Source organism: Cellulophaga sp. HaHaR_3_176, assembly GCF_019021925.1.
In the GTDB taxonomy this organism is placed as follows: domain Bacteria; phylum Bacteroidota; class Bacteroidia; order Flavobacteriales; family Flavobacteriaceae; genus Cellulophaga.
On sequence record NZ_CP058990.1, the window covers coordinates 3,336,447 to 3,797,819 of the forward strand.

Genomic DNA, 461,373 nt, shown 5'->3' on the forward strand with positions numbered 1-461,373 from the left:
TCACGTCCTGGAGGTCTTCTTAATAAAAGAGAAATTTCTCTATAAGCAACCGCTTGTTTAGATAAATCATCATAGATGATTAAAGCTGGTCTACCTGTATCTCTAAAGTACTCACCAATTGCAGCACCTGCAAATGGAGCATATACTTGCATAGAAGCAGGGTCAGATGCATTAGCTGCAACGATAGTTGTATATGCTAAAGCTCCGTTATCTTCTAGTGTTTGTGCAATGTTTGCTACTGTAGATGCTTTTTGACCTATAGCAACATATATACAATATACTGGCTTGCCAGCATCGTAAAATTCTTTTTGATTTAAGATAGCATCGATACAAACTGTAGTTTTACCAGTTTGACGGTCACCAATAACTAACTCACGTTGTCCTCTACCAACTGGGATCATAGCATCAATTGCTTTAATACCTGTTTGTAAAGGTTCAGTAACTGGCTGACGATAAATTACACCTGGAGCTTTACGCTCTAAAGGTAATTCATAAAGTTCACCAGAAATTGGGCCTTTACCATCAATAGGTTTACCTAATGTGTTTACAATACGACCAACAATACCTTCACCAACTTTAATAGAAGCAATTGTTTGTGTACGTTTTACTACAGTACCTTCTTTAATATCTCTAGAAGGACTTAATAGTACAACACCAACGTTGTCTTCTTCTAAGTTTAGAACGATACCTTGCAATCCACCTTCGAATTCAACTAACTCACCGTATTGTGCATTAGATAATCCGTAAACTCTTGCGATACCATCACCGATTTGTAAAACCGTACCTACTTCGTCTAAAGAGGCTGTAGCTTCAAATCCTGATAATTGTTGTTTTAATATTGCTGATACCTCAGCGGCTTTTACTCCTGCCATGTTATTAAAGATATAAGTTGTAGTACAAATTTATACTTTGTAACCACGTTATTATAATTATAAACTGTTTGTAAACTCTCTTTTTAAATTACTTAATTTACTTGCGATGCTAGCATCGTATTGTAAATCTCCTACTCTAAGTACAAAACCACCAAGAATTTTTTCATCGATAGTACTTTCAATAACGACTTTTTTCCCTGTTAATTCTACTACTTTTTCTAATATCTTCTTTTCTAAATCAGAAGTTAAAGGAACTGCAGTGGTTACAAAAGCAACACCTTGTCCTTTTAAATCTTCATTTAAGATGATGTATTTTTGAGCAACTTCATTTAATAGACCAATTCTTTTATTGTCTACTAAAACTCCAATTAAGCTTTTTGTAACTGCATTTGCATCTTTAAAAATTTCTAATAAGATATTTTTCTTATCTAAACTTTTAACTACAGGGCTACTTAATGTGTCAGCAAGCTCTTTACTTTCATTAATTGTTTGTGCAATAGAACGCATATCGTTTTCTAAAGCCTCCAAAGCCTTATTTTCAACGGCTTGGTCTAATGTTGCTTTTGCGTATCGTACCGCAGCTCTAGATTCGCTCATGCTCCTAGTTTAATTTTATGTCACCCAACATGTCTTCAACCAATTTTAATTGCTTGTCTCCGTTAGATAATTGTTCTTTTATAACTTTTTCTGCTATTTCAATTGATAAAGAAGCTACCTGATTTTTAATATCAGCAACAGCAGCTTTCTTTTCACCTTCAATAGCTTCTTGAGCTTGCTTAAGCATTTTATCACCTTCAGTTTTAGCCTGATCTTTAGCATCAGCTAACATCTTATCTTTAATGTCACGTGCTTCTTTAATCATGCTTTCTCTTTCTGTACGAGCTTCTTGTAATAAACGCTCACTATCAGCAGTAATATTTTGCATTTCTTTTTTAGCTTTTTCAGCAGCAGCTAATGCATCTGCTATACCCGTTTCTCTTTCGTTTAAAGAATTCAAAATTGGTTTCCAAGCAAATTTAACCATTAATGCAATTAAGATTAATAGTATGAAAGCTTGCATGAAAAATAAGCCTATCGGAAAATCGTTAAAAATATCCATACGATGTTATTCTGTATTATTTGTTAGTTTACTTTTTAAAGCACAGTAGTAACCAACCGTTAATACTGTGCTTCAATTTGCTTTGATCGGAAATTAGTTTTTACCTAAAAGTAAAGCACCGAATGCTAAACCTTCTAATAATGCTCCGATAATGATCATCGCAGTTTGGATTTTACCAGCTGCTTCAGGTTGACGAGCAATACCTTCCATTGCTTTACCACCAATCATACCTAAACCGATACCACCACCGATTACGATTAATCCTGCTCCAATTAAATTGTACATACTAAATTGATTTATATTAAATTAAAAAATAAACTCTTGTTAAATAAAATCTGCTCTTACATCTTCTACATCACTTACTTCATGGCCATGATCATCATGTTCGTGATCATGATCGTGTTCCGCTACAGCCATACCAATAAATAATGACGATAACATAGTAAAAATGTAGGCCTGTAAAAAGGCAACTAATAATTCTATTACGGTTAAAAATAATGTTAAAAATACAGATATACCTGTTGCGCCTACTGTACCGAATTGTGCTTTCAATAAAATCATTAAAGCTGCAATACCCATAACTACTGAGTGACCTGCTGTAATGTTTGCAAATAAACGTACAAATAATGAAAATGGTTTAGTTAATATTCCTAATAATTCAACAGGAATAAGTGCTATTTTCATAAGTACAGGTACTCCAGGCATCCAAAAAATATGTTTCCAATATTCTTTATTACCACTAAATTGAACAATTAAAAAAGTGAATAAGGCTAAACATACAGTAACAGCTATTTGTCCCGTAACATTAAAACCTATTGGCGTTAAACCTAATAAGTTTAGCACCCATATAAAGAAAAATACGGTTAATAAAAAGCCCATGAATTTACGGTAGTGCTTTTCGCCAATGTTAGGTCTTGCAATTTCGTCACGTACATATAAAACCAGAGGTTCTAATACACGAGCAAAACCAGTAGGTATCGCATTCTTTTTATATCCACTAGCTAAAGACCTGAAACCGAATAACATTAATAAACCTGCTAATAACATTCCGAACACACTTTTTGTAATCGAAAAATCTAAAGGTTTATGTGCATTTGTTGGGTGATGCTCTTCATCAAAGTTGATGTTAGTTGTGTTAGCATCTAATTCATAAATTACACTGTGTAATTTTGCAAATTTAGAACCGTTACGTTCTACAATAACTTGTCCATTATCATCATGGTGAAATTCTGATGACATAAAAGTTGTTAATCCATTACTTGACCACAAGATTACAGGTAGAGGAAAACCGATATGTTTAGTCTCTTCTGCATCATTTGTATAGGAGAAAAGGTGAAAATCGTGAGAATCCTTAAGGTGATGCTTGATATAATCGTCAATATCCCCTTTAGTATTTATTTTACCACTTACAGCCTCAGCATGATCTTCTTTTTCAGGATCTGACATAGAAAACCCTTGAAATGAGGATATAAGGATAATTAATAAAGCTACTCTACTAATGTATTTTGATGCTATATTCATTATAAACGATTCGAAAAATTACTCCCTTAAAATTTTGCGCAAAGGTAGTTATTAAAAATATAAATCAAATATTTTTTTTTGTTATTCTTGATGAACTACAATCGTTTTAAAATTTTGGAAATAAAAAGAACCTCTACGGTTAAGAATAAAGCAAGTGGAACTAGCATATAAAAGCGCTCTATACGAGGTAATGGAGTTGCGCCAAAGACTAATTCTTCAAAAATAATTACAAAGAAAATTATTTTTAAAAAAAGTGTTCCTAGGTATACAAATCCTAGTTGTTGTTTTAAAATTTCAGCAGATGCTAAGTATGCAAATAAAATGCAGATACCTAAAGAGAATAAATAATGGTATAAATAGACCTTACCCAGCGGAAAAGAGATCTCATCTTCAACTAAATATAAATGAGTATATTTTGAAAAAATGAATAGTATTGAAAAAACTACAATGTAGTTAATGATAGATTTTAACAAAGTAATTATGTGTTAAGTTTATTCGCTTGGCGAATTAAAGAATATATAGATATAAAAATAGCCACAAGTGTAACTGAAATTTCTAAGTAAGTGGTAGCGAATTTTTCATCTAACCAAGTACCTAATAGGTTGCCCAAATAAATAGTTAAACCCATTTGAATACCAATTCCAGATAGTTTTGCAGCAGTTTGTAACCCTTTGTTTACTTTTTTAAGAGGCTTTTGCGGTTCCATTTGATGTGTTGCCTGTTTTGTTTAAGCTACCACCTTTAGCATTGCCCATAGTACAAGATGCATTAAAAGTAGCGCCAGGTTCAACAGCTAGTTTAGAAACAGATACAGTACCTTCAATAACAGCAGTCGATTTTAAAGTAAGTAATTCAGAAACCAAAAGTTCTCCGTTAAAATTACCTTCTATATCAGCATTAACACATTCTACCTTACCGTGTATATAACCATCTTTACCAATAACAACCTTACCAGATGTCTTTACATTACCATCTAGCTTACCATCTATTCTGAAATCTGCTTCAGAAATGATATCTCCTTTTATTTTTGTGTTTTTTTCAATTCTATTTGGTTGTCCTCCTAATTCTGTCATTCCTTTAGGTTTTTTATTATCTGAAAACATGTGCTACGGTTTTGGGGTTATAATGTGTTTTTTGTACGCTGTTAGATTCTTATGAACCTGTACAACTTTATAGTTCGAAGATAAAATTACAAAATTATCATACGGTACGAGGTAATCTTTGTTGTTTTTTAATAATTCTGCATATCCTAAAGCAAATTCTTGACTTCTAAAGCCATGTGCTATTACAAATTGATTCTCTAAATCATAGACATCAATAGAAATTTTATTTCTGTACTTCAAGTCTACAATTGATTTTTCTAAGAGTTCTTTTAAATCTTGTGCTTTTTGACTATCGATCATTTTAAATGAGAAAACAAGTTTCCAGTTTTCTGCTTTCTTAGCAGAATTAGGTGTCAAAAAATCCTTATTGGCTAACTTAGGTAGTTGATCTGCTATAATTTCTTTTGCTTTTTTACCTTCCGGATTGTTAGGATAGTTAAGAGCTACGTAGTTTAATGCTTCTTCAAAAGCATCATACCCTTGTATGCGACCTATAGCATTTGCTTTTAATAACTCAAACTTAGGAGCAATTGGGTCACCAGTAAATTTATTTATGTTTTCTTCTGAATTTGTGATTACAGCTAAATATTCTTGATTTAAAAATTGTTTATATAAAGCAGAATATTTGGCATCTGGACTCTCTGCATCACCCTGTAAGACGGCTTGTGGGTTTAAAAGTATTTCTGAATACCTAGAGTTTGGGTGATTTGTAATTATGTTTTGCTTCATCTGGGCCACTAGAGGGCTGTTAGATTCTTCGTATATTTTATATAAATTATATTTTGATGGTAATATTAAACGCTCTTCTGGATCTGATTTTAATACGGTTTCTAATTTACCAGCTGCTAAAAAATTCTCTTTAAACTTTTCTTTATAAATTAAACCTAATTGATAGTTTGCAAGGTTTCTTTCAGTCTTTAAGCTGTCAATTACAGTAACTTCAGTCGGAATTTGATTTATATAATAATCAACCGAATATTTTTGATCTTCATTAATTTCTTTTGTCGTGTTTTTATTATCATTCGCAACAAAATCTTGATCAGATAAAATGGTTGAGCCTTTATCAGCCCATCTCCAGTTATCTTCTAGGGTTCTATCACCCCAACGCGATCTAAAATCTGTTTTACCATAACCTAAGCTTGTAATATTATAAAAGTAAAACTTCCCTTTGTTTTGTTTTCCTCCTTTAGTTTCGGCAAAAGCAGCAACACCCTTCGTTTGACGTTCTTCTTCTTTTTTAGCAGCTGCAGTCTCTTTTTCTTTCAAGTCGGCTATGTAATCACCAAAATATGCAAATTGCTTATCTTTTGGCATATTGTATAATGTAATTACGCTATCCGTATATTGAACAATTTCTTCATATGCAATTACATCTTCTAAGTTGTCAAACTTCTTTTTTATTAAACGATATTTTTTAATGTTTTCAGGTAGGTTGGTGAGTGTACTATCATAATAAGCACCTGCAATTTTATACTCATTTTTATCAAAGTTGTATTCTCCTAAGTTTTCATAATTAAGCGCATTTAATTGTGGCTTATTTAGTGTTGCTCTTAGCGATTTGTTGAAGTATGAAATAGCTAAACTATCAGATTGGTTTGTTAAATGATATTCAGCAATTTGTCGATATATTTTATCAAGAAAAGGTCTGTTTTCTCTATTTTCCTCTAAGTCTGTTAAATACTCTAGTAATTCTAACTTATTTTCAGGAGTGATATCTGTATTTTGAATTTTTTGCAAGTGAGCATTAATCATATACTCACGTGGGGATTTTCTGTTAAGATCAATAATTTTATTGAACGCGTAGTTGGCACTGTCTTTATAGCCGAGTTGGTTATATAATTGACCAATTATATAATAATAACGTCCTTTTTCAGGATTTTTTTTGGTATAAGCAGACGCTATTTTTAAATTTTGAACGGCAGTATCAATTTTGCTAAGGTTAATATAGGCTTGTGCCATCATAGCTCTAGCATCTGCATATTCTTGATCTTTTAGCACCTCAAATTTAAAAAGTCTTTTAAAATTTCTTAAAGCTAATTCATCATTCTCTAAGCGTATGTTTACTTTTTCACGCCAAATAGCAGCTTCATTAAGTTTATCGCTTTGAGGGTATTTTCTTAAAATGTAATTAAAAGCTTCTAAGGCAGGTAAAAAACGCTGCTCAAAGTATCTTGTTTTTCCTAGAAGAAGAAAAGCTTCGTCCGTTTGTGGGTTGCGCTCTTCGTCTTTAATATCCATACTGTGCTTTTGTATGGCCTTAGCAGCTTTTTCTTCTGCAATTTCAAATTTTGGATTTTTATTTTCTGAATCTAAAATGATTTCTTCGCGAATCGTAAGTCGTTCAACAGGTAAAACCTCCCAATAATTATCTTGGTAAGATAGGTTGAGCTCTTCACGGGCTTCTTCAAAAGCAATGTTACCATTATACAGTACATTATATTTTGTGTTTAGCGCGTGCCAATTGCGATTTACGAATGCATCTTTTTTGGTAGAACACGCATTAAAGAGCATGCAACCAATTAGTGCTGATAGAATAAGTTTAAACCGAAGTTTCAATTTTACGTATTTATGTACTTACATTAACTTAAAAAAAGGTTGATTATTATGTAGTTTATCGATAAATAGTGCATTTATTTTGGCTAGACACTTAAAAAGACTTTTTGCAGCGTTACTTTTTACAAACCAAGTAGTTTGTTGAATCGCACTCGAAGTTTTAATTTTTACACATTTATGTAGTTAAACTGATTTTTAACACTCAAAACCTAAGGTCGTTTAACTTGAAGTGGCTTTATAAGATTTACAAAAAAGACTATACAGTCTGTTTTGTCTAAATCGAGTTATTTTATTTTACCCAGCAAAAAAGACCTCTAATTCCTTTAAAGTTTCTGTAGATGTCTTAATATCTTTTACAATTTCACCTTTGTTTAAGACAACAATTCGTTCACAAACTTCTGTAACATGTATTAAATCATGACTAGAAACTAAAACAGTCACATTTTTATTTGCAGCTAAATCTTTAATAATTTCCTTTAAACGTATTTGTGTAGTTGGGTCTAAATTAGCAAAAGGCTCATCTAAAATAACAACATCAGGGTTGCCAATAAATGAGGCAACAATTCCTGCTTTTTTTTGATTTCCTTTTGATAAATCTCGTAAATATTTTTTCTGCCCTAAAATTTCACCATGAAAAAAATCTTTAAAATCATTTAATAGAGCATTAATATCTGCCTTGTTTTGGTTTCTTAACTCGCCTATGAAATAGAAATATTCTTCAGCGGTTAAATAACCAATTAAAAAAGTTTCATCTATAAAAGCTGAAGTAAACGGTTTCCAATCTTCGCTAATGTTAACCTGTACATTGTTATTAAAAATATGACCAGTACTTGGCTGTATTAAATCAAGCAAAAGACTGAAAAAAGTTGTTTTTCCAGCACCATTATTACCAACTAAGCCAAAACTTTGACCTTTAGGTATTTCTAAGCTTTCAATATTTAATACTGTATTTGTATTATATGTTTTTGATAGGTTTTGAACTGATATCATATAACGATTTTTTTATAAAATCTAAAAATTAATAATTAATGACTTCTTAATTGGTTTGTTTGTAAGCTAAAAGGGTTTTGTACTTTTCTTTTTTATAAATCTCTTCAATTTTTTTAAAAACAAAACTTTTAAAAACAAAGCCAATAACACCTGATGCCGCAACGAAAGTATAACCCGCAGTTGGGTTAATCAAATAATAACCAAGTGCATAAATTATAAGCGGTAATATTAATTTTGGCATCGTAAGCATAATTGTTTTTAAGTTGAAAGATTGCTTATCACCAAATGCTTTTTTAGCAGAAGTCAAATCAATAGGTGTTCTAGTGTAAGCACCACCTAATAATACTAGATACGAGTTTACACCAATATTATAAACGGCACCAACCAGCACAGCTAAATAAGCATCTACTCCGATTAGTAAATAAAAAGAAGCTAAAATTGTGCTTATTATTGTTGCAATTACTATTAGATACCATTTAGAATTAAGGTATTCTTTGTATTTGATATTTTGGCTCATCATTAATGGGTAGTAAGAGCTGTCCCAACTTGGAACAAATTGACCGAAATTAAATAAGAAACCACCAGAAATAAATATGCCCGCAAAAATACTCCATACAGGGCCATCGTATGCCTTAATAGTGTTCGTGAAAAATAATAATCCGTAAAATAAGAATACAAAACTTGTTATTACAGCCATTTTTGACCGCTTGTTTCGTCTGATTAATTTTATATCATTTTTTAAAAATATTCCTAAGTTACCAAAACGATTTAACCAAGTATAATCTTCTGTTTTTACAACAGTATGTTTTGTTGCTAAACCAGCATCTAGGTATAAATTCTTTTTAAAATGCCTAAAAGCAACATAGTATAAACCTATTGCAATCGCCCAGAGTACAATTGAAAACCAAGGTGTACTACTAAACATATTAAAAAAAGGAGCGGTATATGTGGTAATGTCAAAAACTTCAAAATATTGACAACCAGCTAAAATAGCTATTACTGCAATAATTGGATAAAAAACGCTATCCTTATTATTGATTATAATATTTATAAAATTATTAGAATAAATTATAGCAATAATTGAAATGTGCCAAGTGATTACACTTAATAGCTCATAATCTTTTACTAATAAAACAATGGAAAAAGGAATAAAAAAAAATGCATGAGACCAATTAAAATAAGATACTATAGTTTTTCCTATTGAAAAATTAACGATTTGGCTTTTGTTGAAAGGAAGATAGAGTAGTGGCTTTATATTTGTTACAGGCATTTTTTGTAACATATATCTAAACACAAGGTCTACAACTATATAGTAAATTATGTATTTATTTACAATGGTAAAAGGGTCTCCAATTTTTTGATCTTCTATAAAAAAATAAACACCAACACCCAAGCCTATAAAAACTACAGTCATATAAATAGCAGCAAATGCCATTAATATTTTAATTGCAAGATTACTTTTTAAGGAAGCTGCTCTAAAAAAAGATTTCCATTGAAGATTGATAAAATGCTTTAGCATGGTTGTTTTTTAGATTATTACTGCGCGTATTTTTGTGCTATTTGCGCAACTTTCGCACCCCAAGATTGACCAATCATCATGGCTTTTTGCGAAATTAAATTTTGTTTAACACTCAATTTTTTACCTAAATCAGTTTCATAAAATTTTAAAAGTTCATCAATTTCATTTTCTGTAAACTCTTCAGCATATAAAACACCGAGTTGTAGGTATATATCATTTAAAGTACCGTTTGCTTCAGCTTTATAAGCTTCTTTATTGTCAGCACCGACACCAGCACCAATCTGTGCAATAGCATCTTCAAAGGCACTAGCCCCACCTGATACTTTAATTAATTCAATTCCTTTTGCTTGAATTGCAGAATTTTCTTGAGCTTGAATACTTAATGTTGCAAGCAAAATAATAGCAAAAAATAACTTTTTCATGGTACGTGATTTATGTAATGTAATTAATAAGTATTAAAAGTAAAAGAATTGTTACAGTTAGAATAATTGTTTTTGTTATCATTTCAGTTTTAAATCGTTTAACCTTTGCTTAATTTTGTATAAAATATTTTTTATGAGCGATTTTCATTCTTTAAAAGTTTCCAATATACAGCCATTAACTTCTAGTTCAGTAGCCATTACTTTTGCTGTTCCTGATGATTTAAAAGATGCATTTACATTTAGTGCAGGTCAATATATCACAATCAGTAAAGAAATAAGTGGTGTTGAAGTAAGAAGAGCTTATTCTATTTCATCTGTACCAGCTTCAGGTAAAATTACTGTTGGAGTTAAAAAAATTACTGATGGTACCTTTTCTGTATATGCAAATGATAAAATAAAAGTTGGTGATGTTCTTGAGGTAATGCCACCTGAAGGGCGTTTTGTTTTTCAACCAAGTAATTCTGCAAAACATGTTGCTGGTTTTGTAGCAGGTAGTGGTATTACACCTATTATGAGTATTGCTGAAACAGTTTTAAAAAGTCATTTAAATAGTACTTTCGTTTTAGTTTATGGAAACCAAAATACTGATGAAGTGATGTTTTCTAAAGAAATTAAAGATCTTCAAAAAAAGTATAGTGATAGATTTACGGTACAGCATGTATTTAGTAGGGTTAAAGAAGAAGGAGCACTTTTTGGTAGAGTAGAAACTTCTACAGTAAATTATATTGTTAAGAATAAATTTAAAGACACTGCTTTTGACGGCTTTTATTTATGTGGGCCAGAAGAAATGATTGATGTAGTTTCTGATACATTACAAGAATCAGGAGTAGCGAAAGATAAAATACACTTCGAGCTATTTACATCATCAGAAACTGTAGATACAATGGCTGAAAATTTAGATGGTAAAACTAAAATTGAAGTTGTTGTAGATGATGAAACTTTTTCATTTTCAATGGACAAAAAAATGCTGGTTTTAGATGCAATTCTAAAAGAAAATATTGATGCTCCATATTCTTGTCAGGGTGGTGTATGTAGTAGTTGTATTGCTCGCGTTACAGAAGGAAAAGCAGAAATGGTTAAAAATCAGATTTTAACTGACGGAGAAATAGAAGAAGGTTTGATACTAACTTGCCAAGCACACCCATTAACACCATCATTAAAAGTAGATTTTGATGATGTTTAATTGTTAAGCAATTTTTCAAATTCTTTACAAGCGTAATCATATCCGATAGTGAAGGCATTTTCTATGCCTTTTCTATCTAATACTCGAATGTGCTCTAAATCGGGAGACTCTAATAAAAGATCACATGATCTTATTTTCTTTTTAGCAGAAGCATATATCATTAAATTCGTTACTCTTCCTGTTAGTTGAAAAGAGTTTTTTAAATCTTTCGGTTGTAGTTTACTTACTATTGAAACATTACTACCTATAATGTAATCACACTTATTTTCAAGAGGTTCTAACGGAAAATTATTCATGATGCCACCATCGGCATATAGTTGGCCATTTAATTCGATAGGGCTAAATACTGGTGGCAACGCTGCTGATGCTAAAAGAGGTCTAATTAGCTCGCCAGTTGAAAAGAAAACTTCATCTCCATCTTGAATATTTGTTGCAACAATATGAAGTTCTCTTTTTAAAGACTCAAAAGAATTTTGAGGAAAATATTTTTCGAAAATATTTATATATCTATCTGTATCAATAAACCCAGCTTTTGTAATCGTTAAAAAATGATAATTAAAAAGAGGTGTTTCTTTAAAAAAAAGAAGCATATTTTCGGCAGAAATATCATTGGCGTATAAAGCACCTACTAAAGCACCAACACTACTTCCTGTAACCATCTTGGCATCTACTCCAAATTCTTTCATAGCTTTAATCAAACCTACGTGAGCCATGCCACGAACTCCACCACCTGATAATACTAATCCGATTGATTTACTATTAGATAATTCTTTGGTCATAAATAGCCATTTTTAAAGCAGTTGTTTCAAATTTACTATAAAAATCATGGTATTTACATTCAATTTTTCAGACCAGCCAGTTTGTTAATTTTTTATTATTGTATTTTTTATATTAGATTATGTATTTCATCGGTTAAATTTTATTTCTTGTTGAGGTTTAATAGGGTACTCTTATTTTTATAAATGACAAAAACCAACTGCTAGGTTGGTTTTTGTTTTAATTGATAAATTCTGTTATACTTATTTTATAAGCACATGTTGTGCTTCTTTTAATAACATAATTCGCTTTTGTAAACCTATCTGTAAAGGCAATTGTGCTAATCCAATAATCCTCCTAATGATTTCTATAGCTACAAATTTTTCACATAAACGATCATCTAATGAGCAAGATTTTTTATAGTGATTTAATGCTTTTTCAATTAATTTTTCTGGCTGATCGGCCATTTTTAAATGTGCAATTGTAACTCCTATTTCAAATTCAGCAAAACCAAAAAAACAAAATTCAGGGTCTATAATTTTTATACCTGATGTTGTTTTTAACCAACTACCAGGAAAGTAATCGCCGTGCAATAATATATTACCATCTTCTAGATATAGTTTACCTAATTTTAGTACTTCTTCTTTTAATTTTTCATCTTGTTTTAATAGGTTTGCTTGTGCTTGTAAACCTGGCAGAATATCATTTAAGTTAATTCCGTTTTCTTTTAAATACGGATACTTGAAAATATGCTCATGATTAAGCTCGCGCATTTTCTGATTTACAATTTTCTTAGTAGTAGTATCCGTTGTTATACTATTGTGTAAATTGGCGATAAAATCGATAACAGTAAATAAAGCTTCTTCTGAAATAAATTCTCCTTTTTTGTAGAGGAATGAATAGTCAGACCCAGGACCTAAATCATCCATAAGCATTACACTATTTTCTTGATCTAAACCAATAAGTTTAGGCATCATTTGTTTTAAATTAGATACATTTTCAATCAATGCGTAAAACTCAGCTTCACGCAAAACACGTTCAGTTGGCGCTGCTACTTGAGGGTATTTTTCGACATAATCACGACTTTGCTTTATAATAAAAGATCTTTTATCAGTACGTATACGAAGTGTGAAATTCATATTACCCTCACCTGGTTTTTCTACAGAAAGAATAGTTTCTCCACTGTTAAGCCAATTTTTAGCTTGAAGATATGAGTTTAATTCTTTTATATTACTGTTTAATTTTATCACTCTATTTATTTTTATAACTGTCAATTAATTTTTGATGATAATCGGGTGCCACATCAAAGCAATATTTTACTGGTGTTCCTTTGGTGTCATCACAAAGTAGGTATTGTTTAAATACTTGCTTTTCATTTTCTTTTATAGTGTCATCAGGATGCAGTTCTAAACGCGCTAATAAAGGCTCGGAAATTATATCTTCAGGTGAAATGATATAATGACTAGCTAAAGCATCAAAAGGATTGAAACCTGTTGCGCCTTGTGTTTGCCATTGCTCTAACCAAGGTTGTGATGCTGTTGCCAACCAATTCATTGGTATATTGAAAGCTTTAAGCGTATCTAAATCTTGTTGTTCAATCCAAACTTTACTAGAAACTTCAAAAGGACATAGCACTAAAGGAACTTCATAATCTAAAAGAACTTGGAATGCAGCATTGTCTAAATCAAAATTTAAATCTTTTGCTTTGACACCTTTCGTACCAATATTAAAAATATCATTTGGTGTTCTACGACCCGCAACTAAAACCACTTCTTTAATTTGTGACTTCAGCTCAGGATATTTTAATATTAATATTCCAATGTTTGTTGCAGGGCCTATGGCTAATATGGTCATAGGTTCTTTTTTGAGAGCGCTTGCCAAAGCTTCTACAGCATCATTTGTCTTTACGTTGTTTATGTCAATAGGCTCTCCTGAACCTTTAAAAACGGAGATTTTATGATCGATAAACTCTTTGTTAATATAATTACCAATAGCAAAAGCATTTTCAATACTATTATTACCATAAACAGTACTCATCCCTTTTATTTCTACATTTTCAGCATTTAATAATTGCAATACAGCATAGCCATCATCAACATCAGAATATCCAGGTCTATTGATATTTTTCTTGCCAACGGCTAAATCAGCATCAATCCATACCATTTTTTTACTTTCAACCTTTTCTTCAATTACAGTCTCTGTTTTTATTTTTTCAGTTTCTGCAATATCTTTTTTCTTTTCAGAGTTACATGCGCTAAACACTGTTATTCCTAATAAAATACCGATTAGATTAATTTTTTGTCTCATAAATTTATTCTTTTTCCCACCATCCTTTACTATTAATATTATCTCCGCCAATCCTTTCAGATGCTTCTTGGTAATTTGCATTGTTTGAAGCTTGTTCTGATTCTGGATATAAATACCGAACGGGATATTTTCCTTCATTAAAATTATCAGGTCCTGCTTTTAAATTAGGAATACCTGTTCTACGGACATTAAACCAAGCTTCGTGCCCTACAGAAATTAGGCTAAACCATTTTTGAACTAGTATCTTAGTAAGATCATTTTCACTTCCGTCTAAAGCTATTTCAGGTCTTGTAAAATAATCTGCAGGTAAAACGGTTTTGTAATAATCAAAACTAGCTGTAATTGCATTTTCGTAATACGTATTTGCATCTCCAGAGATATAGCCTTTAATAACAGCTTCTGCTAATGCAAATTGTGTTTCTGAATATTGCATGTATTGTGCATCTACACCATCTGGAGCATCGCGGAAAATACTTCCGAATAAAGAAATGTTATTTAAATCGACTCCACTACTTGCAATAGTGTTTGTAGATTGCCCATTTCCTAAACCATTATATTCTGGTGTTGTATTGTTGCTAGTAGCAGGAGTGGGGCTATAAAGTACTATCATACGTGGATCATTCCATGACTTTAAGATAGAATCTGCAGTAGCAGTCATACGGTGTTCATTATAGGTACCTGAAGGAGCGTTGAATAAAGGAAACTGATTTGGTGCAGAACTCAAATAAGGTACCACGGCATTATCTGCATTTGATTGCATTAGGTTACCAGAATCTGCCAAGGTTTGTAGTGTACTAAAATCAGTACTTCTTTTACTAATACGCATTAGATAGCGTACTTGTAAGGAGTTAGCAAATTTCACCCACTTGCTTAAATCACCATTGAATAAAACATCCCCTTCAATAGTGGCGTTGCTATTTTCTAAGGTAGCAACCGATTTTTGTAACACGGCAATAATCCCAGTTTGTGGGTCAGTATAAATGCTTTCTTGCGTATCATATTTTGGTAAAAACTCACCATCTAAAGCGCCTAAAGCTTCTGTATAGGGCACATCATTCCATAAATCTGTAAGTTGTGAGAATAAATAACTCTGCATAATATCGCCCACAGCATTGTAAGCTTCATTAGAGGTTGTTGATGCTTTTATAGATTGAATGTCTGAAAGTAATCCGAAAATTGAATTCCAGTATTCACTATTAGAACCCATTTCATAACGATCTATACGTTCAAATTCTATACTAGCTGAGAATTGGGCTAAATAATTAGACTGTCTAAACCCTTGTTCGTAGGCATTTAAATCTGATGAAACAGATAGTACGTTCGTCAATAAAAATTGTGGACTTACCGTTTCTGGATTATTATTGTTTTCGTTAATTTCATTAAAATCGTCAGTACACGCCGTAAAAACGGTACCAAAAATAAGTAGTGCTAAAAGTAGCTTTATATAATTTTTCATTTTTCTTAAAATTCAGTTTTTAGACTAATACCAAAGCTTCTCGTAGACGGATATGAAAAATCTTCTACTCCGTAAGTAATACTTTGTTCTTGTAACGCATTTAATTCAGGATCAAAATGAGGGTTTTCAGTAAATAACAATAAATTGCTTCCTACTAACCCTAGTTTTATTTTATTAAAACCAATAGCACTTACCAATTGATCAGGGAAATTGTAATAGATGCTTACCTGTCTTAATTTTACATAAGAGGCATCATACAAAGCACTGGCTTCATTACCGCGATCAAAAAAAGTGTTGTTGTAATCTTGAGCAGAAACTACAGTAGTATTCGCTACGTACTGTGGCGTATCTGTAGTACCTACATTAACTACACCAGCACCAATAATACCAGTTTCTCTGCCTTCAAGCGTTTCTTTTAAAACTCCAGAAGTGCTACCTAAAGCTTTTGTTCTAGAAACAATGGTGCCGCCTTGTCTCCAATCAAATAAGAAGGTGAAATCTAAATTTTTGAAAGAGAATTTATTGTTGAATCCAATTTGAAAATCTGCATTGTAATTTCCTAACAAGCGTAGGTTAGGATCTTGAATAGGGAATCCGTTTGAATCGTGAACCACTTGGCCGTCAACCTCTATAAAGCCTGTTCCGTACATATCACCAACACGACCATTTTCACGAGCAATGTAAAATACCGTGTTAGAACCACCACCACCAGAAAAGATGTTTGCAGTGCCAGTCACAAATTGGTCTACGCCCTCAGGAAGTTCTGTGACAATACTCTTAGAGGTAGAAAAATTAGCAGAACTCTGCCATTGAAAATCAGCATTCTTTATAATAGTTCCGCTTACTAAGGCTTCAAAGCCTCTAGTGCGAACTTTACCACCATTCACGTTAAAGTTTGCAAACCCACTAGCTTGTGATATGGGTCTAGATATAATTTGATCTACACTGGTATTCTGGTATCCCGCAAGATCTATTTGTAACCTTCCATCTAAAAACCAGGCTTCTAAACCTGTTTCAAAAGCATTTAATCGCTCAGGTTTTAGGTTGGCATTTTTTAGAACATTTTCATTGGTTACCCTAAAATCTGCACCATAATTTTGATTCAATAGAAAGTTCTGATTGTTTTGATACGGATCTGTGTCATTACCAACACTAGCAGCACTAAACCTTAAGTTTAAGAAAGTGATTGCCTCTGGCATGGTAAACATATTACTTACCACATAACTGAACCCTGCAGAATAATACCCAAAAGAGTTGCTGTTTTCTGGTAATGTGCTACTCCAATCATTACGGTAGGTAAAATCAAAATATAAGGAGTTTTTATAGGATAGATTTCCTGTTCCATAGATACTATTTATCCTTTTGGTAAATAAATTGCTCTCTGCAACTAAAGCAGATTTAGAATTTGCTAAGGTATAAATGTCTGGAATGGCTAATTGTGACGCTTCAGTGAAACTGTATTTAATGTCTTGATCAAAACGGTTAGCACCAGCAGCAACAGTATATTTCCAATCCTCATTGATGATATCTTTATACGAGAGTAAAATATCTGTATTCAATTCTCGAAAATATACATTGTCTTCTCTAAATGAACCTTCAGGATTTGCATTGGTACTTACAGCACGCCTAAATTCTCTTTTATCATTATAGGTGTCAATACCTGCACGAACTGTTACATCAAACTTATCAGTAATATTATAAATAGCAGAAGCATTTCCTAAAAACCTATTTTTATTAAAGCTATTAGTGTTTTCAAAAACAGTTAAATACGGATTTGTCAACCAATTGTAATTAATATCGAAATGTTGAACATTGGTTTGGCCAGCTTGCCAGTAGTCTTTCAATGACTCAACGTTTGCCTGTCTGCCTGTCCAATTAAAACCATATAGTGGGTTTTCATATCCATACCCTAAATTAGGGCGATTACCACTTCGGGTGTTTATATAGTTTACAAAAGCGTTTACATTAAGTTTATCACTTAAAATCTGATTTACACTTAAAGATATACCATCTCTATCTAAATCTGTATTAGGTACAATACCTTCATTTCTTAAACTACTATAAGATAAACGACTACTTCCGTTTTCACCTGAAGAATTTATAGCAATATTATTTTGCTTTGTAATTCCTGTTTCAAAAAAGTTACGGACGTTATCAGGGTTAGATACCCAAGGTGTTGCTGTAATAGGTGAGTAGGTGCCATCTGCAAAAGTTCTTGCAAGTACATCACCAGCACGTACGGTATTACCGTTAATATCTGTAGAGGGACTATCAAATTGATTGATTAAAAGTCCTTCGTTTAATCTTGGACCATAACTACTTAAACCACCATCGTTAACTCCAGCTCCAGCGCCATTCTGAAAAGAATATGCACCATTGGAACCACCACCATATACGTTTTGGTAATCAGGTTGTGTTAATAATGTTTCAACAGTTAAAGAGCTACTAGTTGTAACACCAAAACCTTTTTTATTCTTTCCTCTTTTAGTGGTAATAACCACTACTCCGTTAGCGGCCCTAGCCCCATACAATGCTGCAGAACCAGCACCTTTTAGTATAGAAATAGAAGCAATATCATCAGGACTAATTTCAGATCCACCATTACCAAAATCTACTTCTTGTAATGCACCATTATTTACAAGATTACTTGTAATTTGTTCATTGCTAATAGGTACTCCATCTACAACAAATAAGGGTTGATTGCTACCGCCTAACGAATTTTCGCCACGGATAACAATTCGTGAAGAAGAACCAACACCTGATGAGCCATTCGTAATTTGTACCCCAGCTACTTGACCAGCAAGACTGTTTACAACATTGGTTAATGTAACTTCAGTAAGTTTTTCAGAAGCAACAGTGGTTACCGCTGAAACTAAAGATTGCTTTTCCCTTTCAATACCTAAAGCAGTCACCACTATTTCATTCAATTGTTCAGTGTCTGTTTCTAATATAATTTGTTGAGGAAAATTGCCATTGGTTATTGTGATATTTTGACTTTTGTAACCAATTGATGTAATATTAATTATAAAATTATTGGCACTTGTTTCAAAATTAAAACTACCGTCGTCAGAACTAACAGAGTAGTTATTTGTTGTTGTCTCGTTTATTGTTGCATAGGGTATTGGCTGTTTATCAGTGTCTACCACAATTCCTTTATATGTATTTGTTTGAGCAAATACAGTAATTGCAAATAACTGGAGTACAGTTATAAGTGCTATTTTCATAATAATGTTTTATAGGTTGGATAAAATAATTGCATAAAAAAGGAGTCTAGTATGATACTAGATTTATTTTATGCTGATTTTGATTTTGTAATACCTATAAAGTAGGAGGGCCTCTTAAAAAGAAATTATGAAGTGGTATAGTAAAAGAAAAACCGCAAGTGCTAGTTTCGAATTTCTTTTTTTCTGACGTGTAATTAAATAAAATATAAGAGCTTACTTTAGATTTAGGATTGCTATATGCAAATTCTAAAGCATTGTTTTTCGAATCAATGTCAATCAAAGTTTCTAAAACAGAAAAAGAAAGTTCTTTTTCTATAGCAAAACGTTCTATTTCATCAGAAAGTTTACTCGTAAGCCAAGAGAAGTTTTTAAAAGCCTGTTCATTGAAAGCATTTTTGGTATACCCTAAAAGGTATATACCACCATCTTTAGATGGACCAAAAACCATTTGTTGATGCGAAAGTGATTTTATCGCTTGGCTAATATGGTTAGCGTTAAGGTTAGGTGTGTCGTTACCAATAGAGATAACTTTTTCGTAACCCTCATTAAATAATGACTTGTATGCATTAAAGTAACGTTCAGCGAAAGTAGATCCTTTTTGCTGAGTTTCGTCAACCCAAACAACATCAACACCACTATCTTTTGCAAGATTAAGTGTATTTTGATTAAGGAGCTTAAAAAATTGTTTTGATATATTTTTTTTGCTGACCCCAAATAATGGTTTCCTTTCCGCTTCGATTGTAGCAGAAAGTGAAAAAACAAATAAAACTGTTTTATTATTATTTGGTATCATTAATCGGGTTGGTCGATGAAATAGTTATAACCTTAATTTATTTAGTAAAAATGTTTAAAGTAAAGATACTTAACTTTTAAAGTATCTGTCAGTGTAATTACGAAAAACCTTACTAAAGGGTTTGCTTAAATTCAAAAATAATTTCAGTTGTGCTCTACTTTTTTTAAAACAGAATTTTAAAAAGAGTAACTCTATTATCAAGAGCATAATTATTTAAACATAAAATTTCTCCCAAATGTAATTTTTAAAAGCTTGTGGAGCCCAAGATATATAATAATAAACGAATAAATAGATCTTTTAAACCGACTAGGCAGTTTAAAAGGGTTTCGGTGAATGGTATTTTATTGCATGTATTTTACATTTCACCGAAATATTTTAGGTTTTCACCTTTATTGTAATCTATTTCTTATATGAGATTATATTTTTGTAAAAGACTTTGCGGTCTGTTTGTTAATTTCCTAAAACCCCAAATCATGGAAAAAAATTTAAAGAGTATGGCTACTGTTCAGCGAATGCAAGTAGCAGGATTAGAGTTATTTTATAAGAATGGATTTTATAATACTAGTGTAGATGATATTTTAAAAGAGTTGTCTTTATCTAAAGGTGCTTTTTATTATCACTTTAAATCTAAAGAAGATTTTTTCATATCAATTTTACAAAACCTAGTAGTACGTAAAGTGTATAGCATGCTAATTGAACCTATTGAAGGACATGATAATCCATTAGACTTAATTACTAATTGTATTGAAGATGCTTTACAAACAGCAGAGCATAATGAGAATGATTATGGTTTTGTTTTAAGTAATTTTATAAGTGAATTTAATGGTAAAAACCCTGAAATTATGAAGTACCTGAATGATACTTTAAAAATATGGGAGGTTAATTTAGTTTCATCTTTGCAAAAAGGAAAATTTAATGGCTATGTAGACCGTCATATTGACTGTGAGGGTGTAGCATCATACATTATGTCTTCTTATATCGGAATAAGGTCTTTAATGGTAGAAGGTACAGCATCTGCTTTAAGATACCGTTATATGCAACAGTTAAAATTCTACTTTAAAGCAATGGCATCAAAGCAAACAGCTTAATTCGTTAATTCGGTTATTTTTTCAACAACAGAGTCAATTGAAATAGTTTTCATAGCATTTTCATATCCTTCGGGGAATTTGTTGCCATATACAGAAGTCGGTATTAAAGGGTATTTTTCCCTATCTGCTGTAAGCGCATTTTCTTCTTTTTGAACAAAAGGGTAAAAACCAGCATAAGGGTGAGTTACGCCCCAAAGCGTTATAGTAGGTATTGCAAACATTGCGGCTAAGTGAGCGTTTCCACTATCCATGGCTATCATTACATCTAATTTAGAAATAACAGCTAATTCTTCTTTAAAAGATACTTTTCCAGCTAAACTAGTTGCGTTTTCATAGGTAGTTGCCCATTTGTTTAATTGCTCTGTTTCTGATGGTCCTCCACCAAATAGCAGTATTTTATACGTATTGGTAACATTTAAAATAGAAATAACTTTTTCCATCATATTCAACGGGTACATTTTTCCAGAAAAAGCTGCATATGGAGCTATACCAATCCATTTTTTAGTATCCTTTCCAATAAGATCTTGAGTTGTATCTGATACGTTTTCTTTAGATAGAAGGTTTGCGTTGTTTAATTTAATATTAAAACCCAATTCTTTAAAAACATCAGCATAGCGTTGATGTGTTGTTTTTAAAGGGGCAAATAGTTTATTTTTTTCAGCAGTTAATTTTTTCTTTTCACTTCTGCCTTTCTTAATTTGAATAAATGGAATTCTTGTACTTTTAAAAAACATTTTGAGAATGTTGCTACGAAGCACATTGTGTAAATCGGCAACAGCATCAATTTTTAGAGCTTTTAATTCTTTGTAAAGCTTTAAAAGTCCTAAAACACCTTTGTGTTTTCCTTTTATATCTGCCTCGAATACTGTAACATTTGGTAGTTGTGAAAACATGGGTTTGAAAAAACCTCTAGTCAATAAAGTAATTTTTATTTCAGGGTGCTGTTGTGTTAATGCAAGAAGTACAGGAACAGTCATGGCAACATCACCCATTGCAGATAACCTGATAACCAATAGGTGCTTGTGTTGTAACATGTTTTTAAATTAGGGCTTATTTTTTACCTCTAAGAACAGGGTTTAACTCATCATCATTATACATTTTCATCTGTTTGTAGACTTTCATGTATTTGTTTCCCTTTTCAATATCTTCAAGCAATTGATCTATTGCAGTTGATAAATCCTTTTTTTGTTCTAAAAGAATTGCTAGTTTATCTTGACATTTTTTTAGATGATCTTGTGAAGCGCCCGTTCTGTTTGCTTCTTCTTTCATGTGATAAACTTTAAGCGAAAGAATTGATAATCTATCTATTGCCCAGGCCGGACTTTCTGTATTTATAGTAGCACCTTCTTTTAATTGTACTGACTGATATTTATTTAAAAAATAACTGTCAATATACTCAACTAAATCTGTCCTGTCTTGATTGCTAGCGTCAATTTTTCGTTTTAAAACTAAAGCGTCTGTTGGGTTTATGTTCGGATCCCGAATAATATCTTCATAATGCCATTGAACTGTGTCAATCCAATTTTTTCGGTATAATAAATGAGCAACTTCATCTTTAGGGTAAGGGTTTTCAAAAGATTGGTATACATCATCTTTGATATGATATTTATCTATACTTTCTTCGAAAATGGAAAATGCAAAATCACTAAACATATATACTAAGTTTTGTACAAAGATATTTTATTTGTTTTAAATAAATCGACCCAATAAGGCAAGGAATGGAATTAGAACAAGCGCAATTAGTAAAATCTCTTTAATATTAGGCTTTTTAATAGTTTCAATATAGTTAGATAAGAATACTGAGGTAGGGAAAAAGGTTAATAATATTGGTGTTATTGCGTTTGACGATTTAAGTAGTGTTATTACCAAACCTAAAACGAAATACACGGTAATTAAGCGCATGGTATTAATTCTACCTTGACCTGAGTTTGATAGTTTAATGAATGTGAGAACAATCAATGTTAACGTTGCAATAGCGTATAATAATAGCTTGATACTATTTTGCCAAACATAAATAAAATCTAATGTAATATTTATAGAAAAAGTATAATGTTTAATTAAAAAATCGTTTTGATTTAAAAGTGTAGAAACACCTAAGCTAATTATTAAAACAGTTAATAAACCGATTATAGGAACAAACCAGTTTCTAATATTTTTAGGTTCGTATAAATAAATAGTAACAAAGATTAAAAATATGAATAGTAGTGCCCAATCATAAAATAGACTAGATATTACAACCCACAATGTAGCATCAAAGAGTTTTAGCTTTATATTTTTTAAAGATTTTATACTAACCAGGCGCCTGATTGCTAAAAGCATGAAAAATGTGCAAAAAACGGAGTTATGGTCTATTAAAACCTCAGGAAATAGTACTATTAATAACGTAAAAAATAAAATTGTAAAAGAGTGTGGCTCTGTAATTTTATTACGTTTAATGATAAAATTTATGATAAAAACACTAAATATTAAAGTAGCTAAAGTTATAACTTCTTCTATTAAATTTTCGTGTTCATAGAGCTTCGAGAATAGAGAAAATACGGCAACAAAATAGAATACAAACAGGAAAGTAAGTACAATTATATAATTAATTGGTTTTGTTTTGCCAAAAATGCTTGAAATCATCTACGGTTTTTATATTTTTGCTTTGTAAATATAATTAAGATGGAATCATTATTTAAAGCGATTGAAGATTTATTTGTAAACGTACTTTTTGCACCGTTAGATGCATTACGATTTATGGAGAGCTGGTGGGCATCAAACACACTAAATTGGATATTTATGATTATTGGTAGTATTGCCTTTGTTTATTGGATGCTACAGTTGAAAAAATATAACGATAGTGGAGAAGAAAGAAAAGATGTAACTGGACACTCTTACTTATAAAACATTTTAAAAAAGCCCTTTTCTTAAGAAAAGGGCTTTTTTATGTTTAAAGATCAAATCCTAAATCTTTTCGATAGTACATTTTATCGAATTGTATTTTTTCCATGTTTTCATAAGACTTTTTTAAAGCCTCTTTAAAATCGACTCCAAAAGCAGTAACTGCTAAAACTCTACCACCTGCAGTAACAACAGCATTGTTTTTCAATGTAGTTCCTGCATGAAAAACAGTAGCATCATCAATTTTATCAAAACCAGTTATTTCAATTCCCTTTTCATAAGCTTCAGGGTAGCCACCAGAAACAGCCATTACGGTTGTTGCAGTGCGTTCATCTAACTGTAAATCTATTTGATCTAAAGTTTGGTTAGCAACAGCTTCAAAAACCTCTAGTAAATCATTTTTAATTCTTGGAATAACAACTTCTGTTTCAGGATCACCCAAACGAACATTGTATTCTATTACTTTAGGACTATTATTAACTTTAATTAAACCAATAAAAATAAATCCTTTATATGGTAAATTATCCTTTTTAAGACCTTCTACGGTGGGTAAGATTACATTGTCATGTATCTTGTCCATAAACTCCTTATTAGCGAAAGGAACAGGAGAAATAGCACCCATACCACCAGTATTCAAACCAGTATCACCTTCACCAATACGTTTGTAGTCTTTTGCCGTTGGTAATACTTTATAATTTTTACCATCAGTTAAAACAAAGACACTTAATTCTATTCCGTCTAAAAATTCTTCAATAACAACGGTAGTACTTGCTGATCCGAATTTGGCGCCAACAAGCATTTCTTTCAACTCGTCTTTAGCTTCTTGTAAATCTTTTAAAATAAGAACACCTTTTCCGGCTGCTAGACCATCTGCCTTTAAAACGTAAGGTGGTTTTAGCGTTTCTAAGAATTGATATCCTTTTTCAAGAGTTTCAGAAGTAAAGCTCTGGTAAGCTGCGGTTGGAATGTTATGACGCATCATAAATTCTTTTGCAAAATCTTTACTACCTTCAAGAGTGGCAGCAGCCTTTTGTGGGCCAATTACCGGAATAATTTTTAATATTTCATCATTCAAGAAAAAATCATGAACACCATTTACTAAAGGATCTTCAGGACCAACAATGACCATATTTATTTTTTCTGAAACTACAGCGTTTTTAATAGCTTCAAAATCGTTTACACCAATAGCTAAGTTTGTGGCAATGGCAGCAGTACCTGCATTACCTGGGGCAACAAATAGTTTAGAAAGTTTCGGACTTTGTTTTAATTTCCATGCAAGTGTGTGTTCTCTACCACCTGCACCAAGAATAAGAATGTTCATAAGAGAAGATTTTGGCAAAAATACCTATTGAAGTTGAATCAATAGGTATTAATGGTCGGAATATTATAATATAATTGGTTAAGATTGTTTAGAAAAATCACGGTGTTCTTTTTTCTGTAACTCTTCAGAAGATAATGATTTAAAATAATCATAAACGATTTTTAAACCTTCAGCACGCTGGACTTTTGGCTCCCATCCTAAAATTTCTTTAGCTCTAGTGATATCTGGTTCACGTTGCAATGGGTCGTCTTGTGGTAAAGGCTTAAAGATTATTTTTTGATCTGTGCCAGTCAGTTTAATAATTTCTTGCGCGAACTCAAGAATAGTAGTTTCATGTGGGTTACCAATATTTATCGGGTCAGTATAATCACTCATTAATAATCGATAAATACCTTCTACTTGATCATCAACATAGCAGAAAGAACGTGTTTGAGATCCGTCACCAAAAACTGTTAAATCTTCACCTCTTAGAGCTTGCCCCATAAAAGCAGGAACAACACGACCATCATTCAAACGCATACGAGAGCCGTATGTGTTAAAAATACGAACGATACGAGTATCTACACCATGGTAACGGTGGTAGGCCATTGTAAGCGACTCCATAAAGCGTTTTGCCTCATCATAAACACCTCTTGGACCTATAGAACTTACGTTCCCATAGTAATCTTCAGTCTGCGGGTGTACTAATGGATCGCCATAAATTTCAGAAGTAGATGCAACTAAAATTCGTGATTTTTTTTGTTTTGCTAAGCCTAATAAGTTTAATGTACCTAACGAACTTACTTTAAGTGTTTGAATAGGTATTTTTAAATAATCGATAGGGCTAGCTGGCGATGCAAAGTGTAATATATAATCTAAATGTCCACTAACATGTACAAAGTTTGAAATATCATGATGATGAAATTCAAAATTTTCTAAAGGGAAAAGGTGCTCTATGTTTTTTAAATCTCCTGTAATTAGGTTATCCATAGCAACTACAGAATACCCTTCTTTTATAAATCGATCACATAAATGTGAACCTAAAAACCCTGCGGCACCTGTTATAAGTATTCTTTTCATTTATATTGCTTTTTCATCACCGACAATTGCTTTTAGAACTGTTTGGACTATAATTTTAAAATCTAATATTAGAGACCAATTTTCAACATAAAAAATATCAAATTTCACTCTATTTATAATATCTGAATCTGTTTCAATTTCACCTCGACACCCTTTTACTTGAGCTAAACCTGTAATGCCTGGTTTAACTAATTGTCTAAGCATGTATTTATCTACTATGGTATCATATTCTAGAGATAGCTTTAACATATGCGGTCTCGGACCAACGACAGACATGTTACCAAAAAAAACATTATAAAATTGTGGCAATTCATCCATGCTGGTTCTTCTTATAAATTTTCCAACTCTGGTAACACGCATGTCATTTTTTACCGTTTGAAACTTATCACCACCATTATCTAGGCCCATAGATCTAAATTTATAGCAATAAAATTCTTTGTTATCTATTCCGTTTCGGAGTTGTCTGAAAAATATTGGTCCTTTTGATTCAAGTCTTATAACAAGAGCGATTATAGGTGTTAACCAAGATAAAATACCTAAAATAACTACAATAGAAAATATAATATCAAAAGCTCTTTTTAATGCAGCATTAAAAGGATTATGTAATGAAATATCTCTAAGAGAAAGCACAGGGATATAATCGTAGTATTCGAATTTTAATTTTTTTGAAAAAATATTCTTGTTATCGGGAATGAATTTGAGTAACTTAAGGTTGTTATCGGCAAAGCTGATAATTGAGCTAATTTGTTGGTTCTTTAATTCAGATACTGAGCAATAAATTTCGCTTACATTATTATAGGTAATGAATTCAAAAATTTTATTTAAATCGAATTGAGGATCTTTTACGTCAAATTGGTTTAAAAAATGATATCCATAATCTGTTCTTTCTTTAAATACAGATATTAATTGATCAGTTTTTTTATTTTTTCCTATAACGATAACATTCCTAAGGTTTCCTTTGACAACTTGTCTGAATTTTTTTATTAAGGCATAGTTGATGAATTTTGAGCAGAAAATAATTAAAGTAACAATTAAAAAATACTTTAATAAAAGAATTCTACTTATATCAAATTGCTTAAAAAAACCTACAAAAGAGAATAGAATTAAAAAAAATAATGAGAATTGAGTCATTAATAATTTTAAAATATAGGTAACTCTAGTATGTCGATATATTGTATAAAATTTACTTATAATTGATATTGTAACCCATGCTAATGAAATAACACAATGGAATAACAAAGGATTCTGAAAACTTGTAAGAATGTATGAACCAAACAAATTTATTATTGCTAAATCTATTATGTAAGAAATAGGGTTTAATAAATTAGAAAATCGATGTTTTTTAAAAATCATACTACAAATTAAGTTTTTCTTTTTGAGTCAAATCAAGTTTTTCTAAAATTAATATTTAGTAGGTATTAATTTTTTGAATCCAAATTAGTAAACTGAGATAATATTTTTTTATTTATTAATTTTCTTTCCTTATCAAATATCCATCCCCATTTATTAAAATACTTAATCATAGACGTAACGTGGTAGTAAAGTAATTTACTGCTTTCATAAGAACCTTTACCATGTTTATGCTTTATGGAAACTAAAGGAAAATAGATGGTTTTATATTTGTTATAAATTCTTCTAGTTAAATCAATATCCTCTGGATACATAAAGAATCTTTCGTCGAATCCATCAATAGTCTTAAAAACGTTTGTGTTTATGAACATAAAGCAGCCCATTACATATGGTACTTGAATTATTTTGTCAAAATTAAAAAATTTTAACTCATAGTGATAGTCAAATTTGTTCTGAATATAATTAATAGGTAAAAACCTTCTAACAATTAAATTTAATGGTGTTGGTAATAATTTTGCAGAATATTGGATAGAACCATCAAAGTTAAGAATTTTAGGCGCTAGAAGTCCGACATCTTGATTTTCATCCATATATTTTATAATAATGGGTATTATAGAAAATTCAAAATCAACATCTGCATTTAATACCAAGTGGTATTTTGATATTTCTTTTGCTTTATTAATGCCAATATTATGACCCGAGCCAAATCCTACATTTTTCCCCGTATATATATATTCAACATTATTTGAGTTATCAATTTTATGTTTTAAGGTGTCTTTAGGTGAGTTGTCAATTAGAAATATTCTGTATTCAAGTTTTACGTTTTTAAATTTTTTAATAATATTTATAATTTCATCATAATCTGTATTATAAAGAACAATAGATATTGTTAAATCGTAAATTTTCATTGGTTTATTTTTTAGTTGATAAAATTTGCTTTAAAAAAAGTGCATTAAATAAGCCATAAAAAACAGCGCCATGCATTCTTGAAAGTACATTTTCGAATAAGAAAAATGGTATTATTAGTATAATGAACGATAAGTAAACATAGTTTTCAAATTTGAGAGCTAACTTCAGTTGCAAAAATAATGAACTCAAAAATAGTAATAGAGCAAATACACCTCCAGAAAGTAATAAATTTAAATACGTACTATGTGAGTTGTAATTCCCTTCTTCATATACTCTTGTGTGAAATTGCAAATAACAATTATTTAATTTTGCTTGAACGTCTCCGACACCAATACCCATAATTGGATTTTCTTTAAATATTTCTAATGCACATTGGTAGATACCAACTCTAATATTTGAAGATGTATGTGCGATACCAACAGGGGGTCTTAATTTTTGAGCGTTAATTTCATCTAAAAACCTAACCCTCAAAAATGATATTTGTGTTACTGAAATTACAATAATTAAAATAACGGATGCAGTAGCAACAAGCCTTTTAATTTTTGATTTAATGGCTAAGAAAACAAGAATAGATACAGCAATAAAGAAGCCTATTAAAGTTGCTCTTGATGCAAATAAAATTGATGTGAACAGGAAAAAAACAACTTGTAGTATTATTAATATATTTCCTAATCTAGATTGTACGCCTTTTAAAAGTTTATCTATTAAGAAAATTGAACAAAATAGCAACCATATTGAAAAATATGATGGATGCACATTTAAATTTTTTAGAACAATCCTAAATGGATTATTCCAAAAAGTTACTTCCTCTTGAAATATGAAATTATAAGCTCCAGATCTATAGATGTCAAAGAAAACATACACCGTAAATAATAGGCATGCTGTGTTAAATACCGCAATCAATTTATTCAATTGATTAACTGTGATTTTTTTTATAAAAAAAAGGATAAAAAAAGATAAAATTAAAACACTTGAACTTTGTTGAACTCTAGTTAAACCTTCTTTTAAGTTATCGGTATATAATAGACTGACCATCATTAACAGGACAAATGATGCACTTGATAAAAAATATAATATATTTTTCTTTTCAAACTTTTCTTTAAAATATATAAAAGACGATAAGCTAACTATCCCAAACAATCCAATAGATATAGATATTATATTATATTTATAGAAAGGAAAGCATAAAACTAAAGCAAGAAAATAGAAACGGACGTCTATTTTTTTATTAAAAAGTTTAATCATTTATTAAATTATTAAAAAGATCTTTCCATCCAACAAAAAAAGGTGGTTTGATTTTTATTTGCTGTGTAGGGTTAGGTTCCAACTTCTGATCAACAAGAAGCTTCATAAGGTTCATTAATTCAGATGAATTTTTTGGATTGAAAAAATAACCTTTTTCATAACTGCCTAATGTTTCTTTTGCATAAGGTAAATTAGATAAAAAAATCGGTTTCTTAAATTTTTTAAACTCAGTTATAGGTAAACCCCAACTTTCAAGCTTTGAAGGAAAGACTAGAGCATCTACCTGTTCGTAGTATTCAAAAACTTTCTTTCTATCTATAAGACCTATAAAACAGAGTCCTTCTTGATCTTTATATTTTTCATGAATGTATTTAGCATATGAATTCAAACTTTCATCTAAAGTTAGATATATTTTAAGACGGTTTTTGTAATTCTCAGGTAGTTTTTTATATGCATCACAAATCACTTCAAAATTTTTGAAAGATCTTGGAAAACTGGGAAAGAACATCTCCTTAACAGTGGTGTCTACTTTTTTATTTGAGTAGTTTGGTTTGATATCTGTTAAATCAATATCAGGATATGCTACAATGACATTTTTAAGATTAAATCTTTGTTCAAATTCTTTCCTTAGCCAATCTTGTTGTACAATAACACCTTTGTTTTTCTTTATGTTAATTGCGTATAAATAAATGTAAAACAAACTAAATAAAGAAGCTCTTCCTCCATAAATCCAATCTTTCCAAGTGGGTTTATAATATGGGGTAGCATTATGGCAGTAAACATAAAGGTTTTCACAACTAACATTTGGAGTCATATCATGCATTGAAATCCAAACTGATGGATTTATTTTTAATGATAATTTTTTAAAATAATAATATTCATAATATATTCTATAGAACCAATTTTTTTTAGAGTTTGGAAATTCTATATATTTTATATTAGGAAAGTTGAATAAGTCTTTTGAATTTACTAGTGCTATTATTTCTAAAGAATCATTATTTATTTTGGATAACTGATTTAGAAAATCCTTCATAACAGAAAGAGGCCCAGCTTCAATTATATTAACTCCAGATATTACTATTACTTGTTTTTTCTGCATATGCCTAGATTAAATTTGAGCTATTCTGTTTGCTTGCTTGGCTAGATAAATAATAGATTAAAATCATTAAAATAAAACCTAACATCGTATAATGACCTTGCCTTAGAAAGCGTAATATTAAGAGTATTAAAACACCATTATTTATCGCCCACAAATTTTGTGTTATTACGTTGTCTTTAATATTATACTTTATTCTATTTTTAAAAATAGAAAACAATAATAGAAAGGTACCTATAAAACCAATTTCTACCAACATTCTAAATAATAGGCTATTTGCATCCTGTCTATTAATTTTGAAATTATTTCTCCAATTACTAGTGGGGATTACATTATTTAAATGTTTATCATAATTTAATTCATACGTTCCAATTCCGGTTCCTAAAAGAGGAGCCTCTTTAAGAGAGGCTTCAGTAATTTTAAAATTACTATAGAGAGCATATGTGCTCAAGTTTGTTTTTGCAACTTCTTTTGAAGTTACTTTTTTAGCTGTAAAAAGAGTATATGTTTCATCAACTCGAAATTTAACTGCTGGTATTTTATAAATTAAAAAAGAACTAACAAATAACCCAATTATTAGGCAAGCAAGAAAGATAGGTTTTTTATAAATCGGATATTTTGATAAGATTAAAACTAACATACTTAACAGAAGACCAAGTAGGCCTAATGTCGACTTTGCCATAAAAAGAATTACGATTAGAAAAATTGACCTTCGTAAAGAAAGTAAGTTTCCAATTCCGAATAGCCTAGCTACAGCTATGAAGATTACTGGCATAAATGCATAAGCCATAAATGAAGGTTCGTAAAACCAAGAGTGAAAACGTCCTCTAGGAGCATTTAACCTAATTCCTCCAGTGTCTAAGCCTAAATAAGAGTAATCTACTAAAAAAGTAAGGTTAGTTTTAGTCCCAATAAATTGTATAACTACTATTATACCAGCTAATGTTATAAGTAGTATATAGTCTTTAAAAATTTTTATGTAGTCAAATTTATATGAATTTAATAATAGGTATGAAAAAGTGAGTGTTATGGATATTAGAACTAATTGTTTAATTACTAAAAGATATGATTCAGCAGTTAATATCGTAATTATCAAAAATAAAATAAGACCAGTAATAAATAATAAGGTTTTTTTTTTATTTAAATTAACTGATTTATGCGTACAGGCATAATAAATTATATAAATAATCATCACAAGATAATTCAGTCTAAAATCAACACCAATGTCTATTGGTAAAAAAATATTATCCAATAGCACAAAGAATAATACAATTTTATTAATAATTGATTTCATACTTATATAACCTTGATTGGTTTATTTATTATGCTAATGCATCTAATAAGAATTTTTTGGAATCTGCGACTAACTCTTTTCTTTTTTTCTCTATTTTATTGTAATCAATTTCTTTTAGGTGAAGATCTTTATTAAAGTCATTTACGGAGTGAATGAATCTTTCTTCAATTCCTAAATTTGACATTAAAGTCAATTGTCTTCTATTTAAATCCTTCATAGTTTCTCTACCTAATACAGTGAAGTTCCTTTTAAAAATAATAGAAAAGGCTGTCCCATGAAATGAATTTGTACAAACATATGTTGCTTTAGAAAATAAACCTAACCATTTAGACGGGTGAATATTAGTGTAATTCTCAGCTTCTTTGCCTGCGTCATAATGACCTAAGTTAATTACTTTTATTTTCAAAATATCTGAAAGTATCTGAATATATTTCCTAAAGTCATTACTATCTTCTGTTGTGTAAACAACAAGGTAATCTTCTTTAGGTACTAACTCAAGATCTAAAACAGCAGAGTAGTCATCTAAAATCAGTGTTGGATCTAAAACTAGTGTTGGATTAACAAGGTTATTAGATATTTCTGACACTTCTTGTTTTGCAAAATCCTCTCTAACCGAAATTGAACTAAAAGATTGTAGTTTGTTCGAAATATCATTTTTATGCTCTCTATTAAACTTAGTATGTCCTATGCTTGCAGCGTAAGCAATTTTTCTAGCGGTTTTAGGAACGAAATCTAAAAAATAACCTGGATCTATTCTGCCATTTGTTATTTTGGCATTCCAAACTTGATCACTTCCGCATATAAACGCGTCTTCAGAGTTTTCGAAAAACTTTACTAAGTCTTTTTGAGAGTATAATATTTTTTCAGTCAGCTTAAAGTGGTTTTTTCTGAATTTATAAAAATTTAAATTCATACCTACTTTTTTTGCAGTTTTCATCAAACCTTTAGCAGGTCTATATGTTCTTGATAAAAAGTAAGAAGGTCTGTAGTCTATAATTTTAGCATCATAACCATTCTCTATTAAAAACTGACACAAAGCATACCCTTGAAATACAGCTCCGTAATTTAAAACATGGTGGAAATTTATAATATATACTTTCATATTTTTTATATTAAAACGACTTCTTTTTCTATGATGACGTCAAATGTCAATAAAACAGATTCTTCTATTTTTGCTGCTAAGGTAATAATATCTTCGCTGGTTGCATTACCATAATTTACAATAGTAAGTGGTAGGTGCTTTAAGGTACCTGCTCCTCCAATTCTTTTTCCACTCCATCCACATTTGTCTATTAACCATGCTGCAGAAACTTTCATTTTATCTTCTAAGTATGGGAACAATATGACATCGGGGTAAGCCTCCTTTAATTGGTTAGCTTTATCAATTGAAATTATTGGATTTTTGAAAAAACTCCCAACGTTACCTAATTCATTTATGTCGGGAAGTTTAGAAGTTCTGGTTTTTATAACTATTCTCCTTTTTATCGATAGAGGTAATAGCCCAGAGTCTTCTAATAAATTTTTAAGAAATCGATAATCAAGTAGTTTTTTGTCGCGTACGGACTTTAAGTTTACACTTTTTCTTAAGTGCGTAAAAAATTCTTTCCAGTACTTAAAACGTTTTGAAATATAATTACCAGAATAAGAATTCATTTTTAAATCATATTTTGATTTTTTTGATAGTTTATAAACTATCGATGTAATAAGAATTCTATTTTTATAATTCTCAGTTTTAAAAATAGAATTTCTATACTCAAAATTACATTCTTCGTTAGAGAGAGTTACTTCTTTTTTTTCGTGTAAATCATAAGCCTTGACGGTTATAATTAAATCTTTAGCTTCAGTACCATACGCTCCAGCATTTTGAACAGCTGTAGCTCCAACATTGCCAGGTATAAGTGACATGTTTTCTGCTCCATAATACTTCTTTTTAACACAGAAAGTTACAAAGTAGTCCCAATTTATTCCAGAGCCAACTTCGAGAAAAATGTCATCATTTGTTTCTTTAATGGTTTTTATAAAATCAATTTTAGGGTGTATTATAATCCCTTCATAATTTTTAGAGAATAGCATGTTACTTCCCCCTCCAAGAATTAAAATTTCTTTTAAGTCGCCTTCAAATTGTGTAATAAATTCTTTTAATTCTTCTAAATTAGAAAATGAAAAAAATCTATCAGTAATGACGTCTAAGCCAAAAGTATTTGATGTTTTTAATGAAATATTTTTTTCAATCATCATTTTTTCTGTTAATCGTTTTTAAGTCATTAAAGATATTTACCAATCCGTAAAACAAACTTTTTGTTTGTATAAAGAAAATATACTTATATCTTTTTATAAAAAAATGAGCAATATAAGATGAGGTTACATAAGCAACAAGGGAAGCCCAAACTGCTCCCATAATGCCATATTTTGGTATCCAAATAAAGTTTAAAACAATATTAAGAATACCAGCTGCAAGACTTTTTATATATGCTACTTGGTGTTTATTATCAATAATCATTATTTGAGCAGCTACCGCTCCCATAGCAATGAAAACGCTTTGCCAGGTAAATACTTTTAAAATTTCTATTGAATCAAGGTATTTGTCACCGTAAATCAAATTTACTATTATTGGAGAAAGAAATGTTATTAAAATGCATAGAATTATACTTCCCCATGTAATATAATCTGAAAATAATTGAAGTTTTTTTAAATAATCAGTTGACTTACTATTTATTTTACTTTTTATCAATGAAGGGCTAATTACATCAGTTAACACCATAGGAATAAAAACAATAAGGCTTATAATTGATACTGCTGCACTATATTGACCAACTGAATATTCGTTCAATAAATGTTTAATCATTATTTGATCAAATTGTTGAAATATTACAAGTGCTAAACTAGAAAGAACTAATGGAGATGAGTTAATGATTAGTTCTTTACTTATTTTTTTATCAAATTTCCATTGTTTAACTTTTTTAAAACCAATCTGATAAAACATTATTAATAATAATGAAACCATTAAGAGATCAAACATTCTTATCAATATATATAACAATATTGAGTTACTGTATAAGCTAACTATACCAGCTGTTAATAAAACTAGTAGGCCAACAATTATCTCTATTTTAAAAATAGTTTTGTTATGAAATTTCGCAATAAAGAATGCTCTTAAAAAGCGAAGTGTTTGAAAAAAGTATGTTAGCCCATATATTAAAATATAAAACCTCAATTCACTATCTTCTTCAATAAAATTTACTAAAATTAAAAGAGTTATATAACCAATTATTGAAAAAAAAAGACAAGTAATAAATGCTGAACCTAGAATTTTTTCAGTATTTATTTCATCTTTTGAAATTTCTCTAATTAAAATATTATGAAGTCTAAATTCTGCCAACACAGAAAGTAACATTACAAAACTAATCGTATAACTATATGCGCCAAATTCATCTGGCCCTAATTGTCTTGCGACAATTACACCAATAATAATTAACTTTAATCCAGATAAAAGCTTGGAAACTATAGCCCATAATGCATTAATTATTATCCCTTTTTTGATAGTTTTATAACCCATCTAATTCATAATTTTTTTGATAAATGCATTTTGTTGATATTTTTGAACAAAGCACTATTTTATTTAGTCACTAAATAAATTTACAATATCATCAGATAGGTCTAAACTTAATAAAAATGGATCGTAAGCTCCATTTAAAATATGACGATTAAAGCTATTGGAACTAGGGTTATATTGAATAAATTGATTGGTTCTAAAATTTTTTCCGATTTCTGAACCAGAAAAGGTTTTACTGTTTTTACCTGTGGATAATTTTATTTCTAAGATTTCTATAATTGTTTCGTTTCTATTTAATCCTATATCTATTCTAAATTTCATTGGATATGTTCTGTCAGGAAATTTAAAATGTATGTTTTGAAAATTTGCCCCCCCCTTTACATTAGCTCTTACTTTATTCTCCGGAAGATATAAGTCTTTAGGATCTTCAGAATAGTATATTTCAAAAATATCATCTTCTAGAACTTTTGCCTTAATATCAATAATTAAATAATCATTAATTTTTTCGCTTTCAGTTTGAGTTGTGTTTTTGCAAGTTGAAAAAGTTAAAAAAGCACAAAATAAAATCACTAATTTCATATCTATTATGATTTTGAAATTACTACATCTAAAATATTATTTTCCCAATTTGGTATTTCTATATCTAATACTTTTTTAATCTTAGATTTAGACATAACACTATATGCAGGTCTTTTTGCAGGGGTAGGATATTCATTTGTAGGGATGGGAGAAATTTTTATATCAATTTTATTTAACTCAAAAATCTTTTTAGCAAAATCGTACCAACTTATAGCTCCTTCATTACTATAATGGTAAATACCATAATCTTCTGTTTTTAAATCAATGATTTTTAAAATCAAAACAGCTAAATCTTTTGCATGTGTAGGTGAGCCAAATTGATCGTTTACAACACTAATCTCATCTCTTTCTTTACCTAAACGAAGCATTGTTTTTACAAAGTTATTTCCATACTCAGAATATACCCATGAAGTTCTGATTATAAAATGCTCTTTTAGTATTTCTAGAATGTATTGTTCCCCTTTTAATTTAGAAGAACCATAAACACTTATTGGTTTTGCACTATCTTTTTCTGTATATGGAGATGTTTTAAGGCCGTCAAAAACAAAATCTGTAGACACGTGAACAAGAGTAGATTTATTTGCTTTACAGGCCTCTGCTATGTGTTTTACTGCATCTGCATTTACTAAAAAAGCTTTTTCTTGATTTTGTTCGGCTTTATCAACTGCTGTGTATGCTGCACAATTAATGCAGTAATCATATTTTTCTTTGTTAAATAAATTTTCTACTTGCGAATTGTTCGTAATATCTAAATCTTTTGATGATTTAAAATGAAAAGTATGCTGAGGATAATTTTTAGCTACATCTTGTATGCATTTTCCTAATTGTCCATTTGCTCCAGTAACTAAAATTTTAAAATCACTAATCATTTAATTTTTTGCATTTTGTAAAGTTGGTAATTCTAGATCTTTGGTAGAAACATTTAAATCATCATGATTTACTTTCCAATCTATATTCAAACTTTTATCATTATAAATAATTCCACCTTCTGATTCTTTATTGTAAAAATTATCACACTTATAAAAAAACTCAGCAGTTTCACTTAAAACTGAAAACCCATGTCCAAATCCTCTAGGTATAAATAATTGTTTTTTATTATCTTCAGAAAGTTCAATTGAAAAATGTTTTCCAAAAGTTGGAGAATTCTTCCTTAAATCAACAGCTACGTCTAAAACAACTCCCTTTAAAACTCTAACTAATTTTGCTTGAGAATGATCTCCTATTTGGTAATGTATTGCTCTAACAACACCTTTAGACGAAAAAGATTGATTGTCCTGAACAAAGTGTACTTTTCCAATTAATTCTTCAAAAGTGTTTTCATTAAAACTTTCAAAAAAATAACCTCTATCATCTTCAAAAACTTTTGGTTCAATTACAAAACAACCCTTTAAGTAAGTTTCTTTAACAATCATTTATCTTTATTTAAAATACCTAATAAGTTTTTCCCGTATCCACTCTTCATTAGTGGTTCAGCTAGAGCAATTAGTTGGTCTTTATTGATGAAACCCATTTCATAGGCAGCACCTTCAATAGTGCCAATTTTTAATCCTTGCCTTTCTTCTATGACCTCAACAAATTGAGATGCTTGCATAAGTGATTGAAATGTGCCGGTGTCTAACCAGGCTGTACCTCTGTCAAGAATGCTTACGCTTAACTTATTCCTCTCTAAATATACTTTATTAATGTCTGTAATCTCAAGTTCACCTCTATGGCTAGGGGTAATGTTTTTTGCAATATTTACAACTTCATTGTCGTAAAAGTAAATTCCAGGAACAGCATAATTAGATTTCGGTTCTAAGGGTTTCTCTTCAATACTTATAGCTTTCCCTTCGTTATCAAATTCAACTACTCCATAACGCTCAGGATCATGTACCCTATATGCATATATAATACCACCGTCTGGGTCGTTATTTGATTGAAGTAAATTTGCTAATCCTGATCCATAAAAAATATTATCGCCAAGTATTAAAGCTACTTTGTCATTTCCGATAAACTCTTCACCAATAATAAATGCTTCTGCTAATCCGTTAGGTTCTTCTTGTACAGCATATTCAAATTTACAGCCATATTTTGTACCATCACCTAACAAGTCTTCAAATAAAGGAAGATCTTTAGGTGTTGAAATAATTAGTATTTCATTTATACCAGCATAAATTAAAGTTGATAAAGGGTAGTAAATCATTGGTTTATCATAAATAGGCATTAATTGCTTACTTACTGATAAGGTCAAGGGGTGTAGTCTAGTTCCAGAACCTCCTGCTAAAATTATTCCTTTCATATAATTTAGTTTATTGGTACATTTTAGAGTAATATTCTTTATAATCGCCAGAGGTAACATTATCTAACCAATCTTGATTTTGTAAAAACCAATCTATAGTTTTTTCCAAACCTTGTTCAAACGTTACTGAGGGTTCCCAGCCTAATTCTTTGTTTATTTTGGAAGCATCTATTGCATAACGTAAATCATGGCCAGGCCTATCTTTTACATAGGTAATAAGTTTTTCGCTTTCTCCTTCTTTTTGATTTAGTTTTACATCCATTAATTTGCACAGTAATTTTACTAAATCAATATTCTTCCATTCGTTAAAGCCTCCAATATTATACGTTTCGTGATTTTCTCCTTTATGGTAAGCAAGGTCTATTGCTGTTGCATGATCTTCAACAAATAACCAATCACGAGTATAATTACCATCACCATAAACAGGAAGTGACTTTTTATGAATAATATTATTTATAAATAATGGTATTAATTTTTCAGGAAAATGATTAGGACCATAGTTATTAGAACAATTAGTAATTATATAAGGTAAACCATATGTTTCTCCGTAAGCTCTTACAAAGTGATCTGAACTTGCTTTTGAAGCGGAGTAAGGTGAATTAGGGTCATATGAAGTGCTTTCTGTAAACAAGCCATTAGCACCCAACGAGCCGTAAACTTCGTCAGTACTAACATGGTAAAAACGTTTTCCTTTAAAATTATTTTTCCAAGATTCTTTTGCTGAATTTAATAAATTCATTGTTCCGATAACATTTGTTTTTACAAAAGCTAATGGATCAGTAATGGATCTATCAACATGAGATTCAGCTGCTAGGTGTATAACACTATCAAAATTATATTCTTTAAAAATAGAATCGATATACTTAGCGTCTGTAATATCTCCTTTTAGAAAAGTGTAATTTTCGGATTTTTGAATATCCTTAAGATTTTCTAAATTTCCTGCATAAGTTAACGCATCTAAATTAAAAATTTGATAAGCAGGGTATTTTGTTACAAACCTACGTACAACATGAGATCCGATAAAGCCAGCACCACCAGTAATTAGAATTTTCATAGATTATTCTTTTTTGTAATCTTTAAGGTATACGTTTAATAGAAGCAATATTAGAATAAACATCGTTATTATTACAAAGCTAAAAGGGATTAAAAATTTATAACTTTTCCAAATTCCTTTAAGTTGAACTCCTTTTCTCGGAAAAGCAGATATAACGTTTAAAATGCTAGATTTATTGGCTTTTTCTTCATTGAGTTCAACTAACTTTTCTTTAAGCTCTTCTGTTTTATTAATTAAAGAAAGTTCTTTGTTTTCATTTCTACCATTTTCGCCAAGGTTTATGTTTGTGCCTTGCATTGGCTTATCTGCCTCTTTAAGCATTACTTTTTTATATAGTAATTGTAGAGAGTCAATTTCAGAAATTTGTTTACTGTATACACTTTCCTGTAATTTTAAATTGTTATCAGAAGTCTCCTTTTGTAAATTAAAATAATCATTTCTAGAAATAGAATTTATTATTGAAGGTTGAATTTTTTTAGCAATACTATTATCAGTAGCAGTTACAGATATGGTGTGAAAACGAGCATCAAATGAATTGAAGTTTTTAAGGTAGGCTTCCATATCAATAGCCTTTTGTGTAGTAGTATCTAAACTACGAACAAACTTATCAAATAATAAAACTTTTTGATTTTCATCTGAATATGACTCAACATTAAATTTTTTGATAGAAAAAGCTTCTTTTACTGAAATATCTAAAGCCTCGGCTAGAGCAGTTGAGTCTTGTGCTTCAGCTAATTCATTGTAAAAATTAACATTGTTATATAGTTGTTGAACACTATTAAAGTTTGGCTCTACAACCATTGAAGAGATGTATTCAGGCTCTTTTTTGAAATCTAAAAATATACCTATAGCTAAACCAATTACACCTGCAATAACAAATTTTAAAAAATGTTTTTGAAGAAATAATAAGAATAAAATAACAATTCCAAATAGCGATTTAAATACTTTTCCGATCGTACTAAATACTTTTCGAAAAGCATTTCCTATTAAATGGAATAATTGACCTAAATCTATCTCATCAGAAGAGTTGTTTTGTTTTTGTGGCAGTTGGTCGCTCATTATGGTTTTAATTATTAAAAATTTGTTCTAATATCTTTTCAGTTATTAGGTATGTTGGTTTAACTCCTGTAGTCCCTAGTCCACCAGAAGCTAATGTGCTACCAGTTTCCAAAGGATTATCTGATGCGTAGTAGGCATAACGTACTTTAACATCTTCTCTAATACTTTTACGTATTTTAGATGCAGATTGTATTGCTTTTTGGTAATGAACACCTTCCATTTCTAAACCAATCACATTCCATGTAGAAGCATGGAAAAACTTAAGGATATCTTTGTTTTGTAATGATGTACCTAAAACAGTAACCATAGTACCTTCTAATACTTTTAAGCCTTTATCTTTAAAATCATCAGCACAAAGCTCATTTTTAAAAGGATAATTATCAGCAGTTCCTTCAAAGATATGAGCAGAAGGAATCATTAAATCTCCTTTTCCACCTTCTAAAATACCAGCTTTACCCATTATCGATATTGATTCAATATCTAAAAATACCTCTTGGTTTTTTTTGAATTTGTATGGTCTTAATAATTCATCTATTGTTTCATACGCTTGCTCACCAAATGCGTAATCCATTACAAATATAATAGGTTTTTTCTCACTAGGAATATCTTTAGAGAAACTATAGCAACAAACATCATCCGTGAACTTAGCAGTATCAAATATTTGTACATCTATATTAGTACCAGAAAGATCATCAATAGCAATCATGCCATTTTTTAGAGCAATATCTGTAATTTTTTTACGTAAAGCGGTGTTTTCAGATGAGCTAAGCTGCTCATATATTTCTAAAGATTCTTTATTTGGGAATTCTTTAGCTAGTGCTTTTTTAGCAAATAAAGAATTCATAACACTATGCATGTTGGCACTAATAATATGAATAGGTCTATCTATTAATCCTGCAGTTTTTAAAGTAGACTTAATTCCATCAGCCCATCTTTCTCCGTGTATATGGTGCCCTAATCGCTCTCTTAATAATGGTGTAAATGTTATAGCTCTTTTATCAGATGTAAGCTCTTCCTCTATAGCTAATTTACCCAACCAATATATTATTTTTAAAAATCTATCTGGATTTTTCTTAGTAGCAAATTTTTCATAAACCTCCATTATTTCTGCAAAAGACCTTCCTAAAATATTAGCGGTATGTATAATTGCAATTTCTCTCTCGGCTTGAGTTAGCTTCGTTTTATTAACGGCACTTTCTAATTTATCCCAATCTCTAATAGTTTTTTCTGTATCTCCGATTAAAACTCTTTTCGAAATTTTATAAGATTCGATGAATAAAAAAGTAAGATGTGTTAGAATATCATAAATATCAGATCTACCTCTTGTTATTTCAATATTCATTTGCTCATCATCAATTCTATAGCAATTTCTTCTACGCTTTGGTGGAACAATTGCTTGAAAATGAGATTTGCTATAGCCTTCATCAGACGTTAAATTTATGAATCGGCATTGCTCTATACCTTCTGGCAACCTTTCTAAAACATAGATTAAACCATTTAGTTCACTTTTTTCATCAGCAATAGTACCATAAATTTCAGGTCTTAATTGCAGAAGTGCGTTTCTCAAGGTTTCACCAGAAACACCCATTGGCTTATAAAAACCACGATTAAATAAATGACGCATGGTTATGTATAGGCGCTCAATAGCGTTTGTAGATTCTTGTGCTCGGGTTGTATTTTTTGTTGTGCTCATGTGTTAAAATTCTAGTAAAATTACGATTATAATTCCATTTTCAAGTTTTATGAAGTTATACTCGTAATTAAGATCATTTTTTAAATTTTATTAGCTTATCGACAACATTTCTATCATTAGATAAGCGTTGTACCTTGTTTTGGCCTCCTAATTTTCCAATTGACTTCATGTATTCTCGGAAGCCTTCTTTTCCAATCTCGGTTACTTTAAGTGTTTGAAGTATTTTGCCATCAATTAAATCAAAATAATAACTGTTTTGTTCTTGTAATGTTTTATCAAGTATTTTTATAAAGATATCCATATTTGATGGCTTTTTCTCAAACTCGATAAACCATTCATGATACGGTAATTCATTTTCTTCTGGGACTATTTGCGGTGCGACCGTAAATTCGTTAACTGTTGCATCTGTTTCTTCAATAGCTTTTTGCATTGCAGCTTCAACTTCTTTACCAATTACATGTTCACCAAATGCCGAAATAAAATGCTTTATTCTTCCAGAAACTATTATTTTAAAAGGGTTTAAAGAAATAAACTGAACGGTATCTCCAATGTTATATGACCATAAACCTGCATTTGTAGAAATTATTAAAACATAGTTAACGCCTATTTCAACATCTGCGATAGTTAGTCGTTTCGGGTTTTCTTCAAAAAATTCATCAGATTTTATAAACTCATAAAAAATACCAGAATTTAATAAGAGAAGCATTCCTTTTTCTGTTTGAGAATTTTGATATGCAAAAAAACCTTCACTAGCAGGAAAGAGCTCAATGCTATCAACTTTTCTGCCTATAAGGTTTTCAAATTTAGCTCTATAAGGTTCGTAATTTACCCCTCCGTAAATAAATAAATTAAAGTTTTTGAAAATTTCACCTACTTTTTTAGAGCTAGTAAAGCTTAGTTTTTCAAAATACATTTGTACCCAAGAAGGTATTCCAGCAATTACCGTCATGTCTTGGTCTATAGTTTCTTTTACTATTTCATTAACTTTAGTATCCCAATCTTCTATACAATTAGTTTCCCAGCTTGGTAACCTATTTTTTTGTAAATAGTTAGGTACATAATGTGCAGAAATACCAGATAGCCTACCTAGCTTTACTCCATTTTTTTCAGTTAATATAGGACTACCTTGCAAAAATATCATTTTGCCATTTACAAAGTCAGAATTGCCTGTTTCATCAATGTAATTCAATATTGCATTTCTCGATGCTTCAACTTGATGTTTGATAGAAACATCAGTAATCGGAATGTATTTAGCACCAGATGTGGTGCCTGACGTTTTCGCAAAATAAATAGGTTTGCCTGGCCATAAAATATCTGATTTACCTTCAACAGCCTTTTGAACGTACTTTTTTAGTTCTTCATAATCTCTAACAGGTACATTTTCAATAAAATCTTTGTGAGATTTTATTTGACTAAATTTATGATCAATACCAAACTCTGTATTTTTAGCTTTTTCGATTAAATTTTCAAAAACTTTTTGTTGAGTTTGAATAGGGTTATTTACCCATTTTTGGGTGCGTTTAGATATTCTTCTGGCAAATAATTTTGCAGCTAGCGATTTCAATGACATAATTTAAATTATTTAAAATCGATATAATTTCTTGGGTTCACGGGGCTTCCATTATTCCATAATTCAAAATGTAAATGAGGTCCTGTGGTTAGCTCTCCTGTATTACCTACAGAGGCAATAACTTCACCTGATTTTACGATGTCGCCCTGAGATTTTGTTAAAGAGCCGTTGTGTTTGTAAACTGATAATAAACCATCTTTATGTTCTATTAAAATAACATAACCAGTATCAGATGTCCATTCAGAAAAAATTACCGTACCATTAGCGACAGATTTTACAGGTGTTCCTTTTGCAGCAACAACATCAATAGCAAAATGCTTGGTGTCTAAATTATAATCTTGAGATATAGTGCCATTTATTGGTGGAAACAAAATCAAATTTACACTTTTAGTATTTTTTTCAAATAAATTATATTTATCTTCAAGTGCTACTTGAGCTCTTAATACAGAATCTTCTCTAATTGGCGTTAAATCTATTGTAGAGGGGTCTAATTTAAATTGCTCAAATAATGAATCTCTATTAATTTTATTGTTTGTAATGTCTCCATTCAAAACCTTTCTAATATTATCTAAATACTTATTGGTATAATTTAAAACATGAACTAATGAATCTGTTTTGTATGTAAGTTCTGTAGCTTGTCTTTTAAGCTTTGTAGATGAATAGCCTGGTATATATTCCCTTAAAGGAGTAAAGGCTACTAAAACAGTAGTTAAAGCTATTAAACATATAATAAAAAGAGATCCAGTGATAAAAACATTTAATCTACTGAGTTTGAAAGAAACTTTTTCTTCAAAAGTATTTTCATTCAAGATGACTAAACGATACTTATGCAGTAGCTTTCGTTTAATTTCCTTTCCCTTTTTTTTGCTTTTTTTAGCCATATAACACAAATATAAGCTTACAATTGTATTTCACTAAAATACTTACACAATTTTAAGTTATATGAAATTAATATATAGATGCTTAATTTAAGGCATATTTACAATAAAATTATGCTTATTTAAACATTAACAATTTGTTGTTATTCTTTTTTAGTAAATTTGTAGTTCTAAAATAAACAATTATGATTTTTTCAGATATAATGTTAGCAATACCCGGACCAGCTTCTATCGTTTTAATTGTAGTAGCTATTTTGTTACTTTTTGGAGGAAAAAAAATTCCAGAATTAATGCGTGGGCTAGGAAGTGGGATTAAAGAATTTAAAGATGCATCTAAGGAAGATGAAACTACAGATAAGATAGAAGAGAAAAAATAGTTTTTCTTTTTAAAACATAATTAAAAGCCCTTGATTTTTTCAAGGGCTTTTTTTGTTTTTATGTATTTGTATTTTATCGATAGTTACTTTAAAAATGTGGCTTTTTGACTGTTTTTATTTTCCTACATATTTAAAAATACAGTAGAATACATCATTTTTCTTATACTTCACAACAAATAATATTTACACTATAAGGTATAAACTAGTTTTGGAGTTGAAATTTATATTGCAACTAATTATAAATTTTAAAGCTTTTTTAAAATACCTGCCATGAAAAATTTAATAGCATCAATTTTCTTTTTTTCTTTTTTGAGCTTATCTGCTCAAGAAAATTTAGATATAAGTTCTTTACCTCAAACTCAAATTTCTAATATTGATTTTAGTGATAGTCTTCTGGAGTCTTCTACAGATAATAAATCTAAAGTCTCAAAAGAAAAGCCGAGCAATTCTAAATTGATACAAAAAGCAGATTCTTATTTTGATAAAATGTGGTACGCTGAAGCTGCTGAGTTATATGAGTTGGCTTTAAAAAAGAAAAAAAATTATTCATTTGAAGTTTTAAAAAAAATAGGTGATTCTTATTATTTTAATACGAATATGGAAAAAGCTTACGAGTGGTATGATGTTTTATATAATACCTATAAAGATGATATGACAGCTGAAAATTATTTCAAGTACTCTCATACTTTAAAAGGTACAGGTAAATATGGTAAAGCAAAACGTCTTATGCGTATTTATAATAAGATGGAAAAAAAGAATTCTGAAGATACATCAGCACAAGATCTTAAAAATGAAATTTTATTAGATAAGATAATTAATACGACAGACAAGTTTGATGTTAAAACTGTTGCTGTAAATACTGAATATTCAGACTTCTCTCCGATGTTTTATGGTGATGATCAAGTTGTTTATGCATCATCAAAAGATTCATCGGTATTTAAAACTAGAAAGTATAAGTGGAATGATCAACCTTTTTTAGATTTATATGTATCTAAAGTAAACGAAGAATCTTCAGATCTTAAAAATGCAGTTAAATTTTCAAAAAAAATAAACTCTAAATATCACGAAGCTTCAGTTACTTTTTCTCCAGATAATGAAACGATGTATTTTACGAGAAATAACTATAAGAAAAAATTGAGAAGAGATAAAGATGGAGTGAATCATTTAAAAATATATAAATCTGTAAAAGTTGATGGTGAATGGGAAGAAGCTGTTGAGCTTTCTTTCAACAGCGATGATTATTCTACAGGTCACCCTGCATTAAGTTCAGATGGTAAATTATTATACTTTGTTTCTGATATGCCAGGTAGTATAGGTATGTCTGATATTTTTGTAGTAGATGTGTTAGAAAATGGTACATATTCAGAACCGCGAAATTTAGGGCCTGGAATTAATACTGAAAAGAGAGAGATGTTTCCTTTTGTTACTGATAATAAATTGTATTTTTCTTCTGATGGGCATGTTGGTTTAGGTGGTTTAGATGTTTATGAGGCTGCTTATACTGAAGAAGGTTTTGAAGAGGTTGTTAATGTTGGTAAGCCTGTTAATAGTAATATGGATGATTTTTCATATATAATAAATGAGGATAACGACAAAGGATATTTTGCATCTAATAGATTAGGAGGTAAAGGAGATGACGATATTTATTCATTTAAAAAATTAGAAATTGAAGAAGTAAATAGCTCTGCTATTTCTGGGGTTGTTACAGAGTTAATTACAGGAGATTACATGCCAAAAGCTATGGTTATGTTATTAGATGAGAACAATATTAAATTAAAAGAAGTTGAGACTGCAGAAGATGGAAGTTTTGTATTCGAAGATTTAGAAGGGGATAAAAAATATGTGGTTAGAACGGATAAGCAAGGTTATTTTGTAGACTCACAAGATATTACTACCGTGGTTGATGAAACAGCAATGTTAGATGTTACTCTTAAAAAACTACAAGAGCTTATTGTTGTAGAAGATGGTATAAAGAAGCTTAAAACAGATATGATTTATTTCAATTTTGATAAATCATTCATTAGAGATGATGCAGCTAAAGAATTGGATAAATTAGTTGCTGTAATGACAGAATATCCAGAAATGGTTATTAAAATTGAATCTCATACAGATAGTAGAGGTTCTAAAGTATATAACAGATATTTATCAGATAAGCGTGCTAAATCATCTAGAGATTACATAATATCTAAGGGTATAGATGCTTCTAGAATTGAAAGTGCAATAGGGTATGGTGAAGATAAATTATTAAATGAGTGTGATGGTACGGTTAGGTGTACTAGAGAACAACATGAATATAACAGGCGTTCAGAGTTTATTATATTAAAAATGTAAAATAAACAAAACGAAATAGAGACATATAAAAAAACCCAAACGATATAAATAAGTTTGGGTTTTTTGTTTTTATATAAAATTAAGTATCTTATCTTTTAAGATTAGCGCTTAATAATTCTCTATTCATTCTTGCAATATTTTCTAAAGAAATTCCTTTAGGACATTCAACCTCACAGGCTCCCGTATTTGTACAGTTTCCAAAACCTTCTAAATCCATTTGAGCAACCATGTTTTTAACACGATCTACAGCCTCAACTTGGCCTTGTGGTAATAATGCATATTGAGATACTTTTGCGCCAACAAAAAGCATTGCTGAAGCATTTTTGCAACTTGCAACACAAGCACCACAACCAATACAAGTAGCAGCATCCATTGCCTCATCTGCAGCGTGCTTAGAGATAGGAAGTGAGTTTGCATCTTGTGTATTACCTGAAGTATTTACAGAAATATAACCACCAGCATGCTGTATACGGTCAAAAGAACTTCTGTCGACTATTAAATCTTTTAATACAGGAAAAGCTTTTGCTCTAAATGGCTCAATAGTAATTGTGTCACCATCCTTAAACATACGCATATGTAATTGGCAAGTAGTAACACCTCTATCTGGTCCGTGAGCTTCACCATTTATAAACATAGAACACATGCCGCAAATACCTTCACGACAATCATGATCAAAAGCAACGGGCTCTTCTCCTTTGTTTATTAACTGTTCATTTAAAACATCCATCATTTCTAAGAAAGACATATGTTCTGAGATTTCAGTCACTTTATAATCGACCATTTTACCTTTCGACTGAGCATCTTTTTGACGCCAAATTTTAAGTGTTAAATTCATAGTATCTTTATTATTTGTATGAACGTTGTTTTAATTCAATTTCGTTAAATTCTAACTCCTCTTTATGCAAAATAGCATCACTAGGTTCTCCTTTATATTCCCATGCAGAAACAAAAGCAAATTCAGTATCATTACGTTTAGCTTCTCCTTCTTGTTCTCCGTCTAACTCAACAGATTCTTCTCTAAAGTGACCACCACAAGATTCTTCTCTTGCAAGAGCATCTTTAGCGAAAAGTTCACCCAATTCTAAGAAATCGGCAACACGACCTGCTTTTTCAAGTTCACTGTTTAATTCATTTGCAGCACCAGGTACACTTACGTTTTTGTAGAAATCTTCACGTAAAGCTTTAATTTCAACCATAGCTTCTTTTAAACCTTCAGCGTTACGGGACATTCCACATTTATCCCACATGATTTTACCTAATTTTTTATGGTAATAATCAACAGAGTGAGACCCTTTGTTAGAAACAAAGAAGTTTAATTTATCGGTTACTTCTTTTTCAGCAGCATCAAATTCAGGAGAATCAGTTGGTATTTTTCCAGTTCTAATTTCGTGAGATAAATAATCACCGATTGTATAAGGTAAAACAAAATATCCATCAGCTAAACCTTGCATTAAAGCAGAGGCACCAAGTCTATTTGCTCCGTGATCAGAGAAATTTGCTTCACCAATACAGTAAAGACCTTCAACTGTAGTCATTAAGTTATAATCAACCCAAACACCACCCATTGTGTAATGTACAGCTGGGTAAATCATCATTGGTGTTTTGTATGGATCTTGATCTACAATCTTCTCATACATCTGAAAAAGGTTACCATACTTTGCTTTTACAATAGCAGCACCTAAATCATATATTTTGGCAGCTGAAGCATTTGTTATGTTATGAATTTTAGCCTGCTCAACTCCGTAACGTTGTATTGCAGAAGCAAAATCTAAATAAACAGCTTCACCAGTTGCATTAACACCATAACCAGCATCACAACGTTCTTTTGCAGCTCTCGATGCAACATCACGTGGTACTAAGTTACCAAATGCAGGGTATCTTCTTTCTAAGTAGTAATCTCTTTGATCTTCTGATAAATCGGTTGGCTTTTTCTTGCCTTCACGAATTGCCATTACATCTTCCATATTCTTAGGCACCCAAATACGACCATCGTTACGTAAAGATTCAGACATCAATGTTAATTTAGATTGATAATCCCCTGAACGTGGAATACACGTTGGGTGAATCTGAGTATAGCAAGGGTTGGCAAAAAATGCTCCTTTTTTGTGTATTTTCCAAGCTGCAGTAGCGTTAGATCCCATTGCATTTGTTGATAAGAAATAAACATTTCCGTAACCACCAGAAGCAATAACAACAGCATGTGCAGAGTGACGTTCTATTTTTCCAGAAACTAAATCACGAGCAATAATACCACGAGCTTTACCATCTACTTTTACTACATCTAACATTTCATGACGGTTGAACGGGGTAATTTTACCACGTGCAATTTGTCTATTCATTGCAGAATAAGCTCCTAACAATAATTGTTGTCCTGTTTGTCCTTTTGCGTAAAAGGTTCTAGATACTAATACACCACCAAAAGAACGGTTATCTAACAATCCACCATAATCACGAGCAAAAGGCACACCTTGTGCAACACATTGATCAATGATGTTTGCAGAAACCTCAGCTAAACGATAAACGTTTGCCTCTCTAGATCGGTAATCACCACCTTTTACAGTATCGTAAAATAAACGATATGTAGAATCACCATCACCTTGGTAATTTTTTGCTGCATTAATACCACCTTGTGCCGCAATAGAGTGAGCTCTACGTGGAGAATCTTGGTAGCAAAATGTTTTTACATTATAGCCTAATTCTGCTAATGTTGCAGCAGCAGAACCACCAGCTAAACCTGTTCCAACTACAATAACATCAATATTACGTTTGTTGGCAGGGTTTACTAAATCAATATGGTTCTTATAATCAGTCCACTTTGTTTTCAATGGACCTTTAGGTACTTTTGAGTCTAATACAGACATAAGTATATAGTATTAATGGTTAAAATGATGATAAAGAGCAATTATTATAAATCCTAAAGGGATAATAATAGCGTATGCTTTACCAAAAGTTTGTAACTTTTCTTTTCTCATTGAAGTAACACCTGCCGATTGAAAAGCAGAGCTAAAACCATGCATAAGGTGCAATGATAAAAACACAAAAGCAATTACATACGCAGCTACACGTAATGGGTTTGCAAATTTGTGCGTTAGTTCTTCATAATAACGAAATCCTTCGCCATCAGCTAATAATCCAGACATGTCGCCTTGAATATATTTTGTATCAATTTCTGGCAACCAAAAATCAATAAAATGAAGTACAAGAAATGCTAAAATAGCAAGTCCACTGTAAATCATATTTCTACTCATCCAGCTAGAGTTAGCTGCTCCATTGTTTTTAGCGTATTTTACTGCTCTAGCATTTCTGTTTTTAATTTCAAGAATAAAGCCCATAATGAAATGATACATTACTCCAAAAATTAAAACAGGCTGCAATACATATTGAACGGCCCAAAATGTACCCATAAAATGCGAAGTTTCATTAAACGCATCAGGACTGAAAACCGATAAAAGATTTATTGCAAAATGTTGAAGTAGAAAAAACATTAAAAAGAAAGCAGAAAGTGCCATGGCATACTTTCTACCAATTGAAGATTTAAAAAATCCGCTCATTAGTTGTTAGTTTTATTTACAAATTTACAGCACAAACAAGTTATTAACAAACTTTAGTAATAAATCCTATGCTTATTTAGAATCAAAATAAGTAATTGGTTAACCAATTAGTAAGTTTAAACTAAAAACTACTAAAACGTTTGAAATTTAAACCTCTCAGACCTTAAAATGAGAAATATGATTACTCAAAAAATCAAACCAGCTAGTTTGTTTCCTGCGATTTTCATTAAAAACCAGACTAAAAAGAGGGTTTCATCTAACTTTTTTTGATATTTATCAGATGTACTGCTTAAAGTTTTTAGTTTTTGAAATACCCAAACAAACTAAAGAGTTTGTTTGGGTATTTAGCTAATCTGTTGCAACTCCAAAGTAAATCCACTCTACATCTCCACTATAATTGTTATGTTGGCTATGTAATTCTCCTTGTTCTACAGTAATACAATCACCCGCAATTAGGATGTTGGTTTCTCCGTTTACTATAAAATCTATTTTTCCTTTTTGTATGTAAAAAACCTCATACATAGTGTCGTGTTTATGCTCTTCAACAAACTGTCCGGGTTTAAAAATAGCGCTACCAAACATCATTATATTTGGAACATCTCCTTTTTCTAAAAACACCTTTTTTTTAATTTCAGAATTATGTGAAACTCCTAATTCTGTTAATTTATTTGTATGTACTAGTTTCATTTCTATTCTATTTCAAAAGATATGGTTTCTTTAGTTTTATCACCCGTAATTTTTATAATGTATTTTCCGGCTGGTAAATATGTCTTTCCGTTTTTAGCCTCTAATAATTCTGTTTTTACTCTTTTTAAATAAGCTGATTTTCCAGATTTTGAAAATGCTAAATCATATGATAATATGTTAAAACCTTTTTCTGCATTTATAGTAGTTGCACTAACGGCTATTGTGTTTTCGGCATAAACAGTTGCCTCTAAAATTTCTGGATTGTTTGTGAAAAAAGTAATATCTAAACCTGGTGTTTGAGGTTCGCCCCAAGTGCTCCATGAGTTACCCCAATTTTTAGAATGTTTTATGTTTTTAGGAGAAAATGCATGAAAGTCTTTCGAGAGCATTTCAGGATTCATTTGCTGTATGGTGGCAATATCTGCCTTATAAATACTTCTGCCATGTGTACCTACTAGTAAATGCTTTTCTTTAGATTGAATTACTAAATCATGTACAGCAACATTCGGAATTCCGTTTTGAAAAACTTCCCATGTTTTTCCTTTATTGAAGGATATATATAAGCCGTTGTCTGTACCCACAAATAATAGGTTTTCATTAGTTGTGTCCTCTAGTATCACATTTACTGGCGAAGCAGGAATGTTAGCCCCTATGTTTGTCCATGTTTCACCATAATCATCACTTGCATAAACATAACTTGAAAAATCATCATTTCGATAGCCATTTAAAGTAGCGTAGACTCTTTCTTTTTTGTGTTTTGAAGCCGCAACTCTAGATACCCATAAGTGCTGAGGTAATTTAGAAGAAATTACAGACCAAGTTTCTCCTCCATTTTTTGAGACTTGTAGTAATCCATCATCACTTCCGGTATATAGTAAACCAAATTTTAATGGCGATTCAGATATTGTTGTTAGCGTTCCGTAAGCAACATTGCCTGCTTTACCACCATTAGTTAAATCTTCAGAAATAGTTTGCCAATCGTCTCCATTGTTAAGAGAGCGGTGTAATTTGTTTCCTCCTAAATATAAGATATCTTGATTGTGGGTTGATAATAAAATAGGTGTTTGCCAGTTAAAACGATATGGAGTTTCACCTAATTCATGCTTTGGTTGAATGTATGTTCGCTTATCGTTTTCTAAATTAATTCTATAATAATTGCCGAACTGATACCCTGTATAAACAATGTTAGCGTTTCGATTGTCAATTTCAACTTGCATACCATCGCCACCCATTATTGATTTCCAAGAGTACTCACCTGTTTGATGCCAACGAACACTTTCTTTTGTTGTATTCGGACCTTTCCAAACACCATTATCTTGTAAACCTCCATAAACATTATACGGGCTTTCGTTATCTACATTAATAGCGTAAAACTGACCAACAGGAGGAGCATTGCTTTTAATCCAATTTTTTCCATCATCATAAGAAATATTAATACCACCGTCATTACCATTTATTAAATGTCCAATCATTTTAGGGTTAATCCATAATGCATGATGATCCGCGTGTACGTTATCTCCATTAATAGAGGTATACGTTTTTCCAGCATCATCCGATTTTATAATAGGTACTCCACCTAAATATATTTTATTAACATCATTTGGGTCAACATTAATTTGAGCGAAATAATAGCCATAGCTATAAAAAAGGTCATCGATATAATCTTCATTTTGTTTACTCCATGTTTTCCCTCCATTATTAGTACGGTAAACTTCAGCTCCAATAACAGGAGTGTCAAATAACATTGAATTTGCGTCTTCTAAATACTTTGCTAAATCTTCTGGTTTAACAGATCCGCTTCGCACCAATTGTTTTACATTGTCGGCTCTATATTTTTCATGAAAACCATTTGTTTTTAAAAACTCATTTAATTTTTTGTCTTTTATCTTTAAAAGTTCATCAGAAGACATATTCTTAAAATTATCTTTTCTTAAGCCACCTTCTTTTTTATTAGAATCTGGTGTTTTTTCTCGCCTATACTGGTTGTCGTGAACAGCATAAACAGTGTTTTCATCAAAAACAGCTAAACCAATTCTACCAACGCCCTTACCTGTCGGGAAACCACTTTCAGCAGTAGAAACTTTCATCCAAGAGCTACCGCCATCAATACTTTTGTATATTCCAGAGCCATCACCATTGCCAATAAAATCCCATGCTTTTCTATCTTTTTCCCAAGCAGCAGCATACATAATTTTAAAATTATTAGGGGTATAAGCAACATCAATAATACCTACCGAATCATTTATATATAAAGTTTTATTCCACGTTTTTCCGCCATCTGTAGTTTTGTAAATCCCTCTATTTTCATTTGTAGAATATAAATGACCCGTAACTCCAACAATAACCTCGTTTGGGTTATTGGGGTTAATCACTATTCTTCCAATATGGTGAGAATCTGGTAAACCTACGTTTTTCCATGTTTTACCTTTGTCTGTAGATTTTAAAATACCAATTCCTGAATATGATGATCTTGATGCGTTATTTTCTCCTGTTCCTACCCAAATGGTTTCTGTTTTCCAATCAACAGCAATATCACCTACATTTTGTGTGTCAGAATTGTCTAGTAAAGGAGTAAAGGTGGTTCCGTTATTGTTAGTATACCACAAACCACCTGAAGCGTAGCCTACATAAAATTCTGTTGGGTTTTCTGGGTTTACATCTAAATCTACAACACGACCACTCATTACTGTTGGTCCGATATTCTCAAATGGGATGTTTTTTACGATAGATTTTTTTTGTAAATCACTCTTTTTTTGAAGTGAATTTATAATTATTTCTGGTTTTGTAGATGAAGTTTGTGAGAATGAAAACAGCGTACTTAAAATAAGTATTGTGGTAAAAATTTTGCTCATAATTGTAATCGTTGGAATTAGTCTTTGGAAAGTTACTAAATAAGAGTTTAAATTTCTGAAGACTTATAGTTTTCTTAAGATTTTGTGCATCAAGAAGAACATATATTATTCTTATTTTTGATGAAATAAAAAATTGAATATGAAGTACGATATTATAAGTAATAGCTTGTTTAAAAAAAACAGGAATAAATTTATGGAGAAAATGCTTCCAAAAAGTTTGGCAGTTTTTAATTCAAATGATGTTTATCCTATAGGTGCAGATAGTACTTTGCCTTTTGAGCAACACAGAGATATTTTTTACCTATCAGGGGCAGATCAAGAAGAAACTATATTGGTTTTGTTTCCAGATTCTTTAAATAAAAAATACAGAGAGGTTTTATTCGTTCGTGAAACAAACGAACATATTGCAGTTTGGGAAGGTGAAAAGTTGACTAAAGAAAAAGCTACTGAGGTTTCAGGTATTGAAACTATTTATTGGCTTTCTGACTTTGATAAAATTTTCTTTGATTTAATGACGGAAGCAAATACTGTTTATTTTAACACTAACGAGCATTACCGTCAGGCAGTTGAAACGGAAACTAGAGAAGATCGATTTATTCAGAAATGTAAATTGCAATTTCCAGCGCATCAATACGCAAAGAGTAACCCTATTTTACAAGAAATTAGAGGAGTAAAAGAGCCAGAGGAAATAGTATTAATGCAAACTGCATGTAATATTACTGAAAAAGGATTTAGACGACTTTTAGGTTTTGTAAAACCAGGTGTTTTTGAGTACGAGATAGAGGCAGAGCTTTTACATGAATTTATTAGAAATAGGTCTAAAGGTTTTGCGTACACACCAATAATAGCATCAGGTAATAATGCAAATGTTTTGCATTATCTTGAAAATAATAAAGAATGTAAAGCAGGTGATTTAATATTGATGGATGTTGCAGCAGAATATGCTAACTATTCTAGTGATTTATCGCGTACCATACCTGTAAGTGGGAAATTCACAACGAGACAAAAAGAAGTTTATAATGCAGTCTTACGTGTAAAAAATGAAGCAACGAAAATGCTGATTCCTGGCACAATTTGGGCAGAATACCATAACGAAGTTGGTAAAATTATGACATCTGAGCTTATAGGTCTTGGTTTATTAGATAAAGCTGATGTTGATAATGAAGACCCTAACTGGCCAGCATACAAAAAGTATTTTATGCATGGCACAAGTCATCATATTGGTTTAAATACACATGATTATGGTGCTTTAAAAACACCGATGAAGGCAAACATGGTTTTTACTGTTGAGCCGGGTATTTATATTCCAAATGAAAATATGGGTATTCGTTTAGAAGATGATGTTGTGATTCAAGAAAAAGGAGAACCTTTTAATTTGATGCAAAATATTCCGATAGAAGCAAATGAGATAGAAGATTTAATGAATAAGTAACAGATTTTGTAGATGATTATAGATGTTCATACTCATATAAATAATTACCACGAAGATCGTGTAGTTTCTCTTGAAGAATGTTTAGATAAACTAACGCAGACCATGATAGAGAATAATGTAGATTATTCATTGGTTTTAACGTCGTATAAAGTAAATGAGCACCGACCGAGCACAAAGCAAGTGGTTGAGGCTATTAAAGGTAGAGACAATCTAGGTGTGGTGGCTGGTATCAGTTATTTAAACTATAATCATCGCGATTTAAGAGAAATAGGTGATTATTTAGAGCAAGGTTTAATAAAGGCTTTAAAATTTTACCCAGGTTATGAACCTTTTTATCCAAATGATATTCGTTTGAAAGTGGTTTATGAAATGGCTTTAGAATACGATGTGCCTGTAATGTTTCATTCAGGAGACACCTATGCGCCTACTGGTAGAATTAAATATTCACATCCAATACATATCGATGATTTAGCAGTTGACTACCCTGATTTGAAAATTGTTATTTGCCATGTTGGTAACCCATGGATTAAAGACTGTATGGAGGTGGTTTATAAGAACAAGAATGTTTATGCTGATATTTCAGGACTAGTTTTGGGAGATTTTTCAACTAAGTTTGAGAAGTATATGAAAAAAGGTATTGAAGAGATGATTACCTATGCTGGTAACCCTAAATACTTATTATATGGTACTGATTGGCCAATTTCAAATATGAAATCTTATTTAAAGTTCATGAAGCATCTTAATATACCAGATGATAAAAAAGAACTCATACTTTGGGAAAACGCTGTTGACCTATATAAGATTGATATCTCAAAACTGAACAAATAAAAAACGACCCAAATTTGGGTCGTTTTTAGTTTTGGATGAATTTGTAATTACATTCTTGGTAATACAACAGTATCTACAACATGTATAACACCATTCGATTGGTTAACATCTGCAATTGTAACAGTAGAAACTGTGCCAGAAGCATCTTTTAATTTAACCATTTTACCGTCTAACATAGCCGTTATTTTAGCTCCATTTACGGTAGTAAATTCAGCCATACCTTTTCCTTTTTTAATAGCCCTTACAATATCTTTAGCACTAAACTTTCCAGAAAGAACATGGTAAGTAAGTACTGATTGTAATTTTTCTTTGTTTTCCATCATTAATAAGCTTTCTACAGTTCCTTTAGGAAGTTTGTCGAAAGCAGCATTTGTTGGTGCAAAAACAGTAAAGAGACCATCGCCTTGTAATGTTGCAACTAAATCGGCAGCTTTTACAGCAGCAACTAAAGTTGTGTGATCTTTTGAGTTAATGGCATTAGAAACAATATCTTTTGAAGGGAACATTTCAGCTCCACCCACCATTTTAGTGTCCATGTCCATTTTTTTATCTTTTTTAGAAGACATGTCCTGTGCAAAAGATGAAGTAGATATTATTAATACTACTGCTAAACTTATTGATTTTAAAATTTTACTAATTTTCATATTATTATTTTAATGATTACACAATTACTTACGAGCTTTAATCTCTAAGGGTTTCGTTTTATCTTTTTTAAAACATTTAATAATTTTAAGATTTTGAAAAACAGTAGTTTATAATCTTAATGTATTTTGCGCTTAATAGCTTTTTTGTTGCAGAAGTTGTTATCAAAAAGCTGTTTTTAATATGAAACTCTAATTTATATAACCAACAGTTATTAAGGTTATGTATACCTTTGTTTACTTATAAAAATATAATTATGCTTGGTTTAAAATTAGCAACAGACCCTCGCTGGGCCAATTTAGTAGAAAGTAATATTGAAGAAATATTAACAGACCATGCTTGGTGTGAGCAAAAAGCAGCCACAAATGCAATTACTATTATTTCTTTAAACTCTGAACATGAAGACTTAGTTACTGAATTGTTGGCGTTGGCTAAGGAAGAGTTAGAGCATTTTCAAATGGTTCATGAGATTATAAAACAACGTGGATATACGTTGGGTAGAGAGCGTAAAGATAGTTATGTGAATGAACTTTTTAAGGTGCAAATGAAGGGTGGGAGCAGGCAACAAGCTCTTGTAAATAGATTATTGTTTTCTGCAATGATAGAGGCTCGTAGTTGTGAGCGTTTTAAAGTGCTTTCAGAAAATATAAAAGATAAGGAGTTGTCTGACTTTTACAGAGAGTTGATGATCAGCGAAGCAGGCCATTACACTACATTTTTAAGTTTTGCCCGTAAATACGGTGAAGGCATCGATGTGGATAAACAATGGAAAGAACTTTTAGAAAAAGAAGGTGAAATTATTAAAAACTACGGGAAGTCAGAATCTATTCATGGTTAAACCTCTGTGTTAGATTTGTAGCTACAAATCCTATAAATGCAGGTAGTACCCAACCCATACTTTGTTTAGCAAAAGGAATGTAGTTTTTAAGTGTAGAAATATAGTTTCCTAAACCAACAGTATCTAAAAAGTCAGGAATACTAAAAAGCATTGTAATTACAATAACAACTCTAAAAACTTTAGCAGAGGCAAATTTATCAGGTGCCACGTTTAAAAGAATTAAAACAATTGTTATTGGGTATATAAACATAAGAGCTGGTAAAGCAATTGTTATAATATAGTTGACATCAAACTGTCCCATTACAACGCCTAAAACACAACCAGAAATTGCCGTGATTAGGTAGGCTTTGTTGGACTCTTTAAAAAGATGTTTCATAAAGTCTGCTGTACCCGCTACAATACCTACTGCTGTAGTAAAACAAGCCAAGCTAACTAGTATACTTAAAATTAGGTTAGCGTTGTTGCCAAGAGCTTTTGTGCTTACCCCATTCAATAAGGCTATTCTTGTTACATCAGGGCTAAACTCTTTATGCATAACGGCACCTGTAAGTATTAAGCCAGTGTATATTAATAATAAAGCAATACCTGCTAAAAAACCAGCTTTTCTAATTAGATCTTTTTTCTCTTCATAGCTAGCGCCTTTTTCACTTAAGTTTATAGAGACTATGATAACACCACCAACAACAACAGCACCAATAGCATCAAAAGTTTGATAGCCTTCTCTAATGCCATTTGAGAAAGGATTAGCGAATAGTGTTTCGCCAAAACTTAAATCGAAAGAGAAAAGAGTTATACTTATCACAATTAAAAGAATAAGAATGATTGCTGGGGTTAACAGTTTTCCTAAAATATTTAATATTTTAGATCTGTTGATTACGAAAATAAATACAAGAGAAAAGTAACATATACTTGTTATAATATAATCGAAATTGAAAAAAGGTTGTATTGCTATTTCGTGTGTTACAGAAGCTGTCCTTGGTGAGGGTAGGCTGATGGAAATTGCGTAAATTAATATGGAATAAACTAAACTAAACTTTGGAGATACTTTTTTTCCAAAATCAAATATAGTTCCCTGTAGTTTTGCATGAGCTAGTATTCCAAAAATAGGAATTAAAACTGCGGACAAACAGAATCCGATAGCAACTAACCACCACATCTCTCCAGATTGGTACCCTAATAATGGAGGGAATATTAAATTACCTGCCCCAAAGAATAGGGAGAATACGGCAAAAGTAGTGACTAGAATTTTTTTAGTTTGATGCATGTTTTATTAAAAAAATAAAGGAAAGATAGTAGAAATTATCACATTGATGAGGTGTTTTTCCTCCTTGAATTGTGCATTTTATCGAAAAAAGAGCTAAAAAGTGCTTTTTTTTGAAAAAAAACAAGGGAGTATTCAATAAAATAAGGCAATCTATCGTTCTAAAAATAAAGCATTTACATTTCTCTTAAAAGAGAAGATAATAAAATCACTTTACCAACAACCATATTGCAAATATAAGTCCCAAAACTTACATGCATGATCAAAAACTTATCATATGAAAAAAGTACTTTCTAACTGTGAATCAAAATTCCATTCTTTATGCTGTTCTATTTTTGGGCATCATTATTCAGTTTCGAAAAAAGTCACTTTACATATTAAAGAATATAAGTGTATTCATTGTGAAAGAGAAGTAACAACCGATGCTAATGGTAAGCTTTCGCAATTAACACCGGAGATGCAAGAAATTAATGCAGCCTTAGAAAAATTATATCAAAAGAAACATCCATCGCCACAACAAGTGGCATAATTATGCTTGGCAAATAAATTTCGGTCGTGGGTGGCCTAGAAATTTAAACATATTCCTAAAAGCTTTATTACATCTATCTTCATTATAACCGTATGCCCTACGGGTATAATATTATGGTGTGTATTGTTCTTTTGGGAATTTTTTTATTCCGCTTTAAAAGAATTCCACCCTTGAGCAGTTAATTCAATTTTTGAACCAGCTCTTGAAACTAAATTAGCTCCTTGGCTTTTATCTGTAATATGACCAATTACCGTCAAGTTTGGATTCCCTTTTATTTTGTCAAAATCTTTCTGATCAATAGTAAATAGTAGCTCATAGTCTTCGCCGCCACTTAATGCAACTACAGTACTATTTAATTGAAATTCTTCACAAGAAGAGATTACTGTAGGGTCCAAAGGAATTTTTTCTTCATACAAATCACAACCAACATCACTTTGTTTACAAATATGTAAAATTTCAGAAGATAGACCGTCACTTATATCAATCATCGAAGTAGGTTTTACTTCTAGTATTTTTAAAGTTTCGATAATGTCTTTACGAGCCTCAGGTTTCAATTGTCTTTCAACAATGTAAGAGTAAGGTTCTAAATCAGGCTGGCTGTTTGGGTTAACTTTAAAAACCGCTTTTTCGCGCTCTAAAACTTGAAGTCCCATGTATGCTCCACCTAAATCACCAGAAACTACTAATAAATCGTTTGGTTTTGCACCATTTCGGTAAGTTGTATCTTCTTCATTAATTTCACCTAAAGCAGTAATGCTTATAAGTAAACCGGTTTTAGATGAGGTGGTGTCTCCACCAATTAAATCAACGTTAAATTTTGCTGTAGCTAAACCAATACCTGCATACAGTTCTTCCAATGCCTCTAAAGGAAATCTGTTAGAAATAGCAACTGAAACAGTAACTTGTGTAGCAACGGCGTTCATTGCGTAAATATCAGATAGGTTTACCATTATAGCTTTATACCCTAAATGTTTTAAAGGCATGTAGCTTAGGTCGAAATGAACACCCTCAATCAATAAATCTGTAGAAACAACCACTTTTTTATTGTTAAAATCCAAGATAGCGGCATCATCGCCAATACCCTTAATTGTAGATTTTTGGGTAATAGGAAATCCTTCTGTCAAATGGTCAATTAATCCAAATTCACCTAATGATTCTATTGAAGTTCTTTTTTGTTCTTTATCTTCTATCATGCTGCAAAAATAAGAAGTATAACCGTAACTAATATTTTTTTGACACTGAAATGTTTAATTGTGGTAAAGCATTTGTGTTTTTAGATGAACAAAGATTTTTGTGGTACTATTTGTAGTTAAGATTTATGACTAATTAAAAACGTAGCGCGTTATTCTGACCTGATAATTCGGCATACTTTTCTAATACTTTTAAGCAGAGTAGATCTTCTTTTTTTTTGTCTTGAAACATTTTTACGTGAGTGTGAGCATTTTTTATAATTTGCTCAGCTTCAGTAGTATTATTTATATAGTACTTTATTTTTTCTTCAAGGTCAGCGCAATCGTTTTCAACTTCAACATAATGTACGCCAGCTTTAAGTGTGCCTTCCATAAACCAAGTTTCAAAATTAGGTTTTGGCATTATACATAATGAGTTTGATGACATTGCCCACTTTAAATTTGTAGCAACATCATTACCTTCTGGGCAAAAAATAAATTTGTAATTTAACTGCTCTTCGATAGTCAAAAAACCTTTTACCCATGGCTCATTGTTTTCAAGTTTATTTACTTGTCCGATATCGCATAGGGGGTGGTTCCAATATGTTTTTGCAAAGTCTGTTCGTAATTTATGCCACGCTTTTCCGCGCCATACCAATTGGTTTTTTTTATCAGAAAACTTATTCGAATCATTAACCCATTGAAAGTGTCGTCTTTTATTTAATTTAAATAATATTGAGTTGGCGTTTTCGCCAGCTATTGGTCTAGCTTTGAATAGTGTAGGGTATGAGTTAATGTGTGTTTCATCTCCAAAATGATATACAAATGAAACGTTAGGCTTAAAGTAATGGAGAAATTCTTTTAAGTCGAAAAAATAGGTGGTGCTCTTTGTTTTTTTAAAATTTTTGACAGCCACAGCCTCTTTTGGAAGGTTAAAACTTTGTGTTACTTTAAAATAGTAATTGAGTCTATTTTGTATTTCAGATGGATCACATTTAACTTCGTAGGCTTTTATTTTTTCAAAATAATTTTTGAAATAAAAACTCGGCATTGCGTTTCTTGTGAAATTTCTTAAATAATAAAAAAGCTTAATGTCATCTAGTTTCATATCAAACAAAAATATAAAGTAAGTGTTAATTCATATCTATTTTACTGAATATTTTAATGACTGATTTATAATAATAAAATCTTATGGTAGTATTTGTTATATTAATGTTAGGAAATATGGATAAAAGCGACATATACCTTATCTTTGTAAATCACTTAGATTAAATCTAATTAAGTATGATTCAAGTATCGGAAACGGCAAAAAAAAGAGTCGTCTCTCTAATGACAGAGGAGGGATTTGATTCGTCTAAAGATTATGTTCGTGTTGGTGTGAAAAGTGGTGGTTGCAGTGGGCTATCTTACGAGCTTAATTTTGATGATAAAATAGGGGAAACTGACAAAATTTTTGAAGATAATGATGTGAGAATTATTGTTGAGAAAAAGAGTTTTCTTTATTTGGTTGGGACAATTTTAGAATATTCAGGAGGTCTTAACGGTAAAGGGTTTGTTTTTAATAATCCTAACGCACAAAGAACGTGTGGTTGTGGTGAAAGTTTTTCACTATAGAAAAATGAAATAATTAATCAGTGGCAAGCAATTGTCTTTGATAAATTTAAAAATATTATGGCGTATACAGAAGAAGAGCTGAAAAAAGAATTAGAAACCAAAGAATATGAATATGGTTTTTATACTGATATAGAGTCAGATACATTCCCTATCGGATTAAATGAAGATATTGTTCGTGCTATTTCTAAAAAGAAAAACGAACCACAGTGGATGACTGATTGGCGTATTGAGGCTTACCGAGTTTGGGAAAAAATGGAAGAACCAGAATGGGCTAATGTTCATTATGAGAAACCAGACTTTCAAGCTATTTCATATTATTCTGCTCCTAAAAAAAATGATCCTAATAAATCGTTAGATGATGTAGATCCTGAGTTATTAGAGATGTACAAGAAATTAGGAATTTCTGTTGATGAACAAAAGAAATTACAAAATGTTGCGGTTGATATTGTAGTAGATTCAGTATCTGTTGCTACAACTTTTAAAAAGACGTTAGGTGAAAAAGGAATTATTTTTATGCCAATATCTGAAGCTATTCAAGAGCATCCAGAATTGGTTAAAAAATACATAGGTTCTATTGTACCAACTACTGATAATTTTTATGCAGCACTAAATTCAGCTGTTTTTACAGATGGTAGTTTTTGTTACATTCCAAAAGGTGTTCGTTGCCCAATGGAATTATCAACATATTTTAGAATTAACCAAGCAGGTACAGGTCAATTCGAAAGAACTTTAGTAATTGCGGATGAAGGTAGTTATGTAAGTTATCTAGAGGGTTGTACTGCACCATCGCGTGACGAGAATCAATTGCATGCTGCTGTTGTAGAGCTTATCGCTTTAGATGATGCTGAAATTAAATATTCTACCGTGCAAAACTGGTTCCCTGGAAATAAAGAGGGTAAAGGTGGAGTTTACAATTTTGTAACTAAAAGAGCTTTGTGTGAGAAAAATGCAAAAGTATCTTGGACACAAGTAGAAACTGGTTCGGCAGTAACTTGGAAGTATCCTTCTTGTATTTTAAAAGGAGATAACTCTATCGGAGAATTTTATTCTATCGCAGTTACTAACAACTACCAACAGGCAGATACAGGTACAAAAATGATTCATTTGGGTAAAAATACCCGAAGTACAATTATATCAAAAGGTATTTCAGCAGGTAAATCTCAAAATAGTTATAGAGGTTTAGTTCAAATAAATAGTAGAGCAGACAATGCGCGTAACTTCTCGCAATGTGATTCTCTTTTAATGGGTAATGAATGTGGCGCACATACTTTCCCGTACATTGAAGTAAAAAACAAAAGTGCTCAAATAGAGCACGAGGCTACAACCAGTAAAATTGGTGAAGATCAATTGTTCTATTGTAATCAAAGAGGGATACCTACAGAAAAAGCGATTGCATTAATTGTAAATGGCTTTAGTAAAGAGGTATTAAATAAACTACCAATGGAATTTGCAGTAGAGGCACAAAAACTTTTGGAAATTAGTTTAGAAGGTTCAGTAGGATAAAAAAATAATTAGAAAAGATATTAAATCACAATCAGGATGTTACAAATAAAAAATCTACATGCAAGTGTAGAAGGTAAAGAAATCTTAAGAGGAATTAACTTAGAAGTTAAAGCAGGTGAAGTACATGCTATAATGGGGCCTAACGGTTCTGGTAAGAGTACGTTATCTTCTGTTATTGCTGGTAAAGAAGAGTTTGAGGTTACCGAAGGTCAGGTTATTTTAGAAGGTGAAGATTTAGAAGATGTTTCTCCTGAAGAAAGAGCCCATAAAGGTATTTTCTTATCTTTTCAATATCCAGTTGAAATTCCAGGTGTTTCTGTAACAAATTTCATGAAAACCGCTATTAACGAAGGTCGTAAGGGCAGAGGTTTAGATGATATGCCAGCAAAAGATATGCTGAAATTGATTCGTGAAAAGTCTGAAATGTTAGAAATTGATCGTAAATTTTTATCTCGTTCGTTAAACGAAGGTTTTTCAGGTGGAGAGAAAAAACGTAACGAAATTTTTCAAATGGCTATGTTAGAACCAAAATTAGCAATCTTAGATGAAACTGATTCTGGTTTAGATATTGATGCTCTTCGTATCGTATCTAACGGTGTTAATAAACTTAGAAGTAAAGATAATGCTGTAATTGTAATTACCCATTACCAAAGGTTGTTAGAGTATATAGTGCCTGACTTTGTTCACGTTTTACATAATGGTAAAATAGTTAAATCTGGAGGAAAAGAATTGGCTCTAGAATTAGAAGAAAAAGGGTACGATTGGCTTAAAAACGAACCAGTACTTTAAACAAATAGTAAATTAGTTGAGGATTTTTAATTTTTGACTTCACAATATTTAGACACATGAGTTTAAAAGATAAATTAGTTTCTTCTTTTATGGCATTCGAGAACAATATAGATGTAGAGCATCCTGTTCATGAAGTGCGTTTAGAAGCTTTGAAAAATTTTGAAACTAAAGGGTTTCCTACAAAAAAGGACGAAGCTTGGAAGTATACATCATTAAATAGTATTCAGAAAATAGATTTCAGTATTTTTCCTAAAGAAGCTGCTACTATTGAATATAAAGACGTAAAAAAGTATTTTATTAATGAGATAGATACTTATAAAATCGTTTTTATTGATGGTATTTATAGTTCTTATCTTTCTGAAACTACACATGATGGTGTAGATATTTGTTTAATGAGCTCTGCATTGTCAAAGCCAATGTACAAGCAAATTATAGATGTGTATTTTAATAAAATAGCATCTAAAGACGATTCTTTAACGACGTTGAATACAGCATTCAGTAGAGAGGGCGCTTACATTTATATTCCGAAAAATAAAATGCCTAAAAAGCCAATTGAAATACTTCATTTTGCTACAGGTAACGAGGCTTCTATTATGTTGCAACCTCGTAATTTAATTGTTGTTGAAGAAAATGCTGAGGTTCAAATATTAGAGCGTCACCAGAGCTTAACTACAAATGAAGTGTTGACGAATTCGGTGACTGAAATTTTTGCAGCAAAAAGTGCAATTGTAGATTACTATAAAATTCAGAATGATGCAGAAAATGCTTCATTGATAGATAATACATACGTTAACCAAAAAGGTAAGAGTCTTGTTAAAGTACATACATTTAGCTTTGGAGGTAAAATGACACGTAACAACTTAAACTTTTATCAGAATGGAGAATATATAGACTCTACGATGAAAGGAGTTACTATTTTAGGAGATAAGCAGCATGTAGATCACCATACTTTAGTACACCACATTGAGCCAAACTGTGAAAGCCACCAAGATTATAAAGGTATTTACGGAGAGAATTCTACAGGTGTTTTTAATGGTAAAATTATAGTAGAAAAGTTAGCTCAGAAAACGAACGCTTTTCAAAAAAATAATAACATTTTAATTAGTGATAAAGCTACGATCAACTCAAAACCTCAATTAGAGATTTTTGCTGATGATGTAAAATGTTCTCATGGTTGTACTATTGGCCAGTTAGATGAAGATGCTCTGTTTTACCTACAATCTAGAGGTATTCCTAAAAAAGAAGCAAGAGCGCTATTAATGTATGCTTTTGCTAATAACGTTTTAGAGAGTGTGCGCATACCAGAATTAAAAGTTAGAATTAATAAATTGATTGCTAAAAAATTAGGTGTAAACCTTGGTTTTGATTTGTAATTAAATTTATTATCATATATAATCCCTTAAGGCAAATTGCTTTAAGGGATTTTTTTTTCTACGCTAGATTAATACTTTTGTTTATAGCAATAAGTATTAGAGTAATTTTTAATTAGAACCCTTATCGACTTATAAAGGTTCTAAATTTTATTAATATCTAAGGCATAGTCGGTATCTTTGTAATTAATACTTTTACTATGATAAACGTTACTAAAATCCGTGAAGATTTCCCTATTCTTAAAAGAGAAGTAAACGGAAAACCTTTGGTTTATTTTGATAATGCAGCAACATCACAAACGCCGCAACAGGTTATTGATGTTATTGTAGATTATTATAGCAATTACAATGCAAATATACACCGAGGTGTACATTCGCTTTCGCAAGAGGCAACGGATAAATATGAGCAAGCTAGAATAAAAATTCAGAAGCATTTTAATGCAGCTAAAGCCCATGAAATTATATTTACATCAGGTACAACACATAGTATTAACCTAGTTGCAAACGGCTTTACGACATTGTTAAAAAAAGGAGATGAAATTATAGTTTCTGCTTTAGAACATCATTCAAACATTGTGCCTTGGCAAATGCTTTGTGAGAGAACAGGTGCTGTTTTAAAAGTTATACCAATGAATTTAAATGGAGAACTTGTGATGAGTTCTTATCATGATTTATTGTCAGATAAAACGAAACTTGTTTTTTGTAATCATGTATCAAACGCTTTAGGTACAGTAAATCCTATAGAAGAAATTATAAATGCAGCACATAAAGTAGGTGCGGCTGTTTTAATAGACGGAGCTCAGGCAGCACCACATATAAAAGCAGATGTACAGGCTTTAAATGCTGATTTCTATACGGTTTCAGCTCATAAAATTTGCGGACCAACAGGTGAAGGTATTTTATATGGAAGAGAAGAGTGGTTGAATAAACTTCCTCCATATCAAGGTGGTGGTGAAATGATTGCAGAAGTTACTTTCGAGAAAACTACTTACGCTGATTTACCTCATAAATTTGAAGCAGGTACACCTAATATTTGTGGGGGTATTGCTATGGCTGCTGGTTTAGATTATATGAACGCAATAGGTTTTGATGAAATTGCAGCATATGAACATGAGCTTTTAAAATATGCAACTCAAAAACTTCTTGAAATTGAAGGATTGAAAATTTATGGTACATCTGAAAATAAAACGGCAGTTATTTCTTTTAATTTAAATGGAATACACCCTTATGATATAGGTTCAATTTTAGATAAATTAGGAGTTGCAGTTCGTACAGGTCACCATTGTGCACAACCAATTATGGATTTCTTTAAAATTCCGGGAACGGTAAGAGCTAGCTTTAGCTTTTATAATACTAAAGAAGAAATTGATGTGATGGTTGCAGCTGTTAAAAAAGCAAAATCTATGTTAGAATAGATTCCTTGTCAAGCAAACCTGTTATCATTTTCTTAATCAAATAAATCAAATCGATACTTATTGTATTTTTGCATCGAAGTATAATTTATTTCAGAAAAACAAACTATGACTATTAAAGAAATACAAGCAGAAATTGTAGACGAATTTTCAATGTTTGAAGATTGGATGCAACGTTACGAATATATGATAGAGCTAGGGAAGTCACTTCCTTTAATAGACGAGCAATATAAAACTGACGATAATATTATAAAAGGATGTCAAAGTAAAGTTTGGGTTCATGCAGATTTAAATAATAAAAAATTAGCCTTTACAGCAGATAGTGATGCTATTATTACGAAAGGAATTATTGCAATTTTAATACGTGCTTTTAGCGATCAAAAACCACAAGATATTATTGATGCAGATACCGAATTTATTGATGAAATTGGGTTAAAAGAACACTTGTCTCCTACAAGAGCAAATGGGCTGGTAAGTATGATTAAGCAAATAAAATTATACGCGATTGCATACCAAACCCAAATAGGATAGGTAAAACAAACTTTTTATATTAAAAGTTTAAATAAAATTAAAAATACTATGAGCGAAGAAACTTTTGTAGATACTCAAGAACTAGGAGAAAAAATTGTAAATGTTTTAAAAACTATTTACGATCCAGAAATACCTGTTGATATATATGAATTAGGCCTTATTTATGATGTTTTTGTAAATGAAGATAATGAAGTAAAAATATTAATGACCTTAACATCTCCTAATTGCCCAGTTGCAGAGTCTTTACCAGCAGAGGTAGAAGAAAAGGTAAAGTCTTTAAATGAAGTAAAAGATGCAGAGGTTGAAATTACTTTTGATCCACCTTGGACACAAGAATTAATGAGTGAAGAGGCTAAGTTAGAATTAGGGATGCTTTAATTAGGCAATACCCTTCTCATATCTAATTAATAAGAGATTTTTTTCTTTTATAAGGCGTTAAAACGATGGATGAAATAGTAAACAGAGTATCAGAAAGTAAGTTAATTACTTTTGATTTAGAAGATTATTACCCAAAAGGTAATCGTGTTGTTATTGATGTAAAAGATTGGCTTTATGAAGGCTTTATTCTTAGGGAGAAAGAATTTAGATCGACTCTTGAAAGTCATGACTGGCTACAGTATAAAGATGCTTATATAGCGCTTGGGTGTTCTAGTGATGCTATAATACCTGGTTGGGCGTATATGCTTATGACGACTAAATTGCAAACAGTAGCTAAAAAGGTTATTGTAGGCAGTTTAGAAGATTTAGAAACATCACTATATCAAACAATTATTGAAAATTTAGACGTTACTGATTTTAAAGATAAACCTGTGATTATAAAGGGATGTAGTAAAAAACCAGTCCCAGCAAACGCATATGTATTTGCAACTGCAAAAATACAGGTTGTCGCTAAAAGTATAATGTATGGAGAAGCATGTTCTTCTGTGCCATTATATAAAAGAAAATGATTTTTTGAAATGTTTTTTCAACAACAATTATTACTTTTGCGCTTCAAAATTTTTAAACACTAAACATTAAACATTATGAAAAAATTAGTATTCACATTAGTAGCTACTTTTGCAATTGCAACTAGTTACGCACAAACAGTTACTGCTGATGAACTTAAGGCAGAACAAGCGCCTAAAAAAGAATCTATAGCAGCATTACAAGCTGAAGTTGATGCTTTACAAGCGAGAATTGATGCGATTCCTTCTTATGGATGGAAAAAAGGTGCTTTTGGTACTATCGGTGGTAGTATTTCTGGTTTTAACAACTGGTATGCACAAGGAACTCCAAACAACAACTCAGGTAACATTGGTTTTACAGTAAACGGTTTTGCAAATCTTAATCAAGAAAAATTCTTCTGGAGAAACTCTACTAATATTAACCTTGCGTGGGTAAAATTAGACGATAAAGATGATGCTAACGATAGCGATGATTTTGAAGCAACTACGGATGTTTTTACAATAACATCTTTATACGGTCGTAAGATAAGTGAAAAGTTTGCTATATCTGGTTTAGCAGAATACAGAACTACGTTATTAAATAACTTCAATAATCCAGGATACCTAGACCTAGGTGTTGGTGCTACTTGGACTCCTATTCAAGATTTAATAGTAGTTATTCACCCATTAAACTACAACTTTGTATTTAGTGATAACGATTCTGTTTTCGAATCTTCTTTAGGTGCTAAAATTGTTGCAGATTATACAAGACAATTAGGAGCTGTAAACTTTAAGACAAACTTATCTATGTTTCAAAGTTACGAAAGTGGTGATTTATCTAACTTAACTTGGACAAACTCTTTCGGTTATACATTGTGGAAAGGTATTGGAGTTGGTTTTGACTTTGGTTTAAGAAGTAACAAACAAGAAGCTTTAAACTATTCTTTAGCTCAAACTCCTGCTACAGCAACTTCATTTGACGATGTAGATAATAAATTACAAACATATTACATGGTTGGTTTAAACTATTCTTTCTAAGAATAATAAACTACCACATTGTAGTAATAAAAAACGCCCTTCTGTAATAGAAGGGCGTTTTTTGCTTTAAAGTAGGAAGGACTCAATAAGATTTGAATACTGTATAATCATTGTTAATCTAGTGTTTCGATTTGGGAATCTATTCACTCGTTTTGTATTTTTCGAAACCTTACTTATATGGGGTATAGCAATGTTGCTTAAATACTTTGTAAAGGTAAAGCGACTAAATCTTTTTCACCCTTTTTTTGTTGTGAAGCATTTCTATTTTGTTGTGTGTCTTATGAACGGTAGTTTATTTCCGACAAATAGTAAATTCAGGTATGTATTAAACAAAAAAAACTCTTAAGGGTTGACTTAAGAGTTTTAATAGGGTATTGTATAACCCAAAGTATTTTAAAGCTTTTCGTAGGTCAAGCGCACAATTTGGGGAAATAACACGCTTTAGGTTAATTATAATGAAACTTGGGGTGAACACTATCTTAAACTTACATCAAAGATAATACGTTTGTTAGTGTTTACTAAATTGTTGTTGCCAAGTCAGTAGTTTTTGTTGTGAAAAAACTAACGGTACTTTTTAATCGATTAACTACTTAATATCGAAAATAGTGAGTAGGAAAAAGATGACTAGTATTCATCTAAATGTTCTGGATACAGAAAATTATTATACGGAAAACGAGTTACATGAATGTCTCTTACCTCATCATAAACTCTTTTTCTAAATTCATCTAAATTTTCATTATTCAAAGCAGATATAAATAAAGCTCTATCTCCAACTTTACGCATCCAAGTGTGTCTCCATTCATCTAGCGTAAAATGTTTCTCTGTACGCTCAGTAATTAAATCATCTTCTTCAATAGTTTCATGATTGTATTGATCAATCTTATTAAAAACCATAATTACCTTTTTATCTGCGCTATCTATTTCACCTAAAATTTTATTAACTGAAGCAATATGCTCTTCAAATTGTGGGTGAGATATATCAACAATATGTAAAAGTAAATCAGCTTCACGAACCTCGTCTAAGGTACTTTTAAAGCTTTCTACCAACTGTGTTGGTAGTTTTCTAATAAAACCAACGGTATCTGTAAGTAAAAACGGCAAATTACCCAATACAACTTTACGAACAGTAGTATCTAAAGTTGCGAAAAGTTTGTCTTCAGCAAAAACTTCACTTTTACTAACGACATTCATTAGGGTAGATTTCCCAACATTGGTGTACCCTACTAAGGCAACTCTAACTAAGGCTCCTCTATTGCCTCTTTGCGTTTCCATTTGCCTGTCAATCTTAGTCAACTTTTTCTTTAGCAAAGCAATTCGGTCACGTACAATACGTCTATCTGTTTCAATTTCAGTTTCACCAGGACCACGCATTCCAATACCACCTTTTTGGCGCTCTAAGTGAGTCCATAAACCTGTTAACCTAGGTAAAAAGTATTCATATTGAGCTAGTTCAACTTGTGTTCTAGCAGAGCTAGTTTGTGCTCTTTGAGAAAATATATCTAGTATTAAAGTTGTTCTATCTAAAATTTTACAGTTTAACTGTTTTTCAATATTTCGTTGCTGACCAGGCGATAACTCATCATCGAAAATGACACAACCAATGTTGTGCTCTTCAATGTACATTTCAACATCTTTCATTTTACCACTACCTATATATGTTTTAGGGTTGGGTACATCAATTTTTTGTATGAAACGCTTAAAAACCTCGCCTCCTGCTGTATAGGTTAAGAATTCTAATTCATCTAGATATTCTTTTACTTTTACTTCCGATTGATCTCTAGTGATAACACCAATAAGGACCGTACGTTCGTAATCTATTTTTTTCTGTTCTAACATATAACAAATTAAAGTGCAAATCTAAGGAATACTACTGTAGCTATTTTGTATTTTTGGTAGCCAAGTTATAAAATATGTTTTTTTCTTATTTCAAAAAAAAGTCTAATAACAGCCTTTTTACAATAGCCTTTTACAATTTAGAAAATCTTTTCGACACAATCGACCATCCTAAGAAGTTAGATGGTGATTTTACACCGAACGGAAAGTTAAACTGGACTCCACAGCGGTATAAATCAAAATTAAATAAACTTGGTTCTACCATTGCAAAGATAGGGTTTAAAAAAGCAGGTAAAACACCTGCAATAATAGGAGTTTGTGAAGTAGAAAATAAAACTGTAGTTAAAGATTTGATAGCGAATGAAGCGCTTAAGAAAGCTAAGTATTCTTTTGTTCATTATGATTCGCCTGATGAGCGAGGTATAGGAAACGCACTTATTTATGATGATCGTTATTTTAAAGTAATTTCTTCAGAACCAATTCCTCTTCTTGTTTATAATTTAGATGGTAATCAAGACATGACACGCGATATACTTTATGTACACGGAGAACTAAATGGAGAGAAAGTACATGTTTTTGTAAACCACTGGCCATCAAAGAGAGATGGTGGTGCAGAGACAGAATATAAAAGAATAAAAGCTTCTGAAACCATATTAAATTATATGTCTAGTATTGAAGAAAATCATGCGAGTCCTAATTACATTATTATGGGCGACTTTAATGATGGTCCAAAATCAAAAAGTATAAAAAAATTAGTCAAAAGTAAAGGACTCTATAACCCTATGGAGAAGTTACTAACTCCGAAAAGAGGCAGTGCTAATTATAAATTCAATTGGATGCTTTTTGATCAAATTATTATATCTCATAGTTTTTTAAATTACGAAAAGAAAACCCATAGTTATGATACTTCAAATATATTCGATGAGCATTTTCTAACAGAATTTAAAGGTAAATTTAAAGGAAGCCCTTTTAGAACATATGTAGGTCGTAGATATTTAGGTGGTTATAGTGATCATTTCCCTGTTTACCTTCAATTAAAATTGAATAAATAAAAAATCGAATAAATAGGTTGTATTTTTTTTATTGAATAGGCTCTTCATTAAAACGATGATGGTATTTGTGTATTTCGTCGAAATTAACATGTTTTTTGTCGATGAATATTTTTGATTTGTGTAAGTTTGTAGTCCAAAACTTACCTATCAAAACCTATTATGTTCTACTATACAACTTTAAAACAGTATGTTTTTTTATGTCTTACACTATTTTTAGTAGTAGGATGTGTTAGCGTATCTAACGCGCAATCGAAACAACAGGTTAAAAAAATTCAATCAAAATATAAAGTAAATAACCTTCTTAAGGTTAGAGAGAATTTAAATTTTGAATTTATCCAAAAAGAAAAAAGCTTAGTAAACTTTGCTAAAGCTAATGGCTTAAAACTATCTGAAACTCTAGAAAACGGAAATGAAATTGCTTTAGTTGATATTGGCGAAGATGGTACTCCTATATATTACAGCACATTTAGAAACAGCTCAAGTGAAGTATCTAGAGCAAATGCATTGTATGAAGGTGGGTTGTTAGATTTAGGTATTAGTGGCGAGGGTATGCAAGTTGGGCTTTGGGATTCAGGATCTGCTTTATTAACGCATCAAGAATTTAATAATAGAGCACAAAATACAGATAGTGCAGAAGAAATTAGCTCACATGCAACTATGGTTTTAGGAGCTATGATATCTTCAGGAATTAAACAAAAAGCTAGAGGTGTTGCTTATAGCGCCACGGCAATTAGTAGCGATTGGAGAGGTGATAAAGTTGAGGTAGCTAATGCAGCAGCAAACGGCTTACTTTTATCTAACCACTCTTACGGTATTAGACCTGATTTTATTCCAGATTGGTATTTTGGTGCATACTTAAAAGTATCTCAAGATTGGGATAAGATTATGTATAACGCTCCTTATTACTTGATGGTTACTGCAGCAGGAAATTCTCAAAAACAAAATTTTAATGCGGCTCCAATTTATGGGAAAAGTACTGATGGTTTTGATTTATTACTTGGTTTTTCTACCTCTAAAAACGGAATAAATGTTGCAGGTGTAGATACAAGTGTTGATGTTCAAGGAAATTTAAAAAATGCACAAGTAGCAGCCTATAGTAGTCATGGGCCGACTGATGATGGTAGAATCAAGCCTGATATTGCGGGTTGTGGTGCTAATATTTTTTCAACAGAAGCGGCAAACGATAAAAGTTACGATACATATACAGGAACATCAATGGCAGCGCCAGGTATTACAAGTGCAATGTTATTGCTACAAGAGTATTATAACCGTTTAAATTCTAATTTTATGAGAGCCGCTACTTTAAAAGGTTTGGTTTTACATACAGCTGATGATGTAAGTGCTCCAGGGCCAGATTATAAAATGGGTTGGGGTGTTATGAATGCTAAAAATGCAGCCGAACTTATTGTTGCAACGGAGTATTCATCATTAATAATAGAAGAAGAGTTAAAAGATAATGAAACATATACTATTACAGTAGATGCGAAAGAAGGAGAAGCTTTAATAGCTTCGATATCTTGGACAGACCCTGCGGGAAATTTTATTAATAAAGGTCTTTTAAATAATACAACGGCAGCGTTAGTAAACGATTTAGATATTGTAGTTACTAAAAATGATGAGGTGTACTTGCCTTGGAAATTAAACCCATCAAATGTAAATGCTGATGCCGTAAAAGGTGATAATAAAGTAGACCCGTTTGAAAAGGTTGAAGTTGAAAATGCTGCAGGAACATATACTATAACGGTAAAACATAAAGGTGCAATTACAAACAACATTCAAGATTTTTCTTTAATTGTTTCAGGTGCAGCCATATCAAATTGTAAAGTAGAAACTCCTAAAGATTTTAGTACTGTGTCTCCTGAAGAAGATGCAATACAATTGAATTGGAACATTGCAGATGATGCTTTTTTTGAAGTACAGTATAAAGTAGAAAACACGGATGAATGGTCAACAGTTTTTGTTGATGCTAATGAAATTAAACTACAACACTTAACTAATGGTAATAAGTATGTGGTAAGAGTTAGAACAAATTGTACAGAAAATATTTTTTCAGACTTTTCTGAAGAGTTAGTTTTTGAGTTTAAAGGAGAAGATACTTTAGCTGTTTTTGAAACTGAAAAAGAAGAGCTTTCTATTATAGATGAAAAGTTAAAATTTACTGTTCACCCAAACCCAACAACAGATCAAATTAATATTGATGGGCAGTTAAGTAAAGAGGCTTATTACAGTATTGTTTCAAGTACAGGTACAATGCTTAAAAAAGGAAGAGCAGATTATAAGGCTATTAATGTAGATGATTTGTCTACAGGGTTTTATTCACTTACTATTTTTGATGACGGTGAGCAGCAATCAATGAAGTTTATCAAAAACTAAAACAATTATTTAGATTCATTTTTTTTGATTGTTTTAATATTCTGTTTTTCTAATTCTGTCAACATGTTTTCTACAGATTTATATTGTGGTTTATACCATTTAGTTTTTGAAAAGTAAGTATCCATTTTTTCTCCTTTTGAGAAAACGTAACCATAACGCGCATAAATTTCATTACGCATAAGTTGTAATTCTGAAGATGTATATTTCTTTAAATCTTCTAATTTTAGTAATTGAGTTGATGCTTGAGTATAATTTCCAAGCTCGTAATGTATGTTTATAGGGTAGTTTACTGTACCTATTTCATAACCATTATAGCTAGGTTCATCCATCCATGGTTTATCAATCTTCAGACCTGATATAGGTTCTTTGCCGTTATCATAAACTACAAATTCGCCATTGTAACTATCAGAGAAAAATTTAGAACCCTCAATTCGAATATTTTGTAGGTTTATATGTTCTGGAATCCAACCTGTAGAATTTTCATTCCAATGTCCAGTTCTTATTTGTCCATAAACAGTGCTATCGACAACTATTAAAATAAAATCTGATTCCCCTTCCGATTCTCCAAAATGATAAACACTTTCGTAATCTTTTATATTTTCAACATTCCATGGCGACACCTTAGATTCGTCAATTTCAGACCAACCGATACGTTGTGAGTTTATTGTGTTACTTGATAGTATGCCAATTAAAATAGTAAATAAAACTTTAAGCTTCTGATTATACATTTTTAACCTCATCATCTTTTAATAAATCATCGTTCCTTAATCGTAAAAAAACTTGAGCAGTAGTTATAACATCTAGCTCACAATATTTTACTATTCTTTCAATATTATTATCGTTATAAAATACTTGCCTAACCATGCTGCCATCAATATCTCCTTTAGGTGATGGTATTCCAAGCACGTTTGCCATTAGTTTTAATGATGTAAAATGCTTGTAGTCTCCAAACTTCCATAATTCCATTGTGTCTATATGCGATATTTCCCATGGCTTCTTTCCAAATAAATTAAGTTTAGAAGGTAAGTCAATGCGGTTTATAAGCATTCTGCGAGCTATGTAAGGAAAATCAAACTCCTTAGCGTTGTGGCCACACAAAACATACTTAGGGTGGTTAAAATGACCGTCTAGTAAATTTTTAAACTCTTTTAATAATTTACTCTCTTCACCATGAAAAGTTGTAACTCTAAAACTGCGAGAATCTCCATTAATATTAAAATATCCAACAGAAATACAAACTATTTTACCAAACTCGGCCCAAATACCTGCACGTTCGTAAAACTCTTCTGAAGTAAATTCATCTTTTCTCTGATATTGCGATTTGTGGTCCCAAAGCTCTTTTTTATCATCACTTAAATTTTGATAATTTTCTTCTTCAGGTACGGTTTCAATATCTAAAAATAAAATATGCTCAAGGTTTGTTTTTTGTAACATGATTACTGTTTTTTTATGAAAAGAAAAGCTTGAATATGAGTCAATTCTATAATATTTACTTCAGTATTGAAACTCAAATTTGAAAATATCATTTTTGCAGATAATTCTTCAGAAGTCACTTCAATCGTTAAATCTTCTTTACTTGCCTCGTTTAAATTAGTACTAAACTTTGAGAGCTCTTTTAGCTTATCAAGCAAAGGAATTTCAATTTTCACAGTAGTATCGTTCTTTAAGCGAATTGAAATTTCTTTTTCAGTCATATTTAAATTAACAATAAGGTCATTACTTGTAATTTCTCTTTCAGAGTTAAAATACTCAAGGTAGATAAACTCATCGAAATTAGAAATATCTTCAACATGTTTTAAGTTACTAGAATTGTTTAGGTAGTAATATTTAGTGTTATTGTTAGATTTATTTATTGAGGTAGAGTCTAATTTAATGGCTAAAGTTTCCCAAATTTTATAATTATCTAAGCTCCCATGTTCTGATTTTTCATTTATAGGCTCTTCTCTATAATTTTCAAGAGTAAGGTTAGTTGTTTTATCTAAAATAGAAACTGATTTTTTTTTCTCTAAATATTTTAAAATAGATTTTAACCTATCTAACTCATCATAAGTAGCAGTATTATTATCTTCTTTAATTTTAAAAAATAGATTTTCAAATTGTCTTGCTTGGCTATTGTTTGATACTGAAAACGCGCCCCATAACCCAAAAGATGATAATATAGCAATGCAAAATAAAGATATTGGTATAACTTTTAAAGCCTTTGTTTTACTAAACAATATGTATAGTATAATTCCAATATTCCAAAATGCAAAAGCTAAAATAAAATAGCGATTTTCTGTAATACCATAATCATTAACTCTTCTGAAAATAGCTACAAATAATAATATATTTAAGGGGATTAACAATAAATAAAACCATGGTTGAAATTTGTTAATCGTCCATGATTTAATATTTTTTTGAAATGGATTTATCATAACCTGAATTACATAGCCTAAAATAGAAAGTGCAATTACTAAATATGAAACCCAACCTTTAGGAAGCTCCCACTGTATTAAAATTTTTAATGTGTATGCATACAAGATTATAATGTATAATAGTACTAACGGAATTAGTATATATTTCACCAAAACTTCAAGTGCTTTTTCAAACTCGATTTCTGTGTTTTTAAATATGTTTTTAGGAAAATCAGATAGGTATATCCAAGTATTAACAACCCCTAAACAAAACACAAATAATTGGCCATAACGTTTTCCTCTAATTGTTATTTCAAAAAGAGCATCTATCGCGACTAAAGCTAAACTCAACCCTAAATAAAGAATGAAGGAAAAAAACAAGCTTCTAATAATCGCAATTGCAGTAAGCCGTAAGTAATTCCAATAGGCATTTTTGTCCCATTTGGTAATGAATGGAGAGAAAAGAGTAAATAAATGCCCGCCAATTAAATAGAGGAAAAAACGAAATATGTATTCTATATTTTGATTGTAATTTTCAAAACTAGGAATGTATAAATAGAAAAGAAAGAGCAGACCTAACATAATCAATTTTAAAAATTGCCATTTTTTAGGGTTCTTAAATTGCTCTATAAAAAACTGTACTCCTATAAGCCAGCTAACACCAAGTAACAATGTTAATGAAAGATTATAATTAGAATCAAAAGGGTTGCTATTATTTTGTTCAAATTGATAAATGAAAAATAACGATCCGAAAACAGACCAAAGTATGGTTATAGGAAATCTTTTAAATGCATTTTGAGCCTTATCTGTTATATCAGAAAGTGATGGTAGTTTCATAGTTGAATTATAGCTAAATATAACTCAAATTTATAAATATTGTAGTGTCAAAACCACACTGTATTCCGTGAAATTGTGATTATAAGTAGTGTCTAGTCTAAAAATGCAGAACAAACTGGCTAGTTTGTTTTAAGTCTATTGTACAAGTATGGTTTTATAATATTTAACTTTTAGAGTCGAAAAAACATCGGTAAAATACTAAGAAATAGAATAATTATTAGTGATTAATATTTTTACAAACTAACTAGTTTGTGAAATTTAAAATAAGGAAGCTTGCTTGTATGGGCTTTCGTGCTCTAAAAGCCATTGTTTGCGATGCAAACCACCGGCATAACCTGTTAATGAACCGTCGCTGCCAATTACACGATGGCAAGGCACGATAATCCAAAGTGGATTTCTTCCGTTTGCAGATGCAACAGCTCGTATTGCTTTAACATCGCCTAAGTTTTTTGATAGCTGTAAATATGATGTGGTTTTCCCAAATGGAATGTCTGATAAAGCATTCCAAACCTTTTTCTGGAAATCAGTTCCTTCAGGGTTTAGCTCTAAATCAAACGTTTGTCTCGTTCCTTCAAAATATTCTCTAATCTGATATACAGCATCTTCTAAAACTTCAGGAATTACAGTCGTAATTTCTTCATTACTTTCTAAAACAGAAAATACTGAAAGACCATTTTCATCGCCTATAATTTTTGCGACACCTAAGGGTGTGTTTATGAAAACAGTTTCTTCCATTTTTACTTAGGCTTTTGTTCAATTACACCACTTTCTTTGGCTCTGTTTTCCCAGTTTTTACGAGCTAATACTTGTAAGTCAGCAATATTATCACTTTCGTCCATTATTTCAAGCCCTAATAGGGTTTCAATAACATCTTCCATAGTAACTAAACCGCTAACAGAACCATATTCATCAACAACTAAAGCAATTTGTTCTCTTTTTGAAATTAGGGTGTCAAAAAGTTGAGGTATTGGAGTATTTCTATTTGTGATTAAAAGTTCTCTTTTTATTTCAGATAGCGGAGTTTCGCCATTTTTATTTATAATCTCTTCAAGAATAATATCTTTAAGTACAAATCCAGTGATATTATCTACTTTATCACTATAAATTGGAATTCTCGAAAAATGTAGTTTAGGGTTTTCTTTAAAAAACTCTAAAATTGTTTTTTTATCAGAGGCTATTTTTACAACAGCTCTAGGCGTCATAATATCTTTAACCAATACCTGGTCAAACTTTAGTAAATTTTTAATGATAGTAGATTCTGATTTTTGAAAAACACCTTCTTCATGTGCAATATCAGTCATAGCAGTAAAATCTTCTCTACTTAAAACACTCCCATGGTGTCCTTTTCCTCCAACTAATTTTGTAAAAAGTTGTAAAATCCAAAGTAATCCGGTCCATTTTAAACCAAGAACCATAATTTTCAGTGTCTTAGCTGTAAAATTTGCCAATTGTCTCCAATACGTAGCACCAATAGTTTTAGGTATAATTTCAGAAGCAATCAAAATTAAAATTGTCATTACTGTAGATACTACACCCACCATTAAATCTTCAGAAAAACTAATGCCTAAAATTGTTTGTTGATTTGTACCATACATTTCAGCATAGGCTACTTTTGCCTGTACACCAACCAAAATAGCACCAACAGTATGCGCAACAGTATTAATAGTAAGTATGGCAATTAAAGGTTTGTCTACATCATTTTTTAACTCTTCGAGTGTTGCAGCGTATGTTTTTCCTTCTTTTTTCTTCACATTCACAAAAGTTGGAGAAATACTCAAAAGAACAGCTTCAAGAATGGAGCATAAAAAAGAGAAGAAGATTGATATAAGAGCGTAAAAAATAAGAAGACCCATAGATTGAATTTAAAAGACTAAGATACCAATAATTTGATGAGATTTTAATCTATTCGATTGGTTTAATGACTTTGTAAAAGATTTTTTGAATTTAATTTTACTTTAAAAAAGCAGCATTTTATAAATTATAGAAGTTATAATTTATAAAATGCTTTGATTTTTTTAGCCTAAAATTCGAACAACGTCTTTAGCAAAATAACTTGCAATAACACTTGCTCCAGCTCTTTTTATTGCTGTAAGTTGCTCCATAACTACGGCGTCATGGTCAACCCATCCTTTTTCAGCAGCTGCTTTAACCATAGCATATTCTCCACTTACTTGATATACTGCAACGGGTACATCTACTTCGTTTTTTATTTCGCGAACAATATCTAAATAGCATAAACCAGGTTTCACCATAACAATATCGGCGCCTTCATCAATATCCATATTAGTTTCTCTAATAGCTTCAAATCTATTAGAATAATCCATCTGATAAGTTTTCTTGTCTTTCGGTATATTATCCTGATCTACAGGAGCAGAGTCCAAAGCATCGCGAAAGGGACCATAAAAAGCACTAGCATATTTTGCACTGTAACTCATTATGCCAGTATCAATAAAACCTTCATCTTCTAATGCTTCTCTGATGGTCATAATACGGCCATCCATCATATCGCTTGGTGCAACAAAATCAGCGCCAGCTTCAGCATGAGAAACACTCATTTCAGCTAAAAGCTCAGTAGTTTCATCATTAAGTATTTGTCCGTTTTCAACAATACCATCATGGCCATAAATAGAATAAGGATCAAATGCTACATCTGTCATAACAACCATACCTGGGCAAGCATTCTTAACTGTCTTAATAGCGCGTTGCATTAAGCCTTTTGGGTTAACTACTTCTTTGCCTTTATTGTCTTTTAAGTTATCAGGTACCTTTACAAATAGCAAAACAGAGCGTAGCCCCATTTTCCAAAGCTCTTTAGCTTCTTTTTCTAAATTATCTAAACTCAGCCTGTAATAATTAGGCATAGAAGCTATTTCTTCTTTTATACCTTTTCCTTCTACAACAAAAAGAGGTACTAAAAAATCATTAGGAGAAATAATTGTTTCTCTAATTAAGCTACGAATAACTTCATTTTTACGGAGTCTTCTGTTTCTTATCAATGGGAACATATTAGTGGTGTTAATATTTATAACAAAGATATAGTATCAAAAATAAAAGGACGATTAGTTAGATTTAAAATAAGTTACTTAATATTGTAACAATAGTCAGAATAATACTACTCGTATAGGTATTAAATAACCACCATTAAAATAATTATTATGCTTTCCATTCAAAATTTAAATAAAACGTATCCAAATGGTACAAAGGCTTTAAATAATGTGAATCTAGAAATAGAAAAAGGCATGTTCGGTCTTCTTGGGCCTAATGGCGCTGGAAAATCAACACTAATGAGAACTATTTCAACGCTTCAGTTAGCAGACAGTGGCATTATTAATTTCGATGGAATAGATGTTTTTAATCAACCAGAAGAGTTAAGAAAAGTGTTAGGGTATTTACCACAAGATTTTGGTGTTTATCCAAAAGTTTCTGCAGAGATGATGTTAAATCATATCGCAAAAATTAAAGGTATTCTTAATGCTAATGACCGTAAGGCATATGTTGCTGATCTTTTAAATAAAGTAAACCTATATAAATTCAGAAAAAGAAATTTAGGTGATTATTCTGGCGGTATGCGTCAACGTTTTGGTATAGCCCAAGCCCTTATTGGTAACCCGAAATTAATTATTGTTGATGAGCCTACAGCTGGTTTAGATCCTTTAGAACGTAATAGATTTCATAATTTATTGAGCGAGTTAGGTGAGGAAGCGGTCGTGATTTTGTCAACTCATATTGTTGATGATGTCGTTAATTTATGTGCCAATATGGCTATTTTTAATCAAGGTTCTGTAAATATACAAGGCCACCCGTTAGAGTTAGCCAATTCACTTAATGACAAAGTATATCGTAAAAAAATTGATAAAAGCGAGGTAGAGCATTACCAGTCTGAATATATGGTTTTGTCTAGTTATTTAAGAAGCGGTAATATGAATGTTAATGTTTTCAGTGATTCACACCCAGGTGATGGTTTTGAAATTATAAATAATGATTTAGAAGATTTCTATTTCTATAGTATCAACCAATCTGAAACGTTGTAATTATGAAAGAAATATTCTTATTTGAACTAAAGTATAGGTTAAGAAGGCCTGTGACATACATTTACATTTTTGCAATGTTTATTATTCCATTGCTAATATCGCTTTTCATGACAGAGTCAGTAACAGCACAATTTGTTAACAGTCCAAACTCTATTAGAGGTGTTTTGGGTGGCCTGTCTACAATTTGCCTGTTTTTTTATGCGTCAATTATGGGTGTTGCAGTTTATAGAGATGAAGACCATAATACAGCACAAACATATTTTACATTTCCGATTACCGAAAAAGATTATATTATAGGACGTTTTTTTGGCAGTTTTACCATTTTAATTTTGATCAATATAGGTGCTGTACTAGGTACTATGGTAGGATTTGGAATTGGTGCAATTTGGAACAGACCTGAGTTTGGTACTTATACGGATTTTAATTTTTGGTCTTACTTTCTTCCGTTCTTATATTTTATGATGATAAACGCTTTTTTTATAGGTAGTTTATTTTTTAGTTTGATGACATTTTTCAAGAAAATGTCAATTTTGTATCTAGGCGGAATCGTTATTCTAATTCTTACAATTTTATCGGGTCAGCTTCTATCAAATTTAGATTATGATTGGTTAAGTATTTATGTTGATCCATTTGGAGAATTAACTAATGAATATTTAACAAAGTATTTTTCAATTGATGAGTTAAACACAAACCAACTTTCATTAACGGGTAAGTTTGCAATAAATAGGTTGCTATGGTTGGGTTTAGGAGTGCTAATTTTTTTAATTACACTTTTTAAATTTTCATATGATAGTTTTTTAAATACATCTAAACAGAAGAGTGTAAAAGAAGATAAAGGAAAATACATTCAATCAACAACAAGCTCTACAGTATCTCAAGTTTTTAATTCAAATTCACAATTAAAAAATCTTTTATCCTTAAGTAAAATAGAGTTTTTATCAATAGTTAAAGAAACTGTTTTTGTGGTTTTAATTATTATTGGTGTAATAGTAGCAAGTTTAATTACTTATTTTAATACGCAACTGCAGGGTACTCCTTCTTTACCTTTAACACGGTACATGGTTAGCAATATATCAGGTGGTTTATCTATATTATCGACTATTATTTTAATTATATATTCTGGCGAAGCAGTACATAGGACAAGAAAAAACAAAACATTCGAATTTTATGATGCATTACCTGTAAGCGATTTTACATTATATTTTTCTAAAATCATTTCTTTAGTTGGTGTTGCATTTGTTTTAACACTATTAAATATCTTGATCGGTATATTATATCAAACATTTAATGGCTATTTTAATTATGATTTAGGAATGTATGTGATTGGTAACTTTACAGTGGCTTTTCCGAGTTATATAATTGTACTACTTTTTTCATTTTTCATTCATGTTTTACTTAATAATAAATTTTTAGCTCACTTTGTTGTGGCTATCTTTTATTTGGGTTTACCGATATTATTAGGGTTAGCATTTAAAAGTTCAAATCCACTTTTAATTTTAGGCCGAACAGTTGATGGTTTTGTAAGTGATTTAAATGGTTTTGGTCATTATATAAAAGGCACATTTTGGATGAATCTCTATTGGATATTGTTTGCTTTAATATTTGCAGTAATTGGCAAGATTTTTTGGAACCGTGGTTTTCAGGCTTCAACTAAAGAACGTTTTGAATTAGCAAAAAAACGTTTTGTAGGAAAAACAATTGCATATACATTATTTTCAATTTTGGCATTTGCCTCTGTAGGAGCTTACAGTTATTATAATTTAAAAGTTTTAAACAAATTAGAAGATGGTGATTATAGTGAAAAACTTGCGGCAGATGCAGAAAAAAAATATGGAAAATATATTGATAAACCTCACATTCAAGTTTTAGATTTAAAAGCTTTCATTGATATTTTTCCAGAAGATAGAAGCGTAAATGCAAGAGGAGAATTTAAGGTTGCTAATAAGTTTGATGTGCCTTTAGATACGTTATTAATGGAAGTTAAATTTCCAATTTATGATACTAGAATTTCGAAAGTAGTTTATAACGGTATAGAGCTAAAGCCATTTTTGTCAGACGACGACTATCGAATGTATATATATAAATTACCTCATACATTACAACCTAAAGATACTGCAGACTTGGTAATAGAAACTGAAGTTAAAACCCATGGTTTTACGGTAGATAGAGAAACTCAAGTTTTAGATAATGGATCATTTTTTACAGATGCAATCTTTCCATCTTTTCATTACGAGCGAGCTTTAAGTGAAAACGGTGTCCGAAAAAAATATAATTTAGAAGAGTTGGATTTTTTAAATGCACCTCGAACAGATAGTTTGGCGCTTAAAAAGAATCTTTTTAATGAAGATGGAGACTATATAACTTTTGAAGCTACTGTAAGTACTAAAAAAGGACAAACGGCTTTAGCACCAGGTGTTTTACAAAAAAAATGGGAAGAAAATGGACGTGATTATTTTCATTATAAGTTAAAGGGAAAAAGTGATTATTTTTTCAGTTTTGTTTCTGCCGAATATGATATTGAAAGAGCTACTTGGATAGCTGAAAGTGGGAAGAAAGTTAATATTGAAATTTACCATTCTGCAAAGCATAAAAGAAACCTTGAACATTTTATAAAAGGAGTTAAAGTAGCATTAGATTATAATTCTAAAAATTATTTTGAATACCCTTATTCTGTAATTAGAGTTATTGAATTTCCTGCACATACAAATTTTGCACAATCTTTCGCTACTACAATTCCATATTCTGAAGATTTTGGTTTTGTTGCTGATTTTTCAAAGATTGAAAGTTATAATTATGCATTTAGGGTAACTTCTCATGAAGTTGCACATCAATGGTGGGGTCATATTGTAACACCAAGTAAAACAACGGGCGGAAATATTATATCTGAAACCTTAGCGGAATATGCATCTTTAATGACCATGAAACAGGAGTATGGTGAAAACGGGATTAAAGCATTCTTAAAAAACTCTTTGGATTCATATCTGAGAAGTAGACAGTATAGTTTTAAACCAGAACGCTCGTTAATGGATATAGAAACTGGTCGGTATATTTTGTATGAAAAAGGTTCAATGATTATGTATGACTTACAAGATGTAATTGGAGAAAGTATTGTTAATAATGGACTCCGAAATTTTTTAGAAGAATTTAAGTATAACGAAAAAGGTTACTATGCAACATCTGAAGATTTATATAAAGCAATATATGCAGTTACTCCAGACTCATTAAAATACAAAGTTAATGATGGTTTTAAAGAAATTGTACTTTACGAAAACAGAGTCTTAGATGCAAAAACCAAAAAGTTAGAGAATAATAAATGGGAAACAACATTTAAGCTAAACTCTAAAAAAATATATTACGATAATAAAGGCAAAGAGAAAAATGTAGATGAAGCAACTAATTTGGTTGATATTGGCTTATTTGGCGAAGACATCATTAATGACGATGGTATTGCTATCAAAAACCCTTTTTATTTTAAATTAAAGTGGCTTAAACCAGGTGATAATACATTTACTATTGTAACAGATGAAAAGCCTTTAAAAGCGGGAATAGATCCTTACAATAAGCTAATAGATCGTAACTCTGATGATAACTTAAAACCAGTTGAAGAATAAGATTATTTAAAATAAAAGAAAAAGCGATAAATGACATTATCGCTTTTTCTTTTAAGTTTTTTTTAAACTTAAAATTTATATAAAATACTTAAAGTATCTGAAATGCAGTATTTTGTGTGATATATTAAAAATTATATACCGATTGATATTTTATTTAAATTTATGTAATTGTAAATTAATTTTAATTAGCTAAACCAACATACATCCAATTACCATTATCTTTTTCAAATGCAGATTTTTCGTGTATTATTTCCACATTTCCATTTTCGAAATAATACGCATTAAAAGTTACAGTTCCTTCAGTATCACTTTTAAATCCTTTCGTTTTATTTAAAATTTCTAAACGAATCCAGTTTACGGATTTTGCCCAATTTTCAATACTATTTTTCTCTTTTATAGGGCGAGTTTTTTGGTGATGACTATTCATTAAATAATCACCATTTGCCATTGTAAATGCAGTATATCTAGAACGCATTAATTGCTCAGCAGTTTCAACTAATGTTATGTTATCGTGTGCTACTTTACAACAATCGGTATATTTTATATTCGATCCGCATGGGCAATTCATTGAGTTATAATTTTAAGGGTATTTAATTTTTTATATTTAACAGAAAAAAGCAGCTATCATATTATTGTTATTTAGTGAGTGATTCACCAAATAAGCGTTTAAATTTTTTGGGTAACTCAGCTTCTAATATTATTTTTTTTTGGGTAACTGGGTGTGTAAATTGTAATTTACTAGCATGAAGGTATAAGCCGTTTCCTTTAGCAATTAAGTCTTCAATCCCATAATCAATATCACCAAAAATTGGTGTTCCTATACTAGCTAAGTGTTTTCTTAATTGGTGTCTTCTTCCTGTCTTAGGGTTTAATTCTATTAAGTTTAAAAAATTATACCGATCAGATTTTAAGCTTATTAATAGCTTATATTCTGAGATGGATTCTTTATCATCAATTGGTGTGTTTATTATTCCTTCAGACATCATTTTACCTTGTGTAACAGCAATATATTTTTTTTGTATTTGTTTATACTCAAACATATGCTTTAATGCGATAACGCAACTAGCTGTTTTTCCTATAATTAATAAGCCCGTGGTGGGGTAATCTAATCTGTGAACTGGTAAAGGATTAAGTAAAGCATCAGGTTCTTCACTTTTCGATAAATTAAAAGGTAATGAATTTTCTAAAGTTTGAAACTTGTTACCACTAACCAACAATCCTGCAGGTTTGTATACTACTGCTAGATAATTATCCTCATAAACAATGTCAAGAGAAAGTTTAAAAACTGGCTTGGTGTCTATTAATCCAAATAATTCAATTTTTTCTCCTCCATTTAGTAAAGTCGCTGTTTGAGCTATATTACCATTTACTTTTACGTATTTTTTTTTAATGGCTTTTTTTATACCAGCACGGCTAGGTATGCTAACAAAAATTGTTCGCGCATAGTCAGATAACCTGATTGGTATATTTTGTATTGGAACAATATGTGTTTCTTTTAGTCTGATATAGTAGGTTTTAAACCCAGTCTTTAGGTGTCTCTAAGACTTTAATTAGTTTTTCTTCTTCACTACCTTCTTTTGGATGATGATCATATACCCATTGTACTTGCGGAGGAAGACTCATTAAAATACTTTCAATCCTTCCGTTAGTTTTTAGGCCAAATAAAGTTCCTTTATCATGTACTAAATTAAACTCAACATAACGACCACGACGAATTTCTTGCCATTTTTTTTGTTCAGTAGTAAACTCAATGACTTTTCGTTTTTCAACAATTGGCACATAGGCTTCTAAAAAGCTGTTTCCTACTTCTGTAACAAAATTGTACCAATCTTGCATTTTCATCTCGTTAGTGGCTTTGCAGTAGTCAAAAAAGAGTCCTCCTAAGCCACGAGCTTCATTACGGTGTGCATTCCAAAAATACGTGTCACATTTTTTCTTATATGTTTTATGAAATTCTGAACTATGTAAATCACACGCTTTTTTACATATTGAGTGAAAATGTATAGCATCATCATCAAATAAATAATAAGGAGTTAAATCTTGTCCTCCGCCAAACCATTGATCTACAATGTTTCCTTCTTTATCATACATTTCAAAATATCTCCAATTGGCATGAACTGTTGGTACCATTGGATTTTTAGGGTGTAGTACTAAGCTCAATCCACATGCAAAAAAATCAGCATCTTTTACGCCAAAGTAATTTTGCATACTTTCAGGTAGTGCTCCATGAACACCAGAGATATTTACGCCACCTTTTTCAAAAACAGCCCCGTTTTCTATAACACGAGTTCTTCCTCCACCACCTTCAGGTCGTTTCCAAATATCTTCTTTAAATTTAGCTTCACCATCAACTTCTTCTAATTTAGCTGTAATAGTGTCTTGTAATTTTTGAATGTATGCGTAAAATTTATCTTTCATGATATAATTCATAAAGCTCCATATCTAGAGGTTCTTCATTAGGTGGAGTATGTTCTTTTAATAATGTTTTTGACCATTTGTAGCCACAATTTTTAGCAACAACAACACTGCCTAAATTAGTTTTGTGAGCTATAATTTCTAACGTGTTAAGGTGCATTTCATTAAAAGCCCAATCAGAAATATACTGAACGGTTTTTGTTGTAATGCCTTTTCCTTCATATTGATAACCTATACAATACGCTAGTTCTCCAGTTTTTTTATTCCAATCTATTTTTTTTAAATATATAAGGCCAATTATAGATCTGTCTTCTTTTTCTTTTAAAGTAAATAGAAACTCAATTTTATTTTCATATTGCTTCACTTTTTGAGTGACAAAAATCTCTGAAAGTGCAGGTGTTAAGTTTGATTCAAGTGTTGTTGGAAAATAACGTTTTAATCGATCTGAATTTGACACTGCAAAATTGCAAATACGCCAGCCATCTTTTTTCGAAATGCCTTCAATTGTAAATGATTCGTTATCGAGCATTGTATTTAATGATTTTTAGTAAAGACTATAAATGTATGTTTGCTACGCTTCTATAGTTTTTTCTTCTAATTGCTTATTTTGTATTATACCAATTGTTTTAATTGATGCTGCTGTAACTGATAGCGGTAAAACTAAAATTATACCTATAAATGGTATGAATAAAAATAACATAAAAATTATTCCATTACCAATAGCGATGCCTTTATTTTTTCGAACAAACTCAATACTATCTTTAAAGTTAAAATGCCTTTCTAATGTATAATCCATACTACCAAACCCAGCATAATAAGCTTGTAAAAGAAATAAAACAATTGCTGAAAATATATTTATAACAGGTATTAACTTAAGTAATAGTAAAGGGACTGTGTATAAAAGTTCTTTACCTAAATTTCGAACATTTATCCGTATGCCTCGCCAGAGCTGATCTTTGAAGGATGTTTTTTTGTGCTCATGATTTTCTACCCCTGTTAAATGAGCTTCAATTTTTTCTGATACAGGACTCATAAATGGCGCTGATAACGCCATTACAATGTGTTTGTATAGAATAAAGCCAATAACAAGTATTATTAAGGCACTAAATAAAGTAGATATTGAGGCAAATGTTTCTTTGCCAAAATCCCAAGTCCATAATGTTGCTATAAAACTACCAAAACTACTAGATAATTTCCATGCTGTTATGCTTATTAGGGTGGCTGTTAGTAAACTAATAACCATCGGTATAAAAAAATATTTCCATAGTTTAAGCTCTTTCATTAGCTTAAAAGTGCCAGAATATGATTTTATACCTAATAGAATATTTTTAAACATGTGTTTACTTTTAAAGATATAATACTATTCTCTTTCAATTATTTAATTGAAAGAGAATGCTTATCCTTTATACTCCTTAACAGCGTCTATAAATGCTTTTGCGTTTTCAACAGGTATATTTGGTAGAATTCCATGACCTAAATTTACCACATATTTATCTTTGCCAAATTCGTTTATCATCTGCGTAACCATACGTTTAATGTCTGCTGGTGGAGATAATAAACGTGCAGGATCAAAATTACCTTGTAATGTAATGTTTCCACCTGTTAAATAGCGAGCATTACGAGCAGAGCATGTCCAATCAACACCTAAAGCTGATGCTCCTGATTTTGCCATGTCACCTAAAGCGAACCAGCATCCTTTACCAAAAACGATAACAGGAGTTTCATCTTTTAAAGCATCAATTATTTGTTGAATATATTTCCAAGAAAACTCAGCATAATCTGTTGGGGAAAGCATTCCTCCCCATGAATCAAAAACTTGAACAGCATTTACACCAGCTTTTACTTTAGCTTTTAAATATGCTATAGTTGTATCTGTAATTTTTTGAAGTAATTGATGCGCAGCCATGGGTTGTGTAAAACAAAATTCTTTTGCTTTGTCAAATGTTTTGCTTCCTTGCCCTTGTACACAATAGCAAAGTATAGTCCATGGAGAACCCGCAAAACCAATTAAAGGAACTTCATCATTCAATTTTTCCTTTGTTGCTTTTATGGCTTTCATTACATAATCTAATTCCACATTTACATCAGGAACTAGTACGTTATCTACATCTTTTTGAGTACGAATTGGATTTGGTAAATAAGGACCAAAATCGGGTTTCATTTGTACTTCAATATTCATTGCCTGAGGAATGACTAAAATATCAGAAAATAAAATAGCAGCATCCATACCATATCGACGAATAGGTTGAACCGTAATTTCAGAAGCTAACTCTGGAGTTTGGCATCTAGTAAAGAAATCATATTCTTTTTTGATTTCCATAAATTCAGGTAAATACCTGCCTGCTTGGCGCATCATCCATACTGGTGGACGCTCAACAGTTTCTCCTTTTAATGCTCTTAAGAATAAATCGTTCTTTAACATATGTAATATATATTAGCTATTATATTTTTCGTTTACCAATTTTATCACACTTTCTACAGTTGGCATTTTTGAAATGCGAACGTCTTTAAAGTGTTTTTTAGCTTCTTCAGCTGTTGTTTCTCCTATGCAATATGCGATAATCTCTTTTGTGTTTTTCTGTATAAAACTTTGCACATTTGATGGGCTATAAAAAAGAACTCCTTCTACTGTTGCTTCAACCTCTATAGGTGATTGCTTCGTAGCATATGCTTCAATTTCGTTTAATGTAATTTTATTCTCTGATAAAATATCTGGTAACTCATCTAATCTAATGTCGCTACAAAAATAAGTAGCTTCAGTACCTTCTATATGATCAATTAAGTATGTAGCAAGGTCTTTAGCGGTAGCAGCAAAATGTGTTACTTTTCCGATTCTTTTTTCTATTAATCGTTTTGTTTTTCGACCTACACAATAGATATTTTTGAATTGTAACTCATCAGGACTAATGCTTGCTAATATTGATTCAACAGCATTTTGACTTGTGATAATTACGTTTTCTATTTTAGATTTTAAAACTAATCTAGGAATACGGTTTAAGCTAACTTGAATAAAATCTTCAGATGAAACAGAAGCTTTGTCAACAAAAAGAGCGACCTGATCAGGAGTCAATTTTTTAGTTGAAAATAATGTGTTTTGTATTTCTGTTCCAGAAATTTCACTCATTAAAAGTTTACCACCTCGACTAAAAATACGTTCAGCACATGCTTCTGCAAGCTTCTCATGCGCACCTACTTTAGATGTGAATTCAACTTCAATTCTTTTTTTGCCGTTAATACTTAACAACACGCCTTTAAGGGTTACGTTGTTATCTTTAATGTAGGCTAAAGCCCCTATTGGAGCAGTGCAACCACCTTCAAGTAAGTTTAAAAATTTACGCTCTATAGTTGTGCAAATTTCTGTATCGGTGTGGTTTAGCTCGGCACAGGCTTTTCTTGAAAATTCGTCATCTTCTAAGGCAACGATCATAATTGCGCCTTGTGCAGGAGCTGGTACCATCCAAGCTAATCCAATTGTGTCTTCAAATTCTAAACCAACACGTTCTAAACCAGCGGCAGCGAAAATTGCACCATTCCAATCATTGTTTTCAAATTTTTCTGCACGTGTTTGTACATTACCTCTTAAATCTACAACAGTATGGGTAGGGTATCTATTTAACCATTGTGCTTTTCTACGAAGGCTGCCTGTTGCAATTGTTGCGTTTGGTTGTGATAAAAACTCTTCATTATCTTTAAATGCAAGAATATCCATATAGTTCCCACGCTTTAGAACTGAAGCTTGAACAATACCTTTTGGTAAAACAGTTGGCACATCTTTCATAGAATGTACAGCAATGTCAATTTCACCTTTAAGCATAGCAATATCAAGGGTTTTTGTAAAAACACCAGTAATACCAAGTTCATGTAAAGGTTTGTCTAAAACAAGATCTCCCATTGATTTGACAGGAACTAATACCGATTGGTATCCTTGCTCTGATAATTGTTTTTTTACGGTATTTGCTTGCCATAGCGCTAATTCGCTATCACGTGTTCCAATACGGATTACTTTACTCATTTAGTCTCTAATTCTAATTGAAACACTTTTTGAATTAATGCAAGACTGTTGTCTGCATCAGTGTCTTCGCCTTTCAAGTGATTTGCGAATTGTTTAGTTATTTTTTGAATAATTCGCTCAGTAACAATATCTGCTTGAGCTGAATTAAAATCGGTAAGTTTTTTACTTTGAAAGTCGAGTTCTTCGTCTTTCATAGTTTTTAATTTTTTCTTTAAAGCCTTTATAACAGGAGCGAATTTTCTAGTTTCCAACCACTGAATAAATTCATTTTTTATATGCTCGTTAATTGCTTCGGCTTCAGGGATAAATTGCTTTCTTTTTTCTAAAGTTTCATCTGTTATTTGCGATAACTGGTCTAAATGCACCACGGTTACATTTGGTAAATTTGCAACATCATCTGAAACATTTTTAGGAATAGATAAATCTAATATTAAAAGCGGCTTTTTTGTATAGATTAATTCTTTTGATATGGTTGGAGATTGCGCTCCAGTTGCAACAATAAGCACATCGGTATTGCGAATTTCTGCTTGTAAATCACCATAGTCTTTTACGACTAGGTTAAATTTTCCAGCAATTTTTTCAGCTTTATCCTTTGTTCTATTTATAAGTGTAATGTGTGAATTATTGGTGTGTTTAATTAAATTCTCACATGTGTTTCTTCCTATTTTTCCTGTTCCGAAAAGTAAAATGTTTTTATCTGAAATATCAGTAACATTTTTAAAAATATATTGAACAGAAGCAAAAGCTACAGATGTAGCACCAGAAGATATTTCAGTATCATTCTTAATTCTTTTACTCGCTTGAATTACAGAGTTGCAAAGTCTTTCTAAAAAAGGATTTGCAAGTTGGTGTTTTTTTGAACGCGTAAAGCTTTGACGTAATTGGCTAATAATTTCAAAATCACCCAATATTTGACTGTCTAAACCAGTTCCAACTCTAAACAAATGACTTATAGCATCATTGTTTTTGTATACATAAGCAACTTCTTGAAATTCTTCAACAGTACCAATAGTATTATCACATAAAAGTTTGATTAACTGAAAAGGGTGTTGAGCAAAACCGTGTAATTCAGTACGATTACAAGTAGAAGTAACTAGTAAGCCATCAAGGCCTTGATCCTTAGCTTGAATAAGCAAAGTTTCCATGGTCGCTTCTTCTAAGCTGAATTTTCCTCGAACTTCTGCATCTGCCTTTTTGTAATTAAGACCTATGGTATAAAACGAGTTGTGTTTCGAAATGTGGTAATCTTTCATCTAATTTGAACAATCGAGCACAAAAATAGAATCACTAAACCGATAAAAATAACGCTAGAGGAACAATAAGTAACGATTCAAGTTTTTTTCTCTTTATTTGATTACTAATATACTTAAATATCTTAATTTTGTAGGAATTGTAAGGCTTTCTAATTAATTTATTTAGAATGTTTCTAAATAAATTAATCGTTAAACTGTGAATTATGGAAGATAAAAGTACCGCTAAAGGTTCATTTGAAGAAGTTTTAATTGATGAAGGTTTTTTTGTTTTGAAAATTCAGAACGATGATGCTCATACTCAAAAAGTTAGCAGAGAAATAGATAGCTCTTTTATTCAATTTCATTTTTGTTTAAAAGGTAGTGCTAAGTTTATTTTTAATGATGGTAGGTATGCATTAGAAGTTTCAGAAGAAAATTCTCTTTTATTGTATAATACTCAAATAGATTTACCTTTAAATCTGGAGTTAAACCCTAACTCATGGTTAGTTTCAGTAGTAATGACGATCAGAAAATTTCATTCTCTATTTTCTAGAGAAGCTGATTACATTCCTTTTTTAAGTAAAGATAACAAGGATAAAAAATATTATAGCCAAGAAGGAGTTAGCCCTGCAATCGCTGTTATTTTAAGTCAGATGATGAATTATAACTTGCACCCATCAATTAAAGAGTTGTATATAAAGGGGAAAGTTTATGAGCTTATTTCTCTTTATTTTAATAAAAGTACAGATGCTGATATTGAACAATGTCCTTTTTTAGTTGATGAAGACAATGTGAGAAGAATTAGAAAGGCAAAAGAGATTATGATTTCGCGTATGGCTGAGCCTCCTACTTTAAATGAGCTATCTGATGAGATAGGCTTATCATTGAAAAAATTAAAAGAAGGCTTTAAGCAAATTTATGGAGACTCTGTTTTTAGTTTTTTATTTGATTATAAGATGGATTACGCCCGAAAAATGTTAGAAAGTGGGCAACATAATGTTAATGAGGTTGGTTTGAAAGTAGGGTATAGTACCGCAAGTCATTTTATAGCCGCTTTTAAGAAAAAGTACGGTACTACTCCTAAAAAATATTTAATGTCATTAGCAGGTTCTTAATTTTTTAAGATTATTTTAATGAATTAGAACATATTTGTTCTGCAGAATTGACGATATTTAGCATTTATTATATAATTTAAAAATTATGAAATTAGTTTATAAAGGCACATTTTTATTACTTTTTATTACTTTTTTGTCTTCATGTGCAGGCACTAAAGTAGATCAGCAAGTTGTTTTAAATCATCCTGAACCTTTGCGTATCTCCAAATCTAAATTAGAAGCTGTAAAGCCAAAAGTTTTAGTATTTTCAAAAACTGCTGGCTATAGACATGAGGCAATAGAAAAAGGAATATCAACAATCAGACAACTAGGAATTCAAGATAATTTTGAGGTTTCTCAGACAGAAGATTCTCTTCAATTTAATGCAGAAAATCTAAAAAAATACCAATTAGTTTTATTTTTAAGTACAACACAAGATGTATTAGGGCATGAACAGCAAGAAGCTTTCGAATCTTATATTCAGAATGGTGGGAGTTTCATGGGTGTACATGCTGCCACAGATACGGAATACGAATGGTCTTGGTATGGAGAATTAGTTGGAGCATATTTTTTAAACCATCCTGAGCAGCAAGATGCTAGAATTAATGTTTTAGATAATAATCATGAATCTACATCACATTTATCTGATACTTGGATGCATTATGATGAATGGTACAATTTCAAAAATATCAATCCAGATATTAATGTTGTATTAGAGTTAGATGAGTCTAGTTATATAGGTGGTAAAAATGGAGATAATCATCCAATAGCTTGGTACCATGAATTTGATGGTGGTAGATCTTTTTATACAGGATTAGGTCATACAAAAGAGTCTTATGATGACACTAATTTTAGAAAGCATTTATTGGGTGGAATCAATTGGTGTTTGAAGAGGTAGATTTTAAATTTTAAAAAAAGATAATTTCAAAAAGAGCAATATAGGTGTTAAAGTGGTCTTGCTACCATTATACCTGTATTGCTCTTTATTTTTTTTAAATAATCAACTAAAGGTACTTTAGAAAGTTTAACCTCACCTGTTGTTGAAGCGTGAAGCAAATGTATACGTCCATCTTTTTCTCTACTAGCAATACCAGTATGTGTTATGTCTAAGCCCTTTATAGATGTCGTTAGTGCTATAATGTCTCCTGATTGCATAAGTTGTTCATTTGCTGCAATCTGATCTTGTGGTAGTATGCAAATTTCTTTAGTGTTTAAATAGTTTTCAGACTCCTTTATCTTTTCGAAATTTGCATCGTTATCTTTTAAAAAAGGATATAAATCTCTATGCGTAGTCATGAAATTTATGGGTTTAGTGCTAATAGAACCTCCTATTTCTGAGGTAATATCAGTAACTAATTTTTTAGATTCATTATTTGCAATCCATTCAGAAAAGTAGTGTAATCGAGATGGGTAACCATTTAGGTTTCCATCTTTATACCGAATGGTTTTTAGAGTTTCTGTAAAAGTATCAAAATCAGTTTTTTCTTCTTTTAAAAGTAGTGTAAATGCCAAAACATTCTCTACAAAAGTAGTGCAATCTAACCCATGTAAGTTTATTACCAACGATTCTGTTTCACTTACTTCTAACGTTTGAGCAACATAAGGTGTGCCTAAAAATGTTTTGCCTACAGCAACCATGGTTTCGCCTAAATTAGTGGTTTGAATTTTGCTTAAAGAAGTGATTTTTTCATTAAATGCTTCTTTATCTTGAACAGAGCAAACTATGTTTTGCGAAAAACATGAAAATGCAATTAAACTTATAAGTGTGGTAAAAAATATCCTCATTGCTATTACTAAGGTTTTAGCATTACTGCTTTAATTTGTTTTACGATATCTAAATGGTCTAAGCCAAATTCTTTCCAAGCTAGCCCAATCTCTTTCATATCAAAATGTTTTATAATAGTACCGTAAGTCATTTTTTTACCATCAACTTCAGGGTATCCAATAACATAAATACTATCAGCAAGTTCTACAGCTAAGTCAATATCATGTGTAGAGTATATGATGGTATTAAACTCATGACTGTTTGTAATTAATTTAAATGCTTTTTTTACATCTTCAATATTACCAACATCTAAACCAGAAAAAGGTTCATCTAAAACCATGTAGTGACCTGAAGAAAAAATCTGCTCAATAATAGCAGTTCTTTGTCTTTGCCCTCCAGAAAGTTCACATGGGTATTGGTCTTTTGCGGCTTCTAAACCCCAATCTTTTAGGTATCGTATAATTTGTTTATGTTTAGCTTCTTTCGGTATTTCTTTTTTGCGAAGAGCAAAAAGTAGCGCCTCGTAAACTGTTTTGTTTCTGAATAGCGTGTATTTTTGATCTACAAACCCTATATCACCTTCATAAACTTCTTTAGCGTCATTTCTAGCATCAGTAGTACTAGTATTTGCAATCAACACTTTACCGGTTGTTGGTTTTACTAAACCAGTAAGCGCTCTAAAAAATGTAGATTTTCCTGTTCCTGAGCGTCCTACAACAGCTATAACTTGTCCTGTAGTTTCATTATCTCTAATAACATCTTTTTCTACAAGGTTAATATCTTTAATTATTGTTTTATCACCATAGGCAACGCTAAGGTTTTCAACATAGAGTAATGTATTTTCGCTAGTATAATTCATCTGCTATATTTTTGAGTATCTGAAAAAGCTTTTTCTTAGGTAGTCTAAGACAAAGTCAATAAAAAGGCCAACTAATAGAATTACAATTTGCAATGCAATTATTCTACCATGATTCATGAATTTATCAGAGTTTTTAATTAAAAACCCTAATCCACCAGCTGCTACTAAAATAGATTCAACCGTAACAAGCATCATCCAAACAATAGCTAAATTTTGGCGAATTACATCAATTACATAATCAATACGACCTTTGATTACTACTTCCCATAAAACTTCCCATCTATTACACCCAAGTGATCTAGCGTGGTCAAATTCTTCTTGAGATATTGAGTTTACCATACTTAAAAGAGATGTAGTTAGGTAGGTACTCATAAAAACTACTAAAACCCAAATTTGCATTGTTCTTGCATCACTAATTAAAATTGCTAAATAAAATGTAATACCTGTTAGTGGCAAATATCTTAATTTACTTAAAGCTCTGGCTACAGGGTTAATTAATGGTATTGTAGATAAATAGCTAAATGTTAAAGATATAATTATAGCAATAATAATTGCAGAAAAGCATAGCAATAAAGAGCTGCCTATGTGAACAACAAGGCCTTCGTTATAAAGTTCAATAAAACCTTGTAACACTTGCTGAGGAGAGGGAAAAAGGTGTGTTTCTCCCATGCTTGATACAAACCAAATTCCGAATACAGCAATAATCCATCCAAGCATTATTAATAGCTTGGTGTTTTTGCCAATATTTTCAAAAGGAGTAAATATGTTTTTCATATTAAGTAAGAGTTAATCTAAAAAAACAAAGCCGCACCAAAATGATATTTAAGATTGGAGCGGCTCAGTTTATTCTAAAATTGATTTTTTATTTTAAAAGCACAATAACTACTCTTCGGTTTTTGGCTCTACCGTTGTTGGTTGTATTGCTTGCAATAGGCTCATCTTCACCTTTTCCAATAACAGTTTGAAAACGAGATTGAGGAATTCCTTTACTTCTTAAGAAGTTAACTACAGCTTGAGCTCTTTTTTGAGACAAATCGTAATTAGTATTACTTGATCCAGTATCATCTGTATGCCCTTCTAAGCTTAACTTAGTATCTTCAGCCTGAATTAGTAGGTTGTATATAGATTCTAATGTGCTTTGTGAAGAACTTGAAATGTTTGCACTACCAGTATCAAAACTAATATTCCATTCTCCTGATGCCATTACCTCACTTGCTTCTTTACTATAATCAGCTTTGTAAGCTGTACCAGATTCAATATCATTAATGTTTTTTATAAAGTATAAGTTTACAGCTTCATCATAAGGCACTATACGCTTAACAAACTCGTTAAATCCGAAAGGGTTAAGTTCTTTAAGGTAGCTTGAAACTTGGTTGTAAACAGCTTTATATCTGTTGGTACCATCAGTAATACCGTAATACTGCATAACATCAGAATAATTGAAAACTCTTGAACCTCCCATGTTGTAGTCAATTCCGTTTTTGCTTCCTTTCTGACCTTTAAACATATCATACCAGTACTTAGCGCTTTCTAAGTCATAAGTTTCAGCTACTGCTTCTGAAGCTCTTATTTGCCACTCATCATACTGTTTCATTTGGTTTGAAGCAGTTAAAGCAGATTTAAGAATATTACTTACAATTTGTGGGTGTTGAACAGACCATTCTTTTACAGCAATTACAGTAGTTGCCATTTGGTTGTTAAATTCTTTTGTTGAAGCAACATCAGTGAAACCACTTAAAGCATCAAAAACCATTTTATCACCTGGAGTCCAAGTTGCACAACCGTCAATTTTTTTATTGATTGTTTTACCAGTTAATTTACCATTTTTAACTTCTTTTAAAGGAACTGTCCATCCCGATTTTTGAGACTTAATTAACTCTTCAGCAGATTTGATGTAATCATCATCTTGAGAAGGGTAGAAGTTCACTGCATCAGGATCGTATGTGTTAGAATCTGGATTTACTTTAAGTCCGTTTGCGAAAGCATAGTTAAGCGCAGTAACCCAATCTCCATCACCTAAAACAGTAGAAATTAAAGCACCTTTCATGCTCTTTGGATCAACTTTCCAGCTTGGTGGGCCAATTAATTTATCTTCACCATAACTAATACCTACAGCACCAACTACTTGTACGTGGTATTTGTCTTTACCAAACTTGTCGTCTAAAGCTTGTTGCATTGTACTAATGTAAAATGGAGCACCATCGCCCATCATTATAATAGCAAAAGCACTTTTGTCAGCATCTGGATATTCTTCACCACGGTCAAATTCTTCAACAAATTTCATTTGCATATTACGAAGCTCCGAAAGCCAATCTTGACGAATTATTTCAAGATTAACACCGTTTTGCTCCATTAAAGAGCCTTTAGTTGTTTTAGGGCCTCCATTTGCAACAATTATTCCTGATTGCGCATTCCAAGCATAAGCAGCAATACGAACTAGTGGTTTATTATTAACCTCATTCGATGTGCTAGTTGAAGGTAATGGTAACTTATCAGAAGTAATAACATTATTAACTTCGTTTTTATCAACATTTATACCATCTAGTACTTTTGCCTCACCAACTCTTAGGCCAGGTGCAAAGTAATAAACAGCAGTAAGTATAGCACTTAATAAGACGACTACAATTAACAACTCTGATAAGGTGGTCAGCTTTTTTGTTCGTAAAATTTTACCCATTTTTATTCTATTTATAGTTTATAATTAGTCAAACATTTTTCCAAATCCACCACTCTCTTGCTTATCTTCATTTGTAAGCTTGTAGTTAGGGTTGTTGTATTTTCCTGAATCAGGAATAAAATCTTTACCAGTTTTAATTTTATCAGCTAGCGTATCTAATTGAGAATATAACTCATCACTATCAACATCATATTTACTAGTTAACATATCTATATCAGATAAATTTTCTTGTGTTCTGGCAATGTCCATAGCAATAGTTTCGGTAATTACATCTAAAGCATATTCTAACTCCCAATCTTTTGTAAAATGCATAGCAGATTTAGCTCCTTCCGTTGCTTCTCTGGCAGATTTTGCAAAAGCATATTCTTTTTCTAGCATTTGTATGGTAACCTCAAAATCAGATATTTTAATATCGATAGCAGTACCTGCTAGAGTAAGTTTGCGATCTAATTTTCCCATAACATTAGCACGACTACCATATTTTTGAATAAAGCTTTTGCTTTGTTCTAATTGGTGCGTTACACGCTGAGATTCAGATAATTTCTTAGCTAATTTACTATGGTTCTCAACATACTCATCGGTATCTCTTCCTGCAGAGCCTTTCTCTGCGACGATGCGCTCCATTTCTGATTTAATTTTTTGTGCTTGCTTTTGTAGCATTAACACACGTTCTTGATATTCTCCAGCTTCTTTTTCAGCTTTATAAGATTCAGATTCCATGTTGCTTTTTAAAGCTTTGATTTTTGCTTTTGAGCCCTTAAAAACATTTCTGTTTTTAATCATTTTTTCTTTTTGCTCCTGTAACTCTCCAAAAGGATCATGTTTGATTAGAGATTTATGTAAACTTCTAGTCAATCTTCTTAATCCTTTAAATATAACCGGAAGCATCATAATTAAAAATATGATGAAAATGCCAACTCCTGCTAAAGCAATAACTTGCCCTAAGGCTGTAAAAAGTGGAGGTAAAATATAAACCCAAGCTCCATAACCTACAGCAGCAAAAAGGGCTAATTTTATCACTGTATTTAAACCTTTTTCACCATTTCTCCAGTTGTTTGGGTTTAAAGATATCTCACCCTTTTCGTCGTCAAAATGTTTTAAAATAGGTAAATCTAGTACATGACTTTTAGATTCTTCAATATTCATTTGGATGGTTGTTTATTATAGGTTTTGTTTAATACCGTCTACTACGACAGTAATGGTCTCAAGAATTTTATTTTTAGCGATGTTATTAGCAACTATTTTTTGTTCTATATCTGCTGTTTCAGATAATAGACCACTATCAATAGAGTTTAGCTGATTCTTCTTCTCACTAATTTTAGTCTGTAAAGTTAAAATTTGTTTTTCTAACTCAGATATTTCAGATGATAATATCTTTTTTTGACTTATTTGATTCGTCTGTATTTCTTCTCTTTTAGAGCTTCCTTTAGATTGGTACGACTCATGTACATTATTAATTTCTTTAATGTAAAATTCAGCACCATCTAAAAGTGATTTTTTCGAAACTTTAGAATCAACACTTTGAGCCATAGTTATGGCCATTTTATAAACACTAGCATCGTTTGAACCTACAGCTTTAATAGCTTTAAAGAATTCGTAAAAATCATATCCAGGTAAATTCAATGATTCAAAACCAGATTCATACATTTCTATAACATTGTTTAAAATGGAGTTATCTAAGCTAGAGGCTTCAACTTTAGTGTTTAGAGGTGGTGGAGTATCAGGAAATTTAGTGCTTGAACTTGTTACCTCTTTAGGGAAATCAGTTTTACTTGGGGCCGAAGTCTTTGTGTCTTCGGTTTGATTTACGTTATCATTTACAAATAGAGATTTCCAATTAAATTTTTCTTCTGCCATTTCAAGCTTTTTTTGATTTGTATCTTTTATTCAGAATAAAAGACTATAAATTTAGTTAATTTTAACGATTATATCCTGTATGTTTTCTTTTTATCGATATGTAACATACTTAATTATATGTATATAATATTCAGTATTTGTTACAATGACTGTTTTTTATTTTACAAATTTTGCCCATGCTACTCTAAGTATAACCAGAATTACACCAAAAACTAATAGTAATTGAGTAAAGCCTCCTAAGATTAATACACCAAAATGAGACCTTTGTAAAATAAATAGAATAAAAAAAGCAATGCTTATCATTACCATTAAGCTAGACAGTTTTGTAAAGCCGGGCAATCTAGACATTTTCACTTTTTTATTTAAAATGATTATTACAGAAACCATTGCTATTATTGGCAAAAAGTAAGTTACAAGACTTAACTCTAGTATGTTTTGTCTTAAAAAAAGTATGTTGTAAAGCAATAAAAAGAACGCTAATAAACCAGGTATACAAACCCCATATACTATAGCAGACATAATATATTTTATAGAATTTACATTTTTAGGTTTAAGTATTAAGTTGCAAATTACAGCTAAAATTAAAGCTATAGCAAAGTAATAGAGCACATAAGTGCGGTTTGTGTTAAACCAAAGTATTAAATCTTGGATACTCATAAATTTTTAATTTTCTTGGTCTTCAAAAACGCAAATTTCTTTTACTGTTTTTAATATTTCAGGAATATCTTCTTCGGTAATCGTAATTAAAATTTCTTCAGTAATGTTTGTAATAGAAACAACTCTATTGGCTTGTCTTTCAATTATTTTCTCAAAAAGGTTTCGCATTGTTCTTGCATTACCAAAACCTTTATGGCGTTTATCATAAACTCTAGTTATAATTTCAAAAAGCTTTTCTTGTGCATCATCTGTTAAGGTAAAATCTGATTTTTCAGAAATTAATTTAAAGATGTCTAATAAAGCTTCTGGTTTATAGTGATTGAAATTAAGATATCTATTAAACCTAGATTGTAAACCAGGGTTCGATTCTATAAAAATCTCCATCTCATCAGGATATCCCGCAACTACCACCACTAGCTTTTCTCTTAAATCTTCCATCCTTTTTAAGATGATTTCAATGGCTTCAGACCCAAAATCATTTAATCCGCCAGAAGAAAGCGAATATGCTTCATCAATAAATAAAACACCATCAGTAGCGGCAGTTATAATTTCGTCTGCCTTAATAGCTGTTTGGCCTACATAACCTGCAACCATACCAGATCTATCAGTTTCTACCAAATGTCCTCTTTTTAAATAGCCTAAGTGTTTAAATATTCGACCGAGCATTCGAGCAACTGTAGTTTTTCCTGTCCCCGGAGGACCCATGAAAACAAAATGAAGCGAGGTCTGGTTTGTTTTTAAACCTTTTTCTTCTCTTAATTTTTGAACCTTTAAAAAATTGATAAGATCGTTTACATTGCTTTTTATATCTTCTAAACCAATCAATTCGTTTAATTCCTGTAAAACTTTTTCTAGAGTATCATTTTGTGGAACTTCATTGTAAATGGAGTTCTCAATACTAATTTTAGGATTGTTTATTTTTTCTGAAATAGATTTAAGTGTTTCTTCTTCATTTAATGCAACAACGCCATCAGCTTGAGCCATTAAAAGAGCAATTCTATTTAAAAAAGATGCAATTGCCTCAAATTCATTACTATTTATTTTTGATAAGATTAATGTTGAAAGATATTCTGGTTTAAGCTCGTTTTTAGGTTGAAAAAAAGAAAGCTCTTGAATTAAGTCAACGTTTTTATCAAACTGATTTGATAAAGGTATTTTAGTTAGTTTTTCTATATCAAAAGTTTTAGAAAGGTCTTTGCCTTGCAATTTTTCATATAAATAGATAAGGATAAACTTTACCTTGGCTGGTATTCTTGATTTAGAATTGTGCAGTAAAGCAAAGGTGTTGTAAACCTTAACAAGGTCTTTCAGTAATAAATGTTCAAACTTATACCGTGTTGTTTTATATTCAGAATCGGTAATTGTTTTTATAGCAGACTTAAACTTGTCATCATTATTTAATGATAAACAAATGCTCAAAGCTTTGTTGCCCTCTTTTCTTAATAAGTCAATAAAGGCAGAGGTTATTTTTTGGTCGTTATGGTTGTTGTTTATACTCATGTATAATTTTCTGATGTGAGTTATAAATATAGTTTAATAGTCATAATAATTATAAAAATCGACTTGGTTTGGTCTGTAAATTTCAGCACGGGGTCTATCTTTTAAAATAAACTCTTCTATAACTAAATTTAAAGCTTCTTCATCTGTTTCAGTATCTTCTATTCTAATACCTGAATTTTGATATAAAGGTTTGTCTTTTAAACCACCTTCAGACAGGTAAACAGCAAGATACATTGAAAAATTTTTATCATAATCATCATTTTTCCTGTATTTGAAAGCATAAGCTGTATAGTCTTTGTTTTCAAATTTGATATTTCTTTCAGTTATAAAAAGAATAGAATCAATATTTTTTTTATAATTTTTATTGCTAAAAAGTTGTGCTTCGGCAAGTAATTTTTGCGTCTTATATTCAGGCGGAAAAAAATTGAGCTTATCTACTTTTTTAAGCTTTGTAAAAAGTAAATTTCTACTATTTATATTTTTTGCTAAACTCGTTATCTCTTTAGTTTTCGGTTTACTAGTGGTACCGGCTAGTAAAGCTATTTTTGTAGTTTGTAAATCTGCATTTTTTATTAAATCTAACCTGTCAAAAAATAATTGTACTTCTTTTTCTTTTATAAATGGGTGTAATAATTGAATGTAATCTTCTAATACAGATGTTTGTTTAAAGGGGATAAAGTCGTTATAATATGAGTTTTCTTCATAGTAATTAGTTGTTTTGCCAAGTTCTCTTTTTAATTGAATTTTGGCATCGTTCAACATCTGTTTTCTATATTTTTTATAAGTCTTAGCCTTAATGTAGTCTTTAGATTTGAGTTTGGCTAAAAGAGAGAATATGGGAGATTTATACTCTTCAATAGTACTAAAGTCTAATATTTCAGGATATAGTTTTTTTGCAAGAGGAAGACTGTCAACATAGGGTTTGAAAATTTTATAAATCTCATAATTGCTAGAAACCAAAGGCAAATCTTTAGACATAAGGTTTAGTAACTCGACAACAGACTCTTGAGTTTTTTTGTTAGAAACTGCTTGTAGAATTTTAGTTTGTGATGACGAGTTGTTATATGATTCTTGATAAAAATCAGAATAGAAATTAGTAGTTTTAGAATCATCAATCATTGCTAAACGTTGAATCAAGTATGATTGTATGTTTTTTTGATTCTCTTTAAACTGAAATTCAGAAACATAGAACTTTAAAGAATCAATGTCTTTTTTCTTAAAATTGATGAGTTGATATCCATTTAATATAATTGAATCATTATTTCGTAGTGCTTTAAAAAAAATTGAGGTCTTATCTTTTAATATGTTTTTCCCGATAATTGTATCAGTGGGTTTAAAATTATCAAAAAATTCAGAAACAAATTTACTTGGCTTTTTAATGGTATCTATAACAGCTTTAATTTCGTAAAGTAAACCGCCTTTCGATATATTTTTAATTAAAATTCCTCGTGTACTTGCTGTATCAGTTAGAGTTAGTACTAACTCATTATTTCCATCATTAGAAACTTGTTTTGTTTCATTGCTGATGATATATTTTTTATTTACATAAAGCATTTTTCTCAAGGTCCATACAGAGTCTATATCTGTGAACATTAAAAGATCATGCGATTTGTTTACTTGTACGGCAATAGCTTCATTATTTTTATTCTGATAGATAGTTTTTTTGCTAAAAGCATTATAATCTTTTATCTCCTTTTTATTATAGCCATTACTGTTTACAACAAATTTTGGAGGTTTAACAGGTGATACTGTAGTAAAAAACAAAGCGGTATCTTTTACCTTTTTAAACTCTTCGGTATAAATAGGTTTTTTTACTTTAAAAGAATCGAAATAACGTTTAGAATCTTCTGTGTTACTAGTCACTATTCCTAGTAAATAATAATTTTCGCCATCAATTTCAGTAAATAAATGTAATTTTTTATTAGTTAAACTATCTATTGTAGCTGAAGATGATAAGCTATTTGTTTTAAACGAATTATATTTTTCTTTAAGTTTTAAATCTTGATAAAATCTTTTTTGTATTTGCTTTAATTCGAATGTGTCTTTTTCTATAAAATCATAATCATGTAGAGTAATTTTCTTTAAAAACCGATAAGTATTATTTATAGAATCAAAGCCTTGGATTAATCTTGTTCCGTTCCTGTTTGTGTTTGTAAATGTGTAGTTTGAAGGCATTTCTACCGAAAAATCCTTGTAGACAGAAGAAACAATTTTAGGCTTATTTTCTAATTTTTTAAAACGTATACTATTAAAAACAGTATCAGAAAATTGTTTTACATATGTGCCATTACCACCCATTTTAAAAATTATAATTTCTAACGGAGTGATGAATATTTGATAACGTTGGGACTCACCATTTTTCAAAATATTCTTAATATCTAAACCCTTATATCCATTTCTTTCAATTTTATTTTTTTCTACTATTTTACCAGGTATGTTTTCAAATAACAAGTTGTCTATATCATCAATCGTATATGGCTGCCCTTTTCTTAAATATGAAAATGTAGGTATTCTATTAGCTGTAAAAAAGCTACCATTAGCCAAGTCTGGCGATATGTAAAATGTATTAGAAAACTCGGCAACTGGGTATAATTTATTTGGTAATAGTAGTGAAAAAGTATTATCATCTACGGATTGTATTTGATAGCTATTATCTTTAATTTTTTCTTCAAATTGTTCTTTAAGTTTAATCCCTTTTTTAGAGGCTTTAGACTGTAAAGCTTTAACGGTGTATCCTTTTTGTCTTAATAAAGATATTACACCTTTTTTGCCAGGCAAGTGTGCTGCTCCGATACCTGTAAAAACTTTAGATTTTTGAATTATAGAATCTAACATGGTAACCATGTTTTTGTTACGTACATATAGCATATTTTTTAAATAATGCTCTGTATACATACCTTGATCGATAGAATCTAACAGGTTTATATTTCGTTCTCTGTATGCGTCTTGTAAAAGTTGAAGAGCACCTTGTTGTTGCATTTTTTTCTGCAACCATTCAGCAGGCTTTTCTTTTGTGCTATTAAAACTAGCTCTACCTACAAGCGTTGTAGATTCTTCTAAGTCTTCTAAAGCAACTATGGGTTTTAGATATTTAGAACCCGCTTGATAAATAAACATATCTAAATAGGTGTCTTCTTCAAAATTTTGAGAATATTCATCTGTACGGTACAGAATATTATTAATCATCTGATCTTCTAAACCTAAATACGCTGCAATTTCCTCTTTTTTAGGGTTAGACATGGTAAAAGGCCGTGTGTAAAAGCCTGTTGTTATAAAGCTTTCGCCATAACCAAAACCCATATTATCTTCATTATCTAGCCATGTATTAGGATCTGATTCTAGTGCGACAACCTCGCTTTTGTTTAAAGCTTCATAAAAAACATCATCTAACCGAAAAGCTATTTTTTTACTAACATGCATTGTCCCGTATAAATACGAGGTTTTAGAAAGCCCATTGCCTGATATTTCCCAAAGCAAACTATTCTGTTCTTGAGCGTTTATTTGTCCAAAAAACAATAAAAAAATAAATGTGATTAATAATCGAATTGGCATATTTTGGTCAAATAGTATTTTTTATGCATAAATAACTAATAATACTAACGTTAGTTATTCTGTTGTATTTTTAAGGGCATCTAAATTTTTAATATTTACCCGTGTTCGAGCAATACTTTCAGGGTAATTTTCTTGTAAAAATGTAATTAATTTTTCTCTTACATGCACTCTTAAATCCCATGCAGTGGGCGAGTCTACGGCGCTAACTAAAGCTCTAATTTCAACACTATTTGGTTGAGAGTTTGTTACTTGTAAATTGTTAACTTCTCCATCCCATAAATCGCAATCTTCTAAAATTTTTGTTAGTTCTTTTCTTATTTCATCAAATGGAACATTGTAATCTGTGTATAAAAAAACAGTTCCTAATATATCAGAAGATGTTTTCGTCCAGTTCTGAAAAGGTTTTTCAATAAAATAAGTAGTAGGTAAAATTAGGCGTCTTTTATCCCAAATATTAACAACAACATACGTAAGTGTAATTTCTTCAATTTTTCCCCATTCACCTTCAACCACAACAACATCATCAATTTTTATTGGTTGTGATATGGCAATTTGTATTCCTGCGAGTATACTACCAATCATTTTTTGAGCAGATAGACCAAGAATTATACCTGCAACACCTGCGGATGCAAATATACTTACACCAATTTCACGGATGCTTTCAAAACTCATTAAGCTAATACCAGTAGCTAAAATAATAATGATGAAAATCACGATTCTTTCTAAAATATTAAATTGTGTGTAGACTTTACGAGCACGTAAGTTGTTGGCTGCTGTTACATCATAATTAGCGATAACTTTTCTTTTAATAATTTTTAAAATTGAAATTAAAAGCCATGTAATTGCAATTATAATAATGATTGTGCTTGTTTTTTTTAATGCATACGATAATTCATTAATACCTAAATTTGTATGTATCAATTTAACACGAGTCAAAATTCCAATAAGCAACAAAAAAACCGGCCTACTAACATCTTTAACGCCTTGTTTATCTATTATGTAATCAGATTTTTTTCCATATCTACGAAGAATCTGAACAGTAATAAATTGAAGTATTAATACAATTACAATTCCGACTGCTAAATACAGTAATGCGCTAGGGTTCATTGTTAAGTTTTTTAGCATTATTTCCGTTTTAATCTATTAATTATGCAACTTAATAAAAAGTGTTTATTCTACTGTTAATTGCTTGTGAAAATTGAATATAACTATAGTGTTATAAATAAACTAATTAATAGAATTAAGGTTTATAAATTGTCATGTATTATTTTTGCAGCAGATAAAGGAAATTCGATAAGCTATGAAAGGAGTTTTACTAGTTAATTTAGGGTCACCAGAAAGCCCTACAGCAAAAGACGTTAAGCCATATTTAGATGAGTTTTTAATGGATGAGCGTGTTATTGATGTAAATAAAGTTTTAAGAAACATTATTGTTCGAGGAATTATATTACAAACACGACCAAAAAAATCAGCAGAAGCGTATTCTAAAATTTGGTGGAAAGAAGGTTCTCCTTTAGTAGTTATCTCTGAAAGATTTACTGAAAAAGTCCGTAAACATACTAAAATGCCTGTGGCATTAGGTATGCGTTATGGTAAAATGACTATTAAAAATGCTTTGCAAGAATTAAAAGATAAAGGTGTTGATGAAGTTCTTTTAGTGCCTTTATACCCTCATTACGCAATGTCTTCTTTTGAAACTGTAGTTGTAAAAGCTATGGAAGTAAAAGATGAATTTTTTCCAAACATTAAAATAACCACACTACCTGCGTTTTATAAAAATCCAGCGTACGTAAAAGTTTTATCAGAGAGTATAGCAGATGGTTTAAAAGGTTTTGATTACGATCATATTCTTTTTTCTTATCACGGAATTCCTGAAAGACATATTAAAAAATCAGATCCAACAAAATTTCACTGTAAAATAGATGGTAGTTGTTGCAAAACAAACTCTGTTGCTCATAATACGTGTTACCGTCACCAATGTTATGATATGACTGAAAGTGTTAAAGCATATTTAAACTTGCCAGAAGATAAGGTAAGCATGTCATTCCAATCTAGATTACCAAACGACCCTTGGCTTAAGCCTTATACTGATTTTGAGTTTGAACGTTTTCCGAAAGAAGGAAAGAAAAAACTAGTCGTTATTACTCCTGCATTTGTTGCTGATTGTTTAGAAACTTTGGAAGAAATTGCAATGGAAGGTAAAGAGCAGTTTCAAGAAGCAGGAGGAGGAGATTATAAGCATATTCCTTGTTTAAACGATAGCGATGATTGGGTAGAAGTAATGTCAAAATGGGTTAATGATTGGGAAGAAAACGGTAAGCTTCCCGCATAATGCCGAGTGTATCTGCTAATCAATTAGGGTCAGAGTCAATAGGTAAATTACTTGTTAAACAAGCCGTACCAGCATCTATTGGTATTTTGGTGATGTCTCTTAATGTATTAGTAGATTCTATTTTTGTAGGTAATTGGATTGGTTCTATAGCGATAGCAGCAATTAATGTAGTGTTACCTGTTTCATTTTTTATTGCAGCGCTTGGTATGTCTGTGGGTATTGGTGGGGCTAGTATTATTTCTAGAGCTTTAGGAGGTAATAATAAAGAAAAGGCTTTAAAAACATTTGGGAATCAAATAGCATTAACACTTTTTATAACCATCGGTATGGTTATCTTAGGGTTAAGCTATGTTGATGCTATTATTCCAGCGTTTGGCGGTAAAGGCCGCATATTTGAGCCAGCAAAAATCTATTATACTATTGTTTTGTATGGAGTTCCTTTTTTGGCACTTTGTATGATGGGGAATACGGTTATTAGAGCAGAGGGAAAGCCTAAATTTGCTATGATTGCTATGATTATTCCATCTATAGGAAACTTAGTGATGGATTATGTTTTCATTTACATTTTTGATTGGGGAATGGCTGGTGCCGCTTGGGCTACAACTATTGGGTATCTACTCTGTTTTTCTTATGTTTTTTACTTCTTCGTTTCAAAAAATTCTGAACTTAAAATAGGGTGGCATCACTTAAAATTTGATTTTCCAGTTCTAAAAGAAATTAGTTCTTTAGGCTTTGTAACCTTGGCAAGGCAAGCTACAACAAGTGTTGTGTATTTATTAATGAATAATATACTGTTCGGTTTAGGAGGAGAAGCTATGGTGGCAGTTTACGCTATCATTGGTCGTATGTTAATGTTTGCACTCTTTCCTGTGTTTGGTGTTACACAAGGCTTTTTACCTATTGCGGGGTTCAATTATGGTGCAAAAAAATACCAAAGGGTACGAGAAAGTATTATTACAGCAATTAAATATGCCGCGATTATGGCAACCGTTGTCTTTATTGGTTTAATGTTGTTTCCAGGAGAAATTGCATCATTGTTTTTGAGTTCTAAAGAAGGTATTCCAGCAAGTGAATTAGCTGTTAATGCTTATGTTTTAAAGCACACACCAACGGCAATGCGTTTAGTTTTTGCAGCAACTCCTATAATTGCATTACAATTAATTGGCGCAGCATATTTTCAAGCTATAGGAAAAGCGGTTCCTGCTCTTTTATTAACATTAACAAGGCAAGGTTTCTTTTTTATACCGTTAATTATAATTCTACCTAAGTATTTTGGCGAATTAGGGGTTTGGTTGGCGTTTCCTATTGCAGATGTATTAGCTACAATTATAACAGGGTATTACCTTAGAAAAGAAATGAAACGAGAATTAAGCTAATACTTAGTGTATTGTAATTTGCTCATAAGATTTTCTAATAAGTTCTTCTCCGTAGTTGCGTTCTAATTTTCTAATAGCAAAATGAGCGTGAGCCATTCGCTGAAAATGATGAATGAATGCTAAGTTTATAGCACCACCACCTGCCGCACCTAGTATAGGAATGGCTTGTGCAACAAATTTTTCAGATACTTGTACACTAAACCGCGAGGCAATAGCTCCTAAAATTTGTAGAAACGGGTTAGAACTTCCTTTTAACATGCCGGCAGCTAATTTTCCAGCACCAGTTGTGGCTCCTTTAACGGTAGAATTTAGTGTGATTCTTGTAGCATAATAACCAGTTTCGAGGTTGTCATCATGTTTACTTTTTCCACCCAAGGCAAAAACTTGTAAACAGGCAAGTTGTGTGTCCAATGCAGTAAGGTCTTCGCCTTCGCTACGAGCAATATCCATAATAGAACGCATCATAAACTTTGTAGCTACAGCTAAATCAGCTGAGAAAGCAATGACACCAAAAGTACCTCCTAAAATTCCAGAGGAAGTAACCAATGCTTTGTATGTATTGTTTAAGGGAGTTGTAACTAGTTTATTGGTTTTCATTGATAGTAAATTGGTTTTTACTACTTTTTGCAATACATTATAACTCACTTCTTGTAGCCATTTTTGTTGCTTTTGTGGTAACAACTCTACTTTATTCTGAATAATATTTCCAACACTATTTAATCCCTTCATAGCCCAACCAATTTCTTCCATTTGCTGTTTAGCGTTGGTTAAAATCTTTAAATCACTTTCGGTTAATTTTGCAGTTGATATGAGTTTTGACATAAATTCAATAATTTGTTAATGTAGCATATAGGTAGTGAAAATTACACAATTGTTACATCTTTTAAGAGGTTTACTAGTTAAAAACGAATTGATTGCTGAAATAAAAACACAATTAAGTACTTTTGATATACTGATAAGGGGTAATTTAATCAGCTAAAACTTAATTATTTATTTGTAGAGGAATAATGACAGAATTATACGGTTATATAAAAGCATTGCATTTAATTTTTGTAATCACATGGTTTGCTGGACTTTTTTACGTTCCTAGGCTGTTTATTAACCAAATAGAGGCCTCATTAAGACCTTCTCCAGAAAAGGAAATCTTAACAAAAGAATTTAAGTTAATGACCAAAAGGTTGTGGTATATTATTACTTGGCCATCTGCAATTTTAGCAGTATTGTTTGCTGTTTGGTTACTGGTATTGTTTCCTAATTGGTTGCAACAATCTTGGATGCATGTAAAACTAGGGTTTGTGCTATTACTTATTTTTTATCATATTAAAAATCATCAAATCTTCAAACAATTGCAACGAGATGAAATTAAATACACCTCTAAATTTATGCGTATTTGGAATGAAGGCGCGACTATTATTTTGTTTGCAGTTGTGTTTTTGGTCGTTTTAAAAAGTGCTTTTAGTTGGGTTTACGGAGTAGTAGGTATAATACTACTTGGTATATTGTTAATGTTAGGTATTAAGCTTTATAAGAAAATAAGAGATAAAAACCCTGATGCTTAATAGTGCTTCTATTATTTTTAATGGGTCAAAAAATATTTTGGTTCAATTATTGTTATATTTAAAAATCAAATTATAATTATTGTTCAATAAAGTTTCTCTTAGGTCTCGAATATTTTTTGCTATGATTTTGCTGGTGCTGTTAGCGTCGGTATTAATAGCAGGAGTTACTATTTACCAATATGGAGAACAAGCGAAAGATTATCACGAAGATCGTTTAGAGCGTAAAGAGGAGCAAATAAAAGAAAATATTAGGTATACGTTACAAAGGACGACCTATGTTGCTACTACAGAAAATTTGCATCTAATTTTTAAAGATGAAATTTATCAAATAGCAGATGTGCTAAATGTAAATTTCAATATCTATAATTTAGAAGGAGGATTAATTAAAAGCTCTAGGCCAAAATTTGGCAACGATTCTATCTCAATGTGCTTAACTCCCATTGTTTTAAATAATTTAGAAAGGAGTGTAGACTCTAGATATTTAGAAGAAAAAGCAACTGCTGGTGATAAGTATCAAGCATCATATACCTATATTACAGATAATAGATTTAAACCAATTGGTATATTAAATTTACCTTATTTTGAAGATAACTCATTTAACAATAAAGAGTTGAAGGAGTTTTTACTTCGTTTAGGTGGTGTGTATATATTTATGTTGTTAATAGCTATTTGGTTGGCTTATTTTATATCAAAATACATAACAAGATCACTGCAAACAATTTCTGATAAAATGAATACTACATTTTTGACGAAACAAAATCAAAAAATCATTGTAGGTAACCCATCAGAAGAGATAGGGAAGCTTATAAATGCATATAACGCAATGATTGACGAGTTAGAGATAAGTGCTGTTAAATTAGCTAAAAGCGAACGAGAGCAGGCTTGGCGAGAAATGGCAAAGCAAGTGGCGCATGAAATTAAAAATCCGCTTACGCCAATGCGTTTAACCGTGCAGAGCTTTGAACGTAAATTTGATCCTGAAGATCCTGAGGTTAAAAATAAATTAAAAGAATATTCAAAAACATTAATCCAGCAAATAGATACCATGAGTAGTATTGCGGGTGCATTTTCTAATTTTGCCGAAATGCCTGCGCAGCAAAATGAAACTCTTAATGTGGTGAAAATTGTGAAGCTAGGCTTAGATATATTTAATGAAAATTATATTCATTTTATTGCCGATGAAGAAGAAATTATCGCAAAACTAGACCGTACACAATTAATTAGAGTGCTTACTAATTTGGTTAAAAATGCAATCCAAGCAGTGCCGGAAGTGGAATTTCCAAGAATATTGGTAACCGTATCTTCAGAAGGTAATTATGTAAAAATTGCGGTAGCAGATAATGGAATTGGAATTGAAGATGAGTTTAAGGAAAAAATATTTGAACCAAAATTTACGACTAAATCAAGCGGAATGGGTCTTGGTTTAGGGATGGTTAAAACAATTGTTGAAACCTATAATGGGTCTATTGATCTTACCTCGCAACCCGGCAAAGGAACCGTTTTTACAGTGAAGTTTCCTAGAGTGGTGTAATTTATACCTAAGTATATATGAAGCTGCTTAATTTTTCTATTCACTATAAAATATAAATTAATGAGCAGTTTTTGGAAAGCAGCACCCGAAGAAAAGGTCATCCGCCACAATATAGAGTATCATCAAGTAAAGGAAGAGCAAATTAAACCAGGAAAAAGATTAAATATACAAGAGGCAAATGACCTATTTTTTGTTAGGAATGTATCGGTAAGCTTAACCCATTTTTGGACATCTATACATATGGTGTTATTATTTTTAACTTTTTTTTTTTTTAACAAGCGAATATGTTGATTTTAAAGGATTCCTAATAATTTTACCTTTTGTAGTGGTTACATTAATTTTTCTAATGATTCATGTAATGGCACCAGTTAAGGAAATAGTGTTAGATCGTTTAAATGGTAAAATTACATACCCAAAAACGTTTATTGATAAAGAACATAGAACTATTGATTTTGATTCTTTACATGTATATAGAACCTTAACTACCTCTGGTGATTTTGCTATAACAGGTGAAAAAATATATATTAAAGACAGAAAATACAACTATACTTGGACTTTAGAAACTAATGAATGTTTAGAATACTGGAGTTTATATGTGTGGTATATGGAAAAAAACCGCCCTTTACCACCTGATACTGCTTTTGATGAATACCGCGAGAAAGATTTTGAAAGACGTAAAACAGAAGGTTTCCCTAAGCCTTTATATCCAAGCAATATACCTACACCTGAAGCTACAAAAGAACAACAAGCAGTACGCAGGAAAATTGGTGGGTGGTAGCTAAGCCAATCATGAGCAAGTCCTTATGTTTTAGGACAAGAATAGCTGTTAGTTGCCAATCATACTCTTTTAAGGTAGTTATAAACCCGATAGAGCAAGTAGCGGTGTCATCATTTTGTAATTTTAATATTCATAAATTAAAATAGGAACAGATGACTACAGATAATAAAAATGAATATAGGGATAAGGATTACGGTGGACTAGATAATACAGTGCAACAAAATCATGGTTTAGAGGAAGACGCTCAAAATACAGAATCAAGTAGGGAACCTGTTAATAACGGAGGTGTAGAGACATCAAACTTTGACTTAGAGTTAGAAGAGCAATGGTTAGCGGTACGTGATGAATACCTTGCACATTACCCTTATGTGTTAGACTCTGATACAAAATATGAAAAAGGAAGTTTTTATATTATAATTGAGAATTTAGCAAAAAGAACACAGCGTTCTCCTGAAGAAATTCACAATGAAATTTTGAATTGGAACTCCGATAAATAATAAAAGACTTCTAAAAAGAATAAGAGAAAGATTTTTTGGGTTCGAATAGAAGGTTTTGTTAAGAAAATCATTTTATCAATACCTATATTTGAACTCTATTATTTGTTTTCATGAGTCATTTTGAAGAAACATTAAAAAACCCTGTATGGTACTCGCTTAGCGAAACACATAAAAATTTTGTGGTAAACTATAATGGAGTTAAATTTTACGATCCGAAAGTTTGTCCTTTTGGAGCTTTTGTTGATGCCTTTACTACTGAAGAGGCTCTTGATGCTTACGCTATGGCATGTGATAGTTTTTTTTTAGTTTCCGAAACAGGTGTGCCCACTTTCAATAGTAATCGTGTTATTTTAGACCGTAAAATTGAAGGTTGCCAAATGGTGCTTAATTCGTTAATTGAAACTGTAATTTCAGAAACCATAGTACGGCTAACAACAGAGCATATTGATGATATTTATGATTTGGTATGGCTTGTAATGCCAGGCTATTATCGAAAAAGAACCTTTGAAATGGGTGAGTATTATGGAATATTTAAAGATGGAAAATTAGTTTCAGTTGCAGGGCAACGTATGCAAACTGATAATTTTATTGAAGTAAGTGCTGTAGTTACACACCCAGATTATATGCGAAAAGGATTAGCCAAACAATTGGTTTGCTACGTAACTCAGCAAATTTTAAAAAATAATAAGAAGCCCATTTTACACACTACAAAAGGAAATGCAGCAATACCAATGTATGAAAAACTTGGTTATAGTATAACCAGGGATATGAATTGGTGGTTTTTTCATAGAAAGTAAATTTTGACATATATAAATAAAAAGGAGTACATGTTTGTTATGAATATGCACTCCTCGTAATATATTTAAATTTAAAACCTACTACCGTCTGAAAATTTAATGAGTGTACCAAACATTCATACTCTCAAAATTATCACCGATTAGCGTATTTTTAAACAGGGTTCCTCCAAAAATAAAACCATGTTTACTAAATGTAATATTTAAGCCATATGAGGTGGCTCTAACGAAGGAGTATATGGTTTTAAAACCTCTTTTATTACTGTTTTGTTTGATTTCTTGAAGAATATAATACGACAAGTTTTGCCCTCTATAATTGGGGTGTGTAGCAAAATCTACTATTTCTATATTTGATTCGTTTTCATATATTTTTAAAATAGCAGAAACAATTAGTTTTCCTTCGTTAAAAAGGCCGTAGTATTCATGATTTTGTTCTGCTAATTCTAAAAGATATTTCTCGTCTTGTATAGGAAAAGAATATGTTTTAAATGATTTTTGATGCAACTCAGCAAGCATAGGTAAATCATTATTGCTTAACTTTCTTACACTAAAATTAGCAGGCAAATTCATATAGCCTTCTTCAGAAGAGCTTTTGGCTGCTTGAGCAATAGATTTTACTGTAGCAATAGTTTTTAATGCCTTTTCATCATTTTCTGAACGTTGCTTATTCAAGTATTCTGCTAAAAAATAACCAGATGTTTTGCCATTATATAAACCTGGTATTTTTGCCTCAACTTGGTAACCATTAGATTTAAATGTTTCTATAGCTTGTTCGGGAACTCTACTTAAAATTTTATCATATTTTTTATCATGAGCGATATGTTTCATTTTAGAAATAAGAGAATCCCAATTCGTTTCCTTCGACTCGGTCAAATAAATACGATTATGTGTTTCGCCATGGTGCAGAACGGCACCTTCTATTTTTTCTATGGTATCTAACATATTAATTTTATTTAGAATTTGAATTTATTCTCGAATTTGCCCATCACCAAAAACATAATATTTGTTGGTAACTAATTCATTTAAACCAAGCGGCCCTCTGTGGTGTAATTTATCTGTACTTATGGCTAATTCGGCACCAACACCCATTTGGCCACCATCAGTAAATCTAGTTGATGCATTCTGGTATACCGCAGCACAATCTACCTGTTCCATAAAAGTTTGTGCTTTCTCGTGGCTTTGAGTCATTATTGTTGCAGAATGACCTCCTGAGTTTTCGTTGATTTTAGCAATGGCATCATCAAGTGAGTTTACAGAGCCAATACAGCATTTCATGGCTAGAAATTCCTCTTTCCAAATAGAGTCATCACTGATTACAGGAGCATTTTTCAAAATATTTTTCACTTCAGAATCAACTAATATGGATACGCCGTTGTCCTTTAAGATAGCTTCTAAATCTTTCAATTTATCAGAATAATTATCAACCTCTGAGCTTATTAATATCTTATCAAGTGCGTTACATGCCGATATTTTATCAGTTTTAGCATTTAGGATTACTTTAATGCTTTTTTGCCAATCAGCATTTTTGTCAATAAATAAAAAATTATTTCCACGACCACTTACTAATACAGCACATTTTGCATGCTCTTTTACAAAAGCAATTAATTTATCACCACCTCTAGGTACAATTAAATCTAACTTTTGGGTAGGGTTTTTAAGAAACTCTTGCGTTTCTTGCCTGTTCATAGTTAGCAATTGAATATAGTCGGCTGATAAGTTGTGTTTTTCAAGAGCTCGGTGCCAAAATTGTACAAGCATTTTATTACTGTATAGGGCCTCTTTACCTCCTTTTAATAATATTTTATTATTGGCTTTAAAAGCAAGTACAGCAGCTTCAATTGTAACATCTGGTCGTGACTCATAAATAATCATTATTGTGCCAAAAGGAGCTGTTTTATTTATGATTTTCAATCCGTTTTGCAGCACTTCTTTCGAAATTTCTTTACTGACAGGGTCGTCTTGAGATTTTACTTTTGTTACGGCCAAAATCATCTCATCGATCTTTTTTTGATCAATAATAAGACGATCATACATCGCTTGGTCATTTTTATTAAATAGCTCTAAATCTTTTTTATTAGCTTCAAGTAATTGATCTCGATTCTCATCTAAAATTTGAATCATTGATGCTAATACATTGTTTTTTATATCTGTTGCTAATAACTTCATATTAATGTTTTATTTCTTCAAGGGCTACACGTGTCCCTACTTTTTTTCCTTCAATAATATCAATAATAGTGTGGTCTTTTTTTCCGTTGGCAATAAATGTCGGAATGTTTTTGGCTGCAGATTGTTGGGCATATTCTAATTTAGACCCCATTCCACCTCTTCCTTCAGCTTCTCCTTTTGCGTTATCTTGAATATATTTATTCAAGTTCTCATCAGGGTTTACATGATCAACAAGGTTACTGTTTTTAGCATCAGGATGTCCGTTGTAAAGGCCGTCAATGTCAGTTAGTATAATAAGTTTATCGGCATTTACTAATTCGGCAATAAGGCTGGCGAGTTCGTCATTATCAGAAAACATAGACATGGTTACAGATACGGCATCATCTTCATTTGCGATAGGAATTACACCTTCGGTAAGTAAACCTTCGTAACAATTTATCATGTTTTGACGGTGAACTCCAGGACTGAAATCTCTTTTAGTAGGGAGAACCTGGGCGCATTTCATACCATAATCACGAAAAATGTTATAATACAAACGCATCATTCTCGGTTGCCCAATCGCAGAATATACTTGTCTTTTTTGAGTTTTGTCTTTAATTTTAGATTTCCCTAAAACTTCCATCCCTGCAATTACAGAACCTGATGAGACTAGAATTGTAATAATACCTCTTTCATAAAGTTCAGCAATTTGTTTTACTAAATTTTTAAGAACAGGTCTAACAATCCTATTATCTTTGTTGGTCATTACGTTTGTACCGACCTTTATAACAATCTTTTGTTTATACATGTTGTTTTTCTTTACCAAGTTCAACGGCACGTTCAAAAGCAGCAAAAGCAGCTTCTTTTATTAATTCACCTACATTATTATCGTCCATCGAATTTAATGCGGCACGCGTGGTACCACCTTTACTCGCTACTTTTTCCATCCAAGAGTTTGGTGATAAAGTATTTTGATTAAAAAGTTCTATTGCTCCTGTAAACGTTTGAGCTACTAAAACTTTTGAAACATTTGCACTAAAACCCATTTGTAATGCAGCCTCCATCATACTTTGCATAAAGTAAAATACATAAGCCGGACCACTACCAGAGATACCTGTAGATGCATCAATGAAGTTTTCATCTTTCACCAAAATAGATTTACCAGTTGTATCTAATAAACTTTCAATGGTTAGTAATTCTATTCTTGAAACTTCAGGAGAAGCTACGTAAGATGTTAAGCCTTTACCAATTTGTGCTGGTAGATTAGGCATAGCACGTATAATTTTATCTAGGCCAGTTGTTTCTTTAATTGTACCGATTGTTACCCCAGCCATTATTGAAATCAATAATTGCCCTGGTTTTACCAAAGGATTTAATTTTTTAAATAAATCTTCTGCATGGTATGGTTTAACTGCGATAAATATAATATCAGCTTCAGGTACACAATCAACTAAGTTTCTGTAGGCATCAAAGTTTATCATTTGATTTACTTCCTCCATTTTTTCTTCAGAAGTATCAAGAACCATTATGTTCTCTTTTTTTAGAAGTTTTGATTTAGACATTCCTTTTGCGTAGGTAAGCCCCATATTTCCGGCTCCTATTACGAGTACTTTCATAATTTTTTTCTTAAGTAAAATATTTTAATGTTAAATAAAAAGCATACAATCTTCACAATCTTTAACCTCTCCATAATAAGTCTCTCTATATTTATGAAGTGTTTTAATTGGAAGACCTAAAAAGTATTGTTTTACATAGGTTACTTTAGTGTCAAGTCTCCCCATTTTTTGTGAATATCTTTGTTCTGTTTTTGTCTTTCTTTTGATGTATAATAACCTCATTTTTAATGTATTTTAATAGGGTAACATAAAAATTTATAACATTAAGACAAATTAGAGTTGTTAATGTTTTGTTATCGTAAGCTAAGGTGTTTTAGGGGTTGTTTGGTTGGCTTTATTTATATGTAGTGTTGGGGTTTATACTATTTTTAAGCTTGTAAGGACTTGTTAATAGGCTGCAGCGTGGATTAGAAAAATGTTTGGATAATTTTGTTGTTATACCACATAAAGATTTATAATTTTAAAAGAAATAAAAAAGAGTCTTATGAAATTTGAAACTATACTAGTAAAGCAGGTTGGTAATTTAGCAACCATAACAATAAATCGCCCAACTAAATTAAATGCTTTAAATAAAGCTACCATTAGTGAATTGCATGATGCTTTTAAGAATTTAAATAAAGATGAAACAGTAAAAGTTATTATTATTACGGGTAGTGGAGAAAAAGCATTTGTTGCAGGAGCTGATATTGCTGAGTTTTCTGATTTTTCAGAAAAAGAAGGAGGCAAGCTTGCTGCAAAAGGACAGAAAAAATTGTTTGATTATATCGAAAATTTATCGAAACCAGTAATTGCTGCAGTTAATGGTTTTGCACTGGGCGGTGGTTTAGAGCTAGCAATGGCATGCCATTTTAGAGTTGCCAGTGATAATGCGAAAATGGGTTTACCAGAAGTTTCATTAGGTGTTATACCTGGTTATGGAGGTACACAGCGTTTGCCACAGTTAATAGGTAAGGGTAGGGCAAATGAGATGATTATGACAGCGGGTATGATTGATGCTTCAAAAGCATTGTCTTACGGGTTGGTTAATTATTTGGTTCCGCAAGAAGAACTAATCCCTCTTTGTGAAAAATTAGCAGGTAAGATATCGAATAATTCATCAACAGCGATAAGTAATGCAATAAAAGCGGTAAATGCGGGTTTTAAAACTAATACAGATGGTTATAAAGAAGAAATTAAAGCCTTCGGTGATTGCTTTGGAACTCCACACTTTATTGAAGGATCAACAGCATTCTTAGAAAAAAGAAAGGCCGATTTTAAATAACTAGCTGTACGTAATAATAACCAAAAACCTACTTTACCATGCGCTACAGAAACATTTTACTTTTGTTTTTTTTCGCTTTCATTTCTTTTGTAAAAGCACAAGAAATACCTGTTTCTTATACTTTCGGCGAAAAATATAACGATAAGTATAAATATTCAAACCTACTAACGACCGCATCTGATGGCAATGGAGGCAGTATTTTAATACGGTCATATTTTACAGGCATCATTTTAAAACCAAGAGGGTATTATATAGAGCATTATAACTCTGATTTAGAATTGATTTCTGAATATAATTATAAACTAAGAGACTCAAATTATGTTGATGCTTTTGTTGTAAACGGAATTGTAAATCTGTTGTTTTTAGAATACAGTTACAGAACAAATTCATATGAATATGTTGTTCATAAGAGCCCTTTTGCTAATTTTAATTTTACAAAAGAAAAGATTTTATCAATAGAGTCAGATGCAGTAGAGCAACCATTAGATAGAAATTATTTCAATAGAAACTTTTCATCAGGATTTACAACAACAGTCCTTTTCAATAAAAAAAGAACGGCTTTTGCTATAAGCTCTCATCATAAAAAAAGAAGCGATAACAAGCATTTTATTTATGTTTTTAATACTTCTCTTGAAAAATTAATGGAGTTTGATTTTTCTAGTGAAATAGAAACAAAAAATTATGCTTTTGAAAACATGGAGACTTCTAATGATTTAAAAGAAGTGTATTTAACAGCAAAAGCATATTTTAAAAAGAAACGTTTTGCCGCAACAGAACGAAAATTTCAATATGAATTAGTACAGGTTACTAGTGATGGTGGTAAAGTGCAAGCTTTTAATGATCCGGGTAAGTTTCCTGAAGCTTTAAGCCCAATTGTAGTCGGTGATAAGTTAGTTTGTGTGGGTTTTTATGCAAATAGAAAAGATAATAGATATAATGGCATTGCTTACTTCGATGTAAATAAGAACACCATGGAAATAAATGATAAAAAGTATCATGCATTTTCAAACCAATTCATGCTAGATAAGTTTGGTAGAGATGAAAATAATGTAATAAAAAATTTAGTTTTTAAAGGTGTTGAGGTAACAAAAGACAAAAACATACTTTTTAATGCGGAAGAATATTTTGTAACATCTAGTATACAAAGAGACCCTACAGGTTCTAGTGTTAAAATAAGCAGGTATCATTATAATGATATTGTGAGTGTAAAATTGAATGCAGAAGGTGACATGGAATGGGCTCGAAACATTAATAAGTCAGAGGTTACTCAAGGAGACCCCGCATACACATCATACTGTTCATATACGAAAGGCTCTGATACTTTCTTTTTTATAAGTACGGCAAGTGAAAACCCTCAGCAATTGAGTGATGAGCGTATTATGTTTAAACAAGGTTTAGGTAGAAATAGAAATATTTTTGTTATAAAACTAGATGCTGAAGGCCGTATGAAATATGAAAAAGTAATAGATAATCAAGAAGCTAGACTACCACTTATGGTATCTATGCCTTTAATTGATACTGTTAATGATAAACTTGTTTTTTACGCAAAAAGAGGGGGTAAGAAGCAATTAGTAAAGGTGAAGTTTGATTAATTTCTTTATACGCATCTTTTAACATTAGTGAATAATTTAAATAGGATTTATTCCATATTTTTGGAATAAATCCAAAAATTGAATATAAACAAATTTATTAAAGGTAGAGGTGCTCAAGAAAATTTAACCAATAAATTTTCAGAGTTTAGGTATGAAACGCGAGATGATTTTTTAGAGTTTTGCCGTTTAGAAGGTGAAGATGCCGATAAAAATAAAACGCAATATCTACCCATTTTTCCTAAAACTATTATTAATAAGGTTGCCAGCCCTGATATCGGTATGGCATTTTCGATGAATCCTTATCAAGGTTGCGAACATGGTTGTATTTATTGTTATGCTCGCAATACTCACGAATTTTGGGGTTATAGTGCGGGGTTAGATTTTGAAAGAAAAATTCTGGTTAAAAAAGATGCTCCTAAACTTTTAGAAGAAAAACTTAAAAGTAAAAGGTGGCAAGCACAAACTATTGTGCTTTCAGGTAATACAGATTGTTACCAACCTGCTGAAAAAAAGTTTGAAATTACAAGAGCTTGTTTAAAACTTTTTTTAAAGTATAAACACCCAGTTGCAATTATTACTAAAAACAGCCTGATTTTACGTGATTTAGACATCTTATCTGAATTGGCGAAAGATAATTTAATAGGTGTAAATATATCTATAACATCTCTCTCTGAAGAAACTCGAAGAATTTTAGAACCTCGGACAGCTAGTATTAAAAAACGATTACAAACCATAAAAATACTTACAGAACATAATATTCCTGTAAATGCGATGCTGGCTCCAATCATACCAGGTATTAATAGTCATGAAATTATGAATTTAGCTAAGGCTGTGTCTGATAACGGAGCTCTATCTTTTGGTTTTACAGTAGTAAGGTTAAACGGCGCAATTGGACAAATATTTACGGATTGGATTAGAAAGTCTTTACCTGACAAGGCTGATAAGGTCTTACATCAAATTGAAGAGTGCCATAGCGGAAAGCTAAATGATAGTAGGTTTGGAACTAGAACCAGAGGGGATGGTAAAATAGCGACGCAAATTCATGATTTGGTTGCTTTAGCTAAAAGAATTCATTTTAAAAATAAAAGCTTTCCTAAATTAAATACAGGGTTACATGAGCAATTTAGAGATGGTCAGATAAAACTGTTTTGAATCTTAATAAAATTTAGTTTGTAAGGTTGTTTTGTTAATTACGTCTATATATACAGAAAACAAAATCGAAAATTATGCAAATAAGTATTTGGTCAGATATAAGATGCCCTTTTTGCTATATCGGAAAAAGGAAATTTGAGGCTGCTCTTGCAAAGTTTCCATATAAAGATGAAATCACGGTAGCGTGGAAAAGTTTCGAGTTAGACCCTAATATGCAAACTAGAACAGATATAAGTTCTATTGAGCAATTTATGGAATCGAAAGGTGTAGATCGTGATTCAGCAGAAGGAATGTTTGAGAACGTTACAACTATGGCAGCTGAAGTTGGATTAAAATTTCAAATAGATAAAATAGTTCCTGCGAATTCATTAAATGCACATCGCTTACTTCATTTTGCTAAAAAGCAAGGTGTAGTTGATACGTTTAAAGAAGCTTTATTACAAGCTCATTTAGAGCAAGGTAAAAATATAGATGACACTAATTTTTTAATTGAAATAGCAACAATTAATGGATTAGATGGTAACGCAGTAAAAGAAATGCTTGCATCTGATGATTATACATATGATGTTCGTCAAGATGAGATGGAGGCTAGAAATTTAGGTGTGAATGGAGTTCCATTTTTTGTGTTAGATAAAAAATATGGAATATCTGGAGCACAACCAGTAGAGGTGTTTTCAGAAGCTTTAGAAAAAGCTTGGGAAAAACATAATAAAGAAAAGTTAACCGTATTAAAAACTAGTAATGCAGGTGGATCATGTGACGTTAATGGTAATTGTGACTAATTATTTCTTAACTTGAATTAGAGAAAAAGGCTTGGTAATTTTACTAAGCCTTTTTTGTTTTTAAAACTATTTTAATTATAAAATTGATATTATTAAATATGTTTTAAGGGTTCCACTCTTTATAAAATTGCTCTAAATAAGCAATCATAAAATCATGTCTTTCTTGAGCCAACTTTTTTCCAGTAGTAGTATTCATCTTATCTTTTAAAAGCAATAATTTTTCATAAAAATGATTTATAGTTGGAGCCGAAGATTTTTTGTACTCTTCTTTATTCATCTTTAAATTAGGTGCAATATCAGGGTTGTATAATTCCCTATTTTTAAAACCACCGTAATTAAATGCACGTGCTATACCTATAGCACCAATAGCATCTAAACGATCAGCATCTTGTATTATTTGTAATTCTTTAGAATTGAATTTCTCTTCAGAAAGCTCTAGACTTTTATTAAAAGATATGTTTTCAATAATTTTAATTACATGTTTGATTATTGTAATGTCAATTTCTAATGATGATAGAAAATCAGACGCTACTTTCGGACCGATAGTTTCATCTCCATCATGAAATTTTGAATCAGCAATATCGTGTAATAAAGCGCCTAAGCTGACAACCAAAACATCAATATCTTTTTCATCTTTAGCTATAAAAAGCGAACTTTTAAAAACACGCTGAATATGAAACCAGTCGTGACCTCCTTCTGCTCCATGTAATGTTTCTTTTACAAATGCAATTGTTTCTTCTACAATAGTTGTGTTGGTCATTTAAATATATACTCCGTTGGTTATTACTTTTTCTATTTGAACGATTAGTTCATCAATATCACCTCTGTTTTCTATAGGTTGATGCACATCTAAGGTAATATGGCTCCCTAATCCATTAGGGAATTTCCCGTAGCGAAGGGTTTTCCAAGAATTATTAATGCTAATAGGAACGATTAATGCGGAAGGTGCATTTTTCATTAACAACTTTAATCCTGTAGTTTGAAAAGGCTTAGGTTGCCCTGTTCTACTTCTTGTCCCTTCAGGAAAAATTACAGCACTCCTTTGATGGGTTTCTATATACTTACCAAGTTTTATTATCTGGCTAAGTGCTTGCTTACTATCTTTACGATCTATTAAAACAGAACCTCCATGTACAAGGTTGTAAGAAACGCTAGGAATACCTTTTCCTAGTTCTATTTTACTAACAAATTTTGGATGATTTTTGCGCATCCACCAGATTATAGGCGGAATGTCTAACATACTCTGATGATTTGCTACAATTATCAAAGGACGATTTGTGGGCAACGTGTATGAATTATTAAAACTAAATCTAGTACCAATAATATGAGAGCATCTCATTAAAGTTAAGTTCAGGATACTCACTACTCTTTTTAGCGCAGGATAACCAAATAGGTTATTAGCGAGCCACTGTATAGGATGAAAAAATAAAAGTGTTAACCCAAAACAAATAAGGTAGAATGCACTTAAAGGATATGCTATTAATTTCTGCATTCTACAAAAGTAAAAAACCGCTCTTTTTAAAGGAGCGGTTTTATTAATTATTTTTTACTTCTATTTCTAGAAGCTGAAATGGTGAATTTTAATTAACAAAATTCATCATAAGCAGACATTAAATTTTCAGCAATAATTTCAGCTGGTCTACCTTCAATATGGTGTCTTTCAATCATATGAACTAACTCTCCGTTTTTAAACAAAGCCATACTTGGCGATGATGGAGGAAAAGGAACCATTAAACTTCTTGCTTTATCAACAGCTTCAAAATCAACGCCAGCAAAAACAGTAACAATATGATCTGGTTTTTTACTGTTTGTTAAGCTAAACTTAGCAGCAGGTCTTGCATTTGCGGCAGCACAGCCACAAACAGAGTTTACAACTACTAAAGTTGTTCCGTCGGCGCTTACTGCTTTTTCAACTGCTTCAGCTGTATGTAATTCTTCAAACCCAGCAGATGCTAGGTCTTCTCTCATCGGTTTTACTAATTCTGCAGGATACATAATTTTATTTTTTTAGATGTGTAATTTATTATAGTTTCTCAAAGGTAACCAATTTGTCGTAGTTCTTTTCTAACCCTTAACTTTTCATTAGAGTATTTTTTTGAATTTGATTATTATATCTTTGACAAAAATATTTTTTAAATGATTAAATGGGGTGCGGCTATATTGGGATTTTATCTTTTTCGTTTTCCTGGGGCGATTTTAGGATTTATAGTTGGTAGTTTTATTGATAACCTTAGTAGTAAATCTGGGGGTTTTAAATCTGCTTTTGATGATGCAAGAAGACAATCAGTTTCTCCTGCAGATTTTGAGCTAAATTTATTATCACTTTGCTCTTTAGTTATCAAAGCAGATGGTAAGGTAAGTCAAAGTGAAATGGACTATGTACAACGCTATTTTGTCGGTACATATGGTAAGGAAAAAGCAAATGCTATTTTTAGAACTTTTAATGAAGTTATAAAAAAACAAGAGGTGTCAGCTCAGCGTATTTGTGAATATATGAACCAGCGAACTAGACCAGAAGTTCGTTTACAGTTAATACATTTTTTATTCGGAATTGCTCAAGCAGATGGATCAGTAAGTGCTGCTGAAATTAATAAAATTGAAGAAATTGCTAGATATCTTAAAATAGGGCGTAGTGCATTTGAAAGTGTAAAAGCAATGTTTATTAAATCAGCAGATAACGCATATAAAATTCTAGAAATAGAAAAGTCTGTAAGTAATGATGAACTTAAAAAAGCGTACAGAACAATGGCTAAAAAATACCATCCAGATAGAGTAAATACAGAAAACGAAGCTATTAAAAAAGGGGCTGAAGAAAAGTTCAAAGAGGTGCAAATAGCTTACGAAACTATACAGAAAGAACGTGGTATAAACTAACATGAGACTTCTTTTTTGTAGTTTAGTTTAAACCAGCTTAATGTTCATGTTATAGATATGTTTCTGATGATTAAACAAGCTTATTAAGTTATGAAATAAATTATTTTAGATAGGCCTCCAAAAATTTCACCTACATGTATAGATATAATCGTTCTTCCAATTTTCATTAAGTATATTTTCAGATATATCATTACCAAAATATCAACAGCAACTTTAAAATAATTTGTGTTATCGTTTTTTAAAGGCTAAACAAGTGTTGTTTTGGCAGAATATTAGGTGTTAACGATGTAGGTTATATATAATATATAGACTGCTTTATAGCTATTAAATTTTAGATGAAAGCGATAAAAGTATGCTTTTTGTAATCTTTTTGTAATTGAATATTTATTGTAATTTTGTGATCTTTATAATTAACGGTATGTCAGATTTTTGGTTTTATGTTAAGCTTGGTCTAAATCATGTTTTAGATTTATCTGCTTATGATCATATTTTATTTTTAGCGGTATTAGCTATTCCTTTTACTTTTAAATCATGGAAAAAAATAGTTTTACTTGCAACTGTTTTTACCATCGCACATTGTACTTCTCTTGCCTTGTCTACTTATAATTTAATTGTTTTAAATGTTACGTATATCGAATTTTTAATTCCGGTTACAATATTAATTACAGCTATTTTTAACATTGTATACGCTCAGTCTAAAATTGAAGATAAAAGCTTGGTTGTGCATACCATTGCCACTGTGTTTTTTGGTTTGATACACGGTTTTGGTTTTTCAAACTATTTTAAAATGCTAATGTCTGAAGAGACAAATAAAATAGGCCCTTTATTTGGTTTTGCGACAGGTATAGAGTTATCTCAAGTAACTATTATTTTATTAGTGTTGTGCATTGCCTACATACTTCAGGCTATTTTAAAAGTTAAGCAAAAGCTATTTATAACAATTACATCAATTGTCGTGCTTTTAATTACAATACCTATACTTATTGATACTTTTCCATTTTAATTACAACTAAAAATTAACTGATTACGGTTGTTGGTCCATTTAAAAGCAGGTATCTTAGTGGCTTACTTTTTAAACCTCATAACTATCTGATAGTTAGGTTTAAGAAATTTAATGTATGAGAGATTTAAAACAAGAAAAATACGATAAGGCCTATTTAAGAATGGCTAGCGAATGGGGTAAGTTATCTTTTTGTGAAAGAAAGCAAGTCGGTGCAATTATTGTTAAAGATAGAATGATAATATCTGACGGATATAATGGTACACCTACTGGTTTTGAAAACCATTGCGAAGATGAAGATGGGTATACAAAATGGTATGTTTTACATGCTGAAGCTAATGCGATATCTAAAGTAGCATCTTCTACACAGTCTTGTAATGAAGCAACGTTATATATAACTTTATCACCATGTAAAGAGTGTAGCAAGTTAATACACCAGTCTGGGATAAAACGCGTTGTATATCAAAATGCATATAAAGATGACTCCGGGCTTAAATTTTTAGAAAAAGCTGGTGTGGAACTTATTCACCTTTCTAAAATCGAAGTCAATTCTTAATTGATATAAATCTAAATGAAGAAAAAACAACAGTATTTATGGCCAATCGTATTCGCTTTTGCAATGGCATTAGGTGTTTTTATTGGTGGTAAGCTTCATTTTAATGATACTCCAGAAAAACTTTTTTCTACAAATTCAAAGAAAGATAAACTTAATCGGTTGATTGATTATATCGATTATGAGTATGTAGATGATATAAATACAGATAGTATTGTTGATGTAGCGGTAAACAATATTTTAGATAAATTAGATCCTCATTCTGTTTATATTCCTAAAAAAGATATGGCAAAAGTCTCTGAAAGTATGAAGGGTGATTTTGTCGGTATAGGAATTAGTTTTTTTATGAAAAATGATACTATATCTGTTGTTAGAACAATAGAAGATGGCCCTAGTTTTAATAAAGGTATAAAGGGTGGTGATCGTATTTTAATGGCTGATAAGGATACGTTATTTGGTAAAAACATGCCAAATACGGTAATTATAGATAAACTTAAAGGTAAAAAGGGAACCCCTATAAAGCTTAAAGTGTATAGAAAACAAGATAGTACCTTTTTTTCTGTAACAATTAAAAGAGATAAAATACCATTAAAAAGCGTAGAAGCAGCATATATGTTGACAGCTGTAATGGGCTATATAAAAGTAAATAGATTTGCAGAGTCTACATTTGATGAGTTTAAAACGGCACTAACTACACTGCAAAAACAAGGAGCTAAAAAGTTAACATTAGATTTAAGAGATAACCCAGGTGGCTACCTAGGAATTGCTGAGAAAATGGCAGATGAATTTTTGCAAGATGGAAAATTAATATTATTTACAAAAAACAAAAAAGGCCAGATAGATAAAGCTTTTGCTACAAAAAAAGGGTCTTTTGAAGATAAACCTATTTATGTTTTAATTAATGAAAGGTCAGCATCTGCAAGTGAAATTATTGCAGGAGCTTTACAAGATAATGATATAGGAACTATTGTAGGTAGGCGATCTTTTGGTAAAGGCTTGGTGCAGAGAGAAATGGAATTGGGAGACGGTTCTGCTGTTCGTTTAACAATATCTCGATACTACACACCAACTGGGCGGTCTATTCAAAAAGATTATACGAAGGGAAATAAAGATTATTATCAAAAATATACTGATAGGTATGCTAGTGGGGAGTTGGTTTCTGTAGACAGTATTAAAGTGGCAGATTCTTTAAAGTTTACAACGCCTAAGGGTAAAGTGGTATATGGCGGTGGCGGTATAATACCAGATGTTTTTGTGCCTATTGGCGATTATGAAGAGGAGGCTATAAGCTCTTTAGAGAGTGGAGGTATAATGTCTAGATTTGCTTTTAACCACTTGGAAGAAGATAGAAATAGATATGTGGATTATATTGAAAAAGATTTCATCAATAATTTTAGAGTAGATGATGTTTTGTTTGAAAAATTCATCAACTATATGGAAGATTTTGAAAACCAGGGCTTAGCCAATCTTCGATATTATAAATATGAAGACAAGATAAAGATTTATATAAAAGCTTCAATAGCTGAACAATTGTTTAGTCCAAATATATATGCCCTTATAAAAGGTAAAGATGATGCTGTAATTTTAAAAGTTTTAGAATTAGACAACTTAACATCTGATAAAAAAGTACTAAAAGAAAACGTTGAAAACGATTAACTAGTTGTCTTTAATTTTTTGCTGAATTTTTTTAGAAAGCATAAATAAAACTAAAAGAACAATAGCACATAAAGATGCTACAATGCCTATTAAGGCAATAATACTATCACCTTCAAATAAATTATCAATATTTAAGTGGGTAGTGTTGTAAGCAATCAAAGCAACCGCAATCAATATTAATACACTTGTTATAACTTTATTCATATTTTGTATTTTTTTATATTAAAAAAGCTGATTAATGTTTGCTGCAAATAACTTAACAGCAATGGCTAATAAAATTACACCAAAAACTTTTCTAATTACATTAAGGCCACCTTGACCAAGTATTTTTTCTATTTGTTTTGATGATATTAGAACCACATAAACAAATATAATATTGATAATTATGGCTATTATTATGTTTTCTACTCTGTATTCTGCTCGTAAAGATAGTAAAGAAGTCATTGTTCCTGCGCCAGCAATTAAAGGAAAGGCAATTGGAACAACTGAAGCACTTTCAGGGGCATCGTCTTTATAAAGGGTAATGCCTAATATCATTTCTATAGCTAAGAAAAATATAATAAAAGCACCTGCTACTGCAAATGAATTAACATCAATACCAATTAAGTTAAGTATTTCATCACCAACAAACAAAAAAGCAACCATTATAACAGCAGCAACAATCGATGCTTTTTCTGATTGAATATGTCCTACTTTATTTCGTAAACCAATAATAATCGGGATACTTCCTAAAATATCTATTACAGCAAAAAGAACCATAGTTGCTGTGGCAATTTCCTTAAAATTAAATTGTAAATCCATATTGAAAAAAATTCAGTGCAAATTTACGTTTTAATTCAGTTTTGTGAAGTTTTAGTGAAAAATAAAATTTTGATTATCACTAGATAGGGTATCTTTGCGATAATTTTATAGTATATGTTTCAGATTGGAAAAACGCTTATCTCAGAAGAGATTATTGAAAATGATTTTGTTTGTAATTTAACTGCGTGTAAAGGTGCATGTTGCGTAGATGGCGATGCTGGAGCTCCGTTAGATGATAGAGAAACAGAAATTTTAGTAGATATTTATAATGATGTTAAGCCTTTTTTGCGAGCAGAAGGAATTAAAGTAATAGAAGAAGAAGGTGCATTTGTAAAAGGAGAAGATGGTGAGTGGGAAACTCCTTTGGTAAATGGTAGTGAATGTGCATATGTTACTTTTTCTGACAAAGGAATTACTAAATGTGGTTTAGAAGAAGCATATAATGCGGGAGCTACTAAATGGAAAAAACCAGTTTCATGCCATATGTATCCAGTGCGTATTAGAGAGTATTCTGAGTTTACTGCGGTTAACTATCATAAGTGGGAAATATGCGATGCAGCTTGTTCTTTAGGAGAAGAATTAAAAGTACCAGTTTATAAATTTGTAAAAGAAGCGCTGATCCGTAAATTCGGAGAAGAATGGTATGTAGAACTAGAAAAAGTGGCTGAAAATTTGCCTAAATAGTAGGTATCGTAATTAAAACCTTTGTTCCGATAGGTTTTTTTTCTGCATCAAATAAATCAATCATTTTAACTTCAAAAGTATTTTGATAGTCTTTAGAGAAGTTCTCTAATCGTTCTTTTGTAATATCTATTCCAATCGATTTTCTTTTTAAGACCTTATTTTTCTTTATAACTTCAGAAGCATCTCTCCCTATTCCATTATCGGTTATGCAAATGGTGTTGAAGTAATCATTCTTTTTTAAAATATCTATTTTTATACTTTTATTGTCTTTTTTAGATGATAAGCCATGCCAAATAGCATTTTCTAAAAAAGGTTGTAAAATTAGAGAAGGAATTTTGATGGCATGTATATCTAAACCTTCTTCAATATTTATTTCAAAATCTATTTCGTTTGAAAAACGTATGTTTTCAATATTCATATATAATTCAACCGTTTCTAATTCTTCGGCTAGCGATATTTCTTTTAATGAAGATGCTTCTAATATTTTGCGCACTAGTTTTGAGAATTTGTTGAGGTAGTAAACCGCATTCTTTTTTTCGTTATTTATAATGTATAATTTGATTGAGTTTAATGAGTTGAATAAAAAATGTGGATTCATTTGACTTCTAAGCATACTCTGCTCCAGAGTTAATAATTTTTTTTCACTCTTTAATTGAAACTGACGATACAAGATGTAAAGTATTAAAGCTAGTAATGATAATAATAATGCCCCAATAAGTATGGTGTTTTCATTTCTTTTAAGCTTTATTCTTACCAGTTCATTTTCTTTCGCAAGTATCGCTATCTGATTGTTTTTTTTCTCAGTGTCATATTTAAAAAGAATGTCATTAACATATCTAATATTTGTTTCGTTAGCTAAATTTTCTTCTATATTTTTCGATTCTTTAAAGTAAAATAATGATTTTTCGTACTCTTTTTTTTTGGAATATAATTCAGATAATAATTTATAACCTATAGCCTGGGTTCCTTGTAGTTTATGTTTAGACGCTAATTGAACTCCTTCAAATAAATTTGCTTCTGATTGTTCATATTGCTGTAAATCCATTAAAGTCCAGCCAGTATTTATGAGTACAATAGAGGTTAAATAGTTATCACCTAATTTTTTTGCCTTTTTTAATGTTGGTATAAGTATATTATAAGCTTGTGTATTTTTCTTTTGCTTTATGTATACTTGGGCTATACTGTTATGGCATATAATCCGCCCCATTTCATTATCCATCTCTTCATTAAGTGCTAATGATTTTCTATAATAATTTAGAGCTAGATCTAAATTGTTTAATTCTTCATAACATTCGCCAACATTTTGGTTGTTAATGGCTAGGCCAAGTCTGTTATGAAGATTGTTTTCTGAATTAAGTGATTTGTTGAATTTTTCAATTGCTAAATCATATTGTTTTAAACTTTGATATATATTTCCAATACCATTAAGAGAAATGTTTATACTTCTTTGTAATCCGATTGATGGGTTTTTTTCGGTTTCAGCTAGTTCTAATGCTTCTTGGGCGTAATCTAGTGCTGTTTTAATAGCATCCATCCTTCTGTAAACAACACTAAGCATGTTTAAGCTAAATACTTTTAGTTCTAGGTTGTTTGCTTCGTCAGCTTTTTCTAAAGCTAATTTATGGTATTTAATAGCTTTGTTGTATCGTGATATATTACGATATTTAGTACCTAATTGGTTTAGTGCATAGCATTGTCCTGAGAGGTATTTTTTGAGTGCAGCGACATCAGAAAAATACTTCATTAAAATAGTATCTGATTTTGAAGATCCCATCACAGAATTTATACCGATGTATGTTTCTGGTTTGTTATGTATTATGCTATCTACCTTTTTTTTGAAGCTATTAGAGATTTCTTGAGAGCTAATAAAATTAAAAGAAAATAAAAAAACCAATAAATATAATCGAAGTTGTATAATGTATCGTTTACTTGGTTGATGCATGTTTTTTGTTGTCTAGATTAGGTCTAAAAAGTCAGATTTCTTCTGTCGTGATACAGGAATTTTGTGGTTAGACTCTAAAATTACATAACCATCAGTTTTTAAAAATTCTTTTACCTTATTTAGGTTTATAATATAAGAGTTGTGAATTCTAAAAAAAGTTTTTGAGGGTAGCATTTCATTTACCTCTTTTAGTTTTTTAGTGAGTACTATTTTTTGATTGTCTATTAAAAATAGGGTACTATAATTTCCATCAGATTCTATGTATATGATTTCATTACTTTCTAAAAAGACTAACTTACCATCAGTATTTATTATTATTTTTTTTTGAACAGAATTGGAATGAAAATTAAGGAGTATTTTTTCTAATTTTTCGGCAGTATATGTTTTTGAATTGAATTTTCTAACTTTAATTAATGTATCCTCTAAATCATCTGAATCTATAGGTTTTAATAGATAGTCAATAGCTTCATTTTTTAAGGCCTTTATTGCGTATTGGTTATATGCTGTAGTTATAACTATTGGGAAATTTTTATTTTTTAATTTTTGAATAAATTGAAATCCATCCATAGTAGGCATTTCAATGTCTAGAAATAAACAATCAGGAGTATTTTTACTATCATCTAAATAAGCTAAAGCTTCTGAGGGGTTTGTGAAAGATGCGACTACTTTAATTTCATCGCTAAAATTTGTTAGTTCCCAAGTTAAACTTTGAAGAGCTTTTATTTCATCATCTACAATTACTGCTTCTAGCATAAAAATTTAAATATCTAATTAAAAATAATAGTTAATTTTTTCTATTAAATATCATTTGTATCAATGGTTCGTTTTTAAGTGCAATTGGACTTTTTTTAATCTTTTGCTCTTTTTTTTAATGAAAAACAACTCATTGTAAGTTATTAAAAAAAAATAATTTTTTTTCTTGTACCATTCACACAGTTTTTATCACCATTGATACAAATACAAAATGCAAGATGTTCTATTCTAGTAATTTAGTCATGCTAAATTTTTAATTCAATTAAAATATTGAATTTGTTGTGCTTCATTAAAGGTAACATTTGTGTTGTACAAAACTAACTTAGATTAAAAAAATGGGTCATGCAAAAATCAGTAGTCTTATTTTTTATTTTGATTATCGTAATAGCAATAGCAACATTAACGGAGGATAAAAGCGAATTGCAAAACACAGATTATTTAGTTTCAGTTTCTGAATTTAGAGACTAAATAAAGGAAGATTAATTTTATGCAAAAAAAGTATAACCGTCACGGAATTTATATAGGCTTTTATTGTGTTATAATACTTGTGTTATTAACATCATTTGCTCCTAATATATTTTTAGATGATACTGATGCTAATAAATATGTTTTTTACGTTTCAGGAAACATTACTGCTAAAATAAATGGGCAGATGTGTTTCGATACTAATATGGAAGTTGATAATCGTGGACAAAATAGGACGACTTTAGAGTTTACTTTGGCCGATACTAAAAAACACGTTTTTGTGCTTGAACTTATCGAATATGAAGAGGTAGAGCCTTTTGGAGAAAAAATATATATAATTAAAAATAATACTGAAAAACTAAATGAAGATGATGCTTTTGGATATTTAAATATGATCAATTCTGATGAATTGCCATATTATACAGAGCGTGGAGAAGTAAGAATTACAAGCTTTAATGCTTTAGAATGCAAAGGTCATTTAAATCTAGTTTTAAAAAATTTTAAAGGAAAACAAATACGGCTTTCAGGTGATTTTACTGCCGGTAGCTTAAGATGAAAACATTTACATATAAACTGTCAAATCAAAAAAACTTTTCTAACGCACGCTTAATTATAAGATTGTACTTCGTTAATTCATTAACAAGTTGATAATAACAATTTTTGAGCATTTGGATTTTTTCAAATGTTGAATGTGGTTTTTAGGTTTCGGGGGGAACTTCCTAAGCCAACAAGTTCTTAGATTAAAAATTCTAAACATTATCGGTTAGAAAAGTAAGGTTTGACAGTGTTGTAAATTTTAAATTTTTTTCAATTTCAGAATAGACCAAAGAGTATGTTTTTTATATACTTTTTGGTCTATTTTTTGTTACTGTTTTTTAACATATGTAATTCAAAAAGTTTTAATAAAGCTAATACCTATGCGAGGTCAATAAACATCACTTGTAAGGTTAGATTTCAACATTGTGTGTTAAAAACTTTGTGTCGAAAAACATAAAAAAGCCTTTATAAAACCGCGATTATTTCCAATCTTTGTTAACCCGTCTCACAAATATTTTATTTGTGAATGATTAATGAGGAAATACCCAAAAAATATGTCAGCAGTAGAGCCAATCCTAAAAGAAAATAAAGATAGATTCGTAATCTTTCCAATTCAACATAATGATTTGTGGGAATGGTACAAAAAACAAGAGGCTTGTATTTGGACTGCGGAAGAAATTGATTTAAGTGAAGATGCTAATGATTGGAATAACAAATTAAACGATGATGAGCGTTATTTTATAAAGCATATTTTAGCTTTTTTCGCTGCTTCTGATGGTATTGTTAATGAGAATTTGGCAGAAAATTTTGTTAATGAAGTTCAATATTCTGAAGCTAAATTTTTCTATGGTTTTCAGATAATGATGGAAAATATTCACTCTGAAACATATTCATTATTAATTGACACGTATGTAAAAGATGAAAAAGAAAAAACAATTCTTTTTCAAGCAATAGAAAACTTTCCTGCAATTAAGAAAAAAGCAGATTGGGCTTTAAAGTGGATAGACTCTCCGAGCTTTGCAGAGCGTTTAATTGCTTTTGCAGCTGTAGAAGGTATATTCTTTTCAGGGTCGTTCTGTTCAATTTTTTGGTTGAAGAAAAGAGGTTTAATGCCAGGTTTAACTTTCTCAAATGAATTAATTTCAAGAGATGAAGGTATGCATTGTGACTTTGCTGTTCACTTGCACCAAAATCATATCATAAATAAAGTAACGAAAGAACGTATCACAGAAATAATTGTAGATGCACTTAATATAGAAAGAGAGTTCATTACAGAATCATTGCCAGCTAGTCTTATTGGTATGAATTCTAAATTAATGACGGAATACTTAGAGTTTGTAACTGATAGATTATTAGTTGAGTTGGGTTGTGAAAAAGTATATAACTCATCAAACCCTTTCGATTTTATGGATATGATCGGAATGGAAGGAAAGACTAATTTCTTTGAAAAAAGAGTTTCTGAATACCAAAAAGCAGGTGTTTTAAATAACGATAAAGATGGAGATTCTGGGAAAATTAGTTTCGACGCAGATTTCTAAAACATCTTAAAAACCCTTTGATAATTAAGGGGTCATAAAACAATAATCAAACCAATTTGTTGTGTCTTTTAATAGACACGACCAGACCAACGTATCACTAATAATAAATGTAGCCCATGTTTGTACTAAAAAGAGACGGAAGAAAAGAACCAATAATGTTTGACAAAATTACGGCAAGAGTTCGTAAGCTTTGTTACGGACTTAACCCACTTGTTGACCCAATAAAGGTTTCAATGAGGGTTATTGAAGGTTTATATGATGGAGTAACAACTTCTGAATTAGATAATTTAGCTGCAGAAATTGCTGCTACAATGACTACTACACATCCGGATTTTGCGAAATTGGCTGCACGTATATCTGTTTCTAACCTGCATAAGAATACCAAAAAATCTTTTGCAGAAACAATGGGAGATTTATATGAGTATGTAAATCCTAGAAATTCAAAAAAATCACCTCTTATTTCTGACGAAGTAATGAAGGTAATTAATGATAATGCCGACTTTTTAGACTCTACAATTATTTATAACCGAGATTTTGGCTACGATTATTTTGGTTTTAAAACATTAGAACGTTCTTACTTATTAAAAATAAATGGTCAAATAGCTGAACGTCCACAGCATATGTTAATGCGTGTTGCTGTTGGTATTCACTTAAATGATTTAGAATCGGCTGTAGAAACGTATGAGTTAATGTCTAAAAAGTACTTTACACATGCAACTCCAACATTATTTAATGCAGGTACACCTAAGCCTCAAATGTCTTCTTGTTTTCTTTTAGCAATGAAAGACGATAGTATTGATGGTATTTATGACACGCTTAAACAAACGGCAAAAATATCTCAATCTGCTGGTGGTATAGGTCTTTCTATTCATAATGTAAGGGCAACAGGTTCATATATTGCAGGTACAAATGGAACATCAAATGGTATTGTGCCAATGCTACAAGTATTTAACGATACAGCTAGATACGTAGATCAAGGTGGAGGAAAACGTAAAGGTAGTTTTGCAATTTATGTAGAGCCATGGCATGCTGATATTTATGACTTTTTAGATCTTAAGAAAAACCATGGTAAAGAAGAAATGCGTGCTAGAGATTTATTCTATGCAATGTGGATTCCAGATTTATTCATGAGAAGAGTAGAGGCAAATGAGGAGTGGACTTTGATGTGCCCGAACGAATGCCCAGATTTATTTGATAATCATAGTGAAGTTTTTGAAGCTATGTATTTAAAATATGAGTCAGAAAATAAAGGAAGAAAAACAGTTAAGGCTAGAGAGTTGTGGGAGAAAATTCTAGAATCTCAAATCGAAACTGGTACACCTTACATGCTGTATAAAGATGCCGCAAACCGTAAGAGTAATCAGAAAAATTTAGGAACGATACGTTCGTCTAATTTATGTACTGAAATCATGGAGTATACTTCTCCTGATGAGGTTGCAGTATGTAACTTGGCATCAATAGCATTGCCTATGTTTGTTAAAAATGGCGCTTTTGATCATAAAGAGTTATTTAAAGTAACAAAACGTGTAACAAGAAATTTAAATACGGTAATTGATAGGAATTACTACCCAGTAAAAGAGGCTGAAAACTCAAATATGCGCCACAGGCCAATAGGTTTAGGTGTTCAAGGTTTAGCTGATGCATTTATTATGATGCGTTTACCTTTTACAAGTGATGAGGCAAAAGCACTTAATCAAGAAATTTTTGAAACATTATACTTTGCAGCAGTTACAGCTTCAATGGAAATGGCTAAAGAAGAAGGAGTATATTCTTCTTATGAAGGATCTCCAATGTCTGAAGGAGAGTTTCAGTTTAACCTTTGGGGTATAAAAGATGAAGAGCTATCTGGACGATGGGACTGGGGAAAACTTAGAAAAGACGTTAAGAAAAATGGTGTTCGTAACTCATTGTTAGTTGCTCCTATGCCAACGGCTTCTACATCGCAAATACTTGGTAATAACGAATGTTTTGAGCCTTATACATCTAACATTTATACTAGAAGAGTATTGTCTGGTGAGTTTATCGTTGTAAACAAACATTTATTAGAAGATTTAGTATCGCTAGGTCTTTGGAATGAGAACTTGAAGCAAGAATTAATGCGTGCTAATGGCTCTATCCAACATATTGATATTATTCCTCAAGATATTAAGGAATTGTATAAAACAGTTTGGGAATTAAGTATGAAAGACATTATAGACATGTCTAGACAAAGAGGGTACTTTATTGATCAAAGTCAATCTCTTAACTTATTTATGGAAGGTGCTAATTATTCTAAATTGACATCTATGCATTTTTACGCTTGGAAAAGTGGTTTAAAGACAGGAATGTATTATTTACGTACTAAGTCGGCGGTAGATGCTATTAAATTTACGTTAGACAACTCTCAAAAGCAAGCAGCGCCTGTAAGCGTGACTCCGGAAGTAGAAGTACTTGCGGCAGCTGCACCAATTGCTGTTAAAGCAGAAGCAGTTTCGGCGTCACAACAACAAGTTGACATACAGCCAATGACAGCGGAGGAGATGAAGGAAATGATAGCTAAAGCTAAAGAAGGTCAGGCAGATGATGATTGTTTGATGTGTGGCTCTTAATTAGCTGAGAAATTGTATAAATATAAAAAGCCCTGAAGAAATATTTCTTCAGGGCTTTTTTATGCTTTACATCTAAGATAAGAAGCAATGCTATTTTTTATAAAAGGGCTCAATAATATAGCGCCAAAATAATAATATAATTTTGCATGAGTACATTACTTTAACTGTTTTAGTATTTACGTAGATATATTTATGTTTAGATGTTAAATAAGAGTGTAATATAAAGTAAAAGCCGTTAAATCATTTTAATGATTTAACGGCTTAGGTATTAAGTTGAGAATTTACTATTTATACTTTATATAGACCAAGCTTTGCCTTTAGTTAACTCTTGTAAATCTCCACAGCCAACATATTCTCCAGGAATAGGTAAGTACGCCAATACATTTTCACCAACGTATTCAGATGATTTGTAACCCCATATAGTCATTCCTCTGAGGTTATTTGCAAAAGCAAATCTAGAAATAGCATCATCTAATTCAGCTGTTTCACCATTTTTAATAGCTTCATTATAAGTGTTAATTGATTTAAAGTTAGCTACTTCATCATCTTTACTTACTTTTAATGCTGCTGCCAATACTGGTTCTAAGTCTTCAGTAGTTAAATCTTCAGCTTTTTCTTTACCAGCATCCTTTAAAGCCTTGTTTATAAATTTACTCATAGACATTTTCAAGAAGTTTTGTTGCTCAACTTCCATAATTTCATTTGTAAACTTATCGATAAACACATGTACATTAACTTCAGAAGCTGAAGGGGTATCTGTTTTGGGTAAAATTATGTCTACTAATTTAAGAAGGACATTGCCTTCTCCTTTAGTTAAAAAATCAGGAGTCCAATCTACAACATTTGTGTCGTTACAACTTTGAACAATACTTAATAAGGTTGGAGTAGCTACTATGTAACCAAGTGATAAACCTATGTTTTTGAGTGCAATTCTTCTATCCATTATATATTTCCTTTTTTAAGTTCTTGAGCAGCATGATTAGCGGCTCTTGCTGTAAAAGCCATATAAGTTAATGATGGGTTAACGCAACTAGCAGAGGTCATAAAAGCACCATCAGTAACGTAAACATTAGGTACTGCATGTACTTGATTATTTCCGTTCAATACAGATGTTTTAGGGTCTCTACCCATACGAGCAGTTCCCATTTCGTGTATTCCTAAACCTAAAGCTCCAGGGTTGTCATAAGGCTTAACATCTCTAACACCTGCTTTTTCTAACATTTCAACAGCTTGCTGCTTCATGTCTTCTCTCATTTTCCACTCGTTTTCTTTAAACTCAGCATCAAATGTAACTGTTGGTAAGCCCCAAAAATCTAAATTATCATAATCAAGAGTCATTCTATTTTCTTCGTAAGGTAAAACCTCACCGAATCCCATTATACCCATAGACCAAGCACCTGGCTTAAGGATAGATTCTTTTAAATCTTTACCAAAAGAGGTTTCTGCGATACTTTCTTCCCAATTGCCTCTACTAGCACCACCTTGGTAACCATAACCACGAATGTAATTTTTCTGCTCTGTATCTCCACCAATATTTCTAAAACGAGGAATGTAAACTCCGTTAGGCTTACGACCTTTATAGTACTTATCATCAAAACCATCAAAAATACCATTAGCACCAACACCTAATTGGTGGTCCATGATGTTTCTTCCTAATTGGTCAGAATCATTACCTAATCCGTTCGGAAAACGATCAGATTTAGATTGCATTAATATTTGAGTAGAAGCCATAGAAGAAGCGCACAAGAATATAACTTTTGCTTTAAATTCTAAAACCTCTTTTGTTAATCTATCAATAACTTTAACACCAGTTGCTTTTTTAGTTTTAGGGTCGTAAATAACTTCAGAAACAATAGAGTCAGGTCTTAATGTTAAATTACCAGTTGCTTCTGCTGCAGGTAAAGTTGAGGAGTTACTACTGAAGTAGGCTCCAAAAGGACATCCTCTTATGCATCGGTTTCTAAATTGACATTTAGTTCTACCATTAAACTTTTTATCACCAGTAATATGGGCAACTCTACCTGCCGTAACAACTCTACCGTCAAAATTTTCAGAAACTTTTTCTCTGAAAGTTTGTTCAACACAATTTAAATCCATCATTGGCGTAAATTGCCCATCAGGTAATTGTTCAAGACCTAAGTTTTCACCACTAACACCTATGTATGATTCAACTTTATCGTACCAAGGTGCAATATCTTTATAGCGAACAGGCCAATCAACTGCGATACCATCTTTTTTATTTGCTTCAAAATCAATGTCACTCCATCTGTAGCTATGACGTCCCCACATAATAGATCTACCTCCTACGTGGTACCCACGAATCCAGTCAAATCTTTTTGTTTCATTATAAGGGTGTTCTAAATCATTAACAAACCAGAAATTTTGCGGAGCTTTAATAGTATATCCTGTTCTTGCTTGTTTAAGCTGTTTGTCGCGTTCTTCTTTTGGTAATTCACCATTGTTCGGAAAATCCCAATCATCTTTATTAGCGGTTGGGTAGTCTTTAATGTGTGTAACCATTTTTCCGCGTTCTAAAACTAACGTTTTAACACCGTTTTCACATAATTCCTTTGCAGCCCATCCACCACTTATTCCTGTCCCAACAACAATCGCGTCATAGGATTCTTGCTCATCATTATAAAAAAATTTGCTCATGCAGTAAAATTGTTTGTTTCGTAAATTTATTAAATATAAAATTAATTTTTTACATTTAAACGCTTAAAATATGATGATATGATACTATAACGTTGTAGTTGGTGCTTATTTAATAATTAAAGGTTGTGTAATTTATGAAAAAGATAGTTTTTATCAAAAAAGCCTTACTATTTGGCTTTATTATTTTGTTTTTAGGAAATATTTCTTGTAAGGATAAAGTAGCAAAAATAGAAGAAGAAAAGGTTGAGAAAATTGATGATTCTTCAAAAGAACCATTTTTTAAATTGTCTTTGGCGCAATGGTCCATGCATAAAATGATTTTAGAGAAAAATGAAGACCCTTATACTTTTGCAGAACATGCAAAAAAATGGGGTTTTACAGGTTTGGAATATGTTAGCGGGTTGTATAATAAAGAATTAGAGAAAGAAAATTTTTCTGAAGAAGCAATGGCGGCATTTGTAAAGAAGTGTAATGAAGAAAGTGAAAAACACGGAATGCAAAATGTTTTAATTATGATTGATGGCCAAGGAGATTTGGCTATATCAGATGCTGATGAACGTAAAAAAGCTGTAGAAAATCACTATAAATGGGTTGATGCAGCTTCGCAAATGGGGTGTAGTTCTATAAGAGTAAATTTATCAGGTAGTAATGATGAAAAGGAATGGCTTGAGAATTCGGTTGATGGTTTAACGCAATTAGCAACTTACGCAAAAAATAAAAATATTAATGTGATTGTTGAAAACCATGGTGGTTTTTCTTCTAATGGGAAAAAACTAGCAGAGGTAATGACAATTGTAAATATGGACAATTGTGGTACGTTACCTGATTTTGGAAATTTTTGTGTGATTAGAAAAGATGGCTCAATATATAATGGAGAATGTGCAGAGGAATATGATATGTATAAAGGTGTTGAAGAATTGATGCCTTCTGCTAAAGGAGTTAGTGCAAAATCATATAATTTTGATGAACATGGAAATGAAACAAAAATAGATTTTTATAAAATGCTTCAGATTGTTAAAAATGCTAATTATAGTGGTTTTATTGGGGTAGAATATGAAGGCGATGAGCTTGGTGAGGAAGAAGGAATTTTAAAAACTAAAGAGTTGTTGTTAAAGGCATCAAAGGATCTTAAGTAGTTCAAAGCAAGATTTATGGATACATTTTTCAATCCGTTATTCGATTATAACTTTTACTGTAATAAGAAGTTAATTGAGCAATTTGTAGATGCAGATATTCAGCTTACAGACAAGCATGTAGTTTGGTTTAGTCATATTTTAAATACGCATCATATTTGGAATGCTAGAATTTTAGGATTAAAGTCAAAATATGAGGTTTTTCAAAAACAGCAGAAAGAAGATTTTTTTGATATTCATTATGATAACCAAAGAAGCTCTTTTGAAATAATTACAAATACAAAAAATTTTGATACCGGTATATCGTATGAGAACTCTCAAGGCAAACATTTTGTGAATACAATTCATGATATTTTATTTCATATCATAAATCATTCAACATATCACCGAGGGCAAATAGCAACAGAATCAAGAGCAAATGGAATTGAACCATTACCTTTAGATTATATACAGTACAAAAGATAATTAAACAACCTAAAATAATAAATAGAAGTATGGAGCAAGTAAATAAGAGTAAGATTTTTTTGGCAGCTTGTATGGCGCTAATTGTAACTTCTATGACTTTTGCGATTAGAGCAGGAATCTTAACGCAATTAGGAGTAGATTTTGAGATTAGCAATAAAGAATTGGGTTGGATAAACAGTATGGCTTTTCTTGGTTTTCCTTTAGCAATGTTAGTGGGTGGCCTACTTTACAATGTTTTAGGAGCTAAAAAATTATTAACTATAGCATTTGTTTGCCACTTATTAGGGCTAGTTCTAACAATATATGCAGGTGGTTTTTGGACATTAATAATTTCTACTTTCTTTATTGGTTTTGCAAACGGTTCGGTTGAGGCAGCATGTAACCCGATGATTGCAGATATGTATACCAATAATAGAACGGCAATGCTAAATAAGTTTCATGTTTGGTTTCCTGGAGGTTTAGTTATTGGTGCCTTAGTATCAAAATTTATGACCGATGGGGGTATCGGTTGGCAGTTGCAAATTGCAACGATGTTAATACCAACATTAATTTATGGTTTTTTAGTGTTTACACAGAAATTTCCTGAAAATGAAAATATAGAATCTAACACATCTTCAAATATAAAAGCATTAGCAAATCCTTTATTTTTATTTATGATGGTTTGTATGACGCTAACAGCAACTTCTGAATTTATACCACAACAGTGGATAGAAACTATTTTAGGTAGTTCAGGAGCAAGTCCAATGTTGGTTTTGGCTTTAGTTACAGGTATAATGGCACTTGGTCGTTTTTTTGCAGGTCCAATTATCCATAAGTTAAACCCAGTTGGCGTTTTATTGATGTCATCAATTATTACAGCTTCTGCAATATACTTTATGAGTGTTGCAGATGGTTCAATGGTTTATGTGGCAGCAGCATTGTTTGCATTAGGGGTTTGTTACTTTTGGCCAACTATGATAGGTTTTATATCTGAATATGCATCAAAAACTGGAGCATTAGGTATGTCGCTTGTTGGTGGTGCGGGTATGTTTGCAACATCAATGTGGAACCCGATTATTGGATCTAGGTTAGATACAGAAAAAGCAAGTGCTTTAGCATCTGGTTTAGTAGGTGATGCTGCTGATATTGAGGCGGGTAGGTCTGTGTTGGGCTTTATGGTATATTTTCCTGTAACTTTAATAGTGCTATTCGGTATTTTATTTATCATGCGTAGCAAAATTGAAAAATACAGAATACATCAAGACTCTAGTGTAGAGAGTATTTAAAACAATAAGATTAAATTTTAAAAGATAAAATGGCAAAAAAAATTAGATTAGGAATTTTAGGAGGAGGAGGAGATTCTTTAATAGGAGTTTTACATAGGGTAGCATCACACATTAATGATAACTACCAAATTGTTGGAGCGGTATTTAATCCTAGAATTGAAGATAACATTGCATTTGCAAAAGAAATAGATATACCTACCAATAGAATTTACAAAGATTTTGATACCCTGGTAGATGAAGAAATGAAGTTGCCTGAAGACGAACGTATACAGGTTTGTTCTGTGTTGACACCTAATTTTCTTCATTTTCCGATGGCAAAAAAATTATTGGAAAACGGTTTTAGTGTTATTTGCGAAAAGCCAATGACGACAACTTATGACGAAGCCAAAATTTTACAAGAAACTCTTGAAAAAGCAGGTACTGTATTTGCTGTAACTCATACTTATACAGGATATCCAATGGTTCGCCAGATGCGTGAAATGATAAAAACAGGTGCTTTGGGTAAAATTCAAAAAGTAGATGTTCGTTATTATCAAGGTTGGATAAACCCAATTATTCATGATAAATCAAAAAGATCTTCTACTTGGAGGTTAGACCCTGAAAAAGCAGGCATTAGCTGTTGCGTTGGCGATATTGGTGTGCATGCTTTTAATATGGTAGAATTTACAACAGGCTTAAAAATAAAATCAATACTTGCAGATTTGAACTACTTGTATGATGATAATAAAATGGATATAGACGGTACCGTTTTAGTTCGTTTTGATGGTAATGCAAAAGGTGTAGTACGATCTAGCCAAATAGCTACAGGAGAAGAAAACGGATTGGCTATTGCTATTTACGGAGATAAAGGTGGTTTGCGTTGGGAACAAGAAAACCCAAATTATCTTTATGTAATGAGTGATGATAAGCCATTACAGGTTTACAAACCAGGGCATGCATATAATTCTGATTTGTCATTAGATGGTACAAAATTGCCTCCAGGGCACCCTGAAGGTATTTTTGATTCAATGGCCAATATTTACTTAGGAGTTTCTAAGGCAATTCGAGGAGAAAAATATAATGATGGAGAATTCCCAACTATGATGGACGGAGTTCGTGGAATGAATTTTATTGAAAGCTCAGTAGCATCACATAAAGCAGGTAATGTTTGGGTAGATTTGATTAATTAATATAGTTGCAACAAAATAAAAAAGCTGTCTTCTTTAGAAGACAGCTTTTTTTATGAATTTTAACCAAATACTTTTTCAAATTCTTGACAGACAACAATCATGCTTTCTTTTGGAGTACGGTTGATTTTGTTTAAATTCCTAGTGTAATAATCCCAGTGCTTTGTTTTCCAATAGCTGAGACTTTTATCGCCTTCTCCTTCTTTAATTGCATAATTAGCGTCAATGCTAAAATAAGGCTTTAGCTTAACAGCTGTAGTTTTTACAATACATTTTGCATCGCCATTCCAATCTGTAATTATATTAAAATCTCCTATTTTAGGGAGAGCTTCTTTTCGAGATTGTAAATCCAATAGCGCTAGTGTGTTGGCACTTTTAATTCCTTTTAAAACTAAATTAACACTCTCATTAGCTTCTTTTTCATTGTCGTAAAAATGAATGGTTTTAGGAGCATTAACAAAGGTATCTTCTAAATGCTTATCCAAATAATTACCCCACATGTTTCGGGCAGATGTATTATCCATATTTATATATTAACTAAGCAAATTTACCTAATTTAAATTGTTCTGCAGCATGGTTTGCAGCCCTTGCGGTAAAAGCCATGTATGTTAATGAAGGATTTACGCAACTTGATGATGACATGAAAGCACCATCGGTAACATACACATTAGGTACATTGTGTATTTGGTTGTGTTTGTTAACGATAGATGTTTTAGCACTATGCCCCATTCTTGCACCTCCCATTTCATGAATACCAAGACCAGGTCCTGTTTTTTTGTCATAAACATCAACATCTTTAAAACCAGCTTCTGTTAATATTTTTTCGATTTGTATTTTAATGTCTTCTCGCATGTTGTATTCGTTCTCTTTAAATTCAACATCAAAATCTAACTGAGGTAATCCCCATTTATCTTTTTCAGTTTTGCTTAAAATAACTCGATTGTCATCATAAGGTAAAAATTCACCAAAACCAGTACTTCCAATTTGCCACTCTCCTGGTTTTAAAATATTTTCTTTCAAATCAGCACCATAACCCATTTCTGCTACAGATGCTGTCCAGCTACCACGGCTTGCACCACCTTGGTAACCAAAGCCTCTTAAGTAGTTCTTTTTTTCAGAGTTTTCATCTAGGTTTACAAAACGCGGAATGTAGAAACCGTTAGGTCTTCTGCCTTTGTAATATTTATCTAAATAGCCCTCTACTTTTGCTCTTGCACCAAGTTGGTAGTGGTGATCCATAATACCTCTACCTAAAGCATCTGAATCATTACCTAGTCCGTTTGGAAAACGTTCAGATTTTGATTGCAATAAAATACCCACGGATGCCATTGATGATGCACATAAGAAAATTACCTTTGCATTAAAAGTTATTTTTTCATTTGTTTCTGCGTCTATAATTCTAACGCCAGTAGCTTTTTTAGTTGTATCATCATAAATAACTTCATGAACAATTGAGTTTGGCCTAAGTGTCATGTTTCCTGTTCGTTCTGCAGCAGGTAAAGTAGATGAGTTACTACTAAAATAACCTCCAAAAGGGCATCCTCTCCAACATCTATTTCTGTATTGACAAGGTTGTCTTCCTTCTTTTTTAGAATCTCTGTCTGTAATATGTGCAACACGGCCTATGGTTAAAAGGCGCCCATCATCAAATTTTTCAGACATTGATTTTTGAAGATCTAATTCTACGCAATTTAAATCCATTGGTGGTTGAAATTTGCCATCAGGCAATTGCTTTAAGCCTAGTTTCTGGCCACTTACACCAATATATTCCTCTACTTTATCATACCATGGTGCAATATCATTATAGCGTACAGGCCAATCAACACCATGACCATCTTTTTTATTTGCTTCAAAATCTAAATCACTCCAGCGGTAACTTTGTCTACCCCATGTTAATGATCTTCCTCCTACATGGTAACCTCTAATCCAATCAAAGCGTTTTGTCTCTACATATGGGTGTTCTAAATCATTAACAAAAAAATGTTTAGAATCTTCTTTCGGAGCCCAACCAATTCTATTTTGAACGTGATATTTTTTCTTATCTTCTTTTGAAAGCTTACCTTTTAAATCATAATCCCAATCATCATCATTCATGGTTTTATAATCTTTAATATGCTCTACCATTGGTCCGCGTTCTAAAACTAGAGTTTTTAAACCTTTTTCAGTTAATTCTTTTGCAGCCCAACCTCCTGTTATTCCCGTTCCTACAACGATTGCGTCATAATGCTCTTCCAGATTCATTTGTTTATTTTTAGTTTTATTCTATTCTTATTTGTTATATTTAACAACATATAAGAATTAAATATGTTTGTTTGTCTAGATATAAATATAGTATTATTATCTTAAAATTTTAAGAATCAATTAATTCAGATGGGTTCTAAATAAGAAATTAACAATAATAAATGAAAACAATTAAAGGTCCTGCGGTTTTTCTTGCTCAGTTTGTAGATAATAAAGCTCCATTTAATACACTTGATGGAATGTGTAAATGGGCTTCAGATTTAGGGTATAAAGGTATTCAAATACCGACATGGGAAAGTTTTTTAATAGATTTGGATAAAGCAGCCGAAAGTCAAACTTATTGTGATGATTTAAAAGGTAAAGTAAATTCTTACGGGTTAGAGATTACAGAATTATCTACGCATTTGCAGGGTCAATTGGTAGCTGTTAACCCGGCTTATGACTCTATGTTTGATGGTTTTGCACCTGATAAAGTAAAAGGTAATCCTAAAGCTCGTACAGAATGGGCTATTGACACGGTAAAGAAAGCTGGTACAGCTAGTAAGAGATTAGGCTTAAATACTCACGCTACTTTTTCTGGAGCTTTACTTTGGCACACAATGTACCCTTGGCCACAACGACCTAATGGCTTAGTGAAAATGGGTTTTGAAGAATTAGCAAAAAGATGGACGCCAATTCTTAATCATTTTGATGAACAAGGTGTAGATGTTTGTTATGAAATACACCCAGGAGAAGACTTACATGATGGTGTTTCTTTTGAGCGTTTTTTAGAGGCAACAAATAACCATAAACGAGTAAATATGCTCTATGATCCTAGTCATTATGTTTTACAACATTTAGATTATTTAACTTTCATAGATCATTATCATGAATTTATAAAAGCATTTCACGTAAAAGATGCTGAGTTTAATCCAACGGGTAAGCAAGGTGTTTATGGTGGTTATTCTGATTGGATTGATAGGGCAGGTAGATTTAGATCTTTAGGAGATGGACAAGTCGATTTTAGTGGTATATTTTCTAAACTAACACAATATGGCTGTGATGTCTGGGCAGTAATGGAGTGGGAGTGTTGTATGAAGAGCCCTGAACAAGGTGCTCGTGAAGGGGCACCATTTATTCAGAAACATATAATTGAAGCAACAGAAAAAACATTTGATGATTTTGCAGGTGGAGAAGTAGATAAAGAAGCTTTGAAGAAAATTTTAGGAATTTAAATTTTAGAAATGAAAAGAGTAGCTTCAATGATTGCTTTAATATGTATGTTAAGTAGTTGTAAAGAAAAAACTAACAATCATGTAGGTGTTAAATCTGAAACTAAAAAGGAAGAATTGCCTGATAAAGAAAATAATGAGTGGGAGGTGTTATTTAATGGTACTTCTTTCGATAATTTTCAAGAGTATTTAAAAGACAGTGTATCCGGTAATTGGAAAATTGAAGACAATGCAATGGTTTTTTATCCTCCTAAAAACAGAAAGGAAGGGACATCATATAACCTAGTAACTAAAAAAGAATATACAGATTTTGTATTGTCCTTAGATTGGAAAATTTCAGAAGGAGGTAATAGTGGTGTATTTTGGGGAGTTAAAGAAGATGAGAACTTACCAGAAGCTTACCAAACAGGACCTGAAATTCAAGTTTTAGACAATGATAAACATCCAGATGCTAAAGCAGGAACTACACACCAAGCAGGTTCTTTGTATGATATGATTCCCCCTTCAAAAGACGCTACTAAACCTGTTGGAGAGTGGAATACATGCATTCTAACTATAAACCATAAAACAAATGAGGGTATTGTTGTTTTAAATGACGAAAAAATAGTTGTTTTTTCAGTAAATAACCCAGAATGGAGTACTATGGTGTCTAATTCTAAATTTGCTGACTGGGCAGATTTTGGGAAATTTACAACAGGAAAAATAGGGTTGCAAGATCACGGAGATGTTGTTTCTTTCAGAAATATTAAAATAAAAGAATTATAAATTACCACCTTAAAAAAAATATTTAGAATGAAACAATTATACATGCTAGCCGTTTTAGCAGTTTTTTCTTGTAAAAACGAACCAAAAAAAGAAGTGGTCAGCGATAAAGTATCTGAAGTTGTAGTTTATGAAGAATATACAGGTGTTGAACCAACAAAGCCAGAAGAAACAGAGCTTTATAAACCTGTGCCATTAAAAGTTGAGTTTATAGGTGAAAACAAAATACCAAGCGATGCAACTATACTTTCTGATTTAGATGAATGGGAAAGTGTAATTGACCCTAGTAAACCTGCAGATTGGATAGTTAATGCAGATGGTAGTTTTACTGTGAAAAACAAAGCGGGAGATATAAGAACAAAAAAAGAATTTGGAAATGTTCAATTACATATAGAGTGGAAGTCTCCTGAAATAATACAAGGAGAAAATCAAAGTAGAGCTAATAGTGGTGTGTTTTTACAAAGCCGTTATGAAGTTCAAATTTTAGATAATAATGATAATGATACTTATGTAAATGGGCAGGTGGCTTCAATTTACAAACAACATGTTCCTTTAGTAAAAGCATCTGTACCAACAGGTGAATGGAATGTATATGATATTATTTATCATGCTCCAGAATTTAATAAAAGGGGTGAGAAAACAAAATCGGCAACGATGACTGTAATACATAATGATGTATTAGTGCAAGATAATGTTGAGATAAAAGGTACGACACCTTATATTGGTTGGCCTAAAAATGAAGCACACGGTAAAGCACCAATCACTCTTCAGGATCATGGAGATGACAGTAGAGTTAGTTTTAGAAATATTTGGGTTCGAGAATTGAATTAATATTTAAGGAGGCTTTTTTAAATAGATTTTTGATATTAAATATGAACTATTTAAGAAACTTGAATTTTATTACCTTTGCCGAAATTAAAATCTATTTATGATTCATTCGATGACGGGTTTTGGGAAACATGTTATTCAGCTCCCATCCAAAAAGATTACCATTGAAATTAAATCTCTTAACAGTAAAAGTTTAGATTTAAATGCACGAATGCCTTCTGCATATAAAGAAAAAGAATTACAGCTTAGAAAAACTATAGCAAATGCTTTGGTAAGAGGAAAAGTAGATTTTGGACTTTATATCGAAAATACAGGTGATGAAACATCTTCAGTAATTAATCAGATAGTTGTAAAGCAATATATGGAGCAATTGAAAGCACTTGCAGACGCAGATGCGACTCAGTTGTTAGAAATTGCAATGCGTATGCCTGATTCGATGAAAACTGAACGTGAAGATATAGATGAAGATGAATTTAAAGCAATAGAAGAAGCTTTAGAAGAGGCTCTTAAAGAAATAAATATTTTTAGATCTGAAGAAGGTCAAGTATTAGATGACGATTTTGTTTCTAGAACAAATACCATTAAAAATTTACTTTCAGACGTTGAAAAATTAGACGTTGATAGATTAGATACAATTAGAGAGCGTTTAGAAAAAGCTGTTTCTGATTTAAAAACAGATTTAGATAAAAATAGATTCGAACAAGAACTTATTTATTATTTAGAAAAATATGATATCACAGAAGAAAAAGTTCGCTTAAAAAATCACTTAGATTATTTTATTACAGCTTTAAAATCGGACGATTCAAACGGGAAAAAACTAGGCTTTATTTGTCAAGAAATAGGTCGTGAAATAAACACTATAGGTTCAAAAGCTAATTATGCACCTTTACAACAAGTAGTTGTACAAATGAAAGATGAATTAGAGAAGATTAAAGAACAAATGCTAAATGTTTTGTAATGAAAGGAGGAAAACTTATTATATTTTCAGCACCTTCAGGTAGTGGTAAAACAACTATTGTTCGTCATTTATTACAGCAAGAAGAATTAAACTTAGCATTTTCAATTTCGGCAACATCTAGACCAAGAAGAGGGAAAGAAAAAAACGGAGAGCATTACTATTTTATGTCTCTTTCTGAATTTAAAAAGCATATTAAAAATGATGACTTTTTAGAATGGGAAGAAGTTTATAGAGATAATTTTTACGGCACTCTTAAAACTGAAGTTGAGCGTTTGTGGGCTGAAGGCAAAAATGTAATATTTGACATTGATGTTGTTGGTGGACTTCGAATAAAAAAGAAATTTCCAAATGAAACTTTGGCAGTTTTTGTTAAACCACCTAGTGTTGATGAGCTTAAAATAAGACTTAAGAAAAGAAGTACTGAGAGCGAAGATAAAATAAACATGCGTATTGCAAAAGCTTCTGTAGAGCTTGCAACAGCTCCGCAATTTGATAAGATTATAAAAAATTATGATTTAGAAACGGCTCTTCAAGAATCTCATGAGTTGGTATCCGAATTTTTAAAATCATAATAAAAGGTGAAAAAAGTAGGTCTTTATTTTGGCACGTTTAATCCAATACATATAGGGCATTTAATCATAGCAAACCATATGGTTGAGTTTTCGGACCTAGATGAGGTTTGGTTTGTAATAACACCACAAAGTCCATTTAAGGCCAAGAAAACCCTCTTAGACAACAATCATAGGTATGATATGGTTTACGAAGCTGTTAAAGAGTACGATAAATTAAAAACATCTACAATAGAATTTGGCTTGCCTCAGCCTAATTATACTATAAATACATTAGTGCATTTAGAGGAGAAATATTCGTCTCAATATAATTTTTGTTTGATAATGGGAGAGGATAACCTAAAAGGATTCCATAAGTGGAAAAACTACGAGACTATTTTAGAAAATTATAATTTATATGTGTATCCAAGAGTTTCTGATGGTGTCATAGATCATCAGTTTGTTGGTAATCCTAAAATTAATAAAGTTGCTGCGCCCATAATGGAAATATCATCTACATTTATCAGAAAGCAGCATAAGGATGGCAAAAATATAAAACCATTACTTCCTGAAAACGTTTGGAAGTTTATTGATGAAATGAATTTTTACAGAAATTAATTCGTAATAATTATACTTTCAGCCCAAAGTATGGCGCTTTCCAAACTTTTAAAAGCTTCAACAGGTTTTTTTATAAATGACTTTTCAAGTTGAGCAATATCTTTATTTATATCGCTATATACTACCGCTGCAAACCCTTTTAGGTTTGGAAACTCTGGAATAGTTTTATAATGTGCAGTAGGGTTAAAAGAGTAGGAATTTTTTCTATTTGCTATATAAATAAATGGAGTCTCATTTCCATAATGTAGCTTAGTTAGCCTAACTATTTCTGTAGCATTTTTGAAAGAAAGGGCAACTCCTTCTTTAATTTCTGAAACGACGTAGTTTGGATAAAAGTTTAATTTACCTACTTCTAAAATGTAGTTTTTAATTAACGTACGGTCTATTCTTGTTTTCATTACAGAAATTTCAGCTCAAAATTAAGCATAACTATCTAATAACTAAAAAAATACAAGAATTAATTTATTTTACATTTATTTTTTTGATGTATTTGGTTGCTCAATTTTTGCTGGTTTTACAGAACTATCATGCTCATTATAATAAAGCTCTAATAAATTCATGGTAGCAATAAGTAAGTCTTTTGTTTCTTGTAGTAAAGAAAAATACAAAGTTGTATTTTTTGGACTAGATTCTTCAGTTCTAGTTCTCTCTACTTGTTTTTCTATTTTTTGAGAAACAAGCTCAAAAGCTTCGTGCTTATTTTTTAATATAGACCCAATCTGTTCAAAAGATCTAGATTCAAACGCTTTTTTAGTATCACTAAATACACTCTGAAGTTTGTAATCTATTTCTTTTAATTCTTTAATTTGATTGTACTTCAGTTTCTTGTGGTTGTTGTGTATGTGTTTATGGCTAACCTTACTAATGTATTCTAATGACTGAGCCATATCTTGTAAATAACCTAGAACACTAATGTAAAAGTTACTAGCACCTAAGCTTGTCTCGTCTAAGTTTTTAATAAAATAGAAAATGTTGTCTCTTAAGTCATCTATTTCTTTAGATAGTTTAACAACACCTTTTTTATTCTTTTTTAAATCTTCTAAATCATGTCTTGCTAAACCATCAATAGCTCCTGTGTAAATTTTATTACTTCTGTTTACAACATTCGATATATTGTTAGCACTTTCTTCAATAACACCTTGTATAGAGCTGCTTTCAGATTTTCTTAAACTATCCTCTGCTTTTATTTCTTTAGCTTTTTTACTTTGCTTAAAATAATTTCTTGATATAAGTAAAAATGCTAATATTAAAAGAATTACAATCGCTACAGTACCTCCGTAATGAATTAAAGCAGCAATTATAGAAGATGCTATAAAAGCTATTATAGCAGTAAAAAACCAACCGCCAATTACATTAAGCACTCCTGCTACTCTGTAAACAGCACTTTCAGCACCCCAAGCCTTGTCAGCTAAAGATGACCCCATAGCAACCATAAATGTTACATATGTAGTAGATAAAGGAAGCTTCATTGATGTTGCTAGCGATATAAGTATACTTGCAACCATTAAATTAACGGCAGCTCTAACCATGTCAAAAGCAGGTTTGTCTTGTACTTTAACTTTTAATACAGATGGAGAAGGTTTCTCAAACCTCTGATCAATTTTGACTTGTAAACTTTGTGGTATTAATGAAGATGTAGCCTCAGAAAGCTGCACTGATAACCTTACAATCTGACGTGATAAAAAGTTAGGTTGAAAACGTTCCTCTCCTTCATCTTGTCGTGCCAAATCAACACTAGTTTTAACTACATTTTTTGCTTTAGATGAAAACCAAATAGTTAGTACCATTATCACACCAGAAGCGAGAAGTAAGTATATTGGTGCCTGTACAGCATTTGTTAATCCAGACATGTTATATTCTGTAGCTGCTACTCCAGAAGCACTCCAATCTTGAAAAGATTGTAAAGCAGCAATAGGCACTCCAATAAAGTTAACCAAATCGTTACCCGCAAAAGCCATAGCTAATGCAAAGGTCCCTAATAGAATGATAAGTCTATAAATATTTAATTTAAAAACAGTTGAAGATATATAAGATAATAAAGTCCAAGTTATAAAATTGAATAAAATAAACAACTCTGTTTGAGTTGCTATAAATTCAGATATTGGTCCATTTAATATTGAGGCACTTTTTAACCCTTTTACAATAATAAAATATATTATACCAGTTATTGCAAAACCACCAAAAAGAGCACTAACCCATGTAGGTTTTTTTTCAAATTTAAAAGAAATTAAAAGCCTAGAGAAAAACTGGACAACAGCACCTACAGAAAATGCAATCACTACAGAAAGTAGTATGCCGATAATGATTTCTGTTGCTTTATCAGTATTTATATAAGACCCTAATGTTGATAGGCTGTCATCTAAGTTTAAAATTTTTATAACAGAAACAGCTACAGCAGCACCTAATAGCTCAAAAACGATTGAAACCGTAGTTGATGTTGGCATGCCTAGTGTGTTAAAGAAATCAAGAAGAAGTATGTCTGTTATCATCACAGCCATGAAAATAATCATGACTTCTGAAAAAACGAAGTTGTTGGGGTTAAAAATACCTGTTTTAGCAATGTCCATCATTCCACTAGAAGACACAGCTCCTAACGCGATACCGACACTGGCAACAATCATTATCGTTCTGAAAGATACAGCTTTAGATCCGATTGCGGAGTTCAAGAAATTGACTGCATCATTACTGACACCTACGATTAAATCTGTAATTGCTAAGATTGCTAAAGCAGCAATCATGAAAATATATATATTATCGCCCATTAATTCATCAAAATAAAAGCAAAAGTGATATTAATATTTGTTACTAAAGTTAATATAAGGTTATGATATCAAATATTAAATCCATCCATAAATATACAATGGATGATTACAAATATAGGTAAATAAGAGTTTTATAGAGTATAGATTTTTAGGTGAGTCGAAATAGTATTCTAATTTTAAAAAAATAAGAATTTTATTCTACTTTTTAATTTTTTCAGACATAACAATATCCGATTCAGAAATTGCAGTTAAGGATATTAACTTAGATTTTAAACCGATATTAATTTTCGAAACTTTTTCATGAGTAACTTGAACTGGAATTTGTACCGTTTCATATCCTAAAAAATTAACAACAACAATGTAATTACCAATTTCAAGGTTGGTGAATTCAAAATTACCATGAAAATTGGTTTGCGTGTTTTTATCAGTATTCTTCAATTGAACATCAGCAAATAAAACAGGTTCGTTACCTATTTCTAGGTCTACAACAGCACCTGTAATACTTCCTGTTTCTTGAGAAAATATATTACTTATTACAAATAGCAAACTAATTAAAAATATTTTTTTCATTGTATTGTTGATCAAATCTTTGCGTTGCAAATTAAAGGCGTCAATGTAAAATTAACGTTAGTTTGAAGTTAAAAACTTGTGATATTTTTTAGGCTATTTTAAAGGGAAATGAAAGGATTGAGAAATCGAAAAAATGTATCTTGCATCAAAATTTTACTATGGATTGGGAACAGCTACTTTCGTTAAAACGCCAAGGAGATCATCATAAAAGATTACGTAAAGAACAAGATGAAACTCGTTTAGGTTTTGAAGTAGATTATGATCGTATAATTTTCTCTTCTGCATTTAGAAGTCTTCAGGATAAAACACAAGTGATTCCGCTTTCTAAGACAGACTTTGTGCACACAAGACTAACCCATAGCTTAGAGGTTTCTGTAGTTGGTAGAAGTTTAGGAAGAATAGCAGGTAAAAGCTTATTAGAAAAACACCCGCACTTAAGAGAGGTTCATGGATACCAAATTAACGATTTTGGTGCTATAGTAGCAGCTGCCGCTTTATCACACGATATTGGTAACCCTCCATTTGGTCATAGTGGAGAAAAAGCTATTGGTGAATTTTTTATTACAGGAAAAGGAGCTATTTATAAAGAAAAACTTTCAGATAAAGAGTATCAAGATATAATTGATTTTGAAGGGAATGCAAATGGTTTTCGTTTGTTGGCTACTGATAGAGAGGGAGTTGAAGGAGGTTTAAGATTGAGTTACGGTACTTTAGGTGCTTTTATGAAATACCCAAAAGAATCATTGCCTAAAAAAGCAACAAACCATATTGCAGATAAAAAATTTGGCTTTTTTCAATCTGATAAAGATGCTTTTGTAGAAGTAGCAAAAGAGTTAGGCTTGGTACAAACTAGATCAGGAGAAGATATTAGTTTTTCTAGGCATCCATTAACTTTTTTAGTAGAAGCAGCTGATGATATATGTTACACCATAATTGATTTTGAAGATGGTATAAATTTAGGTTTAATACCAGAAGACTTTGCACTTGAATATTTAATTAAATTGGTGAAAGATAGCATTAATACTAAAAAGTATAATGCTATGGTGCATATGGAAGATAGGTTGAGTTATTTAAGAGCTTTGGCAATAAATACTTTGATTACTGATGCAATAAAGGTCTTTTTAGATAATGAAGAGGCAATCTTAAAAGGGGAATTTAATGTGTCATTATTAGATAAGAGTAAATATCAAGCTCAAATCGAAGATATTATAAAAATTAGTGTTGAGAAAATTTATCAATCTCAAGAGGTAATAGAAAAGGAGATTGCGGGCTATAAAATTATTTCTGACATTTTAGATGTTTACACGACAGCTTTAATTAATAAAAAAGAAAATAAAGCATCTAATTATGATAAGTTGATGATTAAAACATTGCCAACTTATTACAAAGAAACAGAAGCTTCTTTATATACAATTCTATTAAATACGTGTTGTTATGTTGCCAGTTTATCTGATAGTGCAGCAGTACATATTCATAATAAAATAATGGGTAAACAGTTGTAGTTAAACTTTAAAAATTATAGCTCACTCCAATTCCTAAAAATTGTCTGAACTGTACTTTAGGTACACCAGTACTAGTAATTTCACCACCATCATCGTCCTTTTCAACATCAAAAAGAATGTCGTCATCAAAAATAACTTGGGCTCCGATGGTGGTACTTATGTACTTGTTAACGACAAGTTTAAAATTTAGTTCCCAATCAACATCAATGTTGCCAAAGCTTGTTAAATAATCAGAATAAAGATTAATTCTGTGGTTTAGAAAAATGTTTTTCATTATTTCTTTTTCCCATGTATTCGTTATTAAAATACCAAATTCCATATAGGTAGTCTTACCTTCTTTTATAATATTGCCATCTTCATCTGTTACTGCTTTTTTAACACCAAATGCTCCTTTGTTTGCCAAATTTTGATCTAAAACAAAAGTTGCCTTTTGTGTAACAGGAGAAAGGTATAAGTTGAATTTTTTACCATCGGGAATGTAAGACGTTCCTGCTCCTAAAAATAGATAACCAGGTGACATGATTCTAGAAATTGGGGTATCTGTGTCTGGATATTGAAACCCGTCTGTAAATTGTGTGTTAAAATTTGTTTTAACCGAATAGTACCAGTTGGTAAGTGTATCTTTTCTGTAACCGAAAGTAGAACTAAACCTGATTGCATCTTCCGTTTTACGGAGCTCCCTTCCTTTTTGGGCGTTTAAGCCATATTGCATTTCTAAATCATTATTCCACTGAATATATCTGAATTTATAATTTCTAACGAATTTAGCTTTCGCGGCGCCAGATATAGAGTTGTCACCACCAGATTTCCAGTTTATAAAGGCAGCTTCATTAATGTTAAAATCAATTTTATTTTCAGTATCCCAGAATGATGGAATTCTAAAACGATTATATTTATTTTTAAGAGGGTTTGTTCTTTTAAAACTTACAACAGGGTTTGTTAAGTTTGCTCCTCTTGGGATATTTTTAATTCTATCTTGAAAAGATCTAATTACAATGGTATCTATTTTAATAGAGTCCACCTCTTGATTTGTAGGGATACTATCTTGTGCATTTATTTGAGAAAAACAAAAAAGCAAACTTAAAAAGATGTAAATATGTATACTATTTATGCGCATTGATAAATTCATTTAATTGCAATTTTAAGAATAAATGATCAATTTTTGAAAGTTTATATAGTTCTTGCGTTGTTCCATGTTCTATAAACTCATCATTTATACCTAAAACTGTAATAGTTTTATTTATTTCTTTGTTATTAGCAAATTCTACTATAGAACTCCCGAAACCTCCAATTTTACAACCATCTTCAATAGTTATAATGTGGCTATAGTTTTGTAATATGTTCAATAAGTTTAGTTCGTCTAAGGGTTTTATGAATTGCATATTGTAATGACCAACCTCTATTGGGTGGTTAAGTTCTTTTATAACATCAGCAACCATATTACCTATATGACCGATTGAAAGAACAACAATTTTCGTTCCAGTTTTTAATTCTTTAGAGGTTCCAATTTCAATTTTTTGAAAAGGTAAGTTCCATTTAGGTAAAACACCGCGTCCTCTAGGGTATCTAATTACAATAGGTTGATCAAGACCTAGTTGTGCTGTGTACATTATATTTCTCAATTCTAATTCATTCATCGGAGCGTAAATGATTAGGTTTGGAATACATCGTAAATAAGCAATATCATAAACACCATGGTGCGTAGCTCCATCTTGCCCAACTAAACCAGACCTGTCTAAGCAAAAAATAACAGGTAAGTTTTGAATAGCAACATCATGAATGACCTGATCATAGGCACGTTGTAGAAAAGTCGAGTATATAGTGCAGAAAGGGATAAGACCTTCAGTAGCCATTGCTGCAGCCATTGTAACAGCGTGTTGTTCGGCAATACCAACATCAAAAGCACGATCAGGTATTTGCTCCATCATATATTTTAAAGAGCTGCCCGTTGGCATTGCAGGTGTAATGCCAATTATTCGTTCGTTTTTTTTAGCAAGTTCAACTATGGTATGCCCAAAAACATCTTGGTATTTATCAGGTTGGTTTAATGTTGATTTAGGCAGTAGGTCACCTGTTTTTTTATCAAATTTACCAGGTGCATGATAAGTAACTTGATTTTCTTCAGCTTTTTTCAACCCTTTACCTTTCGTTGTAATAAGGTGTAATAGCTTCGGACCTTTTATAGCTTTTAATTCTTTAAGTGTTTTTATTACTTCATCAATATCATGCCCGTCTATTGGGCCTGCATAATGAAAATTTAAACATTCAAATATATTTTCATCTTTAGCGGTGCCTTTTTTAACATTAGTAAGGTATTTTTTTAAAGCACCTACACTAGGGTCAATACCGATCGCATTATCATTTAAAATTACAAGTAAATTTGCATCTGTTGCACCAGCATGATTAAGGCCTTCAAAGGCCATTCCGCTAGCAATTGAGGCATCTCCGATAACGGCGATATGTTGTTTGTTTGTGTCTCCTTTTAAACTAGATGCGATTGCCATTCCTAAAATAGCAGAAATAGAAGTGGAGCTATGCCCTGTTCCAAAGCTATCATAGTTACTTTCACTCCTTTTCGGAAAGCCACTTATACCATTTAATTGTCGGTTGGTATCAAAAATTTCTTTTCGTCCAGTTAATATTTTATGACCGTATGCTTGGTGGCCAACATCCCAAATTAAACGATCGTCAGGTGTGTTAAAAACATAATGTAAAGCAATTGTAATTTCTACCACACCTAAGCTGGCTCCTAAATGACCTTCTTTAGTGGCTACAATATCTATAATAAACTCTCTTAATTCTTTTGCAAGCCTGGGTAACTCTACCTGTTTTAAAAGGCGAAGATCTTTTGGAGAGTTAATTTGATCGAGTAAAGACATTAAATTACAATTAGGGTGTAAAATTACGGCTTTTTAAAAATGCATGAAGAAATAATTTAATTTGACTTTTTTTTATTTTCTATCAAAATCCTTATGAAAACCAATTATTTTTGAAAAATGATTGAGCCATTTGATGACACCTATTTTATGAAAAAAGCACTACAAGAAGCTGAATTTGCTTATGAAGCAGGTGAGGTGCCTGTGGGTGCTGTGATAGTAGTTCAAAATAGAATTATAGCAAGGGCACATAATTTAACCGAACGATTAAATGATGTAACAGCTCATGCTGAAATGCAAGCTATAACAGCTGCTGCTAATTTTTTAGGAGGAAAATATTTAAAAGATTGTACATTATATGTAACCTTAGAGCCTTGCCAAATGTGTGCCGGTGCTTTGTATTGGAGCCAAATATCTAGAGTTGTATATGGTGCTAAAGATGATGAACGTGGTTGTGCTGCTTTAGGAGTAAAAATGCACCCTAAAACAAAGATAGAAGGTGGTATTTTGGAAAAAGAAGCTTCAGAAATTTTAAAGCGCTTTTTTATTCAGAAACGTAATCTTAATTAAATAAAAAAGCAACCTTAAAGTTGTTTAGGGTTGCTTTCAGAGTTTTCGAAAAATAGATTAATTATCCTATTACTTGAACTTGGGCTGCGACAATACCTTTTTTGCCCTCTTCTTCTTCGTAATCTACCTTGTCACCTTCGTTTAGTTCAGCTCCATTTAATGATGTAGCGTGTACAAAAATGTCTTTTTCTGTTGAATCGTTAGTAATGAATCCGTAACCTTTAGATGCATTGTAAAATTTTACTGTTCCAGTCATTTGTATGAAAATTTAAAGTAATTATAATTACAAATGTATAATTTTCAATGAAATACGCCTAAAAAAATAATTTTATTTTACTGGTTATCAGTCTTTTCTAAATTTTTGCCTTGCATTTTTCTAATATTTTCTTCGGTAAGCATATAATCTTTTACTTTTTTACCCTTACTTTCTTTTAGTAAGAAAAGAGGCATACCTATTAGAAAAATACCTACAGTTCCTGACCCAATATACTTATGAGCAATCTCAAGTTGTTCTTCTTTTATATAAAACCCGTAACATATAGAAGCTATAGAAGCAATGATTATGATTGTGATGATATATTTTATTTTCATGACAAATTCATTTTATTTTGTAAAGTTAATTAACTTTCTTCTGTAGGCAGTTAGTAGTTTAGACTTAGAAATAAAACCAACATACTTACCTTTTTTAATTACAGGAAGATTCCAAGCGGCACTATCTTGAAACTTCTGCATTATATCAGTCATTTTATCCTTATCTAATTCTATAATATCTGGTGGTGTATGCATAATATCACTAACAAATACCTCATTATACAGTTTTTGATTAAACATTATCGACCTAATATCATCTAATAAAATAATACCTAATAATGTGTTTTTTTCAGGATCAATAACGGGAAAAATATTTCTATTCGACTTAATAACAGCTTGATGAACCATATCACCAAGTGTCATACTAGGGTTAACGATTGCGAAATTATCTTCAATTACCTTATCGATATCCATTAGTGTCAAAACTGCGTGATCTTTATCGTGGGTAATTAATTCTCCTCTTCTACCTAGCTCCATATTGTAAACAGAGTGTGGGTGAACGTATTTGGTTAAAGAATAAGAAATGGCAGAAGTAATCATTAACGGGATAAATAGCTCATAACCACCAGTAACTTCGGCAATTAAAAATATAGCAGTAAGTGGGGCGTGGAGAACACCAGCCATTAAGCCAGCCATACCAACTAATGTAAAATTACTTTCAGAAACTTTATATGAAAGAAAACTGATATTATTAATAATTTTAGCAACACAATTGCCTAAAATACTACCCATAAATAGTGTGGGTGCAAAAATACCACCAACACCACCAGCACCAAAGGTAAGTGCACTAGCAATAATTTTAAATAACACAAGCCCGATTAACAGTAAAATAACCATCCAGACGTTGGTTAAGTCAAGATCGAAAATATTATTTTGAAGTACTTTTTCAGGGTTTCCTTTTACTAAACTGTTTATAACATCAAAACCTTCACCGTAAAGTGGTGGTATTAAATAAACAAGTAAACCTATTCCAATACCTCCAACAAGTACTTTTTTTATGGGAGAATTAATTTTGTCAAATTGTTTTTGAATTCTCTCATAAACTTCAGTAAAGTATATTGATATTAAACCGGTAACTAAACCTAGAACTATAAAAAAAGGTGTATCTCCAATAACAAAGCTATCTTCTGTCTTAAATGGTAATAAAACATCGTCACCAAAGAAAAAATAAGAAGTTATAATGGCAGAAATAGAGGCTAGCAATAAAGGAAGCATTGAAGCAATAGTAAGGTCTAAACTAAACACTTCAATAGCAAAAATTATAGCTGCAATTGGAGCTTTAAATATGGATGAGAGAGCACCTGCAGCTGCACAACCAATCAATAAATTTCGATTGGTTTGATTCATGTGAAACATTCTCGAAATATTGGAACTTATTGCTGCGCCAGTTGCTACTGTTGGTCCTTCTAAACCTACAGAGCCTCCAAAACCAATAGTTAGTGGGGCCGTTAGTATAGAACCAAACATCTGATACTTTCGCATTACACCTTTATGTTTTGATATTGCAAAAAGGGTAGAAGGTATACCGTGGCTTACCTTATGTTGTATTACATACTTAATAACAAGATATACGAGTAATAAACCTATTATTGGGAATGCAAAATAGAATGCTTGATGGTAATATTTTACTAAATTACCTTCAAGTAAATGTTGAAAAAAGTGAGTTAAATTTTTTAAAATAACAGCACCTACCCCTGAAGTAAAGCCAACTAGGATACTTAAAAAGTATATAAATTGACGTTCAGAGATATTTTTGATTCGCCAAACCAAAAATTTTGCAAACCAAGTTTTTTTACGTGCAGCCATTGTATAAAGAATCCCGAAATAGTTCGGGATTATAAGTTACTTTTTTAAATCTAATTTCAGACTCAATTCTTTTAATTGATCATCATCAATAAAAGCAGGAGCATCAATCATTACATCTCTACCACTATTGTTTTTAGGAAAAGCTATAAAGTCTCTAATAGTCTCTTGCCCGCCTAAAATAGAAACCAATCTATCTAAGCCAAATGCTAAACCACCATGTGGTGGTGCACCATATTGAAAAGCATCCATTAAAAAGCCAAATTGAGCTTTAGCTTCTTCAGGTGTAAAGCCTAAATGCTTGAACATTGTAGCTTGCATATCTTTATTGTGAATACGAATAGATCCTCCACCTATTTCGTTACCATTCAATACTAAATCGTACGCATTTGCTTTTACAGCGCCTGGGTCAGAATCTAACAATTCTAATTGACCTGGTTTTGGAGATGTAAATGGGTGGTGCATTGCGTGGTAATGACCTGTTTCTTCATCTAATTCTAATAAAGGGAAATCAATAACCCATAATGGTGCAAATTCGTTAGGGTTTCTTAACTCTAAACGTTCTGCTAAATCCATACGTAAAGCACTCAATTGCGCTCTTGTTTTATTAGCATCACCAGATAATACACATATTAAATCTCCTGGTTTAGCACCTGTAGCTTTCGCCCAATTAGCTAAATCATCTTGATCATAGAATTTATCTACGGTAGATTTAAAAGTACCATCTTCATTATATTTTGCATAGACCATGCCTTTAGCGCCAACTTGAGGTCTTTTTACCCAGTTAACTAAAGCATCTAACTCTTTTCTTGTATAGCTTGCAGCACTTGGTACAGCAATACCAACTACTAACTCAGCATCATTGAAAACTCCAAATTCTTTGTGTTGAGCAACTTCATTCAATTCTCCAAACTCCATTCCAAAACGAATGTCTGGTTTGTCGTTACCATACTTACGCATAGCATCATCATAAGTCATTCTAGGGAAATTGTCAATAGTAACTCCTTTAATTTCCTTTAATAAGTGCTTTGTTAAATGTTCAAAAACATTTAATATATCTTCTTGGTCAACAAAAGCCATTTCACAATCTATTTGTGTAAACTCTGGCTGTCTATCAGCACGTAAATCTTCATCTCTAAAGCATTTTACTATCTGGAAATATTTATCCATACCACCAACCATAAGCAATTGCTTAAATGTTTGTGGTGATTGTGGTAGTGCATAAAACTGCCCTTCATTCATACGGCTAGGTACAACAAAATCTCTAGCTCCTTCAGGAGTAGATTTTATAAGGTATGGTGTTTCAACTTCAATAAAGCCTTCGTCAGAAAGAAATTTACGAACTTCCATAGCTACTTTATGCCTGAAAATAAGATTGTTTTTTACAGGATTTCTACGAATATCTAAATAACGATATTTCATTCTGATATCTTCACCACCATCTGTTTTATCTTCTATGGTAAAAGGTGGTACCATTGCATTATTCAGAATATTAAGCTCACTAACTAAAACCTCAATATCTCCAGTAGGAATTTTTGGATTTTTTGAAGAACGCTCTACTACAGTCCCTTTTACTTGAATAACAAATTCACGACCAAGTTTTTGAGCTTTTTCGATAATATCTTTAGGTGTACTTTCTTCATCAAAATATAATTGAGTAATACCATAACGATCTCTTAAATCGATATAGATCATAAACCCTTTATCCCTTACTCCTTGTACCCAACCTGATAATGTTACTTCTTGATTATTGTGAGCTACTCTTAAATCGCCACAAGTATGACTTCTGTACATGCTAAAATTTATTTGAGCACAAATTTAGTAAGTATCTTTAATTAAATGAGCTTTTATTAAAACAGTTTTTACAAAGAGATGTATTTTAATATTTCATTTTAAAAACTTAAGCACTTGTTTTTTAGTTGATTACGACTCCAATGTAAATTTAATGTTAATCAATTGTATTTTAAATGTAAAATATTTGTATATTTGTTAGACTAGGTACAAAAGTTTAATCCCAAAAATATAATATCATGAAAACTATAACATTTTTTTTAGCACTGTTTCTTACAGTTGCAATATCAGCTCAAGACAATAAACCAACTTTTTCTAAAGATGGTGAAAAGGTAATTGCTACATATTACCATGAAAATGGTGAAGTTGCTCAAACAGGTGAATTTTTAAAAGGAAAATTACATGGAGAGTGGAGCATGTTCAATAATACAGGTGAAAAAATAGCAAGCGGAGAATATCAAAAAGGAAAGAAAACTGGAAAATGGTTTTTCTGGAAAGGCGAAGAATTAAAAGAAGTTGATTTTGAGGATAGTAGAATCGTAAATGTCACGAATAAAGAATCTAAAAATGCTGTTGTTGTAAACAAATAACAAGTATTTATATTTAAAATAAAAGCCCCCGATGAGCAATCATCGGGGCTTTTTGTATATAAGATATTCAAGAAGCACTTAACTCTTTTATAAATTAACGTATTTATATGGGTGAGAGTTAAAGCCTATATTATAATAGCTATAATACGTGCCTAATTAGCTTAATGTAGTCGCTTGTTAAAATCATAAACTTTAAAGATGGCGTTGTTTTTTTGGTCTGAATAAACTCTTAAATAAAAAAAGCCCTTTAAGAAGAAATTCTTAAAGGGCTTAAATATTCTAAAAATAGTATTTAGTACTATGCGTTTTCTTCAACTACAGTTGTTTCTGTATCATTCGAAAACTTATCTCGTAACCACATTTTAAATTTCACAGATAAGAAAAATAATATAGGTACTACAATTAAGGTTAAGAATGTCGCAATTAATAAACCATAAATTACGGTCCATGCTAATGGTCCCCAAAAGACTACGTTATCTCCTCCCATATATATGTTTGGATCAAGCTCAGCAAACAATGTAAAGAAGTTAATATTTAATCCTATAGCTAACGGTATTAGACCAAAAATAGTCGTAATTGCTGTAAGTAATACAGGTCTTAAACGTGCTTTACCAGCTTTGACAATGCTTTCGAAAAGATCCTGATTAGTAAGATAATCTTCTTTTTCTAAATCTAATTCAGCTTTTTTTCTATCTATTAGAAGTTGGGCATAATCTAAAAGTACAACACCATTATTTACTACAATACCAGCTAAAGATATAATACCAACCATAGTCATCATAATAACAAAAGCACTACCAGAAATTACAATACCACCAAATACACCAATGAAACTAAGGAAAATAGCGATCATTATTATTGTTGGTTTTGAAACTGAGTTGAATTGGAATATTAAGATGAAAAAGATTAAACCTAAACCTGTAAAGAATGCGCCAACTAAAAATAGCATTTGCTTGTTTTGCTCTTCTATTTGACCAGTGTAATCAATTTTAATGTTTTTAGGTAAATCTTCATAACTTTTCATTTCGTTTTGAATTTGACTTACTATAGCTGCAGCATCTGTAAAACCTGGTGATAATGCAGAATACACAGTTACAACACGCTTAGTGTCTTTATGCTTAATTGCACTAAAACCTGAGTTGTTTTCGTATTTTGTAACAGCAGAAACAGGAATACTTTTTATTTGTCCAGTATTATCTCTAAACGTAATGTTTTGATTAAATAAAGCACTTTTATTATATCTGTTCTCTTCATTAAAACGTACGTAAATATCAAAATCGTCACCATCTTCTTTATAAATTCCAGCTTTAGAACCAAAAATTGAACTACGTAATTGTTGCCCAACTTGTGCAGCACTTACGCCTAATTCACCAGCTTTTTCTCTATCAATAGTAACACGCATTGTTGGCTTATCCTTATTAACGTCAATCTTAAGTTCGTCAATACCAGCAATGTTTTTTGTATTAATAAACTCACGCATGTTTTCGGCAGTCGCAATAAGCTCATTATAATCATCACCTTCAATTTCAATATTAATTGGTGATCCTGCAGGCGGTCCATTGGCATCTTTCTCAACAGAAATTAATACGCCAGGGTAAATACCAACCAATGCAGCTTGTACTTTTTGACGCAAAATTTCACTGTCTTCTCCGCGTCTAAACTTAAATTCACGCATCGATGCTGTTATTTTACCTTTATGAGGCATTTCTGCAGCAGACCCACCGTCAGTTTGAGGATTTCCAGCACCTTCACCAACTTGGGATACAGTACTTTCTACTAAAAAGTTTTTACCTTCGTATATGTACTGTTCTTGGTTAACAACCGTAAATACACGTTTTTCAATTTCTTTAGTAATAGCATTTGTTTTCTCAATAGCAGTTCCTTGTGGATACTCGATATAAACAATTATTTGATTTGGTTTGTTATCTGGGAAAAACTCAACTTTAGTTCTTTTGGCACTTAATGACATACCAAAAGCTATAAAAGAAGCAATTAATAGTAAAAATGTACCAATACTTAATATATAAGGTTTCCAACCAGAAAGTGCACCGCGTAGTTGGCGTTCGTACCAGTTTTCTAAGTTTACTAATGCTTTATTTTGGAAGCTATTTGCCCATTTACGGATAAAAAAACGGTATGCCCAAAGCATGATAGCTGTAAAAATCATTATAGTACCCAGGCCTTTATAAGTACCTCCAAATGAAAGTATAAGTACGCCAAAAACAGCAACTATTATTGTTGTTCTAATAATTTGCTTTAAAGGCATGTCTTTATCTTCAATAGTCATGAATTTTGACACCAATACCGAGTTGAAAAAGATGGCTACAAATAGTGAGGAACCTAGTACAACGGATAATGTTATTGGTAAAATTTTCATGAACTCACCCATTATTCCTGGCCAGAATGCTAATGGAGTAAAGGCTGCAACAGTTGTTGCTGTGGAAATGATAATAGGAAAAGCAATTTCTCCAATACCCTTTTTAGCAGCTTCAATTCTGCCCATACCTTCGTCTTCCATTAAACGGTACACGTTTTCTACAACCACAATACCGTTATCAACCAGCATACCTAGTCCCATAATAAGACCAAAAAGAACCATTGTATTTAAACTCTGTCCAAGTAATTCTAATATCATTAATGACATAAACATGGACATTGGAATAGCAAAACCAACAAATAATGCATTTTTAAATCCTAAAAAGAACATTAAAACAGTTACTACCAGTATAACACCAAAAATAATATTGTTTACTAAATCATCTACTTGACCAATAGTTTTTGAAGATTGATCGTTAGTGATTGTTACTTTTAAATCTGGAGGAAATACATTTGCAATTGCATCATCAACAATAACTTGAATTTGTTCAGCCGCAGCAACCATGTTTTTACCAGCACGTTTTTTAACATCTAGCATTACTACTGGCTTTCCGTATTCTCTTGCAAAAGTGGTATGGTCTTCTTCTTTAAAAGATACCGTTGCAATATCTTTTAAATAAATAGATTTTCCTTTTTCTGTTTTTACAACAAAATTTTCAAGTTCAGATGGCTTTTCAATTTCACCTAAAACTCTAATCGTACGTCGTTGACCACTAGCTTTTAAGTTACCAGCAGACATTGTTAAGTTACCATTATTTATAGCGCCAATAATATCATTAAAAGTTACTTGAGCTGCCATCATTTTGTAGATGTCTACAGCAACTTCAACTTCTTTTTCTTGTGCACCACGTATATCTGCTTTTTTAATTTCTTGTAAATCTTCTATGTCATCTTGCAGGTATTCCGCAAAATCTTTTAATTTTTGAATAGGATAATCACCTGAAATATTAATATTCAGAATTGGCATTTCTTCTGAAAGGCTTAATTCAAAAACATCAGGTTCTACTTTAGCACCATTAAAGGTTGGCCAATCTTCACCAGAAGTTTCAGTGTCTATTTCATCTTTAACTTTTTGTTTTGCTTGATCTACGGTAATACCTTCGTCAAACTCAACAATTAACATTGAATAATCTTCTTGCGATGTTGAGGTAATTTCGACAACATTACTTACTGTTTTTAGCTTATCTTCTAAAGGGTCAGTAATTAATTTTTCAATATCCTCAGCAGTGTTTCCTGGGTAAATAGAACTAACATAAATTTTAGTTTCATTTACTTCTGGAAAGTTTTCTCTTGGCATGCTAAAAAAGGCAGCAATACCTAGGTAAAAAATAACTGCAATTAGAACATACATTGTGGTTTTATTATTAATTGCCCACGATGATAAACCAAATTCGTTATCGACTTGTTTTTTCTTTTTAGTCATTTTATTTTCGGTTTAATAGTTTATAACCTTAACAGTTTGTCCGTCTTTAACACTACGCGCACCTTCTAAAATTAGTTCCGCTCCGCTTGGTATACCTTCTAAAACTTCGATAACATCTCCTTGTGTTTTTCCTGTTTTAATAATGACTTTGCTTACAACACCTTCATCATTATCATTTTTCTCTTTTACAACATAAACATATTGTTCACCTTCTGCATTTTCAGAAATAATACTCTGTGGTACTAGTATCGCTTTTTCATTAGTGTAATCGTTAATTTTAAGTCTTGCAGTTAAGTTAGGTTTAATGCTTTTATCTTTATTTGGCACATCAATTTCTACTTTAAAAGTTCTGTTTGCAGGGTTGATTACATCTCCTGCTTGGCGAATTTTTGTTTCTATAGTTTTGCCTAACACAGGAAATAGTACTTCTACATCTTTACCTTTAACTACATCTGACACATAGCTTTCTGGTACATCAGTTTCAATATACATCTTGTCTAAATTTACAATCTGCATTAATGGAGTTTGACCCGCAGCAACAACACTACCTTTTTCAGTAATAACATCATCAATAGTACCTGTAAAAGGAGCTCTAATAACAGTTTTACCAACTTGTTGTTGTAATTGTGCAACTGCCTGGTTTTGTGCTTCGTATGATGATTTAGCTTGTAAGTACTGAATTTCACTACCAATATTTTGATCCCATAAACGTTTTTGACGTTCAAAAGTAGTTTTTGCTAAATCGGATTGAATTTGTAATTGCGATAATTGTTGGCTTAAACCACCATCATCTATTTTTCCTAAAGTTTGCCCTTTACTTACTCTTTGTCCTTCTTTAACGTATACATCAGTTAATATTCCATTAAATTCAGGAGTAATTACTAGTAGGTTTTTTGTAGTAACGTTTCCTTGAATTTCAAGAACGTGGCTAAAAACCTCTTCTTTAGCTTTTAAAGTTGTTATTAATGGTACTTTTTGTTCTGTTTCTACTTCAGATAAAGCTTCGTCTAATTGCTTAATTTCTTCGTGTAAAACTTGTTGTTGAGCAACTAAATCTGTTCGTTTAGCTCTAATTTGCTCAGGGTTAGAAGAAGCAATTACTTCTTCTACAGTTTGTTTTTTTTCGCCTCCACAAGATATAAGAATCAAAGAGATGGTTACTAGTAAATATATTTGTTTCATTTTGAAAGTTTTAATAGTTGATGTTATTGGTGATTGTTGATTAATTTTATCTAAAACCATTATTAATTATTAAGTACTGTTTCCAATTCTGTTTTAGAATTAATAACGTTTACCATAGATTGTAAATAAGTGTTTTGTGCATCATATAATTGCATTTGCGCTTGTCTAAGCTCAAAACTAGAAGCAATACCTTCTTTATATTTAATTTGATTTTTTTTCTCAATACGTTCAGCTAAACCTAAATTTTCTTTATTAGTGTCATACTCTTCAATTGCAAGTATGTAATCGCTTTTAGCTTTTTGTAACTGTAATCTTATTTGCTGTTCTGCTTCTGTTAATTGTGTTTTTGCTTTATCTAAAGCAATTCTAGCTCGTTGCGTACTTGCACTTCTTTTTAACGAACTGAAAATTGGGATATTTAATTCTACACCTAAAATAGAAGAGTCAAACCATTGTGAATCACTACTAAAAAAATTAAACCTACTGTTGTAAGCCGAGCTACCGTAGTTTATAAAAGCATTTAATGTCGGTAATGCCATACTTTTTTGGAGTTTAAGCTCTAAACTTCTTTGTTCATTAAGGTTCAACGCCATTTTATAATCAACATTATTATTTAAATCAAATTCATAACCAACAATACTTAAATCTGTTTGTTTTTGAGCTAAAGCATCTAAGTTTTCAGATAATGTAGTTGGTGAGTCAAAAGGTAAACCCATTGTTAAGTTTAACATCTGTAATGTAATACCTTGTAAACGAATTGCATTTTTAAGTTGATTTTCAACAGATGAAAGTGTTATTTGTAATTGCTCAACACTTTCTTCATCACCTAATCCGTTTTCGAAAATCTTTCTAGTTTCAAACAAATTCTTATCAAGGGTAGCAATGTTTTTTCGTAAAATCTCAACACTTTCTTTTGCTAAAAGTACGTTGCCATATGCCTCTACAGTTGCTTTTTTAACTTCTAAAGCTGTTTTTTCTTGATTGTTAGCGCTATAGTTAATAAACGTTTTAGCAGCTTGTACTCCCACTATATATGAACCATCAAATATTTTTTGAGTTAGCGTAGCTGTTGCTGTCATCGATTGTGGTTCTGAAAAAACTACAGGAACAAAAGTACCAGCTTCTCCTCCAGGAATTAACTCTGCAGGAAGCAAAGTAATTGGCTGTTTTAGTTGATTCTGGTAACTTACAGAGCCATTAACTTGAGGTAATCCAGCAGCTATAGTTTCCCATTTTTGTTTTTGGGCATCTTTGATATCTCTTTCGGCATTTATTGCACTATAGTTATTTTCAAGAGCAAAAGTAATAGCTTCTTCTAAAGAGTAACTATTCGGAACCTCTTGAGCAAAACTTATGCTCATGTATATAAGAGAAAGGAAAGTTAAAAAAATTGTTTTCATCTATTCTTGATTTGAATTTATAAGTGTATTTAATATTTTTCTTCCATCAGGGGTGGTAATACCTCGTAAATGGTATTCTAAAAAATCATCTTGTAGTTGTTTAACAGGAAACAATTTTATAGGGAATAATTTATAGTCTTTAATGCTTGTAACACCCGAAAAATATATTCTAGAAATAAATTCGATATTTATATTTTCGCGGTAAATACCTATTTCAATACCTTTTTTAATGTTACTAACAACGCACTCTTGCATTACATCATATTGTTTACTCTTAATAGTTGCGTAAACTTTCGGGTAATATTTCTGCAATTGGTATTGTGGTGAAGATTGCTCATCATTTAAGTGTTTCATTACGAATTTTTTAATTTCGTACAACTCTTCAATCGGGTTTCTGTCTGTTTCAATAATACAATCAATACCATTTGATATATATTTTAATAAATACAAAGAGCTTTCTTCTACTAATTTAGTTTTATTCTCGAAATGAGTGTAAATCGTTTTTTTTGATATACCCAATTCGTTAGCCAAATCATCCATAGTTACACTCTTAAACCCTAGGTTTAAGAACATTTCAGATGCTTTTGTTAATATTTTCTCTTTCATAATCGAGTGCAAATGTAATAAGGAAACTTTAAAAACAAAAAAAGTTTCCTAAGTATTTGCGTTAAATTAATAGTAGCGTGTATTTCGCCGATAATAAACGGTGAAAATCATGTTTTACAATTTATTCCTTTGTTTAATGTATTTTTGAAAAAAAATGCCTGAATGCAATCTATTGGAGTTTACAGAAAAGAATTTATAGCCTATTTAGAAGATAAATCAAAAATTAAAGAGCCTATTAACCTTTATCAGCCAATTACCTATATATTGGGCTTAGGAGGAAAAAGATTAAGACCAGTTTTGACGTTAATGACAGCTGAAATTTTCGGAACAGATTATAAAAAAGCATTGGATGCAGCTTTAGCTGTTGAGGTTTTTCATAACTTTTCTTTAGTACATGACGATATTATGGATGATGCACCTTTAAGAAGGGGTAAAGCTACAGTTCATGAAAAATGGGATATAAACACAGGAATACTCTCTGGTGATGCAATGCTAATAAATGCATACCAGCTTTTTGAAAACTATGAAGGCGAAGTTTTTAGAAGTTTAGCAAAATTGTTTAGTAAAACAGCTATAGAGGTTTGCGAAGGGCAGCAATACGATGTAGATTTTGAAACTCGTGATGATGTTACTATACCTGAGTATTTGAAAATGATTGAATATAAAACAGCAGTTTTGGTAGGTGCGGCTATGAAAATGGGGGCAATAGTTGCTAATGTTTCTGAAGAAAGCCAAAATGATATTTATGAGTTTGGTAGAAATTTAGGTATTGCTTTTCAATTACAAGATGATTATTTAGATGCTTTTGGAGATCCAGAAACTTTTGGAAAACAAGTTGGAGGTGATATTATAGAGAATAAAAAAACTTTTTTATTCCTTAAATCATTACAATACGCAAATGAGAATGAGGTTAAAGAATTAGAGCATTTATTTTCTATTCAACCAGAAGATTTTACAGAAAAAATAAAAACAGCGAAAAGTATTTTTATTGAAAGTGGTGCTGCTCAAAGAACGAAAGAAGAAATTGAATTATATACCAATAAAGCTTTTGAAGTGCTAAAAAAGCTGCCAATCTCGGAAGAAAAGAAAATGTTACTTCAAAAATTTGGAGAAGGTTTAATGCAAAGAGAAGTTTAAAAAATTCTTTTAAATAAAGCTCTGATAAAGGGAAGAGGTGATAGGCTACTTATAAACTTAATATCTTCCCAAAGGTTTGTTTCTTCATCTAAAAATTTAAAAATTAATTGTGGTTTTCTGTTTTTGAATAAGGCCTCAAAAATAGATCGGCCTAATTCATTTTTTTCATATAATATGTCTAAAAGCAATAGATCATAAAACCAAAATTTATCTTTTTTGCTAAATGTATTTAATGGTTTATTTTGCTTTAAATGGCTAATAAGCTGGGCTACTTTAGTACTTGTTTTTTTAAAAGTATAACCGGTACTTGCTTTTGTCCATCCACCAGCAGTACCAATATATAACATATTGAGTGTATTCTTTTTTCCAAAATTATAACTTGTCATCGGAATACTACCTCGTTCGGTTTCTGTAATTTGATAGTCTTTAACGCCTAATTTTTCAGATAAGTAATTTTTTATAGCTTCTTCATATTCTTGTTGCTCCAACAATTTTTCTGAAAATAGAGTGTATTCAACTAAAGCCTCTGTTTTAGAAAATGGTAACATATACATAAATCTAGTATTCCCTTTTTGCGGAATAGAAAAATCCATAAAAGTAGCCCTTTGATCATCAAAAACAGGCTGTTCTATTTTTACAAACCACCCAATAAAATGTTGTTGTAAAACAGGATATCTTTTTTGTTGTAAAGGTTCTTTGTAATCATAAATGCTATTAAAAACATTGCCAGTTTTATAGCTGTTCTTAGTTGTATGTATTATAACTTCAGAAGTTGAATTATCTATTTTATCAACTTCATCATTAATAAAAGTAACATTAGGGTATGTTGCTATTTGTGCTAGGTAATGATTATAAAAATCAAGGCCTTTAATCATTTTATAAATATACGGAGCAATAGGGTAATCTTTCGAAATTTGTTTTCCAGAAAAATGTATTTGATTCCATTTTTTACTGACAACAGAATCGAAACTATTAATGTCTTTATCCCAAAAACACCAAGTACGATCATTATTTTGTTTTGTGTTTTTATCAAGCAATAAAATGGTTTTGTTTTTAAAAAACTCATCTTTACCTAAAGCATCTGCAAGCAATAAACCTGAAGCTCCTGCACCAACAATTATGTAGTCATAACTATTCATTATTCAATTAAATAAGGTGTTTTTTGACTTGTGATTATTGGTGTTCGAATAGATTTGGTGACTTTTTCTATTTTTTCGACTACGGCAATAATTTCTATAGCAATATGTATCCCATATAAATTATCAGGGTTGCGTATGCCTAAATAACTTTTAGTGTTATCAGCTACTTTTACAATACCTGATTTAAAGTTTTCGCGTGATCCATCTAAGCTAGATTTAAATTCTTCTTTTTCTTTAAAAAATTCTGCATTTTCAGTGTCATTTATTACATAAATATCGCAAATATTTGCTCCTGGTGGCGGACTTAAATTGCTTACTGCTCCTTGCATGTCTTCATCTTCTTTTATAAACTTAGTAAGTTGTGAAGCTAAGTTAAATGTAGATAGCGTATTATTTATGTCTTTTTCTTCTCTAGAGGCGCTAAATGCATAATACCATTCTTTAGTATTTGAGGGTAAATTTAAAGGAACAATAATTCTGTTTTTACCACCTTTTAATAAAGCATTTGAAGTGCTATTTAAATAATATTTTTCATTCTGAATAGTTTCTGTTTCTAAATATTTATGATCAACTAATTGTTCTTCTTCAGGTCCATATGTAGTATCATTTTTCACCTCGTAACCTATTTGCGGCTTCTTTTTTCTCGTAGAATTTACTACATATTTAATGGCATAGTCAAAGGGTTTAGAATTCTCATTTTTTAAAACTAATTTATAAACACCTTTATTGTTAATGGTAAATGAATGTTCGAAAGTTTTTACTTCCTCATTTTTAAGTAATAATTTACTTGGGTATTCGTAAAATAAAATGGTGTTTTTTTTTGCCTTTTTAGTTTTATATGGAGTAATTGTTAGTTGTATTGTGTCATTTTGAAAAGCAGGAATCAACACTTCTTTTTCTTCGTTGGGGGTAAGCGTTATTATTTCTGAATTTACGGTTTGGGCTTGTATTTTAAATACAACTAAAAAGATAAATAGGTAAATTGTAGGTTTCATTATCATCTATTTTTTTCAAATATACCAATTTATACTATCGGTAATAAATAATATGAAACCTACATGTTATTAGTCTATTCTATATCGCAAACCAGCGAAAGCTCTAATGCCTTGGTTAGGTGCGTAAATATACTCTGGGTCAAAAGTTAATCCATAAGGGTTATCAGGAGTAACAGCAGCATTACCATTTGCATCAAAAGTTACATTTTCATCAAAAGGGTCATCTGCACGAGCAATTAAAAAAGGATTTCCTTTATTAGGTGTCCAGTTTAAAAGGTTTTTTACACCACCATAAAATTCAAATTTTTCGAGTCCTTTATAAGTAAATTGTATGTTTTGAATACTCCAAGTTGGTGAATACTCACTCCTTGGATCTAAATCACTTAAAAGAGGTAATCGCATTGGGCCGTAAATATTTCCAGTATAATCTATGCTTAAGTCAATACTACTAATGTTATAAGAAATATTCCAAGTTGCAGAAAAGTTTTCGGTTAATATTTGAGTTTTTTTAATTCCCTCGTCGGTATTTGTAACATCTTGTAAAGTAGCACCTAATAACACTTTTAATCCATTATTAAAAACCACATCAATATTACTACTAATACCCTGCGAAATTGCACTACCATTTAAGTTATCATAAATAATTAAATTTGGATTTGTGTCATAGTCAGGAATTATTGCATTACTAAAGTTGGTGTAAAATGCTGAAAAATCTAAGTTCACATAAGTTCCGTTATCAGAATAGATCTTTTTAAGATAATTTAGGTTTACGTTAAATGACTGCTCTGGGTCAAGTTCTTCTTCAATAAAAACATCTCTAGCACCAGTTAGTGCGGCGTGTTCTTCTGTAAATAAATTTACAACTCTAAAACCAGTACCTGCATTTAACCTTAAAATATCATTGTCATTTATTTTCCAACGATATGCCATTCTTGGTGTATAAATTGAACCATGACGATTGTCGTAATCATAGCGCATCCCTAATAATAAAGAGTGTTTTTCTGAAAATGAAATTTCATCTTGAACAAAAAGACTAGGTATTATTACTTTATCAGGGTTGTTAGTACCATCATCTTCAGCTGTAGCGGTTGTGTTATCATCATAATAATTGTAACGTAATGCCGAGCCTATTAGAATATCATGATTGTTTTTAGTAAGATCCCAAGTTAATTGAGAGAAGCCAATACGTTGTTTCGCTAAATATTCAGTATCTCCGTAAACAGAATTTTGATCATGATCAGTATACGAAAATGAGAACATCATTTTTTCCTTTACTGGTAATTGATATTTACCCAATACCTCATACCTGGCAGTGTAAATACTTTCACCGTATATTTCATTTCCACCACGAAATTCAGGAGTCCATTGTAATTCTCCACCCCAACGATCTTCATAAAAAAAACGTCCAGCTAAAGATAATATTCTATTTTCATTACGTTGAAAATTCCATTTTTGAAAAACAGATATACGATTTTGTAAAGTTAAATCGGTAAAATTATCTCCATTATTATCAATTATATTATCAAAATTAAAGTAGTTCACGCCTAATAAAAGGTCTGTTTTTTTTCCAATATTTATTTTCCCCCCTGCATCAAGGTTATATTCACCCCAACTTGTAGCAAAACCATCAATAGAAAATTTTGGTGCCTGTAATGTGTTTTTAGTAATAATGTTAATTAAGCCACCAACAGCTTCGCTACCATATAAACTTGAAGCAGGACCTTTGATAATTTCAATTTGCTCAATTAATGAATTTGGTATTCCTGATAAACCATAAACAGTACTTAAACCACTAACAATTGGCATACCATCAATTAAAACCAAAGTGTAAGGGCCTTCAAGTCCGTTAATATGAATATCACCTGTATTACAAACACTACAATTTATTTGCGGGCGTACACCGTTTACATTTTGTAAAGCTTCAAAAATGTTTGAGGTTGGGTTTTGTTTTAAAAAAGTTGGACTATAAACTTCAACAGGAACAGGACTTTCTGATCTACTAACAGCCTTTAATGTACCTGTAACCACCATTTCCTCTAGCGATTCAGAGGTCTCGATTAAATTTATTTTAATAAAATTACCATTATCATTTGCTTTTTTTACAGTTACATATGCTGTTTTATACCCTATTGCAGATATTATTAATTTGTATGAGCCATCGACATTATTACTAAGTTCAAATTCTCCATTTTCATCACTTGAGGTGCCTATTGTAGTCCCTTCTATCACAATGTTAGCGAATGAAACGGGGATTTTGTTATTAGAAACAATTCCTCTTATAATATTGTTTTGTGCATTTAATATTCCAGTTGTGATTAGTAATAGACTGAATAATAGTGTTTTTGATTGTTTCATAAAATTATTTTAAATCAGGGTAAAATTATTTTTAGACAAAACTAAAAATTTGTTTTTACATATAAAAATGTATTTTTGTAAAAAATATTTTTTGATGACGCATTCTGAAGAAGATTATCTAAAAGCAATTTACCATTTAGGGGAGGGTAATAATGAAACCGTTTCTACAAATGCTATTGCTGAGCAGATGGATACGAAACCTTCGTCGGTGACTGATATGGTAAAAAAACTTTCAGAAAAAGGATTTGTAGCCTATAAAAAATACCAAGGGGTTAGCCTAACGGGTATTGGTATAGAAAAAGCGCTGTCTGTAGTTAGAAAGCATAGGCTTTGGGAAGTTTTTTTAGTAGATAAATTAGATTTTGCTTGGGATGAGGTTCATGAAATTGCAGAACAATTGGAACATATAAAAAGCGAAAAACTAATTGATAGTTTAGATAAGCATTTGGGTTTTCCGAAGTTTGATCCTCATGGAGATCCGATACCTTCAAAAGCAGGAGTTTTAACTTTAAGAACAAAACGTCTGTTAAATGAATTAGAACTTGATAAATCAGGTATTTGTGTAGGAGTAAAAGATTCATCTCGACTATTTTTGAAATTTTTAGACAAGCATGAAATCGCTTTGGGTGACACTATTACAGTAGTTGATAAGGAAGATTTTGATGGTTCATTACAAATCAAAATCAACGATAAAACAATTTTGATATCACACCAAATTGCTTCAAATTTATATGTTAAGTGTGAAAACTAATTAAGTAAAATTATGGAACAAATAGTATCTTATTTTGAATCAATCGACCCTGTATTGGCAGCATTTTATGCGACTGTTTTTACTTGGGCACTTACGGCTTTAGGGGCTGCATTAGTTTTTTTATTTAAAACAATGAATAGAGCTCTTTTAGATGGTATGCTTGGTTTTACAGGTGGAGTTATGGTTGCGGCAAGTTTTTGGAGCTTACTAGCACCTAGTATAGAAATGAGTTCAGGTGAAGGTTTTGAAAAAGTTGTGCCAGCTGCAGTAGGTTTTTTACTAGGTGCGCTTTTTTTATTTGGCTTAGATAAGGTTTTGCCACACTTGCATATTAATTTTAAAGAAAGTGAAAAAGAAGGAATTAAGACACCTTGGCATAAAACAACACTTTTAACCTTAGCAATTACACTTCATAACATTCCTGAAGGTCTAGCGGTAGGTGTTCTTTTTGGTGGCGTAGCAGCTGGTTTTGATGGTGCAACTATTGGTGGTGCTGTCGCATTAGCATTAGGGATAGGGCTTCAAAATTTTCCAGAGGGGTTTGCAGTAGCAATGCCTTTACGTAGACAGGGCTTAAGTAGAACAAAAAGTTTTATGTATGGGCAAGCATCTGCTCTGGTTGAACCTATAGCAGCAGTAATTGGTGCTTGGGCTGTAATATCTTTTCAACCTATTTTACCTTATGCATTATCTTTTGCAGCTGGTGCAATGATTTTTGTAGTTGTTGAAGAAGTGATTCCAGAAACACAACAGGATAACCATACGGATATCGCAGTAATGGGCTTTATTGGTGGTTTTATAATAATGATGTCTTTAGATGTTGGTTTAGGGTAGTATTATTTACAAGGTTTATATATAAACAGTTATATTTGATTGACTTTCAATTAAAACAATTAACATATGAGTATTTATAAGTCTTTACTTGCGTTTGCTTTAATTGTTTTGGCGGTTTGTACAAGCGGTTTTGTGTTAAATAAAACTGAAAACAATAGCGTTCAAGAATTGATAGATTATCGTGGCGAAATGCGAAGTCTAGTAATCAAAATTAGTAAATATGCTAAAAGGAAGAACTCTAGTTTTGTAGTAGTCCCTCAGAATGGAATTGAATTAGTGACCGAAAATGGTGAGGTAAATGGCCCACTAAGCCTAGATTATTTAAAAGCTATTGATGGCAATGGGCAAGAAGATTTATTTTTTGGCTATGATGGAGATAACAAGTCTACACCTCGGAGTATTAAAAGAAATATAGTCGATTTTTTAAAGGTTTCTCAAAACACAGGAAATACCATTTTAGTTACAGATTACTGTTCTTCACCTCAAAAAATAGAAGTATCTAAAAACATTAATAACAAGTCAGGTTTTGTGTCTTATGCAGCAATAAAAAGAGATTTAAATATTATCCCTTTTTCTAGTAGTCCAGTTCATAATCAAAACTCAAATTCAGTTAAAAAATTAAAAGAAGTTAAGAATTTTTTGTACTTAATTAATTTCGAAAAATACACCTCTAAAAAAGCATTGATTAATACTATAGCGAGTACTAATTATGATATGGTTTTAATTGATTTGTTTTTTAATGATAAGGAGCCTTTTACAAAACAAGAAATTAAATTATTGAAGACTAAAGCAAACGGAGGTAAACGATTGGTTGTGTGCTACATGTCAATTGGTGAGGCCGAAGATTATCGATTTTATTGGAATGAAAACTGGCTTAAGGAAAAACCAAGCTGGTTAGATAAAGAAAATAAAAAATGGAAGGGCAATTATAAAGTAAAATATTGGGATCAAGACTGGCAGAAAATTCTAATGGGTTCAAAAACTTCTTATTTAGATTTAATTATAGGAGCTGAGTTTGATGGGGTTTATTTAGATATTATTGATGGGTTTGAATATTTTGAAGACTTAAAATAAAATTTTATCCATAATATAAAAGTTTTACTAATAATTAAGTTGATTTAATATGTTGCGTAACTTTTTCTTTATTATTGTTTTATTGCCAATAACGCTATTTTCTCAGTATAAGATTACTGTTAAAGTTGAGAATATTAAAGAGGCTAAAGGTGATGTTTGTGTTGCTTTATATAACGATTCTAAAACATTTTTAAAATTAGAAAATGTTTATAAATCAGAAAAAACTAAAGCACTTTTAAAAGAGACAACTTTGTTTTTTGATAATATACCAGAAGGAGAATATGCTATTGCAATTTTTCATGATGAAAATAGTAATGAAGAGTTAGATACTAACTTTTTTGGCATACCTAAAGAAGATGTCGCTTTTTCATACGGAAAACTTAAAACCTTTGGCCCACCAAGTTATAAAGAGTGTGCTTTTAAAGTTAATGCAGATAAGGAAGTGTTAATCTCTATTAATTAGCAATCACTTTATTTTGTTACCTTTTTAAAAGATCATCATTTATCTATTTTTTTTAGTATTAGTGACTCCTTTCTAATAGTCAAGGTAAGGTGATATGTTATAATCTGTTAAAATTCAATAGATTATAAATAAATTAAAATTTCTATCGTTATAGTTGTATGAAAACATTTTTTGTAGACTGACCATCTGCTATGTTTTCTCCAGTCCAAGTCCTAATCTTAAAATGCATTTATGTGGAAAATATTTTTAGTTTACTTCGTAATATTTTCGATCTCCATTCTTTCTTTATCAGCTCAAAAAAGTGTAGATGTTGATGGTAGATTACAACCTTTATTAACCGATTTTTTTGCAAAATGTGATGCCTACGGAATACCATATAATGATAAACTTTTTAAGTTAAAAAAAATTGACATTGTAGATACTTTGCCTTTGAGTGAAAATGGATCAGTTTTAGGTAAAGTAGAACGTAATATTGATGGTGAAATTGAAAGTATCATAATTAATTGGGTCGTTTTATTAGATGAAGAAATTTTGAAAGTTGTTGCTTTTCATGAATTTGCCCATCATTTTTTAGAGTATAAACATACCTGTCAAGATTGTAATGAAATAATGGCAGTGCAAAATAAGAGCTATTTTGCTGTTGCTCGTGATTGGGATAATCAAGTTGAACATTTATTTACAACATCACCAGCTTACCTAGAAACAATTAAATCTTCAACTATAGTATCAATTGATTATATTAATTAAAACTCTACTTCGTTTATTTTAAAACTATAAGTACCTTTAAATTATAAAATATTAATTTATGATTCTTTTGACGCAAGTTATAGGGGCTCTCTATGCAATGTTAGCTGTAATTTTTGGAGCTTTTGGAGCGCATGCTTTAAAAAAGACTTTTACTGAAGACCAATTAAAAAGCTTTGAAACAGGAGTGAAATACCAAATGTATCATGCAATAATTTTAATTGTAGTTGGGTATAATTTTAGCTTCACTAAAACTATAGAGACTTACATTGTATATTGTTTTATAATCGGTATTTTTTTATTTTCATTTAGTATTTATGGCTTATGTATTAGTGCTTCAAAAAATAAAAAAATAAAATTACTAGGTCCTATAACTCCAATTGGCGGCCTTTTTTTAGTAATTGGCTGGGGCTTGTTACTGTATTCTTATATCCAGAATATTATATAAATTATTCGGTTTCTTTAGAGGTAAACTCACGTATGGCTGCATTTGGTTCTATAATAGTATATCCTTCCCAAAATTCAGGATTGTAATTAGGCATATACACAGGTGAAATTTTATTATTTTCATTGAAAGAGTCAAATTCAGCACTATTTGTATTTGTGGTGTTGAAAACCACAATTTCAAACTTATCAGTATTAGTTAAACCTAAGTCCATTTTAAGAGAAAGTTCATTTTGTTTATTCCTCCCTTTTACTACTTTGTTTTTTTCAATAATTTTTAAAGGTCTATTTACACCAACACTCGATCCTTCTTCTTTTTCAAGATATCTTAAATTGTAAGAGTTGTTTTCTCCTTTATAAAAAATAATTTTTCCTTTAGATAGGTATTGATTCATTGAGATACCCAATAAGTTAAAAGTCTTTATAGATTTTGTGTTTTCATAATCAGCTCTTACAACCGCAAAATCATCTGCATTTATATATAATTTACCTTGGTAATCAGCAGAGCCTTTAGAATTGAAATTTATAACATACACAGGTTCATAGTTTAAGTATGAGAACTCTTCTAATGTGTAATTATATTTACGAGCTTTTGTAATAAAATTTAAATCAGTTTTATTATTAAAAAATAAATTTTCTAAAGTCTTAGATACTTTATTTTTTATATGCTCAGCAAAGTATTTTTGTCGATTTTCTTTTCTCTTTTTTTCGTCTTCTATTTTTTTGTTTAAAGCAACAACATCTGTTGAATCTACAGATGTTCCAAAAATATCTTCAGTTTCAATTTTGCTCCCAAAAATTCCAGATTTAACTTTAAAATATGAAGTTGTTTTTACATTTTCTTTTATAATTTTATTGAATTTATCTTCTAATTTATTTAAATCCATATCACTGTTTTTGTCATATAGTTCAGAAGCTTTAATTAAATTAATCTTTTGACTTTTATCATTTTGGTTTTCATAAAAATCAAAAAGTGCTTCAGTATAATGCTCGTCCGATTTAGGAATAATTTTTATTACACTATCTAAAAATGTAGTATTAAAAGCTGTAATAGTAGATTCAAAATCTGAATACTTAGCTTTATTTAAATTTTGATAATTACGCTCTCTGTAAAACACTCTTTTTTTTGTAATATCAGTAGTGTAATTTTTTTCTAAATTTTCGTTAACCAAATCTATAATTTCGTCTGCTGTGTATTGTTTATTAGAAACAATTACGTTTGATAATGAAATTGCTTTGGGTGTCAAATAAATAATACTATCCTTAAATTCAATAAAAGTTTTCATTAAGGTTTCATAACCCATTGATGATATTGAAATGGAGTCTGTGGGTTTTATTGTATTATCTGAAGTAATTTTGAAATAGCCTTCTTCGTTTGTTATTAGGCCTTTATCTATGGACCATTGTATTGTGGTAAATGGAACTGGTTTTTGAGATATAGAATCTAAAATTGTACCACTTATTGCTTGTGCATTGCACGTTAAAAAAGCAAAATTTAAAAGAAAAAATAACGAGAAGGTAATTTTCTTAATCATACTATATTGGTTAGTTTACAACAAAAAAAGACATTGAATGTAAATTTCACATTGCTTTTTTGTTTTTGTTATGATCTATTTATCAATACTTTAACTATTACTAAGTTTTAAGTAAAGTTCTAGCTTTGATAGTTTTTTAATATAGACGTAAGAAAAAAAGAAAGGGTTGCCTTTGGAAGACAAAAAATAATTTTAATTAAAATTAATGACAGCCGCAATCGGTACTACCACATGCTTTTTGGTTTTGCTTTTTAATGGCAGAAAGTTTTTTTGGCAAAAAATATTTCTTCACAACATAGCCTATGGCTACTGCTAAAGTTAAATACATTAATATGTTTTGAATCATATCTTTTTTATTTTAATATTTGATATGCTATAAAAGAAACAATATAAGCAAATGCACTCATAAAAACTAACTGAGCCACAGGCCATTTCCAAGTATTTGTTTCTCTTTTAACAACAGCTAATGTACTAGCACATTGCATTGCAAACGCATAGAATAATAATAATGAAACACCAGATGCTAAATTAAATAGTGGCTTTTGAGTTTTAGGATTTATTTCAGCAGCCATTCTATTTGTTATAGTTTCTTCTTGATCATTTCCTACACTGTAAATAGTAGCAAGAGTACCGACAAAAACTTCACGAGCAGCAAACGATGTTAATACGGCAATACCAATTTTCCAGTCGTAACCTAATGGCTCTACAATAGGGGTTATAGCTTTACCAAGATAGCCCATGTATGAGTTTTCTAATTTAAAACTGGCAATTTCTTGACTTTTAGCATTTGAAAAAAGCTCTTTTTTTCTAAAATTTAAAGAGTCGTTTATTGCTAATTGATTTATAGTGTAAACCTTTTTAGAAACACTGTCATTTAAAGCTTTAGAATACGTAGCTATTTCACTTTTTATATTCGCTTTATTGTAATCAGATAACCCTTTTGATTCAATTCTGTTCTCGACAATAGTATCTGCATTCTTAAATTCTTCTGAAATTCCATTAGAGCCTAAAAACCATAAAATTATAGATATTGCTAAAATTATTTTACCAGCACCAAATACAAAACTTTTTGTTTTTTCAATTACAGTGTAAACTACATTTTTTAGTAATGGTAGTTTGTAATTTGGTAATTCAATAACAAAGAAAGATTTGTTTTTAATTTTTAAAATCTTATTCAATATCATCGCCGAGAAAATAGCTGTGAAAAAGCCAAGCAGATATAGTAACATTAATGTTAATGCTTGAAAGCTAAGACCATAAAAATTACCTTTAGGTATAACTAGGGTAATTATAATTAAATATACAGGTAGCCTGGCAGAACATGTTGTGAATGGTGTAACTAAAATAGTTATTAAGCGCTCTTTCCAGTTTTCGATAGTTCTTGTTGCCATAATAGCCGGTATAGCACATGCAGTACCCGAAATTAGAGGAACAACACTTTTACCACTCAAACCAAATGGGCGCATTATTCTATCCATTAGTACAACTACACGGCTCATATACCCTGTTTCTTCTAAAAGAGCTATAAATAGAAATAAGAAAGCAATTTGAGGTATGAAAATTACAATACCACCAATACCAGCCAATATACCTTCTGCTATTAAGTTTGTAAATACACCAGGGGGTAAGGTGTTTTTTACCCATTCCGCAGCAATAGCAAATGAGGTTTCAATAAAATCCATAGGGTAAGAGCTCCAAACATAAATAGCTTGAAAAATCGTTAATAGAATTAAAAAGAAAATTACATAGCCAAATACTTTGTGCATCAGTATTTTGTCTAGTGTAGCACGTAATCCTTTAGCGGCATTTAAATCAATTTTATGTCCTTGCTTTAAAATACCATTTATATACTGGTATCTTAAAATCGTTTCCTTTTGTTGTAACCTTTTTAATTCTGATTTTGATTTTGTGTCAAAAGATTTTGTCTTATTTAAAAGATTTTTTTCAATTGGCATAAAGTTTACATCTTGTGTAATAACTAGCCAGAGTTTGTATAAATCTTCTTTAGGAAAAGCTGTTTTTAAGCGGTCAAAATAATCGGGAGAAATAACCGTCGTATCAATATTTGCAGAAATAGATAAGCTTTTATAATCAGCAATTAATTCACGTAGTTTTTCTATTCCAATATTTTTTCGAGTACTAACTAATGCAATTTTAGTATCTAATTTTTCTTCAAGTAAGGGAATGTCTAGTGTAATACCTTTTCTCGACATTCTATCTGCCATATTAATGACTAGAATAGTAGGTATTTTAAGATCTTTTATTTGTGTGAATAATAAAAGATTTCGTTTTAAATTCTCTACATCAGTTACAACAACAGCAACATCAGGGTAATCTTTATCGTTTTTATTTAAGAGTAATTCTACAGCAACACTTTCGTCTAAAGATGTTGTATTTAAGCTATATGTACCTGGTAAATCTATGATGTGAGCCTTAACACCTCGTGGTAACTTGCAAACACCTTCTTTTTTCTCAACAGTTATACCAGGGTAATTACCTACCTTTTGATTTAATCCAGTAAGCCGATTAAAAACAGATGTTTTACCGGTATTAGGGTTTCCAATAAGTGCTACATTAATTTGCTTGCTCATAATACAGCTGAATCTTCAATTATTTCTAATTCTATCAATTTAGCCATTGAAAGACGAATTGCTATATGAGACCCATTTACATTAATATAAATTGGGTCTTTTAAAGGTGCTATTAAAACTAGCTCAATTTCATTACCAGGCAAGCAACCCAGCTCTAAAAGCTTTATAGGTAAAATATTATCAGCAAATTCTTTGATGATGCCTTTTTCTCCTCGTTTTAATTCTGCTACTGTTTTCGTCAATTTTTATTTAGATTGATTTTAATTAAGGGCAAAAATAAGGGAAATTAAAGAGAAAAAGAAATGCTTATTTGTTAATTTTAGCTAAGTATGTGTTGCTCCGAAAAAATAGATTTGCACAATATTTTTTCTCTTTACTTGTTAATTATAGTGTCTATTTACTATATACTACAAGGACTTGTTATATAGGAATGTTTAAATCTTTCATTTTCTTAATATCAATTCTTTATAAATACCAACCAAAAAACAGAAACTAATTAGCAAACTTACTTAAATACTATTTTTATGAAAAAACCTTTATTAGCCATATGTGTATTACTTGCTTATAATATTCATGCTCAATCCGTTAAAAGTACGCGTGTAGATATTACGGTACCAAGTTATGCTTTAATACCAGCACCTGAAGGGTATATTACCTATATGGGAGCTGTTGGAAATACAGAAGGCTCTGTCTTGCCATTTACAGAGGCGGAATTTCAAAATGCACTTAAATTGCAGAGCTTTACTTTGAGTGAAGGAGAAAATAGTAGTCCAGATTTATTTTTTGTTGTGAACGGAGTAGATGTAGGTGATTTAAATATTACATATAAACGAAGTAAAGCAAATGAAAGGTATGATATAGAAATTTTGCCTAAAGCTAGTACATCTATAAATGTATTGACTATGGCAAAAGGTGAGGCGACACATATTTCTCGATTAAGTGTATTGCCAAAATCTGATGGAAAAGGTGGTTTGGTTCCCGAAATTATTAGCTTTTCATTTGACGAGTCTGAAAAGTATTTAATTATTGAAGATGAGGACTCAGTAAAAGCTTCTCCTTATTTAGTAGAACAATATTTAAAACGAGTTTTAGGTGATAATTTTTTAAGAAAAGATTTAGTATCAAATATTTATAATAAGTATGATAATAGGGCAGATATAACAAGTGAAAAACTATATTATCTAAAAGATAAAAAAAACCCAGCTTTACAAGAGTCTACAGAAGGTAATCTTAAAGCTTTAGAAGAACTGTCAAAAGGGTTTACAACTATTGATAAATTAAGAAATGGAAAAGAAGAATTAAATTCTTTTTCTGATTTTTGGAAGACTCAGTTAGCCAACTATGATCTATCATCAAAAGATGGAGGTAAAATTGGATGGGGTATTTTAATGAACCTAGTTCAAGTTTCTATAATGCAAGAAGATTATGCTGCTGCTCAAGGTTTTATGAATCAAGCAATAGACTTAAAAGAAAAGAAATGGATTACCAATTCTGCTAAGTCGCAGTTGGATAAACTTTTTAAAAGCTACGAACTTAACTATGATGCAGCATCAGGAGATAAAATTTACGGACCAGAATTTGAAATAGATGGTATGTTAGCTTCTATTGCTAAAAAAAGCGAAGTAAAAGGTAATAATATCACTAAAGAGACCGGTTATATTTTAAAAGATGATGGTGAAAAAATTGAAGGTAAAATTTCTATGAGATTTTCTCCAGAAGAGAGTGACGGTGGTAATATTGCTGATTTAAGTGGTGATACAACGGCAAAAAGAGTTACTGTTTATTATGTAAATGAAAAAGGTAAAAATAAAAGTACGAGTCTAAAATGTAAAGAGGTGAGTGAGGTTTTTATAGGTGATAGAGTTTTTCAATCAGTTAACCCTAAAAAAAACTTTTTAGAACAAGAAGCTCTAAGCTTAGGAATGTTAAATAATACTATTTTTATGGAACGAGTTTATAGTTCTGATAAAATTAAATTATTTAAAGATTTAACTGCAGTATCTCAATATTACTTTGAAATTCCAGGTGTTAAAAAGGCAGAACGAGCAAGTGCTGAATTTTTTGCATCTTGTGATGTTCTAGCTAAAAGAATAGAGTCGGAAGAATTTACAGAAACAGAAGAAGATCAGATTAAAATAGCAAAAGCATATACTGACTCATGTAACTAAGTTTTAGAAAATATTTTTGAAAGCCTCCTTATATTAAATATAAAGGGGGCTTTATTTTTTATCAGATTCTTTTAAAATTTTTAAATCTGCTAAAAGTTTCTGAATTTCTTCAGGGTTAGTGCCATCGTACGTACCCCTTATTCTACGATTTTTATCAACAAGCATAAAGTTTTCAGTGTGTATCATATCAAAAGGCCCACCATCTCCATCAGTTTTTACAGCCATGTATGATTTTCTAGCAAGCTCATAAATTTGCTTTTTATCACCAGTAACTAAATTCCATTTAGCATCATTAACACCTTTTTCTAGAGCATACTTCTTTAATTGTGCTACGGAGTCTATTATAGGTGTAACAGAATGAGATAAAAGCATAACATCATCATCATTAAGTATTGCTTTTTGTATCGTAGCCATATTATCTGTCATAATAGGGCAAATAGTAGGGCATGTCGTAAAAAAGAAATCGGCTACATAAATTTTGTTTTCGTATGTCTTATTTGTTATCGTTTCTCCATTTTGGTTGGTTAATGAAAAATCGGCAATTGTGTGGTATTTTTTCACATGTTGTAAAGAGATATCGACCAACTCAGGGTTAAAATCTGCAGGTTGATAAATAGGTAGTAATTTCTGAGGCTGTAAAGCTTCATAAAAAAGATACATGATTACTGCTGAGATACCCAACATAACCAAGCCGAATAGCTTATATTTTGCAAAAAAAGAACGCATACTTTTTTTTACAAAGGTACTAATGCTCGTTAAACAAGTCAAAGATTTTAAACTGTTAGCTGCTAAATCTTTCTTAAAAAAAAAGCGTGGTAATTACTTTACTTTTTTTACATCTTGTAAAAGCTTACTTTTGGCGCTTTAAAAGTTAATAAAAGATACTAAATGGGCTTGTTTACGCAAATATTTACATTTATTTTAATTATATCAATACTGGTTATTTTGCACGAATTAGGGCATTTTATTCCAGCAAAATATTTTAAAACTAAAGTTGAAAAATTCTATTTATTTTTTGATGTTAAATTTTCACTTTTCAAGAAAAAAATAGGAGATACAGAATACGGAATAGGTTGGTTGCCTTTAGGTGGTTATGTGAAAATCGCTGGTATGATTGACGAAAGTATGGATACTGAGCAAATGAGCAAAGAGCCACAACCATGGGAGTTTAGATCTAAACCAGCATGGCAACGACTAATTATTATGCTTGGTGGTGTTACCGTTAACTTTTTTCTGGCATGGATTATTTATTCTACATTATTAGTAACCAAAGGCGATAGTTATATACCTGCAGATAGTTTAAAATATGGTATTCTAGTAGATTCAATCGGAGAGAAAATCGGATTAAAAACAGGAGATAAAATTTTAGCAATTGATGGTAAAAAATCTAAAAAATTTACTGATGCTTCATTAGATATTCTTTTAGGAGATGAAATTACGGTGGATAGAAATGGTGAGAAAATTACTTTTCCTGTACCTGATGAGGGTATTAAAAGTGTAATATCGTCAAAAGGAAAACGTTTTTTAGGATACCGTCAAAAATCTTTAATTGATAGTGTGTTACCTAATTCTGTAGCAAGTAAATCAGGTTTGCAATCTGGAGATTTAATTATTTCAGTTAATAACAAGTCTACAACATATTGGAACGAATTTGTTGAAGAAATACAATCATCAGTAAATGAGTCTTTAGCTATTTCTGTAAAAAGAAACGGTTCAATTCAAAACTTGAATTTAACGGTGCCTGAAGAAGGAGCTATTGGTGTTACGTTAAATAATGATGATTTGGTTGTTACAGATGAGTATAGTGTGTTAGCATCTATACCAGCTGGTTTTACAGAAACAATAAACGTTCTAACAAATCAGATTAAACAATTTAAAATTCTTTTTAAACCTAAAACAGAGGCTTATAAATCAGTTAAAGGCCCAATTGGTATTGTAAGTATGATGCCGACAACTTTTGATTGGGGTTTCTTTTGGAGTTTCACAGCAATGTTTTCAGTTTGGTTAGCATTTGTAAACCTTTTACCAATTCCTGCATTAGATGGTGGGCATGTGATGTTTTTACTTTATGAGATGATTTCTGGTAGAGCGCCAAGTGAAAAAGTATTGGAGCGCGGGCAAATCATTGGTTTTGTTATAGTTATGGGATTAATGGCCGTTGTTTTTGGGAATGATATTTGGAATATTATTAAACAATATTTATAATAAAACGACAGAATAAAAAAAAAGTGAAAATTTCCATTTTTTTTGTTTGTCTAGTTTGAAAAAACATTTATATTTGCAGCCGCTAACGCGATAAAGTACACTCCTCCTTAGCTCAGCTGGTTAGAGCATCTGACTGTTAATCAGAGGGTCCTTGGTTCGAGCCCAAGAGGGGGAGCAGAGCGACAAAAGCCTTTACAGAAATGTAGAGGCTTTTTTGTTTTTAATAAAATATATTGTAATAGGTATTGTTTTAATATTTAGTTCAGCCATACGTCTATAGCTTGTTAAACATCCATTTGGTGCAAGCCTCTGGCCAGTTTATATTGGTTTCATCTATTCCTAATCCGAAACCATGGCCTCCATTTTCATAAATGTGCATTTCTGCAGGTATCTTATTGTTTTTTAGAGACAAGTAATAGTTAATACTATTTTCAACAGGTACAACAGTATCATCTGTAGCATGAACTAAAAATGTAGGAGGCGTTTGGGTGTCAATTTGTTTTTCATTAGAATATTTTTCAATTAATGCTACTGAAGGTTTTTTACCTAATAAATTATTTTTTGATCCATTGTGTATTATTCCTTCATTCATAGAAATTACAGGGTAAATTAATATTGAAAAATCTGGTCTGGCAGTAGTTTTATCACTTGGTGTATATACTTTGTCATCATAATGAGTAGATAGTGTTGAGGCTAGGTGACCACCGGCAGAAAAACCTAAAACACCAATTTTATTTGGGTTAAGATTCCATTTTTTTGCATTTCTTCTAACTATTCTAATAGTTTCTTGAGCATCTTGCAATGGGCCAACAGTTTTATTTTTCATAGTTTTATCTGTTGGCATTCTATATTTTAAAACAAATGCCGAAATACCTACCGAATTTAGCCAATGAGCAACCTTATAACCCTCTTTGTTGATAGCAAGGTGTGAGTAGCCGCCACCAGGTAATATAATTACAGATGGCGCATTTAAGGAGGTCGAGTCAGCAAGAAATATGCTTATATCTGGGTTAGATACTTTACTTAAGCCTTTAAGTGTATCAAGTTCATCAAAAGTTGAGGTTTCAATGTATTCATTATTTAAAATAGCATCAGGTACTCCATTTGGCCAAACAGCTACTTTGGTATGTTGTGCAGTTAGTGTAAATGTTATAAAGCATAAAAAAAGGATACTAAAGTTAGCTTTTGAGTTCATGTTTTTGAATTTATATATAGAATTAGCAAGTTAATAAAATATGGTGCGTATAAAAGTATACAGAATTGAGTTCATGTTTAACACCTATTCTATGTGTTTTTTTAGTGATTTCAGATGATATGCTTTTATTAATACAAAAATGCATGATGGTGGGGTGGTAGTAGGTATTGGTGTCTCTAATCTTCCTGTTTTTAGGTTTTTTAAAAATACCAAGCTCAAGATGGATTACGATAGCAGTGTTATTTTGTTCGGAATATCGTAAAAGTCTTTGTAAAAGTGTAGGGACTTTTTTTGTTTTGAATATTTATTTTTATAAACAAACTTCTAATCAAACGTTATAGTAGATTTATTATGTGTTTATTCCTTTAATTACCTCATATTCTCTTTATAATAAATTACCTTAGTTTATCAACTTAACAATAAACTGAAAATTAAAATCATGAAAAAAACAGCAATCTATGCGGTTTTCTTATCATTAGCCGTGTTTTTTACATCGTGTAAAGAAGAGAAAAAAGCAGAAACAACCGTAAGCATTCCAGAAGTTGTTGAAGAAAGTAATTTTGGTGGGTTAGCATTATATACCGTTAGAGATGACATGGGGGTAGATGCTAAAGCGACCTTAGAGGCGGTTTCAGATGCAGGTTATAAAAATATTGAAGCAGCAGGGTATAGTGAAGGTAAATTTTACAACATGTCTCCAGTAGATTTTAAAACATTTGTAGATAGCTTAGAACTTGTTCCTATAAGTACTCACCATAGTGATGTAACATTAGAGAATGCAGATGCTATGATGGCTGATGTAAAAACAGCAGGTTTTGAATATTTTGTTGTGCCAATTCCTCCAATGGGTTTGTTTCATTATGATGACGCTACGAGTACTATGAGTATGACTGGTGGTGCAGAGAACTTAACAAAAATTGTAAATGCATTAGGTGAAAAAGCGCATGCTGCAGGTTTGAAGTTATTATATCATAACCACGATTTTGAATTTATGGAAGATAAAGATGGGATTGTGCCTATTGATTATCTATTAGAACATACAGATCCTAAATTTGTAAACTTTCAGATGGATCTTTTTTGGGTAACAAAAGCAGGAGCTGACCCGTTGGCTTATTTTAAAAAATACCCTGGGCGTTTTAAAATTTGGCATGTAAAAGATATGGATGAGCAAGGTAGGTTTGCACCTGTTGGCACAGGAACTATAGATTTTGCTAAAATATTAGCAAAAAAAGAACTTTCAGGCATGGAATATTACATGGTAGAGCAAGATGCTACTTATGATAGTATGAAGCCTTTAGAAGTTATTAAAACGAGTCATGAGGGTATTAAAAACTTCGGGTTTAATTAAGTAATAAAAATCATATATATATTAAAAGACGCTAATTAGTTTAAGCGTCTTTTTTGGTTTATAGATTTAGTATTTTTGTAGCATAAGGTATTATAAAATGCCTATCTCCATTTTTATACCTATCAATAAATAATTTAATTGCGAAATGAAGTTTTATTACGGCATTATTTTATTCCTTTTATCTTTTTCCAATTCAGTTTTTGGGCAGAAAGTACTACCTCCAATTTACAATTATAAAATTTTCGATTATAATGCGGCTAGTCAAAATTGGGATGTTGCGGTAGACGATTCAGGAGCTTTGTATGCTTCTAATAATAAAGGCTTATTATATTATAATGGGGAGGAATGGGTTTTAAATAAATTGCCAAATAAAACTATTATAAGGTCAGTAACTATTGTAGAAGATAAAATTTACACAGGTTCTTATGAGGAATTTGGCTATTGGCAGAAAAATGAATTTGGCCTTTTAGAATACACTTCTTTAACTCATTTAATTAAAAACTATACATTCACAAACGAAGAATTTTGGCAAATTATTTCTTTTAATGATGCTATCGTATTTCGTTCGTTCTCCTCAATTTACATTTATAAAAATAACGAAATTAAAGTAATTGATGCGGATGTTGTGGTAACTAACCTTGTAACTTATAAAGATGAGTTGTATGTTGGGACTAACGAATCTGGTATTTATAAGTTAAAAGAAGATGCGCTTGTTCAGCTACCTAATACTAATATATTTTTTGACAAAACAGTTATTGCAATGGCTGTGGTAGATAACGATTTATTAATTGGAACCAAGCTAAATGGTTGTTACCTTTTAAAAGATGGTGTATTAAAAGAATGGAATAACGAGGTTAACGAAGAATTAAAAAAGCACCAACTTAACGATATAGCACCTTATCCAGAAAATAAAATAGCATTTGGAACTATAAAAAAGGGAGTTTATTTACATGATTTGGATACTAATAAGTACGTAAACTTAGATAGAGAAACAGGTCTTCAAAATAATACAGTTCTATCTATTTTTCATTTTGACAATCAGTTGTGGTTAGGTTTGGATAATGGAATAGATCGTATTAAAACTAATGCTCCTATAACTTATTATACTGATTTTTCTGGTTTAGTAGGTACTCTTTATGATATTGCTTATTTAGATGATGTTATTTATTTAGGTAGTAATACTGGCATCTATTATTTTGATAATAATCAATTACAATTTGTTGAAAATTCTCAAGGGCACGTTTGGGATTTAACAGTTGTTGATGGAGAATTGTTTGCAGGGCACAATACAGGCACATATAAGATAGATAAAAATCAGCTTGATAAAATTTCGTCAGTATCAGGTGGCTATCAATTAATTAAAGTGCCAGAGCAAGAAAATATATATTATCAAGGTACTTATGTTGGTATTTCTAAATTTTTAAAAAATGAGGATAATATATGGAATGTTGTGCCTGTAAAGGGTATTCAATTTCCTGTAAAACAATTGTGTTTTGAGTCGGCAAATGTACTTTGGGTAGCACACCCTTATAAAGGTTTTTATAGGTTACACCTAAATAAAAATTTAGACGAAATTGTTGAAATTGAAGAATTTAATAACGATGCAATTTCGAGCAATTATAATGTAAAAGTGTACAATGTTAAAAATCAAATTGTTTTTTATGCAGATGGTATTTGGTATAAGTTTAATTCAATAGCCAATAAAATTGAAGTTTTTGAAGATTTTCAAAAGTTCAATAAAAACGAGCTTATTTATAATGATGAGGAGTTTTTCTGGTTTATTAATAATGACGAAAATAAAGAGATAACATACACTAATTTAAGGGATAAAAGCTTGGCTATAGCTGAAAATGTGCTTAAAAAAAGATTGGTGCCTGATGCTGAAAATGTCATAAAAGTTAATGATTCCATATACCTTTTAACACTTAACGATGGTTTTGCTAAAGTAAATTTAAATAAGCTGAATAACTATCTTGGGAAGTTTAAAATTCCAAAGCCTCAATTGAGTTATTTTAAAGATGAAAACAATCGATTTTCGTTAAAAGAAAAAACCTTCAAAATTAAGTATAAGAATTCTCAGAACATTAGTTTTCAAGTGTCTTCGCCTAATATAGCCAAACCACATTACTTTTATGAACTTAGTGGGGTTAAAGAGCAATCGATGTATGTAGATGAAGGTACTATTGATTTTCAGAATTTACCACATGGCAATTATAAAGTTCAAGTTTCTACAGTGAGTATTGATGGGGAAACATCTGAACCTATAAACTTTTCTTTTGAAATTTCTCCTCCATGGTATCTTTCAAGTATAAGTAAAGTAATATATGTTTTTGTACTTATTGGTATATTTTTTATAATTCGTTTTTACAACTTGCGAAAGCTCGCAAGAAAGCAAAAAAGCTTTGAAGAAAAAATGGATAGAAAACAAGAAGAGCATTTAGCGTTTCTAGAAAAAGAAAAGTTAGCAAAAGAAATTAAATCTAAACAGCAAGAGCTTACAAGTACAGCGCTAAACATCGCAAAGAAAAACGAAGTCATATTAGAACTTAAAAATATGATGGTAATGAATAAAGATAAATTTACAAGCTCAAGTCGTTATGGTTCATTTATAAAAAAGATAGATAAGTCAGTAAACGATACTGAAGATTGGAAAAAATTTGAAGTAAATTTCAAACAATTGCATGAAGATTTTTTCGAGAGACTTTTAAAAGAGTATCCTAAACTTACACCTAAAGATTTAAAATTGTGTGCGTATTTAAAAATGAATTTATCATCAAAAGAGATTGCGCCATTAATGGGTATTTCACTTCGTGGAGTAGAAATACATAGGTATCGATTAAGGAAAAAATTACAAATCGATACTTCAGAGTACCTTTCAAGCTTCTTAATTACCTTTTAATAGCAGCTCAACTGATTACAAACTATTGCAGTTGTAAAAATGATAATATTACAATTTTAGGCTGTATTTAATTAGTAATTACTATTCTAAAAGCCTTAAAATGATTTTTTTGTAATTACTTAAGTACATCATCACTACATCACAATGTTAAATTTTTAGTTTCATTTAACATTACAACTACAGCAATACACCCATAAATACTGGCTGTAAGTGATTTAAATTAGTTGATGTAGTTATTATGTATAAGGCCTTAGAATCTTTAACAATCCTTCTTTCTTAATTTAGCAGTATTCTAACTCAATTAATTATAAACTATGAAAATAAGCAATGCAATATTGGTAATTTCACTTTTGCTGTTTCAGTCATTTTTGTATAGTCAAAATACAAATGTTGTTTCAGGAACAGTAACAGATAGTGGTAATATACCTTTGCCTGGAGCATCGGTTGTTGTAAAAGGAACAACTACAGGTACGCAAACAGATTTTGATGGAAATTTCACTTTAGATAAAGTGCCATCTGATGGTATTTTAGTAATAAGTTTTATTGGGTACACATCTAAAGACTTCCCTGTAAATAACCAAACAACACTTACAATTTCGCTTGAAGAAGATTCACAAACATTAGATGAAGTTGTTGTTGTTGGGTACGGAACTCAAAAAAAATCAGATTTAACAGGGTCAATAACTACTGTTAATTCTGAAGATATAACAAGAACACCTTCTGGTGCGCCAATGCAATCATTACAAGGTAAGGTTGCTGGTTTGCAAGTGGTAAGTAGCGGAGCGCCTGGTAGCTCACCAACAATTAGAGTACGTGGTTTAGGATCTTATACTGGTGGTGGAGCATCAAACCCTTTATATGTTGTAGATGGTACTTTTTATGATGATATCGATTTTTTGAATAATGAAGATATCGAAACTATCTCGGTTCTTAAAGATGCATCAGCTTCTGCTATTTATGGTGTAAGAGCAGCAAATGGCGTTGTACTTATCGAAACAAAGTCAGGAAAGGTGAACCAAAAACCTCAAATAACATATAACGGTTATCAAGGTGTTCAAGTAGCGCAAAATTTAGTAAAACTCTCAAATTCTGAACAATTTTCAACACTGGCAAGGGAATCTGGTTCTGCCGCAGAAGCTAGTTTTATTGATAATGCGATCCAGCGTTATGGTCGTAGTCGAGTAAATCCAAACATTCCAGATGTAAATACCGATTGGTATGATTTAATTTTACGTCAGGCTTTAATTCAAAACCATAGTTTAGGTGTTACTGGTGGAACAGAAAGCGTTACCTATTCTTTAGGAATAAGTCAGTTTGAGCAAGAGGGAATTTTAAAAATGAAAAATGAGTATGAGCGTTTTAATATTCGTTCAAAGGTTAATGTAGATATAAGCGATCGTTTAAAATTAGGTGTTTCTACTATTTTTAGTAATTCTACAAGGTATAATGCAGAAAGTGGAGCCTTTAGCGCAGCATATTTTGCAGTGCCAACAATGCCAGTTTTAGATTTGTCAAAAACGGATGCATACCCTAAACCTTATGCAAATGCACAAGATTTAGGATATAGAGAGCCTCAAAACCCATTTCCTTTAATTGAAAATTCAGAATTCAGAGATAAAATTAGAAATAACTTGGTGAATTTCAATTTGGAGTATCAAGTAATTCCTGATAAATTGAATTTCAGAACAGCATATTCTCACAATTTTGAGGCCTTAGAAACTAGAGAAGTTAGACTTCCATATTTCTATGGTATTGGTAATGCTTTCAGAGAAAATGCAGAATTAATAAAAAGAAATGAAACTTTTTCTGAACAAACATGGGATAACACGTTAACGTATAATAACGATTTTGGAAAACATAATTTAACGGTATTAGCGGGTACTTCTTTCAGAAATAGATCTTTTGAGCAATTAGAGGTAAAGGGGTTAAACTTTCCGAACGGTTCGGGAATTGGAGAAGAGTCCTATTTTTTAGATTTGGCGAAGAGTATTGACTTAGATGGTGTTGGTGATGATGGAGTAAGTCAATATTTCTTCTCATATTTTAGTCGTGTAGCTTATAATTTTGATAATAAGTATCTTTTATATGGTACGTTCCGTGCCGATGGTACAAGTAAGTATCAAGAAAAATGGGGATACTTTCCAACTATCGGTGCAGGTTGGGTGATTTCAGAAGAGTCATTCATGGATAACAATAAAGTTTTCAATTTTTTAAAATTGAGAGCTAGTTGGGGAGAACTAGGAAATGCAAATGTTGACGCTAGTACAGGTGGTATTACATCTACAGAAGTTAATGGTGTTTTTGGAGATACTAGATACCCAGGTTTAGTAACTAGTAGCGATTTTGAAGCACTAAAATGGGAAGTAACTGCAGAAACTAATGTAGGTATTACATCAAGGTTATTTGATAATAATTTATCTGTTGAAGCTGATTATTTTACTAGAGAAACTAGAGATGCTGTTATTCCTGTTTCAAGACTTTTAGTGCCAGGTGAAACTCGACAAAATGTTGGAGTAATTAAAAACTCAGGTGTTGAGGTTGCTGTAAATTGGAGAAAACAAGTTTCAGAAGATTTTAGCTATTCTGTTGGAGGTAATTTTTCAACGTTGAAGAATGAAATATTAGATTTAGCAGGGCAAGATAACTTAACATCTGGTGGCGATACTGCACAACGATCAGTTGTTGGCGGTGCAATAAATTCATTTTACGGCTTAGAGGTTGCCGGAATATACCAAACTCCAGAAGAAATTGCAGCAGATCCTGCAGCACAAGCAGCAATAGCAAGTTCAGGTATTTCTGATTATATACAACCTGGAGATTTCAAATTTGTAGATCATAATGGTGATATGGTAATAGATGCAGAAGATAGAGTAGATATAGGCTCTTATTTGCCAACATATAATTTTGGTTTCAATTTAGGTCTTAACTACAAAACATGGGATTTTTCATTAAATGTTATAGGGCAAGGTGGTAATGTAATTGCAAACCAAAAACGTTTTTCTATCCGTCAAACATCTGATGTTAATATCGATAGTGACTTTGCTGTAAATCGCTGGCATGGCGAAAATACCTCAAATACATATCCATCTGCAAGAGGTATAAGAAATCCATGGAGTAATCAATTTTTAAATGACTTTTTTGTTGAAGATGGTGACTTTGTGAGATTACAAAATGTAACTGTAGGATATACATTACCAAGTTTAAAAGGCAAATTCAATCCTAATATTAGATTTTATATGACGGCAGAAAGACCATTAACTTTCTTTAAGTATAATGGTTTCACACCAGAAGTATCAGATGGTAGAGATACACAAACATATCCTATTCCAGGAGTATACACATTAGGAGTAAATATTAAAATTTAAAAAATCAGCTATGATACATATAAAAACAAACAAAATGCTTGGCTTTTTAGCCGTTTTAGCTATGGTAGTTTCAAGTTGTTCAGATGAATTAGATCAGCCAGAACTTAATAATAATTTTGCTGGTGGAACAGATTTTTCTAAGACAGACGATATGATATTTTCTCTTATCGGAGTTTATCAATCTGTTGGAGATAGAGGCTGGGAGCAACCATTAGTTGTTTCTACAAGAGGTGATGATGTTAACGCAGCAGGAGATCAGCAAGGTCTTAAAAATCAAGATCGTTACTTCTACGATAATTCATTTTTTGGATCTAGAACCTTATGGGAAACTTATTATGATGATATTATTGGTGCGCATACAGGTATGGAGCAAATTGCTAGATATCAAGAGCTGGCAGATGAAGATGGGGTAGCCTTAGCAAACCAATATATTGCTGAAGCTAAAGTATTACGAGCAATGTTACTTTTTCAATTATCACAAGTATACGGGGCGGTTTTTATTCCAGAATCTTCTAACTTAAATGATTTTGCTAATATTACATCAGTACCTACAAAAGATGAGGTTATGCAACATTTATCAGATCAGATGGATGAAGCTATTCCTTTTTTATTGAATGTAAGACCTAATGAAAGAACGGACTTGCCAGGAGGTGTAACTAAATACACGGCTTTACAAATTAAAGCATTGGCAAATCAAGAACTTAAAAATTATCAGGCAGTAGCAGATGCTACAGGAGAAATTATAAGCTCAGGTAAGTTCAACCTTATGGATGACTATTATGAGTTATTTAAAACACCAGGTAAATTAAGTAATGAAACTTTATATGAATTTCAATATTCAGATTTTAATACAGGTACAGGTGAAAGAGTAGGGCATCTTTATGCTCCTTATGGGCCAAACGGTTGGACACCTAGTGTAGCAGGGTCAAGTGCCGGTTGGGGCTTTTTCGAGCCTAGCATGAAATACGTAAAATTTATGTTAGACAGAGGAGAAACAAACCGTTTAGAAACTACTGTTCTTTTTACTCAAAAAGGTATTGATAGTATTATAGCAACATCTAGTTATACTGAAGCGACATTACCTTCATTTGTTTCATCAACAACAAGAGATGGTGATAATTTAACAGATAATGCAAGAGCCATTTTTGCTAGTGGTAAACATTACTTACCAACAAATCAATTAATAGCTGGTCGTACGGAGTATGGTAGTAATAAAAACTATATCGTTTATCGTTATGCCGAAACGTTATTAATGTATTCTGAAGCAATTAAACAAGGAGCAAGTCAAACCTCAATTACTGCCGATGCTGCTGTTAACTTGGTACGTGCTCGTGCTAATATGCCTGCTTTAACGGGTGTTACTCTTGATCAAATCGCAGACGAAAAATACGCAGAACTTGCTTTAGAGTGGGGAAAACGATTTTTTGATATGGTTAGGTTGGGTAAAAATGATGAATTAAGTTACGAAGGAAGAACTTTTACTCCAGATAAAACTTTTGTCACTTACCATCAAGACCAAGTAGATGAGTTTCCAATATTAGGCGAAGTATCAAACTAAAATAAGAAAGATGAAAAATCTAAAAAATATAGTATCGTGTTTGGTTGCAGTACTTTTTATGTATTCATGTGATCAAGGTATAGATGAAATTACACAGGTAGATCCTGGGGCAGATATAGCGGCCCCAACGGTAACCATAAATTACCCTAAAGAAGGAACAAAGATTAAAGTACTAGAATCATCAACAGAAATAACAATAGATTTTGAAGTTATAGATGATATCGAAATAAATGATATTAAAGTGCTTTTAGATGATGTTGAAATAGAGAGTTACAATACTTTTAAAGATTACCGTAAGGTGTTTATTGATAACTTGGTGTATAGTGGTTTAAATGATGGTTCTCATAACCTAACAATTATAGCGACAGATTTAGATGGTAAGAGTACTTCGGCTTCAGTAAATTTTGTCAAGGAGCCAGCTTATGTAAAACAATTTGATGGTGAAATTTTTTACATGCCTTTTGATGGAGATTATCTAGATTTATTAAGTCTACAAACAGCTTCAAAAATAGGTGCACCAACTTTTACAGAAAATAGTAAAGTTGGTACTAATGCCTATGCAGGAGCAACAGATTCTTATATAACAGTACCAACAACTGGCCTTACCGCTCCAGAGTTTAGTGCAGTAATGTGGTATAAAGTAAATGATGCTTCCGATAGGGCAGGTATTCTAACAGTAGGCCCTCCAAATACAGAAAATGCAGGTTATCCAGAGGTTCAAAACTTGCGTACAAGTGGGTTTAGGTTATTTAGAGAAAATGCTGATGGATTGCAAAGAATTAAACTTAACGTAGGAAACGGTATTGCTGATGTTTGGGTTGATGGTGCAGCAGCAGCAGATATTGACCCAGCATCAGGAGAGTGGGTTCATATAGCATTTACAATTTCAGAGACTATTGCTACCGTATATATAAACGGTGTATCTGTTGCTGATGCTGAAACAGGAATTAGTTGGGCAAATTGTGATTTGGTATCCATTGGTTCTGGTGCGCCACGATTTACAGAGTGGGGTCATGGTGCCGATTTAAGTTCTATCGATGAATTACGATTTTTTGATAAAGCATTGACACCAGAAGAAATAACAGCAGTTATGAATGTCGATTCCGAAGAATAGAATAAAAGAGTAAACAATATACATAGACAAATACCTATGAAGAATTTAGTTAAGTTAATTGCGAGTTTAGTTTTAGTGGTTATTGTATCTTTAGTTGAGGGATGCAATGACCGCAAACCTAAAAAAGTAGAGAATGTAGAAGAATCAGCAACTGAAAAAATAACTATTTCTGATACTGAATTATTAGATAAAGTTCAAAGGCAAACGTTCGATTATTTCTGGGAAGGAGCAGAGCCAACTTCGGGTTTAGCAAGAGAACGAATTCATTTAGATGGTATTTATCCATCTAATGATAAAGATGTAATTACAATAGGTGGTTCTGGGTTTGGTTTAATGGCAATTTTGGTAGGTGTCGAAAGAGGTTTTATTACAAGAGAACAAGCTGTTCAGCGCTATGATACAATTATTAATTTTTTAGAAAAAGCAGATCGCTTTCATGGTGCATGGCCGCATTGGCTGAAACCTTCGGGAAAAACAGCTCCTTTTAGCAAAAAAGATGATGGTGGAGATTTGGTTGAAACTGCATTTTTAATTCAAGGGTTACTAACGGCTAAAGAATACTTTAATAAGTCTAATGCTGAAGAATTAGCTATTAGAGATCGTATTCAAAAACTATGGGAAGGTGTAGAGTTTGATTGGTATACAAAAGGTGAAAATGTATTGTATTGGCACTGGTCTGAAAATTACGGTTGGGATATGAACTTTCCAGTTGGTGGTTATAACGAAGCTTTAATTATGTATGTTTTAGGTGCAGCTTCTCCAACACATCCTATTCAAAAAAAGGTATATGAAGAGGGTTGGGCAGGTAATGGCGCAATTAAAAAAGACACTACTTATTATGGTCTTAAAACAGTTGTAAATCATTATGAACATGATAAGGCTCCTGTAGGTCCACTGTTTTGGGCACATTACTCTTATTTAGGTTTAAACCCTAAAGGCCTTACAGATCAATATGCAGATTATTGGAAGTTGAATCAGAATCATGCTTTAATACATTATAAACATGCGGTTGCAAATCCAAATAATTTTAAAGGATATGGTGAAAAAGCATGGGGTTTTACATCAAGCTATTCTATTAAAGGTTACGATGGGCACCGACCAGATAATGATTTAGGAGTAATATCTCCAACGGCAGCATTATCATCAATGCCATACACGCCAAAAGAAAGTTTAACCTTTTTAAGATATATGTACACTGAACAAGATAGTTTAGTTGGTAAATATGGTCCTTATGATGCTTTTAGTTTAGAAGACGATTGGAGTCTGCCAAGGTATTTAGCTATCGATCAAGGTCCAATACCTGTTATGATTGAAAATTATAGAAGTGGCTTATTATGGAATAACTTTATGAAAAATGAAGATGTGAAAAAAGGGCTTAAAACATTAGGTTTTAAATACACTAAAGTGAAAGAATAATTAACGCATATATAACCCAAATCTGTTTTAAAATTTTAAGTTAATATTTCTATACAAATGAATAATTTTAAATTTTTCACACTGTTTTTTTTGTTTCTAGTATCTTGTTCTAAAGATGTTAGTCAAGGGCCAACTGGGGTTTCTGAATTGCCAGAGGTTAATCCAGAGCCAGAAGAGGCAGAAATAACAGACGAAGAATTATTAGACATAACACAGGCAGAAACATTTAAATATTTTTGGGATTTTGCTCATACAGCTTCTGGTGCAGCAAAGGAAAGATACCACCCTAATGACCCAAGTAATGATGAAAATACAGTAACTACAGGAGGAACGGGTTTTGGATTAATGGCTATTCTTGTAGGCGTTGAAAGAAATTATATTTCAAGAGAACAAGCTGTTGGCCGTTTGAATAAAATTATTACATTTTTAAATACAGCAGACCGTTTTCATGGTGCTTGGCCACATTGGATTGATGGAAATACAGGTAAAGTAAAACCATTTAGCCCACAAGATGATGGAGGAGATTTAGTAGAAACAGCTTTTGTAGTACAAGGCTTAATTTGTGTTAAAGAGTATTTTAAAAATGGGTCTGAAGCAGAGAAAGAGCTAGCCAATAAAGCAGATACTTTATGGAAAGATGTTGAATGGGATTGGTATACACAAGGTGAAAATTCACTTTTCTGGCACTGGAGTCCATCAAATAACTTTGCTATTAATTTAGAATTGAAAGGGTATAACGAAACCTTAATTACATATGTTCTTGCAGCTGCATCACCAAGCTATAGCATTTCAAAAGAAGTTTATAAAAATGGGTGGGCATCAAATGGTAGTATCAAATCAACAGCTACTGCGTATAATTACCCATTAATTGTAAAACATGCTGGTTCTGAAGAGTTAGGCGGACCTTTGTTTTTCTCTCATTATTCCTTCTTGGGGTTAAATCCAAACGGTTTAATAGATGAATTTGTGAATTATGGAGACGTAAGTGTCAATCATAGTAAAATTAACTATAATTATGCAGTTGCTAATCCAAATAATTTTAAAGATTATGGAGAAGATTGTTGGGGTTTAACGGCTAGTTATTCTAGAAATACCGATGGTAGTTTAGGGTATGCTGCACATGCTCCAAATAATGATATAGGCGTTGTTTCTCCTACTGCAGCAATCAGCTCAATAGTATATACTCCTGAAGAATCTTTACAAGCGTTGCATTATTTTTATACGAATAAAAGTAAATTATTAGGCTCTGCTGGGTTTTATGATGCTTTTAGTCCTCAAACTGATTTTTGGGTAGCAGAAGCTTATTTAGCAATCGATCAGGGACCACAAATTATAATGATAGAAAATTATAGGTCTGGTTTATTATGGAGTTTATTTATGCAAAATGAAGACGTTCAATCAGGATTAAATAAATTAGGATTTACATATGGAAGCTAGAAAAATAATTCAAATTCTTCTTTTACTAGGTTGTTTTCAACTTACAGCCCAATACAGCACTTTTGAAGAAAAAATGTTTATAAAAGAAGGTGATACGCTTTTGTACCGTATTCAATACCCGAATGATTTTGTAAACACAAATAAATATCCAGTATTATTCTTCTTACATGGAGCAGGTGAACGTGGTAATGATAATGAAAGTCAGCTTATGCACGGTAGTGGCTTATTTTCAAATGAAGAGATAAAGAGAGATTTTCCTGCTATTGTAATATTTCCACAGTGTCCTGAAAATGAATATTGGGCTAATGTAAAAGTCAATAGAAAAACACAACCAGTAGGTCTACGTTTTAAATATGGCAGAAAACCAACAAAGGCATTAGGCTTAGTTATGGATCTGGTAGATGAAACATTAGCAGAACCCTTTGCAAAAACAGATCAGGTTTATATTATGGGACTATCAATGGGCGGAATGGGAACTTACGAGTTGCTTTACCGTAGGCCAAACCTATTTGCAGCTGCAATAGCCATTTGCGGTGGCGGAAAGCCAAAATCAGCAAAAGAATATGCTGCAAAAGTACCATTGTGGGCGTTTCATGGCTCACAAGACAATGTTATAGACCCTATTTTATCTTTAGAGATGACCAAAGAAATATTAGAATATGGTGGATACCCAAAATTAACACTTTACGATTTTGCAAACCACAACAGTTGGGATTCTGCATTCGCAGAACCAGAATTATTACCATGGCTTTTTTCTAAAACAAAGCAAAAACTATAGTACTCACTTAGCATACACTATTAAAAAATAAAGAATGATATTAAAAAAATTCGCATATAAAATCAGTATAGCAGCAATAAGTCTGTTTGCAATTTCTACACAGGCACAAAATAAAATTCCGGAAGTAGAAACTCTTTTACAGAAAATGACGATTGAAGAAAAGATTGGACAACTAAACCTTGTGACTCCAGGTGGTGGTATTGCTACAGGTTCGGTAGTTAGTTCTAATGTAGAGGATAAAATTAAAGCGGGGCAAGTAGGTGGCTTATTTGGTATAGCAGGACCAGAGAAGATAAAAGCAGCACAAGATTTTGCAGTAAAAAAAACTCGGTTAGGAATTCCTTTAATATTTGGTTCAGATATTATTCATGGATATAAAACTACATTTCCAATTCCATTAGCGCTTTCTTCTACTTGGGATATGGAATTACTTAAAAAAACAGCTCAAATTGCGGCTTTAGAAGCAACAGCTGATGGTATAAACTGGAACTTTTCTCCAATGGTTGATATTGCACGTGACCCAAGATGGGGACGTATTGCAGAAGGCGCAGGTGAAGACCCTTACTTAGGATCAGAAATTGCAAAAGCTATGGTTGTTGGTTATCAAGGAGATGATTTAACTGATGCTGACACTATGCTAGCATGTGTAAAGCATTTTGCTCTTTATGGAGCTGTAGAAGGAGGTAGAGATTACAATTCTGTAGATATGAGCAGAATTAAAATGTATAACGAGTATTTTCCGCCCTATAAAGCAGCTATTGATGCGGGTGTGGGTAGTGTTATGAGTTCTTTTAACGATGTTGATGGTATTCCTGCTTCAGGTAACAAATGGTTGTTAACAGACTTGCTACGTAACCAATGGGGCTTTAATGGTTTTGTAGTGTCAGACTATACTTCTGTTAATGAAATGATAGCTCATGGCCTTGGAGATTTGCAAACAGTATCTGCATTATCTTTAAAAGCAGGTTTGGATATGGATATGGTTGGCGAAGGTTTTTTAACAACGCTAAAAAAATCATTAGAAGAAGGTAAAGTTTCCGAAGAAGAAATTACAATTGCTTGTCGCAGAATATTAGAAGCGAAATTTAAATTAGGTTTGTTTGATGACCCTTATAAATATATCAATAAAAAGAGACCAGCGAAGGATATTTTAAAGCAAGAGAATAGAATTGTGGCTAGAGATGTCGCTAAAAAATCTTTTGTTTTGCTTAAAAACCATAATTCAGTTTTGCCTTTACAAAAAAATGCAAAAATTGCTTTAATTGGCGATTTAGCAGATAGTAAAGAAAATATGTTAGGTACGTGGGCACCTACGGGAGATCCTAGCATATCTATTCCTATAATTGAAGGATTCAAAAACGTAGCGCCAAATGCAACTATAATGTATGCAAAAGGGGCAAATATTACAGATGATGAAGAGTTAGCTACAAATACAAATGTTTTTGGTACTCGAGTAGTTATCGATAAGAAATCGCCTGAAATACTGTTGTCTGAAGCTGTTGAGGTAGCTAAAAAATCAGACGTTGTTGTTGCTGTCGTTGGTGAGGCTACAGAAATGACAGGTGAATCATCAAGTAGAACGGATTTAAATATTTCAGCAAGTCAGAAAAAATTAATTAATGCTTTAGTTGAAACAGGGAAACCTGTAGTTTTAGTTTTAATGAGTGGTAGGCCATTAACAATTGAAGATGAGTTAGCTTTACCTGTTAGTATTTTACAAGTTTGGTTTCCTGGTATAGAAGCTGGTAATGCTATTGCAGATGTTGTTTTTGGAGCGTATAACCCATCAGGTAAATTAACAGCTACATGGCCACGTAATGTGGGTCAAATACCAATTTACCACAGTATTAAAACAACAGGTAGACCACAACCAACAGCAGAATTTGAAAAATTCAAATCTAATTATTTAGATGCTCCAAATACTCCATTATTACCTTTTGGGTACGGATTAAGTTATACTAATTTTGAGTATTCTGATTTAAAAGTTTTGAAAAGTGAAATTGCTTCAGATGAATCTATCTCAGTTAGTTTCTCAATTAAAAATACAGGAAACTTTGATGGAGAAGAAGTAGTGCAATTATACCTTAGAGATGTTGTTAGAAGCATTACCCAACCAATTAAGCAACTTAAAGGCTTTAAGAAGATAATGCTTAAGAAAGGCGAAAAAAAGCAAATAGAGCTTCTTTTATCACCTGACGATTTAAAATTTTATAATTCTAATTTAGAATTTGTATCTGAACCTGGTAAATTTGAGGTTTTTGTAGGAACTAATTCTGATGCAACCATGAAAACTACATTTACATTGAAGTAGATACATTCTTTTTTAAAAGTAGAGTATCAAACAACTTAACGTCCGAACATTATTTATAAATGTTCGGACGTTTTTTTGTGATACATAAATAAAACCACTTTTTTTTGTTAAAAAACAGTTGTAAAAGCTAACTGTTTGCTTATGCGTTCATTATACTTTTAAATGAGCACATTTATTATGGATGTCATTTGTAATTTTACGTAGGATATTGGTTACAATATCTTAGAAAAGATTAATGAAGAAAATATCAAACTATGAAATTAGAAAATAAAAAGGTAGCTATCTTAGCTACTGACGGATTTGAAAAATCAGAATTATTTGAACCTCTTGAAGCATTAAAAAAAGAAGGAGCTGAAGTAGATATAATTTCTATTAAAAAAGGAGACATTAAAAGTTGGGACCAAACAGATTGGGGAAAATCTATAGCTGTTAATTTTGATCTGAACGAAGTAAACGAATCAGACTACAGTAGTTTAGTTTTGCCAGGAGGAGTAATTAATCCCGATACGTTAAGAACAAATGAAGATGCGTTAGATTTTATAAGAGCATTTTTTAAAAGTGGAAAACCAGTAGCAGCTATTTGCCATGCTCCATGGTTATTAGTAAGTGCAGGTGTTATTGAAAATAGAGAAGTAACATCATACAAAAGTATTAAAGATGATATTTTAAATGCAGGCGGTACTTGGATGGATGAAGAGGTTGTTGTGGATAGCGGGTTAGTAACAAGTAGGAACCCTGGTGATTTGCCAGCTTTCATTGAAAAAATGATTGAAGAAATTAAGGAAGGCAAGCACAAGAAACAAGTGGCAAGTGCTTAATAAAAAATCTTAGATAAATAAGAATACTAAAATCGGTGTGGAGATACAAATCTAGCCGATTTTTATTTTATAAAAACATTAAATAATAACCATATGGCAGTTTTAGGGGCAATAATAAAAGGAGTTATAGAATTAAAAGATAAACTGACTCCAGAGTCTAATCCTATAGAGGAACAAGAAAATCTTTTAAAAAATATTTTAGAAAAAGCAAAAGACACTGCCTTTGGTCAATATTATAATTTTGATAAGTTAATTGATGCCCCTAATACATCAAAATTATTTTCTAGTTCAATTCCTTTTTTCGATTATAATAAAATAAATGACGAATGGTGGAGTAAACTGCATGAAGGAAAAGAAAATGTAACATGGCCAGGAACACCAGATTATTATGCGTTAAGTTCGGGTACTACAGGTAAAACTAGTAAAAGAATACCTGTTACTGATGCTATGATTTCAGCAATAAAAAGTACGGGTATAGATCAAGTATCTGCACTTAGTAATTTTGATTTGCCTGCGGATTTTTTTGAAAAAGGAATTCTGATGTTGGGGAGTTCTACCGATTTAACTGAAAAAAACGATCATTTAGAAGGTGAAATTAGTGGTATAAGTGCAAGTAATATTCCTTTCTGGTTTCGAGATTATTATAAACCAGGAGAAGAAATTGCACAAATTGAAGATTGGGACGAACGTGTTCAGAAAATATCAGACAATGCAAAAAATTGGGATATTGGTGCGCTAAGTGGTATACCTTCATGGATAGAATTAATGTTAGAGAAAGTTATTGCAGATCATAATTTAAATAATATACACGAAATTTGGCCTAACCTACAAGTTTATACTTCTGGAGGCGTTGCTTTTGCACCTTATAAAAAAAGCTTTAATGCTTTATTAGCACACCCAATTACAGTTATTGATACATATTTGGCATCAGAAGGTTTTGTAGCTTTTCAAGCAAGGCCAGAAACTGACGCTATGAAATTAGCAACGAATAGTGGTATCTATTTTGAATTTGTGCCTTTTAAGCCTGAATACATTAATCAAGATGGTTCTTTAACTGATGATGCACCTGCACTTACACTTTCAGAAGTAGAAAAAGATCAAGATTATGCTTTAGTAATTAGTACTGTATCTGGTGCGTGGCGTTATTTAATTGGAGATACTATTGAATTTACAGATTTAGAACGTGCTGAGATTAAAATTACTGGACGAACAAAATTCTTTTTAAATACCGTAGGGTCACAGTTGTCAGTAAATAAACTAGATGATGCCCTGAACCATATTGAAGAGGTTTTTAATGTTAAAATATCTGAGTATACACTTTGTGCAAAACGTTTTGATGAGGATTTTTACCATAGCTGGTATTTAGGAACAGAAGATGAGCTAGATACTAAAAAGGTGATTGCAGCTTTAGATGAGCATTTAAAAGAAGCTAACAAAAACTATAAAGTAGCAAGGTCAAAAGCATTAAAAGGAGTAAAGGTAACTATCGTTTCTCCAAATGTTTTTCACGAATGGAACGGTGCAAATAAAAAGAAAGGTGGACAGGTGAAAATGGAACGTGTAATGGGTGAAGAGAAATTTGAAGAATGGGAGAAATTTACCAATAATATTTAATTACTTTAAATTTAGAGCCTTATCTCGTTCTTCTACAATTGCCAAAATTTCATCAGGAGAAAGATAGTATTTTTTAATTCTAGCTTTGTAAACTTCCGATAAATTGGTGTTGTTTAAGATGAAATTTTTTGTTTCTAAAATATATTTATCCATGTTTTTTTCAACGGCATATGAGTCTGCTGCTCTTTCTGCTTCTCTAATCGATTTATCTAAAAGAATATATTTTATTCCGAACCAAATAAGATCAAAACTATTTCTGTTTCTATAGTCCATAACATGACCTAATTCATGTCCAAGCCAGCCAATCATTACATTTTCAGGAATGTTTTTGGTATCAAATTTTACACCTTCAATTTCAAAAGACTCACTTACAAATATATAATAACGCCTATTTTTTTTTGAATTTAATAAGCTCCAAAATGAAGGCTGCGCCTGCATTATAGATTTTTTAATATTCTTTTTAAATTTAATTTCAATTCTAGTGTTTTTCAACTCAGGATAATAAGAGAGGGCTGTTAAAGCTTCCTTTCTTATAGAATCGGGTACTATATGTTCTGATTTTTTATCTTTCATATTTGCAAATGCAACGGTTATTAAAATGCAAAAAGTGGCTAATAGCCACTTTTTTAATTTACTCTTCTTTTTCATGTAATTTTTAAAACTGGTATCTGATACCTAATGCAATATCTAAATCTAAATCGTCAGAATAGTTGTCGTTAAAACCTAATTCAGGACGCATATCTAGAGAAAGTATCAAAGGAAAATCAAAATTATATTCAATTCCAATATCACCTGCAATTACAGCAAAAACACCATCGTTTTCACCAGCATCAAATGATCCTAAACCACCACCAGCACCAACAAACCAATTAAAACCACCATCAATAGGCATAACCCATTGGTACAATCCAATTAATTTAAAAGCATCTACATTATTAGAGTCTCTCCATCCTAAATCAAATTCAAGTCTGTTATTTTCTTTCAAATAACGTTGGTAAGATACTTCTCCACCAAAACCATCATTATCACCTAATCTAAGACCTAATGCGTTTTTAGAAATTGACTGTGCTTGTGCAGCTACAGTTGTTAAAATAATTACGGCTAATACACCTAAAATTTTCTTCATCTTCTTTGTTTGTTTTATTACAGCAAATTTAACGATGGTATTGAGTTTCTATTGCTCTATTCGAATTTATAATTAACCTAAACCAATGGTTTTAAAGTAGTGGGCTAAAAAAATTAGCAAGGCCTTCTAAGAATTTTTGGGCTATCGGCCTATTCTTAAAAGTTTTATAATCTATTAGATTATTCTTATGGCATTGGGTGTCAAATTCCTCGCAAATAACTTTAGTGATTTTACTGTCATATATTAAAGCATTAGCTTCAAAATTGTGTTCAAAACTTCGGTAATCAAAATTGCCAGAGCCTACAGAAGCAAGTTCGCTATCAATTAATATAACCTTGCTGTGTGAAAAATCGTTTCTTAAAAATATTTTAACACCTATAGCAAGCAATTCTTCAAAGTTAGCATACATACTGTATTTAGCCATTATAGAATCTGATTTACTAGGTATTAGAAGACTGACCTCTATACCGCTTAATGCTGCTACTTTTATCGCTTGAATTACTGTAACACCTGGTATAAAATAAGGGTTGGCAATACAGATGCTTTCTTGAGCACTGTTAATCATAGCAACATATTGTTGCATAACGGCGGGTTGCTTAGAGTCTGGACCACTGGTAACAATTTGTATCGTACTATCACCTATTGGTTCATTATTTGGCAAATATTTTTCATTGATTAAAAGCTCTTCGTCACTAGCAAAATGATAATCTTTAATAAATACGCGATGCAAACTGTTTACAGCAGGGCCTTTAATCATTAAATGTAAATCTTTCCAAATACCTAATTCAGATATATTTTTTATGTATTTATCAGATACATTTACGCCGCCAATAAATCCTATTTTACCATCAATGACTGCAATTTTTCTATGGTTTCTATAATTTAGTGTAAATAGTAAACTTCCGAATCGCAATGGCATCATAGGAAAAGCTTTTACACCAATTTTTTTAAACCGTTTTATAATTTTCCCTCTAAAAGCAAAACTACCAACAGAGTCATATATAAGCCTTACCTCTACACCTTCATTTATTTTTTCTTTAAATACGTTGTAAAAACGTTCAGTTAGCTCCCCTTCTTCAAAAATATAATACTGTAAATGAATAAAGTTTTCAGCTTCTTGTATTGCTTTAAAAATAGAATCAAATGTTTGCTTTCCATCATTTAAGACGGATACATTATTACCTGAATACGGTAAAAAAAAGGTGTTGCTTTCAATTAGTTTAGAGAGTTTACCATATTTTAAAGAGTCTATCTGAGTTGTATTATTTGTACTTTCTAGCTCTTGATAAGTTTCGTTATAAAGTTTTCTTCTTTCTGTTTGGCGCAGTCTAAAAAATTTAAATTTTCTTCGGTTAACACCAAATAAATAATATAAGATAGGGCCTCCAAAGGGTATCGCAATTATAGCAAGTAACCAACTTAATGATTTTGTAGGCCTAGAACCATGCAAAACAATACTGCCGAAAGCCCACAGCGTGCATATACCGTACATTATATAAAAAAAGGTGTTCATGAGATTTTGTTGTGTTGCTTGAATTTTTGGGTTAAAGTACTAATAAATACCATGTCAATTTAAAAGCAATTGTAATGCAGTTAATTATAAGTTTGATAGGGGCTGGCTATGTTTCAGTAATAGCGGAATTTTATCGTGTATAACTAACCATACTTCACATTTTGAAAGATTATAGAAGACATAGGAGTAGATTTAAGAAACTTAATTTAGTGCTTTTGCCACTACTTACTTTAGGCGTTATAGGCTATTTTGTAGTTACAAATTATGTGGAAAATAAGATTGAAACAGTACTTAAAAGTGATTTAAAAGAATCGTTTGATATTAGTTATGAAGATATATATGTGAGTCTTTTTTTTAAAAGTATTCAGATTGATAAAATACGTATAAAGCCTACAGCATCTAAAAGCTTTACAACTATAAAAAAATTAGAAGTAATTGGGATTAGTTATTATGATCTCATTAAAAATGGAAATTTTATTATTGATGATGTTGTTTTTGATAAAATAAATGCAACACATTATCAAAAGAAAGACTCATCAAAACTTAAAAAAAGTAACACCAATTTTAAGCAAACAATTAAGATTGAAAATTTTAAAATAACCAATTCTAATATCGACCTTTATAAAGCTAATGATAGTTTAAATTTTACAATTAAAAATTTAGACTTTAATGTTTCTAATTGCCTGATAAACTCAAAAACATTAGCTTCTAAAATTCCTTTTAAGTTTAAAGATTTCAAATTTCAATCAAATGAAGTTTATTTCAGTTTAAACGAGTACGAGGCATTGCGTATGGCTAGCATATCGTCGGATGAAAAGTTGACTATTAAAAATTTTGAATTAAAATCTAAGTATTCAAAAGAAATTCTTCAACATAAAATAAAAAAAGAGCGTGACCATATAGATTTAGAAGTACCTATTATAGAGATAAGCGGCCTGAAATTAAATTTTAAACAAGATTCTTTAAATTTAGAAATTCAGTCAGGTTTGCTTGAAAGTTTGAGGCTGAATATGTATCGTAATAAACTTATATCAGATGATTTTACTGTAAAAAAAATGTTTGGCGAAAAAATACAAAACCTACCTTTTTCTTTAAATATAGAGGAGCTTTTTGTTAAAGATGGAGAAATCAGATATTCAGAACTAGTTACTTTAAAGGCTAAAGCAGGCGAAATATTCTTTACAGAATTGAATTCTAGAATTATAAACATAGCAAACACTAATAAAAAAGAAATTTTGTTTGATAATAAAGCTAAACTTATGGGTGTTGCTCCTATAAAAGTAAAGTGGTCGTTTTACCAGGTAAATGATAAAAACCTATTTAAGGCTTCTGGCAGCATACACAATTTTGAAACAGAAAATGTAAATGCTTTTTTAAAGCCAAACCTCAGAGCAGAAGCAGAGGGTTCAATTAACGAATTGTATTTTACAATAAGTGGTGATGATTATGCTTCAATAGGAGATATGAAAATGAATTATGAAGATTTTAAATTCGTTGTTCTAAAAAAAGATAGATTAGGCGTTAATAAAGTATTAACTTTAATAGGTAATGTATTTACTAACGATGGTTCTCATACTGATGATAAAGGATACAGATACGGGCAAATTGAAGTAGAAAGAAACTCCACTAAATCATTTTTTAATTATTTATGGCTCAACGTCAAAAGTGGTATTCTATCAACAATGACGGGTAATGGTAAAAAAGATGAGAAGTAATTGAATTAATAATAAATTGGAACACGCCAAGCGTTTCCGAGCCGTTAAGATACCTTTATTAAAAAAATAACAGATGGACGATATGGGAGTAATTTCAACAGATAATAAAAAAATTACGTTATACTATAACTCGGAAAATAGTATTGGTCAGCAGTGTTACGCTTACGTACAATCTTCAGATAAAAAAGTATTAGGTATAGATGTTTCTAAAACAAATGTTTCAGGAACACAATGGGCAGAATTAGCAGGTAATTTAAATATACCTGTTAAAGATCTTATTAATGTAGATCACGCAGATTTCGTAAAACAATACGGCGACAAAAAAATTGATTTAGAAGCGCACGATTGGATGAAAATTTTAGAAAAAAGCCCAAAATTAATTCAGTACCCTGTTTTAATAATTGGCGAAAATTACCACCAATTAAAAAGTGGATCTGATTTTAAAAAATTCTTAGATGGCGATAGCGCAGGGTTAAAAGAGGCATAATTATTTAAAACAGAGGCATGGACATTAAGGTAAAGCGAAGGATATATAAAAAGAAAAGATATATAGTGCCGATTATAATAATCGCATTATTAGTACTATCTAGAATTCTGCTGCCTTATATAGTAAAAACCTATGTAAATAAAGTATTAGCAGATATACCTGGGTATTATGGCCATGTTAATGATATTGATATTTCATTGATAAGAGGAGCATACGTTATCGATAATTTGTATTTAAATAAATTAGATGCCGGTACAGAGGTTCCGTTTTTGAATTTTGAAAAAACAGATATATCAATAGAGTGGAAATCAATTTTTAAAGGAAAAATTGTAAGTGAAATTATAATGACTCGTCCTGAAATTATTTATGTTTTTGAAGATCAGAAAGAAGAGCCAACAGATGCTGATTTTGATGATTGGACGAAAGCATTAACTGACTTGGTACCTATTGATATCAACAACCTTGAAATAATAAATGGAAAGGTTGCATTTGTTGAAGTTACTGCAGAGCCCACCATCGATTTACATATGGATAAATTGAATTTACAGGCAACAAACCTCCGTAATATTGTTCAAAATGAAAGAACATTACCGTCTGATTTGCATGCTACAGCAGTGTCAATTGGTAATGGTGAATTTAAAATGGAAGGTAAAATGAATTTAGTAAAGCAAATACCAGATATGGATGTATCATTTTCATTAGAAAATGCATCTGTAACGGCTTTAAATGATTTTACAAACCATTATGCAGGTATCGATTTTGCCGAAGGTAATTTTAACCTATTTAGCGAATTAGCCATTGCGGATGGTTATTTAAAAGGCTATATAAAACCCTTGCTAAAAGATTCGAAACTTATCAGTAAAGAACAAGATAAATTTTTTGATACCCTATGGGAGGGATTCGTAGGCTTCTTTAAATTTATATTGAAAAATAAAGGCAATAATACCTTGGCAACTAAAGTGCCTATTGAGGGTGATTTAACCAACGTAAACTCTAAAGTGTGGCCAACAGTTTGGAATGCTTTTAAAAACGGTTGGGTTAAAGCTTTTAAAAATGTAGTTGATGACGATATTACTTTTAAAGATGCCGAAGTTGAGGCAGATAAAAAAGAGGATAAGAAATAAAAAATAAAAACGGATAACTATTTTATCCGTTTTCTGTAAATCCTGGATAACAAGTCATTCCTCCATCAACAAAAAGAGTAGTGCCATTTACGTATTCTGATTCGTCAGATGCTAACCAACTAGCTACGCTGCCAATATCATCAGGGACTCCCATTCTGTCGTAAGGTATAAGTTTTAAAACTTTTTCAAGTCCCTCTTTATTATCCCATACATCTTTATTAATATCTGTTTTAATAGCTCCAGGCGCAATACTGTTACACCTAACTTTTTGTGGTGCATAGCCTTGGCAAATACTTTCCATTAACATTTTTAAACCACCTTTAGCAGCAGCATAATTTGCATGGCCAGCCCATGGTATAATTTCATGTACAGAGCTTATATGTATAAGCTTACCGATAGATTTTGATACCTCGGGTCTCATTCCTCTCCTTAAAAACTCATTAAGGGCTTCTTTTGCACACAAAAACTGCCCAGTTAAATTTACATCAATAACTTGTTGCCATGCACTTAAAGGCATTTCATGTAAAGGGTAATCTTTTTGTATGCCTGAATTTGGTATGCAAATATCAACAGTTCCAAATTTAGAAATTGTTTGTTTAAACAAGTCTTTAACCTCATCTTCTTTACTAACATCACATTTAATAATTAAAGTTTCAGGAGCATTTGATTGTTTTGATATTTCATGAGCAACCTCTTCTGCACCTTCTTTATCACTGTGGTAATTAATTACAACATTGGCGCCTTCTTTAGCTATAGACTTTGCTATTGAAGCTCCTAACCCTGAGCTTGAACCCGTAATAATACAGGTTTGATTTTCGAGTCTTTTATTTGGTTTTTGCATGATGTATAATTTTAAACTAAAATTAAAAAATTACAGAGTAATTATACTCAAAATTAGCGGTTCGAGTGCGTAATTTTAGCGATTGAGGTAATTGTAGTTCTTGTTTGCTGACAGGTTTTAATCGCGGCAATTTATAAATGGAATACAGCAAACGGTACGTGATTATATAGGTAATTTAGATGTAGATAATAATTAAAAACACATATATAATGAAAGCAGAAAAAGCAGAAATAGGAATTAAAGAAACAAACAGAAAAGCAGTATCTGAAATGTTACAACAGATTCTTGCTGATGAATTCGTTTTATATACAAAATATAGAAATGCACACTGGAACGTTGAAGGAAGTGACTTTCATACCAAGCATGTATTTTTTGAAGAAGAGTACGGTAAGCTAGAAATTATAGTTGATGAGGTAGCAGAACGCATTAGAATGTTAGGTGTATATGCGCCAGGTACATTAAGAGAGTTTATTGAGCTTTCTCAATTAGATGAGAAAAAACCAAAACAAAATGATAGTGTTAGCTATATGAAGCTATTGTTAGACGATCATCAGCAAATAATATCATATATTAGAAAGAGCATTAGTGAAAATGCCGAAGAACATAACGATGAAGGTACAGCCGATTTTATTACTGGTTTAATGCAACAGCACGAGCAAATGGCTTGGATGTTGAGAGCATCGGTGAAGACATTTAAATAGAAATTTTTACTCACATTTTAAAAAAGCGATAAGATTCAGTTCTTATCGCTTTTTTTATTTATTAGATGTTGATATGAGTTTTTTCTCAATTTAGAGTTGTGAGTTTTTGTTATATTTAGGTGTTATAGGTAATGTAAAACCAAGCGGGAATAAAATTTCACTCAGGTTTTGGTGAGGTTTTTACGGAAGAAATTCTGTGTTTAGATACTTACTCGTAAGGATTGGTGTAGCTAGCAATGATTATTGAATAATAGTATATGATAGGAGGAGCAAGTGGGCAAGGTATGATAACAAGCCTGAGGAATAATAGAAAACTCCTTAAATCAAAACGTTCATTTTTAAATCAAAAAAAAGAATTTTTAAAAGCAGCAGAAGGAAAGTTAGAGTTAAAAAAGGCTTCTAAAGAAGAACTTAAGCTACTTAGAGCGGAAATTTACAAAGAACGCAAAAGACAAGATAGAATAAATGTAACTGTTTGGTTGTCAATTGTATTTGCACTAGTGTTAGTAACATTTTTTTTCGCAAATATATTATCTAATCATACTTTTAAATTAGAGAAGGAGAACCTTAAAGTTAAAACGGACAATTATTTAAAATTGATTGAAGATGGCGACCAGTGGTTAAAAGCTAAAAATTGGAATAATGCTATTTTTCAATACAAAGAAGCATTGGAAATTTTTCCTAACGAATATGATATTAACTATAGGCTGACCTATGCATTGAGTTTAAAATGCGAAACAGATTTCATGAATTGCAAGGAGGCAAAAGATAATTTAGATAGATTACTTATAGCTTATCCTCAAAAAAGAGAGCTCTTTGAATTACAAAAAATTCTGGAGTATGAACAAGAATCTCAGAATTTTCAATGAAATTTTTCGTGATGTTTGGTATAATAGTGAATCATATGACCAAGCATTTAATAAAAGACTTATTGAAAAAGGAATGATTAAATTGAAACCTGTCTTTTATAAAGTAAACTAGAGTGGTAACTACAAATTTATATTCTAGGGTTAATAAAAACCAAAAAAGCCACTCAATTGAGTGGCTTTTTAGGTAATCAAATTACTTATATATATTATGCTGTTACAGCTAACGTATGTTGGTTGTCTTGGTAGTATTTTGGACTACAATCGTACTTTTCTTTAAATATTTTAGAAAAATAACTTCTACTAGTTAACCCAACTGAATATACAATCTCAGAGATGTTTAAATCTGTTGTTTTAATTAAGTTTTCAGCAGTCTCAACTCTTACGTTTCTAATGAAATCAGTAACAGTCCTATCATGCAATAATTTAAAACCTTCTTGTAGTTTAGAAGGAGATAAACCAGATTTTTTGCTTAAATATTTAAGGCTATATTGAATTTCAGGATAGTTTTTAATGAAATCAGAAATTTCTTTAACATCCTCCATCTCGTTTCTTGTTAAAGAACCCAAGTTGTTGTTTTCGTTTTTTAAATCTTCGTTATGCTGTTGTATTTCCATTGCAAGAATTACGTGTACAGTACCATTTATTAATAAATTACGTACAATACCTTTTTGTGTAATGGCATCTAATTGTTGTATTTTTTCAGCAATTTTTAAATTATATGAACCTACATAAGAAAAAGTTTCTTCTCCGTTTTTAGGCATAAATGTTTTAATCAATTGATTTTTTAATAAATCGATAGATTCATCATTTGCATCAACCATAGCATCTACTTTTACGTTAGAGAATTTTACTTGCTGATCTTTTCTGAAAAACAATACAGTATCTCTATTTGGATCACTTGAAAAAACACCTGTCTGAAATTGATTTAAAGATTTTTTAGAACCTTCTTCATTAAAACCAAATGCTAATTGCCCGCTAGAACAATACATGAAGTTTATAGGGTTTGTTTTAGAAGTGCTGCTTTTTAAAATAACATCTTCAGTAAAGCTAACATCATATTTCATGAAAGTAATATCATTATCAAACTCAATACCTGTAATAGAACCTGATACTAAATCGTTGTTTAAAACAAGGGTGTACTCTTGTTGTTTTTTATTCAACTTACCACCAAGTTTATTTTGTAATTCGTTAAAATTCTGAGAAATATTGTTTGTAGATATATATATAGTTTTCATAATAGCTGTTTTTAAAATTATCAATTATTTTTTTTAAGCACTGTTACTATTAATGCAGCTGTTGCTATAAGTAGTAACACATGTATTATTGGGCCGATATTGAAATAAAAAAAACCCAGAGCCCATAGTATTAATAAAAACACTGAAAGGGATTTTAATATGTTTAACATGTCAATAAATTGTCGCTAGATAGTTTTGTCATGTTTACTTCAATTTGATAAATTAATAAAGTTGTTTTCAATTGTTGTTGTTCTGTTCAAAGTCAGAAATTCTTTTTTCAAAATCGAGACATGAGAATCTAACGACCAAGTTTTACCAACTTTAGAATTTACTTGAGAATTTAGTTTGTTGTTGTTCATGTCAATTATTTTTGTGTTTGAATCAATGAATGTGATATATCATTTATTTTGTACATGACAAATTTCGGAAAAGTATACAGTGAACTTGTTACACAATTTTTAGGTTCTGTTACATAATTATAAGAAAAGCCCTAAAACAGAGCGTTTAGGGCTTTTTTATAAGTGTTTGGAGCTCTTTAATTAAAAAAATGATTAAAAAAGCTATTATGTAGTGCGTAATTTAGGCCGGTAAGTATACGTTAAAGGTAGTGCCTTTATTAGGGATGCTTTTTGCTGCAATATGACCTTTATGGTTTTGAACTATTTTTTTACAGATGGCTAAACCTATACCTGTACCTGAATATTCGTTTTTCTGATGAAGCCTTTGAAAGAGTTCGAATATTTTTTCAGAATGTTCTTGATCAAAGCCAATACCGTTATCTATTATAGATATGCGGTAATACGTTTTGTACTTTTTAACGAAGTTTTGTTTGATTTGATTTTTCTTAAGCTTTTTACATTCAATTATAATTTTAGGGTCTTCGGTATTGCCATATTTAATAGCATTAGAAATTATATTATTGAAAAGCTGCTCCATCTGAAATGGTATTGCTACAACATTAGGAAGATCATCAACTATAATTGAAACATTAGATTCTTTTATTCGAGCTTCTAAATCTTCTTGTACTTTATGTATGATGTCTCCTAAATTTAAATTGACAAAATCATTAGATGTTTTATTGATACGAGAGTACGATAGTAGATATTTAATAAGCATTCTCATGCGTTCTGATGAGGTAATTATTTTTTCGAAGTATGATTTACTTCTTTCGGATAATTGATCGAAGTCAGCATCTTCTATTCGCGAAATAAACATTTGAATTTTTCGAATAGGTTCTTGTAAATCATGACTAGCGACTCTATTAAAAGATTCTAGTTCTGCATTAGAACGTTTTAATTCTTCGTTTTTTTCTTTTAGCTTTTGTTCGTTTTTAATAATTGCAGTTACATCTTGTACAACACCCAATAATATATTATCTGTAATATGCCCTGAGGTTTGAAAATGTCTTACTTTCTTTTTAGAAGTAATTACTCGGTACAGAAAATTAAAATCTTTTTTTGTTCTTTCTGAAATTTCTAATTCAAATTCGTAGTTTTCAAGATCAACTGGGTGAATGAATTTTTTATAAGACTCGTGGGTGATATCAAGCGTATTTGTTTCGAGGCCTAGTAGATGATAAAAATTTTCTGAAATAGTAGATTTCTCTTTCGAGCTACCTAGCCTAAAACTCCCAATTTGAGCCATTTTTTCAGCATCTTTTAAAATAGAGTTCTGAATCTTTAAATTCTCATTTAAAGAAGTCATTTGCTTTTCTGCTTGTCTTTCTATTGTGTTTTCTCTAGAGGTTAAGGTAACACCATTATTTACTTTGGTGGCTGTACTTAAAAATACTTTTTGTACGCCCATTAAGTCGTAATCTCTTTCAATTTTAAGCGTTTTGCCCGTTGTTATGGTTTCTACCATAGTATCAAAAACGCCATTTTTCATTAAATAAGGATAAACTTCACTTACTTTTTTTCCTTTTATTTCATCAGGTATATCGCCTGTAGCATCTTTTATAACTTCATTAGTAAAAGCAATTGAAAAATCTATTATTGTTCCGTTTTTATCCTTAATAGGTAAGTAGTGCGCGATTACATTATTGGTAGAGGTGAAAATAGATTGCAAAAAGCTTTCAGTGTCTTGTAGCTCTTTAAACTGATCTTGTAGTTTTAAATTTAAATCATTTAACCTGGCAACCGACTCTTTTTCAAAAGTTGTGTTTTTTGCAACAACTAATATTCCGTTAGACAGAGGACGAACGATAGATTCTAGCCAGATTTTATTATCCTCTAAAGCTACTTGTCTGTTTAACTTAACAACCTTTTTTTCATTAAACGACTCAGCTAATTTATCGTATTCACCATTAAGTTTTGTAAATGGTAATACTTCGCTAATAAGTTTGCCCATTATTTTTTCTGGGTCTAAATTAAAGTCAATTCTATTACGCTCGTTAGCATACACTAATTTAAAATCTATAATCTCGTTGTTATCATTAAAAATAGGTTCGTAGTAATTTATAATATTTTCGGTATTTGCCATAACACTCGCTAAAAATGCTTCGGCTTTTGTTCTGTTTTCTCTTTCACTATTTATTTTTATAAAAGCTACTATAAAGATAAATAAAGCGAACACCCCCAATATTAAAATCATATAGGGAGTTAGCAATGCTTGAGATTGATAGTTGGCCCTTCTTTCTTTTAAGAGCATCTCTTCTTTTTCAATCATCAAATTTTTTCGTTCAGTAAGCTTGTCCATGATAGTTGCAACCTCATCGAGCTTATTTTTTTCTTTTAATGAGAATTTTAATCGTGTTTGTGGACTTTTAGATATTTTGTTTAAAGCATTAACTAAATCTACTTGTAGTTCAGTAATTCGCTTAATGTGTGTTTGTTGTACGGGGTTGTCATTAACGAGTAATTTTAAATTAATTAGCGAAGAATCGGCAGATTTAATAAACTTGTTAAATGTTGTAGAATATGAAAGGGTATCTTTTCTAAGCAAGTTTTTAAGCTCAGAAGACTCCATTCTTGAGTGTATAAAAAACAAGTTGTTTATTTCTTTTTCTACTTCTAAGGTATGGGCAATTGAATCGGCAGAATCTCTTAATTCTATAATTTGTCTGAAGCTGATACTACCTATAAACATTAATAGTGCAGCAGCTATAATTAACAAAATTACATAGAATTTAGTAGGTGTTGCTTTTCTTTTAAGGTTCATGTTTTAAATTCTTAATAAAAAATTATCTCTGTTAAGTGCAGATGTTTGGTATTGCCAGTTAAGCTGTAAAACCTTTTCGATAGCTTTTTTTAAAGCACCAAAATTGGTAGGTTTATTTATGTAAACGTTTGCACCATTTATAAACGTTTCTTCAATATCATTTTCAGAAGATGATGTAGAATATATGGCGACAGATAACCCATTTAATTTCGGGTTTTCTCTAATTTCTTTCAAACATTGCATTCCATTTTTAATGGGCATATTTAAATCTAGAAAAATTATTTCAGGAAGAATTACATTAGGTAATGTAAGATAATCCATCAATTCTTTACCATCATTAAAAAGCGAAAGTTTAGTTTTAATTTTGATCTCATCAATAGCATCTTTAAATAAAAATCTATCATCTTCATCATCGTCCGCAAGGGCAACGTTTAAAGTTTGTAAAGCCATATAATTAGTCTTGAGCAGTACTTCTTTCTTTTCTTTTTTTAATTATTTTTTGAAAAGTAGAAGGGGTTAAACCTGTTGTTTTTTTAAATTGACCCGATAAATGAGCAACGCTACTGTAGTTAAGTTTATACGCAATCTCAGTTAGCGTTAAATCATTTTCAATGATTAAACTTTTTGCAACATCTATTTTTTTTAAAATCACAAAATTTTCGATTGATGTATGTGTTATTTCAGAAAAAAGATTGGATAAGTAAGCGTATGAGTAATCTAATTTTTCAGCTAAATATGCTGATACATTATATTTTTGAGCTTCCTCATCACCATTAACTAAAAGCGTAATGGCATCTTTAATACGCTGTATTATTGCAGTCTGCTGATCGCTAATAATTTCCACACCATAATCTGCAAAACTATCTGCTATAATTTGCATTTGAACGCTACTAGGTGTCTGCTTTAATTCAATTTCGCTAACACCGTGTAAAACGTAGTCAACATCCATGCGTTCTAGCTGTTCACAAACAACTTTTTTGCAAATTGTATTAAAATCGAATTTGACATTAATTCTCATAAATAACTACAAGTGATAAAATGGGGTGAAATTTAAATTGAATATAAACTAATATTTTATGTTATTCACTTTCTTTATAATTTTCTTTAGGAATATATGCAAAAAACTCTGCGGTCTCTGTTTCACTAGAAGGGCTGTAATTAGCTAACACCGTTCCTTTGTTATTATCTTTTGACTCAATAATATATAAAATAGACATATCATCAGGGTTACTCATTCCTTCAAATCTATACTCTTTAATTATATAAATATCTTCAGGCTTATATTCTTTTTTAGTTTCTGTATCAACCAATTTACTGTCTTTAATTAAATAGTTTGATGTATATCCTAATTTTTGATACTTATCTATATACTCTTTTTCACTTTTTGCGTATTCCATAATTTTTTGATTTAAATTAAGAAACGGACAATTTCTCAATTAAGAAATTGTCCGTCAAATTGAAAGTTCTAAATTAATATTGACGGTTTTTATTCGTCAACAGCATCTTCGATTTCATCTCCTGCATCTTCTAAACCATCTTCAATATCGTCTCCCATATCTTCAACTGAATCTTCAACTTTTTCAGAAGTGGTTTGCTCTCTACAACTCGTAAAAGTTAAGGTAGATAAGCTAATGAATAATGCGAAAAATGTAAATATTAATGTCTTTTTCATCTTTTTTGTTTTTAGGGTTAATGTGTTATTTATATGTGTGTTACAATAATTTACATGCTGTAATTAACTATATTTTTTTTCTTCCTGTAATTAATGATATTACAAATAATATCAAAAAGATAAAAAATAAGATTTTTGCTATACTTGCTGCTCCAGCGGCTATACCACCAAAACCAAATACTGCTGCGATTATTGCTAATACTATAAAAGTGACTGTCCAACGTAACATAATGTTTGTGTTTTTAGGTTATTGAAATTTTAGCACCTTGCTAAATTTCTATACTCAAAGATCCACATATTATGCCGTTCCGATTAACTGAATCGGTAAATTTGTTGCCGCATAAAGAGTTGAAAATTATACATATAAAAAAGGGGAACACACATAATGTATTCCCCTCTTAAAATCAAATTAAATATAATTTTAACTTATATTTTCCATTACCTTTTCTTTAGATAAATCGAGTTCGATTTGATTCATCTGTTGTAAAAGAATAGTTTGAGTGCTACTCGGCAAATCTGTTTCCGTAAGTACATCTTTATATTCTTCTATTGATGCTTTTTCGCCTCTAATTGCTTCTTCTAACATAGATTGTTCGTCGTTAGTTGTGAAGAAAGATTTGAAATCCATCCAAGTCCTATGTGCTGCTCCAGCTGCGGTTCCGCCTTTTTCAATTGTTTGACCGAAACTTGATATTTCGTTTTTTAATTCATGACCGAAATCATAACGTTGCTTTGTTTTTCTTGTAAAAAAAGATTTTAAAACTGCATTGTCTATATTTTCTGCCGCTTTTTTATATCCTTGCTCAGCATCGTATGTTTTTTGTAATAAACTATTTAATTTATTTCCTACGTTTTCTGTATATGTACTCATCGTATATAATATTTAAATTATGGAAGTAAATTTTTAATGCCTACTTCCTTAGCATTGTTACTTCAAATTTAAGACTTCAATTATAGTTTAATTGATGCTATAAATTTCATTATTGACGTAAATAGTATTAGAGTGTTAAACCTTAGTTAAGGCTTTTCTGTTGCCGTTGGTACACTAAAGTTTTTTGGAAACTCGAGAGTTCTGATTGGGAACGGAATATTAATATCGTTTGCATCAAAAGCTTTTTTTATACCTATCATAGCTTCTGTTTTTGCTTTTGCAACTTCTAGGGCAGATGTTGAATCGATCCAAAATCTCGTTTCGAAATTTATTGAACTATCTCCAAATTCTCTATATAGAAATATAACGTCCTCTTTATTTTCAACAGGTTCAAATTTTTCAACAATTGTTTTTTGTACCAAGTCTCTCACAAATTCTAAATCAGATGAATAACCAACGCCACAATGTAATATGACTCTTGATTGAGATGTAGAAGAAAAGTTTTTTATAGGATTTTCTAAAACCAACTTATTAGGTAAGTATACTAAATTATTATCTGGTTGTCTTATCGTTACAGCTCTTAAGTCAATATCGACAACTTCACCTTCAAAATCATTGCTTTCTATCCAATCTCCAAATTTTATTTGCTTAATATAAGATAGAACGATACCAGAAAAAGTATTAGCTAATGCACCTTGTAATGCTAAACCAACAGCCAAACCAGCAACACCAGCACCAGCTAATATTGTTTGTAGAGTTTTGTTTAAATCTAGAATACCAAGTACCAAAAACAAACCTGCCAATATTATTAAGACAGATATTAACTTAGCAATCACATTTTTCATTGATTTTTGAAGATTACTTTTGCTAAGTAACTTTAATGTTAATCTGCTCAAATATTTTGATAATATAATTACAATAATAAAGACAACTACTGCGATTATTATATTCGGTAGGTTTATGATTAATTGATTTAACCAAGTTTCTAACCTGCTAGTCATTTTACCCCAAGCTCCTTTTACTTCAAAATCCATCAGTATTTTTTTATACGTTAATGTTGGTTTTAAATATCTATTTGTACAGGCGATGCTTTTTACAAAGAAGAATTGATATTTTTTAAAACAAAAAATGGCTTCAACTTTTTGTAGTATGTTGAAACCATTTTAAAAACAACCAACCAATATTTTATACTGTAAAATTAAAGATACTAAAGGTGTTTAGTGTGCTATTTTGAGTTTTTGCTTAACTGATTTGAACTAGCTTTAATACTTGAAAAAAAAGGCCAACTCATTTGAGTTAGCCTTTTTTATATTTATTTGAAAAGTTTTTTAAGTAGCATTACCGTACTTAATTTACGTGCTATTTTAAAACCAGACTGTAACCAATTCGCTGGTTGCAGATCTTCTTGTATTTGGTGTTTTATACCCTTTATTTCTTCAAGAGCTATTTTGCGTTCAAGGTTATATTGCATTAACTCTAGCTCTATTTCTTCGAATGATGTAAAGTTTGTATTTCTCATTAGTCAAAATATGTTTTTGAAAGCTTTTTAATAATATACTTATCTAAGTATTTTCTTAAAAGGAAAATAAGTACGATTGCTATAAATATTATAGAACCTACAATTAAATGACCTAAAGCTTTATTATCGTAATATTCGCCAAGCGCTATTGCTCCAGAAATTGCCATGAAAATTAAACCTAAGACAGAAAGGCTACCTAAAATTGCCGCTTTAACAATATATGAAGACATCAGAGTCAACATTTGAAAAGCTTTTAATTCAAAATACTTCTTTGTCGAATTCACATAATTTTCTCCTGACTGGGCAGCCTTAGTAGTTGACTCGTCTAAAGATTTAATTATACTCATATCAATTTATGATTTTTGTAATTTTTTATTTTTATTTTTCAAATCAGCAAGTTTTTTCTCTAATGTAGTTATTACATCTTCAGTTTTATGACTTACGTCTGATACGATATATTCTATTTGAGAATCTAATGTTTCTCTCTTATTAGCCACAGTATCAGCCGCTCTATCTCTTAGCTCATAAGCAGTTTCTTTTAAAGAATCTTTTGTTGCTAATGCTTGATCAGCAATTTTTTGTCTTGTATTAACTCCTCTATCAGGTGCAAATAAAATACCTAAAGTTGCTCCAATTGCTGTACCTGCTAATATTCCTAGTAATGTGTTGCTATTATTATCCATAGTGTTGTTTTTAAAAATTAATATCAATTGATTGTCAATTGCTTACTTCAAAATTAACAAGAATGTACTGTAGTAATTAACTTTAAAAAGTTTAAGATTGACTGTAAAGAATTTATAGGTAATGGATTAAAATTTTAATGAAATGAATTAATCAAGTCTTTTGATAATCAATAAATTGGAGCAAAATAAAAAATTATGGATAACAAGGATAACGACCCAAGAGTAAAGTTTATTAAAGAATCAGATGAGGATACAAAACACTACATTTTACAAAAAAATAAGAAGACAAAAATTGGAGCAACTATAATTATAGGAATGTTAATTGTAATAATCGGAGCGATTGTAATTTCAGGAATATTCTTATAGTATGTATTAAGTTACACGTATAAAAAAAGCCCTTAAAAGGGCTTTTTTTATACGTGTAACTTTTTTTATTCTAGAACTTCCATTCTCCTTTATAGGCAAAATCGGTTTGTCGTATACGTTTACGTTCATTTAACTCTTGCTTTTGTAGTTCTGTAGATAATTGATCTAACTCGCCACCATAGTAACCAACAGCAATCGCGCTGTTAATATGATATCCTTCAGGAATGTTGAACACGTCTTGAGCTTCTTCCCAATCAATACCGGCCATATGGTGTAGTGCTATACCCATATATTGAGCTTGCATGGTCATACCACCTATAGATAAACCTAAATCATGTGGTGCGTGAAAATTTTTATCACCATCTTCTGTTTCTTCTTTATAAGCAGTAAGCATTAATAAAGGAGCGTTAATTGCCCATTCTTTATTAAAATCACTTAAACAAGATAATATTTCGTTGTATGATTCTGTGTTTTTTTCGGCATATAAAAAACGCCAAGGTTGTATGTTGTTAGAACTAGCAGACCATCTAACGGCTTCAAAAAGCTGTTTTATGTGCTGTTCTTTTATTTTTTCTTTTTTAAATGTTCTTGGGCTATATCTTTGTTTTAAAAGCGCAAAGATCTCGTATTCGCCGTCTGCTATGTTCTCTAATTGAACTTGTTCTGGTGCTATCATAACTTTTTCTTTTTTTTAGCTTCTTTTATTACTCAACAATGTTACGATGATTTGATAAGTTTAATTGATGCTAATCAATTTTTGATTGCTCCTTTTAAAATCAGAAAATTTTATAATTCCTCTTTATGATGAACTTCTTGACCATATTCTTCTTTATAAATTCGTAGTACAATTAAAAATAAGCTAATTAAAAGGGGGCCAAAAATAAGTCCAATAAAGCCAAATAAAGGCACCCCTACAATTACCCCTAGTAATGTGATTAGTGGATGTACGCCATCTAATTTTTTTAAAATAAATAAGCGAAGTAAATTATCAGTTGATCCCACAACTACTAACCCATAAATTAAAATACCCCAGGCTTTAAAATCGTCTCCTGCAGCTAGTGTAAGTATAAATACAGGTAGTGTACCTATAAATGTTCCGATAAAAGGAATCATAGAACCTACAAATACAACTACAGCCCAGAAAAAGGGTTGTTCTATATTAAATATTAAAAACCCTATTAAAGCTACAACTCCTTGAGCCGCTGCAACTAGTGGAATGCCTAGTGCGTTTGATCGCACCATTGCCTGTACATCTTTTCCAATAATTTTTAAATTTGAATTTCCTATAGGTATATATTCATATAATGACTCTCTTAATTGCCTTCTGTTAGTAAGCATATAATAAAGCAAAAAATACATAAGGCCAATAGCAATAAAAATATTAAAAGTGCCACCGGCAAAATTCTGTAAGCTTTCGGAAAGCCAAGTAGAAACGCCTTCGGCATCAATTTGTGAAGTTAAATCGTAACCAATTTTATCTTCCCATGTTTGTAATTGATCTTTTCCTGCTTTTATTACTTTTTCAGAATGTTTTACTGTGTTTTCTACTTTATTAGCTAACATCATAACAATACCAGCAACGGGTATTACAATACCTATAACAGATCCAAAAAGTAAAAGACTAACAGCAACATCGGGGTTCCAGCCTCTTTTTACTAATTTACTCATAGGTTTACGTAACAAAACATATATGGTTATGGCTCCTAATACTCCTGATAAATAAGGAAGCATTTGTTTAAATATCATAGACCCCATTAGTAAAATAAGAAGTATGATAAATAATTGACGAATTATTTTAGGGTTTATAGTTTTCATTTTCAGTGGTTATTTATATTAATTTTAGTCGGTTCTTTTAGCTATTGATGTTGGTTCAATACCCATTCCGTACCTTTTTGCATATACATATGTAAATTGAGCTCCAAAAAACAGAATCAAGCAAGAGTAGGATACCCATAAAAGAATTAAAACAATAGTACCTGCAGCACCATAGGTTGAACCAGGATTAGCAGCTCCGAAATACAGACCTAATAATGATTTTCCGATAACAAAAAGAACTGCGGTAATTAAAGCGCCTTTCCAAACAGTTTTCCATTTAATTCGGGCATCGGGTAAATATCGAAACATAAGAGCAAAAAGTATGGTTATAATACCTACAGAAACGATAAAATCTAATAAATAGGCAATATATATTAAAACCTCAGGTAATACTTGTCTTATATATTCATTTAAAGCAGATACACCTGCAGTGATTATAAAGCTAACCAACAATAAAAAACCTATTACAAGTATAAAGGCAAAACTTCTGGCTCTATCAGTAATAACTTTCCAAAAATTAGCATTTGGGTCTGGCTTTATTTTCCAAATTTCGTTTAATGATATTTTTAGTTGATAAAAAACTCCAGTCGCACCAAACAGCAGTGTGCCTATACCGATAATTGTAGATATTAAATTGTCTTCTTTATTTTGAGTTTCAGATATTATTGTTTCGATAGATTCGGCGGCGTCTCTGCCCAAAGCCGATGAAATTTCATTTGTTAACTGTCCCTGTACAATATCAGGACCCCAAACAGAACCAATAATATTTATAATAATAATTAAAAGTGCGGGTAATGAGAGTATCGCGTAATAAGCGACAACCGCACTTAGCCTCCATGGGTTGGCTTCATCCCATGCCTTATAAGTTTCTTTTATAAGCGAAGGAAGATCTTTGTAATTAAATTTGGGTTTAGATGTATTCAAATCATTATGCTTTTAAATAATAATGATCGAAAGTACTTAGGTTGAATTACATATATTAACCCTATCAAATAAAATACTTCTTCTAAAAGTATTTATTTTTCATGAGATAAAATTAAGTAACTTACTGGTAATAAGATATGTGAGTCCAAAAAAAGCAATAGCGATAACTAAGCTTATTAAAAAATATTTAAACTTTTCCATAAAATTAAGTTTTTAGATATGTAAAACTTTTCGCTACGAAAGTATTTATTTCCTACAATATAATTTTCAAGTTTAGGTGAATGGCGGTATATAAAAGATAAACAGTAGGTAATGTATAGATGGTTTTAGAAACACTGTTATGAAATGCAATTTTCATCGATTAAATAACTACGAGCACTTCTTAATATTTAATATTTTAAAGCATTTTTTAATAGTAATATAAATTTAACGTTAGGGTGTTTGTTTTTTTATTAATTTTCAATTTCAAAAGTAGTGTTAAGTATCTGTAAATTAGATTTTTAATCTTATTTTTTTAATCTTATTTCATTAATTAGGTTTTATATCGTAAAAAAAAATAAAACACTTGTTTTTTCGTTTTTTTTGTTTTCATTTGCGCTCTCAAACCAGGATTAAAAAATAGGCTGGTATAAAAGCTTTTAGCTGAAAAAAATGAATAGTATTTTTATGTTTGGTCCATCGGATAATAAGAAGGGGTATCCGCTTGAAGTCTGTAAAAAAGGCAACCGAATTTTTTTTACATCTTCCTTAGAATCTTCAATCGTTTGTAGTCAGCACGATTATTATTTTGTACCTACAACGCAACGTCAAATCATTATCTAGTGATTGTTTTAAATTTTTAATTGAAAGCGATAAGCTTTTCTTACTTATTTAGTAGTTTTAACAAATAACAATCATTTTAATGAATACAAAATATATTGATTTAATAGATCAGACATACTATTTTCCACAGGAAGAATTTACTTTAGATGGAGAAAATCTTAATTTTCATGGCATACCTTTAAAGAAGTTAGTTGAAGATTACGGTACACCGTTGAAGTTCACATACCTACCAAAAATTTCTCAAAATATTAATAGAGCGAAGGTTTGGTTTAAAAATGCAATGGAAAAAAATGACTATAAAGGTAAATACCATTATTGTTATTGTACAAAAAGTTCGCATTTTCAGCCTGTACTAAACGAAGTTTTAAATAATGATGTGCATATTGAAACATCATCGGCTTACGATATAAATATTGTAGAAAAACTTAAACAAAAAGGAAAAATTAAAGATGATACATATGTAATATGTAATGGCTTTAAAAGAGATGCGTATATCGATAATATTGGTCGTTTAATAAACGAAGGACATCGTAACTGTATTCCTGTTATTGATAATTATGAAGAAATAGAATTATTATCAGACGTAATAAAAGATACTTTTAAAGTAGGTATCCGTATTGCTTCAGAAGAAGAACCTAAGTTTGAGTTTTATACCTCTAGATTAGGTATAGGCTATAAAAACATAGTTCCATTTTACGAAAACCAGATAAAAGATAATGATAAGGTAGAGTTGAAAATGCTTCACTTTTTTATCAATACAGGTATTAGAGATAACGCCTATTATTGGAACGAATTAGTAAAATGCTTAAAAGTGTATGTTAGGTTAAAGAAAATGTGCCCATCGTTAGACAGTTTAAATATTGGTGGTGGTTTTCCAATAAAAAATTCTTTGGCTTTTGAGTATGATTACCAATATATGATTGATGAAATCATCAACCAAATAAATATTACTTGTCAAGAAGCAGATGTACCTGTACCACATATTTTTACAGAATTTGGAAGTTTTACTGTAGGAGAGAGTGGTGGTGCTATTTATGAGATCTTATATCAAAAACAACAAAACGATAGAGAGAAGTGGAATATGATAGATTCTTCTTTTATTACAACATTGCCTGATACATGGGCAATTAATAAGCGTTTTGTAATGTTACCAATAAATAGGTGGGAAGATGAATATGAGAGAGTTTTATTGGGAGGTTTAACTTGTGATAGTGATGATTATTACAATAGTGAACAGAACATGAATGCTATTTATTTGCCCAAATATAGAAGAGATAAACCTTTATATATAGGTTTCTTTAATACAGGAGCATACCAAGAAACAATAGGTGGTTATGGAGGTTTACAGCACTGTTTAATTCCAGCACCAAAACATATCTTAATCGATAAGGATAAAGACGGAAATATATCAACTAAATTATTTAATGAACAACAAAAAGCAGAAGACCTGCTAAAAATTTTAGGCTATGACGACAACTAACAATTACGCGGGAATCCCAGATAAATTTGCGCAATTGGAAACGGCAAAGGTGGTATTAATACCTGTGCCTTACGATGGAACAAGTACATGGGGTAAGGGAGCTGACAAAGGACCAGATGCATTTTTAAATGCCTCTGAAAATATGGAGCTTTACGACATTGAAACTGGTACAGAAGTGTATGAGCAAGGTGTTTATCTTGCTGATGCTGTTACAGAAAATAGTTCTCCAGAAGCAATGGTGAATTCAGTCCATGCTGCTACAAAAGATTACATAAAACGTAATAAGTTTGTAACGCTTTTTGGTGGTGAGCACTCTATCTCTATTGGTTCAATCAGAGCATTTAATGAATGTTTCGATAATTTGACTGTTTTACATATTGATGCTCATGCTGATTTAAGAGAGTCTTATGATGGTACGAAATTCAACCATGCATGTGCGGTTCATGAGGCGAGCCAGACTACAAACCTAATTCAAGTAGGTATTCGTAGCATGGACGCAATTGAAAAAAGCTTTATGGATGAGGAAAAAACATTTTTCGCTCATGATATGGTTAATGATGAATACTGGATGGATAAGGTAGTAGATTTAATGACCGAAAATGTTTTTATAACATTAGATTTAGATGCATTTGACCCTAGTATTATGCCATCGACAGGTACACCTGAGCCAGGTGGGTTATTATGGTATGAAACATTAGATTTTTTAAAGCAAGTTTTTAAAGAGAAAAATGTTGTAGGCTTTGATATTGTTGAACTTTGCCCGAATAAAAATGATAAATCGTCAGATTTTCTTGCGGCAAAATTGTATTATAAAATGTTAAGCTATAAATTTATGGATGCAGCTGTTGAAGATTCGTACGATAACACATACGATGTAGATCAAATAGCAGGTGCCTCTAATAACTCAAAATTCGAAGATGACGAAGAATAAAGGAGCTATCTCCAATTTTATTGAAAAATATTATTTACACTTCAATGCAGCAGCTTTAGTAGATGCAGCAAAAGGGTACGAAGAACAATTGAATAATGGTGCTAAAATGTTAGTGTCATTAGCAGGTGCTATGAGTACTGCTGAACTAGGTAAAATTTTTGCTGAAGTTATCCGTCAAGATAAAGTTCAAATCATATCTTGTACAGGAGCAAACTTAGAAGAAGATATAATGAACTTAGTAGCTCACTCTCATTACAAGCGTGTGCCTAACTATCGTGATTTAACTCCGCAAGATGAGTGGGATTTATTGGAAAAAGGATTAAACCGTGTAACTGATACTTGTATCCCAGAAGAAGAAGCTTTTAGAAGATTACAAGAGCATATTTTTAAAATTTGGAAAGATGCAGAAGACGCTGGTGAGCGTTATTTACCGCATGAATATATGTATAAAATGTTGCTTTCTGGCGTTTTAGAAGAGCATTACGAAATTGATCTTAAAGATTCATGGATGTATGCAGCTGCAGAAAAAAACCTTCCTATTATCTGTCCAGGTTGGGAAGATAGTACAATGGGTAACATTTTTGCTTCTTATGTGTTAAAAGGCGAGTTAAAAGCTAGTACCATGAAATCTGGTATTGAATACATGACATTTTTAGCAGATTGGTACACTGATAATTCTGAAAACGGAATTGGTTTCTTCCAAATAGGTGGAGGTATAGCTGGTGATTTTCCTATCTGTGTAGTGCCTATGTTATATCAAGATATGGAAAGAACAGAAACTCCTTTTTGGAGCTATTTCTGTCAAATTAGTGATTCAACAACAAGTTATGGTTCTTATTCAGGTGCAGTGCCTAACGAGAAAATTACTTGGGGAAAACTTGATATTAATACCCCTAAATTTATAATTGAAAGCGATGCAACTATAGTTGCGCCATTAGTTTTTGCTTACTTATTAGATATGTAATTATGGATAATTTAAAAAGAGTTATTGTAGATTTTAAAAAGCTTACACCTGAAGTATTAAAACTTTTGGTAGATAAATATCCTGATGGTTATGACGATTTAAATGTAATATCATTTAAAAATGCTCAAGGCGAACGTATTGAGGCTGTTGAGGTTACTACGGAAGATACAAAGTATTTAGTGAAAATTAGTGCAAAGTTAGAAACAACTATGGCTAATTACGACGAGGATGATTATGAAGATTTTGATGATGATGATGCATCAGCTGTTGTAGATCCAGATATTCTTCCTGAAGATGAAGAAGATTTAGACGATTAAATATTTTAATAGAAACAAGTACGATTACAAAACATAATTAATTTAAAACAAAAATTTACATTGGAAGATTTGACAATTATTGGTAGTGAAGAGTGGTGTGTTTTTGATACTTTGGGTATTCCTGCAATTAAAGCAAGGGTAGATTCTGGTGCGAAAACATCATCTATACAAGCTGCAAATATTAAAACTTTTATTCGAGGAGCTCAAGAACTGGTTAGGTTCGAGGTAAATCCAATTCAAGATAATAGAAGTATTGTAATCGAATGTGAGGCAAAAATTGTAGATCGTAGAACAGTAAAAAGCTCTACAGGTATTTCAGAAGAACGTTTTGTAATTAAAACACCGTTGACTTTAGGCGAAAATACTTTTGATGTGGAGCTTACACTAGCAAATAGAGATACGATGGAATTTCGTATGCTTTTGGGAAGAGAAGCACTTAGCAATAGATATATTGTTAACCCTGCAGACAGTTTTAATCTTCAAGATTTTAATTCAGGTGAAATTTCACAAAAGTATTCTAACTATTTTAAAGAAAAAACAGGTCTTAAAATCGCGGTATTAGCAAGTAATCCTAATCTATATAGTAATAAGAGGCTAATGGAAGCTGGTGAAGCAAGAGGTCATGAAATGGTGTTTTTAAATGTAGAGCACTCATACATGAAATTAGATGCTAATTCTCCTGAAATTAGATACCGTGGTGGTAATATTTTAAACGAATTTGATGCGATTATTCCTCGTATCAAACCTGCAGTTACATTTTATGGTTGTGCTTTAATTCGTCAGTTTGATAATTTAGGTGTGTATTGTTTAAATTCAGCAGAAGCTATTACTCAATCTAGAGATAAACTGTTTGCTTCTCAACTGTTTTCTAAAAATGATATTCATATACCTATTACTGGTTTCGCTAAGTCTCCTATGGATACTAAAGATTTAATTAGAATGGTAAATGGTGCTCCGTTAATTATTAAATTATTAGAAAGCACGCAAGGTAAAGGTGTTGTTTTAGCAGAAACTAATAAAGCAGCAGAGAGTGTTATAAACGCTTTTAAGAGTGTGCAAGCAAACATACTAGTACAAGAATTTATCAAAGAAGCAAACGGGCAAGATATTCGTTGCTTTGTGGTAAATGGTAAAGTTATAGCATCAATGCAGCGCCAAGCAGAAAAAGGTGAGTTTAGAGCAAATATTCATCAAGGTGGTAAAGCTTCAATTGTAAAAATTACAGCTGAAGAGAAAAAACTAGCCATCAAAGCAGCTAAAGTTTTAAACTTAGCGGTAGCAGGTGTAGATATTATTCGCTCAAATAAAGGGCCTTTATTGTTAGAAGTAAATTCTTCGCCAGGTCTTGAAGGTATCGAAAATGCAACAGGAAAGGATATTGCTAATGGTATGATTATGGCAATTGAAAATAAATTGAAATTTGTACACTAAAAATAAAAAACCCTTTACAAAATTTGTAAAGGGTTTTTTTTATGCTTTAAGGTTTTCTAACATTGTTTTTGTAGTCTTCTCTAAATCAAATTCTGGTTTCCATCCCCAATCTTTTTGTGCTTCGGCATCATTAATACTTTTAGGCCAAGAATCAGCAATACTTTGTCTAGAATCTGGCTCGTAGCTTATTTCAAAATCAGAAATGTGATTTTTTATACTAATAGCTATTTCAGAAGGATCAAAGCTCATTGCAGATAAGTTGTATGATGATCTTATCTTAATATTTTCAGAATCATTTTCCATTATAGAAATTGTAGCTCTGATTGCATCATCCATAAACATCATAGGTAACGTTGTACCTTCTTCTAAAAAACAGGTGTATTTTTTGTTGTTTAAAGCTTCATGATAAATTTCTACAGCATAATCTGTAGTTCCACCACCTGGTTGTGTTTTCCAGCTTATTAAGCCAGGGTATCTAATACTTCTAACATCAACCCCATATTTATTAAAGTAATACTCACACCAACGCTCGCCCGATTGTTTACTGATACCATAAACGGTACTAGGCTCCATAATTGTGTTTTGTAATGTGTTTTCTTTTGGAGTGTTAGGACCAAATACAGCAATACTTGAAGGCCAAAATATTTTATTAATTTTTTTCTCTTTAGCTAAGTTAAGTACATTGAAAAGTGAATTCATATTCAAATTCCAAGCTCTCATCGGGAACTTTTCAGCGGTTGCGCTAAGCATAGCAGCCATTAAATACACTTCTTCAATTTCGTAGTGCATTACAACATCTTCAATAGCCTCGTAATTGGTAGCATCTAATAATTCAAATGGGCCAGAAGCCATCAAATCAGTATTACCTTCTCTAATATCACTAGCAATTACACTATCGGCACCATGTTTTTCGCGTAAAGCATATGTTAACTCTGTTCCTATTTGCCCACAAGCACCAATAATTAAAATAGATTTCTGCATTTTTGAACTCAAATTAGTTTCTTAAAAATAAGGAAAATTTTGGTTGACAAAATTCGTTAGAAATTTTTAAAATTAGCCTAATAATATTATTATATTTTTAATAAAATTACTTTTGTGTTAAGCTTTGTGTAAAATCAGGTCTTTTATAGGAGTTAATTTTGAGGTATTCTTATTTATTTAAATTTTTAATTTGTAGTTGAATATCCTGTTATTTTAAACTAACTTTTTAATAACATAAAAAAAATAGATTACTAAAATTTGTACTTTAGCTATATGAAAAAATTAATTGTTTTAGCTTTAATCTGCTTCGGCGCAATTTCGTGTGCTGAAAAAAAAGTTGAAGAAGAAAAAATAGATAAATCTAAAACCCTTGTGGCTTTAAAAAAATTACCTAAAAGCAATGAGCCTAATGAAAAAGCATCATTAATATTACATGATTGGACAGAGTATAATGCTTTTCATTCTGCTTTTAGAAGTATTTATAATGTTGATAATAGAGAAGATTTAACAATTGCGTTAGAAGGGTTAATTGAAAAACAAAAATTATTAGAAGCATCTACTTATCCAGAAGAATTTGATAGACCAGATATAAAAAGCAGACTAAGAACAGTTAGAACGTATGTTCTGAAGACAAAATTAGATATGGAGTTTGATATAAACCCTAGAGAGTCTGTTATACAAATGGTGACTGCTTATAATGCACTTAGTAATCAGTTTTCTATAGTTGTAAAGAGTACATTAGATCCTAAAGTTTTATTTGATGAATAAATTTATTTTAATAGCTGCTTTTACAATTTCAAGCTTGACTTATGCTCAAGATAACTCTGCGAAATTAAAAATTGATGAAATTATAAATGAGTGGCATAAAGCAGCTGCAAATGCAAATTTTGAGGCTTACTTTGGGTTAATGACAGCTGATGGTGTATTTATTGGTACTGATGCTACTGAGAATTGGCAAAACGAAGCTTTTAAAGCTTTTTCAAAACCATATTTTGATGCAGGTAAAGCTTGGAGTTTTACAGCAATACAACGTAATATTTATGTAGAAGATGAATTTGCCTGGTTTGATGAGTTGCTAGATACGCAAATGAAACTATGTAGAGGCTCAGGGGTTTTAAAAAAGATAGACGGTGAATGGAAAATTGCACATTATGTACTATCTATAGCAATACCTAACGAGAAGGTATCCGAGGTTACAGCCTTAAAAAAGAAAAAAGATAGCTTACTTACTCTAAAACTTAAAAGCATAGAATAAAAAAAGCGAGCATTTGCTCGCTTTTTTTTATTTTGTATTATTCCTGCTTCGAAGGTAGAGTAGGAGGGTTTTTTATGTTTTCTAAAGCTTGCTTACTTAAACTAGCTAAGTTAAAATTTGGATCAATTTGTATCGCTTCATTAAATAAAGCTAATGCAGCATCAATATTATTTTTATCAGTATTATAGATTACTAATCCCTTTAAATGCAAAAAAGCCGCTTTTAAAGAAACCTGATAAGGTTGTTGTCTTTCATAAAAAGCATGTTTCATATCTTCTTTTGAATTTGCAATACCATATTCAATATTTTCAGAAGCATCTTTTATATTACCAACTTGAATTTTTAAATCAGCAAGTTCATATGCTAAATAAGGGCTCGGAGTTCTTTTATATAAAACTTCAAATTGCTCAATAGCACGTTTTGGTTGGTTTAAAGCTTTTAAAGAAATCGCTTTTACCTGAACAGCTAAGTCGGAATCAGAATCATTTTTTTCGACACCAATAGTATTTAGTGCTTGCATGTGCTGATTGTTATCAGCATATAAGTAAGCTAAGGTATCTTTACGCTCTAATGAGGGTGATATTACATTTAAATGAGTAATTGCATTGATGATGCCATTTACATCGCCTTGTAAGCGCATTTGTTTGTAAAATGACTCGTAGTGCTTTTGTAAATCAGTTTTAGTCTGTGCAGTACCAATAAAGCTAATGCTTAAAAAAAGCACAAATAATTTTTTTTTCATTTTTAGTTCCCCTTAAAATTAGGCTCGCTAAACTATAAAAATTATTCGTAGTATCCTGTTAAGGAAATCGTTAAATACAGTAATGTATAGTGTAAGTGTAAAAAAGAGGCAAGATATATTAAGTGTCTTACCTCTTTTAGTTTATATAACAATAAAATTTTCTTTATAAGACTTTAAGAGACTTGCATAAAACCCTAAATTTTTACTGTCTTTATCAATAGATTCATTCAAAAAGTTTCGAAGATTACTGAATAATAAATTAGCATGTAATGTAGGCATGTACGAGTTTAGCTTTTTTGGATCATAAAAGCCATCATCTATAATGATATCCATTTCAACCCTATTTCTATGGTAGTCAATAGTTACACTAGATGCATTGTAGTATTTTTTTAAAATAATTATATGTAGGTTTTGAAATTTTCGGGGGATTTTTCGACTTGGACAACTTTTAGATATAAGAGTTTCAATTTCTTTAAAAACTCTTGTTTTTACAATAGAATTTTCCATGATAATCGATTTTTTTAGTATGATGCTAAATGTATACTATAAACTTTGATTTAGAAGAAACGAATTTGTGAAACAAGTGTTTTTTGTTGTGAAACAACTGATACTTGTTGTAGGTTAATTCCTGATGCTTGTAAGAAATTTGAATTTTTTATGATTTATTAAAAACTCAGATACAATAATTTTGCCTTTTTCAGAGCTATTTGGCTCATACTTAGGTGCTTTTAAGTTTCTTTTGATTGCTTCTTTTTTATAATAATCTTGTTTTTTCGGGTGGTAAGGGTAAACACCATTGATGATTGTGTCCCACCAACAGTTCTTTATTACAGATTTTATAATGAGAGTACAATCATTTCTATGTATTAGGTTTATTGGCATATTACCATTAGACAAATTATCTTTTTTCGATAGCATGGTTACAGGGTGTCTATCTTCACTTACTAAACCACCAAATCTTATAATAGAAACTTTTAAATCTGAGTCGTTTTTGAAAATGTTTTCTGAAACAATAAGTTGTTTCCCTGATTCGGTAGCGGGTTCAGGAATTGTTTTTTCAGTAACCTCGCCATCTATATCACCATAAACAGATGTACTGCTGATAAAAACAACATTTTTAATAGTAGTTCTTTTTATTTCGGAATGTAGCAAATGCATCTTTGATACATAATTTTCTTTGCTTACACCTCTTAATCTCGGTGGAACATTAATAATAATTGTATCTACATTTTTTAAAAATTCATGAATGCTTCCTTCTATCTCACCTTCATTAAGTTTTATCAAGTAAGGCTCAATGCCTTCTTTTTTTAAAAGATTGATTTTCTCTGGAGAAGTAGTAGATCCTTTTATTGTAAAATTTTCTTTTATAAATTCTTTAGCTAAAGGTAGTCCTAACCAGCCACACCCTATAATTGCGATTGTATTACTCAAATGATATTGTTTTTGTTACTAAGATAGCGTCATTTAAAACAAATGGCATCGGAATATTATTTTTTGGTCTTTTCGGAATCGTAAATAATTTGTTTGTAAGTAAATCATTAGAAGCTTCATAAAAGGTTAACTCTAGTTTCTCTGTTGCTTTTAGTACTAATTCTAATTCAGTATATGCATTGTCTGTTATATAGTGTGTGATTAACTTACCCTTTCTCCTATCTGATAAAAATTTATCAGATAAAGCAATTGTATTAACACGTGCTTTTTTAATTTGTACATCGTTGGTGAAAATCTCTAATCGATTTATATACCTTTCAGGAGTGATGCAAATTTGTAAATGCCTTTCAGTACCAATTATAGTGTCTTTCGTTTTTTTAATTGTAGAAAAATTAAGGTCTTTTAAAGGCGCTTCGCTTATATATGTAAAACCAGTACCATATTTACTGCTAATTATTTTCTGATTATGAGCAATTGCTTTCGTTTTATTATCATTTATAAATTGGGAAGTCCAATTAGAAACAACATTCTCATAGGTTGCCCATTTTGCGGTATTAGTGTCTTTGTCGTAAACATATAGTAAACTGGTCGGTTTTGCATTTTTTTCAGTGAAACCTGAATTAAAATGAGCTGATACCATACATCCTAAAAATAATAACAGGCAAACTAAAGCCAATTGTCCTTTGTGTTTATAAAAAGCAAAAATGGGTAAGAGTAATAAAAACAACAATGAACTTAGCATTGTTGATGCAACCATCATTTTTAAACCCAAACCAACAGGGAACATTTTTATAAAGGGTGTAAATATCCAAATGGCAGGCAATGCAAGAAAAACTAATAAAAAGCTATTAGGTTTTTGTTGATTAATTGTGATTAAAAACGAAGCAAGTACAGCAATAACTGGTATTGTGAAAAAGTTTGCTCCTGGTAAATACATGCTAAGTCCCCCACAAATTAATAACCAAATAGTTATAGGGCCTATTAAAAGGTTTGGTGTCGTTATTTTATTGAATCTATGGTATACATAAAAGCAAACACCAATTGAGCTTAAAGTAAATGCTGCAATATATGTATATCCGTTATATGTAAATCCATGTAAAATATCTTGATAAGCAGGGTAGAGCAATTTTAACAATGACCAACTAAAATAGCCAATAAGGGTGTTTATTAAAATAACAAGTAAAGCGGGTACAAAACTTTTTAATGCAGTAATTGGTGTGATAATCTTTTTGTTTAAGCCATAAATTAAAAAAATAATAAAGCCCAAAACAGCTATGCCAAAAATATACCACGCCCAACTAAAAGGATATGAGACTAGCTTGAAATACGGAACATTAAAATAGTTGTAATCACTATCGCTTTTTATTTTAGACAAATCGGCATTACTAAAATGTAATAATAAAGGCATTAAATAGCTGCCTTGGTGCGCTAATGTTTTTTTGTCTAATCTTTCGTATGTGTCTTTTTCAGTGTGATAGTCATAATGGTCATCAATAAAAGCAAAATTCATTCCATCAATATTCCCTTTTTCTCTAAAAACAGTTAAGTCAGTATCATTAGGCAACATTTTATAAATACTATATACTAATGAGTTTGCAACAGGAAAATCAGGATTTGCCTTTGTAAACTCTTTAATAATATTTCCATTTCCGGTATTGGTTTCGATAAGCATATAAGAAGGTCCTCCGCTACCACGGGCTTCAAAATTTAAAACCATACCTGCATTTCTAGCCCAAGGATGTTTATTTACAAATAGATCTGCGCCATTTAAACCTAGCTCTTCAGCATCAGAAATTAAAATTATAATATCATTTTTTGGTGTTTTATTTTTTGCCAAATATGCTCTTATGCCTTCTAAAATAGTTGCAACACCGCTGCCTGCATCACTAGCTCCTAATGATGAATGCGGGTTGCTGTCATAATGAGATAATAAAATTAGAGACTTGCCATTGCCAGAGCCTTTTATACGAGCTATGATATTCGTTGCTTGACTTAAATTAGCCCAATCGCCAGCAGTATATCCTTTTTGAGTACTCGTTTCCAAACCTATTTTCTCTAGTTGGTCTATAATATATGCTCTAACTTCAGCATGGGCTGGGAAGCCGACAGCATGTGGCTTTTCTCCAATTTTTTTTACATGAGCTAATGCTTTGTCTGTAGAAAATGAATACTCGGATAAATCTTTGTCAACTTTATAAATTGGCATCGATGATTTAAAACCCCAATATGTTGCTAATAAAAGAAGTAGTATGGTAATGATTGAGGTGGTTTTTTTCATGGCGTATGGCGAGTAACGTTGGTTTTAAGCTTGATCTGTTGTTTTAGGACGAATGTAAGTTTTATATAAAAATATAAAATTATAAGCGGAATCAGTTTTTACAATCAAAAGAATTGGTTTGATGAAATATTTTCGATTAAAATGTTAAAAATATAGGTATTTTGTAGATATTAAATTAATTTATTGCGTTATTTCAATTAATAATGATATATTTAAGATCAACCTAAAAATAAATATAAATGGGAATCAAAAGTTTTCAAGGAGCTCGAAAAGTTGTCAAAAAAGAATTTGATGCTCCTATTTTAGTAGAAAATTATATGACTAGAAAGCTAGTTACGTTTTTGCCAGATCAATCTATATTAGAAGTTATGGAGCTTTTTACAAAGCATAATATTTCTGGTGGACCTGTCTTAGATGGTAATGGTTTTTTGGTCGGCATTATTTCAGAAGCAGATTGTATGAAGACCATTTCTGAAAGTAGATATTTTAATCAACCAATACTTGATAAAAGGGTTGATAGTTACATGACAAAAAATGTAGAAACAATATCTAGTGACATTAGTATTTTTGACGCAGCTGGTATTTTTCATAAAAATAACAGACGTAGATTGCCTGTAATGAAAAACGATATTCTTGTTGGTCAAATAAGTAGAAAAGATGTAGTGATTGCGGCATTAAAATTAAGCGGGCAAAACTGGTAAAATAAAATATTTACTTTAGTATAGATGTGCTTTCTAAATATAATTTTTAGGAAGCTTTTTTTATTCTCTTTTGACAATCATATACAAATTGTTCTCAAGCGGTAAATACCCTAAATCGTAAACAAAATAGTATATAGTACCTTTTTTAGTCGTGTAAATGCTTGTGAATATATCAAAATCGAAACCTTTGTCTAAAAGTTTATTTCTGGTAGTTTTTGTTTTACCATCGTTTAGTGGAAAACTTTCTAAAATTCTGTGATTTTTTCTAAGTCGATTATTGATATTTCGAATTAGATTTTTACTGTCTTTATTTATTTTATTGTTGTAAGAATTTCTACAATAATCAGAACAGAATTTTTTGTCAATACGACCTATTATTTTCTCTCCACATTCGGGGCAATTTTTCTCCAAATTAATCTTTTTTAAATTTGAATGTCAATTCTTGTGTTGTTCCATTTTCTTTAATTCGAACATGAACAATAAGTTCTGAGTCATTTACTTTAGAGTAGGTTATACCGTTAAAATATAGTGTGTTAGATTCTTTTTTTACGAGTATATAGTCTTGAGTTTCATCTTTCTCTTCCCAGCCTTTTAAATCAGGTCCAAAGTGTTTCAACTGTAATTGAAGCGTGTTATCTTTTTCTATGATTTGACCTATTTCATAAAAATCAACCACTCCGTCAATTACTAATCTAAACGAAAACATCATTGAGTTCCCTAAACCAGATGTCCATATTTCTTCAGCAAGACCTCCAAAAGCTTCTCCTTTCCAATGTCCTTCAATAAATGCAGCATCTTGTATTGTTGCTTCAGGAGCAGCTTCATTTTCAGAAGAAGAAAGTATATTTTGAGCAGAACATAGTGTAGTGCATAATAAAAAAAACAGAATTGCTTTCATGGTTATAATTTTGTTATGCTCTAATATACAATTTATTACAGATAATTAATTAAGGTTTAGGCAAATTTAAAAATTGTAATATTTATTTTATTTCTATTTGATATTTACTTAGCAGACCTAATAAATTGTCTTTTGAAAACTTAGCTTTTTGAATTTTGTTTTTCTCAGGATCAAATGAAATGTTATAGGCAGTAGTAAAGTCGGCTTTCTCTAAATTAGTTGTTCCAAAAATAGAACCTTCTAAATCACATTCTTCAAAAATTGAAGCAGACATGTCTGCCTCTGTAAAATCTACTTGATGCATTTTACAGTGATTGAAAAGAGTGTTTTTTAATTTTAACTTATAGAAAGAAGATAAATCCAACATGCAATTTTCAAAAGAAAAGGAAAGTAAAAACGTGGTGCAATCATTAAAATTAACGCCTAATATTTTGCAATCTTTAAATTCAACTTCTTTAAAAGTAGTATGTTTTATATCAACATTACTTAAATCACAATCAGTGAATTCACATTCAGAAAAGGTGCAATTTGTTAAATCTGCTTTTGAGAAAATACAATTTTCAAAAATACAATTTTCGTAGTCTGCTTTTGGCAATCGGGTTTTACTGTAGTTTTGGCCTTGGTAGGTCTGGTCAAAAATTAGTATACTGTTCATAAATTTACTTTTTAAGGAGTAAGATTTCTTGGGGAATCTTAATTGTTTCTTGCAGCTTTAAATTCGCTGGTTGGGTACCATTTAGGAAAATAAGTTTCGTTAGAAAGTTGTAATCCAATTTCAAATAAAAGTTGAGCATCAAACTGAATACCACCTAAGGCTGTTACTCCAGCAATATATTCATCGGCAGGTTGATGATATTTGTTATTTGAATATTCCGTTTTCATTTTTTTTACAAACTCAATACCATGGTCAAAATCTTCATAACTGCCACTAGCATACAATGCAGGTATACCAATTTTGGCAAAGTTGAAATGATCTGATCTGAAAAAATATCCTTTTTCAGCATCGGGGTCAGGAATAATGTATCGACCTTGTTTTTCGGCAACTACTTTAGCATAATTATCCATTTCAGAGTGTCCGAAACCTGTAATGGTTAAATCTTTCATCGGGCCAGGGCTTTCAATCGCATCCATATTTATATTTGCAACCGTTTTTTTAGGGTTAAAAATTGGGTTTTCAGCATAGTATGCAGAACCTAAAAGGCCTTGTTCTTCTGCTGTAACAGCTATAAAAACAATAGATCTTTTTTGAGGTTTTCCTTTTTTGAAAGCTTCAGCGATTGCTAATAGGCAAGCTGTTCCTGAAGCATTGTCAACTGCTCCGTTGTAAATTGAATCATTATTTACCGGATGGCCAACGCCTAAATGATCCCAGTGAGCAGAGTAAATTATATATTCATCTTTTTGATCTGTGCCAGGCAATAAAGCAACGACATTTTTGGAAATATCTTTTTTAATGGTGTTTTTTATTTGCACAGATATTTTTAGGTTTAAAGGCGTTGCTTTAAAGTTTTTTTGTTTAGCAAGCTCATTGTAATTTTTAGTGTCGATACTAGATGTTTCAAATATTTTTTCAGCACTTTCTTTGCTAATCCAACCTTGTACATCTGTGGTAGGTAAATTACTTTCTAAATTCATGCGAGCACCACTCCAACTTGATTGTACTACATTCCAACCATAAGAAGCAGGTTCTGTTTCATGAATAATTAAAACTCCGGCAGCGCCCTGTCTTGCAGCTTCTTCAAACTTATAAGTCCATCTGCCATAGTATGTCATAGCGTTGCCTTTAAATAATGTAGAATCGTTGGATTTGAAACCGGGGTCATTTACTAAAACAACTGCAGTTTTTCCTTTCCAGTCAATACCTTCGTAATCGTTCCAGCCATATTCAGGAGCAACAATGCCATAGCCTGCAAATACAAGCTCAGATTCTTCTAAGTTTACTTCTGGTTTTATTTTTTGAGTAAGAGCTACAAAATCATCAAAATACTTTAAATCTATAGGAATTTTACTCCCTGTAATAGTCATTTTGTCAGATGGTGCCCCTGTAATTTCGACCATCGGAACATCTTGAAAAAAACGATCACCATTACCAGGTAAAAGACCAAGTTTTGAAAATTCTTCTTTTAAGTAATTTACAGTCTTAGTTTCTCCTTCCGTAAAGGGCATTCTGCCCAAAAAATCGTCAGAAGCTAATTTTTCAATATGTTTTCCAATAGTAGTTTCTTCTACATTTGGGATATCATTTTTTTCTTTAGTTTCTGTTTTACAACTAAATAGCAGTAGCGTAAAAGATAAAGTGAGTAAATGTATTTTCATTTTCGGTAAGTTATATTCTGTTTCCCGAGATTAAATATAAAAATTTCATGTTTAATAATGAAGTTATTACAAGCTTTTGTAAGAATGTGAGAAAAAAGAAAGTGCTAACTTGTTAAAGTTAGCACTTAAATAATGTAGTGAAAGTAAATAAAAGAAACTATTTATGAGTTCTCTTCATTTAACTCTTTCATTATTTCCGAAAACAGTTTATATGATTTGATGCGATCTTGTGCGTCATAAATATTTGTAACAGCAATTAATTCGTCAATTTTAGTTTTGTCAATAAATTCAGAAATTTGCTTTTTCACTGTTTCTTTACTTCCAATGAAAGAATATTTAAGCATTTGATGTACCGAAGGGTGCTTTACCATTTCTCTTAATTCGGGTGTCATTTCGGTAGGTTCTTGCATGTAATCTCTTTTGCCAGTAAGTAACCCAATAATTATTTTGTATAAAGAAGTTGAAATTTTTTCAGCCTCTTCATCAGTATCGGCTATAATTATATTTACACCAGCCATGGTATAGGGTTTTTGTAAATATTCAGAAGGTGTAAACTCTTCATGATATATTTTTAGAGCATCAAAAAGTTTTGCTGTAGCAAAATGACTAGCGAAAGCATAAGGAAGTCCCTTTTTGGAAGATAAATAAGCACTATCCGTACTAGATCCTAAAATATATAAAGGTACATCTACGCCTTCAGCAATTGTAGCTCGAACATTAGAACTCACATTGTTTAAAGAAAAATATTTTTGTATTTCTCCTACTTCTTCAGGAAAAGTAAAAGCAGCTTCTCTGTGGTCAGATCTTATAGCCTTTGCTGTTTCTTGATCAGTACCTGGCGCTCTACCTAAACCTAAATCAATTCTGTTTGGGTATAAACTGCCTAATGTTCCAAATTGCTCCGCAATAATAAGGGGTGAGTGGTTTGGTAACATAATACCACCAGAACCTACTCTAATAGTGCTCGTACCTTCTGCAACGTAGCCAATTAATACAGATGTTGCTGAGCTAGCTATGTAGTCAGAATTATGGTGCTCTGCTAACCAAAAACGAGTATAGCCAAACTCTTCTGCTTTTTGAGCTAATTTTAATGTGTTTTTAAATGTTTCGGTTAAAGAATTGCCTTTAGATACTATGGCAAGGTCTAAAACGGAGTATAGTATATTTTTTGAAGACATATGTTTTATGTTTTAATGTAAAGTTTATTTTAAAATAGATTTTCTAAGGTAATTTCTACATTTTTTTCGGTAAGTATTAGTCGTAAAGCTTCCGTAATTATTACAAATGATAAAACACATGTTTTTCTAATTAACGTATTTTCTAAAAAAGAAAAACTCTTATCTTTAAGCGTAATTAGAAAATATTTTAAAATTATGACAAAAGCGCTTTACGTTGCAGCTTTAGAATCTCATAGCGGAAAATCATTACTTGTATTAGGTTTGATGCAGCTCTTACTCGGTAAAATGGCAAAAGTAGGGTATTTTAGGCCTGTAATTGGAGATTTAAAAAAAGGAGAAGTTGATAATCATATTAATACAGTAATTTCTCATTTCGATTTAGATATAGCTGTTGAAGATGCCTACGCGCTTACTCAAAGTCAAGTCGTTGATATGTTCAACGATGGCAGAAAAGGTGATATTTTAGATAAAATTATATCTAAATACAAAAAGCTAGAAGAGCAGTTTGATTTTATTCTGGTTGAGGGTAGCGATTTCACGAGTGATGGTAGTGTTATAGAATTTGATTTAAATTTAGATATTGCAAAAAATTTAGGTATTCCTGTTATTTTAATTGATAATGCTAGAGGTAAAAGTTTAGAAGAATTTTTTGGTAATTTAGAATCTGCTGTTAATACTTATATCCAAAAAGGTATTGAACTTTTAGGGGTTGTAGCGAACAAGTTACGACCTGAAAACATGGATTTTGTCAATAAAAGACTTAAAAAAGAACTTAAAGATAAAACAGTAATTTTTACAGTACCTAGAGTTAAAAATCTTTCACACCCTACAATCAAAGAAATCGTAGAGCACCTTAATGGCGAAGTTCTTTTTGGTGGCGAAAGTTTAAATAACCAGACGGGGAGTTTTGGTGTAGGTGCAATGCAACTGCATAATTATTTAAAACATCTGCGTGATAATAGTTTGGTAATTACACCTGGTGATCGTTCTGATATTATTCTTGGTGCTTTACAAGCAAATTTATCTGATAATTACCCTACGATTTCGGGTATCGTATTAACAGGTGGCATTCTCCCAGAACCTTCTATTTTAAAATTGTTAGAAGGCTTTGAAACACATGTTCCAATAATATCTGTAAAACAAGGTACTTTTGATACTACCAATGCTGTTGGGAATATAAAATCTAAGATTTATGCAGAAAGCAAACAGAAAATAGCAACCTCAATAGCACTTTTTAATACCCATATAGATGGTGAATTGCTACTCGAGCGTTTAGAAACTTTTGAACCAAAGAGTACTACACCAAGAATGTTTCAATATAATTTAGTGCAACGTGCTAAAACAGTTAAAAAACATATTGTACTACCTGAAGGTGAAGATGCTCGGATTATTGAGGCAGCTAGTGAGTTAAGTGAGTTGGGTATTGTTGATATTACTCTTTTAGGTAATCAAGAACAAATAGAGAAGAAGGCTATGCAATTAGGTTTCGATATTTCTCATCTAAACATTCTAGACCCAGCTACTGCACCTAATTTTGAAAGATATGCTGCGACCTTTTGTGAACTAAGAAAACATAAGGGAGTTAATATGGATGTTGCCAGAGATACAATGCTTGACGTTTCCTATTTCGGAACCATGATGGTGTATAAAGGAGATGCAGACGGGATGGTTTCAGGAGCAGTACATACAACCCAGCATACTATACGCCCAGCATTACAATTTGTAAAAACCAAACCAGGTATTGGTGTTGTGTCTTCTGTATTTTTTATGTGTTTAGAAAATCGTGTTTCGGTTTTTGGAGACTGTGCTATTAACCCGAACCCTACAGCGGAACAATTAGCCGAAATTGCCATTTCATCTGCAGCTTCAGCAGAAGCTTTTGGTATAAAAGCTAAAATAGCGATGTTGTCATACTCTTCAGGTAGTTCAGGTAAGGGTGATGATGTTGATAAGGTTAGAAAAGCAACTGAAATTGTAAAAAACACACACCCTCATTTGCAAATAGAAGGTCCTATTCAGTATGATGCAGCAGTGGACCCGTTAGTTGGTAAAAGTAAACTGCCAGACTCAGAAGTTGCAGGTCAAGCATCTGTTTTGATTTTTCCAGATTTAAATACAGGCAATAATACTTATAAGGCGGTGCAAAGAGAAACTGGAGCATTAGCAATTGGTCCAATGTTGCAAGGTTTAAATAAGCCTGTGAATGATTTAAGTAGAGGTTGTACCGTTGAAGATGTTTTTAATACCGTAGTAGTAACAGCTATACAAGCACAAGAAAGTTAATAATTATGCAGATTTTGATTATCAATTCAGGGAGTTCTTCTATCAAATTTCAGGTGATTAAAATGCCTTCTGAAGAAATTATATGTAAAGGTTTGGTGGAACGAATAGGTCTTTTAGATGGTCTTTTACATTATGAAGCTAAGGGGCAGTCTCATAGTCAGGTAATGAATCTAAAAGATCATAATCAAGGTTTATTGGCCATTACTGATATGTTATTGCATGATGATTTAGGTGTTTTAAAACATGCAGATGACATTAATATCGTAGCTCATCGTGTAGTACATGGTGGAAGTAAGTTTGATCAACCAACTAAAATTAATGATTTCGTTTTAGCAGAAATTGAACGCTTATCATCATTAGCACCATTGCATAACCCTGCAAATGCAACAGGAATTAAAGTCGCAATTGAAATTTTTAAAAAAGCAGGTCAGGTTGCAATTTTTGATACTGCGTATCATCAAACAATTCCTGAAAAAGCATATCGTTATGCTATTCCTAAACAACTTTCAGATGAAAATAATATACGAGTATATGGTTTTCATGGTACGAGTCACAAATATGTATCTGAACAGGCTGCAAATTATGTAAACAAAACAGCGGATAAAATAATAAGTATTCATTTAGGTAACGGGTGTAGTATTACTGCAATAAAAGAGGGTAAGAGTATAGATCATTCTCTTGGTTTTAGCCCAACAAACGGACTTATTATGGGTACTCGAAGCGGAGATATTGATCATTCTATAGTCTTTTACTTAATGGATAGTTTAGGTATGTCATCTAGTGATGTAAATAAATTACTGCAAAAACAAAGTGGTCTTTTAGGACTTACAGGGTATTCGGATTTGCGAGAAATACAGAATGGAGCAAAAGAAGGAAATGAAGACTGTAAGTTGGCATTGGTTATGACAGCATATCGTATTAAAAAATTTATTGGTAGTTATATTGCTACACTTAATGGTGTAGATGTTATTTTATTTACGGGTGGTATTGGCGAAAATTCAAGTTTGTTAAGAGCTATGGTTTGTGAAAAGATGGAAGCCTTAGGTATTTATATTGATAGCAATAAAAATGCTAAAAGAAGTTCGGGTATTTTAGAAATTCAGAAAGATGCTGCTGCCGTTAAAATACTTGTTGTGCCAACTAATGAAGAGCTAGAAATAGCTAAGCAAACTTATGCTTTGTGAGCAATTACAAACGACTACAAACGTTTGTAAGCGAAAGTAACTATTTCCAAACCGAATATATTTTAGGTGTCGTTATAAGTTTGCAGTGTCGAAACAATAGTGTTCCGATAGTCTTAACTGTTTAAACTTTCCTGAATAACATCAGGATACTAAAATTAAAATTATGAACGCACTTAAAAATTCAGTACAGTTAATTGGTAACTTAGGTAATGACCCAGAAATTGTAAACTTAGAAAGCGGAATGAAACTCGCAAAATTCACAATCGCTACAAGTGATTCGTATAAAAATGCGAAAGGAGAAAAAGTAGAAGATACCCAGTGGCATAATATAGTAGCTTGGGGTAAAACGGCAGAAATTGTAGAAAACTATTTAACAAAAGGAAAGCAAGTGGCTGTAGAAGGGAAACTTACACATCGATCTTATGAAAATAAAGAAGGTGAGAAACGTTATATTACAGAAATAAAATGCAATGAAGTTCTTATGTTAGGAAAGTAGTTTTAAACGAAAGTTTTTAAAAATAAAAAAGGGTAGACATTTGTCTACCCTTTTTTATATATAATATAAGTTTCAATTACATTGCAGCGTCAATTGCATCTGTATAAACTTTCTTAGGAGAAACTCCTACTTGTCTACTTACAATTTCACCACCTTTAAATACCAATACAGTAGGTATGTTACGTACACCGTATTTAGCAGCAAATTCTTGATTTGCATCAACATCTACTTTACCAACTACTGCTTTACCATCGTATTCTGTACTTACTTCGTCAATGATTGGTCCAACCATTCTACATGGTCCACACCATGCTGCCCAAAAATCAACTACTACTGGTTTATCACTTTTTAAGACTACTTCGTCAAAAGTTGCGTCTGTTATCTCTAATGCCATATCGTTTTGTTTTAAAATAATTATACAAATTTAGTCAAATAATATACTTATTCCTTACTAACGTTTTATTCGTTTTGACTATTGCCCTATAAGTAAAATTTATTAATTGAGCTTGAAAAGAACATTTTGCTCTTCAAGTTGTTTTAAAAGTTCACTGCTTATTTGCACTTTTTGCTTTCGACTTACTAAATTTACTTTTATAGATTCTTCCATTTCATAAACTACAAAATTCAGCGTATGGTCTCCAATATAAGAGCCTAAAGTGCTTTTGAGAGATATGATGTTTTCTTCTTTTAAAGTGTCAATATTTAAATTAATGGTTAGTTTTTTAGCATAGGTTTCCATAACTTCTTGCAGAAGCATAAAGCTATTAAATTGCATTCTAGGATCTCCTTTTTTTCCTGTATCTCTATTTACCCAACCTTCTTTTACAAATATTTTAACATAGGCAAAGCTATTGATCATTAAAAAGTGGCGGAATTTTAAATATTCTTCACCAAAAATTCGAAATTCGAAAGAGTCAGTGTAATCTTCCATCGTAAACATAGCCCAGCCTTTTCCATTTTTAGAAATACGGTGCTGTACATCAGTTATTACGCCAGCAAAAGATAACTCTCTGTTTACAACACGTTCTAGATCATTTAAATCGGATAGGCTTGCGTTGCAAAATGATTTTATTTCTGCATTAAAATCATCTAATGGGTGACCAGAAATATAAATACCTACAACTTCTTTTTCACGACGTAGTTTTTCCATAGTTCCCCATTCTTCACAAGGAGGAACAACAGGTTCTGGTATTTGTACATCACTAGCATCACCAAATAAACTTACTTGGCTAGAGTTTTCGTTCTCTTGAAATTTAGATCCATATTTTACAGCTTTTTCTAAAAATGTAATACCATCTCCTTCGTCAACAAAATATTGTGCCCTGTGCGTATCTCCAAAAGAATCAAATCCGCCAGCAACAGCTAAGTTTTCAAACGCTTTTTTGTTGGCAGCTCTTAAATCAATTCGTTTTGATAAATCGAAAACAGATTTAAAAGGACCTTTCTCTTTTCTATTCTCAACAATAGTTTCTACAGCACCACGTCCAACACCTTTTACGGCTCCCATACCAAAACGTACAGCTCCTGCATCATTTACCGCAAATTTGTAGTACGATTCATTTACATCTGGCCCTAAAACATCTAACCCCATGCGTTTACATTCTTCCATAAAGAAGGTAACCTGCTTAATATCGTTCATATTATTCGATAATACAGCAGCCATGTATTCGGCAGGGTAGTGTGCCTTACAATAGGCAGTTTGGTATGCAATCCAGGCATAACAAGTAGAGTGAGATTTGTTGAAGGCATATGCTGCGAAAGCTTCCCAATCTTTCCAAATTTTTTCTAATTTATCAACAGCATGCCCTTTTGCAGAAGCTTGCTCAATAAATTTAGGCTTCATTTTATCAAGAACATATTTCTGTTTTTTACCCATTGCTTTACGTAAAACATCGGCTTCACCTTTGGTGAAATCTGCTAGTTTTTGTGATAGCAACATCACTTGCTCTTGGTATACTGTAATACCGTAGGTTTCTGCTAAGTATTCTTCATTAGCATCAAGGTCATAAATAATTTCTTCAGTACCGTGCTTACGAGCAATAAAACTTGGTATATATTCCATCGGGCCAGGTCGGTACAAGGCATTCATGGCAATTAAATCGGCGAAAACAGTAGGTTTTAAGGCTCTCATGTGTTTTTGCATTCCAGGAGATTCATATTGGAAAACCCCTATTGTTTCACCACGTTGGAAAAGCTCATATGTTTTTACATCGTCTAGCGGGAAGTTTTCTGGATCTAACTCGACACCATGTTTTGCTTTTACAATTTTTACGGTATCCTTAATTAGGGTTAATGTTTTTAACCCCAAGAAATCCATTTTTAGTAAGCCTGCATCTTCCACGACCGAGTTGTCAAACTGGGTGCAATACATTTCAGAATCTTTTGCTAATGCAACGGGTACGAATTTTGTAATATCATCAGGTGTAATAATTACCCCACAAGCGTGAATACCCGTATTACGAACTGAACCTTCTAGTATATAAGCCTGGTTTAAGGTTTCAGATTCGAGGTTATTGCCTTGAGAAATAGCAATAAGTTCGTTTATCTTAAGAAGCTCTTCGCTATTAAATTTACTTTTTAGCGTTTTTTCATCAATTCCGATTATTTTTTTTAATTTAGACATATTCGGAATCAACTTTGCCATTCTATCAGCATCACCTAATGGTAAGTCTAATGCACGAGCTGTATCTCTAATCGATGATTTTGCAGCCATGGTACCATAAGTGATAATTTGAGCCACTTGGTTGGAGCCATATTTATCAATTACATAATCCATTACGCGACCACGCCCTTCATCATCAAAATCAATATCAATATCGGGCATACTTACACGATCCGGATTTAGGAAACGCTCAAAAAGTAAATCGTACTTAATAGGGTCTAAATTGGTAATCCATAAACAATACGCAACAGCAGAACCTGCTGCTGATCCACGGCCAGGACCAACCGATACATCCATCTTTCGAGCGGCACGGATAAAATCTTCAACAATTAAGAAGTAACCAGGATACCCTGTTTTTTCAATTACTTGTAGCTCAAAATCTAATCGTTCATCAATTGAAGGAGTAATTTCTCCGTATCTTATTTTAGCGCCTTCGTATGTAATATGTCGTAAAAACTTATTCTCACCGCGTTTACCACCATCTAATTTGTCTTCAGCGAACTGAAATTCTTCGGGGATATCGAAGGCGGGTAATAATACATCACGCGCAAGTGTAAAGGTGTCTACTTTATCGACAACTTCTTGAATGTTAATAATGGCATCAGGAATATCTTTAAAAAGCTCCTTCATTTCATCTGAAGATTTAAAGTAATATTCTTGATTAGGTAAACCATATCGGTATCCGCGACCACGACCAATTGGTGTAGCTTGCTTTTCACCATCTTTTACACACAATAGAATGTCGTGTGCATGCGCATTTTCTTTTTCTGCGTAATATGTATTATTGGTAGCTACCAATTTTACATCATGTTTTTTTGCAAACTGAATTAAAACTTGATTTACACGGTCTTCATCTTCTTGACCATGACGCATAATTTCAATATACAAATCATCGCCAAAAGTTTCTTTCCACCACAACAATGCTTCTTCAGCTTGGTTTTCACCAACATTTAATACTTTACTAGGTACTTCACCATAAAGGTTACCTGTAAGTACAATAATATCTTCTTTATATTGCTCTACTACTTTTTTGTCAATACGTGGCACATAATACTTACCACTAACAAAAGCGATAGATGACATTTTCGCTAAATTTAAATACCCTTGCTTGTTTTTGGCAAGCATTACAATTTGGTATCCGTTATCTTTTTGAGATTTATTGGTATGGTCTTCACAAACTTGAAACTCACAACCAATAATAGGTGTAATTTCTATTTCAGGTTCGGGTAATTCGTCTAAAGCTTCTTCGCCTTCGGCTAAAGTTCCATTTTTCGTAGCTTCAAATCTTTTTAATTTTTCTTCATTTCTATCAACAACACCTTTGTTGTGATTTAGAACTCCATTTACGAAATGGAAAGCCCCCATCATATTTGCATGATCCGTCATTGCAACTGCTGGCATTTTAGCTTTTGCAGCTGCGGCAATTAAATTAGGAACACTAATGGTAGATTGTAGAATGGAAAACTGAGTATGGTTATGTAAGTGAGAAAAACTAGCGGTTTCTAAAGTTGCTAAATTTTCTTTTATTTCTTCTTTTGATATTGCACCTGTATCTTTTTTCCATAGTGCATCTGCAATTTTTTTAGATGCCTTTTTTAAGTTGATGTGCTTTAAACCGATTAGTTTAATTTCTTGAGGGTTAACCTCGGAGAAATTTTTAAAATAATCAGGTTGTACGTCTAACTTCTCAATAGTATATTGTTGCTTACGAATAAGCTCTAAAAAACAACGGGTAGTTGCTTCAACATCGGCAGTTGCGTTGTGTGCTTCACCAAAAGGCTCTCCGAATAAAAACTGATGTAACTCGGTAAGTGTAGGTAATTTAAATTTACCACCACGCCCACCAGGTATCTGGCAAAGTTGAGCAGTGTGTTCAGTACAGGTATCTAAAACCGGTAATTCTTGCAGTGGGTTTTTGACATTTTCTCTGTGATATTCTGCACCCATAATGTTGAGGTCAAAACCAACATTTTGCCCAACAATAAATTTTGTTTTAGACATAGCAATGTTAAATTTCTCTAACACCTCAGCTAAAGGAACACCTTGTTGTTCTGCTAATTCAGTTGATATGCCATGAATTTGTTCTGCATCATAAGGTATGTTAAAGCCTTCTGGTTTAACCAAATAATCTTGATGTTCTATAAGGTTTCCCATCTCGTCATGCAATTGCCAAGCAATCTGTATACAACGAGGCCAGTTGTCCGTATCTGTATGTGGGGCATTCCAGCGTTTAGGTAATCCAGTAGTTTCTGTATCGAAAATTAGGTACATAATGGGTGTTTTTCTATCAAAAAAAGTAGCTTATAAAAGTACAAAATTAGGGTGTTTTATTGGGTGTGATTTCTTAGTAGTTATTAACTTTAACTCTAATGCCTTAATTATCACATAAAATGTGTTGTATTTTTATTGAAAAGATATATATTTGCACCCGCTTATACGTAAGCAAATAAAAAGAATTAATAATCAAGGGTCGGGCACCCTACAAATTAATGTGATATGCCAGTAAAAATTAGATTACAAAGACACGGTAAAAAAGGAAAACCATTTTATTGGATAGTTGCAGCAGATGCAAGATCAAAAAGAGATGGTAAATTCTTAGAAAAATTAGGTATCTACAATCCTAATTCTAACCCTGCAATTATCGAATTAAAAATTGATAAAGCTGTTACATGGTTACAGAATGGTGCACAACCAACTGAAACTGCTAAGCGTATTTTATCATATAAAGGTGTTTTATTAAAGCATCACTTATTAGGTGGTCTTCGTAAAGGAGCTTTAACTGAAGAGCAAGTAGAAGAAAAATTCAATGCTTGGTTAGAAGAAAAAGGAAAAATTGTTGGTACTAAATTAGAAGGTTTAGACAAAGTTAAAGCAGAAGCTAAAGCTAAAGCTTTAGATGCTGAAAAAGCTGTAAACGAAAAACGTGCTGCTGAAGCTGCTGCTGCTGCATTACCTGAAGAGGTAGTTGCCGAAGCTGAAGCTACAACAGAAGAAGCTGCGCCTGCTGAAGAGGCTCCAGCTGCTGATGCTGAAACAAAAGAATAATTATATTTAAAACGATATGCTAAAGTCAGATTGTTTCTACTTAGGTAAAATCGTTTCAAAATATAGCTTTAAGGGTGAAGTGCTAATTAAATTAGACACGGATGAACCCGGAGAATACGAAAATTTGGAATCAGTATTTATTTCTTTAGGAAATAATCTGGTTCCATTTTTTATTAAAAAATCTCAACTTCATAAATCAACACTACTTCGTGTTCGTTTTGAAGAAATTGCAGATGAATCTGATGCCGATAGAGTTATGGGTTCAGAAATTTATTTGCCGTTAACAATGTTGCCTAAACTTTCAGGTGACAAGTTCTATTTTCACGAAATTATTGGGTTTACTCTTCTAGATAGTGTTCATGGTGATATTGGTGTTGTCGAAAGTGTAAACGATATGACTTCACAAGCGTTGTTTGAAGCTGTAAAGGATGATAAGCAGTTACTTATACCTATAAATGATGAAATCATTACAAAGGTAGATCGTGAAAACAAAACAATTCATGTAACTACACCAGTTGGTTTAGTTGACTTATATTTAGACTAATTTTTTTTTCTAAATAAAAACCACTCCTAAAAAGAAATGGTTCTGCAAACAATTTTACATACCATAAGTGAGTAACTTATGGCATATCTTTAAAATTTATTGATTCGTTTTCTAACATTTTATCTAGCCCTAATTGAAATATTGTTCCTTCTATAAGGTTTAATGTTCTCTCTAGTTCAGTATACGTCATAGCAAATGTTATTTGTCCGAAAGGAGTTTCTACCAAATGCATTTTTTGACAATGTTCATATGTATGGCAATCGTCGCAAACTGAAGGATTATCTAATGTTTTTTGTACATTATAAGAAAAGTGAATTAATTCCTTTTGTGTTACAAACAAGCCAGTATCTCTAAAAACTAACTGAATTCTTCTAAAATCTTTACCCGCCGATCTTTTCCATTGAAAAGCGATTCCGAAATCATTATAATATATTGTGTTTATATCATCCATGGAGTGTATTTTATTTATATCAATTCTAAATAACTAATTTATGTAGAATCATTCTAAATAAAAAATGAATTGCTAATTAATTTTAAAATAATAAAGATTAGTAACAATCTGATTTTATTAAGTGTCTATAAGACTCAAAATCAGCATTATTAGCTATGCAAATCTTTTTTAGTGCTTCTAAAGCTCCTTGGTACATTTTTAAAGATCCACAAATCATTACAATTCCATTTAAGGATAAGGTCTCAAATATAAAATCGGCATCACGCATTAAAAGATTTTGAACATATACCTTTCCTTGTTCTTGAGAGAGCGCCAAATGAAGTTTCGTTAAATGCCCATTAGATAAACTAGCATTCAATTCGCTCTCATACAAAGTAAAAGATTGCTGGTTGCGCAAGCCACAATACAAATACGTTGGAATATTATTTGTATTCTGATGCAACATCCCTAGAAAAGGGAGTATTCCCGTACCATTACCAATCAATACAACGTGATTAGAATTTTCAGGAAAATGAAAATTCTTATTTTCTATAATTCGAGCAGAAAAAATAGCATTAGTGTTTAAAGCATTTAAATAGCCAGAACCTAAACCTTGTTCATGAAGCTTTATGCTCAAATGAATATTTCCGTTGAGCTTTCCAATAGAATATAAACGCTCTTGGTAGTTATTTTTAGGGTAGATAGCTAATAAGTCTCCCGATGTAAATTGCAATCGCTTATTAGGTTTTAAAACAAGTTTGAAAGTATCATCAGGATTATTTTTTGCAGTTGTGGTAGAAATAACTTTAAATTCTTTTAACTGCTTTGGTTTATCATCTAAACTACTTAAAGGCATGATAATATTAAGGCCAACTTTTTTGGACCACAGACTTACCCATTGTTCAAAACTGCTGAAAGATTTATCATTTATGGTAAATACGGGTAGCGTCTGATTTTTTTCTTGTTGCCGTAGCCCTGCATCAATATCGAAAGCAAATTTGCAGAATTCTGTGTAAGCTAAAGACCCAAAACCAAGTACAGAAAAACTGTAGTTTTTTTCTTGTGGAATAGTGTTTAGTAGCTTTAAAAATTTATTAGCATTTACAGGAGCTTCTCCTTCTCCATAAGTGGAAGTCATGACGATAATGTGTTCCACATTTTTATATGTTGAATAATCATTAAGTTCTGCTAAAAAAACGCTATTTCCAGAAGCAATAATCTGTTCTTTTAATGCATTGGCAAAAACCAAGGTGCTTCCGTTTTCAGAACCTACAAGAATTACATATGTACTAGAATTTTTAGTGAATTTATTTTTAATCTTTGATTGCCTTCTTTTAAATGTCATGGCAAACCCTGAATAGATGAAAAACAAAATATTAATAGTCGCAATCGCTAAAATTAAAGACCAAACTATACTGCCTTTTCCGGTATGTAATTGAATGCTCAGGTTTGAAAATATAGTGGTTAGTGGGTTCTGAATCTCACTTAATACTTCTCCAGTAAACTGATTTATTAAAAGCTCTCTGTCTTTTAATTTTAATGTATAATAATCTTCTACATCGTCAGAAAAAGGAAATTCTACGGAACTAAGCTCAGAAAGCTTAATATCTTGGAATGCAGGAAAATTATTTACTGCTAAGATTGGTGTAGCGGCGATAGACTCATAGTCTACATCATGTGACGTTTTATCTTCTGGAAAAACATTAAATTTTTCTAAGGATAAATACACTCCTGTAATTGTAATGATGATAATAGGAATTAAAGACCATCTCCCTAGCACTACGTGCCAATATTGAGAAAAGTTTTCATTAACAATTTTAGCGAAGAATTTTTTAAACCCACGTTGTCTTTGTAATACTAGAATAGCTCCAGAAATAGAAATTAAAAATAAAAGAAAAGAACAAAAACCTACCAAAAAACGTCCTGTGCTTTTTAAAAAAAGGGAACGATGTAAATTGGTTACAAACTGAAAAAACTTTGAAGGTTCGGATTTTTCTCTTAGGAAAACCGCTGTTTTCGGATTAAAATACCCCGATAATGATTCGCCTTCCTCTGTAATAACGCTAGCTAATACAAACTCATTCGCATCTACTTCTAATTCTATAACTTCAGGGTATGTACCTTTAAATGCCGTAACGGTTTCGCAAAGAGAAACTTCATCAAGGTCTGCCATTTTATACGGCTGAGCTTGTTCCAAAATAGGTTCAAAAGCCAATATAATTCCGGTAACCGATGCTAATAAGATAAAAATAAAAGAAGATATAGCCAGGGTAAGGTGGCTATATCTCCAGATAGAAATTGTCATATACTCTATTTAATTAGGCAATAGACGTACGTAGCGTAAAAACCCCGTGCCTTCTACTTTACTCTTTACAGATGCGTTTGTAAGCTCAAACTGCACATCTTTTGTGTAATACTCTTGATCTTCTACGGCAGTTTCAAAACGGATGCTGTAACCACTATTTATTTTTGAATCATCAATTTCAATAACACTAATAATTCTTTCGCCACCCGCTATAGTTGCTCCTGTAATTCCATCTATGCCTGAGCGTTTTTTTCCGTAAAATTTCCACCATTCTGCTAAATCATGGTACCATTCACTATCATCTCCTTGCACATAAAGTGTTTTTTCGTAACCACCATTAGGGTTTATTAATGAGATGACGATATATGCGCCTTCTCCGGTGTAGTTTACCATCTGCATCATGCATTTATATTTTGAAGTAGCAGGTTGAGTATTAAAAGAATATATTGATAAGACAACAAGTAATATTAATACTGTTCCTATTATTTTAAATACGTTTTTCATATTACTTTAAAAATTCGATTGATATATTATTTTCTTTTAACAATTCATTCTCAGAAGCTAAATCATAAACAGACTCTTCAAAATCTGTTACAGCTTCTTTTTTTGCGCCTATAGATATTAAATATTTTAAGGCCTTATCATTTTTAGCTTTCATTGCTGCTATGTGAATAGGAGCGACACCTTCTTTGTTTTTAGTGTTTACATCTGCACCGAATTCATTTACTTGTTTTAATAAGGCAATGTCATTATACTCTAATGCTAAATGGAAAAGCGTATTGCCATTTTCTTGAGTTTTTGTGATATCAAAACCTTCTGCTTTTAATAATTCCAATTTGGCATTAAAATTTGGTTTTCTGTAAGATTTTAAAAGATAATAAGCTAAGTTGTTACCATCATTATCTATTGTTGCAATAGCCGCTTTGTTTTTAATAAAAAAAGAAATTATTTCAATTGAATTATTAGCAACAGCTAATGCTAAAGCTGATTCTCCTTTTTTATTTACAGAATTAATATCATTTATGTTAGGTAGTAGGTGGCTGAGAATCTCAGCTTTATTTCTACTTGCAGCATTTAAAAAGGCAGTATTTCCATCTTTATCTGCTAAGTTAACATCAACTCCTTTTTCAATAAAATAATCAATTATTTCTGTGTTCTTGGTATAGGAAGTTAAGTTGTGCAAAGGAGTTTTTCCTTCTGAATCAATAACATTAGGGTTTAAATTTAATGATTCTAAAAATTTATAAAAATCTAATTTTTTAGGTTTGACGTTGCGACCACCTTGAGTAGCAAAGATGAATGCATTATCGGTCCCTTTTATCCCTTTTTCATGTAGCTTTTTCAATTGCTCAATATTGCCAGTTTTAGCAACATAATTAAATACATCATTCCCATCACGATCTACACTGTTAATAGATAATCCTTTACTTGAAAAGTAATCCATTAGTTTAAAATCACGATCGTTTGGTGATGAGAGTAAAAGTGCATTTGCACCATTAGGTTTTAGATCTTTTTTTAAATCGGCACCATTGGCAAGGCAAATATCATAGACTTTAGTATTTTGTTGGCCTGATGCTGCTGCAAAATTTAAAATACTACTTCCTTTATCATCCGTGATATCTGTTTTAGCTCCTTTTGATATCAAGTATTTCATTATTTCATCATTCCCTTTATAAGCTGCCCAAAAAATATACGTTCTACCATCATGAGTTAACTTATTTGCCTCATTACCTTCTTTTGATTGAATATATTTTATAACAGAGTTATCACTCTCTTGTAAAATAGCATATACAACAGGGTCAAAATTACTTGAAGTTTTAGCTGATATGTTATTACCTTCTTTAATTTTTGAATCAATAACTTCGATGGTAGGTTTTGTATCCCAAAAATCACGAGTTAAAAAAACGTTTTCTTCTGCTTTTTCAGGTCCATGACCTTGAGCATTTATTTGAAAACCAGATATTAAAAAGACGAATACTATTATTATTTTTTTCATAATTTTATTTTATAAATGATTCTATTACTGAATTTATTTGCTCGCTTGTATTGTAGTTTTCTTCATCAAATAGATATTTATATAGTACTTTGTTATCGACTTTTTCTTCTAATATTAAATCTTTATTTCTTGCAAAAACTTCATCCCATTTTGCGCGAACTATTTTCCATTTACCTTCTTGTTTGTTCCAGTATTCTTGAGCAGCTTTACATTTACTATCGGCAACTTTAACATAAGCATTATGTCCTTTTTCTTGTGCTAATAAAATATCGTTTTTGCCATCTTCTCGGATAATTTTATTATTATCTTGATCATGTATCCATCCATTATTAACAACCTCTTGTCTATTTGTTCTAATAGTTACATTATAATCACTTCGTGTAGTGTATTCTCTTCTTGGTAAAGGAGCGTCAGTTGTATTCTCCCAATAACTTTTACCATCTATATGAATCCATGTTGCTGTTCCTTCGTAACGGGGGCTGTCATCTACTTGAAAAACTTTTTGAGACCATTGACCTTTTACTGTATTCTTTGGTAAGTTTACAAACTTCCATTTGTTATCATGATCAAATTCATACAAGTTTGTGTTTTGATACTCCCAATCTTGTCTCCAGTGCTTAACGATGTATGGTGTTTCTGGCGAACCAACTATTAATAAATGCTGTAACATTATTTTATCATCAGTATCTTCTACTAATTGAACCCACTCTAAACCTTTATCGTGTTTTGTTTTTGAAGGTATGTAGGTAGAGTCATTTGAATATTCAAAAGTCTCAGCAAAATTAAAAGCGACTTCATAGCAGCCACACATATTTTTAATAGCACTTTGATCTTGTTTTTTTTTGTTTTGAGCATTTGTAGTTATTGTAAATGCAAGACTTAATAATAGTGTAGTGATAAGTTGTTTCATTAATCAATATTTTTTTATTGGTTACTTTGAAAAACAGTAATCTTATTTAGACTCAATTAAAATAAGATTTTATATTTGCAGCAAATCTAATCAAGAATGAGTCTAAATAAAAATTATTACAACCTTTTTTTACCCTAGTTTTGACCGGATTTCTTTTTTCTCAAACTACAGCGAATGAAACCACGCAAACACAAACCTTAAACGAGGTTGTTATTACAGGTCAGTATAATCCCACGACGATAAATAAGTCTATCAATAATGTAATCGTTATTACTAAAACACAAATAGAAAATCAAGCAGCAAATAACCTTGCAGACGTTCTAAATTTTAACCTTACAATTTTACGCTGACAGACATAAATCCCGCTAATTTTTTAAATGACCAACGTGGTATAGGTAGCACCTGGAGAAATGGTGGCGGACCAAGCACATTACCTTCTTTAAAAGAAGATGTATTTTTTGTTCTTAGAGATACGGATGACAATTACTATAAAATAAAATTTTTAGCCCTAACCAATGAAGCGGGCGAAAGAGGTAATCCGGAATTTATTTATAGCCTACTTCAATAGTAGTCGAGATGCCATAAAATTATTGTAATTTAATTTTAGATCCCTTAGCGTAATTGTTAAGGGTTTTTTTATTCCAAATAAATAAGTGCTAATTTTGAATTTAAATAAAATATATGAAGCCTTTCAAATTCAAACAGTTTACAGTAAACCAAGATAAATGCGCTATGAAAATAGGCACCGATGGTGTGCTTTTAGGTGCTTGGGCTTCTATAACCAATATGGTATATTCCGTGTTAGATATTGGCACAGGAACAGGGGTAATAGCCTTAATGATAGCACAACGTAGTGATGCTGAAAATATAGAAGCTATTGAGTTGGATGGCGATGCTTTTGAGCAATCTGTTGATAATTTTCAGACTTCACCTTGGGCAGATCGTTTGTTTTGCTTTCATGCAGGTTTTGATGAGTTTGTTGATGAATATACAGAAGAGGAACCAGAGGAATCAGAGTTGTACGATTTAATAGTTTCTAATCCGCCATTTTATTCAGAAGAAGTGAGTAGTGGAGATGAAGCTAGAGATAATGCTAGGCAAAATACTTCTTTACCTTTTAAAGATCTTGTAAGTGGTGTTGCTAAATTACTTTCTCCGAATGGGGTTTTCTCTACAATTATACCCTTTAAGGAAGAAGTTGATTTTTTGAAATTAGCAGAAAATTCAAACTTATACCCTAATCGTATTACAAGAGTAAAAGGCAATAAAGAAGCTGAAACAAAAAGGAGTTTATTAGAATTCAGTTTTCATAAAAAAGAGGTAGAAATTAATGAATTGATCATTGAAACAGAGCGTAATAAGTATACGGATGAATATATGGCTCTTACGAAAGATTTTTATTTAAAAATGTAACATTATGTGATTGTAATGTTATAAATCTTTATATATCTTTGGTAAAAACAGATATATATGCGACCAGATTTATTTGAAGCTCCAGATTATTATAATATTGATGATCTTTTATCAGAAGAACATAAACTGGTACGCGATGCTGCCCGCCAATGGGTTAAGCGATCTGTTTCTCCTATTATAGAAGAGTACGCTCAAAAAGCAGAATTTCCTAAAGAAATTATTGGAGGCCTTGCAGAAGTAGGAGCTTTTGGTCCGTATATACCTCAAGAATATGGCGGAGCTGGTTTAGACCAAATTAGTTATGGTTTAATTATGCAAGAAATTGAACGTGGTGATAGCGGAGTTCGGTCTACAGCCTCTGTACAATCATCGTTAGTAATGTACCCTATTTACACGTATGGTAATGAGGAGCAGCGTAAAAAGTACTTGCCAAAACTAGCTTCTGGAGAATTTATGGGTTGCTTTGGTTTAACAGAACCTAACCATGGATCTAACCCAAGTGGTATGGAAACGAAATATAAAGATATGGGAGATCATTATTTATTAAATGGCGCTAAACTTTGGATTTCAAATTCCCCTTTTGCAGATATAGCTGTAGTTTGGGCAAAAAATGAAGAAGGTAGAATTCACGGATTAATTGTAGAGCGTGGTATGGAAGGTTTTACGACTCCAGAAACACATAATAAATGGTCGCTTAGAGCGTCGGCAACTGGTGAGCTTATTTTTGATAACGTAAAAGTACCTAAAGAGAATATACTACTAGGAAAAACAGGGCTTGGAGCACCGCTCGGGTGTTTAGATTCTGCTCGTTACGGTATTGCTTGGGGAGCAATTGGAGCAGCTATGGATTGTTATGATACTGCTCTGCGTTATGCTAAAGAACGTATTCAATTCGGAAAACCAATTGCAGCAACACAATTGCAACAAAAGAAATTAGCTGAAATGATTACTGAAATTACAAAAGCACAATTAATGGCTTTGCGTTTAGGTCAGCTTAAAAATGAAGGTAAAGCTACTACAGCTCAAATATCAATGGCAAAGCGTAATAATGTAGAAATGGCTATAAAAATTGCTCGTGAAGCTAGACAGGTTTTAGGTGGAATGGGAATTACAGGCGAGTATAGTATTATGCGACATATGATGAACTTAGAGAGTGTAATTACATATGAAGGCACGCATGATATTCATCTTTTAATTACAGGTGCTGATATTACAGGTTTCCCAGCTTTTCAATAATCGTTTTCACATTCAAAAGCTATTAAATAGTTTAACAAATTCTTAGTATATCTTAAAAGTCAAGCCGCTAATCATCGTCGTATATTAGATATACAAATTATAAAAAACGATATTATGAAGAGGATAAAATATGTAAGTACTTTACTTATACTGTTTTTTGCAGTTGCAATAAACGCGCAGACAAGTAAAGAAAAAAAGATAATTAACGATGCCGACAATGCTAAAGAAGTTTTAATAAAAGCTGATGAAGGATTGCAAGGCTTTTTTGATGATTCAGCAGGTTATGTGCTTTTTCCGAATGTAGGTAAAGGTGGTTTTATTATCGGTGCATCATCAGGTAACGGAGTTGTATACGAAAATGGAATTAAAGTTGGAATGGCTGATCTTAAAAAATTGAACATTGGTTTTCAGGCAGGAGGTCAAGCTATTATTGAGGTAATTTTCTTTGAAACTAAAGCCGATTTAAGAGATTTTAAAGAAGGTAATTTTTCTTTTGCAGCCGAAGCTTCGGCAGTTGCAGTAAAATCAGGTTTAGCATTCAACGCAAAATATAAAGATGGTGTTGCTGTTTTTGCTTTGCCAAAAGCAGGTTTAATGGCAGATGCATCAGTGGGTGGTCAAAAATTTGGCTACGATCCATTTTAGTTTAAAAACAGATAATATAAAAAAAGGGAAGCATATTTGCTTCCCTTTTTTTATACTAATTTTTCAATAGTTACTTTAATAGATTTACTGATTGGTGTTTTACTTTTATCAGCAAAGTGGTTGTAAGGTACTAATACATTTGTTTCAGGAAAATAAGCTGCTAAATCTCCTTTCGGAATAGCATATGGAATGACTTTAAAATTATAAGCAGTTCGTAAAGTATCGTCGTAAAGACTACTTAAGTTAACTACATCTAACTTTTTCAATCCTCTTTGTTTCATATCCTCTTCATTCATGAAAATAATTCGTCGTTCATTATAAACTCCTCTATACCTATCATCTAAGCCATAAATAGTTGTGTTAAATTGATCATGTGACCTTATGGTCATCAACATATATTCATTCTTTTTTAAAGCGTGTTGAGGTAGCTTATTTATAGAAAATTGAGCTTTGCCATTTGGTAGCATGCTAAAATCTAATTCACGTACATTGTTTGGCAAATAATACCCAACACCTATCGATTTTTCATTTGTTTTATCAAAACCCTTTGCTACTTGATCAATTTTTTCTCGGATAAGGTTGTAATCAGCACCTAAACCAAGCCAATCTACAGAGTGGTTCCCTTTAAAATAGGTATCGGCTAATTCTGCGATAATATCGGGCTCGCTCTTTATGTTTTCTGACGCAGGTTTTAATAAACCTTTTGATTGTCGTACGCGGCCCATACTATTTTCAACAGTAATAAATCTAAGTCTACCGTCTTTCATATCTTTTTCAGATCTGCCGTAAGTTGGTAGCAGTAGAGCTGTTTTTCCAGTGATTAAATGAGTTCTGTTTAGTTTGGTACTTATTTGTACTGTTAAATTACAATTCTGAAGCGCTTTAGCAGTGTATTCAGTGTCAGATGCAGCCATTAAAAAGTTTCCGCCTAAACACATAAATAGTTTAGCATCTCCATCGTGCATAGCTTTCATGGCACCAACAACATCTAAACCTTTTTTATTGGGTGCTGTAAAACCTAAATGCTCTTTTATTCTAGCATTTAAAGCATCATCTACAAAGTGCATTATACCAACGCTTCTATCGCCTTGAACATTACTATGCCCACGAACAGGGCACGTACCAGCGTTTGGTTTGCCAATGGCCCCCTTTAGTAATAATAAGTTTACATATTCCTTTATGTTTTCTACACCATTTTTATGTTGGGTTAAACCCATTGCCCAGCATACAACAATTTTGGTTTTTTTAGCAATAAGCTGTACCGTTTCATTTATTTTTTCTTCAGATACTCCAGTTTGTGTAATAAGTTCTTCAATATTATAATTTTGAATGTCAGCCATTAAATCATCATACCCGTCAGTGTATGTTTTGATAAAATCATGATCAAAAACAGAGTTATCTATTGTATCTAAATCAGCTAATTTTTTAAGAATAATTTTTACAAGCGGAATATCTTGATTGATTCTTACGGGTAAATGAATATCAGCGATGTCTACTGCTGGGCCAATCCAACCTTTTATATGTTGAGGGTTTTTAAAGTTTACTAATCCAGATTCTTCTAATGGATTTATACTAATGATCTTTCCACCGTTTGCTTTGCATTTTTCAAGTGCAGACAACATTCTAGGGTGGTTCGTCCCCGGATTTTGTCCAGCGATGATAACGACTTCTGACTCGTATAAATCTTCTAATTTAATTGATCCTTTTCCGATACCTAATGTTTCGCCTAAAGCAATACCACTAGATTCGTGGCACATATTAGAGCAATCAGGCATGTTGTTTGTGCCTAAAGCTCTAGCGAACATTCCGTATAAGAAAGCAGCTTCATTACTAGAACGGCCAGAGGTATAAAATATAGCCTCGTTTGCAGATGTTAAGCCACCTAATTCCTCTGAAATTATGTTATAAGCTTCTTTCCACGTTACAGGCTCATAATAAATACTATTTGGTTTAAGTACTAAAGGTTCTATAACTCTTCCAAATTTATTTAATTCATAGTCGGTTAATTGAGATAATTCTTCAATAGAGTTTTTTGAGAAAAAATCAGCTCCAATATGGCTTGTCGTAGCTTCATCAGCTAATGCTTTCGCGCCATTTTCGCAATATTCAGCAAATTTTGAAGATTTTTCAGGGTCTGGCCAAGCACAACTCGGACATTCAAACCCATCAACTTGATTCATTTGTAATAAAGCTTGCATAGACTTAATAACACCCATTTCTTTAAATGTATGCTTTAATGCTTCTTTTACACCGAGAGCACCAGCAGCAATAATTACAGGTTCTGTTATTTTTACATCTGTGAATTTTTGACTACCTCTAATAGAAACTTTACGTTGGAATCCTTCTTTCATCTTACATCTATTCTTATCACATAAAGTTAAAATATAAAGACTGTTTTTGTTCAAAAAACATAGCAAATATTGAAAATTCTATCATTTACAACATAAATCAAGAGCTACACATCAAAAGTTATATAAAAGCTTATCATATAAATATCTTTGAGATGAGTTAGTTAATTAGTTATAAATTTTTTTCATTTTCATATAGTGTTCTCGTAAAAGAGCCCAGTCTTAATTGATTTGGGCTCTTTTTTATTTGTAAAGCATTAATGCTTAATAATTATTTTACCAGCAGCAAAACCTTAAATATATAAGTCCTTAAAACAAATATTTAAGGTTACACCACAAGTTTTGCTAACTACACATCAAAAGTTATTTATAACCTTAGTGTCTTTATATATTTGAGAAGAATTAGTTAATTAGTCAAAATTTTTTTCATTTTCATATAGTGTTCTCGTAAAAGAGCCCAGTTTTTAAAAACTGGGCTCTTTTTAATTTAATATTATTTATTTTAAAATATACTAGGAAAATCTTCTGCTAATATTGGGCCGTAAGACTCCCACCAATAACCTGCCGTTACTCTACGCATAGCATATAGATTTTTACCATCGGTTCTAACATTTATCATTCCATTTAATTTTTTTTTAAACAGTCGAGCACCTTTTATATCTTCTTTGTTTAGTGAATGATTGGGAACAATTGTTTTTAAATCTACCTCACTAGCATCTGAAAAAGTACTAGCTATTTCGGTAGAAAATATTAGAGGTGATTTTGAACGAGAGGCTAAACCTACGGCTCCTATAAAATTAGCTCTCGGGTGCCCATGGTCAGGAGAGTCACCAGAAGATACTACTGATATTTGAGGGCGTATTGCTTCAAAAAACGAAGGATGAAATTCGTGACTACCATGGTGTGGTGTTTTTAATATGTGAGCTCTTAATTGATGTTGTGTGTTTGGGTGTTCGAGCAAATAGTCACTGCCTTCAATATTAATATCTCCAGAGAAAAGTGTTTTTACATTGTTATATGTAATACTAAAAACCACCGAATGTCCATTGATAGTATGAGAATGATTTTTAAGCCATTTGAATTGTTTTTCACCTAATATAGATTTCTCTACCACTGGAGCAATTATTTCCATTGTAATATCTGGGTCGCCAATTTCTATAATACCAGTTTTAGAACTAACAGCTTCATAAGGGATATTTAATTTTTCAACTAGTTTTATCCATTTAGAAAATATATTTCTAAGTTCCATAGTTCCTAAATCTAAAACGCTAGAGTGGTGGGTGATTAGGTATTTTCTATCAGCACTTAAATCCCCTGATTTTTGATCCATGTTTTTGAACATACCAATACCATTATGTATAATTTTTTTTATGACGATTCTATCGTGTTCAAGAATATCAATAAGTCCTTTTAAATGATCTTGATCTGCATGACTTAAGACTAATAAGTCAATTTCTAATTTAGGAGTTGTTAAATCCGCTAATTGATATTTCCATTGTAAAAAACCTTTAGCTTGTTTATTATAACCGCCATCAACTAGAATTTTCTTTCTATTAGGTGTAACTATTAAGGCAGCATCACCTTGCCCTACATCAATAAAGTAAAGCTCTAATGACGCCTTTTTGTCTATTTGTTTTGTTGCAACATACCCAATATATTTATTTCTATATGTTGCTTTAATTCGTCCATCTATTGTTTTGCCACTAGTATATAATTCTTCTCCATAAATTAATATTTGCTCATACGCGCTACCAGAAGAGTTTGTGTATAAGCGTGCTGTTTTACTGATAATATACCGTATTGCCATTTCAAAATTAATTTATAATTAAAGGTAGAGGTAGGGGAGTTACCTTAAAAGTAAGATTCTTTTAATGAAAAATTAAAGGCTACAAGAATTTTTTCAGGTATTTAATAACTAAACAAACAAGAAAGTGGAGTTACACAACGTAATTTATATAGTACACATCAATTCTTTTAAAAAGCTTAAATAAGCTATTACATTTACAATATAAATAAGAATAATAAATTTTTCATTTTCTCATATAGTGTTCTCGTAAAAGAGCTCGGTCTTGAATGACTCTGGGCTCTTTTTTACTTTAATAATGTATCAGTCTTTTTTTAAACTACTAGGTAAAAAGTTATAAACTTTTTTAAAAGCTACTGTAAAGTGTTGCGGATTCTTATATCCAATTTCATAGGCAGCTTCTGCTATAGTAAAACCTTCATTAACGATTAAACTTTTAGCTTTTTCCATTCGTAGATCTGTTACGTAGGAAAAGATTGGTTTTCCGAAAATTAATTTAAAATGCTTTTTTAATTTAAATTGATTTATTCCAGATACAATAGCAAGTTGAGCAATGGTAAACGGGTTTTTTATATGTTCTCTTAAGATTGTTTCGGCATGTATGATTTTCAGGTAGTCATCTTTACATATGCTTTCAGAATGTTGACTGTTTTTATTTTTTAATCGATTAAAAAAAATAGCAAGAATCTCTGTGATTTTAGATTCCAAATAGGCTTTTTTTAAACCGCCTGAAAAATCACACGTAATAACTTCATTAATGATACGATGAAGTTGTGGTGTAATTGGTTTACTGTTTTCCCACATTACAAATGGAAGGTTATGCTCTAAGGCGATACCAAATTCCGAACAATCTTTTTTAAACGAAGTGCCAAATACACGTTTTAAATATTCTTTTGTAAATAAAATTTCTAAAGTTTTTCTATTAGGTTTATCATAGCGTAATGTCCCGTTTACTTCTGGTAAGAAAAAAAAATTATAATGACCTCCTGGAATATTAACGACAACACTTTTATCATTTTTAGGAGTATAGATACTACTGCCTTCAATTTCAAAATGAATTTTTAAAAAAGGAAAATCATGCTCTACATCAATTGTAAGCGGTGGAGTAATTTTTCCGCTGCGCATATTTACTTTAATACCATCAAGTAATATTTCACGTGTTTTACCTTCTATGAATGGATTTTCTGAAACAAAAGTATTATCCTCAATCACCTTTTTTTTAAAACCATCAGTAAATATTTTCGTGGTCACTTTATGAGGGTGAATATGATTGCGATATACTGATTTCATAAAATACTTTTTACGGCTTTAATAATACTTTTCGCGTTACCCTATTAGTTAGACATTAGAATACTTTTGTTATTATTATTTAAACTAAATATAAATAACGAAAATACTAGATTATTATGAAAATATCAAAACTATTAGGAGCAATCGTCCTATTGTTTTTTGTTGCTACTTTAAATGCCCAAAACCAGACCGCCACTATATCAGGAAAAGTAATTACATCAGACAATGCTCCTGCTCCATATATCAATGTCATCATAAATGAGATTAACACAGGTACAATGACTGATGCGTCAGGTAATTACGAATTAAGAAATATAGCTTATGGTTCTTACACCATCGAATATTCTCTTATCGGTATGGAGAAAAAAGCAATTGCAATTAATGTAAATTCCCCAAAAATCACAGTACAAGATGTTCTGTTAAATGAAAGCAGTGAAAAGCTCAGTGAGGTTGTTGTAAGTGCACAAAGACTCAATCAGTTTGCGCATAAAGAATCTGAATATGTAGCACGTGTGCCTTTAAAAAATATTAATAACCCACAATCTTACTCTGTTGTAACCAATGCCCTATTAAAAGAGCAAATTACGACCGATTTACCTTCTGCATTTAAGAGTATTACAGGAGGAGGTTATGTAGAATCAAATGATGGAAATGTGAGTGTTTATTTAAGAGGGTTTAGGTCTGATGTTCATTTAAGAAATGGAGGAATTGCATGGATAAAAGCCCCTTTGGACCCGCAAAATATAGAACGTTTAGAAATTGTAAAAGGTCCAGGTTCCTTATTATATGGTACAAATGTAAATAATATTGCAAACTTTGGTGGTGTTGTAAATAAAGTTACTAAACAGGCTTACGATGGTAAAAAGCTAGATGTTGGATTTATTACTGGCCGTTGGGAACAAGAGCGAGCAACACTTGATTATAATACTGTTTTAAGTAAGGAGGATAAAGTGTATTTTAGATTAAATGCCGCTTATAATTCTGAAAACAGTTTTCAAGACCAAGGCATTATTAGAGAATTTATGATAGCTCCTTCTGTAACTGTCGAATTATCAGATAAATTAAGTGTAAAGGCTAATTTGGAATACAACAAGAGTAAACGTAACCTAAATTTTGCTAGAGGCTTAGCAGGAAGCCTTATTTCTGACGATGTTAATTCTTGGGACGATTTAGGTTGGGATTATGATACCAATTATGGTACTAATGAAATGGCTGGTTACTTTTCTACTTTAGCTACTCAAATTGCTATAGATTATACATTATCTGATACTTGGTCTTCACAAACAAAATTCACAAAAGCAACAACTTTTACTGATGCCAATTACCTTAGAGTTGTTATGTTAGATGAAACAACTGTTGGCAGATATTACCTTCAATTAGACCCTAGAGAAACGGGTAACACTCACGTACAGCAAGATTTTTTAAATGTATTTGAAGGTGATAAAATTGAGAATAAATTTGTTGCAGGAATAAGTTACTTACATAATTTTGATGATACACAGCGTACAGGTGTTTGGAATGCTATAGATGCTGTTGACACTACTAATCCAATAATTACAGGGCTAACAAATGAGCAATTTGAAGCTAATTTAGCTGATGAAACTAAAAATAAAACCATTACAAAGTTTCAAACCTTAGGTTTTTATGCTTTTGATGCCATCACGGTAAGCAAGCAATTAACCCTTACGGGTGGTTTACGTTTTGATCGTTTTATGGCAGATAATACTATTGAAAATGGTGTTGAAGGAACTAATGGGTATAATCAAAATAGCTTAAGTACAAAACTTGGCTTAGCGTACAATCCTTTTGACGATAAAGCATCTGTATTTGTAAATTATATGGATGGGTTGAGTAATAACGCTCCTTCTGATAATGGCAACGGAGAAATTATCACTTGGGATGCTGAAAGAGCAAAGCAATTTGAAGTTGGAACTAAACTTAACTTTTTTGATGGTAAGTTATTAAGTACTGTTAGTTACTATAACATTAACATTGATAACGATATTATTGTAGATGAAAACGGAATAAGTTCTCAAACGGGCGAAACCTTAAGCAAAGGTTTTGAAATAGATTTAATTGCAAATCCTGCTCCTGGTTTAAATATTGTTGCTGGATATACTAAGAACAATGCTACTTTTGAAAAAGTTGATTTTGGAAATGAAGCCATTTTAGGTAACAGCTTAACATACACTCCTGAAATCGTATGGAATTTTTGGATGAGCTACCAAGCATTAAAAGGTAAAGCGAAAGGCTTAGGTTTTGGTTTGGGAGCCAATCACATGAGTGAAATATATAATAGCACTGCAAACAATTTTGGCTCAGAAGCATATACTACAGTTGATGCTACTGTTTTTTACAAAAAAAATAAGTATAAAATCAGCCTAAAAGCAGATAACGTTTTTGACCAAGAATATTACAACGGCTACGGAATACCACAAAAACCTTTTAATTTTAGAGTAGGGTTGTTTTATAGCATATTCTAAAAAAATAAATTTAAGAAAAGAGGGTGTTAAAAAGTATCCTCTTTCTATTTCTTTAAATCATTATACTAATGAAAATATTATTTTACATCTTTTGTCTCTTTACTGTTTTTTCAAATGCTCAAAAAATAGAAATTGGAACTATTGAAAAAATACAATCTACAATTTTAAACGAAGAGAGAGAATATTGGGTGTCCTTACCCGAAAACTATACAAATGAAAAATATGAGACTCAGAAATACCCAGTAGTTTATTTGTTAGACGGAGAAAAATATTTTCATACGGTAACAGGCATGGTTAAAAATCTATCTAATGGGTACTATCCTCAAATTCCTGAATGCATTGTTATTGCCATTAAAAACACTAATAGATCTAGAGATTTAACCCCAACAACAGTTACAGATCTTTCTTATGCATCTGGAGGTGCCGATAAATTTGAAACTTTTATCACTGATGAGTTAATTCCCGAAGTAAATAAAAATTACAACACTTTAGATTATAAGATTTTAATAGGTCATTCTTTTGGAGGACTTTTTGCTTTTAACCTGGTACTAAAAACACCATCTCCCTTCAACTCTTATATCGTGATAGACCCTAGTTTGTGGTGGGATAACAATACCACCGTACAAAAATTAGAGCGCACTTTAAAAACCAAAAATTTTAGAGGAACCACATTGTTTTTTGCAAATGCTAATTCTATAGGGAATCAAAAAGAGCCTAGCACACAACATTATGAGCATTTTGAAGCTAAAAAAAATAGCTTAAAATTAGTAGAAGATAGTGTTTCTGAAAACTTAAATTTTTATAGTAAATATTATAAAGAAGAAGATCACGGTAGTGTAGTATTACCTTCTTTAATTGATGGTTTAAGAACCATTTTTAAAGGCTTTAGAATTAATGTAAAAGAACTGATTAAAAACCCATCTATATTAGAACGAGATTATCAACTATTATCAGATAAAATAGGATTTGATTTTAAACCACAAAGTGCTTACCTAGACAGGGTGGTAGATTTAGCTTCAAAACAAGGTAAAAAGGAAAACGCTGAAATTTTACATGATTTAAACAAAAAATTATATCCTGACAACGTGTATTTAAAACACAAATTTGAACTCTAAAATGAAGAGATACACCTTTAGAAAATTGATAAACGACATACACTTATGGCTAGGAATTATAAGTGGTATTGTCTTATTTATAGTTTGTCTAACTGGAACTATTTTAGCCTTTGAAACCGAGTTGATTTTACTTTTTGACAAGCAAGATTATTATTCTGAAAAAACAGGAGAACCACTTTCGTTTGAAGAAATTATATTAGCTCTTGAGGCAGATAATAATGTCGTTAAAGATTTTATTTATTTTAAAGATGAAAACCAAAACTTACAATTTACCCTGCTCACTAATGAAGAAGCAATTTCTGGTAAGCCAGCAAGAGGCAGATCTGTTCAAATAAACCCATTTACAGGAGAAGAGATTGAGTTAATAGGTAAAACAAAATCATTTATTCATACAGTTGAAGAGTTGCACCGTGTGTTACTTCTTGATCAAAAAATAGGGAGGCCGATTGTTGGCGTTTGCACCATTATTTTTATTATACTTTGCTTTTCTGGCTTACTACTTTGGATGCCCAAAAAAATAAAACAATTTATAAAGTGGAAGTTTTGGAAGCAAGGCTTTAGCTTAAAAATGAAAGCAAATTGGAAACGAGTAAATTATGACATTCATAATACTTTTGGGTTTTATGCACTGGTTCCCATGTTATTAATGGGGTTAACAGGTTTACTATGGTCTTTTCAATGGTATTACGATGGACTTGAAATTGTGTTGGGAGATAAACTTGGCAAATCTAGATTTGATGTAAGCCTACCATTAAAAACAGATCACGATAAAATTCCAACAATAAATTACACAGCACTGCTGTACAAAACAGATAGCATCTTACCTGGTGAAAATGTAGCTACTAGAGTAACACTACCCTTAAAGCCGAATGAAAGTGTTATGATTAGAAAAAAGAGGGATGGTTTTTTTACATATGATGCTGCAGATAAACTACAATTTGACCCGTATGCAAATGTTCTTATTTCAAAATCGCTTTTTAAAGATGAAAAGATTGGTGGAAAAATAGCCAGTCTTATCAGAGGTATTCATGTGGGGTCTTTTGCAGGTATATTTATTAAAATTATATATTTCTTAAGCTGCCTTATTGCAACATCATTACCAATAACAGGTACTATAATATGGTTTAATAAGATGAAAAAAAGTAATTAATAGCCTTATTTTTCTGTGATAATAAATTAGTGATTTTTCAGAAGACTTACCTCTCTAAGTATAAAAACCCTTGAATTTCAAAGTTGTCTTTCCCTGCTTTTATAAGATAGAAGTATACACCTTCAGGTAAGCCTTTATTTTTACGTATTGCAAATATATTCACGCCTGTTTTACCATCAAATTCATCAGAATAATTTTTTTGTTCAAAAACCTTAAGCCCATTTCTGTCAAAAATTAATAAATGGTTACCATCAAAATCATCCAATTCTGGTATAAAGAGAAAATCATTAATACCATCTCCATTAGGAGTTATAATATAATTATAGCCTCTACGGGAAACAAGATTATTAGTTTTTAAAACCCCGAATGTTAAAGCATCATAATGGTTAGGGATAAATTCATTTGAAGAAATAAATCCTTCTTCAAGATTTCCTGCACGATCAGCTGCTCCCAAATTCACCCATTTGCTTAATTCTTTGTTGAAACCTACTACCGTTAAATTATTTTGATCAGTAGCTATGTTTTCAAGATCACTTCGTTGATTCCATGCTATTGTAATCATTGTAGAGGTGTCACCTTCTAAAACCCAATATTCAGTTTTACTGATTGATGTTATTTCAGAGTTTTTTTCTAAAACATTTGAAAATGCTAAGTTGCTGTTTTCAAAAAAGTAAGCGCTTTTAAAAGATCCTGTAGTTTCTTCTGTATCGATACCCAAGGGTCTTAAATATGTTTCGTCACCAATAGGGAAAAGAAAATTTTGTACGCCAGAGATTGACATAAACCCATCAACTTTTGAAAAATCAGATTCTCCATTGTAAAATGAAGTGGAAATAAATTCGAAATAATTGGTATTGTTTGTTTTAGAGGTTATGATATCTCCAAATATAAAATTGGTATTATTTCTTACTTTTAAAGGAGTTTGAAGAAAAATGCCTTCATCATTATTAATTTCGATATTATAAAAATAAGGAGAAATAGACCCTGAAATAGAACTTAAATAATCTCCATAAAACCCTGCTAGTCCAGATTTATTATCGAATATACCATCATTTTCTAGCGAAGAATAGAATCCCATTTGACCATTGTCGTGAATTTCTAAATTGCCAAAATTTCGAAGAGTTTGTGCTTTAGCGAGCTGTAGCACAAGAATATTAAATCCGATAATGAGTATACATTTTCTCATACGATTAAAAATCTAATACCGTAAAGTAACACGTTCTATCTACAAAAATATCACTGCCTAGAATTCCTCCTCCTTGATGTACAATTGATATGCTAAATGTCGTTGTTGTTTGAGCAGTAACATAAATTTTTATATTATTAGTGGCAGTCTCTAAAACACTTAATTGAATAGGATAATTAGTTGTAGATCTAGCTGTTGCCATTGTGAAAATATATCGGCCTGTTCCTAATTTAGTAGCGTTAGTAAGTCCTCTTGAAAGAATGCTACTTGTTGCAGGTATAAGTGTTCCGTATGCTTTAATTGGGCTATTGTAGTATGCCCCGCCATCAGTGCCTGCTGAAATATTGTTGTCAGTATTTGCACTTATTAGATTTACAGATTGTGAAGTTCCATCTTCGCTATTGTGTGTTATTATACCTGAGGTGCTATTCTGTGAAATTGTTGTCTTTGTCTCAGTTATACTTCCTCCACTTTTATTTAAAGTAATTGTATTACCTGTTTTTGAGATGGTTTGTATCTCATTTAACGAGCTAGCATCGTCATCATTTACATTTAATGTTATTGAATTGCCTGCACTAATCGAAATATTGCCAGCACTACCTGTAGTTGATAAGGTTTGATTGTTTGTTGCAAAGGCTGATAAATCAATTTCAACGACATCACCGTCTGCTTCAACTGCTAATATATTTGTTGCAGTTCCTGTAATAGTACCAGCACCATAATCAGATAGTCGAACTGTACCACCTTCTATATCTAGCTTAGCATCTGGTGTATTAGTTCCTAAACCTAAGCGCGAATTGGTGGTGTCCCAAAATAAATTACTATTGTCTTGAGTAGGATAATTATCTGGTCCTGTATAAAAAATAGAACCAGGTATGCCTGTATAGCCAAGATTTACCCATGTTGTGCCGTTCCAAATTTTTGGTTTGGTGTTTTCATTATCTGAAGTGTCAAACCAAACATCATTTAATATAGGATCTGTCGGTGCTATAATAGCTGTAGTATTTATATTATTATTAACCGTAACAACACTCCCTTTTTTATTGATAGCCTCAAATTTTTGTGAAAAGATTTGAATGCTCATCATCATTGCGCAAAAAAAGATTAAGCTCTTAAAATTAAAAAGCATAATGGAGCGTTGTTTTTCGATTAAGAATAATATAGTTGTGTTAATTTTAAATTTCTAGTTTATTATTTAACATATTGTACTTCCACAATATCGCCTGCGTAAACAGAATAATCGTTTTCAACTAAAGTAACTGTCGAAGCTGTTACAGTATAATCAACATTAGCGATAAGTTTAGCTCCATTTCTATACACCCATACTTGACTAAATGAAGGTAAAACAGGTGTGCCTGTAAGTGCATATGCAGTTTGGTCAGCAATAGCTGTAAAAGCTTCTTGTCCACTTTGAATAAGTTCAGTTGCTAATAATTTTTTAGTAGCACCGGTTGCTTCATCTCTTACAAGTATAGTGTACCCAGTTCCTGTTCCTGCATCAGATTCAGTTGTAGCATCGGTAGAAGCTAATTCTGTAGCTGAGTCAATTAACTCTAGTCCATTAAGAGTAAATAAATTTCCATCAACATCAATATACGTATCATTAGTTAAAACACCACCTAACTGCCATGTTGTAGTAGTTACATTGTCGGTAGTATTTGATAACATAGTAATACCATTTTGAGTTTGAAGATACTTAATGGTTCCTTTGTTGTCAATAACACGTACTGCACCTGCGGTAGTTGTAGTTCCAGGATCGACATCAGTTTGTTTAGTGACATCACCAGTAGTTTGCTGTGCACTAGCAGCCAGACCTGTTAACATAAGAAGGCCAGAGGCGAAGATTTTCAAGTTTTTAAAAGGTTTTTTTGTTTGCATTTTATCAGAGTTTAAAGTGTTAAGTAATGTATTCATGATTATTTATTATAAAATTTGTACGATTCGTATTTTGTCATTCTGGTAGCATATGACTTCGCTTTCTAATTGAATAGTATTTTCATTTACGGTTGTAAAATCAATCCTTACTCCGTTTCTGTAAATTTCAATTTTTCTACTGTCTGCTATGGGTAGTGGTGTATTAAATTGTATTTGTCCATTACTCGCTACTATTACTATTTGTTCTTGTTCTATAGTAGCGTTATCACCTGCAGGGCCTTGTTCTCCTTGCGGCCCTGTTAAATCACCTGATGTAAATGAGGATCCATCTGGAGCATCAATGGTGAATGAACCATCTTCATTATCTGTAATAGAAATAGGGTTAGATATATTATCGCAAAGATTCATCCATTCATTCCCGTTAAATACATAAATACATTTCGAATCTGTGTTATAAACTAATGCTCCGTTTAGTGGTGAAATTTGTAGCATTTGAGAATTAGAAACTCTAGTTACAACGAGAACTTTAGAAGTGCTTTCCAATTCTAAAAGAGAGGAATTGTTAATTGTACTAACATCATCTCCTATCTTCACTTGCGCGTACGAACAAAAGGTGATAGATAAAATAAAAAAAATGAATAAATATGTTTTATTCGGTGCCATAGCCTTTCTTTGAATAAAGATCAAAGAAAATTAAATAGCTTCTCTAATTAAATAAAATGTTGTAAAATGTACGAAAAAGACTACGTATGGTGTAAATAATGATGTGGGGCTAATTATTCCATTCTATTATACGATTAGTAACCTTTACAAAAAGGTTACTAATCGTATAATAGAAGTCATTAATCTATGTTTTTTGCGTTTAGGTTGGAAAAAAATTGAATTAGAAATAAATTTTTTGGGCTAATCTAAAAGTATTAGCATGCGCCTCAATTATTGTTTTGATATCTGGTGAATAACCACCACCCATACTACATTGAACGGGTATTTTATGATCAAAACAGGTTTGGAGTACAAATTCATCACGATTTTTGCAGGCATCTAAACTTAAAGCCAAAGTACCTAACTTATCACTTTCTAAAACATCAACACCAGATAAGTAAAAAATAAAATCAGGTTGCACTTTTTTAATGAGCTCTGGTAAAGCTTTTTTTAAGGTTACTAAATATTCTTCACCCTTGGTACCTCTTTCGAATGCAATATCTAAATCGGATATTTCTTTTTTAAAAGGATAGTTACTCTTACCATGCATAGAAAAAGTAAAAACAGAAGTGTCATTTTTAAAAATTTCGGCTGTACCATTTCCTTGATGCACATCTAAGTCTATAATCAATATTTTAGCAGCTAATTTTTTTGCTTGTAAGTATCTTGCGCCAATGGCTTGATCGTTTAACATGCAAAAAGCCTCGCCATGATCAGAATATGCATGGTGCGTGCCACCCGCTAAATTCATAGCAATACCATTCTCTATTGCATATTCACATGCTTTCATGGTACCATCAGTAATAATTCGTTCTCGCTCAATTAAATCTTCAGAAAGAGGAAAACCTATTTTACGTGCTGCTTTAGGCTCTATTTTAATATTCAATAAATCATAATAATATTCTGCATCATGCACTGCTAAAATATATTTGTCATTCGGAATTTCTGGTTCAAAGAAATTCTCTTTAATGCATGTGCCTTCATATATCAATTGCTGCGGCAGCAAATCATATTTTGCCATGGGGAAGCGGTGTCCGTCTGGCAAGTGATGTTTGTATATAGGGTGGCAAGCAATTTTAAGCATTTTGTTTTATTTATGCAGGGCTAATTGAATTCGTTTTCTAGGTACATCAACATCTAAAACTTTTACAATTATTTGTTGTTGCAACGTAACATGTTCATTTACATCTTTTACAAAAGAGTCTGATAGGTTAGATACATGAATAAGCCCACTTTCTTTAATACCAATATCGACAAAACAACCAAAGTTGGTAATGTTATTTACGATACCAGGTAATAATTGCCCTTCGTGTAAATCTGAAATGGATTTTATATTTTGGTCAAAGGTGAAAACTTTAGCTTTTTCTCTAGTATCTAAACCTGGTTTTTCAAGTTCTTTTAAGATATCTTTTAGTGTTGGTAGCCCAATCTCATCTGTGCAATATTTATTTAAGTTGATACTTTGTAATTCTGTTTTATTACCAATTAATTCTGATATAGATGAACCTTTATCTTCAGCCATTTTTTTTATGAGCGAATAACGTTCAGGGTGAACGGCAGAATCATCTAAAGGGTTTTTAGCATCTTTAATTCTTAAAAATGCCGCACCTTGTTCAAAAGCTTTACCGCCTAAGCGTGGTACTTTTTTAATTTCGCTCCTGCTTGAAAAACTACCATTTTCATTACGGTAGCTTACAATGTTTTCAGCAAGTTTTGGACCAATACCAGATACATAACTTAATAATGGAACACTTGCCGTGTTGATATTTACACCAACAGAGTTTACGCAACTTTCAACAACAGTATCTAATGATGTTTTTAATTTAGATTGGTCCACATCATGCTGGTATTGACCAACACCGATAGATTTTGGATCTATTTTCACGAGTTCGGCTAACGGATCAGCTAACCTTCTTCCGATAGAAACAGAACCACGAACCGTAACATCGTAATTCGGAAACTCATCACGGGCAATTTTTGATGCGGAATAGATAGATGCTCCTGCTTCACTTACCACAAAAACTTCTATTGGGTTTTTAAAAAATATGCGTTTTACTAAATCTTCTGTTTCTCTTGAAGCAGTACCATTACCAATCGCAATTGCTTCTATTTTGTAAGCATCTATTAATGAGCTAATCTTTTTTATAGCGCCTGTGCTGTCGTTTTGTGGCGCGTGTGGGTAAATATTTTCATTATGCAGTAAGTCACCTTGTTCACTAAGGCAAACCACTTTACAGCCCGATTTAAAGCCAGGATCTATAGCGAGAATTCTTTTTTCACCTAAAGGTGCGCCTAATAGGAGTTGTTTTAGATTTTTTGAGAAAACTTGTATCGCATCTTCATCTGCTTTTTCTTTTGCAGCTTTTAAAGTTTCGTTAGATAGTGAGGGGAATAATAAGCGTTTAAAGGCATCTTGTATGGCAAGCTCAATATGTTTTGCACATGTATTTTTCGATTTTATAATTCGATCAGTAATTCTATCAATTGCTTTCTCATTATCAATTTCAACTTTAACACGAATGAATTTTTCATTTTCAGCACGTAAAATTGCTAAAAAGCGGTGAGAAGGACAGCGGCTTAATGATTCAGACCAATCGAAATAATCACGAAATTTTTGAGCCTTTTCATCGTTTTTCTTAGTTCCTATTACTTTTGTTGTGATTTGAGCGAAACGGTTTAGCTGGTTTCTAATTTGATTTCGAACATCGGTACGTTCATTTATCCACTCAGCAATTATATGTCGAGCACCTTCAAGGGCATCATCTTCATTAAGAATACTTTCGTTTAAATATTGAGAAGCGATATGGTCAATCTCTTCTGTGTTTTGTGACATTATTATTTTAGCTAAAGGCTCTAACCCATTTTTAATAGCCGTTTCAGCTTTGGTTTTACGCTTTTTCTTAAATGGCAAGTATAAATCCTCTAAAGCAATTAAATCTTCAGCCTGTTCAAACTTTTTTTGAAGCTCTGGAGTTAATGAACCCTGTTCATCAACAGATTTTATAATGGTTAGTTTTCTTTTTTCTAATACTTCAAATTGTTCTTTAAACTTTACAATATCGCCAATTTGAACCTCATCAAGGTTACCTGTTTTTTCTTTTCGGTAACGTGATATAAAGGGAATAGTACAATCTTCATTTAAGAGTTCAACCGTGTTTTGAATACTCTTTTCAGAAATTTGAGTGTATTTTATGATATAGGGGATAAGTTGCATAACTGCTATAAATTTTAAAACCTATGCAATATAAATACTGCATAGGTTTTAAAATCAATTTTATCGAAATAGTTAAGCAACTTTTTTCATCAAATCAAAACAAGGACATTTTTTACAACGCTTACTTTCTGATTTTTTGTATTTGCTACAGCATTTTGTTTTTACCTTATCACCTATTTTAATAGGTGTTTTAGATAGCTTTTTTAATGCTTTTTTCTCTTTCTTTTTTTGCTTTTTTTTGCCCAAAACAAATTATATAAAAATAATATGAAGCAAACATAGTTATTTTTACTTAATCTAAATAAGATTAATTGTTAAATTATTGAGCTGTATCTATTGAAGCTGAGGTAATTGTAAGTTGTTGTATGTCTCTATCAAATAAGTAAAGTCCACCTTTATCATCACCAATCAGGTTTATTTTGTCTAAAATTGTTCTAGCCATAGCTTCTTCTTCTATTTGTTCAGCCACGTACCACTGTAAAAAGTTGTGAGTAGCATAATCTTTCTCTTGAAGACTAATGTGTACTAATTCGTTAATACTACCAGAAACAAAAACTTCATGTTCAAATAATTTTTCAAACATTTCTTTAAAAGATGAAAAAGTAACATTAGGAGCTGATAATTCAGAAATTTGAGCGTGACCACCACGTTCATTTATGAATTTTACAAGCTTAAGCATATGATCACGCTCTTCTTGAGATTGATCGTACATGAAACCTGCAACACCTTCTAAACCTTTAACTTCAGCCCAGCATGCCATTGCCAAATAAATTTGAGAAGATTCTGCTTCTATTTTTATCTGATCGTTAAGTGCTTTTTCTATATTTTTTGATAACATAATTTTATTTTTAATTAAAGTTACGAATTAATTGATTGTCTCTCCATTATTAACGCCATCAGTATCTGGATTTACAAAAACTAATTTTCCATTGGCATCTTCAGTCATTAAAATCATACCTTCACTATCAACACCACGTAATGCTCTTGGTGCAAGGTTTACTAAAACAGTAACTTTTTTTCCAATAATTTCTTCTGGCTTAAAACTTTCTGCAATTCCAGAAACGATAGTTCTAACATCAATACCTGTATCTACTTTTAATACTAAAAGTTTTTTAGCTTTTGGCATTTTTTCAGCTTCGATAATGGTACCTACTCTAATATCTAATTTTGAAAAATCATCAAACGTTATTGTTTCTTTTTGTGCAGTCACTTCTTTATTTGCGTTTTCGTTAGCCTTTTTAGTAGCTTCAAGTTTATCTAATTGTGCTTGTATAGCTTCGTCTTCCACTTTAGAAAATAATAATTCAGCTGCACCAATTTGATGATTAGCAGCAATTAAAATTTCTTTTTCAGAAATATCAGACCAACTATTTAAGCCTTCAGTTTTTAAGATACCTTTTAATTTAGTAGCTGTAAAAGGTAAAAATGGTTCGCTTAAAACGGCTAAAGCAGAAGCAATTTGCAATGCGACAAACATGATGGTTTTTACTCTTTCTTCGTCTTGTTTTATAACCTTCCAAGGTTCTTCGTCTGCTAAGTATTTATTGCCTAAACGAGCTAAATTCATTAACTCTTGCCCAGCTTCTCTAAAACGGTAACGTTCTATAGAACTAGATATAATTTCAGGATATTTTTTAATTTCTGCTAATGTATCTTTATCTATATCTGAAAATTCAGCTGGAGCAGGAATAATACCATTATAGTATTTATTGCTTAATACAACTACACGGTTAATAAAGTTACCAAAAATAGCAACTAACTCATTATTATTTCTTGCTTGAAAATCTTTCCAAGTAAAATCATTATCCTTTGTCTCGGGAGCATTTGCCGTTAGTGTATAGCGTAAAACATCTTGCATGTTCGGAAAATCTTCTAAATATTCATGTAACCAAACAGCCCAGTTTTTAGAAGTAGACAATTTGTTGCCTTCTAAATTTAAAAATTCGTTGGCAGGCACGTTATCAGGTAGAATATAACCGCCATGAGCTTTTAAAATACTAGGGAAGATAATACAGTGAAAAACAATATTGTCTTTACCAATAAAATGAACCATTTTAGTGTTTTCATCTTTCCAATAAGGTTCCCAATCTTTTCCTTCGCGAGCAGCCCATTCTTTTGTAGATGAAATGTAACCAATAGGCGCATCAAACCAAACATATAATACTTTTCCTTCTCCGCCAGGTACTGGTACAGGTATACCCCAATCTAAATCACGAGTTACAGCACGTGGTTTTAAACCATCATCAATCCAAGATTTACATTGGCCGTATACGTTAGGTTTCCAATCGTTTTTATGTCCTTCTAAAATCCATTTTTTTAAAAACTCTTCATGTCTGTCTAAAGGTAAAAACCAATGTTTGGTTTCTTTTACTGTAGGTACAGCTCCTGAAATAGTAGATTTTGGATTTATTAAATCGGTAGCATTTAATGTAGAACCACAATTTTCACACTGGTCTCCATACGCTTCTTCATTGCCACATTTTGGGCATGTACCGACAACAAATCTATCTGCTAGAAATTGATTCGCTTCAGCGTCATATAATTGTTCTGTAGTTTCTTCAATAAAATCGCCATGCTCATACATTGTTTTAAAAAACTCAGATGCAGTTTCATGATGAATAGGAGCAGAAGTTCTTGAGTAATTATCAAATGTAATACCAAAATCTAGAAAAGATTGCTTGATAATTGCATGGTATTTATCAATTATCTCTTGTGGAGAAACACCTTCTTTTTTAGCTTTCATAGAAATAGCAACACCATGTTCATCGCTACCACAAACAAAAGCAACATCTTTACCTGTTAAACGTAAATATCTGCTATAAATATCTGCAGGAACATAAACACCTGCTAAATGACCTATATGTATAGGGCCATTGGTGTATGGTAAGGCAGCTGTAATAGTATATCTAGATGGGTTTTTGAGTTTCTCGGACATGGAAATAATTAAATTAAGCTGCAAAAATAAAGATTTTTAAGTGAGAGCTCTATTTTACTTTGAAAAACTAGCTTTATATCAACAATTATAAGATATTTCTTACGTTTTAATATTGTAAATAAATAAAATTATGAGTAATCAAAAACCAAACCCGAAAGAAAAATTAAATTTTAAGTTGCCAGAGACATCGAGTACTATAAAAAATACTGACGATGTAGCGCGTTTATATAAGGATAAAAATCATGAAGTTAAAAAGGCATTAGCTTTTAAAACTAATGCAGATAAAAGTAAATTAGCTTAAGGTATTCATACAAAAACCATTTCACTAAATAAATACAAGTGAAATGGTTTTAATGTCGTTAAATGAGAATTTTTAAGCTACCATAACAGATTTACTCATTTTTTTATCTTGTACACGTATTCTATAAATGTACTTACCTGCAGCTAAATGTTTAGACATGCGTTCTCTAATATTTATCTCTACAGCACCTTGTAACATCATTTCATTAAATACGGTACCTAAATTTTGTCCCATTATGTTGTATAATTGAATATCTACATGCGAAGTAAAAGGAAGCTCTAAATGAATCCAAGGGTTTTCTTTAGTAGGGTAATATGGTTTATGTACAACTTGGTTTAACAATTCTGGCGTAGGGTCAATAGCAACTGGCTCATCTACAGTAGGCGGAGTAGGTTCACCATCACTTAATTCTAAATCATCTAAAGTTTCACCACTACAATTAAAACCAAGGTTAATTGCTTTATATGGGTGGCCTAGTAAATGTTTTTCAACTAAACCTCTATCTACACAAAGCCATTCGGCTAAAACGGTACCATAAAGCTCTCTAAAATCTACAGTATATTCTAAGTTACCTCTTCCATCAGGATCATCTAATTTTGGATGTTCACCTACAAAGGCACTACCATTTAAGCCTGAACCAAAAAATAAGGTTGGTGCAGCTTTTCCGTGGTCGGTTCCATTAGATCCGTTTTCATAAATTCTTCTTCCAAATTCAGAAAAAGTCATACTTAAAACTTTATCGTCTTGTTGCGTAAAAGCAATATCTTCATAAAAGTTATTAATAGCAGCAGACAATTGTGTCATTAATCTTTCATGGGTTAGAGGTTGATTACCGTGTGTATCAAAACCGCCCATAGATATCATATATACTTTTGTACCTAAATTACCTTTTATCAATCTAGCAAGTAATGCCATTTGTTTAGCAAAACCATTATCTTGATACTCTACTTGGTTTTCACCACGCTCGTAAGCTTCATGTATTTTTCCTGAATATTCGTAAGTAGTATTAGCAACACCTCTTAAAAACTTTATTTGATCACCATACATGCAATCGTTGAAAAGAGTATCATCTAAACCAAAATTATCACCAGTTTCAGCAATTCTTTCTAATTGATCTATATTACTAGTTACAAAGGCATAATTAGTTTCTTCACCTTGAAAAACTAAGCTTCCGTATTGTCCAATTTGTATAGCAGCAGGTGCTTCAGGTGGATTCATTAAATAATCAGGATAAGACTCTTCAAAGTGTCTACCCATCCAACCTGTATTTTCTCCTGAAAAACCTGTGGTATTTAAAGGGTCAGTGTTTGCAAAAATATCTGATCCCGTAAAATGAGATAAACTTTGGTTTTTATACCCAACACCGTTAACCGCTTTAAACTGACCTTCACCCCAAAGAGGTTCTAATGATTTCATATAAGAAGGAATACCAAACTCATCGGTAAGCTTTAAAACTTTACTTTCTGGAATATAAATATTTGGTCGTGCATTAGCATAGGTATCATATTGTTCGATAGGTATTACGGTACTTAAACCATCATTACCACCTGCTAATCGTATTAATATTAAAATTTTGTCTGTTTCTGTATCTGCAATAGCACTAGAAAGTGGCGATGCAGATGACGCACTTACAATATTACTCCCTAGCATCATTGACCCAGAACCAACTATTCCCATAGCTTGTAAAAAAGATCGCCTATTCCATAGTTTATGCTCTAAATCGTGACCTTCATGGTCTTTTCCTTTATGGGGTGTGTTATGAGTATCGCACATAGTGGTAGGTTATTTTAATTGAAATTCTGGTTGTCTAATAATGTGTAGTAATAAAAAGTAGGTTTGTTGTCTTGACGATTCCGCATAGCTATAAAGATCCCAAGAGCCATCTCCGTCAGGTGATGCGTAATATTGTGTTAAACCATCATCTCTGAAAACATCTAGTGCATTTTGCAATTCATCATCTGCAATACCTTTTGGTAATAATTTATTTAAAATTGCAGTGGTTACAACATCCGGATTATTCTCTGTTGATGGATTAGGGGTAACAGAAACTGCGAAATCAAAAAATTGTTCAGGGCTGTTTGTGTAAAATAACTCTAAAAACATTTCAGCAGATAACCATCTGCCAATCATAAAGTTTGTATTTATCCAATATCGATCTCTATACCAACCTTCTACACCAGGCTGGTTAAAAATTTCTTGACCAAGTAATTCAGATGTATTTATAATATTAGCTATAATACTATCATCATAAGAAAAACCAGTTTCATTAATAAGGTTGAAATATAAATCAAACGGACTTTTTATAAGTACACCAATTGCTTCTTCATCAAAAAAATGTTGACTTTTAAAAAGTTGAGAAAGTACAGGTGCAATTTCAAAGTTTTCGGCTCTAAAAGTAGTAGCCATACCATTTATAATTTGTTCTGCATTTCCTGCCGCATCAGTTGAATCTGGGTGAACAAAAAATTCATATAACTTTTTGCAAATAAAGTAGCTTATCTCGTTTGGTCTTTCAGTAAACAGTATGTTTATAACATCATCATAACCCCAGTTTCCTGTTTGGTTAAAGATAGTTTTAGTAGTAGCGTCATGTTTAGTAACATCAAAAGTTACAGGAGACCATTGTATATCGCCTCTTTCGACATAACCAGTTAGTGCTCTGGCAGTTTCAATAATATCGTCTTCAGTGTAATTATTACCTTCACCTAAACAGAAGAGCTCGTAAATTTCACGAGCATAATTCTCATTTGGATTATTTCCGTTATTAAAAACCCCATCTAAATAATAAAGCATAGCATTTGTTAAGCCTATTTCGCTAGTAAAATCTTTAAAATTTCCAATTGAAAAGCGCTGTAAACAGTTTGTGTATTGATATAGGTAGGAAGGAGCTTCATAATTTCTAACTTCTGTAACAAAATGATTGCTCCAGAAAAAACTAAGACGATCTCTTAGGTTATTAGTAAGAACATCATTACTGTAAGCAAGAATCCAATTTTCTCTTTGAGCATTTAAAATTTCACGACTCAAATCTCCATCATCAGGGTAATTTGCTCTATTCCAATTAGCCCAAGCTGGTTCAGGAGTTAGTGGTTTACTTGAAGCTTCATTTATTAATTCGTCTATAACAACATTAACAGATCTTCCTATTGCTGAGTTTATAGTTTCTACAGATGCACTTAAACCTAACCTTCTATATAAATGCTCTGCTTTTTGTTTATCTAACGAGGCGGAAAGCGGAGCAAGTGGGGAAGTATTACAATTTATAAAATATTCCATAATATTTTAAGCGTTAAGTTTTTGGTTGTTGGGGAATATAATTTTATATATTTCTATAATTAAATGAGATATATTATATACTATAACTCATTTATTACAATAAAATTACGCAGGTATCAATTTTTCGGACGTTTAAGTACTAATATTTTCGACGAATTACATTACTTAAAATAGTAATATTTAAAATATATGGCTGATCATAACGAATTTGGAAAAATAGGAGAGCAATTAGCGGTTGATTTTTTAATTAAAAAAGGTTTCAAAATTAAACATAGAAACTATCGATATTTAAAAGCTGAAATTGATGTTATAGCGCAGGTTTCTAATCAGTTAGTTGTGGTAGAAGTAAAGGCTAGAGCCTCTGGTTTTATAGGTGATTTGAAAGATATGATACCAAAGAAGAAAAGAGATTTATTAGTGCTTGCTGCGAACAATTATGTAATTGAAAAAAATATAGATTTAGAAATTAGGTTTGATGTAATAACCATTGTTAAAGAAAATGGGACTTATACAATTGACCATATTGAAGATGCTTTTTATTTTTTTTAAGGATTTGTTTTATTTATAACAATTTGTTATATTTGCATCTCACAACAAGTACACATGAAAACAATATCTTCTGTAGTAGAGAACTACATTAAAAAGAAACCATTTTTGCAAAGTGCTCTTGCACAAGGAATTATTAATCTTACTTCTTTATCAAGAATTGTTAAACCAGAAATTGAATCAGAATTAGGTAAAGACATTCGTAATGGAGCAATAGTAATGGCTTTAAAAAGACTTTCTGATGATTTAGAGTTTAGAGCAACTCATAAAATTATAAAAGTTTTAAAAAACATTGGTGAAATCACAGTTCGTTCTTCATTAACTGATTTTACATTTTTATTATCAGATTCAATTCTAGAAAATCAACGTTTACTACTTAAAGAAGTAAATAAAGATAAAGATGTTTTTTACACATCTTCGAGAGGGGTTAACGAATTAAACATAGTAGTAAGTAACAGTCTTGATAAAACTGTTGAAGAATTGTTTGAATCAGAACGCTGTACTCAAAAAGCAGAAAACTTATCTTCTATTACAGTTAAATTACCTTCTGAAAACGTATCTGTACCAGGTATTTATTACTTTATATTTCAGCGTTTAGCTTGGGAGGGTATTGTGCTTTATGAAGTTATATCAACAACCAACGAGTTTACTATTTTAGTAGATGATGAACATGTTGATATTGCTTTTAAAACAATAAAAGATTTAAAAAGTTTATAATTAATATTTGATGCGGTTAGTAGATTTTTTCTAAAAATTCTACTACCGCTTTATCATCTTCTGGTTTTGCAATAATTCTTTTGTCTTTATCTAGAATATAATATGTTGGTGTTGAGTGAATATCATATAAATCAGCATATTCACTATCCCATTTTCCTAAAGAAATAGCATGTTCAAAACCTTCTAACTTTTTTGTTTCTAATTTCCAGTTTACAGTGTCATCTTCTAAACCAACAGCAATAATTTTTATAGCTGCATTATTTTTTAATTCTTTATGCAATGCAGGTAATTCTTTTAAGCAATGGCCGCATGTACTACTCCAAAAAATTAAAACATAGTTTGTAGCATCTTTTAAGGTGCTTAGTTTTTTTAAATCGCTACCATTCTTCCAAGTTAATTCAGGAGCTAAAACACCTAATCGAAGTCTGGCATAAGCTTCCATTTCTTTTTTAGCTTCCGTATTATTAGTTTCAGTAGCTAAATCTTTTAATGTGTTTTCAAAAATAAAGTCAGATACAGAATTATAATTATAAGCTACAGCGTAATCCCATAAATTTTTATAAACATCATATCTGAAATTTGCATCAGTCCCATTCAGATAATAAGCTATTTTTTTAGCGTTTTTAATAATTTCTTTTTGTGTGTTTTCTTTCGATAACGTTTCTAAAGGCAAAGCTGTAAATACATAGTTTGCAACTTTATCTCTCAAATAGCTTGAACTTATTAAAGTAGCATCTTTAAAATCTGTTGTATTAAAATAATTTTCTTTTTTGTGTAAAACGTATTCTTCAACAGACTCTACTTTATTCGGTATGTAAGGCTGGTTAGAGGTAATAAAACTATGAGCTAATAACCCTTCCGATTTTATTTCATATTCCTTTTGAAGATTTTTCATCTTCTCTGTTATTTTCAAAAAAGCAGACGAATTGCTACTTCCTTTTTGATAAAAGCCAATAATTTCTTTCTCTAATAAACTTAGTTTATAAAGGTGTTCGGTAAGTATTATGTTTTCTGTAGATGTTACAAAAGAAGCACCTTGATCAGAATTAAAGTTGAAAACAATATCTTCTTTTCCATTATACAACACATCAAAATTATATTCTTCTTGTGGTACAGCGTAAACTAGTCTATAAGATCCAGGTAGAGCATCGGCAGGTAAGTTTAAAGTGAATTTACCTTTGTCAATTTTTGTATCAGCTACATAAACTTGCGAACCAGGTTTTATTCTATAGGCAATTAACCAGGTATAATCTTCTGCAGGCGAAAATGTACCCGAAATAGTATGTTGTGCACTTAAATTTATAGTTAATAAGGTGATAAAAAGTAAAAGAATATGTTTCATGTTTTATGTTTTACAAAAATCACTCCAATAATTAATTTGAAGCTAATTTAGTTTCTTTTTCAAAAGGCTGCATTGCTAAATAGGCACTATCGGTAGATCTTATGTTTTCAAAAACCAATAATAATCTTAAGCCATTTCTGGTTTGTTTTTCTTTAATTTTACAAAGCTTTGGGTGCGATTGTACAAATTGTAAAACCTTCGTGAAATTAGTGCTTTGATAAAATTCAGACTGTTGATCAGATATAAAATACCCTATCATTTTGCCCTGCTTCATTACAATTTTTTCTAGTCCAATACTATTTGCAATCCATTTGATGCGAACAGAATTTAGCAAATCTTCTACTTCAATAGGTAATTCACCAAAACGATCGGTTAAATCAGCTTCAAATTTCTTTAAACCGTCTTCATCTTTAATTAGGTTAAGTTCTGTATATAAATTTAATCGCTCTGTAATATTGTTTACATAATCATCAGGAAAAAGTATTTCGAAGTCGGCATCTATTTGAGTTTCTTTTACAAAAACCTTCTCATGTTTATGGCCTTCTATTTCTTCATATAAATCTTTAAATTCATTTTCCTTAAGCTCATCAACAGCTTCAGCTAATATTTTTTGGTAAGCATCAAACCCAACATCATTAATAAAGCCGCTCTGTTCTCCCCCAAGGATATCACCCGCGCCACGTATTTCTAAATCTTTCATGGCAATATTGAAACCGCTACCTAACTCAGTAAATTGCTCTAAAGCTTCAATACGTTTTCTAGCATCAGATGTCATTACATCATGAGGCGGAGTAATAAAGTAACAGAAGGCTTTTTTGTTACTTCGACCAACTCTACCACGCATTTGGTGTAAATCACTCAAACCAAAGTTATTCGCATTATTTATAAAAATGGTATTTGCATTTGATACATCTAACCCACTTTCAATAATAGTTGTAGAGACAAGAACATCAAACTCTCCGTTAATAAAGGTAAGCATAAGAGTTTCTAATTTTTTACCTTCCATTTGGCCGTGACCAATGCCAATTTTAGCATCTGGTACTAATCGCTGAATTAAACCCGCTACTTCTTTAATATTTTCTACTCGGTTATGAATAAAAAATACTTGACCACCACGCTGTATTTCATAATTAACAGCATCTCTAATTGTTTCTTCTGAAAAGCGAATAACTTCACTTTGTATTGGGTATCGGTTTGGTGGTGCGGTGTTAATAACAGATAAATCACGAGCAGCCATCAAACTAAATTGTAGCGTTCTTGGTATAGGTGTAGCTGTTAATGTTAAAACATCTACATTTTCTTTAATAGATTTTAATTTGTCTTTTACTGCAACTCCGAATTTTTGTTCTTCATCTACAATTAATAAACCTAAGTCTTTAAATTTCACGTTTTTATTTACCAATTGGTGTGTGCCAATAATAATATCAACGTTGCCAGACTCTAAACGTTCTAAAGTATCTTTTTTCTCTTTAGCTGTTCTAAATCTGTTTAAATAATCAACATTTACAGGCATATCTTTTAAACGCTCTCTAAATGTTCTACTATGTTGAAAAGCAAGAATAGTTGTGGGTACTAAAACGGCTACTTGTTTTCCGTTAGCAACTGCTTTGAAGGCAGCTCTGATGGCAACTTCTGTTTTTCCGAAACCTACATCACCACAAATTAAACGATCCATGGGGCGTTCGCTCTCCATGTCACGCTTAATATCTTCAGTAGCTTTACTTTGATCGGGAGTATCTTCGTAAATAAAAGAAGCTTCAAGTTCATGCTGCATATATCCATCAGGCGCATATTGAAAACCTTTTTGAAGTCTCCTTTTTGCGTAAACCTGTATTAAATCGAAAGCAATTTTCTTAACTCTAGATTTTGCTTTGTCTTTTACTTTTTTCCAAGCACCAGAACCTAATTTGTATATTTTCGGTGGCGTACCATCTTTGCCATTGAATTTTGAAATTTTATGTAGTGAGTGTATGCTTACATATAGTATATCACGCTCACCGTATACCAATTTAATAGCTTCTTGTTTTTTACCTTCAACATCAATTTTTTGTAATCCTCCAAATTTTCCAACACCATGGTCCATATGGGTAACATAATCACCAACTTCTAAACGGTTAAGTTCTTTTAGCGTAATGGCTTGTTTTTTAGAATAACCATTCTTTAAATGAAACTTATGATAGCGTTCAAATATTTGATGATCTGTAAAACAGGTTAATTTTAAATCAACATCAATAAATCCTTGGTGTAAATTAAAAACAATGGTTTTGTAATGTACTTTTTCGCCAACCTCATCAAAAATGTCATGAAAACGTTGCGCTTGCTGTTCTGTAGAACAAAATATATAATTCGTAAAACCAGCTTTATGCTGCTCATTTAATGTTTCAATTAATAAGTCGAATTTTTTATTAAAGGAAGGTTGAGGTCTTGTATTGAAATCAAGCTTAACAAGATCATCTTTTGTTCCTGAATTGCCAGAATAAATTAAATTGAAATCGTTTAATTCTTTCTTAAATAATTCAGCATCTACAAATAACGCTTTAGGCTCAGCATGTTTAATTTCGCTAGATAGTTTTGAAAAAGCTTCTTTAGCTTTTTCAAAAAAGGAATCTAACCTGTCTAAGAGTAATTCTAAATCACTACTGTAAATTACGGTGTTAGATGCTATATATTTTAAAAAGCTTTCTCTAGATTCATCTAAAAATTTATTTTCAACATTAGGTATAATGGTGATTTTATTTATTTTATCGAGAGATAGTTGTGTTTCTACATCAAAAGTTCTAATACTTTCTACTTCATCACCAAAAAATTCTAAACGGTAAGGTTCGTCATTAGAAAAAGAGAATACATCTACGATACCACCACGAACAGAAAATTCTCCTGGCTCCGTGACAAAATCTACCCGTTTAAATTTATATTCGAATAGCACTTCGTTTAAAAAATCGAGAGATAAAGAATCTTCAATTTTTATTTTTAGAGTGTTTTTATCTAGTTCCTTTCGGGTAACTACTTTTTCGAAAAGAGCATCGGGGTAGGTTACTATTACTGCGGGCTTCTTACGTGAGTTAATTCTGTTTAAAACCTCAGCTCGTAATAATACGTTTGCATTATCAGTTTCTTCAATTTGATAAGGTCTACGGTAACTACCAGGGTAAAACAACACATCTTTTTCTCCAATCAATTGTTCTAAATCATTCAGGTGGTAAGCAGCATGTTCTTTATCATTAAAGATTAGTAGAAATGGCTTTTCTGAAGCTTTAAAAGCATCTGTTAAAACAAAGGAAAGTGATGAACCAATAAGGCCCTTTAATGCAACTTTGCCGTTATTTTTTTCAAAATTAGAAATAGAAGATTGCAGTTTCTGCGATTGCGGAGACTGTGAGAATAGTTGTTGAATAATGTTTTGGCTCAACTTTATAACTTTTCTGCAAATATAATCATACATCTTAAATGCATTGCGTTCATTTTTAATCAATATGAATCACTTTTTATCTCAAAAAGTGCAGAACTTGGTGGTTCTATAAAAATAAGAAGATGGCAAACAAGAAATTTGATGTATTTGTAATAGGAGGTGGTAGTGCAGGACAAGCTGTAGCAAAGTCATGTGCCGAAGCAGGAATGAGTGTGGCAATTACGGAACGTCGTGATTATGGAGGTACCTGTCCATTGCGCGGTTGTGATCCAAAAAAAGCGCTTTTAGCATCGACAGAAGTTTTAGAAATGGCTAATAATATGAAGGGTAATGGAATTTTAACAATTCCAAAGCTTTCATGGAAGGATATGCAGAAGTTTAAAAAGACATTTACAAAACCTATTCCTAAGGCTTCAAAAGATAGCTTAAAAGAGTTAGGGATTACTGTTTTTTCTGGTGCAGCTTCTTTTCTATCAGAAACAACAATCACTTTAGGCGATGAAATTATTGAAGCCGATAAATTTGTTATAGCTATAGGACTGAAGCCTATTGAATTACCTATTGAAGGCGCTGCCTTACTAAAGACCAGTGGGGACTTTCTTAATTTAAAAAAGCTTCCAGAGCATTTAGTATTTATTGGCGGAGGATATATAGGAATGGAATTTGCTCATATGGCGGCAAGGGCAGGAGCAAAGGTGACTGTTATTCATTCTCATGAAAGACCATTGCAAGGTTTTGATCCTGATTTAGTAGATACCTTAGTTACTTATTCTGAAAAAATAGGGATTAAATTTTTATTTAATGCGAAAGTTAATAAGTTGAAAAAAGGAAAAAATAAGTTTAAAGTGTATTATGAGCATGAGGATACAACCAAGCATATTAAGGCAAGTATTGTCTTTAATACCGCTGGGCGTGTACCTGCAATAGACCAACTTGATTTAGAGAAGGCAAAGGTTTCTTTTAGCGAAAAAGGAATTGAAGTAAATGAATACCTTCAAAATTCTAAAAATGATAATGTCTATGCCTGTGGTGATGTTACCGATTATGGGTTGCCGTTGACTTCTATGACGGGGCCAGAAGCAAATACTGTTTCGGCAAATATTATTAAGGGGAATAAGTCAAAAATAGATACGCCAGTAATTCCTTCTGTGGTATTTACTTTACCTAATCTAGCTAGTGTAGGTTTAAGTGAAGAAGAAGCTAAGAAAAGATATAAAAACGTACTCGTAAATCATGAGTCTGCCACAGATTGGTTTAATGCCAAACGTATCAATGCGCCCATATATGCTTATAAAGTTCTAATTAATGAGCGTACAAAAGCAATTGTAGGTGCCCATATTATAGGCCCGCATGCAGGTGAAACTATCAATCTATTTTCATTAGCCATCCGAAAAGAGATGACGGTTGATGATATGAAGGCTATAGTATTTACGTATCCTTCTTGGGGTTATGATGTGAATAGAATGTTATAAAGATTCTTTTAAACGTTCTTTTAATTTAATAGCAGGGCCAGTGGCCCTGTTTTTATATGCGTGGTAAAAAGTAGATGAGAATAGTATAACACTGGCCACTACCGCTGTATATGCGATTTCAGGATGGTTTTCAATTTGACGAACGTAGATAGCGATAAATGCCCAAACGGCCACAAGTGCAAATTCTCTCATGTTTCGTTTATAGGTCATCAAAAGATTTATCAATGTAGCAATACCTATCATAAGTATGGCCCAATTAGCTTCTGATAAAAACCCACCAGACCAGCCAAGTTTTGCTAGATAGGCAGTAACATTTGCAATGGTCGCTACCGTAATCCATCCGCTATATAAACAAATAGGCCACCATACAAAGGCAATAATTTCTATCGGAGCATCCCAACGTTCCATATTGGTATTTAGGATGATCTTTATTAAAGAAAACAAGATCCCAAACATAATTAAAACAGATAGCCCTGTATAATCATACACGAAGGCAAAGACCCATAACCCATTTAGAAAATTAGTGATAGCAAACCAATATCCCGTTTGTAAGATAAAATCGGTTTTCTTAACACTAAAAAAAGCTCTTCGCACTTGAAAAATAGCATATCCTATTAAAGACAAAAAAATTAGGCCCCAAATGGCAAATGCATAACCTGCTGGCGTAAACAAATTGTCGTATTGTTTACTTATTTCGCCTATAGTGGTATTGTTAAATTTTAATGCTTGTGATACATAGTTAACGATAATCACGAAGAGTACAGAGGCCGAGTTTACTAGTGCTAATTTCTTTTCCATAGGATAAAATTAAGTGCCTTGAAATTTAATTGTTAATGGTATCCAATTTAAAATGAACTTAGATAACGGAAGAAGCAATATCTATCTTAAATATTTCGTCTTTTGTGATAACAAATACCTCGTGTTCTTTAGTAGGTTGTAATGAAAATGTTCCTGTAAATTCGCCAAACGCAGGCAATATCATTTGGTAGTTTGATTTAAAAAAACAGGCTAATTTTAATATCTGTCTCCCACTACCTTTTAATTTTATAGCGGGGTGAATATGTCCTGCGAAATTAAATAATCCTTTGCGTTCTTCAGGGTGATGTGTAAATAGAAACCCTTGTGTTACAATTTCACTAATCACCTCAATACCTAAAACTTCATATTTTAATGGTGAAATAATATCGTGGTTCCCCGCAACTAGGTATAATTTGGCTGCTGTTTTCATTACCCAATCTTCAAACAAATTCCATTCTGTATTCATAGAGGAATGAAATAAATCACCCAAAAAACAAATACTTTTAGGGTTAAATTGAGCAACAATAGCCTCTAAAAGCATAAAGTTTTTCTGGATGGCCTTTTGCGGAACGGCAGCACCGTGTTTTCTAAAATGCGATATTTTTCCAAAATGAATGTCACTAACAACAAGTGTACTTTTTTCTTCCCAAAAAAGCGCACCAGAACAATGTAGGGTAAATGTCTGATTGTTTAAAACTATGGATTCTGTCATTCAATACAAAAATAAGAAAAAGCCAAGTAGTTTTACTTTTTAGTAAGAATCGCGGTCATGCGTTTGATACGATCTGCTAATTTTTCACTAGATAATTTTTCTCGTAATCTATCTGTAATTATAGGGAACGAAAATGGTGTTGGTTTCTGGCACGGTTTCCAAACAATCTCTTGTTGCACAATGCGTTCTAATGCCAGTCTTAAACGCCCCTCTTCCAATTGATGCTCAAAAGTTTCAGTAAAAGCCTGTTGAAAAAGTAAATTATCAGCCTCATAGTCTCTAAAAACATCAAAAAGTAATTGTGAGCTGCTTTGTAAATGCTTCATTTTTACACCCTTATTTGGATATCCTGTAAATACCATTCCACTGATTACGGCAATGTCACGAAATTTTCTACGCGCCATCTCTGTGGCATTTAAACTTTTCTGTAGGTCACTCAGCATAAAGTCTGTTGAAAATAAATCATTATCTAAAACCTGCTGTATGTCTATCTCTTGATCTGAGAGTAATTCAAATCCGTAATCATTAAAAGCCAGCGAAAAAGTTATCGGTGAAAGCAAACTTATGCGGTAGCCTAAAAGGCTTCCCATGGCTTCATGCACAAACCTACCTTCAAAGGGGTAAAAAATATGGTGGTAACCATCGCGAGTTTTAAAGGTCTCAATTAAGAATTCATTGGGTTTTGGAACAATACTTTCTTTACGTTGTTGGGTAAATACAGGCTCTAGTGCTATTAGCTCTTGGCCTATTTCTTTTTTGGTTAAATGGTTTGCCGATGCTTTGTATAGTTCTTCACGTAGTAATTCGGACATTTGAGCAGAAAAAGTGAGGCGCCCACCCATCCAACTTGGTATTTTGTTTGTTTTTTTAGTAGAATTGCGCACATGTACTTGCATGTCTTTTATCCGAATAAACTCTAGATTTCTTCCAGCAAATGTGAAAATATCTCCAGGAGATAATTTGGAAACGAAGAACTCTTCTATCGACCCGATAAAACCTCCTTTTTGATAGCGTACCGTTAAATTTGCATCGCTCACAATAGTTCCTATTTGAAAACGATGTCGCATAGCGATACCTTTATTGTTGACTTTAAATTTACCATCTTCTTCAAGGTCTACTTTTTTATATTCATCATAGGTCTGCAAGCTTTGGCTTCCTAAGACTAAAAAGTTGAGTAGCCATTGCCATTGCTCTTTTGAGAGTGCTTGGTAGCAAAAGGTTTTAATTACTTCTTGGTAAATTTCATCAGGATAAAAGCCATCAGAAATAGCGAGCGTGGTGAGGTATTGCAGTAGTACATCATAACTATTCAAATACGGAATCCGGTCTTCTACTACGGTATGTTTCACAGCTTCTTGTAAAGCAGAAGCTTCAATAAGTTCTATTGCGTGCGTAGGTAAAAAATAGATGACACTCTCTTTTCCTGGTCGGTGACCACTACGCCCAGCGCGTTGTAAAAAACGGGCTACGCCTTTAGGGCCTCCTATTTGTATCACCGTTTCTACAGGAGCAAAATCTACGCCTAAATCCAAACTAGAGGTACAGACTACGGCCTTTAAGTTTGCATTGCGGATGGCTTGTTCTACCCAAAGTCGAGTTTCTTTATTAATACTTCCATGATGCATGGCAATTTCGCCAGCAAATTCAGGATGTTTTTCTAAAATTTTTTGAAACCAGATTTCGCACTGACTCCTGGTATTGGTAAATAGTAAGGTGGTTTTACTATTGTTAATTATAGGGATAATATCTTCTAATAAATGCAAGCCTAAATGTCCGCGCCACGGAAAGGTCTCCATTTTTTTAGGGATGATGCTTTTTACCGTTATTTTCTTATTCAGTTTTGCTTTTATTAAAACTGAATTTTCAAGTGTCTTAGAATCGGTACCCAATAGCACTTCTCTTGCCTGGTCTAGATTGCCTATCGTTGCAGAGATTCCCCATATTCGAAGATCCTTGGAAACTGTTTTTAGGCGAGAAAGGGCCAATTCCATTTGCACTCCTCTTTTTGTCCCTAACAGTTCATGCCATTCATCTACCACGATGGCGGTACACCCTTTAAACAGTTTGTCGTAGCCTTTAGAAGCCAAGAGTAGCTGTAAGCTTTCGGGAGTCGTGATTAATAAGTCGGGCATTTGCTTTTTCTGAGCAGTCCGCTCTTTTGTGCTGGTGTCTCCAGTCCTAATCCCTACTGTCATCTGTGTACCTAAATCAGCAGCAACTCGTTCTGCAGATTGCCTAATCTCATCAGATAAAGCGCGTAGGGGAGTAATCCAAACAGCTTTTAAACCTTTTTTATGTTTGGTTTTATACGCCGGATTAGATTTTATGTAATTTAGAATTATAGGAAACCATAGGGCATAGGTTTTTCCGCTTCCTGTAGGAGCGTTTAACAATCCATTTTTACCCTGTAAGAAAGCCTTCCAAGTATCTTTTTGGAATTTAAATGGTTTCCAATTGTTTTCTTGAAACCAATTCTCTGCAATAGTATATAATTCGTCTCTATTCATAGTACGGTTAGGGTACTGCAATTATTCTATAGCAGCTTTACTTGTACTTGGGGATTAAGTTTTTTAAATCTTCAATAGTATTGGCATCTTCTATTTTTTTATCATGTCGCCAGCGTATAATCCTTGGAAAGCGAGTGGCAATGCCGCTTTTGTGTCTTTTTGATAAGGCGATTCCTTCAAAAGCAATTTCAAATACATGATGTGGGGTAACACTCCTTACGGGTCCAAAACGTTCAAGAGTATTCTTTTTGATCCAAGCATCTACTTTACGGAACTCAGCATCGGTAAGTCCCGAATACGCTTTTGCAAAAGTGACCAGTTCTTTTTCTCCCTCCTCATTGGTATTCCAGAGCGCAAAAGTATAATCGGTAAATAAATTACTTCTTCTTCCATGACCGCGCATGGCATATGTTAATACAGCATCAATTGTTAGTGGGTCTACTTTCCATTTCCACCAATCGCCCTTTTTCCTGCCTACTAAGTAGGGAGAATCTTTTCTTTTGAGCATTAAACCTTCGCTATGCATTTCGCGTGCCCGTTCTCTTTCTTGCGCAACCTCTTCCCAAGTGGAGCAATGTATTGTTTCTGAAATTTGAAAGGGTAGATCCTCTATAGTTGAAATAGTTTGATATAATTTTTCTAATAGCTCCCTTCGTTCTATAAAAGGAAGATGCCGAATATCATTCCCTTCCCATTCTAAAATATCATAGGCTTTGAGAATTACGGGCGTTTTTTTTAGCAATGCTTTAGAAACCGTTTTTCTTCCAATCCTAGTCTGTAAATCATTGAAAGTACCGATGATGTTATTCGCGTAGGGTAAAATTTCAGCATCAATGACGGTCCCGTTCGGAATTATACCTACCAATTTTTCTAGTTCAGGATACTTATCGGTTACTAATTCTTCTCCGCGACTCCATACAAATAATTCATCATTTCTAAATATGGTTTGTGAGCGTATACCGTCCCATTTATGTTCTGCAGACCATTCTTGAACATCACCTAGATCATGTACTTCATTCTCAATAGCGTAAGCTAAATAAAAAGGATATGGTTTTGATAGGTAGTCATTTTCATTTTCCTCTAATATCAGTTCTTGAAAAGTAATTGTTTTAGGGTCCCAATTCCCCATCAATTTATAGGCTAATATATCCTCATTTATTTCTGTAGCTTTAGATAAGGCCTTGGTCATTAATTTTTGACTTACACCAATTCGGAAACCTCCTGTAATTAATTTGGTAAATACAAAACGTTCATAATAATCTAATGCTTTCCAGTTGTTATAGAGGTATTCTTTTTTCTCTTCTTCGGGCTTCTTTTTTAAAAGAATCATTTCTTCTAAAAATTCCGTGAGCGATTTGTCAGTTTGCAAAGGATTAGATGGAATTACTAAGGCTATAGTTTCTGCTAAATCACCTACAATATGATAACTCTCTTCAAAAAGCCATAAAGGAATATTGGATAATTCTGAAGCCCATTGTCTTAACAAGGTCGTATTTACCGGTCTTGGAGGTCTTCTATGTGATAAGATAGCGATGGTCCACACCTTATCTGTATCACTCGCTTTTGCAAAATACTCGGCTAGAGCAGCAACCTTTGTATTTGTTTTGGTTGTGCTGTCTAAGGTTTTAATAAGTGATGCAAAATTCTTCATGCGGTAAAATTCAAGCTAAGTTGTTCTAAGCAATTATTTTTTCTTCTATTTCTGTGGTTTCTTCTTCTCCGTATTGTGTTTCTTCGGTTCTGGCATCATACCCTTGTTCTCGCAAGTATCTTGAAAAGATATCTGAATAGCCATGTGTACAAATTACCTTTTCGGCACCAGTAGCTTTAATACTTTCTAATAAACCTGTCCAATCACAATGATCACTGAGTACAAACCCTTTGTCTATTGCTCTTCTGCGTCTTGCCCCTCTAAAGGTCATCCAGCCACTGGCTGATCCTGTAACGTAAGGCACCATTTTTTTTATCCACGTACTGCCGTGTGCGCTGGGAGGAGCTAGTACCATGTTGCCCAGCAAATCTTGTTTTTTGGTTTCTTTAGTGATTAGTGTTGTTGTCGGGAAATCTACCAGTGGCCGTAATACTTCGGTCATGTTTTCTATGGCGCCGTGGGTGTATATTTTGCCTATATCGGGATTCAAATATTTTAATAGACGTTGCGCTTTACCTAGGCTATATCCAAAAAGTATCGATGTTTTTCCTTCCGCTTGGTTTTCAAGCCACCAATTGTTAATAGATTCCATCACTTCGTCTTGTGGTGTCCATTTAAAAGCGGGTAATCCAAAAGTGCATTCTGTAATGAACGAATCACATTTTACGACTTCATAGGGTGTAGAAATTCCGTCGTTTTCAGTTTTATAATCTCCAGTAAACACCCATACCTCTCCTTTATGTTCTACGCGTATTTGTGAAGAACCAATAATATGTCCTGCAGGGTGTAGGCTAAATTTCACATTATTTATAGTAAAGGTTTGTCCCCATTCTACTCCAGATACATTTATCTCTCCTAGTCTGTGGCTTATAATTGGTACATTTCTATGGTGTGTAATGTAGCTTTTATGTCCATAACGGCTATGATCTGCATGGCCATGTGTGATAATAGCTTTATCAACGGGTTTCCAAGGATCTAGATATACTTTGGCGACACTGCAATAAATACCCTTATCAGTAAATTGTAGTAATGGATTTTTCATAGCCTTGTGAAATTACAAAATTCAAAAACTCAATCAAACTTCTTGTGTTTATGATTGACATGAATCTCTTATAAATAATATTATAGTTTTTAAAACACTAAAATAATCTAGTCCAAGAGGAATTAAGAACTCGAAAAAAATTATATTTGCTCCTATTAAAATATAAAAATTATGTCTTTTGTAGATTTATATAGTAGTGGTGAACACCGTAGAAACTTGGCGCACTTTGCGTCAATTGCTTCTTTAGCCGCTATTGATGGTGAAGTTAACCTTAAAGAGAAAGCTTTATTAGATCGTTTTGCTAGAAAATTAGATATTACTGATACGGAATATAGTGAGGTAATAAAATCTGATAATAAATATCCAATTAATCCTCCTGCAACTTCAGAAGAGCGTTTGGAACGTTTATTTGATTTGTTCAGAATTATTTTTGCTGATCATGAAATTGATGAAGAAGAAATGATTTTAATTAGAAAATATGCAATCGGACTTGGATATTCGAGCGAAAGTGCAAAAAAGGTTATTGATCGATCTGTTGCTATTTTTAGTGGAAAAATAGATTTTGAAGATTACGTTTATTTAGTAAAGCATTAAAAGATTTGTAAAATAAAAAAGTGAAGCATTTAGCTTCACTTTTTTTTTATAATCTTATTTAGAAAAGTTTATTTCATAAACTCTTCTGCCTTTTTAACCATGTTTTTACTTCCGCAGAAAAAAGGTACACGTTGGTGTAACTCAGTAGGGTTGATTTCCATAATACGTCTTTTACCATCACTAGCTAAACCATTGGCTTGTTCGGCTATAAATGCCATTGGGTTGCATTCGTAAAGTAGCCTAAGTTTTCCTTCAGAAGCAACACTGCTTTTAGGATACATATAAATACCCCCTTTAATCATGTTTCTGTGAAAATCAGATACTAATGATCCAATATAACGAGATGTATAAGGTCTATCATCCTCTTCTTTCTGGCAATATTTAATATAATCTTTTACGCCTTGAGGGAAATGAACATAATTACCTTCGTTAACAGAATATATATTTCCGTTTTCTGGGAAACTCATATTAGGGTGCGATAGATAAAAGGTACCTAAAGCAGGGTTTAATGTAAAACCATTCACGCCATCACCAGTAGTATAAACTAACATAGTAGATGTACCGTAAATTATATAACCAGAAGCTATTTGGTTAACACCTGGTTGTAGAAAATCTTCAATAGTAACAGGTGTACCTACAGGAGTTACACGTCTGTAAATTGAAAAAATGGTACCTACGGAAACATTAACATCAATATTAGAAGACCCATCTAATGGATCAATTAAAACTACATATTTGTTTTGATGTTGATTATCAAAACTATTAATACTGATAAAATCATCTTCTTCTTCAGAAGCTATACCGCAAACAATTTCTCTTTTCTTTAGTGTTTGTATGAATTTTTCGTTTGCAAGAACATCTAATTTCTGTTGGTTTTCACCTTGAATGTTTTGATCTCCTGCTTCTCCTAAAATATCTACTAAACCAGCTTTATTAACTTCATGATTTACAACTTTAGCTGCTAATCTTAATCCATTTAATAGCCGAGATAACTCACCTGAAGAGTATTTGAAAGAATCCTGGTTTTCAATAATAAACTCTCCGAGAGTTTTGTATTGTTTGGTCATGTTAATTGTGTTTATTTAAGTACAAATATCGTCTTTTTTGTGAAACTATAACGTTTTCGTACATTTTAAGTTTTTAAAATTTATAACTTCATGTTATATTTGTAACAATAAAAATTGAGTTAGGTTTCATATTGTGAATACACAAATAATGCTAGCCAGTAATTATTAAAATCTAAAAAAAAGAGCAATGAAATTTTCAATACGAGAAGCGCAAAAAAAAGATATGAATCAAGTTTTATCATTAATTAATGAACTTGCTGTGTTTGAAAAAGAAGATAATGCTGTTGAAGTCACTTTAGAAGACCTAATTAGAGATGGTTTTGGTGCTAATGTGCTTTTTCATTGTTTTGTCGGTGAAGTAAATAATGAAATAAAAGGAATGGCTTTGGTGTATAATAGATACTCAACTTGGAAAGGTCCTATTATTCATTTAGAAGATTTAATAGTTACAGAAAGCATGAGAGGAACAGGTATGGGGACAGCTTTGTTAAATGAAGTTGTTAAGTACGGGCATGCATTAGGTGTTAAAAGAATAAACTGGGAAGTTATAGATTGGAACGAATCTGCAATTAATTTTTACGAAAGTAAAGGTGCAAATGTTATGCGTGATTGGGATGTAGTTCAGTTAGATGAAAATGGTATTAAAAATTATATTTCTAATATATGAGAATTTTTAAATTTGGAGGTGCATCTGTAAAAGATGCAGATGGGATAAAAAACGTTGTAAACGTATTAAACCAAGTTGGTTTTGACAATACCTTATTAGTTGTTTCAGCAATGGGTAAAACAACTAACGCGATGGAAACGGTTGTGAATAGTTACTTTGAAGATAAGTCAGAAGTAGCATCAGCAATACAAGATGTTTTAAAATACCATAACGATATTTTAATGGATTTGTTTGAAAATGATAAGCATGTAATTTTTAAACAAATAAAATCATTATTTGATGAGGTGCAAGGTTTTTTAGCATGGAACAAATCTCCGAAATATAGCTTTGTATATGATCAAGTTATTGGATATGGTGAGCTTGTCTCTACAACAATATTAAGTGCCTATTTAAATGAAATAGGCATAACAAATACTTGGTTAGATGTTCGTACGTTCATAAAAACAGATGATAATTACCGTGATGCCACTGTAGATTGGGAAAAAACACAAGCGAGTATTACAAAAGGTATTGATAAAACTAAATTAAATATCACACAAGGCTTTATTGGTAGTGATGATAACAATTTTACAACAACCCTTGGTCGTGAAGGTTCAGATTATTCTGCCGCAATTTTAGCATACTGCCTTAATGCAACAGCGGTAACTATTTGGAAAGATGTGCCTGGAGTGTTAAATGCAGACCCAAGATATTTTGAAAACACACAATTGTTAAATCAAATATCGTATAGAGAGGCTATTGAATTGGCCTTTTACGGCGCATCTGTAATACATCCAAAAACATTACAACCTTTACAGAGAAAAGAAATTCCATTACACGTAAAATCTTTTATCGAACCTAAAAATGCTGGTACTACTGTAGGTAAAGGAGCAAATATAGAACCTAAAGTACCTTGTTTTATCGTGAAGAAAAATCAAGTTTTAATGAAACTTTCATCACTTGACTTCTCTTTCATTGTAGAAGATAGTATTAGTGAGCTTTTTAAATTATTACATGATCATAAAATGAAAGTAGATCTGATTCAAAACTCAGCTATTAGTTTTTCGGTATGTGTAGATAATAAATTTGGAAGGTTAGAAGAGCTTTTAGATCATTTAAAGGGGAAATTTAAAGTTACACATTATGAGAATGTTGCGTTGTATACAATACGTCATTTTGATACCGAAGCGATAACAGGTTTGCAGAAAGGGAAAGAAATACTTTTAGAACAAAGAGGTAAAGAAACAGTTCAATTAGTAGTAAAATAAAAAATTGTTAAGTAATAAATAACTTGTTCAATCAAATACTAAAATATCGGTACTTGATTGAACAAGTTTGTTTTTTATCACTTTTTAATCGCTTATTCTTATCTTAGCAGATAGTAAAATTGATAAGGTCATATGGGTTTAGTAACCGCGAAAGAAGTAGCGAAAGCAATTAATTTAGAGAAGTACGGTTTTATAGGTACTTTCATTGGTTGGGTGCTTTTAAAAGTAACCAGAATATCTAGTATAAATAAGTTTTACGATACAATTAAGCATCTTAATGGTCAAGAATATGCAGATGCGATTCTTTCTTATTATGAAATAAATTACGAAATACCAGAAGAAGATTTTAAAAGATTACCAAAAGATGGCGCATATGTAACGATATCAAATCATCCTTTAGGTGCGATTGACGGTATTATTTTATTAAAATTAATGGCCGCCCAGCGAGAAGATTTTAAAATGATGACCAATTTTTTACTTCAAAGAATGGTCCCTATTGCTCCTTATATAATTCCTGTAAATCCTTTTGAGGGCCATAAAAGTGCAAAAAGTAGTGTAGCAGGTTTTAAAGCGGCATTAGTGCATTTGAAAAATGGTCATCCACTAGGGATATTTCCTGCAGGTGAAGTTTCTACTCATAAAGATGAAAAATTAATAGTAGATAAGCCATGGGAAGAATCAGCTCTTAAATTGATAAGAAAAGCAGAAGTGCCTGTTATACCTATTTATTTTCATGCAAGAAATAGTAGATTCTTTTATCGATTAGCAAAAATCAGTGGTGTTTTTAGAACAGCAAAAATACCTTCAGAAGTTTATACTCAAAAAAATAGACCAATTAAAGTTCGAATAGGCCAGCCTATTAGTGTGAAAGCGCAGAAAGAGCAAGAAACGCTAGTAGATTTTACTATTCTTTTACGCAGAAAAACATATATGTTATCTAACGCGTATGAAAAAGAAAGATTAACAGAGCGTATTAGAGAACAAATACCTACATCTCTAAAAATTCCAAAAGCTCCGAGTGTAATTGCATCAGCAATTAGCCCGGAATTAATGGAAAAAGAAATAGTAGCACTTCGCGAAAAAGATTGTAGGCTTTTGCAAAGTAAAAACTACGAGGTTTTTTTAGGTGTTAAAAGTGACATGCCTTGCATTTTACAAGAAATAGGAAGGCAGCGCGAAGTAACATTTAGAGCAATAGGTGAGGGTACTAACAAGTCTATAGATTTAGATGAATTTGATAATTATTATCATCATCTTTTTCTGTGGGATGACAACGAAAAAGCTATTGTAGGTGCCTACCGTATGGGAATAGGGTCAGCTATTTACAAAAAATATGGTATTAACGGATTTTATTTACAAGATTTATTTAGGGTTGAACCTGAGTTATACCAAATGATGAGCGAATCTATTGATATGGGGCGCGCTTATATTACAAAAGAATACCAACAAAAGCCTATGCCATTATTTTTACTTTGGAAAGGTATTGTTCATACTACATTAAGGTTTCCAGAACATAAATATTTAATAGGTGGAGTTAGTATTAGTAATCAATTTTCTAACTTTTCAAAATCGTTAATGATTGAGTTTATGAAATCTCATTATTACGACCCTTATGTAGCTCAATATATACACCCTAAAAAAGAATTTAAGGTTAAGTTAAAAGATGCAGATAAAGAATTTGTTTTTGATGAAACTCAGGCAGATTTAAATAAATTTGATAGATTAATTGATGAGGTAGAGCCAGGTAACTTGCGTTTGCCTGTATTAATAAAAAAATATATTAAACAGAATGCAAAAGTGGTTGCATTTAATGTTGATCCTCTTTTTAATAATTCTGTTGATGGCCTAATGTATATTAAGATAGCAGATTTGCCAGAAAGCACAGTGAAGCCGGTTATGGAAGAGTTTCAGGCAGAGTTAGAGCGTAAATTGGCAAACGGTCAAGATCTTAATTTAAGTGATCCAGAAGATGATGAGTTGAGTTAAATTACGATAGAAATAAAAAAAGCCAAATCGTAAGATTTGGCTTTTTTTATAAGATGTACTTGTTTTAAAACCAAGGTTTTCTTCCTGCTTGGTATGTATTGTAAAATTCTTCGTCAGATTTAGTTAAATATATAATGCCTTCTATTAAGCCGATTAAAGCAATAATTGATGTAGGTATACCACAAAGAAACCAACCTAAAACGCCACATACGGCCATAATAATTCCTTCTTTTTGATACCCTAAGATAAACTTATGTACACCTAACCAGCCCAATACTATTGCTAAAATACCAGCTAATATCTTTTTATTCTCATCACCATTACCTAGGCTATTTAATCCTTGGTTAAATTCATTTGCGGTTTTTTTAGCACCATCTGCAAACTCGTTATGTTCTTGTTCTGTTTTGTTTTCTTCTGACATTGGTTGAATATTTGTTGTTTAAGGGCTAAATGTAATAATTATTTAATTATTAGTGAAATACAGAGCTGTAAGGCTTTTAATATTTAGTTTTAATAAGGTGAAAATCTTATTAAAACAATGAATTAGTTTGTGAAATTTTCTTTCACTTTATCAACAACAGTTTGTGCGAGTTTAATTTTACTTTCAACAGTCCACCCAGCAACATGCGGAGTTAAAAGAACGTTGTCAGCATCGATTAAATATTTGAAAGCATCTGGTAATTCATTATCAGTAAACATATTTTCGAAGGATGATTTTTCGTATTCTAAAACATCAAGTCCTGCACCAAGTATTTTCCCAGATTTTAATGCATTCACTAAATCTTGTGTAACAACACATTTGCCTCTTGCGGTATTTAATAACCAAAAATCATTTTTAAAACCTTCGATAAACTCAGTATTAATCATCTCTATTGTAGTTTCAGTTTGCGGAACGTGAAGACTTACAACTTCGCATCTTTGTTGAAACTCCATAATACCCACTTGCCTTGCATTTTCGTCACCAACACCACCTTTTATATCATAACAGATAACATCAACATCAAAACCTTTTAATTTTTTAGCAAAAGCTTTACCCATGTTGCCATATCCAATAATACCTACAGTTCTGCCGTCAAGTTCTATTCCTCTATTGCCTTCTCTATCCCATTTACCGCTACGAACTTCTTTATCGGCAGAGTTAAGTTTATTAAATAAAGTTAGTAGCATGCCTAAACTATGCTCTCCAACAGCATTTCTATTACCTTCTGGTGCAGCTGCCAAAAATATGTTTTTACTTTTTGCATGAGCAATGTCAATATTTTCTAAACCAGCGCCAAGTCTGCCGATAAATTTTAAATTAGTTGCCTTGTCTAAAAAACGACTATCAATTGAAAATCTGCTGCGTATAATAATACCATCGTATTCATGTATTTTAGCTTCAATTTCCTGTTTGGTAGAGGTGTAATCTTCATCGTTAAAATAGCCAAGTTCATTAAACTGCTCTATAATTAAAGGGTGATTAACATCTAAATGCAATACTCGCATATATTTAAATTTTTGGGTAGTTAGTTTGTGTTAGTTCGTGTTTTGTTTCTCCGGTGTGTGAGGTATTCAATTGCTCAAATAACATGACTTCTACAATTTCATTATTTTTAGTCATTGGACAATGTTCTACTCCTTTCGGAACTATAATGATTTCTCCTTCTTTTACAATCTCAGTTCTGTCTCTAAATTGCATGTATAGGGTACCTTTTAAAATTTGAAAAAGTTCATCTTCATTTTCATGTGCGTGCCATACAAATTCCCCTTGTAATTTAGCTAAAAGTACTTGCATATTATCTACAATACCAATCTGATGAGGATGCCATGTTTTTTCAAATTCGGCATGTTTGTTTTTCAGATTAACTGTTTTCATATATCAAAGGAGGTTTGATTTAAAATCAAGCTTAAATATAATAAAAAAAAGCACCAACCGGATTTAGAGTTGATGCTTTATAACGTGTAACTATAATATTGTTTACTTAATTACTTTTTTCGTAATTCAAATAAATCTTTTCTTCGGTCACGTAGGTTTTTAACACTACCAAATTGATTTAATTCACGTAGCAAATCAATATCAACATCAGCTATTAAAATCATCTCAGTATTAGGTGTAGCTTCTGCTTTTATTCCATTTGCAGGAAAAGAAAAATCGCATGGAGTAAATACCATTGATTGTGCATATTGAATATCCATATTAGCTACTTTTGGTAAGTTACCTACACTACCAGCTATAGCAACATAACATTCGTTTTCTATTGCTCTTGCTTGTGCACAATGTCTTACTCTTGAGTAGCCATTTTGAGTGTCTGTTAAAAAAGGTACGAATAGAATATCCATTCCATCGTCAGCTAAAAGTCTACTAAGTTCTGGAAATTCAGAATCGTAACAGATTAATATCCCTATTTTACCACAATCGGTATCATAACTTTTTAACTCTGTTCCGCCTTGCATACCCCAAACTCTTGCTTCGTCTGGTGTTACATGTAATTTTTCATAACGTTCAGTTGTACCATCTCGTCTGCATAAATAGCCAACATTATAAAGTAAATCATCTTTAAATTCAGGCATACTTCCTGAAATAATATTGATGTTATAAGATATGGCCAATTCAGAGAATTTTTTTACAATTGAAGCAGTGTGTTTTGCAAGCTCTCTAATAGCATCAGACTCTTTCATGTGGTTGTTTTCGGCCATTAATGGGGCGTTGAAAAACTCAGGGAAAAGAGCAAAATCTGATCGGTAACCAGAAACTGAATCTACAAAGAACTCTACTTGCTGCATTAAATCATCTAAATTCTTATATGGGCGCATTTGCCATTGAATAAGACCTAAGCGAATTATCTTTTTCTTAGTAACCGCTTTTGGTTTATTTTTTTCATAATAAATGTTATCCCATTCTAATAAAACGGCATATTCATTAGATGCAGAATCACCTTCAAGATAACCTTTCATTACTTTTGAAGGGTGAAAATCATTAGAAATTTGAAAGTTTAATACAGGGTCATGTATCTCTTTACGTTTTACTTTTTCTATATATTCTTTTGGAGAAATCTCATGAGAATATTTGTGGAAATTAGGGATTCTACCTCCAAAGATAATACCTCTTAAATTCTCTCTTTCACATAATTCTTTTCTGTAATCATAAAGTCTGCGACCTAATCGTAGACCTCTGTATTCTGATTTTATAAAAACCTCGATACCATATAAAACATCACCATCTTTTTTAAGGGTGCTAAAAGTAAAATCGCCAGTAACTTCACGATAAGTATGTGCTCTATCAAATTCAGAATAATCGACACGTAAAGCTAGTGCGCAGCCAGCCAAATTACCATTTACTTTAATGACAACTTGCCCTTGATGAAATTCATTAATTAATAGTTGTATTAAGCTCTCTTTCCAATAGGCATTTTCCATATTTGGATAAGTCTCAATCATAGCTGATTTTAACTCTTGATAATCATCAATAGTTAAAAATTCAAGTTCAATATTTTCAATATTCTCTATCATATCATTGTGCTAAAAACAGCGCAAAGATTACAACTTTTTTCAATAGAAAATACAATTGAATTAAATAAAATTAAAATTTCAATGATTTTTGTTTGAATGAATGATATTCAGGAGGTTAAGAGGCTTAAAAGCCAAGAATAATTTTTGCAATAGTGAAGTAAATTAAGATACCAATAACATCATTACTAGTGGTTATAAATGGACCTGTTGCAATAGCGGGATCAATACCTCTTTTGTTTAGGAAAATAGGAATAAAAGTACCAATTACTGCGGCATTTATTACAACAGTAACTAGTGCAATACCTACGGTTACAGAAAGTAAGTATGTGGTGTGAAATGCGAAATGACTTATAAAAAGAAAAACAATAGCTAAAGCAATACCGTTTACTAAACCTAATAATAACTCTTTACCTAATCGGCCCCAAATAGCACCTTTTATAGAATCATTTGCTAAGCCTTGAACAACAATTGCAGAAGATTGTACACCTACGTTACCAGCTGTAGCCTGCATTAATGGTATAAATGAAAGTAGTATGGGAAAGTTGATAAAAGCGCCTTGAAAGCTGTTTATAATGCTTGCAGCACCTACGCCACCCATCATACCAATTGTGAGCCAAGGTAAACGAGCACGTGTTAAATCCCAAATACTATCATCAGCCTCTACATCTTTAGAGATACCGGCAGCCATTTGGTAATCTTTTTCAGCCTCTTCTCTAATAACATCAACAATATCATCAATAGTAATACGACCAACTAAACGACCAATTTCATCAACAACAGGTATCGCTTCTAAATCATATTTAGACATTATTTTAGCAACCTCTTCTGGTTTTTCATTAACATTTACAGAATCAACCTTTGAAATATAAATGTCTTTAATAGGTGATTTTGTAGATGTTGTCAATAAATCTTTTAATGAAAGTCTTCCTTTCAATTTTTCTTCATCATCAATAACGTAAATAGAATGTACACGAGTTACATTTTCTGCTTGAGATCGCATTTCTTTAACGCAGGTAAGTACATTCCAGTTTTCATTAACCTTAACGAGTTCTTTTGCCATAAGACCACCGGCAGAATTCTCATCATAACGAAGAAGATCTACAATGTCTTTAGCATGCTCCTTATCTTCTATTTCTGAAATTACCTGATTGACAATATCTTTAGGTAATTCACCAATAATATCAGCAGCATCATCGGTATCTAATTCATCTAACTCTTCGGCAATTTCTTTAGCAGAAAGCTTGCTTAAAATTCTTTCTCGAACATCTTCATTTAGCTCGGTAAGTATGTCAGATGTTTTGTCGCTATCTAAAAGTTTTATTAAATAGGTTGCTTCATCTTCATTTAACTCATCGATAATTTCAGCGATATCAGCGTAGTGAATATCGTTTAGTATCGAAGATAATTCTCCATCGTTATTGTTAGCGATGTGTATTTCGATGCTTCCTATTAGCTCATCTGTGAGTTTAAATGGTATCATTCTCAATTTTATTAGTCAGCGCAATAAAGTCTGTTACTGATAATTGTTCAGGTCTTTTGTCAAAGATAGTATCTTCTTTTAGACTATCAGAAAGGTTGAATGTTTTTAAACTGTTACGAATTGTTTTTCTTCGTTGATTAAAAGCTGCTTTTACAACTTTATAAAGCGCTTTTTCATCGCAATCAATAGTGATGTTTTCTTTTCTTGTTAATCGCAACACTCCAGAATCTACTTTTGGTGGCGGATTGAAAACATGGGGGTCTACAGTAAATAAGTATTCAGCATCATAAAATGCTTGAACTAAAACAGAAAGAATACCATAAGTTTTACTGCCTTCTTTTTCGCAAATACGTTTTGCAACTTCTTTTTGAAACATGCCTGTAAATTCAGGCACCAATTCTTTTATTTCTAAAAGCTTAAAAACTATTTGTGTAGATATATTGTAAGGGAAATTACCTGTTATTGCAAACTGCTCATCACCAAATAATGTAGTGATATCGTATTTTAAAAAATCAGCTTCAAGTACATCAAATTTATTTTTTCGACCAATAAATTGTGGGTGTTCTAATAAAAAACTATCATTTAAATATATTATAGATTCAGAATCCAAATCCATAGCCACTAAATCTAATTTTTGTGTTAGTAAGTATTTAGTTAAAACACCTGTTCCTGGGCCAATTTCAATTGCATTTTTATACCCTTTTAAGGTTAGGGTTTCGGCAATTTGCCTTGCTATATCTTCATCTTTTAAAAAGTGTTGCCCTAAATATTTTTTAGCCTTTACAGGACTAGCCTCTTTAAAAGTCTTTTTAGACTTATTTTTATTATAGCTATTGAATTGTTTTTTGGCCATCACTTAATTTTATTTCTTTATCACATAGCATCAAGCTGTTATACTTGATTTTAAAAGCAATACCTCACAATAGTGAATTTCCTACTTTTATATAAATTTAGTTGAATCCTATTTAAGATAATCACAACTAAAAAGAGAATATTAATATTCGTTTACAACCTCTAATTCTGTTCTGAAGGCTAACATTTTATCAGCAAAAAGCTTTAACCCTTCTTGTCGTAATCGAGGAGCATCTTCTTTATAATATTGTTCTAAAATTTCTTTTGATGTTGTTGTGTATTGAACGGAATATGTTAATCCTCCCATTTCTTCTTCAACAAGTACTTTGCACATTTTAGCGGTGCTAAATTTGCCTGTTGCTAACATTTGAGGAATATGGTCTTCACGCATCCATTTTAGCCAATCTTCATGAATAGATTCGTCGATATTTGAAGTTACATTGTATATATACATTTGATAAAAGTGTATTAGGTTTAAGGTAATAGCTGCAAAGGTAGCCGTAAAAAAGGGGAAGTTCAAAATATCAACTTTAAAAGACCTATAATTAGGTTTATTAAAGAGGGTCGCCTCTTAAAAGTCTGAAATTTTTTCTAGCTTGAGGGTAATAGTAACTATCTTGATAGTTGTAAATTATTTTTTCGTAATTCTCTTTTGCTTTTTCAGGATCGTTTAGTTTATACTCGTATAGCTTTGCAATACCAAAGTAAGCATCATCAGCTAAAATACCATTAGCATAAAATTCGATTATTTTTTGATAGCTAAATTTAGCAGCTTCATAGTTTTTTTGTTTTTCAAATAGTTCGGCTTGTTTTAAAAGTGCTTCATCTTCTATTTTTTCTCCTTTATGGTCTTTTAAAATACTTTCTAAAGTTACAATAGCTTCTTTTGTTTTGTTTTGGTATGAAAGTAAGTCAGCTTTAGCATAAATTTTTAATGCAGTCTGTGTAGAGTCTTCTAAAGAATTATCGGATATTAATAAACTTAATTGCATAGCATCGTTTGCAATAAGTTGAGAGGTAGAGCTTCGTAAAACTTTTAACTGAGTTAAAGCCCAATCAAAATCGCCTTTATAAAAGCTGGTTTGTGCCACTTTAAAACGAGCATTTTGGCCTAAGACATCATTCTTTAAGTTTTCTTGAATTTGAGAAAAATAAATTAATGCTTGATTGAATTTTTGATCATAAACAAGTATTTCACCTAATGCCATTTTTACATAAGAACTGCTGTATTTATTTAATGGCAGTTCTAAACTCTTTTTTAAAATAGAAGTTGCCTTTTCGGCATCATCATTTCTAAAAGTTAAAAATTTAGCATAATCTATTTGTAATTGTAATGAATTGCTTTTGTAACCATATGTCTCTAATAATTCTTCGAATGAAGATTCTATTTCGGTTAATATAGTTTGGTCATCACTCAGCAATTGAATGTTTATAATTTGTAATTGAGCACTGAGTTTAAAAATACTATCAGAGCTGTTTTTTAAAATAAATTCAAAAATTTCTTTAGCAACTTCATAATCTTCATTTTCAAAAGCAACCTTACCTAAGTCTTCCATTCGACTTAAAGATGCTTCTTCTGATCTTTTATAAATTGCTTTTTCTTGAGTGAAAGCACTTTTGTATTGTTTTTGACGAACAAAAAGCCAGCTTAAAAGCTCATTCCAAGTTATGTCAGGGTCTTTCTGAACATTTTTTAAAAGTAATTTTTTTAGTTTGACATTGTTTTCTGCCTCACTATCAGTAGTAATAAAATCGTCTATTACCCTTAAAACATTAGATTTTGATGATTTTCCATTTCTAATTAAAGCTAAATAAGAACTATACATTTCTTCGATTTTTCCCTGTTCACCATATATTTTTGCTAACGGAAAATTGAAATCTAATTCGGGCTCTGCGGCCATGGTAGTTATGTATGCTTTTTCAGCATATTCTAGTAATGTGTATTTCTGAAATCGAGAAGCTACAGAATATGTAAAGTTTGAATTTTCTGATACGATTTTTATCGCTTCGTCATAATATTGATTAGCTTTCTCTGTATTTTTTTGTAAGGTGTAATTGTAACCTAAATCAACCAGTAAAATAGGGTGAGCTTTGTCGCTTTCTAATTTAGAAATCAATATTTTTTCGGCATCATTATAACGCTCTAATTGTTGGTAGCACGTTATTAGATCTTCAGCATAATCTATTCTAGAAGGATTTTTTTTAGCTAGCTTTTCAAGAAAAACAAGAGCTTTATCAAAATCACCCTCATTTAAATACTGCTTTGCCAAGTTATACTCTTGAGAAAGAGAAACCTGCATGCATAGAAAAATGAAAATAGATAGAAAAACTTTCAAAGTTGCTTTTTTATCAAATATACACAGAAAGTAGAAAATTGATGTTACTACTACGTATCTGCTTTTTATAAAAAATACAATTTAACTTATCTTATCAAACCCACAGTAAGGTATTAGCACTTCAGGTATGGTAATGCCATCTTCTGTTTGGTAATTTTCTAAAATACCAGCTAATACGCGAGGTAAAGCTAAAGCGCTACCGTTTAGAGTGTGTGCTAATTGGCTTTTTCCGTTTTCATCTTTATAGCGAAGTTTTAATCGGTTAGCTTGGTAGGTTTCGAAATTAGAAACTGAGCTTATTTCTAACCAACGGTCTTGAGCTGTAGAAAAAACTTCAAAATCAAACGTTAACGCAGATGTAAAACCTAAATCACCACCGCAAAGGCGTAAAATTCTATAAGGTAATTTTAATTCACGTAATATATTTTTCACATGCTCAACCATACCATCTAAAGCTTCGTATGATTTGTTTGGGTGTTCTACTCTAACAATTTCTACTTTATCAAATTGGTGTAGTCTATTTAAACCTCTAACATGTGCTCCGTAACTACCAGCTTCTCTTCTAAAACAAGGCGTATAAGCTGTTGCAGTTATAGGAAAATCTTTCTCGTTTACAATCACATCTCTATACATGTTTGTAACGGGTATTTCTGCTGTTGGTATCAAATATAAATCATCAATTGGCATATGGTACATTTGGCCTTCTTTGTCTGGTAACTGGCCAGTTCCATAACCAGAAGCTTCATTAACAACATGTGGTACCTGTGTTTCAGTATAGCCTGCTTCAGTATTTTTATCTAAAAAATAGTTGATTAGTGCGCGCTGTAAACGAGCTCCTTTACCTTTGTAAACAGGGAAACCAGCGCCCGCAATTTTCACCCCTAATTCAAAATCAATAATATCGTATTTTTTAGCTAATTCCCAATGTGGCAAAGCGCCATCAATAAGTGCAGGAATTTCTCCTTCTTTAAAAATCTCTTCATTATCTTCTTCTGATTTTCCAGCAGGAACAGAATCATGGGGTACATTAGGTATTTGGTATAGCAAGTTTTGAAGCTCGGTAGAAAAAGTACTCAAGTCTTCAGTAAGTTGTTTTGAGGCCTCTTTTAAATTGCCTGTCTCTTCTTTTAGAACATTGGCTTCTTGTGCTTTGCCTGTTTTGTAAAGAATGCCGATTTCTTTTGAAAGCTTGTTTGAGTCAGCTAAAGTCTCGTCTAGTTTAGTTTGCGTAGCTCTTCGTTTTTCATCAAGATTTAAGATGTTTTCTATAAGTGAAGAAGCATCTAAATTTCTTTTTTTCAGGGCTTCAATTATAGTCTCTTTATTTTCTCTAATAACGTTAAGCTGTAGCATTGGTTTAATTTTAAGGAAACAAATTTAAGGTAATTTTTAGTTTAAAAGTCTTGAATAGAGTAGATTCTTAAATAGGTGTTATTGTGAAATAATTGCAAGTGAAGTCTTCTTGTCTTTTTGCAATTGTAACTTCAACTCCTCAACGGAGTTAAATTTATGTTCATCACGAATACGGTCAATAATATCTATTTGAATTTTTTGATCATATAAATCTTGATTATAATCAAAAAAATGAACTTCAATACTTTTCTCAGTACCAGAAACAGTAGGGTTGAACCCTATATTCATCATTCCATAAACAACAGAATTTTGTAATGTACTTTTTACAGTATACACTCCATTTTTAGGTATGAGTTTGTATTCTTCTTCGATGAAAATATTCGCAGTAGGAAAACTTAATTGTCTGCCAAGTCCTTTTCCTTTTTTTACAACACCAGTAAGCATGTATTCATAGCCTAAATAAGAATTGGCTGTTTTTACATCTCCATCTTTTAAAGCCTTTCTAATTTTAGTAGAACTTACAGAAACATCATCAATTTCTTGAGCTGGAATCTCATCCACATGAAAATCAAAAGTTTTGCCGTAAGATATAAGATCTTTGATATCAGCATTTCTGTTTCTTCCAAAACGATGATCGTAGCCAATAATTACTTTTTTGCTATTCAGCCCTTTTACTAATATTTCTTCAACAAATTCAGTAGCAGATAGTCTAGAGAACTCTTTAGAAAAAGGATAAATCATTAAGTAATCTAATCCAATTTTTTTAAGAATAGCACATTTCTCATCTATTGTATTTAAGAGCTTTATATTCGCATCTTGTTGTAAAATCATTCTAGGATGAGGAAAAAAAGTAAGTACAGTAGCTTTTAGATTTAAAATTTTGGCATCATTTATGAGCCTGTCTAATAACTTTTTGTGACCTATGTGCACACCATCAAAAGTACCGATAGTTATAGCGGTAGCTTCTGAGTTGTCGAATTTGGATATATTTTGAATAGTTATCACAAAAATAAAATAATAAAAAGCCGTACTTTTATAGGCTTGATAAAAAAATTAATGATAACAAACTTACGTCTAGTTTTTGCAATTTCCATATTTTTTCTATCCTTTTATGGGTTTAGTCAAGATGTTTATTGGCAGAAAGCTAGTGTGCAAAGTTCTAAGACTTCTAAATCATTAAAGAAGTTGTCAATTAATAAAGCAAAAACATACACTTTAAAAGAAAATAACTTTAAAGAAAATCTTCAAAAAATAGCTAAAACAAATAATTCTTCTGTTGTTTATTTTCCAGATGAGTCGGGTGAAATTGTTGGTTTTGAGGTAAGTGAAGCTTCTGTTTTTTCTGATGAATTAGCTGCAAAATACCCGCAGATTAAATCTTATAAAGGGGTTGCTGTTACTGATAAAAATAAAACAATCCGTTTTAGTGTTTCTCCAGAAGGCATTCAAAGTATGCTAGTGGATAAGAAAAAGACTAATCCTGTTTTTATGCAGAAAACGGAAGATGGTGACTACGCTTTATATTCGAGAGGTATTGATGATGAAATAGATAAGAATTTTGTTTGTGAAACAAAAGAAACTGTTTTTAGCGGTAAAGCAGAGTCCACAGCAAAACTTGTTGAAGATCAGATTCAAAAAAAATATAGGATAGCTGTTGCTGCAACAGCTGAATATACTCAATATTTCGGAGGAACAAAGGCAGGTGCTTTAGCTGGTATAAATGCTACTATTACTAGAATAAATATGGTTTTTGAGGCTGATTTAGGTGTTACGCTTGAGTTAGTCGCTAATAATGATTTAGTTATTTATACAGATTCTGAAACAGACCCTTTTACAACTAATTTAAATGTACAAGCTCAGACAACATTTACTAATGTAATAGGTGCTGATAATTATGATATTGGTCACTTATTTCATAAAAATACTAATTCAGGCGATGCTGGTTTTGTTGGTTCTGTTTGTAAAGATGATGAAAAAGGTAGCGCCTTTTCTTCGGGGGTCGTGCCTGAAGGAGATATATATGATATAGATTTTGTTGCTCATGAAATAGGGCATCAATTAGGAGCAAATCATACTTGGTCTTTCGAATCTGAAGGAACTTTAGTGCAGGTTGAGCCTGGAAGTGGTTCAACAATAATGGGTTATGCTGGTATTTCGGGTTCTAATAATGTAGCTACAGCAGCACAAGATTACTTTCATTATTTTAGTATTAAGCAAATTAGTGAGTATTTAGAAACTACAGGTTGTGCTGTAGATATTCCAATATCAAATAGTCCACCTGTTGTATCTGAAACATCAAATTATGTTATTCCAAAAGGTACTGCTTTTGTCTTGAAAGGTGAGGCCACAGATATTGATGCTGCCGATGTGTTAACATATACTTGGGAGCAAATTGATGATGGCGTTGTTACGAATACCACATTTGGTCCTGATAACCCTAGCGGTGCTAATTTTAGATCTCAAGAACCAACAATAAACTCTGAGCGTTATTTTCCTCAATTGTCTAGAGTTATTCAGGGGAACTTGACGCAGACAAACCCGACTATAAATTCAGCTTGGGAAACGGTTTCTAATGTTGAAAGAGATTTGAATTTTGCACTAACCGTTAGAGATAATAGTAGTGAAGGAGGTCAGGTATCATCAGGTGTTGTAAGTTTAAATGTAAGTAATAGTGCAGGGCCTTTTCAAGTGTTGTCTCAAGATACAAGAGTAAGTTATGAAGCAGGCTCAGAGCAAGAAATAACTTGGGATGTTGCAAATACAAATGCTACTCCTGTAAATGCAGAAGAAGTTACGTTGTATTTGTCTGTTGATGGTGGGCTTACTTTTCCTTTTTTATTAGCAGAAAATATTCCAAATAATGGTTCTCATAAAGTTTTAATACCAGGTCAGTCAACTACACAGGCTAGAATTATGGTAAAAGCGAGTGATAATGTTTTTTTTGCAGTAAATAGTGCAAATTTTACAATTACACCTAGCGAGGTAGTTTTGAATTTTTCGAGTTTAGATTTTGAATTATGTCAACCAGATGATTTATTGGTGCCCTTTGTATATGAAACATATTTAGGATTCTCAGAACTTTCAACATTTAGTATTTCTGGGTTGCCTTCTGGTTTAACAGCTGATTTTTCAGTGCCTTCTGCTGATTCTGGTGATACGCCCGTGGTGATTACATTTTCTAACACAGGAGCTGTTCCTGTAGGTGATTACCCATTATTAGTAAGGGCAACGTCGGCAAGTATAAGTAAAGATGTTGAGATTAATGTGTCAATTTCAACAGCTAATTTTTCAGAAGTAGTAATGACTTCGCCTTTAAATAGTGAAGAAAATAAAACAATTTATCCTTTATTTGAATGGGAAGAGGAGATGGCAAGTTCATCATATGATATTGAAGTAGCTACAGATGTTGCTTTTACAACTATTATAGAAACTGCAAATGTGATTTTTAATTCATATAAATCAGTTGGTCTATTACCTGAAACTACTTATTACTGGCGCGTTAAGCCTAAAAACAACTGTGGAGAAGGTGTCTTTAATGCTCCTTTTAGTTTTACAACAACTCCAGTGGCTTGTACTTTAGAGTCCGCAAATAATTTGCCAAAAACAATATCGTCATCAGGTACATCTACGGTTAGTTCTGTATTATCAATAGCAGAAGATATCCCTGTTTCTGAAGTAAAAGTAAATTTAAATATTTCACACACATATCTTGCAGATTTAACGGTTTCACTTATTTCTCCTGAAGGAACAAGAGTTGTTTTGGTTTCAAATTCTTGTGGGGATACAAGAAATATTAGTGCAACTTTTGATGATGGAGCCGAGAGTTTTGTTTGTGGAAATAACCCAGCTATATCGGGTCTAGTAAAACCTTTGGGTTCTTTGTCAAGTTTTAATGGAGAATCATCTTTAGGAGATTGGACTTTGGAAGTAAAAGATAATGCAAGTGGTGATGGTGGGTCAATAACAAATTTCACTTTAGAATTATGTGTAGAAGGTGAGCTTAGGCCTGATGCAGATAACGATGGGGTTTTTGATGATGGAGATGATTTGTGTTTAGGAACACCTAGTGGTCAAGAAGTAGATGTAAATGGTTGTGGAATTTATCGTTTTGAGCCGTCCAATTTTTCAATAGCAATAGATAGTGAGTCATGCAGAATAAGTAATGATGGAGCCATTCGTGTAGTTGCAGCAACATCATTAAATTATACGGCCACAATTACAGGAAACGGAGTAGATGCAACGGGCAGTTTTACTAGTTTTTACGAAATAAACACTTTAGAGGCAGGTAATTATAATATTTGTATTACAGGTACAGATGGTGTAAATATGTATGAAGAATATTGTTTTGATGTTGTAGTAAAGCAGCCAGATGAATTTATCGTAGGTTCTAATTTAGTGTCAAATGGCAGAAGTGTAGCTCTTGATTTAGAGGGTTCAGAAAGTTACTCAATTACTTTAAACGGGGTGCTTAGTCAGGTAAATGATAATGAAGTTGTATTAGATCTTAAAAATGGGGTTAATACTTTAAAAGTAAATACAGATTTACCTTGTCAAGGTGTTTTTGAAAAAACAATAGTTGTTTCAGTTAAACCTATTCTATATCCTAATCCAGTAACTCAAAGCACGAAGATATTTACAGGTTTAGATAATGTAGATTGTACGGTTGATGTTTATAGTTTAAATGGTGTTTTTTATAAAAGAGTGAAGTATGTAAATGCATCTATATTAGAGTTAGATGTTAGTGAGTTGGCACCAGGTTTATATGTTGTTAAGTTGCATGGCGAAGGGTTGAGTGAAACTTTTAAAATGATTAAGGATTGAAAAATATAATTTATATAACTGTTTTTTGTTTGATTTTAGGTTGCTCAAAAGACGAGCCTAAGGTGCCTTCGAGTGCTACTTTGATTTTTCCTTTAGAGAATTCAGAATGTACAATTGGTCAAAATGTAAATCAAACAACAAGGATAGTTACTTTTGAATGGGAGGCTTCTAATAATACAGATAGTTATAAGCTAAACGTGAAAAATTTAGAAACGGATATTTCTCAAATTATAAGTACAAATGAAACTTTTGTTGATTTGCCAATTGAAAAAGGGACTCCATTTTCATGGAGTATAACATCTGAAAACAGTAGTGTGGAAGAAGTCGCAAATAGTCCTGTTTGGCAATTTTATAATGCAGGTTCACAAAGAACATATGCTCCTTTTCCTACCGAGATAATAGCGCCAAAATCAGGCGGTACTGTTTTTAAAGATGGTAATAATAACATTTTATTAGAATGGGCTGGTGCAGATGTTGATTCTGATATTGTAGAATATGAAATTTATTTATCTACAGAAAATCCACCTCAATCTTTGGTAACAACAACTCCTGAAAATATAGAGGAATACAGGGCAGGTGTAGCTTCAGGGGTTATTTATTATTGGAGCGTGGTAGCGTTAGATAATGAAGGTAATACGTCTAATTCTGGAGTTTATAGTTTTAAGGTGAATTAATTTAACTTCCGTTAAACTCATTCATGGCATTTGTGATGCCTGATAACACGAAACCAGTAATTAGCTCTGTAGACCTTTCTAAACGCTCTACTAGTGCTGTTTTTTCATCGTCATTCCATTTACCCAAAACATAATCTACTTGCTTGCCTTTTCCGAAATCGGCACCTACGCCAAATCTAAAACGGTTGTAAATTGATGAGTTTAATACATTTTGTATGTCCTTTAAACCATTGTGTCCACCATTGCTACCTTTTGTTTTTACACGTATAGTTCCAAAATCTAAATTAATATCGTCAGTGATTACTAAAATATTTTCAAGCGGAATATTTTCTTTTTCCATCCAATATTTAAGTGCTTTTCCACTCAAATTCATATATGTAGATGGTTTTAAAAGAAGAACACTTCTTCCTTTTATTTTGTAAGTAGCAACATCGCCAAGTTTTACGGTGTTAAAAGATAAATCTTCTTTCCGAGCAAGGGCGTCAAGTACTTTAAAACCAATATTATGACGTGTTTGTGCATATTCTGGTCCAATATTACCTAAGCCGATAATTAAATATTTTTTCATAGTATCTAATTCTTCTAAATGATTTTTTTGAAATCCGAAAATAGATTTTAAAATAGAAAGCATTTTTAGATTGCTTGTTTGTTAAAAATACAAAAGCACCCTGACAAAATTGACAGGATGCTCGTGTTGTTATTTTGAAAGAAATTATTCTGCTGCTTCTGCTGCAGGTGTTTCTCCTTCTTCTCCTTCTGCTTCTTCTTCATCCTCAGCAACTGTGTTACGAGAAGTTTTAACTTGAACAATAGTTGTGTTGTCAGGGTGTAAAATTGTAAAATCATTATTAATTAATGAACCTACAGCGATGTTAGCACCGATTTTTAAAGCTGAAATATCAACATCAAAGAAATCAGGCAAGTTAGCCGGTAAAGCTTTGATAGATAATTTTCTTTTTCTGAATAATAAACGACCACCGTTTTTTACTCCTGGAGAATTTCCTATTAAACGAACAGGAATATTCATTGTAACTTCTTTATCAGCAAATAACTGGTAAAAATCTATGTGTAAGATTTTATCAGTTACTGGGTGAAATTGGATGTCTTGTAATACAGCATCAAATTTTTCGCCACCTTCAATTTCAATCACAGTTGTGTGAGCGTTTGGGGTGTACACTAAGTTTTTGAATGCGATTTCATCCGCTGAAAAGTGTAATGGTTTTTCCCCTCCGTACAGTACGCAAGGAACCTTTCCAGCATTACGTAAGGCTTTTGTTGCTTTCTTGCCTACGCTTTCTCTTTGAGATCCTGAGATTGTAATTGACTTCATTATATATATTTAACTATTAATTATTCTATTTCTTTTAAACTTCGGTTATACCTCAGTCAATACTACATTAAAAACTTTGAACTGATAGATGTGTTTGTGTGTACTCTTTCCATTACATCAGCAAACAAATCAGCGCAACTCAACACTTTTACTTTATTACTATCTTTTCTAGATGGTATAGAGTCTGTAATAATTAACTCAGATAACTTTGAGTTTTCAATTTTAGTATATGCATCACCAGATAATAAACCGTGAGTTGTAATTGCTCTAACACTTAAAGCGCCACGTTCTATCATTAGGTCTGCTGCTTTCGCTAATGTGCCAGCGGTATCAACCATATCATCTACTAATACTACATTTTTACCTTTTACATCACCAATAAGTTCCATGTGTGATATTATATTCGCTTTAGCTCTCTGCTTGTAGCAAATAACGACATCACATTCTAATGCTTTTGAATAGGCATATGCTCTTTTAGAACCACCCATGTCAGGAGAAGCAATAGTAAGGTTGTCTAAATTTAATTTTTTTAGATATGGTAAAAATAAAGTGGAAGCAAATAAATGATCAACAGGCTTTTCGAAAAACCCTTGTATTTGATCAGCATGTAAATCCATAGTAATAATACGAGTAGCCCCAGCTTCTTCAAGCATTTTAGCAACTAATTTAGCTGCAATTGGCACTCTAGGTTTGTCTTTTCTATCTTGTCTCGCCCATCCAAAATATGGCATAACAGCTGTTATATGTCTGGCAGATGCACGTTTTGCAGCATCTAACATTAATAGCATTTCCATTAAATTTTCAGAACTTGGGTTTGTTGATCCTATGATAAAAACACGTAAACCTCTAACAGATTCTTCGAAAGAAGGTTGGAACTCTCCATCGCTATATCTTGAGAAAATAACTTTACCTAATTTGGTTCCATAAGACTTTGCAATCTTCTCAGCTAAAGCAGTACTTTGTGTGCAGGCGAAAATTTTTGGCTCAGGTAATTGATAAGGCATTGTTAATCTGTTGTTTATTAGTTTATTGGACACTTAATTTCTTAAGGAGTGCAAATTTAGAAATTTATTTGCCGAGATAAAGGATAAATCTTTAATTTTTTCTCTAAAAGAGAAATTATTTTTATAGTTTTGCGCTCCTTAAGAGCTCGAGTGGCGGAATTGGTAGACGCGCTGGATTCAAAATCCAGTTCCTCTGGAGTGCGGGTTCGATTCCCGCCTCGAGTACAACAAAACCCTGTAAACATATTGTTTGCAGGGTTTTTTCATTTTTTTTTGATAATGTAGAGCTCGATTTTAGGTTGCTTTTGTCTTTCTAGCCGTTTAAAACCAAATGAAAATCTAATATATTACGGAGATATTATGTTTAAATTTATGTTAGAAATTAGAAGTTTCTTGCATCAATTTTAAATTACTTTATCTTAGTAGTATGAATATACAGTCGGAATTAAACAAATCTTCTTTATTTCAAAATTTAGAATTACTTGCGAACCAAGTTGTCGAAGGTTTTATTAGTGGTATTCATAAAAGTCCTTTTCATGGCTTCTCAGCAGAATTTGCCGAGCATAAAATTTATAATAATGGAGAAAGTACAAAGCATATAGATTGGAAGTTGTTTGCTAAAACAGACAAATTATATACAAAGCGTTACGAAGAAGAAACAAACCTTCGGTGCCACATGATATTAGATTGTTCTACTTCGATGTATTACCCTGAAGTTAAGCAATTAGGAATTGATAACTTGAATAAGATTGGTTTTGGAACACTTGCAATTGCTGCGCTAATGAATATTTTAAAGCGGCAGAGAGATGCAGTTGGTTTAAGTATATATTCTGATCATTATAATTTTTACTCTTCAGAAAAAGGTAGCGAAAGGCATCATCAAATGTTGTTGAATACTCTAAATGGATTGAGCGAAAAACCGAGCGCAATAGCAAAAACGGAAACGTACACTTATTTACATTTAATTGCAGAGAAAATAAAGCGTAGAAGTTTAATTTTCTTATTTACTGATATGTTTCAGACGGAAACAGAAAATGATAAACTATTTGAAGCTTTACGTCATTTAAAATACAACAAACATGAAGTTGTACTATTTCATTTGCTAGATAAAGAAAGCGAGGTGGATTTTGATTTTGAAAATACCCCAAAGCGATTTATTGATGTAGAAACAGGAGAACATATTAATTTATATGCAGATACAATTAAAGAGGCCTATAAAGAGGGTGTAAGTGAATATAAAAAAGAATTGAAATTAAAATGTGCACAGTATAAAATTAAATATGTAGATATAGATGTTAAAGCCGATTTTTCTCGGATTTTAAATACATATATGACAGAAAGACAACGGTTTATTTAAATGAAGATGAGTAATTTTTATTTATCAGATAACCTTGCACACCTTCAGGTTTTAACATTGAAACAAAAAATAGAAAAACTATCAGAAAGAGGGTATGCTTTTGGTCATCAAGATTCTACTGCTTACGGAGTAGGATGGAGGTATGATAAGGAAAGCTATAGTAGCGATGTTTTTAAGGTGGCAGGGAAATTCCCTCTAGCTTATGGATTTGATATTGGTCAAATTGAACATAACAAAGATAAAAATTTAGACAATGTTCCGTTTGAGGATATGCGCGATTTAATAAAAAGAGCAAATAGCGATGGCGGATTTATTACAATAAGTTGGCATGCTGATAACCCGGTTAGTAATGGTGATAGCTGGGAAACTACAAATGCTGTAAAACACATTTTAAAAGGTGGAAGCCATTTTGAAGTTTATAAAAATTGGATAAAAAATGTAGCTAATTTTTTGTTGAGTTTAAAAGATGAAAAAGGAGCATTAATACCAATTGCATTTCGTCCATTTCATGAAATGAATGGTGATTGGTTTTGGTGGGGAAACCCGCATTGTAGTACTGAGGATTATAAAATGTTATGGTTGCAGACTTTAAATATGCTAACAGGCACTTTTGAAGTGCACAACCTGTTGTATGTGTATTCTCCTAACTTGGTTTTTACAGCTAAAGAATATCTTTTAAACTACCCTGGAGATAATTTGGTAGATATATTGGGTTTAGATTTATATCAACATGGTTCGGTTGTAGACTTTAAAAGTATATTAAAAACAAATGTTGATGTTTTGAAAGCAGTTGCTAAAGCTTCGAGTAAGCCCTACGCATTAACAGAGGTTGGTTTTGATAAAGTAGAAGACAAAAATTGGTGGAGTTCTGTTCTTGATGAAACGGTTGCAGGTAAAGGTTTGGCTTGGGTGCTATTATGGAGAAATGACTCTAAAAAGCATTTTTTTATACCTTATCTGGATCAATTAAGTGCCAGTGATTTTATAAGTTATAGCAAAAAAACACATGTTTTGTTTCTAGGTGATGTGGAAAATTAAAAAAATATATTTTGTAACTGACTGATAATTAAGTTCAATTAATAATTTTTTTATTTTTTTTAAAATAAAGTGAATTTTTTATTGAAAATAGTTTGTGAAATTAAATAAGCGGCGTATATTTGCAACCGCTAAAAGCAACGGTTCGGTAGTTCAGTTGGTTAGAATACCTGCCTGTCACGCAGGGGGTCGCGGGTTCGAGTCCCGTCCGGACCGCCAACAGCAAAAGCCTTCAACGAAAGTTGAAGGCTTTTTTATTTGTACTAGTTTATGTTATTTTTAGAATTAAGATTTTAGTTTTTTTACCGCAGCTTTTGGTACAGTAAAGTAAAAGCAAGTTCCTTTATCAGAAGAACTTTTTACATAAATTTCACCATTGTTTTTTTCAATCATCTCTTTACATAAAACAAGACCTAACCCGGTTCCTTTTTCATTGTTAGTACCATATGTTGTAAAGTTCTCCTCAGTGTTAAAAATTTTATCCAACGCACTATCTGAAATTCCAATGCCTGTATCTTTTACATATACTTCCCAATATTTACCTTTTTCATTAGCACCAAATGATATTGATCCATTTTCTGGTGTGAATTTCAGAGCATTACTGGTTAGGTTTCTAATAACAATGCTTATCTGGTTTTTGTCGCACCATGCTAAAACTTTTTCACTAATATTATTTTCAAGAGATATTGATTTTTTAGCAGCCATTTTAGAAAGTAGCGCATTGTTTTGATTTACCAGTGTTGTTATGCATGTGTTTTCTGGTTTGGTAACAATTCCGTTCATTTGTGTTTGCCCCCATGATAGTAAGTTGTTTAGTGTAAACGCTATGCTGTCAATACTTTCGCCCATTGTTGGTACAAAGCCTATAAATTCATTAGAGCTCATTTGTTTTGCAGAAAGCATATCAAACATAGATTTAAAAGAATTTATAGGCCCTTTTAAATCATGAGCAATTACAGAAAACAACTTAGTTTTTGTATTATTAGAGTTTAGTAAGTGTTTTTCTTTCTTTTGAAGCTGTTTGGTTTTTACAGTTAGTTTCCTGTATAAAATACTTTGTATTTTATTATTTCGCCTTAATATGTATATTATTATAGAGAAAGCTAAAATGATTAAAAGTGCACCATAAAAATATAACCTTTGTTTTGCAACTACTTTCTCGTTTTCGAGTATATACCGTTCTTTTTCTTGATCAAATTCAAGGTTAGATTTTAAAAACCTTAATTCTTTTTCATTATTTTTCTTATTTATAGTATCTGATATGGCCTTAAATTTTTCTAAGTAACCAAGTGCATCTATGGGGTTGTTAGTGGCTTTTTTTAACTCATAAAGAGTTTCTAAAATTTCATCACGTTGATCTAAAATATCTAATTTATCACCTATTTCTAATCCCTTTAAGGCATAATATTCAGTTTTTTCATATTCTTTTAAGTTAAAGTATGCTTTTGATATACCATTGAACATAGGTATTTTATACCTTTCTTGTTTTATACTTTCGTGTAGTTTTTCACTTTTTTTAAACCAATTCAAAGCTTCTTCAAATTTTTCTTGTTCTAAGTAAATAGTCGCTTTTAGTTCATATGCAAATGTTAGCCAATCTTGTAGTTGTAATTTCTCTAAAAGCACAATAGCTTCATCTACTTTTTTAGTTGCATTTTCAAAATCATCACTATCAATATAAGAAGATGCGAGATTAGTAAGGGTTATAGCAGTAAGCCTTTTATTATCTATTTTTTTATTAAGCTTCATGGCTTTAGTTAAAAAATAGATGCATTGCTCATAATCATTTTGCATGCTATATACAACTGTAATATTTACATACAGAATGGATAATGAATCTTCTAGATTGTTTTCTTTAGCTATTTCAATACCTGTTAAGTACTCTTTTAAAGCCTTAGCATAGTCACCTTTATTTGTGTAGGCGGTTGCTAGTGAGCTTTTGGACATGATTATTATTTGTACATCATTAATTTGTTCTGCGCTATTTAATGCTTTTTTAAAACTTTCTATTGCTTTGTTTGTATCGCCTGTATCAGAGTAATAATTACCTAAAATTATATGCCCTCGTGCAATACCTTTGGTGTAATCTATTCTTTTACTAAGATCAATAGTTTTTTCTGCTAAAATTAAAAGACTATCTAAATTCTGAAAACCATAAGATTTTCCATACGTATATAATAGATTTATATAAACCGTATCTTTTTGGTAATTAGTCTTTAATTTATAGTGTTGAATGTTAGTGTAGATACTATCTTTTTTAGACACTTGAGCTTTTAAGGAGCTTAAGTTCAACAACGAAAAACCCCAAAGGAAAATTGTTGGTATCACTATTCTTAAATGGCTTACTTTAAGCATACAAGTTTATTAGGCCTTAAAAAATTAAACTTAAGCAAAGTTAGTGTTGAGATTCGCACAAGCTAATATTTGTTGTTAGGAGATTATATTTGTAGGTTAAACCTTACTTTTTTGTAGATAAACTTATTATTAATAAACCTCTTTTATAATTTACAAATTTTTTAACCTATTTAAAATTAGAATAGTTGTTTATACTTATTTTGTCGTTTAAGACCACCTTTTTAGATGCTTTTACAACAAAAATTGCTCAGGTTGTTAAGTAAGCTTTTAGTTTTGTTTCATTAACTAATAGAATTTATCATGAAAAAAACACTCTTTATTGTATCGTTTTTATTGCTAGCATTATCTACAAATGCTCAAGAGGGCTTAAAATTAGGAATACAAGGAGGCTTACCTTTTGATGATTTTAATGATGTTACAGGGGTAGTTGTAGGAGCTGATTTAGGCTATATGGCAGCTCTAGGTGAAGTGGTGGATTTAGGCGTTATGGTTGGTTATATTTATGGTTTTCCTGAAAAATTTGGAACGGAAGATGCTTTTATTAATTTACCAAGTGTACAATTTATACCTGTTGCAATATCTGGTCGAGTTTGGACTTCAAATTCTTTTTCATTTGGAGTAGATGTAGGGCAAGCTTTTGGTATAAATGAAGGAAATAAAGGTGGTTTTTATTATAGACCCCAAATAGGTTTTTTAATGAGTGCTAGTACCGAACTTAATTTTTCTCATACATCAATTAGTTTAGACGATAATGCTTGGAAAACAGTAACAGTAGGTATTTTACATACTTTCGAATTTTAATTTCTTTATACACTAAGTTAATTTTTAGTTTGCTTTAAATTTTCAGTAAAGATTGTAGTTTATAAATTATAATAATGATGTTTTACTTGAAATGTGTATATTGTAGTATAAAACCTATAAAAATGGTGGTATTAGATTTCAATTATTTTATTCAGGGTAATTTTAATTCTTTAGGCTGAAGTTTTATAACCAATGCAAAAAAAATATTTAAATGAAAACTTCTGGGACTGATTTAGTTACTATGGGTTATGAGGAAGTATTTTCAGAAACACTTCGGAGAGAGTGTGAAAACTTTGCTTTAGTTGCAGCTACATTATGTAACTGCTCTAGCAGTACTATAACGATAGTAAAAGCAGGTGAAACAATTGAAGAAATTAGCTATGGTGTAGCAAACGTTAAAAAAATTACTCAAACCTCTTTGTTTAATAAAATTTTAGAGAATAACGAAGTTGTTATCATTCAAAACTTAAAAGAGAGAGCGTATAGTTCACAAAACTTAGAATTTAAATTTTATGCTGGCTATCCTCTTTTGTCTCCAGAAGGCGATTGTTTAGGAGTATTAAGTCTTTTTGATTTTGAATCAAAAGAATTAACTAGTGATCAAAAAAAATCACTTCAAATATTAGCAGATCAGATTGTAAATAGTATTGAGTCTAATACTTCAAAAAAAAATAAAGAAAACTTTTACGAACATATTGTAGATGACCTTAATATAGGTACTTGGTTTATTGATTTAGTAGATTCTAAATTTAATTTAGATAAAAGGGCCGCCAAAATATTTGGTTACGAAGAGGATTACTTTAAAGATTTTGATTTTAGAGAATATCCAAACATAATGTATGAGCATGATGTTTTAGAATCAAAGGATATTATAAATAATATTATAAATAAAAAACTTGTAAAATATCATCATAAAGTTAGATTAAAACATAAAAAGGGGTCTTGGGTATGGGTTTTTGTAAAAGGAGAGGTTACAAAGTGGGATGCCGATGGTAATCCTATTTTAATATCAGGAAGTTTTGTAAATATTAATAAACAGAAAATTAAAGAACTTCATTTAGATTCAGTTTTAAATAATGTTGATTGTTTGGCAATTCGACATAAACTAAACCTTGATGGCTCTCAAGAAGTTATCGATATCAGTAGAGGGGTACATAAATTATTAGGGTTAACCAAAGAAGATGTCTATAAAGATTTTAATACTATATTCAAATTAATACACGAAGATGATGCAGACTATGTGAAAAATAGTTTAGAAGAATCTGCAAGAACATTAAAAGAGTGGAATATACAATGGAGAATTTATCATGTAAACGGAACTTTAAAATGGCATAAAGGGCATGGAGTGCCTACAAAAAATAAAGATGGCAGTATCACTTGGGATACTGCAATTGTAAATATTACAGAGTCTAAACTTAAAAAATTAGAGCTTAAAAAATTAAACAAAGAACTTAGTAATGCTCAAAAAATTGCTAAGCTGGGGTATTGGTATTGGGATATGAAAGAGTTAAGTTTTACCTGCTCTGATGTAGTTTACGATATATATGGTTTAGATAAAAGCCGCGAAAAGCTTTTTGCAGATGATATTTTAGTTTTTTTTACAAAAGAAGACATAAAACAAAATATTAAGGATAGAGACATAGCTATTAAATTGAACCAAGAATTTAAAACTGAAAATAAAATTAAAACCCATAAAGGAGAAGTTAAATGGGTAAGACAAGTTGGTAATTTTAAGAAAGATATAAATGGGGAAGTTGATAGTTATGAAGGAACCATGCAGGATATTACAGAAAGTAAGCTAATAGAAATTGCTTTAGAGGACAGTATAAAAAGATATACTTATGTAACACAAGCTACTTCTGATGCTATTTGGGATTTAGATTTTGTAAATGGAAAAATTTTTTGGGGAGACAATTATCTTAAATTATTTGGACATTCATTTATTGATGATGCTAAAGCAGATTTTGAATATTGGGAGTCACAAATACACCCAGATGATCATAAAAGAGTAGTAGAAAGTTTTAAAGCATGTTTAGCTAATGGAGATCTAAAATGGAAATCTGAATATAGATTTAAAAACATTAACGGAAAATATTTTGATGTTGTAGATAGGGCATTTGTGGTTAGAGATGAAACTGGTAACCCTGTAAGAATGGTTGGCGCATTACAAGACGTTACTGATAAAGTTGCTGCATTTGAAGAGATAAGAAGATCTAACGAAAGATTTGAAAAAGTAGCAGACGCGACCAATGAAGCTATTTGGGATTGGGATTTGATTGATGATGTTCTATATCAAGGACCAGGTTATTTTAAATTATTTGGGAATATATTAAAAAAACCTTTTAGTGATTTCAAAAATTGGGCAAAATACGTTCACCCAGATGATATAGAAGATATTATAAATATTTGCGATAGAGTAATAAAAGATAAAAGTGTCTATTACTTTGCGAATGATTACCGATTTTTAAAGAGTAATGGGACATATGCTAATGTGGTTGATAGAGCTCGTATTATTAGAGATGATGATGGTAAAGCCATAAGAATGGTGGGGGCTATGCAAGATGTTACAAGTATTAAAGAATATGAAAACTCTTTAAAGAACATGAATTTAAACTTAGAAAATCAAGCGCTAGAACTCAAACGTTATAATGAAGAGTTAGAGCAGTTTGCTTACGTAGTTTCTCATGACCTTCAAGAGCCGTTAAGGATGATTTCTAGCTTTTTAATTCTGTTAGAAAAAAAGTACGACCCTATTATTGATGAAACAGGAAAAAAATATATACATTTTGCTGTAGATGGCGCTAAAAGAATGCGTCAGATAATATTAGACTTGTTAGATTTTTCAAGAGTAGGTAGGAGTGATGAAGAATTAGAAATAATTGATTTAAATGATATTATTAAAGACGTAGAAACTGTTTTTAAGCCTGAAATTGAGGCTAAAAATGCAGAAATTAATGTTAGTGATATGCCCAAAATTAATAATTATAAAACACCTTTAGATCAGTTGTTTCAAAATTTAATAGGGAATGCTCTAAAATATCAAAAACAAGGAGAAAAGCCAGTAATAAATATATTTTGTGAAGAGCAGGATATGCATTATAAATTTACAGTAGAAGATAACGGAATTGGAATTGATTCGGAGTATTTTGATAGGATTTTTGTAATTTTTCAAAGATTACATGGCAGAGATGAATTTAAAGGAACAGGAATAGGACTAGCTTTAGTGAAAAAAATAATAGATAATCTTCAAGGAAAAATATGGGTAGAGAGTAAAGTTGATTTAGGAACAAAATTTATTTTCACTATTAAAAAAAGATAAAAGAACTCTAAAACAATTTCTTATGAAAAGTATTAAAATTTTAATGGTAGAAGATAATGAGGGTGATGTACTTTTAACTACTGAGGCTTTAAGTGATTGTAAACTTATTAATGAAATTAAGGTAGTTAATGATGGGCATGAAGCAATTGAGTTTTTATTGCAAAACGGGAAATATAGTAAAGAACAACCACCTGATTTAATTTTATTGGATATTAATTTGCCTAAAAAAAATGGTCATGAAGTTTTAAATAAAATTAAAACAAGTGATAATTTAAAGCATATACCTGTAATTATGCTGACAACATCATCATCAGTAATTGATGTTAAAAAAGCATATTCTAATTACGTAAACTGTTACATTACAAAGCCAGTTTCTCCTGACGATTTTATTGATGCTGTTTCTCAAATAGAAAATTTTTGGATTAGTATTGTTCAATTACCATAAACATAATATGATAAAAGATAACAATAAATATAGCATACTTATAATAGAAGATAATCCAGGAGATTTAATGATTTTTGAGGAGTATTTGAAAGAGCATATTTTTGATCCTAAATTATTAAATGCATCAAATTATTCAGAGGCAGAAAGTATAATTACAACAAAAAGCTCAGATTTAGATATTGTTTTCTTAGACTTATCATTACCAGATAAAAAGGGTGAAGATTTAATAAATAATATAGTTAAACTGTGTCAAAACATACCAATTGTAGTTTTAACGGGGTATACTGATATTCATTTTAGTGTAAAATCTTTGCACTTAGGTATTTCTGATTATTTATTAAAAGATGAAATAGTATCTTTAACACTTTATAAAAGTTTAAGGTATAATATAGAACGTTTTAAATACATTGCACAGTTAGAAGAGTCTGAAAAGCGTTATATGGATTTGTTTCATTACAGTCCGCAACCAATGTGGATATATGATATAGAAACTTTAAAATTTTTAGAGGTTAATATATCTGCTTTAGATTTGTATGGCTATTCTTACGACGAATTTTTGAAAATGACACTTGAGAGTATAACACCCGAGAGCGAATTTGATACAATGTTAGAAACGGTTAATAATACTAAAGATGATGTAAGTCGTAAGTTTATTGGGGTTTTTAACCATAAAAAAAAGAATGGTGAAATTATTACAGTAGAAGCAAGAAGTAATCAAATTCATTATTCAGGTAAGAAAGTTCGCATCGTATTAGTAATAGATATTACCGAACAATTAAATTACGTAAAGGCAATAATAAACCAAAATAAAAGTTTAAAAGAAATAGCTTGGATACAATCACATGTAGTGAGAGCTCCATTAGCAAGAATGATGGGTCTTATAGATGTTATCAAATCAAATAAAGAAGAGTCTATAAATAATAAAGATTTTATAATAGATAAGTTATTAAGCTCAGCAGAAGAATTAGATGTTATAATAAAAGATATATCAAAAAAAGCATCTAACATTGAAGTAAATTAAAGATTAAGTATGAAATTGAAGATATTACTAGTTGATGACGACCCTGTAGTGCAATACCTACACAAAACAGTATTGTCTGGCTGTAATTACCCTGCACAAGAAATGTTTTCTAATGGCCGCTTGGCTCTAGATTATATTATTAAAGAAGATAGTGAAGACACCGTTTTTTTAGTGCTATTAGATATTAATATGCCTATAATGAATGGGTGGGAGTTTTTAGATGAATTGAGTAATACAACCATACAATCTAATGTAAAGGTAATAGTTGTTACATCTTCCATAGATCAATCAGATAAAGAAAAGGCAGGAGATTGTAAAAATGTTTTTGGCTTTTTAGAAAAACCTTTGCTTGAAAATGATGTGAATGATTTAAAATTTAAAGACGAAGAAATTTCGTTTTTTTTTAAATAATAACACTAAAACAAAACTATTTTTTATTAACTAAACCTTTAGTGAATTCATTTAAAGTTTGTACTTTTTCTTCAAAATCACCTTTTATAGTTTTTCTGAATTCATTTAAGTTTTTTACTAAATCATCAATATTTTCAGGAATTACGTCTTCAAAAAATTGACGCAATCTTTTTGCTGTCGTTGGCGACTTTCCATTAGTTGAAATAGCAACTTTTACATTACCCTTAGTGACAATACCTCCCATATAAAAATCGCAAAAAGGTGGGTTATCAGCTACATTAACCAATATGTTTTGAGCTCTACAATCATGGTAAACTTGCTCGTTAACAGGTACATTGTCGGTAGTAGCAACAACCATGTGTTTATTGGTTAAATACTCTTTGCTATATTTAGCAACATTCATTTTAATATTAAATTGATCAGCCAAAGCAATCGTTTCTTCTCTAAACATAGGCGAAACCATTTCTACATTAGCATCAGGACTTGATTTCAATAAAAAAGTAAGTTTTTCTAACGCAACATTTCCTCCACCAACTATAAGTATATTTAAATTAGATACTTTTAAAAACACTGGGTAAAGATTATTGCGTTCCATAATTTAATTGTTTTATTAAAAAGATATATGTTTTTCAAAGATACTACTTCGTGGTTATTTTAAATATTACTGATTCTATTTTTTATGTGACCAGTTTAAACTGATAATTGTCATATTTATTAAAGTTTATAGCTAGTACGTTTGTAAAAAACAATTGACAATGTGCAGCTTAGTTCAAAAATATAACATCCCTGGCCCTCGATACACAAGTTACCCAACAGTACCATTCTGGAATATTGAAACTTTTTCGGGTAAAAAATGGGAAGCCAGTTTAATTAAAAGCTTTAAAGAAAGTAATTCATCAGAAGGTATAAGTTTATATATTCATTTACCTTTTTGTGAAAGTATGTGTACTTTTTGTGGTTGCCATAAACGTATTACAAAACGACATGAAGTAGAGGAGCCTTATATAGAAACCGTACTTAAAGAGTGGAGCTTATATTGTAATTTATTACCCGAAAAACCTATAATTAAAGAATTGCATTTAGGCGGCGGGACACCTACTTTTTTTTCTGCAGAAAATTTAAAATATCTAATTAATGAGATCTTTAAAAAGGCAAACAAAGCAGATAAATATGAGTTTAGTTTTGAAGGGCACCCTAATAATACTTCAGAAGAGCATTTACAAACTTTGTTCGATTTAGGTTTTAGGCGAGTAAGTTTTGGCGTTCAAGATTATAATGAGAAAGTTCAAAAAGCAATACATAGAATACAATCTTTTGAAAATGTAAAAAAAGTTACAGAAGCTGCTCGTAGAATAGGATACACATCAATAGGGCACGATATAATTTTCGGATTACCACACCAAACAATTGATGATGTTGAAGCAACGATATTAAAGACAAAATCGTTAATGCCAGATCGTTTAGCATTTTATAGTTATGCTCATGTTCCTTGGATGCCTGGTAATGGTCAAAGGGGATATAAAGATGCTGATTTACCATCAGCAGAAGATAAAAGAAATCAATATGAGAAGGGTAAATTGTTACTCGCTGAGGTTGGGTATCATGAAACTGGAATGGATCATTTTGCCTTGAAAAATGATAGTCTTTTTAAAGCAATGGAAACAAAAACATTGCATCGAAATTTTATGGGCTATACAGCATCAAAAACTCAATTAATGATTGGTTTAGGCGCATCGAGTATAAGTGATAGTTGGTATGGGTTTGCTCAAAATGTAAAAAGTATTGAAGAATATCAGCATTTGGTAGAAAGTAACATAATTCCTATTTATAGAGGTCATATTTTAAGTGATGAAGATACTATTATTCGAAAGCATATTTTAAATTTAATGTGTCGTTTCTATACAATTTTAAGTAAAAATGACCTCACTTTTAATACGTCTGTAATTGTAGAGAAATTAAGAGAATTAGAGAGTGATGGTTTAGTAAATATTACTGAAGATAAAATTAAAATAACAGAAAAAGGTAAGCCTTTTGTTAGAAATGTAGCTATGGCTTTTGATATGTATTTACATAAAAAAGAACCAAATAAAAAATTGTTTTCAATGACAATATAGTTTTATTAATTTTTAAAAATTCTAAAAAATGAAAAATATAATTGTACCAGTAGATTTCTCAATACAATCAGAAAATGCTTTAAAAGTTGCAGCATCACTAGCTAGAAAACACAACTCTAAAATATTTGCACTGCACATGTTAGAGCTTAATCATGCATATATAACTTCTACTGAAGGTTTTCAGCCAGAACAGACTGTATTTTTTATGAAAATAGCAGAAAAACGATTTTTAGAATTTATAGATAAGCCGGTTTTTAAAGATGTTGTTATAAAACCCGTAGTAAAGCATTATAAAGTTTTTAGTGAAGTTAATGAAGTTGCAGAGGCTAATAATGCAGATATTATTGTTATGGGGTCGCATGGTACTGATGGTATCATGGAAATATTTGTGGGCTCTAATACAGAAAAGGTGGTTAGAAATTCAGACGTACCAGTTTTAGTAATAAAACATGAAATGAAAGATTTTGAACCTAAAACTATGGTTTTTGCTTGTGATCTTAAACCAGAAAATATACATGCATACCAACGTGCCAAATACATAGCAAATCAATTTTCATCGGAATTACATATTCTGTATGTAAATACTCCTGGGGATAATTTTTTAAGCACAGAAGACATTAATGTTAAAATAGCTGAATTTTCAACTGCTGTAGGTCCTGAGTTTTTAGATATTAAGATTTACAACGATTACACTGTAGAGTCTGGAGTACTGAATTATGCAGAATCAGAAAATATAGATGTAATAGGTATGCCAACACATGGTAGAAAAGGGTTGTCACATTTTTTTATGGGGAGCATAGGGGAAGATATTGCTAACCATTCCAAAATACCCGTAGTTACATTTAAAATTTAACGCACTTACTATATTTACAAAAAAAAGGAGTACTTCAATAAGTACTCCTTTTTTATTATGTAGATGTTGTTTTGTACTTTACTAAACCAACACATTATTTACCACTTTTGGTACTTGCAATTTTTCAATTTTAGAAGATATGTTATTTAATAATTTTTTAGCGGCTTCAAGCTCGCTTATAAAAGATGCTTTTTCGGTAAATAGATTTTGGTAATAAAATATGCCTTCTTTTAAATTGTTTTTAAAAGTAACAAGGTATTTAATGTCTTTTGTTGATGCTATTTTTTTAGTTTCTTCTACCTTTTCTTCTAAATAGGTTATGTAAATATTTAGTTCTTTAATAAACATATGCGGCCGATCGGTTCTTGTAATTACAGTCTTACGCCCATAAATATGATCTGTAATCTCTTCTAACTTCATTATTTTTGAAAAGTAGGCCATATTAGGGCCAGGACAAATTGAAACACCTGTGCCTTCTGTTTTTGTGTCTAAACCATATGCAAGTAAAGCCGATGTTCCTAACCCAACACAGGTACACGATTTTTCAACTATTTTTTCATATTTACTAGAGTACTCTTCTTTTGTAAGATTTTCTTTTTCTAATGCCTGAATTTTTAAATGTTGATATATTCTAGAAGCAGTACATAAGCCAGAATTTCTAAAATCTTTATTTAAAGAAACAAATTTTTTAGGGCAAGAGCTTCCAGGTCTATTTTTAGCGATATTTTTAGCTTTTTCTTCGTCTTTAGTATTTCCTTTTAAACTGTGAAAAGGAATCCCTAACGGAGAAATATTACTCAAGTAAAGGTCTTTTTCTTTAGCCGAAACTAATTTGTTTAGAGTAGATTTATCTACCGTTGTAGCCTCAGGTACTAATAAAAAAGGAGTTCCCCAACCTACAGAGTCTACCTGGTAATGGTTTAGTAAAAAATCATGTTCTTCTGAGGTGCCTACACCACCTTGTGCGGTTAATTTTATTGGTAAAATTTTTTCTGGTAATGGTTTCCCTTTCCTCTCTAATGCAGTTACTAGAATATCATAAATTGAAGTAGCTAAAGAATCTTTTTCGTTTTTAAATTGCTCTAAAATAGGCCCCATTAAATAACCATCAGTAGCAAAAGCATGGCCACCACAATTTAAACCAGACTCTATTCGGTATTCAGAAACCCAAAGCCCTTTTTTTGCTAAAAATTTACCTTGTATAAGTGCAGATCTATAATCACTTACCTTGAGAACAATTTTCTTTGTTATATACCCATTTTCATCTGGGAAAAAATCATCAAATTGCTCAATGTAACTATACAATCTAGGATTCATTCCTGCGGATAAAATAAGTGAAGAATTAAGGTTGCTATTTGCATAGCCTCTTAAGGCCGCATGTGCATCATTATACTCCGTAGGTAGTTGCTCTTTTTTAACATAATTATCCTTATCAACTTTAGTCATGATGTTTACATCAATACTGCCCATAGATAATTTACCTTTAAGCCAAACTTTAACTTCTTCAAAATTAAAATGCTCTTTAGTTACTTTATTGAACTCTTGTTTTAAAAGAGAAGAATCTGGTAGAATAGAAAAGTATTTTTTTATTTCACTACTTGAGTCTTGTGTAGCATTTTTTAAAGCATCAAATTTCTTCTGTGCTAAATCTTGTATAAGATTAAGATAAGAAGTGATGCGTTTGGCTCTAAAATCTTCAACTTTTTCGGTAATTTCTGAATACGGTATTTCAGAAATATCGCAATACATTTTTCGTAATTTTTCTAATAGAATGTCATCTACTAATGAAATAACAGAGTCTATTCCAAAATGTGAAACTTTTAAAGGAGAGTCAATAGTAAAGCCTATTCCCATTACAGGAATGTGAAATGAATGTGTCTTTGCCATGAATAATTATTTATAAATTTTACGGGCTAATTCTAAAAATTGCCAAGTTCAAAGTTTAAATAATTAAGACTTTTAAAATATGATATAAATCAGGCTATTAAAATTTTTAAAAAGATTTTTTTATTTTTTTCTATGCTCAAACATTTTCATGTAAAGCATCGTATTCATTTGTCGGGCTCTGTTTTTTGCTGTAAATGCAGTATCGCCAATAAAAAGGTCGTCAATAGTCTCGAACCAAAGATTTAGCCATAAGCCGAAATGTTCAGGTGTAACACCACCGTTCATTTTATCATCTACATCATTATGTGCTTCTATTGGGTTTCCGTGGTATTTTCTTTTTTTTAAAAAAAATTGTGTTTCCCAAAAATCAGTTAGTAGTTCCAAATGACTTTCCCAATCTGTTATAATACCATTAAAAATGGGTCCTAAAACAGCATCTTTTCTCACTTTAGCATAAAAGCTTCTAACTAGTAGGCTAACATCGTCTCTATTTTGTATTTCTTTTTTATTCATTAGCTAGTTTAAAAGTATGAAGGTAGTTAATTGTGGCATTCTATATCAGATGATACTATTTCAGTAACTGGTTTTGGCGATACATAAGGTATACCTAGACCCAAACCTCTTACTATAAAAAGAGCTCCGATTACAATTACAAACACAGGAATCAATTTTTGTATTTTTTGTTTAACTCCATTTTTTAAAATACTGCTAAAGTATATAGCAATAGTCATTAAAGGTATTGTTCCTGTTCCGAATAATATCATATATAACGATCCTTTAGAAGGCGACTCCATTGCAATTGCTCCAAAAAGTGCCATATAAACTAAGCCGCAAGGTAACAGGCCATTTAAAAACCCTATAGTTAAAAAAGTGTCAGGTGTTTTCTTCTGTAATTCTTTCCCTAAACTACTTTTTATTCTCCCTATTACTTTATAAATTGGTTTTGAAAAATTAAATTCATTGAACTTTTTATAAGGAATTAGCACAACTACAATCATTAAAATACCAATTGCAATAGATAATTTTTGTTGCATCCCGAATACAGATAATCCTTTGCCTAGAAAGCCAAATACTAGCCCTAGTATTCCATAAGCAAGTAGCCTGCCAAAATGGTAAATAAATATTTGAAAGAATTTTTTAGAGTTACTTGCTCTATCTACAGGAAGCATAAAGGCAATGGGGCCACACATGCCTACGCAGTGCAAACTACCCATGAAACCTAATATGATAGCAGATAATAGCATTTAATAAGTGATGTTTTTTTTAAATAAAAATTCCTCGTTTTTATATTCCCAAGCTACTTTAATGTCCCAACGACCATCTAACAAACGTTTGTCAGGTACGAGCAAATGTGAATTGGATAGACTTATAGGAAAGTCAAAATCCAAGTGTTTATTAGATGGTCTATACAGGGACACCGTTCCTTTTACCTTATTAAAATCTAAAGTTTCAGGAAATTTTAAAAGTAATCCTTCGGGTGTTTTTTCTGTGATAATATTTACATTGTGGTCGTTAGCATTGTTTTCAGCATCTATTTCTTTTTGATATCCTAGTTCTGCCTTATAATATTCTTCAGTAACCAAATCGTGATTTGCACTGTCGTCTAAATTCATTTTAACGACAAAGAATACAATAAAGCTTATAAAAGCAATAAATGCTAAAACGATTCCTGTTCCCCAATTTATTTTCATAATTGTATTTTTAAATTAAATAGATTGCTACTTGTAACTTCTCGGAGCTAAAAAAGCAGTTGTAGTAGTTTCAATGAGTTTTTCACCACTATATACAGCTATCTTAAGTCTGTCTTTATCGCCACTTAAAGCCGAATTATTTATTTCAATAAATAAAGTCCCTTCTGCGATTTGCTGTGCAGGAACTAAAAAATTCTCATTTCTTACAAGTTTAATTTCTCCTTTGTGCGATAGTAATACAAAATGAACATCATCAATATCTTTAGAGGTTTTATTAACTAACTTATACGTGTATACATTGCTAATAATATTATCAGCTTTATGTTCGTATAACTGACCGGGTAATCTTAGAATATTAGCTTCTAAATCGTTTCTTAAAAAAAGCATTCCTATAAGCATGCCTGTTAGTATTACAAGTATGGCTATGTAGCCTTTTAAACGAGGTGTAAGCTTAAATTTTTCTTTCTTTACAATTTCATCTTCACTTGCGTACCTAATTAAACCTTTAGGTAGGTTTACTTTTTCCATGATACTATCACACTCATCAATACAAGCAGTACAATTAACACATTCTAGTTGTGTACCGTTTCTAATATCAATACCGGTAGGGCATACGTTAACACATTGAAAACAATCAATACAGTCACCATTACCTAAAGCAGATCGATCTTCATTTTTACGGTATTTTTTTCTACCATTTTCACTTTCACCTCTTTTATGATCGTAAGCAACAACTATTGATTTGTTATCTAATAAAACACCTTGCATTCTACCATAAGGGCAGGCAATGATACAAACCTGCTCTCTAAACCATGCAAATACAAAATAAAATACTGCGGTAAATATTAGTAATGAAACTAACGTACTTAAATGATTAAATGGACCATCAATTACATATCTAACTAAACGATCGCTACCTATTAGATACGCTAAAAATACATTTGCAATTAAAAAAGATATAACAAAAAAGATAAACCATTTAAATACTCTTTTTCTAATTTTTTCAGCATTCCACTCTTGGCGATCTAATTTAATTTGAGCACCTCTATCTCCATCAATCCAATACTCAATTCTACGAAAAACCATTTCTAAGAATATAGTTTGGGGGCACATCCATCCGCAGAAAATACGACCAAAAGCAACGGTAAATAATGCAATAAAAACCACTCCAATAAGCATGGATATTACAAACAAATGAAAATCTTGAGGCCAAAAAGGGAAACCGAAAATATTAAAGCGTCGTTCAAGTACATTGAACATTAAAAATTGATTCCCATTTATTTTTATGAAAGGAGAAGCTAATAAAAAAATCAGTAAAACATAGCTTACATACTTACGATATTCGTACAGTTTACCACTAGGTTTTTTAGGGTATACCCAAGCCCTTTTACCTTCATCACTGATGGTGCCGATAGAATCTCTAAAATGTTCGCTGTCTTGAGCCATTATTTTTATTTTTTGTACTCTAATTCATTACCACACTAGTAGAGTCAACCACTTGTGCGGGTATTTCATTTGTAGGAGTATTTGGGTCAACCCATAAATCACCTTCTGCAGGTTTTGGGTTTGCAGGAGTTTTACCATTAAGAGTTGTTAATACATAGCTGGCAACTTGTGCAATTTCAAGAGGTTTTAAGGTTTGTTTCCAAGCAATCATACCTTTACCATCTCTACCACCTTCTGAAATGGTATGGAATACATTTTTGACACCTCCACCCAATATCCAATATTGATCGGTAAGATTGGGTCCAATACCACCACCACCATCTGCCATATGGCATGCTACACAGTTAGATTGAAATACTTTTTCGCCTGCTTTAATATCGGTAGCATCTGTTAATAATTCTACGGTGTTTTCATCAACAAGATCTTTTGCATTTTTCTTGTATTCTTCTATTTCTTTTTTAGCAATAGCAACTTCTTGTTCATATTCTAAAACTTGGTTATAATCATTAAATACATGAAAACGGATAAGGTAAATAATACCAAAAACAATACTAGCGTAGAACATATAAACCCACCAAGGCGGTAATTTGTTATCTAGCTCTCTAATGCCATCATAGTCGTGATCTAAAACAATTTCACTTTCTACCTCCATTGGTTTAGAGCCAAGCATTTTGTTATATGTTTTCTTAGCCCAAGTCCACTCTCTTTTTTTAGCTTTAGAGGCTAAATAACGCTCTTTAGCCTCTTCAGAAAGTGTTTGAAACATCACGTTCTCAATTGCACCTAAAATCAATTCAATTGCAATTGAAATTAATAGAACTAGCAATAAAAACAACAGACTTATTGGGTAAGCAATAATTGCAGGTTTATCGCCGGAATCTATTGCATATTCCATTAACCCGAAAGTGATAAAGAAAACGACTGGAATTCTTATCCACCAAAGCGATTTGTTTTTCATAATTCTAAGTTTTGTTGGTTTTCTTTTTCTATTGGAAGCTCACTAACTTCTTTTATGTAATCTTTAGATGCTGTAAATACCCACCAAAAAAGAACTACAAAAAACACAAAGAAGATGAGCAATGATATCATTGGGTAAGTGGCAACGCCATCTATAGTTTCCATATACCCTTTTACAAATTTGAACATGGTCTTGTTATTTATTTTCTGGGATTAATTCTCCTGTTTCTTTTATTTTAATATCTGTACCTAAGCGCTGCAAATAAGCAATCATTGCAACAATTTCGCGATCACGCATTTCAGTAAATTCTAAATTATTTTCTTTAGCATACTTTTTATCAGCTTCGTATGTTTTTGCAAAATCGGGATCAGCATATAAATTATTCTCAATTTTAGTACCTTGAGTATCCATATTTGCTTGCGCATTTTTAACATCATCAGAAGTATAAGGCACACCTAAAGTGATCATCGCTTCCATTTTACTCTCCGTATCAGATTTGTCAAGCTTATCACGAACAAGCCAAGAATAAGAAGGCATTATAGAGCCCGAAGAAGTACTCTGTGGATCGTACATGTGGTTTAAGTGCCAGTTGTCTGAGTACTTACCACCAACACGTAATAAATCGGGTCCAGTACGTTTACTTCCCCAAAGGAAAGGGTGATCGTATACAAATTCACCTGCTTTAGCATACTCGCCATAACGTTCTACTTCACTTCTAAAAGGACGAACCATTTGTGAGTGACAGCCAACACAACCTTCACGTATGTATAAATCTCTACCTTCTAACTCTAAAGGCGTGTATGGTTTTACGCTTGTAATTGTTGGTATGTTCGATTTTACTAAAATGGTTGGTATAATTTGAACAACACCACCTATTAAAATAGCTACAGTAGCTAGTATGGTTAATTGAACAGGTTTACGCTCTAACCAAGTGTGAAAAGTTTCTCCACTAATTCTTCTTTTTGATACACGTACTAGAGCAGGTGCTTCAGCTAATTCATCTTCAACATCACTACCAGCTCTTATAGTCAGTACAACATTGTAAATCATCACACAAGCACCAATAATATACATAGTACCACCAATAGCACGCATCCAGTACATAGGCATTATTTCGGTCACAGTTTCTAAAAAGTTACCATATACTAAAGTACCGTTAGGGTTAAATTCCTTCCACATTAATGCCTGTGTAAACCCAGCAACATACATTGGTAATGTGTAAAGTATAATCCCTAAGGTTCCAATCCAAAAGTGAAAATTTGCTAAACCAATGGATGCCAGTTTTGTTTTAAACATTTTAGGAACTAACCAGTAGATCATCCCGAATGTCAAAAAGCCATTCCAAGCTAACGCACCTACATGCACGTGAGCAATAATCCAATCACTAAAATGAGCAATTGCATTTACATTTTTAAGAGACAGTAATGGGCCTTCAAAAGTTGCCATACCGTAACCTGTAATAGCAACAACCATAAATTTAAGCGTAGGGTCTGTTCTAACTTTATCCCAGGCACCACGTAATGTAAGTAAACCATTGATCATGCCACCCCATGATGGAGCTAATAACATAATAGAAAAAGCAACGCCTAAATTTTGAGCCCAATCTGGCAAAGCAGAGTATAATAAGTGATGTGGACCTGCCCAGATGTATATAAATATTAATGACCAAAAGTGAACAATAGAAAGTTTATATGAATAAACAGGTCTGTTTGCTGCTTTAGGAATAAAGTAATACATTAAACCTAAAAAAGGCGTAGTCAAGAAAAATGCAACCGCATTATGTCCGTACCACCATTGTACCAAAGCATCTTGTACACCAGCGTAAACCGAATAACTTTTTAACCCGCTTACGGGTAGCTCTAAACTATTAAATATGTGAAGTACTGCAACTGTAACAAACGTAGCAAGGTAAAACCAAAGAGCAACATATAAATGACGTTGTCTTCTTTTAATCATTGTACCTATTAGGTTAACCCCGAAAGCAACCCAAACTACAGCGATAGCAATATCAATTGGCCATTCTAATTCAGCATACTCTTTAGAAGTTGTATACCCAAGTGGTAATGTAATTGCAGCAGCTACAATAATTAGTTGCCACCCCCAAAAATTAAAGCCACTTAAAAAGTCACTATACATACGTGCTTTAAGCAAACGTTGGGTAGAGTAATAAACACCTGCAAAAATAGCATTACCAATAAAGGCAAATATTACGGCATTGGTGTGTAGAGGTCTTAGTCTACCAAAACTTAACCACGAAATTCCGTCGGTTATATTTGGGAATAAAAACATGAAGGCAAGTAATAGACCTACCGACATACCAACAATGCCCCAAAACATAGTTGCGTAGAGGAACTTTTTAACGACTTTATTGTCGTAATAAAACTGCTGTACTTCCATAATTAATTATTTAAACTTTTTAAGTTGGATGGGTTTACTTTTTTTTGTTTCACTAGTTTTTTTAACTAGTTCATCTTCGAAAAGAATTCGAACAGATGGTGTGTAAGAATCATCGTATTGACCACTTTTTACTGAAATGATAAATGCAATAAAAAATAAAATTGCGACTGCAATACTTATCGTTAATAAAATATAAATGACACTCATACCTACCTGAATTCTTTTGTAAAACTACGGTGGTGATTTAGGGTATAAAATGACATTTATCAGGTTTTATAAATTATCTCAATTTTCTTCCTAAAATATTAGTAGCTATTGTCGTGAAAGCAACAATACTAATAGAACTCAAAGGCATTAATATTGCCGCGATAACAGGTTTTAATTGTCCTGTTGTAGCAAAATAAAGGCCAATAATATTATAGAGTAATGATAAAACAAAACTCCATTTTATAATTTTTATAGCTTTTTTTGATGCTAAAATATAAGTGTATAACTCTTGAAATTTAGTAGCATCTAAAATGGCATCACAGGCAGGAGAAAAAATAGTGACGTTTTCTGAAATAGCGATGCCAACGTTACTTTGTGCTAAAGCACCTGCATCATTCAAACCATCACCAACCATAACTACTTTTTTGCCTTGGTTTTGTAAAGACTTTATAAACTCTAATTTATCTGAGGGTTTTTGGTTAAAATATAATGGTGTTAGTTTAGGTAGTAGTTGTTCTAATTTATTTTTTTCACCCTCATTATCACCAGATAAAATAGCTAGTTGCAAACTTTCGGACATTGTTTTAAAAAGATCTGATATACCTTCTCTATATTCATTTTTAAATATAAATCGACCTTTGTAATTATTGTTGCTACTAATATATACGGCAGTATTTTTAATAGAATCTTCAGCGGTGTTACCTACAAAATTTGCAGATCCAATTTTTATATGGCGGTTATTAATGGCTCCTTCAATACCTAACCCTATATGTTCTTCATATTCATCAAGTGTTACAATGTCATTTGCCGAAAGTATGTTATATAAACTTCTGCTTAATGGGTGGTTTGATGCTCTTAATGTATTTTTTAAAAGTAATTCTTCTTCCTTTGTAAGTTCTAGACCCTCATAACTGGCTGTGCTTTTTTTAGCCGTGGTAATGGTGCCTGTTTTATCAAAAATTGCAGTGTCTATTTGTGCTAATTGCTCTATGGTTTGTGTGTCTTTCAAATAGAATTTTTTTCTACCAAAAATGCGTAGCATATTACCTAAGGTAAAAGGAGACGCTAATGCAATCGCACACGGGCAAGCAATGATTAAAACAGCGGTAAATACGTTTATGGCTTTACTAGCATCGTAGAATAACCAGAATAAAGTTGCTGCAAAAGCAATAGTTAATACAAAAATTGTAAAACGTTTACCAATACTATCTGTTAGGGTTTGAAATTTACTTGACTTATCTTCTTGAAAAACAGCATTACTCCATAGTTGGGTTAGGTAACTTTGAGAAACAGATTTTAATGCTTCCATTTCAATAGCGCCGTTTAATTGTTTCCCACCAGCAAAAATTTTGTTACCTGAGGTTTTATGAACAGGTTCTGATTCTCCTGAAACAAAGCTATAATCTATAGTGGCGTTTCCATTTATTAAAATTCCATCAACAGGTATCAATTCTTCATTTCTGATGAGTAATCGATCTCCTTTTTTTATATTATGTACCTGAATTGATTCCTCTTTTTTATCTGAAAGAATACGAGTTACAGCAATGGGGAAATAGGATTTGTAATCTCTTTCAAAAGAAAGAAATGAATATGTTTTTTGTTGAAAAAATTTACCTAAAAGAAGAAAAAATACAAGTCCTGTTAAGCTATCAAAAAAGCCAGACCCCCAATCAAAAGTAATTTCTAAAGTACTTCTAATAAAAAGCACTAAAATACCTAAAGCAATAGGGACATCTATATTTAATAGTTTAGAACGAAGCCCTTTATAGGCAGATATAAAATAATCGTTTCCGGCATAGAAAACTACTGGCAATGATAAAATGAACATCAGCCATCTAAAAACGTCTTGGTATTGGTTTAACCAAAATTCACCTCCAGTATTTTTACTTGTAGAAAGGTCAAAATACTCAGGGAATGATAAAAACATAACATTACCGAATGCAAAACCAGCAACACCTAATTTATAAATAAGAGTTCTATCGGCTCCTTTTTTTTTGTTATCAAAATCATCTAAAGATATGTAAGGTTCGTAGCCAATATGCGCTAATAAAAGTGCAACGGCTTTTAGCGAAGTTTTTTCTGTGTTATAAGATATTCTGATTGTTTTTTTAGGAAAATCAACCTGCGAATTACTAACAGCGGGGTTCAACTTATTTAAATTTTCTAAAATCCATATACATGAACTGCAATGAATATGTGGTATATATAAATTTACAATTTGCAGGTTATTATCATTAAACTCTGTAAGACGTTCAATTATAGATTCAGTTTCTAAAAAGTCATATTTACCTTCTGTTGCTTTGGGTGTGGCACCTGCAGCTGCTTGTATATCGTAGTAATAGGATAAATTGTTTGATGAAAAAATATCGTATACGGTTTTGCAACCGTTACAGCAGAAGTTCTTATCATCAAAATATATTGGCTTTGTTTCGCAATTATCACCGCAATGATAACATTTTTTAGTTTCCATAAACATTTGCTTTGTACCGAGTACAAAGTTGTGAATCAGCATTTTATTAAAACATGACATTTGTCATATTTAAGCTTTTTTATAACTTGTATCTTTGTAGTGTCAGGTAAATAAAAGGGTATGAGAGAAGGTAAAGAGTCTAGATGTGAACAATGTATAATTCGACAGTTCAATTCATTGCGTGCAATGAATAAAGAAGAGTTGAAAAAAATATCAGACACAAAGGTTACTCGATTGGTTAAAAAGGGAGAACCTATTTTTCAAGAAGGAGAAAAGTTGAATGGTGTTTTTTGTGTTAGAGAAGGTATTTCTAAGCTTTCTAAATTAAGCGCAAACGGAAAAGATCAAATAGTAAAACTGGCAACAAAAGGGCAGGTTTTAGGGCAACGATCTGTAATAGCTGAAGAAACTTCTAATCTGAGTGCTGTTGCTGTTAACGATATGGAGGTTTGCTTTATACCTAAAGATGGTATTATGACTACTTTAAATACAAATCCTAATTTTGCAGTAGAAGTACTGAGGCATATGGCTCACGATTTAAAAGAGGCAGATGATGTTATTGTAAACATGTCACAAAAAACGGTTAAGCAACGTGTAGCGGAAGCTTTTTTATACATGAAAAAAAATTATGGAGAAGATAAAGAAGGTTTTTTAGTATTGACATTGTCTAGAGAAGATATCGCAAATGTAGTTGGTACAGCAACAGAATCATGTATTAGAATTATATCTGAATTTAAAAAGAAAGGATACATTAAAGCCTCTGGTAAAAAAATAGCAATTACAGATGTGAAGGGGCTTACTGAACTTATGGAGAGCTAGTTATCGAAAAAGAATAGAACCTGATATTTGTCATAGTTTTTGTTTTTCATGTACTATACTTTTACATTAAGTTATAAAATGAAAGAGTGATGAAAAATGTTTTAATCCCTACAGACTTTTCTGAAAATGCCTGGAACGCAGTTAAATATGCAATTGAATTGTTTAAAGATGAACAATGTAATTTTTATTTGCTAAACACATTTACGCCGAATATAGCAGCAAGCAGATTCATGGCTTCTGTAATGCCTGAAGAAACATCCGATGGTGAAAATAGTTCTAGAAAAGGCTTGAGTGCTCTAATAAATAAGATACAAAACGAAAACCCTGATCCTGCTCATCTTCACAATTTTAAAGCAATTTCTTCTTTTAGTTTTTTAGTTGATGAGGTAAAGGAAGTTGTTGATACATATAATATCCACTTGGTTATTTTAGGCACAAAAGGAGCTTCAGGCCTTGCTGAGGTTTTTATGGGTAGTAATGCTGTTCGTATTATTAAAACGGTGAAAAATTGCCCCGTATTAGCGATACCTGCTAGTTTCGATTTTGAAAAGCCAAAAGAGATTGCATTCGCTACAGATTATAATAGATTTTATACTTTTTCAGAATTACAGCCACTAATAGAGTTGGCACAAACCTTTAATGCAGTAATTAGAGTGGTACATGTGCAGCCAAAAATTAAGGCATTAACAGAACTGCAAGAGTTTAATTTAAATATGCTGCGTAGATACCTAAGTGAAACAGAATATTTTATTCATACCATATCAGAAGTAAATTCGGTTTCTAAAACATTAGAAATTTTCACAAATGAGTTAGATGTTCATTTGTTAGCGATGCTAAACTACCAACATAGTTATATAGAACAAGTAACTAGAGAACCGATTGTGAAGAAAATAGCATTCCATACACAACTGCCGTTATTAGTGCTTCCTGAAATGGGAATAGGCATTACACAAAAAGCAAATATAGAAGGTGTTTTAAGCGCTAAAGTTTAAGAATAAAACATGTATTAAAATTATGTTATACGTTTTGTAATATCAAGAGTTTGATTTTTATATTCGTTATTTTTGATTAAAATATTAGGATATGAATCTTCCGAATACAAATCAGAAAAGAATCGTTATAATTGGTGGCGGATTTGCCGGAATTTCAGTAGCAAAAAAGTTAAAAAACTTAGATGCACAAATAGTAATGATTGATAGGCATAACTATCATACATTTCAGCCACTTTTATATCAAGTTTCTACGAGTGGTTTGGAGCCTGATTCTATTGCATATCCTATTCGAAAAGTTTTAAAAGAACTCGATAATTTTTTCTTTAGATTAGCGGAAGTCGAAAAGATAGATCCTAAAAAACAAGAAATAATTACAAGTATTGGAGCCTTATCATATGATTATTTGGTGATGGCAACAGGTACTAAAACTAATTATTTCAATAACGAAAATATTGCTGAGAATGCAATGCCTATGAAAACTGTTCCACAGGCATTAAATATCAGAAGTTTAATTCTCCAAAATTTCGAAAAAGCAGATGATACTAAAACGATAGAAGAAAGAGCAGCATTGTTGAATTTTTGTATTGTAGGTGCGGGCCCAACAGGGGTAGAGTTAGCAGGAGCTTTAGCGGAATTAAAACAAAATGTTTTTCCGAAAGATTATAAGCATTTGAATATAGCGGAAATGCAAATTCATTTATTTGAAGGAGGAACCCGAGTATTGCCTCCAATGAGTGAGAAAGCTTCTAAAAAAGCAACTGAATTTTTAGAAAAACTAGGGGTTAAAATTCACTTAAACACAATTGTTGAAGATTACGACGGTAAGGTTGTTAAAATAAAAGGCGGTGAAATTTTAAAGTCTAATAACTTTATATGGACAGCAGGAGTTACAGGCGCTGCCATTGATGGTTTTGAAGCTTCAAATTTAGTAGAAAGATTAAATAGATATAAAGTAAACTCTTTTAGTCAAGTAGAAGGGTATGCTAATATTTTTGCGATAGGTGATATTGCGTATATGGCAACAGAGAGCTTTCCAAAAGGACACCCGCAAGTAGCCCAGCCTGCAATTCAACAAGGAGAAAATTTAGCAAAAAACCTTAAAAATATTTTAGATAATAAAAAACTAATTCCTTTTAAATATAACGATAAAGGTACGATGGCTACCGTAGGGAGAAATAAGGCAGTTGTTGATTTAGAAAATTTAAAGTTCGGAGGTTTTCTAGCTTGGTTTATTTGGATGTTTGTACACCTGATGGCTTTAGTTGGTTTCAGAAATAAAGTAATTGTATTCTTTAACTGGGCGTATAATTATATTAATTACGATAAAGCAGCGAGACTAATAGTTAGGCCTTATACTACTAAGGAGTAAAACCTAAAAACTTTTCTGATATATAGAAAACCTTTCATATATTTGCAAAGTTGTGTTGTGCTTCGAAAGAAGTACAGTTGTGGTAACAACATTCTTATTAACTTTATCACTTAATAAAGAATGTAGAAACCGATGAAAGGCTTTCCTAATTTGGGAGGCTTTTTTTGTTTTATAATAATTTATTTTCCTGATTTATCTAAGTTAGCACGTTCAGGTTCTTCTAAATTATCTTTACTTTCCCCACCTTGCCCATACAAGCTATTTTCTTCATCTTTCAAACCTAAATTAGGCGTCAAGTTTACTTCGTGTCTTCCTGGAACATCTAAATCTTCGCCAGTAAAATCAATGTTGTCTTTTCTATCTTGTAGTAACGAATCATCTCCAGTATCCATGCTTAGCCCTTTTTTTCCTAAAGCTTGCAAATCATCTTCGGTTACATTCGAATTATATTTTTTTGTTTCAACAACGTTTTTATTTCTACTCTTTTCCATAGTTACTATTTTTAATAAATTATAAATGCAAGTTCTATAGTATTAGTAGGGTAGATTAACGCAGTTGCATTTTTTATTGCTTCGTTAGCTAAGTCGCCGATTGCCTGTTATGAAAAGCACTTGAAAAGCTGTTTTTTGTTTTAAAAAAGTCGTAAATTTATAGAGATTTAAATAAAGATATTCTAGGATGCCACTGTATCATAAGCAAGGAAAAATACCTCAAAAAAGACATACTATTTTTAAAAAATCAGATGGGACTTTACATTATGAGCAATTGTTTGGCACCATTGGTTTTGACGGAATGTCTTCTTTAATGTATCATTTACATAGACCTACTCAGATAAAAGAAGTAGGAGAGTCTATTGATATTTCTCCGAAAGCAGCAGTGGAGCACAATATTAAGTCACGCTTATTAAAAGGCTTTCAAGTGCAACCTACAGATGATTATTTAGACAGTAGAGTTACGGTGCTATTTAATAATGATGTGCATGTAGGTTTAGCAGCACCTAAAAAATCGATGACGACGTATTTTTATAAAAATACAGACGCAGATGAGTTACTGTTTATTCATAAAGGAACAGGTATACTAAAAACCATGCTCGGTGAAATTCCGTTTGAATATGGAGATTATTTAGTGATACCTCGTGGGATGATTTATCAAATACATTTTGATACCGAAGAGAATAGACTTTTGGTTACAGAAAGTTACCACCCTATTTATACGCCTAAAAGATACCGTAACTATTTCGGTCAGCATTTAGAACATTCTCCTTTTTGTGAGCGTGATTTTAAACTACCAGAAAATTTACAATCCTATGATGAGAAGGGTGAATTTTTAATGAAAGTGAAAAAGCAAGGTCAATTGCATCATTTAACCTATGCAACACATCCTTTTGATGTGGTAGGTTGGGATGGTTATAATTTTCCTTACGGATTTTCTATCCATAATTTTGAGCCTATAACAGGAAGAGTACATCAACCACCACCAGTACATCAAACGTTTGAAACTAGTGCTTTCGTGGTATGTTCTTTTGTGCCAAGATTGTATGATTACCATCCGCAATCAATACCAGCGCCGTATAATCATTCTAATATAGATTCTGATGAGGTACTCTATTATGTTGACGGTGATTTTATGAGTCGCAAAAGTATAGATCAGGGGTATATTTCATTGCATCCTGCGGGCATACCTCACGGTCCGCATCCAGGAACTTACGAAGCTAGCATCGGGAAATCTAAAACCGAAGAATTAGCGGTTATGATTGATACCTTTAAGCCTCTGAAATTAACACAAGCGGCTTTAGATATTGATGACGGTAAATATTACAAATCTTGGATGGAATAGGTTATTATTTGTGATGCATCACATAATGTACTAATGAAGCAGCTAATTTAGCAGTTTGACCGTCTATATCATAGGTGGGATTCATTTCTGCGATATCTAGACTTATTAGTTTTTTACTATCTATAATTACTTTTAGACTCTCTAAAACAATATTTGGTGCGAAGCCCATTGGAGAAGGCGCGCTTACTCCAGGAGCATAAGCAGATGAGAATCCATCTAAATCTATTGTGGTGTACACGTAATCTACATCTTCTATAAATTGCATTAAGATGAGTTGCACATGCTCTAAATAGTGCATGTTAAAGTGCGCGGTTTCTAAATACATTACATGCAAGTCAGATGCTATTTCAAAAAGTTTTTTATCATTTGCGTCTTTTCTGATGCCTAAGCATAAGTATTCAAAAGTAGCGTTCTCTTTATTATGGTCTTGTGCTATTTGGTAGAAAGGAGTTCCAGATGTGCTTTCGCTTGAAGTAGAACGTAAATCAAAATGTGCATCAAAATTTATAACACCTATTTTTTTATCACCTAGGTATTTTCTGATTCCTTTAAAATGACCGTAAGCGATATCATGACCGCCACCTAAAACTATCGGGAATGTTTTTTTAGCTAATAACAAACTTATGTTTTTAGCAAGTACTTCTTGTGTGGTTTCTAGATCTTCATTTAGGCAAACGATAGTTCCGCAATCAAGTAAAGTAGTTTCATCTGATAAATGATTTGGAAATTTAGCTAAGGATTGACGAATAGCGTCAGGACCATTTACGGCACCAATTCTACCATGATTTCTTTTTACACCTTCATCACACGCATAGCCTAATAAGGCAATTGTTTTTTGATTTTGTGCTATTTCAATTTCATCAATAATAACACAGTGTACTTTTTCGTGCAGGTAAAGTTTTTGTTCAGAGGATCTACCAGACCATAATTCGGGGGTTGTTTTTTTGTATGCCAGCATATTTATTAAAATAAATTCTTAAGTAGGTTGTCATCTACTAAGTTAGGCAAAGTGACTCTTAATTCAGGATTTTTATCCATTTCTCGTTGAATTGCAAACAAAGCTTCATTATTTCTTGACCAACCTCTTCTAGCAATTCCATTGGTAACATCATAAAAAAGCATGCTTTTTAAGCGTTTAGCAGCTTCCTTAGAACCATCTATAACCATTCCAAATCCTCCATTGATGACTTCGCCCCAACCAACACCACCGCCATTATGAATAGAAACCCAAGTAGCACCTCTGAAACTATCGCCAATAACATTTTGTATGGCCATATCTGCTGTGAATTTACTGCCGTCATAAATATTACTGGTTTCTCTAAAAGGAGAATCTGTACCACTCACATCATGATGGTCTCTTCCTAAAACAATAGGGGCAGAAATTTCACCAGTTGAAATAGCGGTATTAAAAGCATCCGCAATTTTTGATCTTCCCTCCGCATCTGCGTATAAAATTCTAGCTTGTGAACCCACCACAAGATTATTGCTGTTAGCCTCTTTGATCCAAGTAATATTGTCTTGTAATTGTTGTTGAATTTCTGTAGGAGCGGTGTTCTTTATATCTTCTAAAACGCGCTGAGCGATGGCATCTGTTTTTTGTAAATCTATAGGATTACCAGAAGTACATACCCATCTAAAAGGCCCAAAACCATAATCAAAACACATAGGGCCTAAAATATCTTGCACATAAGACGGATACCTAAAATCGATTCCGTTTTTGGCCATAACCGCGGCACCTGCTCTAGAAGCTTCCAGTAGAAAAGCATTACCGTAATCAAAAAAATAAGTTCCTTTTGCCGTATGTTTATTAATGGCATCAATTTGTCTTCGTAATGATTCTTGAACCTTTTCTTTAAAAAGCTTGGGATTAACGACCATTAGTTCATTAGCCTCTTCAAAAGAAATATCAACTGGATAATACCCACCTGCCCATGGATTATGTAATGAAGTTTGATCAGATCCTAGATGAATAAATATGTTCTCGTCATAAAATCGTTCCCAAGCGGTAACAATATTTCCTATAAATGCAATGGAAACCACTTCTTTTTCTTCTTGTGCTTTTTTAGTCCTGGCCACCAAATCATCTAAGTTGGTTACGAGAACATCTACCCAGCCTTGTTCATGTCTCTTTTTTGCTGCTGTAGCATTTACTTCTGCGCAGATGGTAATGCAACCAGCAATAGTTCCTGCTTTTGGTTGTGCGCCACTCATGCCGCCTAATCCTGCAGTTAAAAATATTTTCCCAGCCGGATTTTCATCAGTCTTCAGCACTTTTCTAAAAGCATTCATGACGGTAATGGTAGTGCCGTGAACAATACCTTGTGGTCCAATATACATATAAGAGCCTGCAGTCATTTGACCATATTGTGTAACGCCTAACGCGTTATATTTCTCCCAATCATCGGGTTTGGAATAATTAGGAATCATCATGCCATTGGTAGCTACAACTCTTGGTGCTTCTGTGGAAGAAGGGAAAAGCCCCATCGGGTGACCAGAATACATATGAAGAGTTTGTTCATTATTCATGGTAGCCAAATACTGCATGGTTAAAATGTATTGTGCCCAGTTTTGAAAAACAGCGCCATTTCCACCGTAGGTAATTAGTTCTTCAGGATGTTGCGCTACGGCAGGATCTAAATTGTTTTGAATCATTAACATGATTCCTGCAGCTTGTGTTGAGGTATAGGGATATTCATTAATGGGTCGAGCATACATGGTATATTCGGGTTTGAATCTATGCATGTAGATTCTTCCGTATGTAGACAATTCAAAGGCAAACTCTTGAGCTAATTCTCCATGCCAAGCTTTTGGAAAATAACGTAAAGCATTTTTTATAGCTAATTGCTTCTCTTCAGAAGAAAGAATATCTTTTCTTTTTGGAGCGTGACTAAGGGCCGAATTATATTCTTTTTTAGCAGGTAATTCATTCGGAAGGCCTTGAAGAATTTGTTCTTTGAATGTCATCTTAATGTGTTTTGTGTTTATCGAATATTAAGGCACCATTTTTAAAAACCATACACGGTTTAAAAGAACCTTGGTTGTATAAAATTTCATTGTAATCATTAGTATGAAACAATACAAAATCGGCCATAAGTCCTTCTTTTATTTGCCCTCGGTCTGTTAAGTTTAAGGCAGCTGCTGCACGATAAGTGATTCCTGCTAATACTTCGGCATTACTCAATTTTTCAAAAGTTTGAAGAATCGCAGCTTGGGTAAGCAAATCGCCCATAGGAGCAGAACCAGGATTGTGATCACTAGCAATGGCAACGGAACAACCTGCATCCAATAATTTTCGGGCAGGTGTAAAAGCACAGCCTAAACCTATAGAAGCTCCGGGCAGGGCAGTAGCAATAACATTGCTTTTTGAAAGTAGTTCTATCTCTTTATCGGTAGAGGCTTCTAAATGATCGGCACTAAGGGCTCCAAATTCTACCGCAACGGCACTACCATCTGTAGAGAATTGATCAGCGTGCACGGTAATGTCAAAACCCATCTCTTGAGCTTTTTTAAAGTAAGGCCTAATCTCTTCTTTAGAAAAAGCACTTTCTTCTATAAAAGCATCCATTCTATTGCTTAAATTTTCTTCTTTTAAAATGGGGAAAAGGGTGCTGCTTATTTCTTCTAAATATGCTGTATTTGTTCCCAAGAAATCTTTAGGTTTCATATGTGCCGCCAAGCAAGTAGGTATAAGATCTAGTGGAGTTTGTGCATTCGTAGTTTTAATAGCACGGAGCATTTTCAATTCTTCGGCAACAGACAGGCCATAGCCACTTTTTACTTCTAGCGTGGTAACCCCATTTTTTAAATGTTGTTTGCTTCTTTTAATGGTTTTTTTAATCAATTCTTCGGTTGAAGCCTTACGGGTGTGTGTTACAGTGTCCCATATGCCACCACCTGCTTTAGCAATTTCTAAATAGGTTTTACCTGCATTACGCATGGCATAATCTTTAGCTCTAGAACCACCAAAACAAATATGTGTGTGGGCATCTATAAAACCAGGTAGGCACACATGATCTCCTTGCAGAGTTGTAATCTCTGTTGTTTCATTATCTGCGTCTACTGCCATGTTTTTAAACAATCCTATGGTTTTTATTTTTCCGTCTTCTATCAGCATTCCTGCATCATCAATGATGGCAAGCTGCTCATCAGACAAAGCGCCTTTTAGTGGTAAGCCAGTCATGGTTACCAACTGCTTAAAGGGACCTATAAGTTTCAATTTTTTCATGAGTATCATTTTACTAAATTTCAGGGCAATAAAAAGCTATTTTAATATACTTCAAATTCATGGGTGAATTTTGTTTTCAAAGAGATTCCTTCTTTTTCGCTGATGTTATCAATAACGTGAATGATGGTTTGGTCTTTAATCATTTGAATTCCTTTTTCTATATCATCAGAAAAAACACGATCCTTATCTGCAAAAGCTACCTTTTTACGAATAGCCATGTGTATTGCCTCTAAAAAGACCCCTGATTTCATGGGTTTTCTAAATTCAAAAGCTTGTGCCGCAGTCAATAATTCTATCGCCAATATTTTCTCAACATTTTCAAGAACTTGCAATGCTTTTCTACCGCCAATAGACCCCATGCTTACATGGTCTTCTTGTCCTAATGATGTAGGAATGCTATCTGCACTAGAAGGGAAACATAAACCTTTATTCTCACTGGCTAAAGCTGCAGTGGTATACTGTAAAATCATATAACCAGAATTGATGCCGGTTTCTTTCATTAACAGTTTAGGCACACCAGGACTATTACCTTCTAAGGCTAAATAAATTCTTCGATCAGAAATATTCCCTAGTTCCGAAGCTGCTAAACATGCATAGTCTAAGGCCATTGCTAAAGGTTGGCCGTGAAAATTACCACCGCTAATGGTCAATTCTTCATCTATAATTATAGGGTTATCCGTCACAGAATTTAATTCAACTTCTACTAATTCTTTTAAATGCAACCAAGCATTTCTTGAAGCGCCATGTACCTGAGGCATACAACGTAAAGAATAAGGATCTTGAACCCGATCACAATCAATATGATCTTCCATAATCTCAGAGCCTTTTAATAATCGTTTAATACGTTTTGCTACGTGAATGTTTCCTTTATAGGGGCGTAAGACATGTAATTCATTAAAAAATGGTTTCACAGAACCTTGCAAACCTTCAATCATCATAGCACCAATAATATCGGCTTGAGAAAGACAACTGTGTAACTTCTCAACCACCTTAACCGCATGTGCAGCAATAAACTGTGTTCCATTAATAAGTGCTAAACCTTCTTTAGGTCCTAATGTTACGGAAGACAGACCCGTTTGCTTAAAAAGAACAGAAGTCTCCATAACCTTACCCTTATAGTTTACTTTCCCTAAACCAATCAAAGGTAAAAATAAATGAGATAAAGGTGCTAAATCTCCTGAGGCTCCAACAGAACCTTGTGATGGCACAATAGGAATGGCATCATGGTCTATATGCCAAAGGATTCGGTCTAAAGTAGTTTCTGAAATACCTGAATACCCTTTGGCTAAAGACTGTGCTTTTAAAATTAACATCAACTTTGCAATTTCAGTAGCAATAGGCTCACCAACACCTACACTATGACTTTTAAGAATATTGGATTGTAATATTTTCGTTTCTTCTTTAGAGATTTTGGTGGTACAAAGAGGCCCAAATCCTGTATTTATGCCATATACTGCTTTGCCCTTTACTACAATATTGGCTACGATTTGAGCACTTGCATTTATTTTTTCTCTTGTATTTGTAGAGAGTTCAATAGGGGTTTCTCCTTTTGCAATAGAAAGTGTAATGCTTGCAGTAAGCCAGTCTTCGCCAAGTTTAAAAATCTCTTTTGGTGTCATAGTTTTAAATCAGAATTTCATTCTTATAAAACTATTGATTAAGTTTGATAATTACAAATATCATATATATCACTATTCAATAACTATGGGTTATCAACTAGAGTTGCGTCATTTTCACTATTTTTTGGCAGTAGCCGATGAATTACATTATAGAAAAGCTGCAGAAAAACTGTGTATTTCTCAACCTGGATTAAGCAGGCAAATTAAACAGATGGAAGAAATTTTAGCAACTCCCTTGTTTGTTCGGAATAAGAAAAAAGTAACGCTGACTCCAGCCGGGGAATACCTTAAAGCAGAAGTAGAGTTTATTGTAAACCATCTAGAAGTTACTAAAAAGCAATTAAAATTGATATCGGATGGCGATTTTGGAGAGATTCGGATTGGATTTCTAGGGTCGGCCATGCAGACCGTAGTTCCTGATTTGTTGATTAAGTTACGCGACAGTTTCCCGCAGATAAAGACCACGCTAGAAGAACTTTCAAATACGGCTCAAGTAAATGCCATTTTAAAGGATACTTTAGATATTGGTTTTGTAAGACTGGCAAGAGTGCCAGATGGTTTAGGTATTAAAACAGTGATGCAAGACACTTTTTCTCTCGTGCTTCCCAAAGAGCATCCTATTAATTCGGATAATTTTAAAAAGATGAATCAGTTTGCTGATGAAGAGTTTATACTGTTTTCACAGGATTATAGTGCCTTGTATTTTGATACCGTCATGAGTATTTGTGAAGACGCAGGATTTACGCCACGCGTTTCTCACAAATCGGTACATGCACAAACCATTTTTAAATTGGTGGAGAATAAGTTGGGTATTGCTATTGTACCTACATCACTGCAATATGGTTTTGATATGGGGGTGAAATTTATCGAATTAAAAAAAATAAAGCAACGTGCTGAGCTGTCTGTTATTTGGAAAAAAGACAACCGAAACCCTACCCTTAAACATTGTTTAAATGTAGTGTTACATAAAAAATCTTGAATGTAAAATTTCCATAATGGTATAACAATTTAGAAAAACGGAAACATCATATTCATCAATCTTATAGAATTTTGCACTCTTAACGATACATAAATGAATAAGATTAATAATTTTGGAATTGCAGTGATCCTTTTCACGAGTACACTTACCATTATGGTAGGTACTGCCATTGCTCCATCATTAACGGAAATTGCTAAAAATTTAAATTTTTCATATAGCCCTGGATGGTTAATTACATTGCCTTCCCTTGGAGTGGTCGTTTTTGCATCTTCAGTAGGTAAATTAATAGACAGGATAGGCACCTTCAAATTACTGTGTTTGGGCTTAATTCCCTATGCTATTTTCGGTTTTTTAGGCGGGTTTATTACCAATACTTACTTGTTAATTTTAGATCGATTTTTATTAGGTCCTGCAGCGGTTGCAATACAAGTTGCTTTAATTACATACATCGCAGATTATTTTAAAGGTAAAGAGCGAATGAAATTAATTGCATGGCAAGGAATGTCTATAGAATTAGGTGGTGTTGTTTTCTTATCTCTTGGAGGTGTTTTAGGGGATTGGAATTGGCGTTATCCTTTTGCTATTTATTTGGTAGCTTTTGTATGCTTGGTCTTCGTGTTTCTATTTTTACCGAAGGATGATAAAAGTAAAATAGATGATAATCAGAAGGCAGATTTAAATATAGCCGAAACACCTAAACAGAAGAAAGAAGTACAACTAATTGTTTGGGGATCGTTGTTAGCTATGGCATTATTCTTTGTTAGTTTTGTTCGTTTGCCTCAGTATTTACCCACAGTGTTTGATTTTTCTGATAGTCAAGTGGGGTATTTTATGGCCTCAATTTCTTTAGTAGCGGTCTTGTCTGCAAGCCAAATGCCAAGAGTTACCGATAAACTAAATTCATACAATACCGTTATCAGTGGATTTGCATTTTTTGTTTTAGGTTATGTGTGTTTTGCTTTGGCGTCTTCAATGTTTCTTTTAATTGCAGGTATTTTGTGTATAGGAGTTGGTTTTGGTTTTACCATCCCTTTGCTTAATCACATGATTGTAGAAGCAAGTACAATTAAAACACAAGGAAAGAATTTAGGACTTTCCTCTATGGGTATTTTTGCTGGCCAGTTTTTGTCTACGTTTATCGAATTTGTTTCTGATGATACCCGACTTATATTTGGAGTAGCCTCTGGTTTAGCTTTGGTAATAGCACTAATTTTCTTTTTCGCTTTTAAAAAAGTACGACTCATGTGATGTTTTGTAAATTGTTTTATATCTTTTCAACGATGAAAAATTGGAAAGATAAAATCCATCTTGATACTACCTTTAAAAGTAAACCCCTCTTTGTTTCTGATAATGCCTTTGGTCTTTTTTTTGAAATGGATAAAGATAGGTGTGTCTATTTTAAACCATTAAATGAATCTTTTTCATCTTCACTACGCGAAAATAGTAAGGGTACTTTACTATATTTTGAGAGGGAATTTATTGAAGAGGATGACGAAGAATATGCTTTAGATATTTTAAGTTTATTTAAACGCTCCCCAGAAGGTGTTTTCCAGATTGCCACAAAAGAACTTCCGGGAATCGTAGTGGTATTAGAATTGATAGAGGAAGAATATAATACACAGGAGAATGCGTATCTAATTCTTAAATCATTATTGAAAGTTTTGCTGTTAAAGTTAATCAGGCAACTACATAATGGCTATTTAAAGCAAGATGTGCATCAAAAACGGGTACTTCTTTTTTTACAGTTGATGGAACGTCATTATCTGCAAGAAACGTCAGGGGGTTATTATGCGCAGCAAATGGGAATTAGTGAGAAAAGGCTGAATCAAATATTGAAAGATAAATTAGAATTGACCGCGAAACAAGTAATTCAACAACGTCAAGTAACAGAAATAAAAAGGATGATAAAGCAAAATGCTATCACCTTAAAAGAAATGGCATTTTATTTCGGATTTGAATCTTTAAGTAGTTTTTCACGCTTCTTTAAACGTCATACCTTAAAAAGTCCCTCCCAATTTAAAGCAGAATTTGAGCCTTAGCAGAGGGGTTTATTTTAAAATTCTGTTAAGCAAAGCAACAATATATCCCTTTAGGGCTAACTTTGATAAAGAAAAAAACAACTATGATATTTGATGTGATACGAAAGAGAAGATCGGTTTTTCCTGCTCAATATAATGATACACCTGTTGCTAAGGAAGATATTTTAAAAGTATTAGAAGCTGCTAATTGGGCACCTAGCCACCGAAAAACAGAACCATGGCGTTTTAAAGTGATGCAAGGGGATACGCTAGAAAAATTAGGGCTGTTCCTTTCTTTGAAATATTTAGAGACAGATCCGAGTCCGAAAGAATTTAAAGCTAAGAAAATTATAGAAAACCCTAAAAAAGCTTCTGCTATAATAGCCATTTGTATGCAACGCGACCCTGTGAAAAGTGTTCCAGAATGGGAAGAGGTAGCTGCAGTAGCTATGGCGGTACAAAACATGTGGTTGGCGTGTACGGAATTAGGCATTGGAGCCTATTGGAGTTCTCCAGCTTTAGTAAAGCATATGGGAGATTTCTTTGAAATGAACCATGAAGAAGCATGTTTAGGCTTTTTCTATATGGGAAATTATGATCAAGAAATACCAGATTCTGCAAGAGGCCCTATTGAAGATAAAACTGTTTGGTTGTAGTACTATTTAAAGTAAGGAAAAAGTGCTTCTTTGTATTCCCAAGCCTTAGCGATAAAGAGTCCTAAAAATACAATAGACACCATAAATTTTAAAAAGGTTCCTGTAATAAATCCTAAAAAAGATCCGAAAGCCGCTTTAAGAGCGGTTTTTTTGTCGGCTTTATTTAATAGCTCTCCTATAAAAGCACCCACAAAAGGCCAAATTATAATCCCGAATACACCCAATACAGGAAATAGTAATGCGACAAGAAGTCCTAAAGTGGTACCGATCATCCCTGCTTTACTACCGCCAAATTTCTTTGTTCCCATGGCAGGAATAATATAATCTAAAGCAAAAACAAATAGTGCAATAGCCAGAGTGATACCTAAAAACCACCAGTCTTGCGGAATAACGCTTGTTAAAAATAGGAGTAGAAGCCCTAACCAACTTATAGGTGGGCCAGGGAGCACAGGTAAAAAGCTTCCGATGATACCTGCAAGCATAAAAATGAAACCAAAGAGTAGTAACGTAATATCCATTTAAGGGTGTTTGTTTAGTGAGACGAAAATTACGATGCTTTGTTACATCGACATCATTTTTTTTTAAGTTTTTCAACTAATTTATTAGTTTGAACTAATTATTTAGTTATATTTGAACTAACAAGTTAGTTGAAAGCTATTTTTAGTTTGATAGTAGGGTACTAATTTAAGTGTTTAACCAGTGTTAATAAATACTGAAACAAGTTTAAGATACATGAAACAATTGACAAAGGCAGAAGAAGAGGTAATGCAGGTATTGTGGCAATTAGAAAAGTGCAATGTTGCGGCTATTATTGAAGAGTTGCCAGAACCAAAACCAGCTTACAATACAGTATCTACTATTGTACGGATCTTAGAGAGTAAAGGTTTTGTAAATCATGAACAAGAGGGGAAAGGCTATTTATATTTTCCATTATTGAAGAAAGCAGACTACAGCAATCAATCTATCAACAAGCTAGTAGATGGTTATTTTCAAGGATCTTTTAAAAGTATGGTGTCATTTTTCATGAAAAAGAATGATATGAATTTATCCGAACTAGAATCGATATTAAAAGAAATTAAAAAGGAGGAAAAATGATACAGTATATTTTAGAAAGCATCGCTTTTCAGCTTTTGTTTTTAATCGTTTATGATCTTTTTCTAAAAAAAGAAACCTTTTTTCAATGGAACAGAGTGTACCTTATTGGCACATATGTTTTGTCACTAGTTTTGCCTTGGATAAAAATTGAAGCTTTAAAGACAAAAGTATCAGAAACTACTTTTAGCTATCCAGAGTTTTTATGGAATAGAAATGATCTTGAAGTCTCTGGGGTTTCAGGAACTAATGATTTAGTAAGTTGGTTTACAATTGTATTAATAGCGGGGATGGTCATCGCAGCATTCATCTTTGTATTTAAATTATATCAGATAAAACAATTAAAGGATAAGGGCACCATTCAATATTTGAATGATTTTACACAAATCGTCATCAGAAACAGTGAAATTGCATTTTCTTTCTTTAAATCTGTTTTTCTAGGAGATAAAGTATTGGATAAGGATTATGAGAGCATTGTAGCGCATGAGCTGGTTCATATTCGTCAAGGGCATTCGTATGACTTGGTCTTTTTTGAACTGCTTCGCATTATCAATTGGTTTAACCCTTTAGTGTATGTATACCAAAATAGAATATCAGAATTACATGAGTTTATAGCGGATGCTCAGGTCTCTAAAACCAACAAAAAAGAACAATACCAACTGTTATTGTCTCAAGTTTTTCAAACAGAGAATATTTCATTTATCAATCCATTTTTTAAATCATCATTAATCAAAAAACGAATCGTTATGTTACAAAAATCAAAATCAAAGCGTGTATTTCAGTTAAAGTATTTAGTATTAGTACCATTAGTTATTGGAATGCTTTTTTATACCTCCTGCGAAAGTGAGGTAAAGACAGATGAGGTAGAAAGCTCCTCTTTAAAGATGTCTTCTGTTGATGAGTTTCTCTTGGAAGTAGGGGACTTGGATAATTTATCTGAAGAGGAGAAAAAGGAACAAACTAATTTCTTTAATGAAGTTGACGCTTATAAAAAAGTCGGACTTTTTACAATAAAAGATACAAAAGGTAAAGAAATCCAAATCAAAACAAATGCTGAAGGTATTGAGTCTGTAAATGTGATCAAGGGAGGTAATACCCTTTCAAAGGAAGAAATAGATTATGATAATGCTGCAGATGTGCCATTTATGGTTGTAGATGAAACTCCGGTTTTTCCAGGTTGTGAAGATGCTGAAGATCAAAGAGCTTGTTTTAAAGAAAAAATGTTTCAACATATAAATAAGAATTTTAGATACCCAGAAGAAGCTCAAGAACAAGATATTCAAGGTAAAGTAAATATTTTATTTACAATTGATGAAACTGGAACTATAGCGGGTTTAAAAATGCGTGGTCCAGATAAGTTATTAGAAGCAGAGGCTGAACGTATCATTTCTTTATTACCGAAAATGACACCTGGTAAGCAAGATGGGAAAATAGTTCGTGTGCCATTTTCTATTCCTATTACTTTTAAGTTGCAGTAAAATTAGAAGACAACATCAAGGCCAAAGTAATTTCTTTGGCTTTTTTGTTGCTTAAAAATAAATAATGATTAGTACTAAAAAAGGAAATTCACTTTACAACCAATTAAATACCTTAAAAAGTTGTAATTTTCGGCAAAGATTTTGGCGCACATGCGTATAGTAATAGTTTTTCTTAGTTTTTTCCTACTTATATCCTGTGATTTGTTTACTTCAAAAGAGGAGAAAACACAGCGATTGATAGAATCTGAGATTCAGAGTATTGATTTTAATGATTTAGATCAATTTCCACTTTTTGAAAATTGTAGTGAGGCTAATTCTAAAGAAAATAATAAAGCATGTTTTCAAGAAACCTTATTAAATCACTTTTCAGCTTCACTAGAAGGTTTTGAGTTTATTCTTAAAAAAGAAATTTTAGATACGCTGTATGTCGATTTTTTAATGGATAAAAAAGGAGAGATATCAGTTTTAGATATTGAAAATAATGCTATTGTAAGCGAACAAATACCAGAATTTGATGCTATAATAACAAACTGTCTATTAACATTACCTCAAGCATCTCCGGCATTAAAAAGAGGAATACCTGTTAAGGCTAAATTTAGAGTTCCGATAGTACTCAATACCAAATAATAATACACTTGGCAAACGAAAAAATAATTTTAGGAATAGATCCAGGTACTACTATTATGGGTTTTGGACTTATAAAAGTGGTGAATAAAAAGATGGAATTTATGCAAATGAACGAACTTCTTTTGCAAAAGTATAATGACCCTTATGTAAAACTAAAATTGATTTTTGAGCGCACCATTGAACTTATAGATACTTATCACCCAGATGAAATTGCTATTGAAGCGCCATTTTTTGGAAAAAATGTACAGTCAATGTTAAAATTGGGTCGTGCCCAAGGTGTGGCTATGGCGGCAGGTTTATCAAGAGAAATACCTATAACAGAATATCTTCCTAAAAAAATTAAAATGGCAGTTACAGGCAACGGTAATGCAAGTAAAGAGCAGGTAGCTAAAATGTTACAAAGTATGCTCGGGCTAAAAACATTACCTAAAAACTTAGATAGTACCGACGGTTTAGCAGCTGCAGTTTGTCATTTTTATAATGAAGGAAGAATAGAAGTGGGTAAAAGCTATACGGGTTGGGATGCTTTTGTAAAACAGAATGAAAAGAGAGTAAAAAAGTAATTTTTTAATCAAACTAAATTGGTCAATTCTGTATTGATCACTGAATATTTATAAATGTCAGGAATTTACATTCACATTCCCTTTTGCAAGCAAGCTTGCCATTATTGCGATTTTCATTTTTCGACCAGTATGGGAAAGAAAGATGCAATGATTACGGCGATACAAAAAGAATTAAAACTTCGAAAAAATGAATGTAAAAACGAAATTGTAGAAACCATTTATTTTGGAGGCGGAACACCTTCTGTGCTTTCATTGGCTGAAATAAATTCAATCATTGAAGCCGTTTATGTAAATTATTCAGTTGTTGATAGTCCAGAAATTACATTAGAAGCTAACCCTGATGACTTGTCTGAAGCAAAAATAATAGAGTTGTCAGAGAGTAGTGTAAACAGATTAAGTATCGGTATTCAATCTTTTTATGAAGAAGATTTGAAATTGATGAATCGAGCACATAATGCTGAAGAAGCTCAAAACTCATTAACACTTGCAACGCGTTATTTTGATAATATTTCTATTGATTTGATTTACGGAATGCCTGATATGACAAGTGAGCGTTGGACGAAAAACATAGATAAGGCACTGTCTTTTAATATTCCACATATTTCGAGTTATGCACTTACGGTAGAACCAAAAACAGCATTAGATTCTTTTATTAAAAAAGGTTTAATAAAGCCTGTAGATGATGAGGTTGCTCAACAACATTTCAATATTCTTCTTCAAAAAATGGAAGAAAATGGATTTGAAAATTATGAGATATCTAATTTTGGTAAGCCAGGTCATTTTTCTAAAAATAATACGGCATATTGGTTAGGAAAAAAATATATAGGTATAGGCCCCTCTGCACATTCTTTCGACGGAATTCGAAGAGGCTGGAATATCAATAATAATATGAAATATATAAAAGCAATTGAAAATAACGACCTTCCGATGGAAGAAGAGGTATTATCAAAAACCGATAGATATAACGAATATATTATGACAGGTTTGCGTACTGTTTGGGGGGTTTCTTTAGAAAGAATCGCTTTGGAGTTTGGTGAAAACTACCATAAATACTTGTTAAAACAAGCTGACAAATATATTCAAGAAGAACTTTTAATGCTAAAAAATGATACTCTTTTAACTACAAAAAAAGGAAAATTTCTAGCAGATGGGATTGCAGCAAATCTTTTTATGATTAACTTGTCGTAGTTAACACTACCAATTTGAAAGCAAGTATAAAACACAAAAAAAAACTTTACAATGTAGATTTTTCTAAGCCTTTAGATATTTCTATTCCGATAACTGGAGCTACTACAAATGTAAATGCATGGTACATTAAAAATCCAGAAATTACTCCGCATACAGAAGATAAATTTGTTGGAAAAGTATCAGAAGGAGCATCTACTAATTTTAATGATGTTTGGTTTAATCCACATGCACATGGTACGCATACAGAGTGTGTTGGGCATATTACAGAAGAATTTCATTCTGTAAATCAAAATTTGAAACAATTTTTCTTTTTAGCAGAAGTAATAACGATAGCCCCTGAAAGAAATAATGGTGATTTCGTGATTTCTAAAAAACAATTACAATATGCTTTAAAAGATTGTAAATGTGAGGCGGTTGTTATTAGAACATTGCCAAACATAATTGATAAACTACAAAAGCAATACTCAAATACAAACCCGCCTTACTTATTGGAAGAGGCCGCATTATATTTGGTAGAATTAGGAGTAGAACACCTGCTTGTAGATTTACCTTCGGTAGATAAAGAGAAAGATGGTGGTGCTTTAGTATCGCATAATGCTTTTTGGAATACAGCAGGTAAAATTCGTTTTAACGCCACAATTACAGAGTTTGTTTATGTTAATAATGCGATTAAAGATGGGGGTTACATATTAAATATTCAAGTTGCAGCTTTCGAGAATGATGCTAGTCCAAGTAGGCCTGTTTTATATAAAATAGAAGCATAATGAAAGCTATATTGAAATTAGAAGAGTTAGTACAGTTTTTATTAGGGATATATTTATTTGGCTTGCTTGATTACCCGTGGTGGTCGTTTTTGATATTAATCCTTATGCCAGATATCGGAATGGTAGGTTACTTATTCAATACTAAAATAGGCGCAATACTCTATAATGTTTTTCATCATAAAGGATTAGCGTTAATTATATATATAATAGGTTGTTATCTTTCAATACCTTTGTGTCAATTAATAGGTGTAATTTTATTTAGCCATGCAGCATTGGATCGTATTTTTGGTTATGGTTTAAAATTCAATAAAGGATTTAAATTTACACATTTAGGAGAAATAGGGAAATAAGAATGGATAATATATTTGATACTTTTCTAGGCTTAATATTAGGTGCAATTGCAACGTATTGGGCATATTCTTTTTTTAGAAAAAAGAAAAGCAAAGAACTGACAGTAGTACAGTCACACGTTTTATTAGAGAAAATTAAAAGCGTTTGTAAACTTATCTCTGTTGAAGGTGATTTTGCCGAAATATATAGATATGAAAATACAAAAGAGCGTTTTTTAAGTTTAGTTTCTAGCAAAAAAAAGGCTTTAATTGTCATAAATGCTAAAGCTCAAATAGGATACGATTTAAAAAAAGTAGGATTGAAAGCAGATAATGAGTCGAAGAAAATAATACTTACAGATTTTCCGCAACCCGAAATATTATCTATAGAGCCAGAGTTAGATTTTTACGATATAAAAAACGGTATGTTTAATTCTTTTACGCCAGATGATTTAACGGTATTAAATCAAGAAGCAAAACAACATATAAGAGATAAAATTCCTGAGAGTGGTTTAATGGAAACAGCCCGTAGTGAAGCTATAGAAGCTATTTTGCTAATAGAGTCAATCGTTGAAACCATAGGTTGGAAATTAGATTATACAGCTTTGAAAATAGAAGCAAAAGAGCAATTAAGCGAAAGAAAAACCAAACTGAATAGATTTTTAGAAAGATGAAGATAAAGAGCATAGTAACAGTTGTAATTATATTATTATTCTCCGTGCTTAGTAGCTACGGGCAAACAAAAACTACCATGAAAGACTTTGATTCTAACTACGCGCATACCGTTTATTTTTGGTTAAATAACCCTGATAGTAAAGAAGGTTGTAAAGCTTTTGAAGTTTCTCTTCGAAAGTTTTTAGACAATTCAGCATATGCAAAAACTAAATTTATAGGTGTGCCACCAAGGGCAAGTAGAGAAGTTGTTGATGGGTCATTTACATATTCTTTAATTGTAACTTTTGAATCGGCAGATGCACAGCAAGAATATCAAAAAGAAGCGCCACATTTATTATTTATAGAAGAATCAAGTAAGCTTTGGAATAAAGTAATTGTATACGATTCTAAAGCTATTATAGAATAATAGAAATGAACATAGAGGAATTTAGAGCTTACTGCATTGCTAAAAAAGGAATTACAGAAGAGTTTCCTTTTGATGAAAACACTTTAGTGTTTAAAGTAATGGGTAAAATGTTTGCTTTAACTTCTTTAGAAAAACTACCCTCTCAAGTAAATTTAAAGTGCAACCCTGAAAAGGCTATTGAATTACGAGAAACTTATGATGGTGCAGTGTTGCCAGGCTACCATATGAGTAAAGTACATTGGAATACATTATTATTAGAAAATTTACCTTCAAAACTTATTTTAGAACTTGTTGATCATTCTTATGATCTTGTGGTTTCTAAATTAACAAAAAAACTTCAGGAGCAATTAGCAGAGTTGAAAGAATAGGCTTGTATAACCTTATTTTTTGTTTATCTATACTAATCTGCTATTTAACTATAGTTCTGAGGTCGCTCGGCTAAAACTTTCATAAAAAAAGTATTGCTAATGTACCTTTACAGAAGAAATGATGATTATATCAATTCAACGAAATTAATAAGATGCCTTTTTCCCCTAAATCTTATTCATTGTAGGTTCCCCCCGAACCTTAATATGGCAAGAGATCAGCGAGAGCTGATCTTTTTGTTTTTAACATATTCAATCATAACTATTAGCATTAGTTTCTAGAGTAAGAAACTATATCTTTACATTTCATTTCACAGATTTTTATTAATGGAAGATTTACATTCATTTTACTCCAGTAAAGTAGCGACTTATAAAGAGCAATTATCAAAAATAAAAGGGCAGTTGTTTGCTTCCAGCATGATACGTTTAGTTGTCTTTTTAGCTGCAGGTGTGGCTATTTTTTTTGTTAGAGACTCTGCTAATATGATTCTAAGTGTTATCGGTGCTGCAATTGTTCTATTCTTATTTTTGGTTTCTAGGCATTCTAATTTACAGTACAAAAGAGATAAGCTACTCGCGCAAATAAAAATTAATGAAACAGAAATTAAAGTTTTAAAAAGAGATTTTCATGACTTGTCAGATGGTGAAGAACATAAAAAGCCTATTCATTATTTTAGTCAAGATATAGATTTGTTTGGTAAAGGGTCTTTTTATCAATATGCTAACAGAACAGTTTTACCGCAAGGGAGCGAGAATTTAGCACATCTTTTTACAGAAAATACAATTCATGATATAGCAGAAAAGCAAGAAGCAATAAATGAATTAGCAGCATTAGTAGATTGGAGGCAAGAGTTTTCTGCAATAGGGTCTTTAGTGCAAACAGAAACAGCATATACAGCCATTTTAAAATGGTTACAAAACTATAAAAGGTTTTTGTCTAAACCTTTAAAAATAGTGCCGATAGTATTTACCAGTATTTCCATTTTAGCATTTATTGGTTTTTTTATAATTCCGCTTTCTTTTTTTGTGATACTACTTGTATTTATTGCAGGTTTGGCTATTACCGGAATTTATGTTAAAAAAATAAATCAATTATCATTCGATACTGGAAAAATACAAACGACATTTCAGCAATATCAAAAGTTAATTTTAGAAATTGAAAATATTGAATTTAAGTCTGATTTGCTTAAACAAAAAAGAGAAGCAATTTTAAATACAAATGAAAAAACTTCTGAAGTTTTACATGAATTCTCAAGAATTTTAGGTGCTTTAGATCAGCGTAATAATATGATTTTTGGCTTAATAGGTAATGGTTTTTTTCTTTGGGATATTTACCAATCGTACAAAATTGAAGATTGGATTTCAAAACACAGTACTAAGGTTGAAGGTTGGTTTTCAACTATTGCCTTTTTTGATGCTTATAATAGTTTAGCTAATTTTAAATACAATCATCCTAGTTATGTTTTTCCAAAAATAACAGAAAACATGAGTGTTCTAAAATCTATAGGAGCTGGCCATCCGTTATTAAACCCAGAAAAGAGTGTTCTAAATGATATAGATATAGATAGTGAAGAGTTTTTCATTATTACGGGAGCGAACATGGCAGGTAAAAGTACGTTTTTAAGAACAGTCTCTTTACAAATTGTAATGGCAAATATGGGTTTACCTGTTTGTGCAAAAAATGTAGAATATAACCCTATAAAATTAATAACGAGTATGCGAACTACAGATTCTTTAACGGATGATGAGTCGTACTTCTTTTCAGAATTAAAGCGCTTGCGTTTTATTGTTGATGAAATAAAAACAGATCGATATTTTATTGTCTTAGATGAAATTTTAAAAGGAACAAATAGTACTGATAAGGCTATAGGTTCTAGAAAATTTGTAGAAAAATTGATAGGGTCAAAAGCAACAGGTATTATAGCAACACATGATTTAAGTTTGTGTGAAGCAGCAAATGATTTGCCGCAGGTGAAAAATCATTATTTTGATGCAGAAATTATTGATGATGAGCTGCATTTTGATTACAAGTTTAAAGATGGTATTTGTCAAAATATGAATGCTTCTTTTTTATTGAAAAAAATGCAAATAGTAGATTAATACGTATTAAAAATAAAAAATGGATTCACTTACGCAAATTGTACTTGGAGCAGCAGTAGGTGAAGCTGTATTGGGTAAAAAAGTTGGTAATAAAGCGATGCTTTTTGGAGCTATAGCAGGCACAATACCTGACTTAGATGTTTTTACACGTTTTTTAACTAATGATCCAATTACAGCAATTGAGTGGCATAGAGGTTTTAGTCATTCTATACTATTCTCTATTATTTTTGCACCAATATTTGGATGGTTAACGTATAAACTTCTACCTAAAAAAGAAGCTACATGGAAAGGCTGGTCATGGTTAATGTTTTGGGGGCTCTTTACACATCCTATATTAGATTCTTTTACTACTTGGGGCACGCAACTTTTTTGGCCATTTGAAATGCGTTTAGCTTTTCAAAATATTTTTGTAATAGATCCTCTTTATACACTTCCTTTTTTGTTTTTTCTTATTCTGGCAATGTTTCAGAAAAGATCATCTGTAAAAAGAAGGAAATACAATACTTGGGGTTTAGTTATAAGTATAACGTATATGGCTATAACCTTGGTTTTGAAAGGTGTTGCTTATCAGAAATTCACGACAGCACTGGCAAACCAACAAATACCTTACGTAGATATTGATACACGCCCAAGCCCCTTTAATACCATTTTATGGACTGCAAATATTGAAACAGAAGATGCATATTTAATTGCTAATTACTCTTTTTTCGATTCTAAACCAATTGCTTTTGAAAGCTATCCTAAAAATTATCAGGCATTAGGCACTTTAGCTGAAAATGATAAAGTAAAACGCCTGATTGCTATTTGTGAAGGATGGTATATTATTTCAGAAAATGAAGGAGAACTTTATTTTAATGATCTTCGATTTGGCCTTATAAGTATGGATCCTAAAGAAAAGCAATTTGCATTTAGCTATCAGTTAAAAGAAGCCAATGGTACGTTAGAAGTTTTAGAAAACCAAAGATTAAGTGCAGATGCTAAAAAACTACTATCTGAACTTTGGAAACGTATTTGGGGCAATTAAAAAGTGTTATAAATTTTTAACTTGTAATTTATGAAAAGCATCTGCTTGCAACTTTAGTAATTCTTCAGCTTTTTGTTTTTTATAGGTATATATGGCTTCTTCTTCACTAATATCAGCATAAATTTTATTATTTAATGATTCATCTGTAGCCACAAGTAACTCGCGTTGTTTCACTTTTTGAGTCACCCAAGATTTAACAACACTTTCCTCTTCTTCCAATTTATAATCATAAGTACCTTTAGGCGATAGAAGTTTCGCAATGATAGGTGAAGTTTCTATTGCAAGAAAAAGTAAAAAAATAAAGAACGGTGGCAACCATGGTAGTTTGTTTAATGCGGTAATTCTGGCCATTAGTCCATCAAAACCGTCAATAATAGGCTGAGAATCTGTTACCGAAGTGGTATATTCTGTTTGGAGAGTGGTAATCTGAGATTCTATTCCAGTAATTTTAATAGCATTTATCTCCTTTAGTTCTCTGAGTTCTTTTAGCGCCGCATCATGCTTATCTCTTTTTTCTGCGTATACTGGGCCTTTTCCTAAAAGCTTTGTTCCTGCCGTCCCTTCTGCTTCAGAAATGTAAGTGTCATATAAGGCATTAGTTTCTGATTCTTGATTTGCAATTTCTGTTTTTAAGGCTTCAATGTCTTTATGCAAGGCATCAATACTAGGATAGTACTGTAGTGCAATTTGATCCTTATTAGCTAGTGTCAATTCGTTTTTTTGTTCTAAAAGGACTTGATTAATTTCCTTTTCAAAAATTTTCATTTCTAGCGGCTTAGAAATTACAATAGCTATAATGACGGCTAAAATAATACGTGGTGTTGCTTGTAAAAATTCACTTCCAAACGTATCTCTTTTTCGTATCGTAGAAACAATAAATCGGTCTAAGTTAAAAATTAACAAGCCCCAAACAAGGCCAAAGAAAATGGAAGTATACATGTTGTCAAAAACAGTGAATAAAGCATAGCTGCTAGCAATAAATGCCATTACGGCGGTGAAAAATACCGTAGCTCCTATTCCTGCATATTTATTGCGTTCTCCTTGAGAACATTCGGTCAGTATTTCAGAATCGGCTCCTGAGCACAGGATAAAAAAACGTTGTAACATAATTGATTTGATTTTTGATTGATGAGTAACTAATGTACAAATTCTATTTGAAAAATTATGTTAAACAATAGCAAGACTAATGTTAGTAGTCGTTTAGGTGAATCTGTTACATAAAAAAAGCCTTCAAATTTCTTGAAGGCTTTTTAAATAGTGGGATTTTTTATTTTTTTCAACTGAAGCAGTTAAAATTTTAGTTGAATTTTTTTCTGGTAATTAAATATTTGATAATTTATTTTTCTTCTTCAGAATCCTTTCCAAAGTAGGTAGTATATATTCCATAAAGGATAATAAGACCTAGTAGGCCTAGAATTATTTTTCCACCAATACGATCAAAAAATGAGGCAGAAGCTTCTTCAGAAATTTTAATATTAGCGGCTGCTGCAATTGTCTTTATTTCATCAGCTGATAATTCAACATAAGTTTCATCATCTACATAACCGGCATAAATTACTTCTGTATTATTATAAGGTAGCCAAACAATATGACTGATAGTATACATTTTACCTATATCAAAATATCTTCCATCTTCTATTTGATATTCTTCAGTATCTGGTAAGTCTGCAACTTTAACAATTCTTTGCTCGTCTCCATAAGGAATAGGAATTCTTGCTCTTGCAATTGCAGAATTTAATCCGAAAAACAAAAGCCCGACAGTAAGTAGTGTGCTTAATTTCATTGGTTTGTTATTTATATTTAGGTTTTAAATGTATAAAAAATAATCGCTAAAACTTATACTTTAATAAAAATTTAGTTGCGTTTTATCGAAAATATTCACACTTGAGAAGGTGAAATTAGCATTTGTGAGATAAGGTTGAGATAAAGTACCACTAGTATCATCAATTTTTTTAAGTTTGTAAGTATAAAATATTAAGAACAAAATGAGCATATTAGAAGAGTTAGTTGAAAGAAGTGGTAATAAGTGCGAACTATGTACTTCTACAGAAGATTTAAAAGTATATGAAGTTCCACCTGTTTCAATAAGCGGAATTGATAGTAGCCTTTTAGCATGCGGAGTTTGTGTAGATCAAATAGAAAATCCTGATAGTACAGATGCCAACCATTGGAGGTGTTTGAATGATAGTATGTGGAGCGAGTATGATACGGTTAAAGTTGTTGCTTGGAGAATGCTTTCTCGTTTAAAAAGTGAAGGTTGGCCTAAAGATTTGCTAGATATGATTTACTTAGAAGATGAAACTTTAAAGTTTGCAAAAGCTACTGGCGAGGGTTTAGCAGAAGCAGATAAAATTATTCATAGAGATGTAAATGGTGTCATTTTAGAAAACGGTGATAGTGTTGTTTTAATTAAGGATTTGAAAATAAAAGGATCAAGTCAAGTTGCTAAGCAAGGTACTGCAATTCGCAGAATTTCATTAGATCGTGAAAATGCAGAATTTATTGAGGGTAAAGTGGGGCCTACAATGACTGTAATCATAACAAAATACGTTAAGAAATTATAATTTATAGCGTTAGGGGTCGTAGTGAAAAGCCCGCAGCCGTTTTGCGGTGAGTACTTGTAACGTATAGTCCGACCTTTAGGTAACGCCATAAATAAAAGTCCGTTCTCTTAGGAAAACGGACTTTTATTTTTAGCTATTTTTTTTTAGGATTGTGCTTTTGTTTGATGCGAACAAAGATTAATTTATTTCTGCTTTTAGAATTTTCACGTTGCTCAAGCTCAAAAATATCGATTGATTTTATAAGCGGTGTGAGTTTCTCAAAGCCATAGTTTCTAGAATCGAAATTAGGTTGCTTTTTTTGCAAGAGACTCCCTACGTCACCAAGAAAAGCCCAGCCATCATCATCAGAAACATCAGCTATGGTGGTTTTTATAAGTTGAATATCTTTTCTGGTGATTTTATCAACAGTGTCTTTGTTTTCATCTTTTTCAGTATCATTTTCAAGACGTTCTGTTTTCGATTTTAAAATTTCGATATAAATAAATTTATCACAAGCTACTATAAATGGGTTTGGTGTTTTTTTCTCTCCAATACCTATAACCTTCATGCCAGCTTCTCTTAAACGAGTAGCTAAACGAGTAAAATCACTATCACTTGAGACTAAGCAAAAGCCATTTACTTTTTCAGAATACAGAATATCCATGGCATCAATAATCATAGCAGAATCAGTTGCATTTTTACCAGTTGTATAGCCGTATTGCTGAATAGGTGTTATCGCATTTTCAAGCAACAAATTTTTCCATTTTGTTAAATTGGGTTTCGTCCAATCTCCATATATTCTTTTAATCGTTGGATTACCGTATTTAGCAATCTCCTCCATCATTTCTTTTACTTGTGCAGAGGGTATATTATCGCCATCAATTAGTACTGCTAAATTTATATTTGAATCCATTTTGCGTTATTTTATATTAAAACAGTGTTGTGTTAAGTGATAAAATTCTAAAATTATATTTTATTATTTTCAGATAATTCAGTGAAATATTGATAAAAATAAGGGATGGTTTCAATTCCTTTTAGATAATTCCATACTCCGAAATGTTCGTTAGGGGAATGTATGGCATCGCTATTCAAACCAAAGCCCATTAATATGGTTTTACTTTCTAACTCTTTTTCGAAAAGCGCAACAATTGGGATGCTACCTCCACTACGTTGTGGAATTGGTTTTTTACCAAAAGTAGCTTCGTATGCTTTTGATGCAGCTTGGTAACCAATTGTATTTGTTGGAGTTACGTAGCCTTGTCCGCCATGGTGTGGCGTAACTTCAACTGTTACACCTTCAGGAGCGATACTTTCAAAATGAGTTTTAAATAATTCTGTAATCTCTTTCCAATCTTGATTAGGTACTAATCGCATTGATATTTTAGCGAAAGCTTCGCTGGCAATTACAGTTTTAGCACCTTCACCTATATAACCACCCCAAATACCGTTAACATCTAAAGTTGGACGGATTGCGTTGCGTTCATTAGTAGTGTATCCTTTTTCACCATATACAGCATTTATTTTTAATGCATCTTTATAGGCGTCAAGACTAAATGGTGCTTTTGCCATTTCAGAACGTTCTTCAGTTGATAAATTTTCAACCTTATCATAAAAGCCTGGTATGGTAATATAGTTATTGTCATCATGTAAACTAGCAATCATTTTGGCTAGTATATTAATAGGGTTTGCAACTGCGCCACCATATAAACCAGAATGTAAATCTCGATTAGGGCCAGTAACTTTTACCTCTACATAACTTAAACCACGTAAACCTGTAGTAATAGATGGTACATCATTGGCAATCATTCCTGTATCTGATATTAAAATAATATCATTAGCAAGTTTCTCTTTATTGTTTGCTACAAAAATGGCTAAGTTGTTACTGCCGACTTCTTCTTCGCCTTCAATCATGAATTTCACATTACATGGTAATTGGTTAGTTTTTACCATAAATTCTAATGCTTTTACATGCATGAACATTTGCCCTTTATCATCGCAAGCACCACGAGCAAAAATTGCACCTTCAGGGTGTAAATCTGTTTTTTTAATAACAGGTTCGAAAGGCGGAGAGGTCCATAAATTGATAGGATCTGCTGGCTGTACATCATAATGACCATAAACTAGTACTGTTGGAAGCTCTGGATTTATTATTTTTTCACCATATACTATCGGGTATCCATCGGTCTCACAAATTTCTACACTATCACAACCCGCAGCAGAAAGTGCGTTTTTTACGGCTTCTGCTGTATCTAAAACATCTTGTGTATATGCGGTGTCGGCGCTTACAGATGGTATTTTTAGTAGTTCTATTAACTCTTTTAAAAAACGTTCTTTGTGCTCAGAAATATAATTATCTATACTTTCCATTCTATAATTTTAGGATAATATAAAACTACAAAAAAGAAGTTTTTTCAACTAAGTATTTCTAAATTGATTTTTTAATTTATATTTGCACTCCTTTAGCGGAAGAAAATTTATTTTTTCAACTTAAAAAAGGGTGATTAATGCAGGCGTGGTGGAATTGGTAGACACGCTAGACTTAGGATCTAGTGCCTTGCGGTGTGAGAGTTCGAGTCTCTCCGCCTGTACGAACAAAAAGCCGAAGATGAAAATCTTCGGCTTTTTTGTTTTTAAAAGTATGTGGTTTTAAAAATTACTCACTCTAAGAGTAAGAGTATGTTTAGATACTTTTTTGTTGTCTAAAATAAAATCAATCTAATTTTCTTCATTTAAAACGCAATTTCATATAAAAATAACTTATAGCCTTTCAATTGTTACACTTTTAAAATAAGGGGGGTGTTTATGAGAAATTGCAAGATTTATAGTGGAAAAAATAAGTAGTTGACAATGTTTTTCTTTTTTATGAAAAAAATAACATATATTTGGTTTACTAAAGTGGTAAACCAATTTGGGTAACCAAAGAATAAAACTCAATATTAATTAATATAAACTTAAAAAAATGACAGTAAAGGAGAAAGAATAAAACTAAAAAAGAGGGAAAGTAACTACTCAATCCTTTTATTTTTAATCAATTCTATGAAAGATTAGAAGAAATTCGAACATTTTTAACGCTTTAAAATAATCTTATTTATTTGAAATAAGATTAAATACAACTAAAAAATAAGTTGTGGAAAAGTAAGGCGTAGTATAGGAAATTTTTATCCTACTTTATTAAGCTCAACGGAATTAACGTAACAAAATCACAAATGAAATTTAAAACTAAACTTTTATTAATAGCGATAGCACTGTTAAATATATCGCTTTATGCACAAGACAGTTACCAATTATCTGGTGTTGTTTCTGATGCAAATAATGTGCCTATTCCTGGTGCAAACGTTGTAATAGCTAACACTACAAAAGGTACAGCTACTGACTTTGATGGTAATTTTGAAATTACAGTAACTAAAGGAGATGTAATTAATTTTTCTTCTATTGGATACAGTAACAAATCAGTAACTATAACAGATCAAAAAACATTAAGCATTTCATTAAGTGAAGATGCAAGTCTTCTTGAAGAGGTTGTTGTTGTTGGTTATGGTAGTCAAAAAAAGAGTGATATTACAGGATCTGTTTCTTCAGTTAAATCAGAAGAGTTAAATGCATTTCCTGTATTAAATGCAGAACAAGCACTTCAAGGTCGTGCTGCTGGTGTTGTTGTACAATCAAACAACGGTGGTGAGCCAGGTGCTCCTATTAGTATTAAGATTAGAGGTAACACTTCAATTAATGCAAGTAGTTCGCCACTAATTGTTGTTGATGGGTTTGTTGGTGCTACAATGCCGCAAGCAAACGATATTCAATCTATGGAAGTATTGAAAGATGCTTCTGCAACTGCTATATATGGTTCTAGAGGATCAAATGGTGTTGTATTAGTTACAACTAAAAAAGGTAGAAGTGGTAAATTATCTGTAGAACTTAATACTACATACGCAGTTCAAAATACTTCAAATAAATTAGATTTATTGAATGCGAATGAATTTGCAAATTACCAAAACCAAATTAGAGCTAACAATGGTATTACAGCAGTTTATCCTCAGGGTACAGCTGATACAGATTGGCAAGATTTAATTTATAAAAGTGGTAGTACAGTAAATCATCAACTTTCTTTTTCAGGAGGTTCAGAGAAAATTAACTTTTATACTTCAGCTAACTACTTTAAGCAAGATGGTATTTTAGTTAATTCTGATTTTGAAAGACTTACTTTTTTATCTAATGTTGATGCTCAGTTAACTGATAAGTTAAAAATGGGTATGAATCTTTTCGGAAGTAGAGGTACTAAAAATGGTGCAGCTACTCAGTCAAATGGTTCTGTTTCTGCAGGTGGAGATGATGTTATTACATTAGCTCTTAGATATGCGCCAGACCAAGCTGTTTATAATGAAGATGGGACTTATACTTTTGGTAACACTGTAGGAGATCCTGTTGATAACCCATTTGCAGTTGCAACAGAAAGAGTAGATGAAACTAAAACAGATATTTTTAGAGCAAATTTTTATGCTAACTATGATATCATTGAAAACCTTTCTTTTAAAACAACATTTGGTTTTAGTACAGAAAATAACACTAGAGGTATTTATCAGCCATCAGTTTTACAACAAACTGCAGGTGGTGAAAGCGGAAGAGCTTCAGTTGAGCAAAACAAAAAAACAAATGTTTTAAGCGAAAATTACTTAACATATAAAAAAGAAATAGGAAAAGGTAATTTAACGTTATTAGCTGGTTATTCTTACCAGAACACTGTTTCAGAGAATTTTTATTCAGAAGCAACAGGTTTTATTTCAGATGCTTTTTCTTACTATGGTTTAGGTTCTGCAACAAATATATTACAACCTGATTCTTCTATATCAGAGGTTGAGATCCAATCTCAATTTGGTAGAGTTAATTATGATTTTGATGATAGATATTTATTAACTGCTACAGTAAGAAGAGATGGTGCTTCTAATTTCGCAGCTAATGAAAAATATGCTATTTTTCCTTCAGCAGCTTTAGGTTGGAAAATTTCTAATGAAAACTTTTTAAAAGATAGTGAGACTATTTCTAACTTAAAATTAAGAGCAAGTTACGGTGTAACTGGTAACCCATCTATTGGTGCTTACGAGTCTTTAGCTAGGTTTGAAACTCTTTATGCTTCTAGTAATGGTGCAACTGTAAGTGCTATTACACCAGAACAAGCAGCTAATCCAAATTTGAAATGGGAATCTTCTTACCAACAAAACTTTGGTCTTGATTTAGGTTTGTTTAATAATATAGTTACTCTTTCTTTAGATTATTATGATATTGATACTAGAGATTTGATTTTAACTAACAATACTATTACTGAATATTTAGGATATACGGGTGATGATATTTTAGCGAACATTGGAGAGATAAACAATAAAGGTTTTGAACTTGCTTTAAATACTAGAAATATAACTAACGATAACTTTAGTTGGAGTACAGATTTCAATATAGCTTTTACTAAAAATGAAGTTGTAAGTTTAGCGAATGATGCTGATTTGTTTTTTGATGCTACGCCAAGTTACTTCAGTCATGATAGAAGTTATGTTTTAAGAGTAGGTGAAGAGGTTGGTCTTTTCTGGGGTTATGAGTATGCAGGAGTTTACCAAGGTGGTGATTTGCCAGCAGGTACATCAACATTAGCTGGTGGTGTAGCAGGTGATCCGTTATTTGCTGATAATGATGATAGTGGAGATATTACTGAAGCAGATAGAACAACAATCGGTAATCCTAATGCAGATTTTACATTTGGTTTCACAAACAACTTTAGCTACAAAAACTGGGATTTAAGTATCTTTTTTCAAGGTTCTCAAGGTGGTGATATTTTTAATTTGACTAATGTTCAATTAACAAATGGAGATGCTAATACTACTAAAGATAACTTTAATAGTGCTTGGACACCTACAAATACTGACACAAACACTCCTAGAGTTGGTAACAACAGTAGTAGAGAAATATCTTCTCGTTTTGTTGAAGACGGTAGTTATGTTAGATTAAAAAACATAGCAGTTGGTTATAACTTACCATTTGATGTTGTTGAAAAATTAGGAATGGATAATGTGAGATTCTCTTTAAGTGCACAAAACTTATTGACATTTACAAATTATTCTGGTTTAGATCCTGAAGTAAGCTTTTTTGGTTCTGGTGGAGATAATAATACATCAGCAAATACAGCTCAAGGTTTTGATTTTGGAAATTATCCAACTGTAAAATCTATCAACTTTAGCCTTAACCTTAAATTTTAATAAATAATTTAAAAAATAAAATAAATGAAAACATATAAATATTTATTCTTATTGATAGGGTTATCAATTGTAGGATGCTCAGATTTAGAAGAAGAACCTGTAGGGTTATTAGCTCCAGATGGTTTTTTTAAAACAACAAATGATATTCAAACAGCAGTTGATGGTGCACTTACGCATAGTATCAACGAGCAGTTTTGGGGAAGAAAACTTTCTATAGCATTAATGCTACGTTCAGACCTTGTAAGTCTTGCTTCTAACGAAACAAGAAGAGTAGAGCATAATGAGTTTACTACTTTAGCGAGTAATGGAATGATTAGCGAATTTTGGCCAAGAACTTACCAAGGTATCGCAGCAGCAAACCAAGCTATTGCAGGTGCTGAAGATGTAGAGGTTTCTGATGATATCAAAAACCCAGTAACTGCACAAGCTTATTTCGCAAGAGCATTTTACTATTTTCATTTGGTAAGATTATTTGGAGATGTTCCTTATATTGATGAGCCAATAACAGATGTAGATGCAGCAACTTCTATCTCTAGAACTCCAGCGGCAGAAGTATATGCAAACATTATTGAAGATTTAAAATTTGCTAAAGCTTGGTTACCTAATACAACAGCGTCAAGAGCAATACCTTCTAAGGGAGCAGCAAGTTCTTATTTATCTCTGGTTTATTTAACTATGGGAGATTGGGAAAATGCTTTTAACGAATCTGAAGAAGTTATTACAAATAGCGGAATTTACAATTTAGGTTTAGATCCTAATTTCCAAAATTTATTTAATGCAAATGAAATTGATGCATCTATAGAACCAATATTTTCTATTGATTACAATAATTTTGAGGCAGAAGATAATGCTTACGATCAAGTTGCTCCAATGACAGGTATTAGAGGAGATGACAGAAACTTAGGTGGTGGATGGTCAGTTGCGGTTCCAACTCTTGCTGTATATACAACATGGGATGCTGGTGATTACAGAAGAGCTGTTAGTATGGATGACGAAGCTTCAATTGGTGGTGTTATTGTTGATTTTACTCAATTTGACATAAGTGGACATGAATTTGCTAAAAATAATCCATATGTAGCAAAATATATGCGTTTCCCTGGTGCTTTTGCTCGTGCTAATGCTAGAGCAACAAGCCATAATTATTCTATGATTAGATATGCTGAAGTATTGTTAATAGCAGCAGAAGCTGCTGTAGAATTAGGAGATAACGCTTCTGCACTTAAATATGTAAATCAAGTAAGAGAAAGAGCAAGAATGGGTGGTTTAACACAGACTGGTGCTGGTGTTGAAGTAGAAGTTGCTCCTGGTGCTGTACCTGCGGATTTAACAGGAACGGTAACTGTTAATGATATTTTAGAAGAGCGTAAGTACGAGTTCGCTTTTGAAGGTATTAGATGGTATGATATTGCAAGAAGAAAAATTGGTGATCAAGTATTTAGTGCTTCAGGGTTAGAAGGTGCTAAACCATTCTTTAATGCAGATGATTATTTATTACCATTACCAGAAGATGAGTTGGAAAGAAACCCTAACTTAACTCAGAACCCTGGCTATTAAATATATTAATATAGTTTTGATTAACTATATAAAATTTTTTGAGTTAGTTTAAAAAATTCACTGGTCTTATTTAAGATCAGTGAATTTTTGTTTTTTATAAGCTTTTTTTTTAAACAAATATTAATTGATCTAAGCTTGATTTAATAACGATATTAAGGTTTTAGTGCACGAGTAGGTTTAACCCAAAGCACCTTTCGATAATTCGAAAGGTGCTTTGGGTTAAACCTATATATTTTTTTAGAATGTTTTATTCATATAACTAAAAGCGCTTCGTAAATATTTACGAAGCGCTTAAACTAACTAACTCAATTTTTATTTAAGGTATTATCTTACCATTTTTAGCTCTGTTTTATCGGGTTTAAACATATTTGATATTGTCATAAATACCATAGCTAAGATAGCTGCGCCACCTAAAAGCCAACCTATATAGGCATATGAACTATCAGATTTATTTGCATCTAATACCTTAAATTTATTGCCATCTGTGTAAAGATTTAATGTGTGTTCGTTATCGTTGTTTAGAACAAAACGGTCCTTACTAAAATCTTTTTTTAAAAGTATAAGTGCGCTTTGGTTTTTATTGATGTCTTTAAATGCTGCATTTTTTACTTGTATAGATTGTATGTTTGAGGGAATACCAAATACTTGAAAAACTACTTTTGTTTCATGACCTAGTTTTACGATACCAGAACCTAAAGTGATGTTATTTCCATTGATATTAATCGAAAAATTACTTTTAATGTGTTTCAATACCATTTCCTGAAATTCTTCAGGAGTTTTGTACGGTGTGTCAGTAAAATTGGTTTTTATTTCGTGTTGAAAAGCAGTCAAAGAAGAACTAATTTGTAATATCCAGACATTATCTTCTTTTTCGACTAACATTGTAGTAGATACATCTGCTTGATGTGCTTTAGTTATCATTGTAAAGAATAATAGGCCAATAAATAGAATTTTTTTATACATAAGTTTTTTTCTTAATTAACGTATGCGCCATTAATACAGTTGATAAAGCTATTACTACCTGCTGCTGCTACATGGTAATGATATCCTCTAATATCATCAGTATGTCCTCTACAATCATCTAAGTCTTTAGGTTCTTCTCCATCAGCATCTAATCGCGCATAAATGCCAAAACCATCCATAGCATAACCTATCATTGATGCGTGCTCATCTTCTTGTTCAAGTTGGGTAGATACACCTGTAGCTGCATGGTAATGATACCCGGCATTTAAATTAATATGCCCTCCTGCATCATCGAAAGGGGCTAGTGTGTAAGCACCTAAAATAGCGTCTGTTGGTGCTGGAGCATCAAAAACGATTCCATTAAACGCAATCCCTCTTTGTGATGGACCATTGCTACCTACTCCTGGAGGTCCGAAACCGCCAAATTCTGTAGAGGTAGATTGTTTAACAGGTGTGATTGGTATAAGGTAAGTCTGTGTAATATCATCTAAGTAAGAAGGTAGACACTCAACACAAAAATTTTCATATTCTTCTCCGACATTTGGGTCAGCAGCATTTGCGCAATCCTCTTGGGTATCTGTAGTATAAATATCTCCATTTGTATCATACATTTGCCATTTGGTGTCGTTATAAAATGCTGCCATGTTTTCAATAAAAGCTCCATCTACATCATATACTTCTCCGTTTTCTAACCAAATTCCGCCTTTATCAGCTCCATCAGAAATATTATCAGGACACCATGGTCCCATTTCATGATCTGCAGGTGTGCTAGTTGCTACAATTTGGTAACAATCAGTAGTAGTGCCGTCAGATAAAGTACAAGGTACTGTTGTTACAGTAACAGAACCATCACTTGTTAAAAATAAAGATTGATCAACATTTACGACTGTAGAATCATCTACTGTAATGATTTGGTCAGTTTCAGAACTATCATTACTACAACTGATACAGGACATTAACATAAATGAACTATTCAGGAAAAAAAGAGATATGTGTTTCATTTTTTTTTTTTTTTTTTAATTTAGGGGTGATTAATTTATTTACTTAAATAATTGGTTGCAGCTGTATTTCGTTGTGATACATGTGAATTTAATTCACTTATTGCAGCTTGAAAATCAGAACTATTGTTTAAAAAAGTATAACCAGGTAATTCGGTTGTAGCATAAGACTCTATTAAATTTGCGTAGTTACTGTAGGTTAATTGCATTGTATTTTCATTAAATGCATTATTTATAATATCATTTACATAGGAATCATATTTTGCTTTGTAAACCGAATCTTGATACAGGTAACCAATCAAAGGCCATTGTGCGTTATTTAAATCTGAAAAATCAAGAGCTAATGAACCATCCATGTTGCCTGTTTGTAGCGCTTCATTATTATCCCAAGGGATCCAATTTAATTTACCGCTATCGAGATTGTTGTACAAAAAGTAGTTGTGAGTCATTCTACCATAGGTATCCCAATTTTGTATTACTGTATTAACAGCCAAATAATTCAAAAAAACATCAGTATCAAAAACCGTTTCTAAATTTTCTCTCCAAGCTGCAGTATCAGTTGTTCTTGTTTCGTCGTGTAGTGCGGTAAATAAGTTCTGAATATCTGACCAATCAGCATCATCCTCATTTGTTTTCTTTACAAAAACATCTTTAGTAAAAGAGTTTTCAGCAAAAGTAGCTCCATCACCATCAGGCTTATATAGGTTTCCGTCATTATCAGAAAATTGAGTGTCAATTACGGTGTCATCAACTTCTTCAACAAGTGTGTAAAGTCCAAAATAAGTAGGTCCATCTCCATGGTCTACATAAACTGTATAAAAAGCAGTATGAGAACTAGCTAAGCCAGCTGTTCTGAAAATGTCTGCGGCAACCTTTTCGCGTAACATTGATTTATCATTGTAATTATTTTTTAAACTAAGTTTTTTAAATCCATAAAAACGTTGATTATCAATTTGCGGATATTCATCTTCAAATTCATCAAAATCTAACTTGAACGACAATTTTAAATTACCAGCTTGCCAAGTAGATTGTAAACTAGAATTTCCTTTAAATCTAACGCCAACTTTGTACCATTCTTTATCATTATAGAACACCTCAGCAGGAACAAAAATTGGATCTTCTTCTGGGAAAAAACTTACACCTCCAGGGCCACCTTGCCCTGGACCATTATTAGAACCTGAAGATCCAAATTCGCCATAAAGTTCTGTCATATCCGTCATCATACTCTCCCAACGATCTTCAGTAATTACGATATCTAATCGTTTTACTTCATTGTCTTCAAAAATTTCATCAAAATTTGGATCTGCACTTTTACTATGCGTTTCAGTTGTCCAATCTGTAGTTTCAAAATCAGAATCGTCAAAAGTTATAGTTTCAGTATCACTATCTATAATAGATTCTGCTTCTGTAATTTCATCATCGTTGCAAGCTATTAAAACGATTATTACTAGGTAAACAGAAATTTTTTTTATGATAGTAATTTTTTTTTTTGTCTTTAAGCTCCATTTTGAGATGATTTAATTAACGTTAATTATTTGTTGCTAGGTCTTTCTTTTCTAGTTGGTTTAGGAGCATTTTCTACTTCTTCTCTAGATAAAAAACCATCTTCATCAGTATCAATTTTTGTAAAATCATTTTTCAAAGGCCCTTTAACTTCTTTTTGAGAAAGCAAACCGTCTTCGTCTTTATCCATTTGTTTGAAAATTTCATCTACAGTAGGTGGTTCCTGTCCTTGTCGTCCGCCTCCTGAATTTTGAGCGTTCATATTATAAGAAGTAAATATGCTTATTACGGCAACTAACATGGCTACTTTTAATCCTTTATTCTTCATGATATTATGTTTTAAATATTATTAATGCCTCAAAAGTCGTAGAAAGTGTAATACAAAATAGCAGCAATCAGCGAATGGTGTTTTGTTTTAAGCGAATGCCGATAAATTTTCATTAAATCATTTGAAAGTAAAGAGTATTAGTAAAAAGATAGAGTAATTAAGGGATGTATTAGGAACTTTTTTTTTACACTATATAGTTAATGAAACCTTTTTTTTGTAGAAATGATAGATTTGTGTATTTATTCTTAATTATAAGAAAGAAAAAACTTATTTAATTTTTAAAGTATTTTTCTATTTAAAATACCGTTCATAGTATTTTATTAGCAGTTCATCTATACTGATTAGCTCTTTAAATGTAAAATAAATAATCAAACATATTATTTAAATACCTTTGTTTCAGGTAATTGATTTGATTAAATTATTTAATTCTAATTCTAGATTCATTGAGAATTATAATTTTTTTAAAGAATTGCTAATTTTTAATTATCATAAGTAAAAGTTTACACATTTAAATCTATTTTTCACAACAATTTATTCAAATAAAATATTAACAGTGAAATAATTTAATGAATAAAAAGTTTGATTAATAGAGAAAATTCTTACAAAAAATAATCCTTTTCTTTTTAACCTAAATTTTAAATTATGAAATCTATTAAATTTTTACCTATTTTCCTTTTTTGTGCAGCAACACAAGTTGGTTTATCTCAAGATAACAACGATACAAATATAGCTACGCACCCTTTTAATGTTTCTATACCAGAGGTTGCGCTTTTAGATGTACATGATGCAAATACAGGGTTAGAGGTTGCTGATATTACTTTTGATATGGCAACAGCAACAACTACAGGAACAAACTCAGAAGCAGGTTTGTACGATTTTGGAGCGTTAAATTATACTGATTTATGGATTAACTATACTAGTGTAACTGGTAGTGGTGGTTCTGGTTTTGATGTGACACGACAAATTGATGTTCAAATGGAGGCTGGTAGTACATTTCCTTTAGCTTTCGATTTAAGAATTACACCTGAAGCTCCAGTAGTCGTAGCTAATGGAGGTACGGTTGATTCTGCTGGTACGGTAACAGCAGGTGGTGTGGCATTAGGTGTTACAACAGCAATAGGTACTGATGCAACACTTGTAAATAGTATTGAGAGTGTTTATACAGGAGATGAGACACAAGGTGTGAGATTGACATATACATTAGAGCAAAATGGAAACTTTGCAGATTACCAAGCAGGTTTGTATCAAGCAGTATTAAGATATACTTTATCTGATCTTTAAGATAAGAATGGTTGAAGGTCTTAATTTTAATAGACCTTCAGCCTCTTTTTTTAACCTATATAACCACACCATATAACCACCTTTATTATGAAAACAGTATGCCTAATTATTTTCTCTCTTTTTTCAGTATACTTTTCATTGGCAAACGTTTCAGTAGTTAATGGTTTAACTCATGTTTATTCAGGAGCCTCAGGAGATCTTATTACAGGTGAGGTTATATTAATAAACTATTCTTCAGTAGAACAGCGTGTTAAATTTAAGATTGGTGAAGCGATTTATTCTTGTAATGAAAGTCGAATTTTTAGTTTTGATAAAACTCACGAGTATTCTTCATCAGCTTGGATTAATAGTAATGTTAACGAGCGAGTTTTGGCCCCTAAAGAACAATATGTATTAAAATTTACAATTCAAATTCCGAAAGACGAAGTTTTGAGAGGTTCATTTTGGTCAGTTCTTATGGTATCTGTAGATAACCCTATAAAAGAAGAAATGTTTAAGAATGAAATAGGGCTTAATACAAAAATTCAATATGCAGTTGGTTTAATTACAAATGTAAATACTGTTGATGATGTTAATATAGATTTTAATGAAGTTAAATCTAACAAGGCATTAAATGATAGTAAAGATCTGAAAATTTCAATGAAGAATAATGGCTTATTTTCAGAGGCTGTTACATTAACATTGGAAGTTTATAACCAACAAGGAACAAAAATTAAAGAATATAAATCAAGAAGACTTTTAGTTTTTCCAAGTCTTTGTAGAGATTATCAAATTAATATTTCCGATTTACCAAAAGGGGAATATGAGTGCGTTCTACTTGCAGATGCAAGAGAAAGCTTTATCGGTACAAACGTTAAGTTAAACATCGATTAAATATTATTGGTACAAGATAACCATCAAGCCAATTCAAATGTATAAAGGAATAATCCTATTTTTCATAATCTTTTTATCTAGCTTTTGCGTGTTAGCGCAGGTAGATATTCGCTTAAAAAGTAACGATGTTATTGCGAATATGACTCCTGAGTCTAAACATACAATAGTGTTTGAGGTACAAAACATGTCAGAAGACATGCAGTTTGTACGTACGATTTTAGATTTGGAAAACGATTGGGAAATTATTTCAGGTGGTTTTGTTGGTGATTTAAAGCCTTTAGAAAGAAAATTAGTATTTATAACAGTTTATGTTCCTGGTAAAACTAAACCAGGAGATAGGTTTGTTAAATTACATTTAATAACTTCTAAAAAAGCTATTTTGAAATCCTTACCTATAAAATTAACAGTACCTGATAATCATCAGATAATTGTAAATAAACTGTCATCACCCGAATTAGTAATAGCAGGAGAAACTATTGAGACTGTATTTGAAATAAGAAATAGAGGGAATGTGACAGAAAAACTAGAGTTAGTTTCTGAAAATGATATTGTTGGTGGTTCTATTAGAGAAATAAAGCCAGACTCAACATTAGTTATTACTTTAATTAAAGAAACAGATGATAGAAATGAAGTAATTAGATCTGAAAATATATTTTTAAATGTAATAAGAAAAGAGCCTTCAAAACAAGTTATAAGGGGGTATGCCGTAACTAAGGTTTACCCTACTAAAATGAAAAGGGAAGATGCTTATTTTAGATTGCCAGTAGAAGCTAGTTTTTATCTTAATAGCTTTAATTCACCTGATGTTAATTATTCTTCTTATTTATTAGAAGCTAAAGGAGAAGGTTTTTTAGATTTGAATAGCGAGCATTATTTTAATTTTTTAATTAGAACTCCAAATCAAAGAACGGTAAATAGGTTTGGTATGAATGACCAATACACAATGTCTTACCGTTTTAAAGAAGATTTTAATGTAATAATTGGAGATTATAGTTATAGGGCAAATAGATTAGGTTTTGTTAGTAGATACGGTTTTGGTTTTAAATACGATAGTAAAATTAAAAACTGGAATCTTATTGCATTTTACTCTAAACCAAGATTTGATAATCTGTATACAGAATCTATAGTAGGTGTAAAAGTTTTGAATAATATATCAGAATCTTTAAATGTAGGTATTTCGTTATCTCACTCTAAAGAAAATCAATTAGTACAAACGAATATAGGCAATGAGCTTATTAATCAAACAGGGCAAATAGCTGTTTTCGAAACTAATTATAAAACTAAAAATACAACTATTAATCATGAGTCTTCAGTAAGTTTTACGGGTTTAAATAATGATCAGGCACATGATTTAAGGGTAAATCAAAAAATTCAGAACTTTATTTACACAGGTAATGTAACAGTAGTTGGTAAAAACTACTTTGGGGGTCTTAGTAATAGTTTTAGGTACTCAAATAACATTCGTTATTTTCTGAAAAAATGGGGGGTAAGCGCTGGGCAAGCATTATCTAAAGTTAATGAAAGATACAATCCTCAATTTTCTTTGCCAGAACCTTATTATGAAAACTATTTTATTTCTGCAAATTATAGAATAAATCAAAAACATTATACGAATGTTAGGTTTAGCAATGTATTACGTGAAGATAAACAAGAAATAAAAAGTTATTTTTATAAAGAATATGGTTTAGATTATTCATACAGATATTTGTATCAGGGGCTTAGTTTAAGTTTTACAGGTCGAGTAGCTAAAACAAAAAACATGTTGAGTTTAGATAATACATATAGAAATACGTATGGTAATAATTTAAGTGCGTCTTACCAAGTGTCTCCATTTATTGGTTTTAGAGGTAATATAAATCAAAATTATACGAATAGATATGGTGTTGATGGTAATGCAACAAATTATTATAATTATGGACTTGGTTTTAATTTAAATCATAAAGGAAGGTTTCATTTATCAGTAACTTATAATAGTGGTTTTAGCCCAGAAGATGATTATCTGCAAAGAGATTTTATTAATTTAAATTTTGGAGCACAGATAGATAAATCTCATAAAATTTCGGCAAGACTTAATTATTACGAAAATCCTTTTTCAAGAAATAATAAAGAACTTTTTAGTTTTTTAAAATATACATATTCATTTGGTGCGCCAATAAAAAGAATTTACTGGCAAGGTTCAGTTAATGGGTCAGTTTTTACGAATGATGGAGAGGTTAATGTGAGTAAAATTAAAATAATAGCTTCTGGCAAAAATGTTTATTCTGATGATTTTGGAAATTTTGAATTAAAGAATTTATCTGAAGGTAAAAATTATGTAATGATAGATGACGCTACTCTGCCAATGGGTATAGTAACTGTTCAGAAAATGCCTTTAGAAGTTGATATAGTAAAAAATGAGCAAGCCTCGTTGAATATAGAGTTGGTAAGGTCTGGTACAATTAAAGGAGAATTGAAAATATTTAATTCAAATGATGAAGTTGATAATGTTGGTTTAGAAAGTCATTTAAAAATAGAAGGAAAAGATAATACGTATTATACAGAAAGTGATAGAAATGGACTTTTTACTCTTAAATCAATTGTGCCTGGAGATTATGTAATATCTGTAATGCGACTTAAAAAAGGTAGTGATCTGAAAACAGTAAATAAAATTCAGAACATTAAAGTAAACAAAGGTGAAGTGCATTCTGTTGAGGTTTTCTTGAAAAGAAAAGAAAGAACAATTAAGTTTAAATCTTCAAACTTTAACGTAAAGCTATAAACATGAAAAAAGTAATGTTCTTATTAGTTATAGTTTTTAGTTCAATGTATTCTTTTGGTCAAGAAACACTAGATGCTAGTGACCCGAATTCATTTATTTTTGGAGGGGATCAAGGTTTTCATTTTTTAACAATGAATTTGTTAGATATTAATTTGATTGATGTAGAACCAGAATTTAATAATGCGGTTTCATTTGCAATAGACCCTTCTACATTAGAGGCTGGTGAGCCTATTTTTTCTGGTGCAGGAGGCGCTATAAATGAAGATTTATGGCTTAATATAACGTCTAGAACAAACGGTGTGGCTACATATAATGCTTTCGTATCTTCAAATCAACCAGTGCCAGCTGGCTTTGAATTAAAAGTTGAAATTTTAAATGCTCAAAGTGTTGGAGGAACTGGAATTACAGGAAATGCAGTATTAGGCGAAATTATAATTTCAGATACGCCTGCTGTAATTATTACAGGTATAGAAAAAGGATATACTGATGATGGTGTTAATAAAGGCTTTCAGTTAAGGTATGTAATAAATAACTCAGGAGGAGGGAGTTTGCCTGTTGGGTTTGAGATTGTTTATGAATTAATAGTACAGAATTAAAAATATTTATAATGAAAAAGTATATCGCATATAGTATTCTTTTTTTTACAGCAAATATTTGCTTTGGTCAGTTGTTGCCAGGTACTTTATACGGTACGGCAGGGCCAACATATTCACAATCTCTTTCTGATGTAGTTAAAGAAGCAGGAGAAGATGATGGTAGTATAGCGTACGAAAATGGAGCAAGTGCTGTGCAAATAAGCTTTTATTTAGACCCAAGTAATTTACGAAGCTCTTCTCAAAATTGTGCTAATAATGTATATAAGTATAAAGTTTTCATGCATACTCAAAATGCACCAGAAGGTTTAGTTTTAGAGGCAAGAACATTTTCAAATGCAGGAAACAGGTTTCCGGCAAGTGCAAACTACGATCTTTTTCCAGCAAATGGTCCAAGAGATTTATATCCAGAAAACGGAGGTAGTTATATCGCTATTCCTAATGAGGATTCTGCAGCAATAAAAGTTTTTGAATTTACAGGCTGTAGAACTAATATTCCTATACAGTTTAGGGTTGCAGCAAGTGCTTTGAGTGATTCTGGTACTAGTAATACAGAAGTTTATTATACTGTTGTTGGAAGTTTAAATTAAAAAAAAAGCCCATTTTAAAGGGCTTTAGTCATTTACTAAAATAGTAAGTAGGTGTAACTTCATCATTTTATATGGCAGTCTCATATTCTTTTATTAAATTATTTTTAGGCCAAATAAAATAAGGCAAACAATAACAGCAATAAGAATAAGAATTAAAACGCCAACCATAAGAGTTAGGAATCCGTTTAGCACTTTAGTGCTAAGAGTTACATCTTCCATAAATGATTCATTTTACCTAAAGTTATAAATAAAAGGTATAACTGAATTAGAAAGGGTGTTAAACTCGTTAAAGCACTGATTTATCAGTGTGTTTGTATTGATTTTAATATTTTTTATTCAATTGAAATTCTGTAAAACCTTTTTTAAATATTCTAATATTATTTTTGTAGCACCTTTATTTTGAGCAATATATGTTGAATTTATGCTTTTAGTTTGGCTGTAATATGTAGCGTCAGTAATTAACTTATTTGTAACCGTTGTGAATTCAGAAAGGTTAGATATTGAAGTAATACCTTTTTTTGTAACTAAATCTTCTGCCTCTTTAAAACCTGAAAATTTAGGGCCAATTATAACTGGTATCGAATAAACTGCAGGTTCTAGTGTGTTATGAAGTCCTGTAGCGAAACCACCACCAACATATGCAATATCAGCATAATTATATATTTTAGTTAAAATTCCAATAGTGTCAATAATAAAAACATCATAGTTTTCTGAGTTTTTTATGGGTAGGTCGGAATATAAAATGGTCTTCTTTTTGATTGATGAAGCAAGTTTTGAAACAGCTTCTTTCTTAATTGTATGTGGGGCGAAAATAAATTTTATATTTTTTTCACTATTATTAATATAGTCAACTAAAATTTTTTCATCCTCAGGCCAAGTACTTCCTGCAACAATACAAAATTCATTTTGTTTGAACTGTTCTATAAAATCTAATGTATTGTCTTGTTCTAGTATTTTTAAAACCCTGTCAAATCTAGTATCTCCGCTAAGTGTTACATTGTTCAAGTTTAAGCTTTCTAATAGCTTTTTAGAGTTTTTGTCTTGCACAAAAAAGTGATTAAAGTTATGCAAGCTTTTTCTCATAAAACCTCCATAGTTTTTAAAGAAAATTTGTTTTTTGTTAAAGATTGCAGAAGCTAAAATAGTGTGGGTGTGATTACTTTTTAATGCAGATAAATAGTTCGGCCATATCTCATATTTAACAAAAATGGCTAGTTTAGGATTTGTTAACTGAACAAATTTTGTAGCATTGTTTATAGTGTCTAGAGGTAGGTAGGTAATAAGATCAGCAACTGCTGAGTTTTTTTTCACCTCATAACCAGATGGTGAAAAAAATGTGATAATAATTTTATGGGATGGGTAATTTTTTTTGAGCTCTTCTATAATAGGTAAGCCTTGTTCAAACTCGCCTAATGAAGCAGTGTGAACCCAAATTACATCGTGTTCATTTAATTTTGCTTCTTTTAAAGTTTTAAAAACATCTTTTCTGCCATTAACAAACAAGCCAATTTTAGCATTGAAAAAGGCAATGATGCTTAAAAAAAAACCAGCAATGTACACGAAACAATTATATATAAAACGCACTTGATTTTTGTTTGTTGCTAAAATACGTTTCTTTAAATAAATACATTGGGTGCTTAGTCTACTTTTTGTAATTTTACATCTCTAATTATACAAAATGCGAAAAATTCAAATGGTTGATCTAAAAGGTCAATACGAAGCCATTAAAGAACAAGTAAACTCTTCATTTGCTACTATTTTAGAAAATTCATCTTTTATAAATGGACCAGAAGTTCATGGTTTTCAAAAAGATTTAGAGAGTTATTTAGATGTAAAACATGTTATCCCTTGTGCTAATGGTACCGATGCATTGCAGATTGCAATGATGGGTTTAGGTTTAAAGCCAGGAGATGAGGTTATTACTGCTGATTTTACTTTTGCGGCAACTGTAGAGGTGATTGCTTTGTTGCAATTAACACCAGTTTTAGTAGATGTTTTACCTGATACGTTTAATATAGATCCAAAAGCAATTGAAAAAGCAATTACACCAAAAACAAAAGCAATTGTGCCTGTTCATTTATTCGGGCAGTGTGCAAATATGGATGCTATATTAGAAATAGCAGCGAAACATAACTTATTTGTAATTGAAGATAATGCACAAGCAATTGGAGCAAATTATAAAAATAATAAAGACGGAAAATTGAAAGCAGGTACCATAGGTCATGTAGCGGCTACATCATTTTTTCCTTCAAAAAATTTAGGAGCTTACGGAGATGGAGGTGCTATTTTTACTAATGATGATGAGCTTGCACACACATTAAGAGGTGTTGTTAATCACGGAATGTATGAGCGTTACCATCATGATGTTGTTGGTGTAAACTCTCGTTTAGATAGTTTGCAGGCAGCAGTGCTTAGGGCTAAATTGCCACTATTAGATACTTATAATAGTAAGCGAAGAGATGCTGCTCGTAAATACACAAAAGCTTTAAAGGGTATTGAGGGTGTTATTACGCCAGAAACAGTAAATGGCTGTGGTGAAATTTGCGATACTTGTGATTGCCATGTTTTTCATCAATACACATTAAAGATTACAAATGGAAAAAGAGATGCATTAGTAAAGCATTTAGCGGATAAAGAAATTCCATGTGGTGTTTATTATCCTATTCCTTTACATAAACAAAAGGCATATGTGGATGATCGATACAATGACAGCGATTTTCCTGTTACAAATCAATTAGTTCAGCAAGTTATTTCATTACCAATGCATACGGAATTAGATGATGAGCAGATTGCCTATATTACAGATGCTATTATCGGTTTTATTAAAAATTAGATTTTTAAAAATTTAGCTTTGGCATTACTACGCTATAACCATTAAAATAAGTGCATGAAAATATTAGTTACCGGAGGATTAGGCTTTATAGGGTCGCATACTGTTGTTGAGTTGCAAAACCAAGGTTTTGAAGTTCTTATAATTGATGATTTGTCTAATTCATCGGAAAAAGTTATTGATGGTATTGTTGCAATAACGGGTAAGAAGCCGTTATTTGAAAAAATTGACTTAAAAGAGAAGTCTAAAGTAGAAAATTTCTTTAAAAAGCATACAGATGTAAAGGGTGTTATACATTTCGCAGCATCTAAAGCTGTTGGAGAAAGTGTAGAGAAACCATTGTTGTACTACGAGAACAATATAGGTACATTGGTTTATCTTTTGAAAGAATTGGCGAAGAAAAATAAAGCTAGTTTTATTTTCAGCTCATCTTGTACTGTTTATGGGCAAGCTGATAAAATGCCAATTACAGAAGATGCGCCAGTGAAAACAGCGGAATCTCCATATGGGAATACAAAACAAATGGGAGAAGAAATTATTGCAGATACTTGTAAAGTAGTACCTGCATTAAATGCAATAGCATTGCGTTATTTTAATCCTATGGGTGCTCATCCTAGTGCAGAAATAGGCGAATTGCCAATTGGAGTGCCTCAAAATTTAGTTCCGTTTATTACGCAAACAGGAGTTGGTATGCGAGAACAGTTATCTGTTTTTGGAGATGATTACCCAACTATTGATGGTACTTGTGTAAGAGATTATATACATGTAGTAGATTTAGCCAAAGCACATGTTATAGCGTTAAAAAGGTTGTTAGAAGATAAAAATGATGCTAATTACGAAGTTTTTAATTTAGGTACAGGTAAGGGAAGTACTGTTTTAGAGGTGGTAAAAAGTTTTGAAAAAGTTTCAGGTAAAAAACTGAATTATAAAATTGTAGATAAAAGAGCAGGAGATATAATAGAGGCTTATGCTAATACCGAAAAAGCAAATAAAGTACTAGGTTGGAAAGCTGAATCTACCTTAGATGAAGCAATGAAATCTGCTTGGGACTGGGAGGTTAAAATACGTAGTTAAGTATTTTTTTAAATTATTAATTCATATAAAAAGAGCAAAAGTAGTTTCATCTACTTTTGCTCTTTTTTGTTAAATAATGTGAAAGGAGAACTAAATTAGTAGATGCTATCGTAATTACTATATGATGGTTAATTTTTTAGATACTAAAACATTATTAGATGCCTCTGTTGAAGAGAACTTATATGATAATTTAGTAGCACAACTTACTAAAGATTTTGGGTTGGCTAATATAGCTATAGATATACCTTTTAAAGTTTCTCCTAAAAACCTTAAAACAATACTCCATCAAAAAGTATATAGGTTAATGATGGAGCGTTTTTCTGAATATTTAAACTTGCTTTATATTATAGATGTTCCAGAAAAAAAGGTAAAAGAAATTAAAGTAGAAGATGTTGTTAAAATAGCAGATGAAGTATCTTTTCTAATATTAAAACGAGAATTCCAAAAAGTCTGGTTCAGAAATAAATATGCTATTTAAAAGTAAATTCTAACAAAAGGAATTAAAGCATCAGAATAAATACTTCTTTCATCATGGAGCACATTATATTTTAACCCAACTGTAAAATTCTTATTTACATACCCAGCTCCTAGGTATAATGCGGGGCTCCAGTAATTATCTTTAAAATTTGTTCCATTAAAAGCAAACGATCTATTTATTCGTAATTGCTCTAATTCTCCTGATAGTTGAATCGCAGGGATGATATTGTATAATGATATCAAACTCCCACCATAAGCAGTGAGTTTATTGTTGTCAAACTTTGCGTAACTAAAGTTTAATTGTACCCCAGCAGCAAATTGATCATTTACTTGATAAATAGCACTTGGAGAAATCGAACCATTAAAGTAGTTGTTGCCAAACCCTAGTCCAATTCCACCTCCATATCTAACATTTTTCCAGAATTCAGAGCTATTATTTGTGTTTTGAGACAAGCAAGGTTTGATTGCAAATATCAAAATCACAATAAAAAGCATTTTTTTCAAGCTTAAATCAACCATTTTATTCATTATTGTTATTTTTCTTTAATATTAGTATCTAATATATGACTAGAAATCTTAAAAGTTGTATTTTTGATTAAATTTTATTCACAGGGAAGAGAAAATTATTTATGGATAAATATTCCTTTTTAAACGCTGCACATACTTCATTTTTAGCAGAGTTATATGACAAGTATTTAGTTAGTCCGGATAGTGTTGAGCCAAGTTGGCGAGCATTTTTTCAAGGATTTGATTTTGGTCAAGAGAGTTTATTAGACGAATTAGACTTGCCTGCACAGGCAGCAACGTCAAATTCCTCAACTGTTTCTGAGATGCCTCAGTCACTTCAGAAAGAGTTTCAGGTAATTCGTTTAATAGATGGTTACAGATCTCGCGGACATTTGTTTACAAAAACAAATCCAGTTCGAGAGAGAAGAAAATATGAACCAACATTATCTATTGAAAACTTTGGACTAGCAACATCTGATTTGAAAACGGTTTTTACTGCAGGAGAAATTCTAGGTATAGGGCCAAGCTCATTAGAAGATATTATAAAGCATTTGACAAATATATATTGCGACGCAATTGGTGTTGAATATATGTATATCAGAAATCCAGAACGTATAGAGTGGATTCAAAACTGGTTGAATGTAAATGATAATCACCCTAATTATGGTGATGATAGAAAGAAAAATATTCTTCGAAAATTAAATCAAGCGGTATCGTTTGAAAGTTTTTTACATACAAAATATGTAGGTCAAAAACGTTTTTCATTAGAAGGTAATGAGTCGCTAATACCATCATTGGATGCTGTTGTTGAAAGAGCAGCTGAAATGGGTGTTGAGCAATTTGTTATGGGTATGGCTCATAGGGGTAGATTGAATGTGTTAACCAATATTTTTGGTAAAGCAGCAAAAGATATTTTTAGTGAGTTTGATGGTAAAGATTACGAACAAGTAATTTTTGACGGAGATGTTAAATATCATTTAGGTTGGACCTCTGATAGAATGTCTGATAATGGTAATAAAATAAAAATGAATATCGCTCCAAATCCTTCTCATTTAGAGACTGTAGGCGCTGTAGTTGAGGGTATTACAAGAGCAAAGCAAGATGCTCATTATAAAGATGATTTTTCTAAAGTACTACCAATAGTAGTACATGGTGATGCTGCAATAGCTGGTCAAGGCTTAGTATACGAAGTAATACAGATGGCTAGTTTGGATGGTTATAAAACCGGAGGAACCATACATATGGTTGTAAATAATCAAATTGGTTTTACAACAAATTATTTAGATGCAAGAAGTTCTACCTATTGTACTGATGTTGGTAAAGTTACTCTAAGTCCTGTTTTACATGTTAATGCTGATGATGTAGAGGCTGTAGTACATGCTTCTTTATTTGCGTTAGAATATAGAATGCGTTTTCAAAGAGATGTATTTATAGATTTACTTGGGTACCGTAAGTATGGGCATAACGAAGGTGATGAGCCTCGTTTTACGCAACCTAAGCTTTATAAAGCAATTGCTAAGCATGAAAATCCAAGAGATATTTATGCGGCTAAACTAATTGCAGAAGGTATAATTGATGAAAATTATATTGGCAAATTAGAGCAAGAATATAAAGATTCACTTGAAACAGAATTAGAAGACTCTCGTAAAGAAGATAAAACTGTAATCACGCCATTTATGGCTGATGAATGGAAAGGTTTTGTGAGAGTTCAAGAAGATGAAATGGCTAAGCCAATTGATACTTCTTATAATAAAAAAGGACTTGTTGAAATAGCAGAGTCATTAACCTCATTACCAAAAGACAAAAAGTTCTTAAGAAAGGTAGATAAGTTAGTTGCTGATCGTAAGAAAATGTTTTTTGAGTCTGATAAGTTAGACTGGGCAATGGGTGAGCTTTTGGCTTACGGGTCGTTGTTGCAAGAAGGTTATGGTGTAAGAATGTCTGGTCAAGATGTTGAACGTGGTACCTTCTCTCACCGTCATGCAGTGGTTAAGGTAGAAGATAGTGAGGAAGAAGTAATTCCTTTAAATCTTATAAAGAATAAAAAAGGAGATTTTCAAATTTATAACTCACATCTATCAGAGTATGGTGTTGTAGGTTTCGATTATGGATACTCTATGGCAAGCCCGAATACGCTTACAATTTGGGAAGCGCAATTTGGAGATTTTAGCAATGGTGCTCAAATCATGATTGATCAATATATTTCTGCTGCTGAGGACAAGTGGAAACTTCAAAATGGTTTGGTAATGTTGTTGCCGCATGGTTATGAGGGTCAAGGTGCTGAGCATTCTTCAGCCCGTATGGAGCGTTTCTTGCAATTATGTGCAAGTGATAATATGTTTATAGCAGATGTCACGACACCTGCGAATATGTTTCACTTGTTAAGAAGGCAAATGAAAGCTAATTATAGAAAACCTTTAGTTGTTTTTACTCCGAAAAGTTTATTGCGTCATCCAAAAGCAGTTTCTTCAATAGAAGAATTTGAAAAAGGAGGCTTCCAAGAAATTATTGATGATAAAACAGCAGTTGTTAAAAACATTAAAACGTTAGTTTTCTGTACAGGTAAATTTTATTATGATTTACTAGCGGCTCGAGAAGAAAATTCTAGAGAAGATGTGGCACTTGTTCGTGTAGAGCAATTATTCCCACTTCCTGCATCTAAGATGACAGAGTTGATTAAAAAGTATAATGCCGATGACATTGTTTGGGCTCAAGAAGAACCTAGAAACATGGGGGCTTGGAGTCATATAATGATGCATTATAGTGAGGCGAGTAAGCTTAGGGTGGCATCAAGAAGATTCTATGCTTCGCCCGCAGCAGGTAGTTCGGTTCGTTCGAAAAGACGTCATCAAGAGGTTATTGATTATGTTTTCGATAAGACTAAGGATAATATGATTCGTCCGACGAAATAAATAGAAGCAATCAAAAAATAATAAAAATACAGGTTACAAATTAAAATTATAAGATAATGATTTTAGAAATGAAAGTTCCTTCACCAGGGGAGTCTATAACAGAAGTAGAAATTGCAGCTTGGTTAGTTCAAGATGGTGATTATGTTGAAAAAGACCAAGCAATTGCTGAGGTTGATTCAGATAAGGCTACATTAGAATTACCTGCTGAAGAAAGTGGAATAATCACTTTAAAAGCAGAAGAAGGTGATGCTGTAGCAGTTGGTGAAGTAGTTTGTTTAATTGATACTAGTGCTGAAAAGCCTAGTGGTTCAGCTAAGCCAGCAACTGAAGAACCAAAAAAAGAAGCTAAGAAAGAGGAGAAAGCTCCTGAGCCTGTAAAAGTAAAAGAAACATATGCATCAGGAACAGCGTCTCCTGCAGCTAAAAAAATACTTGCCGAAAAAGGAATTGAAGCAGGAGCAGTAAATGGATCAGGAAAAGATGGTAGAATTACTAAAGAAGATGCAGTAAGTGCTGTTCCTTCTATGGGAACTCCTACCGGTGGTAATAGAGGAGAAAGTAGATCTAAATTGTCTATGTTGCGTAGAAAAGTAGCAGAGCGTTTGGTTTCAGTTAAAAATGAAACGGCTATGTTAACTACTTTTAACGAAGTAGATATGTCTCCTATATTCGAGCTTAGAAAGCAATATAAAGAAGATTTTAAAAGTAAGCACGGAGTTGGATTAGGCTTTATGTCATTCTTTACAAAAGCAGTAGTTAGGGCGTTAGAGCTTTATCCTTCTGTAAACTCTATGATAGATGGTAAGGAAATGATTTCTTACGATTTTTGCGATGTTAGTATTGCAGTATCAGGACCAAAAGGATTAATGGTTCCTGTTATTAGAAATGCTGAAAACTTAACTTTTAGAGGGGTAGAAGCAGAAGTTAAAAGGCTTGCAATTAGAGCTAGAGATGGAGGTATTACTGTTGATGAAATGACGGGTGGTACTTTTACAATTACTAACGGAGGTGTTTTTGGGTCAATGTTATCAACTCCAATCATAAACCCTCCACAAAGTGCAATTTTAGGAATGCACAATATTGTAGAGAGACCAATTGTTAGAGATGGCGAAATTGTAATTGCACCTATAATGTATGTGGCTTTATCTTATGATCATAGAATAATTGATGGTAAAGAGTCTGTAGGTTTCTTAGTAGCGGTTAAAGAAGCATTAGAAAATCCAGTAGAATTACTGATGAATAATAATGTAAATAAAGGTTTAGAATTGTAATTTTTACCTTTTAATAAATAAAAAAGCCTGAAGATAAAATCTTCAGGCTTTTTTATTTATACATAATCGAGTTGTTTAATTACAACCCATATCCTCTTTAGAAGTGGGGTCTGCATTAGGGAAACATAAACCTGTCGGTAATGATGCAGGATCATATCTTTTTAAGTCGTTGTCATGTAAACTCTTCTCTATAAATTCAGTAATTAAAGTGATTTCATTGTCATTAAGGCCTAAAGGGGAAAATTTATCAGATACCATCTCATTAGGTACTTCGTTATTTTGTTTAACACCATTATTTTTATATTCAATAACTTCTCTTACGCTTGTAAAGTTACCTCCGTGCCCTAAGAATTGTACATCTGCTAAATTGTAAAGTTGTGGTACTTTAAATTTGTAGTTGTCAGTAGGGTTGTTCGTAAAACCTCCTCGACCTTTTTTTGTAACCTCGTCAGTTATACCATGTACACCTGAGCCCGAAAGGTCATTCATGCCTAATGTATAAAAATTTTCAGAGTTAAGTGCAGGTCCAGAATGACATTCGTAACATCTGGCTTTCCCAAAAAATAATAAAGCACCTTTTTTTTCATTTTTATTCATTGCTCTAGTGTCACCTTTTAGCCAGTTCTGAAAATCTGTATTATTAGCAAGTAGCGTTCTTTCATAAGCAGCAATTGCTAGGCCAGCAGTTGTTATTGAGTATCTTTCAGATTTATCTACTTCTGGAAAAGCATTATCAAATAACTTAACATACTTGTTTTCATCACAAAAAGCTTTATCTATTCCCATTCTGTGAACAGATAGGCCTGCAATAGCCTGGGTTTCTACACCTTCAAAACCTAAAATATTTACAGCTTTTGGTGTTCCTTCAGTCCAATTTGCTTCTGTACCAATATTATCATCAGTAGCTCCAAATTGACCATTCCAAAGCATTAGTTTTTGGTAAGCAGAATTCAAGACTGTCGGAGATCGTATAGGTTGTATATCTATAAGGTCTTCTGTGTAATTTGGATCCATAACCCTAGCTTCTCCATGTAAACCAAAGCCCATTCCGCCATCTCCGATACCTTGTTTGATACCGCTTTGAAAGCCAGCACCACTATGGTGACAACTTGCGCAAGAGTAAGTGGCTTTGTTTGTTTCTTTTTTAGAGTTGATGCCAATACCTGTCTCGTAGAAAAGTAATTTCCCTAAAGCAACTTTACTTTCTGTTATAGGGTTTTTTGGATCTGATGGTATACTTTGATAATCTGTGCTTTGTGGTAAGATAAAAGTATCTAAGCTACCAGATAAGTTAATTAAAACCTCTTGTAATTGCTTGTCTTCTGTTTCTAGGTTGATTGCAGTGTAGTCAGAATCATCTGAACAGCTTGTTAAAACATAAAATGTAATTAAAAGTGCTAAGTGTTTAAATTTTAATTTGAATAACATTGTCTTAGTAAATCTGGGTTAGGTTATTTTTTAGACAAATTTAACATTATAGAAAGTAAGGTGGTATTAGATATCGGCGTAAAACTTAAAATTTCAGTTTAACAGCAAAATTATTTTAAAAATAAAAACCGTTTCTCGTAATCAATTATCGCTTTTCCTTTTTTTAAGATATCAGCTCCAATAATTCCATCTACAGGGGTGGAGTTGTGGGTGATTAGAGCTTCATTTACATGCCCTAAGTCAAATAAAACTATCTTTAATTTTTTAAAAGACCATGAGTCTATATTTATTTTGTTTTTGGTGGAAATCAATGTTTCCATATTAGTTGCTCCGGCTCCAGCAGCTTTTATTTTTGATTCTTTAGATTTGAGCTTAAAAGTTTCAATCTTATCAAGTCCTATGCAGGTGTTTGATGCTCCGGTGTCTACAATAAACCTCCCTGAAATACCATTTATTTTAGCTTCTATTTCAAAATGATTAGTTGAAGTTAAATTTAATTTAATTGGAGTGTATTTTTTTTCCTTTAAAATTTTTTTAAGACTCTTCACAACTTTTTTTGTTAAAGATAAACCTATTTTTACATCATGATACTAACAGATACACATACACACTTATACAGTGAAGCTTTTGATGAAGATAGAAATTTAGTTGTTGAGAATGCTATTAAGAATGGAGTAGAAAGATTTTTTATTCCAGCAATTGATTCTACATATACGCAGTCTATGTTAGAGTTAGAAAAGGCGTATCCTGAAAATATGTTTTTAATGTCGGGTTTGCATCCTACGCATGTAAAAGAAAATTATCAAGAAGAAATTTCTCATATAGAAGAAATGCTTTCAAAACATAAATATTACGCAATAGGAGAAATAGGGATAGATTTATATTGGGATAAAACTTTTTTAAAAGAGCAACAAGCAGCTTTTAGGGGGCAAATTAAAATTGCAAAAAAGAATAATTTACCTATAGTTATTCATTGTAGAGATGCTTTCGATGAAGTGTTTGAAATATTAGAACAGGAGAAAGGAGCTGATTTATATGGAATTTTTCATTGTTTTACAGGAACCTTTGAACAGGCAAAAAAAGCGATTTCATACAATATGAAATTAGGAATTGGAGGTGTAGTAACTTTTAAGAATGGAAAAATCGACACTTTTTTGAATGAAATCAGCCTGAGTAATATTGTTTTAGAAACTGATGCTCCATATCTGGCTCCAGTGCCTTATAGAGGTAAGCGAAATGAAAGTTTATATCTTCTTCAGATTTTAGAAAAACTAGAAATTGTATATGGTGTTAGTAAAAAGCGTATTGCAGAAATAACAACTCAGAATTCAAAAGATATTTTTGGTATATAATAAAGAGTAAAATAAACGATTATGAGCAATTCTAAAATTTTACTTATTTATACAGGCGGTACTATTGGTATGGTTAAAGATTACAAGTCTGGCGCATTAGTGGCTTTAAACTTTGATAAGTTGTTGCAAAATATACCAGAGTTAAATCAATTAGATTGTGATATTAATAGTTGTTCTTTTGATGAGCCTATCGATTCTTCAAACATGAATGTGTCTCATTGGGTTACAATCGCAACGTTAATTGAAGATAATTATCATGATTATGATGGTTTTGTAGTTCTGCATGGTAGTGATACAATGAGTTATTCCGCATCAGCATTAAGTTATATGTTAGAAAATTTGTCAAAGCCAGTGATTTTCACAGGTTCTCAGTTGCCAATTGGTGACTTGCGGACCGATGCCAAAGAAAATTTAATAACATCAATACAAATAGCTGCCTTAAAAAGCAAAGGGAAATCAGTAATTCAAGAGGTGGGTTTATATTTTGAATACAAACTATATAGAGGAAATAGAACAACTAAAATAAATGCAGAGCACTTTGAGGCATTTGAGTCTTTAAATTACCCTCCTCTTGCAGAATCTGGAGTTCACTTAAAAATCTATAAAGAGAACTTATTTAAGCCAAAAAGGCAGAAAAAGCTAATTGTTCATAAAAAATTAAATAATAATGTAGCGGTCATAAAGTTGTTTCCGGGCTTCAATGAAAATCTCTTGAAAACACTCTTTAATACCCCTGATTTGAAAGCTGTAATACTAGAAACGTATGGATCAGGAAACGCTCCAACCGAAGATTGGCTCTTTAAAAGCTTAGATATTGCAAATAAAAAAGGTATTCATGTAATTAACGTAACTCAATGTTCAGGTGGCGGTGTTATTATGGGTCATTATGAAACTAGCGAGCAAATGCGAAGAATGCAAGTTATTAGTGGTAAGGACATTACAACAGAGGCGGCAGTGACAAAGCTTATGTATTTATTAGGCGCACAAGTGTCATCTAAGTTGTTTAAAACAGTTTTCGAAACCTCTTTAAGGGGAGAAATGCTTTAAAATTAACGTGCTAAATTTCGCTTATTACTTTTTTTTTTGTTAATTCGACGCCTTGAAAAAATTGAAACAAAGAGAGGTGGCCGAGTGGTCGAAGGCGCACGCCTGGAAAGTGTGTATACCTCAAAAGGGTATCGAGGGTTCGAATCCCTTCCTCTCTGCATTTAATTTTTAATTTATTTTTTAATTGTAAAATTTTTTTATCTTTAACCCATTAACTAATTTAAATTAAGTTTGAAAGAAATGAAAAGACTATTCTCTATCCTAGCTGTAGCTGGGTTATTTGTTATGAACACAAATACTGTGAACGCTAATGTAACTGCAAACGCAATTACGTCTAACCTATCAGCAACTATTGCGACTACTGCAGCTATGATTCAAGATGCAGCAGCAACTGAAGCTGAGAGAGGTTTTGTACAAGTGTTGAAAGAAAAATTTATTGAAGGTGGAGCTGGCTTCATGGGTATCGTACTTTTATGTTTGATCCTAGGTTTAGCAGTTGCAATCGAAAGAATTATTTATTTAAACTTGGCAAGCACAAATACAACTAAATTAAAGCAAAAAGTAGAAGATGCTTTAGCTTCTGGTGGTATTGAGGCTGCTAAAGAGGTTTGTAGAAATACAAAAGGACCTGTTGCTTCTATTTTCTATCAAGGTTTAGATAGAGCTGGTGAGAGCATTGAGTCTGCGGAAAAAGCTGTTGTAGCTTACGGTGGAGTTCAAATGGGACAATTAGAAAAGAATGTTTCTTGGTTATCTTTATTTATCGCTATTGCTCCAATGCTTGGTTTCATGGGTACTGTAATCGGTATGATTCAAGCCTTCGAAAAAATTGCAGCTGTTGGTAACTTAAGTGCATCTCTTATTGCAGGTGATATTCAAGTAGCATTATTAACAACTGTATTCGGTCTTATTGTTGCTATTATTCTTCAAATTTTTTATAATTATATCATCGCTAAAATTGATAGCATTGTAAATGATATGGAGGATGCATCAATCTCTTTGATTGATATGTTGGTAGATCACAAAAAATAAGTCGGACTTAATACTTAAGTAAAATGCATAAAATAATAAAAATTATATTAATAGTTCTCAGTGTTGTGGGAACGGTACTTTGGGTGCAGTTACCTAGTATTGATGTTCCTGAAACGGAAGCAATCGGTAGTGGATCTATGAATTTTATGTTCATAATCACTTTTGTTTTACTTGCTATAGCAGTATTGGCAACTTTGTTTTTTGGACTTAAAAATGTTTTTTCATCACCAGATGGTTTGAAAAAAACATTAATAGGAGTAGGTGGTCTTGCTGTTGTAGGTATCCTTTCTTATGTTTTCGCTAGCGGAACGGATATTGATATCCCTGCGATGGAAGCTAAAACTGGAATATTAACAGATGAAGGTACAGTTAAAACAATTGGAACTTTCTTAAATATGTTTTTCATATTGACTATTATTGCTGTTGGTGCAATGATAATTCCAGGATTTAAAAAAATGTTTAACAAATAAAATAAGATATTATGTCTAGAAGAGGTGCACCACCTGAGGTAAATGCCGGTTCTATGGCTGACATAGCTTTCTTACTACTTATCTTTTTCTTAGTTACAACAACTATTGAAACAGATGCAGGTTTAGATCGTATGTTGCCTCCAATCGATAATACAGAGGTAATTCCTCCTGTGATTAAGGAGAAAAATATTTTTGCTGTAAACATTAACAGATCTGGGCAGTTACTTGTTGAAGAAGAGTTAACGAAAATTGAAGACCTAAAAGCTAAAGCTATTGCATTTTTAGATAATGGTGGGGCTTTAAAAGGAACTCCTGAATATTGTAATTTTTGCAAAGGGAAAAGAGATGAGAAATCATCAGATAATCCTGATAAAGCAATTATTTCATTGAAAAATGATAGAGAAACTCAATATGGTGTTTACATTACTGTTCAGAACGAAATAGTAGCTGCATACAACGATTTGCGTAACAGAGAGTCTCAGAGGCTTTATAAGCGTGACTTTACTGATATGGAAGCTGAATATCTGAATCCTGAAACATCAGATCAGGCAAAAGAGGTTTTAAAAGAAAGAGTTAGAAATATTCAAGGACTTTTTCCTCAAAAATTCTCAGAAGCTGAAACATCAAGTGGTAAATAATTTTAATAAATAAAAAGATATGTCAAAATTCAGTAAGAAAAAAGACGGGGATGTGCCTGCGGTTTCAACAGCATCACTTCCAGATATCGTTTTTATGCTACTTTTTTTCTTTATGACAGTAACTGTTATGAAAGATACATCTGTAAAAGTTGAGAATACTTTACCGATGGCGAGCGAAATTAAAAAGCTTGAAAAGAAAGATAGAGTTATAACTATATATGTTGGTAAGCCTACGCAAGAGTACCAAAAATTATATGGTTCTGAAGCTAAAATTCAATTGAATGATAAGTTTTCTAGTCCTTCAGAAGTTGGTCCTTATATTTTACAAGAAAGAGCTAAAAAATCTGAAGATTTACAAAACGTTTTAACTACATCTTTAAAAGTTGATAAAAATGCCAATATGGGTATTATATCTGATATTAAAGAAGAGTTACGTAAGGTAAATGCTTTGAAAATTAATTATACTACATACGAAGGTATCGCTTTTGATAACCTTAATAAGTAAAGTTATTTCTTTCAAAAATTAGTATAGCGCTTCAATTTATTTTGAAGCGCTTTTTTTATGCCCTACCTTTTATTAACTTTATTTCATGTTTAAAAAATTATTCATCATACTTCTCCTTTTTCCATTTTGGGTTTTATCTCAAAATGTTGATGATACTGTAGATCATAAATATTTAGAAGACCAGATTTATTTAGGAGTTAATTATAATTTTATGAATAATTTGCCAAACGATGCAGATCAGCGCAATTTTTCATATGGTCTTAATGCAGGTATAATAAAAGATATACCTTTAAACTATACTAGAAATTTAGGACTAGGTATAGGTTTGGGCTATGCTGTAAATTCTTATTATTCAAACTTAATTGCGACGGAAGGAGCTAATGGTATATCATACAATGTTGCAGAAAGTGATTTAGACTTTAATCGTAGTAAGTTTGAAATACATAGTGTAGAAGTTCCTTTTGAAATTAGGTGGCGAAACTCTAGTCCTACAGATTATAAGTTTTTGAGAGTCTATACGGGTATTAAATTTGCATATAATTTCAGTTCAAGATCTAAGCTTATAACTGATACAGAATCATCTGGTTTTTATAATTCTGATATTAAAAAATTTGAATACGGTTTAACACTTAATGCAGGGTATAATACTTTTAACTTGCATGTTTATTATTCATTAACAGATTTTTTTAATACAAAGAAAACTTTAACTACAGGGGAAGTATTAAATATAACTCCAATAAAAGTAGGTTTGGTTTTTTATATTTTATAACCAATAGCTTGCGGTCAATACTTGAGAAGTAATTCCAATAATAAAACCAGACAACACTTCTATTTTGGTATGAGCTTTAAAATAGAGCCTAGAAGATGCTATTAATCCACTTGCAAGTATAAAAAGACTGATAGATAAAGTTAAGTTTATTTCAAAATGAATGCTAAGGTTTATTACGTAAGTTAATAAGCAACCTATGCCAATCATATGCAAGCTTACTTTAAAATTTAATACCAATAATAGCAAGGAGCTAAGTAAGCCTATTATAAAGCTTATAAAGTAATAATATAACTCAGGAGTGTAATTATATGGTATTACTTTATAAACAACCATAAAGAGTAGCGCAAGGCTTATATAGGTGGGGTACTTACGTTCTTTAACTGTTGGCATCAATATAGAATTGACATAACCTATGTTTCTCAATATTAAAAAGCAAATAACGGGGATTACAACAGTTATTATAAAAATGGGAATTAAATTACCCATTTGCATATTTAATGAACTGTATTTTTTGGTAACTAAAAAATAAAATAAGCTACCTCCGATTGGTATAAAAATTGGATGAAATAAATATGCTATAATCTTTAAAAAGGATTTCATTAAATTTCTTTTCGCATTCTAGCAACAGGAATACTTAGTTGTTCTCTGTATTTAGCAACAGTTCTTCTTGCAATAGGATATCCTTTTTCTTTTAGTATTTCAGCTAATTTATCATCAGTTAATGGTTTTCTTTTTTCCTCTTCTTTGATAACGTTTTCTAGAATTTTCTTAATTTCCTTGGTAGAAACATCTTCTCCTTGATCGTTTTTCATTGATTCTGAAAAATATTCTTTGATTAATTTCGTGCCATAAGGTGTATCTGCATATTTGCTATTTGCAACTCTTGAAACCGTAGAAACATCCATACCTATAGTATCGGCAATATCTTTTAAAATCATTGGGCGTAAATTTCGCTCATCTCCTGTTAAAAAATATTTCTTTTGATACTCCATTATGGTGTTCATAGTAACGAAAAGAGTTTGCTGCCTTTGTCTAATAGCGTCTATAAACCACTTTGCAGCATCTAGTTTTTGCTTAATAAATTGAACAGTATCTTTTTGTGATTGCGTTTTTTCTTTAGAGTTTTTGTACCCTTCTAGCATATTGTTGTAATCACGCGATACATGTAGTTCAGGTGCATTTCTACCATTTAAAGAAAGCTCTAATTCGCCATCTACAATTTTTATAGAAAAATCAGGAACCACATGTTCAATCATTCTGGTATTTCCAGAGTAAGAACCACCAGGTTTCGGATTTAATTTTTCTATTTCTGAGATTGCAGTTTTAAGCTCATCTTCAGTTATGTTATATTTTTGAATAAGTTTCTTGTAGTGCTTTTTTGTAAACTGTTCAAAAGATTTTTCAAGTATAGTTATAGCAAGTTCAATACTCTCAGTAATTTCTTTTCTTTTTAATTGTATGATCAAACATTCTTCTAATGATGTGGCTCCTACACCAGGAGGATCGAGTTGCTGAACAATTCTTAAAATTTTTTCTATTGACTCCTGGTCTGTATAAATATTTTGGGTAAATGCTAAATCATCTAATATATCGGTAATTGGCCTTCTTATATAGCCACTCTCGTCAATACTACCAACGAGGAATTCAGCAATTGACCATTCATCATCAGTTAAAGTGACGGTATTTAATTGATTTATTAAAAATTGATTAAAAGAAGTACCTGCAGCATAAGGAACAGTTTTTTCTTCATCATCAGCACTATAGTTATTTGCTTGAGTTCTATATTCTGGAACTTCATCATCACTTAAATATTCGTCAATATTGATATCTTCAGTGGTAATGGTTTCATTATCATCTGACTCATCATTATAAGTATCTTCAAAATCATCATCAAAATCATCACTTTCTTCCTTCCCTGTTTCTAAGGCAGGATTTTCTTCCAATTCTTGCTTTAAACGTTGTTCAAAGGCTTGGGTAGGCAGTTGTATCAGTTTCATTAATTGAATCTGCTGCGGAGAAAGCTTTTGAGATAATTTAAATGATAAATGTTGTTTAAGCATGTAAAATGATAATCTTTCTTATAAAGTTAAACTTTTCAATATTAAAATTCAGCGTTTTGTGGTGTTCTTGGAAAAGGAATAACATCTCTAATGTTTCCCATGCCTGTTGCAAAAAGAACTAAACGTTCAAAACCTAAACCGAAACCACTATGTACTGCACTTCCAAATTTTCTTAAATCCAAATACCACCAAAGTTCTTTTTCGTCGATACCTAATTCTTTTATTTTTTCTAATAAAACATCTAAACGTTCTTCACGTTGCGAGCCTCCAACTATTTCCCCAATACCAGGAAAAAGAATATCCATAGCTCTTACTGTTTTACCATCATCATTTAAACGCATATAAAATGCTTTTATTTTTGCAGGGTAATCAAATAAAATTACTGGACATTTAAAATGCTTTTCTACTAAATAGCGTTCATGCTCACTTTGTAAATCAGCACCCCATTCATTTATGATGTAGTTAAATTTTTTCTTTTTATTAGGTGTACAATTTCTTAATATATCTATAGCTTCAGTATAAGAAACTCTTTTGAAGTTATTTTCGGCAACAAATTTTAATTTCTCAATTAAAGGCATGTCACTCCTTTCAGCTTGTGGTTTAGATTTTTCTTCATCGATCAAACGTTTTTCTAAAAACTCTAAATCGTCACTACAGTTTTCTAAGATATAATTTAAAACATCTTTAATGAAATCTTCAGCTAAATCCATATTTGCATCTAAATCATTAAAAGCAACTTCTGGCTCAATCATCCAAAATTCAGCTAAATGTCTAGATGTATTAGAGTTTTCTGCTCTAAAAGTAGGTCCGAAAGTATATACTTTACCTAGTGCCATTGCATAGGTTTCTGCTTCTAATTGTCCAGAAACAGTAAGGTTTGTTTCTTTTCCGAAAAAATCTTCTTTAAAATCAATTTCTCCATCTTCAGTTAAAGGTGGTTTTTTCTGATTTAATGTTGATACTCTGAACATTTCACCAGCACCTTCGGCATCTGACCCTGTAATTATTGGTGTATGTACATTGTAAAAACCGTTATTTTGAAAGTATCGGTGTATAGCAAAAGAAAGAACTGAACGAACTCTCATTACTGCAGCAAAAGTATTTGTTCTAACTCTTAAATGTGCTTTTTCTCTTAAAAATTCTAAAGAGTGTTTTTTGGGTTGTATAGGGTAGGTGTCGGGATCTGATGTACCTAAAACCACCAATTCTTTAACTTGAATTTCAACGCTTTGTCCTCTACCTTGACTTTCAACTAACGTTCCGCTAATTTTTAAAGCAGCTCCTGTTGATACTTTTTTTAATAGACTTTCATCGAAATTTTCAAAATCTACAACACATTGAATATTGTTAATTGTAGAGCCGTCATTCAGTGCAATAAAACGATTGCTTCTAAATGTTTTTACCCAACCATTAATGGTTACTTCTTGTAGTGATAGGTTTGAAGAAAGTAATTCTTTTATATTATGTGATTTCATTTGTAAAATTTCTATTTTATATAGCAAATATAGACTTTTTGAGAAAAAAGTTTTATTTGAGTTTAGTTTAATAAATATGTTTATTCTTCTCCTTTTGGTAGAATGTTTATTTGTGGTTTTTTCAATACTTCTTTGTTGGCAATATTACGTTCTAGTGAAAGTAATAATGATGGTAATAAAATTAAGTTAGAGAGCATTGCAAGTAATAATGTTGCAGATACTAACATACCTAAAGCTACTGTACCTCCAAAATTAGAAATGGCAAAAACAGAGAAGCCAAAGAAAAGTACGATAGATGTGTAAAACATACTAACGCCTGTCTCTCTTAAGGCGGCATATACAGATTTTTTAATTTTCCACTGGTTAGCAGTTAGTTCTTGCCTATATTTTGCGAGAAAATGTATTGTGTCATCGACTGAAATACCAAAAGCAATACTAAAAACTAATATTGTAGATGGCTTTATAGGTACGCCAACAAAGCCCATTAAACCCGCAGTAATAACTAGTGGTAATAAATTTGGGATTAATGAAATAATGATCATTTTAAAAGATCTAAATAAATAAGCCATAAACAATGCAATTAAACCTATTGCAAGGGCTAATGACATGATTAGGTTATTTACCAAGTACTTTGTTCCTTTTAAAAATATAAGGGCGCTACCAGTCATGTAAACATCAAAACGATCTTTAGGAAAAATTTTATCAATATTCTCTTGAAGTTTACCTTCAATATCTTCCATTCTAGTCGTTTTAACGTCTTTCATGTAAGTCGTTATTCTAGCAACTTGTCCTGTAGAATCAACAAAACTTTTAAGAAGATTACCGTTGTTAGATGATTTTCTAGCAACATCCATTATAAACGTATTTTCTTGAGTAGTAGGTAATTGATAGTATTTAGGAATTCCGTTATAGAAAGCTTGTTTAGAGTATTTTACAAGGTCAACTACAGAAACCGGTCTTGATAGTTCTGGAATTTCTAAAACAATTTCACTTAAATTATCAATCTTTTTTAAAGTAGATGGTTTTAAAACCCCTTTTTTTCTTTTGGTGTCAACTACAATTTCAACAGGCATAATACCATCAAACTCTTCTTCAAAAAAGCGAATATCCTTAAAAAATTCAGCCTTTTTAGGCATATCCTCAATGGGGCTACCGGAAATATCTATTTGATAAATACCTATAATACTTAAAACAAGAAGGGCAATAGATACAATGTAAACTGATATTCTTTTCTCTCTTACTATATTTTCCATCCAGTTTACAAAAGTGTCAACCCACCTTTTGTTTAGGTGTTTTAAGTGTTTTGTTTTAGGTAACGACATAAAACTGTATACTATAGGAATTATTAGCAGAGATAAAATAAATATTCCAACAATATTGATAGAGGCAACAATACCAAATTCTTTTAGTAACTGGCTATCTGTAATTATAAATGTAGCAAAACCTGATGCTGTGGTAATATTTGTCATTAAAGTTGCATTCCCTATTTTGGAAATTACTCTTTGTAATGATAGGGCTTGATTACCATGTTTTTTAACCTCTTGTTGGTATTTATTTATTAAAAATATACAGTTAGGAATACCAATTACTATTATTAAAGGAGGTATTAATGCTGTTAATACGGTGATTTCGTATTGAAGTAAACCTAAAATACCAAAGGACCACATTACGCCAATAATTACAACACACATTGATATTAATGTAGCTCTAAAACTCCTGAAAAAGAAAAAGAAGATAAGTGAGGTTACGCCTAATGCGGCAAGTATAAATTTTCCAATTTCATCTATAATACTCTGGGAGTTCATCGTTCTGATATAAGGCATTCCGGATATTCGAACATCTAAATCAGTTTCGTTTTCAAAAACTTTAACTAGCCTACTTAAGTCTTCAAGAATAAAATCTTTTCTGGCAGATGTATTTACAATGTCTTTATCTAAATAAACTATTGTTCTAATAGTTTTAGTTTCTTTATTGTAAATTAAGTCCTCATAAAAAGGCATGTTATTGAACAAATGAGAGGATAGAGAGTCTATTTCTGCTTTTGTTTCGGGTTTTTTTATGATGAAAGGCCGAAGTGTAAATTCTTGTTTGTCGTTATCTTTAACTAATTCTTGAAGATTATCTGTAGAAAGAACAAAATCTACTTCAGGAAACGCAGCAAGTTGTTTACTTAATTTGTTCCACCTATTAAATTTGTTCGGGGTAAATAAGGAACTGTCTTTAATAGCCAAAACCATTACATTACCTTCTTCTCCAAATGTTTTTAAAAACGATTGATACTTTAGGTTTACGGGGTGATGATCAGGTAATAAATTAGCTTGCGAACTTGAAAATCGCATTTTGCTCCACTGCATTGCCAAAAAAATAGTAGCAGCGGCGATAAGTAAAAGAATTACTATTCTATTCCTAAGGATGATATTCGCGGTTCTAGCCCAAAACCCTTTCGTTATTTTTGAAACCATGTTCTTTTTTACAGTTCTTGTAAAGGTAAAAAATCATTAGTTGTATTTAATTAAAATACAATACTTAATACCTCTTTTGTTTAATGTTTTCTAGTATAACAAAGAGCGGCAATTTTGCCGCTCTTTGTTATGTATTTCAGTTAAAAAATTAGACTTTCATTATTTCAGCTTCCTTAATAACTAAAACGTCCTCTATTTTTTTACTATACTTATTCGTTAATTCTTGCACGTCAGCTTCGGCATTTTTCTTTAAATCTTCTGATGCATCATCAAGACCTCTAATTTCTTTATTAGCTTCTTGTCTAGCATTTCTAACACCAACTTTGGCATCTTCCGATTCTGATTTAGCCTGTTTAGCTAAATCTCTTCTGCGTTCTTCAGTTAATGGTGGTACATTTATTATTATAAAATCACCATTATTCATTGGGTTGAAGCCTAGGTTAGCAATCATAATTGCTTTTTCGATTTCTTGAAGCATATTTTTTTCCCAAGGCTGAACTGTTATTGTTCTAGCATCAGGAATACTTACGTTAGCAACCTGACCAAGTGGGGTAGAAGCCCCATAATAGTTGACCATTACGCTCGAAAGCATTACAGGACTTGCTTTTCCTGCTCTAATTTTAGCGAAAGCTTTCAATAAATGGTCGATAGTACCATCCATACTTTCTTTAGTACTATCTAATATAAAAGTGATATCTTCATTCATCTTCTTATAATTTAAAAAGTGTGGTTTTACTTAAGTTTTAATTATCAACTACAGTACCAATATTTTCTCCAGAAACTAATTTTAGTAGATTTCCGATTTTATTCATATCGAAAACTACAATTGGTAATTCGTTTTCTTGACTTAAAGTAAAGGCTGTCGTATCCATTACTTTTAAACCTTTCTTTAAAACGTCTTCGAAAGTAATTGTTTCAAATTTAGTAGCGTCTTTGTTTTTTTCAGGATCAGAAGTATAAATTCCATCAACTCTAGTTCCTTTTAAAATTACATCAGCTTCAATTTCAATAGCTCTTAAAACAGCAGCAGAATCTGTAGTAAAGTACGGATTACCTGTTCCTCCTCCAAAAATAACAACTCTACCTTTTTCTAAATGGCGCATAGCTCTTCTGCGAATAAAAGGCTCAGCAACTTCATTAATTTTAATGGCAGACTGCAATCTTGTTTGTACACCATGTTCTTCCAATGCGCTTTGTAAAGCTAGTCCGTTTATAACAGTAGCAAGCATACCCATATGGTCACCTTGCACACGATCCATTCCATTACTAGCTCCAGAAACACCTCTAAAGATATTTCCTCCACCAATTACAATTGCAACTTGAATTCCTTTATCAACAACTTGTTTTACTTCTTCAGCGTATTCAGATAGTCTTTTTGGGTCTATCCCATATTGTCGATCACCCATTAAAGCTTCACCGCTTAATTTCAATAGAATTCTTTTGTATTGCATGGTTTGTTTTTAATTAAACTACAGCAAAAATAATCAATTTTTTTTATGAGAATAGTAGTTATAAATTTATTGTGCTTTTAAATCTTTCTAAAATGTTGTGAACTTCTTGTTTTAATTTTATAATCTTGTTCAAGTTTTTTAATAATTGAAGATTTTTAATATGAAGAAAGTAGGATTTTTAATAGCAATAATGCTGTTATTAAATAGTTGTGGTGCAACTAAAAATGTAATTAGTGCTGATAAAGCAATTGTAAAAGTAACTATTGACTTAGTAAATGTTATTGAAGATAAGGTTCTTGTAAGTGTAGATCCAGGTTCTTTTTCTGAAGATGAAGTTGTTTTTTATATACCTAAAACTGTCCCAGGTACTTATAGTAATAATGACTACGGTAAGTATATTGAAAGTTTTAAAGCTTTTGATTATAAAGGACAAAGTTTAGTTGTTACTAAAAAAGGTGATAATACTTGGGTTATTTCAAATGGAAAAAACCTTGATAAAATATCTTATTTAGTTAATGATACATATGATTCTGAAGATGAAATTGAAGAGAATTTAGTATTCTCTCCGGCAGGTACCAATATTAAAAAAGGGGACAATTTTATGTTGAATCTTCATGGCTTTGTTGGTTATTTTAAAAACTTAAAGGAAATAGGTTATGAGTTAGCAATCAGTCACCCTGCTAATTTGAAGCCAACAACATCGTTAAATGAATTAATTTCAGTGAATCCTAATGATGAGCTAAATACATTTGTTGCTAGTCGATATTTTGATGTTATTGACAATCCTATTTTATATGCTAAGTCTGATATTTCTTCTTTTGAGGTTAATGGTATTACAGTGAATTTAAGTGTATATTCTCCGAATTCTATTATCTCTTCAGCTTCTTTAAAAGATAAAATGCTTAAAATGATGACAGCTCAAAAATCTTTTTTAGGTGATGTAAATAGTACTAAAAAATATAATATATTGCTATACTTATCAAATGGCGAAGGCGATGCGGGTGGTTTTGGTGCTTTAGAACATCATACGTCAACAGTCGTAGTTTTGCCAGAACAAATGGATATGAAAAGGCTAGAACAGGCAATGGTAGATGTGGTTTCTCATGAGTTTTTTCATATAGTTACCCCATTAAGTGTTCATTCAGAAGAAATTCAATTTTTTGATTTTAATGCACCTAAAATGTCAAAACATTTGTGGATGTATGAGGGAACAACTGAATATTTTGCAAACCTTTTTCAAATACAACAAGGTTTAATTACTGAAGAGGAGTTTTATAAGCGTATTGTTGGGAAAATTAGTAATTCAAAAACTTATGATGACTCTATGTCTTTTACTGTCATGAGTCAGAATATTTTAGATGATCCTTACAAAGATAGTTATGCCAATGTATATGAGAAAGGCACATTAATCAATATGGCTCTTGATATTACTTTAAGAAAATTAAGTAATGGAGAAAAAAGTGTTCTTTGGTTGTTAAAGGAATTATCAAAAAAATATGGGGATTCTACACCTTTTAAAGATGATGTGTTATTTGATGAAATAGTTAAGATAACATACCCAGAGGTTAAAGATTTTTTTGATACACATGTAATAGGTACAACACCTATTGATTATAGTGTATATTTTGATAAAGTTGGTCTAATGTTGGGATCTAAGTCAAAACAAAGTGGTTATTTTTTAAATGATCAAATTCCTTTTATAGATGTTGACCCTTCAGATGAGGCTACTATTTTTATTAGGGAAGGTATTAATTTAAATAGTTTTTTATTGGGTATTGGAGTTCAAGGCGGTGATGTTATCAAAAGTATTGATGGTGTTAATATTACTTTATCTTCTATGAGATCTGTTATTGGTCAGAGTTTTGGTTGGTCAGCTGATAAAGAGATTGAAATGGTTGTAGTGCGTGATGGTAAAGAATTAGATTTAGCAGGTAGTGTAGGAGTGCCAACAGTAGAGGTAGAGATGTTGATATCTGTTGAGTCACCTTCTGAAGAACAATTAGCTTTGAGAGAGGCTTGGATGAAAAAATAAGATTTTTCAAGTTTATATTTAAAAAAAGGCAATTGTTAGAAACGATTGCCTTTTTTTATTGAAACTATTATATAATAGGTATAAAAAAACCGCCTTTTAGGCGGTTTTTAATACGTATAATATTCAAAGTGAGCTTATCCTAAAGCAACACGCTTAAAGCTAGTTACAGTTAAGTCACTACCTGCTGATTTTACATAACCAGCAACATTTATTTTTTCATCTTTAATGAAATTCTGGTCTAACAAACACTGCTCTTGATCTAAAGTAGTATTATCAGATATAAATCTTTCTAATTTACCAGGAAGAATTTTATCCCAGATTTTTTCTGGCTTACCTTCAGCTTTTAACTCAGCTTTAGCGTCTTCTTCAGCTTTAGCAATAACTTCGTCAGTTAATTGAGCCATAGAGATATATTGAGGAACATTTTTAAGTGTTTTACCTAAACGACCTAATTCAATATTATCTTTTTCAATAACAGCAATTCTAGCTTCTGTTTCTGAAGCAATGAAAGAAGCATCAAAATCTTTATAAGATAATGTAGTAGCTCCCATTGAAGCTATTTGCATAGCAACATCTTTAGCAACTTCTTCGTTTTTAGAAGATAAACCAACTAAAGCAGCAATTTTATTAATATGAACATAAGTTCCTACATAAGGTGCTTCAAGTTTTTCGAAAGCAGTTATTTCTAACTTTTCACCAATAACACCTGTTTGTTCAACTAATTTTTCAGTAATAGTCATGCCTTCAAAATCAGATGCTAAAAAATCTTCTTTGTTATCGAAGTTGATAGCTTTATCAGCAAGCTTATTAGCTAAGGCAAGAAAGTTTTCGTTTTTACCAACAAAATCAGTTTCACAACCTAAAACAATAGCAACACCTACAGTATTGTCGCCATTTATTTTAGAAACTGCAGCACCTTCAGAAGATTCTCTGTCTGCTCTTTTTGCAGCAACTTTTTGACCCTTCTTACGAAGAACATCAACAGCTTTGTCATAGTCTCCTTCAGCCTCTACTAAAGCTTTTTTGCAGTCCATCATTCCTGCTCCTGTAGCTTTTCTTAATTCGTTTACTTGTGCAGCGGTAATTTTTACCATTTTATATAAGGTTTTAAAACTATTCCACTAACTTAAAAGATAAAATTAGTGGAATAGTGTTAATTAAATATTTGATTTATTGTAACTAATCGTTAAATAGAGATTAAGCTTCGATGCCACCTTTGGTGTTATCTTGCCATACTTTTAACTCATCCCATTTTCCTTCAGCAGCCATTTTAGCTTGCTTTGGCCAAGAACCTGGGTTCTTAGAAGCAAATTTAGAGCCAGCTTCAATTAAAATAGCGCTTAATTCTTCAACAGATTTAGCAGCTAAGTCAGCAAAAGTATTAATACTAGCAGCTTGGAAAATTTCAGAAATTTTTGGTCCAATACCTTCAACTTTTGTTAAATCATCACCTTTAACTTCTTCTTTTTTCTCTTCAGTTGCTACTGGTTTAGCAGGAGCTTCAGCTTTTTTCACAGGAGCTTCAGTGCTGTTACCTTCTTTAGAAGATTGTTTTTCAGATTTACGTTCAGATAAACCTTCAGCAATAGCATCAGTAACATGAGTTAAAATAGCTTCAATAGATTTAGAAGCATCATCGTTAGATGGTATAATATAATCTAATAATCTTGGGTCAGAATTTGTATCTGCCATCGCGAAAATTGGAATTTTCAATTTGATAGCTTCTTTTACAGCAATATGTTCACGCATAGTATCTACGATGAATAATGCACCTGGTAAACGTGTCATTTCAGAAATAGAACCTAAGTTTTTTTCTAATTTTGCGCGTAAACGGTCAACCTGTAAACGTTCTTTTTTAGATAGTGTTAAGAAAGTACCATCTTTTTTCATTCTGTCAATAGAAGCCATTTTCTTAACAGCTTTACGGATAGTAACAAAGTTAGTTAACATTCCGCCAGGCCATCTTTCAGTGATGTAAGGCATGTTTACTTTTGATACTTTTTCAGAAACGATATCTTTTGCTTGTTTTTTTGTAGCTACGAAAAGAATTTTTCTACCTGATGCAGCAATTTTTTTAAGAGCTTCGTTAGCTTCTTCTAATTTTGCAGCAGTTTTGTAAAGGTTAATAACGTGAATACCGTTACGCTCCATGTAGATGTAAGGAGCCATGTTTGGGTTCCATTTTCTTGTAAGGTGTCCAAAGTGTACACCTGCTTCTAGTAAGTCTTTTACTTCAATTTTTTTTGCCATTTTTGGTACTTAGTTTACGTTCTGTTGAATTAGCAATATTAAAGTGGCACGAAAGTGGCCTTTAACATTTAGATGCTAAACTAGTTTCCAAAAGCTGTTAGCCTTTGGACAACAACAACTTGATTTTAAAATTTAACCCTGAAAAATATTTTCAGGGTTTTCAATGAACTTTATCCTGAAAATATTCAGGAATATTTTATATAGATACTGAAATAAATTCAGTAAAATATTAACGTTTAGAGAACTGGAATTTCTTACGAGCTTTCTTCTGACCGAATTTCTTACGTTCAACCATTCTTGGATCTCTAGTTAATAAACCTTCTGGCTTAAGAACTAATCTGTTTTCAGCATCAATTTCACATAAAGCTCTAGATAAAGCTAAACGAATTGCTTCTGCTTGACCTGTAATTCCACCTCCAAATACATTTACATTTACATCGTAAACATCTTCAGTGCTAGTTAAAGCGAAAGCTTGTTTAACTTTGTATTGTAAAGTAGCAGTAGGGAAATATACTTCTAAATCTTTTTTGTTAATAGTAATTTTACCATTACCATCTGAAAGATAAATACGTGCAACAGCAGTCTTTCTTCTTCCTATTTTGTGTATTACGTCCATTACCTAAGGTCGTTTAAATTAATTACAGTTGGTTTTTGTGCATCTTGATCATGCTCTGCGCCTGGATAAACTTTTAGATTTCTGTAGATAGCAGAACCTAATCTGTTTTTAGGAAGCATACCTTTAACAGAACGTTCAACGATACTAACTGGGTTCTTAGCTAATGCTTCGCTCGCAGTTTGAAATCTTTGACCACCTGGATAACCAGTGTGACGTACATAGGTTTTGCTTTCCCATTTATTACCAGACAAGTTTATTTTCCCTGCATTGATAACAACTACATTGTCTCCACAATCAACATGTGGTGTAAAGTTTGGCTTATATTTTCCTCTTAGTAATTTTGCAACTTTTGAAGCAAAACGACCTAATGTCTCTCCTTCAGCATCAACCAACACCCATTGCTTATCAACAGTTGCTTTGTTAGCGGAAATTGTCTTGTAACTTAATGTGTCCACAGTACTTTTTTATTTATTAAACACTTAAATCCCTATAAAGGGGGTGCAAATGTACAATTATTAACTTGAATTACAAATGGTTGTTTCTAAATATTTTGATTATTTTTTTATTCAATGTAATTCAGTATCAATTTTTTCTGATTTTTTGTTACTTTAAAAATGGATAAAATTCAATGAATCTAATGAGCTTCGAGCCAATTGTCACCAATTCCAACTTCAACATCTAGGGGTATTGCAATTTTGTATGCGTTTTCCATTTCAGCCTTAATTAATGACTTCATATCGTCTAATTCTGGTTTGTAAACATCAAAAACGAGTTCATCATGTACTTGCAAAAGCATTTTTGTCTTAAAATTGCCTTCTTTTAATTTTTTGTGAATATTGATCATTGCTATTTTGATAATATCAGCTGCGCTACCTTGTATGGGGGCATTTACAGCATTACGTTCTGCGGCACCTCTCACAATTGCGTTACTTCCGTTAATATCTTTTAAATAACGACGTCTTCCTAATACGGTTTGTACATAACCATTGTCACGAGCAAAATTTACTAATTCACTCATGTAATTACGTAATTTTGGGTATGTTTTATAATATGTATCAATTAATTCTTTCGCTTCAGCTCTTGTGAGATCTGTTTGGTTGCTTAAGCCAAATGCGGATACTCCATATATTATACCAAAATTTACTGTTTTTGCATTGCTACGTTGCTCTCTTGTGACTTCGTTAATTGCTACATTAAATACTTTTGAAGCAGTAGAAGCGTGAATATCTTCGCCGTTTTTAAAAGCTTCAATCATTGTCGTTTCGTCACTTAGGGCGGCAATAATTCTTAATTCTATTTGAGAATAATCGGCTGCTAATAGTGTGTAGTCGCTGTTTCTTGGTATGAAAGCTTTTCTTACTTGTCTTCCTCTTTCTGTTCTAATAGGTATATTTTGTAGGTTAGGGTTATTGCTGCTTAAACGACCTGTTGCGGCAACAGTCTGCATATAATCAGTATGAACCCTTTTAGTGACTTCTTCAACTTGATTTGGTAATGCGTCTATATAAGTGCTTTTTAGCTTAGAGAGACCTCTGTATTCCAATACATTTTGAATGATTTCGTGGTCTTTTGCTAAATATGAAAGTACATCTTCGGCGGTTGAATATTGACCTGTTTTGGTTTTTTTAGGTTTACCGACAAGTTTTAATTTGTCAAATAGTATGTCTCCTAATTGTTTAGGTGATGCAATATTAAATTCTTCATCAGCCTCTTTATATATTTTTGTTTCAAGATTTTTGATGTCATTATCCAGATCTGTAGATAGTGATTTTAGGAAATCTTCGTCAAGATTAATGCCTTCTAACTCCATATCGGCTAAAACATGCAGCAACGGAATTTCTATAGTATTAAAAAGGTCTTCTGTTTTTGCTTCTATTAATTCTGGTCTAAATTTTTGTGCTAATTGAAAGGTGATATCGGCATCTTCAACTGCATATTCTGTTTGTCTTTCTAAAGGAACATCGCGCATGCTTAATTGGTTTTTCCCTTTTTTTCCAATTAATTCAGTTATTGATACAGGAGTGTAATTTAGGTAGGTTTCTGCTAATACATCCATATTATGACGCATATCGGCATTTATAAGATAATGAGCTAACATGGTGTCAAAGCATTTTCCTTTTACTGAAATGTTATACTTATCAAGTACTTTGATGTCATATTTTAAATTTTGACCTATTTTCTCAATGGTATTATCTTCAAAGAAAGGACGTAATTGTTCAATTATAAGCTGTGCTTCATCTTTACTTTCAGGGAAAGGAATGTAGAATCCTTTGTGTGCTTCCCATGAAAAAGCAATTCCGACTAATTCAGCTATAAGTGGATTTAATCCTGTTGTTTCTGTATCAAAACAAACAGATGTTTGCTTCATAAGATTTTGCAAAAATAAATTCATAGCCATACCAGGGGTAATACTTTGGTAGGCATGAGAAATGTCTTTTATGGTTTTTCTGCTAGAATAATCTTGTACAGTTTCTGACGTGGTGTTTGGGTCGCCCCCAAAAAGAGAGAATTGACCTTCGCCAGCTCCAGTTGATTTTGATTGCTTTTTTGTGGTTGGCTCTTGTGTCGAATTTGTAGACTCTTCATCTTCTGTAGAGAAAAGTTTTAAAAATTGATCTTTTAGTCTTCTGAACTCTAATTCTTCAAATAGTACCTGAACTTTTTCAGCATCAGGCATAGTAAGCTCATAGTCTTTCGCATTAAAAGTAACATCGCAATCAATACAAATTGTAGCTAGTTTTTTTGAAAGTAACCCTAGTTCTGCATTTTGCTCTATTTTTTCTTTCATTTTTCCTTTCAGCTGACTTGTATTTGCTAAAAGATTTTCCATGGATCCAAACTGTTCAATGAATTTTTTTGCAGTTTTATCTCCAACGCCAGGTAGTCCTGGGATGTTGTCACTCGCATCACCCATCATCCCTAGGTAGTCAATAACTTGTTCTGGTCTTTCAACTCCAAAACGTTGCTGAATTTCAGGAATACCCCAAATTTCAATTCCGTTACCCATACGGGCTGGACGATACATAAATATATTTTCAGAAACCAATTGTCCGAAATCCTTATCGGGGGTAACCATATAAACCTTGTAATCTTCTTTCTCTGCTTGCTTTGCTAATGTTCCGATAATATCATCTGCTTCCCAGCCTTCTAAAACAACAACAGGAATATGCATTGCTTTTAAAATATTTTGAATATAAGGAATGGCAATTTTTATGGCATCAGGAGTTTCATCTCTATTAGCTTTGTATTCAGGGAATAGTTCAGTTCTCTCGGCACTCCCTCCTTTATCAAAACAAACAGCTAGGTAGTCTGGTTTTTCTCTTCTGATTACATCTAATAAAGAATTCATGAACCCCATAATTGCAGAGGTGTCCATGCCTTTAGAGTTTATTCTAGGATTTTTTATTAAGGCATAATATCCTCTAAATATTAATGCGAATGCATCTAAAAGGAAAAGTCTTTTTTTGTCTGCCATTTTTTGAATTGTATTGAAAATATCTAATTGAAGAACTCTTTAGTTTTTCTTGGTGAGTTCTTTTTATGTATTTTTTATTAATAATATAAGCTAGCTTTCAAAGCTACAAAGATTATCTAGGATAGTTGTAAAAATTTATTTTTTGAATTATGTTTTCTGTGCTTAACTTTAGTCAATAAATATAGTATTATGCAAATAGAGGTTTGTGCAAATTCATTAGAATCAGCTTTAAATGCTCAAAAAGCGGGAGCAGATAGAATTGAGTTGTGTGTTGAGTTGGGGGTTGGAGGTTTGACACCTTCTTTTGGCTTATTGAGAGCTGTGCGTGAAAAAATATCTATTCCTGTGCATGTTTTAATTCGCCCAAGAAGTGGGGATTTTACATATTCGAATTTTGAATTTGAAACAATATTAAATGATATTGAGCTTTGTGTAAATATGGGGTTTGATGGTATTGTGTGTGGAGTTTTAAATTCTGATTTTTCTATTGATATAGATAGGTGTCGAAAAATGATAGAGTTGTCAAAGTCGATAACTTTTACTTTTCATCGTGCATTTGATTGGGTTAAAGATCCTTTTGTGGGTCTCAAACAATTAGAAGATTTGGGAGTGAATTATATATTAACATCTGGCCAACAAAAGAAAGCTTTTGATGGTATTGAGTTGCTTGATGCTTTAAAGCTAAAAACATCAAAAATTATTATAATGCCAGGAAGTGGAATTAATTTAGATAACATTTCTCTTTTTAAAAAGAGGAAATTTCCAATAGTGCATTTGTCAGCGAGTGTCTTACGTGAAAATATAAATTTTTCACCTACTTTATCCATGACTTCATTATCGTATTTTCAAGAAGGGAAAGTACCTGTATCTGATTATGATATTATAAAAGGTATTGTAAATAAGGTTAAATAAAGTTTAAATGGGTTAAAACATCTATACATAACAAATATCTTTACGAAAAAAATATAAATGCTACGTTGGATTTTTTTTGTTATTCTTTATCTTATTTTGGGTTTTTATTCATTGCAAGCTGTTAAAACTGCTTCTAGGTATCCTTGGGTTTATTATACGTTTGTAGCGTTGTCATTATTAGTTTTAGGTAATTTTATTTATCAATTTACTTTTGGATCAGAGGAAGGGCGTGTACTTAGCATAGCTAAGAGTTATGCTTTTGGTTTTTTATTGACGATGCTGGCTTTCAAGTTAATGACGGTTATCTTTCTTTTTTCTGAAGATATATTTAGGTTTATTTCAGGAGCATACCAGAAACTATTTGGAATTGAAAAAAAATTCACTTTTCCGGAGCGCAGACGTTTTCTTAGTATGGTAGCTTTGGGTATTGCAGCATTGCCATTTGGGGCATTACTTTATGGTATGTATAAAGGGAAGTATAATTTTAAGGTTTTAAAGTATACTTTAGAGTTTGATGATTTGCCAAATTCTTTTGATGGGTATCAAATTACTCAAATTTCTGATATACATAGTGGTAGTTTTGATGATAAGTCGAAAATTGAATATGCAATTGACCTTGTTAATGAGCAAAAAAGTGATGTTTTGTTTTTTACAGGTGATATGGTTAATAATAAGGCAGAAGAAATGCATGACTGGAAAGATGTTTTTTCTAGGTTAGAGGCAAAGGATGGTAAATTTTCAGTTTTAGGCAATCATGATTATGGAGATTATGTAGATTGGAATTCAGCTGAAGAGAAAGAGGAGAATTTAAATGATTTGAAAAAGCTTCAAAAAGAAATTGGTTTTGATTTGATTTTAAATGATAGCAGGTACCTGACAAAGGGAGCTGACAGAATAGCTCTAGTAGGAGTGGAAAATTGGGGTAGAGGTGGTTTTAAAAAAGTAGGAGATTTAGGTCTGGCTTCCCAGAAAATTTCTGCAGATGATTTTAAAATTTTACTTAGCCATGATCCAAGTCATTGGGAAGATAAAGTAATTGATGATCCTTATCACTATCATTTGACACTTAGTGGTCACACTCATGGCATGCAGTTCGGGATAGAAATTCCAGGATGGATAAAGTGGAGCCCATCTAAATGGCGATATAAATATTGGGCTGGTGTTTATAAAGAGTTGGGTCAATATATAAATGTAAATAGAGGATTTGGGTATTTAGGGTATCCTGGTAGGGTTGGGATATGGCCTGAAATTACAGTAATAACACTAAAAAAGAAGCCTCTGGCTTAATATTAATATTAATAAACGTTACAAAATATGCTAAGAAATTAATGTTTTAACATTTTTTCTTACATTTGATTAACGAATCCAAACATTCTAGTATGTCTAAATTTGGTGAACTAATAGAATCTAATGATCCAGTATTACTGGATTTTTATGCAGAGTGGAACGATCAATCCACTGCAATGCACCCAGTGCTGCGAGATGTAGCTGCTGCCTTAGGTGATAAGGGTAAGGTTATAAAGATAGATGTGGATAAGAATAAGGAGCTCTCTCGGGCTTTAAGGGTGAAAGGGTTGCCTACATTGATGATTTATAAAAAAGGTGAAATGGTGTGGAGGCAAAGCGGTGAGCAAGATGCAAATACTTTAATAAGTATATTAAACGAATATTTATAAAATTTAAGATATAGATATAAAAAAACCGAGATGAGAATCTCGGTTTTTGTGTTAATCTATTTTTAGTTTGAAATAGTATCTAGCTCTTCTTCTGTAGCTGTATTATCTATTTGGTTAGAGTCAATCATATCAGGGTCCTCTATGGGTGTTGAGTCTTTTATTAAAGGATCTTCGCTTCCGTCTACAAACCGACTAAACTTATCAATATATTCATTGAAAATAAGAGTTTCTTTTTCAGCAAGCTCTCTATCTCCATTTCTAATAAGGATGTCTACGTTTCTATTGTAGGCTTCCATATCGTTGATAATTTCATTTAATTTTTCATACTGTTCGTCTAAAGGCATACTGGCATAGTATTCCAGTCTTTCCTGGTATTTTGTTTTAAGTTGATAAAACAAAGCTCTTGCTTTTTCTGTTTCACCAACTTTATAGTACCCGTCAACAAATGGTTCAACAAAAGTGTAATATTCAAAATAATCAACAGGCATATTTGTAACAGCTATGTCAATCATTTCTTTTGCTTTTTCTATTTTATCTTCATTCAGTAATTGCTCTACTAAGCGTGCAATATTGCCTCTGTATGATAGTCCTTGAATTCTAGTTTGGGTATCGTGGTAAATTTCAGAGCTGCCAGCGTTACCCCATTCCCATGTTTTTACAATGTTATACATTAAATCACTATCGATTCGGCCCATTTCATAAGGACTTTCGTTTGTTGTTTTAATAGGTACTAATTTGTAAACTAAACCATCTAGTTGCAGGTAGTCTTTCATCCAAAGGTATTCACCGTCATCAAAACTTCCTCCTGAAAAATAAATTGGTCTTTCCCAATCGTTATTAGCAAGTATGTCTAACATAAGAATCCTGTTTTTTGGCAATGCACTTTTTGGAAGCTCTATGTCAATATAGTCAAGAATTAAAGCAGAGTCTTTTTCTTTAACTAAACCACTTTTTAAAACATTCTCTTTGTTTACTGGAACCCTAATATGATTTGTTGGGTAAATAATTAGGTCTAAGGTGTTTTCTGGATAGTCGCTAGTGCTTTGCTCTTGAGAAGCTTCAATTACGCTTCTTAGTTTTGTTCTAGGTTCGTCACTGCTAATCCATTCCATGAAAGCTTTTATGTCCCACCTAGATTCAGAGATCCCTTTATTGTATAGATTATCTATATTTTGGTAGTAAATAGCATCTCTTGTGCCTAATCTGTATTGTTTGTGTGTTAGTTGAGATGGTATTGGAGGGCTTTTGTAAGCGCGTCTTTTCATTTGATCTATGTACCAATCTGTAGCAAATAAACTTGTGTTTATAATACGCACATCGGTTCTGTGCCCTTCAATTTCTTGCGCATACCATAAGGGGAAGGTGTCGTTATCTCCAATTGTAAATAAAATTGAACCTTCGTCTTCTTTTGTGGAGTCTAAATAAGCTTTTGCAGTTGTTTTTGCTGTAAATCTATTTGATCTATCGTGGTCGTCCCAATTTTGGTATGCCATTAGAAATGGTACTGCTAATAGACATAAAATAGTAACTACTGGTGATAGTATTTTTGGGGTTATCAATTTTTTTAAGGCATCAAATATTCCATATACACCTAAGCCTATCCAAATTGCAAAAATATAGAATGAGCCCACTAAGGAATAATCTCTTTCTCTAGGTTGAAAAATTGATGGGTTTGTGTAAAATTGAATAGCAAGACCTGTGAATATGAAAAATACAAAAAGCACCCAGAATTGTTTTGGGTTTTTTCCGATTTGAAAAAGGATACCTATTATGCCTAGTAAAAGGGGTAGAAAGAAATATACATTTCTACCTTTGTTATTTAAGATGTCGCTTGGTAAATTTTCTTGGCTACCTAATCTAAATGAGTCAATAGTGTTTATACCGCTTATCCAATTTCCATTATCATCATACCTTCCTTGTTTATCATTTTGTTTTCCAGTATAATTCCACATAAAATAACGCCAATACATATATCCGAATTGAAATTCAAACATATATTCAATATTTTGCCAAATTGTAGGAGGTAAAACTTCTATGTAATCTCCAAATCTATTTAAAAATTGAATGTATTGAGCTTCGCTTATTTCTCCTTTAGCGTAGCCTTCTCTAAGTTGTTTTACGGCGTCTTGTAATTCTTTGCTATTTGATTTTGTTTTAAAGCTTAAAGGCCCAAAATAGCGCATATAGTTTTCTGCATTTTGCTCGCTCCACATTCTGGGTAGAAGCCCTACGTGTTTTTTGTTTGGTCCTTGACTTGCATTTTTGTATTTGTTTACAATAATGTATTTTTCAGTTGCTTCATCTTGTTCGTACTTTGGTTTGTCATCTTTATCTTCACCTGCAGATGCAAAAGCATTAGAGTAATATCCTCCATAAATGGGGCTGTCAACGCCTGGGTATTGCTCTCTGTTGTAGTAGGCTAATAATGATCTTGCGTCAGATGGGTCGTTTTCGTTAATTACAACATTAGCATTAGCTCTAATAGGTAACATTATCCAAGATGAAAACCCTAGAAATAAAAACATTAAACATAGTACAATTGTATTAGCAGTTTTGAAATTGTTTTTTCTGGTATAACTTAATCCAAAGTAGAACGCAGCTATAAATAATAACCCCATTATTATCGATCCAGAATTGAAAGGAAGTCCAATTGTGTTAATGAAAAACACTTCACTCCATCCAAAAGCAACTAAAACATAAGTTAAAGAGAATTTGTAAACTAACATTAATATAGCTACAACTATAATATTAGCTAGTAGAAAGTTTTTAATAGTTGTTGTCTTGTATTTTTTAAAATAATAAAGTAATCCGATAGAAGGAATGGCTAAAAAGCCCATAAATTGAATTCCAAAAGTAAGCCCTACAACAAACGAGATTAAAACAATCCACTTATCTCCTCTGGTGCTTTCAATGTCATCAACCCATTTTAATCCTAGCCATAAAAGTAGAGCCATTATAAAACTAGCCATTGAATATACTTCTGTTTCTACAGCATTAAACCAAAAGCTATCAGAATATGTAAATGCTAAAGAGCCAACTAGTCCACTTCCTAAAATAGCGATAGCCTTACTATTGGTAATTGCTTCGTCTTTAGAAATTATCTTTCTTGTTAGGTTTGTTATCGTCCAAAACATAAAAAGAATAGTAAAAGCGCTCGATACACCTGAAACGTAATTTACCATTAAAGCTATTTGGTCAGCTTCTAAAGCGAACATAGAAAAGAATGCTCCTATGATTTGTAGAAGTGGTGCTCCTGGTGGGTGGCCAACTTGGAGTTTTGCGGATGTAGTAATATATTCACCTGCATCCCAGAAACTACCTGTAGGTTCTACTGTAATACCGTACGTTAATAAAGCAATAAAAAAAACAACCCATCCTAAGATGGAATCCCATTTCTTGAAATTCTTAGAAAACATCTATAATATAATTTACCAATTATGGCGAATTTACTAATTAAAATAGACATCGTATCTCTTTTTTTGTAAAGCTTTAACAAGTGTTATTTAATTTTTTTTAATATTTTTTTTTAAAAAATTTGTGGATGTGAAACTTTGTATTAAATTTGCACCTCTTTTAGAAGTATTGGTCCATGGTGTAATTGGTAACACTCCGGTTTTTGGTATCGTCATTCAAGGTTCGAGTCCTTGTGGACCAACACAATTCAAGTTAATCCCTGCTTTCTAAAAGAGCAGGGATTTTTTCTTTTTTAAAAGATTTTGTTTCGCTTATAAAATCTTGTGGTTTTAAAATGTATACCGTATATATAAAAGTTGTATATTTGCACCGCTGTAAGGATGAATAGTATATATGAGGGGACAATTTGTCCCCTCTTTTATTGCTTAATTTTATGTTTAAAGAAAAAGTATTAGAATTATTAGAAGCTGGTTTAAAGGAGAATGAATCTATTTTTTTGATAGATTTCACTTTAGGACCAGGTAATAAAATCAATATAACTCTAGATGGAGACAATGGGGTTACTTTGAAAGATTGCATGGTTATAAGTAGGGCTATTGATAGTAATTTAGATAGAGAGGAAGAGGATTTTTCTTTAGAGGTGGCTTCTTCGGGAGCAACATCTCCGCTAGTTATGCCGAGGCAGTATAAAAAGAATGTAGGAAGGGTTTTGGAAATCAAGACTATAGATGGTAAATTTGAAGGTAATTTAACTGATGTTAGTGATCAGGGGGTTACTTTAGAATGGAAAGCAAGGGAGCCTAAGCTGGTAGGTAAAGGTAAGGTTACAGTTCAAAAGAAACAGGAGTTTGTTTTTTCTGATATACAAGAAGCAAAAGTTATTATAAAATTTTAATTATAGTTCAACATGGAGAATATTGCGCTGATCGAATCTTTTTCGGAATTTAAAGACGATAAGTTCATTGACAGGGTGACGCTGATGGCGATTTTGGAAGATGTTTTTAGAAACGCACTAAAGAAAAAGTTCGGTTCTGATGATAACTTTGATATAATTATAAATCCTGATAAAGGGGATTTGGAAATATGGAGAAATCGTGTTGTTGTTGAAGATGGAGAGGTAGAAGAGCCTAATGAGGAAATATCATTAACTGAGGCACGTAAAATTGAGCCAGATTTTGAGGTTGGTGAAGATGTTTCTGAAGAGGTTAAGTTGATACAATTAGGTAGGAGAGCTATTTTGGCATTACGTCAAAACTTGATATCTAAAATTCATGAGCACGATAATACTACAATATATAAGCATTTTAAAGATCTTGAAGGAGAAATTTATACTGCTGAAGTTCATCATATAAGGCATAAGGTTGTTATTTTATTAGATGATGAAGGTAATGAGATTATTATGCCTAAAGAAAGACAGATTCCTTCTGACTTTTTTAGAAAAGGTGATAATGTTAGGGGGGTTATTGAAAGCGTAGAGCTTAAGGGTAATAAACCTGTAATTATAATGTCAAGAACAGCACCTGCTTTCTTAGAGCAATTATTTTTTCAAGAAATTCCAGAGGTTTTCGATGGTTTGATAACAATTAAAAAAGTTGTTAGAATTCCAGGTGAAAAAGCAAAAGTTGCAGTTGATTCTTATGATGATAGAATTGATCCGGTTGGAGCTTGTGTTGGGATGAAAGGTTCTCGTATACATGGTATCGTTAGAGAATTAGGGAATGAAAATATTGATGTAATTAATTGGACGAGTAATCCTCAATTGTTAGTTACAAGAGCATTAAGCCCTGCGCGTGTTTCGTCTGTTAAGTTAGATGAGGAGAAAATGACGGCTCAAGTTTACTTAAAACCTGAAGAGGTTTCTAAGGCAATTGGTAGAGGTGGTCATAATATTAGATTAGCTGGTCAATTGACAGGTTTTGAGATAGACGTTTTCCGTGAAGGAGTAGAGGAAGATGTTGAGTTAACCGAGTTTTCTGATGAAATCGATGCATGGATTATCGAAGAGTTTAAGAAAATTGGTATGGATACTGCTCGTAGTGTTTTAGAGCAGGATGTGAATGATTTAGTTAAGAGAACGGACCTGGAAGAGGAAACAATTTTAGAAGTTGTGCGTATCTTAAAAGAAGAATTAGCAGATTAAGCTATATATTAGCAAGAAATTTCAAGTATAGTAACAAGTATTTATGGCAGATAATGCAACAATAAGGCTTAATAAAGTCCTAAGGGAACTTAACATTTCACTCGACAGGGCGGTAGATTTTTTGGGTTCCAAAGGTCATGATGTGGACGCAAGGCCTACCACTAAAATTTCTAATGAGGTGTATCAAGTGCTTTTGGATGAATTCCAAACGGACATGAGCAAGAAGGTTGCATCTAAAGAAGTTGGTGAAGAGAAGAGAAAAGAAAAAGAAGCTATAAGACATCAGCTTGAGCAAGAGCAAGAAGATAGAAGAATAGAGCGTGAGAAAAAAGCTGCATCTGAGCAAGTTATCAGAGGTAAAGCTGAATTGTCGGGCCCTAAGACTGTTGGAAAAATAGACTTAAGCAATAAAAAGCCTGCTGAAGAGGAGAAAACTAAGGAGGTAGAAAAACCTGTTGAGAAAATTCCTGAGGTAAAAGAAGAGGTTAAACCTGTTGAGCCACAAGTGGTAAAAGCAGCTGCATCTGACAGACCTAAGTTTAAGGTTATCGATAAGATTGATCTTTCTGCTACTAAAGAGAAACCGAGGCCTAAGGCTAGGGAGGAAAGGAAAGAGAAAGAAAAAGAAAAACCGGCACCAGTTGTGAAGAAAGAGCCTGTAGCTGAAGTTAAGCCACCTGCTAAGGAAGAGGCTGTATCTAATACAGAGGAAAAACCAGCAGAATCGGAAACTTTAACTACTCAGTATAAGAAATTATCTGGGCCGAAAATTACTGGAGCTAAAATCGATTTATCTAAGTTCGAAAAGCCTAAGAAGAAAAAAGAGACTCCGAAAGCAGGAGATGCTGCTGATAAAAAGAAAAGAAGAAGAAGAATTGTTAGCAATAACAATACGGGAGGTTCTACTCCTGGAAATAACAACGGACCTCGTGGTAGCAATAGTAGACCAGGGGGGAATGTTGGAAATAGAAGAGGTCCTAATCCTAGATTTAATCAAGCGCCAAAAGTTGAGCCTACTGAAGAGGATGTTCAAAAGCAGGTGAGGGAAACTTTGGAGAAACTTCAAGGTAAATCTAAAAAAGGAAAAGGGGCTAAATACAGAAGAGATAAAAGAGATCAACACCGTCAGCAGACAGAGAAAGATCTTGAACAGCAGGAATTAGAAAGCAAAATTTTGAAAGTAACAGAATTTGTTACTGCAAATGAGGTTGCTACTATGATGAATGTTTCAACAACGCAGATTATTTCTGCTTGTATGTCTCTTGGTATCATGGTTACGATGAATCAGCGTTTAGATGCTGAAACATTGACTATTGTTGCTGAAGAATTTGGATATGAAGTGGAGTTTGTTTCTGCTGAAATTGAAGAAGCTATTGAAGAGCAGGTTGATGCAGTTGAGGATTTAAAAGAAAGAGCTCCTATTGTTACGGTAATGGGTCATGTGGATCACGGTAAAACTTCATTATTGGATTACATTAGAAAAGAAAATGTAATTGCAGGTGAAAGTGGTGGTATTACACAACATATTGGTGCATACGGAGTAACTTTAGATAACGGTCAAAAGATTGCATTTTTAGATACGCCAGGTCACGAAGCCTTTACGGCGATGCGTGCACGTGGTGCTCAGGTAACTGATATTGCTATTATTGTAATTGCGGCAGATGATGATATCATGCCTCAAACAAAAGAAGCAATTAGTCACGCACAAGCTGCTGGAGTTCCTATTATTTTTGCAATAAATAAAATTGATAGACCAACAGCAAACCCAGATAAGATTAAAGATGGTCTTTCTCAGATGAATTTATTGGTAGAAGACTGGGGTGGTAAAATACAATCTCATGATATATCTGCAAAAACAGGTTTGGGTGTTAAAGAATTACTTGAAAAAGTATTACTGGAAGCTGAATTATTAGAACTTAAGGCAAATCCAAATAAATTAGCAACAGGTACTGTTGTTGAAGCGTTCTTAGATAAGGGTCGTGGTTATGTGTCAACTGTTTTGGTGCAGGCTGGGTCTTTAAAAATTGGAGATTATGTATTAGCGGGGACTTGCAGTGGTAAGATTAAAGCAATGCATGATGAGAGGGGCAATAGTATTAAAGAAGCTGGTCCTTCTACACCGATATCAATACTTGGTTTAGATGGAGCTCCGCAGGCAGGTGATAAGTTTAATGTTCTTGAAGATGAGCGAGAGGCTAAGCAAATCGCTGCTAAAAGAGGTCAGTTGTTAAGGGAACAATCTGTTAGAACACAAAGACATATTACGCTTGATGAAATTGGTAGACGTATTGCGTTAGGAGACTTTAAAGAGTTGAATATAATTCTTAAAGGTGATGTTGATGGTTCTGTTGAGGCATTAACGGATTCTTTCCAGAAATTATCAACTGCTGAAATACAGGTTAATATTATACATAAAGCTGTAGGTCCAATTACTGAATCTGATGTGTTGTTAGCTTCTGCTTCTGATGCGATTATTATTGGATTTAATGTAAGGCCAATGGGTAATGCGAGAACGATAGCTGATAATGAAGAGATAGATATTAGAATGTACTCTATTATTTATGATGCTATTAATGATCTTAAAGATGCAATGGAAGGTATGCTTTCTCCTGTTATGAAGGAAGAGATTACTGGAACTGCTGAAATTCGTGAAACTTTCAAAATATCTAAAGTCGGTACTATTGCTGGTTGTATGGTTACGACTGGTAAAATATATAGAAATTCTAATATTAGATTGATTAGAGATGGTGTTGTTGTCTTCACAGGGGAATTAACTTCATTAAAACGATTTAAAGATGATGCTAAAGAAGTAGCTAAAGGATACGATTGTGGATTGCAGGTTAAGAATTATAATGATATTAGAGAACTTGATATTGTTGAAGCTTTCCAAGAAGTGGCTGTTAAGAAGAAATTGAAATAATTTCAAATATATAAAGCATAAAAAAAGACCTGAATTTCAGGTCTTTTTTTATGCTTTATATTTAATAAATTCTTTTTTAATTTGGAGTAATAATCATTGCTGCTGGATATTTTTTTCTAACCTCATTGTATTTTCTTTCGGCTTCTAGAGCTGTTTTTATTCCGTCAATTCTAACTCTATAATCTGTGTCTACGTGAACAATTTTTGTCTTCCATTTTGGAAAATCAGAGTCTAAATTAGATTTTTTATGATTCGCACCACTTAGTGAGCCGTTGTAAATTTGTATTTGATATACATCAGAGCTTTCGTCTATAGACTTGTATATCTCTAATAATTTTTCAATTTTACTGTCTTGGTTTATTTGAATGTTTCCTTCTTGTGCTACGCAGTTAAGAGTGAAAACTGTAAAAATCAAGCTGTTAATTATAATTTTCATATTGCTTATGTTTTTCTTTAAATTGTGTTTTGCAAAAGTAATTTTTTAATGAATAGAGAAAACAACATATTTTTTATTTAGAATAATTATAAATTAAGAATTATAAATACCTTAACATTTCTAAAATAAAGTCTATGTCGTATTTTTGCATGCGATTTCAAGGTGTAAATTAGCTATTGATATTTATAGTAATAATCATGCCGAGAATCTATAGAAATTATTTAAATATGAAAAAGGTTCCGTACCGCAATCAATTTTCTAAAGTTTTAGGTATCACTCTAGTGGTTTGTCTGTTTTTTTCAACCTCTATTTTTTCGCAAGACGAGAGTGCGTCTGCTGGTGATGCTGCTAAGGGTAAATCTCTATTCAATCAGAACTGTGCTGCTTGTCACTCATTGACAAAAAGAATGACAGGTCCTGCTCTTGCAAATGTGGAAGCACGTTTGAGTGAGGATGAGGGTTTGAGTAAAGAGTGGATTTATTCTTGGATTAAAAATAGTTCAGGAGTAATTGCTTCTGGAGATGCTTATGCTAATAAGTTGTATGCTGAATATAATAAGGCGGCAATGACAGCTTTTCCAACTTTGTCTAATGGGGATATTGATAATATTTTAGCTTATACATCGGCTCCTCCTCCTGCTGCTCCCGCTCCAGTTCCTGGTGCTACTGCGGTTGGTGTTCAAGATGGAAATAGTAATGGTTTTTCTAATGAAATTATATTAGGGGCTTTAGTTTTTGTTTTTGGTATGTTGGTGATCATGTTATTCATGGTTAATAAAACATTACGAAGAATAGCTGAGGCTAATGGTGTTGTTTTGGAGAAAGAATCTTCTGAAAAAAGAACTCCAATTTGGAAGGCTTTTGTTCAGAATCAATTTTTGGTTTTGGTATCTGTTATTTTCTTGCTTCTAGGTGGTGCTTATTTCGCTTATGGTTGGATGATGCAGGTTGGTGTTGATCAGGGGTATGCTCCGGTACAGCCAATACATTATTCTCATAAGATACATGCTGGTGATAATAAGATAGAGTGTAAGTATTGTCACTCTTCTGCAAGAGTTTCTAAAACATCAGGTATACCATCTTTGAATGTGTGTATGAATTGTCATAAATCAATTTCGGAATACACGGGTAATCCAGAGGGTCCTTCTCAGGAGGATTTAGAAAATGGGTATACCAATGAATTTTATACTGGAGAAATAAAAAAATTATATAAAGCAGTTGGTTGGGATGAGTCTACTCAAGGATATACTGGTGAGTCTAAGCCTGTAGAGTGGGTTAGGGTTCATAATCTTCCGGATTTTGCTTATTTTAATCACTCGCAACATGTTTCTGTTGCTGGTATTGAATGTCAAACTTGTCATGGTCCTGTAGAGGAGATGGAGATAATGGAGCAACATGCGCCATTAACTATGGGTTGGTGTATTAACTGTCACAGAGAAACGAATGTTAAGGTGGAGGGTAATGAGTATTACGAGAAAATTCACGCTGAGCTTTCTAAGAAATATGGTGTAGAGAATCTTACGGCTGCTCAAATGGGTGGTTTAGAATGTGGTAAGTGTCACTATTAATTGGTTTAATAAAGAGATAATTTCAGAGATATACGTATGGCATCAAACAAAAAATATTGGAAAAGCGAAGCGGAGTTAAATCCTAACGATTCCATTGTTGAGACGCTAAGACATAATGAGTTTGTTCAAGATATACCTGTTGATGATTTTTTAGGAGACAAAGAGAATTTGGCTTCTTCTTCAACAAATAGAAGGGACTTCTTAAAATATGTTGGTTTTAGTACCGCTGCTGCAACTATGGCAGCATGTGAAGGGCCTGTTACTAAGTCTATTCCTTATGTAGTGCAACCAGAAAGTATTATACCTGGTGTTGCTAATCATTATGCGACTACAATTGCAAATGGTTTTGATTTTGCAAGTGTGTTGGTGCGAACGAGAGAGGGTAGGCCAATTTCGATTCATAACAATGCCGATGCTAAGGTTGGTGGAAGTGCAAATGCAAGAGTTAATGCATCTGTTTTAAATTTATATGATAGTACTCGTTTGCAGGGGCCGGTTTCTGAAGGGGAGCCTGTTGCTTGGGGTGCTATTGATTCTGCTGTTAAGTCTAAATTGGGTTCTGGTAAAAAAGTTGTTTTGTTAACTCAAACTTATGCTAGTCCATCTACTTCAAGGCTGATCGATGAATTTAAAGGTGCTTATGCTAATGTTAGTCATGTAGTTTATGATGCTATTTCTGAGGAAGCTGCTTTAAATGCTTTTGAGTCGAAGTATGGTGAGCGAGCATTGGCTGATTATGATTTTTCTAAAGCTGAAGTTATAGTTTCTTTTGGTGCTGATTTCTTGGGAGATTGGCAGGGTGGTGGCTACGATAGTGGTTATTCTAAGGGTCGTGTTCCTCAAAAAGGAAAAATGTCTAAGCATATTCAGTTTGAGGCTAATATGTCTCTTTCTGGTGCTAATGCAGATAAGAGAATACCTTTGAAGCCTACTGATCAAAAAGTTGCTTTGGCGCATTTGTATGCTAAGTTAAATGGGGCTTCTGTTGGTGGTGATTTAAATGATGCTACTAGTAAAGCGTTAGATGTTGTGGTTTCTCAGATTCGCAAAGCTGGTTCTAGTGCTGTTGTTGTTACGGGTTTAGATGATGAAAATGCTCAAGCTGTTGTTTTGGCTATTAATGAAATGCTTAAGAGTTCGGCTTTTGATGTTAAATCACCTAAGTATGTTAGGCAGGGGAATGTTAAAGCTGTTAATGCTTTAATTGCTGATATGAAGGCGGGTAGAGTTGGGGCAATTATAATGGATGGTGTTAATCCAGTTTATTCTTTGCCAAACTCATCTGATTTCGTTGAAGGTCTTAAGAGTGTTGAACTTTCGGTTGGTTTTTCTTTAAATGAAAATGAAACTACAAGTTTAACTAAGTATGTTGCAGCTGCTTCTCATTATTTAGAATCGTGGGGTGATGTTCAAGTTAAAAAAGGGCATTATGGTTTAATGCAGCCAACTATTAAAGAATTATTTGATACGCGTCAATTACAATCTTCTATCTTAAAATGGATGGGTAGTGATAAAACGTATTATGATTATATAAAAGAAACTTGGGTTTCATCTGTATTAGGTGGTTCTGAGTGGAATCAAGCATTGCATGATGGTGTTTATTCGTTAGAAAGTGGCTCTTCTGTGTTAGATGCTGAAATTAATGCTATTGTTGCTGATGTTGTAGAAGGTGAGTCTATTGTGAATACAATTCCTTTGGCTTCTGCAATTCGTTCTTTATCTTCTGCATCAAGTGAGGGTATGGAGTTGTCATTATATTCTAAGACGGGAATGGGTGATGGTCAGATGGCAAGTAACCCTTGGTTACAAGAATTCCCAGATCCAATAACTCGTGTGTCTTGGGATAACTACGTTACTATTTCTAAGGCAGATGCTGATAGGTTGGGCTTCGTGAATGAAAACGTTGCAAATGGTGGTTTAGATGGTAGTTATGCTAAATTAACTGTTAATGGTGTTTCTGTAGATAAGGTTCCTGTGATTATTCAGCCAGGTCAGGCAGTTGGTTCTGTTGGTTTGTCTTTTGGTTATGGTAAAAAAATTGGCTTAAAAGAAGAAATGCAAACGGGTGTTAATGCATACCCTTTGTATCAAGAATTTTCAAATATTCAATCTGTTTCTGTTGAGAAGTCTGCTGGTAATCATGAGTTCGCTTGTGTTCAGTTGCATAAAACATTGATGGGTAGAGGTGATATCATTAAAGAAACTACTTTAGAGATATTCAATACAAAAGATGCAAAAGAATGGAATGTTCAGCCTGTTGTATCTTTAGATCATCAAGAAGTTTTAGCTACATCTGTTGATTTGTGGGATAGTTTTGATCGTTCAATTGGGCATCATTTTAATCTATCTATAGATTTAAATGCATGTACTGGTTGTGGTTCTTGTGTTATTGCATGTCATGCGGAAAATAACGTTCCTGTAGTTGGTAAAGAAGAAGTTAGAAAATCTAGAGATATGCATTGGTTGCGTATTGACAGATATTACTCTTCAGAAGATACTTTTGAAGGTGATAATACTAAGAAAAATGAGTTTGATGGTTTATCTGGTGACAAAGGTTCGTTAAGTGGTTTTGGTGAGTTAGAAGATCCTTCTGCTAATCCTCAAGTAGCTTTTCAACCTGTAATGTGTCAGCATTGTAATCATGCTCCTTGTGAGACTGTTTGCCCTGTTGCTGCTACTTCACATGGTCGTCAAGGTCAAAATCATATGGCTTATAATAGATGTGTTGGTACAAGATATTGTGCAAACAACTGTCCTTATAAAGTTCGTAGATTTAACTGGTTCTTATATAATAATAACGACGAGTTTGATTATCATATGAATAATGACTTAGGTAAGATGGTTATTAACCCTGATGTTACTGTTCGTTCTAGAGGTGTTATGGAGAAATGTTCTATGTGTATGCAAAAAACACAGAAAACTATCTTAGATGCCAAGAGAGATGGTAGGGTTATAAAAGATGGTGAGTTTCAAACAGCTTGTTCTGCAGCTTGTAGTAGTGGAGCAATGGTATTTGGAGATGTTAATGATAAGGAAAGTGAGATTGCTGAACTTAAGGAAAGCGATCGTATGTATCACTTATTAGAGCACGTAGGTACTAAGCCAAATGTATTCTATCATGTGAAAGTTAGAAACACGGAAGAAGTTTAAGGAGTATAATAAAAAGATCAACGTAACTATAATATAAAATATGGCGTCGCATTACGAAGCACCTATTAGAAAACCTTTAGTACTTGGGGATAAAAGCTATCACGATATTTCTGTTGATATTGCTCGTCCAGTTGAAGGTAAAGCCAATAAGCAATGGTGGATTGTTTTTTCAATCGCACTTGTAGCATTCCTTTGGGGTGTTGGTTGTATGACTTATACAATAACTACAGGTATTGGTACTTGGGGTTTAAATAAAACTGTAGGTTGGGCATGGGATATTACTAACTTCGTTTGGTGGGTTGGTATTGGTCATGCAGGAACCTTAATTTCGGCAGTATTATTGTTATTTCGTCAGAAATGGAGAATGGCAATTAACCGTTCTGCAGAGGCAATGACAATTTTCTCGGTTGTACAAGCTGGTTTATTTCCGGTAATACACATGGGTCGTCCTTGGTTAGCTTACTGGGTGCTTCCTATTCCAAATCAATTTGGTTCATTATGGGTTAATTTTAACTCGCCGCTTCTTTGGGATGTATTTGCAATTTCTACTTATTTATCTGTTTCATTAGTTTTCTGGTGGACTGGTTTATTACCTGATTTTGCAATGATTAGAGATAGAGCTGTTAGACCTTTTCAGAAGAAGATTTATAGTTTGATAAGTTTCGGTTGGTCAGGTAGAGCTAAAGATTGGCAACGTTTTGAAGAGGTGTCTCTTGTATTAGCTGGTTTAGCTACTCCATTAGTACTTTCTGTACATACTATTGTATCATTTGATTTTGCAACTTCTGTTATACCGGGTTGGCATACCACTATTTTCCCTCCTTACTTTGTGGCAGGTGCAATTTTCTCAGGTTTCGCAATGGTAAATACTTTACTTATTATAATGAGGAAAGTATGTAATATGGAAGATTATATTACATTACAACATATTGAATTAATGAACATCGTTATTATGTTAACAGGTTCGATAGTTGGTTGTGCGTATATTACAGAGTTATTTATGGCTTGGTATTCGGGTGTTGAATACGAGCAGTATGCATTCTTAAACAGAGCAACAGGGCCTTATGCTTGGGCATATTGGGCAATGATGACTTGTAATGTTTTTTCTCCGCAATTTATGTGGTCAAAAAAATTAAGAACAAGTATAATGTTCTCTTTCGGGATATCTATAGTTGTTAATATAGGAATGTGGTTTGAGCGTTTTGTAATTATTGTGACATCATTACACCGTGATTACTTACCATCTTCTTGGACAATGTTCTCTCCAACATTTGTTGATATCGGAATATTTGTCGGAACAATAGGTTTCTTCTTTGTATTATTCTTATTATATGCAAGAACTTTCCCTGTAATTGCACAGGCAGAAGTTAAGTCGATAATGAAGTCTTCAGGAGAGAAATATAAATTACTTCGTGACGCTGGAAAACCTTTATATGAAATAAAGCAAACAGTAGCTATTAAAGATGCTATCGTTGAAGAGAAATCTCTTCCTGTTGAAGCTGATAAAGAGCAAGTCTCGTCTTTATTAAATACTTTAGGGGTATTTGATGCGACGACAGAAACTCCAGATGATTTGAAGGAAGTAAAAGGAATTGGACCTCAGATGGAAAAAACTTTAAACCAAATAGGTATATTTAAGTTTTCTCAAGTAGGTAAAATGACAGAAAAAGAATACGACTTGTTAGATTCTATTACGGGCTCTTTCCCAGGAAGAGCACAACGTGATGATTGGGCGAGTCAAGCTAAGATTTTAAATAACAATAAATAGATATGGCATCTAAAGTTATACATGCGCTTTATACAGATGATGATGTTTTAATGCACGCTGTAAAGAAAGTAAAATTGGCTAAGCACCACATTGAAGAAATTTATTGTCCTTTTCCAGTTCACGGACTAGACAAAGCAATGGGATTAGCGCCGACTAGAATAGCGATTACTGCTTTTATATATGGTTGTATCGGTTTGTCTGTAGCAGTTACAATGATGAATTTTATAATGATTGAAGATTGGCCACAAGATATTGGTGGTAAACCAAGCTTTAGTTATTTAGAAAATTTACCAGCGTTCGTTCCTATTATGTTTGAACTTACAGTGTTTTTTGCGGCCCATTTAATGGTAATTACTTTTTATATGAGAAGTAAATTATGGCCTTTTAAGGAAGCTGAAAACCCAGACAAAAGAACGACTGATGATCATTTTTTAATGGAAATCGAAATTCATAATAATGAAGATGAATTGAGAAAATTATTATCAGAAACTGGAGCGGTTGAAATTAATATTTCAGAAAAGTAGCGAATAGAGATATGAAGAGTTTTATAAAAATAGTAGCAATCTTATTGGTTTTGGTATCCTTTAGTTCTTGTTTTAACAAGAATGATAGAAATTACCAATATATGCCGAACATGTACGAATCTATAGGTTACGAAACGTATCAGAAAGTTGATTTCTTACCTAGTGGTGTAGAGGCTAATTTACCTGTAGAAGGAACAATTTCAAGGGGACATATTCCTTATGAATTTGCGAATGGATTAGAAGGTAAAGAGTTAGCTAGATTACAAGCTAGTCCTTTAGATTCTGTTAGATCAATAGAAAATTTAGCCGTAGGTGCAGAATTATATACAATTTATTGTGCTGTATGTCATGGTAATAAAGGTGACGGTCAAGGTAACTTAGTAAAAAGAGAAAAAATTCTTGGTGTTCCTAATTACTCTGATGCAGGAAGAAATATTTCTATAGGAAGTACTTATCATACTATTTACTATGGTTTGAACTCTATGGGTTCTTACGCAAATCAGCTTAATCACGAAGAACGTTGGCAAGTTGCTGAGTACGTGATGAAATTAAAACAAGACTTAACAAAATAATACATAGATTTTAGATATGTACACTGTTTCAAATAGATTAAAAATTGCTTCGATAATTTTAATGGTCATAGGCGCTATTGGAATTGGTATTGGATTTGTTTCAATGCCAGGTTCAGTTCAAGAAGCTAAGGCAATGGTTGCTAGTCATGATGATGGGCACGGTGGTGGTCATCCAGAAGAAGCTGTTCACCCAGCTAAAGCTAGTGATTCACATCATGAAGCTTCAGAAGCACATGGCGAAGCTCATGATTCATCTCACGATGAACATTTGTTGCATCAATTACAAAATAGACCTTGGGCGGCATTATACGTTGCAGCTTTCTTTTTCTTTATGATAGCATTAGGTGTTTTAGCTTTTAATGCAATACAAAGAGCAGCACAAGCTGGTTGGTCTCCATTACTTTTCAGAGTAATGGAAGGTATCACGTCTTATTTAGTGCCTGGTGGAATAATAGTGTTTATAATATTAGCTTTATCTGTAGCACATATGAATCATTTATTCGTTTGGATGGATGCTGATGTTGTTGCACATGATGCTTTATTACAAGGTAAATCAGGATACTTAAACGGTCCTTTCTTTTTAATCAGAGCAGCAATCTTTCTAGGTGGTTGGATATTATATAGAGAATATAGTAGAAAGTTATCTTTAGCTCAAGATGAATCAGACGATGATACGAATTTTAAAAAGAATTTTAGAGCCTCAGCAGGTTTCTTAGTTTTCTATTTGGTTACAGAGTCAATGATGTCTTGGGATTGGATTATGAGTGTTGATCCACACTGGTTTAGTACTTTGTTTGGATGGTATATATTCGCAAGTATGTTTGTGTCAGGTATTACTGTAATTGCATTAATTACAATTTACCTAAAATCTAAAGGATTATTAGAAGATGTTAACGATAGCCATATTCATGATTTAGCTAAATTTATGTTCGGTATTAGTATTTTCTGGACGTACTTATGGTTTTCACAATTCATGCTAATATGGTATTCTAATATTCCAGAAGAAGTAACTTATTATATTACTAGAATAGCAGATTTTAAATTACCATTTTTTGGTATGATAGCAATGAACTTTTTGTTCCCTGTGCTGTTATTAATGAATAGTGATTATAAGAGGTTAAACTGGTTCGTTGTAATGGCAGGTGTAGTTATATTAGCTGGTCATTATTTAGATATTTTCAATGCAATTATGCCTTCTACAGTAGGAGATCAATGGTTCATTGGTATTCCTGAAATTGGATCAGTATTGTTTTTCGCAGGATTATTTATATTTTGGGTATTTAGAGCTTTATCAAAAGCGCCTTTACAGCCTAAGCGTAATCCATTTATTGAAGAGAGTAAGCATTTTCATTACTAGTATAAAAAATAACATTAAATCATACAATGACTGCATTTTTAATTATAGCTGTTTTAGTATTAGTGGCAATTGCAATTTGGCAAATGACCAATATTTTTGAATTGTCTCAGATAAAGACAGATAATTCTCAAGTTGCTAACGATAAGGACAATAAGTATAACGGATATTTATTATTCGCTTTTTTAATTTTCATTTACGGAATTACAATTTTTAGTTTCTGGAAATATTCTAAAGTTTTGTTACCTGAAGCTGCTTCAGAACATGGTGCAGAATATGATAGTTTAATGTTATGGTCTTTTGTGATCATTTTCATTGTACAAACTATTACACAGGCTTTATTGCATTACTTTGGTTTTAAATACAGAGGAGAAAAAGGTAAAAAAGCTTTATTCTTTGCTGATAATGATAAACTAGAATTTATTTGGACTATTATTCCAGTAATTGTTCTAGCAGGGTTAATTCTTTGGGGATTATATACTTGGACTAACATTATGGATGTCAACGATGAAGATGATCCTATAATTGTTGAATTATATGCACAACAATTTAATTGGACAGCTAGATATGCTGGAACTGATAATGTTTTAGGGGATGCTAACGTTAGAATGATAGATATTGACAGAGCTAATGTTTTAGGTTTAGATGAATCTGATCCAAACGCCTCTGATGATGTTATTGTAAAAGAATTACACTTGCCTGTAGGTAGAAAGGTGAATTTTAAAATGCGTTCTCAAGATGTATTACACTCTGCTTATATGCCTCACTTTAGAGCTCAGATGAATTGTGTACCAGGTATGATAACAGAGTTTTCATACACTCCAATTTATACAACGGAAGAGATGCGTCTTAATCCAGATGTAATTTCTAAAGTTAAGAGAACTAATAAAATTAGAGCAGAAAGAGCTGCTAATGGAGAAGATAATTCTGATCCATGGGAGTTTGATTATATTTTACTTTGTAATAAAATTTGTGGTAAATCTCACTACAACATGCAAATGAAAATTATTGTAGAAACTGAAGAAGAATTTAATAAGTGGTTAGCTGAACAACAAAATTTCGGTAAAACTATGTTAGCTTCATCAGGACAATAAATAAAAGTTAGAATAATACATTAATATAAAATATAGATTTCGGTTATGTCAGCAACAGCACATGCAAATATAGATGATCACGCACATGACGATCACGGACATCATCATCATAAAGAGACTTTTGTAACTAAATATATTTTTAGTCAAGATCATAAGATGATTGCAAAGCAGTATTTAATTACTGGTTTAATTATGGGTGCTATTGGTATTGCAATGTCTATTTTATTTAGAATGCAATTAGCTTGGCCTGGGGAATCTTCTCCTGTTTTTGATGCTTTACTTGGAAAATGGGCTCCTGATGGAGTAATGGATGCTGATATTTACTTGGCATTAGTTACAATTCATGGTACTATAATGGTTTTCTTTGTATTAACAGCGGGTTTGAGTGGTACATTTAGTAACCTTCTTATTCCTCTTCAGATTGGAGCAAGAGATATGGCATCAGGTTTCTTGAACATGGTATCATATTGGTTGTTCTTTTTGTCTGCAGTTATAATGATTAGCTCTTTATTTGTAGAGGCAGGACCTGCAGCAGCTGGCTGGACTGTTTATCCTCCTTTAAGTGCTTTGCCAATGGCACAATCAGGATCTGGTATGGGTATGACTTTATGGTTGGTATCTATGGCAATTTTTATTGCTTCATCATTATTAGGTTCTTTAAATTACGTTGTAACAGTTATTAACTTAAGAACTAAAGGTATGTCTATGACTAGATTGCCATTAACAATTTGGGCTTTCTTTGTTACAGCTGTTATTGGTATTATTTCGTTCCCGGTTTTGTTATCTGCAGCTCTTTTATTAATAATGGATAGAAGCTTTGGAACATCATTCTTCTTATCAGATATATTCATACAAGGTGAAGTTTTACATTATCAAGGTGGTTCTCCAGTTTTATACGAACACTTATTCTGGTTCTTAGGTCACCCTGAAGTTTATATTGTATTATTACCAGCACTAGGTATTACTTCTGAAGTAATGTCAACAAATGCTCGTAAACCAATTTTCGGTTATAGAGCAATGGTTGCTTCTATTATTGCAATCGCATTTTTATCTACAATTGTATGGGGTCACCATATGTTTATCTCAGGTATGAATCCTTTCTTAGGGTCTGTATTTACATTTACAACATTATTAATTGCAATACCATCAGCGGTAAAGTCATTTAATTATATAACAACACTTTGGAAAGGTAATCTCCAATTAAACCCAGGAATGCTATTCTCAATTGGTTTAGTTTCTACATTTATTAGTGGTGGTTTAACTGGTATTATTTTAGGAGATAGTACATTAGATATAAACGTACATGATACATATTTTGTGGTAGCCCACTTCCATTTAGTTATGGGTATATCTGCATTGTATGGTTTATTTGCAGGAGTCTATCACTGGTTCCCTAAAATGTTCTCTGGTAAAATGATGAATAAAAATTTAGGTTATGTTCATTTTTGGATAACAGCAGTTTGTGCTTATGGAGTATTTTTTCCAATGCACTTTGTTGGTATGGCGGGTGTACCTAGAAGATACTATCAAAATACTGCATTCCCAATGTTTGATGAATTAACTGATGTTCAAATATTGATAACAATGTTTGCTATTATTGCTGCTTTTGCTCAGTTGATATTTGTATACAATTTTATCAGTAGTATATTCTACGGTAAAAAAGGTTCTCAGAATCCTTGGAAGTCTAATACATTAGAGTGGACTACACCATTAGAGCATATACATGGTAACTGGCCAGGTGCTATTCCTGAAGTTCACCGTTGGGCTTATGATTACAGTAAAACAAATAAAGATGGTTCATATGTTATACCGGGTCAAGATTTTGTTCCGCAAACAGTTCCTCTTCAAGATGATGAAGAAGAAATGCATCATTAGAAAATAAATAAATATAAAAAAAGCCCTTTGAATTTTATTCAAAGGGCTTTTTTTATATACCCTGTTTTTACATATTTGTTTTTATATTATATTTTATACTATTATATAAATATCTTTGGTATAATACTTGACATTAATATAGCTATGAGATTAAGAGATGTTTTTTTAATTGTTTTTGTTTTAACTGTTAGTTTGGGTTACTCGCAACGTAAACCTAAAATACGTGGTAGTAAAGTTGTTATTAATGTTCGTCAAGATTTAGAGCCTTTTAATGCTATTGAATTGAATGATGATTTGGATATAACATTTAAAAAATCAACGGATTACGGTTATAGCCTTACTATCGATGATAATTTAGTTGATATATTAAAATTTAGAGTAGTTGATAATACATTATCTATAAGTACATTTTATAATGTTACATCTAAAAAGAAAATGGAAATCACCATTTATTATGATGTTTTAAATGCCTTGACAATGCATGAAGGTAAAATTGAAATGGAAGATGCTATTGTAACTAATTCCTTGTCTATTGATACTTATGGATCTTCTAAATTAAAATTAAATGCCAATGCTGGTATGGTAAATTTAATGATGTATGAAAACAGTTTTGCAGACCTTAATATTCAAAGTGATACATTAAACGTTTTATTAAAAGATAGAGTAGATGCAAAGATTTATGGATCTAGTAATGTGTCTACGGTTGAGCTTTTTAAAAATTCACAAGTTAAAATGGATGGTAGTGCAGATTTATTTAATGTTAATTTATATGAAAATGCAAATTTAAAAGCTGAAAAATTAGAGGCCTCAGTTATAAATCTTTTTTTAGAAAAATCAACAAGTGCTTATATAAATGCAAATAATAGGCTTAATTTAAATTCTAAAGATTCAGCCAAAACTTTTTTTTATGGTTCAGGCCGAATCAATATTATAGATTTTCTTGACACCTCACAACTAAATAAGAGATAACCTATTTCGTTATAGGTGCTGTTAAGATATGGTTTGGTATTCCAAAACCATCTACTAATACGCCTACATGTGGGCGTAGTTCTGTACATAAACGTTCAACTCTTTGTCGAATTGCTTTAGATTTAGTGCTTCCGATATATCCTTGTTCTAAATACCAAGTAGCATCTTGTCTAATTTCATGAAGTGCATACAAATTCCCAAGTTTTTTAAACAAGTCTTTGTTTTTTTTATCTTGAATATTTTCTGTAAAATCAATAAAAGTAGAATAAGCTAGTTCACAACTATATGCTTTTCCTAAAGCTAATAAGTGAGTTTGTACTTTTAAAAATGCTTGATAAGATGGTACACCTTTCTTTATATAATCCCTTATTCGCATAGCTAATGTATAAGTTAACCTTCTTGTACGATATTCAAAAGCATGTTTGTGAAATTTAGAGTTATATAAGTGTTCTGAATCGGTTTTATTTGAATAGATTGGATTTATGGTTGTTATCTTATCTGCGATTTGAGAACTTAATAATTTCAATACAGAAGTAAATCCTGCACTATTAAACTCAGCTTTAAAGTCTGATAGAACACCTTTGGCGCATAATTGAAGTAAAACGTTGTTATCTCCTTCAAATGTTGTAAAGATATCTACATCGCATTTTAAATCGGCAATTCTATTTTCAATTAAATACCCTTTACCACCACATGCTTCTCTGCATTCTTGTATTGTGTCATTAGCAAACCATGTAATTATAGATTTTAGGCCTGCAACTTGTGTTTCAACTTTACGCTTGTCTAATTTGCTATCATCACTATATACCTTCATAATATGTTGCAGCGTAATATCATAAACATACGATTTAGCGATGGCAGGTGTTAATCTTAATTGGTGGGTAGGGTAATCCATCAATAAATCTTCTTGAATTTTTAAATTATTATTAAATTGCCTTCTTTTTAATGCATGTTTAACAGCGATTGTTAAAGCCATTTTTGCACCACCTAAACCAGCTCTTGCAACACAAATTCGCCCACCAACTAGCGTGCCTAACATTGTAAAAAATCTTTTATTAGGGTTTTTTATTTCAGAAAAATAGGAGCCATCTTCTTTAATATTTCCGTATTTATTTAAAAGATTTTCTTTTGGAACATGTACTTGATTAAACCATATTTTTCCATTATCAACACCATTAAGACCAAGCTTATATCCATTATCTTCAATACGTACGCCTGGTAATAATTTATGATTTTCATCGCGCACCGGAACAAGAATGGCGTGTACGCCTTCATTTTTTCCATTAACAATTAGTTGTGCAAAAACGGATGCCATTTTAGAATCTAAAGCATTACCTATATATTCTTTATTGTCATTTTTGCCAGGGGTATGAATAACAATAGTATCTGTTTTACTATTATATGTAGCAGTTGTTTTTATGCCTCTAACATTAGATCCATGTCCTGTTTCTGTCATTGCAAAACAACCTAGTAAGTTTGTCTCTCCTGTTTTATTTAAATATTTATCATGATGAGGTTTTGTGCCAAGCTTTTGTATGCTCCCTCCAAAAAGCCCAAACTGAACACCGAATTTTATAGCAAGACTACCATCGACAAACATTATGTTTTCAAAAATAAAAGCATAGCCAGGCATATCGTTAGTGCCTCCATATGCTTCAGGGTAGGCCATTGCGCCATATTTTTTACTTGCAAGATGTTGTACTTGAGCTAAAACTCTGCTTCTGAAATCTTCTTTTTTTCTATGAATGTCCCAGTCAAATACGGGGTCTTTCAAAACGTCATGTAAATTAGATACTATTTCTGAAAATTCTCCTTTTACAATAGTATCAATTTCTTTAGCATTATAATAGTCTGAAGTAGTTTCTTGTTTAACTTCTACATCAAATAAATGCTTGTAGTGGTTAGGTTGTATCCCTAAATTTAGCTCAATATGTTCTAGACTTTTGTTGACTGGAGTTTCTGAAAAATAAAACGTAGTCATTCTTTGGCTCAAACCACTCAAAGGATAGTTTTCACTTTCTATTAACCTTACCTCAGAGTTAGAAACGGTATGTTGCCATGATTTTATCTCAGAATTAAGAGGAGGTTTATCTGTGTTTAGCCAACTATTTAGTAGTGTAATATCTTTTTTGTCTAAGCTTTCATCACGTTCAATAGCGGACTGAACTACATTTATTTCAGAAGCAGATAATAAATCATCAGACCAAATGACATAAAAGAATGGGATATATTGTAAAACGCCTAAAGTGTAATCATTATTTTTCATAGTATGAAAATACAATTTTCTATTCTTAATAAATAGAATTAGTTGCAGAAGAAGTATCTTTATTTTGCCCTATCTTTGTTACGTATGAATGAAAATTTAGATCCAACCGGCCAAAACTTCTCTTCAGAAGAAGTTGATATAGATAGAGCATTAAGGCCTATAAGTTTTGGTGATTTTGCAGGTCAAGATCAAATATTAGAGAATCTAAAAGTTTTTGTTGAAGCAGCAAATTTACGTGAAGAAGCTCTAGATCATACACTTTTTCATGGCCCTCCAGGTTTAGGAAAAACGACATTAGCTCATATTTTAGCAAATGAATTAGGCGTAGGTATAAAAATTACCTCAGGTCCAGTTTTGGATAAGCCAGGAGATTTGGCAGGACTTTTAACAAACCTGTCTGAACGCGATGTTTTGTTTATTGATGAAATTCATCGTTTAAGTCCGATTGTAGAAGAGTATTTGTATTCTGCAATGGAAGATTACAAAATAGATATTATGATTGAAACAGGGCCGAATGCACGCTCTGTTCAAATAAATTTAAATCCGTTTACTTTAATTGGTGCGACTACACGTTCAGGTTTACTAACATCTCCTATGCGTGCTCGTTTTGGAATTCAAAGTAGGCTGCAATACTACTCAACTGAACTATTGTCGACAATTGTAGAGCGTAGTTCGGAAATATTGAAAATGCCTATAACACAAGAGGCAGCTATTGAAATAGCAGGAAGAAGTAGAGGGACGCCTCGTATTTGTAATGCTCTATTACGTAGAGTTCGAGATTTTGCTCAGATAAAAGGTAATGGTAAAATCGATATTGAAATTGCTCGTTTTGCTTTAAAAGCTTTAAATGTAGATGCACATGGTTTAGATGAAATGGATAATAAAATACTAATCACTTTAATAGATAAATTTAAAGGAGGTCCAGTGGGTATTACTACTATTGCAACTGCAGTTTCTGAAAGTGCAGAGACAATTGAAGAAGTATACGAGCCTTTTTTAATACAACAAGGTTTTATTATGCGAACTCCACGTGGTCGAGAGGTAACAGATTTGGCATATAAACATTTAGGCAGAATAAAAGGGAACGTACAAGGAGGTT

General features: G+C 31.8%; 407 protein-coding genes and 6 tRNA genes (2 of these 413 running past the window's edge). 185 read left to right on the top strand and 228 right to left on the bottom strand.

The features are described from left to right. The 12 genes from atpA to H0I23_RS14705 all read right to left on the bottom strand — a co-directional run. Positions 1 to 872: the 5' portion of a F0F1 ATP synthase subunit alpha gene (gene atpA, locus H0I23_RS14650; protein WP_216784032.1), read on the bottom strand. Its footprint begins 709 nt before the window's first position; only the first 872 of its 1,581 coding nucleotides appear in the window; its start codon is at positions 870 to 872; its stop codon lies beyond the left edge, outside the window. A 57-nt stretch (positions 873 to 929) separates the two neighbouring features. Continuing rightward, complete coding sequence (gene atpH / locus H0I23_RS14655) at positions 930 to 1,469, bottom strand: ATP synthase F1 subunit delta (RefSeq protein ID WP_216784033.1); 540 nt, start codon at positions 1,467 to 1,469, stop codon at positions 930 to 932. Positions 1,470 to 1,473: 4 nt separating this feature from the next. Then, a complete protein-coding gene (locus H0I23_RS14660) occupies positions 1,474 to 1,971 on the bottom strand; it encodes a F0F1 ATP synthase subunit B (RefSeq protein ID WP_216784034.1) in 498 nt (165 codons plus the stop codon). Between the two features lie 93 nt (positions 1,972 to 2,064). Continuing rightward, the gene (gene atpE / locus H0I23_RS14665; protein ID WP_024482291.1) at positions 2,065 to 2,256 is read right to left on the bottom strand and encodes an ATP synthase F0 subunit C; all 192 of its coding nucleotides are present in this window, start codon (positions 2,254 to 2,256) and stop codon (positions 2,065 to 2,067) included. 39 nt (positions 2,257 to 2,295) lie between these two features. Beyond that, a complete protein-coding gene (gene atpB / locus H0I23_RS14670) occupies positions 2,296 to 3,492 on the bottom strand; it encodes a F0F1 ATP synthase subunit A (RefSeq protein ID WP_216784035.1) in 1,197 nt (398 codons plus the stop codon). Between the two features lie 95 nt (positions 3,493 to 3,587). Continuing rightward, complete coding sequence (locus H0I23_RS14675) at positions 3,588 to 3,965, bottom strand: DUF6168 family protein (protein ID WP_216784036.1); 378 nt, start codon at positions 3,963 to 3,965, stop codon at positions 3,588 to 3,590. A 5-nt stretch (positions 3,966 to 3,970) separates the two neighbouring features. Then, the gene (locus tag H0I23_RS14680; protein ID WP_216784037.1) at positions 3,971 to 4,198 is read right to left on the bottom strand and encodes an AtpZ/AtpI family protein; all 228 of its coding nucleotides are present in this window, start codon (positions 4,196 to 4,198) and stop codon (positions 3,971 to 3,973) included. Then, entirely contained in the window at positions 4,176 to 4,595 is a 420-nt protein-coding gene (locus H0I23_RS14685; protein ID WP_216784038.1) for a polymer-forming cytoskeletal protein, read from the bottom strand. Before H0I23_RS14685 ends, H0I23_RS14680 begins: the two co-directional genes overlap by 23 nt. Before the next feature lie 3 nt (positions 4,596 to 4,598). After that, the gene (locus H0I23_RS14690; RefSeq protein ID WP_216784039.1) at positions 4,599 to 7,151 is read right to left on the bottom strand and encodes a tetratricopeptide repeat protein; all 2,553 of its coding nucleotides are present in this window, start codon (positions 7,149 to 7,151) and stop codon (positions 4,599 to 4,601) included. Between the two features lie 291 nt (positions 7,152 to 7,442). Beyond that, complete coding sequence (locus tag H0I23_RS14695; protein ID WP_216784040.1) at positions 7,443 to 8,138, bottom strand: ABC transporter ATP-binding protein; 696 nt, start codon at positions 8,136 to 8,138, stop codon at positions 7,443 to 7,445. A gap of 46 nt (positions 8,139 to 8,184) precedes the next feature. Then, positions 8,185 to 9,657, bottom strand: coding sequence for a DUF5687 family protein (locus tag H0I23_RS14700; RefSeq protein WP_216784041.1), 1,473 nt, complete (start codon positions 9,655 to 9,657; stop codon positions 8,185 to 8,187). 17 nt (positions 9,658 to 9,674) lie between these two features. Next, complete coding sequence (locus H0I23_RS14705; RefSeq protein WP_216784042.1) at positions 9,675 to 10,079, bottom strand: DUF2059 domain-containing protein; 405 nt, start codon at positions 10,077 to 10,079, stop codon at positions 9,675 to 9,677. A 133-nt stretch (positions 10,080 to 10,212) separates the two neighbouring features. Here H0I23_RS14705 and H0I23_RS14710 point away from each other — a divergent pair, with 133 nt between their 5' ends. Then, positions 10,213 to 11,262 (top strand): ferredoxin--NADP reductase, encoded by a 1,050-nt coding sequence (locus tag H0I23_RS14710; protein WP_216784043.1) that lies wholly within the window; start codon positions 10,213 to 10,215, stop codon positions 11,260 to 11,262. On the opposite strand, the gene H0I23_RS14715 is transcribed toward H0I23_RS14710, so the two are convergent. From H0I23_RS14715 to H0I23_RS14740, 6 genes are all read right to left on the bottom strand, one after another. Beyond that, entirely contained in the window at positions 11,259 to 12,041 is a 783-nt protein-coding gene (locus tag H0I23_RS14715) for a patatin-like phospholipase family protein (RefSeq protein ID WP_216784044.1), read from the bottom strand. The genes H0I23_RS14710 and H0I23_RS14715 overlap by 4 nt on opposite strands. Positions 12,042 to 12,281: 240 nt before the next feature. Then, positions 12,282 to 13,268: a phosphotransferase gene (locus H0I23_RS14720; RefSeq protein WP_216784045.1), complete on the bottom strand. Its 987-nt coding sequence runs from the start codon at positions 13,266 to 13,268 to the stop codon at positions 12,282 to 12,284. A 1-nt stretch (position 13,269) separates the two neighbouring features. Next, on the bottom strand, positions 13,270 to 14,325 hold the full coding sequence (locus H0I23_RS14725; RefSeq protein WP_216784046.1) for a nucleoside hydrolase: 1,056 nt from the start codon (positions 14,323 to 14,325) through the stop codon (positions 13,270 to 13,272). A 4-nt stretch (positions 14,326 to 14,329) separates the two neighbouring features. Continuing rightward, positions 14,330 to 15,781 (bottom strand): SusD/RagB family nutrient-binding outer membrane lipoprotein, encoded by a 1,452-nt coding sequence (locus H0I23_RS14730; RefSeq protein ID WP_216784047.1) that lies wholly within the window; start codon positions 15,779 to 15,781, stop codon positions 14,330 to 14,332. Positions 15,782 to 15,786: 5 nt separating this feature from the next. After that, positions 15,787 to 19,005: a SusC/RagA family TonB-linked outer membrane protein gene (locus H0I23_RS14735; RefSeq protein WP_216784048.1), complete on the bottom strand. Its 3,219-nt coding sequence runs from the start codon at positions 19,003 to 19,005 to the stop codon at positions 15,787 to 15,789. A gap of 94 nt (positions 19,006 to 19,099) precedes the next feature. After that, a complete protein-coding gene (locus tag H0I23_RS14740) occupies positions 19,100 to 19,798 on the bottom strand; it encodes a DUF2064 domain-containing protein (RefSeq protein ID WP_216784049.1) in 699 nt (232 codons plus the stop codon). A 473-nt stretch (positions 19,799 to 20,271) separates the two neighbouring features. Between H0I23_RS14740 and H0I23_RS14745 the strand changes: the two genes are divergently transcribed. Continuing rightward, entirely contained in the window at positions 20,272 to 20,886 is a 615-nt protein-coding gene (locus tag H0I23_RS14745; RefSeq protein ID WP_216784050.1) for a TetR/AcrR family transcriptional regulator, read from the top strand. On the opposite strand, the gene H0I23_RS14750 is transcribed toward H0I23_RS14745, so the two are convergent. From H0I23_RS14750 to H0I23_RS14760, 3 genes are read right to left on the bottom strand one after another with little or no spacing between them, the layout of a single operon-like run. Next, positions 20,883 to 21,920 (bottom strand): glycosyltransferase family 9 protein, encoded by a 1,038-nt coding sequence (locus H0I23_RS14750; RefSeq protein ID WP_216784051.1) that lies wholly within the window; start codon positions 21,918 to 21,920, stop codon positions 20,883 to 20,885. The two genes, H0I23_RS14745 and H0I23_RS14750, sit on opposite strands and share 4 nt — an antisense overlap. A gap of 16 nt (positions 21,921 to 21,936) precedes the next feature. After that, positions 21,937 to 22,539, bottom strand: a complete 603-nt coding sequence (locus H0I23_RS14755) for a DUF4254 domain-containing protein (protein WP_216784052.1) — start codon at positions 22,537 to 22,539, stop codon at positions 21,937 to 21,939. Between the two features lie 36 nt (positions 22,540 to 22,575). Next, on the bottom strand, positions 22,576 to 23,508 hold the full coding sequence (locus tag H0I23_RS14760) for a DUF6427 family protein (RefSeq protein WP_216784053.1): 933 nt from the start codon (positions 23,506 to 23,508) through the stop codon (positions 22,576 to 22,578). Positions 23,509 to 23,547: 39 nt separating this feature from the next. Between H0I23_RS14760 and H0I23_RS14765 the strand changes: the two genes are divergently transcribed. Continuing rightward, positions 23,548 to 23,769 (top strand): uracil phosphoribosyltransferase, encoded by a 222-nt coding sequence (locus H0I23_RS14765; RefSeq protein WP_216784054.1) that lies wholly within the window; start codon positions 23,548 to 23,550, stop codon positions 23,767 to 23,769. A gap of 46 nt (positions 23,770 to 23,815) precedes the next feature. Here the strand turns inward: H0I23_RS14765 and purD are convergent, their stop codons facing one another. The 19 genes from purD to H0I23_RS14860 all read right to left on the bottom strand — a co-directional run bounded on the left by purD (position 23,816) and on the right by H0I23_RS14860 (position 44,707). Continuing rightward, positions 23,816 to 25,087, bottom strand: a complete 1,272-nt coding sequence (gene purD, locus H0I23_RS14770; protein WP_216784055.1) for a phosphoribosylamine--glycine ligase — start codon at positions 25,085 to 25,087, stop codon at positions 23,816 to 23,818. 78 nt (positions 25,088 to 25,165) lie between these two features. Next, positions 25,166 to 26,146, bottom strand: coding sequence for a UDP-glucuronic acid decarboxylase family protein (locus H0I23_RS14775; RefSeq protein ID WP_216784056.1), 981 nt, complete (start codon positions 26,144 to 26,146; stop codon positions 25,166 to 25,168). Continuing rightward, on the bottom strand, positions 26,147 to 27,499 hold the full coding sequence (locus tag H0I23_RS14780; RefSeq protein WP_216784057.1) for an exopolysaccharide biosynthesis polyprenyl glycosylphosphotransferase: 1,353 nt from the start codon (positions 27,497 to 27,499) through the stop codon (positions 26,147 to 26,149). It abuts the gene before it with no gap. A gap of 65 nt (positions 27,500 to 27,564) precedes the next feature. Then, entirely contained in the window at positions 27,565 to 28,404 is an 840-nt protein-coding gene (locus H0I23_RS14785; protein ID WP_216784058.1) for a glycosyltransferase, read from the bottom strand. Between the two features lie 4 nt (positions 28,405 to 28,408). After that, positions 28,409 to 29,317 (bottom strand): O-antigen ligase, encoded by a 909-nt coding sequence (locus H0I23_RS14790; RefSeq protein WP_216784059.1) that lies wholly within the window; start codon positions 29,315 to 29,317, stop codon positions 28,409 to 28,411. Between the two features lie 325 nt (positions 29,318 to 29,642). After that, on the bottom strand, positions 29,643 to 30,749 hold the full coding sequence (locus H0I23_RS14795; protein ID WP_216784060.1) for a glycosyltransferase: 1,107 nt from the start codon (positions 30,747 to 30,749) through the stop codon (positions 29,643 to 29,645). Between the two features lie 4 nt (positions 30,750 to 30,753). Continuing rightward, positions 30,754 to 32,040, bottom strand: a complete 1,287-nt coding sequence (locus tag H0I23_RS14800; protein ID WP_216784061.1) for an O-antigen ligase family protein — start codon at positions 32,038 to 32,040, stop codon at positions 30,754 to 30,756. 28 nt (positions 32,041 to 32,068) lie between these two features. Next, positions 32,069 to 33,142 carry a polysaccharide pyruvyl transferase family protein gene (locus H0I23_RS14805; protein ID WP_216784062.1) on the bottom strand — a complete coding sequence of 358 codons (1,074 nt, stop codon included), beginning with the start codon at positions 33,140 to 33,142 and terminating at the stop codon, positions 32,069 to 32,071. Positions 33,143 to 33,147: 5 nt separating this feature from the next. After that, the gene (murB, locus tag H0I23_RS14810) at positions 33,148 to 34,278 is read right to left on the bottom strand and encodes a UDP-N-acetylmuramate dehydrogenase (RefSeq protein ID WP_216784063.1); all 1,131 of its coding nucleotides are present in this window, start codon (positions 34,276 to 34,278) and stop codon (positions 33,148 to 33,150) included. Then, positions 34,268 to 35,596: a flippase gene (locus tag H0I23_RS14815; RefSeq protein WP_216784064.1), complete on the bottom strand. Its 1,329-nt coding sequence runs from the start codon at positions 35,594 to 35,596 to the stop codon at positions 34,268 to 34,270. Before H0I23_RS14815 ends, murB begins: the two co-directional genes overlap by 11 nt. A 63-nt stretch (positions 35,597 to 35,659) precedes the next feature. Further along, a complete protein-coding gene (locus H0I23_RS14820) occupies positions 35,660 to 36,172 on the bottom strand; it encodes a hypothetical protein (protein WP_216784065.1) in 513 nt (170 codons plus the stop codon). A gap of 5 nt (positions 36,173 to 36,177) precedes the next feature. Next, complete coding sequence (gene rfbD, locus H0I23_RS14825) at positions 36,178 to 37,041, bottom strand: dTDP-4-dehydrorhamnose reductase (protein ID WP_216784066.1); 864 nt, start codon at positions 37,039 to 37,041, stop codon at positions 36,178 to 36,180. Continuing rightward, positions 37,042 to 37,584, bottom strand: coding sequence for a dTDP-4-dehydrorhamnose 3,5-epimerase (gene rfbC, locus H0I23_RS14830; protein ID WP_216784067.1), 543 nt, complete (start codon positions 37,582 to 37,584; stop codon positions 37,042 to 37,044). It lies immediately after the preceding gene. Then, positions 37,581 to 38,450, bottom strand: coding sequence for a glucose-1-phosphate thymidylyltransferase RfbA (rfbA, locus tag H0I23_RS14835; protein WP_025616205.1), 870 nt, complete (start codon positions 38,448 to 38,450; stop codon positions 37,581 to 37,583). Before rfbA ends, rfbC begins: the two co-directional genes overlap by 4 nt. Positions 38,451 to 38,460: 10 nt before the next feature. Beyond that, positions 38,461 to 39,504: a dTDP-glucose 4,6-dehydratase gene (rfbB, locus tag H0I23_RS14840; RefSeq protein ID WP_216784068.1), complete on the bottom strand. Its 1,044-nt coding sequence runs from the start codon at positions 39,502 to 39,504 to the stop codon at positions 38,461 to 38,463. 3 nt (positions 39,505 to 39,507) lie between these two features. Then, a complete protein-coding gene (locus H0I23_RS14845; RefSeq protein WP_216784069.1) occupies positions 39,508 to 40,563 on the bottom strand; it encodes a hypothetical protein in 1,056 nt (351 codons plus the stop codon). A 7-nt stretch (positions 40,564 to 40,570) separates the two neighbouring features. Then, positions 40,571 to 42,256: a hypothetical protein gene (locus tag H0I23_RS14850; protein WP_216784070.1), complete on the bottom strand. Its 1,686-nt coding sequence runs from the start codon at positions 42,254 to 42,256 to the stop codon at positions 40,571 to 40,573. 73 nt (positions 42,257 to 42,329) lie between these two features. After that, complete coding sequence (locus H0I23_RS14855) at positions 42,330 to 43,826, bottom strand: GH3 auxin-responsive promoter family protein (protein ID WP_216784071.1); 1,497 nt, start codon at positions 43,824 to 43,826, stop codon at positions 42,330 to 42,332. 8 nt (positions 43,827 to 43,834) lie between these two features. Then, a complete protein-coding gene (locus tag H0I23_RS14860) occupies positions 43,835 to 44,707 on the bottom strand; it encodes a M23 family metallopeptidase (RefSeq protein ID WP_216784072.1) in 873 nt (290 codons plus the stop codon). Positions 44,708 to 44,889: 182 nt separating this feature from the next. Here H0I23_RS14860 and H0I23_RS14865 point away from each other — a divergent pair, with 182 nt between their 5' ends. Both H0I23_RS14865 and H0I23_RS14870 read left to right on the top strand, forming a co-directional pair. Next, positions 44,890 to 45,081, top strand: coding sequence for a twin-arginine translocase TatA/TatE family subunit (locus H0I23_RS14865; protein ID WP_305853425.1), 192 nt, complete (start codon positions 44,890 to 44,892; stop codon positions 45,079 to 45,081). Positions 45,082 to 45,351: 270 nt separating this feature from the next. After that, the gene (locus H0I23_RS14870; protein ID WP_216784073.1) at positions 45,352 to 47,412 is read left to right on the top strand and encodes an OmpA family protein; all 2,061 of its coding nucleotides are present in this window, start codon (positions 45,352 to 45,354) and stop codon (positions 47,410 to 47,412) included. A gap of 88 nt (positions 47,413 to 47,500) precedes the next feature. Here H0I23_RS14870 and H0I23_RS14875 read toward each other — a convergent pair whose 3' ends face one another. The 5 genes from H0I23_RS14875 to H0I23_RS14895 all read right to left on the bottom strand — a co-directional run bounded on the left by H0I23_RS14875 (position 47,501) and on the right by H0I23_RS14895 (position 54,502). Continuing rightward, on the bottom strand, positions 47,501 to 48,247 hold the full coding sequence (locus tag H0I23_RS14875) for a succinate dehydrogenase/fumarate reductase iron-sulfur subunit (RefSeq protein ID WP_216784074.1): 747 nt from the start codon (positions 48,245 to 48,247) through the stop codon (positions 47,501 to 47,503). 10 nt (positions 48,248 to 48,257) lie between these two features. After that, entirely contained in the window at positions 48,258 to 50,273 is a 2,016-nt protein-coding gene (locus tag H0I23_RS14880) for a fumarate reductase/succinate dehydrogenase flavoprotein subunit (RefSeq protein ID WP_216784075.1), read from the bottom strand. A 12-nt stretch (positions 50,274 to 50,285) separates the two neighbouring features. Further along, entirely contained in the window at positions 50,286 to 50,963 is a 678-nt protein-coding gene (locus H0I23_RS14885; protein ID WP_216784076.1) for a succinate dehydrogenase cytochrome b subunit, read from the bottom strand. A 348-nt stretch (positions 50,964 to 51,311) separates the two neighbouring features. Continuing rightward, positions 51,312 to 51,650: a cupin domain-containing protein gene (locus H0I23_RS14890; protein ID WP_216784077.1), complete on the bottom strand. Its 339-nt coding sequence runs from the start codon at positions 51,648 to 51,650 to the stop codon at positions 51,312 to 51,314. 2 nt (positions 51,651 to 51,652) lie between these two features. Continuing rightward, a complete protein-coding gene (locus H0I23_RS14895; protein ID WP_216784078.1) occupies positions 51,653 to 54,502 on the bottom strand; it encodes a sialidase family protein in 2,850 nt (949 codons plus the stop codon). A 139-nt stretch (positions 54,503 to 54,641) separates the two neighbouring features. Between H0I23_RS14895 and H0I23_RS14900 the strand changes: the two genes are divergently transcribed. Together H0I23_RS14900 and H0I23_RS14905 are read left to right on the top strand one after the other, a co-directional pair. Next, positions 54,642 to 55,934, top strand: a complete 1,293-nt coding sequence (locus H0I23_RS14900) for an aminopeptidase P family protein (protein WP_216784079.1) — start codon at positions 54,642 to 54,644, stop codon at positions 55,932 to 55,934. A gap of 12 nt (positions 55,935 to 55,946) precedes the next feature. Continuing rightward, positions 55,947 to 56,762: an amidohydrolase family protein gene (locus H0I23_RS14905; RefSeq protein WP_216784080.1), complete on the top strand. Its 816-nt coding sequence runs from the start codon at positions 55,947 to 55,949 to the stop codon at positions 56,760 to 56,762. 47 nt (positions 56,763 to 56,809) lie between these two features. Here H0I23_RS14905 and H0I23_RS14910 read toward each other — a convergent pair whose 3' ends face one another. Beyond that, positions 56,810 to 57,406: a fasciclin domain-containing protein gene (locus H0I23_RS14910; protein ID WP_216784081.1), complete on the bottom strand. Its 597-nt coding sequence runs from the start codon at positions 57,404 to 57,406 to the stop codon at positions 56,810 to 56,812. A 254-nt stretch (positions 57,407 to 57,660) separates the two neighbouring features. Here H0I23_RS14910 and H0I23_RS14915 point away from each other — a divergent pair, with 254 nt between their 5' ends. Further along, positions 57,661 to 58,242 carry a tRNA-(ms[2]io[6]A)-hydroxylase gene (locus H0I23_RS14915; protein WP_216784082.1) on the top strand — a complete coding sequence of 194 codons (582 nt, stop codon included), beginning with the start codon at positions 57,661 to 57,663 and terminating at the stop codon, positions 58,240 to 58,242. Here the strand turns inward: H0I23_RS14915 and brnQ are convergent. Beyond that, positions 58,229 to 59,506 carry a branched-chain amino acid transport system II carrier protein gene (brnQ, locus tag H0I23_RS14920; protein ID WP_216784083.1) on the bottom strand — a complete coding sequence of 426 codons (1,278 nt, stop codon included), beginning with the start codon at positions 59,504 to 59,506 and terminating at the stop codon, positions 58,229 to 58,231. The genes H0I23_RS14915 and brnQ overlap by 14 nt on opposite strands. Positions 59,507 to 59,780: 274 nt before the next feature. On the opposite strand from brnQ, the gene H0I23_RS14925 reads away from it, so the two are divergent. Next, positions 59,781 to 60,032 (top strand): hypothetical protein, encoded by a 252-nt coding sequence (locus H0I23_RS14925; RefSeq protein ID WP_216784084.1) that lies wholly within the window; start codon positions 59,781 to 59,783, stop codon positions 60,030 to 60,032. 143 nt (positions 60,033 to 60,175) lie between these two features. On the opposite strand, the gene thiL is transcribed toward H0I23_RS14925, so the two are convergent. Both thiL and H0I23_RS14935 read right to left on the bottom strand, forming a co-directional pair. After that, complete coding sequence (gene thiL / locus H0I23_RS14930; RefSeq protein WP_216784085.1) at positions 60,176 to 61,225, bottom strand: thiamine-phosphate kinase; 1,050 nt, start codon at positions 61,223 to 61,225, stop codon at positions 60,176 to 60,178. Positions 61,226 to 61,358: 133 nt separating this feature from the next. Further along, complete coding sequence (locus H0I23_RS14935) at positions 61,359 to 62,309, bottom strand: glycosyl transferase family 90 (protein ID WP_254073618.1); 951 nt, start codon at positions 62,307 to 62,309, stop codon at positions 61,359 to 61,361. Positions 62,310 to 62,485: 176 nt separating this feature from the next. Between H0I23_RS14935 and H0I23_RS14940 the strand changes: the two genes are divergently transcribed. The 9 genes from H0I23_RS14940 (at position 62,486) to H0I23_RS14980 (ending at position 70,381) form a co-directional block, all read left to right on the top strand. After that, positions 62,486 to 62,815, top strand: a complete 330-nt coding sequence (locus tag H0I23_RS14940; protein WP_216784086.1) for an iron-sulfur cluster assembly accessory protein — start codon at positions 62,486 to 62,488, stop codon at positions 62,813 to 62,815. Positions 62,816 to 62,872: 57 nt separating this feature from the next. Then, positions 62,873 to 64,318 (top strand): Fe-S cluster assembly protein SufB, encoded by a 1,446-nt coding sequence (gene sufB / locus H0I23_RS14945; protein ID WP_216784087.1) that lies wholly within the window; start codon positions 62,873 to 62,875, stop codon positions 64,316 to 64,318. Between the two features lie 36 nt (positions 64,319 to 64,354). Beyond that, entirely contained in the window at positions 64,355 to 65,107 is a 753-nt protein-coding gene (gene sufC, locus H0I23_RS14950) for a Fe-S cluster assembly ATPase SufC (protein WP_216784088.1), read from the top strand. Positions 65,108 to 65,163: 56 nt separating this feature from the next. Continuing rightward, on the top strand, positions 65,164 to 66,480 hold the full coding sequence (gene sufD, locus H0I23_RS14955; protein ID WP_216784089.1) for a Fe-S cluster assembly protein SufD: 1,317 nt from the start codon (positions 65,164 to 65,166) through the stop codon (positions 66,478 to 66,480). 197 nt (positions 66,481 to 66,677) lie between these two features. Continuing rightward, a complete protein-coding gene (locus H0I23_RS14960) occupies positions 66,678 to 67,892 on the top strand; it encodes an aminotransferase class V-fold PLP-dependent enzyme (RefSeq protein ID WP_305853435.1) in 1,215 nt (404 codons plus the stop codon). A gap of 105 nt (positions 67,893 to 67,997) precedes the next feature. Further along, positions 67,998 to 68,420: a SufE family protein gene (locus tag H0I23_RS14965; RefSeq protein ID WP_216784090.1), complete on the top strand. Its 423-nt coding sequence runs from the start codon at positions 67,998 to 68,000 to the stop codon at positions 68,418 to 68,420. Positions 68,421 to 68,468: 48 nt separating this feature from the next. Then, positions 68,469 to 68,798 (top strand): SUF system Fe-S cluster assembly protein, encoded by a 330-nt coding sequence (locus tag H0I23_RS14970; RefSeq protein ID WP_216784091.1) that lies wholly within the window; start codon positions 68,469 to 68,471, stop codon positions 68,796 to 68,798. Positions 68,799 to 68,863: 65 nt separating this feature from the next. Beyond that, on the top strand, positions 68,864 to 69,367 hold the full coding sequence (locus H0I23_RS14975; RefSeq protein ID WP_216784092.1) for a DUF2480 family protein: 504 nt from the start codon (positions 68,864 to 68,866) through the stop codon (positions 69,365 to 69,367). Positions 69,368 to 69,442: 75 nt separating this feature from the next. After that, positions 69,443 to 70,381, top strand: a complete 939-nt coding sequence (locus H0I23_RS14980) for a DUF3078 domain-containing protein (RefSeq protein WP_216784093.1) — start codon at positions 69,443 to 69,445, stop codon at positions 70,379 to 70,381. Between the two features lie 624 nt (positions 70,382 to 71,005). On the opposite strand, the gene hflX is transcribed toward H0I23_RS14980, so the two are convergent. Continuing rightward, entirely contained in the window at positions 71,006 to 72,217 is a 1,212-nt protein-coding gene (gene hflX, locus H0I23_RS14985) for a GTPase HflX (RefSeq protein WP_216784094.1), read from the bottom strand. 74 nt (positions 72,218 to 72,291) lie between these two features. On the opposite strand from hflX, the gene H0I23_RS14990 reads away from it, so the two are divergent. Beyond that, the gene (locus H0I23_RS14990) at positions 72,292 to 73,266 is read left to right on the top strand and encodes an endonuclease (RefSeq protein ID WP_216784095.1); all 975 of its coding nucleotides are present in this window, start codon (positions 72,292 to 72,294) and stop codon (positions 73,264 to 73,266) included. A gap of 159 nt (positions 73,267 to 73,425) precedes the next feature. Next, on the top strand, positions 73,426 to 75,639 hold the full coding sequence (locus H0I23_RS14995) for a S8 family serine peptidase (protein ID WP_216784096.1): 2,214 nt from the start codon (positions 73,426 to 73,428) through the stop codon (positions 75,637 to 75,639). A 5-nt stretch (positions 75,640 to 75,644) separates the two neighbouring features. Here the strand turns inward: H0I23_RS14995 and H0I23_RS15000 are convergent, their stop codons facing one another. From H0I23_RS15000 to hemB, 6 genes are all read right to left on the bottom strand, one after another. Continuing rightward, complete coding sequence (locus H0I23_RS15000; RefSeq protein WP_216784097.1) at positions 75,645 to 76,367, bottom strand: YARHG domain-containing protein; 723 nt, start codon at positions 76,365 to 76,367, stop codon at positions 75,645 to 75,647. Then, the gene (locus H0I23_RS15005; RefSeq protein WP_216784098.1) at positions 76,360 to 77,073 is read right to left on the bottom strand and encodes a 3'-5' exonuclease; all 714 of its coding nucleotides are present in this window, start codon (positions 77,071 to 77,073) and stop codon (positions 76,360 to 76,362) included. The genes H0I23_RS15000 and H0I23_RS15005 overlap by 8 nt, the downstream gene beginning before the upstream one ends. A 2-nt stretch (positions 77,074 to 77,075) precedes the next feature. After that, positions 77,076 to 78,869, bottom strand: a complete 1,794-nt coding sequence (locus H0I23_RS15010) for a DUF4153 domain-containing protein (protein ID WP_216784099.1) — start codon at positions 78,867 to 78,869, stop codon at positions 77,076 to 77,078. A gap of 258 nt (positions 78,870 to 79,127) precedes the next feature. Next, positions 79,128 to 79,604, bottom strand: coding sequence for a methylated-DNA--[protein]-cysteine S-methyltransferase (locus H0I23_RS15015; protein WP_216784100.1), 477 nt, complete (start codon positions 79,602 to 79,604; stop codon positions 79,128 to 79,130). A 2-nt stretch (positions 79,605 to 79,606) separates the two neighbouring features. Next, positions 79,607 to 80,722, bottom strand: coding sequence for a CNNM domain-containing protein (locus H0I23_RS15020; RefSeq protein WP_216784101.1), 1,116 nt, complete (start codon positions 80,720 to 80,722; stop codon positions 79,607 to 79,609). A 162-nt stretch (positions 80,723 to 80,884) separates the two neighbouring features. Then, positions 80,885 to 81,874, bottom strand: a complete 990-nt coding sequence (gene hemB / locus H0I23_RS15025; RefSeq protein WP_216784102.1) for a porphobilinogen synthase — start codon at positions 81,872 to 81,874, stop codon at positions 80,885 to 80,887. Between the two features lie 150 nt (positions 81,875 to 82,024). Here hemB and H0I23_RS15030 point away from each other — a divergent pair, with 150 nt between their 5' ends. Both H0I23_RS15030 and H0I23_RS15035 read left to right on the top strand, forming a co-directional pair. Next, the gene (locus H0I23_RS15030) at positions 82,025 to 82,900 is read left to right on the top strand and encodes an ABC transporter ATP-binding protein (protein ID WP_216784103.1); all 876 of its coding nucleotides are present in this window, start codon (positions 82,025 to 82,027) and stop codon (positions 82,898 to 82,900) included. Between the two features lie 2 nt (positions 82,901 to 82,902). Continuing rightward, a complete protein-coding gene (locus tag H0I23_RS15035) occupies positions 82,903 to 86,511 on the top strand; it encodes a M1 family aminopeptidase (protein ID WP_216784104.1) in 3,609 nt (1,202 codons plus the stop codon). Between the two features lie 181 nt (positions 86,512 to 86,692). Here the strand turns inward: H0I23_RS15035 and H0I23_RS15040 are convergent, their stop codons facing one another. The 8 genes from H0I23_RS15040 to hemA form a co-directional block, all read right to left on the bottom strand. After that, positions 86,693 to 87,079: a YchJ family protein gene (locus H0I23_RS15040; protein WP_216784105.1), complete on the bottom strand. Its 387-nt coding sequence runs from the start codon at positions 87,077 to 87,079 to the stop codon at positions 86,693 to 86,695. Positions 87,080 to 87,146: 67 nt separating this feature from the next. After that, positions 87,147 to 87,728 (bottom strand): RluA family pseudouridine synthase, encoded by a 582-nt coding sequence (locus H0I23_RS15045; RefSeq protein ID WP_371736642.1) that lies wholly within the window; start codon positions 87,726 to 87,728, stop codon positions 87,147 to 87,149. A gap of 298 nt (positions 87,729 to 88,026) precedes the next feature. After that, a complete protein-coding gene (hemF, locus tag H0I23_RS15050; RefSeq protein ID WP_216784106.1) occupies positions 88,027 to 88,929 on the bottom strand; it encodes an oxygen-dependent coproporphyrinogen oxidase in 903 nt (300 codons plus the stop codon). Beyond that, on the bottom strand, positions 88,919 to 89,455 hold the full coding sequence (locus H0I23_RS15055; RefSeq protein ID WP_216784107.1) for a GNAT family N-acetyltransferase: 537 nt from the start codon (positions 89,453 to 89,455) through the stop codon (positions 88,919 to 88,921). The genes hemF and H0I23_RS15055 overlap by 11 nt, the downstream gene beginning before the upstream one ends. Before the next feature lie 42 nt (positions 89,456 to 89,497). After that, on the bottom strand, positions 89,498 to 90,262 hold the full coding sequence (locus H0I23_RS15060) for an EI24 domain-containing protein (RefSeq protein ID WP_216784108.1): 765 nt from the start codon (positions 90,260 to 90,262) through the stop codon (positions 89,498 to 89,500). Positions 90,263 to 90,322: 60 nt separating this feature from the next. Then, positions 90,323 to 91,348, bottom strand: coding sequence for a uroporphyrinogen decarboxylase (hemE, locus tag H0I23_RS15065; protein ID WP_216784109.1), 1,026 nt, complete (start codon positions 91,346 to 91,348; stop codon positions 90,323 to 90,325). Between the two features lie 12 nt (positions 91,349 to 91,360). Further along, the gene (gene hemC, locus H0I23_RS15070; protein WP_216784110.1) at positions 91,361 to 92,938 is read right to left on the bottom strand and encodes a hydroxymethylbilane synthase; all 1,578 of its coding nucleotides are present in this window, start codon (positions 92,936 to 92,938) and stop codon (positions 91,361 to 91,363) included. Further along, entirely contained in the window at positions 92,935 to 94,191 is a 1,257-nt protein-coding gene (gene hemA / locus H0I23_RS15075; protein ID WP_216784111.1) for a glutamyl-tRNA reductase, read from the bottom strand. The genes hemC and hemA overlap by 4 nt, the downstream gene beginning before the upstream one ends. Positions 94,192 to 94,394: 203 nt before the next feature. On the opposite strand from hemA, the gene H0I23_RS15080 reads away from it, so the two are divergent. Continuing rightward, a complete protein-coding gene (locus H0I23_RS15080) occupies positions 94,395 to 95,285 on the top strand; it encodes a helix-turn-helix transcriptional regulator (protein ID WP_216784112.1) in 891 nt (296 codons plus the stop codon). An 85-nt stretch (positions 95,286 to 95,370) separates the two neighbouring features. Continuing rightward, a complete protein-coding gene (locus H0I23_RS15085) occupies positions 95,371 to 96,162 on the top strand; it encodes a ThuA domain-containing protein (RefSeq protein ID WP_216784113.1) in 792 nt (263 codons plus the stop codon). A gap of 47 nt (positions 96,163 to 96,209) precedes the next feature. On the opposite strand, the gene H0I23_RS15090 is transcribed toward H0I23_RS15085, so the two are convergent. The 10 genes from H0I23_RS15090 to H0I23_RS15135 form a co-directional block, all read right to left on the bottom strand. Beyond that, positions 96,210 to 97,049, bottom strand: coding sequence for an N-acetylmuramoyl-L-alanine amidase-like domain-containing protein (locus tag H0I23_RS15090; RefSeq protein ID WP_216784114.1), 840 nt, complete (start codon positions 97,047 to 97,049; stop codon positions 96,210 to 96,212). A gap of 8 nt (positions 97,050 to 97,057) precedes the next feature. Next, entirely contained in the window at positions 97,058 to 97,888 is an 831-nt protein-coding gene (locus H0I23_RS15095) for an ATP-binding cassette domain-containing protein (protein ID WP_216784115.1), read from the bottom strand. Between the two features lie 3 nt (positions 97,889 to 97,891). Beyond that, on the bottom strand, positions 97,892 to 98,662 hold the full coding sequence (locus H0I23_RS15100; protein ID WP_216784116.1) for an ABC transporter permease: 771 nt from the start codon (positions 98,660 to 98,662) through the stop codon (positions 97,892 to 97,894). Between the two features lie 88 nt (positions 98,663 to 98,750). Beyond that, positions 98,751 to 100,565: an OmpA family protein gene (locus H0I23_RS15105; RefSeq protein WP_216784117.1), complete on the bottom strand. Its 1,815-nt coding sequence runs from the start codon at positions 100,563 to 100,565 to the stop codon at positions 98,751 to 98,753. Positions 100,566 to 100,589: 24 nt separating this feature from the next. Further along, positions 100,590 to 101,711 (bottom strand): hypothetical protein, encoded by a 1,122-nt coding sequence (locus H0I23_RS15110; RefSeq protein ID WP_216784118.1) that lies wholly within the window; start codon positions 101,709 to 101,711, stop codon positions 100,590 to 100,592. A gap of 15 nt (positions 101,712 to 101,726) precedes the next feature. Further along, positions 101,727 to 102,422, bottom strand: a complete 696-nt coding sequence (locus H0I23_RS15115; protein WP_216784119.1) for a hypothetical protein — start codon at positions 102,420 to 102,422, stop codon at positions 101,727 to 101,729. Between the two features lie 156 nt (positions 102,423 to 102,578). Next, positions 102,579 to 103,079, bottom strand: a complete 501-nt coding sequence (locus H0I23_RS15120) for a hypothetical protein (RefSeq protein WP_216784120.1) — start codon at positions 103,077 to 103,079, stop codon at positions 102,579 to 102,581. A 6-nt stretch (positions 103,080 to 103,085) separates the two neighbouring features. After that, positions 103,086 to 104,579 (bottom strand): AAA family ATPase, encoded by a 1,494-nt coding sequence (locus H0I23_RS15125; RefSeq protein WP_216784121.1) that lies wholly within the window; start codon positions 104,577 to 104,579, stop codon positions 103,086 to 103,088. 33 nt (positions 104,580 to 104,612) lie between these two features. Next, positions 104,613 to 108,131 (bottom strand): TraB/GumN family protein, encoded by a 3,519-nt coding sequence (locus H0I23_RS15130; protein ID WP_254073619.1) that lies wholly within the window; start codon positions 108,129 to 108,131, stop codon positions 104,613 to 104,615. Positions 108,132 to 108,185: 54 nt separating this feature from the next. Further along, positions 108,186 to 109,256, bottom strand: coding sequence for a mechanosensitive ion channel family protein (locus H0I23_RS15135; RefSeq protein WP_216784122.1), 1,071 nt, complete (start codon positions 109,254 to 109,256; stop codon positions 108,186 to 108,188). 175 nt (positions 109,257 to 109,431) lie between these two features. Between H0I23_RS15135 and hemH the strand changes: the two genes are divergently transcribed. Both hemH and H0I23_RS15145 read left to right on the top strand, forming a co-directional pair. Then, entirely contained in the window at positions 109,432 to 110,463 is a 1,032-nt protein-coding gene (gene hemH / locus H0I23_RS15140; RefSeq protein WP_216784123.1) for a ferrochelatase, read from the top strand. Further along, entirely contained in the window at positions 110,463 to 111,839 is a 1,377-nt protein-coding gene (locus H0I23_RS15145) for an MATE family efflux transporter (protein WP_216784124.1), read from the top strand. The genes hemH and H0I23_RS15145 overlap by 1 nt, the downstream gene beginning before the upstream one ends. A 3-nt stretch (positions 111,840 to 111,842) precedes the next feature. Here the strand turns inward: H0I23_RS15145 and H0I23_RS15150 are convergent, their stop codons facing one another. Continuing rightward, on the bottom strand, positions 111,843 to 112,661 hold the full coding sequence (locus tag H0I23_RS15150; RefSeq protein WP_216784125.1) for an EcsC family protein: 819 nt from the start codon (positions 112,659 to 112,661) through the stop codon (positions 111,843 to 111,845). 185 nt (positions 112,662 to 112,846) lie between these two features. Between H0I23_RS15150 and H0I23_RS15155 the strand changes: the two genes are divergently transcribed. The 5 genes from H0I23_RS15155 to H0I23_RS15175 all read left to right on the top strand — a co-directional run bounded on the left by H0I23_RS15155 (position 112,847) and on the right by H0I23_RS15175 (position 117,001). Next, the gene (locus H0I23_RS15155) at positions 112,847 to 113,398 is read left to right on the top strand and encodes a CopD family protein (RefSeq protein WP_216784126.1); all 552 of its coding nucleotides are present in this window, start codon (positions 112,847 to 112,849) and stop codon (positions 113,396 to 113,398) included. 121 nt (positions 113,399 to 113,519) lie between these two features. Further along, positions 113,520 to 114,929 carry an ATP-binding protein gene (locus H0I23_RS15160; protein ID WP_216784127.1) on the top strand — a complete coding sequence of 470 codons (1,410 nt, stop codon included), beginning with the start codon at positions 113,520 to 113,522 and terminating at the stop codon, positions 114,927 to 114,929. A gap of 358 nt (positions 114,930 to 115,287) precedes the next feature. Beyond that, entirely contained in the window at positions 115,288 to 115,707 is a 420-nt protein-coding gene (locus H0I23_RS15165) for a hypothetical protein (protein ID WP_216784128.1), read from the top strand. 152 nt (positions 115,708 to 115,859) lie between these two features. Beyond that, the gene (locus H0I23_RS15170) at positions 115,860 to 116,204 is read left to right on the top strand and encodes a hypothetical protein (protein WP_216784129.1); all 345 of its coding nucleotides are present in this window, start codon (positions 115,860 to 115,862) and stop codon (positions 116,202 to 116,204) included. Positions 116,205 to 116,314: 110 nt separating this feature from the next. Then, positions 116,315 to 117,001, top strand: a complete 687-nt coding sequence (locus H0I23_RS15175; protein WP_216784130.1) for a GNAT family N-acetyltransferase — start codon at positions 116,315 to 116,317, stop codon at positions 116,999 to 117,001. A gap of 96 nt (positions 117,002 to 117,097) precedes the next feature. On the opposite strand, the gene ablB is transcribed toward H0I23_RS15175, so the two are convergent. The 5 genes from ablB to H0I23_RS15200 are packed head-to-tail and all read right to left on the bottom strand — an operon-like array spanning position 117,098 to position 120,981. Further along, positions 117,098 to 117,940 (bottom strand): putative beta-lysine N-acetyltransferase, encoded by an 843-nt coding sequence (gene ablB, locus H0I23_RS15180; protein ID WP_216784131.1) that lies wholly within the window; start codon positions 117,938 to 117,940, stop codon positions 117,098 to 117,100. Between the two features lie 24 nt (positions 117,941 to 117,964). Further along, on the bottom strand, positions 117,965 to 119,164 hold the full coding sequence (locus H0I23_RS15185; RefSeq protein ID WP_216784132.1) for a glutamate-5-semialdehyde dehydrogenase: 1,200 nt from the start codon (positions 119,162 to 119,164) through the stop codon (positions 117,965 to 117,967). 1 nt (position 119,165) lies between these two features. Next, a complete protein-coding gene (gene proB / locus H0I23_RS15190; RefSeq protein WP_216784133.1) occupies positions 119,166 to 119,951 on the bottom strand; it encodes a glutamate 5-kinase in 786 nt (261 codons plus the stop codon). Continuing rightward, positions 119,944 to 120,759, bottom strand: a complete 816-nt coding sequence (gene proC, locus H0I23_RS15195) for a pyrroline-5-carboxylate reductase (protein ID WP_216784134.1) — start codon at positions 120,757 to 120,759, stop codon at positions 119,944 to 119,946. The genes proB and proC overlap by 8 nt, the downstream gene beginning before the upstream one ends. A gap of 30 nt (positions 120,760 to 120,789) precedes the next feature. Next, positions 120,790 to 120,981 carry a hypothetical protein gene (locus H0I23_RS15200; RefSeq protein ID WP_216784135.1) on the bottom strand — a complete coding sequence of 64 codons (192 nt, stop codon included), beginning with the start codon at positions 120,979 to 120,981 and terminating at the stop codon, positions 120,790 to 120,792. A gap of 262 nt (positions 120,982 to 121,243) precedes the next feature. Between H0I23_RS15200 and H0I23_RS15205 the strand changes: the two genes are divergently transcribed. From H0I23_RS15205 to H0I23_RS15220, 4 genes are all read left to right on the top strand, one after another. Further along, the gene (locus H0I23_RS15205; RefSeq protein ID WP_216784136.1) at positions 121,244 to 122,020 is read left to right on the top strand and encodes an enoyl-CoA hydratase/isomerase family protein; all 777 of its coding nucleotides are present in this window, start codon (positions 121,244 to 121,246) and stop codon (positions 122,018 to 122,020) included. A gap of 38 nt (positions 122,021 to 122,058) precedes the next feature. Further along, positions 122,059 to 123,612 (top strand): hypothetical protein, encoded by a 1,554-nt coding sequence (locus H0I23_RS15210; protein ID WP_216784137.1) that lies wholly within the window; start codon positions 122,059 to 122,061, stop codon positions 123,610 to 123,612. A gap of 78 nt (positions 123,613 to 123,690) precedes the next feature. After that, the gene (locus H0I23_RS15215; RefSeq protein ID WP_216784138.1) at positions 123,691 to 124,764 is read left to right on the top strand and encodes a PA0069 family radical SAM protein; all 1,074 of its coding nucleotides are present in this window, start codon (positions 123,691 to 123,693) and stop codon (positions 124,762 to 124,764) included. A gap of 74 nt (positions 124,765 to 124,838) precedes the next feature. Next, positions 124,839 to 125,546, top strand: coding sequence for a DsbA family protein (locus tag H0I23_RS15220; RefSeq protein ID WP_216784139.1), 708 nt, complete (start codon positions 124,839 to 124,841; stop codon positions 125,544 to 125,546). 103 nt (positions 125,547 to 125,649) lie between these two features. On the opposite strand, the gene H0I23_RS15225 is transcribed toward H0I23_RS15220, so the two are convergent. From H0I23_RS15225 to H0I23_RS15235, 3 genes are all read right to left on the bottom strand, one after another. Continuing rightward, positions 125,650 to 126,306, bottom strand: coding sequence for an HD domain-containing protein (locus H0I23_RS15225; protein WP_216784140.1), 657 nt, complete (start codon positions 126,304 to 126,306; stop codon positions 125,650 to 125,652). Continuing rightward, entirely contained in the window at positions 126,307 to 127,038 is a 732-nt protein-coding gene (locus H0I23_RS15230; RefSeq protein ID WP_216784141.1) for a 1-acyl-sn-glycerol-3-phosphate acyltransferase, read from the bottom strand. Between the two features lie 92 nt (positions 127,039 to 127,130). Next, complete coding sequence (locus tag H0I23_RS15235; protein ID WP_216784142.1) at positions 127,131 to 127,541, bottom strand: BrxA/BrxB family bacilliredoxin; 411 nt, start codon at positions 127,539 to 127,541, stop codon at positions 127,131 to 127,133. 141 nt (positions 127,542 to 127,682) lie between these two features. Here H0I23_RS15235 and H0I23_RS15240 point away from each other — a divergent pair, with 141 nt between their 5' ends. From H0I23_RS15240 to H0I23_RS15255, 4 genes are all read left to right on the top strand, one after another. Continuing rightward, entirely contained in the window at positions 127,683 to 128,420 is a 738-nt protein-coding gene (locus H0I23_RS15240) for a TerB family tellurite resistance protein (protein WP_216784143.1), read from the top strand. Between the two features lie 418 nt (positions 128,421 to 128,838). Continuing rightward, positions 128,839 to 129,423 (top strand): HupE/UreJ family protein, encoded by a 585-nt coding sequence (locus H0I23_RS15245; RefSeq protein ID WP_216784144.1) that lies wholly within the window; start codon positions 128,839 to 128,841, stop codon positions 129,421 to 129,423. A 115-nt stretch (positions 129,424 to 129,538) separates the two neighbouring features. Then, entirely contained in the window at positions 129,539 to 129,976 is a 438-nt protein-coding gene (locus H0I23_RS15250; RefSeq protein ID WP_216784145.1) for a dCMP deaminase family protein, read from the top strand. 15 nt (positions 129,977 to 129,991) lie between these two features. Beyond that, entirely contained in the window at positions 129,992 to 131,629 is a 1,638-nt protein-coding gene (locus tag H0I23_RS15255; protein WP_216784146.1) for a S41 family peptidase, read from the top strand. On the opposite strand, the gene H0I23_RS15260 is transcribed toward H0I23_RS15255, so the two are convergent. Next, positions 131,630 to 131,833 carry a hypothetical protein gene (locus H0I23_RS15260; protein WP_216784147.1) on the bottom strand — a complete coding sequence of 68 codons (204 nt, stop codon included), beginning with the start codon at positions 131,831 to 131,833 and terminating at the stop codon, positions 131,630 to 131,632. An 18-nt stretch (positions 131,834 to 131,851) separates the two neighbouring features. Next, positions 131,852 to 132,430 (bottom strand): MarC family protein, encoded by a 579-nt coding sequence (locus H0I23_RS15265; RefSeq protein WP_216784148.1) that lies wholly within the window; start codon positions 132,428 to 132,430, stop codon positions 131,852 to 131,854. Between the two features lie 114 nt (positions 132,431 to 132,544). Between H0I23_RS15265 and H0I23_RS15270 the strand changes: the two genes are divergently transcribed. Next, positions 132,545 to 133,114 carry a DUF3109 family protein gene (locus tag H0I23_RS15270; RefSeq protein WP_216784149.1) on the top strand — a complete coding sequence of 190 codons (570 nt, stop codon included), beginning with the start codon at positions 132,545 to 132,547 and terminating at the stop codon, positions 133,112 to 133,114. Here the strand turns inward: H0I23_RS15270 and H0I23_RS15275 are convergent. After that, positions 133,107 to 135,056 (bottom strand): tetratricopeptide repeat protein, encoded by a 1,950-nt coding sequence (locus tag H0I23_RS15275; protein ID WP_216784150.1) that lies wholly within the window; start codon positions 135,054 to 135,056, stop codon positions 133,107 to 133,109. The two genes, H0I23_RS15270 and H0I23_RS15275, sit on opposite strands and share 8 nt — an antisense overlap. 12 nt (positions 135,057 to 135,068) lie before the next feature. Beyond that, positions 135,069 to 135,809, bottom strand: coding sequence for a LytTR family DNA-binding domain-containing protein (locus H0I23_RS15280; RefSeq protein WP_216784151.1), 741 nt, complete (start codon positions 135,807 to 135,809; stop codon positions 135,069 to 135,071). 342 nt (positions 135,810 to 136,151) lie between these two features. Here H0I23_RS15280 and H0I23_RS16830 point away from each other — a divergent pair, with 342 nt between their 5' ends. The 4 genes from H0I23_RS16830 to H0I23_RS15295 all read left to right on the top strand — a co-directional run bounded on the left by H0I23_RS16830 (position 136,152) and on the right by H0I23_RS15295 (position 140,937). Next, complete coding sequence (locus H0I23_RS16830) at positions 136,152 to 136,277, top strand: hypothetical protein (RefSeq protein ID WP_256443758.1); 126 nt, start codon at positions 136,152 to 136,154, stop codon at positions 136,275 to 136,277. Between the two features lie 19 nt (positions 136,278 to 136,296). Further along, positions 136,297 to 136,830 (top strand): hypothetical protein, encoded by a 534-nt coding sequence (locus H0I23_RS15285; RefSeq protein ID WP_216784152.1) that lies wholly within the window; start codon positions 136,297 to 136,299, stop codon positions 136,828 to 136,830. Between the two features lie 535 nt (positions 136,831 to 137,365). Further along, entirely contained in the window at positions 137,366 to 138,349 is a 984-nt protein-coding gene (locus H0I23_RS15290) for a ribonucleotide-diphosphate reductase subunit beta (RefSeq protein WP_216784153.1), read from the top strand. Positions 138,350 to 138,465: 116 nt separating this feature from the next. After that, positions 138,466 to 140,937: a ribonucleoside-diphosphate reductase subunit alpha gene (locus tag H0I23_RS15295; RefSeq protein ID WP_216784154.1), complete on the top strand. Its 2,472-nt coding sequence runs from the start codon at positions 138,466 to 138,468 to the stop codon at positions 140,935 to 140,937. A gap of 295 nt (positions 140,938 to 141,232) precedes the next feature. Here H0I23_RS15295 and H0I23_RS15300 read toward each other — a convergent pair whose 3' ends face one another. Further along, positions 141,233 to 141,880, bottom strand: a complete 648-nt coding sequence (locus H0I23_RS15300) for a gluconate 2-dehydrogenase subunit 3 family protein (protein WP_216784155.1) — start codon at positions 141,878 to 141,880, stop codon at positions 141,233 to 141,235. Beyond that, positions 141,880 to 143,592 carry a GMC oxidoreductase gene (locus H0I23_RS15305; protein WP_216784156.1) on the bottom strand — a complete coding sequence of 571 codons (1,713 nt, stop codon included), beginning with the start codon at positions 143,590 to 143,592 and terminating at the stop codon, positions 141,880 to 141,882. The genes H0I23_RS15300 and H0I23_RS15305 overlap by 1 nt, the downstream gene beginning before the upstream one ends. 134 nt (positions 143,593 to 143,726) lie before the next feature. Here H0I23_RS15305 and H0I23_RS15310 point away from each other — a divergent pair, with 134 nt between their 5' ends. From H0I23_RS15310 to H0I23_RS15325, 4 genes are read left to right on the top strand one after another with little or no spacing between them, the layout of a single operon-like run. Next, positions 143,727 to 144,728: a sugar phosphate isomerase/epimerase gene (locus tag H0I23_RS15310; RefSeq protein WP_216784157.1), complete on the top strand. Its 1,002-nt coding sequence runs from the start codon at positions 143,727 to 143,729 to the stop codon at positions 144,726 to 144,728. Positions 144,729 to 144,743: 15 nt separating this feature from the next. Continuing rightward, the gene (locus H0I23_RS15315; protein WP_216784158.1) at positions 144,744 to 145,190 is read left to right on the top strand and encodes a DinB family protein; all 447 of its coding nucleotides are present in this window, start codon (positions 144,744 to 144,746) and stop codon (positions 145,188 to 145,190) included. Positions 145,191 to 145,219: 29 nt separating this feature from the next. After that, positions 145,220 to 146,455 (top strand): sugar MFS transporter, encoded by a 1,236-nt coding sequence (locus H0I23_RS15320; protein ID WP_216784159.1) that lies wholly within the window; start codon positions 145,220 to 145,222, stop codon positions 146,453 to 146,455. 29 nt (positions 146,456 to 146,484) lie between these two features. Then, complete coding sequence (locus H0I23_RS15325) at positions 146,485 to 147,624, top strand: Gfo/Idh/MocA family protein (protein ID WP_216784160.1); 1,140 nt, start codon at positions 146,485 to 146,487, stop codon at positions 147,622 to 147,624. A gap of 59 nt (positions 147,625 to 147,683) precedes the next feature. Here H0I23_RS15325 and H0I23_RS15330 read toward each other — a convergent pair whose 3' ends face one another. Together H0I23_RS15330 and H0I23_RS15335 are read right to left on the bottom strand one after the other, a co-directional pair. Then, positions 147,684 to 148,145, bottom strand: a complete 462-nt coding sequence (locus tag H0I23_RS15330; RefSeq protein ID WP_216784161.1) for an ASCH domain-containing protein — start codon at positions 148,143 to 148,145, stop codon at positions 147,684 to 147,686. 13 nt (positions 148,146 to 148,158) lie between these two features. Next, positions 148,159 to 149,862 (bottom strand): GMC oxidoreductase, encoded by a 1,704-nt coding sequence (locus H0I23_RS15335; RefSeq protein WP_216784162.1) that lies wholly within the window; start codon positions 149,860 to 149,862, stop codon positions 148,159 to 148,161. A gap of 161 nt (positions 149,863 to 150,023) precedes the next feature. Between H0I23_RS15335 and H0I23_RS15340 the strand changes: the two genes are divergently transcribed. The 6 genes from H0I23_RS15340 to nadD all read left to right on the top strand — a co-directional run bounded on the left by H0I23_RS15340 (position 150,024) and on the right by nadD (position 154,787). Next, positions 150,024 to 151,076, top strand: a complete 1,053-nt coding sequence (locus H0I23_RS15340; RefSeq protein WP_216784163.1) for a sugar phosphate isomerase/epimerase — start codon at positions 150,024 to 150,026, stop codon at positions 151,074 to 151,076. A gap of 9 nt (positions 151,077 to 151,085) precedes the next feature. Continuing rightward, positions 151,086 to 151,838 carry a DUF1080 domain-containing protein gene (locus tag H0I23_RS15345; protein ID WP_216784164.1) on the top strand — a complete coding sequence of 251 codons (753 nt, stop codon included), beginning with the start codon at positions 151,086 to 151,088 and terminating at the stop codon, positions 151,836 to 151,838. Positions 151,839 to 151,865: 27 nt separating this feature from the next. Further along, complete coding sequence (locus H0I23_RS15350) at positions 151,866 to 152,666, top strand: DUF1080 domain-containing protein (protein WP_216784165.1); 801 nt, start codon at positions 151,866 to 151,868, stop codon at positions 152,664 to 152,666. A gap of 97 nt (positions 152,667 to 152,763) precedes the next feature. Further along, entirely contained in the window at positions 152,764 to 153,621 is an 858-nt protein-coding gene (locus H0I23_RS15355; protein WP_216784166.1) for a YicC/YloC family endoribonuclease, read from the top strand. After that, positions 153,621 to 154,193 carry a guanylate kinase gene (gmk, locus tag H0I23_RS15360; RefSeq protein WP_216784167.1) on the top strand — a complete coding sequence of 191 codons (573 nt, stop codon included), beginning with the start codon at positions 153,621 to 153,623 and terminating at the stop codon, positions 154,191 to 154,193. The genes H0I23_RS15355 and gmk overlap by 1 nt, the downstream gene beginning before the upstream one ends. A gap of 6 nt (positions 154,194 to 154,199) precedes the next feature. Continuing rightward, complete coding sequence (gene nadD / locus H0I23_RS15365) at positions 154,200 to 154,787, top strand: nicotinate (nicotinamide) nucleotide adenylyltransferase (RefSeq protein ID WP_216784168.1); 588 nt, start codon at positions 154,200 to 154,202, stop codon at positions 154,785 to 154,787. On the opposite strand, the gene H0I23_RS15370 is transcribed toward nadD, so the two are convergent. The 3 genes from H0I23_RS15370 to H0I23_RS15380 form a co-directional block, all read right to left on the bottom strand. Further along, a complete protein-coding gene (locus H0I23_RS15370; RefSeq protein WP_216784169.1) occupies positions 154,784 to 155,185 on the bottom strand; it encodes a hypothetical protein in 402 nt (133 codons plus the stop codon). The genes nadD and H0I23_RS15370 overlap by 4 nt on opposite strands. Positions 155,186 to 155,260: 75 nt before the next feature. After that, entirely contained in the window at positions 155,261 to 157,549 is a 2,289-nt protein-coding gene (locus H0I23_RS15375; RefSeq protein WP_216784170.1) for an inorganic phosphate transporter, read from the bottom strand. A gap of 198 nt (positions 157,550 to 157,747) precedes the next feature. After that, a complete protein-coding gene (locus H0I23_RS15380; protein WP_216784171.1) occupies positions 157,748 to 158,119 on the bottom strand; it encodes a carboxypeptidase-like regulatory domain-containing protein in 372 nt (123 codons plus the stop codon). Between the two features lie 158 nt (positions 158,120 to 158,277). Here H0I23_RS15380 and dgt point away from each other — a divergent pair, with 158 nt between their 5' ends. Beyond that, positions 158,278 to 159,621, top strand: coding sequence for a dGTP triphosphohydrolase (gene dgt, locus H0I23_RS15385; RefSeq protein WP_216784172.1), 1,344 nt, complete (start codon positions 158,278 to 158,280; stop codon positions 159,619 to 159,621). A 7-nt stretch (positions 159,622 to 159,628) separates the two neighbouring features. Here the strand turns inward: dgt and H0I23_RS15390 are convergent, their stop codons facing one another. Together H0I23_RS15390 and H0I23_RS15395 are read right to left on the bottom strand one after the other, a co-directional pair. Continuing rightward, on the bottom strand, positions 159,629 to 160,750 hold the full coding sequence (locus H0I23_RS15390; RefSeq protein WP_254073620.1) for a DUF3078 domain-containing protein: 1,122 nt from the start codon (positions 160,748 to 160,750) through the stop codon (positions 159,629 to 159,631). Then, positions 160,725 to 162,500: a 1-deoxy-D-xylulose-5-phosphate synthase gene (locus tag H0I23_RS15395; RefSeq protein WP_216784173.1), complete on the bottom strand. Its 1,776-nt coding sequence runs from the start codon at positions 162,498 to 162,500 to the stop codon at positions 160,725 to 160,727. The genes H0I23_RS15390 and H0I23_RS15395 overlap by 26 nt, the downstream gene beginning before the upstream one ends. 117 nt (positions 162,501 to 162,617) lie before the next feature. Here H0I23_RS15395 and H0I23_RS15400 point away from each other — a divergent pair, with 117 nt between their 5' ends. After that, a complete protein-coding gene (locus H0I23_RS15400; RefSeq protein WP_216784174.1) occupies positions 162,618 to 163,067 on the top strand; it encodes a nucleoside deaminase in 450 nt (149 codons plus the stop codon). Between the two features lie 61 nt (positions 163,068 to 163,128). On the opposite strand, the gene H0I23_RS15405 is transcribed toward H0I23_RS15400, so the two are convergent. The 4 genes from H0I23_RS15405 to aspS form a co-directional block, all read right to left on the bottom strand. Further along, positions 163,129 to 163,323 (bottom strand): cold-shock protein, encoded by a 195-nt coding sequence (locus tag H0I23_RS15405; protein WP_216784175.1) that lies wholly within the window; start codon positions 163,321 to 163,323, stop codon positions 163,129 to 163,131. A gap of 77 nt (positions 163,324 to 163,400) precedes the next feature. Continuing rightward, positions 163,401 to 163,658, bottom strand: coding sequence for a hypothetical protein (locus H0I23_RS15410; protein WP_216784176.1), 258 nt, complete (start codon positions 163,656 to 163,658; stop codon positions 163,401 to 163,403). Between the two features lie 12 nt (positions 163,659 to 163,670). Further along, positions 163,671 to 165,464 carry a chloride channel protein gene (locus tag H0I23_RS15415; RefSeq protein ID WP_216784177.1) on the bottom strand — a complete coding sequence of 598 codons (1,794 nt, stop codon included), beginning with the start codon at positions 165,462 to 165,464 and terminating at the stop codon, positions 163,671 to 163,673. A 36-nt stretch (positions 165,465 to 165,500) separates the two neighbouring features. Beyond that, the gene (gene aspS, locus H0I23_RS15420) at positions 165,501 to 167,255 is read right to left on the bottom strand and encodes an aspartate--tRNA ligase (RefSeq protein WP_216784178.1); all 1,755 of its coding nucleotides are present in this window, start codon (positions 167,253 to 167,255) and stop codon (positions 165,501 to 165,503) included. Positions 167,256 to 167,491: 236 nt separating this feature from the next. On the opposite strand from aspS, the gene H0I23_RS15425 reads away from it, so the two are divergent. After that, the gene (locus H0I23_RS15425; RefSeq protein WP_216784179.1) at positions 167,492 to 167,842 is read left to right on the top strand and encodes a toxin-antitoxin system YwqK family antitoxin; all 351 of its coding nucleotides are present in this window, start codon (positions 167,492 to 167,494) and stop codon (positions 167,840 to 167,842) included. Positions 167,843 to 168,140: 298 nt separating this feature from the next. Here H0I23_RS15425 and H0I23_RS15430 read toward each other — a convergent pair whose 3' ends face one another. The 4 genes from H0I23_RS15430 to H0I23_RS15445 form a co-directional block, all read right to left on the bottom strand. Further along, entirely contained in the window at positions 168,141 to 171,641 is a 3,501-nt protein-coding gene (locus H0I23_RS15430; protein ID WP_216784180.1) for an efflux RND transporter permease subunit, read from the bottom strand. Positions 171,642 to 171,653: 12 nt separating this feature from the next. Beyond that, positions 171,654 to 172,823 carry an efflux RND transporter periplasmic adaptor subunit gene (locus H0I23_RS15435; RefSeq protein WP_216784181.1) on the bottom strand — a complete coding sequence of 390 codons (1,170 nt, stop codon included), beginning with the start codon at positions 172,821 to 172,823 and terminating at the stop codon, positions 171,654 to 171,656. A gap of 62 nt (positions 172,824 to 172,885) precedes the next feature. Further along, positions 172,886 to 174,223, bottom strand: a complete 1,338-nt coding sequence (locus H0I23_RS15440) for a TolC family protein (protein WP_216784182.1) — start codon at positions 174,221 to 174,223, stop codon at positions 172,886 to 172,888. After that, entirely contained in the window at positions 174,224 to 174,829 is a 606-nt protein-coding gene (locus H0I23_RS15445) for a TetR/AcrR family transcriptional regulator (RefSeq protein WP_216784183.1), read from the bottom strand. It abuts the gene before it with no gap. Positions 174,830 to 174,991: 162 nt separating this feature from the next. Between H0I23_RS15445 and H0I23_RS15450 the strand changes: the two genes are divergently transcribed. Beyond that, complete coding sequence (locus H0I23_RS15450) at positions 174,992 to 175,966, top strand: polyprenyl synthetase family protein (RefSeq protein WP_216784184.1); 975 nt, start codon at positions 174,992 to 174,994, stop codon at positions 175,964 to 175,966. Here H0I23_RS15450 and H0I23_RS15455 read toward each other — a convergent pair. The 3 genes from H0I23_RS15455 to H0I23_RS15465 all read right to left on the bottom strand — a co-directional run bounded on the left by H0I23_RS15455 (position 175,963) and on the right by H0I23_RS15465 (position 180,455). Then, positions 175,963 to 177,105 carry a lycopene cyclase family protein gene (locus tag H0I23_RS15455; RefSeq protein ID WP_216784185.1) on the bottom strand — a complete coding sequence of 381 codons (1,143 nt, stop codon included), beginning with the start codon at positions 177,103 to 177,105 and terminating at the stop codon, positions 175,963 to 175,965. The two genes, H0I23_RS15450 and H0I23_RS15455, sit on opposite strands and share 4 nt — an antisense overlap. Continuing rightward, positions 177,105 to 178,100: a hypothetical protein gene (locus H0I23_RS15460; RefSeq protein WP_216784186.1), complete on the bottom strand. Its 996-nt coding sequence runs from the start codon at positions 178,098 to 178,100 to the stop codon at positions 177,105 to 177,107. Before H0I23_RS15460 ends, H0I23_RS15455 begins: the two co-directional genes overlap by 1 nt. Positions 178,101 to 178,169: 69 nt before the next feature. Next, positions 178,170 to 180,455, bottom strand: a complete 2,286-nt coding sequence (locus tag H0I23_RS15465; RefSeq protein ID WP_216784187.1) for a TonB-dependent receptor — start codon at positions 180,453 to 180,455, stop codon at positions 178,170 to 178,172. Positions 180,456 to 180,549: 94 nt separating this feature from the next. Between H0I23_RS15465 and H0I23_RS15470 the strand changes: the two genes are divergently transcribed. The 6 genes from H0I23_RS15470 to H0I23_RS15495 all read left to right on the top strand — a co-directional run bounded on the left by H0I23_RS15470 (position 180,550) and on the right by H0I23_RS15495 (position 184,769). Further along, on the top strand, positions 180,550 to 181,206 hold the full coding sequence (locus tag H0I23_RS15470) for a metal-dependent transcriptional regulator (protein WP_216784188.1): 657 nt from the start codon (positions 180,550 to 180,552) through the stop codon (positions 181,204 to 181,206). 12 nt (positions 181,207 to 181,218) lie between these two features. Continuing rightward, the gene (locus tag H0I23_RS15475) at positions 181,219 to 182,040 is read left to right on the top strand and encodes a ZIP family metal transporter (protein WP_216784189.1); all 822 of its coding nucleotides are present in this window, start codon (positions 181,219 to 181,221) and stop codon (positions 182,038 to 182,040) included. 66 nt (positions 182,041 to 182,106) lie between these two features. Continuing rightward, a complete protein-coding gene (locus tag H0I23_RS15480) occupies positions 182,107 to 183,114 on the top strand; it encodes an endo alpha-1,4 polygalactosaminidase (protein ID WP_216784190.1) in 1,008 nt (335 codons plus the stop codon). A 49-nt stretch (positions 183,115 to 183,163) separates the two neighbouring features. Beyond that, entirely contained in the window at positions 183,164 to 183,577 is a 414-nt protein-coding gene (locus H0I23_RS15485) for a DUF2141 domain-containing protein (protein WP_216784191.1), read from the top strand. Positions 183,578 to 183,808: 231 nt separating this feature from the next. Continuing rightward, the gene (locus H0I23_RS15490) at positions 183,809 to 184,324 is read left to right on the top strand and encodes a hypothetical protein (protein WP_216784192.1); all 516 of its coding nucleotides are present in this window, start codon (positions 183,809 to 183,811) and stop codon (positions 184,322 to 184,324) included. A 58-nt stretch (positions 184,325 to 184,382) separates the two neighbouring features. Then, positions 184,383 to 184,769, top strand: a complete 387-nt coding sequence (locus tag H0I23_RS15495) for a DUF423 domain-containing protein (protein ID WP_216784193.1) — start codon at positions 184,383 to 184,385, stop codon at positions 184,767 to 184,769. A 1-nt stretch (position 184,770) separates the two neighbouring features. On the opposite strand, the gene H0I23_RS15500 is transcribed toward H0I23_RS15495, so the two are convergent. The 4 genes from H0I23_RS15500 to H0I23_RS15515 all read right to left on the bottom strand — a co-directional run bounded on the left by H0I23_RS15500 (position 184,771) and on the right by H0I23_RS15515 (position 189,133). Continuing rightward, positions 184,771 to 186,300, bottom strand: coding sequence for a carboxypeptidase-like regulatory domain-containing protein (locus tag H0I23_RS15500; RefSeq protein ID WP_216784194.1), 1,530 nt, complete (start codon positions 186,298 to 186,300; stop codon positions 184,771 to 184,773). Between the two features lie 202 nt (positions 186,301 to 186,502). Beyond that, the gene (locus H0I23_RS15505; protein ID WP_216784195.1) at positions 186,503 to 186,646 is read right to left on the bottom strand and encodes a hypothetical protein; all 144 of its coding nucleotides are present in this window, start codon (positions 186,644 to 186,646) and stop codon (positions 186,503 to 186,505) included. Positions 186,647 to 186,653: 7 nt separating this feature from the next. Next, the gene (feoB, locus tag H0I23_RS15510) at positions 186,654 to 188,891 is read right to left on the bottom strand and encodes a ferrous iron transport protein B (protein WP_216784196.1); all 2,238 of its coding nucleotides are present in this window, start codon (positions 188,889 to 188,891) and stop codon (positions 186,654 to 186,656) included. Next, a complete protein-coding gene (locus tag H0I23_RS15515; protein WP_216784197.1) occupies positions 188,888 to 189,133 on the bottom strand; it encodes a FeoA family protein in 246 nt (81 codons plus the stop codon). Before H0I23_RS15515 ends, feoB begins: the two co-directional genes overlap by 4 nt. Before the next feature lie 282 nt (positions 189,134 to 189,415). Between H0I23_RS15515 and H0I23_RS15520 the strand changes: the two genes are divergently transcribed. Further along, on the top strand, positions 189,416 to 191,059 hold the full coding sequence (locus H0I23_RS15520) for a hypothetical protein (protein ID WP_216784198.1): 1,644 nt from the start codon (positions 189,416 to 189,418) through the stop codon (positions 191,057 to 191,059). A 51-nt stretch (positions 191,060 to 191,110) separates the two neighbouring features. On the opposite strand, the gene H0I23_RS15525 is transcribed toward H0I23_RS15520, so the two are convergent. After that, complete coding sequence (locus H0I23_RS15525; protein ID WP_216784199.1) at positions 191,111 to 191,785, bottom strand: SCO family protein; 675 nt, start codon at positions 191,783 to 191,785, stop codon at positions 191,111 to 191,113. 162 nt (positions 191,786 to 191,947) lie between these two features. Between H0I23_RS15525 and rseP the strand changes: the two genes are divergently transcribed. Together rseP and H0I23_RS15535 are read left to right on the top strand one after the other, a co-directional pair. Next, positions 191,948 to 193,264: an RIP metalloprotease RseP gene (rseP, locus tag H0I23_RS15530; protein WP_216784200.1), complete on the top strand. Its 1,317-nt coding sequence runs from the start codon at positions 191,948 to 191,950 to the stop codon at positions 193,262 to 193,264. Positions 193,265 to 193,365: 101 nt separating this feature from the next. Further along, positions 193,366 to 193,439 (top strand) — tRNA-Asn (locus H0I23_RS15535). A 99-nt stretch (positions 193,440 to 193,538) separates the two neighbouring features. Here H0I23_RS15535 and H0I23_RS15540 read toward each other — a convergent pair. Further along, positions 193,539 to 194,459 carry an alpha/beta hydrolase gene (locus H0I23_RS15540; RefSeq protein WP_216784201.1) on the bottom strand — a complete coding sequence of 307 codons (921 nt, stop codon included), beginning with the start codon at positions 194,457 to 194,459 and terminating at the stop codon, positions 193,539 to 193,541. A 439-nt stretch (positions 194,460 to 194,898) separates the two neighbouring features. Between H0I23_RS15540 and H0I23_RS15545 the strand changes: the two genes are divergently transcribed. The 11 genes from H0I23_RS15545 (at position 194,899) to H0I23_RS15595 (ending at position 213,117) form a co-directional block, all read left to right on the top strand. After that, positions 194,899 to 195,807: a sugar phosphate isomerase/epimerase gene (locus H0I23_RS15545; protein WP_216784202.1), complete on the top strand. Its 909-nt coding sequence runs from the start codon at positions 194,899 to 194,901 to the stop codon at positions 195,805 to 195,807. Positions 195,808 to 195,952: 145 nt separating this feature from the next. After that, positions 195,953 to 198,706, top strand: coding sequence for a Two component regulator three Y domain-containing protein (locus tag H0I23_RS15550; protein ID WP_216784203.1), 2,754 nt, complete (start codon positions 195,953 to 195,955; stop codon positions 198,704 to 198,706). Positions 198,707 to 199,020: 314 nt separating this feature from the next. Continuing rightward, positions 199,021 to 202,071 (top strand): TonB-dependent receptor, encoded by a 3,051-nt coding sequence (locus tag H0I23_RS15555; protein WP_216784204.1) that lies wholly within the window; start codon positions 199,021 to 199,023, stop codon positions 202,069 to 202,071. A gap of 10 nt (positions 202,072 to 202,081) precedes the next feature. Then, the gene (locus H0I23_RS15560; protein WP_216784205.1) at positions 202,082 to 203,629 is read left to right on the top strand and encodes a RagB/SusD family nutrient uptake outer membrane protein; all 1,548 of its coding nucleotides are present in this window, start codon (positions 202,082 to 202,084) and stop codon (positions 203,627 to 203,629) included. Between the two features lie 10 nt (positions 203,630 to 203,639). Beyond that, positions 203,640 to 204,743, top strand: coding sequence for a LamG domain-containing protein (locus H0I23_RS15565; RefSeq protein ID WP_216784206.1), 1,104 nt, complete (start codon positions 203,640 to 203,642; stop codon positions 204,741 to 204,743). Between the two features lie 36 nt (positions 204,744 to 204,779). Next, positions 204,780 to 206,159 carry a glucoamylase family protein gene (locus H0I23_RS15570; RefSeq protein ID WP_216784207.1) on the top strand — a complete coding sequence of 460 codons (1,380 nt, stop codon included), beginning with the start codon at positions 204,780 to 204,782 and terminating at the stop codon, positions 206,157 to 206,159. A 57-nt stretch (positions 206,160 to 206,216) separates the two neighbouring features. Next, positions 206,217 to 207,596, top strand: a complete 1,380-nt coding sequence (locus H0I23_RS15575) for a glucoamylase family protein (RefSeq protein WP_216784208.1) — start codon at positions 206,217 to 206,219, stop codon at positions 207,594 to 207,596. Then, on the top strand, positions 207,586 to 208,374 hold the full coding sequence (locus tag H0I23_RS15580; RefSeq protein WP_216784209.1) for a prolyl oligopeptidase family serine peptidase: 789 nt from the start codon (positions 207,586 to 207,588) through the stop codon (positions 208,372 to 208,374). Before H0I23_RS15575 ends, H0I23_RS15580 begins: the two co-directional genes overlap by 11 nt. Before the next feature lie 34 nt (positions 208,375 to 208,408). Next, positions 208,409 to 210,685 carry a beta-glucosidase BglX gene (bglX, locus tag H0I23_RS15585; RefSeq protein WP_216784210.1) on the top strand — a complete coding sequence of 759 codons (2,277 nt, stop codon included), beginning with the start codon at positions 208,409 to 208,411 and terminating at the stop codon, positions 210,683 to 210,685. A gap of 254 nt (positions 210,686 to 210,939) precedes the next feature. Continuing rightward, complete coding sequence (locus H0I23_RS15590) at positions 210,940 to 211,503, top strand: type 1 glutamine amidotransferase domain-containing protein (protein WP_216784211.1); 564 nt, start codon at positions 210,940 to 210,942, stop codon at positions 211,501 to 211,503. 93 nt (positions 211,504 to 211,596) lie between these two features. After that, the gene (locus H0I23_RS15595; RefSeq protein ID WP_216784212.1) at positions 211,597 to 213,117 is read left to right on the top strand and encodes a GH3 auxin-responsive promoter family protein; all 1,521 of its coding nucleotides are present in this window, start codon (positions 211,597 to 211,599) and stop codon (positions 213,115 to 213,117) included. On the opposite strand, the gene H0I23_RS15600 is transcribed toward H0I23_RS15595, so the two are convergent. The 3 genes from H0I23_RS15600 to cls form a co-directional block, all read right to left on the bottom strand. After that, positions 213,118 to 213,765: a hypothetical protein gene (locus tag H0I23_RS15600; protein WP_254073621.1), complete on the bottom strand. Its 648-nt coding sequence runs from the start codon at positions 213,763 to 213,765 to the stop codon at positions 213,118 to 213,120. Between the two features lie 7 nt (positions 213,766 to 213,772). Next, complete coding sequence (locus H0I23_RS15605; RefSeq protein WP_216784213.1) at positions 213,773 to 214,243, bottom strand: hypothetical protein; 471 nt, start codon at positions 214,241 to 214,243, stop codon at positions 213,773 to 213,775. A gap of 91 nt (positions 214,244 to 214,334) precedes the next feature. Further along, positions 214,335 to 215,756 carry a cardiolipin synthase gene (gene cls / locus H0I23_RS15610; RefSeq protein WP_216784214.1) on the bottom strand — a complete coding sequence of 474 codons (1,422 nt, stop codon included), beginning with the start codon at positions 215,754 to 215,756 and terminating at the stop codon, positions 214,335 to 214,337. A gap of 161 nt (positions 215,757 to 215,917) precedes the next feature. Between cls and H0I23_RS15615 the strand changes: the two genes are divergently transcribed. The 3 genes from H0I23_RS15615 to H0I23_RS15625 all read left to right on the top strand — a co-directional run bounded on the left by H0I23_RS15615 (position 215,918) and on the right by H0I23_RS15625 (position 219,082). Then, positions 215,918 to 217,471, top strand: a complete 1,554-nt coding sequence (locus H0I23_RS15615; protein WP_216784215.1) for a hypothetical protein — start codon at positions 215,918 to 215,920, stop codon at positions 217,469 to 217,471. Positions 217,472 to 217,544: 73 nt separating this feature from the next. Then, positions 217,545 to 217,958 (top strand): arsenate reductase family protein, encoded by a 414-nt coding sequence (locus H0I23_RS15620; RefSeq protein ID WP_254073622.1) that lies wholly within the window; start codon positions 217,545 to 217,547, stop codon positions 217,956 to 217,958. Positions 217,959 to 217,975: 17 nt separating this feature from the next. After that, a complete protein-coding gene (locus H0I23_RS15625) occupies positions 217,976 to 219,082 on the top strand; it encodes a DUF748 domain-containing protein (RefSeq protein WP_216784216.1) in 1,107 nt (368 codons plus the stop codon). 22 nt (positions 219,083 to 219,104) lie between these two features. Here H0I23_RS15625 and H0I23_RS15630 read toward each other — a convergent pair whose 3' ends face one another. Beyond that, positions 219,105 to 219,923, bottom strand: coding sequence for an SDR family oxidoreductase (locus H0I23_RS15630; protein ID WP_216784217.1), 819 nt, complete (start codon positions 219,921 to 219,923; stop codon positions 219,105 to 219,107). A 209-nt stretch (positions 219,924 to 220,132) separates the two neighbouring features. On the opposite strand from H0I23_RS15630, the gene H0I23_RS15635 reads away from it, so the two are divergent. Beyond that, complete coding sequence (locus tag H0I23_RS15635) at positions 220,133 to 220,624, top strand: Dps family protein (protein WP_216784218.1); 492 nt, start codon at positions 220,133 to 220,135, stop codon at positions 220,622 to 220,624. Between the two features lie 257 nt (positions 220,625 to 220,881). Next, positions 220,882 to 221,493 carry a hypothetical protein gene (locus H0I23_RS15640; RefSeq protein ID WP_216784219.1) on the top strand — a complete coding sequence of 204 codons (612 nt, stop codon included), beginning with the start codon at positions 220,882 to 220,884 and terminating at the stop codon, positions 221,491 to 221,493. A 206-nt stretch (positions 221,494 to 221,699) separates the two neighbouring features. Here H0I23_RS15640 and H0I23_RS15645 read toward each other — a convergent pair whose 3' ends face one another. The 13 genes from H0I23_RS15645 to H0I23_RS15705 form a co-directional block, all read right to left on the bottom strand. Then, positions 221,700 to 222,728, bottom strand: coding sequence for an AraC family transcriptional regulator (locus H0I23_RS15645; RefSeq protein WP_216784220.1), 1,029 nt, complete (start codon positions 222,726 to 222,728; stop codon positions 221,700 to 221,702). Positions 222,729 to 222,748: 20 nt separating this feature from the next. Further along, positions 222,749 to 222,898 (bottom strand): lmo0937 family membrane protein, encoded by a 150-nt coding sequence (locus H0I23_RS16890; protein ID WP_216784221.1) that lies wholly within the window; start codon positions 222,896 to 222,898, stop codon positions 222,749 to 222,751. A gap of 409 nt (positions 222,899 to 223,307) precedes the next feature. Further along, positions 223,308 to 225,887, bottom strand: coding sequence for an ATP-binding protein (locus tag H0I23_RS15655; RefSeq protein ID WP_216784222.1), 2,580 nt, complete (start codon positions 225,885 to 225,887; stop codon positions 223,308 to 223,310). Positions 225,888 to 225,890: 3 nt separating this feature from the next. Continuing rightward, positions 225,891 to 226,337: a response regulator gene (locus tag H0I23_RS15660; protein WP_216784223.1), complete on the bottom strand. Its 447-nt coding sequence runs from the start codon at positions 226,335 to 226,337 to the stop codon at positions 225,891 to 225,893. 4 nt (positions 226,338 to 226,341) lie between these two features. Beyond that, positions 226,342 to 226,905: an AraC family transcriptional regulator gene (locus H0I23_RS15665; protein ID WP_216784224.1), complete on the bottom strand. Its 564-nt coding sequence runs from the start codon at positions 226,903 to 226,905 to the stop codon at positions 226,342 to 226,344. Positions 226,906 to 226,966: 61 nt separating this feature from the next. Further along, positions 226,967 to 227,284: a hypothetical protein gene (locus H0I23_RS15670; RefSeq protein WP_216784225.1), complete on the bottom strand. Its 318-nt coding sequence runs from the start codon at positions 227,282 to 227,284 to the stop codon at positions 226,967 to 226,969. Between the two features lie 89 nt (positions 227,285 to 227,373). Then, positions 227,374 to 227,559 (bottom strand): hypothetical protein, encoded by a 186-nt coding sequence (locus tag H0I23_RS15675; RefSeq protein WP_216784226.1) that lies wholly within the window; start codon positions 227,557 to 227,559, stop codon positions 227,374 to 227,376. 67 nt (positions 227,560 to 227,626) lie between these two features. Beyond that, positions 227,627 to 227,788, bottom strand: a complete 162-nt coding sequence (locus H0I23_RS15680; protein ID WP_216784227.1) for a DUF1328 family protein — start codon at positions 227,786 to 227,788, stop codon at positions 227,627 to 227,629. Between the two features lie 192 nt (positions 227,789 to 227,980). Continuing rightward, positions 227,981 to 228,430: a PA2169 family four-helix-bundle protein gene (locus H0I23_RS15685; RefSeq protein ID WP_216784228.1), complete on the bottom strand. Its 450-nt coding sequence runs from the start codon at positions 228,428 to 228,430 to the stop codon at positions 227,981 to 227,983. A gap of 146 nt (positions 228,431 to 228,576) precedes the next feature. Continuing rightward, positions 228,577 to 229,464: a mechanosensitive ion channel family protein gene (locus tag H0I23_RS15690; RefSeq protein ID WP_216784229.1), complete on the bottom strand. Its 888-nt coding sequence runs from the start codon at positions 229,462 to 229,464 to the stop codon at positions 228,577 to 228,579. A 278-nt stretch (positions 229,465 to 229,742) separates the two neighbouring features. Then, complete coding sequence (locus H0I23_RS15695; protein WP_216784230.1) at positions 229,743 to 229,949, bottom strand: hypothetical protein; 207 nt, start codon at positions 229,947 to 229,949, stop codon at positions 229,743 to 229,745. Beyond that, a complete protein-coding gene (locus tag H0I23_RS15700) occupies positions 229,949 to 230,296 on the bottom strand; it encodes a hypothetical protein (protein WP_216784231.1) in 348 nt (115 codons plus the stop codon). Before H0I23_RS15700 ends, H0I23_RS15695 begins: the two co-directional genes overlap by 1 nt. Positions 230,297 to 230,302: 6 nt before the next feature. Continuing rightward, the gene (locus H0I23_RS15705; protein ID WP_216784232.1) at positions 230,303 to 230,632 is read right to left on the bottom strand and encodes a YtxH domain-containing protein; all 330 of its coding nucleotides are present in this window, start codon (positions 230,630 to 230,632) and stop codon (positions 230,303 to 230,305) included. Positions 230,633 to 230,827: 195 nt separating this feature from the next. Between H0I23_RS15705 and H0I23_RS15710 the strand changes: the two genes are divergently transcribed. Continuing rightward, complete coding sequence (locus tag H0I23_RS15710; protein WP_216786106.1) at positions 230,828 to 230,998, top strand: hypothetical protein; 171 nt, start codon at positions 230,828 to 230,830, stop codon at positions 230,996 to 230,998. Between the two features lie 70 nt (positions 230,999 to 231,068). Here H0I23_RS15710 and H0I23_RS15715 read toward each other — a convergent pair whose 3' ends face one another. The 3 genes from H0I23_RS15715 to H0I23_RS15725 form a co-directional block, all read right to left on the bottom strand. Next, positions 231,069 to 231,674, bottom strand: a complete 606-nt coding sequence (locus H0I23_RS15715) for a nitroreductase family protein (RefSeq protein ID WP_216784233.1) — start codon at positions 231,672 to 231,674, stop codon at positions 231,069 to 231,071. A 110-nt stretch (positions 231,675 to 231,784) separates the two neighbouring features. Continuing rightward, positions 231,785 to 232,813, bottom strand: coding sequence for an AI-2E family transporter (locus tag H0I23_RS15720; protein WP_216784234.1), 1,029 nt, complete (start codon positions 232,811 to 232,813; stop codon positions 231,785 to 231,787). A 24-nt stretch (positions 232,814 to 232,837) separates the two neighbouring features. After that, positions 232,838 to 233,737, bottom strand: a complete 900-nt coding sequence (locus tag H0I23_RS15725; RefSeq protein WP_216784235.1) for a YihY/virulence factor BrkB family protein — start codon at positions 233,735 to 233,737, stop codon at positions 232,838 to 232,840. A 901-nt stretch (positions 233,738 to 234,638) separates the two neighbouring features. Between H0I23_RS15725 and H0I23_RS15730 the strand changes: the two genes are divergently transcribed. Genes H0I23_RS15730 through rimK form a run of 5 tightly spaced genes read left to right on the top strand, consistent with a single transcriptional unit; the run spans position 234,639 to position 239,682 of the window. Further along, positions 234,639 to 236,039 (top strand): arginine decarboxylase, encoded by a 1,401-nt coding sequence (locus tag H0I23_RS15730; RefSeq protein WP_216784236.1) that lies wholly within the window; start codon positions 234,639 to 234,641, stop codon positions 236,037 to 236,039. Then, complete coding sequence (gene speB, locus H0I23_RS15735; protein ID WP_216784237.1) at positions 236,026 to 236,970, top strand: agmatinase; 945 nt, start codon at positions 236,026 to 236,028, stop codon at positions 236,968 to 236,970. The genes H0I23_RS15730 and speB overlap by 14 nt, the downstream gene beginning before the upstream one ends. Continuing rightward, entirely contained in the window at positions 236,957 to 237,934 is a 978-nt protein-coding gene (locus tag H0I23_RS15740; protein ID WP_216784238.1) for a deoxyhypusine synthase family protein, read from the top strand. Before speB ends, H0I23_RS15740 begins: the two co-directional genes overlap by 14 nt. A gap of 2 nt (positions 237,935 to 237,936) precedes the next feature. Next, entirely contained in the window at positions 237,937 to 238,251 is a 315-nt protein-coding gene (locus tag H0I23_RS15745; protein WP_216784239.1) for a hypothetical protein, read from the top strand. Positions 238,252 to 238,311: 60 nt separating this feature from the next. Then, positions 238,312 to 239,682, top strand: a complete 1,371-nt coding sequence (rimK, locus tag H0I23_RS15750; protein WP_216784240.1) for a 30S ribosomal protein S6--L-glutamate ligase — start codon at positions 238,312 to 238,314, stop codon at positions 239,680 to 239,682. A 39-nt stretch (positions 239,683 to 239,721) separates the two neighbouring features. On the opposite strand, the gene H0I23_RS15755 is transcribed toward rimK, so the two are convergent. Next, positions 239,722 to 240,663, bottom strand: coding sequence for an NAD-dependent epimerase/dehydratase family protein (locus tag H0I23_RS15755; protein WP_216784241.1), 942 nt, complete (start codon positions 240,661 to 240,663; stop codon positions 239,722 to 239,724). Between the two features lie 273 nt (positions 240,664 to 240,936). On the opposite strand from H0I23_RS15755, the gene H0I23_RS15760 reads away from it, so the two are divergent. Then, positions 240,937 to 241,431 (top strand): hypothetical protein, encoded by a 495-nt coding sequence (locus tag H0I23_RS15760; protein ID WP_216784242.1) that lies wholly within the window; start codon positions 240,937 to 240,939, stop codon positions 241,429 to 241,431. Next, entirely contained in the window at positions 241,424 to 241,918 is a 495-nt protein-coding gene (locus tag H0I23_RS15765) for a nuclear transport factor 2 family protein (protein WP_216784243.1), read from the top strand. Before H0I23_RS15760 ends, H0I23_RS15765 begins: the two co-directional genes overlap by 8 nt. 37 nt (positions 241,919 to 241,955) lie before the next feature. Here the strand turns inward: H0I23_RS15765 and H0I23_RS15770 are convergent, their stop codons facing one another. From H0I23_RS15770 to H0I23_RS15785, 4 genes are all read right to left on the bottom strand, one after another. After that, positions 241,956 to 242,660 carry a hypothetical protein gene (locus H0I23_RS15770; protein WP_216784244.1) on the bottom strand — a complete coding sequence of 235 codons (705 nt, stop codon included), beginning with the start codon at positions 242,658 to 242,660 and terminating at the stop codon, positions 241,956 to 241,958. A gap of 141 nt (positions 242,661 to 242,801) precedes the next feature. Beyond that, positions 242,802 to 243,167, bottom strand: a complete 366-nt coding sequence (locus tag H0I23_RS15775; protein ID WP_216784245.1) for a hypothetical protein — start codon at positions 243,165 to 243,167, stop codon at positions 242,802 to 242,804. 114 nt (positions 243,168 to 243,281) lie between these two features. Continuing rightward, a complete protein-coding gene (locus H0I23_RS15780) occupies positions 243,282 to 244,091 on the bottom strand; it encodes an NAD(P)H-binding protein (RefSeq protein ID WP_216784246.1) in 810 nt (269 codons plus the stop codon). Continuing rightward, the gene (locus H0I23_RS15785; protein ID WP_216784247.1) at positions 244,084 to 246,369 is read right to left on the bottom strand and encodes a M28 family peptidase; all 2,286 of its coding nucleotides are present in this window, start codon (positions 246,367 to 246,369) and stop codon (positions 244,084 to 244,086) included. Before H0I23_RS15785 ends, H0I23_RS15780 begins: the two co-directional genes overlap by 8 nt. 239 nt (positions 246,370 to 246,608) lie before the next feature. On the opposite strand from H0I23_RS15785, the gene H0I23_RS15790 reads away from it, so the two are divergent. Continuing rightward, the gene (locus H0I23_RS15790; RefSeq protein WP_216784248.1) at positions 246,609 to 247,070 is read left to right on the top strand and encodes a CBS domain-containing protein; all 462 of its coding nucleotides are present in this window, start codon (positions 246,609 to 246,611) and stop codon (positions 247,068 to 247,070) included. A gap of 60 nt (positions 247,071 to 247,130) precedes the next feature. Here H0I23_RS15790 and H0I23_RS15795 read toward each other — a convergent pair whose 3' ends face one another. The 5 genes from H0I23_RS15795 to H0I23_RS15815 form a co-directional block, all read right to left on the bottom strand. Then, entirely contained in the window at positions 247,131 to 247,481 is a 351-nt protein-coding gene (locus tag H0I23_RS15795; RefSeq protein WP_216784249.1) for a hypothetical protein, read from the bottom strand. 1 nt (position 247,482) lies between these two features. Then, positions 247,483 to 247,968: a DUF6265 family protein gene (locus H0I23_RS15800; RefSeq protein ID WP_216784250.1), complete on the bottom strand. Its 486-nt coding sequence runs from the start codon at positions 247,966 to 247,968 to the stop codon at positions 247,483 to 247,485. Between the two features lie 82 nt (positions 247,969 to 248,050). Continuing rightward, positions 248,051 to 248,623 carry a pentapeptide repeat-containing protein gene (locus H0I23_RS15805; protein ID WP_216784251.1) on the bottom strand — a complete coding sequence of 191 codons (573 nt, stop codon included), beginning with the start codon at positions 248,621 to 248,623 and terminating at the stop codon, positions 248,051 to 248,053. Between the two features lie 38 nt (positions 248,624 to 248,661). Next, entirely contained in the window at positions 248,662 to 250,284 is a 1,623-nt protein-coding gene (locus H0I23_RS15810) for a M28 family metallopeptidase (protein WP_216784252.1), read from the bottom strand. Between the two features lie 161 nt (positions 250,285 to 250,445). Next, positions 250,446 to 251,462: an LLM class flavin-dependent oxidoreductase gene (locus tag H0I23_RS15815; RefSeq protein ID WP_216784253.1), complete on the bottom strand. Its 1,017-nt coding sequence runs from the start codon at positions 251,460 to 251,462 to the stop codon at positions 250,446 to 250,448. Positions 251,463 to 251,657: 195 nt separating this feature from the next. Between H0I23_RS15815 and pta the strand changes: the two genes are divergently transcribed. From pta to H0I23_RS15830, 3 genes are all read left to right on the top strand, one after another. After that, positions 251,658 to 253,745 (top strand): phosphate acetyltransferase, encoded by a 2,088-nt coding sequence (gene pta / locus H0I23_RS15820; RefSeq protein WP_216784254.1) that lies wholly within the window; start codon positions 251,658 to 251,660, stop codon positions 253,743 to 253,745. A 5-nt stretch (positions 253,746 to 253,750) separates the two neighbouring features. Further along, positions 253,751 to 254,929 (top strand): acetate/propionate family kinase, encoded by a 1,179-nt coding sequence (locus tag H0I23_RS15825; protein ID WP_216784255.1) that lies wholly within the window; start codon positions 253,751 to 253,753, stop codon positions 254,927 to 254,929. Positions 254,930 to 255,092: 163 nt separating this feature from the next. Then, on the top strand, positions 255,093 to 255,425 hold the full coding sequence (locus H0I23_RS15830) for a single-stranded DNA-binding protein (RefSeq protein WP_216784256.1): 333 nt from the start codon (positions 255,093 to 255,095) through the stop codon (positions 255,423 to 255,425). 76 nt (positions 255,426 to 255,501) lie between these two features. Here H0I23_RS15830 and trxA read toward each other — a convergent pair whose 3' ends face one another. Together trxA and dnaE are read right to left on the bottom strand one after the other, a co-directional pair. Then, positions 255,502 to 255,819 (bottom strand): thioredoxin, encoded by a 318-nt coding sequence (gene trxA / locus H0I23_RS15835; RefSeq protein ID WP_216784257.1) that lies wholly within the window; start codon positions 255,817 to 255,819, stop codon positions 255,502 to 255,504. A 102-nt stretch (positions 255,820 to 255,921) separates the two neighbouring features. Continuing rightward, positions 255,922 to 260,358, bottom strand: coding sequence for a DNA polymerase III subunit alpha (gene dnaE / locus H0I23_RS15840; RefSeq protein WP_216784258.1), 4,437 nt, complete (start codon positions 260,356 to 260,358; stop codon positions 255,922 to 255,924). A gap of 225 nt (positions 260,359 to 260,583) precedes the next feature. On the opposite strand from dnaE, the gene H0I23_RS15845 reads away from it, so the two are divergent. Together H0I23_RS15845 and rimM are read left to right on the top strand one after the other, a co-directional pair. Further along, positions 260,584 to 261,132: a 30S ribosomal protein S16 gene (locus tag H0I23_RS15845; RefSeq protein WP_216784259.1), complete on the top strand. Its 549-nt coding sequence runs from the start codon at positions 260,584 to 260,586 to the stop codon at positions 261,130 to 261,132. 16 nt (positions 261,133 to 261,148) lie between these two features. After that, positions 261,149 to 261,676, top strand: a complete 528-nt coding sequence (gene rimM, locus H0I23_RS15850; RefSeq protein WP_216784260.1) for a ribosome maturation factor RimM — start codon at positions 261,149 to 261,151, stop codon at positions 261,674 to 261,676. 76 nt (positions 261,677 to 261,752) lie between these two features. Here rimM and H0I23_RS15855 read toward each other — a convergent pair whose 3' ends face one another. From H0I23_RS15855 to H0I23_RS15875, 5 genes are all read right to left on the bottom strand, one after another. Further along, positions 261,753 to 262,127: a hypothetical protein gene (locus H0I23_RS15855; RefSeq protein ID WP_216784261.1), complete on the bottom strand. Its 375-nt coding sequence runs from the start codon at positions 262,125 to 262,127 to the stop codon at positions 261,753 to 261,755. Positions 262,128 to 262,224: 97 nt separating this feature from the next. Then, positions 262,225 to 264,411 carry a PepSY domain-containing protein gene (locus tag H0I23_RS15860; protein WP_216784262.1) on the bottom strand — a complete coding sequence of 729 codons (2,187 nt, stop codon included), beginning with the start codon at positions 264,409 to 264,411 and terminating at the stop codon, positions 262,225 to 262,227. A 9-nt stretch (positions 264,412 to 264,420) separates the two neighbouring features. Next, positions 264,421 to 264,915, bottom strand: a complete 495-nt coding sequence (locus H0I23_RS15865) for a DUF2271 domain-containing protein (protein ID WP_216784263.1) — start codon at positions 264,913 to 264,915, stop codon at positions 264,421 to 264,423. Position 264,916: 1 nt separating this feature from the next. Next, positions 264,917 to 266,407, bottom strand: coding sequence for an ankyrin repeat domain-containing protein (locus H0I23_RS15870; RefSeq protein ID WP_216784264.1), 1,491 nt, complete (start codon positions 266,405 to 266,407; stop codon positions 264,917 to 264,919). 4 nt (positions 266,408 to 266,411) lie between these two features. Continuing rightward, complete coding sequence (locus H0I23_RS15875; protein ID WP_216784265.1) at positions 266,412 to 267,317, bottom strand: DUF6607 family protein; 906 nt, start codon at positions 267,315 to 267,317, stop codon at positions 266,412 to 266,414. 391 nt (positions 267,318 to 267,708) lie between these two features. On the opposite strand from H0I23_RS15875, the gene H0I23_RS15880 reads away from it, so the two are divergent. The 4 genes from H0I23_RS15880 to H0I23_RS15895 all read left to right on the top strand — a co-directional run bounded on the left by H0I23_RS15880 (position 267,709) and on the right by H0I23_RS15895 (position 270,611). After that, positions 267,709 to 267,885 carry an HmuY family protein gene (locus H0I23_RS15880; protein WP_254073684.1) on the top strand — a complete coding sequence of 59 codons (177 nt, stop codon included), beginning with the start codon at positions 267,709 to 267,711 and terminating at the stop codon, positions 267,883 to 267,885. A 164-nt stretch (positions 267,886 to 268,049) separates the two neighbouring features. Beyond that, positions 268,050 to 268,730 carry a tRNA1(Val) (adenine(37)-N6)-methyltransferase gene (locus H0I23_RS15885; protein ID WP_254073623.1) on the top strand — a complete coding sequence of 227 codons (681 nt, stop codon included), beginning with the start codon at positions 268,050 to 268,052 and terminating at the stop codon, positions 268,728 to 268,730. Positions 268,731 to 268,787: 57 nt separating this feature from the next. Continuing rightward, entirely contained in the window at positions 268,788 to 269,966 is a 1,179-nt protein-coding gene (locus tag H0I23_RS15890; protein WP_216784267.1) for an acyl-CoA dehydrogenase family protein, read from the top strand. Between the two features lie 114 nt (positions 269,967 to 270,080). Further along, complete coding sequence (locus tag H0I23_RS15895) at positions 270,081 to 270,611, top strand: YSC84-related protein (protein ID WP_216784268.1); 531 nt, start codon at positions 270,081 to 270,083, stop codon at positions 270,609 to 270,611. Between the two features lie 50 nt (positions 270,612 to 270,661). Here H0I23_RS15895 and H0I23_RS15900 read toward each other — a convergent pair whose 3' ends face one another. The 3 genes from H0I23_RS15900 to H0I23_RS15910 form a co-directional block, all read right to left on the bottom strand. Then, positions 270,662 to 272,962: an FdhF/YdeP family oxidoreductase gene (locus H0I23_RS15900; protein ID WP_216784269.1), complete on the bottom strand. Its 2,301-nt coding sequence runs from the start codon at positions 272,960 to 272,962 to the stop codon at positions 270,662 to 270,664. Between the two features lie 499 nt (positions 272,963 to 273,461). Continuing rightward, complete coding sequence (locus H0I23_RS15905; RefSeq protein WP_216784270.1) at positions 273,462 to 274,766, bottom strand: ComEC/Rec2 family competence protein; 1,305 nt, start codon at positions 274,764 to 274,766, stop codon at positions 273,462 to 273,464. 300 nt (positions 274,767 to 275,066) lie between these two features. Beyond that, positions 275,067 to 276,053 carry an AraC family transcriptional regulator gene (locus H0I23_RS15910; RefSeq protein WP_216784271.1) on the bottom strand — a complete coding sequence of 329 codons (987 nt, stop codon included), beginning with the start codon at positions 276,051 to 276,053 and terminating at the stop codon, positions 275,067 to 275,069. 116 nt (positions 276,054 to 276,169) lie between these two features. Here H0I23_RS15910 and H0I23_RS15915 point away from each other — a divergent pair, with 116 nt between their 5' ends. The 3 genes from H0I23_RS15915 (at position 276,170) to H0I23_RS15925 (ending at position 280,801) form a co-directional block, all read left to right on the top strand. After that, the gene (locus H0I23_RS15915) at positions 276,170 to 278,536 is read left to right on the top strand and encodes a TonB-dependent receptor (RefSeq protein WP_216784272.1); all 2,367 of its coding nucleotides are present in this window, start codon (positions 276,170 to 276,172) and stop codon (positions 278,534 to 278,536) included. A gap of 68 nt (positions 278,537 to 278,604) precedes the next feature. Further along, the gene (locus tag H0I23_RS15920; RefSeq protein WP_216784273.1) at positions 278,605 to 279,651 is read left to right on the top strand and encodes an alpha/beta hydrolase; all 1,047 of its coding nucleotides are present in this window, start codon (positions 278,605 to 278,607) and stop codon (positions 279,649 to 279,651) included. A gap of 1 nt (position 279,652) precedes the next feature. Next, entirely contained in the window at positions 279,653 to 280,801 is a 1,149-nt protein-coding gene (locus tag H0I23_RS15925) for a PepSY domain-containing protein (RefSeq protein ID WP_216784274.1), read from the top strand. Between the two features lie 46 nt (positions 280,802 to 280,847). Here the strand turns inward: H0I23_RS15925 and H0I23_RS15930 are convergent, their stop codons facing one another. The 8 genes from H0I23_RS15930 to metG all read right to left on the bottom strand — a co-directional run bounded on the left by H0I23_RS15930 (position 280,848) and on the right by metG (position 290,713). After that, positions 280,848 to 281,987, bottom strand: a complete 1,140-nt coding sequence (locus tag H0I23_RS15930) for a gliding motility-associated C-terminal domain-containing protein (RefSeq protein ID WP_216784275.1) — start codon at positions 281,985 to 281,987, stop codon at positions 280,848 to 280,850. A 4-nt stretch (positions 281,988 to 281,991) separates the two neighbouring features. Further along, complete coding sequence (locus H0I23_RS15935) at positions 281,992 to 283,077, bottom strand: hypothetical protein (protein WP_216784276.1); 1,086 nt, start codon at positions 283,075 to 283,077, stop codon at positions 281,992 to 281,994. 101 nt (positions 283,078 to 283,178) lie between these two features. Further along, the gene (locus H0I23_RS15940; RefSeq protein WP_216784277.1) at positions 283,179 to 283,901 is read right to left on the bottom strand and encodes a hypothetical protein; all 723 of its coding nucleotides are present in this window, start codon (positions 283,899 to 283,901) and stop codon (positions 283,179 to 283,181) included. 9 nt (positions 283,902 to 283,910) lie between these two features. Continuing rightward, the gene (locus H0I23_RS15945; protein WP_216784278.1) at positions 283,911 to 284,525 is read right to left on the bottom strand and encodes a hypothetical protein; all 615 of its coding nucleotides are present in this window, start codon (positions 284,523 to 284,525) and stop codon (positions 283,911 to 283,913) included. Positions 284,526 to 284,745: 220 nt separating this feature from the next. Further along, positions 284,746 to 285,648: a histone deacetylase gene (locus H0I23_RS15950; RefSeq protein ID WP_216784279.1), complete on the bottom strand. Its 903-nt coding sequence runs from the start codon at positions 285,646 to 285,648 to the stop codon at positions 284,746 to 284,748. 6 nt (positions 285,649 to 285,654) lie between these two features. After that, positions 285,655 to 287,778, bottom strand: a complete 2,124-nt coding sequence (locus tag H0I23_RS15955; RefSeq protein ID WP_216784280.1) for a Tex family protein — start codon at positions 287,776 to 287,778, stop codon at positions 285,655 to 285,657. A gap of 319 nt (positions 287,779 to 288,097) precedes the next feature. After that, positions 288,098 to 288,616: a ferritin gene (locus H0I23_RS15960; RefSeq protein WP_216784281.1), complete on the bottom strand. Its 519-nt coding sequence runs from the start codon at positions 288,614 to 288,616 to the stop codon at positions 288,098 to 288,100. Between the two features lie 27 nt (positions 288,617 to 288,643). Next, the gene (gene metG / locus H0I23_RS15965) at positions 288,644 to 290,713 is read right to left on the bottom strand and encodes a methionine--tRNA ligase (protein ID WP_216784282.1); all 2,070 of its coding nucleotides are present in this window, start codon (positions 290,711 to 290,713) and stop codon (positions 288,644 to 288,646) included. A 130-nt stretch (positions 290,714 to 290,843) separates the two neighbouring features. On the opposite strand from metG, the gene H0I23_RS15970 reads away from it, so the two are divergent. Continuing rightward, a complete protein-coding gene (locus tag H0I23_RS15970; protein ID WP_216784283.1) occupies positions 290,844 to 291,014 on the top strand; it encodes a hypothetical protein in 171 nt (56 codons plus the stop codon). A gap of 72 nt (positions 291,015 to 291,086) precedes the next feature. On the opposite strand, the gene H0I23_RS15975 is transcribed toward H0I23_RS15970, so the two are convergent. After that, positions 291,087 to 292,787 carry a DUF1501 domain-containing protein gene (locus H0I23_RS15975; RefSeq protein WP_216784284.1) on the bottom strand — a complete coding sequence of 567 codons (1,701 nt, stop codon included), beginning with the start codon at positions 292,785 to 292,787 and terminating at the stop codon, positions 291,087 to 291,089. A gap of 9 nt (positions 292,788 to 292,796) precedes the next feature. Continuing rightward, on the bottom strand, positions 292,797 to 294,290 hold the full coding sequence (locus tag H0I23_RS15980) for a DUF1800 family protein (protein ID WP_216784285.1): 1,494 nt from the start codon (positions 294,288 to 294,290) through the stop codon (positions 292,797 to 292,799). 189 nt (positions 294,291 to 294,479) lie between these two features. On the opposite strand from H0I23_RS15980, the gene H0I23_RS15985 reads away from it, so the two are divergent. Both H0I23_RS15985 and H0I23_RS15990 read left to right on the top strand, forming a co-directional pair. Then, positions 294,480 to 294,839 carry a YraN family protein gene (locus H0I23_RS15985; RefSeq protein WP_216784286.1) on the top strand — a complete coding sequence of 120 codons (360 nt, stop codon included), beginning with the start codon at positions 294,480 to 294,482 and terminating at the stop codon, positions 294,837 to 294,839. A 54-nt stretch (positions 294,840 to 294,893) separates the two neighbouring features. Further along, complete coding sequence (locus H0I23_RS15990) at positions 294,894 to 295,553, top strand: aspartate kinase (RefSeq protein ID WP_216784287.1); 660 nt, start codon at positions 294,894 to 294,896, stop codon at positions 295,551 to 295,553. 16 nt (positions 295,554 to 295,569) lie between these two features. Here H0I23_RS15990 and H0I23_RS15995 read toward each other — a convergent pair whose 3' ends face one another. Both H0I23_RS15995 and mfd read right to left on the bottom strand, forming a co-directional pair. Further along, positions 295,570 to 296,895 carry a TlpA disulfide reductase family protein gene (locus tag H0I23_RS15995; RefSeq protein WP_216784288.1) on the bottom strand — a complete coding sequence of 442 codons (1,326 nt, stop codon included), beginning with the start codon at positions 296,893 to 296,895 and terminating at the stop codon, positions 295,570 to 295,572. A gap of 31 nt (positions 296,896 to 296,926) precedes the next feature. Then, positions 296,927 to 300,337, bottom strand: coding sequence for a transcription-repair coupling factor (gene mfd / locus H0I23_RS16000; RefSeq protein WP_371736673.1), 3,411 nt, complete (start codon positions 300,335 to 300,337; stop codon positions 296,927 to 296,929). Positions 300,338 to 300,426: 89 nt separating this feature from the next. On the opposite strand from mfd, the gene H0I23_RS16005 reads away from it, so the two are divergent. Next, positions 300,427 to 301,776 carry an NAD(P)/FAD-dependent oxidoreductase gene (locus tag H0I23_RS16005; RefSeq protein ID WP_216784289.1) on the top strand — a complete coding sequence of 450 codons (1,350 nt, stop codon included), beginning with the start codon at positions 300,427 to 300,429 and terminating at the stop codon, positions 301,774 to 301,776. Here the strand turns inward: H0I23_RS16005 and H0I23_RS16010 are convergent. The 5 genes from H0I23_RS16010 to H0I23_RS16030 are packed head-to-tail and all read right to left on the bottom strand — an operon-like array spanning position 301,771 to position 308,486. Continuing rightward, complete coding sequence (locus tag H0I23_RS16010) at positions 301,771 to 302,574, bottom strand: tryptophan-rich sensory protein (protein WP_216784290.1); 804 nt, start codon at positions 302,572 to 302,574, stop codon at positions 301,771 to 301,773. The two genes, H0I23_RS16005 and H0I23_RS16010, sit on opposite strands and share 6 nt — an antisense overlap. 58 nt (positions 302,575 to 302,632) lie before the next feature. Next, the gene (pdeM, locus tag H0I23_RS16015) at positions 302,633 to 303,286 is read right to left on the bottom strand and encodes a ligase-associated DNA damage response endonuclease PdeM (RefSeq protein ID WP_216784291.1); all 654 of its coding nucleotides are present in this window, start codon (positions 303,284 to 303,286) and stop codon (positions 302,633 to 302,635) included. Positions 303,287 to 303,318: 32 nt separating this feature from the next. Further along, the gene (locus tag H0I23_RS16020) at positions 303,319 to 305,793 is read right to left on the bottom strand and encodes a ligase-associated DNA damage response DEXH box helicase (protein ID WP_216784292.1); all 2,475 of its coding nucleotides are present in this window, start codon (positions 305,791 to 305,793) and stop codon (positions 303,319 to 303,321) included. A gap of 37 nt (positions 305,794 to 305,830) precedes the next feature. Then, positions 305,831 to 307,444 (bottom strand): ATP-dependent DNA ligase, encoded by a 1,614-nt coding sequence (locus H0I23_RS16025; RefSeq protein ID WP_216784293.1) that lies wholly within the window; start codon positions 307,442 to 307,444, stop codon positions 305,831 to 305,833. A 25-nt stretch (positions 307,445 to 307,469) separates the two neighbouring features. Continuing rightward, positions 307,470 to 308,486, bottom strand: a complete 1,017-nt coding sequence (locus H0I23_RS16030; protein ID WP_216784294.1) for a ligase-associated DNA damage response exonuclease — start codon at positions 308,484 to 308,486, stop codon at positions 307,470 to 307,472. 171 nt (positions 308,487 to 308,657) lie between these two features. Here H0I23_RS16030 and H0I23_RS16035 point away from each other — a divergent pair, with 171 nt between their 5' ends. Continuing rightward, positions 308,658 to 309,080: a TerB family tellurite resistance protein gene (locus H0I23_RS16035; RefSeq protein WP_216784295.1), complete on the top strand. Its 423-nt coding sequence runs from the start codon at positions 308,658 to 308,660 to the stop codon at positions 309,078 to 309,080. Positions 309,081 to 309,148: 68 nt separating this feature from the next. Here H0I23_RS16035 and fbp read toward each other — a convergent pair whose 3' ends face one another. Continuing rightward, a complete protein-coding gene (gene fbp / locus H0I23_RS16040) occupies positions 309,149 to 310,147 on the bottom strand; it encodes a class 1 fructose-bisphosphatase (protein ID WP_216784296.1) in 999 nt (332 codons plus the stop codon). 187 nt (positions 310,148 to 310,334) lie between these two features. Here fbp and H0I23_RS16045 point away from each other — a divergent pair, with 187 nt between their 5' ends. From H0I23_RS16045 to H0I23_RS16055, 3 genes are all read left to right on the top strand, one after another. Next, complete coding sequence (locus H0I23_RS16045; RefSeq protein ID WP_216784297.1) at positions 310,335 to 310,814, top strand: GNAT family N-acetyltransferase; 480 nt, start codon at positions 310,335 to 310,337, stop codon at positions 310,812 to 310,814. Continuing rightward, complete coding sequence (locus H0I23_RS16050) at positions 310,811 to 312,061, top strand: aspartate kinase (RefSeq protein WP_216784298.1); 1,251 nt, start codon at positions 310,811 to 310,813, stop codon at positions 312,059 to 312,061. The genes H0I23_RS16045 and H0I23_RS16050 overlap by 4 nt, the downstream gene beginning before the upstream one ends. A gap of 132 nt (positions 312,062 to 312,193) precedes the next feature. Next, positions 312,194 to 314,047 (top strand): lysophospholipid acyltransferase family protein, encoded by a 1,854-nt coding sequence (locus H0I23_RS16055; protein ID WP_216784299.1) that lies wholly within the window; start codon positions 312,194 to 312,196, stop codon positions 314,045 to 314,047. A 64-nt stretch (positions 314,048 to 314,111) separates the two neighbouring features. Here the strand turns inward: H0I23_RS16055 and H0I23_RS16060 are convergent, their stop codons facing one another. The 10 genes from H0I23_RS16060 to H0I23_RS16105 all read right to left on the bottom strand — a co-directional run bounded on the left by H0I23_RS16060 (position 314,112) and on the right by H0I23_RS16105 (position 324,562). After that, the gene (locus tag H0I23_RS16060) at positions 314,112 to 314,468 is read right to left on the bottom strand and encodes a TM2 domain-containing protein (protein ID WP_216784300.1); all 357 of its coding nucleotides are present in this window, start codon (positions 314,466 to 314,468) and stop codon (positions 314,112 to 314,114) included. A gap of 122 nt (positions 314,469 to 314,590) precedes the next feature. Then, positions 314,591 to 315,532 (bottom strand): 2-hydroxyacid dehydrogenase, encoded by a 942-nt coding sequence (locus H0I23_RS16065; protein WP_216784301.1) that lies wholly within the window; start codon positions 315,530 to 315,532, stop codon positions 314,591 to 314,593. A 4-nt stretch (positions 315,533 to 315,536) separates the two neighbouring features. Beyond that, the gene (locus H0I23_RS16070; protein WP_216784302.1) at positions 315,537 to 315,902 is read right to left on the bottom strand and encodes a cupin domain-containing protein; all 366 of its coding nucleotides are present in this window, start codon (positions 315,900 to 315,902) and stop codon (positions 315,537 to 315,539) included. 110 nt (positions 315,903 to 316,012) lie between these two features. After that, the gene (locus H0I23_RS16075; RefSeq protein ID WP_216784303.1) at positions 316,013 to 317,536 is read right to left on the bottom strand and encodes a carbon-nitrogen hydrolase family protein; all 1,524 of its coding nucleotides are present in this window, start codon (positions 317,534 to 317,536) and stop codon (positions 316,013 to 316,015) included. 124 nt (positions 317,537 to 317,660) lie between these two features. Further along, complete coding sequence (gene mgtE, locus H0I23_RS16080) at positions 317,661 to 319,016, bottom strand: magnesium transporter (RefSeq protein WP_216784304.1); 1,356 nt, start codon at positions 319,014 to 319,016, stop codon at positions 317,661 to 317,663. After that, positions 319,003 to 319,869, bottom strand: coding sequence for a 16S rRNA (adenine(1518)-N(6)/adenine(1519)-N(6))-dimethyltransferase RsmA (gene rsmA / locus H0I23_RS16085; RefSeq protein WP_216784305.1), 867 nt, complete (start codon positions 319,867 to 319,869; stop codon positions 319,003 to 319,005). The genes mgtE and rsmA overlap by 14 nt, the downstream gene beginning before the upstream one ends. A 141-nt stretch (positions 319,870 to 320,010) precedes the next feature. Next, entirely contained in the window at positions 320,011 to 320,322 is a 312-nt protein-coding gene (locus tag H0I23_RS16090; protein ID WP_216784306.1) for a DUF4286 family protein, read from the bottom strand. A gap of 100 nt (positions 320,323 to 320,422) precedes the next feature. Then, complete coding sequence (locus H0I23_RS16095) at positions 320,423 to 322,204, bottom strand: tetratricopeptide repeat protein (RefSeq protein WP_371736643.1); 1,782 nt, start codon at positions 322,202 to 322,204, stop codon at positions 320,423 to 320,425. 81 nt (positions 322,205 to 322,285) lie between these two features. Further along, the gene (gene serS / locus H0I23_RS16100) at positions 322,286 to 323,557 is read right to left on the bottom strand and encodes a serine--tRNA ligase (protein ID WP_216784307.1); all 1,272 of its coding nucleotides are present in this window, start codon (positions 323,555 to 323,557) and stop codon (positions 322,286 to 322,288) included. Between the two features lie 78 nt (positions 323,558 to 323,635). After that, positions 323,636 to 324,562 (bottom strand): bifunctional riboflavin kinase/FAD synthetase, encoded by a 927-nt coding sequence (locus tag H0I23_RS16105; RefSeq protein ID WP_216784308.1) that lies wholly within the window; start codon positions 324,560 to 324,562, stop codon positions 323,636 to 323,638. A 51-nt stretch (positions 324,563 to 324,613) separates the two neighbouring features. Between H0I23_RS16105 and H0I23_RS16110 the strand changes: the two genes are divergently transcribed. After that, positions 324,614 to 328,378, top strand: coding sequence for a reprolysin-like metallopeptidase (locus H0I23_RS16110; protein ID WP_216784309.1), 3,765 nt, complete (start codon positions 324,614 to 324,616; stop codon positions 328,376 to 328,378). Further along, positions 328,375 to 329,052, top strand: coding sequence for a hypothetical protein (locus tag H0I23_RS16115; RefSeq protein WP_216784310.1), 678 nt, complete (start codon positions 328,375 to 328,377; stop codon positions 329,050 to 329,052). The genes H0I23_RS16110 and H0I23_RS16115 overlap by 4 nt, the downstream gene beginning before the upstream one ends. A 1-nt stretch (position 329,053) precedes the next feature. Here H0I23_RS16115 and pth read toward each other — a convergent pair whose 3' ends face one another. The 3 genes from pth to H0I23_RS16130 form a co-directional block, all read right to left on the bottom strand. Continuing rightward, complete coding sequence (gene pth / locus H0I23_RS16120) at positions 329,054 to 329,683, bottom strand: aminoacyl-tRNA hydrolase (RefSeq protein ID WP_216784311.1); 630 nt, start codon at positions 329,681 to 329,683, stop codon at positions 329,054 to 329,056. Between the two features lie 81 nt (positions 329,684 to 329,764). Further along, positions 329,765 to 330,382, bottom strand: coding sequence for a 50S ribosomal protein L25/general stress protein Ctc (locus tag H0I23_RS16125; RefSeq protein WP_216784312.1), 618 nt, complete (start codon positions 330,380 to 330,382; stop codon positions 329,765 to 329,767). Between the two features lie 62 nt (positions 330,383 to 330,444). Then, the gene (locus tag H0I23_RS16130; protein WP_216784313.1) at positions 330,445 to 331,386 is read right to left on the bottom strand and encodes a ribose-phosphate pyrophosphokinase; all 942 of its coding nucleotides are present in this window, start codon (positions 331,384 to 331,386) and stop codon (positions 330,445 to 330,447) included. Between the two features lie 144 nt (positions 331,387 to 331,530). Between H0I23_RS16130 and H0I23_RS16135 the strand changes: the two genes are divergently transcribed. The 4 genes from H0I23_RS16135 (at position 331,531) to H0I23_RS16150 (ending at position 333,997) form a co-directional block, all read left to right on the top strand. Then, positions 331,531 to 331,611 (top strand) — tRNA-Leu (locus H0I23_RS16135). A 202-nt stretch (positions 331,612 to 331,813) separates the two neighbouring features. Then, positions 331,814 to 332,743 carry a DUF58 domain-containing protein gene (locus H0I23_RS16140; protein ID WP_216784314.1) on the top strand — a complete coding sequence of 310 codons (930 nt, stop codon included), beginning with the start codon at positions 331,814 to 331,816 and terminating at the stop codon, positions 332,741 to 332,743. A 6-nt stretch (positions 332,744 to 332,749) separates the two neighbouring features. Then, the gene (locus H0I23_RS16145) at positions 332,750 to 333,781 is read left to right on the top strand and encodes a glycoside hydrolase family 26 protein (RefSeq protein WP_216784315.1); all 1,032 of its coding nucleotides are present in this window, start codon (positions 332,750 to 332,752) and stop codon (positions 333,779 to 333,781) included. Positions 333,782 to 333,920: 139 nt separating this feature from the next. Then, positions 333,921 to 333,997: transfer RNA gene (locus tag H0I23_RS16150), tRNA-Asp, on the top strand. Between the two features lie 66 nt (positions 333,998 to 334,063). Here H0I23_RS16150 and H0I23_RS16155 read toward each other — a convergent pair. After that, the gene (locus H0I23_RS16155) at positions 334,064 to 336,133 is read right to left on the bottom strand and encodes an ATP-binding protein (RefSeq protein WP_216784316.1); all 2,070 of its coding nucleotides are present in this window, start codon (positions 336,131 to 336,133) and stop codon (positions 334,064 to 334,066) included. 300 nt (positions 336,134 to 336,433) lie between these two features. Between H0I23_RS16155 and H0I23_RS16160 the strand changes: the two genes are divergently transcribed. The 5 genes from H0I23_RS16160 to H0I23_RS16180 all read left to right on the top strand — a co-directional run bounded on the left by H0I23_RS16160 (position 336,434) and on the right by H0I23_RS16180 (position 342,130). Continuing rightward, positions 336,434 to 336,934, top strand: a complete 501-nt coding sequence (locus tag H0I23_RS16160) for a hypothetical protein (protein WP_216784317.1) — start codon at positions 336,434 to 336,436, stop codon at positions 336,932 to 336,934. A 211-nt stretch (positions 336,935 to 337,145) separates the two neighbouring features. Then, on the top strand, positions 337,146 to 340,253 hold the full coding sequence (locus H0I23_RS16165) for a PAS domain-containing protein (RefSeq protein ID WP_216784318.1): 3,108 nt from the start codon (positions 337,146 to 337,148) through the stop codon (positions 340,251 to 340,253). 22 nt (positions 340,254 to 340,275) lie between these two features. Continuing rightward, positions 340,276 to 340,698 (top strand): response regulator, encoded by a 423-nt coding sequence (locus H0I23_RS16170; RefSeq protein ID WP_216784319.1) that lies wholly within the window; start codon positions 340,276 to 340,278, stop codon positions 340,696 to 340,698. A gap of 7 nt (positions 340,699 to 340,705) precedes the next feature. Then, positions 340,706 to 341,719, top strand: a complete 1,014-nt coding sequence (locus tag H0I23_RS16175) for a PAS domain S-box protein (RefSeq protein WP_216784320.1) — start codon at positions 340,706 to 340,708, stop codon at positions 341,717 to 341,719. Between the two features lie 9 nt (positions 341,720 to 341,728). Beyond that, the gene (locus tag H0I23_RS16180; RefSeq protein ID WP_216784321.1) at positions 341,729 to 342,130 is read left to right on the top strand and encodes a response regulator; all 402 of its coding nucleotides are present in this window, start codon (positions 341,729 to 341,731) and stop codon (positions 342,128 to 342,130) included. A gap of 16 nt (positions 342,131 to 342,146) precedes the next feature. Here the strand turns inward: H0I23_RS16180 and H0I23_RS16185 are convergent, their stop codons facing one another. Then, positions 342,147 to 342,725 carry a bifunctional precorrin-2 dehydrogenase/sirohydrochlorin ferrochelatase gene (locus H0I23_RS16185; protein ID WP_216784322.1) on the bottom strand — a complete coding sequence of 193 codons (579 nt, stop codon included), beginning with the start codon at positions 342,723 to 342,725 and terminating at the stop codon, positions 342,147 to 342,149. A 160-nt stretch (positions 342,726 to 342,885) separates the two neighbouring features. On the opposite strand from H0I23_RS16185, the gene hemN reads away from it, so the two are divergent. Both hemN and H0I23_RS16195 read left to right on the top strand, forming a co-directional pair. Next, entirely contained in the window at positions 342,886 to 344,244 is a 1,359-nt protein-coding gene (gene hemN, locus H0I23_RS16190) for an oxygen-independent coproporphyrinogen III oxidase (RefSeq protein WP_216784323.1), read from the top strand. Between the two features lie 28 nt (positions 344,245 to 344,272). Continuing rightward, the gene (locus tag H0I23_RS16195) at positions 344,273 to 345,097 is read left to right on the top strand and encodes a universal stress protein (protein ID WP_216784324.1); all 825 of its coding nucleotides are present in this window, start codon (positions 344,273 to 344,275) and stop codon (positions 345,095 to 345,097) included. Between the two features lie 81 nt (positions 345,098 to 345,178). Here H0I23_RS16195 and H0I23_RS16200 read toward each other — a convergent pair whose 3' ends face one another. The 10 genes from H0I23_RS16200 to H0I23_RS16245 form a co-directional block, all read right to left on the bottom strand. Then, complete coding sequence (locus H0I23_RS16200; protein ID WP_216784325.1) at positions 345,179 to 346,984, bottom strand: hypothetical protein; 1,806 nt, start codon at positions 346,982 to 346,984, stop codon at positions 345,179 to 345,181. Positions 346,985 to 347,104: 120 nt separating this feature from the next. Next, the gene (locus H0I23_RS16205) at positions 347,105 to 347,497 is read right to left on the bottom strand and encodes a group III truncated hemoglobin (protein ID WP_216784326.1); all 393 of its coding nucleotides are present in this window, start codon (positions 347,495 to 347,497) and stop codon (positions 347,105 to 347,107) included. A 26-nt stretch (positions 347,498 to 347,523) separates the two neighbouring features. Further along, complete coding sequence (locus tag H0I23_RS16210; protein ID WP_216784327.1) at positions 347,524 to 348,228, bottom strand: sulfite exporter TauE/SafE family protein; 705 nt, start codon at positions 348,226 to 348,228, stop codon at positions 347,524 to 347,526. Further along, positions 348,229 to 348,675, bottom strand: a complete 447-nt coding sequence (locus H0I23_RS16215) for a FixH family protein (protein ID WP_216784328.1) — start codon at positions 348,673 to 348,675, stop codon at positions 348,229 to 348,231. 27 nt (positions 348,676 to 348,702) lie between these two features. After that, positions 348,703 to 350,121, bottom strand: coding sequence for a cytochrome c oxidase accessory protein CcoG (gene ccoG, locus H0I23_RS16220; protein ID WP_216784329.1), 1,419 nt, complete (start codon positions 350,119 to 350,121; stop codon positions 348,703 to 348,705). Positions 350,122 to 350,140: 19 nt separating this feature from the next. Next, positions 350,141 to 351,079, bottom strand: coding sequence for a cbb3-type cytochrome c oxidase N-terminal domain-containing protein (locus tag H0I23_RS16225; RefSeq protein WP_216784330.1), 939 nt, complete (start codon positions 351,077 to 351,079; stop codon positions 350,141 to 350,143). After that, the gene (locus H0I23_RS16230) at positions 351,076 to 351,267 is read right to left on the bottom strand and encodes a CcoQ/FixQ family Cbb3-type cytochrome c oxidase assembly chaperone (protein WP_216784331.1); all 192 of its coding nucleotides are present in this window, start codon (positions 351,265 to 351,267) and stop codon (positions 351,076 to 351,078) included. The genes H0I23_RS16225 and H0I23_RS16230 overlap by 4 nt, the downstream gene beginning before the upstream one ends. 7 nt (positions 351,268 to 351,274) lie before the next feature. Next, a complete protein-coding gene (gene ccoN / locus H0I23_RS16235) occupies positions 351,275 to 353,476 on the bottom strand; it encodes a cytochrome-c oxidase, cbb3-type subunit I (RefSeq protein ID WP_216784332.1) in 2,202 nt (733 codons plus the stop codon). Between the two features lie 6 nt (positions 353,477 to 353,482). Then, on the bottom strand, positions 353,483 to 353,683 hold the full coding sequence (ccoS, locus tag H0I23_RS16240; RefSeq protein WP_216784333.1) for a cbb3-type cytochrome oxidase assembly protein CcoS: 201 nt from the start codon (positions 353,681 to 353,683) through the stop codon (positions 353,483 to 353,485). A gap of 73 nt (positions 353,684 to 353,756) precedes the next feature. Beyond that, on the bottom strand, positions 353,757 to 356,153 hold the full coding sequence (locus tag H0I23_RS16245; RefSeq protein ID WP_216784334.1) for a heavy metal translocating P-type ATPase metal-binding domain-containing protein: 2,397 nt from the start codon (positions 356,151 to 356,153) through the stop codon (positions 353,757 to 353,759). A gap of 120 nt (positions 356,154 to 356,273) precedes the next feature. On the opposite strand from H0I23_RS16245, the gene H0I23_RS16250 reads away from it, so the two are divergent. The 3 genes from H0I23_RS16250 (at position 356,274) to H0I23_RS16260 (ending at position 359,333) form a co-directional block, all read left to right on the top strand. Further along, positions 356,274 to 356,972 carry a Crp/Fnr family transcriptional regulator gene (locus H0I23_RS16250; protein WP_216784335.1) on the top strand — a complete coding sequence of 233 codons (699 nt, stop codon included), beginning with the start codon at positions 356,274 to 356,276 and terminating at the stop codon, positions 356,970 to 356,972. An 89-nt stretch (positions 356,973 to 357,061) separates the two neighbouring features. Continuing rightward, positions 357,062 to 357,964, top strand: coding sequence for a universal stress protein (locus H0I23_RS16255; protein ID WP_216784336.1), 903 nt, complete (start codon positions 357,062 to 357,064; stop codon positions 357,962 to 357,964). 91 nt (positions 357,965 to 358,055) lie between these two features. Further along, positions 358,056 to 359,333: an NAD(P)/FAD-dependent oxidoreductase gene (locus tag H0I23_RS16260; protein WP_216784337.1), complete on the top strand. Its 1,278-nt coding sequence runs from the start codon at positions 358,056 to 358,058 to the stop codon at positions 359,331 to 359,333. Positions 359,334 to 359,512: 179 nt separating this feature from the next. Here H0I23_RS16260 and H0I23_RS16265 read toward each other — a convergent pair whose 3' ends face one another. Continuing rightward, complete coding sequence (locus H0I23_RS16265; protein ID WP_216784338.1) at positions 359,513 to 359,824, bottom strand: hypothetical protein; 312 nt, start codon at positions 359,822 to 359,824, stop codon at positions 359,513 to 359,515. A gap of 187 nt (positions 359,825 to 360,011) precedes the next feature. Between H0I23_RS16265 and H0I23_RS16270 the strand changes: the two genes are divergently transcribed. Further along, positions 360,012 to 361,169 carry a homogentisate 1,2-dioxygenase gene (locus H0I23_RS16270; protein WP_216784339.1) on the top strand — a complete coding sequence of 386 codons (1,158 nt, stop codon included), beginning with the start codon at positions 360,012 to 360,014 and terminating at the stop codon, positions 361,167 to 361,169. 4 nt (positions 361,170 to 361,173) lie between these two features. Here H0I23_RS16270 and hutG read toward each other — a convergent pair whose 3' ends face one another. The 4 genes from hutG to hutH are packed head-to-tail and all read right to left on the bottom strand — an operon-like array spanning position 361,174 to position 367,013. After that, positions 361,174 to 362,127, bottom strand: coding sequence for a formimidoylglutamase (gene hutG, locus H0I23_RS16275; protein WP_216784340.1), 954 nt, complete (start codon positions 362,125 to 362,127; stop codon positions 361,174 to 361,176). Positions 362,128 to 362,132: 5 nt separating this feature from the next. Beyond that, complete coding sequence (locus tag H0I23_RS16280) at positions 362,133 to 364,133, bottom strand: urocanate hydratase (RefSeq protein ID WP_216784341.1); 2,001 nt, start codon at positions 364,131 to 364,133, stop codon at positions 362,133 to 362,135. Position 364,134: 1 nt separating this feature from the next. Next, positions 364,135 to 365,394 carry an imidazolonepropionase gene (gene hutI / locus H0I23_RS16285; protein WP_216784342.1) on the bottom strand — a complete coding sequence of 420 codons (1,260 nt, stop codon included), beginning with the start codon at positions 365,392 to 365,394 and terminating at the stop codon, positions 364,135 to 364,137. Between the two features lie 41 nt (positions 365,395 to 365,435). Next, positions 365,436 to 367,013: a histidine ammonia-lyase gene (gene hutH, locus H0I23_RS16290; protein ID WP_216784343.1), complete on the bottom strand. Its 1,578-nt coding sequence runs from the start codon at positions 367,011 to 367,013 to the stop codon at positions 365,436 to 365,438. Positions 367,014 to 367,098: 85 nt separating this feature from the next. Here hutH and H0I23_RS16295 point away from each other — a divergent pair, with 85 nt between their 5' ends. The 4 genes from H0I23_RS16295 to H0I23_RS16310 all read left to right on the top strand — a co-directional run bounded on the left by H0I23_RS16295 (position 367,099) and on the right by H0I23_RS16310 (position 370,666). Continuing rightward, positions 367,099 to 367,992 carry a LysR family transcriptional regulator gene (locus H0I23_RS16295; protein WP_216784344.1) on the top strand — a complete coding sequence of 298 codons (894 nt, stop codon included), beginning with the start codon at positions 367,099 to 367,101 and terminating at the stop codon, positions 367,990 to 367,992. A 93-nt stretch (positions 367,993 to 368,085) separates the two neighbouring features. Continuing rightward, positions 368,086 to 369,240, top strand: coding sequence for an MFS transporter (locus H0I23_RS16300; RefSeq protein ID WP_216784345.1), 1,155 nt, complete (start codon positions 368,086 to 368,088; stop codon positions 369,238 to 369,240). A gap of 32 nt (positions 369,241 to 369,272) precedes the next feature. Continuing rightward, positions 369,273 to 370,031 (top strand): AraC family transcriptional regulator, encoded by a 759-nt coding sequence (locus H0I23_RS16305; protein WP_216784346.1) that lies wholly within the window; start codon positions 369,273 to 369,275, stop codon positions 370,029 to 370,031. Between the two features lie 83 nt (positions 370,032 to 370,114). Next, entirely contained in the window at positions 370,115 to 370,666 is a 552-nt protein-coding gene (locus H0I23_RS16310) for a nitroreductase (protein ID WP_216784347.1), read from the top strand. Between the two features lie 2 nt (positions 370,667 to 370,668). Here the strand turns inward: H0I23_RS16310 and H0I23_RS16315 are convergent, their stop codons facing one another. Continuing rightward, positions 370,669 to 371,184 (bottom strand): DUF456 domain-containing protein, encoded by a 516-nt coding sequence (locus tag H0I23_RS16315; protein WP_216784348.1) that lies wholly within the window; start codon positions 371,182 to 371,184, stop codon positions 370,669 to 370,671. Between the two features lie 214 nt (positions 371,185 to 371,398). On the opposite strand from H0I23_RS16315, the gene H0I23_RS16320 reads away from it, so the two are divergent. From H0I23_RS16320 to H0I23_RS16375, 12 genes are all read left to right on the top strand, one after another. Beyond that, positions 371,399 to 371,761, top strand: a complete 363-nt coding sequence (locus H0I23_RS16320) for a BlaI/MecI/CopY family transcriptional regulator (RefSeq protein ID WP_024481940.1) — start codon at positions 371,399 to 371,401, stop codon at positions 371,759 to 371,761. Then, on the top strand, positions 371,758 to 373,236 hold the full coding sequence (locus H0I23_RS16325; protein ID WP_216784349.1) for a M56 family metallopeptidase: 1,479 nt from the start codon (positions 371,758 to 371,760) through the stop codon (positions 373,234 to 373,236). The genes H0I23_RS16320 and H0I23_RS16325 overlap by 4 nt, the downstream gene beginning before the upstream one ends. 150 nt (positions 373,237 to 373,386) lie before the next feature. Further along, positions 373,387 to 373,863, top strand: coding sequence for a hypothetical protein (locus tag H0I23_RS16330; protein WP_216784350.1), 477 nt, complete (start codon positions 373,387 to 373,389; stop codon positions 373,861 to 373,863). Between the two features lie 8 nt (positions 373,864 to 373,871). Further along, positions 373,872 to 374,426 (top strand): crossover junction endodeoxyribonuclease RuvC, encoded by a 555-nt coding sequence (gene ruvC, locus H0I23_RS16335; protein WP_216784351.1) that lies wholly within the window; start codon positions 373,872 to 373,874, stop codon positions 374,424 to 374,426. 54 nt (positions 374,427 to 374,480) lie between these two features. Beyond that, a complete protein-coding gene (gene hemW / locus H0I23_RS16340) occupies positions 374,481 to 375,614 on the top strand; it encodes a radical SAM family heme chaperone HemW (protein WP_216784352.1) in 1,134 nt (377 codons plus the stop codon). Between the two features lie 14 nt (positions 375,615 to 375,628). Next, positions 375,629 to 376,378, top strand: coding sequence for a cyclase family protein (locus tag H0I23_RS16345; protein ID WP_216784353.1), 750 nt, complete (start codon positions 375,629 to 375,631; stop codon positions 376,376 to 376,378). Continuing rightward, complete coding sequence (locus H0I23_RS16350; RefSeq protein ID WP_216784354.1) at positions 376,378 to 376,728, top strand: DUF4260 domain-containing protein; 351 nt, start codon at positions 376,378 to 376,380, stop codon at positions 376,726 to 376,728. Before H0I23_RS16345 ends, H0I23_RS16350 begins: the two co-directional genes overlap by 1 nt. A gap of 2 nt (positions 376,729 to 376,730) precedes the next feature. Continuing rightward, positions 376,731 to 377,381, top strand: coding sequence for a DUF4230 domain-containing protein (locus tag H0I23_RS16355; protein ID WP_216784355.1), 651 nt, complete (start codon positions 376,731 to 376,733; stop codon positions 377,379 to 377,381). Positions 377,382 to 377,458: 77 nt separating this feature from the next. Further along, a complete protein-coding gene (locus tag H0I23_RS16360; RefSeq protein ID WP_371736644.1) occupies positions 377,459 to 377,788 on the top strand; it encodes a Dabb family protein in 330 nt (109 codons plus the stop codon). Positions 377,789 to 377,793: 5 nt separating this feature from the next. Beyond that, complete coding sequence (locus H0I23_RS16365; protein ID WP_216784357.1) at positions 377,794 to 378,156, top strand: MmcQ/YjbR family DNA-binding protein; 363 nt, start codon at positions 377,794 to 377,796, stop codon at positions 378,154 to 378,156. A 324-nt stretch (positions 378,157 to 378,480) separates the two neighbouring features. Next, the gene (locus tag H0I23_RS16370) at positions 378,481 to 380,253 is read left to right on the top strand and encodes a DNA mismatch repair protein MutS (RefSeq protein WP_216784358.1); all 1,773 of its coding nucleotides are present in this window, start codon (positions 378,481 to 378,483) and stop codon (positions 380,251 to 380,253) included. 19 nt (positions 380,254 to 380,272) lie between these two features. After that, a complete protein-coding gene (locus H0I23_RS16375) occupies positions 380,273 to 381,277 on the top strand; it encodes a metal-dependent hydrolase (protein WP_216784359.1) in 1,005 nt (334 codons plus the stop codon). Positions 381,278 to 381,283: 6 nt separating this feature from the next. Here the strand turns inward: H0I23_RS16375 and H0I23_RS16380 are convergent, their stop codons facing one another. Together H0I23_RS16380 and H0I23_RS16385 are read right to left on the bottom strand one after the other, a co-directional pair. Continuing rightward, positions 381,284 to 382,384: a DUF4407 domain-containing protein gene (locus H0I23_RS16380; RefSeq protein ID WP_216784360.1), complete on the bottom strand. Its 1,101-nt coding sequence runs from the start codon at positions 382,382 to 382,384 to the stop codon at positions 381,284 to 381,286. A gap of 229 nt (positions 382,385 to 382,613) precedes the next feature. Then, the gene (locus H0I23_RS16385; RefSeq protein WP_216784361.1) at positions 382,614 to 383,060 is read right to left on the bottom strand and encodes a hypothetical protein; all 447 of its coding nucleotides are present in this window, start codon (positions 383,058 to 383,060) and stop codon (positions 382,614 to 382,616) included. Between the two features lie 202 nt (positions 383,061 to 383,262). Between H0I23_RS16385 and H0I23_RS16390 the strand changes: the two genes are divergently transcribed. Beyond that, complete coding sequence (locus H0I23_RS16390; RefSeq protein WP_216784362.1) at positions 383,263 to 383,841, top strand: alkylphosphonate utilization protein; 579 nt, start codon at positions 383,263 to 383,265, stop codon at positions 383,839 to 383,841. A gap of 133 nt (positions 383,842 to 383,974) precedes the next feature. On the opposite strand, the gene H0I23_RS16395 is transcribed toward H0I23_RS16390, so the two are convergent. After that, complete coding sequence (locus tag H0I23_RS16395; protein WP_216784363.1) at positions 383,975 to 384,733, bottom strand: NYN domain-containing protein; 759 nt, start codon at positions 384,731 to 384,733, stop codon at positions 383,975 to 383,977. A gap of 53 nt (positions 384,734 to 384,786) precedes the next feature. Continuing rightward, entirely contained in the window at positions 384,787 to 386,187 is a 1,401-nt protein-coding gene (locus H0I23_RS16400) for a dipeptidase (RefSeq protein ID WP_216784364.1), read from the bottom strand. Between the two features lie 139 nt (positions 386,188 to 386,326). Between H0I23_RS16400 and H0I23_RS16405 the strand changes: the two genes are divergently transcribed. The 3 genes from H0I23_RS16405 to H0I23_RS16415 all read left to right on the top strand — a co-directional run bounded on the left by H0I23_RS16405 (position 386,327) and on the right by H0I23_RS16415 (position 391,616). After that, positions 386,327 to 386,408, top strand: a tRNA-Leu gene (locus H0I23_RS16405). Between the two features lie 618 nt (positions 386,409 to 387,026). Then, positions 387,027 to 390,062, top strand: coding sequence for a TonB-dependent receptor (locus tag H0I23_RS16410; protein WP_216784365.1), 3,036 nt, complete (start codon positions 387,027 to 387,029; stop codon positions 390,060 to 390,062). Positions 390,063 to 390,086: 24 nt separating this feature from the next. Continuing rightward, positions 390,087 to 391,616 (top strand): RagB/SusD family nutrient uptake outer membrane protein, encoded by a 1,530-nt coding sequence (locus tag H0I23_RS16415; protein ID WP_216784366.1) that lies wholly within the window; start codon positions 390,087 to 390,089, stop codon positions 391,614 to 391,616. A 324-nt stretch (positions 391,617 to 391,940) separates the two neighbouring features. Here H0I23_RS16415 and H0I23_RS16420 read toward each other — a convergent pair whose 3' ends face one another. From H0I23_RS16420 to H0I23_RS16435, 4 genes are all read right to left on the bottom strand, one after another. Continuing rightward, positions 391,941 to 392,579, bottom strand: a complete 639-nt coding sequence (locus tag H0I23_RS16420; protein ID WP_216784367.1) for a DUF6702 family protein — start codon at positions 392,577 to 392,579, stop codon at positions 391,941 to 391,943. Between the two features lie 11 nt (positions 392,580 to 392,590). Then, positions 392,591 to 393,580: a YHYH protein gene (locus tag H0I23_RS16425; RefSeq protein WP_216784368.1), complete on the bottom strand. Its 990-nt coding sequence runs from the start codon at positions 393,578 to 393,580 to the stop codon at positions 392,591 to 392,593. A gap of 35 nt (positions 393,581 to 393,615) precedes the next feature. After that, the gene (locus H0I23_RS16430) at positions 393,616 to 394,800 is read right to left on the bottom strand and encodes a CotH kinase family protein (RefSeq protein WP_254073624.1); all 1,185 of its coding nucleotides are present in this window, start codon (positions 394,798 to 394,800) and stop codon (positions 393,616 to 393,618) included. 308 nt (positions 394,801 to 395,108) lie between these two features. Beyond that, the gene (locus H0I23_RS16435) at positions 395,109 to 395,408 is read right to left on the bottom strand and encodes an EF-hand domain-containing protein (protein ID WP_216784369.1); all 300 of its coding nucleotides are present in this window, start codon (positions 395,406 to 395,408) and stop codon (positions 395,109 to 395,111) included. A 642-nt stretch (positions 395,409 to 396,050) separates the two neighbouring features. On the opposite strand from H0I23_RS16435, the gene H0I23_RS16440 reads away from it, so the two are divergent. The 5 genes from H0I23_RS16440 (at position 396,051) to H0I23_RS16460 (ending at position 401,503) form a co-directional block, all read left to right on the top strand. Then, positions 396,051 to 396,689, top strand: coding sequence for a hypothetical protein (locus H0I23_RS16440; protein WP_216784370.1), 639 nt, complete (start codon positions 396,051 to 396,053; stop codon positions 396,687 to 396,689). Between the two features lie 87 nt (positions 396,690 to 396,776). Then, a complete protein-coding gene (locus H0I23_RS16445) occupies positions 396,777 to 397,562 on the top strand; it encodes a hypothetical protein (protein WP_216784371.1) in 786 nt (261 codons plus the stop codon). A gap of 37 nt (positions 397,563 to 397,599) precedes the next feature. Next, positions 397,600 to 400,320 (top strand): hypothetical protein, encoded by a 2,721-nt coding sequence (locus H0I23_RS16450; protein WP_216784372.1) that lies wholly within the window; start codon positions 397,600 to 397,602, stop codon positions 400,318 to 400,320. Between the two features lie 2 nt (positions 400,321 to 400,322). After that, entirely contained in the window at positions 400,323 to 400,916 is a 594-nt protein-coding gene (locus H0I23_RS16455) for a hypothetical protein (RefSeq protein ID WP_216784373.1), read from the top strand. A gap of 11 nt (positions 400,917 to 400,927) precedes the next feature. Beyond that, positions 400,928 to 401,503: a hypothetical protein gene (locus H0I23_RS16460; RefSeq protein ID WP_216784374.1), complete on the top strand. Its 576-nt coding sequence runs from the start codon at positions 400,928 to 400,930 to the stop codon at positions 401,501 to 401,503. A gap of 336 nt (positions 401,504 to 401,839) precedes the next feature. On the opposite strand, the gene H0I23_RS16465 is transcribed toward H0I23_RS16460, so the two are convergent. Beyond that, a complete protein-coding gene (locus H0I23_RS16465) occupies positions 401,840 to 403,087 on the bottom strand; it encodes a 3-deoxy-D-manno-octulosonic acid transferase (protein WP_216784375.1) in 1,248 nt (415 codons plus the stop codon). A gap of 94 nt (positions 403,088 to 403,181) precedes the next feature. Here H0I23_RS16465 and H0I23_RS16470 point away from each other — a divergent pair, with 94 nt between their 5' ends. The 3 genes from H0I23_RS16470 to H0I23_RS16480 all read left to right on the top strand — a co-directional run bounded on the left by H0I23_RS16470 (position 403,182) and on the right by H0I23_RS16480 (position 405,885). Continuing rightward, positions 403,182 to 404,336 carry a DegT/DnrJ/EryC1/StrS aminotransferase family protein gene (locus H0I23_RS16470; protein ID WP_216784376.1) on the top strand — a complete coding sequence of 385 codons (1,155 nt, stop codon included), beginning with the start codon at positions 403,182 to 403,184 and terminating at the stop codon, positions 404,334 to 404,336. A gap of 54 nt (positions 404,337 to 404,390) precedes the next feature. Next, a complete protein-coding gene (gene galE, locus H0I23_RS16475; RefSeq protein ID WP_216784377.1) occupies positions 404,391 to 405,407 on the top strand; it encodes a UDP-glucose 4-epimerase GalE in 1,017 nt (338 codons plus the stop codon). A 121-nt stretch (positions 405,408 to 405,528) separates the two neighbouring features. Further along, on the top strand, positions 405,529 to 405,885 hold the full coding sequence (locus tag H0I23_RS16480; RefSeq protein WP_216784378.1) for a hypothetical protein: 357 nt from the start codon (positions 405,529 to 405,531) through the stop codon (positions 405,883 to 405,885). On the opposite strand, the gene H0I23_RS16485 is transcribed toward H0I23_RS16480, so the two are convergent. Then, positions 405,882 to 406,412: an alpha-ketoglutarate decarboxylase gene (locus tag H0I23_RS16485; RefSeq protein WP_216784379.1), complete on the bottom strand. Its 531-nt coding sequence runs from the start codon at positions 406,410 to 406,412 to the stop codon at positions 405,882 to 405,884. The two genes, H0I23_RS16480 and H0I23_RS16485, sit on opposite strands and share 4 nt — an antisense overlap. Before the next feature lie 101 nt (positions 406,413 to 406,513). Here H0I23_RS16485 and H0I23_RS16490 point away from each other — a divergent pair, with 101 nt between their 5' ends. Both H0I23_RS16490 and odhB read left to right on the top strand, forming a co-directional pair. Beyond that, positions 406,514 to 409,303: a 2-oxoglutarate dehydrogenase E1 component gene (locus H0I23_RS16490; protein WP_216784380.1), complete on the top strand. Its 2,790-nt coding sequence runs from the start codon at positions 406,514 to 406,516 to the stop codon at positions 409,301 to 409,303. Positions 409,304 to 409,359: 56 nt separating this feature from the next. Further along, positions 409,360 to 410,574, top strand: a complete 1,215-nt coding sequence (gene odhB / locus H0I23_RS16495) for a 2-oxoglutarate dehydrogenase complex dihydrolipoyllysine-residue succinyltransferase (RefSeq protein ID WP_216784381.1) — start codon at positions 409,360 to 409,362, stop codon at positions 410,572 to 410,574. A gap of 75 nt (positions 410,575 to 410,649) precedes the next feature. Here the strand turns inward: odhB and H0I23_RS16500 are convergent, their stop codons facing one another. Beyond that, the gene (locus H0I23_RS16500; RefSeq protein WP_216784382.1) at positions 410,650 to 412,002 is read right to left on the bottom strand and encodes a cytochrome-c peroxidase; all 1,353 of its coding nucleotides are present in this window, start codon (positions 412,000 to 412,002) and stop codon (positions 410,650 to 410,652) included. Positions 412,003 to 412,112: 110 nt separating this feature from the next. Further along, on the bottom strand, positions 412,113 to 412,550 hold the full coding sequence (locus H0I23_RS16505) for a retropepsin-like aspartic protease (RefSeq protein ID WP_216784383.1): 438 nt from the start codon (positions 412,548 to 412,550) through the stop codon (positions 412,113 to 412,115). A gap of 36 nt (positions 412,551 to 412,586) precedes the next feature. Between H0I23_RS16505 and H0I23_RS16510 the strand changes: the two genes are divergently transcribed. From H0I23_RS16510 to H0I23_RS16545, 8 genes are all read left to right on the top strand, one after another. Then, positions 412,587 to 413,354 carry a TatD family hydrolase gene (locus H0I23_RS16510; protein WP_216784384.1) on the top strand — a complete coding sequence of 256 codons (768 nt, stop codon included), beginning with the start codon at positions 412,587 to 412,589 and terminating at the stop codon, positions 413,352 to 413,354. A 21-nt stretch (positions 413,355 to 413,375) separates the two neighbouring features. After that, a complete protein-coding gene (locus H0I23_RS16515; RefSeq protein ID WP_216784385.1) occupies positions 413,376 to 414,401 on the top strand; it encodes an asparaginase in 1,026 nt (341 codons plus the stop codon). A 70-nt stretch (positions 414,402 to 414,471) separates the two neighbouring features. Further along, positions 414,472 to 414,559: transfer RNA gene (locus tag H0I23_RS16520), tRNA-Ser, on the top strand. 82 nt (positions 414,560 to 414,641) lie between these two features. After that, positions 414,642 to 415,433 (top strand): MotA/TolQ/ExbB proton channel family protein, encoded by a 792-nt coding sequence (locus H0I23_RS16525; protein ID WP_216784386.1) that lies wholly within the window; start codon positions 414,642 to 414,644, stop codon positions 415,431 to 415,433. A 23-nt stretch (positions 415,434 to 415,456) separates the two neighbouring features. Then, positions 415,457 to 415,903 (top strand): hypothetical protein, encoded by a 447-nt coding sequence (locus H0I23_RS16530; RefSeq protein ID WP_216784387.1) that lies wholly within the window; start codon positions 415,457 to 415,459, stop codon positions 415,901 to 415,903. An 11-nt stretch (positions 415,904 to 415,914) separates the two neighbouring features. Further along, positions 415,915 to 416,541, top strand: a complete 627-nt coding sequence (locus tag H0I23_RS16535; protein ID WP_216784388.1) for a biopolymer transporter ExbD — start codon at positions 415,915 to 415,917, stop codon at positions 416,539 to 416,541. A gap of 19 nt (positions 416,542 to 416,560) precedes the next feature. Continuing rightward, the gene (locus H0I23_RS16540) at positions 416,561 to 417,046 is read left to right on the top strand and encodes a biopolymer transporter ExbD (protein ID WP_216784389.1); all 486 of its coding nucleotides are present in this window, start codon (positions 416,561 to 416,563) and stop codon (positions 417,044 to 417,046) included. Positions 417,047 to 417,131: 85 nt separating this feature from the next. Further along, complete coding sequence (locus tag H0I23_RS16545; protein ID WP_216784390.1) at positions 417,132 to 417,815, top strand: porin family protein; 684 nt, start codon at positions 417,132 to 417,134, stop codon at positions 417,813 to 417,815. On the opposite strand, the gene H0I23_RS16550 is transcribed toward H0I23_RS16545, so the two are convergent. The 6 genes from H0I23_RS16550 to pyrH form a co-directional block, all read right to left on the bottom strand. Further along, complete coding sequence (locus H0I23_RS16550) at positions 417,810 to 418,415, bottom strand: hypothetical protein (RefSeq protein WP_216784391.1); 606 nt, start codon at positions 418,413 to 418,415, stop codon at positions 417,810 to 417,812. The two genes, H0I23_RS16545 and H0I23_RS16550, sit on opposite strands and share 6 nt — an antisense overlap. After that, positions 418,415 to 419,875, bottom strand: a complete 1,461-nt coding sequence (rpoN, locus tag H0I23_RS16555; RefSeq protein WP_216784392.1) for an RNA polymerase factor sigma-54 — start codon at positions 419,873 to 419,875, stop codon at positions 418,415 to 418,417. Before rpoN ends, H0I23_RS16550 begins: the two co-directional genes overlap by 1 nt. Positions 419,876 to 419,916: 41 nt before the next feature. Beyond that, a complete protein-coding gene (asnS, locus tag H0I23_RS16560; protein ID WP_216784393.1) occupies positions 419,917 to 421,350 on the bottom strand; it encodes an asparagine--tRNA ligase in 1,434 nt (477 codons plus the stop codon). A gap of 80 nt (positions 421,351 to 421,430) precedes the next feature. Then, entirely contained in the window at positions 421,431 to 423,812 is a 2,382-nt protein-coding gene (locus H0I23_RS16565; protein ID WP_216784394.1) for an RND family transporter, read from the bottom strand. A gap of 148 nt (positions 423,813 to 423,960) precedes the next feature. Further along, positions 423,961 to 424,518 carry a ribosome recycling factor gene (frr, locus tag H0I23_RS16570; RefSeq protein WP_216784395.1) on the bottom strand — a complete coding sequence of 186 codons (558 nt, stop codon included), beginning with the start codon at positions 424,516 to 424,518 and terminating at the stop codon, positions 423,961 to 423,963. Positions 424,519 to 424,555: 37 nt separating this feature from the next. After that, the gene (gene pyrH, locus H0I23_RS16575) at positions 424,556 to 425,263 is read right to left on the bottom strand and encodes a UMP kinase (protein ID WP_216784396.1); all 708 of its coding nucleotides are present in this window, start codon (positions 425,261 to 425,263) and stop codon (positions 424,556 to 424,558) included. 160 nt (positions 425,264 to 425,423) lie between these two features. Between pyrH and H0I23_RS16580 the strand changes: the two genes are divergently transcribed. Beyond that, positions 425,424 to 427,295, top strand: a complete 1,872-nt coding sequence (locus tag H0I23_RS16580) for a peptidase M61 (protein ID WP_216784397.1) — start codon at positions 425,424 to 425,426, stop codon at positions 427,293 to 427,295. Between the two features lie 134 nt (positions 427,296 to 427,429). Here H0I23_RS16580 and tsf read toward each other — a convergent pair whose 3' ends face one another. The 5 genes from tsf to polA all read right to left on the bottom strand — a co-directional run bounded on the left by tsf (position 427,430) and on the right by polA (position 433,636). After that, a complete protein-coding gene (tsf, locus tag H0I23_RS16585) occupies positions 427,430 to 428,389 on the bottom strand; it encodes a translation elongation factor Ts (RefSeq protein WP_216784398.1) in 960 nt (319 codons plus the stop codon). 103 nt (positions 428,390 to 428,492) lie between these two features. Beyond that, positions 428,493 to 429,545, bottom strand: a complete 1,053-nt coding sequence (gene rpsB, locus H0I23_RS16590) for a 30S ribosomal protein S2 (RefSeq protein WP_216784399.1) — start codon at positions 429,543 to 429,545, stop codon at positions 428,493 to 428,495. A gap of 229 nt (positions 429,546 to 429,774) precedes the next feature. Next, on the bottom strand, positions 429,775 to 430,161 hold the full coding sequence (gene rpsI, locus H0I23_RS16595; RefSeq protein WP_216784400.1) for a 30S ribosomal protein S9: 387 nt from the start codon (positions 430,159 to 430,161) through the stop codon (positions 429,775 to 429,777). Continuing rightward, positions 430,161 to 430,616 (bottom strand): 50S ribosomal protein L13, encoded by a 456-nt coding sequence (gene rplM / locus H0I23_RS16600; protein WP_216784401.1) that lies wholly within the window; start codon positions 430,614 to 430,616, stop codon positions 430,161 to 430,163. Before rplM ends, rpsI begins: the two co-directional genes overlap by 1 nt. Positions 430,617 to 430,795: 179 nt before the next feature. Then, the gene (polA, locus tag H0I23_RS16605) at positions 430,796 to 433,636 is read right to left on the bottom strand and encodes a DNA polymerase I (RefSeq protein WP_216784402.1); all 2,841 of its coding nucleotides are present in this window, start codon (positions 433,634 to 433,636) and stop codon (positions 430,796 to 430,798) included. 189 nt (positions 433,637 to 433,825) lie between these two features. On the opposite strand from polA, the gene H0I23_RS16610 reads away from it, so the two are divergent. The 3 genes from H0I23_RS16610 to H0I23_RS16620 all read left to right on the top strand — a co-directional run bounded on the left by H0I23_RS16610 (position 433,826) and on the right by H0I23_RS16620 (position 436,224). Next, positions 433,826 to 434,548 (top strand): copper homeostasis protein CutC, encoded by a 723-nt coding sequence (locus tag H0I23_RS16610; RefSeq protein WP_216784403.1) that lies wholly within the window; start codon positions 433,826 to 433,828, stop codon positions 434,546 to 434,548. A 57-nt stretch (positions 434,549 to 434,605) separates the two neighbouring features. Next, complete coding sequence (locus H0I23_RS16615; RefSeq protein WP_216784404.1) at positions 434,606 to 435,835, top strand: metallophosphoesterase; 1,230 nt, start codon at positions 434,606 to 434,608, stop codon at positions 435,833 to 435,835. Between the two features lie 92 nt (positions 435,836 to 435,927). Further along, positions 435,928 to 436,224, top strand: a complete 297-nt coding sequence (locus H0I23_RS16620) for a co-chaperone YbbN (RefSeq protein WP_216784405.1) — start codon at positions 435,928 to 435,930, stop codon at positions 436,222 to 436,224. A 62-nt stretch (positions 436,225 to 436,286) separates the two neighbouring features. Here H0I23_RS16620 and H0I23_RS16625 read toward each other — a convergent pair whose 3' ends face one another. After that, positions 436,287 to 439,640, bottom strand: coding sequence for a DUF2723 domain-containing protein (locus H0I23_RS16625; protein WP_216784406.1), 3,354 nt, complete (start codon positions 439,638 to 439,640; stop codon positions 436,287 to 436,289). Between the two features lie 167 nt (positions 439,641 to 439,807). Between H0I23_RS16625 and H0I23_RS16630 the strand changes: the two genes are divergently transcribed. The 4 genes from H0I23_RS16630 to infB all read left to right on the top strand — a co-directional run bounded on the left by H0I23_RS16630 (position 439,808) and on the right by infB (position 444,698). Then, a tRNA-Gln gene (locus H0I23_RS16630) sits at positions 439,808 to 439,879 on the top strand. Between the two features lie 192 nt (positions 439,880 to 440,071). Continuing rightward, positions 440,072 to 440,533, top strand: coding sequence for a ribosome assembly cofactor RimP (gene rimP / locus H0I23_RS16635; protein WP_216786104.1), 462 nt, complete (start codon positions 440,072 to 440,074; stop codon positions 440,531 to 440,533). A gap of 12 nt (positions 440,534 to 440,545) precedes the next feature. Continuing rightward, entirely contained in the window at positions 440,546 to 441,778 is a 1,233-nt protein-coding gene (gene nusA / locus H0I23_RS16640) for a transcription termination factor NusA (protein ID WP_216784407.1), read from the top strand. 43 nt (positions 441,779 to 441,821) lie between these two features. After that, positions 441,822 to 444,698: a translation initiation factor IF-2 gene (infB, locus tag H0I23_RS16645; protein ID WP_216784408.1), complete on the top strand. Its 2,877-nt coding sequence runs from the start codon at positions 441,822 to 441,824 to the stop codon at positions 444,696 to 444,698. A 76-nt stretch (positions 444,699 to 444,774) separates the two neighbouring features. On the opposite strand, the gene H0I23_RS16650 is transcribed toward infB, so the two are convergent. Beyond that, positions 444,775 to 445,134 carry an SPOR domain-containing protein gene (locus H0I23_RS16650; RefSeq protein ID WP_216784409.1) on the bottom strand — a complete coding sequence of 120 codons (360 nt, stop codon included), beginning with the start codon at positions 445,132 to 445,134 and terminating at the stop codon, positions 444,775 to 444,777. Between the two features lie 227 nt (positions 445,135 to 445,361). Between H0I23_RS16650 and H0I23_RS16655 the strand changes: the two genes are divergently transcribed. The 9 genes from H0I23_RS16655 to H0I23_RS16695 all read left to right on the top strand — a co-directional run bounded on the left by H0I23_RS16655 (position 445,362) and on the right by H0I23_RS16695 (position 458,008). After that, the gene (locus tag H0I23_RS16655; protein ID WP_216784410.1) at positions 445,362 to 446,702 is read left to right on the top strand and encodes a c-type cytochrome; all 1,341 of its coding nucleotides are present in this window, start codon (positions 445,362 to 445,364) and stop codon (positions 446,700 to 446,702) included. Positions 446,703 to 446,738: 36 nt separating this feature from the next. Further along, positions 446,739 to 449,852 (top strand): TAT-variant-translocated molybdopterin oxidoreductase, encoded by a 3,114-nt coding sequence (locus tag H0I23_RS16660; RefSeq protein ID WP_216784411.1) that lies wholly within the window; start codon positions 446,739 to 446,741, stop codon positions 449,850 to 449,852. 40 nt (positions 449,853 to 449,892) lie between these two features. Further along, positions 449,893 to 451,620 carry an NrfD/PsrC family molybdoenzyme membrane anchor subunit gene (gene nrfD / locus H0I23_RS16665; protein WP_216784412.1) on the top strand — a complete coding sequence of 576 codons (1,728 nt, stop codon included), beginning with the start codon at positions 449,893 to 449,895 and terminating at the stop codon, positions 451,618 to 451,620. A gap of 2 nt (positions 451,621 to 451,622) precedes the next feature. Continuing rightward, a complete protein-coding gene (locus H0I23_RS16670) occupies positions 451,623 to 452,144 on the top strand; it encodes a DUF3341 domain-containing protein (RefSeq protein WP_216784413.1) in 522 nt (173 codons plus the stop codon). Between the two features lie 11 nt (positions 452,145 to 452,155). Continuing rightward, entirely contained in the window at positions 452,156 to 452,716 is a 561-nt protein-coding gene (locus tag H0I23_RS16675) for a cytochrome c (protein ID WP_216784414.1), read from the top strand. A 16-nt stretch (positions 452,717 to 452,732) separates the two neighbouring features. After that, on the top strand, positions 452,733 to 454,073 hold the full coding sequence (locus H0I23_RS16680; protein ID WP_216784415.1) for a quinol:cytochrome C oxidoreductase: 1,341 nt from the start codon (positions 452,733 to 452,735) through the stop codon (positions 454,071 to 454,073). A 26-nt stretch (positions 454,074 to 454,099) separates the two neighbouring features. Further along, on the top strand, positions 454,100 to 455,164 hold the full coding sequence (locus H0I23_RS16685; protein WP_216784416.1) for a cytochrome c oxidase subunit II: 1,065 nt from the start codon (positions 454,100 to 454,102) through the stop codon (positions 455,162 to 455,164). A gap of 45 nt (positions 455,165 to 455,209) precedes the next feature. Further along, a complete protein-coding gene (locus H0I23_RS16690; RefSeq protein ID WP_216784417.1) occupies positions 455,210 to 457,039 on the top strand; it encodes a cbb3-type cytochrome c oxidase subunit I in 1,830 nt (609 codons plus the stop codon). A gap of 144 nt (positions 457,040 to 457,183) precedes the next feature. Then, entirely contained in the window at positions 457,184 to 458,008 is an 825-nt protein-coding gene (locus H0I23_RS16695) for a GIN domain-containing protein (RefSeq protein ID WP_216784418.1), read from the top strand. 1 nt (position 458,009) lies between these two features. Here the strand turns inward: H0I23_RS16695 and H0I23_RS16700 are convergent, their stop codons facing one another. Continuing rightward, positions 458,010 to 460,274, bottom strand: a complete 2,265-nt coding sequence (locus tag H0I23_RS16700) for an acyl-CoA dehydrogenase (protein ID WP_216784419.1) — start codon at positions 460,272 to 460,274, stop codon at positions 458,010 to 458,012. Positions 460,275 to 460,358: 84 nt separating this feature from the next. On the opposite strand from H0I23_RS16700, the gene ruvB reads away from it, so the two are divergent. Beyond that, positions 460,359 to 461,373, top strand: the 5' portion of a protein-coding gene (gene ruvB / locus H0I23_RS16705) for a Holliday junction branch migration DNA helicase RuvB (protein WP_216784420.1). The gene runs 8 nt beyond the window's last position; only the first 1,015 of its 1,023 coding nucleotides appear in the window; it begins with the start codon at positions 460,359 to 460,361; its stop codon lies off the right edge, out of view.

Excerpts from the sequence above, each read along its gene's own strand:
- atpH (WP_216784033.1), bottom strand. The coding sequence starts at position 1,469 with ATGAGCGAATCTAGAGCTGCGGTACGATACGCAAAAGCAACATTAGAC.
- H0I23_RS14660 (WP_216784034.1), bottom strand. The coding sequence starts at position 1,971 with ATGGATATTTTTAACGATTTTCCGATAGGCTTATTTTTCATGCAAGCT.
- atpE (WP_024482291.1), bottom strand. The coding sequence starts at position 2,256 with ATGTACAATTTAATTGGAGCAGGATTAATCGTAATCGGTGGTGGTATC.
- atpB (WP_216784035.1), bottom strand. The coding sequence starts at position 3,492 with ATGAATATAGCATCAAAATACATTAGTAGAGTAGCTTTATTAATTATC.
- H0I23_RS14680 (WP_216784037.1), bottom strand. The coding sequence starts at position 4,198 with ATGGAACCGCAAAAGCCTCTTAAAAAAGTAAACAAAGGGTTACAAACT.
- H0I23_RS14685 (WP_216784038.1), bottom strand. The coding sequence starts at position 4,595 with ATGTTTTCAGATAATAAAAAACCTAAAGGAATGACAGAATTAGGAGGA.
- H0I23_RS14695 (WP_216784040.1), bottom strand. The coding sequence starts at position 8,138 with ATGATATCAGTTCAAAACCTATCAAAAACATATAATACAAATACAGTA.
- H0I23_RS14700 (WP_216784041.1), bottom strand. The coding sequence starts at position 9,657 with ATGCTAAAGCATTTTATCAATCTTCAATGGAAATCTTTTTTTAGAGCA.
- H0I23_RS14705 (WP_216784042.1), bottom strand. The coding sequence starts at position 10,079 with ATGAAAAAGTTATTTTTTGCTATTATTTTGCTTGCAACATTAAGTATT.
- H0I23_RS14710 (WP_216784043.1), top strand. The coding sequence starts at position 10,213 with ATGAGCGATTTTCATTCTTTAAAAGTTTCCAATATACAGCCATTAACT.
- H0I23_RS14715 (WP_216784044.1), bottom strand. The coding sequence starts at position 12,041 with ATGACCAAAGAATTATCTAATAGTAAATCAATCGGATTAGTATTATCA.
- H0I23_RS14725 (WP_216784046.1), bottom strand. The coding sequence starts at position 14,325 with ATGAGACAAAAAATTAATCTAATCGGTATTTTATTAGGAATAACAGTG.
- H0I23_RS14730 (WP_216784047.1), bottom strand. The coding sequence starts at position 15,781 with ATGAAAAATTATATAAAGCTACTTTTAGCACTACTTATTTTTGGTACC.
- H0I23_RS14735 (WP_216784048.1), bottom strand. The coding sequence starts at position 19,005 with ATGAAAATAGCACTTATAACTGTACTCCAGTTATTTGCAATTACTGTA.
- H0I23_RS14740 (WP_216784049.1), bottom strand. The coding sequence starts at position 19,798 with ATGATACCAAATAATAATAAAACAGTTTTATTTGTTTTTTCACTTTCT.
- H0I23_RS14745 (WP_216784050.1), top strand. The coding sequence starts at position 20,272 with ATGGAAAAAAATTTAAAGAGTATGGCTACTGTTCAGCGAATGCAAGTA.
- H0I23_RS14750 (WP_216784051.1), bottom strand. The coding sequence starts at position 21,920 with ATGTTACAACACAAGCACCTATTGGTTATCAGGTTATCTGCAATGGGT.
- H0I23_RS14755 (WP_216784052.1), bottom strand. The coding sequence starts at position 22,539 with ATGTTTAGTGATTTTGCATTTTCCATTTTCGAAGAAAGTATAGATAAA.
- H0I23_RS14760 (WP_216784053.1), bottom strand. The coding sequence starts at position 23,508 with ATGATTTCAAGCATTTTTGGCAAAACAAAACCAATTAATTATATAATT.
- H0I23_RS14765 (WP_216784054.1), top strand. The coding sequence starts at position 23,548 with ATGGAATCATTATTTAAAGCGATTGAAGATTTATTTGTAAACGTACTT.
- purD (WP_216784055.1), bottom strand. The coding sequence starts at position 25,087 with ATGAACATTCTTATTCTTGGTGCAGGTGGTAGAGAACACACACTTGCA.
- H0I23_RS14775 (WP_216784056.1), bottom strand. The coding sequence starts at position 26,146 with ATGAAAAGAATACTTATAACAGGTGCCGCAGGGTTTTTAGGTTCACAT.
- H0I23_RS14780 (WP_216784057.1), bottom strand. The coding sequence starts at position 27,499 with ATGATTTTTAAAAAACATCGATTTTCTAATTTATTAAACCCTATTTCT.
- H0I23_RS14785 (WP_216784058.1), bottom strand. The coding sequence starts at position 28,404 with ATGAAAATTTACGATTTAACAATATCTATTGTTCTTTATAATACAGAT.
- H0I23_RS14795 (WP_216784060.1), bottom strand. The coding sequence starts at position 30,749 with ATGCAGAAAAAACAAGTAATAGTAATATCTGGAGTTAATATAATTGAA.
- H0I23_RS14800 (WP_216784061.1), bottom strand. The coding sequence starts at position 32,040 with ATGAAATCAATTATTAATAAAATTGTATTATTCTTTGTGCTATTGGAT.
- H0I23_RS14805 (WP_216784062.1), bottom strand. The coding sequence starts at position 33,142 with ATGAAAGTATATATTATAAATTTCCACCATGTTTTAAATTACGGAGCT.
- murB (WP_216784063.1), bottom strand. The coding sequence starts at position 34,278 with ATGATGATTGAAAAAAATATTTCATTAAAAACATCAAATACTTTTGGC.
- H0I23_RS14815 (WP_216784064.1), bottom strand. The coding sequence starts at position 35,596 with ATGGGTTATAAAACTATCAAAAAAGGGATAATAATTAATGCATTATGG.
- H0I23_RS14820 (WP_216784065.1), bottom strand. The coding sequence starts at position 36,172 with ATGAAATTAGTGATTTTATTTTGTGCTTTTTTAACTTTTTCAACTTGC.
- rfbD (WP_216784066.1), bottom strand. The coding sequence starts at position 37,041 with ATGATTAGTGATTTTAAAATTTTAGTTACTGGAGCAAATGGACAATTA.
- rfbC (WP_216784067.1), bottom strand. The coding sequence starts at position 37,584 with ATGATTGTTAAAGAAACTTACTTAAAGGGTTGTTTTGTAATTGAACCA.
- rfbA (WP_025616205.1), bottom strand. The coding sequence starts at position 38,450 with ATGAAAGGAATAATTTTAGCAGGAGGTTCTGGAACTAGACTACACCCC.
- rfbB (WP_216784068.1), bottom strand. The coding sequence starts at position 39,504 with ATGAAAATTCTAATTACTGGTGGTGCTGGCTTTATCGGATCTCATGTT.
- H0I23_RS14845 (WP_216784069.1), bottom strand. The coding sequence starts at position 40,563 with ATGAGCGACCAACTGCCACAAAAACAAAACAACTCTTCTGATGAGATA.
- H0I23_RS14850 (WP_216784070.1), bottom strand. The coding sequence starts at position 42,256 with ATGAGCACAACAAAAAATACAACCCGAGCACAAGAATCTACAAACGCT.
- H0I23_RS14855 (WP_216784071.1), bottom strand. The coding sequence starts at position 43,826 with ATGTCATTGAAATCGCTAGCTGCAAAATTATTTGCCAGAAGAATATCT.
- H0I23_RS14860 (WP_216784072.1), bottom strand. The coding sequence starts at position 44,707 with ATGGCTAAAAAAAGCAAAAAAAAGGGAAAGGAAATTAAACGAAAGCTA.
- H0I23_RS14865 (WP_305853425.1), top strand. The coding sequence starts at position 44,890 with ATGATTTTTTCAGATATAATGTTAGCAATACCCGGACCAGCTTCTATC.
- H0I23_RS14870 (WP_216784073.1), top strand. The coding sequence starts at position 45,352 with ATGAAAAATTTAATAGCATCAATTTTCTTTTTTTCTTTTTTGAGCTTA.
- H0I23_RS14875 (WP_216784074.1), bottom strand. The coding sequence starts at position 48,247 with ATGAATTTAACACTTAAAATTTGGCGTCAAAAAGATGCTCAGTCGAAA.
- H0I23_RS14880 (WP_216784075.1), bottom strand. The coding sequence starts at position 50,273 with ATGTCTGTATTAGACTCAAAAGTACCTAAAGGTCCATTGAAAACAAAG.
- H0I23_RS14885 (WP_216784076.1), bottom strand. The coding sequence starts at position 50,963 with ATGAGCGGATTTTTTAAATCTTCAATTGGTAGAAAGTATGCCATGGCA.
- H0I23_RS14890 (WP_216784077.1), bottom strand. The coding sequence starts at position 51,650 with ATGAAACTAGTACATACAAATAAATTAACAGAATTAGGAGTTTCACAT.
- H0I23_RS14895 (WP_216784078.1), bottom strand. The coding sequence starts at position 54,502 with ATGAGCAAAATTTTTACCACAATACTTATTTTAAGTACGCTGTTTTCA.
- H0I23_RS14900 (WP_216784079.1), top strand. The coding sequence starts at position 54,642 with ATGAAGTACGATATTATAAGTAATAGCTTGTTTAAAAAAAACAGGAAT.
- H0I23_RS14905 (WP_216784080.1), top strand. The coding sequence starts at position 55,947 with ATGATTATAGATGTTCATACTCATATAAATAATTACCACGAAGATCGT.
- H0I23_RS14910 (WP_216784081.1), bottom strand. The coding sequence starts at position 57,406 with ATGAAAATTAGTAAAATTTTAAAATCAATAAGTTTAGCAGTAGTATTA.
- H0I23_RS14915 (WP_216784082.1), top strand. The coding sequence starts at position 57,661 with ATGCTTGGTTTAAAATTAGCAACAGACCCTCGCTGGGCCAATTTAGTA.
- brnQ (WP_216784083.1), bottom strand. The coding sequence starts at position 59,506 with ATGCATCAAACTAAAAAAATTCTAGTCACTACTTTTGCCGTATTCTCC.
- H0I23_RS14925 (WP_216784084.1), top strand. The coding sequence starts at position 59,781 with ATGAAAAAAGTACTTTCTAACTGTGAATCAAAATTCCATTCTTTATGC.
- thiL (WP_216784085.1), bottom strand. The coding sequence starts at position 61,225 with ATGATAGAAGATAAAGAACAAAAAAGAACTTCAATAGAATCATTAGGT.
- H0I23_RS14935 (WP_254073618.1), bottom strand. The coding sequence starts at position 62,309 with ATGAAACTAGATGACATTAAGCTTTTTTATTATTTAAGAAATTTCACA.
- H0I23_RS14940 (WP_216784086.1), top strand. The coding sequence starts at position 62,486 with ATGATTCAAGTATCGGAAACGGCAAAAAAAAGAGTCGTCTCTCTAATG.
- sufB (WP_216784087.1), top strand. The coding sequence starts at position 62,873 with ATGGCGTATACAGAAGAAGAGCTGAAAAAAGAATTAGAAACCAAAGAA.
- sufC (WP_216784088.1), top strand. The coding sequence starts at position 64,355 with ATGTTACAAATAAAAAATCTACATGCAAGTGTAGAAGGTAAAGAAATC.
- sufD (WP_216784089.1), top strand. The coding sequence starts at position 65,164 with ATGAGTTTAAAAGATAAATTAGTTTCTTCTTTTATGGCATTCGAGAAC.
- H0I23_RS14960 (WP_305853435.1), top strand. The coding sequence starts at position 66,678 with ATGATAAACGTTACTAAAATCCGTGAAGATTTCCCTATTCTTAAAAGA.
- H0I23_RS14965 (WP_216784090.1), top strand. The coding sequence starts at position 67,998 with ATGACTATTAAAGAAATACAAGCAGAAATTGTAGACGAATTTTCAATG.
- H0I23_RS14970 (WP_216784091.1), top strand. The coding sequence starts at position 68,469 with ATGAGCGAAGAAACTTTTGTAGATACTCAAGAACTAGGAGAAAAAATT.
- H0I23_RS14975 (WP_216784092.1), top strand. The coding sequence starts at position 68,864 with ATGGATGAAATAGTAAACAGAGTATCAGAAAGTAAGTTAATTACTTTT.
- H0I23_RS14980 (WP_216784093.1), top strand. The coding sequence starts at position 69,443 with ATGAAAAAATTAGTATTCACATTAGTAGCTACTTTTGCAATTGCAACT.
- hflX (WP_216784094.1), bottom strand. The coding sequence starts at position 72,217 with ATGTTAGAACAGAAAAAAATAGATTACGAACGTACGGTCCTTATTGGT.
- H0I23_RS14990 (WP_216784095.1), top strand. The coding sequence starts at position 72,292 with ATGTTTTTTTCTTATTTCAAAAAAAAGTCTAATAACAGCCTTTTTACA.
- H0I23_RS14995 (WP_216784096.1), top strand. The coding sequence starts at position 73,426 with ATGTTCTACTATACAACTTTAAAACAGTATGTTTTTTTATGTCTTACA.
- H0I23_RS15000 (WP_216784097.1), bottom strand. The coding sequence starts at position 76,367 with ATGTATAATCAGAAGCTTAAAGTTTTATTTACTATTTTAATTGGCATA.
- H0I23_RS15005 (WP_216784098.1), bottom strand. The coding sequence starts at position 77,073 with ATGTTACAAAAAACAAACCTTGAGCATATTTTATTTTTAGATATTGAA.
- H0I23_RS15010 (WP_216784099.1), bottom strand. The coding sequence starts at position 78,869 with ATGAAACTACCATCACTTTCTGATATAACAGATAAGGCTCAAAATGCA.
- H0I23_RS15015 (WP_216784100.1), bottom strand. The coding sequence starts at position 79,604 with ATGGAAGAAACTGTTTTCATAAACACACCCTTAGGTGTCGCAAAAATT.
- H0I23_RS15020 (WP_216784101.1), bottom strand. The coding sequence starts at position 80,722 with ATGGGTCTTCTTATTTTTTACGCTCTTATATCAATCTTCTTCTCTTTT.
- hemB (WP_216784102.1), bottom strand. The coding sequence starts at position 81,874 with ATGTTCCCATTGATAAGAAACAGAAGACTCCGTAAAAATGAAGTTATT.
- H0I23_RS15030 (WP_216784103.1), top strand. The coding sequence starts at position 82,025 with ATGCTTTCCATTCAAAATTTAAATAAAACGTATCCAAATGGTACAAAG.
- H0I23_RS15035 (WP_216784104.1), top strand. The coding sequence starts at position 82,903 with ATGAAAGAAATATTCTTATTTGAACTAAAGTATAGGTTAAGAAGGCCT.
- H0I23_RS15040 (WP_216784105.1), bottom strand. The coding sequence starts at position 87,079 with ATGAATTGCCCATGCGGATCGAATATAAAATATACCGATTGTTGTAAA.
- hemF (WP_216784106.1), bottom strand. The coding sequence starts at position 88,929 with ATGAAAGATAAATTTTACGCATACATTCAAAAATTACAAGACACTATT.
- H0I23_RS15055 (WP_216784107.1), bottom strand. The coding sequence starts at position 89,455 with ATGCTCGATAACGAATCATTTACAATTGAAGGCATTTCGAAAAAAGAT.
- H0I23_RS15060 (WP_216784108.1), bottom strand. The coding sequence starts at position 90,262 with ATGTTTAAAAATATTCTATTAGGTATAAAATCATATTCTGGCACTTTT.
- hemE (WP_216784109.1), bottom strand. The coding sequence starts at position 91,348 with ATGTTAAAGAACGATTTATTCTTAAGAGCATTAAAAGGAGAAACTGTT.
- hemC (WP_216784110.1), bottom strand. The coding sequence starts at position 92,938 with ATGAGTAAAGTAATCCGTATTGGAACACGTGATAGCGAATTAGCGCTA.
- hemA (WP_216784111.1), bottom strand. The coding sequence starts at position 94,191 with ATGAAAGATTACCACATTTCGAAACACAACTCGTTTTATACCATAGGT.
- H0I23_RS15080 (WP_216784112.1), top strand. The coding sequence starts at position 94,395 with ATGGAAGATAAAAGTACCGCTAAAGGTTCATTTGAAGAAGTTTTAATT.
- H0I23_RS15085 (WP_216784113.1), top strand. The coding sequence starts at position 95,371 with ATGAAATTAGTTTATAAAGGCACATTTTTATTACTTTTTATTACTTTT.
- H0I23_RS15090 (WP_216784114.1), bottom strand. The coding sequence starts at position 97,049 with ATGAGGATATTTTTTACCACACTTATAAGTTTAATTGCATTTTCATGT.
- H0I23_RS15095 (WP_216784115.1), bottom strand. The coding sequence starts at position 97,888 with ATGAATTATACTAGCGAAAATACATTACTCTATGTTGAAAACCTTAGC.
- H0I23_RS15100 (WP_216784116.1), bottom strand. The coding sequence starts at position 98,662 with ATGAAAAACATATTTACTCCTTTTGAAAATATTGGCAAAAACACCAAG.
- H0I23_RS15105 (WP_216784117.1), bottom strand. The coding sequence starts at position 100,565 with ATGGGTAAAATTTTACGAACAAAAAAGCTGACCACCTTATCAGAGTTG.
- H0I23_RS15110 (WP_216784118.1), bottom strand. The coding sequence starts at position 101,711 with ATGAATATTGAAGAATCTAAAAGTCATGTACTAGATTTACCTATTTTA.
- H0I23_RS15115 (WP_216784119.1), bottom strand. The coding sequence starts at position 102,422 with ATGGCAGAAGAAAAATTTAATTGGAAATCTCTATTTGTAAATGATAAC.
- H0I23_RS15120 (WP_216784120.1), bottom strand. The coding sequence starts at position 103,079 with ATGAGTATCCAAGATTTAATACTTTGGTTTAACACAAACCGCACTTAT.
- H0I23_RS15125 (WP_216784121.1), bottom strand. The coding sequence starts at position 104,579 with ATGAGTATAAACAACAACCATAACGACCAAAAAATAACCTCTGCCTTT.
- H0I23_RS15130 (WP_254073619.1), bottom strand. The coding sequence starts at position 108,131 with ATGCCAATTCGATTATTAATCACATTTATTTTTTTATTGTTTTTTGGA.
- H0I23_RS15135 (WP_216784122.1), bottom strand. The coding sequence starts at position 109,256 with ATGCTAAAAAACTTAACAATGAACCCTAGCGCATTACTGTATTTAGCA.
- hemH (WP_216784123.1), top strand. The coding sequence starts at position 109,432 with ATGAAAGGAGTTTTACTAGTTAATTTAGGGTCACCAGAAAGCCCTACA.
- H0I23_RS15145 (WP_216784124.1), top strand. The coding sequence starts at position 110,463 with ATGCCGAGTGTATCTGCTAATCAATTAGGGTCAGAGTCAATAGGTAAA.
- H0I23_RS15150 (WP_216784125.1), bottom strand. The coding sequence starts at position 112,661 with ATGTCAAAACTCATATCAACTGCAAAATTAACCGAAAGTGATTTAAAG.
- H0I23_RS15155 (WP_216784126.1), top strand. The coding sequence starts at position 112,847 with ATGACAGAATTATACGGTTATATAAAAGCATTGCATTTAATTTTTGTA.
- H0I23_RS15160 (WP_216784127.1), top strand. The coding sequence starts at position 113,520 with ATGATTTTGCTGGTGCTGTTAGCGTCGGTATTAATAGCAGGAGTTACT.
- H0I23_RS15165 (WP_216784128.1), top strand. The coding sequence starts at position 115,288 with ATGGCACCAGTTAAGGAAATAGTGTTAGATCGTTTAAATGGTAAAATT.
- H0I23_RS15170 (WP_216784129.1), top strand. The coding sequence starts at position 115,860 with ATGACTACAGATAATAAAAATGAATATAGGGATAAGGATTACGGTGGA.
- H0I23_RS15175 (WP_216784130.1), top strand. The coding sequence starts at position 116,315 with ATGAGTCATTTTGAAGAAACATTAAAAAACCCTGTATGGTACTCGCTT.
- ablB (WP_216784131.1), bottom strand. The coding sequence starts at position 117,940 with ATGTTAGATACCATAGAAAAAATAGAAGGTGCCGTTCTGCACCATGGC.
- H0I23_RS15185 (WP_216784132.1), bottom strand. The coding sequence starts at position 119,164 with ATGAAGTTATTAGCAACAGATATAAAAAACAATGTATTAGCATCAATG.
- proB (WP_216784133.1), bottom strand. The coding sequence starts at position 119,951 with ATGTATAAACAAAAGATTGTTATAAAGGTCGGTACAAACGTAATGACC.
- proC (WP_216784134.1), bottom strand. The coding sequence starts at position 120,759 with ATGAAAGTACTCGTAATAGGAGCCGGAAATATGGGGCTTACCTACGCA.
- H0I23_RS15200 (WP_216784135.1), bottom strand. The coding sequence starts at position 120,981 with ATGAGGTTATTATACATCAAAAGAAAGACAAAAACAGAACAAAGATAT.
- H0I23_RS15205 (WP_216784136.1), top strand. The coding sequence starts at position 121,244 with ATGAAATTTGAAACTATACTAGTAAAGCAGGTTGGTAATTTAGCAACC.
- H0I23_RS15210 (WP_216784137.1), top strand. The coding sequence starts at position 122,059 with ATGCGCTACAGAAACATTTTACTTTTGTTTTTTTTCGCTTTCATTTCT.
- H0I23_RS15220 (WP_216784139.1), top strand. The coding sequence starts at position 124,839 with ATGCAAATAAGTATTTGGTCAGATATAAGATGCCCTTTTTGCTATATC.
- H0I23_RS15225 (WP_216784140.1), bottom strand. The coding sequence starts at position 126,306 with ATGACCAACACAACTATTGTAGAAGAAACAATTGCATTTGTAAAAGAA.
- H0I23_RS15230 (WP_216784141.1), bottom strand. The coding sequence starts at position 127,038 with ATGCAGAAATTAATAGCATATCCTTTAAGTGCATTCTACCTTATTTGT.
- H0I23_RS15235 (WP_216784142.1), bottom strand. The coding sequence starts at position 127,541 with ATGTATCCTGCAGAATTAGTAAAACCGATGAGAGAAGACCTAGCATCT.
- H0I23_RS15240 (WP_216784143.1), top strand. The coding sequence starts at position 127,683 with ATGATTAAATGGGGTGCGGCTATATTGGGATTTTATCTTTTTCGTTTT.
- H0I23_RS15245 (WP_216784144.1), top strand. The coding sequence starts at position 128,839 with ATGTCAGATTTTTGGTTTTATGTTAAGCTTGGTCTAAATCATGTTTTA.
- H0I23_RS15250 (WP_216784145.1), top strand. The coding sequence starts at position 129,539 with ATGAGAGATTTAAAACAAGAAAAATACGATAAGGCCTATTTAAGAATG.
- H0I23_RS15255 (WP_216784146.1), top strand. The coding sequence starts at position 129,992 with ATGAAGAAAAAACAACAGTATTTATGGCCAATCGTATTCGCTTTTGCA.
- H0I23_RS15260 (WP_216784147.1), bottom strand. The coding sequence starts at position 131,833 with ATGAATAAAGTTATAACAAGTGTATTAATATTGATTGCGGTTGCTTTG.
- H0I23_RS15265 (WP_216784148.1), bottom strand. The coding sequence starts at position 132,430 with ATGGATTTACAATTTAATTTTAAGGAAATTGCCACAGCAACTATGGTT.
- H0I23_RS15270 (WP_216784149.1), top strand. The coding sequence starts at position 132,545 with ATGTTTCAGATTGGAAAAACGCTTATCTCAGAAGAGATTATTGAAAAT.
- H0I23_RS15275 (WP_216784150.1), bottom strand. The coding sequence starts at position 135,056 with ATGCATCAACCAAGTAAACGATACATTATACAACTTCGATTATATTTA.
- H0I23_RS15280 (WP_216784151.1), bottom strand. The coding sequence starts at position 135,809 with ATGCTAGAAGCAGTAATTGTAGATGATGAAATAAAAGCTCTTCAAAGT.
- H0I23_RS16830 (WP_256443758.1), top strand. The coding sequence starts at position 136,152 with ATGCAAAAATCAGTAGTCTTATTTTTTATTTTGATTATCGTAATAGCA.
- H0I23_RS15285 (WP_216784152.1), top strand. The coding sequence starts at position 136,297 with ATGCAAAAAAAGTATAACCGTCACGGAATTTATATAGGCTTTTATTGT.
- H0I23_RS15290 (WP_216784153.1), top strand. The coding sequence starts at position 137,366 with ATGTCAGCAGTAGAGCCAATCCTAAAAGAAAATAAAGATAGATTCGTA.
- H0I23_RS15295 (WP_216784154.1), top strand. The coding sequence starts at position 138,466 with ATGTTTGTACTAAAAAGAGACGGAAGAAAAGAACCAATAATGTTTGAC.
- H0I23_RS15300 (WP_216784155.1), bottom strand. The coding sequence starts at position 141,880 with ATGGATAGAAGAATTGCACTCAAAAACATAGGTTTATCACTTGGTTAC.
- H0I23_RS15305 (WP_216784156.1), bottom strand. The coding sequence starts at position 143,592 with ATGAGCAAATTTTTTTATAATGATGAGCAAGAATCCTATGACGCGATT.
- H0I23_RS15310 (WP_216784157.1), top strand. The coding sequence starts at position 143,727 with ATGAAAAAGATAGTTTTTATCAAAAAAGCCTTACTATTTGGCTTTATT.
- H0I23_RS15315 (WP_216784158.1), top strand. The coding sequence starts at position 144,744 with ATGGATACATTTTTCAATCCGTTATTCGATTATAACTTTTACTGTAAT.
- H0I23_RS15320 (WP_216784159.1), top strand. The coding sequence starts at position 145,220 with ATGGAGCAAGTAAATAAGAGTAAGATTTTTTTGGCAGCTTGTATGGCG.
- H0I23_RS15325 (WP_216784160.1), top strand. The coding sequence starts at position 146,485 with ATGGCAAAAAAAATTAGATTAGGAATTTTAGGAGGAGGAGGAGATTCT.
- H0I23_RS15330 (WP_216784161.1), bottom strand. The coding sequence starts at position 148,145 with ATGGATAATACATCTGCCCGAAACATGTGGGGTAATTATTTGGATAAG.
- H0I23_RS15335 (WP_216784162.1), bottom strand. The coding sequence starts at position 149,862 with ATGAATCTGGAAGAGCATTATGACGCAATCGTTGTAGGAACGGGAATA.
- H0I23_RS15340 (WP_216784163.1), top strand. The coding sequence starts at position 150,024 with ATGAAAACAATTAAAGGTCCTGCGGTTTTTCTTGCTCAGTTTGTAGAT.
- H0I23_RS15345 (WP_216784164.1), top strand. The coding sequence starts at position 151,086 with ATGAAAAGAGTAGCTTCAATGATTGCTTTAATATGTATGTTAAGTAGT.
- H0I23_RS15350 (WP_216784165.1), top strand. The coding sequence starts at position 151,866 with ATGAAACAATTATACATGCTAGCCGTTTTAGCAGTTTTTTCTTGTAAA.
- H0I23_RS15355 (WP_216784166.1), top strand. The coding sequence starts at position 152,764 with ATGATTCATTCGATGACGGGTTTTGGGAAACATGTTATTCAGCTCCCA.
- gmk (WP_216784167.1), top strand. The coding sequence starts at position 153,621 with ATGAAAGGAGGAAAACTTATTATATTTTCAGCACCTTCAGGTAGTGGT.
- H0I23_RS15370 (WP_216784169.1), bottom strand. The coding sequence starts at position 155,185 with ATGAAAACAAGAATAGACCGTACGTTAATTAAAAACTACATTTTAGAA.
- H0I23_RS15375 (WP_216784170.1), bottom strand. The coding sequence starts at position 157,549 with ATGGGCGATAATATATATATTTTCATGATTGCTGCTTTAGCAATCTTA.
- H0I23_RS15380 (WP_216784171.1), bottom strand. The coding sequence starts at position 158,119 with ATGAAAAAAATATTTTTAATTAGTTTGCTATTTGTAATAAGTAATATA.
- dgt (WP_216784172.1), top strand. The coding sequence starts at position 158,278 with ATGGATTGGGAACAGCTACTTTCGTTAAAACGCCAAGGAGATCATCAT.
- H0I23_RS15390 (WP_254073620.1), bottom strand. The coding sequence starts at position 160,750 with ATGAATTTATCAATGCGCATAAATAGTATACATATTTACATCTTTTTA.
- H0I23_RS15395 (WP_216784173.1), bottom strand. The coding sequence starts at position 162,500 with ATGTCTTTACTCGATCAAATTAACTCTCCAAAAGATCTTCGCCTTTTA.
- H0I23_RS15400 (WP_216784174.1), top strand. The coding sequence starts at position 162,618 with ATGATTGAGCCATTTGATGACACCTATTTTATGAAAAAAGCACTACAA.
- H0I23_RS15405 (WP_216784175.1), bottom strand. The coding sequence starts at position 163,323 with ATGACTGGAACAGTAAAATTTTACAATGCATCTAAAGGTTACGGATTC.
- H0I23_RS15410 (WP_216784176.1), bottom strand. The coding sequence starts at position 163,658 with ATGAAAATAAAATATATCATCACAATCATAATCATTGCTTCTATAGCT.
- H0I23_RS15415 (WP_216784177.1), bottom strand. The coding sequence starts at position 165,464 with ATGGCTGCACGTAAAAAAACTTGGTTTGCAAAATTTTTGGTTTGGCGA.
- aspS (WP_216784178.1), bottom strand. The coding sequence starts at position 167,255 with ATGTACAGAAGTCATACTTGTGGCGATTTAAGAGTAGCTCACAATAAT.
- H0I23_RS15425 (WP_216784179.1), top strand. The coding sequence starts at position 167,492 with ATGAAAACTATAACATTTTTTTTAGCACTGTTTCTTACAGTTGCAATA.
- H0I23_RS15430 (WP_216784180.1), bottom strand. The coding sequence starts at position 171,641 with ATGACTAAAAAGAAAAAACAAGTCGATAACGAATTTGGTTTATCATCG.
- H0I23_RS15435 (WP_216784181.1), bottom strand. The coding sequence starts at position 172,823 with ATGAAACAAATATATTTACTAGTAACCATCTCTTTGATTCTTATATCT.
- H0I23_RS15440 (WP_216784182.1), bottom strand. The coding sequence starts at position 174,223 with ATGAAAACAATTTTTTTAACTTTCCTTTCTCTTATATACATGAGCATA.
- H0I23_RS15445 (WP_216784183.1), bottom strand. The coding sequence starts at position 174,829 with ATGAAAGAGAAAATATTAACAAAAGCATCTGAAATGTTCTTAAACCTA.
- H0I23_RS15450 (WP_216784184.1), top strand. The coding sequence starts at position 174,992 with ATGCAATCTATTGGAGTTTACAGAAAAGAATTTATAGCCTATTTAGAA.
- H0I23_RS15455 (WP_216784185.1), bottom strand. The coding sequence starts at position 177,105 with ATGAATAGTTATGACTACATAATTGTTGGTGCAGGAGCTTCAGGTTTA.
- H0I23_RS15460 (WP_216784186.1), bottom strand. The coding sequence starts at position 178,100 with ATGAAACCTACAATTTACCTATTTATCTTTTTAGTTGTATTTAAAATA.
- H0I23_RS15465 (WP_216784187.1), bottom strand. The coding sequence starts at position 180,455 with ATGAAACAATCAAAAACACTATTATTCAGTCTATTACTAATCACAACT.
- H0I23_RS15470 (WP_216784188.1), top strand. The coding sequence starts at position 180,550 with ATGACGCATTCTGAAGAAGATTATCTAAAAGCAATTTACCATTTAGGG.
- H0I23_RS15475 (WP_216784189.1), top strand. The coding sequence starts at position 181,219 with ATGGAACAAATAGTATCTTATTTTGAATCAATCGACCCTGTATTGGCA.
- H0I23_RS15480 (WP_216784190.1), top strand. The coding sequence starts at position 182,107 with ATGAGTATTTATAAGTCTTTACTTGCGTTTGCTTTAATTGTTTTGGCG.
- H0I23_RS15485 (WP_216784191.1), top strand. The coding sequence starts at position 183,164 with ATGTTGCGTAACTTTTTCTTTATTATTGTTTTATTGCCAATAACGCTA.
- H0I23_RS15490 (WP_216784192.1), top strand. The coding sequence starts at position 183,809 with ATGTGGAAAATATTTTTAGTTTACTTCGTAATATTTTCGATCTCCATT.
- H0I23_RS15495 (WP_216784193.1), top strand. The coding sequence starts at position 184,383 with ATGATTCTTTTGACGCAAGTTATAGGGGCTCTCTATGCAATGTTAGCT.
- H0I23_RS15500 (WP_216784194.1), bottom strand. The coding sequence starts at position 186,300 with ATGATTAAGAAAATTACCTTCTCGTTATTTTTTCTTTTAAATTTTGCT.
- H0I23_RS15505 (WP_216784195.1), bottom strand. The coding sequence starts at position 186,646 with ATGATTCAAAACATATTAATGTATTTAACTTTAGCAGTAGCCATAGGC.
- feoB (WP_216784196.1), bottom strand. The coding sequence starts at position 188,891 with ATGAGCAAGCAAATTAATGTAGCACTTATTGGAAACCCTAATACCGGT.
- H0I23_RS15520 (WP_216784198.1), top strand. The coding sequence starts at position 189,416 with ATGAAAAAACCTTTATTAGCCATATGTGTATTACTTGCTTATAATATT.
- H0I23_RS15525 (WP_216784199.1), bottom strand. The coding sequence starts at position 191,785 with ATGCGTTCTTTTTTTGCAAAATATAAGCTATTCGGCTTGGTTATGTTG.
- rseP (WP_216784200.1), top strand. The coding sequence starts at position 191,948 with ATGGGCTTGTTTACGCAAATATTTACATTTATTTTAATTATATCAATA.
- H0I23_RS15540 (WP_216784201.1), bottom strand. The coding sequence starts at position 194,459 with ATGAACTCAAAAGCTAACTTTAGTATCCTTTTTTTATGCTTTATAACA.
- H0I23_RS15545 (WP_216784202.1), top strand. The coding sequence starts at position 194,899 with ATGAAAAAAACAGCAATCTATGCGGTTTTCTTATCATTAGCCGTGTTT.
- H0I23_RS15550 (WP_216784203.1), top strand. The coding sequence starts at position 195,953 with ATGAAGTTTTATTACGGCATTATTTTATTCCTTTTATCTTTTTCCAAT.
- H0I23_RS15555 (WP_216784204.1), top strand. The coding sequence starts at position 199,021 with ATGAAAATAAGCAATGCAATATTGGTAATTTCACTTTTGCTGTTTCAG.
- H0I23_RS15560 (WP_216784205.1), top strand. The coding sequence starts at position 202,082 with ATGATACATATAAAAACAAACAAAATGCTTGGCTTTTTAGCCGTTTTA.
- H0I23_RS15565 (WP_216784206.1), top strand. The coding sequence starts at position 203,640 with ATGAAAAATCTAAAAAATATAGTATCGTGTTTGGTTGCAGTACTTTTT.
- H0I23_RS15570 (WP_216784207.1), top strand. The coding sequence starts at position 204,780 with ATGAAGAATTTAGTTAAGTTAATTGCGAGTTTAGTTTTAGTGGTTATT.
- H0I23_RS15575 (WP_216784208.1), top strand. The coding sequence starts at position 206,217 with ATGAATAATTTTAAATTTTTCACACTGTTTTTTTTGTTTCTAGTATCT.
- H0I23_RS15580 (WP_216784209.1), top strand. The coding sequence starts at position 207,586 with ATGGAAGCTAGAAAAATAATTCAAATTCTTCTTTTACTAGGTTGTTTT.
- bglX (WP_216784210.1), top strand. The coding sequence starts at position 208,409 with ATGATATTAAAAAAATTCGCATATAAAATCAGTATAGCAGCAATAAGT.
- H0I23_RS15590 (WP_216784211.1), top strand. The coding sequence starts at position 210,940 with ATGAAATTAGAAAATAAAAAGGTAGCTATCTTAGCTACTGACGGATTT.
- H0I23_RS15595 (WP_216784212.1), top strand. The coding sequence starts at position 211,597 with ATGGCAGTTTTAGGGGCAATAATAAAAGGAGTTATAGAATTAAAAGAT.
- H0I23_RS15600 (WP_254073621.1), bottom strand. The coding sequence starts at position 213,765 with ATGAAAAAGAAGAGTAAATTAAAAAAGTGGCTATTAGCCACTTTTTGC.
- H0I23_RS15605 (WP_216784213.1), bottom strand. The coding sequence starts at position 214,243 with ATGAAGAAAATTTTAGGTGTATTAGCCGTAATTATTTTAACAACTGTA.
- cls (WP_216784214.1), bottom strand. The coding sequence starts at position 215,756 with ATGAACACCTTTTTTTATATAATGTACGGTATATGCACGCTGTGGGCT.
- H0I23_RS15620 (WP_254073622.1), top strand. The coding sequence starts at position 217,545 with ATGGACGATATGGGAGTAATTTCAACAGATAATAAAAAAATTACGTTA.
- H0I23_RS15625 (WP_216784216.1), top strand. The coding sequence starts at position 217,976 with ATGGACATTAAGGTAAAGCGAAGGATATATAAAAAGAAAAGATATATA.
- H0I23_RS15630 (WP_216784217.1), bottom strand. The coding sequence starts at position 219,923 with ATGCAAAAACCAAATAAAAGACTCGAAAATCAAACCTGTATTATTACG.
- H0I23_RS15635 (WP_216784218.1), top strand. The coding sequence starts at position 220,133 with ATGAAAGCAGAAAAAGCAGAAATAGGAATTAAAGAAACAAACAGAAAA.
- H0I23_RS15640 (WP_216784219.1), top strand. The coding sequence starts at position 220,882 with ATGATAGGAGGAGCAAGTGGGCAAGGTATGATAACAAGCCTGAGGAAT.
- H0I23_RS15645 (WP_216784220.1), bottom strand. The coding sequence starts at position 222,728 with ATGAAAACTATATATATATCTACAAACAATATTTCTCAGAATTTTAAC.
- H0I23_RS16890 (WP_216784221.1), bottom strand. The coding sequence starts at position 222,898 with ATGTTAAACATATTAAAATCCCTTTCAGTGTTTTTATTAATACTATGG.
- H0I23_RS15655 (WP_216784222.1), bottom strand. The coding sequence starts at position 225,887 with ATGAACCTTAAAAGAAAAGCAACACCTACTAAATTCTATGTAATTTTG.
- H0I23_RS15660 (WP_216784223.1), bottom strand. The coding sequence starts at position 226,337 with ATGGCTTTACAAACTTTAAACGTTGCCCTTGCGGACGATGATGAAGAT.
- H0I23_RS15665 (WP_216784224.1), bottom strand. The coding sequence starts at position 226,905 with ATGAGAATTAATGTCAAATTCGATTTTAATACAATTTGCAAAAAAGTT.
- H0I23_RS15670 (WP_216784225.1), bottom strand. The coding sequence starts at position 227,284 with ATGGAATACGCAAAAAGTGAAAAAGAGTATATAGATAAGTATCAAAAA.
- H0I23_RS15675 (WP_216784226.1), bottom strand. The coding sequence starts at position 227,559 with ATGAAAAAGACATTAATATTTACATTTTTCGCATTATTCATTAGCTTA.
- H0I23_RS15680 (WP_216784227.1), bottom strand. The coding sequence starts at position 227,788 with ATGTTACGTTGGACAGTCACTTTTATAGTATTAGCAATAATCGCAGCA.
- H0I23_RS15685 (WP_216784228.1), bottom strand. The coding sequence starts at position 228,430 with ATGAGTACATATACAGAAAACGTAGGAAATAAATTAAATAGTTTATTA.
- H0I23_RS15690 (WP_216784229.1), bottom strand. The coding sequence starts at position 229,464 with ATGGATTTTGAAGTAAAAGGAGCTTGGGGTAAAATGACTAGCAGGTTA.
- H0I23_RS15695 (WP_216784230.1), bottom strand. The coding sequence starts at position 229,949 with ATGAGAAATACAAACTTTACATCATTCGAAGAAATAGAGCTAGAGTTA.
- H0I23_RS15700 (WP_216784231.1), bottom strand. The coding sequence starts at position 230,296 with ATGAGTATAATTAAATCTTTAGACGAGTCAACTACTAAGGCTGCCCAG.
- H0I23_RS15705 (WP_216784232.1), bottom strand. The coding sequence starts at position 230,632 with ATGGATAATAATAGCAACACATTACTAGGAATATTAGCAGGTACAGCA.
- H0I23_RS15710 (WP_216786106.1), top strand. The coding sequence starts at position 230,828 with ATGGATAACAAGGATAACGACCCAAGAGTAAAGTTTATTAAAGAATCA.
- H0I23_RS15715 (WP_216784233.1), bottom strand. The coding sequence starts at position 231,674 with ATGATAGCACCAGAACAAGTTCAATTAGAGAACATAGCAGACGGCGAA.
- H0I23_RS15720 (WP_216784234.1), bottom strand. The coding sequence starts at position 232,813 with ATGAAAACTATAAACCCTAAAATAATTCGTCAATTATTTATCATACTT.
- H0I23_RS15730 (WP_216784236.1), top strand. The coding sequence starts at position 234,639 with ATGAATACAAAATATATTGATTTAATAGATCAGACATACTATTTTCCA.
- speB (WP_216784237.1), top strand. The coding sequence starts at position 236,026 with ATGACGACAACTAACAATTACGCGGGAATCCCAGATAAATTTGCGCAA.
- H0I23_RS15740 (WP_216784238.1), top strand. The coding sequence starts at position 236,957 with ATGACGAAGAATAAAGGAGCTATCTCCAATTTTATTGAAAAATATTAT.
- H0I23_RS15745 (WP_216784239.1), top strand. The coding sequence starts at position 237,937 with ATGGATAATTTAAAAAGAGTTATTGTAGATTTTAAAAAGCTTACACCT.
- H0I23_RS15755 (WP_216784241.1), bottom strand. The coding sequence starts at position 240,663 with ATGCAGAAATCTATTTTAATTATTGGTGCTTGTGGGCAAATAGGAACA.
- H0I23_RS15760 (WP_216784242.1), top strand. The coding sequence starts at position 240,937 with ATGAAAAAATTAATTGTTTTAGCTTTAATCTGCTTCGGCGCAATTTCG.
- H0I23_RS15765 (WP_216784243.1), top strand. The coding sequence starts at position 241,424 with ATGAATAAATTTATTTTAATAGCTGCTTTTACAATTTCAAGCTTGACT.
- H0I23_RS15770 (WP_216784244.1), bottom strand. The coding sequence starts at position 242,660 with ATGAAAAAAAAATTATTTGTGCTTTTTTTAAGCATTAGCTTTATTGGT.
- H0I23_RS15775 (WP_216784245.1), bottom strand. The coding sequence starts at position 243,167 with ATGGAAAATTCTATTGTAAAAACAAGAGTTTTTAAAGAAATTGAAACT.
- H0I23_RS15785 (WP_216784247.1), bottom strand. The coding sequence starts at position 246,369 with ATGAAAAAAACCACCTCAATCATTACCATACTACTTCTTTTATTAGCA.
- H0I23_RS15790 (WP_216784248.1), top strand. The coding sequence starts at position 246,609 with ATGGGAATCAAAAGTTTTCAAGGAGCTCGAAAAGTTGTCAAAAAAGAA.
- H0I23_RS15800 (WP_216784250.1), bottom strand. The coding sequence starts at position 247,968 with ATGAAAGCAATTCTGTTTTTTTTATTATGCACTACACTATGTTCTGCT.
- H0I23_RS15805 (WP_216784251.1), bottom strand. The coding sequence starts at position 248,623 with ATGAACAGTATACTAATTTTTGACCAGACCTACCAAGGCCAAAACTAC.
- H0I23_RS15810 (WP_216784252.1), bottom strand. The coding sequence starts at position 250,284 with ATGAAAATACATTTACTCACTTTATCTTTTACGCTACTGCTATTTAGT.
- H0I23_RS15815 (WP_216784253.1), bottom strand. The coding sequence starts at position 251,462 with ATGTCTTCAAAAAATATACTATACTCCGTTTTAGACCTTGCCATAGTA.
- pta (WP_216784254.1), top strand. The coding sequence starts at position 251,658 with ATGACAAAAGCGCTTTACGTTGCAGCTTTAGAATCTCATAGCGGAAAA.
- H0I23_RS15825 (WP_216784255.1), top strand. The coding sequence starts at position 253,751 with ATGCAGATTTTGATTATCAATTCAGGGAGTTCTTCTATCAAATTTCAG.
- H0I23_RS15830 (WP_216784256.1), top strand. The coding sequence starts at position 255,093 with ATGAACGCACTTAAAAATTCAGTACAGTTAATTGGTAACTTAGGTAAT.
- trxA (WP_216784257.1), bottom strand. The coding sequence starts at position 255,819 with ATGGCATTAGAGATAACAGACGCAACTTTTGACGAAGTAGTCTTAAAA.
- dnaE (WP_216784258.1), bottom strand. The coding sequence starts at position 260,358 with ATGTACCTAATTTTCGATACAGAAACTACTGGATTACCTAAACGCTGG.
- H0I23_RS15845 (WP_216784259.1), top strand. The coding sequence starts at position 260,584 with ATGCCAGTAAAAATTAGATTACAAAGACACGGTAAAAAAGGAAAACCA.
- rimM (WP_216784260.1), top strand. The coding sequence starts at position 261,149 with ATGCTAAAGTCAGATTGTTTCTACTTAGGTAAAATCGTTTCAAAATAT.
- H0I23_RS15855 (WP_216784261.1), bottom strand. The coding sequence starts at position 262,127 with ATGGATGATATAAACACAATATATTATAATGATTTCGGAATCGCTTTT.
- H0I23_RS15860 (WP_216784262.1), bottom strand. The coding sequence starts at position 264,411 with ATGACAATTTCTATCTGGAGATATAGCCACCTTACCCTGGCTATATCT.
- H0I23_RS15865 (WP_216784263.1), bottom strand. The coding sequence starts at position 264,915 with ATGAAAAACGTATTTAAAATAATAGGAACAGTATTAATATTACTTGTT.
- H0I23_RS15870 (WP_216784264.1), bottom strand. The coding sequence starts at position 266,407 with ATGAAAAAAATAATAATAGTATTCGTCTTTTTAATATCTGGTTTTCAA.
- H0I23_RS15875 (WP_216784265.1), bottom strand. The coding sequence starts at position 267,317 with ATGAAACAACTTATCACTACACTATTATTAAGTCTTGCATTTACAATA.
- H0I23_RS15885 (WP_254073623.1), top strand. The coding sequence starts at position 268,050 with ATGAAAATAGGCACCGATGGTGTGCTTTTAGGTGCTTGGGCTTCTATA.
- H0I23_RS15890 (WP_216784267.1), top strand. The coding sequence starts at position 268,788 with ATGCGACCAGATTTATTTGAAGCTCCAGATTATTATAATATTGATGAT.
- H0I23_RS15895 (WP_216784268.1), top strand. The coding sequence starts at position 270,081 with ATGAAGAGGATAAAATATGTAAGTACTTTACTTATACTGTTTTTTGCA.
- H0I23_RS15900 (WP_216784269.1), bottom strand. The coding sequence starts at position 272,962 with ATGAAAGAAGGATTCCAACGTAAAGTTTCTATTAGAGGTAGTCAAAAA.
- H0I23_RS15905 (WP_216784270.1), bottom strand. The coding sequence starts at position 274,766 with ATGGCAATACGGTATATTATCAGTAAAACAGCACGCTTATACACAAAC.
- H0I23_RS15910 (WP_216784271.1), bottom strand. The coding sequence starts at position 276,053 with ATGAAATCAGTATATCGCAATCATATTCACCCTCATAAAGTGACCACG.
- H0I23_RS15915 (WP_216784272.1), top strand. The coding sequence starts at position 276,170 with ATGAAAATATCAAAACTATTAGGAGCAATCGTCCTATTGTTTTTTGTT.
- H0I23_RS15920 (WP_216784273.1), top strand. The coding sequence starts at position 278,605 with ATGAAAATATTATTTTACATCTTTTGTCTCTTTACTGTTTTTTCAAAT.
- H0I23_RS15925 (WP_216784274.1), top strand. The coding sequence starts at position 279,653 with ATGAAGAGATACACCTTTAGAAAATTGATAAACGACATACACTTATGG.
- H0I23_RS15930 (WP_216784275.1), bottom strand. The coding sequence starts at position 281,987 with ATGAGAAAATGTATACTCATTATCGGATTTAATATTCTTGTGCTACAG.
- H0I23_RS15935 (WP_216784276.1), bottom strand. The coding sequence starts at position 283,077 with ATGATGATGAGCATTCAAATCTTTTCACAAAAATTTGAGGCTATCAAT.
- H0I23_RS15940 (WP_216784277.1), bottom strand. The coding sequence starts at position 283,901 with ATGAATACATTACTTAACACTTTAAACTCTGATAAAATGCAAACAAAA.
- H0I23_RS15945 (WP_216784278.1), bottom strand. The coding sequence starts at position 284,525 with ATGGCACCGAATAAAACATATTTATTCATTTTTTTTATTTTATCTATC.
- H0I23_RS15950 (WP_216784279.1), bottom strand. The coding sequence starts at position 285,648 with ATGCTTAAAATTGCTTGCCACCCTATATACAAACATCACTTGCCAGAC.
- H0I23_RS15955 (WP_216784280.1), bottom strand. The coding sequence starts at position 287,778 with ATGCAACTTATCCCCTATATCATAAAATACACTCAAATTTCTGAAAAG.
- H0I23_RS15960 (WP_216784281.1), bottom strand. The coding sequence starts at position 288,616 with ATGTTATCAAAAAATATAGAAAAAGCACTTAACGATCAGATAAAAATA.
- metG (WP_216784282.1), bottom strand. The coding sequence starts at position 290,713 with ATGTCCGAGAAACTCAAAAACCCATCTAGATATACTATTACAGCTGCC.
- H0I23_RS15970 (WP_216784283.1), top strand. The coding sequence starts at position 290,844 with ATGAGTAATCAAAAACCAAACCCGAAAGAAAAATTAAATTTTAAGTTG.
- H0I23_RS15975 (WP_216784284.1), bottom strand. The coding sequence starts at position 292,787 with ATGTGCGATACTCATAACACACCCCATAAAGGAAAAGACCATGAAGGT.
- H0I23_RS15980 (WP_216784285.1), bottom strand. The coding sequence starts at position 294,290 with ATGGAATATTTTATAAATTGTAATACTTCCCCACTTGCTCCGCTTTCC.
- H0I23_RS15985 (WP_216784286.1), top strand. The coding sequence starts at position 294,480 with ATGGCTGATCATAACGAATTTGGAAAAATAGGAGAGCAATTAGCGGTT.
- H0I23_RS15990 (WP_216784287.1), top strand. The coding sequence starts at position 294,894 with ATGAAAACAATATCTTCTGTAGTAGAGAACTACATTAAAAAGAAACCA.
- H0I23_RS15995 (WP_216784288.1), bottom strand. The coding sequence starts at position 296,895 with ATGAAACATATTCTTTTACTTTTTATCACCTTATTAACTATAAATTTA.
- mfd (WP_371736673.1), bottom strand. The coding sequence starts at position 300,337 with ATGTATGATTATATTTGCAGAAAAGTTATAAAGTTGAGCCAAAACATT.
- H0I23_RS16005 (WP_216784289.1), top strand. The coding sequence starts at position 300,427 with ATGGCAAACAAGAAATTTGATGTATTTGTAATAGGAGGTGGTAGTGCA.
- H0I23_RS16010 (WP_216784290.1), bottom strand. The coding sequence starts at position 302,574 with ATGGAAAAGAAATTAGCACTAGTAAACTCGGCCTCTGTACTCTTCGTG.
- pdeM (WP_216784291.1), bottom strand. The coding sequence starts at position 303,286 with ATGACAGAATCCATAGTTTTAAACAATCAGACATTTACCCTACATTGT.
- H0I23_RS16020 (WP_216784292.1), bottom strand. The coding sequence starts at position 305,793 with ATGAATAGAGACGAATTATATACTATTGCAGAGAATTGGTTTCAAGAA.
- H0I23_RS16025 (WP_216784293.1), bottom strand. The coding sequence starts at position 307,444 with ATGAAGAATTTTGCATCACTTATTAAAACCTTAGACAGCACAACCAAA.
- H0I23_RS16030 (WP_216784294.1), bottom strand. The coding sequence starts at position 308,486 with ATGAAAAATCCATTACTACAATTTACTGATAAGGGTATTTATTGCAGT.
- H0I23_RS16035 (WP_216784295.1), top strand. The coding sequence starts at position 308,658 with ATGTCTTTTGTAGATTTATATAGTAGTGGTGAACACCGTAGAAACTTG.
- fbp (WP_216784296.1), bottom strand. The coding sequence starts at position 310,147 with ATGACCAAACAATACAAAACTCTCGGAGAGTTTATTATTGAAAACCAG.
- H0I23_RS16045 (WP_216784297.1), top strand. The coding sequence starts at position 310,335 with ATGAAATTTTCAATACGAGAAGCGCAAAAAAAAGATATGAATCAAGTT.
- H0I23_RS16050 (WP_216784298.1), top strand. The coding sequence starts at position 310,811 with ATGAGAATTTTTAAATTTGGAGGTGCATCTGTAAAAGATGCAGATGGG.
- H0I23_RS16055 (WP_216784299.1), top strand. The coding sequence starts at position 312,194 with ATGGGTTTAGTAACCGCGAAAGAAGTAGCGAAAGCAATTAATTTAGAG.
- H0I23_RS16060 (WP_216784300.1), bottom strand. The coding sequence starts at position 314,468 with ATGTCAGAAGAAAACAAAACAGAACAAGAACATAACGAGTTTGCAGAT.
- H0I23_RS16065 (WP_216784301.1), bottom strand. The coding sequence starts at position 315,532 with ATGCGAGTATTGCATTTAGATGTTAATCACCCTTTAATTATAGAGCAG.
- H0I23_RS16070 (WP_216784302.1), bottom strand. The coding sequence starts at position 315,902 with ATGAAAACAGTTAATCTGAAAAACAAACATGCCGAATTTGAAAAAACA.
- H0I23_RS16075 (WP_216784303.1), bottom strand. The coding sequence starts at position 317,536 with ATGATAGAGAATATTGAAAATATTGAACTTGAATTTTTAACTATTGAT.
- mgtE (WP_216784304.1), bottom strand. The coding sequence starts at position 319,016 with ATGATACCATTTAAACTCACAGATGAGCTAATAGGAAGCATCGAAATA.
- rsmA (WP_216784305.1), bottom strand. The coding sequence starts at position 319,869 with ATGGCCAAAAAACAATTCAATAGCTATAATAAAAATAAGTCTAAAAAG.
- H0I23_RS16090 (WP_216784306.1), bottom strand. The coding sequence starts at position 320,322 with ATGTATATATACAATGTAACTTCAAATATCGACGAATCTATTCATGAA.
- serS (WP_216784307.1), bottom strand. The coding sequence starts at position 323,557 with ATGCTACAGCTTAACGTTATTAGAGAAAATAAAGAGACTATAATTGAA.
- H0I23_RS16110 (WP_216784309.1), top strand. The coding sequence starts at position 324,614 with ATGATAACAAACTTACGTCTAGTTTTTGCAATTTCCATATTTTTTCTA.
- pth (WP_216784311.1), bottom strand. The coding sequence starts at position 329,683 with ATGCTTTCTATTTTAAAATCTATTTTCGGATTTCAAAAAAATCATTTA.
- H0I23_RS16125 (WP_216784312.1), bottom strand. The coding sequence starts at position 330,382 with ATGAAGTCAATTACAATCTCAGGATCTCAAAGAGAAAGCGTAGGCAAG.
- H0I23_RS16130 (WP_216784313.1), bottom strand. The coding sequence starts at position 331,386 with ATGCCTTATCAATTACCTGAGCCAAAAATTTTCGCCTGCACACAAAGT.
- H0I23_RS16140 (WP_216784314.1), top strand. The coding sequence starts at position 331,814 with ATGAATATACAGTCGGAATTAAACAAATCTTCTTTATTTCAAAATTTA.
- H0I23_RS16145 (WP_216784315.1), top strand. The coding sequence starts at position 332,750 with ATGAGTAATTTTTATTTATCAGATAACCTTGCACACCTTCAGGTTTTA.
- H0I23_RS16155 (WP_216784316.1), bottom strand. The coding sequence starts at position 336,133 with ATGCTTAAAGTAAGCCATTTAAGAATAGTGATACCAACAATTTTCCTT.
- H0I23_RS16160 (WP_216784317.1), top strand. The coding sequence starts at position 336,434 with ATGAAAAAAACACTCTTTATTGTATCGTTTTTATTGCTAGCATTATCT.
- H0I23_RS16165 (WP_216784318.1), top strand. The coding sequence starts at position 337,146 with ATGAAAACTTCTGGGACTGATTTAGTTACTATGGGTTATGAGGAAGTA.
- H0I23_RS16170 (WP_216784319.1), top strand. The coding sequence starts at position 340,276 with ATGAAAAGTATTAAAATTTTAATGGTAGAAGATAATGAGGGTGATGTA.
- H0I23_RS16175 (WP_216784320.1), top strand. The coding sequence starts at position 340,706 with ATGATAAAAGATAACAATAAATATAGCATACTTATAATAGAAGATAAT.
- H0I23_RS16180 (WP_216784321.1), top strand. The coding sequence starts at position 341,729 with ATGAAATTGAAGATATTACTAGTTGATGACGACCCTGTAGTGCAATAC.
- H0I23_RS16185 (WP_216784322.1), bottom strand. The coding sequence starts at position 342,725 with ATGGAACGCAATAATCTTTACCCAGTGTTTTTAAAAGTATCTAATTTA.
- hemN (WP_216784323.1), top strand. The coding sequence starts at position 342,886 with ATGTGCAGCTTAGTTCAAAAATATAACATCCCTGGCCCTCGATACACA.
- H0I23_RS16195 (WP_216784324.1), top strand. The coding sequence starts at position 344,273 with ATGAAAAATATAATTGTACCAGTAGATTTCTCAATACAATCAGAAAAT.
- H0I23_RS16200 (WP_216784325.1), bottom strand. The coding sequence starts at position 346,984 with ATGGCAAAGACACATTCATTTCACATTCCTGTAATGGGAATAGGCTTT.
- H0I23_RS16205 (WP_216784326.1), bottom strand. The coding sequence starts at position 347,497 with ATGAATAAAAAAGAAATACAAAATAGAGACGATGTTAGCCTACTAGTT.
- H0I23_RS16210 (WP_216784327.1), bottom strand. The coding sequence starts at position 348,228 with ATGCTATTATCTGCTATCATATTAGGTTTCATGGGTAGTTTGCACTGC.
- H0I23_RS16215 (WP_216784328.1), bottom strand. The coding sequence starts at position 348,675 with ATGAAAATAAATTGGGGAACAGGAATCGTTTTAGCATTTATTGCTTTT.
- ccoG (WP_216784329.1), bottom strand. The coding sequence starts at position 350,121 with ATGGCTCAAGACAGCGAACATTTTAGAGATTCTATCGGCACCATCAGT.
- H0I23_RS16225 (WP_216784330.1), bottom strand. The coding sequence starts at position 351,079 with ATGAAAAACAAATCGCTTTGGTGGATAAGAATTCCAGTCGTTTTCTTT.
- H0I23_RS16230 (WP_216784331.1), bottom strand. The coding sequence starts at position 351,267 with ATGTTCAAATTTGTAAAAGGGTATATGGAAACTATAGATGGCGTTGCC.
- ccoN (WP_216784332.1), bottom strand. The coding sequence starts at position 353,476 with ATGGAAGTACAGCAGTTTTATTACGACAATAAAGTCGTTAAAAAGTTC.
- ccoS (WP_216784333.1), bottom strand. The coding sequence starts at position 353,683 with ATGAGTGTCATTTATATTTTATTAACGATAAGTATTGCAGTCGCAATT.
- H0I23_RS16245 (WP_216784334.1), bottom strand. The coding sequence starts at position 356,153 with ATGGAAACTAAAAAATGTTATCATTGCGGTGATAATTGCGAAACAAAG.
- H0I23_RS16250 (WP_216784335.1), top strand. The coding sequence starts at position 356,274 with ATGAGAGAAGGTAAAGAGTCTAGATGTGAACAATGTATAATTCGACAG.
- H0I23_RS16255 (WP_216784336.1), top strand. The coding sequence starts at position 357,062 with ATGAAAAATGTTTTAATCCCTACAGACTTTTCTGAAAATGCCTGGAAC.
- H0I23_RS16260 (WP_216784337.1), top strand. The coding sequence starts at position 358,056 with ATGAATCTTCCGAATACAAATCAGAAAAGAATCGTTATAATTGGTGGC.
- H0I23_RS16265 (WP_216784338.1), bottom strand. The coding sequence starts at position 359,824 with ATGGAAAAGAGTAGAAATAAAAACGTTGTTGAAACAAAAAAATATAAT.
- H0I23_RS16270 (WP_216784339.1), top strand. The coding sequence starts at position 360,012 with ATGCCACTGTATCATAAGCAAGGAAAAATACCTCAAAAAAGACATACT.
- hutG (WP_216784340.1), bottom strand. The coding sequence starts at position 362,127 with ATGCTGGCATACAAAAAAACAACCCCCGAATTATGGTCTGGTAGATCC.
- H0I23_RS16280 (WP_216784341.1), bottom strand. The coding sequence starts at position 364,133 with ATGACATTCAAAGAACAAATTCTTCAAGGCCTTCCGAATGAATTACCT.
- hutI (WP_216784342.1), bottom strand. The coding sequence starts at position 365,394 with ATGAAAAAATTGAAACTTATAGGTCCCTTTAAGCAGTTGGTAACCATG.
- hutH (WP_216784343.1), bottom strand. The coding sequence starts at position 367,013 with ATGACACCAAAAGAGATTTTTAAACTTGGCGAAGACTGGCTTACTGCA.
- H0I23_RS16295 (WP_216784344.1), top strand. The coding sequence starts at position 367,099 with ATGGGTTATCAACTAGAGTTGCGTCATTTTCACTATTTTTTGGCAGTA.
- H0I23_RS16300 (WP_216784345.1), top strand. The coding sequence starts at position 368,086 with ATGAATAAGATTAATAATTTTGGAATTGCAGTGATCCTTTTCACGAGT.
- H0I23_RS16305 (WP_216784346.1), top strand. The coding sequence starts at position 369,273 with ATGAAAAATTGGAAAGATAAAATCCATCTTGATACTACCTTTAAAAGT.
- H0I23_RS16310 (WP_216784347.1), top strand. The coding sequence starts at position 370,115 with ATGATATTTGATGTGATACGAAAGAGAAGATCGGTTTTTCCTGCTCAA.
- H0I23_RS16315 (WP_216784348.1), bottom strand. The coding sequence starts at position 371,184 with ATGGATATTACGTTACTACTCTTTGGTTTCATTTTTATGCTTGCAGGT.
- H0I23_RS16320 (WP_024481940.1), top strand. The coding sequence starts at position 371,399 with ATGAAACAATTGACAAAGGCAGAAGAAGAGGTAATGCAGGTATTGTGG.
- H0I23_RS16325 (WP_216784349.1), top strand. The coding sequence starts at position 371,758 with ATGATACAGTATATTTTAGAAAGCATCGCTTTTCAGCTTTTGTTTTTA.
- H0I23_RS16330 (WP_216784350.1), top strand. The coding sequence starts at position 373,387 with ATGCGTATAGTAATAGTTTTTCTTAGTTTTTTCCTACTTATATCCTGT.
- hemW (WP_216784352.1), top strand. The coding sequence starts at position 374,481 with ATGTCAGGAATTTACATTCACATTCCCTTTTGCAAGCAAGCTTGCCAT.
- H0I23_RS16350 (WP_216784354.1), top strand. The coding sequence starts at position 376,378 with ATGAAAGCTATATTGAAATTAGAAGAGTTAGTACAGTTTTTATTAGGG.
- H0I23_RS16355 (WP_216784355.1), top strand. The coding sequence starts at position 376,731 with ATGGATAATATATTTGATACTTTTCTAGGCTTAATATTAGGTGCAATT.
- H0I23_RS16360 (WP_371736644.1), top strand. The coding sequence starts at position 377,459 with ATGAAAGACTTTGATTCTAACTACGCGCATACCGTTTATTTTTGGTTA.
- H0I23_RS16365 (WP_216784357.1), top strand. The coding sequence starts at position 377,794 with ATGAACATAGAGGAATTTAGAGCTTACTGCATTGCTAAAAAAGGAATT.
- H0I23_RS16370 (WP_216784358.1), top strand. The coding sequence starts at position 378,481 with ATGGAAGATTTACATTCATTTTACTCCAGTAAAGTAGCGACTTATAAA.
- H0I23_RS16375 (WP_216784359.1), top strand. The coding sequence starts at position 380,273 with ATGGATTCACTTACGCAAATTGTACTTGGAGCAGCAGTAGGTGAAGCT.
- H0I23_RS16380 (WP_216784360.1), bottom strand. The coding sequence starts at position 382,384 with ATGTTACAACGTTTTTTTATCCTGTGCTCAGGAGCCGATTCTGAAATA.
- H0I23_RS16385 (WP_216784361.1), bottom strand. The coding sequence starts at position 383,060 with ATGAAATTAAGCACACTACTTACTGTCGGGCTTTTGTTTTTCGGATTA.
- H0I23_RS16390 (WP_216784362.1), top strand. The coding sequence starts at position 383,263 with ATGAGCATATTAGAAGAGTTAGTTGAAAGAAGTGGTAATAAGTGCGAA.
- H0I23_RS16395 (WP_216784363.1), bottom strand. The coding sequence starts at position 384,733 with ATGGATTCAAATATAAATTTAGCAGTACTAATTGATGGCGATAATATA.
- H0I23_RS16400 (WP_216784364.1), bottom strand. The coding sequence starts at position 386,187 with ATGGAAAGTATAGATAATTATATTTCTGAGCACAAAGAACGTTTTTTA.
- H0I23_RS16410 (WP_216784365.1), top strand. The coding sequence starts at position 387,027 with ATGAAATTTAAAACTAAACTTTTATTAATAGCGATAGCACTGTTAAAT.
- H0I23_RS16415 (WP_216784366.1), top strand. The coding sequence starts at position 390,087 with ATGAAAACATATAAATATTTATTCTTATTGATAGGGTTATCAATTGTA.
- H0I23_RS16420 (WP_216784367.1), bottom strand. The coding sequence starts at position 392,579 with ATGTATAAAAAAATTCTATTTATTGGCCTATTATTCTTTACAATGATA.
- H0I23_RS16425 (WP_216784368.1), bottom strand. The coding sequence starts at position 393,580 with ATGAAACACATATCTCTTTTTTTCCTGAATAGTTCATTTATGTTAATG.
- H0I23_RS16430 (WP_254073624.1), bottom strand. The coding sequence starts at position 394,800 with ATGATGACGGATATGACAGAACTTTATGGCGAATTTGGATCTTCAGGT.
- H0I23_RS16435 (WP_216784369.1), bottom strand. The coding sequence starts at position 395,408 with ATGAAGAATAAAGGATTAAAAGTAGCCATGTTAGTTGCCGTAATAAGC.
- H0I23_RS16440 (WP_216784370.1), top strand. The coding sequence starts at position 396,051 with ATGAAATCTATTAAATTTTTACCTATTTTCCTTTTTTGTGCAGCAACA.
- H0I23_RS16445 (WP_216784371.1), top strand. The coding sequence starts at position 396,777 with ATGAAAACAGTATGCCTAATTATTTTCTCTCTTTTTTCAGTATACTTT.
- H0I23_RS16450 (WP_216784372.1), top strand. The coding sequence starts at position 397,600 with ATGTATAAAGGAATAATCCTATTTTTCATAATCTTTTTATCTAGCTTT.
- H0I23_RS16455 (WP_216784373.1), top strand. The coding sequence starts at position 400,323 with ATGAAAAAAGTAATGTTCTTATTAGTTATAGTTTTTAGTTCAATGTAT.
- H0I23_RS16460 (WP_216784374.1), top strand. The coding sequence starts at position 400,928 with ATGAAAAAGTATATCGCATATAGTATTCTTTTTTTTACAGCAAATATT.
- H0I23_RS16470 (WP_216784376.1), top strand. The coding sequence starts at position 403,182 with ATGCGAAAAATTCAAATGGTTGATCTAAAAGGTCAATACGAAGCCATT.
- galE (WP_216784377.1), top strand. The coding sequence starts at position 404,391 with ATGAAAATATTAGTTACCGGAGGATTAGGCTTTATAGGGTCGCATACT.
- H0I23_RS16480 (WP_216784378.1), top strand. The coding sequence starts at position 405,529 with ATGATGGTTAATTTTTTAGATACTAAAACATTATTAGATGCCTCTGTT.
- H0I23_RS16485 (WP_216784379.1), bottom strand. The coding sequence starts at position 406,412 with ATGAATAAAATGGTTGATTTAAGCTTGAAAAAAATGCTTTTTATTGTG.
- H0I23_RS16490 (WP_216784380.1), top strand. The coding sequence starts at position 406,514 with ATGGATAAATATTCCTTTTTAAACGCTGCACATACTTCATTTTTAGCA.
- odhB (WP_216784381.1), top strand. The coding sequence starts at position 409,360 with ATGATTTTAGAAATGAAAGTTCCTTCACCAGGGGAGTCTATAACAGAA.
- H0I23_RS16500 (WP_216784382.1), bottom strand. The coding sequence starts at position 412,002 with ATGTTATTCAAATTAAAATTTAAACACTTAGCACTTTTAATTACATTT.
- H0I23_RS16510 (WP_216784384.1), top strand. The coding sequence starts at position 412,587 with ATGATACTAACAGATACACATACACACTTATACAGTGAAGCTTTTGAT.
- H0I23_RS16515 (WP_216784385.1), top strand. The coding sequence starts at position 413,376 with ATGAGCAATTCTAAAATTTTACTTATTTATACAGGCGGTACTATTGGT.
- H0I23_RS16525 (WP_216784386.1), top strand. The coding sequence starts at position 414,642 with ATGAAAAGACTATTCTCTATCCTAGCTGTAGCTGGGTTATTTGTTATG.
- H0I23_RS16530 (WP_216784387.1), top strand. The coding sequence starts at position 415,457 with ATGCATAAAATAATAAAAATTATATTAATAGTTCTCAGTGTTGTGGGA.
- H0I23_RS16535 (WP_216784388.1), top strand. The coding sequence starts at position 415,915 with ATGTCTAGAAGAGGTGCACCACCTGAGGTAAATGCCGGTTCTATGGCT.
- H0I23_RS16540 (WP_216784389.1), top strand. The coding sequence starts at position 416,561 with ATGTCAAAATTCAGTAAGAAAAAAGACGGGGATGTGCCTGCGGTTTCA.
- H0I23_RS16545 (WP_216784390.1), top strand. The coding sequence starts at position 417,132 with ATGTTTAAAAAATTATTCATCATACTTCTCCTTTTTCCATTTTGGGTT.
- H0I23_RS16550 (WP_216784391.1), bottom strand. The coding sequence starts at position 418,415 with ATGAAATCCTTTTTAAAGATTATAGCATATTTATTTCATCCAATTTTT.
- rpoN (WP_216784392.1), bottom strand. The coding sequence starts at position 419,875 with ATGCTTAAACAACATTTATCATTTAAATTATCTCAAAAGCTTTCTCCG.
- asnS (WP_216784393.1), bottom strand. The coding sequence starts at position 421,350 with ATGAAATCACATAATATAAAAGAATTACTTTCTTCAAACCTATCACTA.
- H0I23_RS16565 (WP_216784394.1), bottom strand. The coding sequence starts at position 423,812 with ATGGTTTCAAAAATAACGAAAGGGTTTTGGGCTAGAACCGCGAATATC.
- frr (WP_216784395.1), bottom strand. The coding sequence starts at position 424,518 with ATGAATGAAGATATCACTTTTATATTAGATAGTACTAAAGAAAGTATG.
- pyrH (WP_216784396.1), bottom strand. The coding sequence starts at position 425,263 with ATGCAATACAAAAGAATTCTATTGAAATTAAGCGGTGAAGCTTTAATG.
- H0I23_RS16580 (WP_216784397.1), top strand. The coding sequence starts at position 425,424 with ATGAAGAAAGTAGGATTTTTAATAGCAATAATGCTGTTATTAAATAGT.
- tsf (WP_216784398.1), bottom strand. The coding sequence starts at position 428,389 with ATGGTAAAAATTACCGCTGCACAAGTAAACGAATTAAGAAAAGCTACA.
- rpsB (WP_216784399.1), bottom strand. The coding sequence starts at position 429,545 with ATGGCAAAAAAAATTGAAGTAAAAGACTTACTAGAAGCAGGTGTACAC.
- rpsI (WP_216784400.1), bottom strand. The coding sequence starts at position 430,161 with ATGGACGTAATACACAAAATAGGAAGAAGAAAGACTGCTGTTGCACGT.
- polA (WP_216784402.1), bottom strand. The coding sequence starts at position 433,636 with ATGGCAGACAAAAAAAGACTTTTCCTTTTAGATGCATTCGCATTAATA.
- H0I23_RS16610 (WP_216784403.1), top strand. The coding sequence starts at position 433,826 with ATGCAAATAGAGGTTTGTGCAAATTCATTAGAATCAGCTTTAAATGCT.
- H0I23_RS16615 (WP_216784404.1), top strand. The coding sequence starts at position 434,606 with ATGCTACGTTGGATTTTTTTTGTTATTCTTTATCTTATTTTGGGTTTT.
- H0I23_RS16620 (WP_216784405.1), top strand. The coding sequence starts at position 435,928 with ATGTCTAAATTTGGTGAACTAATAGAATCTAATGATCCAGTATTACTG.
- H0I23_RS16625 (WP_216784406.1), bottom strand. The coding sequence starts at position 439,640 with ATGTTTTCTAAGAATTTCAAGAAATGGGATTCCATCTTAGGATGGGTT.
- rimP (WP_216786104.1), top strand. The coding sequence starts at position 440,072 with ATGTTTAAAGAAAAAGTATTAGAATTATTAGAAGCTGGTTTAAAGGAG.
- nusA (WP_216784407.1), top strand. The coding sequence starts at position 440,546 with ATGGAGAATATTGCGCTGATCGAATCTTTTTCGGAATTTAAAGACGAT.
- infB (WP_216784408.1), top strand. The coding sequence starts at position 441,822 with ATGGCAGATAATGCAACAATAAGGCTTAATAAAGTCCTAAGGGAACTT.
- H0I23_RS16650 (WP_216784409.1), bottom strand. The coding sequence starts at position 445,134 with ATGAAAATTATAATTAACAGCTTGATTTTTACAGTTTTCACTCTTAAC.
- H0I23_RS16655 (WP_216784410.1), top strand. The coding sequence starts at position 445,362 with ATGAAAAAGGTTCCGTACCGCAATCAATTTTCTAAAGTTTTAGGTATC.
- H0I23_RS16660 (WP_216784411.1), top strand. The coding sequence starts at position 446,739 with ATGGCATCAAACAAAAAATATTGGAAAAGCGAAGCGGAGTTAAATCCT.
- nrfD (WP_216784412.1), top strand. The coding sequence starts at position 449,893 with ATGGCGTCGCATTACGAAGCACCTATTAGAAAACCTTTAGTACTTGGG.
- H0I23_RS16670 (WP_216784413.1), top strand. The coding sequence starts at position 451,623 with ATGGCATCTAAAGTTATACATGCGCTTTATACAGATGATGATGTTTTA.
- H0I23_RS16675 (WP_216784414.1), top strand. The coding sequence starts at position 452,156 with ATGAAGAGTTTTATAAAAATAGTAGCAATCTTATTGGTTTTGGTATCC.
- H0I23_RS16680 (WP_216784415.1), top strand. The coding sequence starts at position 452,733 with ATGTACACTGTTTCAAATAGATTAAAAATTGCTTCGATAATTTTAATG.
- H0I23_RS16685 (WP_216784416.1), top strand. The coding sequence starts at position 454,100 with ATGACTGCATTTTTAATTATAGCTGTTTTAGTATTAGTGGCAATTGCA.
- H0I23_RS16690 (WP_216784417.1), top strand. The coding sequence starts at position 455,210 with ATGTCAGCAACAGCACATGCAAATATAGATGATCACGCACATGACGAT.
- H0I23_RS16695 (WP_216784418.1), top strand. The coding sequence starts at position 457,184 with ATGAGATTAAGAGATGTTTTTTTAATTGTTTTTGTTTTAACTGTTAGT.
- H0I23_RS16700 (WP_216784419.1), bottom strand. The coding sequence starts at position 460,274 with ATGAAAAATAATGATTACACTTTAGGCGTTTTACAATATATCCCATTC.